The following is a 458,402-nucleotide window of genomic DNA, read 5'->3' as shown; positions in this document are numbered from 1 at the left end:
GGTAATAATGGTTCAATAATTAGCCACTCTTCATCTGTTAAACTGCTTAAATACATAAGTGACAAAACATACTGTTATTTTATCAGTATACTAGATCCCAAATGGGTTCTATAGAAACCATGCTGGAAGCTGCAAAACAATTGCAAGATGAACCAATTCAGTTTGTGTGCATTGGAGGCGGTGCCAAGCGTGAAGAATTAATCAAAGAAGTAAATCGTTTAGGGCTAGAAAATTTTACCTTCCTACCTTATCAAGATAAACAAGTACTTCCCTATTCTTTAACAGCCTGTGATTTATCACTAGTGAGTGTAGATTCAATTACAGAGGGTTTAGTTGTACCTAGTAAACTTTACTCAGCTTTAGCAGCAGGTAGACCAATTGCTGTAATTTGCTCCCAGTCTTCTTACCTTAGAGAAATGGTGGCTGAAGCTAACTGTGGGAGTACATTTGAGAATGGAGATAGTCAAGGGTTAGCGCAATTTATCCGTTTCCTCAGCCGTGACCTCCAAGTAGGCGAACGTATGGGCAAAGCTGGTCGTCAGTATTTGCGATCGCACTTCACACCAAAAGTCATATCTCAACAATACTTACGTGTTCTGCAACGGGCAATATCATCTAATGAAGTTATGCCCAAATCTCAGAGCAATGTAAAGTAAGCTTAGTGAGGTTATTAAAGTTTGGTAATTTCCCAATAATTATCAAATTAATAAAGCCACAAATGTTCAACTACATGGTATAAAAATAGCATCAGCTAAATACAAAGTTAAGAACTTGATTGAATTAAACTGTACTTCAATAAAATTAAGTTATTGATGAGAGTTTAAAAGCTGGTTTCAAGAATTTCCAGAGTTGTGAAATAATTAACCAACAAAGGTAGCAAAAACAAACAAAATTACCATTGTAATTGAACATTTTGGCTGTATTTTGAGGAGTTGGGCTTTGATGGTCTTCTTTTGATCTCAGTCCCTCCAACGCAACCTTCCTTGCCCATAGTTGTTGTCTATACAGGAGGTGAAATTGCAGAGAAGGTGTGACCGAAATCGGAAACGTTCTAAACGACGCGGAATTTACTGTCCGATTCATGGCTGTTATCTTGATAGCGTCAGTCAGAAATATCAGATATTTGCCGATAAACCAGGTCAATTACAACAAAGGGGAATGAGTCGGCGGAATGCCTTAATTTTAGTAGCAAATCGAACAGCCGTTCCTCTCGAAGGAGAATGGTTAGAAGCTTTTTGGTGTGAACACTGCCAACAAACCAAATGGTATCACGTCCGTAAACGTGACGATCATGCTTATGAAATTTCAGCAGCACCACAAGAACTATGGCAACAAGCAACAGGAGTGATTAGTTCTCACGGAAATCCTTCTGTAAGTGAATTTACGCGCAGAAGTGCCAGAGATATTACTTATCAAACTCTTACTGGTTTTCAGGTTGTTAATTAACTAAGCTATTAAACTTCCTTCAGATATAAATCTTCAATCAAGAACTATGAGTAATACGAAAACTGTAGCTAAACAAGAGTTGGTGATTGAAGCGGGACGCACTGAACAGCAGTATTGGAAAGATATATGGCGTTATCGAGAATTATTTTATTTTCTGGCTTGGCGTGACATTTTGGTAAGGTATAAACAAACTGCGATCGGTATTGCTTGGGCATTAATTCGCCCATTTCTGACGATGGTAGTGTTTTCAGTCGTCTTTGGACAGTTAGCAAAACTGCCTTCCCAGGGTGCGCCCTATCCGATTTTAGTATTCTCAGCTATGTTACCTTGGCAATTTTTTGCCAATTCCCTTTCCGAATGCAGCAATAGTTTGATTGGTAATGCCAATTTAATTTCAAAAGTATACTTTCCTCGCCTCATTGTTCCTACCAGTGCAGTGGTAGTTAGCTTTGTAGACTTCATGGTTTCAGGGATAATTTTACTAGGATTAATGGCTTGGTATAATTTTGTTCCTACTTGGCGAATTGTCACCTTACCATTTTTTATTGCCATTGCGTTTGCAGCTTCAATGGGTGCAGGATTATGGCTGGCTTCTTTAAATGTTAAATATAGAGATTTTCGTTATATTGTCCCATTTATTGTTCAGTTTGGATTATACATATCACCAGTAGGATTTAGTAGTACCATAGTTCCCCCACAATGGCGATTTATCTACTCTTTAAACCCAATTGTTGGTGTAATCGATGGTTTTCGTTGGGCAATTTTAGGGGGAGAATCGAACTTATATTTACCCGGATTTTTACTTTCTTTGGGCTTAGTATTTCTATTATTTATCAGTGGAATTTGGTACTTCCGCAGAATGGAACGGACATTTGCTGATGTGATTTAACGATAAAAACTCAATTAAAAATATCTTTGTCCTGTAAATTCAATTATCAGATAAATTTAAAATTAAAACTAATGTCTGACACTATAATTACAGTAGAAAACCTGGGTAAAAAATATATTATTGGACACCAACAGCAGGAAAAGTATACTGCTTTACGAGATGTTATAGCTAATGGTGCCAAAGGTTTATTTAAGTCTTTCCAAAATAGAAAATTTAAATCTTCAAACTATCAGGAAGAGTTTTGGGCGCTAAAAGATGTTTCATTTGAAATTAAGCAAGGTGATAGAGTAGGCATTATTGGACGTAATGGAGCAGGTAAATCAACCCTGTTGAAGATTCTCAGTCGTATTACTGAACCAACCCAAGGAAACATCAAAATTAAAGGTAGAGTTGCTAGTTTGCTGGAGGTAGGTACAGGCTTTCACCCAGAATTGACTGGTAGAGAGAATATCTACCTCAATGGTGCAATTTTAGGGATGAGTAAGGCAGAGATTAAGCAAAAGTTTGATGAAATTGTAGCTTTTGCAGAGGTTGAAAAGTTTTTAGATACACCAGTAAAACGATATTCGTCAGGTATGTATGTGCGCTTGGCATTTGCTGTAGCAGCGCATCTAGAACCTGAGATTTTAGTAGTAGATGAAGTCTTAGCAGTGGGTGATGTAGAGTTTCAAAAAAAATGTTTAGGAAAAATGCAAGATGTTGCACAGGGTGGGCGTACAGTTTTATTTGTTAGCCATAATATGGCGGCTGTACGTCAACTTTGTAATTCTGCTCTTCTTATGAAGAATGGTAGCTTAGTTTTTGAGGGTAGTGCAGAACTTGTAGTTAATCATTATCTGAATGCTACTCAAAGCAAGCCCTTATTTTCAGGAGTTGTTAGTCGTTACGGCATTGCATTAAATGAAGTATTGCTGCAAGATCGTGATACAGGTGATATTACTTACTCTCCTATTTTCAACGGTAACTATTTATTAAAGCTAAAATTACACGGACATGATCCATTATCAGATACGGCAATTGTAGTGAGAATTTATGATGCAATGGGTTCTTTGGTTTCTAGTATTTGTAGTGTAGAAGAAGGTATTCCACCCTTTTTGTTGAAACAAGATGTAGAAGTTATATTTACTCTAGCTACATTAAAGCTTTTTCCTGGTCAATATCGAGCCAGTTTTTTTGTTTACCGTCCAAATGATCCTGTATGTTACTTAGAAGCTGAAGATGCTTTGGTATTTGAGGTTAATCCTTCTATTGTCAATGAAGCGATGTGGCCATATCGTTCTGATCATGGTGTTGTCCGAATTGCTAATTATGGCAGTGTAGTTTACCTATGAGGAGTGCATTCCTGGCAAAAGTACTAATTCAGGTTTACTAAAAGTCTCGAATAAAAATTATTATTCATCATCCAAAGCATATTCCTCATTAATTTATTCTGAGACGCAAATAATACTATTTGATTTAATCTCTAAACTATTATTGTATTATGACTATTAATGTAGTTTGTACTATTGATGACCAATATACACAGCATTGTGCAGTGATGTTATCATCTTTGTTTTTTAATAATGAAAACCATCTTTTTCATGTATATATTATTACTGATGACTCCAATACAACTAGTTTTCATAAACTTAAAACTTTCTTAGAAAAAAGTAAACAACAGTATTCAATAATAGAAATTCACAAAGATATCTTGCTAAAAGCTCCTATAACTCACCACATATCTTTAGCCACATATTTTAGATTATTTATCCCTGAAATCTTACCATCAAATATAGATAAAGTTTTATTTATTGACTCAGATATAGTTATTCGGAAATCTATTGAGACCCTGTGGAATATTGATATTCAAAACTTTAGTCATGCTGCTACTATTGCAGCAGGTATGGATGACTATCCTTCACACATTTTTTTATCAGAAGAATCTTTATATTTCAATGCTGGATTAATGCTAATTAACCTGAAAATCTGGCGTGAACTAAAAATCTTAGAAAGAGGTTGTGAGTTGATTAATCAAAAACCAGAACGCTTGAAATGGTGGGATCAAGATGTTTTAAATATATTACTTCATAATTCTTGGCTACCTATTGATCTAGTCTGGAATGCACAGCCTTTCATCTATGAAGAATCATTGAATAATTATAAATACCAAAGTAGATATGAGAAGTTTAAATATACAGAAGCAAAACTTGATCCAGCAATTGTTCATTTTGTAGGAGGCGGGAGTGCAAAACCTTGGCATTACGCTTGTCAACATCCATTTAAAGATGAATATATAAGATATCTCAGGACTACTCCTTGGAAGAATAGTCAACTTATTGGTAAACCTAGTTTAATTGCTAGGTTACGATTCCAACTTGGTTTAGGTAGTAAATTCCGTAATTTAAAGCATTTAGTGAGCCGAAAATTCGTGTAGTAATAGCTGATGTTAAAGCGCCTCTTTAACGAACAAGAAAAGGTGATAAATATCTGGAGGCGGTTTCGGCTAAAGCTAGTAGGCGTTGATTTAGAATCTTCTTGTTGGATAGACCAGCAAGTATCAGCCACACTTGGCTTTGCTAATGGCACTCCAGGCAAGATTAAATTAGCATCTGAAGTTAGATTAGAACAGGGTGTTATTCTCCAAGCATGGGGAGGAAGCATTGTGATTGATAAGAATGTTTTTATCGGCCCTTATACAGTAATTTATGGTCATGGTGATGTCACAGTTGGTAAAGATACTCTAATTGCTATGCACTGTCGAATACTCTCTTCAAATCATACAATTTCTGATAAAAATAAGCCGATTAGATGTAATCCAGATATTTTATTACCAGTAAATATCGGAGAAGATGTATGGCTTGGCGCGGGAGTTACTATTTTAGGAGGTGTGACTATTGGAAATGGTTGTGTTGTTGGTGCTGGTGCAGTTGTAACTAAAGATTTACCACCTTATTCAGTAGCAGTAGGTGTTCCTGCAAAAGTAGTGAGAAATCGTTTATGAATCCCCTTGTTTCAGTTATTATTCCTACTCATAATCCTAATTACGAGCGGTTACAAAAAACGCTTAATGCTTTAAAAAAACAGACTCTTTTACAGGAAAGCTGGGAACTAATAGTTATAGATAATTTAACACCTGATCCAACATATATTTATAAATTTGATTTTTCCTGGCACAACTATACAAAAGTTGTTAGGGAAGAAAAATTAGGCTTAACAAGAGCAAGAATAGCAGGAATTAAAGCAAGTCAAGGGAAATATCTAGTATTTGTAGATGATGATAATGTTCTTGATGCTAATTACCTAAAGAATGTAATTGATATTTTCCACAATTATCCACATTTGGGTGCAATTGGTGGTAAATCTCTCCCAGATTTTGAAGTCGAACCTGAGTCTTGGGTAAAAGATTTCTGGGTTTGTTTAGCACTACGTAATTTAGGTGAAGAAATTCAAATTTACGCTTTTGATGAACTCCCCAAAAAAGAAAAACAGCATCCTTCCTTTGCTCCTATTGGAGCAGGAATGGCTTTGCAACGCCAAGCTGCATTGCTTTATGTTGATAGTATTGCAGAAAATATCAATAGGCTATCTCTAGATAGAACAGGTAAAAGTTTACAATCTGGAGGTGACTGCGACATTAACTTAACACTTCTCGAAGCTGGTTGGGCAGTAGGTTACTTCCCTCAACTACAATTAACTCATCTTATCTCAGCAAATCGTTTAACTAAAGATTACTTGGCGCGTCTGAATCGTGCTTCATTGCGTTCCTGGGTTCAAGTTTTAGATGCTCATAACATTCATCCTTGGCAGAAAATACCCAGTTGGAGTGTTATTCCCAGGCAGATAAAGGCATTTTTTAGTTATCAACCTTGGAAGAGTCCTGCTAATTACATCAATTGGCAAGGTGCTTGTGGAATGTTTGAGGGATTAGGAACTTTATCGGCTAACCACGGCAATCAACTCTAGTGTTTAATTATATAGATTCAAATTTCACTGAATATTACTTATGAAGTATGTAAAAATTAAGTTATGTTAACTAATAATACAATTAGCACAAATGTTCGCCAGTTAGCCAAGAAATTTCAGTTTGGGGCGATCGCCTATAAGTTATATTATTCTCCTAAGACATTTGTGCAAAGAACTCTGCAAAAAGGCGTTCTCAATGTGGTGACTGACCATTGGTCAAGCCTACAAATGGAAGCAGCCGCTTATAATTTACCATCAATTAATATTAAATCTTCTCAAGAACCTCTAGATATTTATTTTTTGACTGGGCGAAATTTTTGGTATCAGACTTGTTTATGTGCTTACTCGATGGCACAACATACAAACTTGACTTTGCGACCAATTATTTATGATGATGGCTCTTTAGAAAAAAAGTATCAAGACCAAATCATCAAAATTTTTCCCAATGCCAAAATAATTCTCAACTCAGAAATTGAAGAATACATAAATCAATATCTACCCCAGAAAAAATTTCCATATCTCAGAGAACGCCGCTTGAATTATCCAAATCTGCGAAAAGTAACAGATATTCACATTGCCTCTCAAGGATGGAAACTGGTATTAGATTCTGATATGTTATTTTTCCGTACACCAGATTTTCTATTAGACTGGCTCAAATCTCCTCAGCAGCCATGTCATATGGTAGATGTTGAGACTTCCTATGGTTATCCAGAAACTTTGATGGCTTCCTTAGCACAAGCCAATATATCTGAACGCTTGAATGTAGGAATATGTGGTTTAAAAAGTGAGGATATTGATTGGGAAAAATTAGAATATTGGTGCAGAACTATGATAGAGCAGCAAGGCACTCATTATTATCAAGAACAGGCACTTGTCGCTATGCTAATGGCTGGTAAACCTTGTGCAGTTGCACCAGATAAAGAATACATAGTTATGCCTAGTAAAGATGAAGTGATTCAGCCTCAAGCAGTTTTACATCACTATGTAGCAGACTCCAAGCCTTGGTATTTCCGCTATGGCTGGAAGCATATTGTTAAATAGTTTTTGGGATTTAGACCAAAATCAGCGAGTTTTAAGGATGATATGTCAAAAAAATTCTTCTATTTAGGATAAATGGAGGAAGTCGTATGATACCTTTAGTTTCTATACTTATACCTTGCTATAATGCCGAACGTTGGTTAGCTCAAACGTTAGAATCAGCTTTACAGCAAACCTGGAAAAATATAGAAATAATTATAGTAGATGATGGCTCTATTGATGCTAGTGTGACAGTTGCTCAAAAATTTGTATCACACAACGTTAAAGTTATCCTTCAAACTAATCGGGGAGCAAGTGCGGCCAGAAACAAAGCACTTCAGGAAGCCCAAGGAGAATTTATTCAATATCTAGATGCTGATGATTTATTAGCACCTGACAAGATAGAACATCAAATGCAACTTCTAAATTGCGATCGCAATTCAGATGTGATTGCATCAGGAGCATGGGCGAGATTTCACACAAATCCTTCCGAAGCTCAATTTATCCCTCAGCCTCTTTGGGTAAATATGCTACCTGTTGAGTGGCTGGTTTGCGCTTGGGAAGGACATTGGATGATGCACCCTGCTGCTTGGTTAGTTTCTCGTAAAGTTGCTGATAAAGCTGGCATTTGGAATGAAAGTTTGTCATTAAATGACGATGGTGAATATTTTTGTCGTATTCTCTTGGCTAGTCAAGGAGTTAAGTTTTGCTCAGATGCTAAGTCATACTACAGATCAGGTAACTCTCATAGTCTTAGTGGTTCTAAATCTCAAAAAGCATGGGAATCTGCTTTTTTAGCCCTAGAGATTGGTACAAATAATCTTTTGCTAAAAGAAAACAGTCCACGTACACGTCATGCTTGTGCAACCGTGTTTCAACGCTTCATTTATGAAGTTTATCCTGATGTACCTGAATTGAGAAAAAAGGCAGAAGCCAGAGTGAGAAGCTTAGGTGGCTCAGATTTACCGCCTCTAGGGGGTAAGCTTTATTTAGAAATCAGCCGCTTTATAGGTTGGAAATTAGCAAAACGACTGCAAAAGGGAGTTTATAATTTTAGATATTTTCAAGAACCTTATCAGAAAATTTGATAAAAAATCCACACCCATTAATGAAAGTTTTGATCATTATTTTGAATTGCTAGAATCACACTTATTTAATTATGGCTGTTTGTCGTATTTATCTTTGTACTTATCGCCGTCCTCAGCTTCTGCCTCGTGCCTTAGACAGTTTACTGAATCAGACTTTTCAGGACTGGATTTGTGAACTGCACAATGACGACCCGGATGATTCAACACCCAAAGAGTTAGTCGAAAAAATTACAGACCCTAGAATTATTCTAGTAAATCATCCAAAAAACTTGGGCGCAACGCAAACTTTTAATCTAGTTTTTCGCAAAGTCGATGAACCTTTTGTGTCATTACTAGAAGATGATAACTGGTGGAATCCAGACTTCTTAGAAAAAATGCTAGAAGCAATGGAAAAACATCCAGAGGTAGAGGTGGCTTGGTCTAATATGCGGATGTGGCAAGAGCAAGAAAATGGCATCTGGAAAAATTTGCAGACAAGCACTTTCCCCTTATCAATTAAAGAACCCTACAAATTGTGGCATTTTCCGCATAAACATCAAATATTAGGCGCACTACATTCTCAAGGTGCGATGTTAATTAGAAACAAGAATATAGAAAATTATCAAGTTCCGGTTTCTACTCCTTCTGCGATTATTGAACACGTCCGAGAAAGAGCATATAATTATCCGATTTTATTTGTTAATCAAGAATTAGCAAATTTTGCTGTAACCCGTTCAACATCTCGTTCTAAGAATGTAGTGGAATGGGGTGTATCACAATTTCTGCTTGCTGCTAATTTCTTGAGATATATGCCACTTAGTGAGGAAAACATTCAATTAATTTGGCAAGAATTTAGAAGCAAAAAAGTTATTGCTACACCTACATTATTGTGGTCTGCTTTGTTGTATCCAGAATGCCGTTATCTCTTGCATAAAGCAACTTTATATGACTGGTTTGTATTTATTCTCAAAATTTTTAAGCGTCCAATCCAGACCTATCAATTTTTAAAATTTATCAATAATCTTCAGGAACTCCAGAATTTTTTAGAGAGAAATACCAAAACATCAATGCAAAAATCTACAAAATTTAAATTCGATGAGACTTAGTGATATGAAGTGAGATAAAAAATTGATATTAAAAAACAACTATTTTTTATTAGTAGTAAGTTTTAGTATGTATGATAGTTAATACACAAGGATTTACTGGATGAATATCTATGGTCATAGCGATTTCTAATAGTTAATTATATTCCAATGTTGTTTTTTTGATGTTTTAAATGAAAAGTGGAAATGGATTTGTATATGTAGCAACAGGGCAAGGTTATAGGGACGAAGCTTTAAAATCGGCGGATACCTTAAAACGTTCTCAACCTGGTGCAAGGATTTGTCTAGTCACAGATAAAGCACCACAGAAACAGACTCTTTTTGATGATGTTGTTGTGGTTGAATCAGAAAATGTGACTTTTTCTCCCCTAGATAAGACTTTAGCAGTAAGATGTCCCTACGAGCGAGTTGTCTTTCTGGATACCGATACTTCTGTTGTTGGTGAGTTGAAGGAACTGTTTGAGATACTGAATGGTTTTGAAATTGCTCTATTGCCAGAAACTAAGCGAGGTTGGGATTATGAACTTCCAGATGTGCCTCAACCATTCGCGGAATTCAATACTGGAGTGATTGTATTTCGCAATGATGCACGAATAAATGCTCTGTTTGAACAGTGGCGACAGATGTATCAACAGTTACGGCAAAATCCTGGTTTAGTTAATGATCAACCTAGTTTTCGTAGGGTACTATTTCACTCAGATATTCGGGTAGCACCATTGCCTAGTGAGTTTCATTTTCTAGGTAACACAGAAAACTACATTATGTGGGATGCGCGTCTGATTCATGCACGAGGAGATTTAGAAGCGATCGCCTCGCAAGTAAATCGTCGCCTCGGTAGTCGAGTGTATATTCCTGATGTTGGCACGCTGCAAGGCTTTAATGGTCGGCTCAGTTGGGCAATTAAACTTTTAAACTTCTTCTGGAATGGAATTCAGCTTTTGTGGAGGAAGCCAACAGACTCAGCCGGGATGAATCCGGGGAAATGGTGGCTGAAAGAAAAACGCACAAAAGATGCTCAAGTTTAACAATTTTAGAAAAAATACCCTATGTCTGCCATTACACTGCAAATTAACTTATGCCCAGGCGATATTGCTTATGCAGAACTGACAGTTCCCCGGTTGGTGAAGATGTATCGTCCTTTCTGCACTCACATTTTAGCCATTGTGGACTGTTGTCCTCCCCAAACAACTCAGTTTGTCAACGCTATCAAAAAATTTGCTCCAGATGAATTTGCCCAACGAGTTAGTGTTCTGGAAAAAATACTCATCGGTTGGCAACAAGAAGGACTGTTTGACCAAGTTGTTTACCTGAAACCGGATAGTAATATCTTTGCAGGACTGTCTAAGCGATATCTCAGAGGCATTGTTCAAGAAACACATGATGCTTTTGGACATGCTCTCATGTCTTATATGGCAGCTCTAGATATACCAAAAACAAAGTATATCCTTCATTTTGATGCTGACATTTTGATGTACACTCAGCCCGGTAGTACTTGGTTAGAAGAAGCTTGCGATCGCCTAGAAAAAGATTCAACATTAGTTGCTGTCAGTCCACGAATTAGCCCCCCTCCTACACATCCAGATTTAGACCCTGAAATAGCTCCGGCATTACCCAATCATCCTGAAAGTGGATGGCTATCCACCTGGAAAACTCACTCAGTCGAAGGAGGCTGGTTAAGTGATTGGATTAGTAACCGTTGCTTTTTGGTGGATAAAGAACGCTTACAAAAATTACAACCTCTAATTGCTGATGACGAAAAATTGAGCGTTCGTTTTTATGCTCAACTACATCAACTAGCTAGGCGTTTAGCTAAAGGTAGCTGGTTAGGAAACTTAGGAGATTTACCACAACTACAACCAGGTGACTCCTTCAGCCGTCGTCTGAGAAACATTGTTAAATATCGTCTATTACCTATATACCCTCAACCACCAGAGGTTATGCTACACGCCAAGTTACGCCGCGAAGGACTCCATTGTTTATACCTCTCCAGGAAAGATGCTTGGTATGTACATCCTACGACAAAACCTGCTGATTTCATCCAACTATTACCTCAACTCATCCCAGCAATTGATCGAGGAGAAGCACCAAAGGAACAACAGAGATGTTCAGAGATACGCTTACATTTCTGGAAAGAGTATTTACAAGTTAAGAACCTTGTTTGATGCTTCAACAAGTAAATAAAACAGTAAACGCATTTTTTAATAAAAGATTGCATGAATATTTCAAAAATTGCTAAAGAGCTAGGTTTGTTTAGCAAAATTCAACCAGAAATCAGTAATTTAAATCGAGAAGAAAAGCGAAATAGCTATGATTGGAATCTAGAAGGCTTAAGGGGATATGCCGCCATCACTGTCGGTTTATTTCATGTATTCGCCTTTAAGAATGTACTTGATCCTGCTTATTCAAGCAATGAATATATAGGTCAGCTTTTGCCTGGGCTACCAGCAGTTATGCTTTTTTTTATGCTTTCAGGCTATGTTATCGGATTAACGAATACAACAGAATTTTCTGGTAGAGCAGTTAGAAAATACCTGATTCGTCGAGCAATTCGTTTAATCCCAATTTATTGGATTGTTGTAATCTTTTCTTTTTTATGCTATCCAGTAGACCAACCTACAACTGTTGTCGGCAACTTATTTTTCTTACAACAAGTCTTTGTACCGACAATTACCAATAACTCTGCTTTATGGAGTTTAACTTATGAAGTAGGATACTATTTAATATTTCTTTTTATTTGGGGGTTTAAACCAAAGCTAGTAAATGTATTAATTGTCTCTTTAGCTATTAGTATTTTTGGCTGGTTCTCACCAGATTTACATCCTACGCTACAACTATTTTGTAGTTTTATATCAGGCTGGATATTCTGGATTACTGGTTTATGGTTAGCATGGAAAATCAATCCTAAGCCGTCTAAAAAAGTCCCTGTATTTAGTTATTTGTTTTTGTTTATTGCGGTTACACTTATACGCCCCTTGTCTTTTATTTTGCAAGAATTTGGTTTTGTCAACCCCAATGCAGGAGGAGTAAACTTTAGTGTGCTTGGGATACTTCCCATCTGTCTATTATTATTTGTAGAAATTACTCAACGCCGATTTATAGGATATCAATTCTTGCGCCTAATTTGTCTATTGATTCCAATAGCTTATATCACACCATTAATGCTACAGGGTCGTCTACTTGAGAATAGTTTTTGGATTACACCCGCAGCATTAATCTTTCTTACAATAATTTTCTGGCGATACAAAATGAATATCTCTGTAGTAGCTAAATTGGCTCCTATGGGACAAATTTCTTACACATTTTATATCCTGCACATGCCTATCATAAAGTTGATTCATGACTACTTTCCTTGGCAGGGAACATTATGGAGCTTTTGCTTAAGATTCCTGCTTTGGTCGTCAATTACTGTTGGTATCTCTATTTTCCTTGATTTAGTGATGCAGCCAGTTATTAAAAATCGACTATCTAGACTGCTACTTCAGCATTAACATCAATTTTTAACCAAACTCAAATCAACTTTAGTTTATTACAAACTAATGGTGCAGATGACCCCAAATATACTGTCAAAACCTTCTGTCACATTAGCTCATCTTATGCCTGCTCCTTTTGTCCAACAAGTAGGCAAAGCCTTGTTAGAGGCTGGGATGTTGAATCAATTTGTCACGACTTTAGTTGATCGCCCTAGTGCAGAATATTTAAATAATTTATGTAAGGTAGCATCAATATTCAAATTTGATTTAAAAAAACAGCTATCTCGCCGCGCTCTTACAGAAATTCCAGATTCACTTGTTAAAGATTATCCATTCCCGGAAATTATTCGGCTTTTAGTTGGTAAATTAGACAAAGATAAAAGATTAACTGATATTGTTTTTCATTGGGAGAATGCAGGCTTTGACAATTGGGCTGCTCGTCAATCACTAAACGGCTCCCAAGCAGTTTATGCCTATGAATATAATTGCCTAGCCACTTTTCAAACTGCCAAACAACATAACATTGCTTGCATTTATGATGTTCCCTCCCCTGAACATGATTATGTAGAAAATTTATTATCTCAAGAACAGGAAATATACCCTGAACTTGATACACCTTATCGGAAATATTGCAAAGCTCGTCAAAAGAATCGTACCCAGCGACGTAGGCAAGAATGGCAACTAGCTGATGTCATTATCACTAATTCTGAATTTACTAAAGCATCATACGCTGCTGCTGGTTTGGATGTAGAAAAAGTCAAAGTCGTGCCTTTAGGTGCGCCTCCAATTACTAAAGAAGTATCTCTGGGTAGTTCGGAAGTACAACCTTTAAAGTTTCTGTGGGCAGGAACATTTGGCATTCGCAAAGGTGGCCATTATTTATTGAAAGCTTGGCAAAAATTGCAGCCTAATTCTCACGCTTGTCTTGATGTTTTTGGTGCTTTAGGACTACCTAGTGCTTTAGTAAATGATTTGCCCAGGGAAATCAAAATTTCTGGAACTGTTCCCCGTACTGAACTTGATGAACTTTATCGCCAAGCTGATGTGCTGGTATTTCCAACTTTATGTGACGGCTTTGGTATGGTTGTAACTGAAGCCTTTGCTCAGGGTTTACCAGTGATCACTACCAACCAGGCTGGTGCGGCTGACTTGGTAAAACATGGTGTTAACGGCTTGATTATTCCTGCCGGAGATGTTGATGCTTTAGCTGAGGCTTTGGACTGGTGTTTAACCCATAGACAGGAACTTAAAGAGATGCGAAAAGCGGCACTAGAGACAGCTGCTAGTTGGCAATGGTCTGATTATCGCCGCGTTTTGATTGACAATATATTGAATGGACTAACAGTGGCTGGCTACACCTTATGAAACAGCAACGAATATGTCTAGTTAGCCCTGGTCACGTTGCTTCTAACCCGCGATTAGTGAAAGAGGCGAATGCTTTGCATGAAGCTGGCTTTCAAGTCAGGGTGGTTGCTGGAGATTACATGGCAGCGATTCGCCCCTTAGACCAAACTATTTTGTCACAAGCTCCTTGGGCTTGGGTGCTGGTGGGCTTGGGGTCAAAGCCAAGTTATTTAGCTCGTAGGCTGTGGCAAAATATTGCTCGTCGTGTAACAAAAACTGGCTGGATTCCCCACATATCAATTGCGATTTGGGCGCATAGTTTAGTAAGTTTTCAGCTGGCTAAGGCTGCTGCTGCTGAACCAGCCGATTTGTACATTGCTCATAATTTAGCAGCACTCCCCGCAGCAGCCCTAGCGGCTCAACGTCACCAGGCTCGATTGGGTTTTGATGCTGAAGACTTTCATGTGGGTGAGTTACCTGATACACCAGAGTATCAGGCGGAAATTGCTGTGCGCGATCGCATTGAACGCACTTTTTTACCGCTATGTCATCACTTAACTGCTGCTTCACCAGGAATTGCGACTGCTTATGCTCAACGCTACGGAGTAAAAATGCAGTCAATCCTCAATGTATGCCCCCTTGGGGAAGCACCTGCATCACCCTGTGAACGCAAATCCTCAGAACCCTCGCTTTACTGGTTTTCCCAAACTATTGGCCCTGGTAGGGGGCTGGAATCAATTATCCAGGCAATGGGACAAATGCAAACTCCTGTACATCTGCATCTACGTGGTCTTCCGGCTGCTGGATATGCACAACAGCTAATGGAGTTAGCGCAAAAGGTGGGAGTAGGCGATCGCCTGCATTTGCTACCCTCTGCACCCCCATCAGAAATGGTGCGCCTAGCTGCCATTCATGACCTAGGCTTATGTTTAGAATTAAATCAACCCTTAAATCGAGCTATCTGTTTGACAAACAAAATTTTTACCTATCTTTTAGCAGGTTTACCCATACTGATGAGTAAAACACCTGCCCAAGAAGAAATTTATGAAGAATTAAAAGCAGCAGCTTTATTAGCCAATATTGATGATCCAGGTGCGATCGCCATTGCTTTGGATACTTGGTTTTCTAACCCAGATAAATTGCAACTATCTCATACTAAAGCTTGGGAATTAGGACAACAAATTTATAATTGGGATGTAGAACAACAAAAGTTTTTATTCTTGATCAATAACGCTTTAGAATAATTTAACTGAGCATCATTTAAAAATAAGACTAATTCAACTATGAATCAAGAAACCTTAATTAAATACTCAGAAGGATTTGCTAAAAAATTAGAACATCAGCCAATCAAGTCGAGATTACGATTATTCTCATTTTGGTTGCAGCGTATTAGGAAAAATTTGCGCCTACAGCAACTGAATAGTAGTTTATCGGAAGATGATTATAACTCACTTGTCAAAGTGCCGTTTTGTTTACAAGATCCACCTTATAAATATCAAGGCTACCAAGGCCCTTGGATAGAAGATTTTTTCTATGAGTATTGGGTTAATAATCATCTCCGTAAGCACCTGACCTACTTACCAATTTTGTTTGACAGCTTCTTTTTTCACAGTCAAGTACATAAATATACACCTAGACAGTTTAAATATATTTATAGTCAGATGCTACAAGTTTTACAAGAAAGTATCCATCCTGATAAAATATACTTTACTATTCTAGGAATGTATGATTTCCCTATTTGGGACTGGCATAATTTTCCCAAAAATGTATTAGTTTTTAGTGCTGGTGGTGGTGGTGATGTTCCAATTCCACTATTAAAAGGAAGTCCAGAATTCAAATGCCCTACTAAAGAAATATTAGTGTCTTTTATGGGTAGATTAGATGGAGCAAGTAATTCTGGAAATGTCCGCCAAAAAATGTATGAAACCCTGAAAGAGGTTGCTTATTTTGGACAAGGATCTCACTGGCGTAGTGTGATGGAAAAATCAACATTTACCCTCTGTCCCCGTGGACTTGGACAAACGAGTTTTCGCTTGTACGAAGCAATTAGTGTAGGATCAATTCCCATTTATATTTGGGACGATATAGAGTGGTTGCCTTATCAAGATGTCTTGGATTGGTCGGAAATTGCCATCAGTGTGAATAGCAAAGACATAGATAAAATTCCAGACTTGATTAAGGCTCATTCCCCGGAAGATATTTTCCGAAAACAGCAACGTATAGCAGAATTATACCTAAAGTTTTTCACTCTTGAAGCTGTTTGTGAAAATATTGTCAGAATGTTGGATAATTTTAATTCAATGACAGATGTTATACAAATTACTAGTAAACGAAGAATATAGGCAATTTATATGAGCTTAGTTCAGAAATATAGTTGTAAAATCCGTTTTGCTATGTCTCGTCTGCCTTACTTTCCCATTAAGTATTGGCTGACTGATGAGGATATAAAACCTGTGCCAGTTTTATGGTCAAAAATTATGCCATTTTTCAACTCTGAGAAAGGTTTTTTTAACTTTGAGCTTTGGGGTTGGGATGTACGTGAGTTACGCTTTTTGAATAGGTTTATTTCACCAGGAATGGTATTTCTGGATATAGGTGCTTATCATGGAATTTACTCAATAATAGCAGGGAGAAAAGTATCAACTACAGGTAAAGTATATACATTTGAACCAACACCAAGTCATTATCGTCGCATTAATCATCATCTTTGGCTCAATAAAATTGAAAATGTTGTAGTTGAGCAATTGGCTTTAAGTGATTCAGATGGCACAACAGAGTTTCATATTCCGGTGAATGGAGTAATGACTGTAGGTAGTTTAAAACCTTCATTATTTAGTAGAGGTAAACTCAAGGCAATTACTGTAGAAACAACCCGATTAGATACTTATATAGAAAAACAAAAAATAGAAAAAATCGACATCATTAAAGTTGATGTGGAAGGTGCAGAAATGCTTTTTTTTGAAGGAGCTAAAGCCACATTCAAGCATTTCCAACCTTTATTAATTTTGGAAGCAATTGATGTTGCCTGTGAGCCGTGGGGTTATAAAGCATCTGCTTTGTTGTCTAAAGTTCAACAAGACTATGATTATGTTTTGTATGAATTTGATGAGCAGGGTTATCTCAGTCCACACAATATTTGTGAAACTTACCCATCTGTGAGCAATGCAAACTTTTTGGCAGTTCCCAGGATCAAAGTTGATTGTATAAAACCTTTCTTAACTGCACATAGATAATCATTGAAATATGCTATACCTTAGCATTATTTAATCATTGTGTAATTGATATGACTAGCTTTTGTTCAGGAAAAATTAACTATTATTTAAACCTATGTATAATAATATTTTAGGCGCATTAAAGGAACAAGTAAAGAACCAAATCCATAAAAGAGGATGGATAGTTTGCCAATTGAGGAACTTACCAGCAGGCATAGATATTGCTTATGACCTATCCAATAGGATTAACTCATATAATTTTAAAACGATATTTGATTGTGGCGCTCATAGAGGTGAAACTGCAATCAATTTTAGCAAGAAATTTCCATCAGCCAAAATATATTCATTTGAGCCGGTTCAAAGCAATTTTGAATCATTAAGAAAGAATGTAGAGAAGTATCCTCAAATTTCCTCTTACAATTTCGCGTTGGGAGATAAGGAAGAAACTATAGCTATTCAGATAAATTCAGATTCACAAACTCATTCTCTAAAGAACAGAGTTACGGAAAATGAAAAACAAAATTCAGAAGTTATTCAGGTCATAACTATTGATAGTTTTTTATCTTCTCATTGTATAGCCAGTATAGACTTACTAAAGATTGACACAGAAGGGTATGAGCTTAACGTATTACAAGGAGCCAAGCAAAGCCTAACAAGCAACAAGATAAACTTTGTTATAGCTGAAGCAACAATTTTAGAAAATAATAATTACCATACTAACATTAGGTTAATAGACGATTATTTGAAATTATATGGATATCAAATAACAACTATTTATGATCAGGTTATTTGGAATAATCCTAGTCGATTGCTATATTTTAATGTACTTTTCTCAAGAAAGTAAAATAATATACCAAAAAGTAACAGTGACTGGCGGCATAGACAAACAATAGCTAAACCAGAGAGATGAAAATTCTGCTAACAGCTGATCCGGAATTACCAGTACCACCAAAACTATACGGTGGTATTGAACGTATTGTTGATTTACTTGTAACAGGATTGCAGGCGCGTGGACACACTGTGGGACTGGTGGCTCACCTTGACTCAACATCACCTGCAAATCAGTCTTTCGCTTGGATGGGAAAGCGATCGCAAAACAAATTTGATGCACTGCAAAATACAATCACCCTATGGTCAGCAGTACAGCAGTTTCAGCCTGATATTATTCATAGTTTCTCTCGCATCCTTTACTTATTACCTCTGTTATCTGCACGTCTCCCCAAAGTGATGTCTTATCAGAGATATCCCAGCCATCGCACCACTAGCTGGGCTGTCAAACTTGCCAAGGGTTCTCTAACTTTTACAGGTTGTAGTGATTATATTTGTAAAACTGGAAAAACTTCTGGAGGAGTTTGGCATACTATTCACAACTGTGTCGAAATAGAAAAATACACTTTCCAACCAAAGGTAGCTTCCGATGCACCTTTAGTATTTCTCAGCCGAGTAGAACGGATTAAAGGAGCGCATACCGCTATTGCCATTGCCAAAAAAACTGGACGTAACTTAATCATTGCTGGAAATCATGCCACAACTGGGGAAGCAGGTAAATACTGGCAAGAAGAAATCGTTCCTCATTTAGGCAAAGATGGCATTGAGTATGTTGGCGCTGTCAACGACATTCAGAAAAATGAACTTTTGGGACAAGCGGCGGCGATGATTGTACCAATAGAATGGGAAGAACCTTTTGGGATTGTTTTTGCAGAAGCTCTGGCTTGTGGCACACCTGTGATATCTTGCCCTAGAGGAGCATTACCAGAGATTATCAGGCAAGGTACTGATGGTTATTTAATTAATACTCTTGATGAAGGGGTTATTGCTGTTAACAAATTGTCCAATATTGAACGTGAACAATGTCGTCAACGGGCAGAGACAAGTTTTTCCGCCTCGGTGATTCTGGAACAATATGAAAAACTGTATCATAGCGTTGTATTTTAATTAAAAAACATGATTACAAAAACAGTTTCTCTACCTTTACCTCTAAAGTGGATACAACCACTAGATTTTCAGCAGAAATTAGGAATTTGTGAACGATTTTTTGGTAAAGCGATCGCTGGAAATGGTGTTTGTTGGGTGGATACTGGAGCCGGAATCCCCTGGAAACTTGATTTGACTAATTGCACCCATCGCTGGATTGTTTATGGTAAATATGAAGGTGCTGCATTTCTCAACTGGGCAAGAAAATTTCTCCCTAGTGATGGGATGATTGTAGACTCAGGTGCAAATATTGGCCAAATGTTAATGTACTTATCTCAATGGATACCACAAGGAAAAGTATTAGCATTTGAACCTGGTACGGAAGCAGGTAACTGGTTAGAAGAGTGTTTAGCAATTAATAGCAATCTCCCTGTAGAAGTAATCCGGGCTGGACTTGGTGCATCAAAGGCTCAATTACGTCTGCAACATATTGGAGATAGTTTGGGACATGGCGCTTGGAGTAAAATATCAGAAACTGAAGGTGAAGTAATTCAAATAGTACGTCTAGAAGACGAATTAGCCGCACGTTCTATTACCAATGTAGATTTGTGGAAATTGGATGTAGAAGGTTATGAAATTCCAGCCTTACAGGGTGCGGAAACTTTCTTAAAAGAGCAACGGATCAAAGCTATTTACGCTGAGATGTTTGAAGAAAATGGGCAGCGAATTCGAGATTATCTCATACAGTTTGGGTATAAATGCTACCTATTTGACTCGCAAGGTAAAATTTACTCTCCAAGCAAATGGCCAAACTCTACTAACGGACTGTTTTTGCCTAATTAAACTTGATATGCGATGTATCCTACTTTGAAGCGTAAAGTTTTAATCGTCAGTCCCCATTTTCCACCCATCAATGCGCCAGACCATCAAAGGGTGCGAATGTCTCTACCTTACATGGAAGAATTTGGCTGGGAGCCTCACATTCTAACGGTGCGTCCCGACTGTGTTCAAGGTGTTCAAGACTCAATACTGGCCAAAACAATTCCCTCTCATATTCCCATTACATACACTGGTGCATTACCTGTGCAACAAACTCGACGCATTGGGATGAGCAGTTTAGGGTTGAGGTGTTTTCCTTATTTACTTCAAGCAGGCGATCGCTTACTCCATCAACAAAAATTTGATTTAGTTTACTTTTCCACCACTATATTTGTCACTATGGTGCTGGGTAGTAGATGGTATCATCGCTTTAATATACCTTACATTCTTGACTTTCAAGACCCTTGGTTGAGCGATTATTACAAACAAGCACAAACTTTACCACCAGGAGGACGCTTCAAGTATGGATTTGCTAGACTCCAGGCAAAACTATTAGAACCAAAAGCTTTAAGTAAAGTTGCTCATATCATTAGCGTTTCACCAGCATATCCCAAAACTTTACAACAACGCTATCCACATCTACAAGCACAACAGTTTACTGTTCTACCTTTTGGCGCTCCCGAACCTGATTTTGCTGCACTTTCTGGACTGAATATTCCACAAAAAATATTTAATCCCAATGATGGTAAACGTCATTGGGTATATGTAGGACGAGGTGGCTATGATATGACTTTGGCTGTGCGGTCTTTATTTTTGGGTATTCAGTCCCATCGTCGCCAGAACCCAGAAATTTGGCAGTCGGTACAGTTGCACTTTGTTGGTACTAGCTATGCTCCAGGGAATCAAGCTGTCAAAACCATAGAGCCGATATCCCAAGAACTAGGTATTGCAGACTTAGTGAGAGAACATCCCCATCGTATTCCTTATTTTGAAGCACTACAAGTTCTTGCTGACAGCGATGCTATTGTCTTGATAGGTTCTGATGATCCTGACTATACAGCCTCAAAACTCTATCCCTGCATTCTAGCCCGTAAACCAATTCTTGCCATTTTTCATTACCAAAGTTCTGTAGTTGATATCTTGCAACGTTGTCAAGCCGGCCAAGCTGTCACCTTTACTTCACAACAACAGCCCAAAGATTTACAATCTTCAGTCATTACTCAAATCAATTGGTTACTATCTATAAATAAAGGATTCCAACCAAATATCAATTGGTCAGCCTTTCAGCCCTATACAGCTAGGGAAATGACTCACAAGCAATGTGCCATCTTTGATAGGTGTGTTACTGCTGCACGATAAAGTAATTAATATGAACCAATCTATCAATTCAACTCCTCAGTCATGGTCATACTTACCTTCCATACCAAAAAAAGAGCAGAAACAATTATTGAGGGTATTTTGGCTGATTGCATTGGGATTGGTTTCCTATGAACTTTTCTTGGTGAAAGACACCCCCTTTGTGAGTAAATTGGCAGCAGTTTTCATCACAGCAGCAGCTTTATGGCCTAATTATCTTTGGTGTTCAGGTCAAGCGAAAGGAATGCCTATTTTTCCCTTTTTTGCTCTGACACACATTTGGACTTACAGTCTACCACTGGTGACACATCATCCAACTGTTTTAACTTACTCTCTAGAAAGTCATTTATTTGCTAGTTTGACTGTCACTGGATTTCTGATCATAAGTACTTCAATATGGTTTTCATTGATCAAATCGCCTCCTCGCACGCCTAAATATTATCGAACTTTAACTAATAAAAAAGGTAATGCGTTCTTTTTCTTGATTTTATTAGCTGGCGTTTTTTTCAATATCTCGATTTATGGAAATTGGGGTTGGCTATCTCTGATACAAGGAGGTTTATTTACTGCCCTTCGTGCTGGTATTTTAGGATTAAATGCACTAGCTACTTTTGTGCTTTCTTATCAGTTGGGTAATAAGGAATTAACAAAACAGCAAAGTATATCATTTATATTTTTACTTGTGGCCTATATGGTGACAAATTCATTAGGCTTTTTGCTTGTAGGTGCTGCTAGTGCCTTTTTACTTGCAGTAGTTGCTTTTACTATTTCCCGTAAAAAAGTACCTATAATAGCAATTTTAATAGTTTTGATTTGCTTGTCTTTCCTGCACTATGGCAAAGGCCCCATGAGAGCTAAATATTGGGGTACTACAACTTCTTATTATCTTCAACCTTGGGAATACCCTACTAGATATGCTGAATGGATAGGTTACTCCCTAGAGTATATAAATAAGCAGAATAAACAGGATGATTTCTCTACTGATGAGGAAAAAAAAGCATCATTTTTCGAGCGAGCTAGTGTAATGCAAATGCTCCTTTTATCTCAAAAGAAAAGTCCTGAACCCATCCCATATATGTATGGAGAAACATATACAATCTTACCAGAACTGATAGTACCTCGGATATTAAACCCCAATAAAATTAGGGCGCACGAAGGTACAAGTTTGTTAAACATACATTACAAACTACAAACGCGAGAACAGAGTTTAACAACTACTATTGGCTGGGGTTTACTAGCTGAATCTTATGCCAACTTTGGATTAATGGGTTGTGCGGGATTGGCAATAATATTGGGTACAGTTTATGGAAAAGCGACTCGTTGGAGTATCAATGCGCCAATTCTTTCAGTCCAATCATTATTTGCTGTCATGATGATGTCTTTTGCCTTCCAATCGGAATTTTCGGCTGGAGTATATGTTGCTGCTTTATCCCAATCCAGCACAGTTCTAGCTGGCATAGCACTTGTATTGATGCAGAAACAGCGAGTTCCTCGCTATGCCTTTCCTCCAGTAACAGCAAATTACCCTTACTATGGATAAATATAAACTAAGTATTATTACATCTCATCCAATACAATATTATGCTCCTTGGTTTCGCCATCTAAATAATCATAGTGATGTGCAGATCAAGGTATTTTATTTATGGGATTTTGGTGTTACAAAAAAGCTGGATGCAGGTTTCAAACAAGTTTTACAGTGGGATATTCCTTTGTTGGATGGATATGAATATGAGTTTGTGCCAAATGTGAGTAAGCAACCAGGAGTTCGTCATTTTTGGGGGTTACAAAATCCCTCTTTAATTTCACAGGTCAAGGCTTATAGTCCTGATGCAGTGTTGTTGATGAATTACAACTACGCCAGCATCTATAACTTTTTGTGGAAGTGGAATTCCCATAAAGCACCGTTGCTATTTCGAGGTGATTCCCATCGCCTGCTAAAATCTACCGGAGTCAAAGCTTGGGCGCGTCAGCAATTTATTACTCAAATTTACCGACGTTTTGCAGCTTGTCTCTATGTGGGAAAAGCCAATTATGAATATTTTCAATATCATGGTTTACCCAATCATAATTTATTTTTTTCCCCCCATGCAGTAGAGAACGATCGCTTTATATCTCAAGCTGATCACGCTAAACAACAAGCAATCATCTGGAAGCAGGAATTAGGTATCCCATCAGATCATGCAGTGATTTTGTTTGCAGGTAAATTTGAACCTAAAAAACGTCCTTTAGATTTACTACAAGCTTTTGTGGCTGCGAACTTGTCTCAAGTTTCTTTATTATTTGTTGGTGCAGGCCCCTTAGAGACAGACTTAAAAACTTCAGCCGCACAACATAGCAACATATACTTTGCTCCTTTTCAAAATCAAACCTTAATGCCCCGTACCTATGCAATTGCTGATTTATTTGTCTTACCCAGTTATGGTGCTTCAGAAACTTGGGGGTTGGCAATCAACGAAGCGATGTGTTTATCTCGTCCAGTCATTGTCAGTAGTCATGTAGGTTGCGCTCAAGATTTGATTCATCACCAACATAATGGGTTGGTGTTTCCAGCAGGTAATGTGTCCGCTTTAACTAGCTCTCTGCAAGAAGCCTTTTCTGATCGCCAACGTTTGCGGCATTGGGGCGAAGAAAGCCAAAAAATTGTTTCTCAGTATAGTTATACTCAGGCAAGTCAAGGTTTAAAACAGGCACTTGACTATGTAATTTCATCTGTTGCTCCCAATCATCATCAGGTTAGGTCAACAAAAATCTCCTAGGCAAGTTTCCCGTCCTTGAATTTTTCATAAGTCTCATAAATAAAGTGCTTGAAAAAATATTGAGTAAAAATAAATATCGTTGTCATCTTTGGTTTCCAGCTTTATTCAACTCAACAGGCGGAATTCAACGTTACTCTTCTTTATGTTTAACAGCATTTCAACGTCTTTACCCCGATTGTGCCTACAATATAGTCATTAAACACGATACAAATGTACCACCTAAGTCAGCTAATTTATATTTTCATACGACTGGTAAATGGCCTTTACCCTTACGTACTGCCGCACTAGCAGCACAAATGGTTGGCCTTGGTCTTTGGCAGCGTCCCAACTTGATTTTTTCTACCCATCCCAACTTTAGTGTGACTGCTAATTTGTTAAAGCAGTTAATCGGTACCCCTTACTGGGTTGCAGCCCACGGGATTGATGCTTGGGATATTCAAAATCCTGCCGTCAAGCAAGGTTTAAAGAATGCTGACCTGATTTTAGCGGTTAGTAATTACACGCGCGATCGCCTTATGCAAGAACAAAACCTGACACCAGATCAAGTGGTTGTTCTACCCAATACCTTGAATGCGGATAATTTTAAAATTTCTCCCAAGCCAGATCATCTCCTTCAACAATATGGCTTAAATCCTCACCAGCCAGTTATTCTGACTGTGACTCGTCTTGCCCAATCACCGCAGAGGTGTAAGGGCTATGACAAAATTTTGCGGGCGTTACCGCAAATTCGTCAGGCTATTCCCGATGTCCATTATGTTTTAGTAGGTAAAGGAAATGACCGACCCAGAATTGAACAATTAATATCCCAACTGCAACTCCAAGACTGTGTAACATTAGCTGGCTATGTTCCTGATGAAGAACTACAAGATTATTACAATCTCTGTAATCTTTTTGCCATGCCAAGCAAAGGTGAAGGGTTTGGTATTGTTCACTTAGAAGCACTTGCTTGTGGTAAACCTACTTTGGGAGGCAATCAAGATGGGGCTGTTGATGCTCTTTGTCAGGGAGAATTAGGCGCACTTGTTGATCCAGATAATCTAGAGGCGATCGCTCAAACTATCATTCAAATTCTCCAGGGTAAATATCCTAACCCTCTAATATATCAACCAGAAGAATTGAGACACCGAGTCATGGAAAAGTTCGGTTTTGAGAGTTTTCAAACCCAAATTGATTATTACTTAAAGAAATATTTTTACTAAAGTCAAAATTTTGTAAATATATTGTTTTCATCTATTGCTATGATAACAGTTGAATATTCTAATAATTTTTAAAGCTAACGAAAATTATTCAATTATATAATGGTGCAACCCAAAATACAGGTTAATCAACCTCGCATTTGTCAAGTAGTTGCCAGCATCAATGAGAATATTGGTGGCCCGGCTTATTCGGTCACAAATCTAGCAAAAGCCCTAGCACAAAATAATATTGATTCTCATTTATTCACATTAGATTATCAATTACATGGGCAACAACTGCCTATTGATAGCGTGAAACTACATAGTCAACCAGCTAAAAATTTAGCTGTGTATATGAGAGGATTACAGCCAGATGCTAATTATTATTTGACTCAACTAGCAGCTACAGAATTAGACTTAATTCATAATCATGGACTATGGATGTTTCCCAATTTTTATGCTCGCCAAGCGGCAGTTCGTAATAAAATTCCTTTAGTGATTTCTCCTAGGGGTATGGTAGAATCATGGTCATTAAATAATAGTTGGTATAAGAAATTGCCAGCTTGGATTTTATATGAAAAGCAAAATTTAAATAAAGCTATTGCCTTTCATGCAACTTCAACTGAAGAAGTTAAATCAATCCGCAAACTCGGATATAAACAACCAATTGCTTTAATTTCTAATGGTGTTAGCGTCCCCACAATCAATGAAAAAGTTGATAGGCAAGAACTCAGCGATAAATTTCCAGAACTAGCTGAAAAAAAATGGTTACTTTTTTTATCAAGAATTCATCCAAAAAAAGGCTTAGACAACTTACTATATGTGTGGGAATCTTTGTCCAATCGCTTTCCTGAATGGCATTTAATTGTTGCTGGTGCAGATTTAATAGGCTATCAGAACGAGTTAGAAATGTTGGTAGAAAGCCTGAAATTAAAATCACAGGTAACTTTTACTGGTATGCTTTCTGGGAAGTTGAAGTATTCTGCTTTAACTAATGCTGATGTGTTTGTTCTGCCCACTCACTCAGAAAATTTTGGCATTGCGATCGCCGAATCCTTAGCTTACGGTGTGCCTGTTGTGACAACTAAGGGTGCGCCTTGGCAAGAACTAGAAACCCATAACTGCGGTTGGTGGATAGAAGATAATCAGCAAGCATTAGCGATCGCACTGACAGAAGCAATGAAAATGTCCTCACAAGAAAGACAACAAATGGGTGACAGAGGCAAAAATCTAGTACAAGCCAAATACTCTTGGAACTCAATAGCCAAGCAGATGGCTGACTTTTATTACTGGATTCTCGGTGGTGGTGAGCCACCTATTTGTGTTCAGTTTGATAAATCTGAGGGGAATTAGGCATGATTATTTCTATTGCTATGGGGCCGTGGTTGCCCGTTCCAGCAGTGCAAGGAGGCGCAATTCCACGGCTTTGGCAAGGTTTAGCTGAAGAATTTGCCAAAAAAGGCCATCAAGTAAAAATTTTATGCCGTTCTTATCCAGGGCAACCAGATACCGAAATCATTAATGGCGTTCAGTATATCCGAAGAGGAGGACTTCCTCAAAGTACTAACATTACTTTAGACCTAATTAAAGATTTATTCTATGCCTTAGTAACATTTCCTGTCCTACCTCCTGCGGATATTTTAATCATTAATGATTTCTGGCTACCTGTATTTGCATCTCTCCGTCCTCAAGTTGGAAAAATAGTGATTAATGCCAATAGGTTTCCTAAAGGACAATATCGCTCAGGGTTATATGTAAAAACAGCCTTTTTTGCTGCTGCATCACAGATTATAAAAGATAGTATTATTCAAGAATATCCTGCTGCAACTTCTCGCACCAAAGTTATCCCTAACCCTATTGATACCAGTATCTTTTCTCCCCCAAATCGCTCTAGATTAGCACAAAAAGAAACAGTGATTCTTTATGTAGGCAGAGTTCATCCGGAAAAAGGTATTCATTTGCTTTTAGCAGCATTTTCTATGTTGTCGCCGAGAATTCCTACAGTTAAGCTGAGGATTATTGGGCCAGTAAAAGAAAATCAAGGTGGGGGTGGGGAAAAATATTTACATACATTGCAAACTCAATCTGAAAATTTAAATGTTGAGTTTGTCGAGCCAATTTTTAACATCCAAGAGTTAGCGAAAGCCTACCAAGAAGCTGACTTATTCTGCTATCCTTCATTAGCAGAAAAAGGTGAATCTTTTGGAGTTGCCCCACTAGAAGCAATGGCAACAGCTTTAGTTCCTGTAGTTTCTGACTTAGCTTGTTTTAGAGATTTTATTCAGGAAGGAGTAACAGGATACTTTTTTGATCACCGCAGCCCTGATGCAGCTAAAAATCTTGCAGATGTCTTAGCATCAGCCATCCTCAATTCAGATAGGACAATGCAAATGGCTTTACAAGCAAGACAGCAAGCATCGGAATTTAGTTATGAACAAATCGCCAATCAATACCTTGCTGATTTTGAGAAGTTACTTCATAATCAAAGTATTTTAGATACTAAATTTCAGCAAACACAGCACACAGTTTCTAAAATTTAAAGATAAGTGTAGTGCTGAAACATATTGGGTGCAATCTAAGTTTTTCAATCAACAAATATGCTTGACGCAGTAACTCCACTTATCCTCACCTATAATGAAGCTCCAAATATTAATCGCACTCTCCAACAACTTACTTGGGCTGAGACAATTATAGTTATTGATAGCTACAGTACAGATGAAACCTTAGAAATCTTATCTTCCTATCCACAAGTTAAAGTTTTTCAACGTAAGTTTGACACTCATACTCAACAGTGGAACTTTGGATTAGAGCAAGTTGCATCTAAATGGGTGCTTTCTTTAGATGCAGACTATATCGTGACAGATGAACTCTCTGCTGAAATTGCTGCTTTACAAGTAAATGAGCAAGTAAATGGCTACGCTGCCAGATTTAAGTATTGCATTGTAGGTAAACCATTGAGAGGGACAATACTTCCGCCTCGCCAAGTTTTATTTCGCAAAGATAAAGCAATTTATATAGATGATGGACACACTCAACTTTTGCAACTAACTGGCCAATGTGCTATGCTCTCCAACTACATTCACCATGACGATCGCAAGCCCTTGAGTCGTTGGTTATGGGCGCAGGATCGCTATATGATCATTGAGAGCAAGAAGTTACTAGAAACTCCAGCTCATGAACTGAGTTTAGGCGATCGCATCCGTAAACAAAAAATCCTAGCTCCCTTCATTATCTTATTGTATTGCCTGATCCTTAAAGGTGGAATCTGGGACGGCTGGCCTGGTTGGTACTATGCTTTTCAACGAATGTTAGCCGAAATATTGTTATCTATTCGTCTAATTGAGTTGGAAAAATTACACAATAAATCAACTGGAATAGACTAATCTTGCCAGCATCCTCCAAGCATTTAGTCCTGTTATGAAATTGTTAGCCTATCGACTCCAAAAAACTTGGATGTTTTTTCTAGCGGGTATAATTCTCACTTTACTACTTACGATACCGACAAAACTAGCGATCGCATATTACCAAACTCCCAAACCCCAAGCTATCCTAACTCTTGGTGGTGGTTCAAACCGAGAAGAATTTACTGCTTTATTTGCCCAATATTATCCAGATATGAAAATTTGGGTTTCTTCGGGTAAACCGCTACACAAAGCAAGGGCAATTTTTCACACCGCAGGTATTGCTGATAGTCGTCTTTATCTTGACTACCGTGCTAAAGATACTGTGACTAACTTTACTACCTTAGTTGATGTTTTCCACCAACAGCAGATACAACACCTATTCCTAATTACTTCTGAATTTCATCTGCCTAGAGCCAAGGCAATCGCTACTATTATTCTTGGTAGTCGAGGTATTGCCTTTACTCCTATACCCGTACAATCTCAGCCGACGGAACTAGAATCTGTTTTTCGCATTCTTCGTGATGTTGCTCGTTCTCTACTTTGGATAATTACAGGTTATACAGGTGCATAATTTTAATCTGAGTCTTAGTTCATGCACTCATAGCACATATTTATACATACTAAAAAGATGAAACTCATACGTGAGTTTCATCTTTTTGTAATAGATTTTTTCAACTAAGGCTAAATATGACGTACCTAGCCATCAAAAGTTTACTTTTTCTTGAACTAAGATGATTTTTTTCTAGCCCAGCGTGTTTCCTTCCAAATCAAAATAAACAAAACTGCGGATATCAAAGCTCCTATATTCCATCTTACAGAGTTTTTCAGTAAATTGAAAGTTACAGAAGACTGATTTGTTTCCTTTTGAGTTTTGAGTTGTTGCTTGGTTTGGTTGAGTTGTGAAAGAATTTGATTTTTGATATCTTCAGGACTTCTACCATTTAATGAACCACCTTGGCGCTTAATTAAATCATCTATTTCTGTGGGGGAAGTTTTATTTAGTTGCTGTTCAACCTGATTAGCTTGAGACAGTCTTTGTTCATAGCCAGTCTTAATTTGCTCAAGGTTAGTATTATACAAACGTATTGTATTAACCACACCTAAAGGAATTAGCAGCAAGTATAACAATGCAACTAACAGACTTAAACGAGATAATAAAGCCAAAATACCTGATTCCCATCTGGCTCGTTTTGCTAACTTACCAGAAAAGACAAAAAGCAATCCAATTAATGGTATTCCCACTTGGTTTACCAACCTTCCCATCGTTTGGAATTCCCATGTAGGATTCATAAAGCTTGGTGGCACAAAAATATCAATTAAGTCTAAAAATGCCAACAAAAGCATACCGTAACCAAGAAAACGCCAAAGATTAACTAGTTCCAGTAGAGGTTGTATGTTCCCTACCAGTTTACTTAATTTAGTGAATTCTAACTCAACAAATTCACGGATGTCTGTTTCACGGCTATTAGATTCACTAGTATTAGATTCACGAATGTTTGTTTCAGCCATAATTAAAAGGTAAATGAATTACAAAAGTAAAGTTATTAAAATTCAAGGTTTAGGAAATCGAGGTTGCCACCACTGATACCAAGAAAACCAAGCTTTTTCAAGTGTTTGGTAGGCTTCTTCAGGGGAAGAATTTTTTAAAGGAATTGATAAATATACCCATAAACAGCGTTTGTCTAAAAGGGATTCTTCTCCTAGTAAGATTGGTATTACACGATTCAAACTGATATCTTGAGAAATGCGATTTTCTCTAAATTGCGTGTGAGTGAAAGTGCTACCTCCTCGTGGATTAATACAACTACTAAGATAAGCTTTTTGTTTATCTATTCCTAGCCCGTAGTATCCAACTCCTTCTTGTTGACGCACTAAGGTAGAATATTTTATACCAAGATTGCGTTGAATGTATGCACCAATATCTGCATAGTAGAAATTTTGTAAATAACGCATCTCAATATCTAACGATAAATCATTTTTAACATATCTATAATGTTTTTTAGCCAATAAATCTGGGTTTTGCTGAGTTTCATTTGAAGATTTTATTGGTGTAGCAACACTAGTTTGCCATTGTGCTAAAGGTACTTCTTCGGGAAAAGCAAAGGTATGAGTTTTTTCTTTACTTGGAGGGAAAAAAATTGATTTTCCCGCAACTAATACCCCTACACTGAAGATGAAAGCTAAAAATTGAATGCGGTTTTCTTTCCAAAACATTACTTTGAGTAATTGATAGAATTTTTACTTTCGTTCTCATTCCTACTGAGTAAAAACCAGCAGAAACAACACAAAAACAGACTAGCCACTATAGAAAATATTAAAGAACCATCTCCAATATGCCAATATTCAAAAGCTTCTTTGTCGCCCTGTGCTACTAAAATAGCCATTAATGCAACTCTAAATCCATTAACCACAAATCCTAAACAGGCAGCTACTATAGGTATCATAATTTTTTGCTGCCAACTGAGATTGAACAAATAAATAAATAGTACTGCTAGACTTAATAAATCTATAATTAGATCAATTCCAGAACAGGCAGAATATACTTCTACACTTCCAGTAGGTAGATGTATCATAACGCCTGAACGATTGACTTTAAAACCTGTATACCAAAGAATGACTGTAGAGAATTTAGCTGTAACCAGAGTTAAATCTAACTTATTCATAATCATAAAATTACGTATAGTTAGAAATCCTAATAACCACAACTCTCTTTTATACTGCTTTAATCCCCTATAACCAGAAGCTAACAAGGCAATACCAAAACCAGATAGTAAAGGTGGAAATAAAAATAAAAAACCAATGTTAATTTGAAAGAAAGTGTAAATAAACACTAATGCTATCAACACTGTACCTGTAATGGTAGATGATATATTGCTTTCTAGGTTCAATTGATGCCGTTTTTCTTTCAGCAGTAAATAAAGAGTTACCAAGAACAAAATATATACATAAAAATTAGTTGGATGGTAAACCCTGCTGACTAAGTTTAAATTAATAGCGATTAAGGTTCCACCAATTCCAATTAGCCATAATTCAACATTTTTTAGTGAGATTGATAACCTGTTTTGCATATTTTTTATTTAATTGAGATTGATTTTCAAGGTTACTATTTTTTAATCTGCATTACAAGTTCACATTTTTTTTTAATAAAAAGTCTTTAATAAGAAGAACTCTTAACTATGACAATCCTCAACTATATGTAAACATAATTTATTCCTTGCCTCTGTTCTTCAATATATCAAATATAACTACGTATATAGCCCAGCAATACTATCAAGTAACAATAGTGTTATTTAGCCCTGAAAACTAGACGAAATAAGAAATATATTAAGTAATGGGTTATCATCCATAACTTAAAATCAATTCTTACAAATTGAGTTAGATTATTGATTAAAATCATATCCTCAACTTAGTTAGTAAGTTAGGTATGAACTGAATTATGAATTTCAGCAGTTGTATCTATTTAACTTTCACTATTAGACCAAGCTGGGGAACAAGTACTAGGTATCATAGAAACTCCTTATACATAGTTTAAAGAGTTTTCTGTAAAAGACGGTGATTTCCATAAAGGCTGATCACCATTTCCTAAAAAATACTGATATGCCAATACATTTGCATAGAATACACAACGAATACAACGTTGTTAGAGATTTTTCATCAAATCTTTATTTGGCTTTAAAGTAGATGATTACTTATTTTACCGTTAAGTATGTAACACTATGTTGTCATCTGCTTTATCTAGCAAGGATAATAAGCTCTTTAGATTGACGGTTATCGAAAATTCTTAGTCTTTAGTTTTATATTGGATCTTCATAATCTTTATATGGAAAGCAATAACTACAAGTTATTGATCCTTTGTTAGGTAATATGTCATTTTACTGTCAGGTTCATTGTATTTAAGCATTTATACTTAGACGTATCATATATCACAATTATCTATTGGCGCAGATTTCTGCTTGATTAAATGATCGTAATTAGTTAAAAATCAAAAGATCAAAGTTTTAATATTTTTTCTCAAAGCCTTACTTGATAAAGACTTAGAGTTTTTAGCTTCACAAATAGGATTAGCTTGAGTGATTTGCGGATAACTTGCCGATTTCCTTATTTTTTTTAAACTATAGTAGTAAATTTTCTTACACGGCTAGTTCAATAACCACAGCCTATCATCCAAAAAAATGCTGAGGTTGTTACCTCTATTTGTAATATATTATCTCAGGTGTCGCTCCGTAATAATTCGCGGACGTAGTAGCAGCTAGTTAACTGCAATTCCCTGTTTCCTATTTTGATTCGGCTTAGAGGACATGACAAAAAATAAAATTAGTAAGTTTTTACAATACGCTGCGATCGCGTTAGTATTTAGCTTATCTGGCATTACTCATGGCAAAATTTCTATTTTTGAACCACTCCAACCTTCCGTAGCTGCAATTACATCAACTATTCCATCGACTGCGAAAGCACCTTGGCCAATATTTCAGCGAGTAGATGCTCTCAGTTTTGCTTCCCGCGTTGGTCTGGAAACAATTTGGGGTGGTTATGGTGAACGCAGTGAAGATCCTTTTAATTTTTTGGGTACTGGGCAGTCTCAAGAATTGACTAAAGCTGCCAATGGCAACTATGCAATATACAACAACCTTGACTTAGGTAGTGGTGTAGAAGCTTTGATGCTACGTGTTTCCTTAGATTCAGGAACAAATAGTGCAGAAGTACGTTTAGACTCACTGAACGGCCCTGTAGTTGGAACTTGCACCATCAATAATACTGGTTTACAAACATACCGTACAGTTCCTTGCCCTTTGAATAGCAATCTTGCGAAAAACACACCGAACAATGATACACGCAACCTAGTCATCAAGTTTACAGGCTCCAACAGCAATATGCGCTTTAATTGGTTTGCTTTCTGGGCTAAGGATACTGTGCAGAAAATAGACGATATCCAAAAAATCCAGCCAGACCGCATCAATAAAGGCGCTCCTGTTATACCTATTTCTGGCAGACCAGTGCGGACACAAAACCTACTACCAGCCAGTTCTGACACTTTAGCCAAATCATACGGGTTGTGGTCTCCAGCCAAAACTGGGGAATGCCCAAAGTGGATGCACGACACCTATTGGACAAAAGCTGAAGATGGTAAGGTATACCCCACATGGCACCCGCCTGTAGACTTTAACCCAGAAACAAATATGTACTGTACATACGGACATGAGCATGGCGATGACCCACGCAGTTCGGAGGTATTTAACATTGTGGGTATGCCAGCATTTGGGTATGTCAGCGAACAGCAAGAAGTTAATAGTCCATCTCACGCTAGGCATGAAGACCATGTTGGACATAAAGTTTTGGTTGCGAACAACTGGAATATGTACAACGCAAATAACACCAGCTTAAATACAACTTGTGATGTGACTATAAAACTGCATATGGGTACACATTCCCCAGATGCTTTAACAAATACAGCTCATGAAATGTTCGTTGGTGGTAAGTGCGATGGAGAGGAGCCTTTTAATATAAAACATTTTGCTTTGTTCGGTAAAGCTGGAACATTCAAGGAACCAGAGGTTCCTTTGTGTGGGGTTACCCATACTGCTGGTATACCTCCTAACCCTATTGACCAACCTATGGGCGGTATGCACAGAGCCATTCCTACAAAAGAATGTTTTGTGCGCGGTACACAAGAAGAACAGTTAAATGGTATTGTTCCTAGAAGTGGTGAGTTTTGGTTAACAGGATTTACAGGCGGTAGCTTCTACTTTAATTTGAGAAATGCTTCACGTTTCTTTGATGCTTCTGCCGCTACGAAAATTAGTAGAACGGTGGATACTTGCTATAATTCTAGCCATCCCATGTCTAAGGGGCTATTGTGCCAAGAAGTTTTGGCGGCTGGAAGCAAAGTTACCTGGGATGACCCTCGTTCACCTTTCCGTGGAACAGTTCATTCTAATACCCATTTTGCAGCACTGGCTTTTAGCAATTCTACCAACTCTGTAATCTATACAGACGCTTATGGAAGAAATGCAAAAACATCACCAGATGCCTCGCAGGGCGTTATTTTTAAGCAAATCGTTCCTGTTAAGGGGTTTCATTATAAGGTAGATGGACAGGCAAGCGTCATACCTACAGTAGACTATTCAGCTTACGGGAAAAATGGGGTAAGAGCGCCTAATTAAACGCAACTAAATTAAACCGTAATAAAAAAATAGCCTATGAATTTACTCATAGGCTATTTCTTATTACATATCTCGCAGACAAATTGGAAAATAAGAGTATTGTTGATAGGCTATGCTGGTTTTAGCTTAAATACTTCTATTAGCTATAATAAAAAGCCTAAATCTCGTATTTGAGATGAGTTTTAGGCACTTTATGAGAATGTAGATTTTTACGTTAAGTTGAGTTAACGGATGATGTAAATATCTTTCAATTGTTGAAACACTGAGAAAGTTTAGTGGTGTTGATAATTAAGAAAACTGAACTCTAGCTACTGCCATAATTCATTGTTAATCACTGAAATTCATCGCTTTTAATTGCAAAAACAGATTTACTTGTTTGCAAGTAGAGCTGATAAACAAGCAGGGAATGCAAGTTAATAATTGGGGTTTGATAATATGAATCTTACCCAAGAGTTACGAATTAAGCTTTGACTAGCTTTTCGTCTTTTTTGGAATACCGCTTTCTGAGATATGCACCAAAGGTTGCACCCAAAGCGATACCACCCATTGTTAGAGGTTCGGGAATAGGCTGGACTTCAACAGCTTTCAGGAAGTAGTCGTCATCCCCATCGGTAACAGTGAAAGAGTAAAGTGCGCCGAATGGAGAATTATTAATTGCTACGGAGACTGTACCAGTGCCAATAGAAGCAATGTTCCCACTTTGAAGGAAAGAACCATCTACTAATATTGAGTATTCATCTCCGTCTGGAGTAGCATCAACTTGAGAAAAGATGGCTCTGAAGAGTTTTACTTGAGGACTAAACAATAAGTTGAGGGTTTCGTTAATATCTAAGCCATCGACTTGATTATTATCGTTCCCATCGTTGCCTGTTACTACCCCTAAACCATTGCTATTACGAAATAGTAATGTTTCTGCTGGATTAGCTCCAACTCCGGTTGCTGTCACTGAAATACCACCTTGATTGTAGCTATAGCTTGTAGCAGTGCCAAAAGTACCACCCAGGTCAATAGTGATAGCTGAAGCCTTTCCTGTGGTAGCCATTAATGCTACGGTAGAAACTGCCGCCACGGTAGCCACTTTTTTAAGTATATTTAAATTTGCCATTTAGTTTGTTCCTCAAAAGAAAAGTAGGTGTTAAGTAAACCAACATTGCTGTGTGGCAAAATTCCCAGATTTATCTCAGATACCAGCCCCTTGTTAGCAAAATTACGTTTTTAAGAAAACACACTTACGTAGCCCAGAAAAGTTTAAATTGAAGCAATGTACGCAGAATCCACACAAGTGGATTTCAAGTGAGTATGTTAGGTTAACCAAGAGGTTTTATGGAGTATCCATACCCACACTTAAGTAATTGCACTTTATCAAGACTCTGTGTTTTTCTAAAACTTAAGATTCCGTAATTACCATCAAGCTAGTTGATATCTACTAAATAAAGCTGACATAAATACACTTACATACAACACATGGAGAACACAATATTTAGCTGATTCACTTCATAAAATCTTCATTTGCTATAGTTGTGTATCTTTGCAATATATAGATAGCACTGCTTCTCGGTGATTCACACATTTATAGGTACACCACAACTAAAAAAGATTGATTTTTCAGTATTTTCAACCACTACTCCTGTTGAGGATAAGACAGTTTCTCGCAAAAGCTTGATTGAATTTTGTTGCACAGTTAATCTTTATAATCTTTATAATGTGACAAAAGAAAATATATGGAATCTGATGTCATATCCTTTGCATAGACTAAGATATATGTTTTTGTAAAGTTCAGCTAGTTTAGCTGACAGCTTTCCACTACTCTCTCATATAGTTTTGTGATAACTGCTTAGAACTTGTTTTTGATGCAACAATATATAGAAATATGTCTTATGAAAAATATTTGTTCTGTAGTAATATCTATTTACTTACTTTAAAACTTACGTTTCCAACATTTTCTATAGCTTTATTACTGTATTTTAAATTTCCTAGTTGATTTTTTGACAAGCGAGAACTGAATTTTTAGGACACTCACTAAAATAGGTTACTATATTATTAGCTTGATATATGCGGTTAGATAATTACACTCTTGGTACTTATACTCCTGGCGCACCTTTATGGAAACAAGTGTTGTGGTATTTCCTGGGTTCTCCGTTAGTGCAGAATCGGTGGTTTACTGCTTCAGGGTTAAAAGTGTGGTTACTCAGAAGTTTTGGAGCGCAAATTGGTCAGAATGTGCGGATTAAACCAGGAGCGCGGGTGAAGTTTCCCTGGCGATTAACTGTAGGTGATCATGTGTGGATTGGAGAAGATGCTTGGATTGATAATCTAGCAAATGTGACAATTGAAAGTCATGTATGTATATCTCAAGGGGTGTATCTATGCACTGGGAACCATGACTGGAGTCATCCCGATTTTAAATTAATGACTGCGCCAATTCACATTCAAGAAAGTAGTTGGATTGCTGCAAAATCAGTAATTGGCCCTGGAGTCACTGTTGGGAAGGGTGCGGTGTTGACTTTGGGTGGAGTTACAGGACGTTCTTTAGAAGCGATGACAATTTATGCCGGGAATCCTGCCCAACCTATTAAGCAGCGTAAGATTTAATTGTGGTAGAAGGCGATCGCAGCATAAATCATATCGAGAATAGCACCTCGACTCCGCTCGGCGACCAAGGAACAGGAGAAGAAAGAAGATTTGCTGAATCTATATCAGATACAATCTCCAAGGTTGGTGTGTTTATAATTCTGAGGCTGTATCTGGGGCAATAATTTCACCAGTACCTATTTCGAGAATCATATCTTGATCAGTAATTAATTCACTCAATTCTTTGACTTGTAAATTCATTTGTTCACAAGCTTGTCGGAGTTCTTGGGCAAACGTATTGAGATCGTCGCCATAGCCACATTGATAAGCAGCAGTTTCAATTCCTTGCTTGGCATTTGCTCTGGCACAATCTACTAGCTCTGTGCCGCACAATGGTTTTGCAGATGGCATAATTCTATATATTTATTGATTAAATGTTAGTTTTAGATTAGCCATTCTTTAAGTATTGACACATCCCTCGGATGGCAGAATCATTACTACAAAATCATAATTAAGTACTCAAAATTGAGAACTTTCTCTTTATTCTTAAAACCAGCATTTTTAGGTAGTAGCAGCAACTTCACTCAAAATTCAGGATGATTTGGGTGTGGAACTTTGTCAGATTCTGGGTGTGTGAGAAAATACTTTGGGCAGAAGTACATCTTGGCCATAAAATTCTACACGGGGAACTAAACAGAGTGCATCCCCAATTTACTGTTAGCCAAGGAGTGTTGTTGTGGACTTATCCCGTATTCCTGCTCAACCAAAACCGGGTATTCTGAACGTTCTGATTGAAATCCCAGGTGGAAGCAAGAATAAATACGAGTATGACAAAGAACTGGAAGCTTTTGCCCTAGACCGAGTGCTTTATTCTTCGGTAAGATATCCCTACGACTATGGTTTTGTGCCGAATACTTTGGCTGATGATGGCGACCCTCTAGATGGGATGGTGATCATCGATGAGCCAACTTTTCCTGGTTGTATCATTGCTGCACGCCCAATAGGTATGTTAGAGATGATTGATGGTGGCGATCGCGATGAAAAAATTCTTTGTGTACCAGACAAAGACCCACGCTATACCCATGTCAAATCTCTCAATGACGTAGCACCGCACCGTTTAGATGAGATTGCTGAATTTTTCCGCAGTTATAAAAACTTGGAAAAGAAAGTAACTGAAATTCTCGGTTGGCAAGATGTTGGTACAGTTGCAGCTTTGGTAGAAAAGTGCATCCAAGCTGCTAAATAATCTTTGAGTGCTGAGAGTTGAGCAAACGCCTACAGCATCTAGATGTTAGTGCTACATAATGGGCAACAATACTCAGCACTCAGCACTGAGTACTGGCTCCTCAGCAATCTTCACATTTGAGCTAAAATCATTTTGATCTCGGAATCAAAAAATAAACTGCTATGAGTGATAGAGAAACAGTTCTGGAACTTGTGAAAAGATTACCTCCTCACGTCTCTCTTCGTGATATAGTGCGGGAAATTGAGTTTATTGCTGCTGTCAGAGAGGGTTTAGCAGAAATTGACCAAGGTCAAGGAGTGTCGATTGAGGCTGTTGAGCAAATGATTGCAGCATGGACTACCAAGTAGTTCTCTCTCCAAAAGCTATAGGAGATTTGGAAGCTATTGTTAGGTACATTGCCTTAAGTAATCCTGAAGCTGCAAGAAAATTGGGTCAGCAACTCTTGGAAAAAACCAAAGAGTTAAGCCAGTTTCCTCTCCGAGGTCAAAGAGTACCGGAATTTAATGATTCTCATATCCGTCAGCTGATTCTTAAGCCTTACCGAATTATTTATCGTGTAGAAGAAGATAAACAACGAATCAGTATTGCTAGGTTTTGGCATTCGGCACAAGAGAGCTTAGAGCTTTAAAGAAAACAGGACTCACGTAAGTGTCACAATTGGTGGTTGGTGCGTGACGCGATAAATCTGATGACTATGTTCAAATCTTCTCGTTGCGTCACACACCCTACAGAAAAAATATGCCAGTTGCGTAAGTCCTAGAAAAATTGAGTTTAAAACCCTGTCATTTTACAACGGCTGGATGCTTTTGTGATACTAGAGTCAGGCAATCAAAAAACCTCAAAAATAATGCAGCGTACAGTTCTTTTGGCAAAAATACACAATTGCACCCTGACTGGGGCGAATATTAACTACGTAGGTAGTATCAGCATCGATGAAATGTTGTTAGACAAGGCTGGTATTCTACCATACGAGCAAGTGCAAGTCGTCAATGTTGCCAATGGTGAACGTTTTATTACATACACAATCAAGGCTCCAGCCAATTCGGGAATTATTGAGCTAAATGGGGCGGCGGCACGTCTAGGCATTGTGGGCGATCGCTTGATTATAATGGCTTACGGGCAGTTCTCTTTGGAAGAGTTAAAAAATTACTCTCCTACGGTAGTCATTGTGGACGAAAAAAACCGACTATTAGAAGTGCGGCACTACGATGACCTGCTCAGTAAGGTCTAAATTGTCAGAAAAATGTCAAATCTTGCGCCGTCGGATTTCCAAAGTTCCGTAACTGAAACCGCAACTACAACCGCTAGTAGTTCCGTGGGTGAATTTTTTGTGCAATTTTGGGGTGTCAGAGGTTTAATCGCCACCCCAGCTAGTAACGCCGATCGTTATGGCGGAAATACTGCTTGTATAGAAATACAAGTAGCAGGTAAACGCTTGATTTTTGATGGTGGAACTGGTCTACGTATTCTCGGTAAATCTTTGCGACAACTGCAACAACCGATAGAAGCACATTTATTTTTTACCAATTCTCAATCAAATCGCATTCAAGGGTTTCCGTTTTTTGCACCAGCATTTGTCCCAGAAAACCGCTTTCATATTTATGGTTCGGCTGCTTCTAACAGTGCTTCCATTAAACAGTGCCTTTGTGATCAGATGTTACAGCCGCACTTTCCTTATCCACTCCAGGTAATGCAGTCGGAATTGCATTTCCATAATGTGATTCCCGGTAATGATGTGCAGCTAGATGATGTCACAGTTACCACAGCCTTGATTAATCAAACACAGCGTTCTGTTGGCTACCGAGTTTCCTGGCAGAATAAAAGTGTTGCCTACGTTACCGATTTAACCAAAAATGCTGATCCTGTTGATCAAGAGCAGATTTTACAACTGGTAAAAGGTGTAGATTTGCTAATTGCAAATGCTACTTACGTTCCACCAACAGCCAATAGCCACGAATCGACGGATGTACACTGGCAAGCGGCTGTAGAAGTAGCCCAAAATGCAGCAGTGAAGAAATTAGTGATTTCCCATCACCATCCCGATGATGAGGATGACTTTCTCGATCAAGTGCAAACTGATGTAAAAGCAACTTTTGCCCAAGGTTTACTAGCCTGTGAAGGTCTGGTGTTATCTATTGGTGAATAATTTACTTGATACATTTGAGCGTGCCGTATACTCCGCGAGTTTCCACCTGTACACAGTCTGGATGAAAACCTGCGGCGATCGCAATTTGCTGCAATTCATCGGCAGTGAAGAAGCGAAACACTATGCTGGGTAAGGGTTGGAGAAATTTATTGGACAACAGGACAAGCGATCGCTTGCTGTAAACAAGACATCATAATATTTGGATTGTAAAAGTAATTAAATATGCTGCAAGGCATTCTGGGAAGTTGAATTAACTATTTGCCTCAACTCTTGCAATTTAGCCGCGACTACACCATTAGTTAATAATTCTTTGGCTGTGGCGATACCTGATGCCATATCTGAACACATACCACTGCGCCAGAGATAAAATCCCCCATTCCATAAAGCTGTTTGTAATAATTCCCCTGGTTTGCCTGCTAGAACCTCTTGAATTTGGGTGATTAATTCTTCAGTGGTGCCTAAAGGGACGTTTTTGGTGGTAAACCCGTAATCATGGGGTGAGAGAAATAACCTGGCTAAATCTGGCGATGGAGATAAAGCGATAATTGCGGTGCGATCGCGTGGTAAGTCACCACTTCCTTCTAAGCCTTTAACTAAAGTATATTTTCTTACTTCTCTTAATTCTAATGCAGATTGAAACATTCCTTCGGTGGGGGGATGAACAAACCCGGCAATTAGGTGAGTATCACCCGCATAAGGACACCAAATTAATTCCATTGTGGCAAAAGGTGGACGTTTACCTAGTTGGTCGCGGTATTCCCAAATACTGTTAGTTAAGGGGAAATGACGAGGTGTGTAGATAAAGCCAATTTTGGTTTGTGCAAAGACTTGCTGGGTTTGAGGTAAAGATAAAGCAGTCCAATCAACGCCTAAACCTTGCCAAACTTCGATTAAAGGTAAACCATATTTGGTGGGTAAGCGATCGCCACCGTGCATCACCACAGGTTGTCCAGCCGCCGCGAGAATTAAAGCTGTAACGTTGCTAATGGGTGCAGTCCGAGTTCTGCCATCATAAGGTATTCCCAACACCATCACAGGTGATGTAGCGTTAATCGGCTGGAGTTTTGGCCCTAGTTCATTGTATGTATCTAACATTCCTGCCAACTCTTCGCCCGTTGGTCGTTTGATGCGATGGGCAATTAAGAATGCGCCGATTTGGGCTGGTGTGGCTTCTCCCAACAAAATCATTTTAGTAGCGATCGCAGCTTCCGCACGAGTTAAATTTTCGCCTGTGTGATTGCCACTGCCTACCTTTTTGAGTAGTTCCCTGAAGATATTGCTCATATTTGGTCACTGGTCATTTGTCATTGGTCATTGGTCATTGGTACAGAAATTGACCCTCCAAAGTTTAGATTTTAAATTTTGGATAGTGGAATTGAATCTAAAATCCAAAGTCTCAAATTGGTCGCTCCCTTTATGGGTGCAGACAATCTAAAATCCAAAATCTAAAATTGGTTGACCATTGACTATGGACTGTTGACTAATCATACTTCAGGAAGCCGATCGCTGTTCTTTTGATTGCGGCGGAATATTTTCTAACACCAATTCCCAAAAATGTTTAATCGGGGGAATTTGCAGGCGGTCTTGGGTTGTGACCATAACGACGCGGCGAGTCAACCCAGAATTATCTAAGGGATTATTAGCTAAAGGACGCACGGCTAAAGTTGAGTCGTGACGCGATTCGACTAACGCCGAAGTCGGAAGTAAGGCAATTAATTCACCTTGACGCACCACACCCCGAAACGCATCTAAAGTATTGACTTCTAAAGCCGCATGGAGTACTGCTTCTAAACGCTCAAATTTATCTTGGACTAACCGTTGCATTCCATAGCCATCTTTAAATACCACTTGGGGATAACGCACCAATTCTGACCAAGGAATGCGTTCATATTGGGCGAGAGGATGATTAGCGGCGATGAGGACTTCGATTGGTTCTTCGTATAAAACTTCCACCACCATTTCCCTGCCGGTGGTTAAAAAGCGATTATTCATGACGATCGCTAAATCTACTAAACCATCTTTGAGAACCTTCAGGGCGCGATCGCTCCCCAAAGATGTTACCCGCAACTGCACTTCGGGATAATCTCGGCAGAACTTTTGTAATACTGGCGGTAAGTAAGAAGCACAAAGAGAATGAATCGAAGCAATGCACAACTCTGGTTGCTTACCCGCCATTAAATCTACTAATTCTTGGGTAGCAACTTGCCACTCCTGACAAATCTTGCGGACACGCGGCAATAAACGTTCCCCGCCCAAAGTTAATTTAGCATGAGTGTTGCGGTGAAACAGTTCCACACCCAAATCAGCCTCTAAAGCTTGAATTTGGCGGCTAATAGTTGATTGAGTGACACCACATTGTCGGGCTGCTTGTTGGAAGCTGCCACTGTCTGCGATCGCCAAAAAAGCTTGCAACTGTTCTAGTCGCATGTGAAGGTAGCCTGAATTACATTTACGGCTCTCATCAAGTTAACGGTTTTCCTCACAAAATTTAGTAGAGTTTGCTACATCTGCTCATAATTGAAATATTTTAATAGAAATTTAACTTTTTGTTGCGAGCTATGGGACTAATGTTTGATTTCTGAAAAAAATCAGTACACCCAGATCAGGACTCTTTCCTAATCCCTGCCTATCGCGCTTGCGTTGCGCTTCGCGCACCACAGAAGTAAATTCCAAAATCAAACCGGATTCCTATAAATAAACTTCAGCAGTCAGAAGCCAGTAGGCATTGGGGTCAAACTTATGGTCTTTTACAATCGCTAAATTAATCGCATTAGGGATTTTCCAGAAATCAATTATCAAACATAGCTAAAATCCGCAATAAATTGACATTATTACGAATTCTTTTGATGTAAGTTTTGATTTTGAAAAATCAAACAAACCAAAAATTAAGCTTTCTACTCATATCCATATAATTTTATTTTGTTAATTAGCTTTAATATATAACCTTTAATAATCTCTCTAATCATAAAAAACTATATGAAAGTATTTTATTGAAACAAGTATTTATTAAGACATATTAAAAAGCCAGCCGATTAAACTATACATCGGATATAAAGTAACCGGAAAAGCACTTTCGAGTGACAAGCATAAAAAATAATTGAAGTTGTTACTGATTGACTACTTTGATGCTTGTCCAAACTTAATATCTCCCAGCGATAAACTGTACTCTAAAAATTCACAGTGGAAGGATAAAGTTATGCTTAGGTAAAAAAATTTGCTTGTATAACAATACAAACTTATAGATTGTTGTGTTTTACTCAAGGTGATAGATATCAATAAATCTGCTATTGTCTAAGCCTTTTGAGTACGAAAGATGTGCTGTAAATGCCAGTTTTTACAGGGTGGAACTAAAATGCCTTTTGTCAGAATTGAGACTAATCATGACTTCAGTCAAGAAGTTATTCAAAATGTAATAACTAAAGTTACGCAACAAGTTCATCTAATTAAAGGTGATCCGGAAGATAAAATTTTAGTAGTTGTCAATACTAAAGTGAATGTAGCTTTTGGTGGTGACTATGAAAAGCCAGCGGCTGTTGTGCAACTAATGAACTTGAGATTACCTGTAGAGATTACCACCAAACTAACAGAAAGTATCAGTGATATTTTGCTAGAAAATTTCAATGTTCCAGCTTGCAGAATGTATATCTTCTTTGAAGAATTTACCAAGATGCATTTGGTTGGATGGAATCGAACAACTTTTCAGCAACTATTAGGTGCTGATGATTTAGCCGATGTTGAAGCGGCTAGACATAAAACTTTGGTGTAAACGAAAACAGCAATTTAGTATAACGGAGTGATAATAGACATGACTAGCTTTCTTCAAAGAATTATTACTGGTGAAGTATCGCTTGAAGAGTATTCTGAGACAGAAAAAGAACGTTTACTTTATAAACTTCTGTCTGATTTACCATTAACTTCTATCTTGAAAATCAAAGAAGATTTGAAGGGGAATGTAATTACCAAATCACAAAGAGCTTCTGGCAAAATAGTACATCGTGACTCGCTGTTACCTATTCCCAATTTAAGTGTAGAGTTATGGGATAGAGATCCGTTTGGAGGAAAAGATTATTTAGGTAGTGGGGAAACGGATGAATCCGGAAAATTTGAAATTTTGTATGACCCAAAATTAGCTGGGTTTGGTGATGTACCAGATTTACAATTAAAAATATTTGACCCGCCACAAACTGTATATATTGATGGCAAAAAGAGTCAAGTGAGAAACTTAATTGAAGTCAAAAATGGGCCTGATAATGTCACAGGTGATTATGATTTTGGAGTTGTGCAGATTTCATATTATGAGTACGACTCAGAATATAAGCTATTTCCTTACAGCCTCCCTGAATCTATTCACCATGATTTCACACCAGAAGCTGAAGCGATAACAACAAAATCTGTAGCCAAGTATGGACAGGTTATGGATGCTCTAATCCAAAGAAATCGCCGCAATCCTAATGAGCCATCTTACGATGAAATCCAAAAATCATTTCCGGAAACCTTAACGCTGATTTTAGAAAAAGAACGTCCCGGCTATACCAGAAGTGATGAATTTTTTGGCGAAAGGATGTTAAATGGTTTTAATCCAGTAATTTTTAAGAAGGATAAAAATAATCCTTCACTATATACTACTGCTTTTAATGGAGATAAATTTACCTTAACAGGCAAAATAGATTTGCCTAATTACAAAGTCAAATTTGAGTTAAAAGATGGAAAATTACTACCTGTAGAAATCACGTTGCAATTCCGTGAGGATAATTGTTTGCAACCAAATTCCCCGTTAAAAGAACCGCAGACTTACACCCCGGCTGATGGTAATCAGTGGTTGCAAGCTAAACGAGTTGTTCGCGCTACTCATTTGGGTGTTGTAGGTGAAGTCAAAGGACATTTAGCCCAGTGTCACTTTAACATGGAACAGTATGCGATCGCGTTCTTCAGAAACATTAGAAAGAATCCGATCCGTGGTTTCCTTTATCCCCACATCAAAGAAGTAGTTCATATTAATAAATTTGGGCGCAAAATCCTGATGGATCCGAAAGAAGGGTTTTTTGCCAAGCTAGAACCCATGTTGATTAACCCAGATATGTTGCAATGGGTAAGAACAAGTATGGGAACATACGATTGGACAGATTGGCAACCTAGAAAACCTCTGTCTGAAAATCATACATTTGCCAAACTCGGCAATTTATATTGGGATATTCTCACTACTTATGTAGATTTATTCTTTGCTACTAATCAAGCAGAAATAGTCAATAACTGGTCAGAAATACTCAATTTCTCCAATGAATTAGTGCATAATAGTGTACCCTATGTTCCTTTAAGTTTAGAACAAGTAGATGATGGTGATCAATGGTATGATTTGAACGAAATTGAACATTCATCAAATCCACGACAAGAAATTAATGGTGAATTAAAAGCTGTTAGACCGATTACTGTATCAGCACAACCAACTGAGCAAGACATAGCAAATCTTAAACAGGTTTGTAAGTATGTGATTTATCAATGCACCTTCTGGCATAGTTGGATTCACAATGAACATAATCCTGAATTTGGTGAATTGAAGTATGGTGATTTGTTAACTAATGGCTCAATGGGTGACGAAGATGATGAGAGTGTATTACCTGGTCGTCAGACAGCTAGTATAATTTTGGCTGTTTCCCATATGCTCACAAATTTTAAATACGGCTACATTCTCAAAAACGAAGATGGCGATGTATCACCAGAGTTAGTTGAACTCGTTCAAAGTAAGAAAGCTGAGTTTGAAAAATTAGGATTTGATCTCACAACTCTACGTTCTAGATTGAATAGCTAATCTCTAGGATAAGTGGTAAAAGTAATAAGCCTTTTACCACTAACTTTTTTTAGAAATGAGCAACTGAACTAACTGCTGAATACGGGAATTTAATTCAGCTTTCAGCAACTATTATGGAATATCACCATGACATTACTCGGAAAAAAAGAAACTAGGGACAAACTAGATTTTGGTGAATGGATCTCACTGAACAATGTCCAAATAGTTCCACTAGAAATAAATTATTTTTGGTCAGCATTTGATAATTACCTGGAGTTTCTCAAAGGTTTTAGTGGAAGAACAAATGTTGAATTAGAAACTGATGCGGGAAAACCTACAAATAGTCCTGGCGCTATTGTGAGATTTGATTTTCAAGGCTCGTTAGTACGTGACAGATTACTCTACAACGATCACCAAAATCATATCTGGAAAATGGATATACCGGAGGCGACTAACCTCTTCACCTTGTATATAGTTACCATTACTGCCCAGAAGATAGACGATAATCATACAAAAGTTTCTATTACTGTTGAATTAGTGTTGCAAAGTCAAAACCGTGAGGAACGCGCCCAAGCTTTGCAAACACTCAGAGCATACCTACCCAAACGCATCGGGGAAATTATCAAATTTCTACAACACAGAGATGGTCAGAGATTCAAGTTAGCACCTTTAAGTGAATTAGAAATAAGTCAACTGGCTAAAGATTTTTACGAAAAACTCGATCAACATGCTCCACCAGAAGAAATTACGCCTTTTTTAAATCTGGCAGATAATGATTTTAAAATGCAGTTTCCTAGCTCCACATTGCACAATCAAGAAGAATTTAATCAATGGTATAAAAACGCTGTTAATACATTTTATGATGAGATTCATACAGTGAAAGAAATTACTGTGGAAGTTCAAGCTGATCACGCTGATGTTAACGCCATTATTCATTGGGAAGGTAGCAAATGGAAAGCTCCAAATGCTCATAGTCAAAGAGTTGTAGCCGATGCTCAACATAGCTGGAAAGTCGTGCGATCGCCTGATACATTTAAACCCATTTACAAAAGCTATATCGTTCACAAACTAGATTTTGCTCCTGGATCGTCTAAGCTATAACTTTTAATACTGCTATAGTTTTTGAGTCGCAGCGTAACTCCTCTTGCGAAAGGGGATTATCGGCCAAAACCTTTGCAGTATTGCCACTATGTTGATTTTTTGAGTTTACAATTAAGGCGAAAAATAAGGTATATGACAGGTAAATTGAACACAAAAGTAGCTGTAGTCACAGGCGCTTCATCAGGTATAGGTGAGGCTACATCTCTAGCATTAGCCACAGAAGGAGCTAGTGTGGCATTAGTAGCACGTCGTGCTGATCGCCTAGCAGCTTTACAACAACGCATTACGGAAAATGGGGGACAGGCGATCTCTATTTCTGCTGATATCGCTGACGAAAACCAAGCCTATGAGGTTGTGCAGAAAGCTAATGCTGTATTTGGTCGCGTAGATATCCTCGTCAACAACGCAGGTGTGATGCAACTCGGCTTAATTGACGGTGCAGATACAGAACAATGGCGCAGTATGATCAATATCAATCTTTTAGGCTTAATGTATGCTACTCATGCAGCTTTACCCATCATGAAAGCTCAGGGTACAGGGCATATTGTGAATATTTCCTCTACAGCTGGTCTAGAAGCAAATGCTAACGCCGCCGTTTACTCAGCCACTAAATTTGGTGTAGGCGCATTTACGGAAGCATTGCGTAAAGAAAATCATATTCATAAAATCCGCGTAACACTGATTGAGCCGGGTGCTGTAGCTACAGAATTAGGCGATCGCATCACCGATACTACCGCTAAACAATGGGCCCAATCATGGCTAGAAACCAAAAAACCACTCGCTAGTGATGACATCGCCTCTGGTATTGTTTATGCAGTTACACAACCACCCCATGTCAACGTTAACGAAATTGTTATTAGACCATTAGATCAGTAATCATCACTTACGGCGTTTTGCAAGTACATAATTAATCAGGCTGGTTTGTACTCCCTGACATCACATCAAATTGCGCGAATTCACCAACTCATCCAAATCTATAATCACAAAGCGAATCACCGCGCACCTGCATTTGTCGCAGAACCTTCCCACCAGGACAAATCATGAAATTTTTCCAGCCTGTACTTTTGTTTGTCCTATGCTTTACCTTGGTAAGCGTGCATTCCTTTGGGCAAACCGTTATGACCGTAGCGCCTCAATTGTTGACAGATCCATTTTTGCAGCTACCAACGGCAAACTCAGTCAGAGTAGTATGGTTTACTGAGTTTGCCGGGAATCAGCATACAGTTGCTTATGGGGAAAATTTGCAGCAAACTGCCAAAGCCACAACGACTAAACTCAGTCGCACCAGAGAAGACCAAAAATCCAGAGTTGGGAAGCAAACCCAAGATGGACAAGTTTATCAACAACCAACAATGCGGGATATTTGGCGACATGAAGCGGAGGTGACAGGGTTAACGCCAGGAGTGCGGGTGAATTATCGAGTTAGCAGTATAAGAGAAGATGGCGCGACTGTTAGCAGTGATGTTTTTACCCTGACAGCCAAACCAGAACCGGGAACACCGCTCAAAATCCTGTTAACTTCCGACCATCAACTCAAGCCGATGACCGCCGCCAACCTACAAAAAGTCGTAGAAACAGTGGGAAGAGTCGATGCAGTGTGGTTTGCTGGTGATTTAATTAATGTGAGCGATCGCGCCTCGGAATGGTTTGATGATAATCGGGGTAATGCTTTATTTCCTGGCTTACAAGGTCATGCTCAATACGAAATGCAGCATAATGGCGTGAAAGTCACTTACACAGGCGGGCAAATTATCCAACACGCACCCATGTATAGTTGCATTGGTAATCATGAAGTCATGGGGCGTTTTGGTAGGAAAAACAGTTTAAATGATGAATTTGATGATACCTTTCCCCGCGCGGTTGCCCAAAAATTATATAGTGGCAAATCTCTAATTGATCATTCTTTTAATACAATTACCTACGAAGAAATTTTGAGCTTACCTGAAAGTAAATCAGGTGGAAAAAAATATTATGCAGTTAGTTTTGGTGATGTGCGTTTAATAGTTTTATACATCACAAATATGTGGCGCACACCCAAATTAGACGGAAAATCTACAGGTAGATATCGAGAAGCAGAAAAAGATTTAAATAACCAAGAAAATTGGGGTTATGGGCAGATCATTTATGAGCCAATCGCCAAAGGTAGTACACAATACAATTGGTTAGCAGCAGAACTCAACAGCCCAGAATTTCAACAAGCAAAATACAAAGTTGTGATGTTCCATCACCCGCCCCATACCTTGGGCGATAATATAGTTCCAGCGTACACCGACCCAATACAAATCAGCGATCGCAATCAGCAAGACAAAATTACCTCTGTGCGTTACGAATATCCCAAAAACGCTGACTATATTATCCGTGATGTTGTCCCTTTACTCGAAGCAGCTAATGTGCAATTAGTCTTTTATGGACATTCTCATTTATGGAATCGCTTTATTAGTTCTGGGGGAATGCACTTTTTAGAAACCTCAAATGTGGGTAATACCTATGGTGCTGCTTGGGGCGAAAGAAAACGAGAAGTTCCCACCAACTATCAAGAAAAATATGTTGACCTCGGCGACCCCAATGGTTTAGAACCTTTGGTACCAAACATCGCACCAATATTAGGTGAAAATGGTCAACCAATACCTTATATAGCTAGTAATAACATTACTGTTTTTAGTATCTTTGATACCAGCACAGGTAAAGTAAGTAGCTATCTTTTTGATACGCACAAACCAGATTCAGAAGTGATCAAGTTTGATGAATTTCAGTTGGCAAGATAGTTAGGACTTAGGTAGGACTTACGCACCACAATTGTCTGTGGGGATTGGGTGTGGGGGTGTAAGGGTTTTGAATACTTCTTACACCCTCAATACGGTTCGGTTCGGATAAGAAACTTACTTGTGTAGGCAAGCAAGGGTGCAGGGGTGAAAGGGGGAACGAAGGTACGCTCTCCCCTGCACCTGAAGCTCCTCCGCCCCCCTGCTCACCTCAACAGATACATTTGTTAACCGAACCGTATTGCTTACACCCTGATACCCTCATACCCCTGCACCCTTTACTAAAACTTATTTTTTCGGTTTTTTGCGTAAGTCCTATTAGGTTTGGAGAAGTCACACATCCCGTTATTTACTCCTCACCCTTGCCCTCTTTTCTTCCTGGCTACCCAGAACAATGGGAATGGTGAAATGAAACTGACTACCTTGGTCTTTCCCTTGCGACTCTGCCCAAATTTCTCCGCCCCAACCATTGACAATTTGCCGACAAATTGCTAAACCCAAACCTGTGCCGCCTGCGGTACGCCGTAGCGCCCCTTCTTCCTGATAAAAGCGGTCAAATACCACCTCCAAGCGATTTGGCTCAATACCCCGTCCGGTATCAGCCACGGTGACTTCTACCATCTGATTGCCGTTTTGAGAGGCTTGAATGGAAATTTCCCCGTCAGAGGGCGTAAATTTGCAGGCGTTGTCGATGAGTTTTGCCAAGACTTCCACTAACCAATCGCCATCGGCTTTAACTAAAGGTAAATTTTCTGTGATTTGGGTTGTGATTTGGGGCGGATTTTCCATTGAAGGGCGGGTGCGAGTGCGACTCAGGGCTAAATCCACACATTCTTGTAAGGTGAGTGATTCGGGATGCCATTCTACGCGGCCGCTTTCTAGGTTAGACAGGGTGAGAAAATCCTGGACGAGTTTCCGCATCCGTTCGGAATCGGCTAGGGCTGTATTTAACATTACCTGCTGTAATTCCAAAGGCATATCTGGTTCGCTGGCGAGGCTTTCTAAGCAAACTTGAATGGTAGATAAGGGGGTACGCAGTTCGTGACCGGTAATGGCTATCAAGTTGCTGCGGGTGCGATCGAGGGCTTCTAGTTGTTGGTTGAGTTCTTCGAGGTTGGCGTAGGCTTCGGCTTGAATTAAAGCGGCCCCGATTTGGGTGGCGATCGCTTTTACCAAGTCAAGTTCTCCGGCTTGCCACTGGTGGGGCGGTACACTGCAATAGTGTAGTTCCACAATCCCCAGCAGTCTTCCCTGAGATAATACGGGTTCCATTAACCAGGAACGAATACTGTATTTTTTGGCAATTAAGGACAGATTTCTAGAACTGCTGATTCGCAAATCATTATGTGTATCAGCTACACAAACACCTTCCCCTAGCTGTACAACTTCCTGAAACAAAGCATTGTTATCTAAATCCCAAGTTTGCCCACACACCGATAAAACGCCAGTCGTCAAAAATTCATGTTCAATTGTGGCTTGGGCTTGTGTGGCTTGAGCGCGGTAAATTAAACAACGACTTGTCCCTAAGTGTTGTCCTAATTCTTGGGCGGCGATTTGCAAGACTTCATGGGGGTCAAGCGATCGCCTAATTGCCGTACTAATAGAATTAATTAAACGTTCTTTACGGGCTTGGGCAATAATTGAGCGATAAGCTTTGTGTAATTTATACTGACTAGCTTGCAAATAAGTTACCAATCGCTGCACAAAAGGATCTGTATCGATATCACAAGCAAATTCGGGTTGTCCGATTTGAGAGTAAATTCTTGGTTCCCCAATGCCAAACCTTTGGCGGGCTTCCTTGATTTTATTTGCCAAGTCTGGGCGATAAATTAAAATCCTGTCCAATAGCAATTGTGCCGCTTTCAGGCTAACTCCTCGCTCTGATGTCCATATACCCTCAAACCTGCGGGCTGTGTCTATATCCAAACCAGTACTAAACTCTGGCACTTGCTGATTTTTGGTAATAGAACCCAAGCTTTCTCGACACACTAAGCAAGTAGCATAATTATCAGCAACCACTACTAAGTGCCACTCTTGCGTTAAAGCATCATCTGGTTCAAAGGCTACTTTCTCATAGTATTCCGAGCTATTGGCAAAGTCCGTTTCTGGAGCAGCTAAAACGTATATTTGATTACTGCGCTGCGCCAGCCTTTGATAGCGATGAGCTTCTTGGCGATAAAATCGCTCGCGTTGAAAGCTGGCAATTACCAAAGGTCTGTCTAAAGTCGCCGCCAAAACCTGATCTTCCATCGCATGGGAGAGGGCGGTTAGTGAAGCTTTGAAATATAGCTGGGGTCGCAGGTAAGGAATGGACTGTAGCAGATCACTCAGCACAGAAGTCGAAATGCTCATGAATATTATTTAAGGAGCCACTTTCACAGAAAAAATCCACGTCACAGCTGCATTGTACAAATTACAATCAACTCTCAAACTAGATAGACCGTTAGATTATGTAAAGAATCCTAAACAGCACCTGCAAAAGGCAGTATCAGCAATTAACTGCCAATCTAGGTTGCTAAAAGTCAAAACAGGCTTTTGGTACATTGTTCAGCTTTTAGTCATCAGATGGCAAGTTATTTTGCTTGACTGCACAAGGAGGAAGTGCCTAGAGGTTTCTTGACAAATATCCCAGTCTCTAGTCAAGTTCAAACCCAATAACGGAGATCAATTCCGTCAGCATCTTTGTTTAGTCAGGCATAGACGTGGTATTGCCATTCTCTCAAGATGCTATGGTCTGGATAGAAATTGTGTTTGTTGATCTAGATTTTGCCCATTGGGATGATTTAAGTCCTAAGCTACTACGCTCAATATACATTTTCGGTCAGAACTGCCCTTTCGTTAACCAAAAGTTGATCAAATCTGAAGTCTGAATTGACTTCTCTGTTAACTGCCCCTCGGTACTGCCTCTTACCTCAACCGCCTAGCGGTAAGTCAAAAGGCAAAAATGAAGAATACTTTTGACTTCTCCGACGTTGCTAGAGTACCTCCTGACTTGACCCGAATTTCTCAGGTATGGGTAGGGGGTGTGGGGAGTTTGGGGAGTTTGGGGGGTGTGGGGAGTGTGGGAAGTTTGGGGGGTGTGGGAAATCTAGGCTTGAAAGTGCTGAGTGCTGAGTAAAAATGCTAGTCCCACTTTCATGCTTGGCTATGAAACAAGTTTCATCGGGACTGCCTTCTGCAATCAGCCCCATAAATCTCCAATTTACTGGTTTTTCGATAGCTTTGCATCTTTTTGCAGCCTGATGAACGTGGAATTCTGGATTTTGCTTTGATTGTGGAGCTTTAGTCCCAAAATACAAGATAAAGCAAGTCAGGTGGGAGTATATACCAGGGTTGATTTAATATCTGTGAAAATCCTGTAATATCAGCCTTGACTTTCACCCCAGACAATATAAATTTATAAAGATTTGTTATGTAAATTTTCTCCCATAAGTTTCTCAGAACTTATTTTTCACAGTTCTGAACAGAATTTTTTGCTTGGATTTTACTGCTGTTGAACTGCTCAAAGTTACTCCGACTACGAAAACATAGACTTATACACGGAACATTGGCTGATGACACCGGATTTGCTAATCACCCAAGATAAAATTTCATTGGACGGCAAGACTTTTATCCCCGCAGAACAATTACCTATGTCAGAGTGGCCTTGTGTGGTAAGTGAACGACCACAACCCACGCTGACGGTAAAAGATGATGATTTATTCTTAGTTACAGATACAATAGGGAACATTTCAGGCTGTTCTCTGAATGATGGCAACCCCAGTATGGGATTGTTTTGTTGTGATACGCGATTTCTCAACCGTTTAGAATTGCAAATTGAAGGGCGATCGCCTACACTCCTGAGCAGCACAGCAGAAAAGGGATTTTCTCTTTCGATTTTGTGTACTAATCCCAGAATTGACGATCGCCTCAAAGCTGATAGTATAGGCATCCGCCGCGAAATCGTCCTCAATGGCGCACTATTTGAAGAAATCGAAATATCTAACTACAGCACCACTACTGTCAGCTTTGAACTCAGCATCAGTTTTGATGCTGATTTTGTTGATTTGTTTGAAGTGCGGGGTTATGAACGACCCCAACGAGGTAAACTTCTACGTCTAGTAGAACCAATACACGAAGACGCAGCCCAATTTAATGGTGATGGTGCTGTACCTGTATCACCTCACCCAGAAGCCCAGAAAGCCGAATTCTTAACCTTAGCTTATCAAGGTCTGGATGGATTAATCATGGAATCGCGTATTCATTTCCAGCATTACCTACCAGATCACTTTAAAGGTTACACAGCCGTTTGGCGTTTAGAGTTAGCCTCTCATGAAACTCAAAAAATTGGCTATCGGATTAATTTGTTCACTAACAATACTTCCAGTTCTACTGTCAGTGCTGCTTTTACTCTAGGACAAGCTAAAGCCGCAGAAATGATGGAAGAACAAAATTGGGTACAACAAATTACCCGCATTAGTTCCGATAAAAGTACACTCAATCACATCATTAACCGCGCTGAACAAGATATGTACTTGTTACGCCAGTCTTTCGGCAAGTACAAGACAGTTTCTGCGGGCGTACCTTGGTTTTCGGCGTTGTTCGGCCGAGATTCGATTATTACGGCTTCCCAAACCTTAATCTTAAACTCGCAAATCGCCAAAGAAACTTTGCAACTATTAGCCGCTTACCAAGGTAAAACCGAGGACGAATGGCGCGAAGAAGAACCAGGTAAAATTCTGCACGAGTTACGCTTGGGTGAAATGGCGCGTTGTCAAGAAATTCCCCACACACCTTATTACGGTACAGTTGATGCTACGCCTTTGTGGTTGATGCTGTATGGTGAATACTACATTTGGACTAATGACCACGAAACCTTAGAACAGCTTTGGCCAAATGCTTTAGCCGCAATGGAATGGATTGACCGCAACTTGCAAGCAACTGGCTATTTGAGTTACTATCGCAAATCAAAACGCGGTTTAGCTAATCAAGGTTGGAAAGACTCTGGCGACTGTATTGTTGACCGTAAAGGAGATTTGGCTAACGGGACTATTGCTTTGTGTGAAGTCCAAGCTTATGTTTATTCCGCTAAAATCCGTTTGGCTGAAATTGCCCGAATGAAGAAGCGGTTAGATTTAGCAGACCGTTGGCAAGAAGAAGCAAAAAATTTGAAGTTGCGGTTTAATCAAGACTTTTGGATAGAAGACCAAGATTTTTGTGCTTTAGCTTTGGATGGCGAAGGTAAACAGGTAGATAGTGTGACATCTAACCCTGGTCATTGTTTACAGTTGGGCATCTTTACCCCAGAAAAAGCCTATAGTGTGGCGGAAAGGTTACGCGCCCCCGATATGTTTAATGGTTGGGGGATTCGGACTTTAAGCAGTTTATCGCCAGCATACAATCCAATGGGTTATCACACTGGTTCAGTGTGGCCTCATGATAACTCTTTAATTGCAACGGGTTTGCGATCGCTCGGTTTAATCGATCAAGCCTTGGAACTTTTTCAAGGTATACTCGACATGACTAATCACCAGCCTTATCAACGTCCTCCAGAACTGTTTTGCGGCTACGAACGCAATGGTGATAACGCCCCTGTACAATATCCTGTGGCTTGTACACCACAAGCTTGGGCTACAGGTAGCGTGTTTCAAATGCTACAAATGATTGTCAATTTAGTCCCAGACGCGCAAAATAACTGCCTACGAATAATCGACCCCGCTTTACCAGAGTCGATTAATCAACTGTCATTTCACAATTTACGAGTTGGTACAACAATTCTTGATTTGGAGTTTGAGCGTTCTGGTAATACTACTGCCTGCCGCGTAGCAAAAAAACGCGGTAATCTCCGCGTAGTTATCGAAGCTTAATCAAACAATATGAAGTATCAATGAGGCTGGAGGCTAGTACAACAAGGCAAAAGTAAAAAGGTGAGCCATTGCGGTGGACGGGTTTCCCGGCATAAAGGAGACAGTGCCGTGGTGAAGCAGTCCGGTCTTGGGGGTTTCCCCCAGGAGGAACTGCTGAAAGGGTCTCCCGACTTGAGGCAACTGTCGTCAAATGGTGAACCCGAAGGGCAAAAGGAAAAAGAAAGAATATTCATACCACAAGCCATTTAGCAATTTCTTATGGTCTGTTTATTTACGCCAATCTGTACTAGGGGCTAGAGGCTAGGGGTTAGAAGTTCAAATTTCAGACTTTTGTGTGGCTTTAGATATAAATATCTAGCCCCTAGTCCCTACTCCCCACTCCCTACTCCCTACTTTTCATGATTTTCACTCTTTTGTCCTGGAGAAGCTTCATAAATTGCATCTAGTTGTTGTCTAGCATCTTCAACATTAATAGAACGCATAACTAATAATGGTTCTTTAATGATGTTGCCATTGCTATCTAATAATTCTGGATGGGGTACTGATTGTCTCCCTGAACGATAATTTCGATTTGCTGAAGATGTGGCTTGATAATTTCGCTCTCTGTCAATAAAACTAAACATAACTAAGTTGCGAATTAAGTTCGCCACTGCAATACAAGCCAAAATCGTAAAAGCAAGAATATAAAGTAGGTGCAACATAATACGGGTTTCCTCCAGGGCAGCAAGTTTAAAAACCTTATACTGAAAAGCTTCGCTGAGGTTGGGACTCGCAGCGAGTGTAGATTTTTAACGCACTTTTGATGCGCTTATATGATTAATATGAAAAATTTGTCAAGGCTTATTCAATTAACGGTAGCATAGGATACATTATTTGTTAATAAAAAATTTATTAAGTATTTTATAGTATCTATGCGAAGTGTGTGATGTGTCACTAACTCCAGCTAGAGCTATGACTTTTCTTTTTCTTGATGAAAGCGCATCCCTACATTCCAACATTCTGTAACCAATTGATGCCAAGGCGCTAAGGTTGTCATATCCAATCCGACTTGTTTATCAGTGGCTGCAAATAGCATTTTTGCTGTGTTTAGTTCTGTTTGTGCTTGCTTGACTCGTAACAGCAGGTTAGATTGTTCTTGATGACTCATAAATGAGAGTTGCTCAGTTTCTAAAAGGTGGCGCGATCGCCCAAACCAATAGTCAAAGTCTTCTAACAAAGGCTCTAAAACCGTTTTCAGCAACTCAGTCCCTGGTAAATTTGAGTCTTGCATAGCTATGAAGGATACTTCTATTTTTCTTATTAATATTAACGTTTTTTACAAAACTTAACATTATTATATGCTATGTCCTCAGAAAGATAGTAAAAAAAATCTGTCATAATGATTACGAAAAGCAAATCTTCATCAAGAACACAGTAATTTAACCTAAGAAAATTCAGGCTAAAGACTGTAGACAGAAGAAAACACAGTCGGCAAGCTAAGATTAAGTTTCATACTTCAGACTTTACACTTCATACTTCATACAATGCTAGAGTGCATCCAGGACAGCTAAAAGTCCGTCAAGCTGAAATATAACCCTATGTTATATTTGGGTAAGCTTTTCAGCATTTTAACTAATAAATTACTTTTTGCAATTACTTCGCCAATGGTTCAGCAGCCAATGTCGCCTAATCAAAATCTGCATCAAGCAGAACAACCAGAAAAAATTTCTTTACCCCGTACCAGCGAATCAGAGACTTTAAAAAAGATTCGCCACACAACTTCTCATGTGATGGCAATGGCAGTGCAGAAGCTGTTTCCCAAGGCGCAAGTTACAATCGGCCCCTGGATTGAAAATGGATTTTATTACGATTTTGACAGTCCAGAGCCATTTACTGACAAAGACCTCAAAGCCATCCAAAAAGAGATGGCGAAGATTATTAATCGCAAATTGCCAGTCATTAGAGAAGAAGTCAGCCGGGAAGAAGCCGAACGCCGCATTCAGGCAATCAACGAGCCTTATAAATTAGAAATTCTGGCAGATTTAAAAGAACCGATTACTATTTATCACTTGGGTGATCAATGGTGGGATTTGTGCGCCGGGCCTCACGTTGAAAATACTCAAGAATTAAACCCCAAAGCCATTGATTTAGAAAGCGTTGCGGGTGCATATTGGCGTGGGGATGAAACCAAAGCGCAACTACAGCGCATTTACGGTACTGCTTGGGAAACTCCCGAACAACTAGCTGAATACAAGCGCCGCAAAGAAGAAGCACAGCGCCGTGACCATCGCAAACTCGGTAAAGAATTGGGTTTATTTATCTTCTCCGACTTAGTGGGGCCGGGTTTACCTTTATGGACTCCCAAAGGCACTTTATTGCGGAGTATCTTAGAAGACTTCCTCAAGCAAGAACAACTCAAGCGTGGCTATTTACCTGTAGTGACTCCCCACATTGCGAGGGTGGATTTATTTAAAACTTCCGGTCACTGGCAAAAGTATAAAGAAGATATGTTTCCCTTAATGGCTGAGGATGAAGCCGCCGCCGCACTTGAGCAAGGCTTTGTCATGAAGCCAATGAACTGTCCCTTCCACATCCAAATATATAAGAGTGAATTACGCTCTTATCGGGAACTACCGATGCGCTTGGCAGAATTTGGCACGGTCTACCGCTACGAACAGTCAGGGGAATTAGGCGGTTTAACCAGAGTGCGCGGTTTTACTGTGGATGACTCGCACTTGTTTGTCACCCCAGAACAACTCGATAGCGAATTCCTGAACGTGGTGGATTTGATTTTATCGGTGTTCAATAAACTGCAACTAAAGAACTTCAAAGCTAGACTCAGTTTCCGTGACCCTGCTAGTGATAAATATATTGGTGGCGATGAGGTTTGGGATAAAGCCGAAGGTGCAATTCGCCGCGCTGTTCAACAGCTAGGAATGGAACATTTTGAAGGTATTGGGGAAGCTGCATTTTACGGGCCGAAGTTGGACTTTATCTTTAAAGATGCGTTGGAAAGAGAATGGCAATTAGGAACTGTGCAAGTTGACTACAACTTACCAGAACGCTTTGATTTAGAGTACGTCTCTGAAGATGGTTCGCGCAAACGTCCGGTGATGATTCACCGCGCACCTTTCGGTTCCTTAGAACGACTGATTGGGATATTAATTGAAGAGTATGCAGGTGATTTCCCCTTGTGGTTAGCACCTGTGCAAATCCGATTGCTATCTGTCAGTGATGCACAGCTAGAGTTTGCGAAATCTGTAGTAGCGAAAATGCTGACCTTGGGTATCCGTGCCGAAGTTGACACCAGTGGCGATCGCTTGGGTAAATTAATCCGCAACGCCGAAAAAGATAAAATACCAGTAATGGCAGTGGTAGGTGCAAAAGAAGTTGAAACCAACTCCTTAAGCATCCGTACCCGCGCTTCTGGAGAATTAGGCACAATTTCTGTAGATGAAGTGGTACAGAAATTAAAAGATGCGATCGCTAATTTCGATAACTTCTAGTACAAACTAGGCTGGGTAATACCCAGCCGAAAAACTAATATTAAATATTCAGTCTATGAGTACCACAAAAGATAAAGTTCAATCTCTTTTGCAGCAACTACCAGATGATTACTCAATTGAAGATATTCAATATCATTTGTATGTCATAGAGAAAGTTATGCGAGGATTAGAAGTAGCCAAAACAGAAGGAACAATTACTCAAGTGGAAGCTAAAAAGCAATTACGTAATGCCAGCCAAAGACATTTATCATGATTGTGTAAAAAACGCCCTTATTAAAGATGGGTGGCAGATTACTCATGACCCACTTAGCCTAAAAATTGGCAAGAAAGATATTTTTATTGACTTAGCAGCAGAAAAAATTTTAGCAGCAGAAAAACAGGGAAAAAAGATAGCTGTAGAAATAAAAAGTTTTGTTGGTATGTCGGAAGTAGAAGACCTCAAAAATGCTCTCGGTCAATACATTTTGTATGAAAAAATTTTGCAACGTCTTGAATCAGAGAGAATTCTTTATTTAGCTATTCGTGACACAGTATTTAACAAAATTTTTGCAGAAGAAATTGGCAAAATTTTATTGGAAGACAATACCGTAAAACTGATTGTATTCGACTCACAAGCGGAGGCAATTACCACATGGATAGACTAGAAACTTACCAAAATATAATCCGCAACATACTCAAATCATATCTGAACATTTCTTATGCCAATGCTGATATTCGTAATCGAGCAGCATTTGATTCAGAAAATGACGAGTATTTGATTATTTCTGAAGGTTGGAACGATAAACAACACCTCCACAGTTGTTTAATTCATATTGAAATTATTAACGGTAAAGTTTGGATTCAGTGCGATAATACCGAAGATGGTATTGCAAACGAACTTGTGCAAGCTGGTATCCCTAAAGAAGATATTGTTTTAGGATTTCATGAGCCTGATGTTAGGCAATATACAGGATTTGCTGTTGCTTGAAATACTTATAGCATTTACTAGTCTACTGAGGTACAAACTTATCTGTTTCCATCTGCGTTCATCCGCGTTCATCTGCGGTTAATTATTCTTGCTTGTACCTCACTAGAGTGAGAAACGCTATATTGGCGATCACTTGGGTAAATTAATACGCAACACCGAGAAAGATTAATTAGTATTTTAGAGTATAAAAATTGACGTTGATAGTAAATAAAGTTACAGTGGTGATTGCAAATCTTTGGTAGGCAAAATAATGGATTTTTCTCGTCTGGAATACATTAAGAATATAAGTGATGATGGGAAAAAATGGGCTTATGAGTACTACAAAGTTAGCGGATACTACCACTTAAACTTTAAACAGGGTAAAGGAGTAGAGAATCATGCTTTACACTTACCGAAAGGGGCATTAATAATCCTGTCTCAAAACCCATTCGAGCAAGAGCGATACTTGACCCACGTAGTTGAACTGGTTAATGAAGGAAGCGAAGATAAACTCCAATGGGACGAATCAGAACAGTGGGGTATTTTTAGATGGGTGAAGGTTCACTGGGTCGCTGATTTCAATAACCCTAGTAAAATTCCCGTGGATAAAGAGGTAATGCAAGCGAATTGGGGTTTGTTCGATACGAAAGCAAAATTACTAACTGGCGAAAAACTCATGTCTCGCTGGGGAAACATAGAAAATTTAAGAACGCATTTACAAGCAGTTTTTGAAAAATAGTTAAACAGAGGGTGTTTGAGTTGCTTGAGGCATATTGCAAGCTTAGTATAACTAAGGTATAACTATAAATATCGGCGATTACTGTCAAAACCCCTATGAAAACTGCTATTTCGCTACCAGATTCAGTTTTTGAAGAAGCAGAAGCACTTGCTACACAGTTAGGCATATCACGCAGTGAACTTTATACGAAAGCATTGCAAGCGTATCTGCAAAAGTATAACCGTAATCAAATTCTGAGCAAGCTGAACCAAGTTTATTCTCAAGAATCTGCTGAACTAGATTCAGTGTTGGCACAGATGCAATTTATGTCGCTGCCTCAAGAGGATTGGTAATGTATCGGGGTGAAATTTGGTGGGCGAACCTACCTGATCCTGTTGCTTCTGAGCCTGGTTATCGTCGTCCTGTGTTGATAATTCAAGATGATACATTTAATCAAAGCCGCATCAGTACAGTTATAGTTGCTGTTATCACCTCAAATATTCAATTGGCAGCAGCCCCAGGTAATGTATTGTTACCCCGTGAAGCATCAGGCTTACCCAGAGATTCTGTTGTTAATGTATCTCAACTCTTGACTATTGATAAAAGCTTTTTAGTTGAGCGAGTTGGAGCATTACCAGACTTTTTACAAGAGGAAGTAGATGAAGGGCTGCGAATAATTTTATACCTCTAGCAGTCCTAGCCATTCAACTGTAGTCTAATTTTAATGCGATCGCACCCTGCGAGAACTTCTAGCAATTATATGAATGATAATGATATTGAAATTCAGTGGGAAAAGCTTAAGGATAGCTTTCCTATTGGACATAAATTTTATGGTGAAGTCATAAGTGTTAAACCCTATGGTATTTTTGTAAGTTTAGGTGATCAAGACCAAAACAGTTATAAACTTAGCGGAATTATAGATATTGTTACGCGAGCCGATCATGATTCGCTTGGTTTACCGAAAGAAACTTTCCTATGGCCACCAGTTGGACAAAGAGTACATTGCAAAGTCATTGCTTACCGAGAATACAACAAGGAAATAGACTTAAGATTAGTCAAATAGAAAAACATAAAAATTTACCAGTTTTCCGCTTAAGTTTAGGCCAAATAAGCTTAGTGTCAAGAATATATCTGAGTCAGCACACATATCACTAGTGTCTTTAATGAACAAATCAACCAGTTACATGGGATGCTGGTTGATTGGTTAGGTGAGTTATTTGCAGATGTCTGTTATTTCTTCTGTTACGGTTAATGTCCCCGCTACAACTGCTAATCTGGGTCCTGGTTTTGATTGCATCGGTGCAGCTTTGACACTGTGTAACCAGTTTAAGTTTACACGCCTAGATGAAGGTGGTTTAACAATTCATGTCACAGGTGCAGAAGCTGAACGAGTGCAAACTGATGAGAGTAATTTACTTTATCAGGCGTTTTTGAAGTTATATCAATATATAGATCAGACTCCGCCGCCTGTGAAAATTGAGATTGGTTTAGGTGTTCCATTGGCGAGGGGTTTGGGGAGTTCAGCGACAGCCATTGTTGGCGGTTTGGTGGCGGCGAATCAACTTGCGGGTGAACCTCTATCTCAAGTGCAGGTGATGGAGTTGGCGATCGCAATGGAAGGACATCCTGATAATGTAGTTCCAGCATTAATCGGCGGATGTCGTCTGGCGGCTACTAGTGAAACTGGTTGGGAAATTTGTGATGTACCTTGGGATGAAAAGATTGTCCCAGTTGTGGCGATTCCCAATTTTGAACTCTCCACCTCAGAAGCGCGGCGGGTTTTACCTACTGAATTTAGTCGTGCAGATGCAATTTTCAATACTGCCCATCTAGGCTTATTGTTACGCGGTTTGGAAACTGGCAAAGGAGAATGGTTAAGGGCTGCTTTACAAGATAAGTTGCATCAGCCTTACCGTAAAGCTTTGATTCCTGGTTACGATGCGGTAAATGCGGCGGCGGTGGCGGCTGGTGCATTTGGTATGGTGATTAGTGGCGCAGGGCCGACATTGTTGGCTTTGGCGGATGCGGCACATTCTCAAGCTGTAGAATTGGCAATGGCTTCAGCCTGGAAAGACGCAGGTATTGAAGCCGAAGTGCGATCGCTTGCTTTAGACACCCAAGGCGCAACAATTTTATGAAGCAGCCAGGAGGAAGATGAAAAATTTTCCCCACTCCCTACTCCCTACTCCCCACTCCCCACTTTTAACTATGGAGCAGATTCAAGTCGAGATAGCAGCACTCAAATCAGAAATTCAAGTTCTTCAGCAAGAACGGGCTGCACTTAATCAAAATCATGGGATATCTGGCGATGATCATTCACCTTCGGCAATTGTTGAGGCGTACCGTCGTCAAGCCAGAGAAAATCCCCAGTTATCAGTGGAACTCAAAGGTATCGATGATGCGATCGCTGCTTTGACAACCCAGCTACAAAAAAAACAAGCCCAATTTGCACGTTGGCAAGTTGAATCCAAACAACTTACCATCGAGCAACAACTAGAAGAAGCGAAAAAAGTGGCACAGGTTCACGCCGATCGCGTTAACGAACTAGCAGCAGAATTAGCCGACGAAATCCGTCAGTTAAAAGCCACTGCTGATTATCTCAGTCCTTTATATTGGCAGGTTTACTACAAACCTTTCATTACCGGATTCAAGACAATCTCCGTTCCTTATGTTCGTTCTGATGGGGAAGTTTGGACGATTGTCAACCGTATTGTTTAGCGCACAACCCAACATCTTTAGGGTAAACTTTCCCTTGAGACATATAATTTATAAAGAAATGTAACGGTGGCTTATACCACCGTTTTTGTTGACGTTACAAAACTTTATATCTAGAATGGACTTGCCATCTAATTGGATGAGTATTTATTCCTGATTATGGGCAGAATAGGAGAAGTGATGAGTATATATTCTCAGCAAAAACCAAAATTTAATGTTTCTAGAGATAAATAACGTTTACAAAAGTAACGATTCCTTAATATAATGTAATTAAAAGCGAAAACAAAAAACGATTGTCAGAAGTGATGAATGCTATGGATTTTCCCTGGCTAACTGCCATAATTGCCTTGCCCTTGGTGGCTGCCCTAGCCATCCCCATAATTCCAGACAAAGAAGGAAAAACAGTCCGTTGGTATGGTTTAGGTGTAGCGATCGCGGACTTTGCCTTAATGATTTATGCCTTTTGGAGTAGCTACGACTTCCAAAGTTCAACTTACCAATTCGTCGAAAAATACTCCTGGGTTCCCCAAATCGGTTTAAATTGGTCTTTAGCAGTTGATGGCTTATCGATGCCCCTCATCTTGTTAACAGGCTTAATCAATACCCTAGCAATCTTCGCGGCTTGGAAAGTAACCAACAAGCCGCGATTGTTTTATGGGTTGATGTTGGTGATGTACAGCGCCCAGTTGGGTGTGTTTCTTGCCCAAGACTTGCTCTTGTTCTTCCTGATGTGGGAAATCGAGCTAGTTCCTGTATACCTGCTGATTTCAATTTGGGGTGGTGCTAAACGCCGTTACGCTGCTACCAAATTTATTCTCTATACTGCTGCTGCTTCCATATTTATTCTTGTAGCCGGTTTTGCGATGGCTTTCTCTGGTGACAACTTCACCTTTGACATCGCATCTCTGGGAATGAAACAATATCCTAAAGCTTTTGAATTATTAGTTTACGCTGCTTTATTAATTGCCTTTGGTGTGAAGTTGCCTATCTTCCCCTTACACACCTGGCTACCCGATGCTCATGGTGAAGCATCCGCACCTGGTTCCATGATTTTGGCTGGTGTGTTGTTGAAGATGGGTGGTTATGCCTTAATTCGCTTCAACATCGAAATGTTACCTAACGCTCATGTTTACTTTGCTCCAGTTTTAGCAATCTTAGGTGTAGTCAATATTGTTTACGGTGCTTGCTGCGCCTTTGCTCAAACCAACCTCAAACGCCGCTTGGCTTACTCTTCAATTGCCCACATGGGGTTTGTGCTGATTGGTTTAGCTTCCTACACAGAAGTGGGTATCAGTGGAGCCGTGTTACAAATGGTTTCCCACGGTTTGATTGCTGCTAGTTTATTCTTCTTATCTGGTGTAACTTACGAACGCACCCACACCTTAATGATGGATAAAATGGGTGGCATTGGTAAGGTAATGCCGAGAACCTTCGCTTTGTATACTGCTGGTGCAATGGCTTCTCTGGCTTTGCCCGGAATGAGTGGTTTCGTCGGCGAATTGATGGTGTTTCTCGGTATTGCTACCAGTGATGTTTACAGTTCCAGCTTCAAGATTGTAGTTGTACTTCTGTCCGCAGTCGGTGTGATTTTGACACCAATCTACTTGCTGTCTATGCTGCGTCAAGTGTTCTACGGTAAGCAAAGTGAAGAGTTACATCTAGATGCTGTAGTTCCTGATGTTAAACCTCGTGAGTTGTTTATCACTGCTTCTCTGTTACTTCCCATCATAGGTATTGGTTTGTATCCCAAACTAGTAACGCAGACTTATGATGTGAAAACAGTAGAAATTGCGACTCACGCTCGCCAAGTTCTACCTGTTGTAGCTCGTCAACAACCAGCAAGCCTTTACTCTCAAATTTTTACTGCGCCAACTTTAGCTAATGCTCAAGTGGAAAGTTTAGTTAATATTTCAAAGTAAAAGTAGATTCACAACAAGGGTGCTGAAAGTAAATTCTAATATGAGGGGAATATAGGGGTGATTACCAAATCACCCCTTAAATTTTTTTAGTTCAGGACTTACGCAGAATCATGAAAAAACGAACCACAAAGGGCGCATAGACGCGGTAGCGGCTTCCCGCAGGGTAGGACACGAAGTTAAGAGGATTCGAGAGGGTTTTTGCGTAAGTCCTATAGTTTAGAGAATAAATAGCTCAGACTGGAAGTCTGGGACTGTTATAGGGTTCTGTCTTATCGATGTCTTAACCGACTTGGCTAATGCCATAACTAATTTTCCCAACTATAGATCCAACAGCAAATATTTGACGTATACCTCTGTAGTGCCAGCAACACAGAGGTTTTAAATTCTGAATTAGACTCAAGGATATTTAAGCCCCTCTCCGACGCGGAGAGGGGTTTGGGGAGAGGTCATTGAACTCACGTTAAATTTATTTTTTAAATTTATAGATCCAAGTTGCTGTTCTTGACGTATTTAATCTTGAAAACCAACAAAACAAGTATTCTACATCAACAGAATACATAGTAACGTGGAGTATTTACTAATATGAAAATTCCAACAACGACCAATCAAAAAAGTTGGCGAAACTTTAGTTTTGCTAATATCAAAATTCTTATAGGTGTCAGTTTATTGGCATTCGGTTTAACAGTAGGTTGGACAACCTTAACACCAAAATCTGTAACCGCTTCTGACCACGATGATGGGGAAGTCGATACAAAAGGACGCAATTTAAATTTGACTGATTTATATGTCTTCCGTGAGCAAGACCAGAACCCAGCAGCGCGTAAAGATGATTTGATTTTAGTGATGAATACAAATCCGCGATCGCTGGCTCGGCAACAGTATTATTTTAGTACGAATGCTCTATACGAATTCAAAATTAGCCGGGTGACTGATCGAGATGCAACCCCTACAGGTCGAGAAGATGTGATTCTGCGCTTTCAATTTGATGAACCCAACAGCAGAGGCGAACAACCATTTAAATTGACTGTAATTGCTGATCGTTATAGAAGTAGCGATCGCGGCATCACTACTCCTCTAAGTGTTAATCCCAACAACCCTACTATTAACAACTTATATTTGCGTAAAACACCAGTCACTGTTTTTGCTGGACTGCGTGAAGACCCCTTTTTCTTTGATGTTGAACAGTTCTTCCGAGTGCGTGCAGGTGCTTTAGGTATTGGCCCGGCTGTGGGTTTTCGTCCGGCCGACCAAGCTATTGATTTTGCCAAAGGCTATAACGTGAACTCCATCGTCGTCAGAATACCCCGTTCTCTAATCGCCGGAAATACCAACGCCACAGTATTTGATGTTTGGCAAACCATCTCATTTAAAAACTATGCTTATGGTAAATTCCAACAAGTTGAGCGTCTAGGAAGACCTGGAATTAATGAAGGTTTAGTAGTCACTAACGATTTTCTTAACGCCTTTAATAGCATTCCCCCAACAGCCGATTTAAGCCAAGCCGCAGCACCCGTGGGAGCAGAAGCCAGGAAGACACTCAAAGCCTTGGGTAATAGTGACCAACGTGCTGATGCACTGCTGGCAGCATTTCTTCCTGACGTGATGCGAATAGATACTAATGTCTCCAGTGGTTATGCTAATGCTCTCAATGCTAAAGGCAGTCCTGTCGCTGGACGTAAGCTGACAGATGATGTCATTGATACTACACTTAGCGTTCTGACTAACGGTGCTGTGACTAGCGATAACGTATCCTATACAGGGACTCCCGGCAACCCATCCCAAGGACATCAACCTTTAGTCTCGCAATTTCCTTATTTAGCATTACCAAATTAAGGCAAGGGTGCAGGGTGCGGAGGGCAGAGGGGAAATATCTCTCCCTGCCCCTTGTCCTCTTACAGTTTTGTAATCCTGATTACTACTCTCTGCTTCTTCCCTTAGCGTATGTCTGCGTAAAAAAATGCAAATACAGCTTTTCCACTACAAATTCCCCAGAAAAATCCTTTGGGTATTGATTACTGCCCCCATACTATTCATCATTGCCCCTTACCCCAACTCGCAACCAAATTCACCCTACCGCTATAACTTTTCTCTCTCCTTACCTGGTACGGAAAATAGCCGTGCCACATTACAACAAGAAATCGCCTTTTACCAAACTAAAGTACGACAAAGCCCTGATAGTGGTTTGAATTTAACTGCATTAGCGCAAGCCTACTTAAAAATGGCCAAAGCTACGGGCGAAAGTAATTGGTATTTATTAGCAGAACAGGCAGCCGATCGCTCTCTGTCTCATTTACCATTCCATAATCAAGGTGCAATTCTGGTTCTGGCTCGTGTTGCCCAAGCTAGACATGACTTTGCCGCAGCGATTCGCCTATCTCAGCAAGTCTTACAATCTCAACCCACTAACGATCATGCTCTGGCTATCTTAGTCACATCAAATCTGGCGACGGGCAATTTAACCGCCGCTAGAACCGCCGCCGATGCTTTGGTGAACAAAATTCCCACCCAAGGTAACTTAACTTTACAAGCTTTGGTATTAGTTGCCCAAGGTCAAGATCAACGTGCGATCGCCACTTTTAAAAATGCTTTAGCAACTGAAGAACCGGGGGAACTTGGTACTTCCGCTTGGACAAGGGTTGTCTTCGGTCAATTTTATAACAAACGGGGACAGCCTGATTTAGCCGCAAGTCTCTACAAAGAGGCTTTACGCATTATACCGAGGTATCCTTTAGCATTGCTGCATCTAGCAGAATCAGCAACGCGCCAAGGTAATTATCAGCAGGCGGAAAGTTTGTACGCCCAAGTTTTACCTAACTCGCAAACATCATCCACCATTTTTGACCATGCTGTGTTGCGAGGTAGGGCGAAAGTTCTGCAATTACAAGGTAAAGCCGCAGCAGCAAAAACACTGTTAACTCAAGCAGAAAACTTACTGCGACAAGAAAACGCTGGACACACTAACGGTTCCTTTGGACATCGGCGAGAGTTAGCCAGGTTGTTATTAGAAAAGAATCGCCCTGAAGATACGGCTGAGGCTTTATCGCTAATGCAGGCGGAAATTAAGATTCGCCGTGATGCTCAAACACTGGATACCTTGGCTTGGGCTTTGTTTCGCGTCGGACGTTTCCGGGAAGCGCAACAGCAAATACAAGCCGCCTTGCAATTAGGTACGCGAGATGCGGCTATGTTTTACCGGGCGGGGATAATTGCCAAAGCCTTGGGAAATCAACAGCAAGCTTTGAATTACCAGCAGTTAGCCGAAAGTGTTGATCCGACTTTTAACGCCGAGGCGCGGCTGATATCAGGACTTGGTTTAGAGAATTTGGGAATTTAGGGGCGATAACAACTATGTGGCGCAGATACAGAGTGGCTTTCATCTGTTTGATTGCAGCATTTTTAGTAGTAATTGGTTGGGCTAGTCCTAGTCAAGCACACTGGGCTGATTTAGCGGTGGCGGAGGTGACGGTAGAACAGACAAAAACGGTAATGATTTTGACATTTCCGACAGCTTTAGTACCTGGGGTTGATGATAACCGTGATGGACAACTCTCCATTGATGAAGTTACCACCAATCAATCAGAGTTAGAAAAATTTTTTGGCGATCGCATCCGTCTGATTGACGCACAAGGGGAAACAGGTAAACTGGCGGTGGCTGCAACGAATAATTTACCTGTGAATCTTGCGAGTAATATTCAGACTCACAGCACTTTAGAGCTAACTTATACTTGGGCGCAACCAGTCACCGGACTCGTAATTAACTACAATTTATTTCTCCCCAATGTCGCTACCGCAAGATGTCTCGCCACCGTGATGCAAGGGGGACAAATTCGTAATTTAGTCTTTACTCCCGAACAACGAGAATTTACTTTGATTAACCCTCCGATATGGCAACAAATTAGTAGCTTTGTATGGCTAGGAATTGAACATATTTTGACAGGTTATGACCATGTTTTATTTTTAATTAGTTTATTAATGCTAGGTGGTGGTTTTGGTTATTTAACGAAAGTAGTTACAGCTTTTACTATTTCTCATTCTGTGACTTTGACTTTAGCTGTATTGGATATTGTGACTTTACCAGTCAGGTTTGTCGAAAGTGCGATCGCCTTGACAATTGTTTATGTAGCGGCGGAAAATTTCTGGCGTACCAGTTTACGCTGGCGTTGGTTACTCACCTTCATTTTTGGATTAATTCACGGGCTAGGTTTTGCTGGGGTTCTCAAAGAAATTCATCTGAATCAATCTAATTTAGCTTTATCATTAGCTAGTTTCAATGTGGGTGTAGAAATCGGTCAAATAGCGATTGTCACTATTGCCTTTGTGATTTTCCGTACCATTAAAAAATATCCTGGGGAATTAATAGTACGTCGTTGCTTATCTGCTGTTGTTGTGGGGTTGGGATTAATTTGGTTTGTACAACGAGCCTTTTATTAAAGCCCTGAAAGAAGTATTCATATCAGGACTTACGCACAAAGATTATCTGTGGAGATTGGGTGTAAGAGTGAAAGGGTTTGGGGTGTAAGGATTTTGAATAATTACACCCTTGCCAAAACCCTTAATTTTTCGTTTTTATGCGTAAGTCATACATATATTTCCTGCTTTCAAAAAAGTAAAAACTGTGATGTCAATTGAAAGTTTTAGATACCCGACTTCTTGAAGAAGCCGGGTATCTTTGTGTTCATAAATGATGCAGGACTTATATGTGAAATAAAATCTTTTCTAAGGACGATAAGTATTAGTCCGAGAGCTACGAACGCCAGCAATAGCACCTATTAATGAAGCAGCTAAACTTAATAATGAACCCAGTACAAACCACCATAAAGCTCTAGAAGTAGCCGCAGCAGCTTCACGAGTTTGTTGAGCAGTTATGTTCGGTACATTTTGAGGTACTGTTAAACCACCAGGTTGTTGTACTTGGTTGATAACGTCACCAGCATTAGAAGCAGCAATTCCAAAAGCACCAGATACCCCACTAGCTAATAGCCAAGAACTCAACGCCAAAGTAGTAGCCCAAAGAATTGCACCATTGAGCAAAGCTGTATTCCGGCTCATCGGGCCACAAGCACGACTAGTTATCCATCCCCCAGCAAAGAGTGACAGTAATAAAGCCACAGTTGACCAAATTCCGACATTACCAGCCACATCAGGAGCTATTGTTCGAGGTGCGCCAGAATCAGCCACTCTACCTGCACCGATCGCGGCAAAAAATGCACTTAAAATTAACTGTGTAGCTAAAGCAATTAACACCCCGGAAATTATCGGCCCCCAGCGCACACGGTCATGATAATCGGCTACTCTACTAACTACCGCCGGATCAGTTACAATCTCGTCGCCTGTGCGATTTACGTATGACATAGTTTATTAGCTCCTTGACTATTTTTTAGTAAATTTTTTTCGCTATATTCATGCTTACGTTTAAAATTAAATTGCTCTTTTCACTTTTTCATATCTATCAACAGAAAGACTTGTTTTATCTATCTAGGGTAAGAATAAATTTAAAAAGATGTAAAACTTCAAGAGAGGAAATTTAGAAGTCATAATTGATTATCTTTTTAATTATTTAGGACTTACGCAAAACACCTCTCAAACTCTCATTTCTCTGTGAACTCTGTGCCTTTGTGGTACCCTGCGGGAAGCCGCTTGTGCGTCTACGATTTTCCGTAGCCTGTGCGTAAGTCCTGTTATTATGACCATAAAAATTTTCAGATTTATTCGCTAATAAGTAATTTGGCACTAACATTACCTATTAGCGATTATCAACAGATGATGAAAAATCTTGTCAGTGACTAACGCATTCTGACGGCTGTACCTGTGGCGGTAATCAACATCAAAACTCCAGACTGGTCAACATTGATTGTTCCGGTATCGATTTCAATCCCAACAACGGCGTTTGCACCTAATCGCTGTGCGCGTTGTTCTAATTCTAAGAGTGCTTTTCTTTGACCTTCTTCAAATAAACGTTCGTAGCTACCGGTGCGACCACCAATCACATCTCGAATGCTGGCAAAAAAATCTCGTAAAAAATTGCTACCGTAAACAACTTCCGCAGTTACAATACCTAAATATGAATCAATTACAGCACCTTGAATGACATCGGTTGTAGTTAAAATCATAAAATCATCTCACAGGTAACAGGTCAAGGAATATTGTACGTCTGAGATTGTGATTATTGGGGTCACTGCTAACGCAAAATCAAACTTAGTGTTGCAAAGCAATATAAAAATTGATACAGAAATTAAATAATTTGGACTTTAAAATCAGCATCGTTGTAGTAATATTAGCCAGTGATAATAAAATCGTTAGCAAAATCAAGACATAAGTCTGTTATTGCTGATTTCCAGCTTGAGATAGGAACTATACTGAATATTTACTGCTTGTATAGTAGTCTGGTTAGATATGTAAACAATAGAGACAAGGGAGACAAGGCGGACAAGGGAGAGATGTTGGTAAATTGGCTATTGATGAGATGGTTCAGTAGAAACTCTAATAAAGTGGTGTCGTTTGCAGCCTGGGAGTTTATAAAATATTAATATTTCGTAAAACAGAATAAATACAGTTTTCAAAAATCCATATTTTTGTTTTAATGTACAAGAAAAAAGTTGCTAGAAGTTCAGGAAATTTACTGTGTACAAACGCATATCACTTATAGTTAGTGCTTTGTTATTAGGATGTAGTGTGGTTACGATTCCTGTGAAGGTTCAGGCGCAGGTCTTAGTCGCCCAAGCGAAAAACCCAGAATTAAAGGAATTGTTTGAAGAAGGTCGCAGACAAGTTGATGCGGGTGACTATAACGGAGCGATCGCTACATATCAAAGAGCCGCAGCCCTAGACCCCAAGAATGCTAAAGTATACTCTGGCATGGGTTATTTGTATGCCCAACAAGGAAATTATCAAGCTGCTTTAGTTGCTTATCGTCGAGCATTGGGTCTTGACCCTGATAATAGCGATTTCTTTTATGCTGTAGGTTACATCAAAGGTAACTTGGGTGATACCAAAGGCTCTAGAGATGCTTACCGTCGCGCCATTCAGCTAAACCGTAACAATCTCAATGCTTATCTGGGATTGGGTGTTACCCAAGCTCGTTTAGGAGATTATGAAGCAGCGAATTGGGCTTATGAACAAGCTATTGGTATAGATCGCAATAATCCTCAGATATATGAGTTTATGGCGGCGATGTTTAAACAACGTCGCCAGACAAAACAAGCAAATAGCTTACTACAAAAAGCTAAAAGTTTATACCAACGCCAAAATAACCCCGATGGCGTTGACAGAGTAGAAGCAATGTTGCGGGAGTTGGGCGGTTGAGGTTAATCTAACTGTCTCCCGGTTAATTCCACAAAAATATCTTCTAAATTAGAGGGACGCACCATCATTCCGGTTTTATCTGATTGTTGATTCAGATAATTGTTTGCTGCTTCTAAAGAAGGGAAAAATAAATATTCCCAGCGTCGGGCGCTATCATTACCCGCCTCGGTGATTCCCAATTGTTTCATGACCAAACCTTCACCGTGAGCAGAACGCAACTGTTGGAGCGTTCCTAAAGATATAAGTTTGCCACTATCCATAATCCCGATGCGTCCCGGCCCGGTTGCTTCAAAAGCTCCACACAAGTACTCGACTTCATCCATGTAATGAGTCGTCAGTAACATTGTCATTCCTTGCTTGTTTAAATCTCGAATAATTTCCCAAAGTCGCCGACGAGTTTGGGGGTCTAGTCCGACAGTTGGTTCATCCAAAAATAAAATTTGTGGTTGGTGAAGTAACGCCCTGGCTATTTGTAATCGTCGTTTCATTCCTCCAGACAAAGTTTTGACTAAATCATCTCTTCTGTCTGCTAGTTCCACATACTCTAGCCACTGATTAATTAGTCGTTGTCTTTGTGGGTTGGCTATACGATGTAGCCGCCCATGCAATTCCATATTTTCCCAAACAGTTAAATCACCATCTATACTAGTTTGCTGCAAAACAACACCAATGCTCTGTTTTGCTTGTATTGGTTGTTTGACAACATCATAACCAGCAACTTCTATATGTCCTTGGGATGGTTGGGTTAATGTAGTCAACATCCGAATTGTGGTTGATTTCCCCGCACCGTTCGGGCCTAGCAGGGCAAAAATTTCTCCAGGTGCGATCGCAAATGATAAATCATTAACTACAGGAATATTTTTGTAAAACTTGAAGACATTCTCTAACAGAACAGCAGCAGTCATGGATAACTTTCTTAACATTCAGTTCATCACATAGACTATCATTCGTTGAGTGCTGTACACTGAGCGAACTTGTACTGAGCGCAGCCGAAGTAGTCGAAGTGTGAGTGTTGAGTGTTGATGGGTGTGCCTTGTGCAAATTAGACACACCCATATTGAAGGAAGTATCTAGAGTTTAGATTTTACCCAGGAAACTTCTTCAATAAATCATCGCCAGGAATTACTGTTGTATAGAATACATAATCATTATTAGCTACATAGCGACGGTCTTGTTTAATAATTGACATAAACTCTCTATGTCCTTGACGCATCCGCCCTACAAGACAACCAGCACTGGCATTTTTAATATCATTACTAGGCGCATCATAGCCCCAGTGTTGATTGATGTAGAAAAGACCAGTGTCTGTTTTATCACCTGTGCGCTTAAAATCCTTGTTGAAATCACGGTGAACAGTCAATGGTGCAACTTGTACTAAAGCTTCGTGGCGTTCTGCATTCCCGTGCAAACCTACAGCCCAGGCTTTGTATTGTCCAAACTTAATTCTGGCTGCACCGCCGGGATTCATGGGATTTACGGTGTAATATCTGCCGGGTTCGGTGGTTGCTTGCCAGTGATCGACAATTTTAGGAGTACTATTTACTACTTCGATCACAATGCGGAGATCATTAAAGGCGTTGGCTGCATCATTATTAAGAGTCCAGTCTCCATTCATACCCTCGATATAAACAATGTTATATTCTTTGGGGCCAGTAAAGACTTGATAATTTTCTGCCAGCATATACTTCACAATTTTGCTGGCAATGTCGTTACCTAGCTTTAATGGAGGCTTGGGTAATTCATCAGGCTTAGTTTCAATTAGTTCTTTAGCTGTAACTGCACCTATATAATCTGACTCATCAATTTTCATTAATTCTTGAAATTGTTTGAGTGCGGCTGCCGTTACAGGGCCAAATTTCCCGTCTGCTGGTGGTTCCAATAAACCTAGACCAATCAATAATATCTGAATTTGGCGACTCAATTCTTCATCTTTAGCGATCGCTTCAAATCCCCACTTTTCTTCTTTACCTAAGAAATCTTGTAATTTCATGTTGCACCTATCTTCGTTTAGTTCTAACTAGGTATAAACATCATTTCCATAATTGGGAATGTTGTTGGAAACTATACTCGCGGCTCAAAATTTCAGCCGTGAATTTTAGTATTACTTTACTATTCAAGGCAACTTCAGTAATTTACGCAAAAGTAATTCGGTATTTTTGATAAAATCTAATTTGTAGGGTGGGCATTGCCTCTGTAAAATCTGGGAATATGTTGTAAAAATTCTAGCAATGACAACATTTCGTTAGGTAAGAGCCACATTCATAATTAACTATCCCGCTTCGGAATTAATTCCGAGTCTCATAGCGTAAGTCATCTCAAGATGACTCAACGAGAAATGTATTCCAGTCCACTTAAGTGGACTTTGGCTATGAGCCTGGAACTTTAGTTCTAGGCGGGATGTAGTTGAACATTTTTGACTGATGTAACACGTAGGTTAACTAGGTGTAGAAACAGGTATGGCTTGATAAGCATTTTTGATGGCTACCCAGCTACTAGCGATGGGCATTCGCCAGCCTGTACCAAAGGCGCGGTCGGTAATTTTCAAGCCGGGGGGTGCTTGGCGGCGCTTAAATTCGGCACGGGCAACCATTTGAATTACTCGGTCTACAATTATGGGGTCGTGACCTGCTTCAACTATTTGGGCGGCTGATTGATGGTCATGAATGAAGCGTTGCAAGATGTCGTCTAAAACTTCATAAGCTGGGAGGGAATCTTGGTCAACTTGGCCGGGTTTGAGTTCCGCACTGGGGGCTTTGGTGAGGATATTTTGGGGAATAATTTCAGTTGGGAGTGCTGAGTGCTGTTCACTGAGCGAAGTCGAAGTGTGAGTTTTGAGTGCTGAGGGATGGGAGTTTAACCAGTGGCAAATTTTATAAACGCGGGTTTTTGGCACATCAGCAATTACAGCTAAACCACCGTTCATGTCGCCGTAGAGGGTACAGTAGCCGACGGCCATTTCTGATTTGTTGCCAGTGGATAATAAGAGATAGCCAAATTTGTTAGCGATCGCCATTAATAAGTTACCGCGAATCCGTGATTGAATATTTTCCTCAGCTATGCCAAATTCTGTGCCAGCAAATAATTCCGCCAAGCTGTTGTCAAAACCTTGCATTAATTCGCCTATCGGTAAAATAGTGGTTTGAATGCCTAAATTTTTACCTAATGCCAACGCATCACTTACAGAATGTTCTGAACTGTAAGGTGATGGCATCAGGACACCGAGGACATTTTCTTTACCTAATGCTGCTGTTGCGATCGCAGCGACTAATGCTGAATCTACACCACCACTTAAACCTAATACTACTTTAGAAAAGCGACATTTTAAGGCATAGTCTTGCACACCCAAAACCAAAGCTTGCCAGACTTCCTCTTCTTCTGATTCGCTCTCTGGTGTTAAAAAACTTAACTCTAAATCTCGTGTTTTTTTGTTAAATTCTACATTTACTAAATCAGTGGCAAAACCACGGGCGCGACACATAATTTCGCCTTGACCATTTAACGAAAAACTATAACCATCGAATATTAAATCATCATTACTACCGACTTGATTGACATAAATCATTGGCTGTTGAAAACGCACTGCACTATGTTTCAACATCGATTCTCGAAACTGCGGTTTGCCGACGCTGTAAGGTGAAGCAGATAAGTTAACAATTAAATCTACACCCAAAATTGCTAAGTCTGCAATGGGATTAACAGCATAACTACGTTTGCCCCAAAATTCTTCATCATTCCATAAATCTTCGCAAATAGTTACCCCAATATGAATATCATCTAAAGTGAAATGATTTGGTTGTAACCCTGGTTCAAAATAACGGTCTTCATCAAATACATCATAAGTAGGCAACAGCCGCTTATAAAAAATTTGCTTGACTTTCCCCGATTCTAATAAAGCAATACTATTAAATAAACTTTTACCGCCAGTGATATGAGATTTGGTATTTGGTTCAACAGTGCCGACTAAAACAGCTAATTCTGGTGGTAAATCTCTGGCTAATTGTTGTAATGCCAGACTCATAGCCGAGACAAAACTAGGATTTAATAATAAATCTCTGGGTGGATAGCCACACAAAGAAAGTTCTGGAGTTAATAATAAACGTGCGCCTGATTTTACTGCATCTTGGGCGGCTTCTAGAATCTTTTGGACGTTTCCTGGTATATCACCAATGGTTGGATTAAGTTGAGCGATCGCAATTTTCATATTTGTCCTTTGTTCTACCCTGCGGGAAGTCGCAAAAGCGTCTATGTCATTAGTCATTTGTAGATAGTTTTTTACAAATGACTAATGACCAATGACTATTTAAATAAACACCAAAGGTTTATCTTTAAAAGGTGCAAAAGCCTCAGCGTCGAATTTATATAAACTAGCTGGTCGACCTGCACCGCGTGATACCTTTACTCCGGTATCGCACAAAAAACCTAACTTGAGTAGTCGCGCCCGAAAATTAGAGTAATCAGAAAAGTTTTCCCCTAAAACTGTTGTATATAGCTGATACAAATCGTTTAAAGTAAACATTTCTGGTAACACTTCAAAGGCGACTGGGCTGTACTCTAATTTATTTCGCAGTCGTCTGTGACCATAAGTTAGCAGTTGATTATGGTCAAAGGCTAATTGTGGCACTTGTTTGACGGGATACCAAGCAATTCCCGCGACTTTATCAGCAATTAATTCGGCTTCTTCAAACCTGACAAGGGCAAAATAACTTACTGATAAATAACGCACACCATAACTATCGGTTGCTTCTCTGGGGTCGCGGTTTGGCCCGCCAAAGGTATACAACTGTTCTAAATAAAGATTGTTGACTCGGATTTTTTCTGCCATGATGCGATAGGCCGCATCTTCTAAAGATTCGCCTTGACGTACTAACGTCCCAGGAAGACTCCAAGAATTTAAAAATGGTTCTTGCTGTCGCATGACTAAGAGAACCAAAAGTCGATTTTGAACAGTGTCTACAGAAAAAATTACATTATCCACACCTACCTTAAAATCAGCCAAAGGTTGTTGATTTAGCGGAGTTGGAATCTTTTTGTGGTTGCGTCCTGGCATTTGTACAAATGCTGTTGATGAATATAGGCAACAATGGGAGCTATCAGGGCTTGAGTATCTCCATGCTCACGATAAGCTGTTGAGGATACATTTAAACCTGTGAGGGTAGCGATCGCAATTTTTCCTCCCAGCTTTTGGATTGCCTCTAAGCTAGATTCTTCTATTGCATATCCTGGTCGTGGCACAACCATTAGTTGCACTTGCTGTAATAAATCTTCAATTCTATACCAGCGTGGTAGTTGGTTGATCAAATCTGAACCAATAACTAAGGTGTATTCTGCTTCTTCACCCCAGTGCTGTTTGGCTTTTTCCACTGTTTCTAGGGTGCGCCAACTACTTAAATCTTGCGTCACTGCTACGTTATGCCTTGACGCATCCATGTCGGCAATTAATAACCGCAGCATCGCCGCCCGATGTTCTAATTGTGTTTGATGGGACTTAAAGGGATTATCTGCCGCCCAAACTGCCACCCAATCATAACGTTCTGACAACCACCTTAAAATCTCTTGATGCCCAGCCGTTGGCGGATCAGCACTTGTACCAAATAAAGCTATTCTCATCATTTACCTCTGTGTCCTCTGCGTCTTGGCGGTTCGTTCCTTAGTCTTCTCAGTCAATTCCTGCAACTCTTCAGAAATATCCACCTGCAAAGCCACAGGGTTTGATATCTGCCTTGTTTGTTCTGGCAAACTAGCGACTGTTATGGCGGTTCGTTGGCGAATGTCTGCTAAAGTTTCTGGCAGTTGCACTCGTTCGCCTTGCTTCATGAATAATTGCAATAAAGGTGTTTCTGATTGCGGTGTTTCTGTGATTAACCCCAACCTATCAGCTTTTACCTTACCGCCAACAAATGACCGAAAAATCTGCTTGCGTCCGGGATAAGTCCCCTTACCACTGGACTGCTTCATAACTGGAACGCCATCAATTTCCACGAGTTTATAAACCCCGTTGACAGGCGTACCTGTTACCAGTCGTGTTCCCAAACCATAACCATCAATGACTGCCCCAGCCGCTTTGAGTCTGGTGATTTCCCATTCATCTAAATCACCACTGGCAACAATTGGCACATTTGGTAGTAGCGATCGCACTTGTTTTGACAAGCTTACCAAATCCCCAGAATCCAGTCTGACTCCTGATAATTCCATTTCCCCAGCATTGACTTTTGCTGCCAAATTTTCCGCCGCCGCGATGGTGTCGTAAGTATCAATTAACAAGGGCGCACCGGGAAAATAGCGATGAAATGCCGTAAAAGCTTCTGCTTCACTGCCTTCCATCGCTGACAACGCCATGACCAAGGCGTGAGCCATCGTACCACTTGGCTGCTGACCTAGTTGTAATGCTGCTAACACATTCGAGGTAGCATCTAATCCTCCCGCTAAGGCTGCCCTTGCTGCCCACAATGCCCCTTGGGGACTAAATGCCCGCCTTGTGCCGAACTCTAAAAGTTTGGCTTTTTCCCCGGCCACATCACGCAGACGGGCGGCTCTGGTGGCAATTAAAGTTTGATAATTGATGGTATTTAAGAGGTAAGTTTCTATTAGTTGGGCTTGCCACAGTGGCGCTTCAATTCGCAAAAATGGCTCGTTAGCAAATACGGCTGTGCCTTCGGGAACTGCCCAAACATCACCAGTAAATTTCGCTTTAGCCAATAACGACCAAAAGCTCTCGCTGGCGTGGGCGAAAATTCCCGTTGCCTGGAGTGCGGCAATTTGCGAATGAGTAAAACTTAACTTTTCTAAATATGCCAGAACTTGCTCTAAACCCATTGCAATGAGATAGCCAAAATTTTCTGGCGATCGCCTCACAAATAACTCAAAACTAGCTTGTTTTTGTTCTAATCCTTCGCCAACATAACAAGCCGCCATTGTTAGCTGATAAAGGTCGGTGAACAAGCTGTAATCAGCCGCAGAGATTGTCAAGTCTTGGTGCTGGTAGCTGCCCAAGTCTGGGATAGTTGCCATGTAAGAGCGTCCTTACAAGAATGCTGCTTTTTATTATGGTAGATTTTACCATAAATAATGTCAACTCCTCCGTGACAAAGAGGCTATTGACTTCATTAAATCAACATACTCACCGCAAAATAATTATATTTTATACAAATATTTAATCTTTTTTAATAGTTTATTCTTCGTAAACTAACTTTTATAAAACACTCATATTTCTCATACAAAAGAGCTTAATTGGGAGTTTTGTTATAATTGGAATTGCAGAGAAACTTTAAACTTTTTTGGCAACCTAAAGTATTGCAAAGCAATCTGAAAAACTATTGCATAAATTCTCAATATATTGAGAGTCTGAGCGATAAGAAAATATCGAATTAAAGTAGAAAGATAACTATCTAACTGACTCAAAAATAAGGAGTCTAAGAGTATGGCTATTTCCCAAATCATTGCTAGGATTACCGAGTATATCTCTGAAGCCGCAATGCGAATTTTTGGCCCTACAGATGATCAATATCCTAATACTGGGGTACAACCTTTTACAGGTGAACCTTATAAAAAAGGTATGAGTGATGTTTGGTAGAAGATGAAATATTTAGATATGAGTGAGGTCAAGGCTTGAGCCAAAAGCTTGAGCCTTTTTATTTGGTAGGGAGTGGGGAATGGGGAATGGGGAGTAGGGAGTAGGAAGAGGAAACGGGGCAAGGGGGAAATATAACAAATGACAAATGATAAATTACAGCCCTCACCAGTTATCTTAATTTCAACGACCTACTTAATAATCAATTACTAAAACTGCTGAACCTGTAATTTCGCCATTGCGAAGGGCGTTTAAAGCTTGATTTGCTTGGGTGAGAGGAAAAGCATTCACCTCTGTTTGAATCGGAACTTTGGGTGCTAAAGCGAGAAATTCTTCGCCATCTTTGCGAGTTAAATTAGCCACAGAACGCAACATTCTTTCTTCCCAAAGAATTTCGTAAGGAAAAGAGGGAATATCGCTCATGTGAATACCAGCACAAACTACAATTCCACCTTTGGCGACTGCGCGTAAAGCTGCTGGAACTAATTTACCAACAGGCGCAAAAATTATCGCTGCATCTAAAGGTTCTGGTGGTAATGTATCAGAGTCACCCGCCCAATTTGCACCGAGTTGAAGAGCAAATTCTTGTCCGGTGATATCTCCAGAACGAGTAAAAGCAAAAATTTGCCGACCTTGATAGCGAGCTAATTGAATTAATATATGGGCAGATGAACCAAACCCATAAAAACCAATTTTTTTGGCATCGCCTGTCATACTGTAAGCGCGATAACCAATTAAGCCACCACATAATAAAGGTGCAGCTTGTAAATCACGAAAGCTAGGATCTAAGGCAAAGCAAAAGCGGTGATCAGCTACAGTATATTCTGCATAGCCGCCATCTAGGTTATAGCCAGTAAATTCAGCAAAATCGCAAAGATTTTCTCGTCCTGAACGACAATAACGACAGCGATCGCAAGTATGACCCAACCAAGGCACTCCCACCCGTTGACCGACATAAAATTTATCAACCTTTGCCCCCATTGCCTCGATAGTACCGACAATTTGATGTCCAGGTATTAAAGGTAATTTAGGATGAGTCAATTCTCCATCAACTATATGTAAATCTGTGCGACAAACTGCACAAGCATGAACCCGAATCAAAACTTGTTCCGCATTGGGTTGAGGTATTGGTAACTCAGCTAAACGTAGGCTCATATCTTGCACCTGAAAATCTGAATGTCAAAACCACAACTAAGTGAAAGAGGAGCAAGGCGTTCAATATCAAGTAAAAGAAGATACACAAGTATATGTGGGAAAATAGATTCAAGAGCAGTTTGTGCAGCCTGTCCCCAATCAGGTGGTGATGTTGGCTGAATATGCAGATGAGTCCAATGAGCGATGAGGTAAGCAATCAGCGAAAGAATAAGCCAACGATACATACCCAGCAGAGTTCCTTGTCCAAAACGGTGCAAACCAAAACGATGCTTTGCGGTTTTAAACCAGCCTTCAATTTGCCAACGACGCTTACCCCACCGCTTAAGAGTAGAAGCTTTAATTGGTCGAGTAGATAAGACAAAGCGTTTTTCTAGTTTGCCATTATCGCGCTTTAAGTAATACCAAGAAACAGTAACAGGAAAGCTTAAACCAAACAAATAAACCAGTTGACCTTGTTTATGTAAGCGCCTTAAAAGTCTACCATCGGCTAACTTACGACTAATAGATACACCTGTAATAGCATGATATTTTAGCTGACGTATACCCTCCAAAAATTCAACACTGCCAAAGGCTGTGTCAGCTAAAATAATCGTTTCAAAGCGTTGAGTTAATTCTTGAGGTAAACGTTTGACTAATTTTAGCCCAAGCTTTGCTGGGGATGGAGTTCCCTTACCCCTCCAAACCCGAAAATTCCAAGGAATACGCCATCTTCCTATAACTAAATAAACGACAACTATATGTAGACCACGCTTGCCATTGTAAACTCTAATTAAGTCACCAAACTCTGAGAACTTGCCTCGCTTCTCTAAAGTTGTTAAATCAATAATGACTTGTAAAAAAGGTTTTCGTCCTGGATTAGATGAGGATAATATTTTTAAAATGGCTTCTAATGCGTGGTTACGAACTACCTTAATCATCTTCCTTGTCGACCAAGGGTTTATGTTTAAGAATCTGCTGATTGCGCTTGGGGATTTTGTCTGACTGTGTTCTGGTAATGGATGTCCTTGTGCCTCTAAGAATAATGCCAGCATCGCTTCTAAATTATCTTTTTGATACTGCGTCGGCATCAGTTCTTTCAAGGTGTAAACTAGGTTTTGGGCGTGGGCAAGCATTAATCAGTGCTTTGTTTAATTCAAGTATTTCACGCCTTTTCTCTCATGTTTTAAGTATCAAAGGCAAACATATCCATGTCTTCGGCGAAAAAGTAACCGCCGGCGCGGAAATCTTACTTCCTACGTAACATTTCGGCATTTATGTTCTATTTATAACTGAATTTACTTATTCATCCTTATTTGAATCTTGTTATATTTTTATGCTGTCTATTGGCTTTCTACGGGTATCTACGTTAGGTGCAAGAAGTGAGTAGGGGTTGATGTGGTGCATCTAAAACCATTGCACGCATAATTAGGGGAGTGGGGATGAGTACTGACTATTGGTATAGCTTAGGCTGAACAATTTTTCTTCTATCTTGGGAATAGATATGTACACCGCTAATGGTGAAGCCCCTACGCTCCAGACACGTCCCAACTTTGATTGCTTATTTTCATAAATACCCTACTCCCCACTCCCTATTCCCTATTCCCTAATTTTTATTTGCGAAAGATTTCGGCGAAAAATTGCCGCATATCTTCCCAAGAACGTCGGTCAGCAACGGGGTTATATAATGCTCCTTTTAGCTGACCTTTATTGTCTGGGTTAGTAAAGCTATGTACTGTACCACCATAAGAAATTAATTGCCAGTCTACATTTGCTTGGCGCATTTCATTTTCAAAAGCTTGGACTTGTTCTGCTGGGACGAATGGGTCATCAGCACCATGCAATACTAAAACTTTGGCTTTGATATTTTTAGCATCGTTGGGGTTTGGTGTATCGAGGTTGCCGTGAAAACTGACGACTCCGGCAATGTTAGCACCGCTACGGGCAAGTTCTAATACTGTACCACCGCCAAAACAATAACCGATCGCTGCAATTCGGTTAACATCAGTAAGCGGATTGGATTGTAATACTTTTAACCCGGCTAAGGCGCGATCGCGCAACAATTTTCTATCGTTGCGATAAATGGTAGCTTGCTTACCAGACTCTTCAGGAGTTTTTGGTCTAATACCTTTACCATAAATGTCAGCCGCAAAGGCAACATAACCAAGTTTCGCTAACTGTTCTGTGCGTTGTTTGGCGTAAGATTGTAGTCCATTCCATTCATGTACTACCAAAACCCCAGGACGCTTGCCTTTAATTGCGTCATCATAAGCGAGATAGCCTTGTAAAACTGTATTTCCTTGTTTATATTCAACATTTTTTGTTTGAATTGCTGCCAATGTTTGTGTAGCAGTCAATACCACAGCCACAGGTGTAATTAATGCAGAAAGCAGTAATTTCATCTCAAGACACCCAGTAAAATAATCATCTGGGATGATTATGCCTGGAAAGTAGACAATAAAGTCGTCATTTGTCATTTGTCAAACAAATCCACTCCCAACTCCCCACTCCCCACTCCCCACTCCCAACTCCCCACTCCCAACTCCCCACTCCCCACTCCCTATTCCCTACCCCCTAATTCGGTTATTGCGGCATTCTGGCAAGGCTAAAAATCGCAGCGATCGCTACATTAGAAGTATATTGAGATATTTATCAGCATTGATACAACGCTATGAGTGCAGCCACTATTCCCCAAAATCCCTTGTTAAAAGGAACTGGCTTACCGCCATTTACTGAGATTCAAGCAGAACAAGTAATTCCAGCCTTCCAGCAGTTATTAAAAGAACTGGATGAGGAACTGGCTACCTTAGAAGCTAACGCCCAGCCGACTTGGAGTGGTTTGGTTGAACCCTTAGAAAAACTCACCGAACGGCTGACTTGGAGTTGGGGTATAGTCAGTCATTTAATGGGAGTCAAGAATAGTCCCCAGCTGCGTGAAGCTTATGAAACTGTCCAACCCCAAGTGGTACAGTTCAGCAATAAACTTGGTCAAAGTCAAGTTATATACAACGCCTTTAAACAACTCCGGGCGAGTGATACCTGGGCAACCTTAGAAGCAGCCCAGCAACGTATTATCGAAACTGCCATCAGAGATGCGGAATTGTCTGGTGTGGGCTTGTCAGGCGAAGCCAGAGATCGGTTTAATGCCATTCAAATGGAGTTAGCAGAATTATCCACGAAATTCTCTAACCATGTATTAGATGCCACCAAAGGTTTTAGCTTAAACCTGACAACCAAAGCAGAAGTTGAGGGTTTACCCCAAAGTTCCCTCAGTTTAGCTGCCCAAGCTGCTCGTGCGGCTGGCGAAGAAAACGCCACCCCCGAAAATGGCCCTTGGCGCATTACTTTAGATTTCCCCAGCTACAGCCCGTTCATGCAGCACAGCACCCGCCGAGACTTACGGGAAAAATTGTATAAAGCATATATCACCCGCGCGGCTTCGGGCGAGTTAGATAATAACCCTTTAATTGTGCGGATTTTAGAGTTACGCCAAGAACTAGCCAATTTATTAGGCTACAAAAATTTTGCTGAGTTAAGCCTTGCTAGTAAAATGGCTCCCAATGTGGCAGCAGTCGAAGCACTGTTAGAAGAACTGCGGAGTGCCAGCTATGATGCTGCTGTTAAAGAGTTAGCCGAACTCAAAGCTTTTGCCGCCACCAAAGGCGCACCAGAAGCCGCAGATTTACAACACTGGGATATTAGCTTTTGGGCAGAACGTCAACGGGAAGCAAAATTCTCCTTTACCACGGAAGAATTACGCCCCTATTTCCCCTTACCGCAAGTTTTAGACGGTTTGTTTGGACTGGTGAAGCGGCTGTTTGGTGTTACCGTCACCCCTGCTGATGGACAAGCACCCGTTTGGCATCAAGATGTGAGATATTTCCAAATTGCTGACGAAACAGGTAAACCCGTCGCCTACTTTTACTTAGATCCTTACAGCCGTCCCGCCGAAAAACGCGGTGGTGCTTGGATGGATGTCTGCATTAACCGAGGCAAGATTAACGATAATGGAGCTACATCTGTGCGCTTGCCTGTAGCTTATTTGGTGTGTAACCAAACTCCGCCAGTTGATGGTAAGCCGAGTTTAATGACCTTTTATGAAGTAGAGACATTATTCCACGAATTTGGTCATGGCTTACATCACATGCTGACCAAAGTTGATTACAGCAGCGCCGCCGGGGTGAATAATGTCGAGTGGGATGCTGTGGAACTACCAAGCCAATTCATGGAAAACTGGTGTTATGAACGCCCGACTTTGTTTGGTATGGCGAAGCATTATGAAACTGGTGAACCATTACCAGAGCATTATTACCAAAAATTGTTAGCCGCACGTAACTATATGAGTGGGAGTGCGACACTGCGGCAAATTCACTTCAGCACTGTGGATATAGAATTACACGATCGCTATCTTCCTGGTGGTGATGAAACTCCCGCCCAAGTGCGCCAGCGCATAGCCAAAACTACCACAGTTTTACCACCCCTAGCTGAAGATTCTTTCTTGTGTGCCTTTGGGCATATCTTTGAAGGTGGTTATGCCGCCGGTTACTACAGCTATAAGTGGGCTGAAGTCCTGAGTGCAGATGCTTTCGCCGCTTTTGAAGAAGCTGGTTTAGACGATGAAACCGTCGTTCAAGCCACTGGTAGACGCTACCGTAATACTGTGTTGGCACTTGGCGGTAGTCAGCATCCAATGGAAATATTCAAAGCCTTCCGGGGAAGGGAACCAAGTACAGTTTCGCTGCTACGGCACAATGGGTTGCTTCAAGAAGCTCTCAACGAAGTTACTCAGCTTTAACAGGCGATCGCAGTTCTAGAATTAGTCAAGGAAACACTATCAACAAAATTCAATCAATCATGTAAAGTTTTGTATAGTCCAAATTTCAGTTTTTGGGCTATTTTCATTTTTTGTTGATGATCATTCACGGTTTTTTGGTAAAAAGTGAATTTGACAAATTGCAGGACTATAGATTATGGACTTTTGGCTTTAAACTAAAAACTGTTACAGACTATGACGCGATCGCAATATGATCGTGATGGCGGTGTTACGATGCCCTAAAAACCTTGAGAGAATGCTTTATGGCAGAAACACTTTCTGGAAAAACCCCACTGTTCGCCGGTAGTACTGGCGGTTTGCTCACCAAAGCAAAAGAGGAAGAAAAGTACGCTATCACTTGGACAAGCCCCAAGGCTCAGGTGTTTGAATTACCTACAGGTGGCGCAGCTACTATGCACCAAGGCGAAAACTTGCTTTACTTAGCTCGTAAAGAGTACGGCATTGCTTTGGGCGGTCAACTCCGTAAGTTCAAAATCACCGACTACAAAATTTATCGGATTTTGCCTAGCGGAGAAACCACCTTCATTCACCCAGCAGATGGTGTCTTCCCTGAAAAAGTTAACCAAGGCCGCGAAAAAGTACGCCACGTAGCTCGTAGGATTGGCGAAAATCCTGAGCCATCAAAACTGAAATTTAGTGGTACAGCTACCTACGATGCCTAGGGACTAGCAGGGACAGAGGAAGTATGAAGTATGTAGTGTAAAGTGTGAAATAAGTTTTTTCATCCTTTAGCCTTGATGCTTTTACCTCCTCAGTCCCTCATCCCTGATACTCAATCTCTGTAGTAACCTATGATTTTTCCCGATTTCTCTGATTTTTCTCAATTAGCTTCACAAGGTAACTTTGTCCCGGTGTATCAAGAATGGGTGGCTGATTTAGATACACCTGTCTCTGCATGGTACAAAGTTTGTGCTGGACAACCTTACAGCTTTTTGTTGGAATCAGTGGAAGGCGGTGAAAAAATCGGACGCTATAGTTTTGTAGGTTGTGATCCTTTGTGGGTGCTAGAAGCGAGAGGAGAGACAACCACCCAAACACACCGTGATGGTTCACAAGCTGTGTTTACAGGTGATCCTTTTACAGCTTTAGCCCAATGTCTTGAGCCTTATCAGCCAGTAAAACTACCCCAATTACCACCAGGAATTGGGGGATTATTTGGGTTTTGGGGTTATGAATTGATTCGTTGGATTGAACCGCGTGTTCCCGTCCATCCCCCAGATGAACGCAACATTCCCGATGGGTTATGGATGCAGGTAGACCAACTGTTAATTTTTGACCAGGTAAAGCGAAAAATTTGGGCGATCGCCTATGCTGATTTACGCGACCCGAATGTAGATTTACAAGCAGCTTATCAAAAAGCTGGCGATCGCGTGACTAATTTGGTCAGTAAGTTATCTCTACCACTGTCACCGCAAAAAACTATCCTGGAATGGACACCCCCAGGTAATCAGCCAGTAGAAAATAAAGAATTAGCATACACCAGCAACTTCACAAAAACCGAATTCTGCGCCAACGTCCAAAAGGCAAAAGAATATATCAAAGCAGGTGATATCTTCCAAGTTGTCATTTCCCAGCGACTCGCCACAGAATACACAGGCGACCCCTTTGCCCTTTACCGTTCGCTGCGCCAAATTAATCCTTCGCCTTACATGGCTTATTTTCACTTTCAGGACTGGCAAATTATTGGTTCCAGCCCCGAAGTCATGGTGAAAGCTGAACGTGACCCAGATGAGGGAATTATCGCCACAGTCCGTCCCATTGCGGGTACAAGGCCAAGGGGGAAAACCACCAAAGAAGACATCGCCTTTGCAGAAGATTTACTACAAGACCCCAAGGAAATTGCCGAACACGTTATGTTGGTTGACTTGGGGCGGAATGATTTAGGGCGAGTTTGCCAAAGCGGTAGCGTGAAAGTCGATGAATTGATGGTTGTTGAGCGTTACTCTCATGTGATGCACATTGTGAGTAATGTGGTAGGTAAATTAGCCAGCCATAAAAACGCTTGGGATTTAATGAAAGCTTGCTTCCCGGCGGGGACAGTTAGCGGCGCACCCAAAATTCGGGCGATGGAAATTATTAACGAACTAGAACCAAGTCGCCGGGGTGTTTATTCGGGTGTGTATGGCTATTACGATTTTGAAGGACAATTAAATAGTGCGATCGCAATTCGCACAATGGTAGTCAAAGATAACATTGTCAGTGTGCAAGCTGGTGCAGGTTTGGTCGCCGACTCTGAACCAGAAAAAGAATATGAAGAGACGCTAAATAAAGCCAGAGGCCTATTAGTGGCGATTCGCTGTTTGCGTTAACGAAATTTGCCAGAAATCTCAAAAATTTCCACTAGGGACGGACGTAAGTTCGTCCCTACATGTATTTGTTCAAAAATCAAATCGGACTGCTATATCCCTCCTATAAACAGGAACTATCAACGCATAACTGAGAATTTGTTGTACTTTTGTAACGATTTTGTTATATTTCTTTACAGATGGTTGTACAAAGCAATTCACATCCAGTCAAGCATTTGCCCTCAGACTTTCACTGCAAAGTCAGTTCATGCGTACATTTGTTAACCAATTAATTCCACTAAATCGAGTTAAGTAAATGATCATTTGGAAGGCAGGCTGTATGGACACTGATGAACTTCTCAGGCGCTATCAGACAGGAGAGAGAAATTTCACACAGGTTTGCCTGCATTCAGTTAATCTGAGTGAAGTATGTTTAGCTGGGATTAACTTAGGTAGCGCCAGCTTAGTAAATGTCACTTTATCTCATTCCAATTTAAGTGGTGCCAACCTCATAGAAGCAAACTTGGCATTATCTTGTCTTTGGCGAACTAACTTCAGTGGTGCCAGACTAATTTGGACAAACCTCAAAGCAGCTAACTTAATTCGCGCCAACTTGAGTAACGTAGACTTACACAAAGCATCTCTACAAAAATCAGACCTACGTTTAGCTAATTTACACAATGCTGACCTCAGTGGCGCAGATTTAAGTGGTGCAGATTTGAGTTACGCCAACCTCTGTGGTGCTAACTTAGCAGGAGCCAATCTTAAAGGCGCAAACCTCACAGGAGCTAACTTGAGCCAAGCCGACTTGAGTTATGCCGAGCTTCATAAAACCATCTTGTACAAAGCTAATCTCAGTGATGTTGACTTGTCACAAGTTAACTTGAAAAAAGTTGATTTATGTGAAGTGCTGGCTAGTCAATGACTGCTGAAATGTCAGTTGATATCAAGAAAGAAACTGGGGTTTGATGGTGCGGACAAGCTTAATGAAAATAAGCGATCGCTTTCTCTGACTTGGTGAAGCGATCGCTTGGATTGTATACTGGCAGATACGAAAATATTTGAAAAAGTACGCAAAAAATTCAGTATCTTTTGATAGCTTAGAACAAAAAGGTTATTGACTGACCCTGAAACGGTAGTGAAATTGTCAACTTGTAAATCGATATTGATAGATGCGCCCTTGATATGGGCATCAAGTTATTGGCTTATACCGATTGGAAAAATGATTGTGAAGAATTGAAGCTCTTTTCGACTTTCGCGTAGCGGTACTAGCTGTTAGCTTTTTTCAAAGAACGGCGACGAGTGTTGAGTACACCAATTGCACCGATACCAACTAAGGCTAAGGTTGCGGAAGGTTCTGGAACACTAACACCTGTTAATGCAGAAGCATTTTTAGAACCAATATCTACGGCAAAAACGACATCATTATAATCTTTATCGCCGCCACCCCATAAATCTTCATAACCTAAAACCAAGAAGTTTTTGTACACATAAGTCATTACGTGCTGCAAACCATCTGGGTTAGTAGCTTCATTTAAGCCAAATACGCCTTTAACAGTTTGCCCTTGTTGGTTTTTGCCGGAGATACCACCATTGATATCATTAGAATGCAATAAGAAATCAAGTGTAGTACCAGCTTGGAATTTACCTAAGCTAACCCAGTCACCAATATTTAATGGGCTGTCTTGTTGGGTTTTATTAGCTAAAGCATTGTTAGGATTTGCACAAAACTCGTTAAAATTTTGAAAAGCACTATCTTTGGTGCTACAAGATGTATCGCCGAAGATTTTGCCTGTGGTGACAGTATTACCAGAAGTGGCTTTAAAATCTAAACGGTTGCGATAACCACCAGCAGTTTCACCAATAAAGAATACTTTAGTGTCGTGAGCATATTTCAGTGTCAGTTGAGATAAATCAACTTTATGCGCTCCAATTGTCTCAGGTGCTAAGTAACGAGATTCTTTACCCACGAAATCTTTAAAGTCTTGGATATTATCTTTAAAATCAGCCGGGGCTTCATTTCTGCTTTGGATGTTAACCGCATTTGCTGGTGTAGCAGATACCCACAAACCAGTTACTAAAGTTGTTGCAGCGAGTAATTTAGTGAACAATGAACTTTTCATAGCTTGCCTTTTTAGAATCATGAATCCATTTGTAAAAGATTGGCTATGAATGCGTCCAGTTTATTTTAGTAACTTGTTCGATTTTTTATATTGAAAGCATTTAATAAAAACTCATTACAAAACTTATGTATATACACTGGAAATCCAATCATCAACCTTAATTATTGCAAGTGATTTTTAAAGGAATAATTACTGAACAAATACGAAAGTAAAAGTACGCAAATGCAATGTTTATTCATCCGCAAGCATTGATAAATCAAGCTAGTTTCTACTTTTTTCCTCACCAGGCAATTTACTACTTTAGTGGGAAAGCTGTAGAGATTGCGGATGAAAGCAAAAGGTTTTTTAGTGATTTCGCGGTTCTGGTTGAGTTTCATTTTCAGACTTCAATTGAGTGTGACCACAACAATCTTGCTGTTTTATGTCGGATGGTGCAATTTCTGGTACTGGGTCGTAACCGCCAGGATGAAATGGATGACAACGCAAGATGCGGCGAGTAGCCATCCAACCACCGCGCACTACTCCAAACCTCTCAATTGCTTGAATGGCATACATAGAACAAGTTGGCTGAAAGCGACAAGTAGGGGGAAACAACGGCGAGATAAACATTCTGTAACCCCGAATTAACCAAATAAATAATATTTTCATTCCTGCTGCCCAAATCTTATAAATTAGAAACAAGGGTAAAAACTGTCTAGTGTGTAAGATCCTTGTTAACTCTGATTCCTGCTTTAACGTCAATTCCAACTTTGTGGCTGCAAATTACCATAGTTGCAGTTTGGGTGTTGCTTATCCTCCTAGTTTCATGGGTGGTAAGTCGCTTTACTGATGATTCAGAAATAGTTAGAAAAATCGTGCATATTGGCACTGGTAATGTGATTTTACTGGCTTGGTGGCTAGATATTCCGGCGAGTGTAGGCATTACAGCTTCGATTGTAGCGAGTATTGTGACCTTGTTATCTTATCGATTGCCAATTCTGCCGGGGATTAACAGTGTGGGTCGCCAAAGTTTAGGAACGTTTTTTTATGCTGTGAGTTTTGGCATTTTAGTTGGGTGCTTCTGGTATTTGCAACAACCCCAATACGCTGCAATTGGCATTATGGTAATGACTTGGGGAGATGGTTTAGCAGCGTTAGTTGGTCAACGTTTTGGTCAACATAAGTATAAAGTTTTTGGGGCAAGTAAAAGCTGGGAAGGCTCTTTAACAATGACCTTAGTCAGCTACATCGTGAGTAGTTTGATTTTGCTGGGTGTGCAGGGAAATATCTGGCAGATTTGGGTGGTATCATTGGCTGTGGCGATCGCCGCTACTGGTTTAGAAGCTATTTCCTTTTTGGGTGTTGATAATTTAACCGTCCCTTTAGGTAGTGCTGGTCTAGCTTTTGTATTAGTGCAACTATTATTAGCTAACTAAACTTTATTAGCTAAAAAAATAGAATTATTCCGCAAGATTCACTATTGTTACTCGGAGAATACTAGGATATCTGGAACACATAAAAGATTTTTTTATATCTGCTGCTAGTAGTAAAACTAAAGTTGTGATTTCTATCTGTAGATTTATGATTTCCTGACAAACAGTGCTTATAGTTGGGTACTTAGGTGGTCAATCCACCAGACTTAAGTGAGGCTAACAATCATGTCACATCCAATATTTTTATCAAAGTTGTTGATTGAGTTATCAAATCAACGACAGGAATTAGTTGCTAGTAGTATAGAATTTGAGTTGGCTGGTAGTGGTTTTGCCAACTGCAATATTGGCTAGAAGTAGGATGTAGAAATAATAAAACCATCAACTTCTACTGATTTGCAATTTTTTGAATAATTCACATAGTATTGCAGAATCTAACTTGCTCAAAGGTTGAATATGACACAGCCATTAGCAGCGATGCTGTGGTTATAGCACAATACAGTTCAGTTAAGACTAAAAAGCAATTCTGGTGTAGGTTGGGTGGAGGAACGGAACCCAACAGAGTATGCGTGAATGTTGGGTTACGCTATCGCTACACCCAACCTACTATTCTCTTAACTGTAGTTACAGCACTTTTGAAGTAAGTGAGGTACACCATAAATATTAAGTAATGAGTAATAAGTAGTGAGTAATAAGTAAATTCCTTATTCATTACTCCTTACTTTTGTCAATTATTTTGACCAAATTAAGAAGAGGGGAGAGGAGATAGTTATTACTCGCTCAACGTAAGTGAGGTCTTTGAGGGAGTCGAGTCTTCTCCTCTGTTTTCTCTCTGTGTTGCCAACGTTAGAGATATGAGAAAAGTTATGGTTGTGCTTGCTTGTCACACACTTTTCTCGTCCCCCATAACTAATTATAAAAGATTATTAGGGATGATGTTTTCTGTCTTTGAGAAAGGTAATTTATAAAATAATGGCTCAAAGCGATCGCCTCAGAGGCAAACTCTACAATTTGCTTGGTATTTCGCTAGTTTTGTCAGGCAAAATCCCCGTTATTTTGTCTAACTTTTGATAGTTCTACATATAAATTTCTCAAATAAGGTGCAGTACAGTGAATTTCTTACGCGCTCAGGAAAACTATGCTGATAATAGTTTTAATGACCTGAATCCAGAACAACTCCCTGTATTTGATGTCAATGAATTTCTTCCCAGCATTGGTAAATGGATTGGTGTTGCTGGGAGTGTAATGATTAGTATTTTTGTGCTGGGAGTAACTTTATCTGCGATTCTCAAATACAATGTCACAGTTAAAGTTCCGGCAACAATTCGACCTTTAGGGGAACTTAAAGTTGTGGAGTCGGCGATTACTGGAACTGTGGAGAAAATTGAGGCGAAAGATAATCAAATAATCAAACAAGGACAAGCGATCGCCTACCTGGATGATGGACGGCTTCAGAATCAAAAAAGTCAGCTACAAAATACAATTCAAAAAAGTAAATTACAACTGAGTCAAATTGATGCACAACTAAGTCAAATTAATATGCAACTGGCGGCGCAAACTGAATTAATGAACCAGACGATTTTAGCAGCGCAAGCAGATTTAAGTGGGACTGAACGCAACTATCAAGACCAGCGAATTAAAGCTTTAGCGGAAATGACGCAAGCAGAATCGGCGTTAACGATCGCAAAATTACAAAAAGACAGATTACGGCGCGAAAAACTGCTAACTACGACTGTACAAGAAACCGAAGCCGCCTTGACATTAGCCAGAGTCCAACGCGATCGCTTGCAGCGCGAAAAATTATTCCAATCAACTGTGCAGGAAGCAGAAACCGCCTTGAATATAGCGCAAAAACAAAAAGATAGATTATTACAAGAGCAACTTTTAACAATTACTGTGCAAGAAGCCGAAGCCGCTTTGCAAATGGCCAAGTTACAACGCGATCGCCTACAACCAATAGTCGCACTAGGAGCCGTTTCACTCAATTTATTTGAGGAAAAAATTCAAGCCGTCAAATCTGCGGAAGCTAGGTTAGCAGAAGCCAAAGCTAATACGAAAAATCTTGTGGAAGAAAAAGAACAAGCGGTGATTTCGGCAAAAGCGAAACTCGCACAAGCTCAAGAAAATGCGAAAAATAGCCTAGAAGAAAAACAATTTGCAGTCAAAGCAGCCGAAACTAAGTTAGAACAAGCCAAAGCTAACGCTAAAAATAGTTTAGAAGAGAAAGCACAAGCCCTCACAGTTGCCCAAACAAACTTAATCAAGGCGAAAACTGCTATTAATCCGACGGATTCGCCTGTAGCTGTTGCACTTGCACGCATTCAGCAAGAACAGGCGAAGAAACAAGCAGATTTAGCGGCGTTGAAAAAAGAAAGAGAAACTTTACTCCAGCAGCGCCTAGAATTTCAAAAGCAAGTAGATAGAACGCAAAAAGAACTGCAACAAACCGAAAATGATTTAAATAAAACGGTGATTCGCGCACCGAGTGATGGAATTTTGTTGCAATTTAATTTACGCAACCCTGGACAAGTTGTGCAACCCAGTGAAGCGATCGCGCAGATTGCACCTTTAGATGCAACATTACAAATCAAAGCCAGAGTTCCCGCGCAAGATATCGATAAGGTAAAAGCAAATCAACAAGTACAGATGCAGGTTTCTGCTTGTCCTTATCCAGATTACGGCACACTCAAGGGTACTGTGACCACAGTTGCACCCGACGCTTTAGCTGTGGAGAAAAACGCTACATTACCGACTGTGCAAACACCACCAGCTTATGAAGTGACAATTGTACCGCAAACTTTATCTGTTGGTAGAGGCGATCGCCAGTGTCATCTCAAACCAGGAATGGAAGGACGCGCTGATATTATTTCTCGCCAAGAAACTGTTATGCAGTTCATTCTGCGAAAAGCCAGATTAATTGCAGATATTTGAGAGAAGTCTGAAGTGTGAAGTCTGAAGTCTGAAAGGAAAGAAAAATACTACTCCCCACTCTCCACTCCCAACTCCCCATTTTTAACAATCATGTTTGGTCTATTCAAATTTAAACACCAAAAAAAATACGAGTGTGTTTTACAATCCAGTGAAGAAGATTGTGGCGCTACTTGTTTAGTTTCAATTTGCAAACATTACGGACGCTTCTTGAGTATGAGTAAAAGCCGAGAAGCGGTAGGAACTGGACAGTTAGGCACAACTTTACTGGGATTAAAACGCGGTTCTGAGACGTTGGGATTTAATGCTAGAGCCGTCAAAGCCGCACCAGCAATTATGGATAGAATTACAGAAATCCATTTACCTGCCATTATCCATTGGCATGGTTATCACTGGGTTGTGCTGTATGGTAAGCGGGGGAAAAAGTATGTAATTGCTGATCCGGCTACAGGCTTACGTTATATTAGCCGCGAAGAATTAGCTATTGCTTGGAATGGGGTGATGCTCTTACTAGAGCCTGATTTGACGCGGTTTTTTGTGCAGTTTCAAGAAGAACCAAAGCAGGGTTTTGGTAGGTTTTTTCAGCGTGTATTGCCTTATCGAAATTTATTAAGTCAGGTATTACTCATCAATATTGTTTTAGGTGTGTTGGCGCTTGGTAGTCCGGTTTTAATACAACTTTTAACAGATGATGTGTTAGTGCGAGGAGATACTCAATTACTAGTTGTAATTATCTCAGCCGTTGTGATTACTAGCTTATTTAGTAGTAGTTTGCAGGCTGTACAGTCAATGATGATTGCCCATTTTGGTCAACGGTTGCAATTAGGATTAGTAATGGAGTTTGCCCACAAAATTCTTCAGTTACCTTTGAGTTATTATGAATCGCGCCGCAGTGGGGAAATTTCTAGTCGATTGCGCGATATTGATGAAATTAATCAGTTAGTATCGCAAATTGTCATTTTATTACCCAGTCAGTTTTTTATTGCGGTAATTTCTTTCAGCATCATGCTGTTTTATAGTTGGACTCTCACATTGGCAGTTATTGTAGTTGCTTTATTAATGACTGTATCTACTTTACCTTTTTTGCCAATTCTTCAGCAAAAAACTCGCAGTTTGTTGGTTTTGGGTGCAGAAAATCAAGGTGTGTTAGTAGAAACATTTAAAGGCGCACAGGTAATTAAAACGACGAATGCTGCTCCTCAATTTTGGGATGAATTTCAAAGCCGTTTTGGTCGGTTGGCGCATTTAACTTTCAGCACTATTCAAATTGGGATTATTAACGGGACTGTTGCGAGATTAATTTCTACTATTGGTGGAGTAGTTTTATTAGGTTTGGGTAGTATTTTAGTGATTCAAGGACAGTTAAGTATTGGTCAAATTTTGGCTTTTAATGTTTTACAAGTCAATGTTTTTAATTTAATTAACTCTTTGGTTGGATTTGGCGATGAATATTTCCGATCGCAAACTGCCGTGTCTCGGCTTTTAGAAGTAATTGAAGCAACACCAGAAGTCATTGGTGGAAGTCAAAAACCAACTGTGCAAATCCCGGCTGATGCTGATATTCGGTTTTCTCAAGTCACTTTTCATCATGCGGGGAGAGTGGATTTATTAGAAGAATTTTCGTTAAAACTTCCTGGTGGTAATGTGATTGCTTTAATTGGTAAATCAGGTTGTGGAAAAAGTTCTTTAGCAAAACTCATTGCAGGTTTGTATGAGTTAAATTCAGGAAATATCCGCATTGGTTTTTATAACATTCAAGATATTGCACTGGATTGTTTACGTCAACAAGTAGTTTATGTACCCCAAGAACCACATTTTTGGAGTCGTTCAATTGTGGATAATTTTCGCTTAGGGACTCCTTATATTTCCTTTGAGGAAATTGTCAAAGCTTGCCAGATTGCGGATGCAGATAATTTTATTAGTCAATTACCGAATAATTATCAAACTGTATTAGGAGAATTTGGTGCGAATCTTTCTGGGGGACAACGCCAAAGATTAGCGATCGCTAGAGGTATTCTCACCAATCCACCTATACTAATCTTAGACGAAGCTACAGCCGGACTTGACCCTGTAAGCGAAGCACAAGTGTTAGATCAGTTGTTAGCATACCGCCAAGGTAAAACCACAATTTTGATTACTCATCGTCCTAGTGTTGTTCATCGTGCTGACTGGATTGTGATGTTAGATAAAGGTCAAGTGCAGTTACAAGGAACGCTTGAAACATTTCTCTCTCAACAAGGAGAACATTTGAAGTTTTTATCTTTTTAATACAAAGTTGCAATCAAAGATAGTAATTTGGGCAGGGGGTAGGAAGTAGGGAGTAAGAATACTATTTCTGAACGCAACTTAGCATATAGGAATCCGATTTGATTTCTGAATCTAGTTGTGTAGGCAGGGAGTAGGGAATGGGGAGTAGAGAGTAGGAAAGAAGCTTGACCTGAGTGTACTGATTTTTTTCATAAATCAAATATGAGTCCTATAAACAATAGTTTAAAAGTTATAGTAGTCAGGTTTGATTTGTACTGGATTTTTTCAGAAATCAAATAAAAATCCCATAGAAGAATATGGTTATTTTTGGGGTAAACCGTCGTGAAAGACTAGTAATTCGCCTGGTTGGATGGTTGTCCAGACTTCGTTGTCGGTGAGGGGGGTAGTAGCGATAACGGCGACGCGATCGCGTGGGGAAGTCAACTCCCGAAAATCCACCGTCATATCTTGATCAATCAAATGGGCGGCGGCGAAGGGGGCCTGACGGACGATGTAGGAAAGTTTTGTCGAACAGTGGGCAAAAAAATGTTCTCCATCCGACAACAAATAGTTAAAAACACCGACTTGGGCGATTTCCGCCGTAATTTGACGTAGAACAACATTAAGTTTTTCTAAAGGCGGCTTACCTTCAGGAAAAGCTTCTCGGAGAGTTTCTAACATAATACAGAAGGCCTTTTCACTGTCGGTATCACCCACAGGTTCGTAAAAACCCATATTCCGGGGATGGAAATCTGGTAAATTGCCGTTATGGGCAAATACCCAATATCTTCCCCACAGTTCTCGTTGGAAGGGATGACAGTTTCTTAAGGCGATTTCTCCCTGAGTTGCTTTACGGATATGGGCAATTACATGAGTAGAGTGGATGGGATAGCGTCTGACTAAATCTGCTATGGGAGATGTCACCGAAGGTTTGTCATCTAACAATAAGCGACAGCCTTTTCCCTCAAAAAATGCAATACCCCAACCATCGCTATGATCATCTGTTTTGCCTCCCCGTGCGGAAAAACCTTCAAAGGAAAAGCAAATATCTGTGGGTACATTGCAATTCATCCCTAGCAGCTGGCACATAATCAGTAACTACGAGTTTGAGGATGTTTGACTTGAGAAAACTGTCAGACTTTCAGATTCCCGACTTCTTGAAGAAGTTGGGAATCTTGTAGTTCTATACTATTAAAAACATATTTGTAGATAGTTTCAGTTCAAATAGTGCCAAAAATTATTTATGAGTTGTTTGCCTGACGTTCTCGGAGTTTTAACAATATGTCCGCGTGTATTTCCTTAGTAATGGGGTAAAAATATGTCAAAACTAAACCACAAATTAAACAAACAGTGGGGATAGGGCCGACAGCCAGGCGAATAGCGGTGAGTGCTGATTCTGGTTGAATTGGTAAAGTGCTTTGTCCCGCTACAGCTTCTTTAAAACCAGCAGATTGTAAGGCGTTACCGACAAGAAATAATCCGAATGCTAACCCAAACTTCTGTAACAAAACCATGAAACCATAAAAGATACCTTCGCGGCGTTGTCCGGTTTGGAGTTCATCTAATTCAATCACATCGGGAATCATTGACCAAGGAACTAAATACGCTGTGGATACACCTACGCCAGCCATCATAGCCATAATATACATTAAAACTAATTGGTCAGCTTGTAAAAAAAATAGTCCGGCGGCGGCGATTATCCATAAACTCATACCGAGAAAATAAACAAGTTTTTTACCAATTTTCTTACTTAAATTACTCCACACAAATAACATAACTAAAGCAGTGCCTTGGACAGCAATCATCACTGTCGGTACATCTGCTTCTTTGAGTTTCATACAGTTGATCACAAAATAAGGAATGATGCTGGCTGTAATTTGCACAGCCAACCAAGAAAATAGATATATGCCAATGACAAATAAAAACGGGCGATTGGTAAAAACAATTTTTAACTGTTCAAAAAATGGGATTGATGGCGGTTCTTCTAGTTGGATGCGTTTGGCTTCAAAGGCTAAAATGCGATCGCGGACTCCAAAAATGCACCAATATAGGGAAACTACAGAAATTACAGTACAAATCGCTGCTAAGACAAAATATTGTTGTTGACGGTCAGGAATTTGCGAAAATACTATTTGCGCTAAAATCAACGATAAAATACTGCCACCAATCGAAAAAGTAAAGCGAAAACTGTTCAGACTGGTGCGTTCATCATAATCTTGGGTAAGTTCAGGAGTCATCGCCGTGTAAGGCAAATTCACAACGGTGTAAAATACCTGCGATATCAACCCAATTACGACGTAATACCAAAACAAAACCCCAATATTTGTACTGCGATCGCTACTAAATTGCGGTACAATCCACTGCAAGAAAAAGAAAATCCCAAAAGGAACCGCACCATATAACATCCAAGGTAGCCGACGACCCCAGCGCCGAGATTTGGTTTTATCTGTTAATAATCCGACAAACGGATCATTAACAGCGTCCCAGATTTTGCCAATCAACAATACACTCCCAGCCAACCCGGCGGGAATCCCAGCGACATTGGTAAAGAAGACTAACAAGAAGAATATGGAAATATTAGCGGTAATTGCTGGGCCTAAATCACCTGCACCATAAGCTAATTTGGTTTTAAAATCCAGTTTTGGACTCAAAGCCGGATTTTGGTCAGAATCGTTCATAATATCTGAGGCTCGGATTAAAATAAAAAGTTTGCGATCGCTATCAGTATTACCTCAAAATTACTTTTTTTATGCCAGACCTTTACGTTTCTTGGTCAGAATATCACTACAAAATTGAACAACTGGCGGTTCAGGTATATCAATCTGGTTGGGAATTCAACCAAATTGTTTGCCTAGCCAGAGGCGGACTGCGAGTTGGAGATATTATTTCTCGGATTTATCAAAAGCCATTGGCCATTTTAGCGACATCATCTTATAGCGGCCCCGGCAAACAAGTGCGAGGTAATCTCACTGTTTCCCATCATTTGACCATGACCACGGAAAAGTTAGGTTCCCATATCCTGTTAATTGACGACTTGGTAGACTCTGGAATTACTCTTCAACAGACAATTCCTTGGTTACGGGAAAATGTCGATTCCTCAATTGCGGAAATTCGCAGCGCCGTCGTTTGGTATAAAGCCTGTTCAGTGATTAAACCTGATTATTACGTCGATTACTTACCGGACAATCCTTGGATTCACCAACCCTTTGAACATTACGAACATACCAGCCCCGCAGATTTGGCAGCAAAGCTAAGTCAATTATGCTGACAAATTATTGCCCTACAACTGAATTTACCAATCCAAAATCCAAAATCTAAAATCTAAAATTTAGAATAGCCACAGCCACACAGGCAAAGTCACCAACAACAGCAAGACTCCCAAGGCTAAGGAAGTCACCGCGAGGTTACGGTCAAGATTGAAAGTTTCAGCCAGCACCATTGTCGCAAATGCTGGCGGCATTGCCATTTGTAAAACAATTACCTTGGCGGCGGAACCAGTCACGCCAAATAAAGATAAAGTACTGCCAAGCAGCAGGGGAACTAAAAGCATTTTGATGGCCAAACTGATGGCGGCTTGGGGGAAATTGTGCCAAGAAGTCAGCAGCGAAAGGCGCATTCCAATTAATACTAAAGATAAAGCGACAGCAATCCAACCCAATTTTTCCAGATAAAATTCTGCCGTCGGAGAAATACTAATTTGGCGAAACCATAAACCCAAGCCAAAACTCCACAAGGCTGGGTTAATTAATATGGCTTGAGTCATTTGCCAATAGTTTGTGCCACCATCGCCATAACGAGATGCGAGAGCGACACCCAAACCATAAGCACCAAACAGTGACCCCAATAAATCGTAGAATAAAGCCCAAGCAAAATAATCTTGCCCGACCATTGCTAAAGTCACAGGAAAGCCGATATAACCTGTATTGCCGACCATTGCCGCCAAGAGAAAACTTCCCTGAGTTGGGTGCTGAAAAGTTGTGTTTGTCAGATAAGCTTGTCCTTTGATTGTTAACCAAGCCAAAAATGCACCTAATAAAATCGCTAAATGAGCGATCGCAGGTGCAATCCAAATCTGTGCCGACAGGTCAGCTTGGCGTAAAAAAGCCACAATACTGACAGGTACTCCCACCCAAAAAAGGAACTGACCCAAACGCTGTGGAACTGCGGCAGGCAGTTTCCGTCCCAGAAAAAATCCGATTAAAATTAAGCCTGCCAGTTTGACGTATAGTTCTAGGAGGTTTGCCAAAATTTCCCTAACAAAGACAGATGTAATATGTACCGAATATGCTAATCTCTGTCCAGTCTACAGTCTGTTATGAATTTTGAACAAAAGCAGGAGTTAACCCTTGAATAAAGCTGGGTTTTCTGGAAAAGCCCCAAATTCGTCCGGTGATTCTGGTGATGACATTCCAGTAGCTTTACGCGATACTCCTGATGTCTCGTCCAAAACACCCTTACAACCTTTAGTTCTGATTATTGGGGGAGTCGCAGGATTTATCTTGCTGGCTGTAGTTAGTGGTTTTTTCTTTTCTCTCACTACACCGAAAAAAATCACCGATTCTTCATCTTCACCAGCAGATTCCTCGACTGTCACCACTCCCGGCGCGACTAACTCAGCAAATCCCCAAGATAATAATGCGGTGTTGGGACATTTAGCTTACCCAGAAGCACCAGAATCAGAGTTAGCAGCGATTACAAGCGATCGCCGCATCAGAATGCGAACAGCCGCCGCCGAAAAGTTTCGCGCCATGACTCAAGCCGCCCGGAGTGCTGGGGTAATTTTAGTGCCAATTTCTGGCTTTCGCTCTGTGAAAGAACAAGAGCAATTATTTTTTGAAGTCGGGGCGCAACGCAATCAAACCCCGGCCCAAAGAGCCGCCCTCAGTGCGCCGCCAGGCCATAGTGAGCATCACACAGGTTATGCGGTAGATGTCGGAGACGGAGCCGCACCCGCTACGAATCTTCAGGCTAACTTTGATCAAACCAAAGCTTTTAGCTGGCTACAAGCAAACGCCGCCCGCTTTGGTTTTGAGTTGTCTTTTCCTCAAGATAATGTGCAAGGTGTGAGTTATGAACCTTGGCATTGGCGTTTCGTTGGCGATCGCCAAAGTCTAGAAACCTTCTATAAAGCCAGAAATTTAAAACCCGCTAAAACATCACCTTGAATAAGAATTCAGAAGTCAGAATTCAGGAGTCAGAATCGATTAGTGGCGGTATTTTTACTCCACTAATTGACAAGATAAAATTAAATTCTGACTCTTGACTTGTAAATTCCTCTGATTGATAGCAATCAAAGTATAGATTAGGACTATATTTATAGCTGAAATCCCTGATGTTCCTGAGTTTCTACTCAGTACTCAGCACTCAGCACTTTGCCATAATCCTATTTCTCCGCATTTTCAAAATCTGTCAACGCACAAGCAAACTCCCGAAAAGCCGTTTTAATTAACACCTCTCTCATCGTTCTTTCTAAGGAAGAATTACGAATCATATCTGTTAACTCTAAGAATAGATATGAAACAATAAAACGGTCTTGACGGTCAAATTGTTTCAGACAAGTCAAGATAAAATCATACAACTCAGTTTTGCGAGGTTTGCTTTGTTCTTCCCAAATTTTGAATGCTAGTTGCACTGTTTTTAGGCGGATCTCACTCATATTGTAGGAAGTGTCTTTGTAGCGAATTGACACGCGCTGAGGCAGTTCCATAAGTTGTGGTGTAGAAAAATTATGTGAATTACTATTCAGGTATTTTTTTACTTATCCGGAGAAATGGACAATAACGAAAAGAATTCTCAAATATCCAGATAAATTTATCAAGCGATCAAGATGTTTTTCTAATTAGAGAGACTTTAGTAAAAACTATTAATATCAATTTAAATAATGATGATAGAGACATAAAAAACAGTCTTGTACAGCAATTATCAATTTAATATGATGGCAGACTGCTGCGGAGAAACTCCGTAATTTCAAAGCCTTGAGCAATCAGTACTGTTCTCAGCTATGTGACTACGACCATAACAGATAAGAATTTAACCAGTTATAATTATGTATTCAATTTGTCTTATGAACTCAAATAACTTTATTATTGATTTTTGACCCATCTTTAATCCCAAATTACGGCTTGGATTGATTATTTTATTGAGAAAATAAATTTGATTAACATTGACAAAACCTAAAATATGTGATTGGGTGAACAATAAGGTGAAGCTGATAACTAATAAGGAACTGCAAAAGATGTTGCAGTGAAGCCGAAAGAACATGAAGTTAATGAAAATCCTAGATAATCAACCTAAATGGTGCGTAATCTCCCTCAGTGTTTTTCTCACAAGCTTGATAGGTTGGTTAGACTACCAAATCCCACCAGAAATATTAATAGCAATTTTTTACTTAATTCCGATTGGCATTGCAACTTGGTTTGCTGATAATTGCAGTGGCGTATTAATTTCATTGATTAGTGCAGTTACAAATTTAGTAGTCAATCAAAAACCAAATTTTCACTATTTACATCCCTTAGTACCTTATTGGAATACTGTTGTAGTTTTAGTATTTTTCTTATTTACCAACTATCTTTTGTCACAACAAAAACTCACATTAAAAAACTTAGAAAGACTAGCGAGGACTGATGCTTTAACAGGGCTACATAACAGGTCATTTTTTTTAGAATTAGTCAACTTTGAAGTTCATAAATCTTTAAGACATAAAGAACCAATAACTATTGCATATTTTGATGTTGATAACTTTAAACTTGTTAATGACCAGTTTGGGCATACTGTTGGCGATCGCCTGCTATGTTTAGTTGCGGAAAATGCGAGAAATAATCTACGTAAAATTGATGTTATCGCCAGACTTGGAGGTGATGAATTTGCAATTTTATTACCACGTACTGGTTATGAAGCATCCGCAGTAGTATTACAGAGATTACACAGAACCTTATCATCTATCATGCAGGCAGAAAATTGGCCTGTCACCTTGAGTATTGGCGCAATTACCTTTATTAAACCGCCAGCTTCAGTCACAGAAATTCTCGAAAGAGCCGATAATTTAATGTACGGTGCTAAAAAAAGGGGTAAAAACTTGCTACACCACGAATTAGCAAATGATTTAGTAGATGAATAAACTGAAAGAAGAATTCAGGAGCCAGAAAAAGAGTGTGAGGCGAAGTAGGGGAGTGCGGGCGGTCTTTTAACTCAGCACTCAGCACTTTCAACTCAGCACTTTTCATTTTTGCCTTGTTTAAGACTACCCTTTGTTTATTCTGTTAAATTAGGAGACGCAAAATGGTCACAACAGTGAAAGAGTTTGATGCACAACAATGGGTCAAAACTCGCTCTTCCCTTGATGCCAATGAATCGACATTTTTAGTTTGGCAAGGCAAGATTTATAGTTTTATTCCTGGAGAGAAAAGAAAACTCTTATTTAAAATCTTGGGTGTGAGTGTTAGTAGATGTATTTCCACAGGAGAAGATAGTTGGGATTTTACTTCTCGTGAACTCACTTATTACTTAAACCCAGAAACAGAAGAAATTTTGCCCAAATGGGAAAATCCTTGGACTGGTGAAACTGTACCTGTATTACACGTTGCGAATAATCCGGTACAAGGACATTTTAAAGGTAAATTTCCAGCCCAAGTTGAGGGAGACACGACAACTTTTGTATTTGATATTTTTCCAACTTATCCAAATCCTTTGGCAGAAGATCCAAAATTTGCCGAATATAGTCCTTATGAAACTTATCAAGCCGCAGAATTATTTAAATTATCTGTTCCAACCGCAGATTTATTCAATTCAGAACTCAATTCTGTTTCTCAACTAAAGCTGAGTTGGGATAGGATTGGGCAATGGCTACCGTGGATGAAAATGGGCGATCGCGCTGGTAATCTCATCTATAGTGCTTTTGGTTCTAAAGTTGGTGGTTTAGCAGAATTACCCCAACTACTCCAAGATGAAATTAATCACCGCGTTCCCTTATATAAACAAGCACCCAAAGCATTCTCCGAGGGGGAAGATATGACTTCTTGGCTATACTTCCAGAAGAATTTTGATGCTTACTTAGCCGGCGAAATCTTCCCCTTACCAGTCGCAGAAGAGTTGTAATGAGGTATTGATATAGCTAAATTCTTCCTCTAGCTTCTTCATTCAGAAGCTTTGTCAAAAGAAAACGCTTATGTGGTCTATTCCGCATTCAAAGCCTTGCGGAACACCACCTTATCTTCCCCTGCCTTGTAGAAGTCCCGAATACGCGCCTCCTCCTCGAAACCGCACTTTTTGTAGAAAGCCCGCGCTCGTTCATAGCTGGGCAGCCCCGAAGTCTCGACCAACAAAATTCTCTGACCACTTGCCCGTAAGGCATTTTCCACATACTTTACTAACGCTTCTCCTCGCCCTTGCCTCTGATAGTTGGGATGCACAACGATCATTAACAAGTCCCATGTCCCATCTGTAAACGGGGCAGGTGCGTAGTAGGCGACCCCGCACGCTTTCCCATTCTCCTCATCGGTGAGCCACACATGACCCTCGCCGATGTTACCACTGAAGTAACTCGCCAGCACTTTGCTCAGTTCTTCGGTTTCGCTCGCGGGGAATAGCTCTGCTGCTACAGCGATCGCGATTAATGCCTCTGAATCATCGGGCGTACTCGGTCGAATCATAGGGAACTCCAGTGCTGTCTGTTCGTCAGATTTATGCGTGTCTGTACTGCTTACTATAGCGGTTTTCACTTGCTTGTAATACAGTCAGAATCCACCCCGCATTTTCTTACGCAAACGCTCTCCTTCCCGCTTATGGGTGGAGTTGAAGTGTACCTCATTGAACTGAGAACCGCGATAATCTCAACCCCACCGAAACTTAAAACTTCCGCATATTGTTCTTTACAGGGTCAAATCCTCTAGAAAAGCGGGTGCTGTCATCATAATAAGCACCACTTAAATCTGCACCATACAGCTTAGTAAAGTTGAGTTTCGCACCCCGGAGATTTGCTTCTTTTAATTTGACACCGCATAAATTAGCTCTCGTCAAATTCGCCTGAGCTAAATTAGCTTGACTCAAGTCTGCTCCCCAGAGTTTAGCTTTGGCTAGGTTCGCTTGGCTCAAGTCTGCTCCCCACAAATTAATTCCTGGTAAGTACGCCGAAATTAGCCTAGCTCGACTTAAATTTGCAGCCGGAAAATATCTCTCCCCTGCGGCGTAACTGCGCTTGAGTTGTTCAGCATCCATGAGTAGTGTTGACCTTTTTCAGTAATAGAGACGTAATTTGTTCCCATTCCTGGTTTAGCTCGCCCACAAACTCTGGCTGACTGCTGCGATGATACCAATAACGCGCATTATGCAAATCACCTTCTTGACGATGTAAGTAAGCGTGAACCCAAGCACTATCAACATCATGGGCATTTTGGACTATTTCATGAGCTTGGTTCCAATCGCCTTTTTTGTCATACCACAGAGCTTGTAGTGCTTTTGGTAGGGTTTGCGGACATGAGACCTGTTTATCGATCAATCGCAGGAATTCCTGAGTATTCACGATCGCCACTCCACAACTATCAAACCTATTTCTAAGATACTTGGCGATCGCCCTTCATTACAATTATTGTTGCAAACTGGAAAATACAGCTAAGGTAAAGCAATTCTTCAGGAGGTGAATATGGCCTTTAGTAGTTATAAATCTATTAGCGAAGTTCTCAAAACATTTCAGATTATCTACGCAGAAGCTAATTTTGTTCTAGCAACAGAGTTTAATATTCCTCAATATTTCCGAGAAGATTTAGCAATCGTTATGCGCGAAGGTGTCGTGGATAATTCTGAGTTTGCTATTTGTGAGAACTTAATTTATCCAGTTTTGAAAGAAGTTTGGAAGCAGTATAATAGTAAGTTTACTTTATGGAGTCATCAATCACTAAGCTATGATGAGCAATTATCAGGTTTTCCTGAATATATTTTGGCTAAACGTTCGCCTTTAGGGAAAATAGTTTTTGATAAACCATACTTTATTTTAGTAGAAGCGAAACAAGATAATTTTGAAGCAGGTTGGGCGCAATGTTTAGCTGAAATGATTGCGGCTCAAAGACTCAATCAAGAATTGTCTTTAGTTATCTATGGGATTGTTTCTAATGGTGCAGTTTGGCAATTTGGTAAACTAGAAGCACAAAATTTCACTAGAAATATTACACCATTCACTATTTATGAATTAGACAATTTATTTGCCACTGTCAACCATATTTTTCAACAATGCCAATTACAACTAGATAATTTACTGATATCTCAGCCTAATCTTTCAACTTGACTCCGCATCAATTTCTGCACACTAACTAAAGCTCGATTTAACTCAAAATTGCGCCGTTGCGGATTTTGTAAATATGCTTGTTGTTCTTCCTCAATCATTTCTACATCTTGCACTACTAAACCTTCAAGTAGTTTTGTAGCGGCATTAAATAAACTATCTTTAATAAATCGGCGAAACCAGACAGGTAATTTATGTAATCGCCAAAAGGCATTGAGTGAGGTGAAATGAATTAAATAAGCTTTAGTTTGAGTTTCACTTACAGGACACAATAAACAATAAATTTTAAAATCTTTGCCTAATGTAGATTGCCAATGGGGATAGATATAACTCACATCCAACGGCTCTGGATGGAGTTTTCTTAATGCGGGGAAAAATAACTGAGAGATTGACCAAATTTTATCGATTTTATAATAACTTTGGGCAGTATAATGAGCATCTACACGGTGATTATCTTCGTCAATATGCTGTAAAGATGCTGCCGCCCAAGCTTGTAAATCTTGATGTAAATGTCCGTGGTACATATCCATCAAGTTTTCAATTAAATAAGAATAATGGGCTTGACAGTTAATGACTGCAACTGAAGCAATATAATTTAAATGTTCCCATTCTGGTAAACCCATTGGTTCAACAGCTAACTCTGCATCACCAGGAAATAGCCAAATAAAACCATCTTGTTCTTTGACTGGGTAGCGGCGAATTTGGCAGTTTGGTAATTTTTGATTTGCAGCTAAATAAGGAACTGCTGTACATTCACCCGATGAATTGAACCGCCAACCATGATAAGCGCATTCTAATTCATTAGCGATCGCTTGTCCGTGGCTGAGTTTAACTTGACGATGGGGACAACGGTCTTCTAAGGCGTGGATTTTACCTGTACTGTCGCGGTAAAGTGCGATCGCTTGATGCCATAATATCACTCCCACAGGTTTATTAGTTACCTCAGTACTCAGTGCAACTACATACCAATGGTTAGGGTTAATCCCCAATTGACGCACATCAGAAGTTTGCACAGTTTGAGAGAGAGATGACATAATTCAGCCTATCCTTTTCCGCGTTAGTCTAGTCACTGATGACCAGATTATCACTTAGGGAACTAAAACTAATTTTGCTGACAAGCTATAAAGTATGTGTAGTTACAGCAGAATTCACCGAAGTGGAGGTTTTCAACCCTTTTCCCTTCATTCTGAATTCTCTAGCGATACACCACAAGACTTACGCACAAAGATGGTCTGTGGAGATTGGGTTTAGGGGCTTCGCCGTGAGCGTCAGCCGAACGGTGTAAGGGTTTTGGATACATACACCCTATACCCCTACACCCTTCCCAAACCCTTGTTTTTTCGTCTCACTGCGTAAGTCCTACACCAGTAAACATATTGAACCAAAAATTCTTATGGCAATCTCTCAAGAAAACCTAACTGAAGAATTTCTTAACGAACTAATGCAAGACACAGCTACCCTCGACCATCTAGAAATTATTGAAAATGTCATCGACTCTCTAGAACAAGATGACAGCGCAATGGTTAGCCAGAGTCCAGAAGGTGGTCATCTCTGGAAGTTTAAGTACGGTAGTGTGGAAGTGTTTGTACAACTCACGGGTACAAGCGACGAAGACACCTTCACAGTTTGGTCTGTCGTATTAAAGTTACCCGCCAAAGATGAACCAAAATTAATGCGTCACCTTTTAGAGTTGAATTGCTCTAGTACTTTTGAAGCGCGTTTTGGCATCATTGATGATAAAGTTGTTGTCATCTCAACACGCACCCTAGCCGAGTTGTCTCCAGGGGAAGTCTCGCGGTTAATTACGATTGTTGCCACGATCGCCGATAACAACGATGAAGCTTTACAATCTGAGTTTGGTCTTGCTTAAGTAATCATTCATGTCTAACAAGCAGGTATGGCGACTGATTCCTTTCTTAGAAGCCTCTGGTAAATTACAGATGGCGATCGATAAATGGTTATTAGAACAACACCATTTCAGAAAGCATCCTCCAACTCTGCGCTTTTATACTTGGTCGCCAGCTGCTATTTCTCTCGGCTATCATCAACGACAATATCCCCAAGCATGGGAAAATTTAACTTGGCAAGGTAAAAAACTAGATTTAGTCCGCCGTCCCACTGGCGGAAGAGCAGTATTACACCAAAGCGATTTAACCTACGCTGTCATTACATCAGGTTTAGCTGGAAACCGTTTACAAGCATATACAAAAATTTGTGAATTTTTAATTCAAGGATGGCGATCGCTTGGTGTGGAATTAAGCTACGGTACAGCTGGGCGAGGCTACATCCATAACCCCAACTGCTTTGGAACAGCGACAGGTGCAGATTTAATTTTACCCAATGGCGCAAAACTCATTGGTAGCGCCCAACTCAAACGCGGTAACGTAATTTTGCAACATGGTTCCATTCGCTTGCAACCAGATGCGGAACTGTTTGCACAAGTATTTGGTACAGAGTCATTCAATAGTGTTCAGTTTCCTTACAGCCTCGAACAAATTATGACGGCCTTGATTGCTGCTGCACAAGACTGTTTTGATATGGAAATTGAAGTGCAGCAGTTATCAGAGTGGGAGTTACAGGAGATTTTAAACGCGGAGGTAAGGGGAGGTTAGATGGATATAAATAAAAGTCAACGACTGGAAGCCGCAGCTTGGCGCATAGGCGATGCAGCCGACTTTCTCGAACTATCATCTGATGAAGTAGCTTTCATTGAAATTAAGCTATCTTTGAGCAGACAATTAAAACAACTGCGAGTCAAAAATAATCTGACTCAAACGGAGTTGGCGCAGAAAACCAAATTTAACCGCCGATTGAAGAGGATGGACGCAGATAAACGCAGATAAATTTTTACTTGAGCAGATGAAGCAACGCTATAGTCAGATGAAAATAACATATTGCTACTCGGTCAAGCCTGTATCTTGAATTATGCTAAACCTTACTTTCTAGAGTTTGGGGAATGGGAGTAGTTGCAGCTAACTTTCTACCGTAGTTAATCGCAATTAACCCTGTCACATACATAAATAAACTGTAAACGGCTGCTGGTACTGCCATATCAGGATTGTTGAGTATTCCGGCGGTAATTGCGATCGCTAGTGTACCATTTTGAATCCCCACCTCAATGGCGATGCAGATTTGCTGAGACGGATTGAGGTTAAATAGTTTGCTAATATAAAACCCCGCCAGCATTGAGACACTGTTCAACAGCACCACGGCAATTCCTACTTGCAGAATAAAGCCAGGGAGACGATTCCACTCACGAACAATTAGTAAGAGAATAATTATAGCCAGGAAGGCAACTGCTAAACGGCTAGTCACCTTTTCTAAACGATGGGCAACTTCTGGCAATAACTGACGCACTCCCATTCCTAAACCGATAGGCAGCAGTGTCATCAGAAAGATTTGTACTATTGTTGCACCAATAGGTAGAGCGATCGCCGCAGTTTGTCCGATGAAGTGTTGATATGCGAGGTTTGCTAATACTGGAATTGTCAAAACGGTAATCAAACTACTCAAAGCTGTTAAAGTCACCGACAGCGCAACATCACCTTTAGCCAGGAATGTAATTACGTTGGAAGATACCCCACCTGGACAAAGTGCAATTATGATTAAACCCATAGCAATGGTAGGTTGCATGGGTACTAATTTCGCAATAGCAAAACCAATAATCGGTAAAAGAACTAACTGACTAATCAAGCCAATGGTGACGGCTTTGGGATAATTTTTGACACGTTGAAAATCTGCGGGTGTGAGCGATAAACCCATTCCCAGCATAATAATTGCTAAGGCTATAGGTAGAGCAACCGTAGTGAAAAAGCTTGCTTCCATAATGAATAATTTATAATAACGACTCTATCAGTGAGAAATTTAACGGTAAAACAAGATTATTCGCTGTTTTGTGCCGATTTGCATCTTAAACTGCTGGTATAGGTAGAAACATTATCAAACAGTATTGCTTTCTTTACAAGCGTATGGGCGAGTATTCATACCACTCATACCAATTCACAATTCGCAATTAAAAAACTTAGATGTAGCAAGAATTTTAGGGTTTACATCTGTATCAGATTCTTCGTGAAATGGTATCACGCGACGAGGAAACCCGATCGCAAAAATAAAAGGGACACAGAATAATTGTGTCCCTAAATAACTAATTCAAGATGCTAGTTGCCCATGTGGCTTAGGATTTGCGATAACAGGCAAATTCCATTGAAAAAGTTGCCATACCGGCAGTGAGCGATCGCAATTCTGTAGAATAACCAAACATCTGCACTAATGGTACTTCGGCGCGAATCACAGAGTATCCTTGCATTGTCTCGGAACTCAACAGCAAGCCGCGACGGGATGATATATCACCCTGGACTCTACCTATGAACTCGTTTGGTGTTTCCACTTCGACGAGCATAATTGGTTCGAGTATATAGGGTTTAGCTTGGGCGATCGCATTTTCCAGTGCTTGATGAGCCGCAGAACGAAACGCCAATTCTGAAGAATCAACTGGATGATAGGAACCTCCATCCAGCACGACTTTCACCCCAGTTACCGGATAGCCTGACAGTTTTCCTGTTGTCATCGCCTCGCGGAAACCTTTTTCACAAGCTGGGATATACTCTTTGGGAATTGCACCACCAACTACCCGATTTTCAAACACAAATGGTTCATCGCTTGGTTCAATCCACCCAGTTACATGGGCGTATAAACCAGTACCACCAGATTGTTTTTTGAGCCGGTAATCAAATTGAGTTTTTTGGCTAATGGTTTCCCGATACGCCACAGCCGGAGTACCGACATAAACCTCAGCATTATATTCCCGTTGAATCCGTTCCAAGTAAATTTCCAGATGCAGTTCACCCATACCAGAAATCAAAGTTGCTTTTGATTCTGGGTCGATACTGAGCCGAAATGTCGGGTCTTCTCGTTGAAAGCGGTTAAGGGCTTTGGCTAGGCGATCGCTATCTTCTTGTTTTTTCGGTGTAACTGCCAGTGTAATCACTGGTTCCGGGACAAACATTCTTTCGAGAAACACTGGTGTGTCTCCTGTGTATAATGTATCGCCCGAAGCACAATCAACACCCAACAAAGCCACAATATCTCCAGCCACAGCCACTGACAACTCTTCGCGCTTGTTGGCGTGCATTCGCACCAAGCGACCAATTTGCACTCGTTTTTCAGTCCGGGAGTTATACACAAGATCACCCGGTTTTAATGTGCCGGAGTAAATGCGGGTGTAGGTTAGCTGACCGAAAGATTCCAGAGTGAGTTTGAATGCCAAAGCCACTAAAGCAGCATCAGGCTCAGGGTAAACACTGACTGATTCTGCGGTTTTGACTACTTCCCTATCGATGGGAGATGGTAAATAAAGGGCGATCGCATCTAAGAGATTCTGCACACCTTTGTTTTTGAATGCAGAACCCAGCAGTACAGGTGTGAATTCCAGCCTCAAGGTTGCTTGGCGGATAACTTGCCAAATCAGTTCTTGGGGAATTTCTTGATCTGCCAATAGCATCTCAGTCATTTCTTCTGAGAACAAGGACAAGCTATCTAGCAATTTTTCCCGCGCCTGTTGTGCTGCTGCTACAAGACTTTCAGGAATTGCTTGTTTGACCCAATGTTCGCCGTTTTCGCCTTCAAAGTAATGTGCTTGCATCGACACTAGGTCAATCACACCTTGGAAGTTATCTTCGCTACCGATGGGATATTGCAGCAACACCGCATTTAATTGCAAGCGATCGCGGATAGCCTGGACTACACGAAACGGATCTGCACCCATTCGATCCATTTTGTTGATGAATGCTAGACGCGGTACACGGTAGCGTTTCATCTGCCGATCCACTGTGATGGATTGGGACTGCACACCCGCCACGGCACACAACACCATCACCGCCCCATCCAACACCCGCAAGGCACGCTCTACTTCAATCGTGAAATCCACATGCCCTGGAGTATCAATTAAATTAATTTGGGTATCACGCCACTGACAAGTTGTGGCCGCGGAGGTAATGGTAATTCCATGCAGCTTTTCCTCCGGCATAAAATCCATTGTTGCACCCTTGCCGCCTCCCTTCACCTCCTCAATAGCATGGATTCTGCCCGTATAGAAGAGAATTCGCTCTGACAGAGTAGTTTTACCAGAGTCGATGTGAGCAGAGATACCAATATTGCGGACGCGTGTTCGGGGAATCATAACATTTCCTTTTTGTGCAAGCGACAAATAGTCACTATGAAAGTGGTATTATATTTTGTATTATAATTGTAATATATTACAGTGACAAGCCCCACGATACAGAAATTGATATTCTTTTGTGCGGGATACGAGATCCCCGACTTCTGAAAGAAGTCGGGGATCTGAGCAATCAGAGTACTCTGGTGTAAAAGATTTGAATTATCGCTACTGAATGCTTAGTAGGGTAATTGCTTGCTCAATGTTGTGTTTTGCATGATATCGATTGAGTAACTTTTCCTGATACCACCTTTGCGGAGGATTCATATACTTACCCTCCAGCGAAGCCTTAATGAGTGCGGCTTGGTGGTCTGAGGGTTGTCCCATTTGGTCTAGGATAGTGCCGAGATGTTGCAACATTTCAAATGTAGGTAGCTTTAAGCCTTCGCTATCGTCCATTTGTTGTATCGCTAATAACGGAAATGCCATTAAAGCACTAATGTAATTGTCTTTGTATGCTCCACTGGCTAGAGGTCTGAGACCATATCGCCAGCATAAAGTTTTGAGTTGCTGAACTGTGAGAACTTCTAATTCTGTGCGAGTAAACAACATAAAATAGATATTGCCATTTTTACGAGTGGTATCAGTGGTTAACAAGTTTCTCAGGCTCATGTAACCACTGATTTCAACAGTCTAGTCAGACGTGTACGTCTGATTCAAGCTTAATTTACACTTCTCAACAATGCCGAACCCTAGAGGAACACCCGAAAACTTACAACCATCACAACCCAAGGGTGAAGAACCGATGACCACATCTATTAGTTTTAGATGTACTGAGTTGATGAAGGAAGCGGTGAAGGCACAAGACGACCCCGCACAATTTTGCAGAGACGCAATCCAGGAAAAATTAGATAAACAGAAACAATTAGAATGAAGAATGAGCATTAATCGAGCATCTCCACTGAGTTTAAAGTAATGCTCAAAGTATGCGCTCAAACACCGAAACTTATGCTTTTGAGCATTAGGTGAGCATTTTTAAGTAAAAATAGGCTGAAATTGTTGATTTTACGTCATTTATGCGAATCTCTTTAAACTGGCTGCGGGAACTAGTAGAAATTAAATTAAGCCCAGAAGAATTAGCTCATACCCTGACAATGGCTGGGTTTGAGGTAGAAGATATTGAAGACCGCCGCACTTGGGCAGATGGTGTGGTTTTGGGGAAAGTGCTGGAACGTCAACCCCACCCCAACGCTGATAAATTAAGTGTTTGTCAAGTAGATGTGGGTGCGGCTGAAACTTTAAATATTGTTTGCGGTGCAGCCAATGTCCGGGCTGATATTTATGTCCCAGTCGCCACCGTTGGCACTTATTTACCAAACATCGATTTAAAAATTAAACCTGCAAAACTGCGTGGTGTTCCATCTCACGGTATGATTTGTTCTTTAAAAGAACTGGGTTTGCCGAGTGATGTTGATGGGATTCACATTTTCACTGGGGAAAATCTCTCGGTGGGTAGTGATGTCCGGCCGTTGCTGGGTTTAGATGATGTGATTCTAGATGTGACTGCTACTGCTAACCGTGCTGATGCTTTAAGTATGGTAGGCATAGCGCGAGAAGTTGCTGCTTTAACTGGTGGTAAACTGAGTATTCCTGAACCTGGGGAAGTCAAAATCACTCAAAATCCAGGCAAGTTAGGTTTAAAAATTGCTGATACCCAAGCTTGCCCAGCTTACATTGGTACAGTCATTGAACAAGTAAAAATCGCCCCGTCACCGGACTGGTTGCAACAACGCTTGCGGGCTGCGGGTGTGCGTCCCATTAGTAATGTTGTTGATATTACTAACTATGTGTTGTTGGAATGGGGACAACCACTCCACGCCTTTGACCAAGACCGTTTACAAGCTGTTGCTGGTAATGGCAATTTAACTATTGGTGTACGTTTTGCCAATCAAGGAGAATCGCTGAAAACCTTGGATGGGCAAACTCGCAACCTCGCAACCCAAAATTTGTTAATCACCGCTAACGATAAACCTGTGGCTTTAGCGGGAGTGATGGGTGGAGAAGAAACGGAAGTTGATGAAGGTTCGCAAAATTTAGTTTTAGAAGCGGCTTTGTTTGACTCCGTGGCTATTCGCCGTTCCTCTCGTGGGGTGGGGTTACGCAGTGAAGCATCTGGGAGATACGAACGGGGTGTGAACCGAGCAGAATTGGAAGTCGCCTGTCGTCGTGCTTTAGCTTTAATTAATGAATTGGCTGGCGGTGTCATTGTACATCAAGAAGTTGTTGATACTCGTCCCGACCCTGCGACCTGGAGTCGTTCGATTTCTCTGCGTTTAGATAGAGTGAATGAAATACTAGGGCCTACTGATTTAGGCGAAGACACAGGGGAATTACAAGCAAGCGATGTTGTCAGGATTTTAACCGCCCTGGGATGTCAGCTGACACCAACAGATGAACGTAGTTGGAATGTGGCGGTTCCGCCTTATCGTTACCGTGACTTAGAACGGGAAATTGATTTAATTGAAGAAATTGCTCGGCTCTACGGCTATGATAATTTCTGCGACACCTTGCCGGAAAAAGCCCAAGCTGGCTATTTACCCATCGACCAGGAGTTGTTGCGGAAATTGCGGGCGACTTTACGGGCGGAAGGGTTGACGGAATTAGTGCAGTATTCCTTGGTTAAACCAGGGGAAGACCGCCAGATAGTTTTAAGTAACCCCTTGTTTACCGAATATTCGGCGTTACGTACTGATTTAATGGCTGGATTGATTGATGCTTTTCAATACAATTTAGAACAAGGTAACGGTTCTCTCAACGGTTTTGAAATTGGGCGAATTTTCCAACAAGAAGAAGACGGTCTGCACGAAGCTGATGCGATCGCTGGTATCTTAGGAGGAGACAGCAGCCTCGGCAAATGGTCAAAAGGTGGACGCGAACAGCCAATAACTTGGTTTGAAGCCAAAGGCATTCTCGAAAGCGTCTTTCAACAATTGGGTATCCAAGTAGAATATCAACCAGATTGTCGTGATGAGCGTTTACATCCCGGACGCACCGCTTCTTTGTGGATAGGTGGAAACCGCCTGGGTGTATTTGGTCAACTGCATCCCCAACTGCGGCGAGAAAAAGATTTACCCGATTCTGTATATCTATTTCAGTTAGATTTAGATGTGCTGTTGGATGCCTTAGATCAAGATGAGATTTTGATTCCCACATTCAAGTCTTATTCTACATACCCAGCCAGCGATCGCGACATCGCCTTTTTCGCCCCGGTGAAAATTTCCGTAGGAGAACTAGAAAAAGCGATTAACAAAGCTGGTAAAGGTTTACTGGAATCTGTGGAAATCTTCGATGAATATCGCGGCGAAAACGTCCCCCAAGGACAACGCAGTTTAGCGTTTCGTCTAGTATACCGGGCAAGCGATCGTACTCTCACCGATGCCGAAGTCGAACCTGTACACAACAAAGTTCGGGAAGCCTTGGTAGAAAAATTCGGCGTTAACCTCAGAAGCTAATAATTTAGTAGTGATGAGTCAAGTAAACAACAGAATTCATATCCCGCAAGGAACTAAAGTTCCTTGCTCATAGCAAAAGTCATCTAAAGATGACTAAAATATACCCAAAATTTTGTAGTCTACTTGAGTAGACTTGAGCTATTAGCCTTGAACTTGAGTTCGAGGCGGGTGACGAAGCCAAGCATTAAGCTTTCTAGCTTAAGTTGACACCAATAGTCATAAATTGACTCATCACTCATTTAGGTCATTCGTCCTTTATCAATACAAATGACCAATGACCAATGACAACCTTGACAAGTATTTGGGTTTTGGCGAGGGTTCAGGGGTATAAGGGTGTACTGATTCAAAATCATTACACCCCAAACCCTTTCACCCTTTCACCCAATCTCTACAGATAATCTTTGTGCGTAAGTCCTGTAATTTTGACCCGTTTTAGCTTAATATTCATTGTGAAATTTGGATTTTTAATTGATTAACTATGCCCAAATATGTACTCTGGGGAACTTACTGCGACGACGTTTTAGAAAAACGCGCTCCTTACCGTCAAGCACATTTAGATGGTTTAGCCAAGCAAAAAGAATCTGGTGTGTTAATTACCATCGGCCCCACCAAAGATATCACCAAGGTTTTTGGCATTTATGAAGCTGAAGACGAAGCCACTGTCCGCCAATTAATTGAAAATGACCCTTATTGGCAAAACGGTATTTGGACGGAATACTCTATCACAGAATGGATTCAAGCTATATAACTAGGTCGTTGACAAATAAATTGAACTATTCAAGGGAACAGGAAAAAGAGAGTAGCGGAATGACACGGCTAAGATAATGCAACAGAGTTTGGATAAAATTAACCGCAGATAAACGCAGATGGACGCGGATAGAATTTTGGTTATTGCCCAAATTTAGCTGTGTCAGTCCACTAACTTTTTTCCAAATCAAATATGAGTCCTAGATGTTTGTCCAATTTGTTTACTCAACAAGACTCCTAACTCCCTTGTCCACCTTGTCTCCCTTGTCCCTAAATCATGGGATATTTTTTAATTAGAAATCCCGGAAATTTAGTCAGAAAATTTGCCATACATATTTATTTCTTGCTGTCAATGTGGCAGTTTATTTATTGTCCACTACCGCCAGACAACCGATTTTTCCCCAAGTAAAACAGTTGTGAAAACCGAACTGTGTAAACCAAAATCGCGCCTGCATGACACTATTTGGCTGCCTGATTTGAAAGTTGCAATTCCTAACTTTTAGTAGATGTCATGATATTTGTGTGTATGTGATTATCAATAATGTCTTGAACAAAGATAATATGGCTGTTGTCTAGAATAAAAAAGGGTTAGCGATCGCACTTAATATTTTAGTTGTTCGCCAATCGTTTGATTTTTTAAGAGGGTACTACCCATGCAAAACATCCTAAAACGTGCATTCTTACCTAGTTTGATGGCGGTTAGTTTAACCAGTGTGAGTTTAATTCCCACTCAATCTGCTAGTGCTGATGATAGAGTCTTAAATAATGCTGCAATTGGTGCTGGTGCAAGTGCCGTAACCGGAGCCTTAACAGGTTGTGGTTCTTTCTTAAATAATGCCTTGACAGGTGCTGCGGCTGGTGCAGCTGTTAATGGTGCCAACGGTCTGAGAACCAGAAGTGACAGAAGAGTTAACGGACGTAACATCGTTCGAGATGTTGGTGTAGGCGCAGGCGCTGGTGTAGTAGCTGGTGCCGTTACTGGTGGTTGTCGAAATACGTTGAAAAATGGTCTTAATGGTGCAGCAGCTGGTGCAGCTGTGCATTTGCTAGACCGCAGACCTGCTAAGGTCAGAAGAAGATAATTTATGATGGATAATTCGTAATTTCATCATTCAACACGGATTATCCATTATGGATTATGCCCATGTCAGTTGCAAAAATAAATAGTTGATTGGTAGGGGTGCAGTTGTTAGCACCCCTAATTTATTCTCAAGTGCTTTCTATTTTTTGTTATGTGGCAACATGATTCATACCAATTCACGAAATTACTGATACAAATTACTTCCTTTGTATCTATGCTTCTGTTCGCCGAGCGTTCGCGCAGCGTCTCCGTCAGGAGAAGTCGAGGTGCTGCTTGCATATCTGTATCATTTTTAAAGTGAAATAGTATCACTTAGGGCGAGAATATTATTTTATTAACGAACAAATCCAAAAACAGAAAGCGCAAAGAGAGGAGAGAAATACTTAACTGAATCGCATTACAGCAAATTTGATGTTTATGAGGCAATACAGTTCAGTTAAGGCAAAAACTTAGACTGGTGGAGTAACGGAAGCCAAAATTCACGCATACTTTGTTGGGTTACGCTATCGCTACACCCAACCTACTATTCTCTTCAGTTTTTTTTACGCCTTTACACTTACTCATTACTCATTACTCACTACTTATTACTCATGGTGTACCTCACTTACTTCAACGGTGCTGTAAGTTATGTATGATTAATATTTGATTTGGGAAAAATATCCTGTCTTTGAGTTTATTTTTAGTAACAGTATTTCAGGACAGTTAAGACATTTAAGAACATCAATTAAAAGCATATTAGACAGTTAAGACATTTAAGACAGTTAAGGGAATTAAAGAATATTAAAATTGTAAATATAACTCAATTCTGCACAAAAAAATACCAAATTATAGTAATATATATTCAATCAAAGAATTATTATTACAGATATTAATTTAATTATTAAAGTCAATCTCGGTCTTCGGGTGAAGATGCTTGCTGTAATATGAAATACCAAGTTGGTGGTAGTCTCCCTAGTGATGATCCAAGCTATGTGATTCGGAAAGCAGATGAACAGCTTTATAGCAGCTTAAAAGCTGGTAACTTCTGTTATGTGTTAAATTCCCGCCAAATGGGAAAATCATCTTTATTACATCGTACAAGTTATCATCTTACACAAGAAGGTTACAGTTGTGTTTACTTGGATGTAACGCGCTTGGGCAGTGAAGATACAACAGCAGCACAATGGTATAAAGGAATTGTTCTAAGTCTTTTTTATAACTTAAATTACCAAGATAGATTGAATTTTAAAACTTGGTGGGAAACACAAAGTGGTCTTTCACCAGTTAAAAAGCTGCATCAATTCATCGAGGAAGTATTACTATCTACTCCAGAAAATCAATCGATTTTGATTTTTATTGATGAAATTGATAGTTTATTAAGTTTAAGTTTTTCAGTAAATGATTTTTTTGCTTGGATTCGTCATTGTTATAATCAACGATCGCACGATCGCAAATATCAACGTTTAGGTTTTGCGTTGTTTGGGGTGGCTAGTCCGGCGGACTTAATTACCGATAAGCGTCGGACACCGTTTAATATCGGGCAAGCCATTGAATTAGATGGTTTTACCTTCAAAGAAGCTACACCGTTATTGCCAGGATTAGAAGGTGTAGTTAGTCAACCGTTAATGGTTTTACAAAAAATTCTGGAATGGACGAGTGGACAACCGTTTTTAACTCAAAAACTCTGTCAGTTAGTGGTGCAAATTGCCTCGGAAACTGCCAATGGCAAAATTGACTTACCTCAAGGTACAGAAGGGTATTGGGTAGAACAACTCGTTCAAAAGCAGATTATTCAACATTGGGAATCAAAAGACGAACCAGAACATCTTCGCACAATCCGCGATCGCCTGTTGTTTGATGAACAAAAAGCGGCACGGTTGTTAGGTCTTTATCAACAAGTATTGCAAGCCGAAGAACTAGTTAACTCTCCAGTAGCGTTGAATGATAGCCGCGAACAAACAGAATTATTACTATCTGGTTTAGTCAAACGACAAGATGGCCATCTCAAAATTAAAAACCCGATTTATCACGCTGTGTTTAATCAGCAATGGGTAACGCGACAGTTAGATAATTTGCGGCCTTACTCGCAAATTTTTAATGCTTGGGTGCTATCGGGTTATCAAGATGAGTCGCGGTTATTGCGGGGACAAGCACTCAAAGACGCTCAAAATTGGGCGCAAGGCAAAAGTTTGAGCGATTTGGACTATCAATTTTTTGTAGCCAGTCAAGAATGTGAACGGCGTGAGGTACAAACCGCCTTAGAAGCGGCACGGGTGAAGGAAATAGAAGCAAGGTTGGTGCAGGAAAAGAAAACAGCTTTATTACAGAGATACTTACTAATTGCAGTCTGTATTGGTTTATTTGTCTCTACTAGCTTGGGTATAGGCACTTTTATTTTGTACCGTCAGGCTAAACAAAGTGAAATGCAAGCCAAAAATAGCGAACTGCAAGCTTTAATCTCGGCTTCCGAGGGAATGTTTGCCTCAAATCGCCGCTTGGATGCACTGATAGCAGCCATCAAAGCCAAACAAAAATTAGGTAAACTCAGTTCCAACAACCCCAAAATTGGGCAACAAGTTGACGCTGTATTAGAACAAGCGGTGTATGGTGCGGATGAATACAATCGTTTTTGGGGTCATACAGCAGCAGTTTTAGCCGTCGATGTCAGTCCTAATAGTTCTTTCATCGCCTCAGCCAGCGTCGATAAAACCGTTAAACTTTGGCGGCGTGATGGTCAAGCAGTCGCCACCCTCACAGGACACACAGCCACAGTGAGATGCGTCAAATTTAGTCCTGATGGTCAGATACTGGCCTCGGCGAGTGAAGATGGTACTGTCAAACTGTGGACAACAGCAGGCATTTTATTAAAAACACTCAAAGGTCATAATGCTTCCATTTGGGGAGTCGCCTTTAGTCCCGATGGTCAGATTATTGCTTCTGCTAGTTTTGACAGAACCATGAAACTCTGGAAGCGAGATGGTACCTTACTCAAAACTTTTTCTGGTGAACGAGTCGGGTTTTGGGGAGTCGCCTTTAGTCCCGATGGTCAACTTGTAGCAGCCAGCAGCATAGATGGGATCGTCAAAATTTGGAAACGAGAAGGTGCAGACTGGCAAAACGCCAAACTGTTGCAAACTCTCAAAGGTCATAGTACTTGGGTAATTGCTGTAGCTTTCAGTCCTGACAGTCAAATGATTGCTTCTGCTAGTGAAGATAAAACAGTCAAACTGTGGCGACGCAACCGTGAAGATCATACCTATCGTTTGGATAAAACGCTGCAAGGTCATAGTGCAGGTGTTTGGGGAGTAGCATTTAGTCCTGATGGTCAGACTATTGCTTCTGCTAGTCTCGACAAAACAATGAAACTTTGGAGTATTGATGGTACAGAACTCCGCACCCTTAAAGGTCACATCGCTTCTGTTTGGGGAGTAAGTTTTAGTCCTGATGGTAGTTTTATTGCTTCGGCGGGTGCAGAAAATGTTGTCAGACTTTGGCAGAGTGAAAACCCTTTTCAAAAGTCAGTCATTGCCCATAAATCGGGAATTTGGTCATTAAATATCACTTCAGATAGTACTATCATTGGGACGACTGGTCACGAAAACACCGCTAAACTGTGGAGTCGCCAAGGTAAATTGCTGCAAACTTTTACCGAGTCTAGAGGGGCAATTTTTGATATTTCCTTTAGTCATGATGGTAAGTTAATTGCCCTGCGTACCTATAACGATAAAATCAAACTCCAACAACAAGACGGCAAGTTAATTGCCACTTATCAAGACCCTCTCGGTAAACTTTTATCAGCTATGTTGAGTCCCGACGGTCAAGCGATCGCTATGTCAAATGTTGATAAAATAGCCCAAATATGGCATCGTAATCAGCCTCAACCGCAGATTCTCAAAGGACATCAAGCAGAAGTTTGGCAAGTCGCCTTTAGTCCCGACGGTAAAATGGTGGTGTCTGTTAGTGGTGATGGTACTGCTAAATTATGGACATTAGATGGCAAATTACGCACAACCTTAGTCGGACATACAGCCTCAGTTTGGCACGCTGCTTTTAGTCCCGACGGTAAAATGGTGGCAACTGGTAGTGGTGATAATACTGTGAAATTGTGGACAATTGACGGTAAGTTACTGCAAACATTCACAGGTCACACAGCAGCAATTTGGGGAGTTGCCTTTACTCCTGATAGCAAAATTTTAGCGTCGGGGAGTATTGATGCCACAATTAAACTTTGGCAATTGGATGGTACAGAAATCACAACTTTGAGAGGACATACCGCAGGTATTCGCAAAATCGCCATCAGCCGCGATGGCAGTTTTTTAGCTTCTGGTGGTGATGATAATACGCTAATTTTATGGAATTTACCGCGCATTCTCCAATTAAATGCCTTAAGTTATGGTTGCTCGCTGGTGCAGGATTATTTGCAAACTAACACAAAATTAGAATCGAGCGATCGCTCTTTGTGTCAAAGTTAGGGAGTTGGAATCTGTAACCTGTCACCTGCTATGGATAGAAAATAACTCCTTCACAAGACAAATGAAGGAGTTAAAGTGCTGTTTCGGTGATACTTTCAGGAGACTTGACTAACAAAACTTATACCAATTTGAAAAAAGAATGCGACAAATGGATGACTCAAAAGCTTACCGATCAACCCTTACCCAATCCAAAATCTAAAATCCAAAATGGTATTAGCTATTTTCTGCATGGAGGGCATTTAAAGCTAGTTCTGCTGGATGAAGTGCGCCGTTACCTGTTTTAGCTGGTTCTAATCTGCGGAGTACAATCATTCCACGAGAGCGATTTGACGAGGAATCTTTATCTACGCAAGCAGTGTACATCCGTTGAATTGGACATTTCCAAAACCTTGTATATCGCTTGGGATTGGTATCTGCAATGGTGACTTCTTGAGTTTGGGGGTCATAATCTGCTAGTAAAGAGAAGTGACCACCTTCTAAACTGGGATTTTCATGAGCAATCCGAGTATTAAAGTTGAGAATATGGACATCATTTTCATTACAAACAGCAGTTTCAACTTCGCGGATGAATGCTTCGAGTGTCAAACTCGGCTTATCAAAATGATCCATCTGAATTGATAAAGGTAATCCTTTTCTTTCTATATAGATTTTGCAGGTGTCGTAAGTTTCGGCTAAAGTCATGCCATCATCTAAAACTGAGGCGATAGGCAGTTGGGTGGCGTAGAAAATTTCATCGACAGTTGTTAAATATCCTAATGCCGTCAAAGCGTATGCGATCGCAGTTACATTACAACAATAAATAGGTTGTTGAAATTGATGCAGTTGAATTATCTCTAAGTCTCTTTTAGAAATTTGACCTATGTTATCGATATCCATTTTTCGGACTCCTTATAAATATATTTATGGAAAATTTTATTTTTAATTTATATTTAATTTAGGGTTTTTATGCTTGATAATTTTAGTTTTTACGTTGATATATTCTCTATGTATTTGCGAAAACATTCAAGGAAATTTAAGACATTTAAGAAATTAAATTGAGACAGTTAAGACATTTAAGAAAAATTAGGTGTGACTAATGTATCAGCTAGTTCAGCAAAATACTGAATAATGGCATTATTAAGTGGTCAGATACCCGACTTCTTCAAGAAGTCGGGTATCTCGTCAACCTGTCGTCAGAGAGAAGTCAAGATTATCTGGGAATGATAGGAATATTTTGGTATGTTAGCGATCGCTGCTTAAAATTTAACTTTTATGAATCGTTCCGCCTGCCTCATTTTCAATCCAGTAGCGGGTCAAGGCAACCCAGAACAAGAACTGATTGAGATTCGCGCATTATTAGAACCAACTATTGATTTAGATATTCATTTCACAACTGAAGAAGTCAACGCTGATCAATTGGCTTATAACGCAGTTCAGCGCGGAGTGGATGAAATTATCGCCTCTGGTGGTGATGGTACACTTTCAGCAGCAGCAGCCGCAGTCATTAATACGAATATTCCCTTTGGCATTATTTCACGGGGAACCGCCAACGCCTTTGCCAATGCTTTAGGTATTCCCGACACCATTGATGCAGCTTGTCAAACAATTTTACAAGGGGCAACTCGCAATGTAGATGTAGCTTATTGCAACGATCGCCCATTAATCTTACTCGCTGGTGTGGGCTTTGAGGCGGAAACGGTAGAAAAAGCTAACAGAGAAGCAAAAAACCGCTTTGGAATTATTGCTTACATCTTGGCGGGACTCCAACAATTACGGGAATTACAGAGTTTTGATGTCGAAATTGAAACCGACGAGAAAATCATTAAAACCACAGCCGCCGCCGTAACAGTAGCTAACGCTGCGCCGCCGACATCAGTTTTGGCACAAGGGCCTGGTGGAATTATTTATGATGATGGATTACTCGATGTCACAATTGTAGCTCCCGTCAATAAAGCCGGGGCGATCGCTGCGACATATCATTTATTTCAAAGTGCTTCTTCGGGGAATGCAGTTGAACGAGATGATATTGGCTATCTCCGCGCCAAACAATTTAAAATCACCACAGAACCACCACAAAAAGTTGTCATAGATGGGGAGATAGTTGGTACAACACCAATAGAAGTCAAATGTGTTCCAGCAGGTTTGCGGGTGTTTGTCCCCGCAGTAGAAGTAGTGGAACCTGCAGAAAAACTTGAGGGACTGCCAAATCTAGTCATTGAGTTGAAAAATCCCCCACCCAGCGAAGAAGAAACGGGAAGTTAAACCTGGATTTCTCACAAGAGAGAAATCCAGGGGTGTGGGAAGGGTGGGAGGTGTGGGAGGTGTGGGAGGATGGTGAAGAAATCTTTCCCCCCACACTCCCCACACTCCCCACTCTCTACACTCCCCACTCCCCACACTCCCCAAATTCGACACCCTTACACCCAATCTCAACGAATATCCTTTGTACGTCAGTCTTGTAGGAGTAAAATGTTTTGAAGCTTGTTTCTGATCCAGCGATCGCCAAAAAAATTCAGAAGATGAACCAGCGTGTTCGCTGGCAAGATGCGTTAATTCAACGGCGCGGTATTGACCAAACTCAGTTAATGCTAGAAGATGGTCAAGCTGATAATCCTGAATTTTCGTTTTTGGTAGTCGGAGATAGCGGTTCAGGGAGACACGGTGGACAAAACCCCCAAAGGCGAGTAGCGGAACTCACATTACCTCATCTTGATGACTGTCGCTTTATGCTGCATACGGGGGATGTGATTTATTTAGTGGGTTCCAGTGAATATTATCAGCAAAACTTTATTGATCGCGCGTAAAACCCTATCCCCTTGTGGGTGGGGATGTAAGCGCGGCTAATTAAGGGGGTGACGCTCGTTCCTCGCTACCGCTTCGCTAACGATACCCCCTTAATTAGCAATATGCTTCTGGGTAGACGCATCACCTCGCTGTTTTTGAGTTTCGATGTACCGCTTCACTGCGCTCCTGTTGCTTTTTGTGCCGGAACTGCGGGAGTAGGTTGTGTGTTAATCGGAGTTGCTGTCGTGGGTGGAATTAGTTATTACATCTGGCAGCATTCAGATGGAAGGAGAGTTGCGGCAGATGCACGAGGTAACATATTTAACTCAGACTATTTAGGAGATCCAGAGGAGCAACCAGAAGAAATAGTAATTGCGTTGAATGCGAAAAGTTGGCAAGCGGCACAAAGAGAATGTGCTTGGCATCTCTATGGACAAAAGTTCAAAGTCTTTCAAAAGAAAGGTCGTTGGTATTGTACAAACAAGGTGGACTAAAATGAACCAGTTTCTAAAAGATTTTTACGCGGAAAACAAACCTAGAACTCTTTGTATTTTGCAAGCTTTACCAGGATTTTCTGATGAAAATATTTTGCCAACTATGCCGATGATGAACTCGCCAGAGCATAGTTTGAAATTCCTTAAGGAGCATCATCAAAAAACTCGTTCATTAAATTCAGAAATTGCTGATTGGGAGTTGGTTGATACCGAAATTTATCAACAAGAAAACTCTCTTTACGAAGCTGTAATTATCGCTTACTACAAGCCAGTAGAATCTGCATGAAACGCACTGTTAGCATCCCAGTTGATTTACCGTCAGAAAGGTTTTTACCTTTAATGAATCAGTGTGCAGAAATATTTAATGCACATATTGACTATGCTCTTGCTAACAGTACCTATAACAAAAATAAGGCACACAAGGAACTGTATCACCTGTTAAGGGTTCAGTTTCCAAGTGTGCCTTCTGCGTTGTTACAAACAGTTCGAGACAGCGCACTTGAGGCAATCAAAGCCACAAAATTTAAAAGCATTCCCAAGAAAAAACCAACATCAGGGCTAAGGTACGATAAGCGCACAATGACACTAAGAGGGAAGCAATTAACTCTTAGTTGTATTGGCAAGCGAGTCGCTTTAATTCTTGATGTTCCTAAATATTTTCAAGAAGTGTTTGAAACTTGGGATTTTTGTGGAGCAACTGTCACTTACACCAAGAACACTAAGCAATTCTGGGTGAGATTGGTTTTTGAGATAGAAGATCCGCAACATATAGAAGGACAAATTCAAGGAATTGACCGAGGTTTGTATCACCAAGCTGTTACCAGCGATGGTCAATTCTTCAGTTCTTCTAAGATTAGAAAAGTACAAAGACGTTACTTATACAATCGTCGTCAACTCCAGCAAAAAGGCACTCGTAGTGCCAAACGTCGTTTAAAAGCGATGTCTGGACGTGAGAAGCGGTTCATGCGGGATACGAATCATTGTGTGAGTAAAAAGTTAGCCAATCAACCAGGAATAGCGGTTTTTGTACTAGAGGACTTGTCCAGTATTCGCACACAGCGACGGGGCAAGAAAATGAATAAATGGTTGGGCAGTTGGACTTTTTACCAACAAGAACAATTTCTGACTTACAAAGCAGAAGCATTGGGTAAACGAGTAGTTCACCAAGATCCTCGTTACACATCTCAGAAGTGCAATATTTGTAAGCACATTCGCAGGACAAACCGCCACAAGTCCAAATTCCATTGCAAAAACTGTGGGCATCGGACACACGCGGATCTGAATGCTGCTAAGAATGTCAGGGATGACTATATTCTCTCCTCTACCCAAGGGACAGAGGAGCAGGCATCAGTCAATATGCCGGATGTTTCGACCGATTCTTTCGGTCAGTTACAAGCCCCATCCCCTTGTGGGTGGGGCGTTTGACGGGTTACGCAAATATGATAAATCAAAAGTAAAAAAGATTTCGGAGCAGTAATAGAAAATATGCAAAATCAAGAATTAGATGTCAATAAGTATGTTGAGCAAGCTGCTTTGTTATTAGATTTGCCAATCAAGGATGAATATTATGAGGGGGTGGTAGCAAATTTTGCCAGAGTTCAAGCGATCGCTCAACTAGTCAATTCATTTCCTCTACCCCCAGAAATTGAAGCTGCACCAGTATTTGAACCATAGTGAATCATCCTCTCTTTGATGTCTCACGTAAATGCACTGAGTTTTGCTAATAACTAGCAAGACTAAGATATTAGCCGATAATGCCATTGGAAAAAGGCTATGACAAATTTCAATGCTGCTAGTTCTTTGAAATCTGCGGCTATCGGCAAATTTTTGGTGCGGGTGCTGTGGGTAGTGGTGGGAGTTGGGATTGTTTCGACGTTGTTCTCGTTGTTAGCTGTCATCGCGCAGCCAGTTTATCAAGTAGTGGCGAGTTTAGATGGAGTAGTATCAATAGTTGCGTTGCTGACGAGTATCGCTTCAATTATTATTTTTTTGATTTGGCTACATCGTATCCATACAGATTTAAAAAATCTCTTTCAAGAATATCCGATTAGCCCAGGGGGTGCGATCGCTAGATTTCTAATTCCTATCTACAGTCTTTGGGGTATAAATAACACTTTATCCACCTTTGCGGACAAATTTAAACCAGAAGGTGGCGATTTAACCAGTGCTGGTGAACAAGTGCGATCGTTAATAGCGCCCCTTTATGGTTTTATGATAGGCTCAAGGGCAGTCAATCGCATTGTTTTTGACGCTTATAAACATCCTGAAGATAAATTTCTGCCTGTGTGGCTGTTGTTATCTTGCTTCTTAGATTTAGGTTTTACCGTTGTTTTATTGCAACTCATCAAAACTATGCGAACTGCTGTGACTCAAAAAGCTAAACGCACTGTTGCCTAACTGATGAATTTAGATTTTGCTGATGCCCTATCAATAGCGGCGGCTGTATGCAGTGGTCAAGTGAGTGCAGTTGCAGTTACTCAAGCTGCACTCACAAAAATTGCCACTATAGACCACAAAATTAACAGTTTTACCACTGTCACCACAGAAACAGCCTTAGCAGATGCAGCCAAAATTGATCAAGAAATCGCCCAAGGTAATCATCCAGGTTTACTAGCTGGTGTACCTTTTGCTGTGAAAAATCTGTTTGATATTGCTGGTATCACAACTTTAGCTGGTGCAGAAATTAACGCCGAAAATCCCCCAGCTACCCAAGATGCAACCGCAGTCGCCAAGTTGAAACAAGCTGGTGCTGTGCTGGTTGGTGCTTTAAATATGGATGAGTACGCCTATGGATTTGTTACGGAAAACTTTCATTATGGCGCTACTCATAACCCTCATGATTTACAACGCATTGCAGGTGGTTCTTCTGGTGGTTCGGCGGCGGCGGTGGCGGCTGGCTTAGTTCCCTTCACCCTCGGTTCTGATACTAATGGTTCTATTCGTGTACCTGCGGCTTTATGTGGGGTGTTTGGTTTTAAGCCAACTTACGGACGGTTATCACGGGCTGGTGTAGCTTTATTTTCGAGTAGTTTTGACCATATTGGCAGTTTTGCCCGTTCGGTAAGGGATACGGCGGCGATTTTTGATGTGTTGCAAGGAAAAGATGAACGTGATCCGATTTCTAGTCAACGTCCGCCAGAGTTATGTTTACCCCAACTCCATCAAGATATTTCTCATCTGCGAATTGCCTTAGCCGATGATTATTTTATTCAAGGTGCCACCCCAGAAGCATTAGCCGCAGTTCACAAAGTTGCAGAGGCTTTGGGAGTAACTCAATCTGTCACCATACCCGAAGCTAAACGCGCCCGTGCAGCAGCTTTTGTGATTACCGCCAGTGAAGGCGCAAATCTGCATTTAGATCAATTGCGATCGCGCCCCCAAGATTTTGACCCTGCAACCCGCGATCGCTTTTTGGCTGGGGCTTTAATTCCTAGTAGTTGGTACATACAAGCCCAACGATTTCGCCGTTGGTATAGAGATCAAGTCCGCGCCGTCTTTCAAAATGTCGATATTATTCTCGCCCCCACCACACCAATTTCCGCACCATTTATCGGTCAGCAAACCATGATTTTAAATGGTGAGGAAATTTTAGTGCGCCCACATTTAGGATTATTTACCCAACCCTTATCTTTTATTGGCTTACCTGTTTTATCAGTGCCAATTCACCATCCTAATGCTTTACCTTTAGGTGTGCAGATGATCGCCGCCCCCTACAATGAAGCATTAATCTTGCAAGTCGCCGCCGCCTTACCCGAATTTCTCACGCATGGGTAGGGAGTGTGGGGAGTGTGGGGAGTTTGGGGAGTGTGGGGAGTGTGGGAGGGATGGAAGGGGTAATTTCTGCACCAATAAGTCAAATGAGTATTAAGTAAATTTCTCACTCATTACTCATTACTCATTACTTTTTTCAATCAGTCGCTGTACCTTATAAACATCGAATCTACTGTCATTATGAATTAAGAATTGGTATGATTCCATCCTTGCATTTCCACCAATTCTATACATAGTTCATTAATTTGTTCCAAATCAGGTTTCGCAGGTAAAGTTGATTTTTCATACACATCTTCCATTTGTGCTACTAAATCTTCTGCCATTTGCATCACCTGTTCATAACTATATTGACCTTTGAGAATAGCTTTTAAATCATCAACATCTCCAGCCATTCTTCTATCAACAATTACTTCTCCTCGCTGCAATATTTCTAAGCCACTGCGAAGTAATCTAATGCAGTGCATTCCATGTTTCAAGTCAAATCCAGACTGTCTTTCCATTTCGGCTCTCGCTGGATTGCGATTTTTTTGCCAAGATAAATATGCTTTCCATTCTCGCACAGCAATTTGATAGCTTTGGCTTTTTTGCAGCAGTCTAATAAAGTCTTTCCGACCATAAGTTAAATGTTCGGTATATTCTAAAGCTTCATTAGGTAAAGCATATTGTTTGAGTACACCTTTAAAATCAATATCTGCTGTTAATAATTTATATAATTGCTCGGCTTCTTCTAAAAATTCAATTCGCCCTCTAATTAATAAGTAAAGATACTCCAAAAAAGCGTTTAGCTCATCTTTACTGAGTGGCTCTTCATTTTCTATCCCATAATCAGCAGGTAACGGTTGCTTTTGTGGTGGATTTAATAACCATTTGCGATGGGTTTGCATCTTTTTGATTTGAGCAAAAGCATAACCTGTATAAGTATGCCTAACTTTCTTCGTTAAAAATAAATTTCTATGTTTAATTAAATATTGACCAACTTCAGTTAACACCGGATATTTATGTAACCACAGCAATTCCAAAACATTGGGATTTGCCCCTGCTAATAATTGCAGGATTTTTCTTAATTCATAAATAACTGTATCTTTATTGCCATCAATAAACGGAAATATCCCTGGTTCATCCCAACCAGTATCTTTTTGTTCGATACTGTCAAATCCCAAATAATATCTTTTAGGCGCAATAAACACGCCCCGAAAATCCAAATCTGAGTCAGGACGATTTAACCCATAACCGTGACTACCAGCTAAACCAATCAAAATGGTTCTTTGTTCGACTTCTATTCTTTTCATACCAGATGATTAAAATAGCGATCGTAACTCATCTAGTAGGCGACAGGTTACAGCGTTAATTGTTATTTGCTTTAAGAACCGAAACCCCAAATTACCTACACAGCTTTAGAAAGCTACTTTTTTTACCCGATTTACTGAACAAGTGCTAAAATCCTCAGATGGACAGTTAGGATATCCCAATGCCAGTTGTAGCTAACGCAATCAAATTTGGTACAGATGGCTGGCGGGGTGTGATTGGTGAAGAGTTCACCTTTGAACGCCTTGCCTTGGTAGCGCCAGTAGCCGCGAAAGTCTTATATGATACTTATTACTCGACAGTCGGTAGCCGAACTATTATCGTCGGTTACGATCGCCGTTTTATGGCGGAAGACTTCGCCCGTGCTGTTGCTGATGCTGTTACCGCCGTCGGATTTGATGTTTTGCTGAGTGAATCATTTGCCCCAACACCGGCTTTTAGCTGGGCTGCTAAAGAACTCAATGCTTTGGGAGCGTTAGTGATTACAGCTAGTCATAATCCTGGTGCATATTTAGGGTTAAAAGTCAAAGGATATTTTGGTGGTTCGGTCTCACCAGAAGTTACAAAAGATATAGAAGCATTGTTAACTCAGGGAGTCCCCAAGGCGACTACTCCGGGAAAATTAGGGAAGTTTGACCCCTGGCCTAGTTACACCACAGGGCTAGAAGGTAAAGTTGAGATTGCCAAAATTCGAGAAGCGATCGCCTCTGGTAAACTGACGGTGTTTGCAGATGTGATGCACGGTGCAGCTGCTGGCGGACTGGCAAGATTATTGGGTGATCAGGTCAAAGAACTCAATAGCAACCGCGACCCGTTATTTGGTGGTGGTGCGCCGGAACCATTACCGAAATATCTTTCTCAGTTATTTGAAGTCATCAAAACTCACCACGAAACAAATCAATCTGGTTTAACAGTTGGTTTAGTATTTGATGGAGATTGCGATCGCATTGCGGCGGTAGACCAAGAAGCTAATTTCTTAAGTTCGCAAATTTTAATCCCGATATTAATTGACCACTTAACGCGGCGACGTGGTTTCACCGGGGAAATTATCAAAACTGTCAGTGGTTCTGACTTGATTCCCCGTGTCGCAGCACTGCACAATCTGTCATTGTTTGAAACACCAGTCGGTTACAAATACATCGCCGACAGAATGTTAGTTTCACAAGTACTCTTAGGTGGGGAAGAATCTGGTGGGATTGGTTATGGTAGCCACATTCCCGAACGAGACGCGCTACTTTCAGCATTGTATGTCCTAGAAGCAATTGTCGAATCTGGGCGCGATTTGAGTGAATATTATTCTGACTTGCAACAACAAACAGGGTTTAATTCGGCTTACGATCGCATCGATTTACCCTTAGCTAGTATGGAAGTGCGATCGCGTCTTTTGCAACAACTCCAAACCCAACCCTTAACAGAAATTGCTGGAAAAGCAGTCATTGATTGTCAAACAATCGACGGTTACAAATTTCGCCTCGCTGACCACAGTTGGTTAATGATTCGCTTTAGCGGAACTGAACCAGTTTTGCGCCTCTACTGCGAAGCCTCAACCATCGAGGAAGTACATAAAACCCTTGATTGGGCGAGACAGTGGGCAGAATAATATCAGTGAACAGTTATCAGTTGTCAGTTATCACGTTTAATTGTTAACTGTTAACTGTTAACTGTTCGCTGAAAATATGACCAAATTACTCGTAGTTGCTACAAGCAATCCAGGTAAGTTAAAGGAAATGCAAGCTTACCTGATAGATTCTGGTTGGGAATTAACGCTGAAGCCAGAAGAATTAGAAGTTGAAGAAACAGGTGATACATTTGCGGCTAACGCTTGTTTAAAAGCCTCCGAAGTTGCCAAAGCTACAGGACAATGGGCGATCGCTGATGATTCTGGTTTGCAGGTAGATGCTTTGAATGGTATACCGGGAGTATATTCGGCGCGTTATGGCAAAACCGACGCAGAGAGAATTTCGCGGTTATTAACAGAATTAGGTGATGAAAGTAACAGACAAGCACAATTTGTCTGTGTAGTAGCGATCGCCCGTCCAGATGGTGAGATAGCTGTACAATGCGAAGGTATTTGTCGTGGTGAAATACTTCATGCACCCCGTGGGGAGGGTGGTTTTGGCTATGATCCTGTATTTTATGTTCCCGAAAAACAGTTAACCTTTGCCCAAATGTCACCAGAGGAGAAAAAATCAGTTAGTCATCGTGGTCAAGCGTTTGCGGTGTTAATCCCACAACTGAGTACAATACTGAGTGCTGAGTAAAGTTTCGACTTTCTATTTTTATCGACTTAGCAATTACCATTTACAAATTACTATGGCTATAGCGATCGCACTCCATACAGACTCAATTAATACCTTAGATTTATCCCCCGCTTTAACGGTAATTGAACCACTGCTGCAAGAGGGAATTGCTGCTTATGAACAGCAATTAAGCTTTAACATCGACTACCCTCTAGATCCCGGCGACCCCCGCGAACTTTCCGAGGTTCCAGAGTTACGCCTGTGGTTTATTCGTTTAGATGCAAAATATCCTTGGATACCTTTTTTATTAGATTGGAAATCAGGAGAATTAGCTCGTTATGCAGCTATGCTTGTACCACATCAATTCAGTAATAAAGAAGGCATTCAATATAATCCTGAAGCATTAGAAATATTTTTAATGCACAAAATCTTTGTTTTAAATGACTGGTTAAAACAACAAGCAATTCCCAGTTCATCCCGGCTAAAATCGATGGCGCAAATGCTGGGTTATGAATTAGATGACGGATTTTTTGAGATGTTTTAAATCATAGTTTACAGGCGAAATTTGATGTTCGCTTGTAAACATTACAATTCAATTTACGAGCATTGAGCGGAGTCGAAATGCGTCTTCTAAATAATTGTGTCTACCTACTTATCTACCCGATAAAGATAAAATCGTTCACTATCTATCCAAGCTCTTTTAAAACTCTTGATAGTAACAATATTTAAATCATCTTGATTGATATTAAGTTCTTTATTTAAAATCAATAAAATTCTGCTCTCAACGGCTTGACTCTGAAATAAAGCATGAATTTGTCTCAATATCTCCGGCTGGTCAACATCTTGACGACCTTGTTTAAATAAAGTGAAACTTCCCATCATTTGCCGTTCAGGATAGTATAATTTCCTATTTAGATAACCTGATAATCCAGCCATATTTGCATCTCGACTGGCTACAATAAATTCATCATTTAACTGATTTTGTTGGATGTAATGGGCAGTTTCTCTGCTGGCAGAAAATGGGATAACTAAGTCTCTAGCAAAGCCGTAAACACCTCCAAATAATTGAGCAGACAGAATTAATGTAAAAACAATGTAATGCCATTTTTGCGCTAAATTAAATAATCTTGGTGTTGGAGACAATTTATTTTCCAACACCAGAGAATTTTGAAAATAACTCTCTAGCCATAAGGCTGCGATAAAAACTAAATAAAAATGTCCAAAGTGACGATGATGTCCGGCAAAGCGTAAATAAGTAAATGCCATTAGGATAAAGTTACCTACTGCATACATAAACAGCACAACTGGTTTTTTAGAAAATTTTATTAAATATAAAGTGAATATCAAAATACTGATAAAAGCACAGATACTTAAATCTAGCAATCTTTTTTTGGGGATAATTAACAAATAACTAGCCAACAATCTGTTGATACTCTTTAACAAATTGAATATATCTAAATGTGTTGACCATCCGTTGTTTAATCCGCCATGTAAATAACTATTGGCAGGTGGAGTAATAATATAAACTGATAATATTAAAGAAAATATAACTATTAAAAAACTTAAAATCAAATCATATTTTTTACTGGTTTCAAAATATTTTCTCCTCTGCTCACTATCAAAACAAAATTCAAATAGCAGTGTTAATGATAAAGCCAATGAAACGAGTAATCCATAAGCACTACTATTTGCTAATAAGCCTATTAAACTAGATAAATACAAATAAGTTTTTTTTCGAGATGGAAAGACAGCACAAAAAGCAAAAATAAATAGGAGACTAAAAGCATAGTTACGGGAAATTAGAAAATATTCATAAAAAGGAAAATAACCAAAAATAAATAGTAATTTATGTTTATTTTTAAAGGGACTATATAAGTAAAATATAAGAACCGCAGTAATTGTAATAGATAAGTGAAATAATTGCATAATTAAGGGATTGTCGGCAATTCTTCTCAAAAATGCTAGAGAAAAATACCACAAGACTGGATGCCCTTCATATTTAATATTGGCAATTAAATCTGTGAAAGATTCACTATCTCTCACAATCAACCAAGGGTTGAGTTCATCACGCCACATTGCATGATTGAGAATACCTATAAGACCCAGTATTGAAAAAATAACTACGCTCAACCAAGGATAGAGAGAAAATAGAGTTGAAATCCGATTAATGGCTGTTTTAGCTAACATTGCTTGGAAATTATTTTTTCAATTTATGTAGATGGTTATACAGGTTCTATAAGACACTGCACTCTATAAATATTGTAGAGACGTTGTATACAACGTCTCTACAATAACTGGCTACTATTACAATACTACTTATGAGTTTTATGCAGCTATTTCTTCTAGCGGGTGTAAATTTTGCTGAAACAGTTGAGTAATTTTCTCAGCAGGTGCAGGGATACCAAAGTAATATCCTTGACCTTCTTGACAGCCACATTTTTGTAAATACTCTAGCTGTTCTTGGGTTTCTACTCCTTCTGCGGTGATGTTTAACTGGAGACTTTTGGCTAAGGCAATAATGGCATCGGTGATAGCTGCACTCTCCGGGTTAGATATGACATCTTGTACAAAGGAACGATCAATTTTGATCATATTTACAGGGAAACGGTTCAAGTAGTTTAAAGAAGAATAACCAGTACCGAAGTCATCTAAGGCTAACCATACGCCCAGTTCTCGTAATTGTTTGAGGGTTTTTACAGAACGTTGAATGTCACCCATTAAAGAGCTTTCGGTGACTTCTAATTCTAAGTAGGATGGTGGTAACTCTGTTTCTTGCAGGATTTGTTTGACAACCTCTACTAAGTTTGGTTCTTCAAACTGTCTGGCTGAAAGGTTGACTGACATCCGAATAGGTTCCATTCCAGCTAATTGCCAAGCCCGATTTTGAGCGCAGGCGGTACGTAATACCCATTCTCCAATTGAGATAATTAAACCGTTGTTTTCGGCAATGGGGATAAATTTGGCGGGAGAAATCAAACCATGTATGGGATGTTGCCAACGTACAAGTGCTTCTAGTGCGGTTACTTGTCTAGTATGTAAATCAATTAGGGGTTGATAGTAAACTACCATTTCTCTACGTTCTAATGCTCCCCGTAATTCATTTTCTAGCGTTAATCGCTCTTGCAACTGAGCGTTAATTTCTGGGGAATAGAAGCGATATTGACTGCGCCCTTGCTGTTTTGCTTGGTAAAGGGCGATGTGAGCCTGTTGTAATAATTGATCTACAGAATTACGATCGCCTACACTATTGATTGTGATGCCAACGCTGGCGGTAATGTGAATTTGCTGCCCTTCGATTAAGAAAGGTTTGGAGACTGTATTTAAAAGTAACTGCGAGAGTTTAATGACATTCTCAAAGGAGAGTATATCAGTGTGGGCGATCGCAAATTCATCTTGGCTCAAATGGGATAGGATATCTGTTTGACTTATACAATTAGTTAAACGTTGGGCAACTGCTCTTAACAGCAAGTTAGATTTTTCATGCTCCAATCCGTAACTCATACCTGCGAAATCGTCAATACCCAGCACCAGCAATGCTGCAAGCTGCTGCTGATTGTGCGATTGTGATATGTTCTGATACAGGCGATCGCAGAATAAATCCCGATTGGGTAATCCAGTTAAATTATCATAATTAGTAATTTGATGAATTAACTCATCTAACTTGTGCAGAGTTTGGGTAGTATCTGCCATTAATGTACCTGCCTCATCTACATATTCTGTAGGCAGTTCCGGTAATTTTTTAGTATGAAAATAATCTTGTAGTGCCGCCGAAGTTAAAATAACTGGAGCCAGAAGATATCGAAGTGCATATAGTGTTGCGGCTGTACCTGCAAGTGTAGAGAATAAAGCAATTAACAATACTTTTACTGCTATCTCCCAAGAATAGGAGTTAGATGTCACAAACCAGAATAGTAAAGTCAGCAATGGTACATGAGTCCCTAAAAAAGCTACCAGCATAATTTTTGCTGTATAGCTATTTTTTACCCAGCGAAATTTAGCTAGAGATGAGTATAGGTAAAGTTGGTGATTCAGTTTCATAGATGCTATTTGAGGGTAGATAGTTGGCAAATTAATTACTAAGTTTTTCTGGCAGAAAAATTGTAGGGATTTATTACCTTAATTTCCAGAAAAATGCAGTGATTCAAATTCATCTATTCAGTTTATAAAATGCTCTCTATAGTTTTTGTAAAGGTAAATCCATAACCTATTTCCGTACTAAAAAATGATTAGTACAATTACTGTTTAATATATAAACACTTGATGAATTTTTAGGATTGAGTTAATTGAGTGGTATGGAAGTAATATTTTAGATATTTAACCTAATCTTCATATATTAGCCAGAGCATTTAATGTGATTCTGAAATGATGCCTATAAACCTCTAAAATCAAGGATTATTACCAACTATAAAAATATGACAACCAAATTTTATCTAATGGTTGATGAATGAAAATCACAAATTATATTTAATAGATATATGAGGCTAGTGATAAATGCAATGAATCTTATTTGAGAAAAGTGTATTGATTTACAGAACAAAATAATTTAAGAAAAGTTTAAATCCAACGGTCTAATTCTATGCTTTGATTGGCAATTAACGTCGTTATTATACTAGACCACCTAAGTATTAAGTGAATGAGCGCAAATAAAAAATGCTTTTTTCTTAACCAAATCATTAACTATCAATTTTGCAGTCATCCGAATGGTGAATAAAACATATTTACTTAAAACTTCAGCAAAAAAAATCAAAAAACAGCCTGTAACCTAGATACACAAGCTGTTTTTAATCACTGTTTAGTTTTGATTGAATTAGACATTCTAGGAAATTTTAAAAAGCATCTATCTGAAGATAGTTTTTGTGGATAATCAGATATGCTAAAAACAACGAGCTAACTGACTACAAGTTTTGTCGATTCAAAATCCAAGGTAAGAGTTTAGCAATATTTTTTGCATCATCAATACCACGATGATGAGTTCCTTGTAATTCTATATTGACGAGTTGCAATGCTTCTGCCATACCGTATCGCTTGGATAAGCCTTGGCTGTCACTAAACTGTTGTTTGAGATTGACGTGAGGATAAGCAATCGGAAAAGGAAGATTGTGAAACTTGCTATCTTGTTTAAACTGGTTGCGATCGTAATCTCCCCAAGAACCAAACACAGCATTGGGGTAATTAGATAACCATTTTTTCAGTATAGCGATCGCTTCGGGATATTCTGGCGCTTGTTCAACCTGTGTCTGAGTAATCGATGTTAATGATTTACAAAATTCAGTCAGTTTGGGATAACGCACTGGCTTGATAAAAGTTTGAAACTCATCGATAACTTTTAAAGTCTGCGCCTCAACCATCACGGCTCCAATTTCGATGATTTCCATCTCATGCCGTTTTATAGTTCCTTGATCACAACAAGTTGCTTCTAAATCAAGTACTAATAAGTAATCATACTGATTCAAGTTCATCATCACACCGCAAACTTTGAAATAATATAGCAATCGTAAATGATTTGCAAATATCTCTGCCTTGAAAGTGCTGAGTGCTGAGTGCTGAGTAACAATGCTAGTCCCACTTTCATACTTGGCGATGAAGCTTGTTTCATCGGGACTCCTTGTCTACCTTGTCTCCCTTGTCTCTTCTGTTCCCATATCAAATAGGAATGCTATATTTTTTCAGATCAATTTGGTATTACTACATATCTAACAGTATTTGGTCACATCTTCACCACATTCATCTGCCAGATACATCAAACACTTGAAACGCAGACTAACTACTTGTTCATAAAACGGATTTAACTTGCACAAAGGTGGAATGTGAAACAGTTTCCGCCCTAAAACTGATACAGTTCTTTCAAAGGGACAATGAGCAGGAATAAGTTTACACAAAATTCTAGCAAGTTGATCATTACGGATTTCTAAAACATCAAGCTGATGACGTAGCTGGGTTAAGAAGTTGCTCTTCTGTTGAAATTGATTGGATAAACCCATAGCGGAAATTTCCTTTAGTCCATTGTCACCCCTCTAAAGTTACAACGATATTTTGAGAAGAACATAGTATAACTACTAGATTATTTTGTGGATTTATAAAATTTGACTATTAATCTCGTAAAATTGCTGAGGAGGTAATCAAGGAAGTGAGTTAAAGCGCAAAACCGTGGGAAATAGCAGTCAGTATATATACATATATACAATAAAAATCCTAAATTATTGATTAGCATCTCTCCCTTGTCTTCCTTGTCTCCCTTATCTCCCTCATCTCTGATGTTCACATATCAAATATAATAATTTCAGCATTTACCAATTACCCCCCATTACAAATGGCAATACTTCAAATAATTGAACCAGAAGTGAAAGATTTGGGTGGGTTTATTGCCCGCCGTAGTTTGCCATATCCTCAGCGTCAAATGGTCGGGCCGTTTATTTTTTTTGATCATCTTGGCCCCTCTGTTTTGCCAGCTAACAAAGGTATTGATGTCCGTCCACATCCTCATATTAATTTAGCAACGCTGACTTACTTATTTGATGGTGCAATTATGCACCGTGATAGTTTAGGTGTGGTGCAAGAAATTCAACCGGGTGCAGTTAACTGGATGACGGCGGGAAAGGGAATTGTGCATTCAGAGCGATCGCCTGACTTTGACCGCTTCAATGAAGTTACAATTCATGGTATTCAAACTTGGATTGCTTTACCTGTTGAGTACGAAGAAATTGACCCTTGGTTTGTTCACTATAAGGCTGAAACTCTCCCTAGTTGGTCAGAAAATGGCGCTGTTATCAAACTAATTGCGGGAGAAGCTTCTGGTTATACCTCACCTGTAAAGGTGTTTTCTCCTATCCTTTATTTAGACGTGGTACTTTCTGCCAATGCTAACTTTACTGTCCCGGCTGGTTATTCTGAAAGAGCAGTATACAGCGTTACTGAAGGGTTGAGTATTAATAATGAACCGCTAGAACCATATCGCCTCGCTATTCTAGAGCCAGATCATGAAGTCAAAGTTTCTGCTAATACTGCGGCTCGATGTATTGTGATTGGTGGTGAGCCGTTGGGTCAACGTTACAAATGGTGGAATTTTGTTTCTAGCCGACCAGAACGAATAGAACAAGCAAAAGCCGATTGGCGCGACAACCGTTTTGCCAGTGTGCCGAATGAAACAGAGTTTATTCCCCTACCAGAAGTGGTGACAGAGGCTAATCCTTTGTAGTCTTCTAAGAAAAACAGTAGGTGTAAAAGTATTATCCTTTGCTCCCCAAATCCCCGACTCTCTTTGGCAAGGGTGCAGGGGTATAGGGGAGCCACTGGCATGAGCGGGTTTCCCGACTTGAGCCAAATGGCGTGTGTATGTATCTAAAACCCTTACACCACACACCCTTACACCCAATCTTCACAGACAATCTTGGTGCGTAAGTCCTGCTAAAAAGTAAATGTACTCCGCAAAACACCGACAGTAGTAGTTTCATTTCTGCTGTCACCTTCAGGGTTAAACAACACAAAAGCACCAGGAGTAATGCTGATATTATCTGTCAGCTTAAAGCGATAATACGCCTCTAAATGATAAGGAGTAGCACGATTTACCCCATCTGGAGCCAGTTGTGCCGAACCACTAGCATCCGAACGAAACAACGGTTGTCCAAAAATAATCCCTGCATTATTCCCTGATTTAAATAAATCATTAAAGTGCAGCCCTACCATCCAGCTAGTAAATGTAGTGGAAGCATTAACAGCACCACCAGAAGAAGCATCCACAAACATCGCAGCACCATAACCAGACAAAGCTACCTTCGGCGAAAAGCGCCAAGTTAACGTACCACCAACGGAATTAAGTGTGACAGGTGTCCCTAACTCAACACCAGCTAACGCGCCAATATCATCACGAACTAATCCTGTACCTAAGATGTTAATTTCGTGATAACTGTGGGCATAGTTTAAACCTACATCTATCGAATTAGTAGGTTTAAAAGTTAATTGAGTGCTGATTACATTACTACCACCAAACACACCCGCACCCAAAGGCGTGTTAGAAACCCCAGGAACAATATCACCTGCTTCCTGCGGTATGTTAGCGTTAACACTACCATACAAAGCTCTGAAATCTAACTGGGGAGAAATACTAAAAATAAATCCCGCCGCCGATGCTAAACCAGTTCCCGAAGTCCCACCAGAAACTCGCGCCACAGGATTTAAACCTGCAAACCGCGAAATCGACTCATTTCCTTCACCATAAAAAGGTGTAATAGCAGGAAAAGCGTCTGTTGCTTCCGCCGCAGTTCCCGCAAACAACGTTAACTTATCCGCGACTGGAAAAACATACAGTAATTTATATAGTTGTACGCTGTTCGCTGACTGTGGCGATAAAGTTTTCACATCAAAACCAGGAAAAAGCGGTTCAAAACTTGTCCTCGCACTACTAGAAACCAATAAATCAGAAGCTAACCCTAAACTATTTTGTAAGCTTCCACTTCCATCTACACCACCCAAAAAGTTGTAAGCTTGCAAACCTGTGATTAATAAATCTTTCCCAGTAAAACTAGTGCTGAGATTTAACCGAACTCTGTTCACCAAAATAATATTAGGATCACCCTGATTAGGTGCGCCACCTGTAGCACCAATCCCGGCAATAATTACCTCGCCATTGAGTTTAGTAGTAGTAGAAAATTGATTGGCTTCTAGTTCGGCGGTGCGTCCTTCTAGTGCATCCACTCGTCCCCGGAGAGTTGCGAGTTCTGCTGCAAAATCTTCTTGTAATTTTTGTAAGGTTGCTAAATCTTCTTTTTTAACTAAATCAGAAGTGGCTGTGGCGATGAGTTCGTTAACTCGTTCTAAACAAGCATTTAAGCCTGCTGCAAACTCATAACGAGTCATAGCACGATTGCCACGATAACTACCATTGGGATAACCAGCAATACAACCATAGCGTTCCACCAAAGATTGTAAGGCTTGAAAAGCCCAATCAGTTGGTTGCACATCAGACAATTGTGATACAGATGTTACTTGAGGGTTATCGTTATTGTCTGATGTCTGCAACTCATGAGACGCTGAGGAATCTTGTATTTCTGCCTCACTTTTGATAGCCGGTGCTTGTGGTTGGCTACCATCGGCAAGAATCAACTTAGTTTCAGTAGCAGCAACTTGGCTGTTGATAATTGCTGATTTTTGCGGAACATTTACCAATGAATTATTATCTATTGGTACGGAGTTAGCTAGGGCTTGTATGGGTAACAATCCATTAATTAAACATAAAAAACTAGCTCCACTAGCAGAAGCTAGGAGATACTTAGCCATGACCACTCCTCACAGATATAGAATATTAAAAAAATTTATCTACGATATTTGACAGTTATGAAGTATTGCCAAATGGAATATCCTAAACCATCTTGCTTCTCATCAGTAATTACCGTAGATCATAAAATCTAGTAAATACTATTTAGATAAAAAAATCTCATTAATCGTGATTTATAATTTTAATTCTTTTGATAAACTTATTTTAATCATTTGAAAAAATCTATAGTAATCATAGATAATCCTAAGCAGCAGAAATCCTCAATTTCTTAAATAAGTCGGGGATATGAATTTAGCAAAATTTAGAAATAAAAAAATATTTAACTTTGTAATTCTTAGATATTTTAATTATTGGTAAAAAACGAAAAAATTCCCTTATAAAGGGTAGATATAAACTGCAAAATTAACTTTATGATTGACCACAACGAAAGTACATTTCGGGGTATTGGGGAAATAGACCTTTATTACCAAAGCTGGCAACCAACAGGTAATGTCAAAGCTGTATTAGTGATTGTGCATGGTTTGGGCGGTCATAGTAGCAAATACAATAACATAGTTCAGCATTTTATCCCTAAACAATATGCTGTTTATAGCTTTGATTTGCGTGGTCATGGACGTTCTCCAGGGCAAAGAGGATATATTAATGCTTGGGCAGAATTCCGCGAAGATTTGCGAATTTTTTTAGAATTAATTCAAGCTCAACAACCAAAATTACCAATTTTTCTGTTAGGTCATAGTTTAGGTTCAATAGTTGTTTTAGATTATGTTTTGCGTTATCCCCAAGCTGCGGCTGTCCTGAAAGGTGTGATTCTTCTTGCACCAAGTTTAGGAAAAGTTGGTGTGTCACAGATTAAGCTATTACTAGGACAATTGCTATCACGAATATGGCCAAGGTTTACTTTAAATACTGGTCTTGATTTATCTGCTGGTGCAAGAGATGAGAAGGTTTTAGCTATCTATGCTCAAGATACTTTACGACACACTTTAGGAACGGCTCGTTTAGCAACAGAATTTTTGAATACTGTTAATTGGATTAATAACCATACTAATGAATGGCAATTACCATTATTAATTCTCCACGGTGGCGCAGACAGAATCACATTACCAGAAGGCAGTCAGATTTTTTATGAGCAACTAACTGCTTGTCAAGATAAGACAAGAATTATCTATCCAGAGGCTTATCATGAACTACAAGATGACCTCAATTATCAAGAAGTTTTAGCTGATTTAGAAAGTTGGTTAGCAGGACATTTGTTATCTAATTGAGAATATGGTTTAAAAGGGACACAAGGGAGATAGCCAGTAGTGGCGTGGCAAGCCTTAAATGTTGCATTAAAAAATAGATTTTATCTGTGTTCATCAGCGTTTATCTGCGTTTTTATCCAAATCTAATGCACTACTTTAGCCTTGCCACGCCAGTAGGGTGTGTTAGGCGTAAGCCGTAACGCACCGAAAGCTTTGAGAGATGCGTTACTCTGTCGCTAACACATCCTACATTTATACGTATTTTTAAAAGTCCAAGATGATTCCTATATTATTTAGATATTTTTACTAATTTCTCGGTAATTGGCTTGATAATTTACTAGTGTTTCTTTCGCTTGTTGCGACACAAATGTATTTGCAGGAATTGTTTTTAAAATTTTAATCGCCTGTTGCCATTTAGATTTTGCTTGTCGGCGGACTGAGCGAGAACGAGGTGAGCTTTGGATCAAAAAGTTGGCTTCTATGGCTAATTTATGGGCTGTTGCTAAATTATTGAGAGCTTGTTTCTCTACAATTACTTTTTGACTGATTGCTTGGTGATTTAAGCGATAAAGAACTAATTTATCTTTCGCTTTAATAAAAACTGATGTTTTTTTCGGTATATTTTCTAGTAATTTGATTGCTTCTTGCCATTTCGATTCAGCTTGTTGCCAAACTACTAAAGGATGGGGTGGCGATTGTACTAAACCAGAGGCTTCTAAACCCAAATTTTGGGCGGATTTTAAATTAGCGATCGCAGTTTCTTCTTGATTAAATTTAGAGCGGAGTTGTTGGAGTTTGGGTAGTTCTGCTTTAATTATCCACCCCCCAAAACCTAAAGCTAATAAACTCACCACAAATATTCCGCCATAATGCGTTAGGTGTTGCTGTTTAAACTTTTTTGGCGGGTTAAACTCAAATAATTTCCATTGTTCAGTTTTGGGTTTAGGTATTTTTTTTTCTGATTTCACTCTCAAAGTACTAATCTGCAAAATTAAAGCATCGATTTTACTTTGATAAAATTCACAATCATTGATAATATCTGTTAATTCTTGTAATCTACCATCACCAGATATAATTAATTCTTGATCATCATCTAACCACTCTAGAGCAAAGCCAGATTTCCCACAAAAGGCGGAGACTCCCAATAAAATACTCAATAAGTTATGACTCTGCTTAATATTGTCAAAAATAAATTCTAATCTTTCCTTAATTTTAAAAGCATCTTCTTGAGCTTGAATAATCTGATGAATTTGCTGTTGTAAGATTTTTGGCTTATTCAAATCGAGTTGGATTTTTAAAACTTCTTCGACAGCTTGAAATGTGGCAGGAATACTGTCATGACTAGCATCAAGGTTGAGTTGTTGGACTAATTTGATATCACTTAGAATATCAGCCGCGATCGCTTGAATTAAATCACCCCAATCAACCCAAACTTCGATTTTAGACTGAATTTGCTTGAGGGAAATATCTACTGGTAATTGTCCAAATTTGGCTGTCAGCAAACCAGGATAGTCATATTTATAAATGTAGACTGTGTAATCTTCATCTATAACTGGCTTTGGTGCTACATCTAAATAAGCGCCTGTCGTTATCGGTGTTTTCTCTAACTGGCTAGACTTGATTTTCTCTTGAATATTGCGGAGTTGCTCTTGACCATGATTAATCATGACAATTTGTTGCATGATGTCATGAGCATGTCCAATATTGAGCCTCAGACCATGAACAATTTTTGGTAATTCATTTACCAGCGTTTCTAAATCAGCCATAAATATCCCTTGGGGATTTGCCGAAAGTTGATGTGAAACAATTAAAATGACTATGCAGCAAGGTGGTAGCTTGAAAACAAGCTTCGTCTTAGTTGGTGGTAGATTCAGCGTCCTGATAGATAGCAAATCTGAGGCGCTATTGATTCATACTTCCCGAAACTACTGCGAAAGTAACAAACTCAATTGAAAAATTTTCGATAAATGCACATTTTTTAAATAAAGTCAATCAATTTTAGATTTGAGATTGACTACGCCACACCTCTCAAGTCACCAGATTTGCCCATAAAGCTTTTCCGCTAGGGGACTGCAAAATTTAAAATCTCAAGTTCGGAGGGTGAAAAATGAATGAAACTGATTTAGCGTTTACTCCGGCTGTGGAGTTGGCGCGATTAATCCGCCATCGGGAGGTGTCGCCACTGGAGTTGGTGGAAATATATTTACAAAGAATTGAGCGGTTGAATCCCCAATTGGGAAGTTATTTTACGGTGACGGCAGAACTCGCGATCGCTGATGCCCAAGCAAAAACCGAAATGCTGGCCACAGCCGCCGAACTGCCGCCTTTTTTTGGTGTGCCAATTTCAATTAAAGACCTCAACACCGTGGCTGGTGTGCCTTGTACCTACGGCAATCCGGCGTTATTAAACAATATTCCTAATTATGATGATGGGGTGGTAACGCGGATTAAACAGGCAGGTTTTATTATTCTTGGTAAAACTGCCACCTCCGAAATCGGTTCCTTTCCTTACACCGAACCCACAAGTTTTCCCCCGTCTAGAAATCCTTGGAATTTAGAATATACTTCCGGCGGTTCTAGTGGTGGTGCCGCCGCCGCCGTCGCCGCCGGATTATGTGCGATCGCGCAAGGTTCTGATGGTGGTGGTTCCATTCGTGGCCCGGCGGCTTGTTGTGGTTTGGTGGGGATTAAACCATCACGGGGTAGAGTCACCAAAGCCCCTGTCGGCGATCGCTTGGGGGGAATTGCTGTCAACGGCCCCATCGCCCGGACTGTGGCTGATGCAGCCGCGATGTTAGATGCTATTTCTGGTTACTTCACTGGTGATCCTTACTGGCTACCTGATCCTGAACCTTCTTTTCTGGCTGCTACCCAGTCCAAAGTTTCGGGCTTACGCATTGCTTTTTCCACGCAAATCCTGCCTTTGGGAACGGCTGACGCAAACTGTCAGCAAGGTGTATTGCAAACAGTCCAGTTATTAGAACAATTGGGTAATACTGTGACCGAAAGCTGTCCAGATTTTAGCGGCTTAGTCGAACCATTCCAAATTGTTTGGCAAGCGGGAGTTGCCGCATCGGGACTACCTGTGGAGGCTTTGCAGCCTGTGAATCGTTGGTTATTGGCGCGTACTGGTTCTGTGGCTGAATATCTCCGGGCTTTATCCCAATTGCAAATCGTCTCCCGGCAAATTGTGGCATTTTTTGAGAATTTTGATGTGTTGGTGTTGCCAGTGTATTTACATTCACCCATGCGCGTCGGGGAATGGGCGGCGTTGAGTCCCGAAGAGACATTTCAGAATATTATGCGCTGGGTTGCCCCTTGTCCCCCTGCCAACGCCACTGGACAACCTGCGATCGCCTTACCTGTGGGTTTTGATAGTCATGGTCTACCTATCAGTGTGCAACTGGTGGGTAAACCTGCGGCGGAAGCAACTTTAATTAGTCTCGCCGCCCAAATTGAAGCCGCAAAACCTTGGATTCAGCATCGTCCAGCCTTGTAAAACGTTAAGTTATTTTACAATTACACGGCACGGAGTCTTAAAATCACTGTCCAAGGGCGTAAATAACTGATGCCAAAGCTAAAAATTGGCTGATTGCGAATGGGCGGAATCGTCTGAATGTGCTGAATCCAGAGAAATGAAGCGCGATCGCTACTAGGGAAATCATACCTGGGAAAATTGGCGAAATCAGGCAGCAAAGAAACATCAACAGGGGTTTTTCTCTCGCCCAATAATTTAATTGTTGCGCTCACAACAGGGGTTTTTACTAAGTATTTATTCCTACTTTCAGGGTGGTTTTGAGTGCAACACACCCCCAAAAAACCCAAAAAATCCTGAAATCCATATAAATTAACGGTTTCATATATCCACTTCTGGCTACTACACCTTAGAATGATTCATTGAAAAGTCGAGCAGAAGGGATGTGTAGCGATTTTGAGTAAAAGTACTCCCGAAACACGACTTTTGTAGTTCCGCAAACAGAGGTTTCAGTAAAGATGCTACACAGTACATCTAAAAGAAATCTCAACTAAACCTGAAGGAGTTTATATGAACAAAGGCGAATTGGTTGATGCAGTCGCAGAAAAAGCCAGCGTTACCAAAAAACAAGCAGATGCAGTTTTGACTGCTGCTTTAGAAACCATTATTGAAGCGGTTTCTTCTGGTGATAAGGTGACACTGGTAGGTTTTGGTTCCTTTGAATCACGGGAACGTAAAGCCCGTGAAGGTCGTAACCCCAAAACAAACGAAAAAATGGAAATTCCGGCAACTAAAGTGCCTGCTTTCTCTGCTGGTAAACTCTTTAGAGAAAGAGTTGCACCCCCAAAATCTTAGGTTTAGTTTGGGGAATTTTGATTTTGATGCAGCAACCAGCACACGGGGGAAATTTAGCCTGGGCAGCAGCACTGGCTGGCTGTCCCCGTGATGCTATTCTTGATTTTTCTGCGAGCATCAGTCCATTAGGGCCACCGGATAGTGCGATCGCTGCGATTCAATCTCAAATTGGTAGTCTGAGGCACTATCCCGAACCAGAATATAGTGAACTGAGACTTGCTCTCAGTCACTTCCATCAATTACCGCCAGAGTGGATTTTGCCGGGTAACGGTTCCGCCGAATTATTAACTTTGGTAGGTAGAGAATTAGCAGAACTATCTGCAACAATCTTGTTGACTCCAGCCTTTGGTGATTACTACCGCACCTTGACGGCTTACAACGCTAAAGTTCTGGAGTTCCCGATCAATTTGGGACAGGGAGACAAGGAGACAAGGAGACAAAATGAAGTTTTTCTTCCCCACACCCCTCAACCCCTGCCCCCTCGCTCACTCACCAAACAACATGGGTTATTGTTAAACAATCCCCACAACCCCACAGGCAAAATGTTTTCGCGGCAGGAGATTTTACCACTGTTAGAAGAGTTTGCCTTAGTGGTAGTGGATGAAGCGTTTATGGATTTTGTGCCACCAGAAACAGAACAAAGCCTGATTTCCGTGGTGCAGGAACATAAGAATTTAGTCGTGTTGCGATCGCTAACCAAATTTTACAGTCTGCCGGGGCTAAGACTGGGATATGCGATCGCCCACCCGGATCGTTTGTCACGGTGGCAGACGTGGCGCGATCCCTGGCCTGTCAACAATCTCGCTGCGGCCGCCGCCATTGCTGTCATCAGCGACCAAAATTTTCAACAGCAAACTTGGCAATGGCTACCACCTACCCGAAACCAACTGTTTCAAGGTTTAGCCGCCATCCAAGGACTACAACCTCACACCAGTGCTGCCAACTTTTTACTAGTGACATCACAAACATCGAGTTTGCAGTTACAGCAACAATTACTCCAACATCATCAGATTTTAATTCGAGATTGCCTGAGTTTTAAAGAATTAGGCGATCGCTTCTTCCGTGTCGCTGTGCGTTCTGTGTCCGATAACCAACGTTTATTAACAGCCCTGCAAGCATTACTGAACAATTAGTAGGTAACGCCGTGTGCAACTTTCTTTCAAACCTAACCCCCAACCCCTTCCCTACAAGGGAAGGGGAGCAAGATTCAAAGCCTCTCTCCGCTTCGGGGAGAGGTTTGGAGAGGGGTTTCAAGAATAAGTCGCACATCGCTTTAAGTAATTCGTCACCTAACAATTGTAGAGACGAAATGATTAGCGTCTCTACAATTAACTAATGACAAATGACAAATGACCATTGACTAACAACTAATGACCATTGATTATGATGTCGTGATTATTGGCGGTAGCCTCGCCGGACGCTATGCGGCTTTAGCTGCAACCAAATGGCACGCTAAAGTTGCCCTAGTAGAACCACAAATAAATTACGGATTTATTTATCATCACACCCTCAGCGAAATTGCCAACCGCTTACAGTCTCTCAATCAAGCTGATGGTTTTGGTATTCGTACCAATCATGCGGACATCGCCGAAAAATGCCACATATCCCTCGCGTGGCAAGAGGCAATGCTATATGCTGACACAGTTGCCGCCAACATCCAAGAACTCAATTCCCCATCCACATTAGCCGCACAAGGCGTTGATGTGATTTTTGGCAAAGGTGAATTTCAACCTTCGCCGCATTTGGCATTTGCTGTTTATCAAAATGATGAAAAATTAACTCAGTCTGCACCTCAACAAATTCTCCGCCTGTTAAGGGGACGCACCTATTTATTAGCCAGTGGTTCTCGTCCCAGAATTCCCAATATTGAAGGTTTACAAAACACTGGTTACATTACCTTAAATAATATTTGGCAATCTCTCAAAAAAAGAACATTGCCCCAAAATTGGGTAATTCTGGGTGGCGTACCTCAAAGTATTGAAATTGCCCAAACTTTAGCCCGGTTGGGTTGTACTGTGACATTAGTCATTAAACATCCTTATATTCTGCCAAATATTGACCCAGAAATTGCCCAACTGATACAGGCACAATTAGAAGTTGATGGTGTACATATTTTGACGCAAACAGTCGTCACCCAAGTCAGACAAATTGATGATAAAAAATGGGTACAAGCTGGAGATAAAGCAATTGAAACTGATGAAATTTTAGTAGCCACAGCACAACAACCAAATTTTGCATCTTTCAATTTAGCAGCCGTTGGCGTGAAATGGTATCAGCATCGTTTATTAGTCAACAATAAACTGCAAACCACCAACAACCGGATTTACGCTTGTGGTGATGTCATTGGTGGTTATGACTTTATCAACGTTGCTAATTATGAAGCCAGAATCGCCCTGAATAATGCCCTATTTTTCCCTAGATTAGAGGTGAATTATCAACACATACCTTGGGGAATATTTACCCAGCCAATGTTAGCGCAAGTTGGTTTAAATCAAACCCAAGCTATCAGGCAATTTCGCCCCGATAAATTTTTAGTTTTACGACAATATTTTAAATCTTTAGCAGCAGCCCAAATTAACAGCGAAATTACAGGTATTTGTCAATTAATTGTCCTACGTAATGGCGAAATTTTAGGGGCAACTATCTTAGGTCAAAATGCTGGAGATTTAATGAATTTAATTACATTAGCTATCAACCAAAAAATTAAAGTCAAAAATTTAGCTGACTTAGCACCTATTTATCCCAATTTTTCCGAAATTCTCACCCAAACTGCCCAAGAATATCAGCAAAGATTAAATAACCATCCAGATGTGCAAGATAGATTAGAAGGCTTCTTCCATTTCCGCCGCAATTGGAATTTGTAATAAGAGGCAGGAGGCACTCAGGCAAAGCTGGAGAAGTCAAAATTAAAAAACTAAAAATCAGATTCCTATATTTCTTGTCCGTATTCCGCGAGTGGTGCAAATGCTGTTAGTGTGTTGGTGCGCCTGGGTGATTTGATGAGTGTCGAGCGATCGCTTGTGAAATACTGGAATAAATGAAGCGTTGATTAATGGTGGGGGAATTACTTGCGATCGCTAATCTTCTTGATTTTCAAATAGTGATTTGAGATTTCTTCTACCACTAACAACTCTGACTATTTCAATATTCTCATTCATGGTTTGGTAGAAAATTATATAGCCATCTAGTGGAATACCCCGTAAACCTGGACGCAAAGCTTCATATTGTTTTCCCATTTTAGGAAAACTAACAAGTTGTCTGCATTTTCGATTAAACTCTTGCAGTAATCGTTCTCCTGCTTCGACATTTTCGGTGGCGAAGTATTCAGAAATTTGTTGTAAATCACGAGAAGCAGGTAATGAAATAATATACTTGCTCATTTCTGAGACTCTTTAATCTTTTGTAAATCTGTTAATAAATTATTAACAAAAGTCTCCCCGTCAATTCCTTCACCATTCTCTAATGATGCTATACCTTCATCAATAAGGATACGGGTTTCATCAACCCATACTTGATCTGCAAGGGTTTCTTGTTCTAGGAGTGATAATGCAGCCTGAATTACTTCGCCTACATTATTAAATCTACCTGTGGCTAGTAAATTTTGAATTAATTTTTCTTGATTGGAGGTTAATGTAATACTATTCATATAAAATTTATATAGTTTTTTCTATAGTACAACAACTAAGAATTATATAAGAAGATACTGCATAACACCCAGAAGCCTATCTGTAACAGCAGTCTCATGTTCGACTCTTTCATTGATGAGGTCATCCAATGTTTGTCTTTCTGCTTTGCTAATTTTAACGAGCAGACGGTTGACTAGTTCTTGATTATTGAACACAAAGGGTAAATGCTAAACAAAGATGTTGTTTTTAGCATTCCCAAGTAAAGTTACAGTCTAACTAAGTTACTAAACCAGAAATATACTTTACCTAACCCAAGCTTGAAACAGGTAAAGCTTGCCGCACTTCTATCGGTTCACCAGTCAAGCTAAAAGCACGAACTTCGGTGATTTTAACTTTCACCAATTGCCCTTTTAGCTCATTAATATCGCCTGTAAAAAATGTCAGACGATTACCACCTGTGCGTCCCATGACTTGAGTTTTATCTTTGGGGTTTTGGTCTTCGACTAATACTTCTTCGATGCGACCAAAATAACGCTGCGATCGCTCGGCTGCTTTAATTGCCACTAAATGATTTAATCTTTGTAGGCGATCGCTTTTTACTTCTTCACTCAGTTGATTTTCCCACAATGCCGCAGGTGTTCCGGGGCGCGGTGAATAGGCGGCTGTATTTAATTGGTCAAACCCAATATCTTCCACCAATTTCAAGGTATTCTCAAACTGTGCCTCTGTCTCACCAGGGAAACCAACAATTGCATCCGCACTAATTGACGCATCCGGCATATACTTGCGAATTGTATCAATGATGCGGCGATATTTTTCGTGAGTGTAACCCCGTGACATCGCTTTTAAGACATCGTTATCCCCAGACTGAAACGGAATATGGAAGTGTTCGCACACCTTGGGTAACTCTGCACAAGCTTTGATTAATCTTTCCGTAAAATAACGGGGGTGACTGGTAGCAAATCTTAACCGTTCTACTCCCGGCACATCATGGACGTAATAAAGTAAATCTGTGAAGGTGTGCAGATGTCGTCCTTCTGATGTTGAGCCGGGTAAATCTCGACCGTAAGCGTCAATATTTTGACCGAGTAAAGTTACTTCCTTGTAACCTTGTCTGCCTAATTCTTCCATTTCGGCGCGGATGGCTTCGGGGGTGCGGGACTGTTCTACACCACGCACGTTGGGAACTACGCAATAAGTACAGCGTTCATTACAACCGTAAATCACATTCACCCAGGCGGTAACTTTGCTGTCCCGGCGCGGTTGGGTGATGTCTTCCATAATATGCACTGGTTCAGTGGCGACAACTTGATTACCACCAAATACTGATTCCAGCAAATCTTTCAGGCGGTTGGCGTGTTGTGGCCCCATCACTAAATCTAGTTCTGGGACGCGGCGTAGCAGTGCTTCGCCTTCTTGTTGAGCGACGCAACCAGCAACGACTAAGGTTAAATCTGGTTGTTCGTGCTTACGCTTGGCTTGTCTGCCGAGGTAAGAGTATACCTTTTGTTCAGCGTTGTCTCGAATGGTGCAGGTGTTGTAGAGAATTACATCTGCATTATTGGGATCTTCGGAAAACTCAAAGCCCATGTCTTCTAAAATGCCAGCCATGCGCTCTGAGTCGGCTTTATTCATTTGGCAACCGAAGGTAGTAATGTGATAGTGGCGTTTAGAAGTGGTCATGGGAATTGTGCTTAATTAGCGTGATTAAATATGCTTGGTTTGTATCTCACGCGATGTACAACTTATTCTTGAAACCCCTCTCCAAACCTCTCCCCTGCAAGGAGAGAGGCTTTGAATATTGCTCCCCTTCCCTTGTAGGGAAGGGGTTGGGGGTTAGGTTTGAGAGAAAGTTGCACACGGCGTTATCTCTATTCTATTAGAGTATAGAAAAGACTAACTGATGGAGGAGGCGATCGCTTTATATGGTTCAAGAAGCATCGGACATCAGCCACATTGTTATTGAAGACAACACCCCTGTGGATAACTTTCCCTGGGATCAGGAAAGTTTTATACACTTGTTGGTATCATCCCATAAGTTCCAAAAGATTTATTGTAGCTGCTAATGTGGGAGTTTTCTATAGTATCGGTTTACCGCCCTTAGTCCCAGATGTCTGCTAAATTGATGCTCTAGTAAAAAACTCTCGGAAATCCTCATCTTGTTGACTTAACTGCACCCAGTCAAGGTTTAAAGAGATAAATTTTTGTGACAAGCGATCGCAAGCTGGACGTTCTGTGGCGTAATGACCTGCATCAACTAAGATTAAACCGCGATCGCGGCTTTCTTGAAACTGATGAAATTTGCAGTCAGAAGTTAAATAAACCTGCGCCCCAGTTTTTACCACCGCCGAAATGAAACTCGCGCCGGAACCACCCAAAACAGCCACCCGTGAAATTTTTTGTTGTAAATCAGCCGTGGGGGAAAAAATTAAATCAGGGGGAGAAAGACGCTGTTGAATAATGGCGAGTAACTCTTGGAATGTGAGTGATTTTTCCAGTTCACCAACTCTTCCATAACCAAAACCAGAGACAGCCGGTACTATAGGCGAGACTTGCTGAAGTTCTAAAATTTGAGCCAAGACATCGGCCGTTCCGTCTGGTACTTGGTCAAAATTCGTATGGGCAGTATATATCCCAATATTGTGAATGAAAGCTAATCGTACCATTTCCGATATTGCCTCACCACGGCGAAAAGATTTGGGAGGGGTGAAAATTAACGGATGATGGGCAAAAATCAGATTAGCACGATGGGCGATCGCTTCCTCCATCACTGCCAAAGTCGGAGTTAAACACACCAACACCCGCGCCGACTCTTGCAAAACCCCAGGCTCAACTTGCCAACCACAATTATCCCAACTTTCACACCAAGCCGGATTCGCCCATTCTTCAAACCAACTAATTAAATCAACAATTTTCATAATTCAGTAAATAGATATTTTAGATTTAAAAAACAGAAAATATTTTACCTCCTGCCTCCGGTTGGTGAGCGTACTTGTACTGAGCGCAGTCGAAGTAGCCGAACCACTGCCTTCTTCATCGCCTTTGTGGTTGAATATTCAACTGTAATGCTAACTGCTGACGTATTTCCTGAAAAGGCTGATTCCAGACAGGCTGACTATGCCAATTCCAAGCTGTGACAGGGATAAGTCCTTCACTCGCAAGATAAGTTAACAATCGATATTCATCTTCTGGTTCGCGGGAAAACGGAAAAGGATTCCGAAAACCAGTAGCACACAACTGATAATATGTCGGTTGATCGTGATTAATCCGATGAATTAATTCTTGACCTTTAGTCAGCAAATAATCTAAAAAAAACAAACTAAAAGGTTCTATATGGGCGCGATTTTGTGGGTCTTTTTGTACCCATCTTGCCCAGTCAAAACCATACATAAAATCGTGAACATAACAAAAGCGAATTTCTTGATGAATCCCAAATAACTTGCTAAGGGCAACCATTTTGTCAGTAAACATCTTTAAAAAACCAATAGCCTCATCTGCCACTGCTAAAGCTTGCCGCAAAATACTACTGACCATAAAATCGCAGTCCCAAAAAATATTGCCGGGAAAGTTTTCTAATTGAGCTTCTAAAATACATTCCAATGTACTTTGCAAATTCGATATCAGTCTAATGTCTGTAGTTTCTTCCTCAATTAAACTTTCTAATTCCGTAAAGCAAGTAATAAGCTGTTTTTGGGGATTGAGTGATAAAAGATTAACCGAATTTTGCCGCAGAAATTCATCAATAATTTGAAAGTCATAAGTAAAAGGTAAGTCTTGCTTCATACAGATTTAACTAGCCTCAGCAAGTGGTACATTTAATTTTATGAGCTTCTGTATCAAAATGCCTAAAATTATTAATCAAATATAAACAAATATTAACATTTGTTTTGATACAAAAAAAGCCGCGTTTTAGCGGACTATTTTAAGATGTTTTTTGAAAAAAACACATCTACTCTCTGCTGTCGTGAGTAGTTTATCAATCAAATAAGATGGCTATATGTGTTGCGACTCTCAACCCAGTTTAAAAATAGGAATAAACACTCATCAGCAATACTTTAATTAGCCAGAAATGTGTACAACTAACTCGCGGGTATGGCTGCGATGACGGTGTTCCCAAACATAAATTCCCTGCCAAGTCCCTAATACTAAATGACCGCGATTAATAGGTATATGTTCCGAAGTGTGAGTCAACGCAGAACGGATATGTGCTGGCATATCATCAGTCCCTTCCGCATCGTGAATGTATCCCCCCGATTCTGGGACTAGCTTGGACATAAAGTTAGCTAAATCTACCAACACATCAGGATCAGCGTTTTCTTGGATGACTAAACTAGCGGAAGTGTGGCGTAAAAATAAAGTGCAGAGTCCAGTTTCCACGCCCGACTCAGCAACTATAGATTCGATTTTGGTGGTAATATTGTGAAAAGATTTGCCAGTAGTAGAAACTCTCAGTAGCTTTTGGTAGTGAACCATTTGTAAATTCATTGACTATTCATTAATAATATAGACTTTCTTAGGCAATTAGCTGCTAAGTTCAGCCACAATTTAGCTATATTATTGAATGAATGCTCATGAGCAATAAGCATATTTTGTTAGTGAGTGCTTGGGGGCGATCGCTCACCCAAAATTTAGAGAGTTTAGTTTTATCGAGTAGGCAGTTCAAAATCAAGAATGTGAGTAAATTTTCAATGTCTATTATGATAAATTATCAATATTTCATTTATATAAATTTACAATATTTTTGGTGAAACTTACACAAGAATTATAGCCGCCTTGGTGCTTTCGGGCATTATCTAGAGACTGAACTTTTTGGAATTGACAGCAGCAGTTTTTCTACCTTAGCAAGTAAAGGAAATCATTCCAATGGCACATTTGTTTGAGGCCTTTAAGATTCGGGAAATCACCTTTCGTAACCGTATTGTCGTTTCACCCATGTGTCAATACTCTAGTACAGATGGGTTTGCAAATGATTGGCACTTAGTACATTTAGCCTCTCGCGCCGTTGGTGGTGCAGGTTTAGTATTCACAGAAGCAGCAGCAATCGAACCCCGTGGGCGAATTAGTCCACAAGACTTGGGTATATGGTCAGATGAACACATAGAAGGTTTAGCCAAAGTTGTCGAATTAATTCATAACTTTGGTTCCATAGCAGGAATTCAACTCGCCCATGCAGGGAGAAAAGCCAGCACAGCCAAACCCAGTCGCGGCGGTAAAGCCTTAGATGAATCCCAAGAAGGTTGGCGGCCTGTAGTTTCCAGTAGTGCGATCGCCTTTAGTAAAGATAGTCCAGTTCCCGAAGCCTTGAGTATTGAGGGGATTCAACAAATTATTCAAGCCTTTGTCGCCGCAACTCAACGTTCCCTACAAGCTGGCTTCAAAGTCATCGAAATTCACGCAGCCCACGGCTACCTACTCCATCAATTTCTCTCACCCTTAGCAAATCAGCGTCAAGATGAATATGGCGGTAGTTTTGAAAATCGCACACGCTTATTATTAGAAGTAGTCACATCTGTGCGCCAAATCTTACCAGAAACCTATCCTTTATTGGTGCGAATCTCCGCCACCGATTGGATAGATAAAGGATGGAACATAGAACAAAGCGTTACCTTAAGCGATAAACTCAAATCTTTGGGCGTAGATTTAATAGACTGTTCCTCTGGGGGAATTATCCCTGGCATCAATATTCCCGTCAAACCTGGTTATCAAACTCAATTTGCTGAACGCATCCGCCAGGAAGCCAAAATCCCGACAGGCGCAGTCGGCTTGATTACCTCTCCCGAACAAGCCGACCAAATTATTCGCACCGAAGTAGCAGACTTAGTTTTATTGGGGCGCGAATTACTCCGCAATCCTTACTGGCCACATCTAGCAGCCAAAAAACTAGGCTACGAAAAACTCTGGCCTGTACAATACGATCGCGCCTGGACATAATATTACAATGCCGGAACATGATCGCCTGTTCAAAGAACTACTTTCGACTTTTTTCATCGAATTCCTAGAGTTATTTCTACCACAACTTGCCAGCACAATTGATCCAAACTCCATCCGTTTTCTACCCCAAGAATATTTTGCTGACCTCACCGCAGGCGAAGATAAAATCATTGACTTGCTGGTTGAAGTCAAGCAAGCTGGAAAAGAAGTGGGCTTTTTGGTACATATCGAAAGCCAAGCTTACAGCGAGCGAGAATTCACTCGTCGTATGTTTTTCTACTTTGCACGGCTGTATCAAAAATATTTGCAACCCATCTATCCAATAGTCCTGTTTTCCTTTGATCAACCCTATCGGGAAGAACCCCATTGTCATACAGTGGAGTTTCCCGACTTGAAGGTATTAGAATTTAACTTCACAGCCATTCAATTGAATCGATTAAACTGGCGTGATTATCTCAATCAACCCAATCCAGTAGCCGCAGCCTTAATGTCAAAAATGCGGATTGCACCATCAGACAGACCAAAAGTGAAAGTCGAATGTTTGCGACTGTTGGCTACCCTAAAGTTAGATCCCGCCCGCACCCGCTTAATATCCGGCTTTGTTGATACCTATTTACAACTAAACCAGCAAGAAGAGCAAGTGTTTCAGGAAGAGATTGGTAGACTGGAAGTGAATCAGCAGGAGGATGTGATGGAAATTGTCACCAGTTGGATGAGACAGGGTATTGAACAAGGTATTGAACAGGGAGCCAACAGAGAAGCCCGATCGCTCGTTTTGCGGTTGTTGAGCCGTAAACTGGGAGAATTGCCCCAGGAAGTGCGATCGCAAATCGATGTTTTATCCCTAACTCAACTGGAATCTTTAGGAGAAGCTTTGTTAGACTTTTCCAGCCTGCTTGATTTAAACAATTGGTTAGCCCAAAATTGAGCTATGGAATCATCAAGGGGAGCTGACAATAACAACATGGATGTGTAAAGTAGTTGAGGACTATTTACTTTCTCAACTTCCAAGCATCCATCTATGGATAGAAAAACAAAACGTCTGCTGCTGCTTGTAGCTTCCTGTAGTATTGCTGGTGTCATTTTAGGTGGTACTAGCAGCTGGGCAGAGAGTCATTTTTGTTTACGCGCTAGTCAAGTTACGAGTGAATGCTTGACCCAAAACCCCGTTGAAAGAACTATACAAGGAATGAGTACAGGTCTAATCGCCGGGGCTGGGGCAGCTTTCGGTGTAGCATGGAATATCAAGCACGAAGACTAAAATTGATAGTTGCGATCGCGTACCCAAAGACTCACAGGTACAGCGTTACCCTGTGGGTCTACTTTGACTTTCACAACGATAGAACGTGATTGTCCATCTCTGGTTTGCCGTACAGCTTGGGTAACATCCCGATTTAGCTGTTGTCGTTCTTCATCCTGCACATTATAGTTTTCCACACCATACTGCACATAACCATCTTGATACACACCTTTGAGGGCTGCTTGATTGCTAGGTAAGGATCTAGGTGGATTAGTCGTTACCCGCACTGGTCGCCAAGCCCTCGGCACACCCTGACTAAAGAAAGGCTGTTCCTGTAAAATGACATACAAGTTAGTTCCTTCTAGTAATTCTCCATCCCGGCCGCGATTTCGTCGCAGTAATTCTTGCCAACCTGATAGCCTTCTGAGTGTAGAAATCCGCGAGATATTGTAGTCTAGCTCTAAAGAATTACCTTGTAAGACATTTCGAGAATTCACAGGTACAGTTTGTAAAATTACCTCTCTACCTGTGAGGGTAGTGTACATCGATAAAAAAGGCACTGCGAAAATAATTGCAGCTTGAATAGCCAAAGGAAGCACCAACCTTCCTACAGGTAAAGGCTTATTAGCTTTTTGGTCTGTAGCTAACAAATAATCACGAAACGTCAGCTTCTCAGAAAATTCCGCTTCGGGCGACCATGATTTATTCTTAGTAGATTCTGACTTACTAGATTCTGACTTTTTAGTAGATTCCGAAGATTCATTTTTCATTGGCGTAGTCCTACTATTAGGGAGAGAGAATATTAGGACTTACGCAGAGAAACAAGGGGTTAGTACAACAAGGCAAAAGGAAAAAGGCAAAAGCTAGGTGTAGGTTGGGTGGAGGAACGGAACCCAACATTCACGCATACTTTGTTGGGTTACGCTATCGCTACACCCAACCTACTTTCTCTGCGTTCATCTGCGGTTAATTTTTGTTCACGCAGAAAGAAAGTTAGGAAGATTTGGCATTACCGGAAGACTTAGAGTTAGAACCTACACGGCGTTCAAACCACAGTCCAGCACTAATCAACGCGGAACCACACATGACAAACACCAGTGACTTGAGTAGTAGTTCTGTCTCATACTCCAGCACACGACTAATTACTTGCAGAGTTAACAACAGCATACCGCCCCAAAACGATCGCCTGTCGTTAAACTTCAAGCCTTCCCGAATTAGTCCCCAAGCCAAAACTGTGAACAACACATTAAAAGCAAAAACCCCCAAATCATCGATAGGGTTAATCGCTTGATGCCAGAAAGGTACAATAGCTGTGAAGCCTAAAAAAGTCACAATCAAAGGTAGATTGAAGACTGCTTCCCGACGAATGGGGTTGTTGCGCTGGCGGACTAAAAACAACCATTGCAGTACCGCCAAGCCACTGAGGATTCCCAAGTCAATGATTGGGCGATTCATGAATATATTCATGTTATTCGTTGACGAAGAGAAATTGTAGCCGGAAGTTTGCCACAGCCAACGAAACGACAGGATATAAAAAGCTAGACCAAAAGCAATTAACGCTAAATCACGGGCTAAAGATTGAAATAGTCTGTAATTAATTGTGGGGAATAGCAGGTCATCATAGCTCCAGAATAATGCCGGTGGTAGTGTAAACGCAAAAGAGGCGACCCAAGGCGCAGCATCCGAGAGATTTGACAGTGGTAAGGGGTCGAGATTCAATTGTAAAGAACTGGCAAAAATAAAAGCAGCGATCGCAAAAATCCACCGCGAACGGCAAAAATAAGCTAAGGGGACAAACAACACCCACGACAGCAAAGGCATGTGTCTGATAACCAGTGTTGCCCAATTCCAATCATTTGCCGAATAACGCAAGTCTCCAATACCCGTCCAATACCCAATTTGGATAAGGACAATTCCCAAAATTCCCAGGGAATTTAACGACAGACTGTAAGCCATCACCAAAACGCCAAAACCCCAGGCGAAAAACAGTTCAGGCGTTGAACCGTTAATATTGAACACATCAGCCATCAAGGCGATAGTTGCACCAAACACCATCGCTGCTAAAATCAGCAACCCTTCACCCAAGAGGCGTTGACTACGTTTTGGTTTTTTGCCTTCCGGGATACCAATGGCGGCTTGTCGCCAAGTGTAAAAACCAGTGATGGTAGTAGCCATAAACAAACTCATCATGATGATGAATTTGACATCCCGCGACCATCCCAGCCAGTTAGCCGCCACAAAAGTGATAATCCCCAATGTTAGTAGGATACTACCAGTCATGACCGCAGTCATCATCGAGCGATCGCGTGCCGCAGCTTCTAAATTATTAAATTGATAACGGTCTGCTAGTTGTTGGTATTGCGAAGCACTAATGAGTCCTTCATCTCGCCATAATTGCGATTCTCGGCGTAACTTCCTCTGAAAATTATCCAATATCATGACCATCTCCAAAGCAACGAGGTAGTTTCACGGTCAAACTCTAGATTTTGGATGTTCTATTCACCCCACAAAGACAGCAGAGGGCAGATAGTATCAGGATTTACGCAGATTCTGTGATGTATTAGCATTCTTACCCGAAGCGCAGTCTTCTTCGGAAAGCCAGCCACTTTGCGTCTACGATAAATTAAGCTAAAGAGCGATTTTTGCCTAACTCCCGACCAATAAAGATTTATGGGTCAGCATAGCGGTTATTGTATTTTCAGTATGCAGCCAAGGCATGAAATAGCGTTGTTCTTGTGTAACAGTTTTACTAGGATTAAAAATACGTATAATCATTCACATAAATAATGGAAAAGCCTTCCAACTTATTACTCAAAGTCGCACGGCGTTTATTTGAAAGTCTAGAAGAACAGGAAAAATTTATCGCAGCCTTAGTTAATCCCCACGCTTTTGCTCCGTCTATTCTTTGGTGTCAGCCAAAACCAGAAACATCGCCCTTTGCAGTAGAAACACCTTTAACTTGGCAACCACAATTTATAGACAGGTTAGCTTTAGGAGAAAAACCCGGTCAACATCCCCTACATAATCAAGGATATTTCTATTGCTTAGATTTTTCTTCTGTATTTTCAGCTTCAATTTTGTTAGCAATTACGCAGCCAATCCCTACAGTTTTTGATATGTGTGCGGCTCCCGGTGGTAAAAGCGTGTTTGCGTGGAAAGCTTTGCAACCAAAATTATTGATTAGTAACGAAGTGATTGGTAAACGTTTAGGTATGTTAATTTCTAACTTAAAACGTTGCCAGATTCACCCTGCAATTGTAGTGAATCGAGATTCAAGTATTTTTGCTGAAAGTATTCCCGTATCTAGTAACTTAGTAATTGTTGATGCGCCTTGTACCGGACAATCATTACTAGCCAAAGGTGAAAAAGCTCCTGGATGTTTTCACCCCACAGCAATTAATAAAAGCGCCAATCGCCAAAAAAGAATTATTGCGAACTCTGCTCAAATAGTCGCGCCTCAAGGATATCTTGCTTATATGACTTGCACCTATTCTCCAGAAGAAAATGAACAGGTTTGTGAATGGTTTTTATCACGCTTTCCCCAGTTTCAACCAGTCAAGGTTAACCATTTAGAAGTGTATCAATCGCACCTCACAAATATTCCTTGTTACCGCATCTTTCCACAGAGTAGATTGGGTGCTGGTGCATTTGCTGTGTTGTTTCAAAATACAGCCGATGGTGAAAGTCAGGAGTTAGATTTAAGTGCTTTATCTGCTGTGTGGATGAATAGTAAAAATACACTATCAAATAGTACTAACACTATAGGCGCGGATTGCTGAATCAACTGTTGCAATTGTTAAGCCATACTGTAAAGCCTGACAGATAAGCATTCTATCAAAGGGATCTTTATGCAATGCTGGTAAACTCGCCAGTTGAGTAACGCTACCTTCATCTAAGTCCAAATTTGCAATTTGATGGCGATCGCGTTGTTTGGGAATATATATTTCAGGGGATTCTGGCAGTGGTAACTTGCCCAATTGATATTTAACAATACACTCCCATATTGAGACAACGCTGAGATAAATCTGATTATCTAGATTGCAAATAGCATTTCTAACATCTGTTGGTAGCTGTTTATCACCACTGATAAACCATAAAAAAATATGAGTATCTAGAAGAATTTTCATCCGCCCTCAAATGCGTTTAATATATCTTCAGGCAGAGGTGCATCAAAATTATCAGGTACAGTAAACTCTCCAGCACACAAACCAAACGGTCTTAGCGGCTTGTTAATACTTTGAATTGGTTTTAATTCAGCAATCTCTTTATCTGCTTGAATAATAATAAAACTTTCACCTGCCTTAACTTGATTGAGATATTTTAAGGGATCTTGTCTGATTTCATCAACTGTGATTTTTTGCATTTGAGTTATACATTAATTTAGTTAATTTAACTTCTGTGATGAATACGTAGTTAATGAGAATTGGATTGTTTTCAGAATTTCAATTACTTCTAGAGCAGATTTTTGGAACTCAATTTTTGCTTCTTCTGGTTTTTCATTCATCCACTTTATTACGTCATAAAGAAGAGCTTTTTTACATTTCTGTCGATTTTTACCACCAGGCATTTGTAGTATTGTATCTACTTGTGCTTGAAATTGTGCTGGATAGTATCGCTCAAAATCATGTTCGGAGAACTGTAGAAAATTAGTATCATTCCAACCACTAAGGGTATACTTGCTTTTTAATTTTTCAATAATTTTTGCTTCTTCATCTCCTGCATCTACAATTACCCAAGCTAAATTTTTATAAATTGGTTGTAGGTGTAAAAAGACAAATAGATTATCAAAATCTCTAAACTTAGTTTCAACTTCACTGAGTGAATTAGCTGAGTATGTACGTAGTCTCCCTTTTAAATCAGGCACGAACCAAGGTATGAGATAATCTCTGATAATTCTTTCTGCTGAGGATTCTTCAAGTATTAACCAACCTGACCACAAATCAAAATCCCAGAAATCATATCCTAGTTCTTCAAGAATTTTTCGTCTAGCTTCTGGAGTATTATCCACTTCTTCTACTTGTGATGTTGGTAAATAATCTTGAAATTGCATTGTGACTTTAAATAGTTTTGTTTTAGGCTCTGCTCCCAAATATTTAGCAACAATATTAGAATGAGTCGTTATAATAAATTGGTTGTTTTCAGATTTTTTAGCTATAAGTGATAAAAGACTTTTTAGTGCTTTTGGATGTATATCATTTTCCGGCTCTTCAATCACAAATAATTTGTTCTTTGCAAAACACAAATCTACAATTAATCCCAGCAAACTACTAATACCGTCTCCCATCATATCCAATGGAATATTTTCATAATCACTTACTATATAAGCAGCTTGTTTACCATTAGGTGATGGAATTGCTGCTATTTGGAAGCCTAATATATCTTGACACGATTCAACATACTGTTTATTGGCTGGTTTTTGAGGATTAGATATATCATCAATTTTGGCATAAAGATTTGAGAGATTATCCATTATGGAAAACGCAGTTTGTAAATTAATTTCTTCAGAAAAATTAACAACTTTTCTTTTAGATAAATATGGATATATAAAGTTTTGAGGTGCTTGATTTGAAATACTATAATTAATTGTGTCCTGCTTTTGTATACTACTGAAATTACCTCTCACATCACTTCGTAATTGAATGTTCATAGAGCCATTACTTGATAGTGAAACTTGGCTGTATATTGTTGCTTCGCTGGGAAGTATATCAGCAAAAAATTGCTCAACTTCTTGTAACTTAAGTTCTACTATTCCATCTGTCTTAGACAAGCGTAGATCCTGCTTTCGCAAATAAAATCCCTGCTGAAGCCATAATATAGATTTCAATAACGTAGATTTTCCAGAGTTATTGGGGCCTATAATTAAATTAATACCTTGAGATAATTGAACACTTGCATTAGCAAAACATCGGAAGTTTTGTAAGTTAATTTCTGAAATCCACATATAAGTTCATCGTAAAGCTATAAAAAATAGACTAAATAAGTATAACTGACGTTTTAGTACTTAAGTACTACATAAATAAAATTATGGTGGTTTACAATCTCACATAAGCCACCATAATTAGATAATTTCCGGCAAAATAACTAATTAACCCAAGCCAGCTTTTAACTCGCTCTGCGCTTGTTCCAAAGCTGCTGGTAATTTACTGTCGTCGCGGCCGCCGGCTTGGGCGAGGTTTGGTCTACCACCGCCGCCACCGCCGCAGATTTTAGCGATCGCACCGACAAATTTTCCGGCTTGCAAACCTTTCTTGTTCACCTCTGGGCTAAAGGCTGCAACTATGCTGACTTTACCAGCTTCGGGAACAGAACCGAGTACCACTGCACCGTTACCGATTTTTTGTAGTAAGCGTTCCGCCGCAGTTTTCAAGGATTCGGGGTCAACGCCTTCGAGTTGAGCAACAATAATTTTATGGTCGCCTACTGTTTGGGCTGTTTCCAGTAAGCTGTCTGATTTGGTGATCGCTAGTTGTCCTTTTAGCGTTTCTAATTGCTTTTCAGCGTTTCGCAGTTCAGTTTGTAGTGTTGTGATTCTGTCTGGTAGTTCTTCGGGTTTAACTTTAAAGCGATCGCTTAAATCTTTGACTACTTTATCCCGCACATTCAGGTAATCTAAAATCGCTGGGCCAGAAACCGCTTCAATCCGCCGTACTCCAGAAGCCACACCCGCCTCAGAGATAATCTTAAATACGCCAATCTCCGCAGTATTACTTACGTGCGTACCTCCGCATAATTCCATAGACACACTAGGGAAATCAATCACGCGGACTTCATCTCCGTATTTTTCCCCAAACATGGCAACAGCACCTCTAGCTTTGGCTTCGGCTAAGGGTAAGATTTCGATTTTTGCAGAGTGCGCTTCCGAAATCCAAGTGTTTACCTGTTCTTCAACTTGCTGGACTTCTTCAGCAGTTAAAGCGCGGGGACAGTTGAAGTCAAAGCGCAATCTGTCAAAGGAAACGAGTGAACCAGCTTGGGATATACCTTCATCCACAATTTTCTTTAACGCCGCTTGCAATAAGTGGGTTGCGGTGTGGTTTGCTTGGGCGCGACGACGACAAGCAGCATCAATTTGGGCGGTAACTGTATCGCCAACCCGCAGTGTTCCGCGTTCAATGCGTCCGAAGTGAACGAAGAAATCAGATTCTTTCTTCACATCTTCCACGCGCACCACAATACCATCGCCAGAAATATAACCGCGATCGCCAATTTGTCCCCCAGATTCCGCATAAAATGGGGTTTGATTGAGGAGGATTTGTACCTCTGTTCCGGCTTCGGCTGCTTCTTCGGTGACACCATTAACTAGCAATACTTCCACTTTCGCCGTCGCCGCAGCTTGGGTATAACCTAAAAATTCCGTGGCGTGGATATGTTCTGCAAGTTTGTCCAGGGAACCTTGTACAGTTAAATCAATGGTTTCGTGGGCGGCTTTCGCGCGTTCCACCTGCTTTTGCATTTCGGTGTTAAATCCGGCTTCATCAACGGTGAGGTTGTTTTCCTCCGCGATTTCTTGGGTGAGTTCCAAGGGGAAACCGTAGGTATCATATAGGGTGAAGGCACTTTCACCACTAATTTGGGTTTGCCCTTGTTGTTTGACTTGTTGGATAATATCTTCGAGAAGCTTTTCGCCTCTATCAAGGGTTTTGAGGAAATTGGTTTCTTCCCGTTCTAGTTCCGCTTTGATAGCTGCTTCCCGTTGGCGGATATTGGGATAAGCAGATTCAGCCAGGGCGATCGCAGTTTCCGCAATTTGGGTGATAAAATTCCCAGAAATGCCAAGTAATCGACCGTGACGCACTACCCGCCGAATTAATCGCCGCAACACGTAACCCCGTCCCACATTCGAGGCGCGAATTTCATCAGCAATCATGTGAACTACTGCGCGTACATGATCCCCAATTACTTTTAGAGAGACTTTGATTTTCTCATCGCTTGTATGATAATCAATGCCAGCAATTTGGGCGGCGGTTTTAATAATCGGGAAAATTAAATCTGTTTCGTAGTTATTCGGTACTTTTTGGAGAATTTGCGCCATTCTCTCCAAACCCATACCAGTATCGATATTCTTATTTTGCAGTGGTGTTAAATTCCCGGACGCATCCCGGTTGTATTGCATGAATACCAAGTTATAGAACTCGATAAACCGCGTATCATCTTCTAAATCAATATTATCGTCGCCGCGTTCGGGGTGGAAGTCGTAATAAATTTCCGAACAAGGGCCGCAAGGGCCAGTGGGGCCAGAAGCCCAAAAGTTATCATCTGCACCCATCCGTTTAATTCTGGCTTCGGTTACACCAATTTTGTCACGCCAGATATTAAATGCTTCGTCATCTTCTTCAAAAACGCTGACGACGAGGTTTTGGGGAGAAAAGCCAAAAACTTGTGTGGAAATTTCCCAACCCCAGGCGATCGCTTGTTCTTTAAAATAATCACCAAAGCTGAAGTTACCCAACATCTCAAAAAACGTGTGATGGCGTTTGGTGCGTCCGACGTTTTCGATATCGTTGGTACGAATACACTTTTGTGATGTGGTTGCTCTTTTAAATTCGGATGTGCGCTGTCCCAGGAATATCGGCTTAAATGGTAACATCCCCGCGATTGTCAGCAGCACGGTGGGATCTTCTGGTACTAGGGAAGCACTCGGCAGAATTTGGTGTTCCCGTTGGGCGTAGAAGTCAAGAAATAAAGTGCGAATTTCGTTACCACTGCGGTACTGGGGATTAGAAGACATGGATAGAAAACAAAAAAGAATGATTAGGGACTGGGGCTAGGGACTGGGGACTAGAGGCTAGAGACTAGTAATTTTATAAATAAATCAGTACTTTTCAGCTAGACACTAATGCAAATAGAAATTATAAACATCATTCTAGCCTCTAACCTCTAGACTCTAACCCCTAACCTCTAGCCTTATTTTTGCATTCTGTTTTCCGTTACTGCTAGTAATTATTACTGAGAGAGATATCTTGCCCGCGATCGCCTATGCCTATATACGTAATTTTACTACCCCTCCTTAGCTAGATGTATGCGATCCCAATGCAGAAATAAAATTTATTTATAAAAGAAATATTAAACTTTCTCAAAAGAGGCAAATAATGGCACTAAAACTAAAAGTTTCCAACATTTCTTGTGCAGGATGTGCTGACAAAATTACTGAATCTATCCATGTAATGGAACCTGATGCTCTGGTAGATGTGAATGTAGAAGATAAAACTGTCACCGTAGAATCTGCCGCTTCGGAAGAGTCAATCAAACAGGTGATTGTTGCGTCTGGTTACGACATTGAAGGTTATTGATTTCTTCATAAAGGGTTTACAAAATTTTTAGATTAGTTGATGCTAAACCTACAGCACAATTAAAGATTTTTAGGGGCTAATGAACTTTAGCCCCTATATAATTCAATATCAAAATATGCTCCCCATCTAGATTTGATAACTAAATCCTCTACTTGACTCCTTTGTAGTCTGCTATCAAAATTCTCACTCTCGTAGATTCACTTATTCATTAAATAATACCTATCTCAAAAGCCTAGTTAAAATCCTCTAACAACTCAGCTTGATTGAGGTGGTAATCCTTGCCCTGATGAACCCACATAGCATTTCTCATATTTATGAAGCATCTCGGTTTTTACGTATAAAAGCAAAAATTTATATTTTTTTAAGCATTTAATTTATATAAATAAAATCCAGCAATCCCAAACATAAAATTTCCTATTTTATTGTGTTTGCACTTGCAAATAACTAACACCTGGAAACTACAGTGATTATATTAAAAACAAATATAATTTCCGTATTTACACTGTTTTAAAAAAAAAGGTCAAAGACGGAAAGTAATTATCATAACTGTAAACCTCAGTAGTTTTATTCAGGGTCATGTATTAAGATGATATTAAAATTATCCAGGCATAGTTAATTTAAGGTTATGACTATCAAGTATAGGGAAATATATCGATAATAAAAATACGGATAGTTTCTCTATTGTAAAAAATAGTAGGATTTTTTAGCTCGAAATAAGGCAGATACAAAAAAATGAATATTTCAATTCTGGTCTTTGGAAGTGAGAAATTCGTCGCCAAACTTCCCGATCAGATACTGGATACAACCGCTTTTACTTTAGAAGTGATAGCTGATTTTCATCAGGCAATTTCTCAACTAGAAAATGAACCACCTGATGTCATATTTATCCAGGCAAGTTTGGATAAAAGTATAGAACTATGCAGTTGGTTAAAAAACCAGAACCAGCTATCTTGGTTGTATTGTATTCTTTTCGAGGATCGTTCCTATCAGTTAGCTGCCAAAAGTGAGCAGGATTTGTGTTGGGAATGGGAAATGACCGCTACTGCACTTAGACAAGGCGCAGATGCTTATATTTGGCAACTCACAGATGAGATAATTGGCAAAAATCCTGCCAGTATAACAACCCATCATCAGGTAATACTAGCTCAAGTGGGTGTTGGTTTACGGAAAGCTCAAAAATACCGGGAACTGATGCGGACAAATGATTTATTATCTGCGATCGCACTAGCAGATTCACTCACGGAAATTAGTAATCGTCGGGCGATGGAATGGGATTTACCTCGACAAGTCAAAAAAGCCCGGACTCAAAGTAATCCTTTGAGTTTGATTATTCTAGATATCGACTATTTTAAAAAAGTTAACGATACTTACGGGCATTTAGTGGGCGATCGCCTTTTACAATTATTAGCCTCTCGCCTACGGCACAACCTCCGCTCTAAAGATACACCATTCCGTTACGGTGGGGAGGAATTTGTAATTGTGCTGACTAACACCACTGGCGAAGAAGCCGTCATCGTCGCTGAACGCTTAAATCGTATCGTTGCAGAACAACCATTTGCTATTAGTAAGGAATTAACCATTCCCATTACAATTAGCTTAGGCGTTGCTAGTCTGCAAGCAGATGACGATGATAAAGGTTATAGCTTGCTTCATCGCGCTGACCAATGCTTGCTAAATGCCAAAGCTTTAGGACGAAATCGAGTTGTGAGTTGGGAATATGCTGATTTCTCCAATCTCAAGGTTATGTCTTCGTGAATAGGTGAGAGCTTACAGGTTACAGAGTTACGATGTCTGAATCAACGCGACTACTGCTGTAACTTTTAAGGGCTAGATGAGATATTTTTGGATAGTGGCGATCGCATCTAAAGCAGAATCCGCAAGATAAACATTATCCTCAGATAGTTTCTGCTGTCTGTGTCGTCTAACAAGATAACTGATGTTGTGCAACTACTTACCATTTTTCAGCCCAATAAACAATTTCTGAGGCTGTACTATCAATAGCTACGCCGTAACTATCACCGTGATTCCACCTAAATCCCGCAGTACCTTTATCCTTCGCATTCAACACTAAAATTTCATAAGAAGGCGGAAAAGATTCTCTCTCAGCATCACCAGTATAAAAAAAGGTAGTGGGAACACCATTAGGAAGGTTAGAGTGGACATTTGTATCGCCACCTAAGTATTGATGCTTGGCTAGTTTTCGGTATTTTGCTAATAATTGTTGAATTTGGGCGGGAGATTGTTTTTCTCGCACTTGGAAAAAAGTACTAGCTTGGGCAACCCCTGGAGAATAGGCAATTCGCACATTTGGAGAATCGGCGGAAATTGTGCGGGGAAAATGCTGAATTTCGGCGGGACTTGCCCAAAGTTGATTGCGGATTTCACTGTAACGGTCTGCATTAGTAATAATGCTTGATTCAGTAGTACTACTGAAAGCCCTTCGGATTAAAAAACTGCCGCCCACAATCCCTAAACTACCAAGGGAAAGGAAAACTATCATGGCCGCTTTAGCAAGGTGCGATCGCTGCATTGCGTTGGGTGCTGCTAAACTTTATCTGCATATACCCAACAAATAAACTATATTCGTAAGATTGCGGAGCTAATATTTATAATATTGATGAAATCTTTGTGTAATCAGGGAAAATACGGCAACTTCATAAAATTCTTGTAAATCAAATGAGGCTGAGATCCCCGACTTCTTCAAATAAAGGGTTTGAGGAAGGATGAACGGGTGTAGGGGTATGGGTGTTCAAAACCCGCATTTCTCACAAGCTTCAGGCGTTTGATGGGGCAGAGGTGCGGAGGGGCAGGGGAGAGAGTACCTTCATTCTCCCCTGCTCCCCTGCTCCCCTGCACAGGCTTTGAAAGGTGTGGTGAGAAATCCGGGAAAAATCTTACACCCCCATACCCTCACACCCCCATACCCATTGTTATTGAAGAAGTCTGGTATCTGAAAATTAAAGCCAGCCAACAATCATCCCTGCCAGTAAAATAAAGCCAATCCACACATTCTGCCGAAACATTTCGCCATAAGCTGCATTTGGCAAATCTTGTTGTTTCAATCGCCAATATTGCCAAATCCAACCAATACTCGCCAAGGCGAGAGTTATCCAAAAAGCGAGGTGTAGATGAATCTCAATCCCCAACCAGCCTAATAACAAGATTGTGCCAGCAAAGAAAATACCGATCGCATCTGGGGCATAATCACCAAAAAACAAAGCACTAGAATTAATACCTATGCGTCGGTCATCGGCGCGATCGCTCATGGCATACACAGTATCAAATCCCAATGTCCAGAGGATAGTTGCGCCCCAAAGTAACCAAGTTGGTTGAGAAAGATTTTGCGTGACTGCACTCCAACTAATCAACACCGCAAAACCCCAAGCAATAGATAGTACTAACTGCGGCACAGGAAACACGCGCTTTGCCCCTGGATACAGTAGAATTACGGGGACGGCAGCAAATGAAAGCCAAAAACTCAGAGGATTCAAATAAAACGCCAGCATCGCCGCACATCCCAGGGCAATAATTGCCACGGCAATGCCTACTTTAATTGATAAAGCACGAGAAGCCAAAGGGCGATCGCGTGTTCTTTCCACTTCGGGATCAATATCTTTATCCCACAAGTCATTGACCACACACCCAGCCGCACTTGTGGCCAGAGTACCCAAAACAATCACTCCCACTAAAGGCAAAGGCGGTTGACCAGCCGCCGCTAAAACCACAGCCCATAAAGCCGGAATCATCAAAATTAACCGCCCTTCTGGTTTATGCCACCGTAAAAGCCGGATAATCACAGACCACACAGGTTCTTGGTTGCTTTTTGGCGTACTCAACATAGAAATTAAGCAGAAATTACTAAAATTTGCTCAGTTAATACTTCTTTACATCTATAGAATAACTTTATTTGTTATTTGTAAAAACACAACCTAAATTTGCAACGATGGATACATAATTCATCGTCAAAAAATCGGGGTGTTAAGAGAATAAGGGTGTAGGGTAAGGCGTATCAACTTATTGATGCAGATCCTTGATATCTAAAGGTTAATTCTTCATCCTCACACCCGCTCAAATAGGGCTTCGTCACTTAAATTTTAAATGGCAGGGTAAATCTACAGACTAAAAGCGAGAGACAAGAGACTAAGTATTATTACTCAGCACTCAGCACTAGTCTTGAATAGTCCGCAATCCCATCTTTTATCGTCCTTCCTAAATAGAGAGAGAAAACTAGATGCTAAATTTAGTTTCTGCTAACTGGGAGAGTGTCAAAACTCAACCAGTTCAGCAACACCGGATTATTGCTGCCATTGATTTGGGAACAAATTCTCTGCACATGGTAGTGGTAAAAATTGACCCAACCCTACCAGCTTTTAGTATTTTTACCAGAGAAAAAGAGACGGTGAGACTGGGCGATCGCAATTTAGTTACTGGTGAGTTAAAACCAGAAGTAATGGATCGGGCGATCGCCACTTTAAGACGCTTTCAAGCAGTTGCAAAAACTTTTAATGCCGAAACCATCATTGCTGTAGCCACCAGCGCAGTGCGGGAAGCCCCCAATGGCAAAGATTTTCTTCACCGAATCAATAGCGAATTAGGTTTAAGCGTTGACTTAATTTCTGGTCAAGAAGAAGCACGCCGCATCTATTTAGGCGTGCTGTCGGGGATGGAATTTAACAACCAACCCCACATCATTATTGATATTGGTGGTGGTTCCACAGAAATTATTTTGGGAGACAGCCAAGAACCCCGCACACTCACTAGTACAAAAGTTGGCGCAGTCCGGCTAACTGGGGAATTCATCACCACCGACCCCATTAGTAATAGCGAGTTACAATATCTGCAAGCTTATGCAAGAGGAATGCTAGAACGTTCTGTAGAAGATGTTTTAGCAAATATTCAATTTGGTGAATCGCCCAAATTAGTAGGAACATCCGGCACAATTGAAACTCTAGCCATGATTGATGCTAGGGAAAAGTTAGGTACAGTACCTTCCACCCTGAATGGCTATCAATTGAGTCTTCAAGATTTGCGCGGCTGGGTGAATCGCTTGGCGAAAATGACCAATGTGGAAAGGACAGCCATTCCAGGAATGCCAGAAAAGCGTTCAGAAGTGATTTTGGCTGGTGCAGTTGTGCTGCAAGAAGCAATGACCTTGTTGGGTGTAGATGCGGTCACACTTTGCGGGCGGGCGTTGCGTGAAGGCGTAATTGTCGATTGGATGCTGACTCACGGTTTAATTGAAGACCGCTTGCGTTACCAAAGTTCCATTCGCCAGCGCAGTGTATTGAAACAGGTTAGCAAATACCATATCAATATTGAACATAGCGATCGCGTGGCTGTTTTTGCCCTGAGTTTATTTGACCAAACCCAAGGCATTCTCCACAACTGGGGCAATGAGGAACGTCAACTTTTATGGGCAGCAGCCATCTTACACAATTGCGGTCATCATATCAGCCATTCATCTCACCACAAACACTCATACTATCTAATTCGCAATGGTGAATTATTAGGCTATACCGAAACCGAAATCGAAGTTATTGCCAACTTAGCCCGTTATCATCGCAAATCACCACCCAAGAAAAAGCACGAAAATTTCCGCAACTTGTTGAGTAAAGATCATCGACAAATAGTCTGTCAATTAAGTGCAGTTCTCCGATTAGCTGTTGCGTTAGATAGGCGACAAATCGGCGCAATCTCTCAGGTAAAATTCAGCTATTATCCTGATTTACAGCAGGCTCATCTCTCAATTTTTCCCACCAATCCTGATGATGATTGCTCTTTAGAAATGTGGAGTTTAGACTACAAAAAAGGCATATTTGAAGCAGAATTTGGGGTGAAATTAGTTGCGACTTTAGAAACTGCTAAATTTGCAGTTAACTAATATTTTCTCAACTGACCAAACAGAACCCCGACTTCTTATAAGAAGTCGGGGTTCTGAAACATACAGTTAGTATCCAATTTAATTCAATTAGACTCAAGACAAACTTGGTCATTTTCCAAAGCTTTCAGAATTTTGAGATATAAATTCTCAACTCTTTGTACTTGCACCTCACCAAGAGAAGCAAAATTAGTTAAACTAGGCGAACCATTAATTTCAATAATTACATAATTGTTCATTGGCTGAGTTATATCATCAGTAATTACATCTAAACCTGACAATCTTAAACCCATATCTTTTGTCGCACTTATCGCTAACTTTTTAAAGTCAGGATGGATATGTTCTGTCACATCGACTCCCTGACCACCACTTGATAAATTAGCATTATCTAACAAATAAATCACCTGATTTTCAGGGATGACACTCTCTAACTTCAGCTTTTGTCGTTTTAATTTGCGCTTGAGGCGGAAATCTTCAGCATCAACATTGTTTTTGCGGCCATTTGCCGTCAATTCTGCTGATTTTTTTTGGATTAATTCTGCAATAGTAGACTTGCCATCACCAACAACACAAAAAGGAATTCTTTGATAAACTGCAAGGACTTCATCATCTACAACAACAATTCTATAATCATTACCTGCATAAAATCTCTCCACTATAAATCCGGGAGTGATGCGGAGGATTTTTTTCGCAACTTGATAGTATTCAGTTTTATTATAAACTTTGGTAACAAATCTGCCTTGACTGAGATTAATCGGCTTCACAATTACCGGAAAACCTAATTCTTTAGCGTAATCAAATCCAGCATCAATATTTCTCTCACTGCTGATTTTTTCACAGATTTTTTTGCTAAAAAAAGTTTGCCCTTCCGTAACTTTATAACCAAAGTGTTTCAAAAAAAAGTTTGAATATGCTTTATCTTTAGCTATTTCGGCAGACCCAAAACCATTGATATTTAATTTACTATGACTAAAACAAGCTTTATTACCGTTTTTAAATGTAATATGCCCAACAAAAGCATATTCTGGGTCTACTACAACTACTGCTCCTAGTTGGGGAGCAATTTTTTGAATTATCGATGTTACTAATGGCATTTATTTTCTGTATACAAAAGTATTAATTCGCAGAAATTTTAACGAATTACTAAACAGTTGGTCAAGCTAATTAAAATCAGGCAGTTTTTATGATTTTTATCTCAGCAACTAAAAATATCCCTCAATCAATTTAATAATTTTTGATAAAAATTAATATTATTTCTTCAGATATAAACAGCCTTTGGGAAAGTAATTTTGGATACGGAATTGAATAAATGTATATATTAAGACGTTAAGAAATTTTTCCGGTTGGTATTAAATGTGCGTGTAGAAGTAAGTAACTCTCGTGGAGATGCCACACTTGTTAATATTCAAAATTTTGGATTGGTTTTGACCTTTGTTAGTTGCTAATAAAGGCTTTGAGAGCGATCGCAAGTTTAATTAACAAGATAAGTTCTTGTAAAATAATCCGCGAAATCTTGACAATCCAAAAATAATCGAATAACAAGGTGGCAGCAACTTGAAAAAAGGCGTTAGTGCATCCCCGCCAAGAGAAGTCAGTAACGCCTTCACTGAAAATTACACACGGATATTTTTAGATCATGCCACAAAATACTGAATACAAAGCTAATCAGAACGAAAATCAAGCGATCGCCTACAAAGAACGCCTAAATTCTTGGGCAATTGCCCGTTTACAGCCCGATGCCCAAAGAGAAATTGTCGCTCGCTTTCGCAGTCGTTCTGATGCCGATGGTTATATGCAGCGCCTACGTCAAATGATTCCTGATGCTTCTTTTATGGTTGTATTTGATTGTCAACGGGAAGAAGTTGTTGCTTAAAGTGTCGAGTCGTTATTTAATTTCACAAATAAAGGATTAAGGGTGCGATTACCATTGTTATGACGGTGCGTTACATCCTAATTAACGCACCTGTATTAAATGATGTATGAAGATGGGGAATGAAGAATCGGGAGTTGGGAATAAGGAAAATGATTCCCTATTCCCTAGCCCCTAGCCTCTAATGTAAGACTTTTGCCAGTGCTTCTATCAGGCGGTCAACATTTTCTTTCCGGCTATTAAAACCCATTAATCCAACACGCCAAACTTTACCAGCCAGTTCTCCCAGTCCACCACCAACTTCAATGCCATGTTCTGTTAGTAGCTGTCTGGCAATAACTTTACCGTCCACCCCTTCAGGAATGCAGACTGTAGTCAAAGTGGGTAAACGATATTCCCGTTCAACGTGACAGCTAAGTCCGATTTCTTCTAGCCTGTCCCAGAGATATTCCACATTCTTTTGATGACGTTGCCAACAGTTAGCTAATCCTTCCTCGGCAACTAACCGCAAAGCTTCCCGCAGAGCATAATACAAATTAATGGGGGCTGTATGATGATAAACACGTTCACTACCCCAATACTTACTCAGCAAAGTCATATCTAAATACCAGTTTGCCACCTTCGTGCTGCGGCGCTGCAATTTTTCCCAAGCACGAGGACTCATGGTAAATGGTGAAGCCCCAGGCGGACAACCCAAGCCTTTTTGACTACAGCTATAAGCTAAATCAACTCCCCATTCATCTAAAAATATTGGCACACCACCGAGGCTAGTGACAGTATCGATTAATAACAGCGTGCCGAATTCCCGACAGAGTTCACCAACACCGTCTAAAGGCTGACGCGCACCTGTAGAAGTTTCAGCGTGAACCAAAGCTAAAATTGTCGGGCGATGGGTTTCCATAGCTGTGCGGAGTTCTTCTAGAGAGAAAACTTGCCCCCAAGGTTTAGTAATGGTACGGACATCAGCACCATATCGCCCCGCCATATCAACTAAGCGATTTCCAAAATATCCAGTCACACCAATTAATACCACATCACCGGGTTCTACAGCATTGGCGATAGTTGCTTCCATTGCAGCAGAACCAGTACCACTGACGGCGATAGTGTGCGGATTTTCGGTTTGCCAAACATAGCGGAGTAAAGATTGAATTTCATTCATCAGCCCTAAGAAATCTGGGTCAAGATGCCCTAGAGGTGAGGTATTCATTGCCTGGAGAACTGTAGGATGGGCATTGGAAGGGCCAGGGCCTAATAGCAGCTTGGAAGGGATTTCCAGGGGTTTGAGTTGTAATCGCTGACTATCGTTAATGGAGATGGTTGGCGACATAATTCCTTTTTGTCTAGACAGTACTTACCGCATCATAGAGCGATCGCATCACCCTTGTATCCTCTAGGGGATAACACATTTCCACCATGAATCAACAAGCAGTAATGACTGCGTGTAAATTAGGGATGTAACAGCTTACTTCCCCATCAGCCAACGAAACTATGATATTTGCAGGTAAACGCCCGAATAACTTGGGTGTAAATAATGGCAGATTAGCAGCTTGCCCTAATTCGCCTAATTGTGTATCTAGCCAAAGTACAGACGCAATTCACCAAATTGCACCCCTAACTTTTAATACTAGTCCCGAACAAGCGATCGCTAATCTCAAAAGTATTATCCAGTCCTTACCCAGAACTACAATTATTACTGAAACTCCAGACTATTTATATGCTGAGTTTAAAAGTGCTTTGATGGGATTTGTGGATGATGTCGAGTTTTATCTAGACCGAGAGGCGAATATTTTTCATGTCCGTTCAGCTTCTCGTTTAGGACAAAGTGATTTAGGTGTTAACCGTAAACGAATAGAAACTATTCGTGCCGGACTCCAAGCATTATAATCTGATGCCAGGTGCAGGAGATTGTAATTTTTTGTAAACTAAAAAGATGGAAAAACTAGACCATCTTCGTAAATTAAAACCCCCAGTTTCTTGCGAAAGCTGGGGGTTTTCAAAAGGAAATTACTTATGAAGTATATCTTCATCAAAAACCAGTATAAACGCGAATCTCGAAATTAATTAACTTAGCAAATAATAGTTGCAATACAACTTGATTTGTTGTAATCACAACCTAAATATTATTAGGAAATGATATGTTAAAAACTGGTTTGAAAAAAGGCTTATTAACAGCGATCGCAGTTATTTCGATATTACCAGTAATTACCTCAACTGCTGAGGCTGGTTCTGCCAAAAATGTATTTGGGGCAATTTCTTATTCTCCTTCTACTAGAACTTACTCATCAGGAATTGCGAAAACCAAGCAAGCCGCAATCAACGCCTCCTTAAATAACTGTCGTCGTCAAAGTGGCGCTAAAGATTGTACAACACCATTGTGGTTTAAAAATGCTTGGGGGGCATTGGCTGTAGGTTCCAATGGTGGTTATGGTACAGGTTGGGGAACTGACCAATCTCTTGCAGAAAGATTTGCTGTAGAAACCTGTGAAAAGTACGGTAGTCAAGATTGTCAGGTTGTGTTTGTTAAACAAGCCAGATAAATCAAAATTCAGTCCTACTTCTACTTAAAATCCCCGACTTCTTAAAGAAGTCGGGGATTTTTTAGCTCATGAATGATTTAGGAATGCTATAGTTTATTTTTTGATACTTCCTGACATCAAATTACTACGAAGATATCCATTTTTAGCGATTTTCTTTTGGATGATTTGCCGATAAACTTCTTCATAACCATCAGTCATACGCTGAAAACTAAAGTTATTTTCGACATACTGACGACAAGCATATCTATCTATATCTGCCACCTGATTAATTGCACTGACGCATTCTGACACATTATTACAGATAAAACCTGTTTTACTGTGGGCAATTACCTCAGTTGTCGAACCTAATTTCATCGCAATTACTGGTGTACCTGCGGCCATTGATTCCACCATGACTAAACCAAAAGGTTCACGCCAAGTAATTGGGAACAAAGTAGCAACAGCACCTCCCATCAAAACATTTTTTTGTTGATGGTTTGCTTCACCTAAATACTCAATTTGTTCACCATCAATTAAAGGTTTAATTTCTCGTTCAAAGTACTCGACATCCACAACATCTACTTTACCAGCCATTTTTAACCGCCAACCTGCTTGTTTAGCAATTGCAATGGCTAAATGTGGCCCTTTCTCCGGCGATATTCGACCTAAAAATGCTAGATAAGGTGGTTCTTCTGACTTGGGATGAAATTTGTAACTGCTAACATCAATACCGTTGTAAACTGTGCTTGTATAATTCAATCCCAGTGAAATATCCCGTTGGGCATCAGAAATACTGACAAAAGGTTGACGTTTCGCATATTGAAACATCTTTTGATTATCAGGTGTAAAAATTCCGTGTAATGTATGAACTGTTGGAGTATTGACAAGATTGGCATAAGGTAAAGCTGCACAACCCATGTGAGAGTGAATAATATCAAACTCATCTGCCCGTTCATAGACAGAAGCTAACTGCAACATTTCATAAATATTACATTCTTTGACATCCTTATCAAGTCGTAAAGCACGAGGATGCACTGATTCTAGCTTGGCTAAACTGATAGAATCACCAGATGCAAATAAAGTAACTTCATGTCCGCGCCGCACTAATTCATCTGTTAGTAACCCCACTACTAACTCGATACCCCCATAAGCTGGAGGAGGTACTCTCTCCCATAGTGGGGAAACTTGAGCTATTCTCATCACAAACCTCCTAAAAGATGAATTTTGAATTGATAGAGTCTGCTGTTTGATTCACAGTTATTTGTCATTCAACTAGCAATGAGTTTTGAGTGAGAATCACTCACCAAAGTTCTAACTCAGGATTTTTTCTAGCACTATCAACTCAGTTTCAAAAGCAATTTTATAAATAAGCGCATTAAAATATTAGACCTTAACTTATCAAAAAGTTGTCTATCTTTGTAGAGAATTTGATTATCCTCTAGAGGTAAATCGAGAGACTTGATGAAGTCTTTATGGGGTGGATATCTCCTAAATCATCTTTATACCAAGTCGTGATAGCGATAACCATCTTTTAGGGAGAGCGAAAAATTTTTGGGGAAATGGGCAAGAATTAACCAAGGGGCTTGAATATTAGGCGTTACGTAAATGCAGGATGAATTGAGATGTCGAAGCAACATGAAAGATTGATTTGTCGTGCAAAGGCACGAAACAAAATTCATCCCCTTCATCAGAAATGCCAAATATTAATCATTCCAAAACTTAACCCTACTACTCTTGCTATCTCCGGTAAACTTTTGCGTTGCATCTCTGAAACCATGCCGACATACAGATATTTAAATGCTACATAACTCCTGACATCGGGAACTAGCTTTCTTTCCCATTCACAGTAATCATCGACAAATTTTACCATCTCAGTAGGATCTATTACCCCAAATATAGTCCAGCAAAGAATTTATGATACTTTTTTTTCTTATTATCTTATGAGAGTGATGAAAGAGCAGTATGTCATATTTTATAGACAAAGGTTCATATATGACATATCAATTTCAACGTTGAAGATAAGATAGAAATTGTTCAGCGCGAAATTTTGTTGATTAATGTGAGTAATTACTTACTTATCTATCAAACAGTTTAAATACGAAAGCTTTTGTAGTAATTAGATTCAATACCTAGAATTCAGAAATCAGAATCAACACCGAGTTTAGTCGAAAGGTCAATTAGTGGTGGATTCTGACTCCTGAATGCGATTGAGATAACCAATTAGTCACCTTAAATTCACCAATTGTCTAATATGAATACAACACACCAAGCTAAGAGCCGAAAAACTGCTCTGATTACTGGGGCTGCGAGTGGAATTGGTTACGAATTAGCCTGTATTTTTGCGCGAAATAATTATAATCTGGTATTAGTAGATAGAAATGCCATCAAACTTACAGAAGTTGCCGAAAAATTGCAATATGAATCTTCGATTACCGTTAAATATATTGTTAAAGATTTAGCAATATCTACAGCGCCAGAGGAAATTTTTCGAGAGTTACAACAAGCAAATATTCAAGTTGATGTACTAGTGAATAATGCTGGCTTTGGGACTTATGGATTGTTCAGTAACACCAACTTAAATGCTGAACTAGAAATGCTTCAGGTGAATTTAGTATGTCTTACCCATTTAACTAAATTATTCCTGAAAGATATGCTCAAACAGGGAGAAGGCAAAATATTGAATGTAGCATCGGCGGCGGCTTTTCAACCAGGGCCTTTGATGGCAGTTTACTTTGCTACCAAAGCTTATGTATTATCGTTTTCAGAAGCGATCGCCAACGAATTAGAAGGTACAGGTGTGACTGTGACAGTACTTTGTCCAGGATCAACCGCCTCAGCCTTTCATGAAAGAACCGGAATGGCAGATTCCAAATTGGTGAAGCGGCAAAAAATGATGGATGCCGAAACAGTCGCCCAAATTGGTTATGATGCTTTAATGAACGGTAAAACCTTGGTAATTCCTGGGTTAATGAATAAATTCCTCGCCAAAATTGTTCGATTTGTACCCAGAAGGTTAGTACCAAAAATTGTCAGAAGTATGCAGGAAGATAAGTAATATCAATTTGAAAAATGCTTGCGACAGATAGATTGCTAAAAGCTGAAGAGTAAAACATTTCAAAATCTCAAATCCAAAATGGTATGAGGTACAAATTTATCTGTTGCCATCTGCGTAGTCTGCGGTAAGCTGAAGTGCGCGTTTACATCTGCGGTTAATTATTCTTGCTTGTACTTTACTGTAATGAGAATTGCTATATGTCCTGTGCAATAAATAAAAGCCCTCAGTGAATAACTGAAGGCGAGAAATTAATAAGGGTGCATCTACTACTATTTGTGTTTACATATAAATACTAGCTGTATCCGGAAGGATATAAGATTTGTCAGGATTTAGATAAAATATTACAGCTATTTCAAATATTTATATAGCGATTACTAGACTTTCGAGGTAAGAATTTATCTGCGTAGCCTGCGGCAAGCCGCTTACGCTTCTACATCCTTTTCCATCGGCAGTTAAATTTATCTGTCTGTAATTTTCAAGTCTGGGAAATAGCTATATGATCTATTTTTTGATGATATATTGTGTACTAGATTTAACTTCATCAAATATTAATAAAGCTGTTGCTAATAATAAAGGTAAAAAGTAGTATACACCGCGATAAGCCAGCATTGCGGCTAAAACTGCTGCTGCTGAAATTTTATTGGACAGCATCAATAAAATTACTGTTTCAAATACACCTAAACCACCGGGAACATTACTCACCACACCTGCAAACATAGCAAGTAAATAAATACCTAAAAAATCTAAATAATTGTAAGCTGTGTTAATGGGTAATAAGCTGTATAGTACTGATGCAGCAAATATCCAATCAAGGCTAGAAATAATGATTTGCATCAGAGATGTCTGGAAAGATGGCAAGCGAAATTCATGGTTGCGAATAATTAAAGGTCGGTGAATAACTAGGCTACCAATTAAATAAATTCCCATCAAGCTCAAAAATATCCAGCCAAGAGGACTAACAGTGGTGAATGGTAAATGTAGTTGTAGGGGAATCACGAAAGGGTGAATCAAAAAAAGTAACCCAGCAACAGTAAACATTCCCAGCCAAAATGTGAAATTCACAAAAGCGATAATTTGAGCGATCGCAATTTTTGAGACTTGCCATCTAGAATAAAAACGATAGCGAATAGCACTACCAGTCAGTAAAGCAAAACCGATAGTATTGCTAAAGCTAGAACTAATAAAGTTAGTCAAAGAAATTTTTTGCCAGTGTAGGGAACGATGAATATAAGCAAAACCTAAAATATCGTAACCAAGCATGACTAAATAGCCCATAGCCGTGAATCCAATCGCCCAACTCAAGCTTTGTAGTGGAATTGAGGCGATCGCACGCAGAATATCATGGTAATTATACTCGCGCAGTTCATTGGCGATCGCCCAGACAGAAAGTGTCAGCAGCAACAAGCCAAATAAAAAATTTCCGTTGAGTTGCAGCTTTTTGTGCATTATTTAAATCCTAATTCGCAAATTTTCCATTACCTTGACACAGCATTGTCATATCACAGGCTTAAGCTTTGAATATACAACATCAAAGTTTAGCTCAGTAATGTAGCAATTTTCCATGACAGATGATGACTGTTTTATAGATGCTTTAATTGGTTCCTCAATTCATCTGCGGCGAGGAGTAAATTTACAAGTTTGCCATAGTCCAGGTACAACTCCGGCAATAGTTTTTATTCACGGCGGAATGGGCAATCATTTTAACTTTAGAAACCAGTATGAATTTGCCCACAATCAAGGCTGGGAAGTTCTCGCTTATGATTTGGCTGGACATGGAAAATCTAGTCGTTACTCGCGCTATTCTATTGGGAGACATTGCCGAGATTTAGGGCGTTTGCTGCAAAAGTTTGAGATTAAATCACCTGTGCTTTGCTGTCATAGTTATGGTGTTCCAATTGGTTTAGAATTTGCCCAACACCATAGAGTGAGTGCGATAATTGCTATTGCTGGTGGTACTCATGATTTAGCACCTTGGTGGGAAATTCCCCTGATGAAATTGATGGCTTGGGGTGGGAGACATCTTTACCATTTACCAAGTGTGCAAGTTTTCAACAACTTCCTTTCTACTTCTTACCGTCACAAAGTTATGGAAAGGTTTTTTGCAGAAAATCCTGTACCGACAGATTTTGATGCCTACAAATCTTTAGAAATTTTTTGGGATTATAACTTTTTTGTCCGCCATTCATTACCACAGCATCTGCATATTCCCACCTTGGTAATTACTGCGGGAAAAGACCCAATGTTTACTCAAAAAATGGGAGAAGAATTAACAAATCATTTTGTGAATGGTACTCATTTACATTTTGTCGAAGCTGGACATCTGGTTATGGCGGAATGTGCCGAGTTAGTTAATCAGGCGATCGCAAATTGGTTAACACAACAAGTTTATTCTTAATTGCTCAACATGAATTACAAAAAAACCTTAGTAATCTTGATTTCGGCATTCACTTTAGTTGGCTGTAACTATTCCCAAGGTATAGCCGCTAAACCCACACCAATAAAGGTTTCTATCTTACCAGCGCAACCAGATGTTAACACTTTGGCTACCCCTTTAACTTATCAAATCGAATCTTACGATAGCCAAGCTATGCCAGGAAAACGCACTTATGGAGTATCTTTACCTCCTGGGTATGAACAACATCCCCAACAACGTTATCCCGTAATTTTTCTTCTCCACGGTGGTCACGGTGAACCGCTTGATTGGTTTAGCGAAAAGAAAGGACAAGCCCTCAAAACCCTAACCAAACTATACACTACAGGTAAATTACCACCCAGTATTATTATCACTCCCGACGGTAATGATAAACGCGGCTCTAGCCCCTATTTTGACCCTCAATATATCGACGGCCCCAATGGTAAAGTTGCGACAGCCGTAGGAGATGAACTGGTAAAAGTAGTGCAGCAGCGTTATCGCACTTTACCTAATCCTGATTTTTGGGCAATGGGTGGATTATCTTCTGGTGGTTGGGGTGCAATGAATGTAGGGTTACATAACTTACAAAACTTTTCAATTTTATTTAGTCATAGTGGCTATTTTCAAGATAAAAGTGGCCCGCAAAATAGCCCAATTAGCTATATTAAAACTCTACCAAATCAAGCTAAAAAAAGATTGCGAATTTATTTAGATTCCGGTACCTCTGATACGGAAGAACTCGATGATGCTAAAGAATTTTCAAAAGTCCTGAATCAGCAAAAAATTTACAATCTATTACAGCAATTTCCTGGCAGCCATACTTGGCAATATTGGCGAGAACATTTAGCTGATTCTTTGACATTTGTAGGTGAACAGTTTCGGATTGCGGAAATTGCTCATGCTGCTGACAATTTAGGAATTTCTCAGCCGAAAAAACAGAAAGTAAATTGAAATTTATGAAAATTCCGAAATTATTTTTGAGTTTAGCAGGAGCGATCGCCATTCTTACAGGTGCTGCATATTATTATGTTTTTATCTTAGGCGCACCACAATTCGACCCACCCCAACAACAAGTAGATACAGGCTTAAAATTTCAGCTAGAAACTTTCAATTCCCAAGCTATGGGTACAGTCCGCCAATATGGCGTGATTTTACCGCCTAACTATCAAAAAAATCCCAAAACCCGCTATCCCGTGATTTTCTTATTACATGGTGGTCACGATGATGCGCGTGCCTATGCTGATAAATATGCCATCATAAACGTACTACATGAATTGTATAAAACTGGCAAATTACCACCATCAATTATTATTACTCCCGATGGCAATGATAACCGTGGTTCTAGCCCTTTATATGACCCTGATTATTATGACGGGACAAATGGCAAAATTGGGACTTTAATTGGTGCAGAATTAGTCCAAGTTGTTAAGTCACGTTACCGGACTCTAGAAAACCCAGAATTTTGGGCGTTGGGTGGTCTATCTTCTGGTGGATGGGGCGCATTTAATATTGGGTTACGCTATCTCAACAACTTCAATATATTATTTAGTCATAGCGGTTACTTTACCGACAGTAGTGGGGCGCAAAATAGTCCATTACAAATAGTCCAACAGTTATCAACTGCTGATAGAAAACGATTACGAATATATCTTGATGCGGGGTTGAATGATCAGAATTTCTTGGCTTCTACTAAAATTTTTCATCAAACCTTAAATAATTTAGATATTGCTAACGTATTCTATGCTTTTCCTGGAGGTCATGGTTTATCTGGTGCAGATGTTGGTTGGAATTATTTTCACAAGCATTTAAAAGACTCTCTGGCTTATGTGGGAGAACAATTTAAAACATTCAAAAAATAATTCAATATAGATTGAGGACACTATAAACGCCGATAAAGTAGATTATTAATCGCTATAAAAATGTATTGATTTAGTTAAAAATAATGAATAAAAACTTAAAAAATAAGATTGGAATTTGGAGTGTCGGTTTCTTAACAGGGTTAGTCGGCGTAGTCAATGTTTTATCCGCAGTTACCCCCACTTTGTATGGTCGCAATCATTGGTTAAAAGATTTTTTACCCTTTGAAATTCGGGTAACTGGTCATGTATTTGCTGCCTTAACAGGGTTTATATTATTGACTTTGGCAACTAATTTATTACGCCGCAAGCGAATTGCTTGGCTATTAACTATTGGATTACTAGTTATTTCGATTCTGAGCCATTTAATCAAAGGATTAGATTACGAAGAAAGTATATTATCAGGAATTTTGCTAACACAATTGATTTTGATGCGCCATGTGTTTACAGCCCAATCAGACCGACCTTCTATTGCTAGGGGTGTGCGAGTCTTAATGGGAGCGTTGCTGTTTACCTTAGCTTACGGCACAATCGGATTTTATTTATTAGATGGCAAGTTTACAGAAAATTTTAGTTGGAAGAATGCCCTACTTCAGACTTTAGCAATGTTTTTTACTGAGGATAATTGGGGCTTACAACCAAAAACTAGATTTGGGGAATTCTTTGCTGACTCTATTTATATTATTGCTGCCAGTACAATTACATTTGCTGTGGTGATGTTGTTACAGCCTGTATTTTTACAGAATCCAGCAACTTTAATTGAGCAGCAAAAAGCCAAAAAAATAGTAGAAGATTATGGATGTTCTTCTTTAGCGGCAATTACACTTTTAAGCGATAAAAGTTATTTTTTTAGTCCTTCTGGTAAAAGTGTAATTACTTATGTACCAAAAGGGCGGGGTGCGATCGCTCTCGGAGATCCCATCGGCCCCATTGAAGAGCGTCAAGAGGTAATTGTTAGTTTTCAGCAGTTTTGTCAGCGCAATGACTGGTATCCGGCTTTTTATCAAACCTCGCCCGATGACCTTGATTTATATATCTCCCTGGGATTTAGAATACTGAAGATTGGCGAAGAAGCGATCGTTGACCTAAAAAACTTTACCCTCCAAGGGAAAGCCGGAAAGAACTTTCGCCCATCAATTAATCGTTTAACTAAACTCGGCTATCAAGTGAGTTTTTATCAACCACCAATCAATCATGACTTATTACATCAACTGAAATCTGTCAGCGATGAATGGTTAAAGATGGCGCAAGGTTCAGAAAAACGCTTTTCTTTAGGATGGTTTGATGAAGCTTATCTGCGAAATTGCGAAATTGCTGTTGTGCATACACCTGATGGTGGAATTGCAGCGTTTACCAACATTTTGCCAGAGTATCAGCTGAATGAAATCACCATTGATATGATGCGGCATCGTGCCTCAATGGAAAATGGAATGATGGATTTTCTGTTTACTTCTCTGCTTCAGCACTTTCAAGAAAAAGGCTACGACAGCTTTAATTTTGGCCTGTCCGCCTTAGCTGGAGTCGGGGAAAATTCCACCTCACGCCGCTTAGAAAAAGTGCTGCACTATCTTTATGAACACTTAAACCGCTTTTATAACTTCCAAGGCTTACACGCCTATAAAGACAAGTTTCGCCCTAATTGGGAACCCCGTTATTTGGTTTACCCAAGTTTGACAGCCTTACCTGATGTAGTTGTAGCATTAATTCGCGCTGATTCAGGCGATCGCCTCCTTGATTATTTCAAACCAGGAGCGTAGAAGCAAGACAAGGGAGACAAGGGGGGATAATATCAATCATAAAAACCGCAGGCGGCAGGGGGAGAAAGAGTTTTGCCTTTTGCCTTTTTACTTTTGCCTTTTGCCTTATTCTTCTAGCGAATATTTACTTCTTGTAGTTGATAGTCGAAATGAGAATTGATCAGTTTAGTGGTATTTTTTTTAGGTGAATCTACATCAAATGCTAATTCTTGAGTGCGAGTTTGCCAACGTTGCTTTTGAGTGTATTCTTGCAATTTAGCTTGAGCTTGAGCATATACTTTTGTGTTTTTGGGAATTTGGCGCAGAAACTTAACTGCACTATCAAAGTCGCCAAAAGCTGCTTTTTTATAAGCATTTTGTAAAAAGTAAGCGGCTCTAATCTGTCGTTTGTGATTATACTCGGTTAATTTTCTCTGCACGATCGCCCCAGCCGAACTTTCTTGGGGAATTTGGCGCAGATATTCTAAGGCGCTGGAAAAATCTCGCGCTTCCGCCTTTGCATAAGCTTTCGCTAGTAAACTTTGGCTTTGGCTTTCGAGATTGACTCTGGCTTTTTGTACGAGTAGTTGTGTTTTGGATTGCCAATATAAAATATCAGGAACGAGATTAGCTGTTTTAAAAACATCAGACCATCTACCCTCGTTCAAAGCTTGTTCGGCTAATAAATATTGTTCCGCCGCTTGCAGCCATTGTTGTTGCCAAACTTCAATAGTCGCTTGTACTTCAGGATAAACATTACTATAAGATGGAATGGACTTAGCCAGAGCGATCGCACCTTGTAAATCTCCAGCTTGATAGTTTTCCGTCGCTTTATATAAAGTTTCGTTTTCTGAATATGCAGGCGAATTATTCACTAAAGAATAAACACCAAACCCCATCAACAAAGAATTAGCCGCTAGTCCAATTTTCATCCCTGTCATCAGGGGCGCTAAATTATTAATGGTGAAATTTTGCTGTGTCTCATCATTCGCCCTTACCAGTTCTGACGGTTCATGCTCTGATATTGGTAAAACTTGAGATAGCTGAGTTTCATGGCGCATTTGTTTGAGGATACGCAATACCTCACCCGCCGACTGAAAGCGTTCTTGAAAATCATAGCGGATCATTTGGCTGAGAATAACAGCTAAATAATCACTCACCTGAGTATCTGGTAAACGCCAAATAATCTCATTCGTTTGGGGATCAACTTTAAACTGTAACGGTTCTAAACCTGTCAGCGCCTGAATAGCAATCATCCCCAAAGCATAAATATCACTATTAGGTCTTGTTTGACCAATAAATTGCTCTGGTGGAATGTAACCCAAAGATGTTACAGGAATCCAATCAATAGGCAATTCTGTATCTAAAGAAAACTTCACCGACTGGATAGAACCAAAGTCAATTAAAACCAGTTTGCCATCAATACAGCGTCTAATTAAATTTTCTGGTTTGATATCACAATGAATCACGCCTTGAGAATGAACAAATTCTAAAATTTGCAAAACATCCTCTAAAAATTCCACAACTTCACTTTCACCCCACAAACATCCCCACATTTGATTGATGGGTAGTTCGGCTGTTAAATCATGTCCTTCCACAAACTCCTGTACCAAATACAGTCGCTCATGTTCTTCAAAACAGGCGATGAGTTCTGGAATTTGGCAATGGCTACCCAGACGCTTGAGAGTTTCTGTTTCCGTCAGGAAATGTAACCTTAAAGTTTCTAAATAGCTGGTTTGGCAATTGTGAGTTTTCAACTGCTTCACGACATATTTAGGGTTTTCTGGGTATTCAATGTCAATAGCAGTATATGTCTGTCCAAACACCCCTGCACCCAGACTTTCAACGATTTGGTACCGTGATTGTAGTACTTTACCGATCATGTAGTGGCTCATAAGCTGGTTACTTAGTAAGTCCGCATATAACTTTTCAGACATCACCTGATTGTTTCCGGATGTCCTGCAAAATAATTACCTGAGCTTTACTGAAGGTTGTCCTGGCTTATTAATTTTTACGTATTTTTATCCACAAATTTATTTTTTTTTGCTATATGCACTACATATAAATCGAAATTAACCAAACATTGAATATAGTATCGCAAAAAGAGCCATCAATGCCGTGTTTTTACTGGCAATATTTTCAGAGGGGACTTAAGCATCATTTAGAGACAAGGGGGACAAAGGGGACAAGGAAGATTGGTAGCCCAAAGAAAAGGGTTCCTTTGCGAGGAGAGAAGGAACCCCAGTGCGTATTTGCGTAGAAAAGAACTCTGCAATCAAGCTAATCCAGTTTATGAATTATCCCCGTCTTTCAGGAATGCAACTATGCTATTGGTGCTTTTTGCTTACGCTTCATCCATAAACCCACAACACCAGCCACAGCAACACCAGCAGTAGAAACAGGTTCTGGGACTGGTTTGACAGTTGCAGATGTGATTGCTATTCTTCCAGCAGTTAAAGTATCGTTGATATCTATAACACTACTGAATCTTCCGCTAGATGCAACAGCCATAGGTAAGCCTGTAAAACCAGAGGGAAATGTTAATCCTAAACTTTCTGTGACTTCACCTTCGTTTGTACCTATGTTGTTACTAAATAGCAAACTATTCTGCATGACTTGACCAGTGTGTCCCAGCAAGCTGCTAGAAAATGTTCTCAAAATATTGTTAGAAGCATCTTTGAGAACAATAGACCAGTCATTTAAAAGGACACTCGTAGCAGTTGGTAGTTGGTCTATATCTACTGTATAAGTTCCAGAAAAAGAACCATTCTGTAAATCTACAGCTACTCCAGTGGAACCAGAAATAGCTTGAGGCGCGAATTGTCCAGAAATATTAAATGTTTTTAAAGTTACAGCCTGTGCAGGAGCATTACCCACAGTCGCTAACATTGCAGCACCAAGGGCAATACCAGCAGTCGCTTGAGATAGTTTTTTGTAAGATGTTGTCAGCATGAGTTGAATTTCTCCAAAATTAGGTTTCATAAAATGGGGGAGTGTCAATAAACTTTTTGCCAAATTACTTCTGCACTAGAAAGAAATTTCCAGCAGTTCATAAAGTAGACATCAAGTTATTGCATTAACGGCAGGTTATATATCAATCAGCTTGATAACCTCAGTAGTTTCTTTTAAGTGATTTCCTACTGATTTGCATCATGTCGAAGCAGCACAAAACGCGCTGTGCAAGCGATATTTACGCAAATTAGCAGAAGTCGAAATTATGAGGTTCAATAGCTTTTGCAATGTCAGAAATGCTGTTTTGGCTACGCACTTGCTCAATTAAATAAGTACACTAATTTAGCTCGCTGCCTTACATCTCTAATTAACTCCCTAGTTCCTTAAAGCTCGATTGTCATCGTTGCCTTTGCATATTTCCATACTGTCAGTAGAAAAAGAAAACGGCAATAAAAATCTGGTTATTTTACGAAAAGATTAAATTCCTATTTCCGTACTATCTCAGTGAAAATTCTCTCTGTATTTGATTACGTAAGGATTTATCAATACTGATATCCGAAGATGTCACATTACTTACGTAATTTTTACTTAGTGGAAAGTTTACAATGAAAGAGGTTAGGGGCTAGGGGACGAGGGAGACAAGGGAGACAAGGGGGACACGGGAGATACGGGGGACACAGAAGCAAGATTTCTACCTTGTCTCCCCCCTCTACCTTGTCTAATCCAACTCAGCACTAATGAGTTTCTTCATCTTGATCAAGGGCTTCTACTTTTTCTTGTAAAGGTTTGACAACTTTGGCGATCGCTTCTTGAATAAAAGCTTTAATAAACTCATCGCGGCGGTTGATTTGAAACTGACGCTGTACTACCTCTGTCATACCGCCGTCGCCCCAATCTTGATCATGGCGAAAATACTCAATAAAACTTTTGCCGGCAATGCGGGTTAAATATGCGGCTGTTACGCCTTGAATGGCTCGGCCAATAATAAATGTGGCAACATTCAATTGCAAAGCTGTCGAAACTAATTGAATCGCACCTTTAACTATCCCTAAACTGGCAATAGTTTTAGCTAAAGATAAAGCTAATTCCCGCCCCCGTTCCATATTCAACTCGCAGCCGTAGACTCTGCCAATTTCTACAACCATTTGGGCGTTGACGGCGGCTGTCGCCAATAAATCTACAAAAGGTAAGGGTGTAACTGAGACGACACCAGCCCCAATCCATTGAAATCGCTCAACAATTTTATCGGCTTGGCGGCGACGCTGGGCATCGATGAGTTTACGTGCTTCTTCACCCAGGCGTAAAGATTGCAGCAAAATGTTATCCGCCACTAAATCCTCGCCCTCAGCCCGCAGTACAGCCGCCATCCGCCGCAGCAGTGGGACAATATCTGGTTCTGGTTGATAAAGTTCCCCTGTTTCTAATTGTGCCGATTGGGGGTTAGCCGCGATCGCCACCACGTCGTGAGCAGAAATAAAACCCCGGACTCGTTCACGCAACCGTGCCAAAATCACTTCTTTATTTTCATCTGTATACAGGTCAGTTTTATTCAGAATTAACAGCGATCGCTTGCCAATTTCTGCTAAACCCCGCAATGGTTCATATTCTGAGCGACGCAGGTCATTATCCACCACAAACAACAATAAATCTGCGGCTGTCGCCAGTTCTCGCGCTAACTGTTCCCTTTCTGTACCTGCGACTCCTGCTTCTAAAATTCCCGGTGTGTCGGTAATTAAAATTTTGCGGTCTAATCCCTTCAACCGCAAACAATAAGTTTCGCCGACTGTGGTAGTACCCATTGGCGCATTGACTTGACCCACCATCCGCCCCATAATCGCATTCACCAGGGAAGTTTTACCGGCACTTCCTGTACCGAACACCACAACTTGAATTTCACCCCGTGCTAAATTAGCTTCAATTTCCCGCGATCGGCTTAATAAAGCTTGTCGGGCGACTTCATCTTGTATTTGCGATACTTGTTGGCGCACAGCTTGGAGTGTGGAGGAAGCTGCATCAGATTTTGCCGCCGGGATTTGGGCTGGTGTCACCCGCCTGCGCCCTTGGCGAGAACGTTTTTCTCCAGCCTGAAGCACCAGAACGTAATAAACAAACGCCGCCACTAATCCACCAATCAAGACAACCAGCAGCAACAGCAGCAAATTACCGAGTAATGGCGAATAAGACAATTGCCAATAAAGGCGTGATAGGGAATCTATCAGCCATAGGCTCATTGCCAAAATGACAATTAGACCAACAATTAGCGTTACTATGCGCGATAAAGGCATGGGTAGCGGGAGTTAGTATTCAAGAGGCACTTTTTTAATAGTAGAACTGATGGCGTGGGGAGTGGGGAGTTCGGAGAGACAAGGTAGAGGGGGGAGACAAGGTAGAGGGGGGAGACAAGGGCGAGGGGGTAGACAAGGTAGAAAGAGAAAGATTGCTTCCTTGTCCACCTTGTCCCCTCGCACCCTTGCACCCTTGCCCCCTCGCACCTCACAAGTGTAGGTTTTTAACAGAGTGATGAGTAGCGACTCTAAAAATCACGATTTAATCAGAGTTTCATCACCCTCACACCCTTACACCCCTACACCCTAAATCAAGATTTTTGGGGCAGAACGTAAAAAACCTACACCTGTCAGCCCCCTCGCACCCCTGCACCCACCCCTTACCCTCTACCTACGGAAATCCCTGGATATGACGCATCACCTCTGCTACTGACCAAGCTTGAGCGATCGCACCTCTGGGGGTGTGTGGGGGGTCGCCGTCAAAAATTTCGGAAATGGAGCCAAGGCAAGCATCAGCAAGAAAATGGTCGATGAGGGGTTGCCAATGAAAGGGTATTGGTTGTTTGGGATAAAAACGCTGCCAAGCACGAATAAACGGCCCAATTAACCAACTCCAAACTGTACCTTGATGGTAAGCGCGATCGCGCTCATGAGTCATACCAATATACTTACCGACATATTCGGGATCAATCGCATCCAGGCTACGCAGTCCATAGGGAGTCAGCAAGCGATAAGTTGCTAAGTCAAGTACCTGACGGCCTTGTTGTTGGGAAAATCCACAATGGTGCAAAGATAATGCAATCACAGCATTGGGGCGAATTTGGGAGTTACGGCGATCGTCTGGTTCAATGGTGTCGTACAAGTAACCCAACATCGGGTTCCAGAATTTTTGTAGGGAAACTTTTACCTGTTGTGCTTGCTGTGTATAACGTTGCGCTTGTTTGGCTAAACGTGGTGCATCTTCCACTCGCATTTGGCTTAAGCGTTGCGCCCATTGGCTCATCCAACACAAAGCCGAATACCACAAAGCATTAATTTCTACTGGTTTACCATAACGCGGCGTGATAGGTTGACCGTTAACTAGTGCATCCATCCAAGTTAAAGCTACACCGCGAGCATACCAACCTACTAATCCATCTGTAGCATCAACTTGGATGTTATAACGTGTACCACCTACAAAGGCTTTGTGAATTTGCTGCACTATCGGGAATTGGTCTGCTAAAAATTCCCAGTCTTGGGTAGCTTCTAAATACAGTCCTAATGTTTCAATCCACCACAGCGCCGCATCAATACTGTTGTAAGATGGCTCACCATCAACATCAGGAAAGCCATTGGGAATTAAACCGTGGCGACAGTAAAGCCCCAAGGTGTGTAATACTCCTTTGGCTAATTCGTAGCGTTGCGGTACTAATGCTAGACCTGGTAAGGCAATTAACGCATCACGTCCTCTGTCGTTAAACCAGTGATAACCAGCAATGATGCTTGGGCCAGCCACGGCAGCCCGATACACAATAAACTGATCACTGGCTTTGATTAGTTGTTGCCAAATCAGCGATTGAGTATTCAGTAGTGGACAAGAAACAGGGGGTAGAGGGTTTTCCTTGGCTGATATTGCTTTACTCGTCAATAAGCCTGTTGTTGATTCCCAATCTTGATGTTTGGGTTGAATGTAGCCAAAAATCTGGCTGAGTCTTTCTTGTTCTGCTTCGATCGCTTCTGCAAAGCTTTCTGGTAATAGCGTGCTTTGTTGGGGATCAGGAAAACCTAACCTTGCTTCCAAAGTGACGCTATCTCCTGGCTGGAGAGTGACGATTAAATAGCCAGGACTATACAAGTCTTCATAATTACCTAATCCCCGCCGTGTTTCTTCTGGTAAGACGTAATTCCAATACCAAAATGCGTCTGCTTGATATTTACCCTGTGTCCAGCGTAAATACCAAGGTTTACCAAAGTGTCCCGATGCGATCGCTTGTAGGCAAACTTGTTGTTGTCCTAACAATTGGGAAAATTGTAACCCTGTGGCAGTTTGTTGATGATGAAAGTCGCGATCGCAAATCAACAACCTCAGTTTTAAAATCGCTGTCTCTAGTCCGTCATAACGATAGTGAATCAAAATCCGATGGGAGTGGGGGCTATTTTCCCTACTTCCCTCAACACCACAAGGCATTAACAGTTGTCTACTTAACTGCCAGTGTTCGTCACCCCAAATCCATTTGGGTACGGGGTTAATATCAAAAGATCGGAGAAATTCGTAACCTCTGGGCTTAATCTCTCCACTACCCCAAATATTTGTTCCTAATGCCACAACCCCCTTCGATACTTCTAAACTCGCCTCCAAGTGTGACAACAGCAAGTCACGCCCTGATGGCGGATTTGTAGCAGCAAATAACCAACCGTGGTAGGTGCGTGTGCGGACATCAGAAACTGTCCCACTGGCAAAACTGCCTAAGCCATTGGTGAGTAACCATTCTCTTGTATCTAAATTGGTCATTTGCTACTCAAAATCGTTATGACTATGATATAGTCGTAACAGATCGTAATTAAACTGTGAATCAGCGTAGATGGGTGAGTTTACCTGACCCGGATTCTAACGCTACTAAAACGAAATATAAGTTGAAGGAGAATTAGGTTAATGTCCCTCACTTACGGAACAGAAGGAAGCCTCCGCGTTGGTCAACAAGCTCCCGACTTTACAGCAACTGCTGTATTTGATCAGGAATTCAAGACAATCAAACTTTCCGACTATCGTGGTAAGTATGTAGTCTTATTTTTCTACCCCCTAGACTTTACCTTTGTTTGTCCTACTGAAATCACAGCATTTAGCGATCGCTACGAAGAATTCAAGAAACTTAACACTGAGGTTCTCGGTGTTTCCGTTGATAGTGAGTTCTCCCACCTCGCTTGGATTCAAACTGATCGCAAATCTGGTGGCGTAGGCGACCTCAATTATCCCCTAGTTTCCGACATCAAGAAAGAAATTAGCGCCGCTTACAACGTGCTTGATCCAGCAGCAGGAGTTGCATTGCGTGGTCTGTTCTTGATTGACAAAGATGGTATCATTCAACACGCTACTATTAACAACCTAGCTTTTGGTCGTAGCGTTGATGAAACCCTACGGACATTACAAGCTATTCAGCACGTCCAATCACATCCAGATGAAGTTTGCCCGGCTGGTTGGCAACCTGGTGATCAGACAATGACTCCTGATCCTGTGAAGTCTAAAGTTTACTTCGCTTCCGTCTAGAATTTTCTCGCTTTCAATTCCAATAGTTTTTGTTGGCATTGAAGGCAAAATTCATTTTTACCACAGATAAACCCAGTGTTTATCTGTGGTTTCTTGTATTAATAAGCTTTTTCTAGCTAATGATCGCTTGACTTTGAAGACAGCTACTATAATTTAATGTTTACTTGATAAATCGTCTCTAAACCTAATATTACTTACAGCGTTTTTCATCTCAATGAGGTACATTCCTCTAGTCTCTAGTCCCTAGCCTCTAGCCTCTGTCCCCTATCAACTTGTACTGCACTAAACTGATAAACGCTATATACCAATTTGAAAAAAGAATGCGACAGATGGAAATCAAGAAAGTCTTACTGGTAACTAGAATAACCCTGTTTATTTATATAAGCTAATAAAATACTGAATCATCCAATTTATAAATGTGGATGGCAACGGAAGCATCCTGCCATTCGAGACAAAAGCTAACAATGTCTCTAAATTTTGCAGCAGGAGCCTACCCGTCGTAACGCTTGTACATTTGATTTGAGATTTACCGGTTGCTGAGTGTTAGGATGCTTACTTTTTATGAGCCGGAGGTGTTAATCTTCTTTTCTACCAAAAACCATCTGTAAAATCATGGGAATACCACCACTTTGGTGATACTTATCTGCCCAAGCGCGGATAACTTCGTCAAGTTCCTCCATTGCTTGATCCCACTTTTCTGGAGGAATATCCAGTTCTTCTAAAGCACGCATGGAATTTGGTCGTTTTTCTGCCCAGTTTCTCATCATCCGAAAATACCGAGCGGTATCTTCTAGCATGATATAGGTACGTTCTTGATCGTCTGCTGGTGCATAAAAAGGACGAGTTAGTGCATAGAAGGGCATTCCCCAAGGTGAGTCAATTCTTGTCACCGTACCTGAATAAAGTAGGCGGCGCTTGATGTGTTCTGCTAAGGCTTCACTCAAGGGCATTTGATGTTCAGGCGGGAGGACTTCTTGCGATCGCTTATGCAAAAATTCAATTAGTTCGAGAAATTCAAACGAACTCACTAATTGCGCGTCTGGTAAGTTACCAGGTAATTTTTGCTCAATTTGTTTTTTCTCTTCACTTGTCAGGCTAGTTCCTGGCACACGGGATCGCCCTGGTTGCCAAGGATATTTCTCCATCCAGACGTAAGGCAGTTGAATTAAATAGCGTGGTTCTTGAGAACCCAACATTTTTAGCAACTTGCCTTCCGTCAGAGCTTGTCTGACTTCTTCCACAATAATTTTGACCCTTTTTGGCTCCAGGTGGTGCAAATGACCCGTCATTCTCAGGTTTTGTCCCTGTTCAAGATAGGTCATATAAATTGCACACTTAGCTGCCGTAGCTGCTGCATCTAAGAATGCTCCATGCCTGTGCCCACTAGTCCGCATAGCACTAAAAGCCAGATAAAGCATGATCTGATCCATTGCACTAGGGCCAAGTTGTTTGATCAGATCTATGTCGTTACTCATATTACAGACAGTTAAATAGCACGTTTACAGATTTATAGTCAGAGGGAAGTAAGTAGTATACACCCAAACTTTAGGCGATATTTTTACTTGAGACTTTCTAGGATGCTGTGACTTTCAGGTTACTAGCAGTTGAAATTGCCAATGGCTCCGAATTATATAGCAAATCACTACTAAAAAGAAGTTAGTTGATTTGGCTATTGTCATCTTTTCCTGACAGATTCACAAATAACCATGAAATTCCTCTACTTGTCATACCAATTACAAAACCATCTATTTTTCCGATTTAATCTATAAAGATTGTCTTCGGTAGCCAGGATGTTACAACCTAGGTTAGTTCACAAACGGAAAATACTTCCTGATTGTGGCAACACCTAACCAGCCGATGGACTTGATGGTATGCACCTTTCCCAAGAATGACTGCTTTCTTTGGGTTTGTAGAGAATTCTGGTTACTCGTCGATTTCCTATTCGTGATGAGTAATCTGAGAGTCAATCATCTACTGAACTTGAATCAAATTACAGGTTTAGCAGATACTAGTAGACTACCATAATGCTCACAGCTTTCGGCAAATTTCGGGCATCTTTAGGTAGTTAGTACTTAGAGAAATCTAATTCCTCAAATCAGGTAGATAGTTTCCCGTCCAAAATACCGTTTATTGCCTTTAATCATGATATTCTATTCTGTCAGCTTTTTTATCAAGTTTATGTAAATTAACTCAATCTTAATATTATATTAAGACTCTCTATTTTTTAGTTTACACAATAGGAATTATTAAGGATTCCTGATATTTCAATGAATATAAAAAAGCCGCTTTTACGGTATGTAGTATCTGATGATTTTATAGCCCCTTTTAACTGTAAAACCTATGTTTTGAGGTGGTGAGTAGCAGTGAATATGTTTCAATATTCACAGTATCAGAATTGTAAATTACGTACAGGAATAGTAACTTTCTTATTTATTTTGTCCTAAATATTTGGGTGTTAAACAGGTCGGAAAGTTAGTCAAAAGGCTGTTGTACGTTGTTATTTATAAAATATACAGGTATCTGGTGACGTAATGCAATTACCAGATTTCATATTGTTTGACTTTTAGAGTGATACCAAGGGTAATAAATTTATCGGTGAAAGACTGACTGAGAGTTCAGAGCCTAGAGCAGAGGGTTTTGCTGCTAATGTACAAATTTCCCAAATCATTCTGGATTAACCGGACAATATCTAAAAAAGTTTTAGGATGCAGGATTTTTGGGAATTGTATAAGACGATTGACTTGGATTGATTACTAAGTTTGTCGTCGCCTGTTGACAATTATTAAAACAAAATAAAAAATTGAAAAGTTAAAAATCAAAGTTGAGATAATCAAAGTTTTATTTAAAATTCGACTTTTAACTTTCCTCACGGACACATATAGCAGGGGACAGGTAATAGGTGACAGATGACAGGGGTAAAAGCTTTGTGGTGTCTGTGTCTAAGTCTTATTATTTATCGATGTCCTAAGCAACTTGGCTACTGCTATCGCTGCTTTATGTTATTTAATTTTCAGCACTTGATGATTTAACTTGATGACGCATTTTCTCAAAACTAAAAGCCGCAGCACCAAATGTGACAAATAAAACGCCGAGAATCTGAATTATTTCTAAATTTTCTTGAATCAACAACCCAGCAAACACTACGGTTAATATCGGTACGCCTGCGCCAATAATTGCCGATCGCAAGGCTCCAAGTTTACCAATACCAATATTGTTGAGGACATAGCTTAAAAGTGTCAGCACGCCCAAAATAAAGGCACTTAGAATAATCTCTAATAACTTAGAACCATCAATTGTTAAGCTCCAAGCGGTTGGTAAAGGTAACATCAAACCAATGAAGCTCAAAACAAACATGGTGGTGAAACTAACTAAAGTAAAAGACACAGGATGCAGTTTAGCGGCGCAGACACGAGTCAGCATCACGTAGCAGGCAAAGGCGATCCCACCAAAAATTGCGGCACTGCTACCAATAGAAAAATCGCTGATCCCCGCCGTTGCAGCACCAGCTAAAACTAATAATTCACCTAAGAAAATCGCACCAATGGCAGCCCCACGCACGCTATTGGGTTTATCACGGAATAACAGCCAAGACAACAAACCGCTAATACCGGGATAGATAAAGAATAGTGCGATCGCCATACCCGTTGTTACTTGACCAATCGCCAGATAAATCAACACCTGCGATAAAAACAAAAAGCAACCACTCGCAATTGATAGTTGCAACACTCTCTGAGCTTTCACCTTAGCGGCTGAAGGCTTACCTTGAAATGATTCCATTAAGTTTTTGATATCTTGCCAAACTTGGGGGTGCATCATCGGTGCTAACAGCAACGTGAGCGGTACTACAATCGCCAAGCGCAGCAATAAAATTAAGAAAATATTGCCCAAAGTCGGTAATAATAACCGTTCTACAGCCAAGCTGCCCACCACCGCAGAACTTTGGTGGAACATCATTTTTACAGCGACGTTATACAGTGAAGACACCACCGTAGACAAAACAACTAGCAAAAACCCAATCTGCACTGGAGATAAACTTTGAGGTTTGCTAGGTCTTCGGGATCTGCGTGCTGGTGCAGGCGGTGGAGAAATTGGCTCATCTTCTACTAAATCTGCACTGATAACCGAAACTGGCTCACTAGCCTTGCTAGAAGGAGATTGGATTTGGGTTTCTGGTACATCAAACCGGAGTACAGCATTTTGTTCACTGGCTGCAACATTGCTAGATGTAGATTCCGCCACATCTTTGTCCGGTAAAACAATTGGTTCCGGTGGTTTTTCCTTGGGGGGAAAGTCCTTGGGAGCGATGGAAATTGGCTGAGTGGGGCTTTCCTTAACTGGTGGAACAATTACGGCTGAAGATGTTTCTGTTGAAGAAGCAGTCGTTTGGTTGTCATTCGATTTATTGGTGACTTCCGATAACAGAGGGTAATTTACCGGCTGTGGCTCATCTGGTTGTAAAACTGTAGCTGAAGATACTGTAAAAGAATTAGCAGGCGATCGCTCGTTTGATTGTAAAACTGTCGGGGGCGATACTTTCATAGCACTTTCCAACTTTGGCTCATCTGGTTGTAGAACCGTTGGTGGCGATGGCTTTGTAGGTTGGGTAGTTTCTTGGATAGCTTTAGTTAATTCCCCACGCAGGCGATTAACTAATTCCTCTACAATCGTTTCGCCTTGCTGTTGTTGGCTTTGCATCCGAGACAACTGCTGAGACAAATTACCTTGATAATTTTTTAGTTCTTGTTGCAGCGAATTAAAAGTAATGGTCAGAGTATCATCCAAACTGCCCAGCATTTGTTTAATCTGCTCATTACTTTCGGCTGATTTTAGTACTGCTTGTTCATCAGCACCAGTCATTTTTAGTTCGTTAGCTAAATTCTTCAGTGATGATTGCAGTTGAGAAGAAATATGTTTGGCTAAAACTTCTGCCAACTGTCGGATTAACACCTGCTGTTCGGTAATTTGTCGCACTTGTTGTAAGTGTTCTTTTTCCTCTAGCAGTTTTTGAATGTCATCGTACAGTCGTTCTTTATCTGCTTGTAACCGTTTAATTTCTTCTTGCAATGATCTCAGCACATTTTGTTGGAGATTTTCTAAATCCTCCACAACAGCCCAGAGTGCTGTTTCTGCTGATCTCGATAGTTCGCCTCTAACTCGCGGGCTATCTGGCCGTTTTTCAATTCGCCCCATTAGCTTCTAACCTCTAACACCTTGAAGATAAAGCTGCTTCCCGTAAATTTGCTTGGCGCTCATACTAAATTTCAGTATTTTGTCAGATAGACCAAAAAATTTAACAAGATTTGCACGTATCAAAGTAATTTTGTCACGCTGAACACAGCTTGGCAAAGTATATAGTCTTGGGCTGTACAGCTTCACATAGTTTGTGCCACGTATCAGCCAGAAAATTCAGTCCTTTAAAAGTGAGATTTTGAAATATAAAATCTATCACTCAATATAAGTACTTACTATTTTGATAGCAACAGTAAATTTTAAATACTTGCGAATAAATGCCTGGAAATGATTCAGGATAATAACTTTGTAAAAGCTAGATGTAAATCATTCTAGAATGTAACTTTGGCAACAGTTTACATTTATCTGAGAGCTTAGTTTGTTTTCCTGGGGAATTTTTAAGTATTATTCTCTCCTAAAATATATTTTAGCTACTTCTAGTATTTCAAAGTATTCCGCAAAAGGCATCAGGATAATTTAAATATTTATTTTGCAATTTTTACTCCTAGTTTTTTTGAATTAGGCATCCATCAACAAATTTTCCCAGTGAATTTAAAAACCCTATTCCCTACTCCCTACTCCCTACTCCCCATTTTCAGTTAGTGCCAAACCAACCGCGCAATACTAAAGATACTTGCACTCAGGACTGCACTTAAAGGAACTGTAATTAACCATGCAGCAGCGATCGCTTGCAGAGTTTGAAATTTAATTGAGTTCAGGCTCTGCACCATCCCGATCCCCACTACACCCCCAACCAGTGCGTGAGATGTCGAAACAGGTAAACCCAAGCGAGAAGCTAAAAGAATGGTAGTGGCGGTAGCTAGTTCGGCACAAAACCCACTACTAGGTTGCAAAGCAATGATGTTTTCGCCAATAGTCGCAATGACGTTTTTTCCCCAAATCGCTAAACCTGTAACAATTCCTGCACCACCAACAACCAAAATCCACAAGGGGATATCGATACCATTGATTGGTACGTTACCAGTCGCATTGATATAAACGATCGCGGCTAAAGGTGCGATCGCATTTCCCACATCGTTAGAACCATGTGCAAACGCCACAAAGCAAGCACTGAGTAGTTGGTAACGACCGAATAATCTTTCAACGGGAGTCGGGAGTTGGGAGTTGGGAGTGGGGAGTAAAATATTATTCCTCTGCTCTCTGCTCTGTGTATCTCCTGCCTCTTTTTCTAGTTGTCGCCAACTCATTACAGTCAGTCCCACTGCTGCTAATGCACCTGTGAATAAAGGGATGTCATATACAGGGATGTTAATTCCTGCTTGTGCAGTTAAGAAATTCGTTAAAGGTTGCGTTAGCGAAGGTAGGACAATCACGCCAAACACGCCCAACAAAGCCGAACTCAGCCAAGGAATCCATTCTCTTAGCTGTGCAACTTGATTTGGTTGATTTAAAATCCAGCGTTGAATTTGGCTGTAAAACAAAGCTGCAATACTACCGCTAATTATCGGTGTGAGTAACCAACCAATGGTAATCATGCCAATTGATGACCAATCAATTGCACCTATACCCATTGCCACAGCACTAAAGCCTGCGATCGCACCAACGACGGCGTGAGAAGATGATACAGGTAAACCTTTGGCAGTAGCAATTTGCAACCATACACCGCAAGATATTAATACAGTAATCATCCCTGTTACCAATAATTGGGGTGTGGCAGCAAATAAACTAGGATTGGCAACCTTTGTTGCTAAAGTTTCTGACACCTCATGCCCAAATAAGACAGCGCCAGTAAACTCTAAAACTCCAGCAATAATGATGGCTTGTTTGAGAGTCACAGCTTTGGAACCCACAGAAGTTCCCATTGCATTGGCAACATCGTTAGCACCAAGATTACAGGCGACATAAAAAGCGAGGATGGCAACTATCACTAAGGTCATGGGCATAAGTTGGGGTAGATGGAGATCGGTGGAAAGTCAGAAGTAGTCAAGTAGAGAATAAATTTTCATACTTTATACTTCATACTTCCCACTGGAATTGACAATCAGCTATAAGTATTTTCTACGTGTTAGCTTGTTTGCCCGGATCAAGGATAGATTAATATTTTGTATGTATCAGGAGAAGGGGCGATCGCTTGTTCTACGGCTGCTGATAAATCTTTGAGAGGGTAGCGATCGCTAATTAAGGCGGGAATATCAATCCGCCGATTAAATACAATATCCGCCGACAGCGCCTGAAGACGGTAAGAAGAACTGTAACTCCCCATCAAATCAATTTCTCGGCGATAAAGAATATTCGGATTGATAGGAATTTCTAATTCATCGGGAAACTCAGCGAAAAACAGTATTTTCCCCCCTTTACGAGTGCAGTCTAGTGCTTGAAAGAACGCCTTTTCACTAGGTACAGCCAACAAGGTCACATCCACACCTAGTCCATTTGTGAGGGCGTGAATTTTCGTGGGTAAATCGGGATCACGGGCATCAAAAGCTGCTTCTGCACCAACCTCCAAAGCTTTTTCGATTCTAGAGGGCAGTAAATCAGTGGCGATCGCTTTTGCCCCAAAATACTTCACCAACATCACAAACATTAACCCAATCGGCCCGGCTCCAGTGACTAATACTGTTTGTCCGGGGGCAATTTGGGCTTTCTTCACTGCTTTGAGACAGCAATTTGTCGGTTCCACAAAACTTGCTTCTTCAAAACTAATATCTTCGGGGATCGGAATTAAACCACCATTCTGCACAATGTGTCCTGGTACTTTCACATACTCTGCAAAACCACCACCACTAGCATTAAACCCTGCTGTGGTAGAGATATTTTTGTAGACATTGCACATCGAGAAATTTTCATTTAAACAATAAGCGCAACGCATACATGGGATGTGGTGCATCACCGCTACCCTTTGTCCCACTTGCCAACCTCTAACTTCTGAACCCACGGCGGCAATTTTTCCCGCAGTCTCATGTCCAAATATGCGTGGCGGTTCATAAAGAGGATAAAGGATTTTTTTAATATCCGACTGACACAGCCCCACAACTTGCACCTGCACCAGTACCTCATCTGGTTCTAGGGTTGGAACTGGGATTTCTTCGTAAGAAAGTTGATTTACGCCTCTGAATACCTGTGCTTTCACGTTGATTTTTTTCACTGCTCAACAATCTTAGATGTAACATTTGCAGTCAACGTTGAGCTATAAACTCAGAGATTTTTGTGTTTCCACTAATTTTTAGATAGATTCATGAGATAAAATTTTGCTTGTAAATCCCGGTAACTGTTTACTCAACAGTTCAAGTAACTGAATAAAAGTTTTAGGACTTCTTTTATAATTTTGGGACTGTTTCTGGAGAACTTGAATCATTTCTCTTGGGTATTCATCGAATAGCTCACTCAGAAAATTATCAGGCGACTGTGCTTTGACATGCCACGGTGTTAAAGCTTGGTTTTGAAAATCATTAAGATTATTCGTGACAATTATATCAGCTTTGACTATGACCGCAGCAGCAAGAACATGACGGTCTTTGGGATCATTCGTCATAGCCTGTTCTAATTCCCAAGGCACTTCGTCAACCATTGCTTCAGGAAAAGCATATTTGATAACTTCCTCTAAGTTTTTAGCGCCTTCAGCAGAAATCTTACCCCTGAGAACTAGATTACTCATTGCTTCATCTAAGATTCTCTGTGACCAATAAGGTAGATACAGTCCAGATTCCGCAGTGGATAGCAAGGTGTCTCTTAAGTACATTGGAAATAAAACACACGCATCTAAGATAACTTTGAGCATAGCTATTTTCCTAAGCTGTTACTCAGCATCTTCATACAAACCAGCTTCTTCAGTCATCTCTATTAGCTCTTGCAAAAATTTTCTACGCTTGCTATCTCGCTGTTGTTTATACTGCTGCAAATCTTCAAATCTTACACGCCGATGAGTACCTACCATGATGTAAGGAATTTCACCTTGCTCTAACAACTTAATTAGATAGGGACGTGATACGTTCAGAAAGTCTGCTGCTTGTTGTGTTGTGAATTCTTGCTCTTGAATTACTATTGAGACTAATTTACCTGATGCCATTGCCTGAACAACTTTACGCAACACTTTATCTACTGATTCAGGGATGGGAATTGTTTCGCCATTTGCGCCTACTAAATGCAGTTGAGTATCTTCTGGTTCCAGTATACTTTCTAGCTGCTTGATAGATTGAATTTCTTGTTCTTGAAGTAAAACTGGCTCTAATGGTTTGTTCTGTCCAGGGATGATGGAAGTCATGGCGAAGTTTATGCAACTGTAATAGCACAATTGTATTTCATAAACGCAATATCCGAAACAAACTGCGATCGCTCGCTTCCTACAGTTGGACAACTTAGCAAATAGATAAAAACCACTAAATCTAACGGTCATATCGATTATTTGTTCTAAACATCGGTAAGTCGATAGATTAACCGTATATTATGGATAGAGCAATAAAACTATCAAAACAAAAAGACAAATTTAGCGTTAATCAGCCGATTAATTGCATTTTTGTCAAATTTCGCTGTGCATTTTTGAATAGCTGCTCACAGCATTTTTGCAAGCCAAGTTAGAAGGAGTGAATGTGAATAACGCCATATTAATCAACGACAGCTTAACAACAACAGGACAAATTTCAGTAAAACAGCTAGAGCAAGCTATCCAAGAAGGTTATAAATCCGTGTTAAATTTGCGATCGCCTGATGAATTAGGATTTTTTCGGGATGAGCAGAAGCTTGCGGAAAAATTGGGACTATATTATGTCAACGTACCTGTCAAGCTAGAAGCACTGAATGAGGAATTGATTACCCAAACCCTAAAGACGCTAGAACAGCTACCTAAACCAGTTCTCATCCATTGTGCAGCCGGAATGCGTTCAACAGGAATTGCGCTGTTAAGTATAGCCATCAAAGAAGGATTAAACGCAGAACAAACCTTAGCTAAAGCCAAAAGTTTAGGCTTTGGCTTTTTAGAAGACTTTAATGGTTTTAGTGTGAGTCCGAGGCTGAAGCAATTATTTGTTAACTATGTGAATAAACATGCCAAAGTAGCGGTACTTGCTCGCTAAATTTTATTACTCCGACAACAGTGAAATTTATAAGTTTCAATGTTGTCGTAATTTTATATAGCCTTTCCTGGTCTGCTGAGTTACAAATTTATCTGCGGCCATCGGCGGTTAATTATTCTTGCTTGTACTTCACTAGAATGAGAAAGGCTATAACAGAAAATGTTATTACGGTTAGCCATTGTAATACCTTGATGCCATTTATTGAGTTCAGCAGAATTTGAGAATGGAAAAGCCTCTGAGAGGTTGTTTTAAAAGTCTGCTTGTTGGTAGCAAAATACTTTAGATCCCCCTAAATCCCCCTTAAAAAGGGGGACTTTGAGATTAATTCCCCTCTTTTTAAGGGGGGCTAGGGGGGATCAACGAGTGCTTGAAACTACGGATAAATACTTTTCAAACATCCTCTGACATTGATTTAAAACCTTTAACTTAAATGGTTTCATTTTATCCAAGTAAACTGAGCAGTAAGCCTAGATTTATCGTCATACCTTTGATAGCTGCGGATACTCTTCTGCGGATAGAGTTTTTTCCCTTATGGCACACTTATTATATTGGATGTTATCTTTAATTGCTGAAAACAATTACAAAATACATATAAAAAATATTTTTTAGTTAAGACAAATTTGGATATGAATTATAAAAATTTATTGAGTTTACACCAAAATCAGCAAAGGAAAAATTCAACTCATCATCAACCACAAACTCAACCAATTGCATATAGCATTGCTCATGCAATTGCTGGAAGAATCCGCTTGCGAGTGCCGCGACTTGCTAAAGATAAAGAGTATGCCAATAAACTGAAGGTAGCAATAGAATCTCAAATTAAAACTGCAAAAGTGAGAATTAACCCTTCAGCTTCGTCTATTGTGATTAATTATCCATCAGGTTTAATGCCAGATGAACAAATGCGATCGCAGTTAGTTCATCTAATTCAAACCGCCCCAAATATCGTATTACCAACCAAGGTCAGCAATAAAACAATTGTCACAACTATTTTTGATGCTTGCGCTAACTTAATAGAGAGCTTACGTAACGCCAACAAAGCACGTAACGCTATTCAGCATCGAGAACTGCGAAAAGACCGTTGGGAAAGATTACTTTCGACTGGAGAAAGGATAATTCAAGGACTTAAATCTGCTGTAGTGTTTATCTTACCTGGCAAGCAGTGGCGATCGCAATCAGTACTCAACTCTGCTTAATTCTTCAGATTTGATAATTTAACATATTGTCCAATAGGTAATGTCTTGGTCGGTTTTTACTCTACCAGCCAGATTGTTTTTCGTCAAAATGTAGTTAGTGGTGCAGCACATAGCACTTTTATCTAGTGCAGGTAGGGAATAAGGAATGGGGAGTCGGGAGTAGGAAAGAAGCCTGATCTGAATGTACTGATTTTTTTCCCAAATCAAATATGAGTCCTATACTTTTGAGCAGTCCCTTGTAGAATGTTGGCAGAAATCAACAACTTGAAGCTAAAAATTCATTAGTCATTATGCGTTTACTACATACAATGTTACGGGTAGGGAACCTAGAAGAATCATTGAAATTTTACTGTGATCTCCTAGGTATGAAATTACTGCGTCAAAAAGATTATCCAGGGGGAGAATTTACCTTGGCGTTTGTTGGCTATGGTGATGAAAGTGACAATGCAGTAATTGAATTAACGTATAACTGGGGAGTAGAAAAATACGAATTAGGTAACGCTTACGGTCATATTGCTTTGGGAGTAGATGACATTTATGCTACCTGTGAAGCAATTAAAAATCGTGGTGGTAAAGTAACGCGGGAACCAGGGCCAATGAAACATGGTTCGACAGTCATTGCTTTTGTGGAAGATCCCGATGGCTACAAAATTGAACTCATTCAATTGGGGACTCAAGGATCAGCCGCCAAGCAAACATCACAAGAACAACTGGTATCGCAATAATTTTTGATTAGGATTAGGGTGTAAGGGGCAGAATCAAGTCAAAAGTTAAAAGTCAAAAGGTTTTTTACTTTTGACTTCCCCGGTATTCAAAACCCTTACACCCATTCTTCATAGACAAACTTTGTGCGGAAGTCCTGACCCCTATACCCCCAAAGCATTCCCGAAAATAAATTACGCTAAACTTGCAACCACAGATACACGCGGATTTAAAGTCAATAGTGCTTGGATGATGATTTGGGGAGAGAATACGGTAAAAGTGTGAAGTGTGTGAAGTATGAAGTGTAAATGTTTATTCTTGTGGGTGGCAAGTTTCGTGGTTATAAATCCTTTATTATTGATTATTCCTCGCCCCTAGCTTATCGCTCTATTTCATCCTACGCTACTAACAGGGGATGCAGCGATCGCATCTCATCATAAGTCCTCTACCTTTTCCCAACTCCAATTTCTTAAATAAAATCCGCAATTCAACTTCGTAACGATGCAGCCTACAGATCCCAATAAATTTACAGATAAGGCCTGGGAAGCAATTGTTAAATCTCAGGATATAGTTCGTGCTTATAAACAACAACAATTAGACGTTGAACATTTAATTATTGCCCTTTTAGAAGAACCCACTAGTTTAGCGATTCGCATTTTAGCACGGGCGGAAATCGACCCCATCCGTTTACAACAGCAACTCGAAGCATATACTCAACGTCAGCCCAAAGTTGCCAATAATGACCAACTTTACCTCGGTCGCACTTTAGATGTGCTGCTTGACCGCGCCGAGGAAGCTAGAGTCAAAATGAAAGATACCTACATTTCTGTAGAACATATTCTCTTAGGTTTTGCAGAAGATGAACGTATTGGGCGGCGGATACTTAAAGGTTTTAATGCGGATAGTGGTACTCTAGAAGCGGCAATTAAAGCTGTACGCGGTAGCCAAAAAGTGACAGACCAAAATCCAGAGTCTCGCTACGAAGCATTGCAAAAATTTGGTAGGGACTTAACAGAACAAGCCAAAGCCGGAAAACTCGACCCAGTTATCGGGCGGGATGATGAAATTCGCCGTGTGATTCAGGTATTGTCACGCCGGAGTAAAAATAACCCTGTTTTAATTGGTGAACCGGGTGTCGGGAAAACTGCGATCGCAGAAGCCTTGGCACAACGTATAATCAACGGTGATGTCCCAGAATCGCTCAAAAATCGGCAATTAATTTCTTTAGATATTGGGAGTTTAATTGCTGGGGCAAAATATCGGGGTGAATTTGAAGACCGCCTGAAAGCCGTCCTCAAGGAAGTTATTGAATCTAATGGACAAATTGTCCTGTTTATTGATGAACTGCACACCGTTGTTGGTACTGGTTCCAACCAACAAGGGGCGATGGATGCAGGGAATTTACTCAAACCGATGCTGGCGCGGGGTGAACTGCGGTGTATAGGCGCGACAACCTTAGATGAATATCGCAAATACATTGAAAAAGACGCAGCCTTAGAACGCCGTTTTCAACAAGTGTTTGTCGATCAGCCTAACGTAGAAAATACTATCTCGATTTTGCGGGGTTTGAAAGAACGCTACGAAGTCCACCACAACGTCAAAATTTCCGACTCAGCCCTAGTGGCGGCGGCTACTTTGTCAGCCAGATATATTTCTGACCGCTTCCTACCCGACAAAGCCATTGACTTAGTAGATGAAGCGGCGGCACAGTTGAAAATGGAGATTACCTCCAAACCCTCAGAATTGGAAACCATCGACCGCCGCTTGATGCAGTTAGAAATGGAAAAACTGTCACTGGCTGGCGAAGAAAAAGTTCCTACTCAAACGCGGGAACGCTTGCAGCGCATTGAACAGGAAATTGACACCTTAAAGGTAAAACAGCAAGAATTTAACGAACAATGGCAAGGTGAAAAGCAGTTATTAGAAGCTATTAGTGTTTTAAAGAAAGAAGAAGAAGCATTGCGCGTACAAATTGATCAGGCAGAACGGGCTTACGATTTGAATAAAGCTGCTCAATTAAAGTATGGCAAATTAGAGGGTGTGCAGCGCGATCGCGAAGCTAAAGAAACCAAACTGTTAGAACTCCAAAGCCAAGGTTCGACTTTGTTGCGCGAACAAGTCACCGAAGCCGACATTGCTGAAATCGTCGCTAAATGGACAGGTATCCCCGTCAACCGTCTGCTAGAGTCCGAACGGCAAAAACTACTGCAACTCGAAAGCCATTTACACGAACGGGTAATTGGTCAACATGAAGCCGTCGAAGCCGTAGCCGCAGCCATTCGTCTCGCCCGCGCCGGGATGAAAGACCCCAGCCGCCCCATCGGTTCGTTTTTATTCATGGGGCCGACTGGCGTAGGTAAAACAGAACTCGCCCGTGCTTTAGCGCAGTTTCTCTTTGATTCTGAGGATGCTTTAGTACGCCTGGATATGTCCGAGTATATGGAAAAACACTCGGTAGCGCGGTTAGTTGGTGCGCCTCCTGGGTATGTGGGTTACGAAGAAGGCGGTCAACTTTCCGAGGCTGTGCGCCGCCATCCTTACTCAGTTGTGTTGTTGGATGAAGTGGAAAAAGCCCATCCAGATGTGTTTAATATTCTGTTGCAAGTACTTGATGATGGGAGAATTACTGATTCTCAAGGCAGAACAGTAGATTTTCGTAATACCGTAATTGTTATGACCAGTAACATTGGTAGCGAACACATTTTAGATGTGTCTGGTGATGATTCTAAATATGACATGATGCGGGAGAGGGTAACAGATGCACTGCGATCGCACTTCCGCCCCGAATTTCTCAACCGTGTAGATGATACCATTCTCTTCCACACCCTCAGCCGTTCCGAAATGCGCCACATCATCCGCATTCAACTCAAGCGCGTTGAGAACTTGTTGAAAGAGCAAAAAATCTCCTTTGAAATCACCCAGGAAGCTTGTGATTACTTAGTAGAAATGGGCTACGACCCTGTTTATGGCGCACGTCCCTTAAAACGAGCAATTCGCCGAGAAGTCGAAAACCCCATCGCTACAAAGATATTAGAAAATACCTTCATTGGCGGTGATACCATCCTCATTGACAAAGCCGAAGACAAATTGATTTTTCGCAAAAAATCCACTGTGAAAGTATCAGTCCCACAGCCAATTACATAACAAGAAGCTATGTATAAATAGCTAATTCGCCGATCAATTGTAGTTTTAGTAAGGAATTTTTTCAACGTGGTTTCAGGCTCTATCCCTTGTGAAACAATCTCTTTAGCCTTGTTATCACCTGTTAAGTTCTACTACTAACTAAGAGTCATAACTTTATCCGGATTAATTAGTATCTACCGAGAACAGTTTATTGGTAGATGCACCTTGATCTTCAACTCCCCTGGCTATTTAACATGGCTGGGGGTTTTTTTTGGAAATTTTATCCGGTTAGAGCCAGCCGTCAATAGAACAATTAATTGGTAGATGCACCCTGATAACTAACTCCCCTAGCTGGTTTTCACCAACTGGGGGATTTTTTTTGCGTAATTCCAGAATCAGAAAAGTTTTATCCGGTTAGAGCCAGTCGTCAATAGAACAATTAATTGGTAGATGCACCCTGATAACTAATTCCCCTAGCTGGTTTTCACCAGCTGGGGGATTTTTTTTGCATAATTCCAGAATCAGAAAAGTTTTATCCGGTTAGAGCCAGCCGTCAATAGAACAATTAATTGGTAGATGCACCCTGATAACTAATTCCCCTAGCTGGTTTTCACCAACTGGGGGATTTTTTTTGCGTAATTCCAGAATCAGAAAAGTTTTATCCGGTTAGAGCCAGCCGTCAACAGAACAATTAATTGGTAGATGCACCCTGATAACTAATTCCCCCAGAGGCTGCCACCACTGGGGGATTTTTTTATTGATTGCAAACATCATTGCTGCGAGTGCGATTTCCAAGGTGCAGAGATAAAAACATATTTGATTTGTGATAACACTCCTCAGTTATTTACCAAGCAAAAATAATAGTAAATATTCAAATTCTCACAAATCAAGCAGATTTATCTTTGCCAACCTACTAAACCCACAATTTCTAATGCTTCAGCCACTTGTGGATGCAATGTGCAGTACCAAACATCCTCAAAACTCCACTCAACTAAAATAGCAGTCGGAAATGGCGAACCATCAGAGTGAGTCGGCAACACACAATTTAAATGTTTTGCCAGCAAATAGCCAAGCCTAGCATATTGCAAATTCACAGCCCCGTAATGGTCATAACTAGCTGCTTTGGCTAATTCCGAAGTTGTCGTAGTCCGGTTAGGAAAATGATAATGAGCCACCAACATCGCTCGGTGTCCCGGTGTAAGGCTGGCTTCAATAGTGGTAAAAGCTTCAGCATATTCTTCAGCCGAGGGGAGAAATTTATCAATGTGAGAGTCAGGAGTATCAATTACCTCTTCCATATCATCCAACGCCGCCGCAATCAGTTCACTGCAAAAGGCGCTTTTTGTGTATCCCATCAATTGCGCTAGTTTCTCTAGGCGGGAGTGGTCTGTAGGTAAGAGTGTTACAGAAAACCTCACTGACTCTTCCTGGCACTGCAACATCTTGTGTGCTAATCTTTGAACCTTAGTCATAATGGCAAAATGCACCAAAAATAATTCATCATTTTTAACACCAGTATTTACGGTGGTCAAATTCTAGTAAAGCAAGTTGCCAGGTTTTATCAAGGTTGGTGACATGGGTTAATGGGTGTACTCATTCAAAGTCCTTACACCGTTCGGCTGACGCTCACGGCGAAGCCCTATACGTTTTCACCCCTAAACCCAGCCTCAATTGACTAAAGCCACAATCAAAAGTGAAAGAAATTACTCATATTTTTTTGCAGACAATATCTTATGTAAATTAGCAATAATCGGTATTTTTTATTTATTCGCAGTAAAATTCAGAGGAGAGCAAGGCTAGATTTGTAGAATTTATTTCAATGAAAAATTCTATCTGAGCGCAGTGGTTTTTAGAATTAATCTCAACCAGATGAAATTCAAAAACCCCGATTTTGTGAAAAAACCGGGGTTAACTTAATTGGCACAAGCTGAGATGAAAACTACTGAAATCTTCCTTATTTTCAGGATGACTTAATTCTTCACTGCTAATTTCAGGATTTGGGAGATCACTCCTAAGCTATCTTCAAACAGGTTCTCACGTCCCCAGCGTTGTACTTGCTGACTCAGCAGTACTTCGGCTTTTTGTTCGGAAAGTGAGCTAACTTGTTGGACTAAACCAGAAGTTTGAGCGCCGCCGTGGGTTTCCATCCGCATACAACCGCCGGTTTCTGTACAAATTAAGGTGCTACAGTCGGCTTTGGGATTGGTGGAACTGAGACGTAATGCAATTAAGTCTCCGGGAATTTCGCCTACATCAGCAACGGGAACTCCGGCTAATTCGGCTTCTATTTGTTTTTGGTCTTGTGCGACAAAGCGAATCCGCAGAATATCATAGTCATCGCTTTGTTTTTGGCAGGAAATTGGCATCCATTCTAGACGACTAGCCAGCCAACCCAAAAACAATAGTGCTTGGGCAGAGTTGCCTTTTTCATAATCCAGCATTACGCGGTCAATATCTTTTAATGCGGCACGACGGTGGGGTGGGTCGTAAGCTTCTGCTGTTAACTCTTGCCATGCTGAGATCCGTCGCCAGTTCAGGTCAGCTAAAGGTACGTTGGTTTCAACCAATTCTTGTAAGCTGAGTAAGTCATGTTCTGGCTCGTTAAAGTTGCAGGAATCAACTATAACGTTGTTGCAAACTGCGGCTAGTCGCTTAAATAAGGGGTTGTTGGGGTCGGGAGTAGCTTTCCACCACAAAAACTTGGGTAAACCACCGATGAGTAATGCAGGAATCATCCCACCAATTCTTTCTAAAGCTGAGGTGGTACCGGAGAGGGTGATGTATTCGCAACAAACCAAAGTGCTGGAAGATTGCTTTTGAATTGGGCAGTAAGCCGAAACTTGAGCTTTTACACCTTCATCTTCGCCGGCGATCGGGCAGAGGGCAATGATCCGGCAGGGGTTACGCAAAGCAATTTCATCAGCAATTCTGGGGCTGGTGACACTGACGTTATAAGAACCGTTACCATTGTCTGTAACGATTCCATTACCTTGACGTTTGCTGTATTCTTCCCGTAGTTTGGCTAAAGTTTCTGGTGTAGTGGTGCCGGTTTCGGGCAGTTGATATTTTTGTTGCGCTAACCGCAGGGCGATGTCAGTTTGTGGCCCTAAAATCCCATCAATGGGGCCGTTATAAAATCCCAGAGATGCCAACAGATATTGGGTTTCTTCTGGTTCGTAAACTACTAAGGTAAAAGTTGTGGCACGAGTGGCTGCGGGTAGTGCGCCATCTTCACCGGTGATGCCGTAACTTTGCCAAATTTGATTTAATTCCGCTTCGATTTCGTTGAGCGAAATGTCTTTGGGGGCTTGGAGTGAAAAAATGGTAGGAGCTTGGGTCATAGTAATTTTGGATTTTGGATTTTGGATTTTGGATTGACGATTTAAGATTTTTGATTAAGAACTACTAAACAGAATTAGCAAGAAATGGTTTTTACTTTTATCTATTACCTATTCGCTATTTATTTAGTCCCTAATCTAAAATCTAAAATCTAAAATCTAAAATTTTACAGTCTGCGCCAGCGACGGCCGTCTTGGTTAATCAAAAATTCGGCTTCTGCGGGTTCCCAGGTACCTGCTTCGTACTTAGGAATGGTGGCTGGGTCTGAGGGCGCATCCCAAACGGAAAGGGCAGGAGTAACTATTTGCCAAGCTGCTTCCACTTCATCCGCCCTGGTGAATAATGTTTGGTCGCCCATCATACAATCTAAGAAGAGGCGATCGTAGGCATCGGAAGTGCCGGAAATCCCAAAGGAACCGTAGCTAAAGTCCATATCTACGGAACGAGTGCGGAATTCTGCTCCTGGCATTTTCACATCAAAACGCAAGGAAATGCCTTCGTTGGGTTGAATCCGCATTGCCAGGACGTTGGCGTTTCTTTGTTGGGCGGCGGACTGGAACATCCGTGAAGGCACTTCACGGAAATGGATGGAAATTTCGCTGACTTTTTTCGGCATTCTTTTGCCAGTCCGCAGGTAGAAGGGTACACCTTGCCAACGCCAGTTATCCACCATGAATTTCATGGCTACATAAGTGGGTGTACCAGAGTTGGGGTCAACTCCTGGTTCTTGGTGATACCCTGGTACTGGCTGTCCTTTCATCCAACCGGCGCTGTATTGACCACGGATGGCAGAACGGGACAAGTTGTGGATATCGGCTAGACGGGTAGCTTGGAGTACTTTAACTTTTTCTGTCCGAATACTGTTAGCATCCATTGAGTTGGGTGCTTCCATTGCTGTTAAGCAATACAGTTGCATTAAGTGGTTTTGCAACATATCGCGGAGTGCGCCGGCTTTTTCATAGTAACCAGCCCGGTCTTCTACACCTACGGTTTCAGCAACAGTGATTTGTACGTGGTCAACAAATTGACGGTTCCACAGTGGTTCAAAAATCGCATTGGCGAAGCGGAAGACTAGTAGGTTTTGAACGGTTTCTTTACCTAAGTAGTGGTCAATGCGATAGACTTGGTTTTCTTTACAATATTTCTGGACAACAACGTTGAGGCTTTGGGCAGAAGCCAAGTCTCGACCAAAGGGTTTTTCAATTACGAGGCGGTGTTTCTCTGGATTATCCAGCATTCCACCTTCTCCTAGTTGCTTGATGGCTTCGGGGAAGAAGTTGGGAGCGACGGAGAGGTAGAACATCCGATTCCCGCGTGTGCCGCGTTTCTCGTCTAATTCGTTTAATAAGGTTTTAAGTTTTTGGTAACTTTCTGGGTTATCTATATCACCAGGACAATAGAATAAACCCTGAGAAAAGTCTTGCCAAAGTTCTTCTAGTTCAACACCACCGTGTGCTTCTTCCATGCCTTTACGCATTTGTTCACGGAAGTATTCGTGGCTCCATTCCCGACGGGCTACACCAACAATAGTGATTTCTGGTGGCACTCGCCGTTCCCGCCGGAGTTTGTATAATGCTGGAACTAGTTTGCGCCAGGTAAGATCACCAGAAGCGCCAAAGATAACTATAATTTGGGGTTCGGGCATCCCTTGCTGTTGTAGGCCAACGCGCAAGGGATTTTCTAGCAGACTGACCATAACAATTTTTCGATCTTGGAGTTGAGATTTGGAATGGGATGAAGTATGAAGTATGAATTATGAAGTATGAAATTTCAGACTTCAAACTTCCTACTTCAGACTTCCTACACAGGTGACAATAGCTTGACTTTGTTTTCTAAAGAGTTCATCAAGGACTGGAAAGGTTGAACGAATTTATCAATACCTTCAACTAACAGTTCATCCATTACGGTATTGATATCGATGTTGATGTCTGGATCTTTCAAGCTTTCGATGAGTTGATAAGCTTCTTTAAGTTTGGTTTCCAAGCGATCGCCTACATCGCAGTGGTCAACACAAGCTGCTATTGTCGAGGGTGGTAAGGTGTTAACGGTATCGCGGCCAATTAACTCATCAACATACATCACGTCGCTGTAGTGCGGGTCTTTGGTGCTGGTACTAGCCCAAAGTAACCGTTGTACTTTTGCTCCTTTGGCTGCAAGGGCTTGCCAGCGATCGCTTTCAATAATTTTTTTGTATTCTTGATAAGCTATCTTGGCATTAGCGATCGCTACTTTGCCTTTTACGGCGCTGAGTTTGGCTTCTTGGTTAATATCATCAACGCCACGGTGCAATTTTGCATCGATTTTTGCGTCAATGTTACTATCAATGCGACTGAGGAAAAAGCTGGCAACAGAAGCAATTTTGCTAATGTCTTTATCCTCAGCTACAAGTTTTTCTAAGCCCCGAATATATGCCCAAGCTGTATTGATATAGCTTTGTACAGAAAATAACAAAGTAATATTGACGTTGATCCCGTCGGCTATTACCTGTTCTACGGCTGGTAAACCTGATTCTGTACCGGGAATTTTAATCATGATATTTTCCCGGCCAATTTCTTGAAAATAACGACGGGCTTCGTTAACGGTGGCTTGGGTATCATGAGCAATGGTTGGCGGTACTTCGATACTCACATAACCATCAACTCCATTCGAGGCTTCATATACAGGTCGCAGAATATCAGCAGCGTTACGGATATCTGCAAAAACTAAAGATTCGTAAATTTTATAGGTTGGTAATTGAGCGCGAACACCTGCTTCTATGTCCGCATCATAAATTGCGTTATTGGCGATCGCTTTTTCAAAAATCGCTGGGTTTGAGGTGATTCCGGAGATTCCTTGATTTGCTACCAGATTTTTCAATTCCCCTGATTGAATAATGTCCCGCGTCAAATTATCTATCCAGATACTTTGACCGTATTCTTGAATCTCCTGTAGATGATTGGTGGCCATCGCTGTAGTTCCCTCCGTTTAATGATGTCTCCAAGTGAACTTGGCAATCCATCCGAAATGATGGTGACTTTTGCATTTTGGCTTTGCCAATCACTTATCGCATCGACCAGCTGAAATAATCCCTACTTCTGTTTTTAGTAGCGAGATTTTCTCTTCCTCATCCCCAAGCAGACACTAGCAAATCACGACAAAAATAACTTCACAGTAAGAAACAGTTAAAAATGAATGGTCAATGGTCAACAGTTATCAGTAAATAAACTTTACTTTTGACTTTTGACTTTTGACTTTTAACTTCTAATACTAGTGACCGTTTTGAATAAAAGACTCCACTTTTGCTACCGACTCTTTACTACCAATAATTAGAGGTGTGCGTTGGTGTAATTTTTTCGGCACTACGTCTAGAATGTCTACTAATCCCGTAGTGGCACGACCACCTGCTTGCTCAATCAAAAAAGCCAGAGGTGCCGATTCATACAGTAAGCGTAATTTGCCTTCTGGTTTTTGAATTGTACCTGGGTAGAGAAATACACCACCTTGAACTAAGATTCGATGGATATCACTTACCATCGCGCCACTATAGCGAGCCGAGTAACCCTCTGTCCGATGAACATAGCGGACATATTCTCTAATTGACTCTTCCCACTGCCAAAAATTTCCTTCATTCACACTGTAAACAGAGCCATTATCAGGAATGCGAATATTTTCTTCGGTGAGGATAAACTCTCCCAGGCTGGGATCGAGAGTAAATGAATGCACCCCTCTACCTATACTATAAACCAGCATAGTGCTTGGCCCATATAGTATGTAGCCAGCAGCAATTTGCTTGCGTCCATTGGTCAGTAAATCGGTGGCTAAACCATCAGCGTCGTCTCCTTCTTGTTGGCGAATCGCAAAAATGGAACCCAAGCTGAGGTTAGTATCTGTGTTAGAAGAACCATCTATTGGGTCATACAACAAGGTATAACGACCGACAGGGCAGTTTTCTGGGATGTAATAGGGGTCGTCCATTTCCTCGGAAGCTAGGCGACAAACTAAGCCACTTTGCTTAAACACCGAGATAAACACATCGTTGGCGTAAACATCCATTTTTTTCACAGATTCACCTTGGACATTCACATCCCCGGTAAATCCCAGAACGCCTTCCATTAAACCTGCACGGCTGAGGTGACGGGCAATTAACTTACCCGCAAGGGCAATGCGATTCATCAATGCACTTAAATCCTGGGCATCAGGAGAAAAGCTTTGCAGTTGCTGAAGAACATGACGAGATAAGGTTGTACAATCACGATCTAAGCTTTTATCTGTATGATCGTTGACTGGCAACTCTAGAGATTCTGGCGCTTTAGCCATTTTGGCATTCTCCCTAGCGACTGGTTAATAGTTGGGTGGGTAAAGTCATGGGTAGCAACTCATAGCTGCTGCTTCTATCTTAGAAAGGTAATTTGATAACCTTGACTTGGCTTTAGACAAACTAAAGAAATGGCTCAATTTTGGGTGAATGTCTCAAGGTAGAAAAGTCTCGTTGGCAGTTGAAGTGCTTGCCCCGACCAAGACTAAACAAGGTAAATTTACTTAAAGCGGCTCAGTCATGTTAAACTACGTTACGCCAAGTTTTCTCTAGCTACCAACGTTAGTAATATCACTCCCAGACTTACCTGAACCGTAAAAAACCGACTGCTGCTGAGACTTGGTTTTTAACTCACAACAGTCGGGTAAAGTTTTGTGTGACGGTTGAATAATTACAACAATTTGTAACTAGGTCATCAGCATCCACATCTCAAACCCAAATATTTAATTTGCTGACTTTTAGTTTTGCAATTGCTGTTAGTCAAATTCTTGCATTACTGCAAACCAATTTGTTACTATTGTCTCCCGCCTAGTTTTAGATTTCTTGTTTTTTCGCCCAACCACCTCGTCTTCCATCATCTCTTGGGTTGTCTTCTCGCGGTTTTGCTTTGTTGACTCTGAGTTGCCGACCCATCCATTCAGCACCATCTAACTCAGCAATGGCAGCGTCTTCTTGAGCGTCTTCTTCCATTTCAACGAAAGCAAAACCTCGCATCCGCCCGGTTTCTCGATCAGTAGGCAAGACAACTCTTTTGACCTCGCCATAGTCTGCAAATACTGCTCTTAAATCTGCTTCAGTAGCGCGGTATGAGAGATTTCCAACGTAAATAGTCATGTGGGATCACGTAATTGTCAACAAACAGAGGTTAGTTCAGCGAGAAAACAGAGATCAACAAACTACAAATTTTGTGTCGTGGCTTATGATTTATTTTCATTGATGGCGAACGTTGTGGCGCAGCAATCATAGTGCTAGCGTGACTTCAACTAAACTGTCCATGCGGCTGAACTTACGCTTACGCTCATAATGATAACTGATTGTGACATTTTTCAAAGTATGGGACATTACAATCCCAAATAACATAAAATAAGCCGAACTTATATTTTTTTTGGATAAAAATTGCTTGTGTTAAGATTAACTGATGTCTTTACCGATTTTGCAAGTTTTTTGTACTGGATCAAAGTCGGATTTTATACATTCTATTAATTAATCTTTACATTACTCTAAGAAACCAAAAATTAACCTGCAACTTTCCTCTAGCTACGAGTTGGGAGTTGCAGGCACAAAGTGGTGAATTTAATTGGAAATTAGCAGCAAATTTATTCAATAGAAATTGTTTGCGGCCCTGTAGCTTTGCCATTGTTGGCTTCGGTTGGAGATTGGGAGTGGCTAGTTACGCCTCTTTGTTGATCTAGCCAGCTTTTGACAGGATCATCCTTAAGGTTCAGTCTGAGTACACCGGAAAAGAAACCACCGAGAAAAGAGACTGGGTGCTGTGTTAATTCTTTAAATATTGGTGACAATTCGTCAAGAAACATTAAAATTCTCCTGGCAATGCCATAAAAAATTATTACTTCTTCATCAATCGTAACGTAGAGGTAGGGAGTAGGGAGTAGGGAATAGGGAGTAGGGAAATTCCGGCCACTCCCCACTCCTTAATTACGAAGTTGGTTGTTGATCTGGAAACATACACTTATCAGAATCACAACCACTAGGGCCTGCTTCCATTAACTCGCCAGAGTCGTAGCGGCTGAGAACAGCACAGAAGTCATCGGTTTTGCGTCGCGCTAACACTTCTTGAGATAAACGCTCATAGGTGGCTTTGTCTATGGGTTCAAATGGCAAGCGGGGGAATGATTGTAAATCGTCAAATCGTGCTAACAGGGCGGCGGAGATATAGCCTTCATCATTTTGGATGGCTTCGTAAATGCGTGTTCCCAAGGGTTCCACTTCATCAGCGCGGAGTTCTAGGGTAGCGGATGTGTTGTGGGTGACGTAATGGCGCTGCACTTGCATGACAAAATCAAATTGGGCTAAGACGGGGAATCTAGAAACATCAATTTGATCAGCACCGGGTAAATCAGCCCAAGGTACAGCAACGGGAATTTCTACCAACCATTCGCTGACGCGGGGATCGAAGGGGTCGTTTAATAAGTTACCTTGTTCGTCTTTGTCTGATTGGGAGGGAATGACATTATAACCATAGTCAATACAGGCTAAGGCTACGGGGTCATTTTTGCGGAAAGTGATGCGGCGAATAAATCTTTGAGCTTTAGGTGGGTGCCATCCAGAACTCGCACCAGATAATAGAGCTTTAGTGCCACTGGGTTGGACTGTAGTACAGCGATTAGGGCGTTTGATGTGATGGCGATCGCAATAATCCCACACTGCTTTGTGTACTACTTCTCTCCAAAAGCTGAGATATTTTTCTTCTTGGTGTTTAAATGCTAACCCTTGGGGAGTAGCTGGTCTACCTTCTGCCCACCAGCGCAACCAGTCTACACCAAAAGCATGAACAAAGAAATCAAATAAGCCGGTAAAAGAAACTCCAACAATTGGGTCTAATTCCCGACTATATTGATAGCGCGGTTCTAAGAATTTATGGTTGAGAAGTGTCGCTACAGATAACGCCCCAGCCGTGAAAGCTTCCTCTTGTTCTTTGTAATTAAATGGGTCAATTTGATTGAGATGAATCTCTGAAAGATTACAGTGGAAGTTGCTACCAATAATTTCCATTTTGTTAACCCAGAGGCTCTTTATCCTCTAGTTCTACGAGTTCTTGATTCCTCGTAGATCCGACTATATTTTCTACTAATATTTAGTAGCCGGAGACTCGTGGAGCCGTTATTTCTAACGTGGGCATAACCCAGATTATATTCTTTTTAAACTACGTAAATTTCTGATTATTTATAGCTTAAAAAGTTTCACTCTCTAGTCTGTACAGTGTCTAAGGTTTTTTAATTCCTTTGATTACCTCGGTATTCCCAATCGCAGGGTTCACCGATTTTCCCCGGTGTTTAACGTGAGGCAAAATTACTTACCACACGGGTTTAAACCAAAGCGAGCTAAACGATGTTCTAATTCATCCGCATTAATATAAGGATATTTTTGTTGCAACCAGTCTTTAGCTGTTCCTTGGTCGTAAGCTTGCAAGAACTCTTTTTTCAATGCTTGGGTAGCAAGCAAATCAATGTTAGCTCTCGCAACAGCTTCACCAGCCCATTGAATTGCACCTTCGCCACTGTAATATTGTTTTTGAACAGCTGCGATCGATTCTTCTAAGGTTGGTTTGCGGTGAAATACACGGGTATGATTCGCCATACGTAGAGAATCACGCTCAGGATCAATGCGCCAGTTACCGTTTTCATCTTGTTGCCAGAGATTATCTTTGGCATTTGCCCCTAGTTCATCGTCAGCAGTAAACTGACGCATCCCAGCTGAGCGCCTAATGTTTCCGGCAACAATTGTTACTGCTGCTTCATCGATTAATAAGCAGCACTCTACAGAATTTAATTGTCTGCCTAAAGCTTTATTTAAAATGTCAGCACAACGTTGATACAATCCAGGCAATTTTACCGGATTGGCAACACCGCCAAAACCGTTGAGGGTTTCTCCGGCTTGACGGACATCACTGATATCAACACATACTTCTACATCATCTGTAAATCTTTCATCCGTGGAGAGTTCCAACAGAGTTTGATAAGATGCAACCCAACCTTCGCGGCTATCGCCGACATGAATGGTAACGCGGTTGCCTTCTATATCGGTTTGTGTAAATTCACGACGTAAGTTTTTCGGAGTGCTGCCGATTTCGCCTTGTACTGTGACATGAAGGCGATTGCGGATAGAAGGCAGTTGATTAATATACTGTGGTTCGATGATGGCTCCTGTACCGCAGCCCATCATAGCCAAGTCCATCATCAACCCGAAGGCTTTCCAGTCTTGGAGATTGGTGGACGTGCAGTTATACCCACCGGAGAAGTTCTTGGGTTTGTTTATCCAATCTGTACCGCCTACCCACAACCAGCGGCCGCTAGGTAAAGCTTTGAGTTGGCGTTGGTTTTTTTCTAGGAGGGCGATTTCTTCTGGGTTGAGTTTACCTAATTCGATTAAACCTTGGATGGTGCGATCGCACACTTCATCGTAAGATTCTCTCAGCCCTACCCCAGTCCGGCGGCTGTAAGTCCTGAAAAACACAGGATTGGCTGCTGGCGCGGTTTCGGGAAATTTAACACCCTGACGTTTTCTTTCAAGCTCTCGAACCATAATCCAGTCTTGTTGCTTTTGAACAGATTACGACTATACGCCAAGTAGGTTGAGGATAAAAGATTGCAAAATTTCCCACTTTGCGCTAAGTCTGTAGCTGTACCAATTGCAACGAAACTACATAATGTCCCTTGCTCCTTGGCGAAGTGCGATCGCTCGCGCCCTACATCGCAACCGTAGTCTGATATACTCTCGTTACCTACAACTGGCGACAATCCGGGCAGATCATCGTCCTGCTAATCGGACTGTAGTCTTTCGTGACTTTCTCAACGATACCAATCAGCTAAAATTTATTACTGACACCCGTAGCGATAAAATTGACCAAATAAAATCTCAACCTTGGGCGGAAGCTTGCTGGTATTTCCCCAACACCCGCGAACAGTTTCGCATTGCTGGCGGCTTAACTTTAGTAGATAGTAATGATGCTGCACTACAATCAGCCAGACTTGCTACTTGGCAAGCCCTCAGCGATGCAGCGCGGTTACAATTTGCTTGGCCTCATCCCAGTAAACCTAGAGACACAACCCCAGATGCGTTTACACCACCAGCCCCTGATCCTTTACAACCAGTTGTCAATTTTTGCTTGCTATTACTTGATCCCGTAGAAGTTGATCATTTAGAGTTGCGCGGCGAACCACAAAATAGAACTATTTATCAGCTTGGTGAAAATCAAGAATGGCATCGAGAGGAAGTAAACCCTTAATTCTCAAGAAACAGCCAAGGGTTTGACTGTTTAACCACGACTTCAGTTGTTTGGTGCTAGGTATAAATTAACGCAATGCCTTGCATAGAAGAAATACTAAGTATTGAAAAATTCTGACACTCTCAGGACTTACGCACAAAGATTATCTGTGGAGATTGGGTGTAAGGGTGAAAGGGTTTGGGGTGTAAGGATTTTGAATCAGTACACACGCCACTTGGCTCAAGTCGGGAAACCCGCCCACGCGAGTGGCTCCCCTATACCTCTGAACCCCTACACCCTCGCCAAAACCCTTGATTTTTCGTTTTGATGCGTAAGTCCTAACTCTAACATTCCGGGAAAGTTATACCATTTTGGATTTTAGATTTTAGATTTTGGATTGAGATAGGCTTTACTGGTAAGCTTTTGGGCAATTCATTTGTCGCAATCATTCTTCAATTTGGTATTAACTTTTTTGATAGCGCATTCCGGGGAGTTGGGAAACTAAACCCATGAGTTCGAGTTGTAACAACAAACCAGAAACAGAACTGGCGGGAATGCCGGTTGTTTGGACGATCGCATCAAAGGGTACAGTATTGTAAGCGATCGCATCAATTATCTGTTGCATTTGCGGTGATAAATTCGGCAAATTTAACTGTTCTGTGGTTTGGGAAGGTGCGACTGTATCTAACTTGGGTACAGCACCCAACAAAGTTAATAGTTCATCTAATTCTCGAAAAATTATGGAAGCACCTTGGGAAATTAACTTTAAACAACCTTGGGATGGATAATCATCTAATCTTCCGGGTAGTGCATAGATATCTCTGCCAAAATCGTTGGCGTAGGTAGCAGTAATTAACGCACCAGATTTTAAAGGTGCTTCCATTACCAAAATTGCCCGACTCAAGCCAGCAATAATTCGATTGCGTCGGGGAAAATGAGTGCGGTCAGGTGGAGTTTTGGCGGGATATTCGCTTAACACTAAACCTGCGCCTAAAATCTGGTGGTACAAATCTCGGTTTTTGTGGGGATAAATCACATCTACACCCGTTCCTAAAACTGCGAGTGTGCGTCCCCCAGCTTTGATGGTGGCGCTGTGGGTTTCGGTGTCAATTCCCTCCGCCATCCCAGAAACCACAGTAAAGCCATTTTTCGCCAAAGCTGTGCTGATTTGGCGAGTCCAACGAATCCCATACTCCGAAGGTTGACGAGTACCAACAATTCCCACCATCGGTTTTTGTCCGAAGTTTTCAGCTAAATCAACTTCACCCCGATAGTACAAAACAGGCGGCGGACTGGGCGTTTCTAGGAGTAAGCGGGGATATTCTGCATCGGCTGGTGTCCAAAAATGCGGGTTTTCTTGTTGGTGTTGGGTAAGTAATTGTTCTGGATGTAACTGCGATCGCATTTTAATTACTTTGCCCAAAGTTTGCAAACCAAAACCCTCAACTTCCCCCAATTCAGCTTTACTAGCTTCCCAAGCTGTAGATAAACTGCCAAAATGCTGTTTTAAACGTTGCAATAAAACTGGGCCAATTCCCGAAATTTGCCCCCAAGCTAACCAATATGCCCTTTCTTCTACCACTTACTGATCCTCACACCCACTCTCGTTGAGTATTCCCAAATCATCCGCAGTAGCTACAGTTTTTTCAAAAAGAGGGGATAAGTTAGAGGTTACAGGTTACAGGTTATGGGGTTGTTATGACTGTTATAGCGGTTCTTACTTGCTTGTATGTAATACAGTCGGAACCCCACCCCGCATTTGCTGACGCAAACGCTCCCCTCCCCGCTTGCGGGGAGGGGTTGGGGGCTTTCAAGGGCAGGCTTTTTTTATTAGACAAATTTTTGGGCTTTTAAAACCAAAATTATTGTCTGAACAGTTAAAACTACGTTTCATAATTGAGAATATTCTCAACTATTTATCGAAGGTTTAAAAACCTGCCCTTGAAAGGGGGTTGGGGGTGGGGTTGAAATCTACCTCATCCAACCGAGAACCGCTATATTGCGAGTGCAACAATGTGGCAACACCCTAATTTTTAACAACTTTTAAAGTTTGTAAACTTGGATCTGCACATCCACTGATTATCCCGCCCATTGCTTGAATTTGTTGTAGATATGATATGGCTGCTTGAGTGATTAATTCTCCTGGCATTAAAACGGGGATTCCGGGAGGATAGGGACAGACAATTTCGGCACAAATGCGATCGCTTGTTTGTTCTATTGGTAAAGTTTCATGAGTGGCAAAAAACGCCGTTCGGGGTGATATCTGCACAGTATACTCGGCAAAATTCTGCTCAAGTGGAGTCTTGATCACAACTCTGTGTCGGTGATACTTTTCGGCAAGAATTTGGCAAGCTTGAATTAATTGCTGAATATCATTGGCAGTGTTTCCCAAACTAATAACAAAAGTCAAATTGTGTAAGGAAGCAAATTCCGCAGTCACACCCAACTTTTCATCTAAAATTTCCTCCGCTTCAAACCCAGTTAAACCCAAATTACTGACGTTAATTGTTAACCGAGTTCTATCTAATTCCCGAAAACCGGGTGATAATTGTGGCGACAAAATTGCTAAACCGGGAATTTGGTTGATTTGATTTCTAGCTATATCTGCAAGTTGCAAAGTCTGTGACATGAGTTGTTCACCATTCAACGCCATTTGTTGACGTGCGGCATCTAACGAAGCTAAAAGTATGTAACTCGGACTGGTAGACTGGACAAGTTGCAGAGCTTTACTAATGCGATCGCTATCAATTCTCTTTCCTTGAATATGCAGCATCGATGCTTGTGTCATTGCACCAAGGACTTTATGAATTGACTGGACAGTTAAATCTGCACCTGCGGCTAAAGCTGGGGTAGGTAATTCAGGATGAAAAGCGAAATGTGCGCCGTGGGCTTCATCTACCAACAACGGAATATTATATTGATGGGTGATGTTGGCGATCGCACCTAAATCTCCACAAACACCGTAATATGTGGGATACACTATTAACACCGCTTTGGCATCGGGATGTTGTTTCAGGGCAGTTGCCACAGATGCGGGCGTGATACTGTGGGCAATATCAAAAACTGGGTCATATTCGGGATTGATAAAAATTGGCATCGCCCCAGAAAGAATTAAACCCGCGATCGCTGAAGAATGCACATTACGCGGCAAAATGATTTTATTGCCCATACCGCAAGTAGCGAGAATTGCTGCCTCAATGCCACAGGTAGAACCATTGACAAGAAACCATGTTTGTGAAGCACCAAACGCCTCTGCTGCTAATGCTTGGGCGGCTTGAATTACACCTTGGGGAGAAGACAAACTATCTAACTCAGCTAATTCGGTTAAATCTGCCCGAAATAACTTTTCACCCAGTAAATCAGCCAATACTGGCGATATTCCTTGACCCTGCTTATGTCCAGGAGTGTAAAACGGCGCGTGAGGCTTGATTGTACAAGCTTTGAGCGCATCTAATAAAAGTGCTTCCTTTTGGTTGAGCATTAATCTATAGCAATCTTATTTGATTGATGAGAATCGAGAGGCTCAGATCCCCGACTTCTTCAAGAAGTCGGGGATCTTTGGGTTCACTAATGATTTGGGAATGCTATGAAAGTTTCAGACTTCACACTTCATACTTTTAATTTTTTCTTAATCTGTGCTTGATTGTCGGTTGATAAGTTCATCGCATTTATACGGCAAATTCATTAAGGGTGGATATGGATTTTATCAATTGCGATCGCCTCTTATCAAATCGTTATAGAAGGCGGAGTGTTTTATTGGGTGCGGGATTTTTTACAGGTTTAGCATTAACCAGCCAATGGGAACCAGCATTAGCAACATCCAGATTTTCTAGCTATCCCTTTACCTTGGGTGTAGCGTCTGGCGACCCTTTACCAGATAGAGTGGTGTTATGGACAAGGTTAGCACCAGACCCCTTAAATGGTGGTGGAATGCCACCAAGAAATGTGGTGGTACATTGGGAAGTCGCCCTAGATGAGAATATGCGAAAAGTTGTCCGACGTGGTAGAACTTTAGCGATCGCAGATTTAGCCCACTCAGTACACGTTGATGTCTCAGGCTTAGAACCTAACCGTTGGTATTGGTATCAGTTCCGCGTCAGTAATGAACTTAGTCCCATCGGCCGGACTCGCACAGCACCAGCATTCAACAGTTCTCTTCAACAACTAAACTACGCCTTTGTGTCTTGTCAAGATTGGCAAAATGGCTTCTACACCGCCTACCGCCATCTAGCCGCAGAAGATATTGACTTAGTTGTACATTTGGGTGATTACATTTACGAGTACGGGCCAGAAACAGGCGGGCCACGTCAGCATAATAGCCCAGAAATTATGACTCTGAGAGACTACCGTAACCGTCACGCACTTTATAAAACCGACCCAAATTTACAAGCGGTTCATGCAGCTTTTCCTTGGATAGTCACCTGGGATGACCATGAAGTAGAAAATAACTACGCCAACTTAATTTCTGAAGATAACGTCAACCCAGAAGTCTTTGCTCAACGTCGCGCCAATGCTTACAAAGCCTACTATGAACACATGCCATTGCGGTTGTCTTCATTTCCCAATGGTGCGAACCTCCAACTTTATCGGCGCTTGAGTTATGGCAACTTAGCTCAGTTCCACGTTTTAGATACTCGTCAATATCGCACCGACCAACCTTGTAATGATGGACTCAAACCCCGGTGTGTGCAAGCCTTTGATGAAAATGCCACAATGACAGGTTCACAACAAGAACGCTGGCTATTCAACGGCTTAGACCAATCTCGCGCCCGTTGGAATATTATTGCTCAACAGACAATGTTTGCTCAATTTGATTTTGATGCCCGTCCAGAAATCGGATTATTCAATGTAGACCAATGGGATGGTTATGTAGCTGCACGTAATCGAATTGTGAACTATCTCAACTATCGCCGACCTTCTAACCCTGTAGTCATTACAGGTGATATCCATTCCAGTTGGGTACACGACATCAAACTTGATTTTAATAATCTTGCTTCTCCAACTGTAGCGACTGAGTTTGTTGGTACTTCCATCACCTCAGACTTCCCCACATCATTCATTGCACCAGTGCAAGCCGCCTTGAGAAGTAATCCCCACACCAAGTTTTTCGATGGTGCATTCCGTGGTTACGTTCGTTGTCAAGTCACTCCTAAACAGTGGCAAAGTGATTATCGGGCAGTTTCTAGCATTGTTGACCCCAATGCTTCTATCAGCACCCTAGCTTCCTTCATTGTCCAAGATGGGCAACCAGGAGCATATCGCCAAGCTTGATTTATATCTTGCGCTATTTATTCTCAACCGTAAGGTGGGCAATGCTCACGATGTAAAAATGAGGACTTGAGCATTTTTTTTGCATTGCCCACCTGACAAAACTTGCGATCAAACAATTCATGCAAAATGTAATATATGTTCAGTAAATTACTTGTCATTACGAACGAAGCGATAGCGGAGTGACGTAATCGCAAATCGTCTAGCTAGTAGGTTGGGTTTCCTTACGTCAACCCAACACCAGCATTTATGTTGAGTTTTCGAGATCAATGTTAGGTTACGCTATTGCTCAACCCAACCTACATAAACTACTTGTTTCTTTTAAATTGAATATTTTGAATATTTCGATTTTTCTGAATTACTTGATTACCTTGCATTTTTTGTTCTGATTCAGGTTTTAGCGGAAAACCACAGGAATACCATTGACCCTTATAATAGTAACACGCTAATAAGATTGTATTTTGTTTCGGGAGTGATAACAAAGTTTGATTACTTTCTGTAAGTATATAAGCTTCCTGGGTTGTAATGCCACTAAAATTCTCAATTGAATTAATATCTTCACTATTTTTAGCAATAGCAGGATTTCCAGAAAAGGCAATTACAATTCCTATGCTTGTAACTCCTAAACCTTGCATCCAAACACGATTCCTATTCATAAATTAGACCCCAGTTTTGGGATTAAAACACTAGTATTCAGTTAGGTATATATCATATCAATTGATATTAGAAAACTATCACTTCTGTTTCTTTATATTTCTTTATATTTATTATATATTAGGACTCATATTTGATTGTTGAAATACACGTAGGATTTGTTAGCAACGGGAGCATCCCACTTTTTTATATGTCATTGCGAGGAACGAAGCAATCGCAAAATCATATCACTTTGAACGAGTGCATGAGATTGCGTCGTCGTTCCTCCTCTCTGCGAGACGCTACGCGAACGCAATGACAATTATCCTCTATGTGAAAAATAAAAACTGGGATGCACCCGTGGCTCAGTTGCAGAACAGAACTCAAGTCCTACAAATATTCCCCTAAATAACTTTGTGTCTTCAAACAACTGGCAGAAACCCTCAGTTTTACGTGCATTTGGGTAATTTCGCAGAAAAAACATGAACTTTTGTTAACTCGTGCGTAATTCTTAGGAGCTACGCTGAAGTCATTATTATCACGACAAAACAATTCGTTCATACAATCAACAAAACAAGGAAGTAATTATGGAACCTCAAAACGTAGAGCAATTACAAACTGAAGAAAGCTTGAATAACTCTGACTTAGATGTTGTAACTGAAAATGATGTAGTGTCAGAAATTAGTGGTTTTGAATTAGACAGCAGCACCAACACCAATGAATTTGGAATTAATGGGGATGCTAGTGAGCAAGAAGCCACAGAAAATACACTAGAACTGCCAGGAAAAAAACTAAAGGAAGGTTGTCTAGTTAATGGCAAATGGGTTGCCTGCTAATAAAATTTAGGTCAGTTCTATAAAAGAAAAAAATAACCCATGAGTAATAAAATGATAAACGCTCAAGCTTTAGTGTTTACAGTTAGTTGTACCATAGCTTTCTATGGAAATGTGGCTATCGCTAATATCAACCAAGAGGTTAATTTACCTAGTAGCCCTACTGTTAATTACGAACAAGTTACAGAAACTACACCAAAATTTCCCAGTAAGTATGTATCAGATATTTGTATGGTGAATGGTAGATGGGTTGTTTGCTAGGTTAAGTCTTATTAGTGAGATAATATAGTATTTTTAAATGATTTAAAATACTATATTTAAAGATTTTACGCTAAGGCAATAGCATTAAGTAAAATATCAACTCATTAAAACTACAGCCAATCTATTAGTCAACATCAGATACCCGACTTCTTAAAGAAGTGGGGTATCTTGTTATTCAAACTTTTCAAATTACGTATATTTCATTTTTGGAGATGTCTATTGGTATAATTCCATAAATCACAGGTTGTTGTAGATGGGTGCAATATTTGGGTATGAATAATCTTGAGTTTCAGCTTAAAAGCTTAGGAATTGCTATAGGTAGCTTTATAGCTTTTTGTGCTAACTCCGCAACTGCCCAAATTATCCCAGATAGAACTCTGCCAAATAATTCGCAAGTTACAACCAATGATAAAATTACAACAATTACAGGTGGTACGCTGGCGGGTAGCAATCTATTTCATAGTTTTGAAAAGTTTTCTTTAACAAGAGAAGCTATAGCAGATTTCAAAAATGGTACAGGTGTTCAAAATATTATTACCAGGGTGACAGGTCAATCGATTTCTGATATTAATGGCACTCTGAAAGCAGAAGGGACAGCTAACTTATTCTTGATTAATCCCAACGGGATCGTATTTGGGCCTAATGCTGTATTAGATATTGGTGGTTCATTTTTAGCGACTACAGCCAGTAGTATTAACTTTGCCGATGGTCAAAAATTTAGTGCTACAGAACCCCAAACAACACCTACATTGTCAATCAATATTCCTATTGGTTTACAGTTTGGCTCAACTGCGGCTCTTATCCGCAATCAATCTCAAGCTAGTCCAGGTAATGCAATTAATATCTTTAAGAAACCTGTAGGTTTACAAGTACAAGCAGGTAAAACTTTAGCACTTGTGGGCGGTGACATTAGACTAGAAGGTGGAAGTTTAACAGCAAAGTCGGGACGAATTGAGCTAGGAAGTGTTGCTAGTAATAGTTTAGTTAGCCTTAACCCCAATAGCCAAGGCTGGGTATTAGGATATGAAAAAGTCCAGAATTTCAGGAATATTCAACTAATTGAAGGAACTGCTGAAATGCCGTCTACTGTAGATGCTAGTGGAGAAGGCAGTGGTAGTATCCAGGTACGGGGTAAGACAGTGGAATTAACTGGTGATCTTGTTACCTTGATTAGTCGGACGACAGGTAGTGTAGACGGTAGGGATTTAATTATTAATGCTGAAAAATTAATTGTTCGAGATGGCGCACAAGTAGATAGTTCTACAGCAGGAAAGGGTAGAGGAGGAAACTTATTTGTCAACGCTTCTGATTCTGTGCAATTAATTGGTAGCTTTACCTTACCAAATACTAATTTCGATCAAGTTAGTTTCTTGATTAGCGCAACTAGTGGTGAAGGAAAAGCTGGCGATATAAACATCAATACCCGGAGGTTACTGCTTCAAAATGGCGCACAGATATCAACACTATCCAGTGGATTTACTATTCCTCCGCAAAATACCGAATTTCAACCAGCTACAGGAGACGCAGGAAATTTAACTATCAATGCTTCTGAGTCTGTAGAACTGATTGGAACCTCACCTAACGGTTTTGGTAGTACCTTGTCATCTAGTACGTTCGGTTCTGGAAAAGCTGGAGAATTGACACTAACGACTGGAAAATTGATTATCCGAGATGGTGCTGCCATCAACGTTACAAGTCGAGTACCAAGATTGGGCGTTTATCTAGGCAATCCCAGTAATTTAGGCCCCGCCGGTGCAATAAATGTCAAGGCTAACTCAATTTTGCTGGATAACAGAGGGCAACTCTCCACCAATAGTCAAACAGGCGGAGGCGGAAATATTACGTTACAAGTCTGGGATGTACTGTTATTGCGACGCAATAGTCAAATCTCAACTAATGCAGGTACAGCCAATGCTCCAGGGGATGGTGGAAACATCACTATCAATGCACCTAGTGGTTTTATCGTCGCTACTCCCCAAGGTAATAACGATATTACAGCCAATGCCTTTTCTGGTGCTGGTGGTAGGATTATCATTAATGCCAATAATATATTTGGATTTGTGCCACGCACTCGCGCTGACTTAGTACAACTCTTAGGTACTGAAGATTCTCGACAACTAAACCCCAACCGACTCCCCACCAGCGATATTACCGCCTTTTCCCAACAAAACCCTTCATTAAACGGTACTATTCAAATCAACACGCCTGATGTTGACCCCAGTCGTGGTTTGCTCGAACTCCCCGCAGAACCATTTGATGCTTCGCGGCAAATTGCCACATATTGTAAACCAGGGGGAAAATTCAAAAGAGGTTCTTTGATTGCTACGGGTAAGGGCGGAATTGCACCCAGCCCCACAGACCCTTTAATGGATGACTCGGTTTTAGTAAATTGGATTACTCTTGATGGTGAAAGTGAAAATAGCGTGAGTTATACACCCCATCATATAAGTAAACGAGAATTAGATTCTGTCACTCTAGAAACTCAAATTGTCCCCGCCCAAGGCTGGGTACAAGATGGTAAAGGTAATGTGACTTTAGTTGCCCAAGCACCAACGGTGACACCCCACAGTCCATTGCTCAATTCTGTTGCTTGTGCTGCTAATTTGTAATTAGATTTCATAAAGCTGTGACAATCGAGATTTCCACAACCGATAAAATTTGAAAGTAGGCGGCGCAGTAGACAAAGATTTTTACTACCACTCCAGTTGTCATACCATTTCACTTTAAAAATGATACGGATATGCAAGTAGCGCCTCGACTTCTCCTGACGGAGACGCTGCGCGAACGCTCGGCGACCAGAAGCAGAGTTGCAGAGGAAGCGATTTCTATCAGTAATTTCGTGAAATGGTATCAATTCCATATCTGTGGTTCCCCCTGCTCAAACAATGGGTAAAAATAATTTCAAAACAGGAGAGAAACATCTGATATTTACGATCGCTAGAACGTAATGGCGTTCACAAAATGTATTGGTAATCAGTTTAATAGAGCAAAAAAGAGCAATACCTGTCTACTGGCTATTGTTAGACAAAAGAGGCTGTAGCAATTTGGGAGAACAGAAAAAATTAATTCTGACCCCCTATTCCCTAGCCTTGCGATAGTAGTTCATTTAACCAAGTTTCGATTTGTAAGCGCAAACGATAACCTGAAACGTCGCTATTCTGGTTTGTAGATAGTTGTGCGATCGCACGACGATAATCAGCGATCGCACAATTCCAATCACCCCACAGATGATAAGTCCGGCCACGTTCTGACCAAATATGCGCTTCTAACTGACCAAACAAGAGGGCAATTTCCAAATTCTCTATTGCTTCTTCATACTGCCCTAAATCGCGGAAAGTAATCCCCCGGTTAATCCAAGCTCGCACATAACGGGGATTCAAATCAATTGCTTGGTCGTAATCAGCCAAAGCGGCGGCTAATTCTCCACAAGCTGCATAGTAATTGGCACGATTATTGTAAGCACTAGCCAAATTGGGATTTAAATCTAAAGCTGTGTTGTAATCACAAAAAGCCTTTTGCTTTTCACCACTTTGAAAATAAATTAACCCGCGATTGTTGTAATCAGCAGCGTTGTGGGGATAACGACGAATTAATTCATTTAATAAAGCGATCGCTTGATGATAATTTCCTTGTTTCGCTGATTTCAAAGCACAAGCGCGTAAATAACTTTCTTTGACGGCAGATTGTCCACTACCATTAGCCTCATGACTTGGCAAACCAAATGTATTATTTACAACATATTGATAACTGTTATTTTGCTGATCGCCAGAAGTTAGAAATGAGTGACCATTCATAGTTTACCCGCCTCAGATGCTCGTACTTAGAAATTAATTTAGAGTTTTATCTATGCTGGTAGTTTTGACCCAAGGTTATGTATAGTGTGCTTTCGATTACTTGGTAAAAAGTATCTCAGCCGCAATAGTAGGTACTACAACCAGTAAATAATTAGGTCTTACACCTACAATTCATGCACTAACTAAGTAATAGATACTTCACTCGCAAGTAGAATTCCAGAAAAAAATAAATATCAATCTTGGCGGGGATTAGAAATGGCAAAAAATTAATGGAGTTAACAGGTGTAGGTTGGGTGGAGGAATGGAACCCAACATTCACGCATACTTTGTTGGGTTACGCTATCGCTACACCCAACCTACTATTCTTTTAACTAAAAGGGTGTAAGGGTGTAAAGGTTTTGGAGGGGTGGGAGGGGTGGGAAGTGTGGGAGGATGGTGAAGAAATCTTTCCCCCCACACTCCCCACACTCCCCACACCCGCTACCCATACGTGAGAAATTCGGGTATACCCCATACCCTTCCTTACACCCCTACACCCATTCTTCACAGATAATCTTGGTGCGGAAGTCTTACTATTGATACATTTGCGTTGCCTTCAGCATGTGGTAGGTAATAATTAACTGAGTCAAAGCCAAGGGATAGCTTTGTAGGGTTTCGCCAGTTGTACCCGCAATTTTGCCAAGTTCGGGATTACTTTCGCGATCGCATACACTACGTAAATGGGGCATATCCGAACAGATGATATGTTCGAGTTTATTTACCTGTTCTAAGGTCGCGTGTCCATCCACTTCCAAGACATCCACTGGTTTATTCATATCGCGGTCTAATCCCAAACGAATAGCTGACCCAGTAACACCACTGGTCAAATTAATAATTGGGGTGAAATCAGGGTGAGGAATCGTGGGACGCAGCACTAACCGCACATTCAGATGACCATTGCTTTCATCTACTTCACCGTTAGGCGGATAAAAACTCACTACAATGTCTGACCATTGGCGTTGGGGACGAATAAATTGTTCTGAGTCTGGTTCGCGTTTCTCTAATTCTGCTAATACTTGTTCGGGAGTGTAGCCGCGTTTTAGCGTATCTCGTTTAACTTTCCACTTGGCGCGTAAGGGTTCGGGGGGTGCAAGGTAAACTTTGACATCATAACATTCACGGGCGGCACGGGTAGAATAGCCAAGCAAGCCTTCTATAATGACAAATTTATTCGGCTTAATGTATAGGGGAGCCTCAAACGTGCCTGTTTTGTGGCTATAAACAGGTTTGAGAATTGGCTGTCCTGTGCGGAGTAAGGACAGGTGCTGCTGCATAATATCTAAATGGTTGCAGTCTGGGTGTAAAGCTGTAATGCCAATTTCAGCACGTTGTTTGCGATCGTAACGGTGGTAATCATCTGTACAAATCAGCGTAACATTTTCTGGCCCTAGTACCTGAGCGATACCTTTAGTTAGTGTTGTTTTTCCCGCAGCACTATCACCCACAATCCCAAGAATTATTGGACGGCTCATTACCCACCCCCGACACGAACAATTAGTAATAAATTTGCAGACACCGTTGTTTTAGTTTAGAAGGAAATTAGCGCCTAGCTGGTTTCAAGGTCTTGTCTGCAACATCTCTATACATAAAGATATCTGTGTTATTGTTAATTGCCAAGATATTTATGTAAATAAGTTGATACAAATCAAGTTAAATATTTAAGGTTGTCATTTGTCATTTGTCCTTGGTTATGGGTGAATTTTAGGAATATTTTTCTTTTCTTCAGGACTTACGCAGAATCATGAAAAAACGAACCACAAAGGGCGCATAGACGCGATAGCGGCTTCCCGCAGGGTAGGACACGAAGTTAAGAGGATTCGAGAGGGTTTTTGCGTAAGTCCTATTCTTAAATTATTAATATTTATTGCTATTGACTTATTAATTTTGTTGGGATGTTAAGAGTTTTTTGTTGATTAGCGATCGCGCCAAAAAATATCAGTAATTTAACAGTGTAAAATGGTATTTTAATCTGGTTATATGCCTGTTTGAATACTTAATTTTTCTTACTTTGGGTGCATAGGCAAGAAATTACAAAAATCTCTACGATGACAGAGTAAAGAATTTAGGACTTACGCAAAAAAACGAAAAAATAAGGTTTTAGAACAGGTTGCAGGGGTATGAGAGTATAAGGGTGTAAGTATTCAAAACCCTTACACCCCATACCCTTTCACCCTCACACCCAATCCCCACAGAAAATTTTGATGCGTAAGTCCTGGAATTAATATTTGCAGTCAAGAAGTATTAAGGCTTAGTCACATCTAGCTGGCTGTGCGGTATACCGAAGAAAGAGGTTAGTGTTGGGGATCATTACAGGGCAGGGATTATGGTAACTTTAAATGTTTCAAAGTTGGATCAGGTTGATCAATTTCGCCGCTTGCAGTCAACTTTGCGCGATCGCTGGAAAACCATTGAGCTATTTGATAATAGTGAAGCAGATATCGTGGTTATTCCTTCCCTCAGCATCGATCAACGGGAACTGCAAAAAGTAGAAGGTTGTGAACATTATGAAGAAAGATTGTTATTTTCTTTAATGCGGTTGCGAAATCCTCGCACAAGGCTAATTTATATTACTTCAATGCCACTGCATCCCAGCATTATTGATTACTATTTGCAACTGTTACCAGGCATTCCATTTTCTCATGCACGCAATCGCCTACTTTTACTTTCTACTTATGATTCTTCTCTGCAACCTCTCAGCCAAAAAATCTTAGAACGTCCCCGCTTGTTAGACCGAGTTCGGCAAGCTTTAAGGCTGGAAAAATCATTTATGATTTGCTACAACGCCACAGATTTAGAAGCAGAATTATCTTTAAAATTAAATGTACCGTTATATGCTGCCGCACCAGATTTACAAATTTGGGGAACAAAAAGTGGCAGTCGGCAAATTTTTGCAGAAAGTCAAGTTCCCCATCCAGATGGCAGTCAAAGAGTTTGGAACGCCGAAGAATTAGCAACAGCAGCCAGCGATTTATGGGAACGCCAACCAACCTTAAAAAGAATGGTAGTCAAACTCAACGAAGGCATTTCTGGAGAAGGTAACGCCCTACTCGATTTAAGACCAATTATGAATGTAGCACCAGGGCAAGCTACCAGTGAATCAAGAATAGCAGCAATTAACAACAGCTTTTCTACCCTGCGCTTTCAAGCTAAACAAGAAACTTGGGCAAATTTTTCAGGAAGAATCACAGAATTAGGCGCAATTGTTGAGGCATTTATTGAAGGAGAAATCAAGCGTTCTCCCAGTGTCCAAGGACGCATTACACCCACAGGCGAAGTTGAAATTCTCTCTACCCACGACCAAATTCTTGGCGGGCCAGATGGTCAAATTTATCTTGGATGTCGCTTTCCCGCCGATGAAAGCTATCGCCTACAACTGCAACAATTAGGCTTAAAAGTTGGCAGAAAGCTGGCAGAAAAAGGAGCCTTAGAAAGATTTGGTGTTGATTTTGTCACCGTTGACAAAGGTAATAAGAATTGGGATATTCAAGCAATTGAAATTAACTTACGTAAAGGTGGTACAACTCATCCTTTCATGACCTTAAAACTATTAACAAATGGTCGCTATGATTTGTCCACAGGATTGTTTTATAGTCAGCAAGGTCGCCCTAAATATTATATTGCCACTGATAACTTACAAAAAGACCGCTATCGGGGATTATTACCAAACGATTTAATGGATATTATTGCCCATCACAGATTACATTTTGATAGTGGTACAGAAACAGGCACAGTTTTTCATTTGATGGGATGTCTCTCTCAATTTGGCAAATTAGGATTAACTAGCATTGGCGATTCTCCCCAACAGGCAGAAGATATATATAACAAAGTTGTCAATGTATTGGATGAAGAAACCCGCAGTGACAATCCAAATTTTCCCCTCTTTTCTGATTACACATTCCCCCTTGCTTGGGATGGATACAGCTAGGAAGTATGAACTGTGAAGTTTAAAGTATGAAGTGTGAAGTATGAAATTTTGTCTTTCATCCTTCTGACTTGTGACAAATGACAAATGACAAATGACCATTGACTCTTGGCCATAGGTTAAAATCAACTCAGCGTTTGTATTGTAGCGGTTGTGTCCCATATCCCTCAAAGGGCGGTTCACTGCATAAATCCTGATTGTCAACGTCCTTACCCCCAACCTTGGGGAAACAAATTTTGTAACAGCTGTGGCGCATTGCTACAGTTGCTAGACCGCTATGTCCCACTGGAACCATTGGGTTCTGGTGGTTTTGCCCAAATTTATACAGTTTGGGATGAAAAAACTCAAACTGAAAAGGTGCTAAAAGTTTTGGTGGAAGATTCACCAAAAGCCCAGGAATTATTTACACAAGAAGCAGCAGTTTTAATTAGTTTGCAGCATCCTGGTGTTCCGAAGGTGGAAGCTGATGGTTTTTTTCAGGTAAATATCAGCAGTCCAAAACCGCGCCAGTTAGCTTGTTTGGTGATGGAAAAAATCAATGGGCCGACTCTGGATGAAATTATGAATAATTATCCTCAAGGATGTCCAGAGAATTTGGTACTCAACTGGTTCACCCAAGCTGTGAAAATTTTACAAGAACTGCACAAATGCCAAATTATTCACCGCGATATTAAACCTTCTAACTTAATGTTGCGGATACCAGCCTCAACCGCGCCACCAACTCAACCCAAAACAGGGTGGGAACAATTAGTATTAATTGATTTTGGTGGTGTTAAACAAATAAATGCTGCTATGCAGCGCCGAGAGTCGAGTTCAACGCGGTTATTTTCTTCTGGTTACAGTCCGCCAGAACAAGTTACTGGGGGAAATGTGGGGCCTGCGGCTGATTTTTATGCTCTTGGCCGGACAATGATTGAATTACTCACAGGTAAGTATCCGCCAGAGATGGAAGATTTGCAGACTGGGGAATTGCGGTGGCGGAATCGAGTGAATATTAGCTCACAGTTTGCTGATTTACTGGATGAGATGGTAAAGGAAGACGTGCGATCGCGTCCATCTAATGCAGCCATCATTCTCAAACGGTTAGCAAAAATTAACAAATCTGCCAAACCGCAGTCATTCTCCCAACCACCAAACTCAAATTCAGCCAGCAACAACTTAACAAGGCTAATTCAAACCATTGAACGAGCTTTTACCGATTTTCTCACAGCAATTGGTAAAACAGCTTTGTTTATTGCCAAAGCCTTGCTGAAAATGATTCAAGCTTGTGTAGCGATTGTGTGGGCAATGGTGCTATCTAGTTTAGGAGCTTGTTTAGGCACAATTATCGGTTTTTTTGTAGCTTACCGCACAATTTTAGGCGATCGCATTGTGCAATTAATCGTGGGTCAACTACCAGAACTCATTCCCAATGCTCAAACTAACTTTGGTGCAGATATTTTAGTCTTTGTGAGTGCTGGTTTGGGAACCGCCTGGGGACTCACCTTATCCGGGTGTTTTGGTCAAAGGCGGCGGTTTTTAGTCGCATCACTCATGGGTATGATTAGCTATGGATTTGGTTGGTTATTTTGGGAACTCATTTCACCCAAACAAAGCAGTGATGGTTTGGTCGTGATGATTGCTGTCTCAATATTTTTGCTATCCCTCAGCTTTGGGTTTCGCAGTCATCACATAGTTTATGCCTTAGTCGCCGCTTTAGGCACAGCAGTGATATTTTCTGGTTTATTTGTTTTAGGCTTCCCCGCCACAGTCTTTTATTTTTCACCCCAGCCACTTTGGACAGAATTAGGTCTACCCTTGGCTTTATTTGTTTTAGTCGCCATTTTTACATGCTTTTGGCTAGGGGTCAGTCATTACCTCATTGTTCCCGGACTGCGTTTTTTAGGATGGCGCTAAGTTAAGCCACTGCGGGAAAGGGAACAGGCAACATCAAGTCAGAAGTTAAACCTCAGACAATTTTTGACTTTTAACTTTTGACTTTTAACTTCTCCCTCATCCCCATTCTTCACAAATAACCTTTGTGCGTAAGCCCTACATAGATATACCGAATTATCACTAACTGACTCAACACAGTATAAATGCTCAAATTAATATCCCCCCAGCTACTTTTCTTTTAGCTGGGGGGATCGAATATGTGATAGTCTATAGAGAGTTCTGTATAGTTCCTTACGAATCAATCTTAAAGCCTAAATTTGGTTTTGTGTAGTCCCAAAATCAGAATTTATACTATTTTTATAGCTTCTTCATCACCACTTCATTGCTAGGATTTGCTGAGTTAACGGTATATGTGTATATGTTAAGTATGACAGTAACTCTACGTTTAACTGATCACAGACACAAATATCCGTAAAACCTATGAAACTCCAGATTGCCAGCATTGTTGCTCTAATAGTTTGCACGGGGTTAACCGAAAAAGCCTTGGGGCTGAATCAACAAGACCTAGAACAGTTCAGAAAATCGGGTGCTTGTCCTCGTTGCGATTTGAGTGGTGCTGACCTCAATCAAGCTAATTTAGCTGGTGTCAACTTGCGTGGGGCTATTTTAAAGGGAGCAAATTTATCCGAAGCGAATCTGACCAATGCAGATTTAACCGATGCAAATCTCGAAGGTGCAATCCTGAAATCTGCCAATCTCACTGGAGCATCTTTCACAGGTACAAATTTAACTTCAGCATCTTTAGAAAGTGCGGATTTGTCTTTTACAGGTTTTCTGGGTGCTAATTTAACAGCCGCTAACTTATCCGGTGCTAAATTATACTTTACTAATTTTCGCGGAGCAAACTTCCGACTAACTACTTTAACTACAGGTGATGTCACTTCCGATAAACCTTACTGGTGGTCATCTGAGCGTGTAATTCCCAAGCAATGTAATAAATTTAAAGCAGGGACAACTTGTTATACCCAGTCTGAGGAAGTGGAAAGTAAGCGGTAGGGAGTGGTGAGTAGGGAGTTGGGAGTGGAGATGGTTTAAATTTTTGTCTACTACAGGACTTACGCACAGGCTACAGAAAATCGTAGACGCGCAAGCGGCTTCCCGCAGGGTATCACAGAGACGCAGAGGACACGGAGGAATGAGAGTTTGAGAGAGTTCTTGCGTAAGTCCTATACTATTCCCTATTCCCTATTCCCTATTCCCTATTCCCTATTCCCTGTTCCCTTTGATAAAGAACATTTTGTTCATTAGCACTTATTTATCATGGGAACAAAGCTCGTAACTAAAATTGATTGATGTTAACCCGTATTAAAGAGATAGCCACAAAACTAGCACCCCGTTTAGTTGAAATTCGCCGTCATCTTCACTCTCATCCAGAACTCAGTGGTCAAGAGTATCAAACAGCTGCTTTTGTGGCTGGTGTTCTGTCTTCCAGTGGGCTGCATGTCCAAGAAGGTGTGGGAAAAACAGGTGTAATTGGGGAAGTGCGGGGTACAGGAACCGATGAGCGTTTATTAGCGATTCGGACTGATATGGATGCTTTACCTATCCAAGAACGTACAAGTTTAGATTATGCTTCCCGTAAAGATGGGGTGATGCACGCTTGTGGTCACGATGTACATACGACTGTCGGGTTAGGTACGGCAATGATCTTGTCCCAAATCGCTGATGAATTGGGCGGGAAGGTGCGATTTTTATTTCAAGCCGCCGAGGAAATTGCCCAGGGTGCGAATTGGATGGTGCAAGATCAGGCGATGCAGGATGTTTCAGCGATTTTAGGCGTTCATGTTTTTCCTTCTATCCCCGCAGGTTCGATTGGGATACGTTACGGAGCGTTGACAGCCGCAGCTGATGATTTAGAAATTACGATTATTGGTGAGTCTGGACACGGCGCACGTCCCCATGAAGCAACTGACGCGATTTGGATTGCTTCACAAGTGATTACAGCTTTGCAACAAGCCATCAGCCGGACTCAGAATCCTTTGCGCCCTGTAGTGTTGAGTATAGGGAAAATTCAGGGTGGTAGAGCGCCCAATGTGATTGCTGATCAAGTGCAGTTGTGGGGAACGGTGCGATCGCTCCATCCCGAAACCCGCGCCCATCTCCCTCATTGGATTGAAAATATTGTGGCGAATATCTGTGATGCTTACGGCGCAAAATATCAAGTTAATTACCGTCAAGGTGTCCCCAGCGTCCAAAATGATTATTCTTTAACCCAGTTGTTGCAATCAGCCGCAGAAGAAGCCTGGAGTAGCGATCGCGTCCAAGTTTTACCCGAACCTTCTCTTGGCGCGGAAGATTTTTCTGTTTATTTAGAACACGCCCCTGGTTCAATGTTTCGCTTGGGTGTCGGTTTCAAAGATCGAATCATCAACTATCCATTACACCATCCCGAATTTGAAATCGATGAGTCGGCGATTATCACAGGTGTGGTAACTATGGCCTATGCCGCTTATAAATATTGGCTATAAAAGCAAATATAGGAATATGGTTTGATTCCTGAATCTAGTTGTGTACGCAGGGAGTAGGGAATGGGGAATAGGGAGTAGGAGAGAAGCCTGATCTGGGTGTACTGATTTTTTTCCCAAATCAAATATGAGTCCTATAGAGAACAGGATTGCAGCAGTTAGAGGATATAAACTCATCTAAAAAATATCCATAGCTTTCAAACCTGTTCTCTACTAATGATATAAATTTTGCAGAAAATTGAGTATTTTTTCTCAATTTCTTGTACTTATTTAGTTAATAAATCTAACTATAGTCAGGTGTTTATACCTCTTTTGAGGTATTGACATCTTAATTTTTATAGCAATTTATCTTGCAGATTCTTACAAAAGGTTATAAATTATTAATTTGTAGGGGAAATCAAAATTGTCATTTCCAAAACCCAATTATCATCCGTAATTATACTGAAAATAATAGAGGCTTTAAATAGCTTACGAGATATATTTTGATTGATATAAATGGTTCTACATAGAAAAAGAACGTAATTAATCTCAGACTATATCTTGTCTCCAGATTTTCAGGAGTATTTTCCCAGGCAATTCATAAAAATTATCATTGAATTGCTGTAAATTAATCAGCATTTAAATTCCTACAAAACTGTTAATTATAATCAGCAAAAATCAACTTTAAGAAGATAACATTTCTGTCGTTTCTTAAAGGCTCTTTGTTATGATGATGGCAGAAAATCAGCAAATCAGGAGCATTTACCACAAAAATACATCCCATAAGGAGTTTGTTTGACAATGCAAATAGAGAACTTATTAACAGATGAAATTACAGAAAAAGCCGCATGGGAAGCACTAGAAAAATCGATTCTATATTATCGAGGGCGACCGATTGGTACAGTTGCCGCTTATGATAATTCTGTAGAAGCACTTAATTATGACCAGTGTTTTGTTCGAGATTTTGTCTCTTCAGCATTAATTTTTCTTGCTAAAGGTAGAACAGATATTGTGCGTAACTTTTTGGAAGAAACTTTAAAGTTACAACCAAAAGAACGGCAATTAGATGCTTATAAGCCAGGGAGAGGTTTAATTCCGGCCAGCTTTAAAGTTGTTGTCGAGAATGGCGAAGAATATTTAGAAGCAGATTTTGGGGAACATGCGATCGCCAGAGTCACACCTGTAGATTCTTGTCTGTGGTGGATTATTTTGTTGCGTGCTTATGTTGTAGCGACAAAAGATTTTTCCATAGCTTATCAGCCAGAATTTCAAAATGGCATTCGGTTGATTATGGAAATTTGTTTGGCGAATCGTTTTGATATGTACCCAACACTGTTAGTTCCCGACGGTGCTTGTATGATTGATCGTCGGATGGGTATATATGGCCATCCTCTCGAAATACAAGTTTTATTCTACACAGCACTCAGGGCAGCACGGGAGTTATTAATTTGCCAAGGTAATCAAGATATTGTGATGGCAATTGATAATCGTTTACCACTTTTATGCGGACATATTCGCCAGCATTATTGGATAGATATTAATCGCTTAAATGCCATTTATCGCTTCAAAGGTGAAGAATATGGCAAGGCGGCGGTGAATCTATTTAACATTTATGTAGACTCAATTCCCTATTATGAATTAGATAAATGGCTACCCAAAAAAGGCGGTTATCTGGCTGGGAATGTCGGGCCATCTCAGTTAGATACGCGCTTTTTTGCCTTGGGTAACTTGATGGCGATTATTTCTGATTTAGCCACAGAAGAACAGTCACAAGCCATTATGAATCTGATTGAGAAAAGATGGGACGATTTAGTCGGAGATATGCCGATGAAAATCTGTTTCCCAGCGATAGAAGATGAAGAGTACAGAATTGTAACTGGATGTGACCCGAAAAACATACCTTGGTCTTATCATAATGCTGGTAGCTGGCCTGTGCTGATGTGGATGTTAACAGCAGCAGCCATGAAAACTAATAGAACCAGTTTGGCAAAAAAAGCGATCGCCATTGCAGAAGCCCGCATTGGTGAAGATGAATGGCCAGAATATTACGATGGTAAAAAAGGCCGATTAATTGGTAAACAAGCAAGAAAGTATCAAACCTGGACAATTGCAGGTTTCTTATTAGCGAAAGAATTAGTTAAAGATGCTTCTCATTTACCGCTAGTAAGTTTCGATAAGTTACCACCAGATTTAGTATCAAGAGCCTGTGAGTTTGAAATCCGCAGTGTAGATCCTCTTAGCTCTTAATCTTGAGTAACAAAGAATTCAGTCGCCAGAATTCAATTCTGAATTCTGGCGCAATACAGCAGATTCAAGCCCTGAAAATCTTACATTATAAGGATTTCAGAAAACTTCCTCGGTTTTGAGATGCCGACAGCATTTGACGTACCAAAATACTTTAGGAAGGGCTGTAGCAATTAAACAATCCCATTTTTTAGAGCCTGAAACCCTTGTGGCTACGTGACAAAAGTCTGTGCCAAATAACTTAAAGGTCAATTGGTACTGCAAAAACAAGCTTTTTCTGAGAATTTCGAGTTAAAGAGCTATTTTATTTTTGTAATCCATACGGAACAATGCTTTCAGGCGTTGCGTGGCGGCTTATGACAGGCTCGCTACTTTTACCCCTTTCAGCTTCTAAAAATTAGATGGGTTCAAATGGTACGAATAAAAGTAGCGGAGCGGGCCTGTCAAATCCTAATTGTTGAATGAAAGTCAAATTTTTTCTGAAACATAGTCTGAGTATGATTTTCAGACGACGTATGGCGGCAAAATGCGCCTTGACTACTAGGACTATTTTTGTAAGACGATACCTTTTCGGGCTTGCTGCACGGTGATGCCTTGCTTCAAGAAAAAGCTTTGACTTAAGGGTTAGATGGCGCAATGTAAGTATCTACTGGTGGTGCAATATAAGTATCTACTGGTGGCGCAATATAAGTATCTACTGGTGGCGCAATATAAGTATCTACTGGTGGCGCAATATAAGTATCTACTGGTGGTGCAATATAAGTATCTACTGGTGGCGCAATATAAGTATCTACTGGTGGTGCAATATAAGTATCTACTGGTGGTGCAATATAAGTATCTACTGGTGGTGTGTAAGTATTCTGCGTTAGCGTAAGAGTAAGAGAGCTAAAAATTACTGATATATACATCAACCATATAGAAAGCCATACAGAATTGTTATCGTCCATTGAATTTTCCTATTTTAAAAAATTCAAATATCAGTAGCGGTCAAAATTAAATTCTTAATTCCGAAAAAATTTTAGCGTAATTTCGACTGAAATTGGCCTAAATATAGCAAAGCTGTCACCAGGGGCAAGATAGCTGGAAACTATTGCTATATCTACGCCAGATAGCTTAATGAGTGTAATTGATGTCTCTAAGACTGCGATCGCTCTGCATCTGCAATTTCTTAGAAGAAAAAGGAGCGATATCCGCACTTTTCCCAGGCTGCATCAGATTTTAATCAATTACCTGCCTTCTGATTGACTTAATTTGACTACGCTTAGTTTTACTGTCAAGACGTTTTTTTTGAGAACTACGAGTTGGTTTGGTGGGTTTGCGGATTTCGGGCAGCACAACTGCGCTGAGTATGAGTTGCTTGAGTCGTTGCAAAGCTTCTTCCCGATTTTGTTCTTGGCTACGGTGTTCTTGAGCCTTGATGACAACAACTCCATCTTGAGTTATGCGTCGGTCGTTGAGCTTGAGAAGTTGCTGTTTATAGAAAACGGGTAGTGATGAAGCTTCAATGTCAAAGCGTAAGTGAATGGCTGTAGCAACTTTATTGACGTTTTGACCCCCTGCTCCTTGAGAACGAATCGCGCTAATTTCGAGTTCGCTATCGGGGATGATGATTTTATTCTTAATTTGCAGCATAACTTTACTATACGCCCGAAGCCACAGAGAAAGTAGGGCGGTTAAACTTTGTGTAAGCTAATCAGCATTTAAGCTGCACTATTGAAATTGTACATAAATGACTTAAACTCTCTCCTCTGCCCCTCTGCCCCTCTGCTCCCCTGCGGTCTAAACTGCAAACTAAGTGCTTAATAGCTTATCTAGTGTTTTCTGGAATTTGTAATTTAGGCGGTGTAGTCCTTATTAGTCAAGCAACTTATAAATAACTTCTATAAATAACTAGGGGAAAATTACCCCATCAAAAACCCAGTCATACCGACTGGGTTTTTGGTTTAAGGCGATTCGATTTGTGTGTACCATGCTGATAGAATAATACAGCCCTGCCAAGTCAACGGGGGTAAATGAAAACTTATGACCAACCCCCGCCAAATAGCTTTTGTGGCTTTGCGAGATGTTCACAAAGGGGCTTATGCTGATGTTGCCTTAGATAGAGTGTTGCGAAAATTTAAATTGCCAGATAGCGATCGCCGTCTAGCGACAGAATTAGTTTATGGCAGTGTCCGCAGATTACGCACCCTCGATGCTTTAATTGACCAACTCGCCACGAAAAAAGCTCATCAACAACCACCAGAACTACGTACCATTCTACATCTCGGTTTTTATCAACTCCGCTACCAAGAACGCATTCCCCCTTCAGCAGCAGTGAATACAACCGTGGAACTCGCTAAGGAAAATGGTTTTTCGGGACTCACGGGTTTTGTCAATGGTTTGTTACGTCAATACATCCGTCTTGCAGAAAAATCCCCCGAACCTTTGCAGTTACCAGATAACCCCGTGGAACGTTTGGGGATTTTGCATAGTTTACCCGACTGGATAATTCAAGTTTGGTTAGACCAAATTGGTGTTGCGGAAACCGAAAAACTCTGTGAATGGATGAACCAAACACCGACAATCGATTTACGCATCAACCCACTCCGCACCAATTTAGAGCAAGTAGCCACAGCTTTAGAATCGGCGGGAGTTTTAGCTCAAAGAATCCCCAATTTACCCCAAGCTTTACGGTTAATTAGCAGTCCTGGTGCGATGCAAAATTTACCAGGGTTTACTGAAGGTTGGTGGGTTGTGCAGGATGCAAGCGCCCAACTGGTGAGTCATGTACTCGACCCCCAACCGGGTGAAGTGGTGATTGATACCTGTGCCGCCCCTGGAGGGAAAACAACACACATTGCAGAGTTGATGCAGGATCAAGGTAAAATTTGGGCTTGCGATCGCACTGATTCCCGATTGCGAAAACTCCAAGAAAATGCGCGGCGACTCAATTTGCAATCAATTGAAATTTGTACTGGCGACAGTCGTAACTTGCCGCAATTTTACAATATTGGCGATCGCCTGTTACTAGATGCTCCATGTTCGGGTTTAGGAACCTTACACCGCCACGCCGATGCACGTTGGCGACAAACACCAGAATCTAGCCAAGAACTTTCACAGCTACAAAAGCAATTACTTTCCCACACATCAAATTTTGTCAAAAACGGTGGCGTGCTGGTTTATGCTACTTGTACACTGCATCCAGCCGAAAATGAAGCGGTAATTTCGGAATTTTTAGCAGAAAATCCCCAATGGCAAATTGAGCCTCTCGAACCTAGTTCACCCTACTCTATTTATTCCACACCCCAAGGCTGGCTGAAAGTCTGGCCGCACCGTTGGGATATGGACGGCTTTTTCATGGTGCGCTTAAGAAAAACTAATGATTCAGGGTGATTACTGCCAGGGATTGTACCATTTGATGGAAGCCCCAATCTCCCACAGGAGGCAGCAATGGTTACTGATTCCAATGTAAAGAACTTAGTTAAAATCTTGATTGGAGCAGCTTGGATTGATGGGATAATTCAACCAGAGGAACGACAGTATCTCCGCGAAATTGCCCAAGCTAAAGGTTTGGCTACCGATCCAGAAATTAAGCCTTGGTTGTACGAATTAGTACCCGTGCAACCCAAAGAGTGTTACGCCTGGGTGAAAGAATATTTAGGCGATCGCCCAAGCTTGGAAGATTGCGAAAGTCTGATTGAAGCTATTAGTGGCTTAATTTATAGCGATGGCGAAGTCGCAACCGAAGAAGCTAGACTCCTAACACAAATTCAGGACTTAGCTGAACAAGATTCTGCCCAACAACCAGTTCATAATGCGTTGCTTAAACAAATTCAAACGCTTTATCGTCGTTGGGTCGAGGTACAGAATTAATGCTCTAATGTCTATAGTCAAGAGTCCAAAGGCAAAAGTCAAAAGTCTAGATTTCTCAATCTAAAACTTTGAGCATTGACCATTGACTGTTGACTATTGACCAACTATGCTTTCGGTTCACCAATACCGGGAGTTTCTTCTTTGTCTACTTTGGGTACAAAGTCGGGACGTTCTTTACTTTCCCAACCAACTGGGCGTTTAGAGTTGTACCAAGCAATAGAACCAATGGTGACAGCAGCAATAAACCCAACTACATAAACCAATGTAAAAGCCAGGGGGAAATGACCTCCGCCTGTTGCTACTGAATCTGCTGCCTGCATTAATATAAGCATGAGTATATGTTCCTTTTTTACGCAACACTACTTAAGACACTATAAAACTAGAGTATCACTTACATCCTCCCCAAGTTTGAAATAGTGGCTCTTTCAGCAGATACAGGAGACGTGAAACCTTGACAGTGTAAGGGTTTCAAAAAAATTTTCAATAAAAAATTCTGTATATATAGCAGGGGACAGGTGACAGTGTTAAACGCTTTATATTCAAATTTTTAGAGACGTTGTATACAACGTCTCTAGTTGGGGTGAGAGTAAAAATATTATTTCTGCAAGCAACTCCATGCTTTATGTATGAAATAAGACAGTAAATAACGGGATAAACGCTAAGATAAATCCTTGCCAAGACTGCCAGTTCATCGCTAATTTTGGTTCTGGTGGTGCAAGTAAAGCATCAATTCGTTGTTCCAAGCGATCGCCTAAACTACTACCCAAAGCCGCACAACAAACCTCAGATTCCGGTAACACAGAAGTTTGACTCACAACCAACACTAACGATTCTGCTAACAGCAGTGGATCAACTTGAGCAGCCGCGTAACTATCCGCACGTAGTTCGCGCAACACTAATAATTCTTGCCACAACGCATCTGTATTCGGTAGCCAAGCGGTGCAAGTACGCACCCAACCCAGCCAGAAAAACCAAAATGTATCGCGGTAATAATGATGTCCTTGCTCATGGGCTAAGACACTTTCAACATGAGCAGGTGAAAGATTTTGGAGTAATCCTTGGCTAACTACTAGTTCTGGTTGCCAAAAACCAATTTGACCAGCAAACAACGTTGGTGTGTTAATTAGCCTAGCTGATTTACCATCAAGATTAATCAAGGGAGCATGACGGGCAGATTCTACAGATTGCCAACCTTGGATGGCGAGTTTTATGCACAAAACAGCAAAATAGCCGAGAATGACAAACGCTAAATCATAGCTCAACCAGCCTGTGTAGACTCCGCCCATTTTACCTTGCGGCCCCATACACAGCAGAGCGATCGCAGTCATAAATAGCAATAATGGCGGAAACAAAAAGATAAATAAAGCTTTCCGCCAGCGTAAATTCCAATTACCCGGACTATTCACCCAAGAGCATCTTAATATCCAAGAAACTGCTACAGCCGTCAAAATCATGATTAGGTGCATTTATTGTTCCTCCCTGGCTTGGCGTGCAGCTTGAATCCGCTTGGCTATGGCCTCGATTTGCGCTTGGGCTGTTTCATCCAGACTATCAGCAAAGGCCGCAATCACATCGGGATTACCCACTGCGAGAAAGCGTTGTAGTTGATCATGAGCTTTAATCACCTGCGCCTGTTGTTTACTCAGCAAAGGTCGCCAATAAAAAGCTCTTCCTTGTTTATCGCAGGCCAGCCAGCCTTTTTCGGTGAGCCGACGCAGCACTGTGGTGACAGAAGTATAAGCCAATTCTCGGTTAGGATCAGCCAAAATGCGATCGTGTACATCTTTAACTGTCGCGGAACCAAGCTCCCAGACAATATTTAAAATTTCTGCTTCCAAAGGGCCTACAGACAGTTGTTTTGGACGGTAATCGGGTAAAGGTGCCATGTCGATTTTAGATCCTAGAGTTTACATTGGCAGATTTGATGCAAAATTCCCCTCTTGATTGACCAAGGTAGAGTTATTATATATCCCTTGTTTTTTACATACCTAATTCAATTAAATCAATCAAGCGATCGCATCTCTGAAAATACCATCGCAAATCTTCATAATCATTGTCCTTCACTACCACTCAAAGGATCTGCAATTATGTATGCCCTCGTCTCAACTGACAAAATTCAATTACCTGCTGGTTCTGTGGTGCGCCTACCTGCTTCTTGGCAAGAGTATCAGCGCCTTTGTGAACAACGGGGAGATGGCTCAATTCCCCGCATTAAATATCGTGATGGAGAAGTATTACTAATGTCACCTTTGCCTGTACATGGACGAGATGCTCATTTAATTGCCAATATTGTTGTCACACTTTTAGATCATGATGGCAGGGAATATGATGCGTTTACCCCTGTGACGATGACTCTACCGGAAGAAAGTGGCATTGAGCCTGACTATTGTTTTTACATTGATAATTGGCAAGCTGTTTCCGGTAAAAAGCGAATTGACTGGCGACAAGATCCCCCGCCTGATTTGGTAATTGAAATTGATGTCACTAGTTATTCCGATGTGGAAGATTATCTGCCTTATCGTGTGCCAGAAGTGTGGCTATTCAAAAAACAGCAGTTATTAATTTACCAATTACAGGGAAGTATTTACCAACTGCAAACCCAGAGTCGCTATTTTCCAGGCTTGGATCTGCACAGCGTCATTGCTCAGTGTGTACAAATTGCTTATCAACGTAATACTAGTGCGGCGATTCGCCATCTTAAACAACAGTTAAATAACAGTTAAAGTCAAGGATATTTGCCCTCATTGGCCAATGTCTTGCCATAACCCCGAAAAATTCCTATTGCTTAAATTGTCATTATGGTTGTTAACACAAATTAGAATGTATCTCGATAATAATATTTAGAGCAGGTGTATCCAGCGCGTGAAGTTATTCTTATACCACACTCCGGAATTAACTCCTAAAGATGAAATTCCAGACTGCGCGATCGCAGTTGATGTCTTGCGAGCCACTAGTACAATTGCCACAGTCTTAGCGGCTGGCGGTGAAGCAGTACAAGTCTTCAGTGATTTAGAAAAGCTCATCGAAGTTAGCGAACAATGGCCAGTAGAAAAACGCTTAAGAGCTGGAGAACGTGGCGGAGCTAAAGTCACTGGCTTTGAACTTGGTAACTCTCCCCTAGACTGTACACCAGAACTAGTACATGGTCGCCGCTTGTTTATTAGTACGACTAACGGTACTCGTGCTTTACAACGAATCCAAAACTCTCCATCTGTATTAGCAGCCGCTTTAATTAACCGCGCTGCCATAGTAGATTTTCTGTTAGAAAAACAGCCCGAAACAGTCTGGATTGTTGGTTCTGGTTGGGAAGGGAGTTTTGCTTTAGAAGATACAGTTTGTGCAGGTGCGATCGCTCATAGTATCCTCGAAAAAACTCAAGTCTCCCCAGATCAATTAGCTGGTAATGATGAATTGATTGGTGCGATCGCTCTTTACACCCAGTGGCAAGATAACTTGTTGGGATTATTTCATCATGCTAGTCACGGCAAACGATTATTACGCCTTGAATGTCATGAAGACCTGAAATATTGCTCCCAAACTGATATTTTGGATGTTTTACCAATGCAACAGGAAATAGGAGTTTTAAAAAGCAACAACTAAGCATTACTCAAACATCATCCAAAACATTCCCAAGTTTTTTCAGATGCTTATCTTAGTATTATTGGGGATTTTTTTAGATGCAAATGTAACAAATTTATCTTTGTTTATCTATCTGGAAGCTTAATCTTTACGTAACCCTTGTTCTGTTTGCATTCATGAATGATTAAAAATATCCCTGGTATCAATACCGGGGATATTTTATCAAATTATTTAATATAATATTTGTTTCTTATTTAAAAAACTTAACTAAAATACTTCAGGCATAACTTCAGTACCGAACTAAAAACAGCCGTAATAGGTATTCTGAGAGATTTAAAATGGATTGGTAGGTAATTTTTCCATTTTCAACCTTACTTTTGCGCTTATATCTTTACTTCGGGCTGATTTTGCCATTTTAAATCTATAAAACAGCAAGAATTGGTCGCATTTTTCTCCTGAGTTTCACAACAACTTGTGATGACATCATATTTGGCTGATAGTTGACTTGGGTGGTAATATTCTCAATAAGAAATTTATTACTTGGCCTAAATACCAGGAAAAAACAAAGAGGTTATGAGCAGGTTATACACTAAGACTCATAGCAATGCAAATAAACTTGTTTATCTTGTCTGAAGATAGCTGATGAAAGCAGACAAATGCTTTTCTTAACTAATTTCAAACAGATAAAAAATCTCTGTCTAATTACGCCGAAACGCATAGTTAAGACAAGAGAATGGTCGAAATAAATGAAAATTTTCGTAGTTTTATCTAATACAACCAGACTGATAGCATGAATAAAAAATGGGCGGTCAAGCGAATAACCATCAACCTAGCACTAAACGAAGCGAAGAACCTGGAAAAGTATTGTGACCAGACAGGAAGGCCAGCAACAGATGTCATCAGAGAACTGATTCGCGGATTGGCTACTACAAGGTCTGAGTAGGATTGCAGTTCGGTCTGTGTTGCAAACCGTTGTCTTGATAATTTTCTCAACTCTAAATTAAAGAGTTGAAGTGAAAAACTTAGCTCACAGGTAAGCCTCGAATGAGTTCCTCAATCACATTCGAGATTGCTTGGCCTGTTTGCCCACAATATTTCTCTAGCGTTTGAGCTTCGTCTGGAGTCAAGTCCACAGTTATTTGCTTGACTATTTGTTTTTTACTGGAGGTTGGAAAACTAGAAAATCCAAGCGCAGCTGTTCTATCCATCATTTTTTAATGTGTATGGAGGCTAACTAAGATATTGCCAAGAGTGAAACATCTTGACCAGTGAAAATCAAGATTTTGAGCTTAAAGTTAAGCTTTTACTTATCTTCGTTTTTCCAAAATTGAATTTAAAAGCAAAGAAATTAGCCTTTGAGAACCCAGTTTTATTAGTGAATCCAAGCAAAATTTAGAAAAAATTATCATAATTGGGGCGGTTGAGTCTTTTTATAGTCGAATCATCCACAGATTTCGCATTAGCATAATTATCCTTTAAGATACTGGCAGATAGGAGATTATACAACGAACTATGCCTAATCCATTTTTAAATGAGCTTGAATTGGCATCTATTCAGCCGGAAAAAAGAGAGGCTAAGGCAGACAACAGTACTTCGATAGGTAGTAGTAATTCCTCCACTCCAGCAAGAATTGATGCAGATATCTTAAATAAAACCCAGAAATTTTTAGATCGTGCCATCGTATCTGCTTGGCACGCCGTCAAATCTGAGCGAAGACCACCAGCTTTAACTCCTACACGTTGGGTATGGCGACTTGCTGGTTTTTACCATTTGTGTCATTCAACACCAAGACTCATGGAAAAAGCGCGATCGCGTTTTGCTGCAACCAATCGTCAGAGTTTGTCACAGTGGGCAGAACAAAAAGGTAGAGAAGAAGCAGGTCACGATATACTTGCACTGCGAGACATTCGCTCAATGGGGTATCAAGCTGAAGCTGTTGTCGGAGCATTTTATCCGCCTGCGGCTAAAGCATTGATGGATTATTTTGCTCAAAGCGCCGAGGATTCAGATCCAATTGATTGTGTAGGCTATTCCTATACAGCAGAACGCCTGGGTACATGTATAGGAGAAGCTTACATCCAGAAAGTAGAAGCATTACTACCACCAGGAATCAATGCCACTCGTTGTCTACGTGTACATAGTGCCATTAGCACCACAGAGGTACAGCACGTTCAAGAAACGGTGGCGATGATTACAGGGCTAACTCATCAAGAGCGCGATCGCGTGGTACAAGCTTGTTACCAAGCTGCTTTATTGCGTTTTAGCCCACCATCAGAAGCTTACATAACAGATGAGGAGATTGAGAATGTTTTAAAGCCGCTAAAACTGTCAATAAGCGCAGGTCAATCTAAGTAATCAACGGCTAACTTCCTAAAAAACAAAACTGAAATTTTGTCAGCAATTTTAACAACATAGAATTCGGTGCAACTACCAAGGAGAAGACCATGAAAACTGCAACATCCCCGCACAAAACTCTCAAACAGCCATCTTTTACCCAAGATGATGCTGCATTCCAGTACCAAACTTTAAATATTCAGGATTCTAATATTAATGTCAGCGAAAATAACTTAGTAATATTAGATGACACAGACTTGGAACTGGAGAAAATTATGTTTGAAGAATTCGTATATGGATTACCCAGTGACATTCCTATGGCTGATTTTTAGTTGCTTGTCTATCTACACAATTTTTAAATAGACCTTGAGCTAACTAGTACAACGCAGCGAACATAAAGATACCATTTCAAGTTAGTAAAAAGCTTGTTTTATAGGCTTTTTAACTGTTGAATTTTGACTTCTGGGTAGCGGTACTAGTGAATATCCCTCGATTGTTTAGTTTGTATTAAAGAAAGTTAAAAACTACTTAGACTCAAATAATCACAAATTAAACAATTCAGGGATTGATAGAAATAAACCTTTTAACCCAATACGGTTCAGTTAAGAGCATATTAGGTTGGGTGTAGCGATAGCGTAACCCAACCTACACCAGTCTAAGTTGTTGCCTTAACTGAACTGTATTGCCTTTTAACCAAATGGTTCCTAGCCAATTGCTCCCAAACCTTTAAGAGTAGAAATAGTAGCAGCGGTTAAACCTGTCATTCCCCTAATATTCATTCCTTCATAAAATCTTTGAGCTTTCAAAGTTTTTAAACACTCGCTTGTGTTGATATCCCAAAGTCGAATTGTTTCATCTGCACTACTACTAGCCAGAGTTTGATTATCTGCACTAAAGTTAATTGACCAGACCCAAGCAGAATGTCCAGATAAAGTTTTCTGACACTTAGCTGTATCCACATTCCATAACTTAATAGTGTAATCGGGACTGCTACTAGCTAGGATTTGTCCATTTTGACTAAAAGCCACAGCTTTCACAATACTATTTGCACAAACCTCAAAAGTTTGTACACATACACCACTGTTAACACTCCACAACCGTATTGTTCCATCATAACTAGCACTTGCCAGCAGTTCGCCATTGGGACTAAAAGCGATCGACCATACCCAATTTGTATGCCCCTCTAATGTATGTTTGCATTCACCAGTGTTGACATCCCATAACTTGACTTTCTGATCCCAAGAACCACTGGCCAATATCCTCCCTTGCGGATTAAATGCAACTGATTGAACAGCTGCATGATGTCCTTGGAGGATTTGTAAGACTTGACCTGTATTAATGTCCCACAACCTGATAGTTTGATCATCACTACCACTTGCTAACATCTGACCATCAAAACTGAAAGCAATTGACTGGACGGCAGCACGATGTTCTTGAAAAGTTTGCAAAGCCTGACCTGTCTTAATATCCCACAATTTGATACTTTGATCGTCACTAGCACTTGCTAAAATTTGTCCATTAGGACTAAACGTTACTGATCTAACGGCAGCACGATGTCCTGAAAAAGTTTGCCAGACCTGACCTGTATTAACATTCCATAACCTCACTATACAGTCATGGCTTCCACTCACCAAAAACTGTCCATCTGGACTGTAAGCAACTGACCAGACTTGGCTCGTATATCCACTGAGAGTTTTGAGACATTGACCAGTACTAACGTTCCATAACTTTACGATTTGATCGTCACCGCCACTAGCCAGAATATCTCCTAGCAGACTAAAAGCCACAGAAAATACCCAACTGGAATGTCCTTGAAGAATTTTTAAGCATTGACCTGTATTTAAATCCCATAATCTCACTGTATGGTCGAGGCTGCCACTAGCGATGAGATGAGCTTGGGGATGAATGGCCACAGACCAGACAGCAGCATGATGTCCTTGTAAGGTTTTAATACATTCACCCGTGTCTATATTCCATAACTTCACTGTCTGGTCATCACTGCCACTGACAATTATCTGCCCATTAGGACTGAGAGTTAACGACCTAATACCATCACGATGTCCCTGCAAAATTTTGATACATTCACCAGTTTTGACATCCCACATCCGAATTGTGTCGTCATCACTACCACTCACGAGAGTTTGACCATCCAGAGTAAAAATTACACAAATGATCCAACTTGTATGTCCATGAAATGTTTGCAGGCATTCACCAGTACTAACATTCCACAGTTTGATAGTACGATCATTACTACCTGTTACTAGTGTTTTCCCATCTGGGCTAAAGGCAATTGTCCAAACTTCGTGTTCATGTTCTTGTAAAGTTTTCAAGCATTGACCAGTATGAGAATTCCACAACTTCACTGTATGATCACTACTACTGCTGGCTAAGATGCTGCCATCGGGGCTAAAAGAAAGTGATGGTACCCAGTTAGTATGACCTTGAAAGGTGAGAACTTGATTGCAATTGGTAACTTGGTATAAGCGAATTTCGCCATTGGTATCACCCATTGCTAAAAGTTTGCCATTAGGGCTAAAAGCAATAGATAAAACGCCGCCAAAGGTTTCTGCAAAAACAGACTTAGTTAAATCAGCGTTTTGAAAATTGACATTATGTAGTTTTACATTCCGCAAGTCTGCTTGCCAAACAGTTAATTGAGAGAAATCAAAACCAGTTAAATCTGTCTGGAGTTTACAAAACAAATTGAGAATATTTCCACCTGTATAACCTGGTTCCTGTGGTGATTCTTCTTGGAGTTTGGCTAAAATTTGAGTTAATTGGTTTTCAATTCTTTTTTTGCTTCTTAATGCCGTCAGCAAAGCATCAATGACTGGTTTCAGAATCAGGCGAATTTGCGTTTCTCTGATGTAGTCTTTTGCACTGGCCTTGATTAAAGCATGGCATCTCAAAAGTTGAATATGATCAGTGACAATTTCCTCACAGACTTGTTCTATTAATACCTGAGTCACATATTCCATGACTACAGGTTGTAAGGTAAAAGTGGCTGTGCTTTTTTCTACTAGCGATCGCCTCACCAAAGATTCTATAGCCTCTAGCAATTTTTGTGGTGCCACTGGCGAGACAATATCTTCCCGCAAGTCTGAGAGTGTCACTGGTTCACGATTAATTGCTAACCAGTACATCATTTCTTGTTCTAAATCTGACAACCTCTCAAACTGCTGGTCTAAAATATCTCGAATATCGCCAAAAACCACGGTATTTTGCTGTAAAAACTCGCTGACATTCCCAGCAAATACATCTTCAATGGTTGTAGCGACTATTTTCAAAGCCAAGGGATTACCACCATAGGATTCAATCATGGCTTTCCATTCTTCTTCGGCGGCCGATAACCCTTTGATTTTTAAAATTTCCTGTCCTTCAACTACCTTCAACCCACTTAGTTGTAAGGAACGGACTGGTAAAGCTTCGCCTTCTAATAATGCAATTTCTTGGGGTTTTTCCCGACTGGTTAAGATTAAACAACTTTGGTGAGTCGCTTCTCCTAGACGTTTAAACAACTCACCATAACCTTCATATCCTTCCCGATATTTGCCGGCTCGACTACCATAACGTAATATTGATTCGGCATTGTCCAGAATTACTAAACAGCGATGATTTCGCAGATAATCAATTAACCTGGAGATGCGATCGCTTAAACTTTCGGGTAAGTTCGCTTCTGTTTCTTGCTCATCCGATAAAAATTGCAGTAATTGATTGATGATAGCTTTTACAGGTGGAGCTTCGCGGAGCGATCGCCAAATTACATATTCAAAATCTTCTCGAATTTCTTGCGCTAATTTTACAGCCAGCGCCGTTTTGCCAATACCACCCATCCCTAACAAGGCGATAAATTGGCAATGTTCATCTAAAATCCATTGTTCTAATGCAGCCAGTTCTTCTTTACGCCCATAAAAAACAGGTAAAAAACTTGCGTCTCCCCAATCTAAACGAGTATTAGAGCTTAAATAATCACTTTCATTGATTTTGACATCAAAAACTAAAAATAGTTTTTCCAGAGTCTTTTTATCAACTCCACCTTCTCGATTTAGTACTTTGGATATCGTACTAGGATGTAATCCTGAAAGTTCGCTGATATCTTCTAATGTGTAGCTATTGCCAAAATTTTCTTGTGCTTCTGACTTACGTTTTGCCTCCTGAAGTTTTTGTAAACCTCTAGTAGTAAGTGCAACACCACGCTTACGTCTCCAATTCTGTAAAACCATGTATTAAAACTATAATAACTATCACTTATCCTTGATATTTTTGGCTTTAAAAAAAGAATGTTACTAAGAAGTCAGCACTCAGGAGGAAAATGTGCCGTAGTGTTAGCGCAGTGCTAGTGACGTATGAGCGTCGGTAGTGCGTTGGGAAGACAGCGCGTTGCTTTGTTTGCTAAAGTTGTAGCAAGTGGCGTGCGACTGTCGTCGGCTTTGCGGCTCCTGAATTCTTACGAATGTGATGATTCTAAATTTATACACACAATCTTGGCTGGAAGATTCTGAGAATATGCCAGTTTTATGATCTTGAATAAAACGGACTGATCTGGAAATAGTGGCAAATTATTCTGAATGTATCAAAAGACAATTCAAAAGCTATGGTTTATGCGGAATTATTTATATACACCAGTAAGTAAATTAAACGTAATTTCGGCTGTATCTTAGCATATACCAGGTCAATACTCACTAAGAAAATCTTGGAGCATTACTTTTAATTTGATTCAGTTAGTATCAATTGCAAAAATCCCTTGGTTGATTTCCCAAGGGATTTTCAAGTGTCAAGCTATTAGATGATTAAAGATTAACGAGCGTTTGCCAAAAGTAATTCTCGTGTATCTGATTTACGGACTTTCACTTGTCCATCATCATCGACATCGACAATTGCTGTGTCACCATTGCCAATTTCGCCGGCTAGTAGTGCTTCCGCTAAAGAATCTTCTAACAGGCGCATAATTGCCCTGCGTAAAGGTCTAGCACCATAACTGGGGTTATACCCTTCATTGACGACCAATTCTTTAAATGCGTCTGTCACTTGCAAAGTGATACCTTTTTCGGTCAAGCGATGAGCAACCTCACGCAGCATAATCTCAGCAATTTGCTTGACTTCATCCTTACTCAACTGAGTGAAGACAATAATTTCATCAACTCTGTTGAGGAATTCGGGACGGAAGTAAGTTTTGAGTTCCTCATTTACTAAGTTACGAATGCGGTGATAGCTGGCTTCGGCTTGATTATCAAATTCAAAACCTAAACCACCGCCACCTTTTTCAATTACCTTAGAACCGATGTTAGAAGTCAAGATGATCAAAGTGTTCTTGAAGTCAACTTTCCGACCTTTGGCATCAGTTAGATGACCGTCATCTAAGATTTGCAGCAGCATATTGAAGACATCGGGGTGCGCTTTTTCGATTTCGTCGAATAACAGCACTGTGTAGGGTCTGCGCCGCACGGCTTCGGTAAGTTGACCGCCTTCATCGTAGCCGACGTAACCAGGAGGCGAACCAATCAACTTAGATACGGTATGGCTTTCCATGAATTCGGACATATCTAAGCGAATCATCGCTTCTTCTGCACCGAAGAAGTAGGAAGCTAAAGCTTTAGCTAGTTCTGTTTTACCAACGCCTGTGGGGCCAGAGAAGATAAAACTGGCTATTGGACGCTTGGGACTCTTTAACCCAACTCTAGCCCGACGGATGGCGCGAGATACAGAGGTAACTGCTTGTTCTTGACCGATTAAGCGTTGATGCAGGGTGTCTTCCAGGTGTAACAGCAACTCTGACTCAGATTCGGTGAGTTTGTTGACTGGGACACCAGTCCAAGAGGCGACGATTTGAGCAATGTCTTCTTCGTCAACAATGGGCTGAGGAATATTTTGGTCTTGGTGAATTTGCGCTTCCAGTTCTAATTCTTGGTCGCGCAGTTCGCCGGCTTTGTCGAAGTCTTGAAGTCTGACGGCTTCATGTTTCGCTTTGGTGATGCTGGTTAGTTGACGCTTGAGTTCTTTGTTGGCGGAAATTTGGGAGTTCCGCAACCGGACACGGGAACCAGCTTCGTCAATTAAGTCTATGGCTTTATCGGGCAGGAAGCGATCGCTAATATAACGATCTGACAACTGGGCTGCTGCTAATACCGCCGCATCGGAAATTTCGACTTTGTGATGTTGTTCGTAAGCACCGCGCAAACCGTAAAGAATTTGGATGGTTTCTTCTACAGAAGGTTCACCGACCAAAATTGGTTGAAAACGGCGTTCTAAAGCGGCATCACGTTCGATGTGCTTGCGGTATTCATCCAGGGTGGTTGCACCGATACATTGGAGTTCACCGCGTGCTAAAGCTGGTTTGAGGATATTGGCTGCATCTAAGCCGCCTTCTGTGCCACCAGCACCCACAAGGGTATGAATTTCGTCAATTACTAGGACGATGTTACCGACAGAGCGGATTTCGTCCATGATTTTTTTCAGGCGTTCTTCAAAATCACCACGGAAGCGAGTTCCTGCGACTAATAAGCCCATATCAAGGCTAATTACTTGTTTATTCAACAACTGTTCAGGAACATCTTGGTTAGCAATACGTTGTGCTAAACCTTCTGCGATCGCAGTTTTTCCCACTCCTGGTTCACCAATCAACACAGGATTGTTTTTCGTGCGGCGACCGAGAATTTGAATGGCACGCTCAATTTCTTTTTCCCGACCAACTACAGGGTCTAGCTTGCCTTCTTGGGCGAGTTTGCTGAGATTTCTGCCGAACTCTTCTAGGGTGAGTGCTTGTTGGTGGCGGCGGGGACTACTACCACCTACAGCCACATTGCCATCTTCACCTAAACGACGTAAGACATTAGTGCGGATGAGTCTGAGATCAACCCCCAGATTTTGCAATACTTTAGCTGCAACACCTTCACCTGCTTCTGTTAAACCTAACAGCAAGTGTTCAGTGTTGATGTAGTTATGTCCTAGACTGTGAGCTTCTTTAAACGATTGCTCGAAGAGGTTTTTGACTTTTGGTGTAAAAGGAATTTCTGGCGGTACAAAGCCAGAACCTCTACCAATAATTTTTTCAACTTCCCGTCGTGCTTCTTTGAGGGTAACGCCCAACTCACTCAGCACTTTGGCAGCAACTCCCGTTCCTTCTCCGATTAAACCCAGGAGAATTTGTTCAGTTCCTACGAAGTTGTGTCCCAGACGACGTGCTTCCTCCTGAGCTAACATGATGACTTTAATGGCTTCGGAAGTGAAGTGTTCAAACATAGCGGGTTCTTGCTCCCTTGCTGCTTGGACTGGGGGTGATTGAGGTTCACCCTCGGTAAAACTTTTTCTATTTTCTTAAAGACAATGTATCTTTATTTATGATTGACTGGCAGTGGTGAGAGCCGTAAGCGTAAAGGTGTGTTTGCCCTCATCTTCTATTATCTGGCGTTGGACGGAATCTCAACTCTAGACTCAGAATGAATTAAGAATCCGACTAAAGGTATAAACTATGGCAGAACAGCACGGAAGTAAAGATCAACAACATCCACTTTACAACCGCGATCGCCCCTTTATTGATATTCTACTCGCTCAAGAGGCAACAGACTATAATTTGGCAGAATTAGCCCGGTTACGCATCCGTTATCAGGGCTTTCCCGGCGCACGGGACATCCAAAAAGACCTAGATAAAGTTTTACAACAATGGGGGTTAACTGAAGCAGAACTCTTCGCTAAAACCCGCCAAATCCACGACGTAGGGGGGATTTACAAAAGTCGCGGTAAAAAAGAAGAACAAGATTGGAATTAGTCTGAAGTTGGAAGACAGTGGCGACAAGTGGGTGAGCGCATTTTAAAATCTGCGGGCGTATGGCGAATTTTGATAGAGTGAGATTCAAAATAATTCTGTATAACTACCTCTTATTGAGCAATGTTACATAATTATTTTATACAATACATATTTAGTAATTAATAATACGGTATGAGAGTTTTTGCTTACCTTAACGTTGATGATCCTTGGATAGCTTGGCTTGTCTACAGAGGCGAAATAGTATCAACACAAGCCATTGGACAAAAAGCTATTAGCGTTTGGCATACCAAATATCTTCTTGATGCGGCAACTGAAAATAAACGAGCAACATATTACAAGACAGAATTAGTAATTGAGCAAATCCGACAAGACTCCTTTTCAGATAAAGTTTCAAGGTTGTCTGGGTTATATTTTTTTGACAGCATTGAAAGTGCTATGAGTGCGGGTAAAAGATGGGATGGAAACTTTAAAGAGGAATATTTAGCTGAAATTGAGATTTATCAATGTTACCATTCTTCGAGACACGACTCTGAATGGATTACATATTATATGAACCATACTGATAGGTCATGGATATTAAAATACCTTTCAGGTGAACCTTTGGGTCAGCAGCCTCTGTGGGAGTTGCTTGTTGAAGGTAGGGGATTTGTGTTAGGAACCCAGGTAAGACAACGTGCATATGAAACTGTTAAAAGGAAATGGCCAAAGTCGTTAGGTCTTTTAGAATTATCACGAATTGCTGTGGAACTGAGTTCTGATTTAGGATTTATCTGCCCGTTATTAACAGTAAACGACAGTATTGCTGACTTAAGAATATATTTGAATTTTCAAGACGCAAACAATCCCATTTTTTTGGATAAACTGTCGAAGTACGAAGGTGCCAAAAATACTGCTGATTTAAATTCACAGACAGATTGCTTAGTAGTTCCAGATTTATCTGAATACTACGCTCAATTTAGACTGTAATCGTTTTAATTCAACGTTTATACGAAGTATAAGTACTTAGTACTTGTTTATATATACTAGGTTTGTGGAACGGAAACGAACTCAACAAAGTGCAACTCTTACCTGCTGCGCTGCATCATTCGCCTAAGTACAGGTAGGTGCATCCATCTGCGGATAACATCACCCCACACTTACAAAAAATTCTGCCAACAACCCCTTGACTCTCCAGTTGACCAGAGACTTCAAGATGAAGATAGTCGTTAGCTATTGGGGTGAGTCAAATGGAAAATGCCACATTGAAGCTGCGCGGGATGAGTTGCGCCTCCTGTGCCAAAAATATTGAAGATGCTATTAGTGCTGTCCCTGGTGTGAATGAATGTAGTGTGAATTTTGGCGCAGAACAGGCAACAGTTAATTATGATTCCAGAAAAACAGATTTACCAGCTATCCAAAATGCGGTGGATGCGGCTGGTTATTCTGCCTATCCTTTACAAGAACAAAATTTGCTGGCGGGTGAAGATGACGAAGAAAAAAGACATCGCCAGCAAACATCCCGTGATTTGCAGCGAAAGCTCATAGTAGGGGGGATAATTAGCAGTTTACTGGTGATTGGCTCATTGCCAATGATGACAGGATTGCATTTACCTTTCATTCCTGGATGGTTGCATAACCCTTGGCTGCAATTAGTTCTGACTACTCCTGTACAGTTTTGGTGCGGTAAAAGTTTTTATGTAAATGCTGGGAAAGCATTCCAGCGCCATACTGCCACAATGGATACTTTAATCGTGTTGGGTACGAGTGCAGCATATTTTTATTCCCTATTCGCTACAATATTTCCCGGCTTTTTCATTACTCAGGGATTGATGCCGGATGTATATTATGAAACTGCGGCGATTGTGATTACTTTGATTTTATTAGGACGGCTGTTTGAAAATCGTGCCAAAGGACAAACTTCCGAAGCCATCCGTAAGTTGATTGGTTTACAGGCGAAAACTGCGCGGTTGATTCGCAACGGACGAGAAATAGATGTACCGATCGCACAAGTGCAGATTGGTGATGTGGTACTGGTGCGCCCTGGGGATAAAATTCCTGTTGATGGGGAAGTGATTGATGGGAAATCTACAGTTGATGAAGCGATGGTGACTGGTGAAAGTATTCCTGTGAAAAAGCAACCAGGAGATGAAGTGATTGGCGCAACCATCAATAAAACTGGTAGTTTCCAATTTCGGGCGACAAGAGTAGGAAAAGATACGGTATTGGCGCAAATTGTCCAATTAGTACAGCAGGCGCAAGGCTCAAAAGCGCCCATTCAAAGATTAGCAGACCAAGTTACAGGCTGGTTTGTGCCGGCGGTAATTGCGATCGCCATCCTCACTTTTATTATTTGGTTCAACATCACGGGTAATATCTCTTTGGCATTGATTACCACAGTTGGAGTATTAATCATTGCTTGTCCTTGTGCCTTGGGTTTAGCCACACCAACTTCAATTATGGTAGGCACAGGTAAAGGCGCAGAAAATGGCATTTTAATTAAAGGTGCAGAAAGTTTAGAATTAGCCCACCAAATTCAAACAATTGTCTTAGATAAAACTGGCACAATTACCCAAGGTAAACCCACAGTTACAGATTTTGTCACAGTTAACGGTACTGCTAATGGTAACGAAATTCAGTTAATACAACTAGCCGCCTCTGTAGAACGCAATTCCGAACACCCATTAGCCGAAGCAGTGGTGAGATATGCTCAATCTCAAGATGTTAGCCTCATAGATGTTCGAGATTTCGCTGCGATCGCTGGTTGTGGTGTACAGGGTATCGTGGCAAATCGGCTGGTGCAAATCGGTACACAACGCTGGATGAAAGAGTTAGATATTAACACCGCAGACTTGCAACCAAATCAAGAACGCTTAGAATACTTGGGTAAAACGGCAGTTTGGTTAGCAGTAGATGGTGAAATCCAAGGATTAATGGGGATTGCTGATGCGATAAAACCGACTTCTCCCCAAGCTGTGCGAGCCTTGCAAAAACTGGGTTTAGAAGTTGTAATGCTCACAGGTGATAATCGCCACACTGCTGAAAGTATTGCCCGTGAAGTTGGGATTACCAGAGTATTAGCTGAAGTTCGTCCTGAGCAGAAGGTAGAAGCAATTAAGTTGTTGCAAGGGGAAGGGAGAAGAGGGATGAGGGGGACAAGGGGGACAAGGGAGAATTACTCAGCACTCAGCACTCAGCACTCAATTGTAGCGATGGTTGGTGATGGGATTAATGATGCACCGGCTTTGGCGCAAGCGGATGTGGGAATTGCGATTGGTACAGGTACAGATGTGGCGATCGCAGCTAGTGACATCACCCTCATCTCTGGTGATTTGCAAGGTATAGTCACAGCAATTCAACTCAGCCGCGCCACTATGCGTAATATCCGCCAAAATTTATTTTTTGCGTTTATCTACAACGTCGCGGGTATTCCCATCGCTGCTGGAATCCTGTTCCCGATATTTGGGTGGTTGCTCAACCCCATCATTGCAGGTGCAGCAATGGCTTTTAGTTCAGTTTCTGTAGTCACTAATGCGCTGCGTTTGCGGCACTTTCGAGCCAAAGTAATTGGCTAAGGTATTTTATCTTCCTTGTCCTGTCATTAAATCAACACCTAACTGATTAAATCAGTACGAGGTTTAAAGGTTTCAATTTGTCGAATTTTTTCGTACAGTTCTTTTTCTTCAGGGCTAATATTTTTCGGTGTAACTATCTGAATTTCCACCAATTGATCGCCGCGTTTACCGTTATCGGTGGGGTAGCCTTTATTTGCCAAGCGGAATCTTTGACCAGACCTAACTCCGGGTGGGATGGTCATTTTTACGGGGCCGTCGAGGGTTGGTGCTTCAACAGATCCGCCTAAAACCGCTTCGCTGGGAGTCACTGGTACTTGACAGGAAATGTTTGCGCCTTCTAGTTTAAACAAAGGATGTGGCTCGACAGTAATTTTAAGGTATAAATCGCCACCGCCAATTCCTTGATTTTTCAGCCGAATGCTTTGGCCTGTGACCATAGCTGGAGGCATTGTCACTTCTAGCGATCGCCCATCTTCTAAACGGATGCGTTCGTTACCACCTTGATAAGCCTTTTCTAAGGGTAAGGTTAATCGCGCTTCAATATCTCGCCGTGTTGGTTTGGGAGGATTTTTGGGAACTGTGTATTGAACTTTGCTATTCGGCGAACGGAACGGATCGGTTTTGGTATTACTGCCATTTCGGGTGTCTTGGCGACTACCAACACCAACTACTTGATTGATAAAGTCTTCAAAGTTGGCAAATTGACTGGGGTCGACTTGATTACCATTGGTGCGATCGCTTGGTTTTTCTCCCCAAGCTTTTGGTTTTGGTGTTTTTTTGCCTGCAAAGCCTTGTTGCTTCCAATAGCGGCTAAACTGGTCGTATTGCGCTCTTTTAGCAGTGTCAGAAAGCACTTCGTAAGCTTCATTCACATCTTTAAATTTTTCTTCGGCTGCCTTATTCCCTGGATTCAAATCAGGGTGATATTGTCTAGCTAGTCGCCGATAATTCTTTTTAATTTCTTCATTAGAGGCATCTTTAGGTACTCCCAAAATCTCGTAGTAATCGCGGAAATTTTGCAAATTTTGCATAGTCAGTTATTTAAATTTAGATTTTAGATTTTAGAGGTTGGTAATAATTTTTAAGTAACTAGTAATACTATTTACCAATTACTTAATACTTATCACCAATGACTAAATCCGTATTTTGAATCAAGTTTCTTAATCAAGTAAAGGAGGGGGAGTACTACAACCAATCATCTTCATCATCCCAATTATCTTGATAGCTGGGGCGAGATGGGCGGCGTGTGGGGCGACTGTCATAGGCAGAAGAACGGCTATCTCTATCTCTGCCATAATCTCGGCTGTAATCTCTACCATTGTCCCTACCGTAGTCGCGGCTGTTGTAGGAATCCCGATCGCGGTAGCTATCGCGGTAGTAATCTGGTTCGCGATCGCGTTCTTTGTCGCCGCCTCCCGTGAAGATTTCTTTAATTGTGCCTAACAAGTCGTCGTCTTCGTCTTCAGCGTAATACTGACGGACTTCTCGGTTGAGTTCATAAAGGGCATCTTGTAAATCGGCGTAGGTTTGATCAATACCGCGATCGTCGTTGGCTTGTAAACTTTCTTTCAGTTCGCGGCAAATATTATCAATGCGTTGACGACGACTGCGGGCAAATTGCATCCCAAATTCTAGGGCGACTTCTCGCAGTTGGCGTTCTGATTGTAAAATCAATGCTTCCGCACGGGTGCGTTTTTCCACACGTTCTTTGCGTTCCCGGTCAACATCAGCGTATTTTTGTGCATCCTGAATCATCCGGTTAATTTCCGATTCAGTCAAGGTAGAAGCGCCTTGAATGGTAATACTTTGTTCTCTACCTGTCGTCCGGTCTAAAGCTGTTACCTGTAAAATCCCGTTGGCATCAATATCAAATGATACCTGGACTTGGGGAATGCCGCGCGGGGCTGGGGGAATGCCATACAGCTTGAACCGTCCCAGAGATTTGTTATCTCCTGCCATATCCCTCTCACCTTGGACTACGTGAATTTCCACGGTGTTTTGATTATTTTCGGAAGTGGAGAAGATATCAGAACGGCGAACGGGGATGGTTGTATTGCGGGGGATGAGTTTTTTCATCACGCCGCCAATGGTTTCTAATCCCAAAGATAAAGGTGTGACATCCAACAACAGCAAGTCTTTCAGTTCCCCAGCCAGGATACCTGCTTGAATTGCTGCACCCACGGCGACGACTTCATCAGGGTTAACGTTTTCGTTGGGTTCAATGCCAATTAAATCGCGGACTAATTGTTTCACCATTGGCATTCGCGTCGAACCGCCCACCAACACCACTTCTTCGATGTCTTCCGGCCTGAGTCCTGCATCTTTTAATGCCCGTTTGACTGGAGTGCGGACACGACCTAGCAAATCACTACACAAAGCTTCAAATTGAGAACGAGTCAGGCGTGTTTCGATGTGTTTTGGCCCGTCCTCTGTAGCGGTGATGAAGGGTAAGTTAATATCGGTAACGCTCACCGCCGATAATTCGATTTTAGCTTTTTCGGCGGCTTCCATTAACCTTTGTAGAGCTTGGCGATCGCGTCTTAAGTCTACACCTTCCGCCTCTAAAAATTGTTCTGCTAACCAATCAACTATCTTTTTATCAAAGTCATTACCCCCCAGTTGCGTATCACCACTGGTTGATTTAACTTCAAATACCCCATCGCCAACATCTAAAATCGATACGTCAAAAGTCCCACCACCCAAGTCAAAGACTAAGATGGTTTCGGTATCACCCCGATCTAAACCATAAGCTAAAGAAGCGGCTGTAGGTTCATTGAGAATCCGCAACACTTCCAAACCAGCAATTCTGCCAGCATCGCGGGTGGCTTGTCGTTGAGAATCGTTAAAATAAGCCGGAACTGTCAAGACTGCCCCAGTAACGGGTTCCCCTAAATAACGGCTGGCATCATCGGCTAATTTTTTTAGTACCATTGCCGAAATTTCTTCGGGGGCAAAATCTTTACTCAAACGGGGACAAGCAATTTTAATATTGCCGATGTCGTCTTTGCGGATGGTATATGGTACACGTTTGGAATCGGGACTTATTTCACCATACTTCCGCCCAATAAAGCGTTTAACTGCAAAAAAAGTATTCTGGGGGTTGAGGACGGTTTGCCGTCGTGCCATTTGCCCCACCACCCTCTCGCCATCTTTGCTGAAACCAACTACGGAGGGTGTTGTTCGCATTCCTTCTGCATTGGCAATCACCACCGGCTTGCCACCCTCCATCACGGCGACTACTGAGTTGGTTGTACCCAAGTCGATGCCGACTACCTTGCCCATGCGTTACTCTTCTCCTAGTGCGTCTTATATCTATTAATTTATTATGATTGTCCAAGACTACCAATAGCAGTAAGCTATTAGTGGAAAACACCTCAATGGTATAATAATCAATTGAGGCAAAAGCTGAATAAATTTAAGGTTAAAGAGCTAGTTGCAAGACTAGGATAGCATTCACGACGCTAAGTATGTCCCAGCATCGGGAAATCTCCATAGTGGAAAAACTCTACTTTATCAGTGCTTTAAGTTGGGAAATCCACACTTCTGTAATTGATTTTTGGCAGAACTACTAATTATTGGTGGGTTAACTTCATACTTTATCCTTAATACTTCCGTTGAATTTACAAGAGCAATTACAAATCCATCTCTCTGAAATTGCAAGAGAACGTGATCCTTTCTTGGCAACAGCAGGACATTTCTTTGTCCAAGAATATATTCGTCAACAATTTTCCCAATGGGGAAGTGTGGAAATCCACACCTTTAAAGTGAATGGGAAAAGTTGTAGTAACCTGATTTTAAATTTATCTGCTGAAGGGAAGCACCAAAATTTACCCCCGATTTTGATGGGGGCGCACTATGACGCTGTACCAGGAACCCCAGGGGCAGATGATAATGCCACAGGAGTAGCGGTGTTATTAGAATTAGCGCGGAAATTTGCCGCAGAACCAGCTAAATATCCCTTGCGACTGGTTGCGTTTGATATGGAAGAATATGGTTTACTCGGTAGTGCGGAATATGCCGCTTTATTGCATCAACAACAGCAACCACTCCGGTTAATGATTTCTTTGGAAATGCTGGGTTATTGCAACTTTATCCCAGGTTCCCAGCGTTACCCTAGTCCGTTGGAGAAATTTTACCCCAATACAGGTGATTTTATTGCTTTAATCGGCAATTTGCGAACAATCCGCGATTTAATCAGCCTCAGTCGGAGTATTCGGAAAGTGGGTGTACCTAGCCAGTGGTTGCCAGTACCCAACCGAGGCTTAATTGTACGTCAAACCAGACTCAGTGATCATGCACCATTTTGGGATTTGGGCTATCCCGCCATTATGGTGACAGATACGGCATTTTTACGGAATCCCCATTATCATCAACCCAGTGATAATATTGCTTCCTTAGATTTAAATTTTCTCACTGGTGTTTGCCAAGGTTTGGAACAGGGAATTAGACGGTTAAGTTAATTGTAATTATTTCAATTAGCTATACTATCTTGCAGCGATCGCGCCGCATTTGATTGTGTTGTAATCAAGTCTTCGATATTATGTTTGATTGTGTTGCAAATGGCATCTAATGGGAGGTCGTTATCATCATAACCAAAGGGATTTTCAATTTCCAACCCAATCGCCTCAACGCCAAATACGGTAAAGCTAACAACAGCCACCATAAATCCTGTCCACCAGCCCAATGTATCTACTACTTGCAAAGGTAATAAGCAACAATATACAAGTAACAGTTGCTTCAGATGAATTGCATAAGCTAAAGGCATTGGTGTTTTTAAAATACGTTCGCAAGAACCTAAATTATCGACAAGTATATTTAAGAGTTCTTGCAGATTAATTAATTGATATGTATGTAAACAGTCACGATTGTACTGTTCCTGTAAATAATCGCTAATCCAAAAAGCTACTTCTAAAGGCAAATTCTCGATAGTAGATAACTCGTTATATCGAGCATTAGACATTAATTGTTTTAATTCTTGATTTTCTCGTTCTCCCCGGAGATGCAATTTTGTAGCTACTGAAAAAGCGATAATTAGGCGTAATGTGGCAATTTTATTCTCTCTATCTTCAGGAGATTTTTCATTAATAGTTACCCAAACTTGTCTGGCTAAATTCCTGGTAGTATTAACTAAATTTCCCCAACAGCGTCTGCCTTCCCAAAAACGTTCATAAGCAGTATTTGTCCGAAAAACCAACAATAAACCTAACACCAAACTCGGCAAAATCGTGCCAATCATCGGTTTGGATACAGGCCATTCTAAATAATGCAGGACAGATATAATAAATCCAAACAAGCCACACCACAAAACCCGTTGATAAATTGATGAGACAACTGACCCTTTTAACTGAAAAGCCATCTGAAACCAGCGAATCTTCTCAAGTGTCATACCGTCTACCTCAAGGAACATCTAGGTAACAAATCAAGCAAATAATCTGATAACTTAAAAATCATACCTGAGAAGTAGCAAAATAAATCTTAAGGAATAAAGAATGAATGGGGCATCATTATCGGCTGCAAGTTGGGAGTTTTGGATTGATAGAGGCGGAACTTTCACTGATATTGTGGCAAAACGTCCTGATGGCCAGTTAATAATTCACAAGCTACTTTCAGAAAATCCTGAACAATATACAGATGCAGCAGTCCAAGGAATCAGAGAAATTTTAGGAATTGCTGCTGATGCACCAATCCCAGTCGATCGCATTGCGGCAATTAAAATGGGAACAACTGTGGCGACAAATGCTTTATTAGAAAGAAAAGGCGATCGCACTGTTTTAGTGATTACTCAAGGATTTCGGGATGCCTTACGCATCGGTTATCAAAACCGTCCCGATATTTTTGCCCGTCAAATCATTTTGCCAGAAATGCTCTACGAAAGAGTCATTGAAGTAGAGGAACGTTACAGCGCCCAAGGTGAAGAATTAATCCCTTTAAATCTGGATGCTGTTCGCCCACAATTACAAGCAGCATACAATGATGGCATTCGCTGTTGTGCGATCGCGTTCATGCACGGCTACCGCTACACCACCCATGAACAACAAGTTGCAGCTTTAGCCAACAGTATTGGATTTACGCAAATTTCCGTCTCTCACCAAGTCAGCCCTTTAATGAAATTAGTCAGCCGGGGTGATACAACGGTTGTCGATGCTTATTTATCCCCCATCTTGCGGCGATATGTTGATCAAGTCTCCCATCAATTGGCATTAGGGAATCGGGAAGAAGAAACTGGCGAGATAAGTAACAAGCAACAAGGATTATCCCCCCACTCTCCCAAACTAATGTTCATGCAATCCAACGGCGGACTCGCGGATGCAGAGAACTTCCAAGGTAAAGACAGTATTTTATCTGGCCCGGCTGGCGGGATAGTTGGGGCAGTGCAAACAAGCCGGATGGCTGGATTTGACAAGATTATCAGCTTTGATATGGGCGGTACATCTACTGATGTGGCGCACTACAATGGCGAGTATGAACGCACCTTTGAAACCGAAGTGGCGGGAGTGCGTCTGCGAACACCGATGATGGCAATTCATACCGTTGCGGCTGGCGGTGGTTCGATTGTGCAGTTTGATGGTTCGCGGTATCGGGTGGGGCCGGAATCGGCAGGGGCAAATCCCGGCCCGGCGGCTTATTCTAAAGGTGGGCCGTTGACGGTGACTGATTGCAATGTGATGGTGGGTAAGTTGCAGCCAGAGTTTTTCCCCAAGGTGTTTGGGGCGGCGGCGAATTTACCCTTAGATGTAGAGGTAGTAAGGCAGAAGTTTCAGGAATTGGCGGCGGAAATTGGGGATGGCAGAACGCCGGAAGAAGTCGCTACAGGATTTTTGGCGATCGCAGTTGATAAAATGGCGAATGCCATCAAAAAAATCTCTCTCCAGCGTGGTTATGATGTGTCGGAGTATACGTTGTGTTGTTTTGGTGGCGCTGGTGGGCAACATGCTTGTTTAATTGCCGACGCTTTGGGGATGCAGCAGGTATTTATCCATCCTTATGCGGGGGTGTTGTCTGCTTACGGTATGGGTTTGGCAGATGTACGAGTCATCCGCGAGAAGTCGGTGGAAGCGGTTTTGAATCAGGGTGTGTTGGGAGAAGTGGAGTTAGAGTTTGTGGGGTTGGTGGCGGAGGCGGTAGGGGAAACGAACCGCCAAGGCGCGGAGGGCGCGGAGGGAGGAGAGGCTGCTACACCCTTACACTCTGACACCCCTACACCCTTTTTGGAGATTTATCGCAAGGTGCATCTCAAGTATGAGGGGACGGATGCACCGTTGATTGTGGATTTTGCTGATGTGGTGATGATGCAGGCTCAGTTTGAGGAGTTGCATCGTCAGCGTTACGGGTTTATTGCGCCTGAGAAGCGGTTGATTGTGGAAGCGGTGGCGGTTGAGGTGGTGGAGAAGCATGACGCACTGGAGGAAGCTGTAATTACACGTAGGGACAATAAAGAGACTGTAGCAATAGCAACTATACAAATGTATACTGCTGGGTCATGGCAAACTACCCCGGTGTATCAACGCCAAGATTTACAGCCAGGAGATTGTGTAGCAGGGCCAGCCATTATTGTCGAGGCGACGGGTACAAATGTGATTGAACCCCATTGGCAAGCCGAGTTAACTACACGCAATCACTTAGTACTGACGCGACAAACAACACAAAAAACACTCAGCACTCAGCACTCAGCACTCAGCACACAAAAAGATCCTGTGATGTTGGAGATTTTCAATAATTTGTTTCGCGCGATCGCTGAACAAATGGGTATAACCTTACAAAATACCAGTTCCTCTGTCAACATCAAAGAACGGTTAGATTTCTCCTGTGCAATTTTTGATGGTGCTGGACAATTAGTCGCCAATGCACCACACATCCCCGTACACTTGGGTTCGATGAGTGAAAGTGTGCAAGCTTTAATTACTAACTATGGCGACACCATCAAACCCGGTGATGTTTTTGTTTCCAATAACCCCTACAACGGCGGTACTCATCTACCAGATATTACCGTTATCACCCCCGTCTTCCCCCACTCTCGGTTGGTGAGCGCAGTCGAACCACGCCCATTATTCTACGTCGCTTCACGGGGGCATCATGCAGATATTGGCGGTATTACTCCCGGTTCCATGCCGCCAAATAGTACAAATGTAATTGAAGAAGGCATATTAATTGATAATTTCCAGTTAGTTGCAGCAGGTAAATTCCGAGAAGCTGAATTAGTTAGTTTGCTGACCAGTGAACCTTACCCCGCACGCAATGTTTTGCAAAACTTAGCAGATTTAAAAGCCCAAATTGCCGCCAATGAACGTGGTGTACAAGAACTGTTAAAAATGGTAGACCACTACGGCTTAGAAACTGTCCAAGCCTACATGAATTTTGTGCAGGATAATGCCGAAGAATCTGTAAGACGTGTGATTGAAGTTTTAAAAGATGGTAGTTTTAGCTATGCCTTAGATAATGGCAGCGTGATTCAAGTCGCAATTACCATTAGCAGAGAAAACCGCAGCGCCAAAATTGACTTTACAGGTACTTCTAGCCAACAGTTAACTAATAACTTTAATGCCCCAGCCGCAGTTTGTAAAGCGGCAGTTTTATATGTTTTTCGCACATTAGTTAATGATGATATTCCGTTAAATGCTGGATGTCTAAAACCTTTAGAAATTCACATTCCTGAAGGTTGTATGTTAAATCCTGCTTATCCGGCGGCGGTGGTGGCGGGAAATGTGGAAACTTCCCAAGCTATTACCGATGCTTTATATGGTGCGTTGGGTATTCTCGCTGCTTCTCAAGGAACGATGAATAATTTTACTTTTGGGAATGAGCGTTATCAATATTATGAAACTATCTGCGGCGGTTCTGGTGCGGGTGCAGATTTTGATGGGACAGATGCAGTTCACACCCACATGACTAATTCCCGTCTCACAGATCCCGAAGTGTTAGAATGGCGCTTCCCAATTGTGTTAGAAAATTTTGCTATTCGGGAAAATAGTGGTGGTCAAGGTTATCATCATGGCGGTAATGGTGTCACTCGTCGCTTGCGTTTTCTGGAACCAATGACCGCAGCAATTTTGTCAAATCACCGCATAGTTGCGCCTTTTGGTTTATCTGATGGTGCAAGCGGTGAAGTCGGACGAAATTATGTTGAACGGTGTGATGGAACTGTTGAGGATTTAGGTAGTAAAGCTGTGGTGGAAATGAATATTAATGATGTGTTTGTGATTGAGACTCCTGGCGGTGGTGGTTATGGTTTTACTGAATCATTCATAAGAGATTAAATAAAAATTTTCGTAGTGGCGTGGCAAGCCTTAAATGTTGCATGATAAATTTCTTGTGGGATGGGCTTCTAGCCCGTCCGGTGCGGGCAGGATACCCACACCACAAGAGTTATTTTTATGCCCTATTGTAGCCTTGCCACGCCACTACTTAAATCACTTCTGCTTTAAATCACTGCTTTCTGACGTGGACAGTCAAACACCACCACAAAATTAGCGTCTGGAATGAGTTTACGTAAGCTTTGTAAATGACCGTCTGCATCGGAACGACTGCGAAATCTTGCAACTGTAACCCGTTGCATATCTGGAAATAAACGCGCAACAATCCAAGAATTTAAACGTTCTTTGTAAGCGTAGGTCTGAGTTTCTGAGACGAAATCTTTGTAATTGCTGTTTTGTGGCATGATTAATCTATCCATAAGGAGTTTAGTAAAGGGCGTTAGCGAGTCTCTTGGCGGGGATGCTAACGCTTCTTCAACAAAAATTGAATCTCCATACCATATCGGTTGTCAATTGTCAATTGTTAGCGCCAAGTTTTAGCGCCAACAAATTTTAACGCCCAAAAATATGGATCTAAGAGCATTAAGACACCGTACAGGATGAAGAATTAGTGATGTAGCTATTGAATTAGATTGCGCTTTATCTTCGATTCGTAACTGGGAGAAAGGTAGAACAACACCCAAAATGGAAGTATGGCAAGTATTTCGTTTGCGGGATTTATATCAATGCACTGAAGAAGAATTAGTACAAGCAGCCAAAAAATCGATGTTGGCTGAAGATGGTTAATTTTGCTGGGATATTATTTGAATTCCGAAAGTTGCTTTTTTATAAACAAGCGATCGCATCATCTCACAATAGACATAAAAGCGTCCTCTCTCTTACGGAAGAAGACAGAAAAATCTAAACTTTAGTGAGAGATAAATACAGGCAATGACTGAATATTGTAAAAATGTTAGCAAGGAAAAAAGAACTATAGACAATCACAGTTAATTTCAGCTTCGCTAAAATCAACTCAGAGTTTTATTATATACAGGTGAAAAAGAGTTCATTTATTATGATATCGGAGACGAGCAATACAAGATGTAAAAGCACGTTGCAGCGAAATTTTAGCAAGTTATTCTAGTTAGAGATGCGGTAAAAATATCAATGTTAAACAGAAACCGCTTGCAAATGCAAAATGCACGGAATTCAAAAGTAGTTAAGGTTGCAGCAGCGATCGCCACCTTCACAGGTAGTTTTGTGCTGCTTGGGTGGATGTTCAACATTGAATTTCTCAAAATAGGTAACAACCCCAGGTTGTTCACCATGAAAGCGAACACAGCATTATGTTTTATCTTATTAGGTGTGTCGCTGTGGCTGCTACAAATCAACCAAAATCAGCCAGCCAAGCAAAAACAGCAAGTTTATTTCTGGCTGATGAGAGTATTGAGTTTCATCCCTATAATTATTGGCTTACTCACAATCATTCAATATTTGTTTGGTGAGAATTTTGGCATTGATCAGCTGCTGTTGCGAGATACACAAACTCCTGCTGTGTCAGCTTATCCTGGACGGATGGGAATTAATACCGCCATTAACTTTTTCTGTTTGGGCTGTGGGTTAGAAATTTTAATCCATCCAAAACGCGAACGCCATTATTGGTATGCTCAAATTTTGACTTTGATAGCTGGTGTAATTTCTTTAGAAGCATTGATTGGTTACACCTACGACATCAAAATTCTCTACAGTTTGTTTTTGAATGGCACACCAATGGCATTGCACACAGTATTAATGTTTAGTGTGCTGTGTATCGGGATTCTCTGGTCAAGTACTGACCAAGGATTTATGCACGTCATTACCAGTGAAAGTTATGGCGGTTTGTTGGCGCGTCGTTTATTAATAGCGGCGATCGCTGTACCTTTATTATTAGGCTGGTTAATTGTTCAAGGTCAACGAGTCGGATATTATGATTCAGCTTTTGCCATAGCGATATTTGCACTGGTTTTGATTATTATTTTTGCTCTGTTAATTTGGCAGTGTGCTGCTTTAGTAGAAAGGCTGTGGTACAAGCATGAATACACGCAAACAGCACTTAGAGTCTATGAAGAAAAACTCAAAAGTTTCGTAGATGCGAACATCATTGGAATTGTGTTGGGTGATATTTATGGCAACATTCACCAAGCCAATGACGAATTTTTGAGAATGGTTGGCTATACCCGCGCAGATTTACTCGCAGGTGAATTAAACAAAGACAAAATCATCTTACCAGAGTACCTGGATTTAGATGCACAAGCGATCGCCGAAGCCCAAAGTAATACCAATGGCGCTTGTACACCATACAAAAAAGCATATCTCCGCCAAGATGGTCATCGCATACCTGTATTAGTTGGTTATGTTCTCGTGGGAGAAAAACGGGAAGAATTGGTAGCTTTTATTCTGGACTTAACCGAACGCCAACAAGCACAAGAACAAATTCTCCAACTCAATCGAGATTTACAACGGCGAGTAGTCGAACTGCAAACCTTATTAGATGTGATTCCGATAGGAATTGGGATTGCTGAGGATCGTGAATGTAGAAATATTCGCGTTAACCCTTGTTTTGCCAAGCAACTCGGTATCTCCACAGATATCAATGCTTCTCTGACTGCGCCTACCGCAGAACGACCCCAAACATTTAAAGTTTACTGCGAAGGTCGAGAATTATCGCCAGAAGAACTACCAATGCAGTATGCAGCCGCACATGGTGTAGAAGTTTTGGATTTGGAAGTGGATGTGGTTCATAACGATGGCCGAGTCACTAACTTATTAGAATATGTTGCACCATTGTTTGACGAAGAAGGTAACAGCAGAGGTTGTATTGGCGCATTTTTAGATATTACTAGTCGCAAGCAAGCTGAAGAATTACAGCAAAACCAACGCAAATGGCTGGAAGATGTGTTAAATCTTATGCCCAGACCATTGCTGTTGATTGAACCAGGAACAGCAAGGGTGACATTTGCCAATCGCACAGCCAATGAGTTAGCAGGCGGTGAATTTCCCCAAGGCATCCCAGCCGAAGAATATCACACAGCATATTATTATACAGATGCCACAGGCGATCGCATCCCCAATGAGCAAATGCCAGGGGTACGTGTTGCCCGTGGTGAACGTTTAAATGGTATAGAAGTAGACTGGCACACCAGCCAAGGCACATATTCTTTATTAATTTTTGCAGATACACTGCCAGCAATGCACGGTTTTCCAGCTACCTGCATTTTCGTCTTCCAAGATATTACTAAACTCAAGCAAGCCGAAAAAGCATTATCAGTAGGTAATCAACGGCTGCAATTACTATTTAGTACCGCCAGCGCCTTATTATCTAGTCAGCAACCAGTCACACTCATTGATAGCGTTTTCTGCCAACTCCAAGAACAAATTAGTATAGATATTTACCTTAACTACTTGGTTGAAGATAATTCTCAGGTCATGCGTCTTGCTTCTTATCGAGGCTTTAGCGAGGAACTAGCAAAAGAGATTGAGTTGTTAGAATTTGGTCAAGCAGTCTGCGGTACTACAGCCCAATATCGCCAACCCATTTATGTTGAAAATGTCCAACAATCAACTGATATCAAAACAGGATTAATTCGTTCTTTAGGTATTCAGGCTTACTACAGTTACCCTTTAATTGCTCAAGACAAGTTGTTCGGGACTCTTTCTTTTGGCAGTTGCAGCCGTAATTTCTTCACCGAAAATCAAAGAAGTATGATGCAGGCGATTTGTGATCAAATTGCGATCGCAATGGAACGCTCAAGTTTAATTACTTCCTTGCAGCAGCAAACAGAGCAGTTGCAGCAAGCCAACCGAATGAAAGATGAGTTTTTAGCTATACTTTCCCATGAATTGCGATCGCCCCTCAATGCAATTCTCGGCTGGGCGCAATTATTACGCAGTCGCAAACTCAACGAAACTCAAATCAGTAAGGCGCTAGAAACCATTGAGCGGAATGCCAAGATGCAAACCCAAATGATTGAAGACTTACTTGATATCTCACGGATGATTCGCGGTAAGTTACAGCTAAAAGTTGCTACTTGTAATTTAATCACGATTATTGAATCGACAATTGAAACTGTCACTTTAGCCGCCCAAGCCAAAGAAATCGAGTTGCAATTTGCGTGGGCAAATTATGGAGAAGCAGCATTTTTAATTTCTGGTGATAGCGATCGCTTACAACAAATTATCTGGAATTTGCTATCAAATGCTATTAAGTTTACACCCCAAGGCGGTAAAGTTGAAATTCAACTTACCAGAAGTGTTGCTCATCATTCCGAATCTATCACTTACGCCCAAATTCAAATCATTGACACGGGTATAGGGATTAACGGCGAATTTCTCCCTTACGTATTCGATCGCTTCCGTCAAGCCGACAGTTCCAGCACCAGGGCGCACGGTGGCTTAGGGTTAGGTTTAGCAATTGTGCGTCACCTAGTAGAATTACACGGTGGTATGATCACTGTTGATAGCCCCGGAGACGGACAAGGTACAACCTTTACAGTTAAATTACCCTTACTACTCAATAAAGAAACTATATCTGCACCAGTCAGCCTAACTGAAGCTAACAGTGATATTTTGCCTGCGTTTCTCTCCCTAGCTGGTGTGCGCGTCCTAGTTGTAGATGATGAAGCCGACACCAGGGAGTATATATCCACAGTATTGCAACAATGTCAAGCCCAAGTAAAAACCGTTGCTTCAGTCCCAGAAGCATTACAAATGATTGCTCAGTGGCAACCAGATGTGTTAGTTAGTGATATTGGGATGCCCGGTGAAGATGGCTATTCATTAATTCGCCAATTGCGATCGCAACCTCCAGCAAAAGGCGGTAAAATTCCCGCCGCCGCCCTCACCGCCTACGCCAGAGCCGAAGACCGAATGCGTGCTATTCAAGCAGGTTTTCAACTACATCTACCTAAACCCATCAAACCTGCTGAATTAGTGACAGTAGTCGCCAGCTTAGTCGGTAGAACTTGACACTTCCCCTCATTTCCTGGAAGAAGGCGAGAGTTAAAAAGCTTATGGTACGCCGTGTGCAACTTTCTCTCAAACCTAACCCCAACCCCTTCCCTACAAGGGAAGGGGAGCAAGATTCAAAGCCTCTCTCCGCTTCGGGGAGCCAGCGCGTTGCGGAGGTTCCCTCCGTTGTAGCGACTGGCGTGAGAGGTTTGGAGAGGGGTTTCAAGAATAAGTTGCACATCGCGTTATGGTGTAAACACACAAATAAATGTTAGTTGAGTCCCACCTCGGAATCAATTCCGAGTCTCATAGCGCAAGTCATATTCAGATGACTCAAGCAAAAATGTCTGACAGTCCATAAAGCGTGGACTTTGGCTATGAGCCTGGAAATTTATACCAATTCGCAATTCGCAATGACGCGACGCTCGTTCCTCGCTAACGCAATTAAGAAATCTAGCTCCAGTAAGACTTTCCTGATTTCTATCTGTCGCATTCTTCTTTCAAATTGGTATAAGTTGCGTTCAGAAATAGTATTCCTACTCCCTACTCCCAGCCCAAATTACTATCTTTGATTGCAACTTGGTATGATTTATTCTTTTTACAACCTACTCCTGCGGAAATTACTGCTCAGAAATTGTACTTATATTTAGCACTAATCATTACCAAATATTAATGTCCGGTTTACGGTTTTTTCATCTCTCCTTATTAAACCGGATTTATATTTCAGTCGCTAACTCTTCTTTTATTTCTGTATTGACTACAGAAATCATTTTGTTCTGCCTAAAAAAATAACCACAAATGAAAAAGTCTAAATTTGCTAAACTGATTCTACCTGTTGCTTTACCAGCAGTGTTTTTCGCTATCTTTAATAGCTCCCAAAAGCCACTTACTGCTCAAAGCTCAGTCAGTGTTCATTTAACAATGGGAAATCCTAGTGGTGCTACTACTAGTACTTCCAATCGTTTATTAGTTAAACCTCAGTATGCAACCTCACATAATTGTGCCAAAGGAATCCCTAATTGGGTAAGTTGGCAATTAAACTCATCATGGTTAGGAAGTGCGCCACGCCAAGATGATTTCCGTGCAGATACTACCTTACCTTCTGGGTGTTATCGAGTTACTACTACTAGTTACACAGGTAGCGGCTTTGACAGAGGACACATGGCTCCTTCTGCTGATAGAACTAATACAATTGCCAATAATTCTGCTACCTTCTTAATGACAAATATCATTCCTCAAGCTCCTGATAATAATCAGGGTGTCTGGGCAAATTTGGAAGATTATTCTAGAAGTTTAGTGGCTCAAGGTAAAGAACTTTACATTATTTCTGGCGGTTACGGCACTGGTGGATCAGGATCAAACGGTAGTCGCACTACTATTGATAATGGTCGCGTCACGGTTCCCGCCAGAACTTGGAAAGTTATTGTAGTTTTAGACAGACCAGGTTTAGGAGTTAGTGGCGTAACTAATGCTACTAGGGTAATTGCTGTTGATATACCCAATGTACAAGGTGTCAGAAACGCAAATTGGAGAAACTATAGAGTGAGTGTTGATACTTTGGAATCAAGAACTGGGTACGATTTCCTTTCTCAAGTTTCTACCTCTATTCAAAGTACGATTGAGGCTAGAGTAGATAATTTATAAAGATAATTAGTTGCACTCATACACAGTTATTTTAGTGTGTATTATTTGCAGCAGTTTGTATATTAGTGGAGTAGAGACGTTACATCTAACCGTCTCTACATAATGATTTTGGTTTTTACCATTAGCGAAGTTTGTTCAACCCTACGAGTTATACCTAGATTAGGTTTCAATAACTTTTGTCGAAATTCCTGCTAAATCACCAGCAGGAGTTTTACCAAAAATATAGACATCAATATCTATCCTCCCTAAACGATAAACTTTGATATCTGAGAGATTTTCCTTGAGTGTTTGAACTAAGGATTTAAATTTCTGTACATCTTGTCTTTGAATTTCATCGTGCCATTCTTTTTCTTCAGCTAAGTTACGAAAAAAATAATCTAGTTCTACTATTTCTATGGGCGTTTCTGCGGGATGATTTGTTAGCTGAAGAAGTTTTTGATTAGTTAAACTCTCTTGACCTTCTCCAGACCAAAAAAACACTTCAAAGGGAGATTCTGATTCACTCATCATCAGCAAACTATGAGAATTTTGCTGGAGCTTCTGCATAACATGATTAGTCATATACTTGGGCAAGTAAAAATAAATTAAACCTTAGAGATTAAAACATATCTATAAAATTTTTCTCAAATTTTAACACTATTCTAAGAACTGGTGCGATCGCTCAATTTTTATATCAACATATTGAGTTTCCCGGCGGCTGTTCCTAAAGCATAGGTAAGAATTATACTTTGATGAGCGATGAGGATTTGAATATGTCACCTTGGACTAGTCTGATCACTGCTTTAACATTACTGCTGTACTCAGTTATCACAATTAATGTCGGTCGAGCTAGGGCAAAATATAAAGTTATGCCTCCCCAAATGACAGGCGACCCCAATTTTGAAAGAGTACTAAGAGTTCAGCAAAATACTCTAGAACAAACTATTTTATTTCTCCCTGGCTTATGGTTGTTTTCTGTTTACATCAACCCATTATGGGGGGCAGTAATTGGTGCTATTTGGCTCATAGGCCGTATTGTCTACGCTTGGGGATACTATCAGGCCGCAGAAAAACGAATGATTGGTTTTGCCATTACTACTATGAGTGGAATGGTGCTGCTTTTAGGTTCGTTAATTGGTATCATTCTCGCTTTGGTGAAGCCATAAACTACTGTAGAGCTTGAGATAATTAGGACTTACGCAGACTCTACGATTTCTTGGCGTTCTTGGCGACTTAGCGGTTTGATAAATTAAGCTTTTCGGGAATTTTTGCGTAAGTACTGGATAAGTAGGGTGGGCATTTTCAGTAAAAATCTCGATTAACCTAAGATATATTAGTGAATGCTCACCTTAAAGATACTGAATTTTTGTAATAATCAAATATGAATACTGGTTCAAACTGATATGATAGCCTGTCTGATACTTGCGCTGAATTTATAAAATAGTTTTAGTTCCCACCTTCCCGGAAAATCAGATAAGAGATTAAATAAAGTCTCCTTAGATTAAGGTGTTTCTCACAGAGCTTTACACAGCTTCGTACTTGATAAATATTTTCATAATATCGTTAGATGAAACCTAAAATATTGGAGAAAAGAGAATAACAGTATAATTGTTAAAAATTATTTTGATGTTAAACAAGGCAAATTTAAGGGAATACTAAGCGCAGTTAAAATACTTCGACTATAACTGCGATGTTAGCATTATCTGATAAAGTGTTCTCTTTGGCTGGTTATCGAATTTTAGAACAAATCTATTCTGGTAGCAAGACCCTAGTTTATCGAGGAATTCAAGAACAAAACAAACAACCAGTAGTAATTAAACTGATCCGAAATGAATATCCTACCTTCAGTGAAATTGCTCAATTTCGGAATCAATATACAATCACGAAGGATCTCAATTTACCAGGAATAATCAAGCATCTTTGTTTAGAGAACTATCGCAATCGCTATGCCTTAATCATGGAGGACTTTGGCGGACTATCGCTCAAAGATTGGGGCAGATATAATAAGGCTACACAAGAGTTTGGGATTACCCTACAAGAATTTTTTCCTATTGCTATTGCGATCGCATCTATTTTAGAAGGTTTACATCGTCATCGCATCATTCATAAAGACATTAAACCCGCAAATATACTCATTCATCCCCAGACTTTAGAAATCAAAGTTATTGACTTCAGTATTGCTACCCTCCTACCAAGAGAAGTTCAATACCTGACAAACCCCAACGTACTAGAAGGAACACTAGCTTATATCTCTCCTGAACAAACAGGTAGAATGAACCGTGGGATTGATTACCGCAGTGATTTTTACTCTTTAGGTGTCACCTTTTTTGAACTTCTCACCGGACAGTTACCCTTCAACAACACTGAACCGATGGAGTTGGTTCACGCCCATATTGCGAAACAACCACCAAGCTTACATCAAATTAATCCCAATCATCCGCCAATTTTATCAGCCATTATCAACAAATTAATGGCTAAAAATGCTGAAGACCGCTATCAAAGTGCGTACGGACTCAAGTATGACTTAGAACTTTGCTATCAGCAATGGCAAACAAGCGGTAATATAGCCACCTTTGAGTTAGCAACTAAAGATGTTTCTGACCGTTTTCTCATCCCCGAAAAACTCTATGGACGAGAGAAAGAAGTTGCTACCTTACTTGCAGCCTTTGAGCGAGTTGCTAAAGGTACTACAGAAATGATTCTCGTCGCTGGTTTTTCTGGAATTGGTAAAACCGCCGTAGTCAATGAAGTACATAAACCAATTGCTAGACAGCGTAGTTATTTCATTAAAGGTAAATTTGATCAATTCCAACGAGATGTTCCCTTATCAGCATTAGTCCAAGCTTTTCAAGATTTGATAGGACAAATCTTAGTAGAAACTGATAGTCAAATTCGCCGATGGAAAGACAAAATTCTGGCAGTATTAGGTGAACAAGCCCAGGTAATTATCGATGTAATTCCGGCTCTAGAACAAATTATTGGTCAACAGCCAGCAGTTACAGAACTTTCTGGAACTGCTGCTCAGAATCGATTTAATTTGTTATTTCAAAGATTTGTCCAAGTATTCAGCATTAAAGAACATCCTTTAGTGATTTTCTTGGATGATTTACAATGGGCAGACTCAGCTTCTTTGAAGTTTATCCAACTTTTAATGAGTCAAACTCCAACCAGTAATAAAGAATCTAATGTAGTTACGCCTGAACTCAAAAATAATTTATGGAACCCTGTATTTGAGGAAGAAGTTTGGGAAGATGATACTGACCAGAAAGTTATCCCAACAGAAGGAAACTTTTTATTAATTGGTGCATATCGTGATAACGAAGTTTATCCAGCACATCCCTTTTGCTTAACGTTGCAACAAATTGAGCAAGCAGGAGCAAAGATTAATCAGATTACCCTAGCTCCTCTCCATCAAACTCACTTAAATACCTTAATTAGTGATACTTTATATTGCCCTCAAGCAATGTCTATGGCTCTGAGTCAAATGGTGTTTGCTAAAACCAAAGGTAATCCCTTTTTTACGACTCAGTTTTTGAAATCGCTGCATCAAGATAGCATAATTAAATTTAACTTTGATTTAGGTCATTGGCAGTATGATTTGGCAGCAATACAGGCATTAGTGCTGACTGATGATGTTGTCGATTTTATGGCACAGCAAATTGAAAAATTGCCACCATTGACACAGAATCTATTAAAGATGGCAGCTTGTATTGGACATGAATTTGACTTAAAAACTCTGGCGATCGTCAATGAAAAATCTGTAGTAGACACAGCCTCAGATTTATGGATAGCCTTACATGAAGGCATCATTTTGCCTCAAACTGATGTTTATAAGTTGTTTCAAACTTATTCTAAATCAGCAGAAAATCTCGAAATTACTAACTCTCCAGAACTTTTCAACAATAGTTTTGCAGTTCCGAAATACAAATTTATTCACGATAGGGTGCAACAAGCTGCTTATTCTTTAATTTCGGAAAGTCAAAAGCAGGAAACTCATTTAAAAATTGGCTTGTTACTCTTTAACAGCATCCCAGTAGCAGAGCGTGAAGATAAAATTTTTCAGATTGTCAATCAATTTAATATTGCATTAGAACTCATTACCGAGCAGGAACAGCGTAATGAACTAGCTCAAATGAATTTTTTGGCTGGACGTAAAGCTTTAAGCTCAACAGCTTATGCAGCAGCAATTAAGTATTTAACAACAGGAATCTCACTCCTCTCATCTGATAGCTGGCAAACACAATATGAACTTTCGTTAGCTTTGTATGAAACCGCAGCAGAAGCAGCATACCTAGCTGGGGAATTTGAGCAGATGGAGCAATTAATTAATGTGGTATTAGCACAAGCTAACACTCTGCTAGAGCAAGTAAAAGTCTATGAAGTCAAAATTCAAGCTTACGGCGCACAAAATAAAGTATCAGACGCTGTGAATATTTCACTCAATATTTTACAACAACTAGGTGTAGAATTTCCGCAAAATCCTAGTCAATCTGATGTGCAATTAGGCATAGCAGAAATCATGTCAAATATGACTGGTAAAAAAATTGAAGATTTAATTGATTTACCAGAAATGACAGAAATTTCGCCACTTATAGCCATGCGTATGCTATCAACTACTGTTCCTATGGCTTATGCAGTTGCTCCTGTGCTATTTCTGTTAATTGTCTTTAAACAAATCAACTTATCACTGAAATATGGTAATGCTTCTGTGTCCGCTCACGCATACGTTACTTATGCTTTAATACTCTGCGGATTAGTAGGAGATATTGAATCTGGCTTTGAATTTGGTAAACTTGCTACAAGTTTATTGGATAATTTTAATAATAAAGCAATCAAAGCTAAAACAACGGCCATATTTAATGCTGTTATCTGGCATTGGAAAAAGCATCCCAAGGAAAGATTAAAATATTTATTAGAAGATTATTCTACTGGATTAGAAAATGGAGATTTAGAATATTCAGCTTATGCCATTTATAGCTATTCCAATTGTTCATATTTCATAGGTAGAGAATTAGCAGGTCTAGAGAAAGAACTAGCAAATTATAGCAACGCTCTCAATCAAATTAACCAAGAAAGAGCATGTGTCTGGAATAATATATATCAACAAATTATTTTAAATTTGTTGGGTCATGGAGAAAATCCCTGTTATATAATTGGCGAAGTTTACAATGAAGAAGAAAATTTACCGATCCATCTCGCCGCTAATGACAGAATCGGACTCCTATCTTTATATTTAGGTAAATTATATTTGGCGTATTTATTTCAAGATTACTCACAAGCATCAGAAAATACCCTCTTAGCAGAAAAGTATTTGGATGGAAGTATAGGACAAGTAGCCATTCCTTTTTTCCATTTTTATGACTCGTTAATACAGCTTGCTGTATATGCTAACTTAGTTAGTCTTGAACAAGAACATATTTTGGCTAAGGTACAAGCTAATCAAGAAAAGATGCAGAACTGGGCGCATCATGCCCCGATGAATTACCTGCACAAATTTTACTTGGTGGAGGCTGAAAAACATCGAGTTACAGGTAAATATCTCGAAGCGATCGAATCTTACGAACGTGCTATTTCTCTTGCTAAAGAAAACGAATATATCAATGAAGAAGCTCTGGCTAATGAACTAGCAGCTAGATTCCATTTAGAATGGGGCAAAGAGAAAATCGCTCAAACCTATCTCACTGATGCTTATTATTGCTATGTTCGCTGGGGAGCAAAAGCAAAAGTTGATGATTTGGCAAAACGCTATCCTCAATTACTTATGCCTATACTTCAGCAAGAAAAACTGAGTTTTCAAGTAGCTGACAGAATCACTGTTCCTACTTATCAATCTCTATCAACTCAAAGTAATTATCCAACCTTCTTTGGCTCTAAAACAAGTATTTCGGAATCACTAGATTTAGCCTCTGTGATCAAAGCTTCTCAAACACTCTCTGGAGAAATTGAGATGGATCAACTGCTGTCTAAATTAATGCAAGTTGTGATGGAAAATGCCGGAGCATCTAAATCTGCTTTGATTTTAAGTGGAAATCATAACTCAGAATTAAGGGTCGTAGCTCTCAGTTCTAGTGAGAATTTTGCAGCTATTTCTACAGAATTGCCATCGATTTATGCGGAGTCTAGTAATGATATTCCCATTACTTTGATTAAATATGTTAACCGTATCAAAGAAGTGTTTGTAGTTGATGATGCAAAGACTGTTGATTTCTTAGCGGAAGACCACTACATTCTCAGTGAGAAGCCTAAAAGCCTTTTGTGCATTCCGATTATAAATCAAGGTAAATTGCTGGGCATTCTTTACCTGGAAAATAGTCTAACTACTGGAGCCTTCACCCGCGATCGCATTGAAGTTTTAAAACTGCTAACTACTCAAGCTGCTATTTCCTTAGAAAATGCCATACTCTACAATAATCTAGCCCAGGCAAATCAAAACTTAGAGGAATATAACCATAGCTTAGAAGTAAAAGTAGAAGCTAGAACCCAAGAACTAAACAATAAAAATCAACATCTGCAAGAAGCATTGCAAGAACTACAACGCACACAAACCCAATTAATTCAAAGCGAAAAAATGTCTTCATTGGGTCAAATGGTAGCGGGAATTGCTCATGAAATTAATAACCCAATTAACTTTATTCATGGCAATATTGCTCATGCTAGTGAATATGTCAAAGATTTGCTAGATTTAGTAAATATTTATCAGCAAGAATGTTCTCATCCTTCTGATGTATTGACAGCAAAGATCGCAGAAATTGATGTGGAGTTCTTATCTGAAGATTTGCTAAAAATTCTTGATTCTATGGAAGTGGGTAGTTCTCGTATTCGCAATATAGTTTTAGGTTTGCGTAACTTCTCACGCTTGGATGAGGCAGAAATGAAGACTGTTGATGTTCATGAAGGTATTGATAACACCTTAATGATTTTACAGCACAGACTTAAAGCAAAAAGTGATGCTTTGGAAATAGAAGTGATTAAAGAATATGCAAAAATACCTGAAATCAGTTGTTATGCTGGTCAACTGAATCAGGTATTTATGAATATTTTGAGTAATGCCATTGATGCTGTGAATGATTCAAGAGCTAATATTGATAGACCTCAAATTCGTATTTTTACTGGTATAAAAGACTCAAATACTTTGCAAGTTCGTATTGCTGATAATGGTTGTGGGATGACTGAAGCAGTTCAGAAGAAAATCTTTGACCCATTTTTTACTACAAAACCTGTTGGTAGTGGTACAGGGTTGGGATTATCTATTAGTTATCAGGTGATTGTAGATAAACACAAGGGTCAGTTAATTTGTAATTCTACCCCCAGTAAAGGAACTGAGTTTGTGATTGAAATACCAATTAACCAGTAAGATGACTGGGCTAAGAAGCAGATGTAGCTACTATAGATACTGGTGATTTTTGAGGTAAAAGCCGTTTTTTAATGATCATCCTGACTCCATTAGCTGGTGCAAGGCTAGTACCTTTGCGTATAGTCTTTTCCGGTCTGCTATTAGTGAGTGCTAGTTGATAGTTTAATAAAATTGTGGCTAACACTAGCTTCATTTCAAACATAGCTAAAGCTCTACCAACGCAACCTCGAACACCACCACCAAATGGGATAAATTCTGATGAGGAAAATTGGTGATCTAAAAAGCGATCTGGTTTAAACTCATGAGATTCTGGATATATATCTTCTCTATGGTGAACGAGATATTGAGCTCCCGTAACTACTGTACCAGGATCTAAAGAATGACCAACTAATTCAACAGGTTTTTTGACTACTCTGGGTAATGTGAAAATTGTCACTGAAGCAATTCGCAAAGTTTCATTACATACAGATGTCAGATAAGGCAATCGGAAAATATTCATTGGATCAGGGGAATCTCCAAGAGTATCCAATTCTTTGAGAAGTTTTTCACGAACTTCAGGCTTATGGTGAATCCAATATAACGCCCAAGCTATTGAAGTCGCTGTAGTTTCATATCCACCAATCATTAGAGTAATTAACTCATCACGCAATTCTGAATCTGTCATAGAGTTTCCGGCTTCATCTTGCGTTGACATCAGTAAAGAAAGAATATCTTTGCGTTCTACGTCAAGTTGCGCTCGGCGTTCAGCAATTTCATCATAGATGAGTTGATCAATTTCCTGGCGATCACGCAGAAACTTTCCCCAAAGACTCCAAGAACCTAAATCTTTTTGTAACCAAGGAAAGAACAGAAAGCTAGAAACAAGAGGTGAATCAAAAACATTCGATAGAAATTTAGGCAATAGATGCTTAAGTTTTTGGCATCTTTCTCCTTCATACAAACCAAATACAGCTTGTAATATTACTTGTAAGGATATCTCCTTCATAGTAGTATGAGCCGTAAAAGGTTGATCTATGGATAACTGACTCAACACTTTTGCTGTAAGGTTACAAATCAATTCACCGTAAACTCGCATCCGATCACCATGAAATTGTGGCATTAGGAGTTGTCGTCGCTTTTTGTGGCGATCTCCATCCAACATAATGAGAGAAGAATCTCCTATTAATGGTTGCAAAGTTCTGTTCATATCTCCAGGGGCGGCAAATTGATTATTTTCATTGGCAAAAATTTTCTGGATTGCTTGAGGATGGCTCACAAATACAATAGTGTCACCAAAACCAATGATTTCGGCCGTAAAAATATCAGGATATTGCCTAGCTGCGCTTTCCAGATATTTTACTGGATCTACGACCCATTGAAGCTTCTGAAGAAACGAAGGGGTTTTTAGAGGATTAGGTAGTTGCATAAATTTCTCCTATTGAAATTGTGTTGATATTCTCCCTTTTGTTATGGAATAATATCCATTTATCCGGAAAAAGGAAAATTTAGGAATGTATATTAATCTATCTGCTTAAAAGTGATTGAGATATTAACCACTAGACAATATCAGATAAGATAGTACAATCCTTGTTTTCAGAAGCATCTGTTTATATTGTCTAATTTAAATGTTGTGAATTACCTTAACATTTAACTAAATCTAGGTTTTCTACAGAATTATAGCGGTCTGTCTTCTTAGACCAATCATAGTTACCACGTATCCATTCATGTATCCCTGATAAATATTTTTTAATCTCAGCATCTATCAATTCTCCAAATGAAGGAAGAGATTCTTCTAATTTCAACAATGTTTGAATTTCTTGATTGTGCATTTCTATGGCACGATTAATAGCCTCTTCCAGAGAAATTTTATTCTGATAATACAATACCAGTACTAGATTATGAACATCATCACTAGCTAATTCTTTAGGTAATGAATATATATCATTACACCAAGCAAAAATGTTAGTTGTTTTCTCGTTAATCTGTTCTAAAATTTTATGCTTACGCACGATATTAGGAATCTTCAACCCATTAAAATATTCAATCCATGCAAGCATCAAATCCCCTGCTACACTTAATCTACGAGTTTTGACATAAGTGTCAAGATCAGGTACGGTTTTTCTAAAGTGATTAGTTGCTTGTAAAACACATCCATTGAAATAGTCTTCGAGGCAAGGTACTAAAAGATGAAAGTACCTATTACCCCACACTTTAATCATACGTTGTCGTAAGTCATATAAGGCATGGGTAAGAGGTATATCTGTACTAGTTATTTCCTCTGCCCCCGTAAATATTTCCATAAATCTTTTATGAATCACTTTCATCTCTTCAGGTTGATTTTTTAAGTATGATAAATCGCACTGATCATCCCAGATAAATAACCAACTCAACCAATCATTCCCAATTTTTAGTTCTTCCAGTTTGTAGTTAGGATAAGCACATGAAGTTAGCCAGAAAAATTTAGTTTTAGTGAAGCGCCGATATGTTGATTCATTAGACAAAAGGTTAAAACTTAGTACCCATTCAAAAGCATAGTCCTCTAGGATATCTACATATTTATTAGTTTGAGAAGGAAATGGGCAGTATAAATCGGGGAAAACCAACTTTTCCATAAATCCTCTGCAATTGTAATCAATTCTCGATTTCTGAAGCTTTAGACAGTGGCTAATTCGGAGATTGACACTTGCACTCACAATACTTGCAGCATCTAATTTATGCAGCTATAAACCAGATATTTAACTCTTATTCATGCTTAATTTACTTTGCAGCCATAACAAAATAGCTGCAAAAATACACGTTAATTTTGCAGAGAAATATTTGATATCTGCGTATATAAAAATAGTCTCACGCAGAGCCAGCTTTAAGCTATGAGCAATGAGTAGCTAAATATTCAGCAATAGCTACCAAAATAAACTCACTAATTAATTAGATTTGCTAGAGTATTGTCGAAACTTTAATGAACAGCACCTTGGTTTTTACACTGCATGAAACACAGTGTAAAGCTTGTTTTTGTTTGTCTATGCCACTATATCGAACACATCTTGAGACTTTGTTTAACGAAGTTTTAAACTCAAGACTTAACTTGTTTCATCATTTTTTAATACTTTTAAATAAAAGATAACAGTAATTTTGTGTAATTAGTTAAGTCAAATTATGTATTTTTGATACAGTGTAAGATAAAATACTGTATTCATCTAAGTATTTCTAAATTGATTTAATGAATTGCTTTAATAAATCGATTAAATTTATTCTTTTGATAAAAATTTTATTTTTATACAAGTAATACTAGCATTTTAAATTACTTATTTTTTCAGCATTATTACGATATTGTCACGATACTCTGACATATTACTAATTTAGACAGGTAATACTTACTTAAAAAGTATCAAAAAATCATGAAATATCTTAATCTTTATACATTTTTCTTGCTTTTAGTAGATGAAATAGTGGGTAAATACACAAAGCTATAATTGATACTAGCTAAAAAGATACACTAAGTATTTAATTATTTTATTTCAAATGATAGTTGAAAAATATAAGCTTTTATGGGTGTTCTATTTACTAGCTTGCAGCATAGGCTAGGTCAATTTTTATGGCTCAAAGTTACATTTTGCAAGGGCTAGTCTTCTAGCTTGATAAAACAAGTCTGTTATCTAGCAGAAAAGATTCTCTTTAAATGCTGACATTAGCTGATCAAGGTCAACATCAAAGAAATTATTATTGGCAGTATAATCTATAACCAATAAATATCAAGCAAATAAGCGTATTTTTATTAGCTATGGACTGGAATAGCGATCGCAACTTGCAGCATGAGGCTATTAATCTGATGAATAGCGACTCTCTCAAAGAGTTCCATCAGTTATGGGGTGTAAGTAATCGGTAAAATGGGTGTGTCTGTAAATCGTGTTAAGACACCAAAGTAGCCAATCTGTATGTTCTCAACAGCTGATTTTCTTCAATACACCCAGTGGTCGGGTATTGCTACCTTAGTATTTGCTGCCTTAGCAATACTGGCTTTTATTTTTAAATGGGGCATTCGCTTTCGGCTGGTAGGTACAACTGGCTTTATGCTGGTGCTAACAGGCGGGTTATTTGCTCTATCTTTAGTACCCTTAAGTCGCACAGTGATTCCGGGAGCCGAAAAATATACGCTGGTTTATGATAATGGTTCTACGCAAACAGTAATTTCCATTAATCCCAAAATTTCCCCTTCAGCTTTAGAAGCAACTTTGCGTCAAGCCGCCAGTAATTTATATTCCTATGGTCGTTTAGGTAAACAAGGCGACAATTATCTAATAATTCGCGCTCGTACTCTGGTACATCCTGAACCTGGAGTTTCTGTACCGCTTTACCTTGGTCAAATTAAACGCAATCTGGCTTCACGGGAAGATGCGAATATGTCAGTTGAGATTTACACAGATAAATTTGCTCAGTTGCCAAAGCCTACGGCTTAGGGACTTCTAACTCAAAGAGTAAGCAGGGAGCAGTGGTTCGGCTTCGCTCACCAACCGGGGCAGGGGGAAAAAGAAAAAAGCATATAGCCCCAGACTTTAGTCTGGGGCTATACAAACTAAACCCACCTGCGCTAGATTATTTCAGTTTTTTGCTAATTTATAAGTATATTCCCTGACAGCAAAGTCTAATTTTGGTGTTAGGGAAGACATCAATTTTTTTTGTATTTGACTATACAATAGAGATTATTTTTAGATTAAGATATTACTTACTAATTTCATCAATGGAAAAATGTTTAGTGGGTGCTGCTCGTAAGTGATGGTGAGTTTTGTTGATAGGCGACTGCCTTCTATAAATATTATGTAATCCTACTAGCATCAATACAAATTCAGGTTTTGCCTAACTAGTTATTATATGCCCCATCAATCAGCTACTACGTTGTCTACTCAAACATCTAGTTCATTATCGGCACTGGCGATCGCTCCGGCAAAAGTCATCCGTGGATCTGGAATCTTGTCAGCAGCACCAGAGGAGATTGCCCTGTTAGGCAGTCGTCCTTTAATAATTGCAGGCAATCAAACTCTAGCCCTGACTCAAAATACTTTACAACCAATTTTAGAGCAACAACAGTTGCATACTGCTCAAGCTTCTTATGGTGCAGATTGTTCAGAAGCCACTTTGAAATCTTTAAGGAAGGCGGCAAAAGAACACAAAGCCGACATGATTATTGGTGTTGGTGGCGGTAAAGCATTGGATACTGCAAAACTAGTTGCTTTTCAGTTGCAGTTACCAATGGTGACAATTCCCACTTCCGCCGCTACTTGTGCAGCTTGGACAGCCCTTTCTAATGTATATTCTGAGACAGGGGCTTTTTTGTATGATGTGGCGCTGTCTCGCTGTCCTGATTTATTGATTCTGGACTATGATTTGATTGCCACAGCGCCAAAACACACCTTAGTAGCTGGCATTGGGGATGCGATCGCTAAATGGTACGAAGCCTCGGTGAGTAGTGGACATTTACAACAGACTTTAATTATTGCCGCAGTCCAACAAGCCAGAGTTTTACGCGATATTTTATTCCAAAAGTCAGCCGAGGCTTTAGAAAAACCAGGCAGTGAAGTTTGGCAAGAAGTTGTGGATGCAACCGTTTTACTAGCCGGAGTCATTGGCGGCTTGGGTGGGGCGCAGTGTCGCACCGTTGCTGCCCATGCTGTACACAACGGCTTAACTCACATTGCCGGACACACCAGCATCCACGGCGAAAAAGTCGCATTTGGTATTTTGGTGCAACTGCGTTTAGAAGAAATGATTTTGGGTAATCAGTTAGCCAGCACTGCTAGGCAACAGTTGTTGAAGTTTTATGCAGAGATTGGCTTGCCCCAAAAATTAGATGATTTGGGCTTAGGCAACATTAAATTGAGCGAGTTAAAAACCGCAGCCGAAATTTCCCTCGCACCCAATTCGGATATTCACCGTTTACCTTTCAAGGTAGGACTAGAACAGTTAATGGCCGCGATGGTTTCGACAACTGCACCCACAGACAGCAGAGAATCAAACAGTCGGGTGGCAGTAAAGGCAAGTGATCAGCCAATTGAAGAGTAAAAAACTTTCGACTGGCAAAATGACGCTTGATTTTTTGCCCAGATTACCAAACTCAGATTTTGCTCACTTTATAGATTTCTCCAATTGATCCACAGCCGCCAACTGTGATGTATGAGAGAAATTTTACTCACAAATCAACTGTATCAAGAAGTGGTACATCAATGACACTGAATTGGATTGCCCCAGCAGAACGTATACAGAAACTGCCAGCTTATGTATTTGCCCGTCTGGATGAACTCAAAGCTAAGGCAAGGGAACAAGGATTGGATTTGATTGATTTGGGGATGGGGAACCCGGATGGCCCCACGCCTCAACCAGTCGTAGAAGCGGCAATCGCCGCTTTGCAAAATCCCGCCAATCATGGTTATCCGCCCTTTGAAGGAACTGCGAGTTTTCGCCGTGCGATTACCAACTGGTACAATCGCCGCTATGGTGTAGTGCTTGATCCCGACAGCGAAGCCTTACCGCTACTCGGTTCTAAAGAGGGATTAGGGCATTTGGCAATGGCCTACATTAACCCTGGTGATGTGGTTTTAGTACCTTCACCAGCTTATCCCGCCCATTTTCGCGGGCCGGTAATTGCTGGGGCGCAAGTCCATAACTTGATTCTCAAACCGGAAAATGATTGGTTGATTGATTTAGCGGCAATTCCCGAAGAAGTTGCCCAAAAAGCCAAAATTCTCTATTTCAATTATCCCAGTAATCCTACTGCTGCCACAGCACCGCGAGAATTTTTTGAAGAAATTGTCGCCTTTGCCCGAAAATACGAAATTCTGTTGGTGCATGACTTGTGTTATGCCGAGTTAGCTTTTGATGGCTATCAACCCACCAGCTTGTTAGAAATTCCTGGCGCTAAAGAAATTGGCGTGGAGTTTCATACCTTATCCAAAACTTATAATATGGCTGGTTGGCGGGTAGGTTTTGTTGTCGGCAACAGCCAAATTATCCAAGGTTTACGGACGCTGAAAACCAACTTGGATTACGGGATTTTTGCCGCCTTGCAAACAGCCGCCGAAACCGCCCTGCAATTGCCAGATGTCTATTTACACGAAGTCCAACAGCGTTACCGTACCCGCCGCGACTTTTTGATCCAAGGGTTAGGAGAGTTGGGTTGGGATATTCCGAAAACCAAAGCCACCATGTATCTTTGGGTGAAATGTCCTGTGGGTACAACTTCCACCGATTTTGCCTTGAATGTATTGCAACAAACAGGCGTGGTAGTGACTCCGGGGAATGCCTTTGGGGTTGCGGGTGAAGGCTATGTGCGGATTAGTTTAATTGCAGATTGCGATCGCTTAGGTGAAGCTTTACACCGCTTTAAACAAGCCGGCATCTCATATCAATCGGAAAAATTAGTTTCTGTGCCACTTTAATAAGTGACATGAGATTTTAACTATTAACACCTCCACTCCATTATAGTGGAGGGTTAAATTTCAAAAGTCTTGAATTATTGTGTTTTCATTGGGCAAGTTGGGGAAAAAGATTGTACTTTGCCGAATGAGATTCATCTTGAGAATTTGCTGCAAAAATTGTTGTCTAGGCTGCAATATTGTATTTGCCAAGCTAATTGGTCAATAGCTAAAGTTTTCCTATACCTTGCAAGTCCCTAATTGTTGATATTTATAGTTAGAAGCATTTTTTGAGAAATTTTATTTGGTTTTTCATAATATTTTTACAATACAGAAATCTGCTTGGGAATTTTATGCTATCTTCCTCATCAGAGGCTATCTGGGCGTATCAATTCGCTCATCACTACTGAAAAGCCCAATTAGATAAACTGCGGGATTTTAGCACAGTTGTTTATATTTACAGCAAAAAATTGCGCTTAATTCAGATATAAAATCACACAGCACAAATTTCAGTAACCAAAGTCTTATATACTAGACATGAATTTAATCGGTTTGAATTTGTCGTTAATTATGATACAAAGACTATTAATCTTGAGATGAAATACTAACCCATCTCAAGGTAAAAAGTATATCCCAGATCATTAAACAACTTTCAACTGCATGTGGTGTAAAAACTCAGAGGGGAGTGACAACATGGATTTACGTGGTGATGCCTTGCAAATCCTCAAAGCAACTAGTCGAACTTTTTATATTCCAATTAGTATTTTACCGTCAGGATTGCAAGAAGCCGTTGCATCAGCATATTTGTGTATGCGTGCCATTGATGAAATTGAAGATCATCCAGACCTGGATAATTCAACAAAGGCACAACTGTTACACAATATTAGTTTGACATTACAAGCAGGAGTAGATGGCTTTGCAGTTGACGCTTTTTCCGTAGGGTTTAGCGGCTACGAGGATGTTTTGGCAGAAGTAACTCTGAGAGTCAGAGAATGGTCTTTATTAGCCCCTGAGACTATTGCACCACGGATTTGGGATGCAACCGCAGCAATGGCTGACCGGATGGCTTATTGGGCAGAAAACAACTGGAAAATTGAAACCGAGTCTGATTTAGATCGTTACACCTTTGGGGTTGCTGGCGCAGTTGGGTTGTTACTTTCAGATTTATGGACTTGGTATGATGGCACGCAAACCAACCGGACTTTAGCAATTGGCTTTGGTCGTGGCTTGCAAGCTGTCAACATCCTCCGCAACCACATTGAAGATATGGGGCGTGGTGTCAGCTTCTTTCCAGATGGTTGGACAGTCACAGAAATGCAAGAGTATGCCCTACGCAACTTAGCGTTAGCTGATGCTTATACTCAAGCTTTACCTGCTGGCCCAGCTTTAAACTTTTGTCAAATTCCGTTAACTTTGGCACATGGTACGATTGATGCTCTTGCCAATGGTAAGGAGAAACTCAGCCGCAGTGAAGTTATCGCCTTGCTTGAGCAATTAAATGCTGTCAATGTCAAAGCCAGTTAATAACTTTGTTCAATACGATTGATTAAGTAAGTTCAAGTTTAATAGTGCTGATTTTTAGACTGTGGTGTATTTTGGTTATTAACCCAAATTTTTAACTACGTCGTAAATCTCAAAAGCAAGTAACCATACAATACAGACGTGAGCGATCGCGTCTGTATTTTAACTTAAGGCTTAAGGCGCAGAAAAGGCGTATTTTTTTAAATCTTCTAACGAACAGACTTCCAAGGCTCTAGCGTGGGTGGCTTCAAGAACTACAGGGGGCGCGTAACCAGCTTCCATTGCTTCTTGCCAACGGGCTGCACACAAACACCAGCGATCGCCAGGGCGTAATCCGGGAAAATTATATTCAGGAAATGCTGTACTCAAATCATTACCACGGGATTTGGTAAACTCCAAAAATTCGGCTGTCACCTGGGCGCAAACAACGTGCATTCCAAAATCTTGCCCACCAGTGCTACAGTAACCATCACGGTAATAACCAGTCATCGGTGAAGTACAACAAACTTCTAAATCTGTGCCGAGTACATTTTTAGCTTCTGTCATATCTGTATTTATTAGGGTTCAATTAAAGACTCTTCGGACTGGCGATATTTAGTTATTAGCCTGCGTCGTTTTAAGGGTGGATAAAGCAAGAGGCTGATTAATGGTAATCCTATCCCTGTTAGTGCTATTGGCGAGTAGGGAGTGACAAAGCCGATTATAACAATAATTCCAAAGCTAGTTCCTAACACTGCTGTGAGTAAATACAATATCGCTCTAGACCAGTAGAATTTTTTATCCTTATTGGACTGAATATCATCTTTTCCCCAAACTACGAACCCCAAAAAACCACCATACACTAATCCCACAACAGACCCAATTATTCCCATAATCCTGAATATGTTGTTAACAACATCATAATTAGCGCCAAATACCATTGGAACAACAACAATGAAACCCCCAGCGCACAACGCTACTATAGCGCCACTGACTAACCCAATTCCTGCCCCAATCACAGTCTTCATCACTTTCCATAAACCAAAAAAAGCTATAACCCAAATCAAGGTTAAATATGTAGCCGAAAAAGCTATCAACCAATTCAAGGTTGAATATATACCAGCAAGCACCATCAACAAATTTATCAATAAAGGTGCGATCGCTCCAATTAATGCCACACCAACAAGCCAAGTGTAAGATACTTCGGTTTTTTCAATTGGTAAAGCGGCTGTCTGCACTTTTACCGTTAAAGTATGACTTGCTGGATAAGCATTACTATGCAGTATGAGTTGACGTTTATACGACTTATCCGCCATCAATTTAATCGTATCCACCTCAACTTGAAACTGGGTATGATTCCTGCTAAACGTAGTAGGTGTTACTGAAATCCAAGCGTGAGAATCTGGCGTATGTGGCGGATCATGAGGATGGGGTGCAACTTCCCATTTCCCTTGTAATAAAGTATCGGGAATAGTATTTTCAACGGTGATGCTTTGGGTGAGCTTTTCACCTAATCGGTTCGCTTTAAACTCTAATACTGTTTCACTAAAATCTATTCCGGGTACGCGCACAACTTCAAGCGGTTGGAGTGCTGTGAAGGCGGCTTGTGCATTAGCAAAGCGTTTGTTTTGTTCTGGTTGTACCATGTTTTCTAGCCAACCCAGAAACCGCAGACTTAATTGGGGGAGAAGAGGTTTAAACTTAATGATGTATGGATTATTGCGATCGCACAATTCGCGTATTTCTGTAGACTTAATTTTTGCTAATAAACAAATCAACGTTGTACCCAAAGCATACAAGTCTGTGGCTTGCGTCGGTTCAAACATTTGTTCTGGTGGAATAAAACCAGGAGTCCCCTTAAATACACTACTCCCTGCAACTTCCTGGCTACCAATACGCGCAAAACCAAAGTCAATTAAATAAACTTTGAGTTCTTCATCTACCAAAATGTTTTCCGGTTTGATATCTCGATGAATTACCGGAGGATTCAGATTTTGTAAATATCTGAGAATATCTAAGGCTTTGATAGCAATCCGCTTAATTTCTTCTGCGTCAAAATCACCGAGGCGTTCTGCTAAAGATTGGGCATGAATATATTCTTGTACTAAACAAAACCCATCAGATGTAGCAAACGAGCTTATATATCGAGGAATCCCAGGATGAGTCAGTTTTTGTAATATCTCAATTTCTCGTTGATGCGCCGCAAACCCAGACCAACTAGAACCCACTTGAGCAAAGCAAAACTGCTTTAATACTACTTGTTGTGTAGTATTAACATCTGATGCTAACCAAGTAATTCTTCCTCCTTCTCGATTGCGTCCTAATTCTCGTACAACTCGATAGCCTTGTTCACTAAAGTTTGGATAGGGAGTACTATTCATAGTTCTAGAGGAAGAGCTATAGTTTGTTAATTCTTCTGTTGTATTACGTGATTACACTTAAGATAACAAAACTAACTTTATTAATCAACGTTTTTAACAATGTTAAAGCAGGGCGCGTTGCATTTTGCTTTAACGCACCCTACTAAACTACTCTTCCCTTTTAACGCTAACTCTTGCCAAACACTGTACTTAGAGAACGGGCGATGTTTTGCGGTTGCATTGCGTCCATTGCGGCGGTTGGTTCGTAGCCGCAGTGAACCATACAATCAGCACATTGGGGATTACCACTAGCGCGGCCGTATTTACTCCAGTCTGTCTTGTCTAGCAATTCTTTGAAGCTGGTGTAATGTCCTTCATTCAACAAATAACAAGGTTTTTGCCAACCAAGAACGCTATAACTCGGACTTCCCCAAGGTGTGCATTCGTAGTCTTTTTCACCAATCAGAAAGTCTAGGAACAAGGGATTGTGATTGAAGTTCCAGTTTTTCTTACCTGATGTGTAGGGTGTGAGAATTTCCCGGAAGAGGGCGCGGGTTTGTTCGCGTTTGAGGAAATGGTCTTGATCTGGAGCCCATTCGTAGCTGTAACCAGGGGAAATCATCATCCCATCAACATTCAAACTTTCGAGAAAATCAAAGAATTCTTGCATTTCTTTGACATTTGCACCTTCAAAGATGGTGGTGTTGGTGGTGACGCGGAAACCTCTGGCTTTGGCTGCACGAATGGCGTTGACAGCAGTATCAAACACGCCTTTGCGATCAACACATTTATCATGCCATTCCCGCATTCCATCTAAGTGGACGCTGAAGGTAAAGTAAGGCGAAGGTTGGAATTTGTCGAGGCTTTTTTCCAGTAACAAGCCATTGGTACACAAGTAAACATATTTCTTGCGTTCTACTAAGCCCCGGACAATCTCATCAATTTGGGGATGGAGTAACGGTTCTCCCCCAGGAATAGAAACTACAGGTGCGCCACATTCTTCCACGGCGGCGAAGCATTCTTCTGGTGTGAGATTGCGTTTGAGAATTTCCACGGGGTGTTGAATTTTGCCACAACCAGTGCAAGCTAAATTACAGCGAAATAACGGTTCTAGCATCAATACCAAGGGGAAGCGTTTGCGCCCTAAAAAACGCTGAGTCACCAGATACTTCCCAATATCCATCGCTTGTTGTAAATTAATTCCCACTTTATTTATTACTCCTCATCTTATAAGTAAAAAGTGCTGAGTGCTGAGTGCTGAGTAAAAAGACTAAGCCCTAGCCTCTAACCTCTAGGGCGTGTTTTCAAACTATTAATTTTGCCTCCTAACTTTTTAGATCCCCCTAAATCCCCCTTAAAAAGGGGGACTTTAAGAGTTTCTTAGCCCCCCTTTTTAAGGGGGGTTGGGGGGATCACAGAGTTTGAAAACACACCCTAGCCTCTAACCCCTAACCTTTTTCTTGCCTCCTGCCTTTCATTTGACATAACCCTCAGCAATAAACCAATCCACAGCGTCTTTTAGGGCTGCTTTTAAGGGGGACTGGGGTAGTCCCAACTCGCGGACAGCTTTACTCGCGTCATAGTACATGTGCTGTTGAGCCATACGGACACCATCTATAGGGACAGAGGGCGTTTTTCCTAACGGTGCGAGAATTTTCTCATCAATCCAAGCCACACTCAAGGGTATCCAAGCAGGAATGGTGCGTTGGGGTGCTGGTAAATTAGTGATTTCGGCAAGTTGTTCTAGTAATTGTTTGAGGCTGAGGTTTTGGTGTCCTAAGATATAGCGATCGCCTGTTTTCCCTTTTTGCAATGCCAGTAAATGTCCCCAAGCCACATCCCGCACATCGATGAAATTCAGCCCAGTGTCTAAATAAACTGGCATTTCTCGCCGCAAAAACCGCAGGATAATCTCGCCTGTGGGTGTGGGTTTGATATCTAGTGAACCAATCGGTGTACTGGGGTTGACAATTACGACATTTTGTCCTCTAGCTGCGGCTTGTTTGGCTTCTTGTTCGGCGAGAAATTTTGACTGTTTGTAATTACCAATCAGTTTTTCGACAGGGCTTTGATAAGTTTCATCGACAGGTTTACCGCCTGGGCCGACTCCTATGGCTGATACGGAACTGGTGTAAACGGTGCGTTCAATACCAGCTTTGCGGGCAGCTTCGAGAATATTGCGTGTACCGATGACGTTGTAACGATACAGTAGTTGTCTATCTACTTGCCACAAAGAATAATGGGCGGCGACATGGAATAAATATTGACAACCTTTCATTTGTTGCCAAATATCAGCATCTGTCAAATCGCCTTTGACTAGTTCCACATCCAAGCCGCGTAAATTATCTAAATTGCTGCTGGGGCGGACTAAAGCTTTGACTTTGTATCCTTGTTGCAGTAGTAACCGCACCAAGTGGGAACCGACAAAGCCGGTTCCACCTGTAACAAAAGCCTGCATTAGTATTTTGCCTCCTGACGAAAGCGGGGGAACCAGTCGTCTAAGATGGCGTAAACTACGGGGACAACAATTAAGCTGAGGATTGTGGAACTGATCAAGCCGCCAGCAATAGCCACAGCCATAGGCGATCGCAATTCTGAACCAGCACCCAGACCCAAAGCAATGGGTAACATCCCTAACAGCGTGGAAGCAGTTGTCATCATAATCGGTCGCAGACGCACTGGCCCCGCCTTCAAGATGGCTTCTTTGCGGCTTAAACCAGCTTGACGCAGTTGGTTGATGTAATCCACCAAGACGATCGCATTTTTGTTAGCCAGCCCCAACAAAAAGACAAAACCAATTAAGGAAATCATGCCAAAATCACTCTTGGTAAAGAGTAAGGCCAGCATGGCTCCCACAATTGACAAAGGCAGTGAAACACCAATAACTACAGGGTCTATCCAACTGCGGAACAACAAAATCAGCACCACAATAATGCAAAGTGCCGATAGTACCAAAGTAGAAGCAAAACTGCTAAAGACTTCGTTTTGTCGGGCAGAATCGCCACCCAAGTCTAAAGTTACACCAGCAGGTAACACTTCTTTGGCTTCCGCAACGATTTTGTCTGTGGCACTACCCAAAGACAAATCCTGCCCTAAATTGGCACTGATATAAGCCACACGCTGATTATTCAGTCGCTCAATTTGGAAAATTCCCCCCTGGTTTTTACTGTCACCTGTTACCGTCACATCAGCAAATCCCGGCATTTTGGCGATGCGTTCTTTAATCGCTTGGGCTGCTTTGTTCAGTTCTTGGAGATTTTCTCCCCTTAATGACACTTGTAAGGGTTTTTGCCCACCAGTATCGATAAATTGAATGTCTTCCACACTGGTAGTTACGCCTGGTAAATTAGGCAACTGAGCGCGTATTTGGTCTTGGACTTCCGCCGTCTTTAGCTCTCTGTCTTCCTTCAACTTGACGTAAAGCGTACCTTTATTGGGTTCACCTTCGCGGGAACCGACGGTAGTAAAGACTGTTTCCACGGCTGGGGATTTTCTCACCACCGCTTCTAGTTTTTTCGCAACTTCCAGAGAATCATTGAGCGGGTTGGGAAGGGAAATGGGGGGTTGAGATGACAAGGGAATCCCGGCTTGTGCTGCCTGTGCTGCTTGTTTTTGCAAAGTGGCAATATCAGGGATTTGTGGTAAGGGAGCCGTATAGGTAATATTAAATTCGCCCCGGTCTAGTTTCGGGATAAAACCTTTGGGAATGAAGGGTACTAGGGCAATTCCCCCAACAAAGCTGAGAACCGCTAATAAAACTACTGTTTTGCGGTGGTTTAACGACCAATACAGCAACTTCCGGTAGGCTTGGGCAAACCCTGACCACAGTTTTCCTTCCTTGCGGGGAGTATTGGTAGAGATTGGTTTGAGCCAGTAAGTGGACAAAACTGGTGATAGTGTCCGGGCTACTAAGGTAGAAGCAATATAAGAAGCGGAAACTGTAATTCCAAAGGGCTTGAAGAATTGCCCAACGACACCACCCATCAAACCAATTGGTAAAAACACTGCCACGGCTGTAGCTGTGGTGGCAACAACGGTTAACCCAATTTCACTGGTGGCTGAGAAGGCAGCTTGACGAGGGCTTTCTCCTTCTTCAATATGCCGCATAATATTTTCGACATCGATGATGGCATCATCAATCACGCTGCCAATGACTAATGCCAACGCTAACAATGTAATCGTTTCTAAGTTGAAGCCGAAAATTGCCATGACAATAAACGTCGCCAACAATGAAGTCGGAATCGCCAGTGCCGAAATTAAGGTGGCTCGCCAACTCCACAAGAAAGGAAAGATGACGACAATAGCCAACACTATGGCTTCAATCAGCGCGTCAATGGTTGACTTGGTGGCATTACGAATATACTCAGCTTGGGTAGCAGCTAAAGTGAGTTTGACATCTTTGAGGTTAGTTGTGAGCTTTTGAACTTCTTTTTCTACCCGACTCACAACTTCTAAGGTGTTGGCGTTACCCCGTTTGATGACTTGAAAAGCCAGCGCATCTTGCCCATTAAACCGAACTAATGTGGCTCCACCTTGGGGAAGTGCCGCAGTTGCATTTTGGGCGCTTGGTAAAGCTGGTTGAGAACTAGGCTCTCCCAACAAATTGACTTTCAAGACTCCCGGTACCTTGGTAATAACTGGGATAATTTTGTCTTGTGCTACTTTGGTCAATTCTGTGAGGTTCTGCGAAGCACTCTCTATGGTGTAGCTAACGGCGGCTGATTCGTTTAAGTTCAGGGGAATAATTTTGTAATTTGCCCCTTGTGGCAAACTTAACTGTTTCAGGGCAGCTTCTACATTGTTGGTGGATTTTTCTAAATCAGTACCAACTGCAAAAGCTAAACTAACTGCCGTTTGACCAGGATAAGCTGATGAACGCAGATCATCTAGTCCTTCTACAGAGCGGAGGCGCTCTTCAATTGGTTTGGTGAGCTTGGCTTCTGTATCAATTGCTGTTGTTAGTGGTGCTGTGGCGTTAACTACCACCACCGGGAAAGTAATATCTGGAAACAAAGCATACTTGAGGGAACTGAACGCCAAAAGCCCAGCTACCGTTACAGCAATCCAGAAACTCACTGTCAACCACGAGAAGTCAATGGCCAATTTGGAGATATTGAAGCGTTCTCGTGCAGATTTTGCGCTACTAACCTTTACCATCTTGGAAAATTTTGCTGGTGTCCCAATTAATTGTCATGCTACATTAATCGTCTAAAGTTTGGGTGGTTTAGTTTCCTTTGGTGGGCAATTTTACTTAATGGGTTTCTTAAAAAAGCATAAAGGATAAACGGTCAAAAAATTTCTTCTACTTAAACACTTAATAATTAATACTGAGCAATCAGCACTAGGTAATCATTAATGTATTACTCTATGCTGAGAAATAACTTGTGTTACTCACTACATAGTCCTGATTCTAACGGCAATTTTAAGCACACATAAAATTTAATTATGAAGATTGGTTCTGTTGACCATAGGGAATTATTCTGTCGTAGTTTTATGGAGAGTTACAGGGAATATGAGCCTGAGCATCTCCCTTGGCCTGATTTGGATAATGCAGCTTTGGAACTTTTGCGAAGCATCCCTTTTTGGGGTCAGGCTTTGAATAAAGAACGTCAAGCGGGTGTTATTGTCAGTGAATATGCCAAAACTTTAGACAGTGGCATTTTACAAGATGCGATCGCTCTCCAAGGTAAAGAAGAATCTCGTCACGCTCGCTTGCTGAAAGTGTTTATTGAGCGTTATGACATTCCTATGCCTGCTTGTCCACCCATAGAAATTCCCGCTAACCTTGAGCAAACATTCATTGAATTTGGTTTTGAAGAATGTCTCGATTCTTTTTTTGCCTTTGGCTTATTTGAAATTGCGCGAGAAGCCAGAGTATTTCCTGAGCAAATCTTCACAATCTTTGACTCAATTGTTGATGAAGAGTTACGGCATATTGTATTTTTTGTCAACTGGTTCACTGATTTACAAATTCAACGTGGTGATGGATTTTTACCCCTGCGGAGTGCTAAAACTCTTTGGTATTACGGTAGAGCCTTGAGCAGTGTGATTAAAGCCATTGGTGAATCTGATCCCAACGGTGCAGGTTTTACTGCTAGTGGAGCCAGTGTGTTTAGTCAAGATTTAACACTTGAAAAATTTCTCAAAGTGTGCATCCAAGAAAATCAACGGCGAATGAGTAAGTTCGACTCGCGGATATTGCAACCACAACTGCTACCTCGACTCGCCACCACAGCTTGGAATACTCTCCAGTTACTACCGAAACGGAAAGCGTTTGGGGAGGGGGTAAGGGTGTAGGGGCAAAATCAAGTCAAAAGTTAAAAGTCAAAAGTCAAAAGTAAAAAAATCTCTGAACTTTTGAATTTTGACTTCCCCGTAGGGGTGTCTACCGTGTACACACAAGTCGAAAATAGGCAGTATGAAACGCATCCCGCCTAGAACTAAAGTTCCAGGCTCATAGCTAAAGTCCACGCTTGGTGGACTGGAATGAGTTTCTTGTTGAGTCCTCTGAAGAGGACTTGCGCTGTGAGACTCGGAATTGATTCCGAGGCGGGACAGATGTACTCAACCCAGATTTGTGTGTACACCGTAGCTTAGAGGTGTAGGGGGAAGAAGTGGCTGCAAGGCTGAAACATTCACTAGTACTGATACTGATAATTCTCCCTTGTCTCCCTTGTCCCCCTTCACAAAATAATTGTCTCCACACAAATATTGATAATGAACACTGTGATTTTAGTGCCGCAGGGTGCAGAGTATAAAGCTGTGTGTCGTGGCTTGCGTCAAAATACGGAGTCTATACCAACGGTTTTGGCAATACCAGTGGGAATGCAGCCGTTGAAGAAATACTTGCAGCAATGGGACAAACAGCATTCACCAGCCAAGGTAATAGTGATGGGTTTGTGTGGTAGCTTGCGCCAGAATTACGCTGTTGGGGATGTTGTGCTGTATCAAAGTTGCACTTATCAAGGACTTGTGCAAGAATGCGATCGCTCCTTGATGAATCATTTATCTGCTGTACTATCAAAAGTCTCATTAGTGAAAGGCTTGACAAGCGATCGCGTCATCTGGTCTGCTACAGAAAAATCATCGTTAGCGGCAACATCTAACTGTGATGTTGTTGATATGGAAAGTTTCGCCGCTTTACAGTTTTTTCAAGCAATAGGAATTGAAGTCACTGTCTTACGGGTGGTCAGTGATGACAGTTTACATGATATTCCTGACCTTTCCGATGCTATCAGTACCGATGGTTCACTGCAAACTTTACCTTTAGCGTGGGGTTTAATCAGTCAACCCATTGCAGCGACTCGGCTAATTCGTGGTTCTTTACAAGGTTTAAAGGTACTGGAAAAAGTTACTCAAGCACTGTTGAATCGTCACTTGATCAATACCTAAAATTTTTAACCAATAATTTACGATATCTATACACGAGGGTGTGATAATTTTGTTTTACATGAACAACCAGATCCCCGGCTTCTTGAAGAAGTCGGGGATCTGAGTCAGTATAATTTTTCAAGTTAAATAGGTTATGTATTATTACTTCTAGAGAGAATATTAATTAATGTTAAGACTTGGCTGTAACTAAAAAAGTCAAGCTATCAAATAACAAAAACTGAATTTATTTAACCAGGATAGAAGGTATGTTTATTAGTTGTAGTTTAAGCGACCTATTTAACCGAACCATAATATAAATTAATTGCTTTTTGATTATCTTGAACACAGTCAAGATTGTAAGTTTTTCCCAATATCAAATCAAGTTTAAAGTATGACCTATATTAAAAGCGCCTTTCAAGATTTTATTGCTAATGTAGCAGGATTTGAGCAATTACCTGCCGAAGTGATTGTGAGTATTGCGGAAAAACTAGAAGCTTGGCGCTATCGCATTGGGCAGAAAATTATAGGCAATGAAACCATACCACAAAAAATCATATTTTTATATGAAGGGCAAGTACGCCTGTTGGGTTATGAACCGCAAACCCAAGCAGCTATTACATTAAAATTGCTCAAACCGGGTGCAGCTATTGGGGAAATTAGTTTTTTGCGTCAGGTTCCTTGTGAAGTGGCGATCGCTTCCACGGAAGTGATATGTTTAGCTTTAAATATTGAAGAATATTCCCGCCTCATAACAGAATATCCAGAATTTGCCTACACCCGACAAAATCACAGCCATATTTCCGAAGTTTTTAGTGTTTTGGGTGTACAAGTCGCCAAACAAGCCAATTCTGTCACGAATTTTCTGGAATTATCTGAGCAAGCTTTACTCAACACTCAAATACAATACTTATCACCCGGCAAAAAATCATCTAACCAGCTAGATATTGATAGCATTTGGTTTGTGAGTGGGGGTGAAGTTAAGAATTTTCCTCCCGGTTCTCGCCTAGACTTAAATGCAGCCACAATAGACGTTACTGGGAAAAATCCTGCAAGGTTAATTGGTTTTGCACCAGGAGATTTATCATTTTTAGATAACTATTCTCAAGCTGAGGAAGAGTCTATTTATGATACACAAACAGAGATTACAGATGAGTTAGATATTCCCTACGCACCGGAAGAAATTACGGCGGTAGACTATCCAGCACCCAAAAAACAAAAGCACCTCAAATACCCCTTTGTTCGTGGTAGTGGAGAAGTCAATGCGACTTTTGCTTGTTTTCAAATGCTGTCCAAGCATTTACAAATTCCCATACGTCGAGAAGTTGTACGACGCATTTTATCTGAACAAATTAAACGCCAAGGTAGTATATCTTTTCCGGCTTGTGCATACATAGCAGAATTAATTGGTTTAAAATCCCAGTTAGTAGATTTACCCGCATCGACAATTGAACGTCTCCCCACACCAGCACTCATTCGTTATCGCAGCAATTTCGCTGTGTTGTATTCAGCAGATGCACATCATGTTGTTGTGGGTGTGCCATCCCAAGGTATAGTACGCTGTAAACCAAAAGAATTACTGGCAAATTTAGAACTAGAAGACGGTAATTACCAGCCACAAATGCGGGTATTACTGCTAAGTGCAACCAAAGAAACGCCAAAAGAAAGATTTGGTGTATCGTGGTTTTTACCTTATTTGTCGCGCTACCGTCGAGTGCTAATTGAAGTATTTATCGCTTCGTTCTTTGTCCAGTTAGCACAACTAGCAAACCCACTGGTAATTCAGTTAATTATCGACAAAGTAATTGTCCAGAACAGCATTAGTACTTTGAATGTTCTGGGTGCATTACTGTTAGTAGTGGGACTGTTTGAAGCGATAATTGGGACTTTGCGGACTTATTTATTTGTGGATACAACCAACCGCATTGATATGGGTTTGGGTTCACAGATTATTGACCACTTATTAAGATTACCACTGCGCTATTTTGAACGCCGTCCCGTCGGTGAATTGTCAACCAGAATCAACGAGTTAGAAAATATTCGTCAGTTTCTCACCGGGACAGCCTTAACTGTCGGGTTAGATGCCTTATTTTCTGTAGTTTATATTGTTGTTATGCTGTTTTACAGTTGGCAACTTACCTTAGTTGGGTTAGGGACAATTCCCATATTTGTTGTAATTACCTTAATCGCTTCACCCACTATTAGTAAACAGTTACGGAACAAAGCCGAACGCAACTCGGAAACTCAGTCTTATTTAGTTGAGGTGATGTCTGGTATTCAAACAGTAAAAGCGCAAAATATCGAATTGCGATCGCGCTTTTCTTGGCAAGAGCGTTATGCTCGTTATGTAGGCGCAGGATTTAAAACTGTTGTTACTTCAACCTTGGCTAATTCTACGAGTAACTTTCTCAATAAACTCAGTAGTTTACTAGTTTTATGGGTGGGTGCTTATTTAGTTTTGCAAGGTGAACTGACATTAGGTGAATTAATTGCATTTCGGATTATTTCTGGTTATGTCACCAGCCCAATTTTACGTTTAGCCCAACTCTGGCAAAACTTCCAAGAAACTGCTTTATCTTTAGAACGATTAAGTGATATTGTTGATACTCCAGAAGAAGGGGAAGCAGACAGAGGTAACATTCCCTTACCAGCCATTGAAGGTGCAGTGAAATTTGACAATGTTTCCTTCCGCTTTAACCCCAATGGCCCCTTACAACTAACTAATATCAACCTGGAATTTAGCACCGGACAATTTATAGGCATTGTCGGGCAGAGTGGCTCTGGTAAAAGTACAATGATGAAATTACTGCTGCGATTATATGATGTGGAATCCGGCAGAATTTTAATTGATGGTTATGATATTGCCAAAGTTGAACTTTACTCTTTAAGAAGACAAATAGGTGTCGTTCCCCAAGAAACATTATTGTTTGACGGAACAGTACAAGAAAATATTGCTTTAACTAACCCCGAAGCAACCACCGAAGAAATTATTGAAGCCGCGCGTGTGGCTTGCGCCCATGAATTTATTATGGGCTTACCCAACGGTTACAATACCCGCGTTGGTGAAAGAGGTGCGGGACTTTCGGGAGGACAAAGACAAAGAATTGCGATCGCCCGTTCTGTACTTCAACGACCAAAACTGCTAGTCTTAGATGAGGCCACCAGTGCCTTAGATTACCCCACAGAACGCCAAGTTTGTTTAAACTTAGCCAAAGCCTTTCAAGGTAGTACAGTATTTTTCATTACCCACCGCCTAAACACCGTCAGCCATGCAGATACTATCGTTGTCATGGACGCAAGCCGAGTCATAGAACAAGGAAGTCATCAAGAGTTAATGGCTGCTAAAGGTCATTATTCTTACCTATATCAACAACAAGAAGTTAATTTGTAATTAGTCAAGGGTTAATCACTCATTATTCCTCAAGGGTAAAACTACTATGACTCAAGTAAATGGTAATCGTCTCAATGGCAATAATGGTAACGGTAAACATCATTCAGAAACTCCTACCGAATCACCTGTATTAACATCTGTAAAGAAAGTTTCCCAACAGCCTTTAATAAATCAAAGATTTGATAACTTTGAACAATCGGTTGTTTTACGCCAGTCCCCAGTTTGGTCACGCACAATTATGTTGACCTTGATAGCATTAGCTGGGTTTGGTATTGCTTGGGCTTGTATTGCCAAAATTGAACAAGTTGTACCTGCGACTGGACAATTAAAACCCCAAGGAACAGTCAAAGAAGTGCAAGCACCAGTCAATGGTGTCGTCAAAGCAATTTATGTAAAGGATGGACAGAAAGTCAACCAAGGAGATTTATTACTCACCTTTGAAACCGTTGCAACTATAGCCGAATTAAATTCCTTAATTCAAGTACGGAATAGTTTGATTCGAGAAAATCAAATTTATCGTCGCTTGATGAATTCTAGTTATACTGTGGGTTCAGAATTAGAGTTTTTACGCAGTAGATTACCAACAGATGCCGTATTTTTGTTGAAAAGTCGCGCCGCCTTAGTTGCTGAAAATGAATTGTTACGCAAAGAACTAAGAAGTTCCTCATCTACTCAAGGGCTGGGTGTGGATGAACAACAACGTCTACAAGTGTCTAAACTAGAATTAGCTACCCGCGCCAATGCAGCACAATTAGAAATTGAAAAAACCAAAAAACAACTAACCCAAAACCAAGTTAAAATCGCTGATACCCAATCAAGTTTAGCAATTCAACAGCAGATTTTCAATAAACTGAAAACCTTGGCTGAAGAAGGGGGAATTTCTCAGTTACAATATCTGAATCAACAACAACAAGTACAAACCCTAGAAGCCGAAGTCGCCCAACTACAAGAAGAAGATAAACGCCTCAAATATGAAATCGAAAGAGGACGACAAGAACTCACTAATACTGTAGCGGTTTCCGGTAAAAATGTTTTAGAAAAAATCTCAGAAAATAAACAGCGTATCGCAGATATTGATAGCCAATTTATCAAAATTGTCCTAGAGAACGAACAGCGTTTAGCAGATATTACTAGTAAACTTTCCCAAGCCCAACTCAATCTCAGATACCAAGAACTCCGCGCACCTGTGAGTGGGACAGTTTTTGATTTACAAGCAAAAAATCCGGGGTTTGTAGCTAATTCAACCCAAAAATTACTGCAAATCGTCCCCAACGATAAGTATATTGCTGACGTATTTATTACTAATCAAGATATTGGGTTTGTCCGGGAAGGAATGAAGGCGGATATCAGAATTGATTCTTTTCCTTTCAGCGAATTTGGTGATATTAAAGGAGAATTAGTTTCTGTGGGTTCTGATGCTTTACCACCGGATGAAACTCATAAATTCTACCGATTCCCTGCCAGAATATCCTTAGATAAGCAAGCACTCGAAATGAATGGGAAAGAACTACCCTTGCAGTCTGGGATGTCAATCACAGCTAATATTAAGGTAAGGGAAGAAAGAACAGTGATGAGTCTATTTACTGAATTGTTTACCAAGCAAGTGGATAGTTTAAAAGAAGTACGCTAATTTTGGCGCTTTGAGTTTTGTTGCAGCGATCGCATTTACACCAACCTATGACTTTACGGTAAAGTAAAGGCGATCGCATATTTATTTCTACCTACTTGTATGGTTTTTCATCAACGCATCGAACCAGCACCTGGACAAGAATCAGTATGGGATTATCCCCGTCCCCCGCGCTTAGAACCTGTCAACAAACACATACAGATAATTTTTAATGGCGTAACCATTGCAGACACCCACAACGCCAAACGTGTCTTAGAAACCAGCCATCCCCCCTCTTACTACCTCCCACCAGAAGATATCAAAATGGAATATTTGATATCAGTACCACAATCTAGTTTTTGCGAGTGGAAAGGACGCGCCGGTTATTACACCATTCGCGTTGGTGATAAAGAAGTCCAAAACGCCGCTTGGTATTATCCCAGCCCAACATCAGCATTTGCATCTATTAAAGACCATGTGGCTTTCTACGCTCATTTAATGGATGCTTGTTATGTAGATGGTGAAAAAGTCCAACCACAACCAGGAAACTTCTACGGTGGTTGGGTGACTAATAATATTGTCGGGCCATTTAAAGGCAGCCCCGGTACTTGGGGATGGTGAATTGTTAAGTTAAAAAACTCTCTAACCTATCACTTATAGGACTTACACATAAAAACGAAAAATCAAGGGTTTTGGCGAGGGTGTAGGGGTACAGGGGTATTGGGTGTATGTATCTAAAACCCTTACGCCACACACCCTTACACCCAATCTTCATAGACAATCTTGGTGCGTAAGTCCTGACTTATAACCTACTCAAAACAACAACACCCTAACTACTACTCACTTAGTAATTTCCTCAAATACATCATTCATCTTAGGCTTTAACCGATATACATTCAACTATCAGTTATAACGCCTCAGTTTACCCAGAGGAGGAAATATTAGTGTTCGAGTTGGGTGTTGTCGTTTATGCGAGACAGATTCAAATTAAACAGCGTTTTTACCTCATAACTAACTTGAACATTGGCTGTTGATCTGCCAGGGAAGTTTCTCAACTTCAATTATTAATCTATCACAGCTAAATCTTGAGAATTAACTTTGATAATAAAGTTTACTGTTTGACTTTTAACACTTACATATTATGTTGCTAAATATTAAGACATCCTGAGTCAAAGTTAGGAGATATTAGGGTTTTAGAAAATAAATCTACCCTCTGCCAAAAGGTTTAAAGTAGGGATGGGTTTACAGATATGCTCACCAATTAACGATGATCTAAATAAACCCGCCCCTACTAAATTCGCTTCATTACACCCAAGCTACGCAAATTTTATCATTCTCAGCACTTTCAACTCAGCACTCTTTATGAAATAGATCCCCGACTTGTTGAACAAGTCGGGGATCTGGAATGAGTATGAGATTGACGACGTGAGTCAACTGCTGATGTTTCATGAGACTTTTCTCATGTTTCCTTAATTATGTTCTCATCAAGCCCTAATTAAATTTAGATTAAGCCAAAGTTAAACTTCAGGCTGCAATTTCAGTCAAGAGGCACACCTACAAATAAGTCTGTCTCAACCAGTGTCAGCAAAACCTAGAACATGAAACTACCTGTAAATCAACACAAGGGTATCCCGATAAATAATTTATTAGTGAGACTTAGTAAATTTTTTCGCATTTCCAACCGTTGGCAAATTAAGTCACTCGTAACACTATTTTTAACATCTCTATCTGGAGTAGTAGTCTTTTTACCGCAGGGTTTATCTATACCAGGAAGGTTGACTATCTTTGTCTTTCTCCTAGCAGTCATTTTGTGGTCAACGACTTCAATTAATGCTGGTTATGTGGCTTTATTTTCTGTGCTATTGCTGCTATTAACTGGAGGCATTTCTCAAGAACAGTTTTTTGAGTCTTTGGGGTCTGATGTTGTTTGGTTAATGATAGGGGCGTTTATTTTAGGAGGTGCAGTTAAGCAAACAGGTTTAGCCACAAGACTGACTCAAATAGTGGCAGCAAAAGCACATAATGTTAGCAGTTTATTTTGGCTATTAACTACAGTTTTAATTCCCCTATCTTTTTTAATTCCCTCGACTTCGGGACGTGCTGCTGTTACCCATCCGATTTATCGTAGTGTCGCCAATGCTACAGACGATCAACGAACTCGTCAGGCGATCGCACTCTTAATGCCCACTGTAATTCTAGTCTCTACAATCGTTTCGCTCACAGGCGCAGGCTCCCATTTAGTCGCCCAAGATTTACTAAAAGAAATTTCTAATACCAGTATTTCTTTTAGTCAGTGGTTACTTTATGGCTTACCTTTTGGAGTTGTTGCTAGTTACGCCTCTTGTTGGGTAATTATGCGGTTGTTTTTAGACAAACAACGCCTGCAACAAAAATTAAATGTGGAATGTTTACAAACAAAACCTTTATCTCCACCAGAACGCCAAACATTATGGGTTGTTTTGTTAATGTTGGCACTGTGGCTAACAGAACAATGGCATGGTTTAGAAATAGCTACCGTCACCGTCATCGGTGCCATGATTCTCACCGCGCCGAACTTTGGAGTGATTAAATGGAAAGATGCTGTCAAAGCTGTTTCCTGGAATTTAATTATTTTTGTCGGGGCAACTTTAGTATTAGGCAAAGCATTAATCAGTTCTGGTGCTTCGGGATGGTTGATTAACAATATTTTTCAATTTAGTGACATCAACAGCGCCAAATCTCACTTCTTAATTTTGTTACTAATTGCCATTATTTCTCTCACTTCCCACATATATATGACTTCTCACACCGCTAGGGCAGCAGCTTTAGTACCACCGTTACTTTACCTCGCTAACAGTTTAAATATCAATCCTGTTGCTGTCTTATTTCTCAGCACTTTGGGTATGGACTATTGCCTAACTTTTCCTGTCAGTTCTAAAGCATTAATGGTTTATCAAGATGCCGACGAAGGTTTTAAACCAACAGATTTACTCCGGTTAAGTTCAGTAATGATTGTGATTCACTTGGCTTTAATTCTGCTGTTTTATTACACCTGGTGGCGTTGGGTAGGATTATCTCTCTAATTCTTCCCCATCTCTCTAAATTTAACGACAAAAAAAGCGGCTGGTTTGCCGCAGGAAATTAATAATGACACTAAACATTCTAATCGCTCCTTCTGGATTTAAAGAAAGTCTTGATGCAGAACAAGTCGCTGACTGTATTGCTACAGGTATCGCCAGAGTTATACCCGATGTAAATATTTGCAAAGCACCTTTAGTAGATGGCGGTGAAGGCTTTACCAAAACCTTAGTTGCAGCCACAGGCGGAACCTTGCATCACTTGGAAGTAACTGGCCCTGTAGGACAAAAAGTACAATCTCACTTTGGCTTTTTGGGTGGAACTATGAAAAAAACCGCAGTCTTAGAAATGGCGGCGGCGGCTGGGTTGCGGCTTGTACCTACCGATATGCGAAATCCCATGATAACCACGACTTATGGAGTAGGTGAGTTAATTAAGGCTGCTTTAGATGCTGGTGCTGAACGTATTTTAGTCGGCTGTGGCGACTCTGGCACAAACGATGGTGGTGCGGGAATGGCGCAAGCTTTGGGTGTGAAGTTGCTAGATAACAATGGTAATGAGTTAGGTTTGGGTTGTAGTGAATTAGTTAAACTCCAACGCATAGATTTATCTGCCAAGGACTGTCGTTTAAATCAAGTCGAGATTGATGTTGCTTGCAATTGGCATAATCTTTTGTGTGGAGAGAAAGGCGTGGCGAGAGTTTTCGGCCCTCAAAAAGGCGCATCTGCTGAAACGGTAGAACAAATGGCTTTTGCTTTAGAACACTATGCGGCGGTTATCAAAGCAGATTTAGGTTTAGATGTGCGAGAAATGGCTGGTAGTGGTGCTTCTGGTGGTTTGGGTACGGGCTTACACGCTTTAATTGGCGCGACATTACACCCACGCTACGATATTGTGATGCAGTATTTGGAATTAGATAATTTAATTCCTCAAGCTGATTTAGTAATTACAGCAGAAGGTTGCATTGATTTTCAAACGCCACGGGGTAAAATTCCGGCGGAAGTTGCTAAACGTGCCAAGCGTTATCAATTACCAGTGATTGCATTAGTTGGGACAATTGGCGAAGGCGCAGAAATTAATTTTCAACAAGGAATTGATTATTTCAATAGTATTTTGACTCATCCTTGTCAATTAAATGAGGCGATTTCTCAAACTGCAACTTTATTAACTAATGCGGCGGAACAAGTGGCGCGGTTGCTATTAGTTGGTAAGCAAATTCGCCGTTATCAGGACTTACGCCAGGGGAATAAAAAAAATCACAGAAGACGCAGAGTTGCAGAGAGTCAGTTAGTGACTTCCAGCTATAAATCTATCAGTTAAGTATAGCAAAGTAAATATTTGTAGTTGGGAAGAGGCAGGAGGAAAAAGGGTTTTAGTTTGATTTTTTTCTTAACATAGTTAGTTATGTTTCCCCACCGACTTACTTAATTTGAATTGAAATATTTCCCCAGAATTTACTATTTATCCGGTAATTTTGGGGAATTTTAAATGTGGATAAACCAGGAGTAATTATGCAGAAAATTTTGATTGTTGAAGATGAGATTCGGATTGCATCATTTATTGAAAAAGGCTTGCGGCAGAATGGTTTTAATACTGCGATCGCAAATAATGGTGAACAAGCTTTACAAATGTTGACCACAGCTAAATTTGATTTATTGTTATTAGATATTAATATCTCTGTCAAGGATGGTTTAACAGTTATGTCTGAATTACGCGAACATAATTTACTGATTCCCACCATCATAGTTAGCGCAAATCATGACATTTTAAAAAAAGTTTCTCAATCAGGAAATAAAGCTGTCCCTTACATCAGTAAACCATTTAAATTTACCGATTTATTGAACAGCGTTCGCGCTCATTTATCGCCAAATAATTAAAATTCTAAGCTGGTGCGAATAGTTCCGACTAAAAGACTATCGTGATTGGCATTATGTTCAGGGTTAGTAATTAAAAATATTCCTGGAGTAATCGAAATATTCTCTGTCACCTGAAATCGATAAAAACCTTCTATATGTAAGGAAGTATCATGATCAGCCAGCAAACTACTATTAATAACTTTTGGTGGCATTCCCACAACTAAACCTGCTAAATTACCCTCACTACCCAAATCAGGAAAAGCTAAACTAATGGCATAATTTAAAACTTCTGCATTATCATTTGTGACTGGTGACTCTGCTTGTGTATATCCCACCCAACCAGAAACAATAAACTTAGGATTGATTCGCCAGCTAGTTTCTAAACCAAAGGAGTTGGCTGTGGTTGAAACATTACCAAAAGGGCTACGCGCTGTTAAACTACCCGTGCTACCTGTCAAATTTACGTCACTTGCTCCACCGCCTGCATAGTAAGTATGAATATAGGTAAAAGCAATGCCTAAATTGTGAGTTGGTTGATAAGTAACATTTCCCAGTGCAGCAAAATTACCATTAAATAAACCGTTTTTTTCTGTTGGTAAAGCTGCATTATTAGTTAGATAAGCAAAGCCAAAATTAGTATTATTATTGATTTGATAATTTATTCCTAACCCTGTGCCATCTATACCTCGTACAATCGGGTTATATCTACCAAAGCGGGAAACTGCACCACTATCACTACTTGCTAAAGGATTGATTGGGTTAGCAATATCATTTAACTCCATTTCAGTGATAGCAATTGTGGTTTTGATTCTATCTCCAATCGGGAAAGCATAATATACTTCATCTAGACCAATATTATTATTCGTATCTTCATCAAAACCTAAACGTGTCATTCCTGTTCCGGTAATATTTTCATCAAATTCAGGAATATTACCTGACTCTAAACGGATATTTAATTCATCTTTACCAGTAAAACTCGTGAGAAAATTTAACCGCACACGTTGAGCTAAGGTGAGATTTGTATTTAAATCAAGATTGTTATTAAGATGATCATCTTTATCGGCAACTGTTTCACCAAAAACGCCAGCCGCGCCTATAATAACTTCCGCTTCTAGTTTTGTAGTGGTAGCAAATTGATTTGCTGCTAAATTAGAAGTGTGACTTTCTAAAGTTTCTACACGATTGCGAATTATGGATAATTCAGCAGAAAACTCTGCTTGGAGTTTTTGAATTAAATCTAAGTCTACTTTAGTTATAGAACTATCTTTTGCTGTAGTTATGATTTCTTGAATTTTCGCTAGACAAGTATTTAAAGCTGCGGCAAACTCATAACGTGACATTGCACTATTGCCTAAATAACTGCCATTAGAATAACCAGCAATACAAGCATATCTTTCTACCAAAGATTGTAAAGCCTGAAACGCCCAGTCTGTAGGTAGAATATCAGACAGTTGAGAAACTGAAGTTAATTGTGCTAGTTCTTTTTGAGGTGTATCTAGCTGAGTTTCTCCGGCAAAAGTTGGTGAAATAGTTGGAAATGTGGAGAATAATAAGCTTGATAAAAAAGTTATTTTTTTACACACATTAGACATGGGAACAGCCAGAGTTAATGATCAATACTTTGTATTAACTCTATCTTAATTGAATCTTAAATTAAGCTGATAAATCATGAGAATTTTCTCATGATTAAACTTAATCTTCATACATATCTACTTGTGTATTGCCATGAACATCAAAATATAATTCATATTCCATTTCACCATCAGTAATATCTACTTCATAAAAGTTACCTTTGGGTGTAATTTCAATTTCATATTTGGTAATTTTAAATGTTGGATATTCTTGGCGAATACGTTTTAAAATAACATCAGGAAATTCTTTCTCAGTCACATAGTATTCTGTTTCTAACCATTCACCTGTCTCAGAAAACTCAGCTTCGTATTTAACATTTTTTTTAATAAAAGTTGCTTCATACCCATAATAATTTCTTTGCCAGAGACGCGGTTTTTCAGAATATTTATTTGTGAATGCAGATTCTACACTTGCAGGAGTTTCTGGCAATTTGTCTTGATTTGATACAATATCACAACCAGCGATCGCTAAAACTAACACAGCATTAAAAATGCCGACTATAGTTTTTTGTAGAGGCATCATAAAACTTGAGTTCTACCAATTACATTGAGATGATTCTATTTTTACTTTATCAAGATAGCGTTGACTAGTTGACTGAAGGACAAATCCATCTGCATCCATCTGCGGTTAATTATTTTTGTCTGTACCTCACTAGGTTAAGAAAGGCTGTAATCTTTTAATTATTGCTCTCTTGGGACGGTTCCACAGGTAAAGTAATTGTAAATGTGGCTCCTGTTCCTAGTTGACTTTCGAGAGTCATTTCTCCAGCGTGAGCCTCTACAATAGCTTGAACTATAGATAATCCTAACCCGGCTCCTTCAGAACGACGGCGACTGTTTGCCGCACGCGCAAAACGTTCAAAAATTCTTTTTTGGTCTACTTTAGCAATACCCTCACCAGTATCGCTAACCCAAAAGCAAATTTTACCGTGACGAATAGCCGAACCCAGGGTGATGGTATCAGTAGTTTTTGTATGCTGTGTAGCATTCTGCACTAAATTCATTACAGCCTGAGTCAAACGCTGGCGATCTGCAACAATTTTACCTTTAGCAGTGGCTCTTAGTTGCCAGTTGCGATCGCCCAAAGCTTGAACCTTCACAAACAGTTCTTCAATTAAGGCGCAAACATCAACTGTTTCTAAACATAAAAAATCAGGACGTTCCGCCTTTGCCAGTAAACTTAAATCATTCACAAATCGGTTCATCCGTTCTAATTCATCCATGACTAAAGCTAGAGTTTCTTTTATTTCTTCTGGGTCATCACCCATCAACTCTAAATGACCACGAATAATCGTAATTGGTGTACGTAATTCATGCCCCGCGTCATTAATAAAATTACGTTGGCTAATAAAAGCAGCTTCCAACCTATCCATCATTTCATTAAAAGTAGCTGTTAATTCTGCAAGTTCACCCTCACCAACTATAGAAAGGCGTTGATTTAAATCAGACTCACTAATATTCCGTGCAGTTTGAGTTAACAAGCGTAAGGGTGCAAGAATTCTTCCTGAAGCAAACCAAGCTAAAACTAAAGCTAATAATATAATTCCTACACTTACAGGAATAATCACACTGATAGCTTCTCCCACCTCGCCATGTTCCCCGGCTGTAGTGTGGGCAATAACAAATACTCCGATAACTTCGCCCTTAATTGTCACAGGTTGAGCCAAATAAATAATATTCCCAACACTGCTACCCGGAATTATTTTTTCCCCTTCCTCTGGTTGAGTTAAGTTTGACCAATAGCGAATTAGTTTTGAATCTCTACTCAGTTCTTTTGGTCTACCTCTAGGGCTAGATTTGTAAAATTTACCTTCTGTTAGCGCAATTAAAAAAGTATCGTCTTCAGGAATTTGATTTACCAAAAAAGCATCAAAAAAATCTTTTAATTCATCTAAAGATTTGGGAGCTTTAATTAAGCGGTTATCTGCTTCTCTTAAAAGATTAATTGTCTCATCTGCTTCCCTATTTTCGAGATAATCTAAGAATTGAGGTTTACCATTAACTAATTCTAAAAAAATCCCCATTTTCTCGTTAATTTCTTTATGCACCCGCCTATCAACTTGGGCATATAAAAAATAACGAAATACTGGCACAAAAAAGATAAATATAAAACATAAAATGAGAAAATACCAAAAAAGTATTTGAGTACGTGTCGCCCAAAACAGACCCTTAAAATTTTTCAAAAAGTTAGTTTTGACTTCTTGTTGATGATTTTGAATTTTTCTCATTTTTAAATAACAATGCGACGGATAAATTATCTATAAAAACCTTATCTGTCGCATTTTTACTATTGATGATTTTCTTGAGTATACGATAAACAGATAAAAGTTTAATGAGAAATTTCTCATGTTCGCAGACGATAACCCATACCTCTGACAGTTTCGATGAGGTGGTTGCCGAGTTTTTTTCGCAAATATCCTACATAAACATCGACAATATTAGAACCTGGATCATAGTCATAACCCCACACCCTATCTAACAATTGTTCACGGCTTAAAACTTGTCCGGGGTGGCGAAAGAAAGTTTCTGCCAGGGTAAACTCCCGTGCTGGTAATTCTACAGTTTTGTTACCCACTTTTACTTTACGCGATCGCAAATCTAAAACTACATTTCCCACCTTCAGCACCATCTCATCAGTACCTTGGTTACTAACACTGTTGCGTAATCGCGCTTTTACCCGTACTAATAATTCTTCAAAGCGAAAAGGCTTAGTAATATAGTCATCAGCACCAGCTTCAAAACCTGCAACTTTATCTTGAATATCATCACGCGCAGTCAAAATAATTACAGGAAAATTCTCACCTTGTCCGCGTATTTCTTCTAAAACACCCAAGCCGTCCTTACCCGGTAGTCCTAAATCCAAAATCATCAAGTCAAAAGCACTACCTAAAGCCATTTCCGTAGCTGAACGTGCATCAACCGCCACAGACGTTGTAAAACCGTGAGAACGCAATCCTTTCTCAATAAAAGCGGCAATTCTGGGTTCATCCTCCGCAATAAGAATTCTATTCATCTGATGCACCTACTTTTCTGAGTTTTAAAGGTAAGACATCGGTAAATGTACCACCTGTTCCCAAGAGGATTTTTTAGTTAACATTGCTGAATTTTCATTTATGCTACTTACTAGCCTTCGGTGTAAAGATTAAATAAGTTCCTCCCAAACCTTCTACAATAGTGCGTGTATTTGCTTCCAACATTTTTTGATAACTATTAGCATCACTATTGGCATCTCCAAGACCATCAGTATAAAGTTCCCTTTCCGAAACTCTGACTTCTGCTGTTTGGGCTATCGATTGAATTAACTGTTTATTAATATTTTTCTCAGCAAAAATAGTTGGTATTTTAGCTTGTTGAATATTTTTAACTAAACTATTTAACTGCCTATCTGTTGGTTGATTTTCGGGATTAATACCAGCTAATACCCCCACTAAAGTCATCCCATAGGCTTTAGCATAATAAGCCAGTGCATTATGACTGATAACTAATTCACGTTTATCACTAGGAATACTAGCAATTCTGGTTTTTATCCAACTATCTAATTGAGTTAATTCACTTTTAATTTGTTTAGTATTTTGATTATAAATTGCTGCATTATTAGGCTCTAGCTTTTTCAGGTTATTGTTAATAACATCAACCATTTTGATGCCATTTTTCGGATTGTGCCAAATATGGGGGTCGATAACTCTTTTGCCATCTTCAATAAATCTTTGTGGTTTTGGCACTGCTAACTGATTCACAGCTATTTTTGGTGCAGTATTACTACTTGATTTTATAGTTTTGATCAAGCCCGGTTCAAAATTATAGCCATTGTAGAAAATCAGATTAGCTTGGTCGATAGTTTCCTTATCTGCGGCTTTTGGTTGATAGTTATGAGGGTCTGTACCTGGGGGAATTAAACAAGCGAGGTTGACTGTATTTTCAGCAACTTGTTTGATTAAGTCACACAATATACTGGTTGTAGCAACAACTTTGGGTAGATTTTCATCTGCTGTTGTCGTTTGTGTAAAGGAAGTTTGAGTCGCTTGTCTTGTACAACCAACCAAGCCAATCAAAAAACTAACGCAAGCAGCCCGTAACAAAGTATTAAATAGCAATTTATTGAGCATAATCAAGGGCTAGTAGCTTTCCTGAATAAATTTAACAATAATCATTATTATTAAATAACAGTGAAATATTAAATATTCAGGAATAAGCCATAAAATAAGTAAACTTTTATCAATAAATACTCTGTCTCCCTTGTTGTTAAGTAAAAAACAAAATGCCAGAAAAAATTATGAGACCATTTCAGACTTCAGACTTCGTTTGACCAGATAATTAATTCGCCTTGTTCACCACCTGCGGCGAGAAACTTGCCTTGAGAATGCCAAGCTAAGGTGGAAAAACCGGCGGTAGCACCTGTGAGAATTTGAGATACTTGTGCTGCTTCTGACCACAAACACAATAAACCATCAGCGCCGGCGGAGGCTAATAAGAAGCTGTGGGGTGCAAATGCGATCGCATTAATCACATCCACATGATTAGTCAACACCCGCGCTTCCCAACCTAGAGATTCATCCTCTAACTTTTCCCAGACGACAATACCCTCAACACTGGAAGAAGCCAGAATAGGCGCACCCAGTTCGGTAGTAGCTTCCGACCATGACAACTGCCGAATCTTACCAGGAAAGCCACGCATAATCCACGGGTCGGGGTTGCCCCATTCCAATACCGTGACGCTGCGATCCATATTACCGGAAGCCAGATATTTGCTATCAGGCGACCAACCCATAGCTACACTGACCGTTGGCATAGCCAGAAAATAGGGTTCTTCATCCCAGTTTTGACTTTCCCAAATTTTGACTCCTTGATAGCCGCTAATTGCTAAATACTGGCCATCACTACGCCAATCTATCCCTAAAACGGAGGAGTTATCAAAATTCAAGGTGACGACTATCTCACCCAAATCGGCATCCCAGACTTGCACGTAACGCCCCAAACTAAAAGCCAGTAAGTTACTAGTATGATTCCAAGCCAACTTATCTACCCAGGCTGGTGCATTTTCTAAGGTGGCGATGAGTTCCTGTTCCCGCCAAATTTTGACTTGTCCATCCTGTCCACCAACGGCTAAAAATTTGCCATCAGCCGAAAAAGCCACACAGTCTACAGATTTACCACTACCACTTTGCAACTCTATGGCATTGCCATCATTCCATAGCACCACCTCGCCAGCCGCAGATGTCGCCGCGAGAATTTCACCTCCAGGAGACCAAGCTAATGCTGTGACGTAATCTGACAGCATCCCGGAATCATAAGTAGCAAATTCTGAGGATTGGTTAGTTGTCAAGTTCATTTTTATCTGCGTTTATCCGCGTTCATCTGCGGTTAATTTTATCTAAATCTCAATTCAGCGAGAAGTTGTGATGAGGGTTTTCCTGCGGGTAAACTTCGGTGACTCAGCACTTTTAAGAAAAATGGGGTAATTCTTTTTCAGAACTACCCCAAATCCAAATTTTAGATGATTACCGCAGTTGATTAAGCAAAGGCGGCAGTTTTCACATCATTATTTGCCAAAATTTCTTGCAATTCTTCAGCATCTACTGTTTCTTTATCAACTAGCATTTGGGCTAACTGATCAAGAATGTGACGGTTGTTGACTAATACTTCTTTGGCGCGGATGTAGGCTGTATCTACGAGTTTCCGCACTTCTTCGTCAATGGCAGCAGCAGTTTCTTCGGAAAAGTCGCGCTCTGACATAATATCGCGTCCGAGGAACATATTACCTTGTTGACGACCCAGGGCAACAGGCCCCAAGCGATCGCTCATGCCAAAGCGAGTGATCATTTGACGGGCTACTCTTGCTACCTGTTGTAGGTCATTAGAAGCACCTGTAGTTACTTCTTCTTCACCAAAGATAATTTCTTCGGCTAAACGACCACCTAATGCCACAGCCATCTGATTTTCCAGATAGGAGCGACTGTATAAACCTGTGTCCATCCGGTCTTCGCTGGGGGTGAACCAAGTTAAACCACCGGCACGACCGCGAGGAATAATACTAATCTTTTGTACTGGGTCATAGTCGGGCATCAATGCACCAACTAAGGCGTGACCAGCTTCGTGATAAGCTACCAAGGTCTTGCGTTTTTCGCTCATTACCCGGTCTTTCTTCTCTGGGCCAGCTAACACGCGATCGATGGCATCATTGATTTCATCCATCGAAATTTCGGTTAAGTTGCGGCGGGCTGCCAAAATTGCGGCTTCGTTGAGCAAGTTAGATAAATCTGCACCAGTAAAACCAGGTGTCCGACGGGCAATTTTATCCAAGTCCACATCTTTGGCTAAGGTTTTGCCACGGGCGTGAACTTTCAGGATTTCGCTACGTCCGGCGTAGTCGGGACGGTCTACTACAACTTGACGGTCGAAGCGACCAGGACGTAATAAAGCTGCGTCTAATACGTCGGGACGGTTGGTAGCAGCAATGATGATGATGCCAGTGTTGCCTTCAAAACCATCCATTTCGGTGAGTAACTGGTTGAGGGTTTGTTCCCGTTCATCGTTACCACCGCCTAAACCAGCACCCCGTTGACGACCAACTGCGTCAATTTCATCGATGAAGACGATACAAGGAGCGTTAGATTTAGCTTGCTCAAATAAATCACGGACGCGGGAAGCACCCACACCCACGAACATTTCTACAAATTCAGAACCAGAGATAGAGAAGAAAGGTACACCAGCTTCCCCAGCTACAGCACGAGCGAGGAGGGTTTTACCTGTACCTGGAGGCCCTACTAATAATACTCCTTTAGGAATTTTGGCACCGACAGCAGTAAAGCGATCGGCGTTTTTCAGAAAGTCTACAACTTCATTTAATTCAAGTTTGGCTTGGTCAATCCCCGCAACATCACCAAATGTAACTTGAGTTTGGGGTTCCATCTGCACTCGCGCCTTGGATTTACCAAAGTTCATGGCTTGGCTACCGGGGCCACTTTGAGCGCGGCGGAGTAAGAAAAATAAACCAACTAACAGCAGTACAGGGAAAAATAAACTGCTCAGTGCTTTAAACCAAAAGCCTTCATCGGTTTGAGGCAATACAGAAATATCAACGCCTTTAGAGGTAAGAGTGTTAATCAGGTCGGGGTCGTTAACTAAGGTAACTTTAATTTGGCTACCGTCCTGAGATTTAACAATGGCTGTGGAACGATCTGCACTCAGCCTAACTTGTGTAACTTTACCTTTTTCAACTTCTTGAATAAATTGACTGTAGCGCCATGTTTGTGTGTTTTGGGGTTGTTTGTCAAAGAATGCTGTTCCCAGCGCAATGACAACAATAAACAGTAGTGCGTACAGCCCCGCATTTCTCCATCTTTTATTCACTGAGGTCTATCTCCTGTATTTTCTGTGCTTTCGCGGAGTGTCTCTGTATGAGAGGGGATTATTAAGAATTATGTTAACTTATTTTAAGGTATCTCAAAATGGTACGGCTGTCATGCTAAAAAGCCTCCTAATTTGTAGAAAATTTGCATGGTTGGGATTATATTGTAGCGACCCTGAAGCTTGCTCAACGGTATGAATCGGGATAATTTCTACCACACTATTAGTGTAGGCGATCGCTTCAAATCCCGTGACTAACTGGGGTGTCCAAGGTTCCTCTCGCACTTGTAGCTGTTGATTTTGCAGCCATTGGATAATTTGCGATCGCCCAATTCCGGGTAAAATCCCTACATATTCGGGCGGTGTCCACCAACAATTATCTCGCCATCCCCAAAGATTGCCAGTGGTGGTTTCTAGCCAATTCCCCCCCCCATCAACTAAAATCGCTTCTTGGGCGGCTAAATTCTGCACACTATTTTTCGCTAACCAAGCACCCAAATAATTACCTGTTTTATGAGAAGGCAAGTTGCGGGAAAATTGAGGTTGTGCAATGGCGCATTTCACCCCATGCTGTTGTTTTTCTAATAAATCTGCTGGTAAATTTCTGCCAATTATCCATTCCCTACCATCAGGAAACAAGGTAATTCTGAGAACGGGGAAATGTTTGATGAGAAATTGTGCGCCTTGATATATGCGCTGCCAATCTGGTTGTTGCCAAGCAAAAAATTGTAAACTCAACTTCAGGCGATCGCAGTGTGCCTGCCAGTTGCTTAAACTACTATCGAGAGAATTTTCATAAACCCGCAGTGTAGTAAATATCGTTGCGCCATAAAGTAACCCCGGATCGTTAATATCTAATTCCAGGGTTTGAGATTCGATTAATTTGCCGTTATACCAATAAATAGGTTTACCCACTCTAGTCAACCCAAAAAATTCTCTTTCTATCTCTTCTCTTTGCGTTCTTTGCGCTCTTTGTGGTTCGTTTTAATTTCTGGCGCATCGACGTGATAGCGTCTTCCCGCAGGGTAGGACACAAAGAAAAGATTATTTTAGTGAGATTTTGTGTAAATTTTCATCAAGATAGATCATCTCCAGTTTCTGGTGAATTGAGCCAATGACCAAATTCTTCCAGAAAGGAATCGTTTAATATTGCTTGGCGAATCTTCTGGGTGAACCGAATTAGTTCGGTGATATTGTGAATGCTGAGTAAAGTGTAGGCTAAAATTTCTTGCGATCGCACCAAATGAGAAATATACGCCCGACTAAAATTTTGACAAGCATAACAAGGGCAAGTTTCATCTAATGGTGCAAAATCTTCACGGAACTTAGCATTTTTTAAATTCCAGCGTTCGCCTTGCACTATTGCTGTACCATGTCTCGCCCAACGAGTCGGAATGACGCAATCAAATAAGTCTATACCAGAAGCGATCGCGATCGCCATTTCGCGGTAAGTCCCCACACCCATCAAATAACGGGGCTTTTCTGGTGGTAATAATGGTGCAGTGGCTTGGACAATTTGAGCCATTAATTCTGCGGGTTCGCCTACACTCACACCACCAATAGCATATCCAGGCAAATCTAACTTAGCCAACTCCACAGCCGCTTGGGAACGCAAATCTAAATACACGCCCCCTTGCACAATTCCAAATAATGCCTGATCTTGACGTTTATGGGCGGCTATACAACGTTCTAGCCAACGGTAAGTCCTTTGAGTAGCAGTTTCTACTTCTTGGCGAGTGGCGGGGTAAGGCGGACATTCATCAAATGCCATAATCACATCCGCCCCTAAAGTATTCTGAATCTCTATGGAACGTTCTGGAGTTAAATTGATAATCTGCCCATCGTGAGGCGAGCGAAAAGTTACACCCTCTTCCGTAATTTTCCGCATCTCACTCAAGCTGAATACTTGAAACCCACCAGAATCGGTGAGCATCGGCCCATCCCAGCCCATAAACTTATGTAAGCCACCACCACCAGCGACAATTGCTTCCCCTGGTTGCAAATGCAAGTGATAAGTATTAGATAAGACCATCTGTGCGCCAGTGTCTTTCAACTGGGCAGGTGTGACTGTTTTGACATTGGCTAATGTCCCCACAGGCATAAATCTGGGGGTTTCTACAGCACCGTGCGGCGTGAAGAATATCCCGGCTCTGGCCTTTGTTTGGCTACAACGAGCTAAGGATTGAAAAGAAAAATTATCGCTCAAAGTAAAAATTAGATAACTATACTAAGTGATTGTCATTTGTCCTTGGTTATAGCAATTATTAATCGTCTTGGTTTATCTGAACGCAAAACTTTGTGCCTCGACTCATGACAGATGACAATTCTAAAACGAATCAGTGCAGTCATCATCCATTTCTGCATCCCATTTAGCAGAGAGTACTTGTTCCATCATGGCTTCGATGGCGCTGACATTAAAGGTTTTCTCTCGACGCTCTTGGATGGGGGTAGTGAGGGGTATTAAGCGCAGACACATTCCTTCTTGCATCAAATCAAAACAAGTTTCTTGTTGGGATAACTGCTTTAATTCAATATAATCAAAACTATACACGTTCAAATAAAGCGCACTGTTAGCTACTAAAGTCGAACGCTGGGGATTTGCGAATACTTCTATGACATCTCCTTCACCCTCGCTGACTACCTGCTCTCCGTGGGTGTACATATAGTGAACTCGACCTAAATCAGAAAGTAATCGCCGCATGTCGAGTTTATTCACAATCACGCCCGTGTTAACAATGCACGGAGCCGGTATCCTGGTATCGGGTAGATGATGACTCATAGGAAATTTAAAGAGAGGAAAAAGATGAGAACGCAGCTAAAAAAACTTAAATTAATAGCTTAATTAGTTCCCTACATTTAAAAAATATCAATTTTGTGGGGCGATCGCTTCAATACTCTCGATCTAATTTGTTAGCTAATGAATACACAAAATGCTGTACTAGCTTTACGTTGTTAAATTTATTTTTTTATGTTATTATTGCAAGCTAAAAAATTTAGCTTAACGAGTCCAGCATAACAAAATTTTTCAGCCGAGTCTGTAAACTAATAGCTATCTTATCCAAAGCTTTAAACTTATCTACTAGTGGTTGTACCACAGTAATCAATATTATCCCTGAAGCATTTCTGCTATAAAAGTAACTAAAATGACAAACTTTTTTCAGTGGTGGAAAACATCGCTGTTTAACTTCATAGCTAGTGTAATATTTTACAGTACTGTGCCTTTTCCTAATATTAATGGCTTAGATTTTCAGGCAGTATCTCAATTTGCGCCACTAGTTGGATTAATAATTGGCGGATTTTTAGGGCTATTTGACACTGGTATGAATTATTTTGGCGTGCCAGTATTAACCCGCACAGCTTTAGTTATTTGTGCTTGGATTGCTTTGACTGGAGGATTACACTTAGATGGTGCAATGGATACATCGGATGGGTTAGCAGTAGGCAATCCCGAAAGGCGGTTGGAAGTGATGACAGATAGTGCCACCGGTGCGTTTGGGGCAATGGCAGCGATCGCCATAGTATTATTAAAAACCGTAGCCTTAACAGAAATTGAAACTCACCGTTGGTTAATCTTAATGGCCGCTTGCGGTTGGGGAAGGTGGGGACAACAACTAGCAATCTGGCGATATCCTTACCTTAAACCCACAGGTAAAGGTGCATTTCACAAAGCAGCTATTCGTTCCTACAAAGATGTCATTCCGGGACTGCTGTTACTGTTGAGTGTGGGTGGTTTGCTGTGGTTGATAGATAGCCAAAACCTATTTCTCCCACTCACAATGATACTAGCTGGCAGTGCGATCGCCTTTCTCACAGGTCTATGGTTTAATCACAAATTAGGCGGACACACAGGCGATACCTACGGCGCAGTCGTCGAATGGACAGAAGCCTTATTTCTCTGTGTGTTAACTGGATTTGAGTGAAACAAAAAAGCAATCTAACAGGACTTATGCAACTGGCAGATAGCGATCGCGAATTGATATAGGAATAAGGTTTGATTCCTGAATCTAGTTGTGTAGGTAGGGAGTAGGGAATAGGGAGTAGGGAGTAGGGAGTAGGAAAGAAGCCTGATCTGGGTGTACTGATTTTTTTTCAGAAATCAAATATGAGTCCTATAGCATATATGTATTGTTGAGTAAGTCCTAGTGTCAACCAAAATAAAAAACCTAGACTAAAAGTCTAGGTTTTTCAGTGTTAAATAAAAAATGATTCTGACAGTAATAATCGACATGAAAGCGGTCTAACAGATGCACACCTTTGTAACTAATGCAATGTGCTTTTTGATGATTAATTGGCATTAGTAAATTGAATCAGGTGAGAAGACCCACCTATTTCTACCAATTAGTTAGACGCTTTGAGCCAATTTTTTTGCGTTGGGACATTAAACCAATTCCTGCTACTAAACCAAGACCAATTGCAGCAGAAGGCTCAGGTACAGCTTTGGGGTCATAGTCGTATGTGACAGCCAAATTTGCTGCGGCATAAGTGTTGATTTGAGAGTCAAAGTTGCCTGAGCCTGTGACATTAGAATTTGCGAATGCCTTGAAAGTAAAGTCTGCTGTTCCTTTACCGAGGAAATATTGGAAAAATTCGTCGCCAGCATTGACTGTTAGTGTTTTTGCTAGAGTAGCACTCAGACCATTAACTGTCCTGCCGGAAGCACCACCAAAATCTGTCACTCCATCATATCTCGCTACTTGGTAAGCATAAGACTGGGTTGGAGTGAGGTTGAGTCGCTCTACACCTGCTGGGAGTTCCAAGCTCAACTCACCTGCAAGATTTACTAAAACAGTAGCAGCTCTGCTGCTTCTATTTTCAAAGCGGGCATCTCCCTTCAAGTCACCAATAAAATCGATAGTTACACTTTTGAGAGTGCCTAGTTTTGAGTCGAACTTGTTAACACTGATGATATCTTCAATATCTGTCACGTAGAAACCATCAGCTGACACTGGTGTACCATCTGTAGGCTTGTATTGGTATTGAGTAGTGTAAGAAAGAGAAGCTGCGTTTGCTGCGCCTGCGGTGGCTACGATACCGGCCAAGGTGGTCGCTGCGGCTAGAGTTTGGAATAGTTTTGTTGTCATGGAAATTTATCTTCTCAAACTGGATAAACGCAAGATTGCTACATTATTTCTAACTTGTAGTTTTTTGTTCTTGGCTTGCTAAATTTACCGAAATTTCTGTGAAGCTTTGATTAGGAAAAAACCCGGATAAATCTAGCTTTGAGAAATATATATAAAGTTGTATTAAGGTTGGAAAATTAGATGGAGTATTGCTAGAGCCTTGTTTGACCATCAAAAAGTATCATAAGTTTTGCCAAATCACAACTCTTTCAAAGCAGTAAATTCTCATAAATGAAGTATTTTTTTATACTTATCTTGTTGATGAAAATGGATAAACAGCTAGTATGATGAGCATAAAAACTAGTTTGCATCTTAAAAATTTAAAATTTCTATAGGTGTAATTAGGCACTATCTATGATTTGTGAATCCGCTTTATTGCGTATGTAAATGTGAAAAAGCGAGTTCTGTAATGACTCAGCACTAGCCACTTTCAACTCAGAGGTCGATTAACAAGCGCCACAATTGTAGATAAAGGTACTTCAGAAAAATACTGTTGCTGAAACTGTTCTTCGCTGACTGCGGACAGAAATTGAGTAACGGCTGTATCTACTAGGTGCGGTGAAATTGTTTGAGGATTTTGGCTGATTTGTAAATAACGGTCTTGTCTGGTAGCTATAAATCCGCAATGTTTCAAAGCTTTGATGCCTAGTAGTAAGCTGCGATCGCCTATGCCTAATTTTCCTAGTAGTTGCGTGCGAGTAACTAGCTGCTGTGTACGACTCAGATATTTAGCTATGCCAACTAGAGTCTGCCAAATTTCTTGCGGTGGTTGTAGGTGAGGTTTAGACCAAGCTAGGACTAGTTGTTGATGATTGTAAAGTGAGCGTTGCCACCAAATACGTATTTGATCCCAGCTAGTCGGGCATTGTTCTAAGATAAGTGGGGAGTTGGGAGTTGGGAGTGGGGAGTTGGGAGTGGGTAGGTTGCGCCAGTCGAGGATTTGTGTTGAATATTGTTGACTGAGTTCTGAGTCATTGCTGGGACGGACGGCAATTAATCTGATTTCATAGCGTTTTTTGAAACTGTTGTAATCTAATTCGACGATGCAATCAGCTTTGCCTACAGGTAATTCATCTTTGTAATGTCCCCACCACACACCAGGAAAAGGATTTTTAGTAGAGTCATCCCGAATATTAAAATCGGTTTTAATGTACTGTACTTTTTTTCCTTGCCAGTCTTGCTGATTACGATGCCAAGCGTTTTCAAACCAGCAGTTTTGAATGAGGAGTTTTGGGGCTGGGTTTCCCATTCCGCAAGGTTCTAGTAGTTTCAGTTCTAAGAATAATTCTTTGCCCAAGTCTGCTACCGTGACTTTTAAATCTACCTGAACTGTAGGCATTAATTCTGTACTACCCAAAGATTGCCGCAGCTGCTGATTAATTGCTTGGGTAAATAAAGGAATATTCTCGACTGGTAAACTCAAACCCGCAGCGTAGGGATGTCCACCAAAGCGATGTAATAAATGTGCTTGGTCTTTGACGAGTTGATATAAATCAACAGAATTGATGGAACGGGCTGAACCACGGGCTAGTACAAGTGCTGAGTGCTGAGTGCTGAGTGCTGAGTTTTGAGTCCCCGAACTTTGCTCAACGGGGGGAACCCCCGCACGCAACTTCTCGCTGAGTGCTGAGTGCTGAGTGCTGAGTGCTGAGTTAGAAGATAAAGGAGCTAATTCTTCCCCTGCTCCCCTGCTCCCCTGCTCCCCTGCTAATTCAGTGCTTAACAAAATTGTGGGACGGCCTGTTTCTTGGGCTACTTGTCCGGCGACTAAGCCTAATACACCGGCTGGCCATTGGGGATCTTCGAGGACGATGACACTGGTTGTTGATAAATCTAATTGGGTGAGTTTTTGGGCTACTTGGGTTTGGACATCTTTTTGTAATGACTTACGGCGAGTGTTGGCAAGTTCTGTCTCTTCAGCCAATTGATTGCAGTGTTTGGCATCGCGGCTAGTCAGTAATTCTACGCAAAAACTGGCATCGCCTTGAATGCGGCTAACTGCGTTGATGCGCGGCCCCAAACCAAAGGAAATATCTGTGGGGCGATCGCCACTTTTTTGGCACAATTCTAATAATCGTCCTACCCCTGGTCTGCGTCGTGCTGTGGGTGGTTGTTTAAAATCTGCTTGTAAACGTTGGATTCCCAATTGTGCTAAGTACCGACAATCTCCTTTGAGTTGTACCAAGTCAGCAATTAATCCGACTGCGACTAAATCTAATAAATTTTCCAGTGCATCTTGCGGAATATTAGGCAGAGTTTGATAAAGTGCTTCTACTAACTTGTAAGCAACTGCTACCCCAGAAAGATGAAATAACGGATGTTCGCTTGGTAAATAACGGGGGTTAATAATTGCTGTAACTGGTGGACGTTGGGCGGGTAAAGTGTGATGGTCGGTAACAATGACATCTATACCTAACTGTTTAGCATAGATAATTTCATCAATATTTGTGCTACCAGTATCACAAGTAACTATTAATTTAAAATTTTGTTTCGCTAAATTCTCAATTCCTGAATTGTTCAGTCCGTGAGATTCTCTGAGGCGATTGGGAATGTAATAAGTTAAATGTGTATGTTGCTGAAAAAACTGCCCCAAGCCATCCCATAACACCGCAGTGGAAGTGATACCATCAGCATCAAAATCTCCCCAAATCGCCACTTTTTCACCAAGCTTACGTGCTTGTTGTAATCTGGTTACTGCTAGGTGCATTTCTTCCCCAAATTCAAAGGGATTAGCAGGTTGATAATTTTGATAGTTAACAAAAGTGGCTAGTTGTTGAGAATCTTGAATACCTCTTTGCCACAATAATTGTGCTGCATATAGTCCACTAGATGTAGGTGTGTGCTGCTTTACTGCTGCAATAAACCAATCTGGAGGTTGTTCAGTAGGTGCTAAAATCCACTGCATTTTGTCAATAGCCAATAGTTATTTGTTACTTTAAATTTTCTATTCTCTACTCCCTACTTTTGGTCTTCAATAATTGGAGGTTCGTTTACTAAAGGATTGAGGACTAATTCATTCGCAACGCCATCAGATTTTCGGGGGCGAATTGTGGGACGCGATCGCCTGTAACCTGCTCTTTCGGCTTTTTGATGTTCGTAATCAATCAGCCTACCATAATGTGGGTGTTTACTTAAATTCATCGACAAGAAAATATGTTGACGAATATTACCAAAACCTTTGCGATTAAAAAATTTAACTGCGGCTACATTGGTGGGGTCAGTATCTACTAACATGAATCTTGCACCATCTTCAATCATGCGGGCAACGACTTTATCAACTAGTTTATCTGCTACTCCCTGACGCTGATAGTTTGGGTTAACTCCCAGCCACAAAATATAACCATAAGTCCAAGATGCTTTAGTTATAATTGTTCCTAAAATAAATCCCGCTAGTTCTCCGCTAGTTTCAGCGACTAAGCAATATTCTGGGTCTGTATTATAAAGTCCAATTACTTCCCATTCATCCCAAGTGCGGTAGAGGTATGGATACAAATCGCTGGTGAATAATTCTTCACCCAAATGATATACAGGAGCGATATCATCAATTCCTAATTCGCGGACATAAATTGCGTCGCTTTCATCAAATGTAGTCATAAGTTAGATAATAAGAATTATAAGTTTCGCGCAAAGGCGCAAAAAAACAACGTAAATTTACAGTGTGACTTCTTGAATGTTATCAATATTTACTAATGGATATATTACTGTATCTTCACCTGATTGTATACGTTGACAACGAACGGCAAACTGGCAGTAATTACAGGCTTTACTAGTCTCAATGACTTGTGGGAATGGCTGACCTTTTTGATAAAGTTTTAGCCAAGTAGTTAGATTATTTAATAGCTGATTGAGTTCTTTTGCTGTTTGCTGATGTTGCTTATTATCGTAGGTGTATTTTATATTTTGTGGTCTACCTTCAGACTGAACAAACCAGTAAGTCATTGAGATATTTTCTGGCAAGTATTCGCTGGTTTCGGCTAAGACGTACATATAAAGGCGTGTTTGCCAGTTTTGGGCTAATTTGCGTTTATCTGGTGGTTTGGGATAGGTTTTCCAATCTAAAATTTGCGCTTGCTGGTTATCGGCAATTAATAAATCGTAGATAACAGTTAGTAAATAATCTTGAACTTGTAAGGTACGATAGTGTTCGCTTTCGCGGAAAATTTGATTATTTGTTGTAGGCGTTACAATATCTGGCGCAGCATTAGCAAATGCAGACATCCACTTTTGTAGTTGGGCATCGGCTTGTAATAAACTATCAATTGGTAAACCGATTTCTCGCTGCTGCATGAGTAAGTGAAACCGACTACCTAAAGTTTGTCTTCCCTCGTGTTCTGGATCTGCGGGAGAATTGAGTTGCTCTAAATAGGTATGCTGAAACTGACGGGGACAACGTTCTAATAAGTTGAGTTGTCCTTGGGATAGTCTTAATAAATTAGGAGAAGTTGATAGCATTGTTCTATTATAGATTTAGCTGCGATCGCCTTGCTGAACCCTATTTTATTTGTAATAATTTTTATCTGGGTTTTCCCTTAACAAATATCCAAAAATTTAACTCAAGGCTTCACTTAATAATTCGCGGTGCATTAAGGCTCTATCTACTAAAGATTGGATTTTTCCTGGTAAAAGTGGTTCACCGTTGGCGTAATATTCCAGCCAAGTTTTACTAATTATATTTGCCTCATCTGGTAAATCTTCTAAATCCCAGCCAGGTATTGCTAAATCTTCCATCAAACGATTGACTTTGGGATCATAACTCAAGGCAAAACAGCGACAACCTTCAGCCGCAGCCATAATTAAACTGTGTAACCGCATTCCAATTGTCATTTCCACACCACGATATACACCTTTTAATAGTTGTGGATCTTCTAGACACAATATCTGACTAACATCAGCAAGCTGGGGTTGAATGGCTTGGGCTATGGCTAAATCTTCACTTTTTTGAAATGGCAGCAATAAAATAAATGCTTGGGTGGCTTTTTGAAAATCTACTAATGCTTTGGTGAGGTTGGCTAGGCGGGTTGGGGTGAGTTGAGGATGCGATCGCAATGTTACAGCAACTCTCGGCGCAGGTAAATCTTGAAGTTCGGGAACTGGTTTTCCTTGTAGCGCCCAAACAGGATCAGGTGCGATGATGTGGGGAATTTGCCAATCTGATAATAAAGCCGCACTGGCGCGATCGCGGACACTAACTTTGGTACAACCAGCAAAATTGCGTCTGGCTAACCAGCGCGTTTGCGGACGCACTAAAGGGCCGATACCTTGCGCCCAAGCAATGGTTTTTAAATTCATTGTTTGCGCCAATGTCATCAATCCCCCATAATACAGAGGGCTAATGGTGCTGGTGACATCTTGAATTAAACTACCACCGCCCCAAATCAAAGCATCGCAGGAACGTAAAGCTTGCAGCACAGGTAGTATAGCCATCCGGTTGTAAGTTTCTACATTGTAGCGATCGCGCGTTTCTTCGGGATTACCAGAAAGCACCACAGGCGTAACATGAGATGGCAACATTTGTAAAAGTGTCGCCAGTAAAGCTTCATCACCACCGTTACCTTTGCCATAATAACCAGACAATAACGCCCGCATAGTTCCCATCTTCAGAATTTGGATTTTAGATTATCAACTTTTTCTCAACAGTTCCTAGTATGTCAGCCATCTTGTCAATCAAAGAGGAATTTCCTTGTGGGAAGATTGAAGAACAGAAGAAAGAATCAGAGGAAGATTAACTTTTGACTGTTGACTGTTGACTTTTGACTTATTTATGCACGCCTTATCAATTCCCACTTGGATTATTCACATTTCTAGCGTTATTGAGTGGATTGCCGCGATTTGGTTAATCTGGACTTACGGCGAACTCACGGGTAATCGTAGTTGGTGGGGATTGTCCCTAGCAATGTTACCAGCTTTAGTGAGTGCTATGTGTGCTTGCACTTGGCATTATTTTGACAATGCAGAATCTCTAGAATGGCTAGTAACTTTGCAAGCTACCATGACTTTAGTTGGTAATTTTACACTGTGGGCAGCTGCGGTATGGATTTGGCGTTCCAGCAAGTCTGCCAAAAATGTCACAGATAATGTTGCAGTCTCATCTATTAAATCAAAACCATGATCTCAAAAGAAACCCTGTTTGCCCTTTCCCTGTTTCCCTATTTGGGTTTCTTGTGGTTTCTTAGCCGCAGTCAACAAGTACCCAGGTTAGCATTGTATGGATTTTACGGCACACTTGTATTTGTCGGTGTTACCATCCCCGCAGGTATTTACGCCAAAGTTCATTATGGCGAAGCTTTGGCAAATGTAGACTGGCTACATGGGGGTGCGGAAGTCTTTTTAACCCTATCTAACATCTTGCTGGTGATTGGTTTTCGCCAAGCTGTGAAAGAGAGGTTAGAGGCTAGAGGTTAGAGGCTAGACCCGAATTTCTCACGTATGGGTAGGGAGTGTGGAGAGAGAGGGGAGTGTGGGGAGTGTGGGGGGAAAGATTTTTTCACCATCCTCCCACACTTCCCACCCCCCTGGATTTCTCACAAGAGAGAAATCCAGGTAGAGACTAGAGGTTAGGGATTCTCAGCACTTTGTCATACCACATTGCCTGATAAAAGCATTTCCCTGATCTCTTCTGTCTCCTTACCCCTAGCCTCTACTCCCTACTTTGATATGCTTATTTTGAACGACAGTAATTGAGATAGTTGAATGTACATTCAGTTTCGTGAATTTAATCCGTTTGATGTCTGGATTTGGTTGCAGTTTAGTACCATTCCTTCACAACGGGAAAAAGAATATATAGAAGAAGTTTTTAATTCCTGGTTTTACTTGGGTAAGTTGGGCGCGTTTAATGCTGAAAATTTGCAAGTCCAAGAAACAGGGCTAGAAATTAGCTATATGGATTATGATGTACAGGGCTATGACAAAAGCTTGTTAGCTTTGATGCACAATATGGGTGAGATTGAGTACGAAGGACAATGGGCGCGTTGCTGGTTTGACTTGGGAACTAGTGATGCGATCGCTTTAGATATTTTAATCAATGCCCTCACCCAGCTTAGTGAAGAATATGTCACTATTGAACAATTGTATATTGGCGGCGAAAATGAAGATTGGCCTGTGGAAGATAGCGAAAGCCGTTCTTACTCCATATACGATAATTAGTAACAAGAATGAGTAAATCAGGGGAAATTCGGGTCATAGCTTTAGGACTAATTCGGGATGGCGATCGCATTTTTGTTTCTGAAGGCTATGATCCTGCAAAGCAGTCCACATTTTATCGCGCCTTGGGTGGTGGCGTTGATTTTGGTGAAACTAGTTATGCAGCTTTACAGCGAGAATTTCAAGAAGAAATTCAAGCTGAATTAACTAACATTCGCTATTTGGGTTGTATTGAAAACTTATTTATCTATAACAATCGGCAAGGGCATGAAATCATTCAACTTTATCAATGCGATTTTGCTGATTCCAAGTTTTATCAACTAGAAAGTTTAATGTTTTCGGAATCAGGAACCCATCATCATCGAGCGTTGTGGGTAGATATTGCCCGTTGCAAATCTGGTGAACTGCGGTTAGTTCCAGAGGAATTTTTTAATTATTTATAGCAGAAGGCAGGTAATAGGTGACAGGTTACAGGTTATAGAGTAGAAATTGAGAAATCAACTCTCATCACCTTAACTGAACCGTATTGATTTATAAAGCCAAGATTTTTTCGAGAGTAGTTACAAGCGATCGCAAAACCCAACAAAGTCTAGACTTTGTTGGGTTTCGTTACTTTACCAAACTACATTTGTAGCAATTTAAGTTCCAGGACGAGAGCGGAGATGATCTGGGATATGATGGCGATCGCCTAATATTTCTAACAATGGCCCATGAACATCAAATTTCACCATACTTACCGACGCAACCAAAATATTCACCCGATAACGATAGCGTCCTAAATCAATTCCCAATAAACTGCAAAGCAAAATCCGAATGGTGGCTTTATGGGAAACTACTAACACATTACCTGCGGGATGCTTTTCTTGAATTTCCGCAATTACAGGCATCGAACGGTTCGCAATATCTACTGCTGTTTCGCCACCTTTGGGTGCGTTCCAAGCAGGTTCTGTCAGCCATTTTACATAGTTTTCACTATAATTATCTTGAGCAAAAGATTTACTCTTAGCTTCCCATTCGCCATAACTACCTTCTCTCAGTCCATCACGCAACTGCATATCTATACCAGTAGCATCACAAAATGGTTTAGCTGTGGCAATTGTGCGTTTCATCGGGCTAACATAAGCTGCTTCCCACTTCAATTTCTGATAAACATTGGCAAAACTTTCTGCCATCTGTCTTCCTTCTTCTGTCAATTCGGCATCAGTTTTACCGCAGAAATTACCACTTTGACTAAAAGTAGTTTCGCCATGTCGCAGTAAATATAAATTGAGCGTCATAAATTATATTGCAGTTGCGATAAAAGAGTTTGTGTAACTATAAAGTACCATCAATCTCACAATTGAGTATGTAACACCAGGACAAAGTAATCAACCAAAAAAGTCAATCAAATACAATCAGGACTTACGCAACTAGCATATTTTTTCTGTAGGGTGTGTGACGCAACGAGAAGATTTAAACGTAGTTCTCAGATTTATAGCGTCACGCACCAACCACCAATTGTGACACTTACGTAAGTCCCTCCTAATATCTACTCATATCGATGTTTTTTCGATTTAATCACTTCAATTACATCATCATGACGCTGCCCTTCGATAATGTCACTTAAATGAATTTTGCCATCAATATATTGCAGATGAATCCGCCAGCCAGATAATTTATCGATATCAGCGCGGTAAATTGCTTGTTTAATACCTTTAACTTTCCGCAGTCTGGTTTTAGGAAAAGTTCTAGTCCGGTGACATTCGTTATCTTCTAATTCTGCTAAAGCTTCTAAAAAATCAATTTTCAATTCATCTGGCAAAATTTTCATCGCTTCATAAATTACACCATGCTCATCAAAAAGTGGTTTAATCTGTGGCATCAGCTAGAGTGAACCTCAACTTCTTGATTTTGCATACTAAAATCTTGGTAGAGATACTCAGCTACAGAATTATATGCTTGAGTAGCATCTTCTGTACTGACAACTCTAAATAAGGTGATGACTGTTGTATCAAAAATTGGGTCATCATCTATGGTAAGTATGATTCTGATTTCTTTATCGATGATTAAGGCATAAAGGGAAGAATCATACTCAGTATTAAATTTAATATTTTTTAGTTTAAAGGCTTGATTTTCTAGTAAATTTCTCTTTTTAGAAATTAGGTCAACATATCGATTTAATTTCTTAACAATTTTAAATTTCTCTCTATTGTTAAATTTTTCCAAGTCTTTTTCAAATGCTTTAGTTGATTCAATGAGTATTTCCATTTAATTAATGCTTGAATCAGAATAGGAAACTAAGTTTAATATAGCTGATAATTATCGATATTTGAAGTGTGATTGGTAGCGGTTATAAATATAGTAATCTTATTTGATTGGTGAGAATCGAGAGGCTCAGATCCCCGACTTCTTCAAGAAGTCGGGGATCTTTTAGTTCACGAATGATGTAGGAATGCCATAGTGTAAAGCACAATACATAAACTTTAGAGGCTAAATATGTTTGGTTAACTTAAGATTTGCGAGCAAGTTCAAAGACGGTTTCTACTAATTTATCTAAATCAAGTGGCTTAGAAATGTGGTGTTGAAAACCGACCGATAAAGAACGCTGTTGGTCTTCTATTCTGGCATAGGCGGAAAGCGCGATCGCACCTATTTTGCCGCCTTTGTCTGTTGGTAAGGAGCGAATCTGTTGAATGAGTGTATGGCCATCCATATCGGGCATTCCAATATCACTGATGAAGACATCTGGTTGAAACGATTCCAGGGAAGCTAAAACTTCTGCCGCACGGGTTACAGCTAATATCTCTGCACCGTATTGTTCCAGTACGGCTGTGACTAACTCTCGCGCATCGGGTTCATCATCGACAATTAAGACTTTAATTCCGGTTAAATCTAGTTCTGGTGTTGATAATTCATCAGGTTGACTCCGCACTGATGTAGTAGCTAACAAGGGCAATTTAACTGTGAATGTCGCCCCTAGTCCTTCACCGGGGCTGTCGGCTTGAATTGTACCGCCGTGAGCTTCCAGCAAATAGCGCACAATGGCTAAACCCAACCCTAACCCACCATATTTACGAGTTGTTGAAGCATCTTCTTGGCGGAATGATTCAAAAATATGGGGCAGAAAATCGGGTTTGATGCCTTTACCTGTATCGCTGATGGTGATTTGTGCTTGATGATCAACACGCTGTAATTGCACATCGACTCGTCCACCAGCCGGGGTAAATTTAATGGCATTCGACAGCAGATTCCAGAAAATTTGCTGTAGTCGTGCCGAATCACCGGATACTTGCCCAATTTGGGGCATGGTGGAATGTAACAAAATTGACTTGGCGATGGCGGCTGTTCTGACTGTATCCAGTGCGGCTTCTAAGACAAATACTAAATTTACGGGAGCCTCATCTATGTTGAGTTTGCCCCGCAAAATCTTCGCCACATCTAGCAAATCATCAATTAATTGACACTGTAATTTAGCGTTACGTTCAATGGTGGCTAAAGCTTCGGCGGTTTTTGCGGCATCAAATTGGCGGGTTTGCAGCAGTTTTGCCCAACCTAAAATCGGGTTGAGGGGCGATCGCAATTCGTGAGAGAGAATGGCTAAAAATTCATCTTTGATGCGGTTGGCGCGTTCGGCTTCGGCTCTGGCTAATTGTTCTTTTTCTAACAGCAAACTACGTTCTTCTTCCGCTTGCTTTTGTTCAGTAATATCAGTATTTGTCCCAAACCAACGTAATATTTCACCATGCTGATCACGGATGGGAATAGCACGGGACAAAAACCAACGATACTCTCCATCATTGCCCCGCAGGGGAAAGGTATCTTCCCAGGCTTCACCTGTTGTTAAACAGTGGCGGAAGTGTTGGATTACCCGATTTAAATGGTCGGGATGGTGGATTTTTTGCCAGCCCCATCCCTGCATTTCTTCTAGAGTTGTACCCGTGTAATCAAACCAACGTTGGTTATACCAAAATATCCAACCGTTTGCATCCGCCATCCAGGCAAACTGCGACATATTATCAGCCAGGGTGCGGAAGCGTTCTTCACTTTCTTGCAGTGATTGTTCGGCTTGTTTGCGATGGGTGATATCTCTCCAGGTGGCAATAAAGCCATCCCCAAATTTCGCCACGCGGATATCAAATGCTCTAGTTAAATATTTCTCGCCATATTCATCACTGTAAATCAGGTTTTCTTTCATCAGTGACTGTCCGCTTTCAACTACCCGACAATATTCTGCAAACAACCCACTCTCTCGATGTCCTGGCAATAACTCACACAACCCCCGCCCAATTTGCTGTTCATAGCTCATGTGATTGTTGAGACAAGCTGCATGGTTAACATATTCCGTACGGAAATCGATAATCTCTCCTTGCTCGTTTCTGATAGCTACATAAATCCCCAAGCAATCTAAAACGTTTTCTACGGAAGTACGAAAGCGTTCTTCATTGGCTCGCAGTTCTGTTTCTACTTTTCGGCGTTCAATTAATTCATGTTGTGTTTGCTGATAAAGTTCTGCTTGTCGCAGGGCGATACCCAGAGCAGTGGCTAATTCTTGGAGCAAATCAATTTCTAAAGGCTGCCATTGACGGGGAGCTTGACAATGATGCACAATCAGCATTCCCCACAGTTGTTGGTCTTGCAAAATCGGCACAACTATTTTGGCCTGGACTTGTAAATTTGTTAACAATTCGATGTGCCAGGAATTGAGAGTGCCATCATAAATATTCGGTTTGATAGAGATTAATCCCTGATGAGCAAATTCAGTATAGTATTCTTTGAAATAAGGGTTATATAAGCAAGTAGACAACAGTGGTGTCCATCCTGCACCGGCTGATTCGTTGGTAACAATGCCGCTATTATCTGGTTGCCAACGGACAATCACAACTCGGTCGGTGTGGAGAAACTGCCGTACTTCTGTGACTGTTGTTTGCAAAATTTCCTGTAAATCTAAGGATTGATGGATTTTTTGGATAATTTGTGCTAGTAATCTTTCTCGCTTGATGCGCTGTTGCAATTGATTCCGTAACTGGACTGTTTCAATGGCTCCCTGAACTGCTCGTTGCAAAGTTGCTGGGGTGATGTGTTCTTTGACGAGATAATCTTGTGCGCCCGCTTTCATGACTTGGACAGCGATCGCTTCACTGCCCTGGCCTGTTACCATAATTACGGGTAATTCAGGCTGTTGGCTAAAAGCTTTTAACTGAGCGAGAAATTCTAAGCCATCCAAATCAGGCAAGCGATAATCCAGCAAAATCACATCTGGTTGTTGCTGGCAAAGTTCCAGGCCTTGACTCCCCAAGGTTGCTTCCCAAATATTGTAGGAGTAATCGATATCGCGCAACAAACACTGCCGATAAAATTCTCGGTCTTCAGGAGAATCATCGACAATTAAGACATTGCGCCGAGCTTGAATCATGATTAATACTCCAGGTGTTCAGGAAGTGTTGTCACCTCAAACCAGTATTGGATCAGCGTTTGCACATCTCGTTTTAGCTGCTCAAAATTAATCGGTTTAACGATGTAGCTGTTGACTCCGTAGCGGTAACAATCTTCGATATCTTTGGGGTTATTGGAGGTGGTAAACACCACAACCGGAACGGTTTTTAGATTATCATCCTGCTTGATCTGGCGCAATACTTCTCGGCCATCGGTTCCCGGCAGATTTAAATCCAAGACAATCAAGCCCGGAGAAAAGCAGATGTCGCTATAGTTACCAGTACGATGCAGAAAAGCCAAGGCTTGCTCTCCATTGACGCATCGCTGAATCGGTACTTGAATGGGCGATCGCTCCAACAATCGTTGCAGGGCTTCAAAGTCTTCGTTGCTGTCTTCCACCACTAACAGCAGGGGTATGGGCGCAGTTCTCATTGTCTTTAACTCGAATTTCTCACGTATGGGTGGGGAGAGAGGGAAGAGAGGGGAGTGTGGGGAGTGCGGGGAGAGAGGGGGGAAAGATTTCTTCACTATCCTCCCACACCTCCCACACCCCTGGATTTTTCACAAGAGAGAAATCCAGGTTTAAGTGATTGCCTCTGCTGTTAATGTAAAGTAAAATGTACTACCTTGCTTGGGTGTAGATTCTACCCAAATCCTCCCGCCGTGGCGTTCCACAATTTTGCGAGCAATGGTTAAGCCTGCACCAGTTCCACCGCCAAATTCATCTCGTCCATGTAAGCGGCGAAAGATTTGAAAGATTTTGTCGAGGTGCTTTTCTAAAATGCCAATGCCATTATCACGCACATAGAAAATTGGCTGTTGGGAGGTGTCATCCTGGGGAATATAGCCAATTTCTACCCATTTTTGGGCTTTATCGTTGTACTTCATGGCATTGCTGATTAAGTTTGTGAATAATTCATTTACCTGGGCGCGATCGCATTCTATACTGGGCAGAGTTTGGGGAAGCCGAAATTCTATTTCACTTTGTGGGCGAGTAATGCTGAGGGTATGAATTACCTGCTGGACTAAATCATTTAAGTTGACTGGTTGGCGCATCAGTTCCGCCCGTCCCAACCGCGAAAAATGCAGCAGAGAATTAATTAAATCTTCCATACGCTGGGTTAAGCGCACCAGGGTTTGCAGTTTCGCCACCCCATCACCCTTGAGCGTCTCAGCATAATCTTCCATCAAGAAATTAGCGTAGTTATGAATCCCGCGCAGTGGTTCCTTCAAATCGTGGGAAGCAATATAAGCAAAAGAATCAAGTTCTTCGTTGCTGCGTTGTAATTCAAAATTCATCGAGGCGAGTTCATCGGCTTGTCGTAAGACAACACCAACAATTAAACTCCGCAGTTCGGTGACGGCGGCAATTTCGCTGGGTTTCCAGGGTAAAGCGCAACCCCGCACCGTTTCTTGCCACAACTCGAAAGACTTGCGCGGCGACATTCGCAAACTGCCATCAGATAATACTTCCATAGGTTTGTGCGGGTTGCCCCCCCAGTTGACAGTTTCGATTACTTCTGGGCGAAACCAAATCAAGTAATTGTGTTGTACTTGGGAAATTGCCAAAGCTAACACACCACTAGCGATCGCACGGAATAACTCGCCTGGGGGATAATCTTGAGAGAGCGATCGCGTTGCAAATAAACTATGATGTAGCCGTGGTTTCATCCAGTTCAGTAAAGCATTTACCTCTGCCTCCGATGGCACTTCACCCACAGGGATAAATTGATTACCACTACAAATTACTGCCCCTGTAGCATTCACCAAATTCAGTAATTGAGATTTTAACTGCACCATCCCATGCAAAAAATACTTAGACTGGGACAAAGCCTCCACAAATTGAGTTTGTAAGGACTTCAACTGCATTTTGTAATCAATATCTTCACTGGCTTCTTTGTTCGCCAGTTCCACAGACATTACCTGCCCAATAAATTCGCAAATGGTACGGATATTGTAAGGAATATATTTAGGTGATGAATGATGACAGGCAATTAATCCCCAAAGCTGCTGATTTTGCAACAAAGAAATAGACATTGAAGCTGTAACATTCATATTATGTAAGTACTCCAAATGAATTGGAGACACACTCCGCAACACAGACAAACTTAAATCGAGTGGTTGATTTGTCAGAGGATTATTATGAGGAATTAACGGTGCAGGTTGGTAGTTAACATCAGGAATTAACCGCAGCCAATTGAGGGTGTAAAGATGTCGGGCTTGCTTGGGAATATCCGAAGACGGGTAGTGTAAATCGAGATAAGGAATTTCTAAATCAGTATCTTCAGCAATCACACAGCCTGCACCTTCCCCATCAAATTGATAAATCATCACACGCTCAAAGCCAGTAATCCGCCGCACTTCTTGAACAACAACTTGGCACATTTCTCGTAGTGTGGCAGATTTTTGCATCCGGGCAATTGTGCTTTTTACCTGATGATAAAAATCAACAAAATCAGCTTTTTGTTTAACTTTTTTCGGCTCTAATTCCAAAAGAATTACTGTGTCTGAGTGGTGGATAATGCCATCAAAGTACCGCAATTTATTGCCATGCTTAATTGATAAATCCAGGGGATTAATTGTCTCGAAATCTGCGGTGAGGCATTGCTGAATTTTTTGAATTTGCTTGGTATCAAATAAAACTGATAAATGTTTGCCTAAAAGTGCCTCTGGTGGATGACCAATTATTTTTTCAGTGTTATCACTAACTTGGATAATTTCGAGGTGAGCATCTTGCAAAACCAGTAAAACTCCGTGAGGCTGAATTAAACCTGGAATGTGAATCGGCTCGCGATCGCAATTTGTTAAATCTATTATTTCATCAGCCATACACTAACCACCCAACTCCAGCCACTGCCCGTAACTGATCTCCGTAATCTCCCTTATTGTAATTTTAGATTTTAGATTTTAGATTTTGGATTTTGCATTAATTCGTTGAACTCACGTTGTAGTTAGCAGAAATATTGTCAACACTTCCATTTCCTGAATTTATGCCCCAGAAACTAGCATTACCAATATTCACACTTTTATTTGGACTGGCTATTATTCAAGCAGTCGGCTGCACAACTGATAAAAATAACTCCGCAGTTGTCGCCCAAACTTCCCCCAAACCAGCACCCCAAGAAATCATCCAACCAGGAGAAGTCCGCGCCTTACCCGGTAAGTTAGATACCATCCCGGTGTTTAACAGTAACAGCCCCGAATGGATTAAAAACGAAGGGATTTTACTTTCTACCTTTCCCGCTAATAATAAAAAAGTCCCCGCCGCCCACCTCAATTTTCCCTTTCAGGGACGCTTCGATTTATTTGCCCATCATTACACCCACACGCCCAAAGATTTACAAACTCTCTATATCGGTGTCATACTCCAAAATCCTAGTAAAAAACCTGTGACAGTTAATGTCTTGCAGGGCGCAAGTTATTTAATGCAGGATGCGCCCTTTGTGACCTTAGCGCCTTACCTAGAAAATAATGATGGCAAGGTTTATTCTGGCCCAGGGGCGAGGGCTGTCAGTGATGTGTTGCGGGGTGTGCGTCAAGCAGATTTCCCCGCCAGGTTCGTCATTCCTCCTGGTGGTAGCCGGATGTTATTAAATCATCCAATTCCTGTGAGAAATTTAGCCAAGCCTGTGAATGGTCGTTCTAGTTTTTTGCGCTTGCAGAGTAGCGGTAAAGTATACGCGGCTAGTTTGGCGATGTTTGCTAAAAAAAATGCTGATAATTCCGACCGTGCGCCAACTTTAAGTGAATGGCAAGCTTTATTAAACAATGGCAGTTTTGCCGGGCCGAGAGATAAAACCCCAACCCCACCCAATGCTACTAGCGGTTCTCTTATTTACGGACGTGTGGCTGGTGTTTCTCAAGGTTCCCAATGGCAAGCTAACTTGGTAGATAACCCCAAAGCCCAGTATTTAACTATTCCTGAACGCGGTAAAGGTATTTCCTATCCTTTAGTTACTCTCCGGGGCGGTCGATTGGGTACTGACCAAATCCAAACCGCTAAAATGTTGGTGCGCTATCCTGATACCGCCTACGAAGCACACGGTAATTATGGGGTGGAATATAACCTGAGTTTGCCGTTAAAAAATCAGACAAACCAAACTCAAAAAGTTACCGTCACCCTAGAAACACCTTTAAAAGAAGACAAGTTATCTCAAGGTGGCGTGCGTTTCCGCAAACCATCACTTGATTTTCCCTTCTTTCGCGGGACAGTACGACTGCGTTATGTTGATGACCAAGGACAAAAGAAAACGCGGTATGTGCATTTATGGCACAGAACTGGCCAGGTTTTAGAACCATTGGTGCAGTTTGTTCTCCCACCCGCCAGCCAAAGAAATCTACAAGTAGACGTGATTTATCCACCAGACTCGACACCACCGCAGGTTTTGACTGTCCGAACTTTAGAGTAGTAATCAAAATTACTCATCCCCGAATTTCTCACGTTTGGGGAGAGGGGAGTATAGAGAGAGGGGGAAGTGTGGGGAGAGAGGGGAGTGTGGGGGGAAAGATTTCTTCACCATCCTCCCACACCTCCCACACCCCTTCTCCCCACTCCCTACTCCCTTTGAATGCCAATTTACCAGTTCCGCCAGCCGCCTTTTGTTGGTACTTCACCAGAACTTTTCAACCCATGAGTTTGCAGTAAAGTTTGATATTCTTGACTACTCGCCCAACGGTCAATTTCTCTGGCGCGTAGCACTGGTACGGGATGGCTTAATTGGGCTGTGCGGGCGACTTTCACCATTTCGCCCAATTCTGTTTTACTAATTTCATCATAAGCACGGGCTTGGGCAACAAAGGCATCGAGGTTGAGTTGCGGTGCAAGTGTGGGCGAACCACCAGCCAGTTTCATGAGTACAGACATAACCACCTTGGGGTTTTGGGTGGCTAGTAAAGCGGCGCGATCGCAGGTAAACTCAGCACAGCGTACCCATTCTAAAAGTTGTGTTTGGATGGCTTGCGCCAAAAAATTCCCCACATTCGGCACAATTGCTGCCGCTAATACCAGTAAATTTACAGGCGTTAAATAAACACTATGGTCGCATTTTAGATGCCCTAACTCATGGGCAATTACCGCCTGAATTTCTTCTGGGGTGAGGATATCTATCAAGGAAGTATGCAACACCACAAAAGGTTGTTTACCCCGCATCGCAAAAGTATAAGCGTTGGGTGCTGGATGTTGTCGGACGTATAATTGCGGCGGTTCAATATCTAAAACTTTGCAAGCTTCTAATAATAATTTATGTAAATCTGGCAGTTGATTTTCACTGACTAAAACACTAGAAGCAATATTTTCTACATAAAAAATCTGCTCCGCCATTGGCCCCAGCCAATTTCGCACCATCAAATCAATACCAGGTATTTGTTTGAGAGCTTTGGTAGATTCCAAGTCTAAGGGATGACGAAAGGAGTCAGCTTTTAAACCAATTAGCGGAGTTTTAATGAATGACATGATATAGCCAGCTTGAACACAAAGACTGTAAAAACTTGGCTGCTAATTTAACAGCCATCCACAAGCTAGTATAACGATTCATTCGGTGGAAGAAGGGGGTAAGGGAAGATGGGTGTGAGGGTGTGAGGGTGTAGATGTAATAGTGTATTTATCCAAAACCCTTTCACCCCTAAACCCATACACCCCTACACCCCTAAACTCATACACCCTCTCTAATTAGCAATTGTGACCGGGGGAGTGCTGCCATTAGAAGTCACTCCTGGGGTTGAGACTTCGTTGACGCGCTTGATTTTAGCTCCCAATTGCTGCAACTTGATATCAAGACGATCGTAACCGCGATCGAGGTGATGCAAGCCTTGGAAAGTGGTTTGTCCATCAGCCGCCAAGCCAGCTAAGACGAGGGCTGCTGATGCCCGTAAGTCTGTACCAATAACAGGCGCACCCGATAAATTGGGGACTCCCCGCACAAAAGCTGCATTACCTTTAACGCGAATATCTGCACCCAAGCGGTTTAACTCGGAAGCATGGCGCAAGCGATTTTCAAACACAGACTCGTTAATGATGCTGTCACCTTCTGCTAAGGTGAGCAACGCCATGAACGGTGCTTGCATATCTGTGGGGAAACCTGGATGGGGCAAGGTTTCAATATATGTCGCCTTGAGAGTTTCCGCAGGTAGTATTCGCAAGCAGTCTGGGGCTTCTTCAATAATCTGCACACCGATTTCCCGCAGTTTGGCAATTACGGGAATTAAATGGTCGGGTACAACTGGAGATAATAAGATGTCCGAACGTGTAATTGCACCAGCTACCAAAAAGGTGCCGGTTTCAATGCGATCGGGGATAATGCTGTAGTCAACAGAATGCAATTGCGGGACACCTTCAATGGTGATGACACTAGTACCAGCACCGTGAATTTTGGCTCCCATTGCGTTACAGAAATTCGCTAAATCAGCAACTTCTGGCTCACGCGCCGCATTTTCGATGATCGTTTCGCCATCAGCCAGGGTAGCCGCCATCATCAATGTTTCTGTTGCGCCGACGCTGGGAGTGTCGAGGTAAATTTTGGCTCCTTTTAATCTGCCACCATTGGGAACATAAGCATTACAAATGCCATGTTCAATCTGCACCTCGGCTCCCATTGCTTGCAGTCCCCGGACATGCAAGTCAACTGGTCGAGCGCCAATTGCACAGCCACCTGGTAAGGGCATTTGTGCCACCCCTAGCCGAGCCAGAATAGAACCGATCGCAAAAAAACTGGCTCGTAGCTGAGTCACGAGTTCGTAGGGAGCTTTAGATGTAGTGATATTACTGGCGTTAATGTCTAAAATGTCGCCTTGGCGTGAAACCTTTACACCTAAAGCTGATAAAACTTGTCCCATTTTTTCGACATCCGCCAACAAGGGAACATTGCGGATGTGACAATCTCCAGAACAGAGCAATGCTCCAGCCATGATTACCAGTGCTGAATTTTTTGCCCCGCTAATTTTGACATGACCGTGCAAACGATGCCCACCGAAAATTTGCAAGACTGAGGAGTCTGCTTGAGGTGCAAGCTTGGCATCTGGTAAGCTGGTAGAAGGATTAATAAGCCTACCTCCAAAAATAATACTTAATTTTCAAGGGTTGAAGTTGGTTTTGATTCTACAGTAAAGATTTCATTTGTCTACATTTTGGATTAATCAATATATTTTTTGGCTCGTGAGTTGAGGGCAAAAAATAACGGTAATTAATCTCAGATGTAATGGTAAATTTCAATACTTAGTAGACTATAGGCGCTGTTTTTTTAGGGATGGTCTTTGAGTTGTAGGAAACTCAACCACTCATCATAGTTCCCAATCTGGAATTTAAAATATCTACGATACAGATATTTTGAATATAAGTTGACAAAAATAAATAATTGAGTAACAATTAGAAATTGTCGATTAAAAAATGAATGTCACGCGGAACTGGCGGAATTGGCAGACGCGCTAGATTCAGGTTCTAGTGCCGCAAGGCTTCCGGGTTCAAGTCCCGGGTTCCGCATTTTAGAGTAAAAAGTGCTAAGTGCTGAGTAAAATCAAAGCTCCACTACTAGCAAATTATTAGCAAATGTTAACTAGTTTACAAAACCCTCTCGTTAAGCAAATTCGCAAGCTGCACTCTACTAAGGAGCGTCACAAGCAGGAGTTGTTTTTGTTGGAAGGGACGCATTTGTTAGAAGAAGCTTGTACGGTAAATTATCCCTTAGAAACGGTGTGTTGTACACCAGACTGGCAAGCGGCTCATGCTTCCTTGTGGGAGAGGTTATGTAGTCGTTGTGACAGGGCAGAAATTGTCAGTGAGGAAGTTTTAGGAGCGATCGCTACTACAATACAACCAGATGGTGTAGTCGCCACAGCCAAACGCAGCGAATCTTTCAATCAAGTCCCCTTTGATGGCATTGTTTTAGCTTTAGAAACCATCCAAGACCCTGGGAATTTAGGTACGATTATTCGCACGGCGGCTGCGGCTGGTGCATCGGGATTGTGGTTGACTGGTGATAGTGTAGATTTAGATAACCCCAAAGTGTTGCGTGCTAGTGCTGGACAATGGTTTCGCTTAAATATGGCAGTGAGTGAAGATTTATTAACCACAGTCCAGCAAAGTCAGCAGGCGGGAATGCAAGTGATAGCGACTTTGCCGACAGCAAAATTAACTTATTGGGAAATTGATTGGCGCAAACCCAGTTTAATTTTATTGGGGAACGAAGGCGCAGGTTTATCGGCAGACTTGGCAAACATGGCAGATAAACAAGTCAATATTCCCCTGAGTCCTGGAGTCGAGTCTTTAAATGTGGCGATCGCAGCTGCTTTAATGTTATACGAAGCTCGGCGACAAATAACCACAAACTAAAGCAGCATCACTTTGTCTTTTCTTCCAGATATTGTTCAATATCAGCCACCGCATCCTCAAAAGCGGCTAAATCAATTTCTGTTAAATCATCAGCTAGTTCAATATCGATTGGTTCTTCAATCTGGGTTTCGTCGTCTTCAGTCAGACCTTGCTGTAGAATACCTTCCAACTGGTTGAGAGATTGTTCAAACTCTTGATTAGCGGCGCGGCGCTGTTGATGATCATTTTGCTCCATCATACTGACTGAAAAATATTGATTTACTAACTTTAGTTTTAAATTGCAATTCCTACAAATCTCTATTTTGCATATATACAACCTTGATGGCTATCTGCTGTATCTACTTTACACATTTAGCACTTAAGTACGAATCCGCAAAATCAAGGGATTAGGCGATCGCATTCCTCGATAAACTGCAAACATTCCAAAATTCGATTGACAAACTCCACATACACTAATTAGCATTTAATTAAGTGCTAATTAAATGTCTATATGCTAATAAACTTATCAAAAGATATACATTCTCTCACCGAGTTTAAGCGTAATACTACTGAGTTTTTACAAAGGATCAAAGAAACAAAACATCCGTTAGTTCTGACTGTCAACGGAAAAGCAGAGTTGGTTGTTCAAGATGCGGAATCTTATCAAGAACTTTTAGATGCTGCTGAATTAGTAACAACCTTAAAGGAAATTAAACTTGCTTTGGAACAAATGCAGCCAGGACAAGGAGAAAAAGCAGAAAATTTTTTCCATGAACTGGAACAAGAAATCCGCGAATTGTTACCAAAACGCTATAGAAAACGTGATGAAGTGCTGGGGCGTATTCGTCAACGAGTCGAGGCTTTACCAATAGAAACAGAAAACCGTGTACAGACTTGGAAATCAGCAGGACAATCCTGATGGTGATTGATACGATGGTATTTGCCTATGCACTCTTGCGCGTAGAAAACAGGTATGAACAGGCAATAGCAGCTTTAGAAACTGTAGATCAAATTGTAGTGCCAGATTCGTTGTTTGCCGAGTTGGGAAATGTAATTTGGCAGTGGATACAATTTAGGCAACTGCCATTGCAACTAGGTTTAGATACGCTACAAGATGCTGAGGCACTAGTTGATGTAATGATTCCTAGTTCTCAGATTCGAGATGTCGCTTTAAGGCTGGCAGTTGAGGCAAGTCATTCATTCTACGATACGTTATTCGTAGCAGCAGCAATTCAATCTAATACTCAAGTGTTAACTTATGATCAAAAACTCGCGGCTAAGTTTGGCGATCGCGTTATATTGCTGGAATAGATGACAAAACAGTTTACAGAGGATGTTTTCAACGATAGCGATCGCCTTCACAACTCCATCATTCCACCTCAGAACACGAAACTCCGAGTAAAAATGTCAAGCGATCGCCTTCATAACTCCATCATTCCGCTTCCGAACACGAAACGCCGAGTAAAAAGCTCAAGCGATCGCACTCACAACATCATCATTCCGCCTCAGAACATGAAACTCCGAGTAAAAAGGTCAAGCGGATCGCCTTCAGAACCTCACCATTCCACCTCATAACACGAAACGCCGAGTAAAAAGGTCAAGCGATCGCCTTCATAACTCCATCATTCCACCTCATAACACGAAACTCTAAACTTGGAACTCTAACGTTCATGTTTTGAGTAGTGTGTTTTTAAAACTCATTATTTATTCATCTATGTCATCAGTAACTCGCTGGAGAGAGGGAGAACTTTGATTAAAGGCTGGAAAAATTAAATAAGGAAATTGTTCTTTATACTGGCGTAATTCATCAAAAATAGGAGATTCTAAACCAGTAATAACACACCAAACTTTTGCACGAGTGATAGCTACAAATGCTTCATTTCGTTTATGCACTTCGCTCTCTTCCTCTTTAAATTTTAGAGGTTGCGTTGCATAATGAAATCGACAAGAATAAACTTTATAGGCTTCATTTCCTTTAGCTCTATAAACATTAGATATTGTTACGCAGCCATCTTTTTGAAAAATGTCACGACTGTCATCTACTCCTGCAATATAAGCTGTAATGCCATAATTACTTAAAGATTGCTTGAGTTTTTGAAAATAGAGTTTTTCAGAATCGCCACACAGAGCTGTAATAATAATATCTATTGGTTGCAATCCTTGTCGTAAATCATTCGCAACCTGTTGAGCTATCCATTCTTGCTCATCTTTCTCTGTTTCAAAAGATTGAAACTTTAAAATATCTCCAATTGCATCTTGATGAGGAAAATCGCTTTGATCTATTGGATGCGTATTAACTAGAGGTTTTGGATCTTTTTTAGTTTGATCATATTCTCGTTCAATTTTAATTAGTTCTTTATTTGATCTAAAATCTCCTTCCAATACGGTATAACCCAACTTTTCCCATTGAGTTTTCTGGCTCACACCTTGTAAAACTCCTTCCTCTCTTAAGAGTCCCATATTAACAGCATGAGCTATCATTAGTAATTTTTTAGGAGTTCGATAGCTTTTATTAAAATCTTTGGCGCGTCCTCTGATATCTACTACTAGAGAACCATCAGGATTACGACCAAAAGTTGTTGCAGAATTAGGAACTATTAATGAGCCTATTCCTTGTGCTTCATCATAAGCCCAATAAAGCCGTTTTGGTTCATTCAGTACATTTCTTGCCAAACGATAAAAAGACAGTGGTAAATCTTGCCCTTCATCGATTAAAATTACGTCGTAAATTTTGGGATAATCAGTAATTTTTTTTTCTAACTGATCACAAATATATTTAAAAGCTATTGATGGCGATACTTTGCGACCAAAAATATTTTCAACATCTCTAACTGATAGAGGTTTTACTCCACATTTTTGAGCAAGATTACGATAAAAACCATCCCTGTCTTTTGCTCCCCAAGCATGAAGCACATTTAAGTTATCCCAATTAGGTTCTTGTCCCTCAGATAGTTCTTTATAATATGTAGAAATTCTCTCTTGTGTAATCTGCTCGTAAAGAGAACGAGTAAAGAAAACAAAGGCAATTTTCCAATCTGGATGTTCTTTGTGAATCCTAGCTGCACGTTGAGCAAACGTCACAGTTTTCCCAGTTCCTGCTAATCCTCTTATTCGTTGTGGCCCATCAGGATATTGGAAAGCTACTTCCTGTTGTTGCTCATCCAAGGAAACAAGTCTAGATTCAAGGTGATGAACAACATAGATTGGGCTATTCAAAGGAGTCCCTTCTGGAATGGTGCGAAGATTTAACATACTATTTTTAGTAGCAGTGGCAATGTAATTTTTTATGCTGTAAAAAGCATAACTCGTTATAAAGCTGCTTATTATACTTCATTAATAGACTTTCTCATATAAATTCATCGTATTAAAATTTTTTCTAATCTTTTGTCTGTATAAAAAACATTACCCCCCTCCGCCGCCGGAGAGGGGTTAGAAATGAGACATTAAAATTCCCACTATAGACACTCAGCACTCAGCACTCAGCACTCAGCACTCAGCACTACTTAATAAGCGTCTTGTAACTCGTAAAAATCAGGCGAGATGTAATCTTTCCGCAAAGGCCAGCCCACCCAATCTTCTGGCATCAAAATCCGCTTCAGGTTGGGATGTCCTTCGTAGACTATGCCGAACATATCGTAGGTTTCGCGTTCTTGCCAGTCTGCGGTTTTCCAAATCCAGTAAACTGAAGGGATTCGGGGATTTTCTCTGGGGAGGAATACCTTAACTCGCACTTCTTCGGGTTTATCAGCATTATCACCAACTTTGACTAAGTGATACACACTGACTAAATCCTGTCCGGGGCCAAGGTCAATACCCGATTGAAACTGGAGATAGTTAAACCCATAAGCATACAAAGCTGTAGCAATGGGTAGTAAAAATTCTGGCCCGACTTTAATAATCTCTACACCATTTTTATCCGGCGCTAAAGATTCATGATCAAAGCCATTTTCTGCTAACCATTGCGAAATCGGCCCAGCCGGCACTAAAGCATCTTGTCCTACGGGAACTGGTTTAGATTCTTCATCAGCCACGGTTCAATTCCTCCTTGGTTTGAGAAGTTAGCAGCGCAGGTGGTACTGGTAGACCAATTGCTTCTGTTAATTCTTTGGGTGGAGTGAAGCGAGTTTCTGACTGCATATACTTGCCAGTTAAAATTTCTGCAACTGGCTTCAAGTTGTGAGTTGTACTGTAAAAGCGGTGGGTTTGCTTGATTTGAGCGCGTTCTTGCATGGAATCATTAGCAATTTTCTTCCGCAGCTTAATGATTGCATCAATAATCGCTTCGGGGCGGGGAGGACAACCAGGTAAATACACATCTACCGGAATTAACTTATCAACTCCGCGTACAGCTGTAGGAGAATCCACGCTGAACATCCCGCCAGTAATTGTACAAGCACCCATCGCAATCACATATTTTGGCTCAGGCATTTGTTCATAAAGACGCACTAACTGGGGTGCCATCTTCATCGTGATTGTGCCGGCGGTAATAATCAAGTCAGCTTGACGGGGGCTGGAACGGGGAATTAAACCAAAGCGGTCAAAGTCAAACCGAGAGCCAATTAAAGCTGCAAACTCAATAAAGCAGCAAGCTGTCCCAAACAGCAAAGGCCAAAGACTGGAAAGCCTAGCCCAGTTGTAGAGGTCATCAACCGTTGTCAAGATAATATTTTCTGAAAGGTCTTGAGTGACTGTCGGACGCTCAATGGGGTTGATGATTTGCTCTTTGTTTTGGGTGCTTAAATCAGAATTCAAGACCATTCCAAAGCTCCTTTACGCCATGCGTAAACTAAAGCAATTACAAGAATTGCAATAAAAATTAGCGCCTCAATGAATGCTAATAGCCCTAAACGGTTGAAAGCAACCGCCCAAGGATACAAAAACACAGTTTCTACGTCAAAGACGACAAAAACCAGCGCAAACATATAGTAGCGAATGTTGAACTGAATCCAGGCTCCACCGATGGGTTCCATCCCAGATTCATAAGTTGTGCGGCGTTCCAGGCTGTTACCACTGGGTCTGAGAAGCTTGGAAGCAGAAAGCGCCAGGGCTGGCACTAGGCTACAGATAATTAAGAAGCCTAGGAAGTACTCGTAACCGCTAAGGACAAACACAATGAATTTCTACCGCTTATGGTGTAAATAACGCTGTTACTTTCTTTTACATTATATCTTTTCGAGTTTTCTGAAATCTGGGAAACAGACGGATTTCAGGTATTTGATTCGTTTGTATGAGTGATAGAAAAGTCTAACAGTTATGTCATAATTTTTAACGTATATTTAATAATTCCCCTCTGGGAGACCTTAGCCATGAGCGAACAAGCTGTTGAGACTCCAGCGTTAGACCGCTATGAGTGTCGCGCCTGCGGTTATGTTTATGAACCTGAGAAGGGAGATGATAAGCATGATATCCCTTCCGGGACACTGTTTACAGACTTGCCTGTAAACTGGCGTTGTCCAGTTTGTAGTGCTAAAAAAACTGCTTTTACCAATATTGGCCCGGCTGGTACAGCATCTGGTTTTAAAGAAAATCTGGGTTTTGGCTTGGGTGTGAACAAACTGACTCCAGGGCAGAAGAATATCTTAATTTTTGGGGCTTTGGCTTTGGCTTTCTTGTTCTTTATCAGTCTTTACGGCTTACAATAAGACCCGCTATCTTGCTTTACCGATTTTAGAGAGCGATCGCATCTCTTAAGGTAAAACTTAAACGAATTTAGAAAACACTAAGAAATACTGATGCAATCCATTGTGAAAAGTTGGCAACGCATAATTGCCTGTTTGATAGTAGTTGTTTTGTGTATAGGTTGTAGTAAAGTGCCTTCCACTAGCTTCAACCCTTGGGAAATTATTACTGTGCCAACCAACGAGAAGTTGCTAGATATCGCTTTTACCCAAGATTCTCAGCATGGTTTTTTAGTAGGCAGCAACGCCACACTTTTAGAAACTCAAGACGGTGGTAAAAATTGGCAACCCTTGTCCTTAGCACTGGATGATTCTCGATATCGCTTTGATTCTGTCAGTTTTTCTGGCAAAGAAGGTTGGATAGTCGGCGAACCTTCCCTATTACTGCATACCACCGATGAAGGTCGTTCTTGGTCACGTATTCCTTTGAGCGAAAAGTTACCTGGTAATCCCATTTCTGTTCATGCACTGGGAACCAACTCAGCCGAAATGGCTACAGATGTGGGTGCAATTTACAAAACTACTGACGGTGGTAAAAATTGGAAAGCCCAAGTCGAAGCTGCTGTTGGTGTAGTACGGAATATGCAGCGTTCTGCTGATGGTAAATATGTCGCAGTTTCAGCTAAGGGTAGCTTTTACTCGACTTGGGAACCAGGACAAAATGCTTGGGTTCCCCATAACCGCATTAGTTCTCGGCGTGTAGAAAATATGGGTTTCAATGATAATGGCCAACTGTGGTTATTAGCACGCGGTGGTCAGATTCAATTTAGTGAACCCAATAACGCCGAAGAATGGCAAGAAGCTTTATATCCAGAGTTATCCACCAGTTGGGGTTTACTGGATTTGGCTTATCGCACACCCAATGAACTGTGGATAGGCGGTGGTAGCGGTAACTTGCTGCGGAGTACTGATGGTGGTAAAACCTGGGAAAAAGACCGTGATGTGGAACAGGTAGCCGCTAATCTATATAAAATAGTCTTTCTCAGTCCCGACCAAGGATTTATCATTGGCGATCGCGGTGTATTGCTGAAATATAACGCCAGGGCTGAAAAAACTGCGTCAGAAAAAGCAGCTTAGACATAACCGAAGTTTAAGTGTTAATTCTGATTTATGAGAACAGCGTTGCAAGTTGTAACTCTTTCTAAACTTTGTAGGATAATAAACTCAATAACAGTCTTTGTGAAGGTAGGGATCTAAATGTCAGGTACCACTGGAGAACGTCCGTTTTCGGACATTATTACCAGCATTCGTTACTGGGTAATTCACAGCATCACCATCCCAGCATTATTTATTGCCGGTTGGCTATTTGTTAGCACCGGGCTGGCTTATGATGTATTTGGCACACCTCGCCCTAACGAGTATTACACACAAACACGGCAGGAATTGCCAATTGTGAATAACCGTTATGAAGCCAAGAAACAAGTTGAAAAATTTATTGGAAAGTAGTTTGAAATCATGACTAGCGGAAATAACATCAATCAACCAGTTACCTATCCAATTTTTACAGTTAGATGGCTGGCAGTTCATACCTTGGGTGTGCCAACCGTGTTTTTCTTGGGCGCGATCGCCGCAATGCAATTTATTCAACGCTAGGAGCAAATCATGGAAAGAACGCCCAATCCCAATAACCAACCGGTTGAACTTAACCGTACTTCTTTATACCTGGGATTGCTACTGATTTTTGTTCTAGGTATTCTCTTTTCCAGTTACTTCTTTAACTAACTGGAACTATTTTTGGGAAACTTTGTTTATCTAAAATTTGTGTTGATTTGTTATTAAGGGAGGAGGAAAATCTGTGTCTGCTGGAACTGGAAGAATTCCCCTGTGGGTTGTCGCTACAATCGCAGGTTTAGGCGTAATTACTGTTGTAGGTATCTTCTTCTACGGAGCCTACGCTGGGATTGGTTCTTCACTATAAAAGTGGTTTGAACCTCATAATATAGCAGGAGGACGACAGTCGCTACAACGGAGAGAACCCCCGCAACGCGCTGTCTTCAGAAGGCAAAAGGCAGGAGGTAAAAATCTTATTATTCCTAGCATTCGAGCTTTCCCAATTTCCTGATATATCTGACTACTTCTATATATTCACTGAATTTTCTAGCACTTGTTTAGAAATCAGTACAAGAAAACCGCCTGACTCTTGGAGTTAGGCGGTATTTTAAGTATTAATTGATTGCACAATCTAGTGAATTGTAAGGAAGTGATAATTAATTGGCTACTAAAATTTTTACCAATTAATTATTACTAAATACCTATTTAGGCAATGTCATCACGCTCAATGTATAACAACAGAAACGAGAATGTTGCAATTGGCAGAACCCAACCAATAATAGGTACAAAGATAGGAGACAAGAAAGATGCAGAATAAGCAAAAATTTGGGGGAAAAGTTCAGTGGACATGGTAAAGGTTCCTGTTAAATCACACTACAATTCAAAATGAGCTTACTGCAAATTCAGTCAGATTTTTTAAATTCTAAAGATTTTTAACACAGTTATGTAAAGCTGTTGTTTACAAACCCAACAATTCATCTAACTGATAATTTGGTAAATCTGGTGGAATTACAGTCCTGACAACCGATGCTTTGTGACTTTCTTGTTGAGTAGATGGATTAAAGGCGATCGCTTCTAAACGAATTTCCACACAGCCAAAGGGAATATTGATCTGAGTCATCACCTCTACACCACCCAAGGCTTTAGGTAGCAAATCTTTGAACACATGAGGGCCATCCAATAAACCGCGAGTTTGGCAATCCTCAATCCACAATTTCACCACCACTGGCGCAGGAACTTCTGGTAGTTCTACACGCACACGCACCGACTGACCCGCAATCAGTTCGCCTGCGGGTATATGTAATTGCGGAATGGGTAAAGGTTCCAATTTTTCGCCATCTAAGGGGAATGACGCTACAGCCGGAATTGACTGCTGTGGTTGCTCGACAAAATGATCTTCGATAGGTTCACTATCAGTATCATCAACCACAATCTCTTGCGCTAACCAAGCTCTCGGTATTTTAATCTTTTGATTTAAGGGTAGCTCTGTTAATGGCAATGAAGAGTTAGATTCCTCAAGAGGAATGTTTTCTGTTTCCACATCCGCCGAGATATTTAGCTCCTCAGATTCTGCCGTAATTATGCTTGTCTCTGGATGTTCCTCAAGCTCAGATTCTACTGTATTTATTTCCGCCTCTGTAATTTCCTCAGTTTCAGAGATATTTAAATTACTCTCTACTTCCGCATTAGCCTCAGATTCACCATGAATAGTTTCTATCCCTGTATCAAGATTTGATGACAAATCAGCCTCAAAACTTGGCATTGGTAAATCAGTCTCTATAAAATCCTCGTCCACAGGAACAGGCTCTAAAACTTCTGTGTTACGGCGTTGCTTTGGTAGAGGCGGAAGTTCAGGTACAACATAGCCTTGGCTCTGCATCCACTTCCTAATTAACGGCGAGGAATAAGGATTAACCTCTGCTATCAATTCTGAGCTTAAAGGAGCAGCTGGTTCTAAGATGGAGTCGTCACTAAATTCCAAACTTGGTGTCACAGGCATTTCTAGCATAGACACAGCAAATAACTCAGAACTAGCTGGCGTTAGTTCTTCCACCACAGAATCATTGACATCTGGGTTCTCCGACTCAGAATCGCTTGAAGTTAAGGTTTCAGCGACGGAAGTATCTAAATCTAGATTTTCCAGTTCCAAAGCATCGGTTGAAGTTAACGTTTCAGTTACAGAATCATCTAAATCTAGGTTTTGCAATTCCGAAGTTGGGGAAGCCAAAGTTTCCACCACAGCATTATCTGTCTCTGGGTTCTCAATTTCTGGCTCAACTACCAGAGACTCTTCAAATATCGGAGAATCAGAAACATCTTCTAAATCTGTCGTCTCAGTCGGTGCAGTTTTCCGGCGTTTGAGATAAGGAAAGACATTCCCCGCCATCCACCCTGGACGACTTTTAATTTCTAGCTGTACTAAGTTAATGGGTGCTAAAGGGATGGGAGGTGTCTGGTCTTGCAAATCCCCTTCTTGTTGTCCTTCTGGGGGAACCTCTGTTAACTCATCATTAATTGCGATCGCACTTGTTTGATTTTCTGGTAACTTAGGCAATTGTGGCGATCGCCAATCTCCTGACTTTTTCAGAGACAACAAATTAATTTGCGGCGGTAAAGGCTGGCTTGGTGATGGCAGAATAGTTTGCGGTTGTGTAGCAGTAGTTTTGACCAGGTTAAACAGTTCCAAACCCAAGCTGACCGATGTTTCTGGCTCTTGACTCGGTAGAGAAACCGCTAAAGTACTAGAGTTATCAAAAAAGTTTTGCTGATAAGATTTTGCCACTGTAGCGATCGCTAATAATTCTGATACATCCGCCGTAATTGTAAAAGAGCTATTAGCTAACAATGTGACATCATCAAAATCACTGATTGCGCCATATAAACTGAGTTCACCCAAAAGCAGCTTAGATTCGCAATCAATCGGAATATTAATGGCCGAGTTAATTGCAAAAGGCAGTACATTATCTGCTAAAGGTTGCCTTACCTGAGCCAAAACTTCTGAACTTAAAGGTGAGCGTAGCTCAATTTTGGCTTCTAGTGCATAAAAAGTAGTGGGGTACTGTAGCTCATCTTCCAAATCAGGCTGTGTTTGTAACTCCACATTGGCATTAATGCTGAGTCCTTGTCCCCACCGCGCCACATAGTTTTCTTGCTCTAAAGTCAGCTTGAGTGGTGGTAATGGTTGTATCGTTTCCTCCTCTTCTAGCTGCTCATCCTCTAACAACAAGGTGGGTAAAGCTTGATCAATTAAACTTTGTAATATTTGTTCTGCTGTTTCACCTTTTAGCCATACCGGACTTACAGGTTGATCAATACCATATTCTGATTTTTCACCAGAAAATTGAGCCACAACCAAGCTACCATCAGGGATTTCTACGGGAGTTTCCGCAAAAGCCGATTCACTCACAACCAAGTTATGAGTCGAAATTTCTTCTTCTGTGGTGACTGACAAAGTATCATCGCTTGTAGGTAAAGTTTCTTGTACTGACACTTCACTTACCTGCGAATTATGCTCAGAGATTTCCTCGGTACTTACTAATAAAGTGCGATCGCTCGTAGGTAAAGTTTCTTGTACATACAAGTCATCATCAGCAATTTCCTCAGTACTTACTGATAAAGTGCGATCGCTGACAAGTAAAGTTTCTTGTACATACAAGTCATCATCAGAAATTTCCTCTGTGCTGACAGTTTCTTGTCCCGAAACTGCACTTACCTGCGAGTCATCATCAGAAATTTCCTGTGTGGTTTCCGATAAAGTGCGATCGCTTACTTCACTGACAGACAAGTGATGATCAGGAATTTCTTCTGTAGTAACAGCAAATGTTTCATCATTTGTAGCTAAAGTTTCCGCCGCCAATTCGCTGTTGAGGGAGTCGCTATCAGGAATTTCGGCTGGGGTGATAGATAAAGTGCGATCGCTGGTAACTAAATTTGCTTCTACAGGTAATTCATCTAAATTACTCTCAGGGACTGCTTCTGCCGTTGTGGTAATAGTATTGTCACTGGCAATTGAGGCAATTTCCGCCGAAAGTTCGTTAGTCACTAAGTCGCTATCTGTCTTCACCTCTGTAGTTGGAGAAATTGACTGACTGCCAGCACTGATATCAACCTGATGAATATTAGGAGCATCCGGCAAAGAAATTATGAAAAAGTCAAGAGAATTTGGCTCTAAATTCCCACCACCAGATAATTTATCGACTTCAACTTCTGCCTGTTGAGACAAGACTTGTAGATAAACACTTTGTTGCCAAGATTTACCAAAAATATCTGACATCAAATCGCCAGAACAGCGTAATTCCCATAGTCCTGGCTTCAGCAGCGTAAAGGGAATCACCGCCATTAAACCTTCGGAATTAGTGCGCCGCGATAACTTTTGAATCCGTCGTTTTGGGGGAACTTCATGAGTTGTAGAGTGAGTTACCCGTACTTCCACATCTGTATTTGGCAGGTTAGAACGAGCTAAAACTCTGTACCGACCCTCTAAAATTTGTAGATTTGGCGATTCTAAAGTGTGCCAAGAGCGATCGCCCTGTTTCTGGATGAGAAATTGCCAGTGTTCCATTTTGAGTGATGCCCAGACCGAAGAGCAGCTGAGTAATATTTTGCATTATTTTGCTTGCAAGTTTACCTCAGCAATTTATAATTGCATCACTTAATATCATGTTTTGAGCCAAACACTAACATTTTTTTATCAATTGGCACATATCACAACAGATCAAACGCCAATAGTCAGCAAGAAACCAGATAGTATCCAAATAATTAAACAGGGTCAAGACAAACACTACCCAATCACTACAAACTTGATCGGATAGATTGACTTCACCCAGCTAATTAAAAATTTATTGATATAATTTGAGCAATTTACGGAAATTTCAGTCGTCAAACTCCATAAAGGCTGTGATAGTAAGCCAAAATTTGCTGCACACGTTGTCGGCTTGCAGGACGAGAGTTAGGCGACCAAGATATCCATAAACCATCAATTTGACTTTGGTTGTAATCAAATTGTTGAGATGACTGGGGAATTAAACCCGCCTCAACTCCTTCAACTTGACGTAAATGAGCAGCTATCTCTCGATAGACAGCTAGAGGTAAACCAGTAAATTCAAATTTTTCCTGAGTATCCATCCTTAAGATGCTCCAACAGCAGTTAGATTTTGGGTTGGTAGAGTTGATGAAATTGCATTGCCATTAGCAGCCGATGTGACTGATGGCGTTGAGTTAGTCGGGGCTTCTCCTACCATTCTGGCAACTTCAATACCGTATTGTTCCAGAATCACGATCGGATTTGAACCCTGATTCATTTCAATGCGTTTAATCAACAAACCATTTGCTAATCGCTGTCCCGCTTGTACATAGCGGCTAGAAGGCTCATTGGGAATTTTAATAATAGCTTGGGGTTCTCTACCAATCAAAACTACACCAGTCACCACCACTGATTTAGCCAAATCTGGTTGGGGTGTAGAGGGTAATACAGAACTAAAAGGGTTGCTAGGAACAACCTGCGGCAAAACCTTGGGCAGAATGGTGGTAGTTCCCGCCAATGCAATAGGAGTTTTTTTAGTACTAGCAGTACTGATTGGCACTTTGCGATTTTTGACAATAGCTACCGATAAAGGAGGTAAGCGAGGAATTTGCTTGACGTTAGGATTTTTGCCAACTTCAGCACTAGTTGGGGTAACAAGCTGGGCAAATGGATCTGGCCTTCCCTTAGTTACCAAATCTATCCGGGTTTTACCATCAGTGGGTTGAATTAATGTAGGAGAGGTAAAAGCAACGTTAGTGACCTTTTTTGTGGACACCACAGGGTTATTAAACGGTTGAGCCGCCGTGGCTGGTGGTGTTTTAGCAGGTGGCGCTGCGGCCGGGGCTGCGGCGGGTGGTGCTGGTGTTCCTGGAGCCGTTGGAGCCGGCGCAGGAGTACTAGCTTGTGGTGTGCTTTCTGATGCACATCCAGCGATCGCCAAAGTTAGAATAGTTGCAATTGCAATTTTTGATTTTCTGCCCATTGGCTGTTCTCAAAAGCTATAGAAAATTTGTTTGTGGAAATTAACTAAGCCTGTATTTATTTCAGGCAAAGTATTTCACCTTTATAACCTAAATTATTAAATTTTAAGGGCTGGTTTCTACATAATTAAACCAGTACAAATACGGTTTTATTTTGCTGATGTTCAATCATCTGCTGTACACATCAGATGTTTCAATAAATCCAACCCTTTTTTTACTCTCCGAGAAACCGTCACAACACTAATGCCCAAGTGTTCTGCTACTTGTTTTTGTGTCAAATCCTGCAAAAAGACACATTCTAAAACTTCTCTAGTACACTGTTCGAGTTGAAACAATGCTTGTTGTAAACGCAGTTGGTCTTCTTGCGCCAGTTGAAAGCTGCGGTAATGAGGATCAGGAACTAATTCTCCTAGACTAGTAGCACCTTCTTCGGAGTCTTGAACTGGCACATCTAAGCTGAGAGGAGCGCGATTAATCCACGCTAATTTGATTTCTTGCCACTCACTGAGAGTAATTTCCAATGCTGCTGCTAATTCAGCATCTGTGGGTTGGCGATTATATTTTTCTCGTAAAGAACGAGACACCCCAATTGCTTGTTGTTGTATTGCTAAATAGCGTCTGGGAATCCTGACGGTCACGCCTTTATCCCGCAGGTAGTGTTGAATTTCACCACGAATATAGGGAATGGCAAAGGAACTAAAAGCGTGACCTTTAGAAATATCAAATCTTTCAATAGCTCGAATTAAACCTAAACAACCAACCTGGAGTAAGTCATCATAACTTTCACGACATTGATTAATCCAGTAATGAGCTTCTTTTCTTACCAGTCCAAAATTTAGTTTTACCAGTTGGTTGCGAATATGTTCTGAGCGAGATTGCTTATATTCTCTCAACAACTGCCAAACTTCATGCTTCAGTTCGTTGGTGGCTGTGGTAGGCATAGCACCGGATTTATTTAGCAAATAAACAGTAGGGTAAGTGCGTTTAAACAAGCCAAGATTACAAAATTTCACAGCAAGTAACAGGCTATATGCACATGTAAAGGCTTTTGTCGTCATATAGCACTGCTACTACTATGAAATTTTGAACAATCAAGCAATATTTAAATCGGCAAAATTGTTTTTTAGTTATTTAGAATTGGTTATTATCTGTAGCCAATCAAAAACTACATAGCAACAAAATATAAAATAATTTACTTAATTTCAAACCGAGATTGTACTTAATTTGTTTACCTGGGTATGAAGTTTGTTTGTGATTATTTTTTTACCTGAATAAAAGGTAATTTTTCAGTATGCTTACGGTATCTCACAAAAGAATTAATACAATTTTTACAAATATTCAATAGACCTGAATTTAAGGTAGGGAATTGGGAGTAGTGAGTGGGGAGTAGTGGCGTGTTTATGTATCCAAAACCATTACACCCCTATACCCTTACCCCCATACACCCATCTCAACGCATAATATTTAAGTTCTGAACAGCAATAAAAAAAGGGCGAAAAGCCCTTTAGTTGTGAAATATGTGGACATTTAGGTCAATTTAGCTCAAAATCCACCTGTCCATTTTCTAAAGACTGATTTGAAGCCTAATGGCTTTAAATTTTGATCTTAAATGCCAGCAATGTGCTGAGTTTAAGAACGAGTAGATTCTACTCTGGCATAGAATAAACCGCGAATCTTCACTTCCTTGGGTTCACCGGCTCCTAAGTCAGTATCAGATGGTTGTTCACTCTCAAAAGTACCTGCAATTTCACCGCTAGAACTGTCTATTTTAGCTACTTGCAGAGAAATCTTGCCTTTGAGAATATCAGCACGCTTCACATTTGCACGGGTGAGTTCTTCGTCATCTGCTTGAGCAGGAAGAGCCACAGCATTATCATAGCCAGTCACAATACCGCGACCTTTGGGGTCTAGGAAGGCAGCACCACGGTAAGAAGGCACTTTAAATTCGCCTTCAAAATCTGTAGAAGTATTGATGCTGGTCAAACTAGGTTGTGTTTGAGCTACTAGGTTTTTAATGGTGAAGAGGAAAGGTACTCGCTCACCACCAGGAAGTTGAACTGTAATCGCTTGGAAGTCTAGACCATCTTCTTCAACAAAAGTCAAGCTACCATCTGAGTTGAACTTCAGTGGCCCTTGTACTTGGTCAATGGTAGAAGTGTATCTGGTTAACAATTTGCCAGTTACAAATTCAGCTATTTGGCGTTTATTAGCTGGTTCTTCTTTGACAAAGAAATTAGTAGGTTCCAAGCACAGTTCTTTAATGGCGTAAGACTGGCTACTGTCAAGGGGAATAGAGCCACGGCTGGTTTCTGCCAATTGAGGACATTTGTTAGCCAAGCCTGTTCCACGAATTTGTTCGTAGGTGAGTACTTCTCTAACACTAGCCTCTGGAGCATCACTGCAAGCAGTTAATAGCCCCAGGCATAAAGCCAAGAATGCAACAATTAAAGCGCGATACCTCATGGTCAACCTCAATGTCAAAAATTAATATCTAAGTTGTAAAACTGCACGAAGTTTTGATCTCTGACGAAAAGCAGTCCTCACTGACAGCAAGCTGTTCCCGAAAGTTAGGCTTTGCTGCATCAATGACGCTTTTAACGTCGCTCCGACCTCTCACCTTGCAACTGCTATAGGCATTTGCAGGGTTTTTTGAAGTCGTTCTGTATTATGTATGTATTGCCACTACATACAGCCCATTGCTTTATAGGGAAATCAGCCAGATCATACGATTTTTTTTAACTCAAAATCAAAGCACTCTAGTTTAAAGTAGGAAGTCTTTGATCCTATCTAGCTTCCTGAGAGGCTGTAATCAAAGCCACCACTCTCTTTTGCTGAGAATTGCTATGTTCTGCAATTTGTGTTGAGTGAGCAAAATTAGTTTAGGACTGAGGCCACAAGATTGTTTGTTGAAGTAGGACTGACAAAAATCAAGGGTTTGGGAAGGGTGTAGGGGTGTATGTATCCAAAACCATTACACCCCCATACCCTTTCACTCCTACACCCAATCTCTACAGACTATTTTTGTGCGTAATACCAATTTGAAAAAAGAATGCGACAAATGGATGACTCAAAAGCTTACCGATCAACCCTTACCCAATCCAAAATCTAAAATCTAAAATCCAAAATGGTATAAGTCCTGACTGGGTGTAAGGAGTTCAGCTAAAAATAATTCAACAGCCACTCCTAGAAGCTTGCACAAGCCCTATCTTTCTGACTGTGAGGATTATGTATAGGTAAGAGGCGATCGCGCCTGAAAGCTGACAATCTTCGGTAAATTTGAGTAGACCTAATTTTGACAGAGAGAGTTGCATGAGCAACAAAAGTTTTGAATCAATAGATTTTGTCGAGCAACTAGAGAAGATTGCCACAGCTGTACATGATGTAGCGAGAGATTGCCAAGGAAATCCATTGGCGCTGTTGACCTTGCTGCGGCAGTTGGAGTATTTACATCGCTCAATTCGGGATGGTGCTTTTCAGGATAGCCTACCCGATAATCGCCAGCAACTTTACTCACTCCTGAAAGATATTGAGTCTGAGGGTGGCTGGCCTTACATTGAAAGAATGAGATTGCATACGTTTTTAGTAAATTTGCAACCAGAGGTGATAGCAGAAAACGGCGATTAAAAAGCTTGAGGCGCGATCGCACTGACTTACCTCAAGGGAAATTTTGATTGACTGCGATTAATTCCATCACACAACAAGCGATCGCCCCCCTCGACATTGTAGTTGTGGTTGAGGTAATTCTCGGCCCAGTTACAACCATGCAGCAGTAAGTCTTCCAAATGTAAGTTCCACAAAATAATTGTGTTGTCATCACTTGCCGATGCTAATGTCTGTCCATCAGGGCTAAAACTCACGCTCAGAACTGGGGCGCGATGGCCAGTCAAGGTTTTAATTAACTTGCCATCTCGACTCCACAATTTGACTGTACTATCCCAACTAGCAGCAGCCAATAATTCACCATTCGGGCTGAATGTCACGGAATTCACACTATCGCTATACCCCTTTAACAGTGTTTTTAACAAAGTGCCATCGCGTCGCCATAATCTGACGGTGTTATCCCAACTAGCAGAAGCGATTAATTGGTCAGTAGGGCTGAAGCTGACACCCAATACCCAACTGTCATGGGGCGAAAATGTTTTGATCAAGGTGCCATCACGCCGCCAGAGTTTGACGGTTTGATCATCACTAGCGGAGGCCAGCAACTGACTATCAGGACTAAAGTTAACGGCATTAACCCAACCTTGGTGGCCCACTAAAGTTGTGATTAATTGACCATCACGACTCCAAAGTTTAATGGTTTTATCTTTACTCGCGGATGCTAATAACTGGCCATCAGGGCTAAAACTCACACCCATGACGCTATCTGTATGTCCTTGTAAGGTTTTGAGTAAAGTACCATCGCGCCGCCAGAGTTTAACTGTTTTGTCATAACTACCGGATGCGATTAATTCACCGAAGGGATCAAAACTCACACTAGGAACTTTCTCTGTATGCCCAACTAAGGTTTTGTAAAGTCTGGTGGTGGCTTCGCCATTGATAATTTCTCTTTGCCAGAGTTTGACCGTGCGATCGCGGCTACCAGAAGCCAACATCTGCCCATCAGGACTCCAAGCCACACTCAAAACTCGATCTTGATGCCCCCGCAAAATTGGTAACGAGGGGGCATTTAAACTCCAGAGTTTGACACTCTTGTCATAACTTCCTGATGCCAAGATTTTGTTATCTGGGCTAAAAGCCACACTGGCCACTGCATCACTATGACCTTTAAAAGTTTTAATTAATGCACCTGTACTACTCCACAGATTAACCGTATTGTCATCACTTCCTGACGCTAACTTTTGTCCATCAATGCTGAAGCTCAAGCTCCAAATTGTACTGGTGTGCTGTTCTAAATTTTTATAAGCTTGAAAGTCAAAGTTATTGTCGCTATTTTGCTGGCGCTGCCACAATTTAATGATTTTGTCTCTACCTGCTGATGCAATCATTTGCCCATCTGGGCTGAACGCCACAACGGTTACACCATTTTGATGACCAGACAGTGTTTTTACGAGTGTGCCATCACGCCGCCAAATTTTGACAGTGCGATCGTCACTCGCAGAGGCAATTAATTGACCATCAGGACTAAAGCTGACCCAATTCACCCAGCCTTGATGCCCTTTGAGGACTTTAACTAAGGTACCGTCCTTGCTCCAGAGTTTGACTGTAGCATCTCGATTACCTGTGGCTAATAACTCGCCATCAGGGCTATAAGTTACGCAATAAATCCAATCGCGGTCTATTAGGGTTTTGGCTGGTTGTAAGTCAAATTCACCAGTTACGGGGTTTTTCTGCCAGATTTGCACGGTTTTATCAAGGCTGGAAGATGCCAGACTTTGCCCATCTGGACTAAAACTCACACTGGTAACTGACTCAGTATGCCCTTTGAGGGTTTGTAGTAAAGTGCCATCAGATCGCCAAAGTTTGACAGTTTGATCCCGACTACCCGATGCCAAGAATTTACCATCAGAACTAAAGGCGACACCCCAAACAATATCAGTGTGTCCTTCCAAACGATTTAATTCAGAAACGCCATAAACTGCCTGTTGTAAAGCAGTTACTACACGCATTCGAGTTTCTGGTAATACTTCGTTGGCTTGTTTTAGCTTTCTCCAGGCGCGTAACCCTTCTAGGAGGGCATCAAATTCTTTATTGGAGGCGAATAAAGCTTCACTTGTGGCTGCGATCGCGCTAATTTTCAAATTAGTTTCGCTACGTTCTGCCCGAATTGTTTGACGAATGGCGGCGCGTTTTTGCAAGTCAGCTTGCCACCACAAAGCAGCTATGGTTCCGCCCATGACTGCCAAAATCACACCTGCTATGCGTGCTTCCCGCAACCGCCGTTGCAAAATCAAATTCAGATGTTCTTGGGAAAGCTTTTGGGCGACTTCGGCGCGTTTTTTTTCAGATTTGACTTTTTCCAGTTCCGCAACTATGCCGTAGCTATTGCGTTGACGAATTGGTTCGACTAAATAATCATGGACTAATTGATAGCGATCGCCCAACTCTTCACGTAAGCGCAAAATCAACCCTGAGCCTACCAAAATTTCCAGAATTAGCTCCCAATTTGATGGGGTTCCTGATGTGGGATAAATATGTGAGCTTAACGCAATGGCTAAATCAGATTTAGTCTTGAGAGGACGAAAACCTTTTTCATCAGTGAGTTCAAATAATAATTGCCAACTCAATTCTTCATTTTCTTGCCCACAATCTTTAATTACTTCCTCCAGCCAACGCTCTACTAACTTTGCCGAACCACCACAAATTTTGTATTGTTCTAGTGTGGTAATATTTTCTGCTTGTAACTGCACTCCCACAATTTGCAGTTCAATTGGATTGACTTCTTTGGCTTCCCCAGCTAAATCTTGGACTAGTTGATGAATTAATTCATCACTCATTTCATAGTGAGAGCGTTTGATAAAACTATAAATAATGCCTGTCGTATTTTCTATAGAAAATCTTCCTAGATAATAACGAATGTCTTTATCTAAAATATTTTTATTAATTACGCCTAAATCATATAAATTATCTGTACTCTCCTTGCCTAGACGTTCAAACTCTAATAAATAATGCAAATAATCTTCACGCAAGGAAATAATTATTTTGACATAGGGAATATTTAAACAAGCACTAAAAAAATTATAAAACTCTAATCTTTGGTCAGCATTACTAGTAAAGAAAAATTCTTCAAACTGGTCAAAAATAATCACAATAATATGATTACCTTCAGTTGCTAGACGTAACTTTTCTAGTAAGATAGTTGAGTTGAATTCCACCGCAATTGGTAATTCTGATTGTGCTAAGGCTTGATTTATGCTTCGTCCTAAAGCTGTTACCCAATCTGTGTATCCAGATAAAACAATAGGTAAAGGAATCCTTTCACCAATCACTCTTGCCTTTAAAGCCGGAACTAAACCTGCTTTAATTGTTGAACTTTTACCAACTCCTGACTGTCCATGTATAATAGTCAATTTATGGTCAGCACGGGTAATTCTTTCAATTAACCGATTAACATCTTGCAGCCGTCCTGAAGCCGCAATTTCTTGAGCAATATCTTCAGGAATAAAGGGAATTGTTTGGGTATCTAAAACCGGGTTAATTCGATAACGTTTGGGCTGTAACTGACTTGCGCCAATAAATACACGAAAGCCATATTGATGTTCTATGTGAATTTTTTCTTGCTTGAGATTGAAGGCTTCGGCATAATCATGACGCTCAAAAAAGTATAGCGATCGCAATTCCTCTAAAATTTCTAAATACAGCGATGGTTCATACTGTAATTCACAAACAACCCTCGCCCATTCTAAATGACTAATAGCTTCTTCCCACTGCCCTAAATGTCTCTGCGTCCGCGCTAATAATAAAAGATACCAACTTTCTTGTTGACGAGAAACTTCTGTAGCTAATTCTGCAATTGAAAGGGCTGTACTGGCTAATTCATGAGCCATTACCCAATTATGGCGCGATGCTGCTACTTCTGTTAAAAAACCATAACTTTGGGCAACTTTAGCGGTATTACCATAGGTTTCATGCAGTCGTAAAGCTTTTTGGGCTAATACTTCTAATTCGTCCCAATATTTGAGACGTTGTAGCATTTCACAAGCAGGGATAATAAATTTTGCTACTAAGTCTTGCCTTTGTAATTTTTCTAATAAATCTAAACATTTTTGAAACCAGGAAAGAGCATGTTGACAATAGTTACTATTTGTAATTTGATGTAAGTCAGCCATCCGGCGATAACACAAACCAAGATGAAATAAAACTATCGCCTGCCGAATGCGATAAGCGGAGTTACATTCATTCTTGTCATCAATACCCTCTACTTTCGGAACAGCTTCATTCTCTCTTTTTCCATCTCTCTGCCATAAACTTAAGCTTCTTTGATAATGACCTAATGCACTATTAATTTGGTCATTAGCGTATTTATCTCGACCTAAGACAAATTCTAAACTAGCTTCTAAACCAGGCTCTAACTGCACATTATACAGACGTAATAAATCATTTCTAGCTGCATCAATTTCATGACGATGTTGCGACTTTGGGGCTAAATTCAAATCAGCATTAGACAGAAATTTCTCTGCACCTACTTCTAAAAATTTAGCAAATAGCGATTCTGTCTCTTGACGGATTAAAGCAATTAAATCTTCCTTGGCTAATTCAAACTTAATCGTGGTAGCAGCCCAACTTTTAAAATCAGGTGCAAGCTTAGTGAGCATTGTTGCTACTTCATCTTGTAGCCACAACACTACAGGAAAAGGAAAAGTAGCTGTATAAATATCTCTAGCTTGATTCAGACTTGTTAATAAATCTTCCAGCACCAGAATTGATTCTAGACCAAAAACCATGACTGCCGATGGTAAAGCATCAGTCATGACAGCAGGATTATCTAGAGATAATTTACTGATGATTGTTGTATGTAAGGCTTTAGTTGCTGGTTGTAAATAAATTTCTTTTAAATTGATATCTTTTGTCAGAGAGCGAATGCTTTCTAGCATTTGCTCTCTTAAATGGCTGTAATTACATCGCACTAAAATCAGAGCAAATTGCCCTTTAGAAAGTTTGATTGAGCGAACTAATCTTTGTAGAGAATGTTGATTCTGATTCACGCTCTCTATTGTGAATGGGGATTTTTTCATATCTCAAAACTGGAATACAGCCTCAACAGAAGAAATTGCTCATTATAAATTAGTCATTAGTCAAATTCACCTAGACTAATGACTGATACTAATAATTATTTGCTTGCTCAGTTTTATTACCTTTTTTGCTGCCAAGCCAAGACTTTTTCGGTTTCTGCTAATGCTGGGCTAATCCCAAACCAACGACCCACAGGATCGCGGTATTCAAATAAATACATGCTTCGCAGCAAACTTTGATATTCAGACTCACCTTTAACGCTTTGCTGTTGCACTACTTCAAACAATAGTTCCCACTGATATTCATCAATGGCTAATAGCAAATCATCACGGTAATCTTTAATGACTGCTTCTAAACATTGTGCCGAAAAAGGCGGGTCTTGTCGTTGCAAGCAGCTATATAGCAAGCCTAATAAGTTACGGATATGTCCGCCACTCACGCGACATAAACGGTCAAGGGTTTCAGGATGTTCAAATAATTCTGTGATTAATGAAAGTCTTTCATTATAAGAAACTTCTGGAAATGCTCTAGCTAAGACTAACTGACGCAGTAGCAACATCCCCGGTTCGTAATCACTACCATCTCTTTGTTTAACTCTCACCATTGGTAAGACTTTTGGTGAAATACCTCCACCCAAGCGGTTTTTGAGTGTTTCATACTCATTCGAGAAAATTAACGCTAGGGGAATGGTGTAGACGACGTGACATTTGAGTCGGCGTAATTGTTCACCCCGGTCGATAAAGAGATATTCTGGTTGTGTCCGCCCAGATGCTAAGGGACGCATATCAACTCGATCTAAATTATCAACAATGACAACTAGACCTTTTTGACCACGGAGTTTTAGTTGTTCAACGGCTTTTTCTAAAACTTCTTCGTTAATTGCTTGCAAAATGCTGTTAGTACGTGGTTCTAAATATTGTCGGAGTTGATTTCGCGCTTGGGCGCTATCTTTGGTTTTAGCGGTAATTTTGGCAATCCCCAGAGATAATTCGGCTTCTCCAGAAAGTTCTATGGGGCTTTGTAAAAAATCTCCGATTTCTTTGAAGAGGTTGATGAAGTAGTGTGGTTGGACTTTGATTTTAATTGCTTCTAAACTGGCGCTGACTTGACGAGCTACACTCAGTAAAATATCGCTGACATCAATATCAGCCATATCTAGGTCTTGACTGGACTCAAAGTAAACTACGTGGAATCCCACTGCTTCTAGTTCGGCTTTGAGGCGTTGTAATTCTGTAGACTTGCCGCAACCAATATGACCTGTAAATAACTGACAGGTAGGTTCATCGGGAGAAATACGGCTGATAGTCCGTTGCAATTCTTCCACAATCTTGCAGCCACGGACATCAGCGAAATCTATATAGTACTGCTGATCACTGCGAACGCTCATATTGAGCGCATAGCTAGGGTTACATGCTTTATAAAAGCGTGACAAATAATCTGTATTGATCATTTAGATGTAGATGCAGTTGGAGATACGGTGTTGTTTGTCTGTTTATATACAAAGTATTCCTAGTCAATGATAGTTATTTTGTTAACTCACTTCTGGGCTGTGAATTATGGGTGGATAGCAGTTTGTAATTTTTTGCTACCAGTAACTATCAGAACAAGACTAGAGCCACTATTGTCCCTGATACTTACAGTATATCCATCTTTTATTTGTATTATGTGTAGCTTTTGACAATCTTTAAGCTTCTAATCAACTGAATATCTGGTTATAAAGGAAGTCAATAATTTTACTAAAAAGCAAGAATTTACAAGTCGTTTTATTGCTAAATGATTACGTAATTATGCGTAGTCGGATTTGGATGCAGCCCCACAGTTTAATGCTTGTCACATTTTTGATGTTGAATATGGGGCATAACTCAGATCGCGCTTCTTGTTTAATGATGGGCGATGTTTACAAATCAAATAAGATTGCTATAATGTCGGACTCAAGATTGTGTTGTGTCGCTTGAGTTAGATGTAGATCACAAGCAGGACTGACGCACAAAAATTAGCTGTGGAGATTGGGTGTCAGGGTGAAAGGGTTTGGGGTGTAAGGATTTTAAATAAGTACACCCCCATACCCCTGAACCCTTGCCAAAACTCTTGATTTTTCGTTTTGATGCGGTAAGTCCTACACAAGATTGCTTTGGCCACAAAACATCTGTATCTACAAAGTTAGCTAGATTTTTTGACACTGAGTGCGATCTGCATCACATAACAGCATAACTACTGCAAAGCAGTTATATATTTTGCATACACAGAATAATATTTTTGTCAATAATTATTCTCTAGTCAAGTTTATGGCGATCGCAGTGACGGTAATTCACTAAAATCAACTTAACTCAACGGCAACTCCGCACTGCAAAATAGAATAGGCAAAATTTCTCATAGCTAATCCCGATGCTCAAGGGGTTGATAAATTTAGCCAAAAATTGAGAATGTCATCAATAAGAGGTGAGAATGGCAGGTATTGTATCCGTTTCTCAAACAGATTTGTCCCAGCGCCGCAAAAAACTACGTCGCCAGCGACAAATGAAAGTTATCCAAGCTATTTGGCGAACTTTGGCTATTAGTGGTTTAGCTGGTGGGTTGCTTTGGGTAGCCCTACAACCTGTCTGGGTACTGCGTGATCCCAAACAAATTGTGATCAAAACTGGAAATCAAGTCCTCCCAGAAACAGCAATTAAGTCAATGTTAAAGCTGTCTTATCCGCAATCTTTATGGAAAGTTGAACCTGGAGCGATCGCAGATTCTTTGAAAAAACAATCAACTATTGCTCAAGCTACTGTGACTCGTCGTCTGTTGCCACCGGGATTAATCATCGAAATCCAAGAACGAGTACCTGTAGCTGTAGCCCAAAGACCTACACCAAATAATCAACCGAAAAACAAACAGTCATCTACTGGCTTACTAGATGCTAATGGTGTTTGGATACCGTTAGAAAAATATACATTGGTAAATCCTAAGTTGAAGTTGCCCAGCCTGAAAGTGATTGGCACACCAGAACAATACCAACAGTCTTGGAGTCAACTGTATCCTTTGCTAAGTCAAAGTTCCGTGAAAATTATGGAAGTTAATTTTCAAGATTTGGCAAATTTAATCCTGAAAACTGAAATTGGTAATGTACATTTGGGTACTCCTAGTTCTCTATTGCCAGCACAAATCAAGATACTGTCGCAACTGCGAAATTTACCAGCCAAAATTAATCCTAGTCAAATAGAGTATATTGATCTCAAAAATCCTGATTCGCCCATAGTACACATGATCCAAAAAACTCCAAAGGCTGACTCTCAAATCCCTTAGCAAATCATCTATATTAACTTTTGTGTATCAATTCCTCTCAGTAAATTAAGAAATTTGATGCTAATAGATAAATATATAAGTTTATTGATAATTTTGCATATTTTGACAACACACTCAAAATATTAGGATGAAATTTTCATGCGGTGTGACAGGAGGCTTAATTTGCAAGTCTCCTTTGTCGCTATCAGTCTATAGTTCCCTGGCACTGTCAAATCTAGTGATAGGTAGATATAAGATAAATTTCAGATTTGAGGTTGTAATTATCGCCAATGGTGAAATCTATCAACTATATTATTAAAGCAGATAAGACGCGCTACCTTGTGTCTTTTGCAATTATGTTATTTGCACAATTATATAAGCTGAGTGTGCTTTTTAAGCTCATTGAGCTTGTATTTGACAATGTAAAACTAGTCAAGACTACATATGATAGAAGTAAAAGTAATCATAGTTTTGAGTATTATTTGATATTAAGAAATCATAAAAATTACTCATTAAACTCAAGAAAAGCGAAATTTACCGCCCAAAAAAACATTACAGGTAGTTGTAAAATTAATGACCAACTTAAATCGTCACCAAAAATCATGGGAGGGCATTCAGTATGCAAAATGTATACTGTGCCAATTTGGCAACATAGTAGGAAAGCTATTAATAGCTTGTTGAATTTAGACAGATCAACTTTAGGTAAATGTAGGTATACTTCTCTAGAATTAGTTGGGCGATCGCTGGCTTTAATCGCCGACTTACAGATTGACAAGCTTGTTAAAGTTGCCAATCATAATCAAAATACAAGAGCAGTACCTATAGATTTTGGCAGTGTCAAACTATAGTTGATTCTGCGGTGAGTAGCACCCGGAAAAGTCGTTTATCTACCTTTCACAAATCCAATGACGCTTGATAATAACCAAGGGCTTACCTATAAAAACTCCCAATCTGTGGGACAGCCAGGATTTTCACTGGCAGTAAACTCAAATAATCCCTTTAATCATTCTGGGCTGAACTTTGCTCAAGGCCCAGACAGTAAAAAAATATCTTTAGAAAATAGCCGCATTGGCGAGATTGTTCCCGGTAGAGTTGCCAACATCAAAGTCATTGGCGTTGGTGGTGGTGGTGGTAATGCCGTTAATCGGATGATTGAGTCTGATGTAAGTGGTGTGGAGTTTTGGTCAATTAATACTGATGCTCAAGCTTTGACTTTAGCTGGAGCGCCCAGTCGCTTGCAAATTGGGCAGAAGTTAACCAGAGGCTTGGGTGCTGGGGGAAATCCAGCCATCGGTCAAAAAGCGGCGGAAGAATCACGCGATGAAATTGCCACAGCTTTAGAGGGTGCTGATTTAGTATTCATCACGGCTGGGATGGGTGGTGGAACCGGAACAGGTGCTGCGCCAATTGTGGCAGAAGTAGCCAAAGAAATGGGTGCTTTGACAGTTGGTGTGGTCACACGGCCATTTGTGTTTGAAGGTCGCCGCCGCACTAGCCAAGCCGAACAAGGTATTGAAGGACTGAAAAGTCGGGTAGATACACTGATTATCATCCCCAACAATAAATTATTAGAAGTAATTCCCGAACAGACACCTGTACAAGAAGCCTTTCGCTATGCAGATGATGTGTTGCGTCAAGGGGTACAAGGGATCTCTGATATTATTACCATCCCTGGGTTAGTCAACGTTGACTTTGCAGATGTGCGAGCGGTGATGGCTGATGCGGGATCAGCATTGATGGGAATTGGAATTAGTTCGGGAAAATCACGCGCTAGGGAAGCTGCGATCGCCGCAATTTCTTCTCCGTTGCTAGAATCTTCTATTGAAGGTGCTAGAGGAGTAGTCTTTAACATCACTGGTGGCAGTGACTTAACCTTACATGAAGTGAACGCAGCCGCAGAAACAATTTATGAGGTAGTTGATCCCAACGCCAATATTATTTTTGGAGCAGTAATTGATGACCGTTTACAAGGAGAAGTCAGAATTACTGTGATTGCGACAGGGTTCACTGGTGAAGGCCAAGCAGCACCACCACAAAACGCCAGCAACCCCCGCGTTGCACCGCCACCCAAAAAATCAACCACACAATCGCCAACAGCTAATCCATCAACACCAGTTGTGGAACCGAAAGAAAAATCAGGTTTAGACATTCCTGAATTTCTGCAAAGACGGCGTACACCACCACGTAATTGAAGGATCTTGGATTCGAGATATGAGATCAAGTTTGCAGTCTCAGATAGCACTGAGTACTGTATAAAACTTGTTAATGACTAAATTGCATCAGGAACAGAAATTATTCTGTTGCTATTTTTGATTTGGCGAATTGGTGAAAACACTCGTCCACACTATTTACAGAATAAATTTATTTGGGCAAAAGCCTGCTGGCTTTGATGTCCTAGTTTTGTATTTAGAAAAAATTTTGAGTAGATTAACGATTGATTTTCAGGTAATTGGCACCTGTCTCAAAAGCTCTCAGCCTTACTTGACAGGTGCGATCGCTCAAATTATTTGATTGATTCTAGAGTGACTTAACAGTAGATAACCAAGGCTGACCGGGAATATTCAAAACAATTGCAATTATTTTATTTTTTAGCTTGTAGACGCTGTTCCACCCATTGAATTACCTGATGCCCTAAACGAGTACCACTTAGTCTGTCAATTTCCCGCACTCCTGTGGGGCTGGTGACGTTGACTTCTGTGAGGTAGCCACCAATTACATCAATCCCGACAAAAATTAACCCATCTTGACGTAATTTATCAGCTAATCGAGTACAAATTTCATGTTCTCTGGGGGTAATTTCTGTTTCCGCAACTGTACCACCAGCAGCCATATTGTTGCGAAAATCACTACCACTAGAAAGCCGATTTAAAGCACCAATCGGTTCACCATGCAGTAAGATAATGCGCTTATCTCCATCCTTAGCTTCTGGGAGATAAGTCTGCACCATCACTGGTAGTTTGCCTTGATGGGTGCTAAGTTCCACAATGGAGTTAAAGTTGCGATCGCCTGCTTGTAAAAATAAAATCCCTTCCCCAGCTTTGTTCCCCAGTGGTTTGAGAACCGTTGCTCCCTTAGCTTCGACAAATTGCCGAATCAACTGCTTATCTGCACTGACAATGGTTTCTGGAATCACTTCTTTAAATTGGAGGGCATACATTTTTTCGTTTGCCCTCCTGATCCCATCGGGGTTATTAATCACCAAAGTTTTATTTTGGTCAACATAATCAAGAATGTAAGTAGCAAAGAGGTAAGAGTCATTAACTGGTGGATCTGTCCGCATAAATACGGCATCCATTGTTTCTAAAGAAATCAAGGAGCGTTCTTGCAAGCGATACCAAGGATTAGCTGCTACCCAACGTCCTTCTACCAAATCTATTGGTACTAGTTCCACTTGTTGCAGAATTGCCCAAGCTTTACCGTCTACCACACTCAGCCAGTTTACCTGAGTTATCCAGACTTCATGTCCTAAAATCTGTGCTGCTTCCATCAGTGCAACACTGGTATCATGACAAGGATCAAGCAGATGGATGGGATCAATAATAAAAGCCAGTTTCACGCTGTTTGCCTCAATCGCCAGGAAATTTTAAGTTACTCAATTTAGAGTAACTCCTGATGATTTAACTGAGTCACAAACCTGAGCAGCAGAAAAGAGTAAAATTTATATCCCCGCTCATTTTATACATTGGTTTCAACGGCTAATAACTCATCCAACTTACCTTGACGGTCGAGGGCGTGGATATCATCACAACCACCAACGTGGCGATCGTTAATAAAAATTTGTGGTAAAGAACGTTTGCCATTTGCTCTTTGAGCCATTTTATCCCGTGCTTCTTCATCGCCATCGATACTGTATTCGATAAAGTCAACACCCTTACTAGTCAGCAAATGTTTGGCACGGATGCAAAACGGGCAAGTCCTCCAAGTGTAAATTTCTACATTAGCAGCCATAATGTCCTCTATTTTGTTCTATACTTCTCAATTCTAAAACCTTGTTATCTGTGTCGCCAAAAATCAATCTGTACAACTCTAGTACAGGTTGGCCTAAATCAACAGATCACAACTCAGCTACTTCGGCTCCTTTCGACTTCTCCTGACGGAGACGCTGCGCGAACGCTCAAGGCAAGTCGCTCAGTAAAAGTACGCTCAGTGACCATAAGGAATTGCTAAAAGGCTTGTGGTATCACTATTCTTTCTTTTTAATTTTGACTTTTGCCTTGTTGAACTAGGATGTTTGCATCTAAAAAATTTGGTGGCTTGTACCATCCAGAAATTATTGGTCAAAAAAATTGGGCGAGAAGTTTTTTGTTACTTCTCAACCCATATATAGCTAAAGATGAAAGCTTAAAAGTATTGCCGAAGCTTACACATCATTTTTCTTGTTAACTTTCTTCAGTTTGAATGTACAGAGACCAAATAAGCCTAACGCAGCTAATGTACTAGGTTCAGGTACCTTCTTAGGCTGAGGCTGAGAAGCCGGCGGTTGATAGTAAGTTGTGGGAGATGGAGATGGTGCTGGCGCTGGTGCTGGCGCTGGTGCTGGTACGGGTGCTGGCGCGGGTGCTGGTACGGGTGCTGGCGCGGGTGCTGGTACTGGCGCTGGTGCTGGTGCAGGTACTGGTACGGGTGCTGGTGCTGGTGCAGGTACTGGCGCGGGTGCTGGTGCGGGTACTGGCGCGGGTGCTGGTGCAGGTGCTGGTACGGGTGCTGGCGCGGGTGCTGGTACGGGTGCTGGCGCGGGTGCTGGTACTGGCGCGGGTGCTGGTGCAGGTGCTGGCGCGGGTGCAGGTGCTGGCGTTGGTGTTGTGGCTATCGATTTATTTACAAAAGCTTCACTTCCACCATCAATAAAGGCTTGAACGTGGAATCCTACACGTAAGGTACTATCTTTGAAGCTGTTAATGATGTCGTCAAATGTAACGTTACTGTCTAAATCAAACAGTACACTCACAAATTCATTAGGATTTACACCCATCTGTGAAACTGGTTGATTAGCCTCAACGGAAAAATCTGAGTTAAACCGACCTCCTGGAGCATTATTACTTCCTGGGAGATTGCCTATTTTATTAGGTATTACGAAGTCTACACCACTACCACTATCAGTTATTGATGCAATATTTTTTAGCAGTTGTTTGGCTTCGTCAAAATAAATTTGAGTTATGGAAGAGGCTTGTTGTCCAAAATTACTGAACGTAAATAAAACCTGATCTGACTTACTGCCTTTAGTAACATCTAAAAATAGTTGACTTTCACCTGTTGCGGCGTTAACAGCACTATTTCCAGTGATATTTTGAAATCCAAAGCGCACTGTAGATGAAGGCGCTGGTGTTGGCGCTGGTGCTGGTGCAGGTACTGGTGCTGGTGCTGGTGCTGGTGCTGGTGCAGGTGCTGGTGCAGGTACAGGCGCTGGTGCTGGTGCAGGCGCTGGTGCTGGTGCAGGTACTGGTGCAGGTGCTGGTGCAGGTACTGGTGCAGGCGCTGGTGCAGGCGCTGGTGCTGGTGCAGGCGCTGGTGCTGGTGCAGGCGCTGGTGCAGGTGCAGGCGCTGGTGCTGGTACTGGAGCAGGCGCTGGTGCTGGAGCAGGCACTGGTGCTGGAGCAGGCACTGGTGCTGGTACTGGAGCAGGCGCTGGTGCTGGTGCTGGGGTCGCACTAACTAAAGTGCCAGCAAAGCTAGGTTCGTTTAAAGCTGTCCCGAATTGGAAGCGAATGTTGCCAATCTTGGTGACATCAAAAGCACTAGGTAGACCAGATAAGACAAAGGTGGCATAGTCTTTAACAAAAGTCCCATTTTTCACTGCTGGGTTTGGATCGTCATAACCACTAATGATGCCGTAATTAAATTGCTGCCCGCCACCACCTTGAAAAATATTTAATCCAGCAGTACCTATACCGTAGTTTTGGGTTATTCCCGGTAAGTCTGATGTTCCGTTACCAGTATTTGGCAATTTCCATTCATTAAGATTACCCAGTAAGTTAATATTACTTGTGGTTGTAGAGCCAGAAATTACTGTTGGAGCAGTAGCTGAAGATAAAGACAAGTTTGTTAGCGCAGATCCGCCATATTCCCAAAACACAGCAGTCAAGACATCAGAAGGTGCTGTAGCACCTGGCCCTGTGTTTTTTAGGGTAACTGTTAGTTTTCCTGGATTTAGGCTGTCATCAAAGATGACTGATGCTCCCAGAGCGTTAGTCGTTCCATTCGATACTGGGTTGGTTCCTGTTCCTGAAAAACTTACAGATGCTGCATTTGCTTGCGATATTGGCCCAGACATAACTATGGCCAACGATGATAAACCACAGGTTATATAACCTATTACTTTTTTTGAACTCATTTGAGTCACTTCTTTAAAACTCCTTTTTGTATCTAAAAAGTCTTATCAAACTGCACCGCAGCATAAAATATCCCTGCAAAATAGAGTTTTTAAGTTATGACAAACTAAGTTTATAAATTGCGCTAGTTAGAATTTAAAATGACTAGCGATCTATTATTTCAGCCTTCACTTAGTTTAAATAACGAAAACTTCTATTTTCTAGGGAGTTCAATCTGGGATGAGGTTGATATAAATCTCTGAAATTTTATTTTTTCTCAGTGACGAATAAATATAATTTGCCACAATAACTTATCAGTAGTCTATAGTTTATCGACATTTTCATCAGAAATTTAATCTCAGAGCAAAAAGTCGGAGTTTCTCTGTATCTGTATAGATATTGGGTATTTACACCTGGAAAAATATTTAAGTATTTCCAAGTAAAGTGTATTTAATACTTAAGTCTGATTGATAAATAAAAAGTGAGGCGATCACCTCACTTAAAGGAATTTTAAAGTAGATAAGTAATTTCGCTTAGGATGCTCGACGTACCCAGCCGTTAATTGTAAAGCGACTATCAGGAAATGCTTTAGATGAACACTTCACTGGCAGAACTTCGTGCATATATCGACTGAAGAAAAATACAATACTGTTATTGCGCGGTTCGATAGTTTTAAAGGATTCTGCTTTGACATAAAAGTTATTTTCAACTTTACTGTCATATATTAATAATTCTCCTCCAGAATACCGCTTAGGTTCTTTATTGAAGTAATAAACATAAGTTAATTCTCTGGTAGCAGTATCCGAACTACCATTATCGTTATGAATTTTGTAATAATTGCCATCATTATGTGCAGTGAGTTGGCTTTCAATTTGGCCTACTGTGAAGGGTGTCATTCCCAATTTGCTCATCACATCAGGCATAATCTGCTGAACTTTATTGACAATTAGTTCAGCAAACTCTGGAAATGAGTACAGAACCATTGAGCGGCGATAATTTTTATCATTGGTCGAAGTACTAGTGGAAACAAACTTTGACTTATTAGCTAGTACATACTTAATCAGTCTTTCATGCTCACTAGGCGAGAAAAAATTATCTATTTGTACATAATTAGAATTTAAAACATCATTGGCTACAGGTTGGACATTTTCAGGTTGCTGTATCCAAAGAGGTGGTTCGGTGATTAACCCAACAAGATGATCACTAGCAAAGCATAAAGCTGAATGCCCTTCATTAACAGGCACTTGAAATAAACCTTGACTGGCTGCTTCTTGTTTATAAGCACGAGCAACAACAGTGGTTAACAGGCTATGCAATACAGGGTCATCTGGATTGAGATAAACTGTATACTGATGTCCCCCTGTTAAGAGAAGCTGAACTTTGACTTTTGTTGGTTCTAGTTGCTGGGAATTTGTTGACATAAATAATTGTGTTAGGGATAGCGATCGCAAAAAAATTTGGTAACAGCAAAAGTAATGAGAGTCTTCCTAAAACTTGAGTTACTTTCTATATCAAGTACCAAAATAAAAATATCTATTAATTACTGGTTCTAGCATGTCATTGAGCATCCTGTCATTCAGGAAATACCACAGTAATAGCCATATAGAAAAATTAAAGCCGTAGTTTCCCTAACTACGGCATTGATGTCATATCCTCAAATTTTATTTTCGGTATTTACCGAGAGTCAACAGCGTATGCAATCAATTGGCTAAGACGTAAACGCAAGGTTTCTAAACCTAAACGTTCGCTTGCGGAAATGAACACAGCTAGGGGAAATTCTTCTCTAGCTAAGGCTAATGTCTCGCTGTCTACTTGATCAATTTTGTTAAAGGCGACCAAGGCTGGGCCAGGAGTCACAGGCATAGCGGCGAGGATTTCTCGCACTGAACGAATGTGACTTAACCAAGCAGGATGAGACAAATCCACTAAATGTAATAACGCATCCGCTTCTGTGACTTCTTCTAAAGTTGCACGAAAGGCATCCATCAACGACGCAGGTAGTTCGTGAATGAACCCTACAGTATCTGTAATCAGAATTTCTTGGGGTTCATTGGTGTCTGCATGGGGAATGACTAAGCGACGTGTAGTCGGGTCAAGGGTAGCAAACAACTGGTCAGCAGTATAAACTTCGGCGTTAGTTAAGGCATTGAGTAAGGTCGATTTGCCTGCGTTAGTGTAACCAACCAAAGCCACTGAAGGAACTTCTTGATGTTGTCTTCGTTGTCGTAAGCGCGAACGATGGGCTTGCAACTGGTTGACTTCTTGTTGCAGTCGAGAAATTCGCCGTTGAATTGCCCGACGTTCTGTTTCTAGTTTGGTTTCACCAGGGCCGCGAGTCCCAATACCACCACCTAACCGCGACATTGCCTGACCTCTGCCAGTCAGTCGCGGCAGCATATATTCTAGCTGTGCTAGTTCTACTTGCAATTTACCAGCGCGGGATTGAGCGCGTTGAGCAAAGATATCTAAAATTACTTCTGTGCGGTCAACTACCCGAATACCAATTTGCGCTTCTAAGTTGCGGACTTGGGCTGGTGAAAGGTCACGGTCAAAGACGACAAGATTACATCCGAGGGTTTGGGCTGTTAAGGCGACTTCTTGCACCTTACCTTCACCGATAACTGTTTGGGGATGAATGCGCGATCGCTTTTGTTGTACTGTCTGTAGTACATCACCGCCAGCAGTATCTACCAGTCGTCCTAATTCAGCTAGGGTGTCGTGGAATTGTTGCAAAGTTAATTCATCGGTCATGACTCCCACAATCAACACGCGGTCATGATCAGCATCTACTTCCTGGGCGACAAATTCCCGCCGGAATTCTGCTTCCAGTCCTTCTACCAAATCGATGAAGTCCTGTTCTGCCAGCATATCCAAGCTCATCGGTGGGGAAATGCTAGAGTAGGTTGCTGAGTTTTGCGTACCGCGTTCTGAGTTTGGGACTGCTACTAGTTGTTTCGTATCAGATACTAAATGAGCTAAATAAGCTTCTTTGACATAACCTGTAGCGCCACCACCACGCTTGGTAAATCCTGTCCCAGTGATATTCAACATTACCAGCGCGTCTAACCGTTGCATTGCCATAGCAGTCAGCGCCACCTCATTGGGTGGTTCTGGTTTGAGATGGGTGGCAATACAGCGAATACCGCTCAGACGTTCTGCACCGTAACGGGGCAGTTCTAGCGGTGGAATTTGCGTCTGACGCGGTGTGCCTACCCCAACACGAATCACTTGACCGCGACGGTTGAGATAGGCACACACAGGTTGATTGATTTCTGTGCTAATGGCAGCCAGACGCTGCGAAAATTCAGGCGTTGTGATGCGATCGCCTGGTATACGCTGGTGGTACAGCCTCTGTAGTTGTTTCAGATGGCTGGACTTTAAACCTTGGAGATTTCCGAAGATGGTCTCTATAGGCGTTTATGACCAGTTAACTGGCCCTCCGAATCAGTCTATTGTCTATTTTACAACAGTTGCTAGGGTGCAAGCTCTGTCTTGTGGTAGGTGCATAGATTTAATTAGCTTTCAGTTTCAAGATACAGCAGATTCGATGTTTATGAGGTACAGCAACTGATTGAAAAAAGTAATGAGTAAGGAGTCAGAAATTTACTCATTACTTAATTGACAGCCGACTCCGAGTTTAGGCAGTACAGTGTCAAAATATTAAGTGTAAACTTTGCTCAAAAACGCAATTATGCCTAAAGCAATCTGGAACGGTGCAACTTTAGCCGAAAGCGACAAGACTATAGTTGTGGAAGGTAATCACTATTTTCCTCCCGACGCAATTAATAAGCAGTATTTCCAAGACAGCAGCACTCATACCACTTGTCCCTGGAAAGGTGTTGCTAGTTACTACAGCATCGCAGTTGATGGAGAGGTGAATCAAGACGCTGCTTGGTACTATCCCAGCGCCAAGGAAAAAGCTAAAAATATTGAAGGTTACGTCGCTTTCTGGAAAGGCGTAAAAGTCGAAGCTTAATTGAAGACGCTTCGGGCTTATTTGCTGAAACTAGTACAACAAGGCAAAAGTAAAAAATCAAAAGGAAAAAGAAAGAATAGTGATACTACAAGCCTTTTAGCAATTTCTTATGGTCTCTTTATTTACGCCAACCTGTACTAAATAATTAACAGAGTTTCAGTGAATAAGCCTTTTTTTGATCAATCATCAGCACGGCGATCCTTTTGTGTTCTGTGTTCAGATTATTTCACTTTCTGGTTCAACAAGCTCGAAATTGACTTTGTTATATAAATCTTGTAAGGAAATCTCAAAAGGTACAGATGCAAATGCGATCGCCTGATCTTCTTCATCATACTCACGCAGGTTCCATTGTTTTTTCCCAATCTTAGAAAACTGCTCTACATGAACTCGATATTGGTCAATTAAGAGATATTCTTGCAACGTGGGAATTGTGCGATACGCCGCAAACTTATCCTCATAATCATAATTCTTAGTAGATTTTGATAGCACTTCTACAATAACTTGAGGATTAGTAATAATATCTTGGCGATTGTTAAAAAATTCCGGTTCACCTGCGATAATCATCACATCTGGGTATGTATAAATCCGTTTTTGCGATATCCATAGACGGACATCGCCAACAAAAACTTCGTAATTTTGCTGTCTAAATGCAAAATTTAACGCCGAACCAAGGTTAAGTGATATTCGAGCGTGATTAACTGTTCCACCTGCCATTGGAATTATTTGTCCATCAATATATTCACTTTTATATTCAGCCGCTTCCTCTAACTGTAAATATTCCTCTGGGGTGTAGTATTGCTGTTGTGTAACTTGCATAGCTTTGACCCATATTTATTCAACAGTGTAACTTGGTTATCTAACAAAAAAGGTGCGTTCTAGCATTGCAGAAACACACCTTCAATACTCCGCGTTACTCAGCGCACCTCTGCGTTTAAATCTTAATATCCAAAGTTCGCACTAAAAATGCCCATCTATCCGCCGCTTCTTCAATGATTTTAGTTGTCGGCTTACCCGCACCATGTCCAGCTTTTGTCTCAATTCTAATTAATACTGGTGCATCACCTTGATGGGCTGCTTGCAAAGCCGCCGCAAATTTGAAACTATGGGCAGGTACAACGCGATCGTCATGATCTGCGGTAGTAATTAAAGTAGCAGGATAAGCTGTCTTTGGTTTGAGGTTATGCAAGGGTGAATAAGCATACAGTGTTTTGAAATCTTCAGGATTATCGGGTGAACCATATTCTTTAGTCCAAGCCCAGCCAATAGTAAATTTATGAAAGCGCAACATATCCATAACACCAACGGCGGGTAAAGCTGCACCAAATAAATCGGGACGTTGCGTCATACAAGCACCCACCAATAAACCACCATTACTACCACCTGCGATCGCTAGTTTGCCAGTTTTGGTGTATTTATTCGCAATTAGCCATTCCGCCGCCGCAATAAAATCATCAAACACATTTTGTTTTTTCTCTTTCATCCCGGCTTGATGCCATTCTTCGCCATATTCGCCACCGCCACGCAGATTTGGCATAGCATAAACACCACCCATTTCCATCCACACCAACATACTCACAGAAAAAGTCGGTGTTAAAGAGATATTAAACCCACCGTAGGCATAAAGATAAGTCGGATTATTCCCATCTAATTTAATGCCTTTTTTGTGAGTAATAAACATTGGCACCTTTGTGCCATCTTTGCTGTGATAAAAGACTTGTTTTGTTTCATAATCATCAGGATTAAAGCCAACTTTTGGTTGCCGGAACAACTGACTTTTTCCTGTTACCATATCGTAGCGGTAAATTGCGCCTGGGGTAGTAAAACTAGTGAAACTATAAAAAGTCTCTTTATCATGACGTTTACCACCAAAGCCACCAACTGAACCAACTCCGGGTAATTCTACCTCGCGGACAAATGCGCCTTTCAGGTCAAAAATTTTAATTTGCGATCGCGCATCTTGCAAATAATCAGCCACAAACTGATGATTGAGAATATTGACACTTTCTAAAGTCGCTTTACTTTGGGGAATAATTTCTTGCCATGCTGATTTATCGGGTTTATTAATATCAATGGCAATCACCCTCCCCCGTGGCGCATTTAAATCTGTACGGAAATAAAAAACACTATCATCATGATCAATAAAGCTATAATCTGCCTCAAACTCGTTGATTAATTCCACAACTTCCGCATCGGGATTCTTTAAATCTTTATAAAATACTAAATTGCGCGAGTCAGTTCCCAACCACACAGAAATAATTAAAAAGCGTCCATCTTCTGTGACACCACCACCAAATCCCCATTCTTTTTGGTCAGGACGTTGATAAATTAAAATGTCTTCTGATTGGGGTGTACCTAATTTGTGATAATACAGCTTTTGATAATAGTTAACATCTTCTAACTGAGTTTTAGAATTTGGCTCATCATAGCGACTGTAAAAAAATCCTTGGTTGTCAGTTGTCCAAGATGCACCAGAAAATTTAATCCACTTTAAATGGTCGTCTAAATCTTTACCTGTAGCTACATCACGGACTTTCCATTCTTGCCAATCAGAACCAGAAGTTGCCAGACCATAAGCTAAAAGTTTACCATCATCGCTAATTGATAATCCTGATAAAGCGACTGTTCCATCCGCAGAAAGTTTATTTGGATCAAGTAAAACTTGCGGTTCGTCATCTAGACTTTTTAAGGTATATAGTACGCTTTGATTTTGCAGCCCGTTGTTTTTGAAATAAAAATAGCGTTCGGTGGAACCGTCTTGCAGAGATTCGCCTTCTTTAAATGGGGTACCATACTTTTCATAATCCCAAAGTTTCGTTAAGCGTTGTTTAATTTTGTCACGAGCCGGAATTTCACCTAAAAATTCAAAAGTAATCTTATTTTGAGCATCAATCCAAGCTTTCGTTTCTTCAGAATCAGAATTTTCCAACCAACGGTAAGGATCTGCAACGACAGTTCCGTGGTAGTTATCCACTTGTTCGTTTTTGGGGGTAGCTGGATAAGTAATCTGTTTTGCTGTTGACATAGTTGGGGATACCATTCTTCTGTGTACATGGTAATCAGATTTCTCCAGCTTGTGGTAGCTTGCTAAAGCTACAGGTAGAATCCCAGGATTTACACTCCAGTAACACACTAAAACTATGGTCAAAAAAGTTACAAGAAATTGGACAATCCTAGCAAGCAATTTCATCATAGAAATATTAGAGTCAGAACAAAGCTAAATCTTGTAAAAACAGTATGACTTACACTCCACCCAAGCTAATTATCCCTCTTTTGTTACCTTCGGCAGAGAATAATCTGAAACTCCTAGTTTTACGTTATTCTCACCTTTACTTCTGACAATCTTGAAAGTTATTGGAAAGTTGCCGATAGACTATTACTGCTAGTTGAGCTCCTAAAATTGGTGCTATCCAATAAACCCAATGATGCTGCCAAATTCCGCCGACAAATGCTGGTGCAAAGGAACGCGCCGGATTCATACTTGCACCAGTAATTGGCCCCATAAATGCAGCTTCCACTGCTACGGTTAAACCAATTGCTAACCCAGCAAAACCTATGTGTGCGCGTCTATCTAGTCCTGAACCGAAAATAATCAGCATCAAAATAAAAGTCAGCACAAACTCTAATACTAAAGCCTGCATCCAATTATTATTTAGTGGTAATGTTGCTCCTAAATTGCCAACTTTCCCTAAGCTAATTACTAGTAAAGCTGAAGCGGCGATCGCTCCTCCTAACTGTGCCAAAATATAAGGCAACACTCGCCATTTAGGTAAAAAACCACTCGTCCAAAAAGCCAGCGTCACTGCTGGGTTGAAATGTGCGCCACTCAAATGTCCCAAAGCATAAATTAACGCCGCTACCACAGCACCAAACACAAAACTAATACCTAAATGTGACACAGCATTTTGACTGATGCTGTTCACCATGACTGCACCAGTTCCTGCAAACACCAAAATAAAAGTTCCAATTGCTTCCGCTAAAGCTTCTCGCCAGCAACGCGCTAGCGATTTTGGTAAACCTGAGTTCATTCTTTTACTCAGAACTTCTGCACCTGACATTGCAAAAAAAGTTGATTCGTTGGCAATAATATTTCAAAAAAACTTGATATGTCAATCAAAAAAGCCGGAAACGATCATCTAAATTTTTATACAACATTCCCAGGCTAACTTTGCTGCACCTACCATTCCCGCCGAATTACCCAATTCAGCTGGCAAAAGTTGTAACCCAAAACGCGAAGTCGCCATGACTCGCCGTTCAATTTCTGCTTTGGCGGCTGGGAAGAAAAATTTAAAACTAGCACTGACACCACCACCAATGATGATCGCCTCTGGTGTTAAAACATAAATTAAACTCGCTAAACCTGTTCCTAAATCTCTGCCATATTCTTGCCAAAAGGCCAAAGCGTCACTATCTCCCGCTTCAGCTAAAGCGCCTAATTCGGCAGGTTCTTTCCCCGTGCGGCGACGAATGGCAATAATTGAAGCATACTGCTCTAAAGAGCCTTGATTACCACTGTTACACATTGGGCCGTTAGGGTTGCAGGTGATTAAACCAAGTTCGCCACCTGCGCCACGATGTCCGACAAACAATTTCCCATCCAGAATAATTGCGCCACCAACCCCGGTTCCCAAGGTCAACATAATAAAATTGTGCCAGTTACGACCGGCTCCTAACCAAGCTTCGGCGACTCCTGCACAATTCGCATCGTTAGCAATGACAGTGGGTTTGCCTGTTTTGGCTTCTAACCAGTCAGCTAAAGGGACATTATGCCACTGGGGTAAGTTAATGGCGATTTGGGCAATGCGTCCTGTAGCATCCGCCGGGCCAGGAGTACCGACACCAATAGCAATAGTTTGATTATCTGGGTCAACTTGCGCGATCGCATCTACCATCACACTCAAAACCGCTTCTGGAGTTGCTGGTTGGGGCGTTTCCACCGTTAATGATTGCCAGCAAGTACCATCTTGGCTGAACCGCCCTAGCTTAATTGCTGTTCCCCCGACATCAATGCCAATTACTTCTGGTTTAATCACAATTGCATATCCCACATTTCGGTTGTGATACAAAAATGTATCACTTGTCCTTGTCTGTGATGTAATCGGTTGATTCATCAGAACGTGCAGCAGCAACTTGCAGACTAGTATTTGGGTAATAATTAAAACCTGATTGCCCCCGCGAAGCTGCAACTGGTGTACCACTCAAAATCCCCGCCAGAGCAACAGAAAGCATAAATCCACCCGTAGCAGCAGCAATTAAACTAAGGTTATCTTTCACACGCATCTCTCCAGTTATCAGTTATCAGTTAACAGTGAAAAGTTATCAGTAAACAGACTGGTAACTTTTCAGTATTAAATGACTATTTCCGAATCCCATTTTCTCCCCGCAAACGAGGATTGACAAATTCATTTAACCCCTCACCAAGTAGGGATAACCCTACTACCATGAATGTCATTGCTAAACCAGGGAATAGTGTCGTCCACCAAACCCCTGTAGGTAATGCTTCCAGGGCTTGTTTTAAATCATGTCCCCACTCTGGAACTTCTTCTGGTAGCCCTAAACCCAAAAAGCCTAAACCGCCCAATACTAAAATTGCATCGGCGGCGTTGAGGGTAAATAGTACAGGGACGCTTTGAATGACGTTGAAAAATAAATAACGCGACAGCACAATCCAGGTAGAAGCGCCCATTGCTTGTGCAGCTTCGATAAAGACTTCTGTTTTCACACTCACTGTATGGTTGCGAACCACGCGGTAATATTGGGGGATGTAGGCAATACTAATAGCGATCGCAGCATTTAATATCCCTCGCCCCACCACAAAGGCCAGGGTTACAGAAAGTAATAATCCCGGTAAGGTATAAATACTATCCATCAAAAACAGCAACACCTTATCTAACCTACCGCCAAGATAGCCACTCACCATCCCCAGAGGTACACCAATCACCATACTCAGCGCCGTGGCCAAAATCACCACTTGCAAAGCAGCTTGAGCGCCAAACAAAGTGCGCGAAAATACATCATGACCCAAGCGACTAGTACCAAACCAATATTTAGCCGATGGTGCTTCTTGAATGGGGTTAGCAAGAAAATCTTTGGGGTTTTGTAGCCATCCCCAAGCCTGCATTACAGGGGCGAAAAACGCCAAAAAGATAAAAAACAGGGTGATGGCTAACCCAATAATCATTAATTTTTGGGACAGGTTCGGATTTTTGGCAAAACGTAAAAAATTTGGCAGCTGACGTTTAGTTATGGTCATGAGCGATCGCCTGCATTCAGCAAGATACGCTGACCATTGTACATAGGGGAGTGGAGAGTTGGGAGTGTGGGAGGTGTGGGGAGTGTGGGGAGTGTGGGAGGTGTGGGAAGAAAGATTTCTTCACCATCCTCCCACACCCCTGGATTTCTTTCTCTATTGCTTCCTGCGTCTTGTCTTCCCTATTCCCCATTCCCCATTCCCCATTCCCCATTCCCGACTTCCCTAAATGTTGCTTTCAATCAACTGGCGATACTCGCTCTTTTGCTTCACGCCTTTGATTTCTTTCAACAGTTCTTTGTCCTTGAAGAACTGTACAGTCGGTGTACCTGTCACGCCAGCGTTTTCGGCAATCTCACGGTCTTTATCGATGTCAATTTCCACAAAATGGATTTTGCCATCGAATTCATCCACTACTTTATTGAGTATGGGTTTGAGGGTATGACAAGGGCCGCAACCAGGAGCGACGTATTTGACAATCAGCAGGCGATCGCTTTCGTGGAATAATTTGCGTAAAGCATAACCACCTTCATGGCGTGTTGACTGTAAATTAAACCCGGCTGCTTCCTCCGCTTCCGTTTTCTTTTGGGCTGGCTGAGTTTCTAACTCATTATTGATTGTTGCTTCTTGATGAAACTCTTGAATCAAACCATTAGAAGATAACCAGCGTTCTGTCAACAACGCCGCCATACAACCAGTCCCCGCAGCTGTAATTGCTTGGCGATATTCATGATCCTGCACGTCACCAGCAGCAAAAACCCCTTCAACACTAGTTTCTACAGAACCATGTTTTGTGAGAATATAACCCACCTCATCCAGTTCTAGCTGTCCCTTAAATAAGGAGGTGTTAGGAGTGTGACCGATCGCATAAAATAAACCCTTGGCGTGAATTTCGCTTTCTGCACCGGTTTTATTATTGCGAACTTTTACTCCATCCATGTGACCATTGCCAAACACGTCTACAACTTCTGTGTTCCAATGCACCTGGATTTTCGGGTTACTCAAAACTCGGTCTTGCATAGCTTTAGAAGCCCGCATCTTATCAGACCGTACCAGCAAATTCACTTTAGAACCATATTTAGTCAGATAAATTGATTCTTCTGCGGCTGAGTCACCAGCACCAATTACCGCCAACTCTGCACCGTGGAAAATTGGTGTTGCACCATCACAAATCGCACAAGCAGAAATTCCCCGACTCCAAAACTGATGTTCACTGGGTAAACCTAAACGCTTGGCTGTGGCACCAGTGGCAATAATTAAACTGTGGGCTTTAATTTCTCTTTCTTCAGAGCGCACAGTAAACGGACGTTGGCTTAAATCAACAGATATCACATCTTCAGTATATAACTCAGCCCCCCAACGCTCGGCCTGTGCCTTCATCCGATCCATCAGTTCCGGCCCCGTAATCCCTTGCGGGAAGCCAGGAAAGTTCTCTACTTCCGTCGTTGTCATCAGCTGTCCACCCGGCAATCCTCCAGCTTGGAAACCTTCAAAAACAACGGGTTTCAGGTTAGCTCGTGCTGCATAGATGGCGGCGGTGTATCCTGCTGGCCCAGAACCGATAATCACTACGTTTTCTACTGTTGGGTTAGACATATATCTATACGAACTCATAATGACTACGCTTAATATAACATAACTATAGAGTGAGAGGAAAGGCAGATAAATGGGAATACTCAAACTTAAGCAATTCTTTTAAGTCATGCTTCTGCCATATACAGGTATTGGGGCAGACTGTGGAGAATGCAATCACAGGAGCAATTTACCTATGAATAACCCAACATCAGACTTAAAAGAGAAAATTCGTCAGCAGTTTGAAGCAATTCCATACCCTAATAATTCTGTTGAGGAAACACCCAAAAATAAATTGAATTTGCTTTATGTTTGTAATTTTGTCACATCTTTCTATTTAAGAAATCAAGAAATTATAAATACTAAAGATAAAGTTATTTTAGATGCGGGTTGTGGTTCTGGTTACACATCACTAGCCTTAGCAGAGGCCAATCCTGATGCTAAAATTATCGGTGTTGATTTATCAGCAGAATCCGTAAAACTAGCCCGTCAACGCTTGCAATATCATGGCTTTGATAATGCAGAATTTTATACACTTTCCATTGAGGATCTATCCCAGTTAGGGATGCAATTTGACTATATCAACTGTGATGAAACTCTTTATCTACTCCCAGATCCAGTTTTAGGGTTGCAAGCCATGAAATCTGTTTTGCAACCGCATGGAATTATTCATACTAACTTACATAGTTACCGCCAAAGATTTTATTATTACCAAGCTCAAGAACTATTTCAACTAATGGGTTTAATGGATGGTACACCCTTAGAATTTGAAGCTGAATTAGTTCGGGAAATTATGGGATCTTTGAAAGATGATGTAGTTCTCAAACAAAGAGCTTGGGATAGCGCCTTTGAGCAAGCACCTAATTTAACTTTAGTGAATCATTTACTCCAAGGAGATAAAGGCTACACAGTTAAACAAATGTTTGCCATGTTGCAAGCTGCTGATCTGGAATTTATCAGTATGGTGCAATGGCGACACTGGGAATTAATGGATTTATTTAAAAATCGAGATGATTTGCCAGCTTTTCTAGCCATGAGCCTCCCTGAACTTCCACTAGAGGATCAGTTACATATATTTGAATTGTTACATCCTGCTCACCGTTTACTAGACTTCTGGTGTGGTCATCCCCATCAAGGAAAGTTATTTGAGTCAATTTCTGAGTGGACATTAGCAGACTGGCAAAGTACAAAAGTACATCTGCATCCTCAATTAAGAACAGAACAAATCAAACAAGATTTGATTAACTGCATCACTCAAGGTAGTTCATGGTCAGTTGCTAACTATATAAATCTTCCCTTAAAGGGGCCTGTAGAGTTAGATACCAACTTAGTTGCTTGCTTGTTACCTCTCTGGGAGGGAGAGCAACCATTTGACTCCTTAGTACAACGCTGGTTACTGATTAAGCCAATAGATGTTGTCACTCTAGAGCCGATGAGTTATGCACAAGCCTGTGTTCAAGTTCAAAATCTGTTGAGCAAACTGGAAGTCTTTCTCTATGTGCTGTTAGAACGTTGTGCATAAAACACATTCGGCAAATTTTCAGAATTTTTTGCTGTAGGTGATATGAAACGTGAAACAAGTGGGTAACTTAAGCCTAGAAGTCAAGAATAATACATCTCACCCCCCATAGGAGAAACTCTCAATGAAGCCCGCAATCAAACCTGAACTTCAAGCTAAATTTTTGCAACACCTGAATAATCGTAAGAATAGAGCAGATGAAGGTTTTACCTTGATTGAATTGCTCGTGGTAGTAATTATTATTGGTGTTTTGGCTGCTATTGCTTTACCTTCTTTGCTTGGTCAAGTTAACAAAGCCAAGCAGTCAGAAGCTAGAAATGGTATCGGTGCAATTAACCGCGCTCAACAAGCTTACTTCTTGGAATATCAATCCTTTACAACTGAATTAACACAGCTAGGTGTTGGGATTAAAACCCAGACTGATAACTACAAATACAGTAGTGAAATTAAAGGTAGCGGTACTAATATCGCTGGTATCATTTCCAATAAAGCAGATGCTATTAAACCTGCTCTGAAAGCTTATCTGGGAATTGTTGGTACCATCACAGGTAACACTCAAACCAATGAAGCATTAACAGTTGCTTTTGCGTGTGAAGCAAACGTACCTGGTACAGCCGTTGTTTCAGCTGCAACTGGTGTTACTAGCTGTCCTACTGGCTATAAATCTCTGGGTGGTTAATGTAAAAAATGCTTTTTGTTTTGCGATCGCTAGTTAATAGTATTTGAAATCTGCATTAAGTGAGTAGTGACATTTTTAACTACTCACTTTGTTTTATTTGTTAGTAGTAAATGAGGAGTATTTAAATGTCTGCACTCTTAGCAACACAAGATTTAGTAGAACTTAATAAAAAAGCCTATAAATACCTAGTTCAAGGAAATTATTATCAAGCAACTCAAATTTATGAACAGCTAATTGATGCTGAACCTAATAACAAATCTTACTATTGGTATTTGGGTCTGATGCTTTTGCTACAAGGGCAAGAAGCTGAAGCCCAAACTACTTGGTTTATGGCAATAATGGAGAATGAAGAAAATAACATTAGTCAATGGACAGAGGAGTTGGGGATAGTTTTAAATCAAGAAGCAACTAGAATAGAAAGTATCGAAGATAATACTAATGCTATCATTATTCGCCAGCAAATTAGGGAAATTTGTCCAACAGATATTTTTAATTTATTACATTTAATTAAGCTAGAAATTAAACAAGAAAACTATACAGGTGATGAATTAGACGAGTTAGGCATAATTGAAATATTACAGTCTGAGCCACCAATAGCAGTAGATTGGGAATTACTAGCATCAGTTTTAGAGGCTATTTTAAATTATGCTCCTTTACATCCATCATCAATAGTATTTACTAAGGCTTGTCTTCCCTATATTCGTGAACAGTCTCAAGCCAATACTTTCGTAAATATTGTAGTTCCAGTAGCAGTTAATATTGGTTATGCACAAAAACAAGTAGTACTAGCTGCTGCTTTTTTAGAAATTAGTTTAACTTTAGATCCTAAGAATAGAGAAATTCTATTCTATCTTACAGGTATGTATATTAACTTTGGTCAATATACTAAGGGCATAGAAACTGCCAAACTATCATATTTTTTATCTACAGAATTAACTGATAAAATATTTGCCAACAATTTAATTCTTAAAAGTTTAATCAGTTCTGGTGGTACTAATTGGCAAGCAGCTTGTGAAACCTGGGAAAAACATGAACTACTTTTGAAAGAGTTAAAGGAGTTAAATCCTAATGAATTAACTCCTTTACAAATATCGAGATTATTTAATACTAACTATTTCACTCCCTATTTTTACGACAAACCAGAAGCATTTAGAAATCTACGTAATAGCTTATCACGAATCTGCCAAAACAATATTGAAAGTTATATTCCAGAAGCAGTAGAAAAGCATAAAAAAAGACGCTCTACAAAAATATTATCAACTACAGAAAATCTGAAAATAGGTTACTTATCTCACTGTTTTAAAAGCCATTCTGTTGGTTGGTTGGCGAGATGGTTAATTAAACATCATGACCGCGATCGCTTTCAAATTAATGGTTATTATCTGATTTGCAATCCTGTATTTGATCCTTTACATGAATGGTATTTAAATCAATTTTATTACTCTCATAAATCATCTAATCTTGAAGCGTTAACAGAGCAAATTGCTCAAGATGAAATTGATATTTTGGTTGATTTAGATAGTATTACCTTAGACTTAACTTGTGGAATTATGGCTCTCAAACCTGCGCCAATTCAAGTAACTTGGTTAGGGTGGGATGCTTCAGGAATTCCTGCAATTGATTACTTTATTGCTGATCCTTATGTTTTACCAGAATCAGCAGATGAATATTACAGCGAAAAAATCTGGCGTTTACCACAAACATACATAGCCGTTGATGGTTTTGAAGTAGGCATACCTACAATTCGCCGGGATGATTTAAAGATTCCTGCTGATGCAGTAGTTTATTTTAGCGGACAACGGGGTTTTAAACGTCATCCTGATACTGCACGCTTGCAAATGAAAATTATTAAGGAAGTACCTAAGAGCTACTTTTTAATTAAAGGTGATGCTGAAGAAGAATCAATTAAAAGCTTCTTTTATCAATTAGCTGAAGAAGAAGGTGTTGAGCTTGAAAGGTTGCGGTTTTTACCGGACGCACCATCAGAAGCGTCTCATCGGGCTAATTTAGGCATTGCAGATGTAGTTTTAGATACGTATCCTTACAATGGTGCGACAACAACTTTAGAAACTTTGTGGATGGGTATTCCTTTAGTGACAAGAGTTGGCGAGCAATTTGCCGCACGTAACAGTTACACTATGTTGGTTAATGCTGGCATCACTGAAGGTACCGCCTGGACAGATACCGAATATGTCGAGTGGGGTGTGCGCTTGGGTAAAGATGACAATTTACGCCAGCAAGTAGCCAGAAAGTTGAAAGCATCTCGCCAGACTGCACCTTTGTGGAATGGTAAACAATTTGCCCGTGAAATGGAAGCAGCTTACGAGCAAATGTGGCAGAAGTATATAATCTCTGGTGTTACTTCTAAATAAGCGTGAATCATACAGCAGTTTGCATATTCGTGGAATGCTTTAGAGACGTTACATATAACGTCTCTAAATGATTTGGGATTTTACGCTGACTACAATTTAGAAGTATTGAGTAAGGTGAGTTTACCAACTTTTCGACCTAACCTTCTCCAATAAGTATCTCGCCATCCTTTCCAAGATGTCATATCAAGATATTCAAAAAACAAATGTTTTTTTGGATGTTGGCATTCTGTACGTAATCCCGCATACCAGGGTTTAGGCGCATTAGTAAAATGAATAATGCCAGGATGATTCAATATTTCCTGAAGTACATTTTCTGGATATGGACTATCTTCTGATGATAGATCATTATACACTTTTGGCATTTGGTTCCATTTGGGATGAAGTTCTCCCCACTTACCAGCTATAACCGCGTTTAAACCATCTTGATCATCTGGTGAATATTCTATATTCTCTCTGAGATAATTAATAACTTTTAATCCCAGATTTTCCGTGCGCCATTTATCTAGATTAATTACTAACAGCCCAGAGTTGAAATATTTAGTGTCTGGAGATAAGCCTTGATCTTGATAATTTCTCAATCCTTGAGACATTGATATATATAGCTGTACGTCATCTTGTACTGCTAATACATAGTTATCGGCAATATCAATATTCCATAGTTCTTCTAAATCTCCTGTGACGACCATATCACTATCTAAATAAATTGCCTTATTAACTTCTTTGGGTAAAAATTCAGTAATTAGCAAGCGATAATAGCAGCTAATTGTGAGATGCCTAGATAAAACTAGATTCTCAAATATTTTGTTGTCTGGTTGTACCCAAGAAATATTTATTTGTTCGGGATTGAATGATTGAATTATTTTACGTTTGTTAGATTGACTAATGCCACCATCGATAATTAATAGTGAGATTTTTTGATTATTTTTCAGATTGGCTAAAGCTGAACGAACTGTGACAGCTAAAGGCATTGCATAGTTATTATCAGCAGCACAAACGAGAAAAATTGGTTGATGATTTAAATTAACCAGCATAAATTTGACTACCCATTGTTGTAGCGTAAGAGTTTGATGATTAGATAAGTAATTGCTGTACCAAAAAATATGAAAGTCTAATGGTACATGAAAAACTATTGATGAGGCATGACTTAGTGAGTTGCATTGTTACTGATGCAACTTACTCACACAAAATTATCAGCCATTCATGATGGCAAAGGTGAGTTTTTCTATTTATATGCCGTTGATGCTATTCCTCAATAGGAATAGGATTTTTGGCAAGTAATTTGATAATAAATCAGGGTGGAGTGTCTCCAACTTCAGCCATCACATTAAAATTCACCATTGGAGCGAATAAATAAACACTACCGCGATTAATGTAACGGCTTAGTTGCAGCCAGTTTTGAACTTCTGCTGCGATACTAATCATGAATTAGAATTATATTTTCATTGTGTGGCTTGATAGTTACACGTTTGTGTACCCTTACCATCCTAGAAGATAATTACAAAATTTTTCTCAAGAATCAGTCAAGTTTTCAAAAAATCTATAAAGCATCAAATCAATATTTTATGATGATTTATATCGAATTAATTGATGTTTTTTAGATCACAGATTATTGATATTGATTGCGGATATCAAACCGAAGTTATTATATTAACTAATTATCACTGATAAGTTTACTGGTGTGATGATGTTTTGGCAAAAATGCGATCGCCAGCACGCACCTACAATAAAAAAGGCGGAAATCCCGCCGCGTCACACTTACACCTTGTTTTATCTGAATAAACTCAGTTTGACTGATGGAAATGACATTTTGATGACAAACTTGTGTCATTTCATAAACAGTTATATTGCTTCCACTTCAATCAAAGGTTAATAATTTTTTAGTATTTGTTACATCTGTATAGAAAAAATGAGATTTATGGTTCTTTACAAAGAGTGGTAGCTTAGGAAGGGCTTTTCTGAGCTTCTTTTTGAGCAGCTTCACTATACTTCCTATATAGTTCAGTACGAATCTGCGCTTCTCGATAGCGAGTGTGATTTGGTGGTACTGCTGCCATTAAATCAGATGCACGTTGCCATTTAGCGGCTAAATCTAACCACTGAATTGAAGTTGTAGCTGTTTTGCCATTAATGGTAGCTTGGTTGGCAATCCGCACTGCTGAACCAAAAGGATCATTCACTTCTTCAGGATCGCCAAGATTATTTTGAGCGTTATTAACTGGTGCTACGGGTTTGTTTTCTTTAGGTTTGGTGGTAGTAACCGGCTTGGGGGTTTCTAATTGAACTAGGATTTTTAGCCTATCACCTAACTGAGCGTATACAAGCCAACCCAATAAAAACAGAAAGCCCAAACTTACAACTGTTGGGATTCTGGTTTTGGGTAAATATCGATATTTGTTTCTGTTAATGAGTACAGAATTACGTGCAGATTGAGTTTTGAGCAGATTTGACTGTGTTAGGTGAGTTGTAGCTTGGGTGAAGTCTTGAATTAGCTGCTTAACTATGTGTGGTTGCGCTAAAGTAATTTCCTGTGACCACAGTAATTGATTTTGGGGGTCGAGAGAAATTTCTTTGAGCCACAGTAGCTGTTCTTCTCTAACAATACGGCTATTAATATTGATTCGGTGAATATTACGTGGTGCGATCGATTCCAGAATTTTCTGGATTTGTTCTACTAGTGTTGATTGTTCCAGTTGCTCTATTTTAGATGCCTCACACAGAAGTTGTAAGACTCCATCAGCGAAGATAGCCCTAGTTCTGACACCAGAGTCGGCTAACTTTTCGTTTAACAATTGAATGATTGCAGCAACGCTACCTTGGTGAGCTTGCCAAGCAATATCATTGATCCGATCTACCATTTCTAGCATTTGAGTTTTCGTGATAGCTTTTTAACCCTGATTTGTTACCAGACGGGGATACTAAGGCTACTGTTCTAGGGAACTTGAGCTTGTCTTTAGATTTTATGAGTAAAAAGACGAGTTGCCAAATAAAATCTTTAAACTTGGCTTCCTTCTGCTTTTGGCAAGAAGAATCTAATAATATCAGTCAGTGTACCCCTGTTATGAGTAAGTGATTAATTATGAAGTTATAAACATCACTTCTGTAGTATAAAGTTCTGTCCGTCTAAATAGTATCAGGATCAATACTTAGCCATCTCTACTTTTCTAGTAATTTTTCTACCTAAATCTCCGGTACTGGTTTGATTATTATTGAGTTTCGGTACTATGGCTGCTATTTTTTCAGTAATTCAGCAGTGTTTTTTCTGTACCTGCTCAATCAATCCTAATTGATTATTCCTTTACTTACCAAAATAAATGCAAGGGTTCATACTGAAAGGAAATAATTATCTTATACACTTAGTCCCCATTCACCATTTCCAGACTGCACAGGGAATTTCAACAACCACACCGGATAAGCTGTTAAACACCAAGGTTTAAATAGAGCAACCATTCTAAAATTATATGAAAAGCCTATTTGATCAGCTTTTTGACTTCACGCTGCTACTATTACAATAAGTGTAAATAAACATACCACACTTCGGCTACTTCTGCTCCTTTCGACTTCTCCTGACGGAGACGCTGCGCGAACGCTCAAGGCAAGTCGCTCAGTACAAGTACGCTCAGTGACCATAAGAAATTGCTCAAAGATTTGTGGTATCGTTATTATTTCTTTTTACTTTTGCCTTGTTCTACTAGTCTATTCTCGGAAAGAATGGTTTTTCTGGTGATTTATCTTTTTTATCAGAAAACTCTGTACAATTTTTAGCTTCATCAGTTAGCACAATAGAAGGTTGTACTGCACATTTAAGATAATGATTGTTAGCATAAAATCGACAATTCTTGCAAGGGACTTGATGCAAGGTATTGACGCTGAATACCATTTTATTATCTAGAAATCTCTTGATTTTTCTTAATATCAAGAAAAAAATTACCCAACTAAACAGTAGACCTACAGGACTTAAATATAATGCTGCATCTGGAATATTAAAGCCTTGAGGTTGGTTTTTTTCTGCTTGATGGTCACTGCGGCTTAAATAAGAATTGTTGATTTCTATTGTTTTTCTTACTTCTGGTTTGGTAAGCATCATCTGACTATATATATTGGTAGTATTTTGAGATTTTTGAACTTTCAATTCTCAGGCTTCTGAATTTATTGCCTAGATGCACCATAATTACCCATATAACTCAAGATGAATTATACATATATCAATATTTTATGGGACAACTTATGATGCTAGGTATATTTTTTAAGACTCTAATTATATATTTAGCGAAAGAAAAATCATCATGTCTCTGCCGAGAGTTTTGATTATGGTTAATAGAGATATATCAAAAGAAATAAGCTAATTGCTTAGTTTGCCATAAACAAATTTATGTAAAAAATGTGAAATATTTTATGGTTTAGATTGAGATTTTAAATGTTTTATTAATTTATTTAAACTGAATAGCTGAAAAGCCATAAAAAAAGGTGGTTTTACCCACCTCACTGTCTTACTCTCCAGAAAAAACTTATTTATGGCTACCTAACCATTTAGCGGCTGCAATACCTATAATTGCTGCAACCACAGGGTTACTGAGGAATTTAAGAATACCTGGTTGTTCTGCTAGAACTTCGCGGAAAATATCTGGATGGTTATGATAAGCAAAAGAAGCTAGTTTGCTAACATCATCAGCACTCATCCGGTTGGGGTTGTGAGTAGAAAGACTTAGTTGTTGTTCTAAGTGGCGGTCATCCAAACCTCTACCTTTCAAATGTTTGAAAAAGGCGCGAGTAACATCATCTCGTTCATTTGGTTTAATTTGAGCGATCGCCTTTTGTAATTCTGGCTCCATTTGGCTGCTAGGAATGCTCTCTGGATGAAGAGAACGACCAAATAATTGACGACGTTGATCTGTAGTTGTACGTTGAGCGAAATCATCAAAATTATCGTATTGAGTAGCTGCATTAGTTGATGGATCATCTAATGATTCCACATCACCTTGAGCTAAATCTTGCATGATTTGTTTTCTGTATTCTTCGCTAGTTGACACTTTTTTATCTCCTGATTCAAAATAAAATTCCGAATTTTCTCTGCAAAATTCTGAATTTTTTAAGTTTAAATTCAATCAACAACTCTAATTAGCTATACTTGACTTGATTAGTCTGGACATCGTATTGAGTCGTCAAAATTAACTTTTTGTCAGGGTCGTAAACCAAAACAGTTAAATCTTGATTGGGGAAATTTTTCCGAAAGCCTTGAACTAAAGATTTAGCTAACGGTCTCACTTCATTAGGACGAACGTCACGAGAAATCACAACGCCTAATTTGTTGTTATCTCTGACATAAGCATCTTTGATTAAGCCTCTAGAAGTTTGTACTACCCAGTTACCAAAAGTTTGACCACCAGGGGTATTACCTCTTTCTAGTTCGCTGTAAGTGACATCTCGTCCAATTACAGGTGGATTGGTTGTGCGGTCAGCTTGGCTGACTGTAGTGCCACCACAGGCGGTAGTTATAGTTAAAATTACAATTAAAATACCTGCGATCGCAGTTTTGCGAATCTGCTCCAGCGATATCATTATTTCACTCCCAAAATAAACCTTTTAAATAAGTCAAATTACTTGTATAGGACTTACGCACAAAATTGTGTATGGAGATGAGATGGAGGGATAAAAGGTTATAGATGTCAGGATTTTGGATACACATATATACCCTTTCACCCTCCCCATCTTTTGATTAATTGCTAACTAGAATTAGTTCTAGTCAAGCTTTTTTTTAACAGAATCTTTGATATCTTCCATACCTTGACGTACTTCACCTTCGGCTTGTTTTGTTTTGCCTTCCGCTTTATCTTTAGGGTCGCCAGTTACGTTACCTAGTGCTTCTTGAGCTTTACCTTCAATATTTTTGGCAGTAGCTTTGGCGCGTTCTTCTAAACTCATTTTACTCTCCTAATATTATGTAAACTTAGATTCAAAGTTGTGAATTGACTTTGATTTTCTAGGTGATTACTCTTACAAAATAACTTGATATTTTAGCTCCAGCCTTCTGCCACAAGATATATTATTCGTCTATATAAAAAGAGAGAGAATCAAAATAAGCTAGATATAATGAGGAATAGTAAATAAATCTCCAAACTCATATCTTGCACTATTTTCAATAACCGTAGGGTAGGCAATGCTTACAACGTAAAAATCAAGGTTTGAGCTAATTTTTAGCATTGCCCACCCTAGCTGAATTGCAATCAACCAACTCCTGTAAGATGTGAACAACTTCTTTAAGAAGTCGGTGATCTGAAACCAATAAACATCATAATTACGTTATCTAGATAATTAGATGAATCGATATTTTTATCTAATTAAATAATTAAAAAGCCCGCTCTCGTGAAGAGTTCGGGCTGTTGAAATAATTAAAGATGTTTTTGTATTCTAGTCGATAAAACCCATAAGAATTTCAGAATCGTCAATAGTGTTAGAAGCCACTGGACGGTTCCCCATAACAGAATAGCTGCTAGAAATTACCAAGGCGCTAGAAGCAATAGGACGCAAACCAGAGAGGTTGATACTATCAACAATTTTGATAGTGTTAGCCGCAATGGGGCGAATACCCATCACGTTGATAGTCTCTACTACTTCTAAATTACTAGCAGAAATGGGACGTATACCTGCGATTGAGACTGTTTCTGCCACTTGTAAATCGCTACCAGCAATTGGGCGAACTCCAGCAATGGCTAGGGTTCCGGGCTTGTCGGATTTTTCTGTATCTTGAGTGGTTTTATCGTTATTCACAGTTTGGCCTTGATTGTTTTCAACTTCCACCGTTGTTTCCCCCTTGAGCTTGGCACGTCTTTGGCGAGGACTAGCTGCTTTGCCCGTGCTGCTGATGCTCATAAACTCTACCTCTGGTTTCTTAAATGAACTTTACAATATTTGAGGAAAAATTAGACTTTTTCCCATATATCAAAGTTTACCCTTAAAAAACCTTGCATATATATAATTATCTTCAAAACTTACACATAAGTAAATTTAAAGTATCAATTTTTGTAAAAAAATATTGCTATTAATTCATTTAGGTTCTGTGGGGCAACAGGTACAGAGTGGTATCGTTACCATGAGATAGGGTATTTCCAATCATAAGTGCTGAGTTGAAAGTGCTGAGTGCTGAGTTGAAAACACATTCACTCACAGGTGGGTTATCTATTTGAGATAAAAAAATTTCGCTCTAACATAGTGAAGCATTTAGAACCATACAATAGTACTTAGCACTTTTTACTCAGCACTCAGCACTCAGCACTGAGAAAGGTAAAACTGTATGACAGAATTTTGTCTTCAAGCTCCCTTTGCACCTACAGGTGATCAACCACAAGCGATCGCACAACTTGTTTCCAGTATCGAATCGGGTAATCGTTACCAAACCTTACTGGGAGCTACAGGCACCGGCAAAACCTTTACAGTAGCAGCAGTAATTGAAAAAATCGGTAAACCAACCTTAGTTTTGGCACATAACAAGACTTTAGCTGCACAACTGTGTAATGAGTTACGTGAGTTCTTTCCCAAAAATGCAGTTGAGTATTTTGTCAGCTACTACGATTACTATCAACCAGAAGCTTATATCCCAGTCACAGACACTTACATTGAAAAAACAGCTGCGATTAATGATGAAATTGATATGTTGCGTCACTCAGCGACGCGATCGCTGTTTGAACGTCGAGATGTGATCGTCGTTGCATCTATTAGCTGTATCTACGGTTTAGGAATTCCCGCCGAATACTTAAAAGCAGCCATACCTTTAAAAATTGGGATGGAAGTCAATCAACGGGAAGTTTTGCGCGATTTAGCCTCAGTACAATATAGCCGTAACGATTTAGAAATGGGTCGGGGACGTTTCCGCGTCCGGGGTGATGTGTTAGAAATCGGCCCAGCCTACGAAGATAGAATTATTCGGGTGGAATTTTTTGGTGATGAAATTGATGCAATTCGCTATATTGACCCGGTAACAGGCGAAATTATTTCGAGTTTAGAAGCTGTCAATATCTACCCAGCGCGACACTTTGTCACCCCAGAAGAACGCTTAGAAGTTGCTTGCGAAGATATTGCCTTTGAATTAAAACAGCAAAAACTAGAATTAGAAACAACCGGCAAATTATTAGAAGCCCAACGGATAGATCAGCGCACTCGTTACGACTTAGAAATGTTGCGCGAAGTTGGTTATTGCAACGGCGTAGAAAACTATTCCCGTCACCTTGCAGGCCGACAAGCAGGCGAACCACCAGAATGTTTAATTGATTATTTTCCAAAAGATTGGCTATTAGTTATTGATGAATCTCATGTGAGTGTGCCGCAAATTCGGGGAATGTATAACGGCGACCAAGCCAGGAAAAAAGTGTTAATTGAACATGGATTTCGTCTGCCTAGTGCCGCCGATAATCGTCCTTTAAAAGCAGATGAATTTTGGCAAAAAGTTAACCAATGTATTTTTGTTTCGGCAACACCTGGAGACTGGGAATTAGAAATTTCGGAAAATCACATTGTTGAGCAAGTAATTCGTCCCACAGGTGTGATTGACCCAGAAATTTCTGTGCGTCCCACCGAAGGGCAAATTGATGATTTACTAGGAGAAATTAAAGACAGAGTTGACCGTCAAGAGAGAACGTTAATTACAACATTAACTAAGCGGATGGCGGAAGATTTAACAGAATATTTGCAAGACCATAGTATTAAAGTGCGGTATTTGCATTCTGAAATTAATTCCATTGAACGGATTGAAATTATTCAAGATTTACGCGAAGGAAATTTTGATGTACTGGTTGGAGTAAACTTACTGCGGGAAGGTTTAGACTTACCAGAAGTTTCCTTAGTGGCAATTTTAGATGCTGATAAAGAAGGTTTTTTACGTGCTGAACGTTCTTTAATTCAAACCATTGGGAGGGCGGCGCGGCACATTCGTGGACAAGCGATTTTATATGCTGATAATTTAACCAACAGCATGATTAGAGCCATTGAAGAAACAGAAAGACGGCGTAACATTCAAACGGCATATAACCGGATACATGGCATTACACCACAACCAATTGTCAAAAAATCCAGTAACGCTATTTTGTCGTTTTTAGATGTATCTCGGAGGTTGAATAGTGCCGACTTAAAAGTTGTTGATGAACATATTGATGAATTACCTTTAGAAGAGATTCCCGGATTGATTGGCAAGCTAGAAGCCCAGATGAAAGATGCCGCCAAAAAATTAGAATTTGAAGAAGCGGCAAAATTGCGCGATCGCATCAAACATCTGCGAGATAAACTATTAGGTCACTAGGTGACAAAGTGCTGAGTTAAAGACGAGGTAAATCAAGAACAATAGGTCATGGATCATTTAAAATTCTTACAAATGATCTATGACCAATGACAAATAACAAATGACCACCTAACTACCTAGCAATTCTCCCCATATACCTCCCCCACAGTTGAGCAGCTTGGGCGCTGCTACCATAAGTGGGGGAATTATTATCATTTCCTAGCCAGATACCTGTGACTAATCGGCGGTTAGGAATAAACCCAATAAACCAAAGGTCAACGTTTTTATCAGTTGTCCCTGTTTTACCAGCTTCTCCCAAACCAATGGACGCACCTCGTCCTGTACCTCTTGTAACTACCCCTCGCATTAAAGTAGTCATTTCATCTGCTACTTCTGTAGACAAAACTCGCTTGTTAGCCTCTCGGTCTTGGTCAAAAGAATAAATCACACGACAAGTTTTTAAATCTTTACTATCCTTGCAATCACCACTGTCGAGAATGCGGCTAATGGCGTGGGGAGGATTCCACACACCTTGATTTCCAATTGCACCAAAAGCCCCGGTCATTTCTAAAACATTCACCACACTTTGACCCAGTACCAAACCAGGAACCGGATCAAGTTGTGACTTTACTCCCAATTTTTGCGCCATAGCCACAACTTTATTTAAACCAACTTCCTTGGCGACCCGCAAAGCAACAGGGTTTTCTGACAGTGCCAAACCTGTGACAATATCCATATTCACATCAGCACCAGAACGACAAGGTTTATATGTAAAACCCTGCCAAGGAAAAGGGGCGCAAGAATAAGTTTTATAGGGAGAAATGCCTTGTTGTAGGGCTGCGGCGTAGGCAAAAATTTTAAAGGTAGAACCTGGTTGTCTTTTGGCTTGGACAGCACGATTAAATTGACTTTTGCGGTAATCAGTACCACCCACCATTGCCAAAATACTACCTGTTTTGGAATCTAAAGTAACGATCGCCCCTTGGGAAAAACGAAAGCTGGAACCATCATTATTCACAGAATTTCGCAGTGATGCTTCGGCTTGGGCTTGAATTGCCGGGTCAAGTTGGGTTTCAATGATGTAGTTTCCTTCCCTCGCCGCACCTTCCCCTAAGATTGAGTCGAGTTCTTGAAAAACATAATTATAAAAATAAGGTGCAATGGTTTTGGCTTGCTGTTCGCACACTTTCGGGCTGACTTGTACTGTAGAACGTCTCGCTCGATTTGCTTCTTCTTGGGAGATTTTGCCCATTTCCAGCATCCGCTTAATTACACGGTTGCGGTAATCAGCAGCTTCTAGTTTATTCGGGCCATCACCACAAAAATCAAACGCATTGGGCGCAGGTAAAATACCCACTAATGTTGCGGCTTCGGCTAAGGTGAGTTCTTTGGCTGACTTCTCAAAGTAATACTTAGCTGCATCTTCAAAACCGGAAGTATCTGCCCCCAAAAACACGCGATTTAAGTAAGTCAGCAAAATATAATCTTTGCTATAAAAAGTTTCTAACTTCAGCGCCACAATGGCTTCGCGCAATTTTCGTCCTAGGGAGTCTTGGGAACCAACGTAATCACGGAATAAACTACGCGCCACCTGTTGAGTAACTGTACTCGCCCCTTGTTGTAAATCGCCACTGCGGCTATTAATTAATACTGCCCGTAAAATCCCCAAGGGATCTACACCAACATGCCAGTAGTAACGGCTATCTTCGGAGGCGACGACTGCATTAGCTAAGTAAGGGCCAAAGTCTGGCAATTGCTTCATATCTACGTGAGAAGTTGTTCTTGGTTCACGTAGAGGAGTTGAGCCATCACGGGCATAAACTATGACTGGGGCGCGAGTGGCTGTTGGTAAAGGACTGACGGAAAACTTAAGCCATTCCACACCAATGACCAAGGCGAACAAAGCACTAGCACCAGCAACCCCATAACCTGCCCAGGTTCCAGCTTTGACATACCATGCTGGTGGATCGACATATTGCAGTCTGACTGATGCTGCTAGTTCTGGTGGCCCTAGAGTGATGATATCGCCATGCCGCATTTCTAAAGAAGTCAGCCGCCGTTTCCCCAGATAAATACCATTGGTTGAGTTTTCATCTCGAATCACAAACACAGGTTTGCGTTGGGTAGAGTCCCGCGACAAAGACAGATGAATTTGGCTGACAACCGGGTTACGAACGACGATATCGCAAGATTTAGAACTGCGTCCTAGAATATAGCGATCGCCCAACAATGGGTAGACCTCCGCCTTATCCGCCCCCGCATCCTGTACCCAAAGTTCCGGGACTCTAGCATTTGGCTTCAGTGCCAGCTTGGAAAAATCAACCCTAGCTTGAATTGTATGTACGGCTTGAGTCAGTTGACCAAGTATGGTTTGTGGCTTTTGGGGAGGTTGGGGAGAATTCATCGGCTATTAGATCACGATTATTTAAGAGTGAAGAATCAGCGAATGGCGATTTCCTGGCAGGTCTTTCACCATTTTACTCATAAGCCACAGCAGAAGTTGGGACAATTCCGCATCATTGCGCCTTGAGCCACATTTGTCAATCAGCTTGAAGTTACACTACACGTAGCGATCGCATCAAAATTCTAGTTGGCTGAGTCCCATAAATCCCTATCTACACAAGTAATACCATTTGGGATTTTAGATTTTGCGAAAAGTTGCGTGGGCGGGTTCCCCGACTTGAGCAAACTTTTCAAGACAGATTTTGGATTGGGTAAGGGTTAATCGGTAAGCTTTTGAGTCATCCATCTGTCGCAATCATGTTTTAATTTGGTATAAATTCGGAAATCAAGCCGGATTTCTATAGCTACTGAAAAACCATTATTTCTTTCTGCTGTTGATAAAGCTGCTTAAATTTCTGTTGCTGCTGTTTATGATCAACTATGGGTTCAGGGTAGCCGACAGCGCGACGTTCTAGTGGTGTAATTTTACCAGTTACCAGATATTCACTATCTATAGAACGCAATTCTGGCAACCATTGGCGAATATATTCAGCATCAGGGTCAAATTTTTGTGCTTGACTGGCGGGATTAAAAATCCGCACAGGTTTAGGGTCCATCCCACTAGAAGCACTCCATTGCCAACCACCATTATTTGCTGACAAATCTCCGTCAATTAGCTTTTGCATAAAGTATTTTTCGCCTAATTGCGGATTAATCAGCAAGTCTTTGGTCAGGAAACTCGCCACAATCATTCTGCAACGGTTGTGCATCCAGCCACTTTCATTTAATTGGCGCATCGCTGCATCTACTATGGGGTAGCCTGTTTTACCTTCGCACCAAGCTTGAAAGCGTGTATCGTTAATTTCCCAAGGAAAGTTTTTAAAGACATCGCGGTAAGCACCTCCAGCTAATTCGGGAAAATGATACATAGCGTGCTGATAAAATTCTCGCCACGCCAGTTCTTGTTGCCAAGTGCGGATACTAGCTGTTGTTTCTTCACTGCGGCTATTTTCTTGTGCTGCGATTGTGGCTTGCCAAACAGTGCGAATCCCAATTACGCCAAATTTCAAAGCGGCGCTGAGTTGAGATGTACCGTCTGTGGCGGGGAAGTTGCGCTGTTCTTGGTATTCGGTAATGGCTTTATAGGTAAATTCGGCTAATCTATCTTGGGCTGCTGCTTCACCGGGTGGCAGAATTAAATCACCATCCCAGACAAATCCTAAATCTTTGGCAGTGGGTAATGGAATTGCACCTATATTTTGAGCAATTTCTTGTTCGGCTGGTGTTAGTCCTTCAGCAGTTTCGATGGTTTCTGCTGGTGCTGCTTTGGGTTTACTACTCCAGTTTTTCCAAAAGGGGGTGTAAACAGTGTAAGGCGAATTGTTCCCTGTGCGAATTTCAGTTGGTGTGTGCAGGATTTGATCCCAATTTTCGTTGAGGAATTGAATGCCTTTTTCTGTGAGTGCATCAATTATATTGCGATCGCGTATTTGCGAATATGGTTCTACATCCCAGTTCCAAAACACAGCTTTGGCCTGCAAAGCTACCGCTAAAGCTGGAATTGCTTGTATAGGATCACTATGGAGAATCAAAAGTTGGCTACCAATTTGGGCATACTGCTTTTGTAATGCTTGCAAGCAGCCAATCATATACTCTACCCTGACAGGCGCAACATCATCGCGTTCAAGAATATTAGGATCAAGACAAAATACACCCACTACTTTCTGGCTTTGCTTTTTGGCCGCAGCTAGTCCAGTATTATCCCCAATGCGTAAATCCCGGCGATGCCAAAACAGAATCAATTCAGACATTCTATACCTATTGCAGTTCACTTGTACTATGCTAAATCCTAGCAGCAACGAGACCAAGACTTACGCACAAAGATTATCTGTAGAGATTGGGTTTACGGGTGCAAGGGTTTGGGCCTGGATTTCTCACAAGAGAGAAATCCAGGGGTGTGGGAGGTGTGGGAGGTGTGGGAAGGGTGGGAGGATGGTAAAGAAATCTTTCCCCCCATACTCCCCACACTCCCCACACCTTTTTTCTCTCACCCTTTAGGGTGTAAGGGGGATAGAACTTTACTTCAGACTTCTTCCTTCTCTTTAGGGGTGATTTCACAAACTAGTTCGTAAACTACTGTTTTTGGCGGTTCAGCAAATAAAGGCATCATCTGTTTCAAAATGTCTTGATAAACCTCACTGTGATTCGCTTCCATATCTTCTACACTTTCCCAAAAAATTATCGATATACCTTTGTCTGTTCCTGGTTCTTGTAACAGATAGGCTCCTTTGAAACCTTGTGTATAAGTTAATACGGCTTCTTCATAAAGTTTTTTGGCAGCTTCAAATTTACCTGGCTTGAATTCGCCCATTACAACATGAGTAAATTTATGTCTGAGAAAATCTTGAAAATCCATAAAAATTTTTACCTTATTTTCAGTTTTTTTACAGTTAGAGTTGTGATTTAGTTTACAACTTAGCTGTTGTTTGATTTTTTTATCTGAAGAACTAAAATATCACCATCGAACGCCATGATGGCAAACATAAGTAAAATTTAAACTTTACTTGATTTAACTTAAATTACTCAATCAGCATCTCAAGCTACAAGCAGATAGTGGACAAAAATATCGTATTAATTCCGCTAATCTGACTTTTGACTTGCCATTTTGGCAATTTAATTCCCAAAACATATCAAAATGGCTAGATTTTTTATTCAGCAATAAGTCAAAAACTTAATATAGGACTCATATTTGATTTATGAAAAAAATTAGTACACCCAGATCAGCCGTCTTTCCTACTCCCTACTCCCTGCTTACACAACTAGATTCAGGAATCAAACCTTATTCCTATATATCCTATAGATTTATTACATAGGATAATGTGTAGCTTTTAGAACTTAATTACTGAAGTTTTCGTCGACAAATTTTTTGAAACTCTTTGTAGTGATAAGCTTGGTTATTTAATAGCAGGAATAAAAAGCTACATTTATTAGCCATCAAAGCATTTTTAACCCCAGAATTAATCAGATTTATTTTTTGAATCAATAGATCCTCTCATGGGCATTTGACAATAAAATGAGTTTGAACACACAAAATCGGATAAATAGTCTAGCACTGAATATCCATTGACTCTGTAAGCGAGATTTAGACTGCCTTTAAGAAAAAAATGCCATTTTGCAGTTAATTCTGCACAATACGCTATTAAATTTTAATCAATGATATTTAACACTGACTTGCTATAGATTACATTCTCTAACTTGCTTTCAGGTTAAGAAAATACATTTAATAAACAAATTAACCATGCGACTACAAGATCAGCTAATTAATTTGCCGACTTTAGATTATCTGATTAATTTTTCTCCTTTAATGATTAGTCCTGATAGTTATCTAGTCGATGCTATTATCTTGATGAGTCAGAAGCTAACTCAAAATCAGTCGCTGACTGGCTTAAATAGATATTTACAGCCTGATATTTGGACTCAACAAGAAAATAGCTGCATCTTGGTCGTAGAATGTGGATATTTATTAGGAATAATTACCGCCAAAGATGTAGTAAATATAATTGCATCGGGAGTAGATATTACTAAAACCAAGGTGTCTGAGGTGATGGTGACAGCCTTGATTACTCTCAAAGAAAGTTATGCAACAGATATATTCACAGCTTGGTCACTATTGCGACACTATCAAATTAGTTATTTGCCAATTGTAGATACCCAAGGGCAATTAAAGGGAATTACGACTGCTAGTGTTTTAATCCAAGCTTTTAACCGCGACACAATACTAGGTATCAAAACAGCTTTACAGCAACCACAAAATAATTATCGCCAAATTAGTTGCGTAAGTTGTTCTACTCACCATCATCTCCAGCAAGGAATGAAATATAAATCGCCAAACTCTACCCCGACTTATCAAGAATTTCAAAAAACTCGTAAAAAACTTCAGATGGTAGAAGAAAAACTGCACCACACTCAAAATGAGTTAGAAAAACTCGTGGCAGAAAACAAGCGGTTGCAGCAGGAAATCTCGGAATACCAAAAAGCTGAAGCAGCTTGGCAAAATAGAGAAAGGCTTGATTCCGAACGAAAAGATGCAGCATTTCAGGCTAGTGAGGCAAAATTTCAGCATTTTGCTGAAAATATCCAAGCTTTTATTTGGTGCCAAGACCCCCAAACCAGGCAATTTTTGTATATTAATCCAGCTTATGAAAAAATCTGGGGTCGTTCTCGCCAGAGTTTGCAAGAACAGCCTCTATCATGGATGGATGCGGTACATCCAGATGATCGCGATCGCGTTGATCAAGTGGTAACGCAACATTTGGCTGGAGAACCAACCGAAATTGAATATCGCATTTTACGTCCTGATGGTTTGATGCGTTGGGTATGGGATCGCACTTTTGCAATGCGTGATCAACAAGGAAATATTTGTTATTACGCGGGAATTGTTGAAGATATCACTGAACGCAAGCATACAGAAGAATCATTGCGTGAGAGTGAAGCCAGACTCAGTTTAGCTTTAGAAGCAGCACACATGGGTATTTGGGAATGGAAGATTCCGACGAATGAAACTCTTTGGTCTGTCAATATGGAGTCACTTTATGGTTTACATAATGGGACATTGTGTCCAACAACAACAGATTTTTTGGAGTTAGTGCATACAGAAGATCGGCAAACTTTTACTCAGGCTGTGACTGCTACTCTTCAACAAGGTGTGAAATTTATTGTGGAATATCGGACTGTTTGGCCTGATGGTAGTATTCACTGGCTCAATTCTACTGGTCAACTGTACTACGACGAAAACAACCAACCCAGCCGATTGACGGGAACAACCACAGATATCGGCAAACGCAAACAAGCTGAACAGCAAATTCAAGAACAAGCCGCTTTACTAGATATTGTCACCAATGCCATCGTCGTGCGAGATTTGCAAAATCAGATTCTTTTTTGGAATCAAGGTGCGGAACGTATGTATGGTTGGCAAGCACAAGAAGCAGTTAACCAAAACGCTGATGAACTTTTATTTCAACAACCTTCAGGCACAATTCCCATCGCCATAGAACAAGTACTTAATACTGGTACTTGGCAAGGCGAATTACATAAAGTTACCAAATCTGGCAAAGAAATTATTGTCGAAAGTCGCTGGACACTGATGCACGATAGCGCAGGACAACCCAAATCTATTTTGATTGTTGATACAGATATTACCCAAAGAAAACAATTAGAAGAACAGTTTTTTCGCACCCAAAGATTAGAAAGCCTGGGGAATCTAGCTGGTGGAATTGCCCATGACTTGAACAATATTTTAACCCCGATTTTGGCAGCATCTCAACTATTAAAATTGAAATTTAACCCAGACACCGAGCGTTATTATCAGTTAATGGCAATTATTGAAAATAATGCCAAACGTGGTGCAGATTTGGTGAAACAAGTATTATCTTTTGCGCGGGGATTTAAAGGCGATCGCACGATTATTTCCATTAAGCACTTAGTTTCGGAAATGCTGTTGATTGTCAAACAAACATTTCCCAAATCCATTGAATTTGCCATCACGATTCCTGAAAATTTGTCGGCTGTATCTGGAGATATTACCCAGCTACATCAAGTGCTAATGAATTTAGTTGTTAATGCCCGTGATGCCATGCCAGATGGCGGTAAAATCGAAATTTCTGCTGAAAACAGATTGATTGATCAAGCCTATGCCCAAATGAATTTGGATGCTCAAGCCGGAAATTATATCGAGTTAACCATAGCTGATAATGGTATGGGAATGCCGCCAGAAGTATTAAATAGAATGTTCGAGCCATTTTTTACCACCAAAGAAATTGGTATAGGCACAGGATTAGGTCTTTCGACAGTGCTAGGGATTATTAAAAGTCATGGTGGTTTTCTGAATGTTTCTAGCAAAGTTGGCAAAGGAACTAAATTTCAATTGTTTTTACCAGCAGTCGAAGGCTGTCAAGGAACAAGAAGCGAAAATTTAGCAGCACCTTTAGGCGCAGGCGAATTAATTTTAGTGGTTGATGATGAAGCAAAAATTCTAGAAATTGCTACCATCGTCTTAGAAAACTACAATTATCAAATTTTGACTGCGAGTAACGGTATTGAAGCGATCGCACTTTATGCCCAACACAAGCACCAAATCAAAGCTGTACTGATGGATATGATTATGCCCGAAATGGACGGACTAACAGCAATTCTCACTTTGAAAAAAATGAATCCGCAAGTCAAAATCATTGCTTGCAGTGGCTTTAATCCCCATGAAGGCTTGAGCGAAGTTGTCAATGCTAATGTGCAACTAGTTTTGCCAAAACCTTTCACGGCACAAGACTTATTGAACAGTTTACAGCATATCCTGAGAGACAAAAATTAGATTTTTTAGATATTACCAGTACCCATTACTCAATTAATCATCATGGCTAAAGAAATAGAACGGAAATTTTTAGTGAAGGGAGATGCCTGGAGAAAGCTAGGTAAAGGTAGTGTGTATCGACAAGGATATATTGCTACTAAAAACTCAGTTACAGTCAGAGTAAGGATTGCTAACAACCGGGGTTATTTAACCATTAAAAGTCCGAGTGTGAATTGTTCTCGCTCGGAATTTGAATATGAAATTCCCCTAACAGACGCAGAAGAAATGTTAGATACATTATGCGATCGCCCGTTAATTGAAAAAGTACGGTACAAAGTAGAATTAAACGGGTTAATCTGGGAAATTGATGAGTTTGATGGTGATAATAAAGGATTAATCTTAGCAGAAGTTGAATTAACTGATGAACAACAACAAATCGAAATCCCAGAATGGATTGGTGCAGAAGTTTCTACTGATGGGCGGTATTTCAACAGTAATTTAGCTAAATTTCCCTTTTCAAAATGGTAAAAAACTGATCCTAAGATTTCTCACAAGACTTGAGAAATAACAAAACTCAACAATTATAATTTTCAAAACAATACTATTTTTCTTAAAGTTCGTTAAAATTACTTTTGATATTTTAGTCATAGCTCCCCTCCCAAGCAAGTGTCTTCGACAGACACTTTGCTCAAGTCGGGAGACCCGCCCACGCAAGTGTCTTCCTCTGTGCCTTGGCGGTAGCCTACGGCAAGCCGCTTGCGCGTCTACGATAATTTATTCATACAACCTATTGCTAAATTTTCATTAATTGATACACTTGTTCTTCATTAGCCATTAGCCCAGTGAACCAGCGCCTAATATGGTGTACGTCAAGCGCGTGGAACTTACCAACTTCAAATCCTTCGGCGGTACTACTTCAGTCCCTTTGCTGCCGGGGTTCACTGTCATATCTGGGCCAAATGGTTCCGGTAAGTCGAATATTTTGGATGCGCTGTTGTTTTGTTTGGGACTCGCCAGTTCTAAGGGGATGCGGGCCGATCGCTTACCGGATTTGGTGAATAATACTCAAACGGCTAAGGGACGCGCATCTGTGGAAGCTAGTGTCACGGTGACGTTTGATTTGACGGGGGAAGATATCTCACGCAGAGACGCAGAGGCGCAGAGTGAGGAATTAGAGGGAGAAATTGAGAATTCTGACTCAGCACTCAGCACTCAGCACTCAGCACTTAATGGTGAATGGAGTGTCACAAGACGGTTGCGGGTAACTCATCAGGGAACTTACACGTCAAATTACTATATCAATGGTGCGGCTTGTACGCTGACGGAGTTGCATGAGGAGTTGGAGAGTCTGCGGATTTATCCTGAAGGCTATAACGTGGTGTTGCAAGGGGACGTGACTAGCATTATCTCGATGAATGCGCGGGAGAGGCGGGAAATTATTGATGAGTTGGCGGGGGTGGCGGCGTTCGATCGCAAAATTCACCAAGCTAAGGGTACCTTAGATGAGGTGAAGGAGAAGGAAGATAGTTGTCGGATTATTGAGACGGAGTTAACTGCACAGCGCGATCGCCTTTCTCAAGATAGGGCGAAGGCGGAAAAATATCAAAAGTTGCGGACGGAATATTTACACAAGCAATCTTGGGAAGCGGTGTTATCGTGGCGTTCGCTGCAAGCACAGCAAGAAAAGTTAGCGACGGAAATTCAAAATGGCGATCGCTCTCATCATGATTTAACACTGCAATTAGAAACTTTAAATGTCGGCATTACGCAAAAAACGGCTGAATTAGAAAAGCTTAACGCTCATGTGAAAGCTTTGGGTGAGGAGGAACTGTTAGCTGTACAAGCTACTCTCGCTACTCAAGAAGCGGAACGCAAGCAACTCCAGCGTCAGCAAACAGAATTAGAAGCAACTTCCCAAGAAACAGCTAAACGCTTGGTGCAAACTCAGCAGGAAATCCACCAGCAGCAGCAAGCTTTGGGAGAAATTGCCGAAACCCAAAATGTCGAACGGCAATCGATTGTATATTGTCAACAGCAACGGGATGAGGCGGAACAAGCACTGCAAAAATCCCGCGAAGCCGCCGCCGAAATTGCCACCGCCTCGGAAGCTTGGGTACAGCAACAAACTGCACTGAATCGTCAAATTGAAACTTTGTTGCAAACTCTAGAACCGCAACGCACAGAGCAAGCACAATTAAGAGAACGCAATAGTCAGCTACAAGAACTCATTCACGAACAAACTGAGTTAATTGCTACTTTAGAACCACAATTGGCAGAAAAGCAAGCTGAATGTGTGCGAGTTGAGACAGAATTTAACGCCTCTAGCGAACCCATCCAAAATTTAGCCCAAAATCTGGCGGCGACAGAACAGGAATTACAAATTCAGCAAGATACGCAAAAGCGCCTTTCTAGTGAACAACGGGAAAAACAACGCCAGCTAGATAAAATTGAGGCGCAAACCCAAGCACAACAAGAAGTCCAAGGAACGCAAGCTAGTAAGGTAATTATCCAATCGGGGATGCCTGGGGTTTGTGGTTTGGTGGTACATTTGGGACGGGTGGAACCCCGTTTTCAGTTGGCGTTGGAAATTGCGGCGGGTGCGCGGCTGGGACATATCGTAGTTGATGATGATGGGATAGCTGCGGCTGGGATTGAATTACTCAAGCAGAAACGCGCCGGGAGAGCGACATTTTTACCCTTAAATAAAATACAAGCTCCCAGAATTACTCAAGATGCGACGCTACGATTAGCAAACGGCTTTGTTAATTATGCTGTGAATTTGGTTGAGTGCGATCGCCGTTATAAAGATGTATTTAACTATGTTTTTGGTAACACAGTCGTCTTCGCCAGCTTAGAACAGGCGCGGAAAAACCTCGGTTTATATCGCATCGTCACCTTAGATGGGGAATTATTAGAAACCAGTGGCGCAATGACTGGTGGTAGTACAAATCAGCGTTCAGCATTGCGCTTTGGTACAGGGGAAGCGGCGGAATCAGATGAAGCCATTGCGTTGAAAAGTCGCTTGACAGATATAGAACGGATTTTAGATCGTTGTATTGATGCGATCGCTTCTTTATCCAGCAAAACCAAACAACTCACCCAAGAACTCACCGAAGCACGCCAAGCACGCCGCGAACAGCAATTGCAATTAGAACAGTTGCAAAAAGATATTAAAGCTTTGACGACGCAATTGGAAGGGACGCGATCGCAACTTGCCCAAAATACCGAAAAATTCTCCGCCGCCCAATCTCGCCTAGAAATTTTGGATAAAGATTTACCAGGGCAAGAAGCGCAATTACAACAATTACGTCATGTTTTAGCAGAATTAGAAGCATCCCAAACGCCTAGTGAATGGCAACAAATTCAAGCCGTAATTAAAACCCAAGAGCAACAATTACAACAACGGGAATCCGCATTACGGGAAGCGGAACAACGGCTGAAAAACTTGGAAAATCAGCAACAGCGTTTACAAGAACGCATCCAAGAAGCTGAACAAAAAATTGCTCAGTATCATCAAGAACAAGAAGTTTCTCAGCAGAAAATCCAAACCCTCAGCACCCAGCACTCAGCACTCAGCACTCAAATCACCGAAACTCGCGCCAAACTCAGCGAAATGGAAAAAAGTTTGGGTGAAGAAAAGGTAAAACGTGACGCAATTGAACAAGAAGTGCGATCGCATTTACTCCGTCAGCAACAATTAGAATGGGAACTCGAAAAACTGCAAGAAACCCAGCAAAAGCGGCGGGAAGAACTAGAAGCGTTGCAAAATCAATTGCGAGAACTACTTCCAGAATTACCCAGCCCTTTACCAGAAGTACCAGAACAGGTAGATTTAGAAGAATTGCAGAAAGAATTGCGATCGCTTGCCAAACGCCTGCAAGCAATGGAACCTGTAAATATGCTGGCGTTAGAAGAATACGAACGCACCCAAAACCGCCTGCAAGAACTCACAGAAAAATTACAAACATTAGAAGCCGAACGCACCGAATTATTATTAAGAATTGAAAACTTTACCACCTTGCGACAACGCGCCTTTAAAGAAGCCTTTGACGCGGTAAACGAAAACTTCCAATCAATTTTCGCCACCCTCTCAGAAGGCGACGGCTACCTGCAACTCGATAATCCTGAAGATCCCTTTAACAGTGGTTTAAACTTAGTCGCGCACCCCAAAGGTAAACCCGTACAAAGATTAGCTTCCATGTCTGGGGGTGAAAAATCCCTCACCGCCTTAAGCTTTATTTTCGCCCTGCAACGCTATCGTCCATCACCTTTTTATGCCTTTGATGAAGTAGATATGTTTTTAGACGGGGCAAACGTAGAACGATTAGCTAGAATGATCAAACAACAAGCACAACTGGCACAATTCATAGTTGTGAGTTTGCGTCGTCCGATGATAGAATCAGCCGAACGCACCATTGGCGTTACTCAAGCACGAGGCGCTTACACCCAAGTTTTGGGAATTAAGTTAACATCCTCGAATACATCTGCTTGAATCTTTGTTAATAATAGTGTATAGATAAACCGGATTCGAGATCAGGACTCGGTATAGAATGACCTCTGAACAGATAATTAGGCGTTCCGACTTATTAAATACTCAGGTGATTACCCGCGACAACGCCAAGCGGCTAGGGATTGTGAATCAAATCTGGGTTGATATCGATCAAAGGGAGGTTGTGGCTCTTGGTTTACGAGACAGCCTGATCTCTATCTCTGGACTGCCACGCTATATGTACCTTAGTAGTATCAACCAAATTGGTGATGCCATCCTGGTTGATAACGAAGATGTCATCGAAGATATTGAAATTGAAGCTTTCAGTAATCTGATTAACTGGGAAGTAATTACAGAAACAGGTGAAGTCTTAGGTAGAGTGCGGGGCTTTAAGTTTGATGGTATATCAGGGAAGCTGCACTCAATAATTATTGCTTCTTTGGGAGTACCGCAAATTCCCGACCAATTTCTCAGCACCTACGAAATTTCCATCGACGAAGTTGTTAGCACAGGCCCCAGTAGATTAATTGTGTTTGAAGGAGCCGAAGAACGTACAACGCAATTAACAGTAGGCGTTTTAGAACGTTTAGGTATCGGCAAACCACCTTGGGAACGTGATGCAGAAGAAGAATATGGTTATTCTGCACCACGCACAGTTGCACCTGCAAATCAGCTACCTAGCGGCACACCATTACAGCCACCCAAGCCAAAAGTCCGCGCCCCCGAACCCGTAGCGCGGGAAGAAGAATGGAACGAAGACTACGTAGAAGAAGAAAGACCACGCCGCGAAGTCATGCGAGCGCGACAATATGAGTCTATCCGCTACGAAGAAGACGACGAAGAAGATAACTGGAGTGAAGCCACAGGCGGCGACAGATATCAACAACCACCCAAGTACGAAACCAAAGCTTACACCGACGATTACGATGATTATGACGACGATGTAGAAAGCGATGCTTGGGAAGATGCACCAAAACCCGTGAACATTCCCAAAAAAGTCAAAGAAAGGCAGCCAGAATACGAAGAAGAAGGCGGATATTAATTTCCAACCCCTCCTAAGTTATCAGGAGGGGTTAATTTTTATGGTGTGTTGTCATTTGTAGTAGAAGGCAGTGGTTCGGCTACTTCGGCTGCGCTCAGTACAAGTTCGCTCACCAACCAGGCAGGAGAAAAAGTCTTAATCTTCCTGGCATTCAAGCTCTGCTCGGCTTCTCGCAGAGTAGCTACTGCCATACAAAGACGCTATAACTCAACAAAAAACGAAAAAATGATTTTGGAGGGGGTTTGGGGGACGCAACCGTCACCCAATCGGGGGTGTGGGGGAGAATCCCCCAAATCTTAATCATTGTCTGATAGGAAATTGAGACATCAACTCTCATTACCTTCACTGAACAGTATTAATTTATTACTTTTGTAGAGACGTTGTGTACAACATCTCTACATAATTGGTATAAAATTAGCCGCCCCAGATTTTTTCAGAAACCGTTGTGGGTAAAATATCTGCTACTTTCCCAGAGGGGGATTTAATAGCAAGGAATTTTTCACTTTTTGGTAACAGTTTACCTGGGTCTGAAGAGCCGAACAGACCAATGGTATAAGTCTGAACCGCAACACTCAACTGTAATGGCGCACTTTCGGTAGACAGCATCAGGTTGGCACCGGCAATCATAGCTGTCAACTTACCTGTATTATCAGGAGATGTGACTTTGATTTCTGGACAGGATTCGCGGAGCGATCGCACAAACTGTTCATCATCAGCACCTTGAATCACAACTACAGACATATCTGGCTGTTTTTGTTGAAATTCTTGAATAATTGGCTGCCAATGCTCAACCGGATAGATTTTCTCAGCACCTTTCCCCCGTGAGCCTGCATCAACCCCTCCATAAATCAAGACGTAGCCTGTGTCATTTACGCCTAGACGTTTTTGCTCATTTTGTGACCAGTCGATGTCGGGTATCGGGACATTTACTGCTAACTCTGGCACGGGTGTGGCTATACCCAATGGTTTTAGCAACTCGTGATACGCCGCCGCTACATACTGAGATGGATTAAACGGCACAGTATGAGTCAGAAACACGGCTCCTTTGCCTTGAAAGCCAATCCGCAGGGGAATCCCTGTTAGCCAGAGCATTAGTCCGACTAACCAGCTTTGCCCAAAAGCAATGGCGACATCATACTCGCGATCGCGTATTGTGCCTACCAAGTTACCCCAATCTGCTAGACTGTTACGATCTTTATAATCAAAGGTCAGTACCTCGTGAACAGACTTGCTCACTCGATAGGCAGCCTTTGACTGGGGTTCCGTAACGACATCTATCTGAGCGTTGGGATAATAACGCTTCAGACTATCTAAAGTCGGAAAGAAGAGAATTTGGTCGCCAATTCCGCCAGGTACAAGGGCTACTACTCGCATAATAATTATTGACGCTTACTCGCTCCTTATTTTAGGGGAATATAGGGATGAAAGATTAGGGAGTGTACCGGGCTGACTTTACTAAATATTTAATTATTAATTCCTTTACAAATACACAAATTTGATTATCTCTTTTTAAAAATATAAAAATACACTCACTACGGAATGTGTCAAGATTGATATGATTCTAGAAATAATTAGCTGAACTAAATAAAGTATTTAGTCAGTGATTATACTACCATAGGAGGAAATCTCTTTGTCTAGACGCTATTTATTTACCTCCGAGTCAGTAACTGAAGGCCATCCAGATAAAATCTGCGATCAAATTTCAGATACGATTCTTGATACCTTACTGGCACAAGACCCCAGCAGTCGCGTAGCTGCGGAAGTAGTAGTTAATACGGGCTTAGTATTAATTACTGGTGAAATCACTACCAAGGCTAATGTCAACTATGTGCATCTAGCTCGCAAAAAAATTGCTGAAATTGGCTATGTTGATGCAGATAATGGCTTTTCTGCTAACAGCACCAGCGTGATTGTAGCATTGGATGAACAATCACCTGACATTGCCCAAGGTGTAAATGTTGCCCATGAAACCCGCCAACAGGATAGTGAGGAACTATTCGATACCACTGGGGCAGGCGACCAAGGTATCATGTTTGGCTTTGCTTGTAACGAAACTCCAGAACTGATGCCCTTACCCATCAGTTTGGCACACCGCATTGCCCGCCGACTGGCAGCAGTCCGCAAAACAGGCGAATTATCATACCTGCGTCCCGACGGTAAAACTCAAGTAACCGTAGTCTACGAAGATGGTAAACCCGTAGGCATTGACACTATCCTGATTTCCACACAGCACACAGCTACAATTGGGGAAATCACTGATGAAGCCGCAGTGCAAGCTAAAATCAAGCAAGACCTCTGGACAGCAGTGGTTGAGCCTGTTTTTAGTGATATTACTATCAAGCCTGATCAAGAAACTCGCTTTTTAGTCAATCCCACGGGTAAATTTGTGATTGGTGGGCCGCAAGGTGACTCTGGTTTAACAGGCAGAAAAATCATTGTTGATACTTACGGCGGCTATTCCCGTCATGGTGGTGGCGCTTTCTCTGGCAAAGACCCCACAAAAGTAGACCGTTCTGCGGCTTATGCAGCGCGTTATGTAGCCAAAAACATTGTAGCTGCTGGCTTGGCAGAAAAATGCGAAGTGCAGTTGAGTTATGCGATTGGTGTAGCTAGACCAGTTAGTATTCTCCTAGAAACCTTTGGAACTGGCAAAGTAGATGATGAAATTTTGTTGGAATTAGTCAAACAAAACTTTGAACTACGTCCAGCAGGAATTATTCATAGCTTCAACTTACGTAACTTACCAAGTGAAAGAGGCGGACGTTTTTATCAGGACATCGCGGCTTACGGTCACTTGGGACGGAATGATTTAGACTTGCCTTGGGAACAAACCGACAAGGCCGAGTTGTTGAAGCAAGCAGTTACTCAGTTGCGCTCAACTGCGATCGCCTAGTAATCTGAGGACTTATGCACAAAGATTTTCTGTAAAGACTGGGTACAGGGGTGCAGGGTACAAATACACCCTTTCACTCCCATACCCCTCCACCCAGTCTCCATAGACTATTCCTTTACGTAAGCCTGATATATAAATTCCTCTGTCTTCCTATTGCTTGAGTAGCAAGGCAGAGGTTTTTTAGTATCCAGGCTATCCAAATTCCAAAATTATTTGAGAATCCTTTCCAGAATTATTTGAGAATCCTACTGATCGATGTTAAGATGCGAGATGAATTAATCTGTCTGGCATTTAAGTATTTCCATCGTACAAGACAAGATTAAAAATAAGTACAGTGTATCTAGTAGTTAAAATATCCCTGATATTAACTAGGTTTCAAAAACCCTAACCCTAAAGATAAAATTTCAGCATAAGCTTTACTATAAAAACGTATTGATTATATGTAAACACGGGATTTTATCGTTTTTCAGTGTTTTTGTATACATTCATATCAAAATCACCTAAATACAATGAAGTCATGGCAATTATTTAAAGAATAATTATTTACGCTGCTTCTTACAAAAAATTGTGTAGGTGTTAATCACCAGTTAATTTAATTTTAAAGATGGAATTGATGTGGCGATTTTTGCGGAAGGGCGAGGAGATTTGAGGTATGCAAACTCACAAGCCTAACCCAATTGATAGTAATTCAGAAAGCAAAAAAATGCCAGCCAAAGATTCATCAAGCGAAGAACTGCCCACAATCGAATTTCCCTCCAGTGGGAAACTCAAAGCTAGTTCTTGGCGGATACATCAAAAAATTGGCTATGGCTACTTTGTAGCTATTGGTATTGGTTTTTTTGGCTCACTTACTGGTCTGGTAATTGCCAACTACTACCGAGGAAGAGAAATTAGGCAGTTTAATCAAGCTCAAGAACAACGCCAACTACTAACTAACTATAAAAATGCCGTAGTTGGGGCGCAATTACATAGTTCTAATTTAGTCGCAGTATTAGAAGATTCTCAACAACTGCTCACTAAAAAAACAGAATTTTTAAAGAATGTTAATAGAGCTGAAGATTTAGAACGAAAAATTGACAATTTTATCGAAAAAAAGCCAATGCAATTAGCAGCGACCAGTGCTAATTTACAGGCTTTATTGGAAGATTATACGATTAATTTAAAATCATACGTAGACCAAATAGAAGCGGTCTTAAAAAAAACAGAGAAACAGCCGCTACAACCCCAAAAAATTGTTGTAGTCCGAGAGCAGTTGTTAAAAATTATGCGTGGTGAAACAGCCATGCAATTAGAGAGTCTTTCGGAAAAATTAACGAATATTCTACAAACTGCCGAAAATCAAGAACAAGATAGACAGATAGATGTAGAACAGGCAAAAAGGGTTGAAAGATTAATTGTGATGGTGAGTATGCTGGTGTCGGTAGCGATCGCAGCTATTATCGCATGGCGCACCAGTCGAGCGATCGCCGAACCAGTGATTACAGTGACTCAAGTCGCCGAACAAGTAGCCCGCAAATCTAACTTTGATTTACGCGCCCCCGTCACCACCGAAGATGAAATTGGCTTATTAGCAAAATCATTAAATCGTTTGATTGAGCGAGTTTCAGAACGCACAAAACAACTAGAACAAGCAAAAGAACTAGCCGAAGCCGCCAGCACAGCTAAAAGTGTCTTTTTAGCTAACGTCAGCCACGAATTACGTACACCCTTAAATGCAGTCATTGGACTCAGCCAATTACTGCAAGATGACGCTACCGATTTAAACTTATCGGGAGACTTTATTACCGATTTAGAAACAATCAATTCCGCAGGTAGACACTTATTAGAATTGATTAACGACATCCTCGACTTATCCAAAATTGAAGCGGGGAAAATGACTCTTTATCCAGAGACATTTGAAATTGCCAATCTGGTTAATAATCTGGTATTGACTATTAAGCCTTCCATTGAAAAAAATGGCAACATTTTAGAAGTAGACTATGATGAACAGCTAGGTACAATGTATGCCGATCAGACAAGAATGCGACAAGTACTTTTAAACTTGTTAAGCAATGCGTCTAAATTTACGACTAACGGCAAAGTCACCCTCACTGTTAAAAGTGAAAAACCCAACTTATTATCAGACTCTCCCTTCGGCATAATTTCGTTTATTGTTGCTGATACAGGTATTGGAATGACACATCATCAACAGCAACAGTTATTTCAACCTTTTATTCAAGGGGATAATTCCACCACTAAGAAATATGGTGGTACTGGACTAGGTTTAGCTATCAGTCGTCATTTTTGTCAGATGATGGGTGGTGAAATTTCGGTGAAAAGTCAGCCAGGAGTAGGTTCAACCTTTACAGTACGCCTACCTCTGACTGTCAAGGAATGATACGGTATAATTCAGCAGGTAGTAGGTATCAAAATAAATGGTTTTGTGAACTATAGTTTTGCGAAAATATACTAGAAGAACTCAATTCTAAACCATTTCTACTAGCTGTTGATGAAAATGATTGATATGCTGAATGCAGCGAAAACAGCAGCAATTTAGGACATAATTATGTCATCAGTCACAATTAACTTACCAGAAGAAATATTTAGCGCCCGTCGCCTTTCTCCAGAAGAATTTGTACAGGATATGCGCCTTGCTGCTGCTATCTACTGGTATCAAAAGCAAGAAATATCAATGGAGAAAGCAGCGTCTGTTGCTGGTTTAAACCGCCGCGACTTTCTAGCCATCCTAGCCCGCGAACAAGTAGATGTTTTTGCTGTTGACTTTGATGATTTACAGCGTGAGTTGAACCGTGGCTGAACTGACTGCTATCAACACATCTCCACTAATTTTTTTGACTAAGGGCGGCTTTGTAGATTTTTTGCTGCTAATTAGTCCATCTATTATTGTGCCGTCAGCTGTGGCTGGCGAAATTCAAGAATATGGAGAAACCGACGTAACAGCCGTGACGCTCAAAAATACTGATTAGTTGATTGTACAAGAAACACCACCAGTTCCAAATGTGATTCAGAATTGGGATTTAGGTCAAGGTGAATCAGCCGTATTAACCCGCATTTCTCACAAGCTTCAGGCGTTTGATGGGGCAGAGGGGCAGAGGGGCAGAGGTGCGGAGGGGCAGGGGAGAGAGTACCTTCATTCTCCCCTGCTCCCCTGCACAGGCTTTGAAAGGTGTGGTGAGAAATCCGGGATTAACTTGGGGCTATGCAAATCCTGGTATGGAAGTAATTCTAGATGATTTAGCGGCTCGTCGTTGTGCTACTACATTGGGAATTCCAGTACGAGGGACATTAGTGCCTTAACTTATTCGTAAAATCATGTAGAGACGTTACATGTAACGTCTCTACATAGTTTTGGGTTTTACGCTTGTACCTCGTTTACCCAAAATACGCTGTATACTCTACCTCTCATCTCAACCTTTGATTTTTCGTCGTACTGTGTAGGTCTTGTTATACTTCCTAAAAACGATAGCCTAATCCTGCTTGGAAGCTAACAGCATCAGCATCACTGTTTCGATAAGCGTCAATGCCCCATTTAGCATCACCATAGGCAATAACGTTTTTGCTAACTTCCGATTCTAAACCCAAGGTGACTACAGGTGCGTTGCGATTACCTAATGGAGTGTTGTGACCTTCATTAGCCAAAAATGAATAACCACCACCTACATAAACGTTAGTATTTTTGGCGATCGCAGCATCGTAAGTCAAAATCGGCATAAAGGCAGTTGTATCACCACCAAATAACACGCTTCCTCGCAGTGATACAGGTGCATTAGGTATGGCATAACGTCCTTGGACATTACCACCAAATTGAGCATCATCATTTCTTTGTCCACCACTAGTAGCCCCTGCTGCAACACCAGCACCAATGTAACTACCGTTAGTACCAGCAGTTTGAGCAGCAGCAATTCCAGCTGAGAGGACAATAGAAGCAACTACAAGGGTAGAAGTAGTTAAAGTTCTGAGTTTCATAAGTTTCTCTCCACTAGAGTTGAGTGCAGTACTCTCTACTACTATGGTCGCTTTTTTAACTCTTTTTACCCTCCTACACTCAGGTAGCCGAGTGGGTGAAAAATCCTTCACCCAGTTGGGTGAACAAGAACCAGAGTTATTTTTTGAAGAAACGCTGGCGCATCTTAATCACCAAACTATTAACTTCGGGGATGTTCATAAGTGAAGCGATCGCACCAAACACAACTAAACCGACTAAACCAGCAATTGATAATTCTATTAACTGAATTATTAAACCTGTTGTACCTAACAACTGCTGTAAACCAAATAAAGTCCCATAGCTGACAAACCCAGTCACCACACTCCCACCGAATAAACCAAAAATCGGCACACTCCACTCACGCCAAGGTAAACCATTTAACTTGCGGTCTAGCAACCATAACAGCATTAACATTGAACTGCAATTCACACCCACAGTTGCTAACACCAAACCCGGTGCGCCAAAGGGTTGTACAAAAAAATAATCCAATACAATGTTTAGCAAAATGTTAAAAGTGCTGATGCGAAAAGGTGTTTGTCCATCACCCAAAGCGTAAAATACCCGCACCAACACATCCCGCCCCAAGTAAACAAACATCCCGATTCCATAAGCAACTAATAACGAAGAAACTAACTTTGTAGCATCTTGTTTAAAAGCACCACGCTCATATACTATCTGCACAATTGGTACAGACAACACCACCATCAAAGCGCCCAGGGGTAGCATAGTGCAGGCAGTCAGTAATAAACCTTGGCGAATGCGTAATTTTAAATCTGGCCAATTTTCTGGTTCTGCTAGTTTGGCGAAAATTGGCAATAAAGGTAACAAAATAATATTAGAAATAATCCCTAAAGGTGTTTGCACTAGCAAATTCGCATAGTTAAACCCAGCCGCCGCTCCAGGAATTGGACTAGCAAAATAAAGGTCAGTAGCCACATTAATCGGCATCATTCCCGAAGAAATGGTTGCTGGAGTCATAATTTTAATGACTTCTTGAACACCAGGGGCTTGAAAATCAAACCGCAACCGCAGTGTTCCTAGTCCCAACCGCCACTGCACAATTAGTTGCACCACCCACTGAAGAATTGCACCTGCTAAGGTTCCCCAAGCTAACACCATCCCGCCGATAAAGGCATATTCTGGCAGAGTAATGTTTTTACCCAGTTGCAAAGCCAAAATCCCAATGCCCACAACTACGGTAACGCTTGATAATAAGGGACTAATCGAAAGTAACCAATATTGATTAGCCGCATTTAGGGTACCGAAGCCGATGCCAATTAATCCTGAAAATAAAGCCATCGGTGCCATGATTTGCAGTTGTTGGATAGCGATCGCTCTTGTGGTTGTATCCAAACCATGACCGACAATATCAACAATTGTATCTGCTAAAAAAACCTGGGCAAACGTTACTAATAACAAAATGCCCCCCACTAATGTTGTCACTGTTTCCACCATTGGCGCTGCTTCTTCTTTTTTGCGCTTGGCTAAAACACTCACAACAGCACTGTGCAACGGCCCATTCACCCCACCCAGTAATATCAATAAAAAACCAGGAATAATATAGGCATAGCTATAAGCAGTAGCAGCTGCACCAACACCAAAAGCAGCTGCGATCGCTTGCTGTCGGATCAAACCAAATACTTTACTAATTAATGTGGCTGCGGCAACAATGCCAGCAATCCCAGCGAAAGAACGAGATGATTTTTGTTCTTGATTAGTCACGAATAATACCTGACAACTCTTGCAGAGTGCATATCTGACAATATTTAACCTGAAATCTTGCCATCTGTCAGGTCAATTTTTAGAGAAACCCGCAGTTTAAATCAAACCATTTACATATAGCAATCCTAAATGATGTACAAACATCTCTCTACCTTGTCTTCCTTGTCCTTTTGTCTATTTCTCAACTAGGACTGCTATGGCCATGAATCAAAAAGGTTTCCTTCTCTGACTTTGACACGCTCATAAGTTCTTGTGCATATAAGTTAAATTTTTCTACCCTTCCCCTCACAAAATCCAGGATTTTTCTAATTGTCACTCATTTAAATAAATTGCTTTCCCCAATATTTAGCTAAATTCTCAACTTGGCACATTTATTGTTGATTATCTGTCAAAAGTGGGCAACCTAGTACTTGATGTTATATCTCATCGGTCTTCCCCATCAGGAAGTATTGAGTATTAAAGTTTTTCGACTGATAAACAACACATTTAAAAATATGGAAGCCAAATCAACACTCACAGAACCAGAAATTGTCTTGTCAAATAATCAACTACAAGAACAATTAGAACAACATAAAACGCTCGCTAGTGTCATAGTCAGAATCAGAGAATCTTTAGAATTAGAAACAATATTTAAAATTACCGTCAAAGAAGTACGTCAATTACTGCAAGCTGATCGAGTAGCCATATTTCAATTCGATCATCAAAAAAACTGGGAAGGAGAATTTGTGGCTGAAGATGTTGCTGATCAATGGGCATCAGCTTTAGCAGCAAAAGTCTACGACCATTGTTTTGGTGAACAATTTGCGGCTGATTATCAACAAGGCAAAGTACAAGCAGTAGCAGATATTTATGTAGATGAACTAAGTAGTTGCCATAGAGAAATCTTAAGTAGATTTAATGTCCGTGCTAACCTGATTGTTCCTCTATTAAGAAACCAAGAATTATGGGGATTAATTTGTATTCATCAATGTAGTCAACCTCGTCAATGGCAAAATGCTGAAATTGAATTTATTCGCCAAATTGCTGATCATCTCACCATAGCAATTCAACAAGCTAGTCATCTGCAAGAAGTTCAACTACAAGCAACAAAACTGGCACAGACAGCCCAGCGTGATCAAGTAATCGCGCAAATTGTTGATCAAATTCGTCCCTCTTTAGACATTGACAGCATCTTTAAAAGTACTACCCAAGAAATCCGCCAACTCTTAGAAGCCGATCGCGTTGCTATATTCCGCTTTAATCCTGATTGGAGTGGTGAGTTTGTTGCTGAATCATTTGTTGAAGGTTGGACACCTTTAGTTAATGTTCAACCTGTAATTAACGATACTTATTTACAACAAACCCAAGGCGGACGTTATGCTCACAACCAAACTTTTAGCGCCAACGATATTTATCAAGCAGGATTAACCAATTGTCATGTGATTTTATTAGAACAATTTCAGGCCAAAGCTTTTGCAACTGCGCCCATTATCCAAGGTGAAAAATTGTGGGGAATTATCGCTGCATATCAAAATTCTACCCCTAGACAATGGCAGCCTTATGAAATTGAATCATTGAGCAAAATTGGGACACAAATAGGTGTAGCCTTGCGCCACTATGAACTACTAGCTAAAGCTAATGCCCAAGCAGAACAACAAAAAACATTAACTAGTGTGATTACACGTATTCGTAAATCCCTAGATTTAGAAACTATCTTTCAAACTACCGTGACTGAAGTGCGGCAAATGCTACAAGCAGATCGAGTGGCTATTTTTAAATTTGATCTGCAAAAAGATTGGGAAGGAGAATTTATTTCAGAAGATGTTACCGCCGGCTGGGAATCTGTTGTTGCTGCGAAAGTTTATGACTATTGTTTTGGTGAACAGTTTGCAGTGCATTATCAACAAGGCAGAGTCCAAGCCGTAGCTGATATTTATGATGCTGGCTTAAGTCCTTGTCATACCAAAATTTTAGGAAATTTTCAAGTCCGGGCTAATTTAATCGTACCGCTATTAAAACAGGGAAAATTATGGGGTTTATTATGTGTTCATCAATGTGATAAACCGCGAAATTGGCAACCTTCAGAAATCGAATTTGTGTCTCAAATTGCTGAAAACTTAGGAGTAGCTTTACAACACAACAAACTTTTAAACGAAGCTCGCTATCAAGCTAATCAGCAAAAGACTTTAACCAGCATTATTACTCGCATTCGGGAATCTTTAGATTTAGATACAATTTTTCAAACTTCTGTCACAGAGGTCAGACAATTACTACAAGCTGACCGTGTAGGAGTTTTTCGGTTTGATCAGCAAAAAAACTGGGAAGGAGAATTTATCTATGATGACGTGAGTCATAGTTATCCTTCAGCAGTAGCAGATAAAGTTTATGATCATTGTTTTGGCGAAAACTTCGCACCCCTTTACGCTCAAGGTAGAGTCAATGCTATTACTGATATTTATCAAGGCAATTTTCCCTCTTGTTATGTAGAAATTCTGGAAAAATTTCAAGTCCGGGCGAATTTAGTCGCGCCTCTATTACAAGAAGGTACACTCTGGGGCTTATTATGTATTCACCAATGTAAAAATCCGCGTCAATGGCAACATTCAGAAATTGAGTTTGTTAGCCAAATAGCGGAACAACTAGGAGTTGCTTTAAAACAAGATTCATATTTAAAAAAAGTTCAAACTCAAGCCATCCAATTAGCTGAGGCTAACGAGCGAGAAAAATCAATGGAACGGCAAAAGTTATTAGCTGAGACTATTGATAAAATCCGCCAGTCGTTGGATGTCAAAACTATTTTTAAAACCACTACTCAAGCTGTACGCGAGTTATTAAAAGTAGAGAGGGTAGCCATATATCGCTTTAATGCTGATTGGAGTGGTAAATTTGTGGCTGATTCTTTTAAAGATGGTTGGAAACCTTTAACACAAGTTAATCCACTGGTTTTAGCCACCTTTGAAGACACAGATGAAGATGATAAGTTACCACGTAATGAAACTTTTGTGCCAATTCGCCAAGGCGAAAGATTATGGGGATTATTAGTTGCTTATCAAAATTCTCAACCACGTTATTGGAAAGATGAGGAAATCAATTTATTAGCACAAGTTGGCGTGCAGTTAGGTGTTGCTATTCAACAAGCAGAATTATTGGAACAAACCAAACGTCAAACTCTAGAATTAACTCAAACTTTATGTGAGCTAAAGCAGACTCAAGCAAGGTTAATTCAGGGCGAGAAAATGGCAGGATTAGGACAATTACTCGCTGGTGTCGCTCACGAAATTAATAACCCTGTTAGTTTTATTTTTGGTAATCTGATTCATTTAAATGAATATACTCAAGAGTTAATGAATGTTTTGCAGATTTACCGTCAATATAATTCTTCTTTGCCAAATATTAAAGAAAAAATAGATCAGCAGAATTTGGAATTTATTATCGAAGATTTGCCAAAAACACTAGATTCCATGAAAGTCGGCGCAGAAAGAATTAGAGAAATTGTATTGTCACTGAGGAATTTTTCTCGTACTGATGAAGCTGATTTAAGGGCTGTAAATATTCATGAGGGATTGGATAGTACTTTACTGATTTTAGGACATCGCCTCAAGGAAAATCGGGCGCGTCCTCAGATTGAGGTGGTGAAGGAATACGGCACTTTACCTTTAGTAGAATGTTATCCTGCACAACTAAATCAAGTATTTATGAATCTTCTGAGTAATGGTATTGACGCTTTAGAAGATAAATTTAAAGTTATCTGGAATCAGCATTTACAAGCTTCAACCAACTGTCCCAGAGTACCTTTAAAAATTTGGATCAGCACTCAAAAGAGCGATCGCCAAGTAATCATCAAAATCGCTGATAATGGTCTGGGAATCCCTGAAGATGTCACTTCCCATATTTTTGACCCCTTCTTTACCACCAAAGAACCCGGTAAAGGTACAGGACTAGGTTTATCTATTAGTCACCAAATCATTGTCGAAAAACATCAAGGTCAAATTAAATGTACATCGACCCCCGGAAAAGGAACCGAATTTTTCATTGAACTTCCCTGTTCTCATGATTAAATTCTTGGTCAGAATTCAGGAGTCAGAAGTCAGAATCCAGAAAATTTGCTAACTCTAGGTTTTCCTCGACAGAGATTCTCATAGTTTTAGACTCTGAGTCATCATACTCTGACCGCTTCTGACTTCTGTATTCTGAATACTGACAACTCTTTAACGACAACCCAAGCTATCGCGTGTCGCCACTCCCGTAATTTGATTTACCCCAGTCGCCCTTTCACATAACAATGAAACTTGATAGCGGTCAATTAACGCATCTGTAAAATCCGCGCCAGTAATATCAGCATCGTAAAAACGACTACGGGTTAAAGTAGCTTCTGTAAAATTGGCATTTTTTAAGTTAGCGCCATCTAACGTTACCCGGTCTACTAAAGCACCCGTTAAGTTTGCACTTTCTAAATTCGCCTTTAATAAAACTCCTTTGGTGAAAATAGCATTGGTTAAATTTGCGCCTTGGAAATTAGTCCCCCGCATTTCCGCAGCCACAAAAGTTACACCAACTAAATCAGCATTGGAGAAGTCACGGTTTTCTAAATTGGTATTGCTGTAGTTGATGGTATTAATTTGAGCAAAAGCTGGTCTTGGACTCAGTATTAGCCACAAGCCAGCTAAAAGGAAAATGACAATTAAACTTAACAATTTTTGCCAAATCTTTTTCATAACTTTACGCACCTGTTTACTGAGTTATGAAAACTGGGTGAAGTTTGATTGTAGAAAACTTCAATATTTTCGCCCAATCTTGTTCATAGCTTGATAGTCAAGAGTCAAGCAAATATTCACAAATGCTTAATAACTCTTGACCAATAATTTTTGACTATTTCCAATCTTTCCCAATCCGAATTGTGATATCTGATTCCAAATCTCCAGCTGTTGACACTTCAATTTGACCCAAACCTAAGATTTTTTGTAACTCAATTCCTGGTTGTCGGCTACCTCTGTGGACAATAATCTGAGTTTGACGCTGGCTATCAGGCCAATCTGAGGTTGTGTAAATATTTTTAAAGCCTTTCTCTTTGAGATAGGCAATAACTTTTTCCGTAACTTGTGGTTGATTAGAAGCATTTTGAATAGCAATTTTGAGGTTAGAAACTGGACGTGTATCTGGCTTGAGTCCAGGTACATCCACCCCAACATAATTATTCAAGAGATTTGACTGTCCAGTCAGATTCAGCCAATAGCTATTGGGATCTTGACTGAAACGGCTGAAAGTACCGGGAACAGTGGTCATTTGGAAATTATCCCGCTCTACATTCACGGAGAAATTCACCAAAGCCATCATTTCTTCTATCTTTAAGTTGGTATCAAAATACTTCCGCATGATGCGGGTTAATTGGGGCAATTTCGGTACGACAGTAGGACTATTGAGGCGTTGAATCAATGCACTTAGTAGTGCTTGTTGACGCTGTACTCTCGGTAAATCCCCTAATCCATCTTCCCGGAAACGAGCGAATTGTTCTGCCTGTTCGCCGTCAAGGGTTTGCCAGCCACTGACTAGATTAATGTTCAATTGGCTGCTACTATCATGGTATTCTATTGCTTTAGGTACAAATACTTCCACCCCACCCAACTGATCCACTAATTGCCTTAAGCCACTGGTAGAGATGCGAATGTAACGGTCGATGGGCGCATTGTTTAAGGTACGGCTGACTACTCTAGCAGCCAATACTGGCCCGCCTTGGGGATTAGCATCTGATAGCTTGGTTAACCCTTTTTCGGGGATCGCAATCATCGTATCTCTGGGAATGGAAAGCACCCGAATAGATTTATCACTGGGGTTGAGCCTGACTAAAAGCATGGTGTCGCTTTTGCCAGCAAAACTTTCTGGTGAACCATCAACAGCACCGTTAACTGGCTCAATCCCCATAATCAAAATATTCATGGGGCGGGATAGCTGGTATTGGGAAATTTTGCTCCATAATTCCCCAGGTAAAGGAACTTTCTGCTCTTCTTTACCAGCGAAACCGAGTTCCTCATCGGTTTTATCTAAATTGCTCCATAAGGGAGTCCACAGCGCCAAGGTGGAAACTAAAAGACCAGAAAGAATTACCCCCATTACTACTGTCAGTATCCACAGTAGCCACCGGGGCATACTTAAGCCCAATCTGTCGTACAGTTCGTTGGGAATAGCACTGACTGACTCGACAACAGTGCGGGTGGAACTGGCTGATGCTTCTTGAGTTGCTGATTCTGTGCTGGTCTCGGTGAGGGTTTGCAGCGTTCCCTGAGTTTCAATGCGTTGAATTTGACCTGGTTTGCTTTCCAAGTCTAAATTCGGTATTTGCTGAGACTTGACTTCACTTTCAGATAATTGAACTTCTCTAATCACAATTTTCTCCCCACTCAACCACTTCCATAAAAGTTATGTTAATGCAAGCTACAAATCTTGCCAGAGTAAATGCTCACAGTAAACTTGTAGTGTTCTTGCGTAGGTGTGTATGACAACATGAATAGTTCCTTGTTCCCCGTTATCCTCGCTGGTGGCAAAGGTGAGCGTTTCTGGCCTCTGAGTCGCAAAGACCGTCCTAAACAATTTTTAAGTTTAGATGGTAGTTCCAGAAGTTTACTGCAAGCCACTGCGGATCGGTTGCTCCCATTGGGAGACGGTTGGGATTCTTTGTGGGTGATTACTTCCAGCCAGATAGCTGGAGGTGTACGCCAACAGTTACCCGAACTGCCATCGCCAAACTTACTCATTGAGGTAGAAGGAAGGGATACTGCCGCCGCCGTTGCTTGGACAAGTTTAGAAATTAAAAAACGTTATGGAGAAGACGCAATTATCGGCTTTTTTCCGGCTGACCATTGGATAGCTGACCAAAAGGCGTTTACTGACACATTAAAGGCTGCTACTCAACTAGCAACAAGCACCAAAGCGATTGTTACTTTAGGAATTAAGCCTGCTTTTCCATCAACTGGTTACGGCTACATTGAACAAGGTGAAAAGATTGGTAGCTTTAATGAGTTGCCAGCTTATCATGTCAACCGCTTTACTGAAAAGCCCAACCGTGAGTTAGCAGAAACTTTTTTATCTACGGGACGTTTTAGCTGGAATAGTGGAATGTTTGTCTTTCGGGCTGGGGTTGTTCTTGAGGAACTTTACACCCATGCTCCAGAAATCATAAAGCCTCTGGAACAATACGGCCCTGATATTTACCCTGAATTACCTAAAAAGAGTATAGACTATGCACTCATGGAAAAAACCAATTTAGCATACGTCCTCCCGGTAGATTTTGGTTGGGATGATTTAGGAGATTGGAATGCGATCGAACGTTTATTAAAAAAGGAAGAGAACCCCAATGTAGAATTAGCTACCCACTTAGGTTTAGATACGCAAGGAGCGATTGTTTATGCTACTAATCCAGAGGATGTAATTGTTACTATTGGTTTAGAGGATGTGGTCATTGTGCGCGATCGCAATGTTACCCTCATCGTTAATAAAGAACGCACCCAAGAAATTAAACAGGTTCTCAAAATCCTGCAAGATGACCCCCGCTTTACAAACCTACTGTAATTATCAAAGTTAAAACCCTTGACAGAGGCTTAAAAGCTAGTTTTCTTATTATAACTTGACTGTCTGTTGTTTTTACTGACAGTTATGCAAACTCTAAGCTTTGAGCCTCTGGCCAAGACAATGGCAATTCACTCTATCACTGCTTATCAAAGATATATTTCTCCAGTGAAAGGCTTTGCTTGTCCCCATCGGCAATTACATGGTGGAGAATCTTGTTCTACTTATATTAAAAGAATGTTAAGTGAGCAAAGCTTGATAGAAGTTGTAAAATCATCCCAAAAAAGATTTCAAGACTGTGCTTTAGCCAGTAAAACCTTAACTAAAACTAGCTCTGGCTGTATTGTAATTCCCTGTTGTCTACCCCTTTAAATTCTCTGCGTTCTTGCAGTTGTTTACCATCATGTTCCTAACTCAAACTGTTCCTCGTCAACGAGAAATTATTGAAGTGGTGCTTCGGAATGGCTGGGATTATATGCGAAGGCTACTAACTGGTGGCAAAGCTGATGAACCCCAGCTACCTACCCCAGCAGTATTGAAAAATATTTTGGTAAGTTTGGGGCCTGTTTATATCAAGCTTGGTCAGTTATTATCGACTCGTCCCGATTTACTCAGTGCTGCTTACATTGAGGAACTGTCAACACTGCAAGACGAAGTACCGCCTGTTCCCTGGTCAGAAATAGAAGTAGTCATCCGCAAACAGTTAAAACTTCCCCTAGAAGAAGTTTTTCCCAAGATTAATCCCGTACCAGTTGCGGCGGGATCAATTGCCCAAACTCATCGCGCTACACTGGCTGATGGTCGGGAAGTCGCCTTAAAAGTCCAACGTCCAGGAATTGATACGACTATTGCCCAAGATATTGCTTTAATTCAGGGGATCGCTGATTTAGTGGCGCGGACTGATTTTGGGCAAACTTATGAAATTAAATCAATTGCGGAAGAATTTACCAAGGCTTTAGAAGCAGAGTTAGACTTCACAAGAGAAGCAGGTTTTACAGATCAATTACGCCGGAATTTAGCGAAAGGTCGTTGGTTTGACCCGCAACAAATTGTCGTGGCGGAAATTCACTGGCATCTGACATCAGAGAAATTGTTAGTGATGGAGTGGTTGGATGGTGTACCTTTACTGTCGGCAAAGTTGACCAGTGGTAATAATGGTAAAGATATTGCCACTCAACGTAAAGATATAACTACTTTACTATTTAGAGCATTTTTTCAGCAGTTATACCTGGATGGCTTTTTTCATGCTGATCCCCATCCCGGAAATTTATTTTATCTGCAAGATGGTCGGATAGCAATTTTAGATTGTGGGATGGTAGGCAGACTTGATCCCCGTACCCAGCAGATTTTAACAGAAATGTTGTTGGCGATCGTGGATTTAGATGCAGGAAGATGCGCTCAGTTAACTTTGCAACTATCCGATTCGGCACAGCCTGTAATTGTGGCGCGGCTGGAAAGTGATTACGATCGCATGTTGCGGAGATATCATAATGTCAGCTTGACGGAGATGAATTTTAGTCAAGTGATTTATGAAATTTTGCAAGTCGCCCGCAACAATAAAATTAGATTGCCCAGCAATATGGGCTTGTATGCTAAAACCCTAGCTAATTTAGAAGGTGTGGCTAGGGCATTTAATCCTGAGATTAATTTGTTTGATGAGGTGAAGCCCTTAATTACGGATTTGTTTCGTCGGCAATTAGTCGGGGAAAATCCAGTGCGATCGCTTTTGCGTACTGCCCTTGACCTCAAAAGTTTATCATTACAATCACCCCGACAAGTTGAACTTTTACTCGACCGTGTAACATCAGAAACATTACGTTGGAATCTATCTTTGCATGGTTTAGATGGTGTACGGCGCACAATGGATGATGCAGCCAATCGCCTCTCATTCAGTATTCTAGTAGGTTCACTGATTATGGGAGCAGCAATTATTTCCACCAAAGCCCAGACACCGCAACTATCGGTTTTAAGTAGTGTGTTATTTGCCGCCGCCAGTTTATTAGGATTGTGGTTGATTATTAGTATTTTGCGATCGGGGCGTTTGCGTTAGTTAACTTGCTTTACCTTGGCTTTACCAACCTCAAGGATAATACTGATCAATATTTAAAACCGCAGATAAACGCGGATGCACGCTGATAATTGGTCTATATATAGCAGTTGAAGCATAAGTTAGGACTATGTTTGTGGCTGAAATCGTCTCAGGAAGGTTTTAAGATAAATTTTATGCCGCATATTTTTGTTGAGAATTTAAGTAAATCTTATCCGGTGGCGATTAAAGAACCAGGTCTCGCTGGCACAATTACTCACTTTTTCCGCCGCACCTACCGTTCAATTCAAGCTGTTGAAAATGTTTCCTTTGAAATTACCCCTGGTGAAGTAGTAGGATTTTTAGGGCCGAATGGTGCTGGAAAAACTACCACACTCAAAATGCTCACTGGTCTGATTCATCCTAGTAGTGGGACAGTGAGAGTAGCTGGACATATCCCGTTTTTACGCCAAGAAGCATTTTTGCAAAAAATTACCTTGGTGATGGGACAAAAGCAGCAATTAATCTGGGACTTACCCGCAATAGATTCTTTAAAAATTAATGCTGCTGTTTACGACATTTCTGACCAAGAATTTTCTCACCGCGTAAGAGAATTAACAGAAATGCTAAACCTCCAAGGAAAGCTGACTCAACCAGTACGCAAGCTATCTTTGGGTGAACGAATGAAAGCAGAACTGTTAGCAGCACTTTTACATCGTCCGCAAGTATTGTTTCTTGATGAACCAACTTTGGGACTTGATGTGAATGCTCAGGTAGCAGTGCGAGACTTTCTGCGCGACTATAATCAGCGTTATCAAGCCACCGTATTATTAACTAGTCACTACATGGCTGATATTACCGCTTTATGTCAGCGAGTATTATTAATTCACCAAGGAAAGCTGATGTATGACGGTAGTTTAGATGGACTGTTAGAACGCTTCGCACCATACCGAGAAGTTCACGTAGAGTTAGCCCAGCCTTTATCAAGAGAAAAGCTCAAGTCTTATGGGGATGTGCAATCTGTAGACGGGCGAGCAGTATGTTTTATGGTAGAGCAACCAGCTTTGACTCGTACCGTATCTCAAATTTTGTCAGAACTAGAAGTCATCGATTTAGAAGTGAAAGAACCGCCCATAGAAGAAGTCATTGGGAAAGTATTTCAGGCGGGAGTCGTTTAGTAAGTGCTGAAAGTTATGAGTCTGAAGGTTAAAGAATGAAATTTCACACTTCATAATTCACACTTCAGACTTCTCATTAAACAGTTCTAAAATCTGCCGACAAAATTGTTTGAGTTGTTCGCCAATTTGTGCAGCAGGGAGAGACTCGCCCACAAAATTCCAGTTTTCCACTGTCGAAAGTCGCCAAGCCTCGCCACGATGATCAAATCCTGCTACTTCTATACCAATTGCCCGACGTAAGTTTGTTATCGGATCTTGATGAAACCGAATTTGAATCAAAACACTCCGACTCCGCCAGGATTTGCTGATTCCAGGAAAGTGAAAGCCAATGTCTATAGAATCTGGATCAACTAATTCTCTGGTTTCTGGGTCATTCTGCCAAGGTTTCAAATCCGATTTCGCATCGGGGAACTGGAGTTTGAATAAATTAACTACCGTAGCAATCTTGCTGGCGAGTTCAAGGTTAGTTGCCTGTTCAGCTGCGTTCACGAAAAAACACTCCTAAATAGTTGAGTCAGCTAAGGGGAATGTGACGACAGAAAACCGCCAGAAGGCTTATCTTATTAGTGTTTCAGCTTATCAAGACGTTTTAAATTTCGCAACTATAAAATTGCCTTTTCTTAACAATTGATTAAGTGTGAAGTATGAAATTATTGCTATATGAGCAATTATACTTAAATAAATTAGAAAAGTGGCTGACGTTAGATCAGTCTAAAAAAAATCTGAGAATTTTCCGCAAAATCATCTACTTGCTAGAACGAGAAATTACCTTGGCGATCTAAAATTACACTGTTAGCTGGCAAACGTTAAAAAAAGTTAAGTTCAGTTTATGGCGCGTCAACGCTCGATTTTCTCAATCATTCTGGTATTATTGGCTACATTTCTTATTAGTTGTGGTGGCCCTGGGGTCGTATCTGCACCTCCAACTTATACAGCAGATCAAATTGCTCAAATTCAGGAATATCTGCCTGAAGTTCAGACTGTGCGCGATCGCGCAGAAGAACTCCAAAACCTCATCGAAAAAAATGAGTGGATTAAGGTGGGTAACTTTATTCATGGCCCAATGGCAGAAGCTAGGCTGACCATGACTTACATCACTCCCCATCTTTTACCCAAAGACCAAACCGCAGCCCGTCAAATCACCAAAGATTTACTGAACCACTTGGTTAAAGTTGATCAAGCAGCTAGTAATGGCAATAGTTTAGTTGCCTTGAGTAACTACAAAGCTGCCTTTACAGATGTTGACAAATTCCTACAACTGTTACCAGAAGGTAGCAAACAAGCGGACTCTTAGGGATTGTTGAATGATAAGTTATGAGTTAGAAGAAAAAGGCTGAAGTTTGAAGTCTGTTCGCCCTTGGCGTTCCCGCAGGGTAGTATAAAATTAAAAAACCTTTTGACTTTTGACTTCCGCTTGCGGTTCTAACTCATAACTCCTCAATATCCCAGCAATGAGTCATGTAATTATTATCGGTTGTGGTGTCATTGGAGCCGCGATCGCCTATGAACTGAGTCAAGTAACAGGGTTGCAAATTACCGTTATTGACCAAAACCAACCCGCACAAGCTTCTACAGGTGCAGCCCTTGGGGTTTTGATGGGCGCTATTAGTCAAAAAATCAAGGGTAAAGCTTGGCGGCTAAGACAAACCAGTATTGAACGCTACGAAACCTTAATCCCCGAACTAGAAGCATTAACCGGACGTAAAATCCCCTTCAACCGTCAAGGTATTCTTCACTTGTCTTGGGAAGAGGAAAACTTTGAAAATTGGGAAAAACTAGTAAAAATTCGCGCCTCCCAAGGTTGGAATTTGGAAATTTGGGACAGGGCGAAACTCAAGAGTATATGTCCCCAAGTCAATAATGACAAAATTACTGGCGCAGTTTATTCACCTCAAGACCGTCAACTCGACCCCACAGCTTTAACCTTAGCCCTAGTAGAAGCCGCCCAAAAAAAAGGCGTAACTTGTCAATTTGGTGTGAATGTTGTCAATATCTCACCGACATCAGTTGAAACAACAGCAGGAAAAATCAATGCTGATTGGGTGATAGTGACGGCTGGACTGGGTTCTACACTCCTAACCGCCCAGTTAAACCAAAAAGTTGATATCCGCCCCGTTCTCGGACAAGCATTACAAGTACATTTAGCAAATTCCATCGGTAATCCTGAGTTTCAGCCGATGATTACCTGTAATGATGTACATATCGTCCCTGTAGGTGGTGGCGATTATTGGATAGGCGCAACGGTGGAATTTCCCACTGATGGCGATGAAATCCCGCCTAATCATGAATTATTAGGGGATGTAAGACAACAAGCGATCGCCTTTTGTCCAGAACTCGCCGCAGCAACTATCACCAGAACTTGGTCAGGATTACGCCCCCGCCCGGAAGGTCGCCCAGCACCTATCATTGAAAAATTAGCAGGATTTAACAATATCCTCCTCGCCACCGGACATTATCGTAACGGTGTGTTACTAGCCCCTGCAACAGCTTATGCGATTCGTGAGATGATTATTTGAGAATTCAGAAGTCAGGAGTCAGAATTCAGAAGAAAAACTGAATTCTGAATTCTCAGTTTTTATTAGGAAAGTAGCGTGGCTGTAACAGAAAATAAAGTAAAAATTGATTCTTTAGAGTGGTTTTATCGGGAAGCAGAACCGATTGGACAAAGTGATTTATTACCTGTAATCTTGCTGCATGGAATAGTCTCGCAAAGTTACAGTTGGCGTAATATTCTACCTGCTTTAGCTAGTCAAGGAACAAGAGCGATCGCACCAGATTGGATTGGCTATGGCTTTTCATCAATGCCAGAAAAACGCGATTTTGCCTACACTCCTGACGCATTTCTTACAGCTTTAGAAAAATTTATTCAAACCATCAAACTCGAAAGATTTTCTTTAGTTGTCCAAGGTTTCTTAGGTTCTGTTGGCTTACAATATGCCTTACGTCATCCTGAACAAATTGCCAATATTGCTATTTTAAATGCCCCCATTTCCACCGATGCTAAATTACCTTGGAAAATTAAACAAATGGGTTTTCCACTAGCAGGTGAAATAATGACTCAAGACCCTTTATTAGTTGACCGTACCCTAGAAGGTGGTAGTCGTTATCGTATCGAAGATAAAGATTTAGATGTGTATCGCCGACCTTTTTTGAAAACATCTGCGGCTGGTAGAGGATTACTATCAACTATTCGTAATTTGCAACTCCCCCAAGCAACGGCGGAAATTACATCTGGCTTTCAAAAATGGGAACAGCCAATATTAATTCAATGGGGGATGATTGACCCTTGGTTATCTGTAGATATAGCACAAAAATTTAGTGATTCTGTACCCAATGCAGAATTAATAAAACTTAATAACGTTGGACATTACGCCCAAGAACATTATTACCAGACAATTTTAGAAGATTTATTGCCCTTCATCAGACGTGTAGATAATTAGGCAGAAATAAATTTTGTCAAAATCGATATTATAAAAAGTGAAACCATAGATAAACACAGATAATTTACCTGTGTTTAATAAATAGCTCATTAGATGATTCAGCACAGTTTCTAATGCTATCGTAAGCAAATGTAGAGATTTTTCTGATAACTTACGATGTGTTATATCCACCTTAATGGAGATGATAATTCATGGCTTATTCTTGGTTCAAAGCATTTCATATTATTGGCATTGTAGTTTGGTTTGCTGGCCTATTTTATCTGGTGCGTTTGTTTATTTACCACGTTGAAGCCGAACAAGAACCAGAACCAGCACGCACGATACTGAAAAAGCAGTATCAAATTATGGAATTACGCCTTTATCGCATCATCACTACTCCGGGAATGTTGGTCACAGTAGCGATGGCGATTGGTTTAGTGAGTACCGAACCAGAAGTTTTAAAACAGGGTTGGCTACACTTCAAATTACTATTTGTCGCAATTTTATTGGCTTATCATCATTACTGCGGTCGCTTGATGAAGAAGTTAGCCAATGATGAATGTCGTTGGACTGGTCAACAGTTACGTGCTTTAAACGAAGCACCTACAGTTATGTTGGTGGTGATTGTGCTATTAGCTGTATTTAAGGACAATCTACCCACAGATATTACCGCTTGGGGAATTTTTGGTTTGATTATTTTTATGGCGGTGACTATTCAGCTATACGCCAAGAAACGCAAGCGTGATAAAGAACAATTAATGGCGCAAATCAACCAAGTTCCTCAAGAACAAAGTTAGACAAAAACGCCTGGGATATCTTACATTAAGAAATGTTAATAAATGTATTTGATATCTCAGGCGTAAATCAATGTCAGCAAAAGATTTAGGTAAACCCCGTCCGTTGTGGCGAGTAATTTTATTGTCTGTAATTACCGGGATGCTGTATTACGGCTGGTACAAATGGATTATTCAAGAAGAATTACGCCGTTATAACGGCTTTGGTTGGTCAGGAACCCTGAGTTTAGCACCGTTTGTTTTTGGAGTCGCAATTCCCCAAGCTTTACGCATCTTTGATCCTGATGTACCGGGGTGGTTTGGTTGGTTTTCACTGCTGGGTATTGTGTGGATTTATATTGTGCAGTTTAAGTTATATAAAACTGTGAATGAACTGTACCGCCAAGCAGGTTTAAAAGAACCCTTAGTAGTTTGGTGGCTATTTATCCCAGGATTAAATTTAATTGTTGGTTTACGACAAATCCATTTTTTAAGCCAATTTTGGGCAAAACAACAAGGTGTGGCTGTTCCAGATTATATTGCTGAAAATATTCCTTTCCTTTCTGCTAACGCTTAATATAAGAATCTGGTTTAATTTCCGATTTAATTTTTGGAATACACACTGCTAATCAGCATCTTTGGTGCGGTAGCAAGCAAGGATGCTGGTATCAAGTCATTTATATTTTAACGAAGACAGTTGCTACTAGCTTTATCTATAGACTGGTAGAATTAATTTGCCGCAGATTGAGCTTCTTGATATATGATTTCTTGGAATTGAATCATATCTTTTTGTGGGTCAGCAATACTCACTTTCACTAATAATTGTTCACCCAAGGTTACAGAACGTCGGAAAGCCATTGGTAACTGCAAGCCCAAATCTTCTAATAAAATTAGAGCCAAGTTACTGTCTTCACGCAACCACATTAAAACTGTGACTGACCAAACTTGCTCAGGATGACGACGGAGATATTCTAAAGCCCAATATCGATTAGTTTGTCTTTCTACCATTGTTACTTCTTGGGTGATGGTAGAAACAGTCATCATCACTTCTTTAAGTTGGTCGGCAGAAAATGGCAGCACTTCACCCCGTAAATGGGCTTTAAGTTGAAAATGGGTGAGTAAATCACTGTAGCGGCGGATGGGGGAAGTGGCTTGGGTATAAGTATCTAATCCTAAACCTGCATGACGGAGAGGTGTGATACTCATTTCACTCTTGGGCATACACCGCCGCATCGCACAAGCACGCACAAATCCGGCTGGAAGTTGAATTAATTCTTCTTCTGGGGGTAATTCTGGCTGGGGCTGACCGCGAAAAGGTAAGGGTATATTGTGAGTCTTGCCGTAACGCGCTGCTACTTCACCAGCAAGAATCATCATTTCTGCTACCAGTTGCCGTGATGAGGAATCATCTAAGATATCAATACTAATATCATCGCCTTTGACTTTAATCATCGCCTCTGGCATGTTGATACTGATGGCTCCTTGGTTGTAACGCCAAGATTTGCGTTTGATTGCCCAATTTGCGATCGCGGCAATTTCTGGTTCTGCTTGCACTCCTAATTCCAGCATCTCATCGACATCTTCATAGGTGAGGCGATAAGTCGGTTTAATCAAACTGGCGTGAATGCTGTAATCTTCTACTGCCCCATTGCTATTTAAAATAATCCCAAAACTCAGGGCGCAACAAATTCTCCCCTGTACCAAACTCATCGGCCCAGTCGCCAAGATTTCTGGGAACATAGGAACCATCCCTGTGGGCAAATAAACCGTACTTCCCCGCTTTCTGGCTTCTAAATCTAAGTCATCCTCTGGTTCTAACCAGCGCGTCGGGTCAGCAATATGTACCCACAATCTTTCTTGACCATCGCTGAGTGATTCCCAACTCAGACCATCATCTATCTCAGTGGTACTTTCATCATCAACTGTGTAAACCTTGAGATGAGTCAAATCCAGGCGATTTGCATCCAAGTCTGTTGTTGGGGAATCCAAACGCTGTTGCGCCACTTCTAACACCTTGCTAGGAAACTGAACAGGAATTGACGAACGACGCAGGAACAAGTTTTCATAGGGACTCCACCAACCCAGGTCTACTAATAATTGAAAAGCTCCTTGGGGGGTTCCAGGCCGCCCCAGCATATTCATCGTTTCTAAGACTGGCGCTGGAGGAGGATACGCCCTAGATAGCGCATCATATTTTACTCCCTCCCGCACAATATCAGCCATTAAAGCTGCGTATTTTTCTAATGCTTCTAGACGATGGCGATCGTGTCTTTGCCATTCTACTGCTTCACCTTTGAGTGCCTGTTCTACACGCACTAAAAATTCTTGCTGTCCCTTGGCTTTGAGGGTTTCTACTTCTATTTGATGTTTACGTTCGGCTACTTGGGCGGTTGTACGCGGTTCATAAGCATCGCCTTTTTGCTTGAAGTAGAGTTTGTCATCTGATAACAAGCAATGGGCTGCATAACAAGGGGCTGGTTCTGATTCCGAAAATAGCAGATTCGCCATTTGCGAGGGGGTGACTGCTTCTCCATCTTCCACCAATAATTCCCAAGCCACTTCTAAGCTAGATGGGTCTAAATATGGCTTGACTTCTTCCTGAAATTTCGGAATCTCCGAGGACTTGTAGGTTTGTCCGTTTACTGTATATGTAATTTGTCTTGGCGCGAGGCTGTGGGATTGACCACGCTCATCTACCACAAACCAACGGGTCTTACCATCTGGACGATCTACCACACCCAGACGGCGATCGCCTTGAACCCTAAATTCAACTAGCGTCCCCTTCTCCACAACTCTCGCACTCTTATAATTTTAGATTTTGGATTTTGGATTTTAGATTAAATAATCTTGAATCCCAGAATTTTTATGTAGGAACCAATTTTACACTTTATTATTCAGATTTGAGATTTTGGACTCAGAAAGACAAAGCTTTTCTTGTTAATCCAAAATCTAAAATCCCAATCTTAAAATTGATTTAGCCTTCAGCGTTGATGAACGGTAACAATGCGACAATCCGCGCCCGTTTAATTGCTAATGTTAAATCTCGCTGTTGCTGACAAGTCAGCCCAGTGATCCGCCGAGGTAGAATTTTGCCTCGTTCGGTAATAAACTTACGCAGTAAATCAACATCCTTGTAATCGATTGGCTCTCCTGGCTTAATTGGAGACAGACGACGACGATAATAACTCATCTTTACTTGATTTCCTTGTGAACGGTATGTTTGTTGCAGTGGGTACAGAACTTGTTGAGTTCTAAGCGGTTGGTCGTATTACGACGGTTCTTCATGGTGGTATACCGGGACACACCAGGAGAACGCTTGTCTGGATTACTACGACATTCGGTACATTCTAGTGTCACGATAATGCGAGCACCTTTACTCTTAGCCATAATCTTACAAACAGTAAAGCCTGAAGAGAAATTTACACAAATGACTATCTTCGCACATTTCGTTGCAAAGTATCAACTAAACGCTTGATTTTGATATCGAGCGAGTAGCCCCGACGCGATGAAACTATAAAAGTTCTAGCGTAACGGTCATGCAAAGCTTGCCGTAACTGGGGATCGGAGAAAGCTGCACCACAGTCTATTGCCAGAGGAAGTAATAGCAGTATAGCAGTGGGATTTGCTCTCAGGTTGCCAAGGGCGATCGACACCAACAAAGCACCAAAGCCAATTATAGCTTCTCGCTTCACCAGTGCCAGCAACTCTGGAATTCTCCCTACTACTTGCCCATTTTCCACTTCTAGGATTTTCAAGTCAAAAGCCCAGCGTCCTAAACTTTGCCCTCGATTATTAAATACCAGCACTACCCGTAAAATCAGCCAACAAAGGATAAAAACTAAAATCTGGACAAATTGAATACCAAGGCTACTACTCCCAAATAGGGAACTGACTAACCAAGCACCTAAAAAATCCAACCCCAAAGCCAGACCGCGCCGCCAAATCTCAGCTTTGGGATAGTGTTTTTGCGGAATCCTTTCAATAGTCATATAAAACAGGTATTTTTATTAGATATGGAAAAATAATCTATGCTTCTATTCTTAATATTAAAGTGATGGCTGGGTGATTGCTTTGCAGAAAAAGCCTGAAATCACGCCTAATAAATATAAAACAGTATGACTGAGGAAAATCAACCAGAAGAGGAAAAGTTTGACCCAGCAACGGATAATAGAGACTGGTCAGCAGCAGCCACAGAATTAGCTTGTTTTGCACTTGCTAGAAGTAACGGAAAGCGGTTAGTTAAAATTATTAATACTGGCAATGAGCCGCTACCATTTATTTGTATTTTTGAGGATTAGCCAGAATGACATCCACAGGGACAACCGCTAATCAAATCCCCGTTAGCATCATCATTCCGATGCTAAGTGCTATTGATGACCGTGATTATCCGCTTTTTAAAGAATTGGAAAAAACTTTTGTCACTCAGTATGGTGTTGAAGTATGGCAAGATGTTTTTAATTTTCGCGTCTTACCAGCCCTTGACCAGCAATCTAATAAATGGCTACTACAATCATGGTGTAGCAAGGGAATTGTAAGTATTCAGGATATAGCTTGAATATTTTTTAGGTGCATTACCGGAGTCTTTCACCATGTTATCAGTTAGCGATGCAGAAGCAATTATTTTAAATTTGGTACAACCGTTAGATGCGGAACACGATATAGAAATTGTAGATTTATTGGCGGCAAGCGATCGCATTTTGGCAAACCCCATCACCAGTCAGCTAGATTTTCCCCATTGGGATAATTCGGCGATGGATGGTTACGCAGTCCGTTATGCAGATGTACAGCAAGCTAATGCCCAAAACCCAGCTATTTTAGAGATTGTCGAAGAAATTCCCGCCGGATATCAACCTAAAACCACAATTCAGCCAGGACAAGCAGCACGCATTTTTACTGGTGCGGTAATTCCAAGTGGTGCGGATACTATAGTTATGCAAGAAAGGACAAGCCGCGAAGAAAATCGCGTGTTTATTCAAGTCGCACCCCAACCGCAAGAATTTGTCCGCCGCAAAGCATCTTATTACCAAGCCGGAAATCAACTTTTACCCCCAGGAATTCAGTTAAAAGCGCCGGAAATTGCTGTTTTAGCAGCAGCACAATGTCCCCAAGTCAAAGTTTATCGCCGTCCGAAAGTGGCAATTTTTTCAACTGGTGATGAATTAGTCACACCAAAAACACCATTACAACCAGGACAAATTGTCGATTCTAATCATTATGCCTTGGCAACTTTAGTTAAAGAAAGTGGTGCAGAGCCTTTATTATTAGGCATTGTGAAAGATAATCCTGTGGCTTTACAAGAAACCATTGCTTACGCCATAGCGAATGCTGATATTGTGCTTTCTTCTGGTGGGGTTTCTGTTGGTGAATATGATTATGTTGATAAAATTTTGGAAGATTTAGGAGCGAAAATTCATATTCGGGCTGTGGAAATGACACCGGGGAAACCATTAACTGTGGCGAATTTTCCTCAGCAAAATTCAGCAATTTATTTTGGTTTACCAGGAAATCCTGTTTCAGCTTTAGTAACTTTTTGGCGATTTGTGCAACCAGCAATTAAAAAATTAGCTGGACTTGCTGAAGGTTGGGAGGCAAAATTTATTAAGGTGCGATCGCGTGATGAATTACGCGCCAATGGTAAACGCGAAACTTATATTTGGGGAAAATTAAATTTAGTTGCTGGTGTTTATGAATTTCACAAAGCTGGCGGTACTCACAATTCTGGCAATTTAATTAACTTAGCTCAAACCAATGCCTTAGCAGTTTTACCAGTAGGTCAAACCTTAATTGCAGCAGGCGAAGAAGTGCAAGTTTTATTAATTGCTGCGGTTTAACTTACAGCATTTTTCGGCTGAATGCAGTACAAGTTGATAGGAGATAGAGGCTAGAGGCTAGGGGCTAGAGGCTAGATAAATGTCTTTTATTGCGATGAAAAACGCTGTATCAGCTTTGATAACCGCCTTTTTCTCCTTAATACCTGATGCGTGGGTCAACGTAAGCATTAATAATATCAATTAAAATGCTTGCCCCAACAACGATCGCACCAAAGAATACCAAGACACCTTGGACTGTGGGATAATCGCGATCGCTGATTGCTTGATATAAGCGATTAGCTAACCCAGGCCAAGAAAATGTCACTTCCGTTAAAATCGCACCACCCAACAACGAGGCAAAGGTCAATCCTAACACCGTAATTACGGGAATTAGCGCATTCTTTAAAGCATGAGAGACTAAAATTTTATTTTCTGCAATGCCTCTGGCTCTCGCTGCTTCTACATAGTCAGCACGTAGAGTTTGTTTTAAATTCACCCGGACAATACGCTCAAAAATTCCACTTAACAAAATGCCCAAAGTCAAACTTGGTAGGGCAAGATGGTGCAAAGAAGCAAAAAACTGCGTCAAATTACCACTCAACAAACTATCAAAGGTATATAACCCAGTAATTGGTGATGGTGGCGGTAGTGTCGGCGGAAAACGGTTAGAGTTGGGAAACCAACCCAGTTGCACAGAAAAAACTAACTGTAACAGCATTCCCGCCCAAAACATTGGTAAAGCATAAGTAATAATTCCAAATAACCTTCCGCCTATATCAAAATAAGTTCCTGGACGAGAAGCAGAAAGCGTACCTACCAAAATCCCAACAATCAAAGCAACTGCCATACTAAATACAGCTAACTCCACTGTCGCTGGAAAATACTGTCCGATGATGTCCCAAACATTTTGTCCGCGACTGGTTAAAGAAGTTCCTAAATCAAAGCGCAGTAAGTTGCCTAAATAATTTAAATACTGCAACCAAATAGGTAAATTTAATCCTAATTGCTTACGTAATTCTTCCTTTGCTGCTTCTGGCGCACGTCCACCCAAAATCGCATCAGCAGGGTCTCCGGGTGTCGCTCTTAATAATAAAAATACGATAGTAATGATAGTTAAAAGTTGTAATGGTGCTAGGAGCAACCGCGAAACAATGTAATATTGTAGAGCTTTGGAACGGGACATTTTTATAAAGTCTGAATTATGAAGTCTGAAGTCTGAAAGTTAAAGGCGTAAGTGTGAATTATGAAGTCTAAAAGGTGAAAGAGAAGAGATGAAGTGTAAAAGCTAAAGCTTGCATAACCGAAAATGCAATTTGTATTTCACACTTCACACTTCATTCCCTATTTTTTGATTGTTTTATAAATCAAATTCTGAGTAGGGTCAAGCTGCACGTTACTGACACCTTTTTGAGCAAATACATAGTCTTTGTTTTGCCACAGGGGAACATAAGGTACATCATTAAGTACTTGGGTTTGAATTTGAGCAAATATTTTCTCCCGTGCTGCGGGATTTTGTTCTTTGCGTTGTTGGTCGATGAGTTTATTCATGGTTTCGCTATAGTAAAACGAACCTTGAGTTTGACTACCGCCATCTTCACAACCTTTAGCATCAGACCCTTTTTGACAAGCTAAGAAGGGTTGAACATAGTTATCAGGATCTAAAAAGTCAGGATACCAATCAAGCAATGCTGCGGGATATGAACCTTTAGAAATGTCTTTAAAGAAAGTCGGCCCTTCGACTGTATTGACTTCTAATTGAACGATACCCTCCATTTTAGTATCAGCCAGTGATTTCAGGGTTTGCGCTGCTAAACTACGAGTCGGTGAACTGGAAGGATACCACAGTGGAATTTTGACAGGATTATCTTTAGAGTAGCCAGCTTTAGTTAATAATTCCTTGGCTTGATCAAATTTACCGTCACCATATTTATCTTTAAATAATGGTTGGGAGACATTGAAAGTAGTCGGAATCATACTGTAAAGTGGATCAGCTTGACCGTATAAAACTCGTTCATTTAATAGTTGACGGTCGATAATTGCTGCGATCGCTTGTCTTACTTCTGGTTTATCTAAAGGTTTTTGGTTGCGATTTAATACCAGATAACTGACTACACTACCTTGGGCTGTAATCGCTTGCCAATCTCCTTTTTTACCACCATCTTCTAAACTGCGAATTTGGTCAGGTTGTAGTGATAAATAAGCTACATCTACTGCACCTGTCCGAAAGGCATTAAACAAGTTAACTGGACTGGTTTGAATTTGGACATTAACCCCTTGATTTACTGGTTTTTCTCCCCAATATTTATCAAATACATCCATCCGCAGTGAATCTGTACCATACTGCGCTAATTTATAAGGGCCAGTCCCAACAAATGTGTTGGGTTGAAATTTACCAGCACCCAATTGATATGCTTTGGGTGAAACTGCACAAACTCCCGAAAATGCGAGTAAAGAAGGAAATGCTGCAAAGGGTTTTTTGAGTTTAATTGTTAGCTCATTTTCACCTGTCGCGGTGACTGAAGCTACTGTATCAGCTAATAAAAAAGAAGGTTTACCTTTATTTTCAATAAATCGCTTAATACTAAACTCCATTGCTTTGGCGTTGAAGGGTGTGTCATCGTGAAACACAACTCCTTGGCGCAGTGGGATAGTGTAAGTTAAACCGTCTTGGCTGACTTTGGGTAAACTTGTCGCCAGTTGGGGTTTAATTTCTGTGCTACCTGGTTCGTAAGTATAAAGGCGATCGCTCATATTAAACACTAAACCCAAAGATGCCAACTCGTAAGCATCGGCTGGATCTAATGTCCTTGGTTTGGCAGTTGTCCCAATAGTAATACGACCATCACCCCCAGGCGTATTGGTATTACTCGATGGCGTGGTATTTGCTTGTGGTCGCGTACCACAACTAATGACTAAAAATAAACACAGACAGAACAGAGAAACGAATTGAGTCAACCGACCCCATCTTCGTATAGAAAAGGGAAA

Annotated in this window: 380 protein-coding genes, 1 tRNA gene and 8 pseudogenes (1 of these 389 only partly in view); 207 read left to right on the top strand and 182 right to left on the bottom strand. The window is 40.7% G+C overall.

Annotated elements, in window-relative coordinates:
* Positions 1 to 116: 116 nt before the first annotated feature.
* The 28 genes and pseudogenes from H6G79_RS02180 to H6G79_RS02045 all read left to right on the top strand — a co-directional run.
* Positions 117 to 656: pseudogene (locus H6G79_RS02180) on the top strand (glycosyltransferase family 4 protein); the annotation flags it as partial.
* 361 nt (positions 657 to 1,017) lie between these two features.
* Positions 1,018 to 1,446 carry a hypothetical protein gene (locus H6G79_RS02175; RefSeq protein ID WP_190588193.1) on the top strand — a complete coding sequence of 143 codons (429 nt, stop codon included), beginning with the start codon at positions 1,018 to 1,020 and terminating at the stop codon, positions 1,444 to 1,446.
* Between the two features lie 46 nt (positions 1,447 to 1,492).
* Positions 1,493 to 2,335: an ABC transporter permease gene (locus tag H6G79_RS02170; RefSeq protein ID WP_190588192.1), complete on the top strand. Its 843-nt coding sequence runs from the start codon at positions 1,493 to 1,495 to the stop codon at positions 2,333 to 2,335.
* Positions 2,336 to 2,406: 71 nt separating this feature from the next.
* Positions 2,407 to 3,666, top strand: a complete 1,260-nt coding sequence (locus tag H6G79_RS02165) for a polysaccharide ABC transporter ATP-binding protein (RefSeq protein WP_190588191.1) — start codon at positions 2,407 to 2,409, stop codon at positions 3,664 to 3,666.
* A gap of 149 nt (positions 3,667 to 3,815) precedes the next feature.
* Complete coding sequence (locus tag H6G79_RS02160) at positions 3,816 to 4,748, top strand: glycosyltransferase family 8 protein (protein ID WP_190588190.1); 933 nt, start codon at positions 3,816 to 3,818, stop codon at positions 4,746 to 4,748.
* Positions 4,749 to 4,757: 9 nt separating this feature from the next.
* Complete coding sequence (locus tag H6G79_RS02155) at positions 4,758 to 5,315, top strand: DapH/DapD/GlmU-related protein (RefSeq protein WP_190588189.1); 558 nt, start codon at positions 4,758 to 4,760, stop codon at positions 5,313 to 5,315.
* Positions 5,312 to 6,277 (top strand): glycosyltransferase, encoded by a 966-nt coding sequence (locus H6G79_RS02150; protein ID WP_190588188.1) that lies wholly within the window; start codon positions 5,312 to 5,314, stop codon positions 6,275 to 6,277. Before H6G79_RS02155 ends, H6G79_RS02150 begins: the two co-directional genes overlap by 4 nt.
* 63 nt (positions 6,278 to 6,340) lie before the next feature.
* On the top strand, positions 6,341 to 7,318 hold the full coding sequence (locus tag H6G79_RS02145; protein WP_190588187.1) for a glycosyl transferase: 978 nt from the start codon (positions 6,341 to 6,343) through the stop codon (positions 7,316 to 7,318).
* Positions 7,319 to 7,404: 86 nt separating this feature from the next.
* Positions 7,405 to 8,382, top strand: coding sequence for a glycosyltransferase family 2 protein (locus tag H6G79_RS02140; RefSeq protein WP_190588186.1), 978 nt, complete (start codon positions 7,405 to 7,407; stop codon positions 8,380 to 8,382).
* A gap of 71 nt (positions 8,383 to 8,453) precedes the next feature.
* Positions 8,454 to 9,467: a glycosyltransferase family 2 protein gene (locus H6G79_RS02135; RefSeq protein ID WP_190588185.1), complete on the top strand. Its 1,014-nt coding sequence runs from the start codon at positions 8,454 to 8,456 to the stop codon at positions 9,465 to 9,467.
* Positions 9,468 to 9,637: 170 nt separating this feature from the next.
* Complete coding sequence (locus tag H6G79_RS02130) at positions 9,638 to 10,489, top strand: glycosyltransferase (RefSeq protein WP_190588184.1); 852 nt, start codon at positions 9,638 to 9,640, stop codon at positions 10,487 to 10,489.
* Positions 10,490 to 10,510: 21 nt separating this feature from the next.
* Positions 10,511 to 11,626, top strand: a complete 1,116-nt coding sequence (locus tag H6G79_RS02125; protein ID WP_190588183.1) for a hypothetical protein — start codon at positions 10,511 to 10,513, stop codon at positions 11,624 to 11,626.
* Between the two features lie 51 nt (positions 11,627 to 11,677).
* Positions 11,678 to 12,952, top strand: coding sequence for an acyltransferase (locus H6G79_RS02120; RefSeq protein ID WP_190588182.1), 1,275 nt, complete (start codon positions 11,678 to 11,680; stop codon positions 12,950 to 12,952).
* A gap of 105 nt (positions 12,953 to 13,057) precedes the next feature.
* Complete coding sequence (locus H6G79_RS02115; RefSeq protein WP_190588181.1) at positions 13,058 to 14,299, top strand: glycosyltransferase family 4 protein; 1,242 nt, start codon at positions 13,058 to 13,060, stop codon at positions 14,297 to 14,299.
* Complete coding sequence (locus H6G79_RS02110) at positions 14,296 to 15,522, top strand: glycosyltransferase (protein WP_190588180.1); 1,227 nt, start codon at positions 14,296 to 14,298, stop codon at positions 15,520 to 15,522. The genes H6G79_RS02115 and H6G79_RS02110 overlap by 4 nt, the downstream gene beginning before the upstream one ends.
* 39 nt (positions 15,523 to 15,561) lie before the next feature.
* Complete coding sequence (locus H6G79_RS02105; RefSeq protein ID WP_190588179.1) at positions 15,562 to 16,620, top strand: exostosin family protein; 1,059 nt, start codon at positions 15,562 to 15,564, stop codon at positions 16,618 to 16,620.
* 9 nt (positions 16,621 to 16,629) lie between these two features.
* The gene (locus tag H6G79_RS02100; RefSeq protein WP_190588178.1) at positions 16,630 to 17,511 is read left to right on the top strand and encodes an FkbM family methyltransferase; all 882 of its coding nucleotides are present in this window, start codon (positions 16,630 to 16,632) and stop codon (positions 17,509 to 17,511) included.
* Between the two features lie 94 nt (positions 17,512 to 17,605).
* Positions 17,606 to 18,334, top strand: a complete 729-nt coding sequence (locus tag H6G79_RS02095; RefSeq protein WP_190588177.1) for an FkbM family methyltransferase — start codon at positions 17,606 to 17,608, stop codon at positions 18,332 to 18,334.
* A 62-nt stretch (positions 18,335 to 18,396) separates the two neighbouring features.
* Complete coding sequence (locus H6G79_RS02090) at positions 18,397 to 19,425, top strand: glycosyltransferase (protein WP_190588176.1); 1,029 nt, start codon at positions 18,397 to 18,399, stop codon at positions 19,423 to 19,425.
* A gap of 9 nt (positions 19,426 to 19,434) precedes the next feature.
* Positions 19,435 to 20,247, top strand: a complete 813-nt coding sequence (locus H6G79_RS02085) for an FkbM family methyltransferase (RefSeq protein WP_190588175.1) — start codon at positions 19,435 to 19,437, stop codon at positions 20,245 to 20,247.
* A 12-nt stretch (positions 20,248 to 20,259) separates the two neighbouring features.
* Positions 20,260 to 21,582 (top strand): hypothetical protein, encoded by a 1,323-nt coding sequence (locus H6G79_RS02080; RefSeq protein ID WP_242048167.1) that lies wholly within the window; start codon positions 20,260 to 20,262, stop codon positions 21,580 to 21,582.
* A 10-nt stretch (positions 21,583 to 21,592) separates the two neighbouring features.
* Positions 21,593 to 23,119 carry an O-antigen polysaccharide polymerase Wzy gene (gene wzy, locus H6G79_RS02075; protein WP_190588174.1) on the top strand — a complete coding sequence of 509 codons (1,527 nt, stop codon included), beginning with the start codon at positions 21,593 to 21,595 and terminating at the stop codon, positions 23,117 to 23,119.
* On the top strand, positions 23,112 to 24,335 hold the full coding sequence (locus H6G79_RS02070; RefSeq protein ID WP_190588173.1) for a glycosyltransferase family 4 protein: 1,224 nt from the start codon (positions 23,112 to 23,114) through the stop codon (positions 24,333 to 24,335). The genes wzy and H6G79_RS02070 overlap by 8 nt, the downstream gene beginning before the upstream one ends.
* A gap of 44 nt (positions 24,336 to 24,379) precedes the next feature.
* The gene (locus H6G79_RS02065; protein ID WP_313933869.1) at positions 24,380 to 25,534 is read left to right on the top strand and encodes a glycosyltransferase; all 1,155 of its coding nucleotides are present in this window, start codon (positions 24,380 to 24,382) and stop codon (positions 25,532 to 25,534) included.
* 99 nt (positions 25,535 to 25,633) lie between these two features.
* A complete protein-coding gene (locus H6G79_RS02060; protein WP_190588172.1) occupies positions 25,634 to 26,863 on the top strand; it encodes a glycosyltransferase in 1,230 nt (409 codons plus the stop codon).
* A gap of 2 nt (positions 26,864 to 26,865) precedes the next feature.
* Positions 26,866 to 28,050, top strand: coding sequence for a glycosyltransferase family 4 protein (locus tag H6G79_RS02055; RefSeq protein ID WP_190588171.1), 1,185 nt, complete (start codon positions 26,866 to 26,868; stop codon positions 28,048 to 28,050).
* A gap of 57 nt (positions 28,051 to 28,107) precedes the next feature.
* The gene (locus tag H6G79_RS02050) at positions 28,108 to 28,893 is read left to right on the top strand and encodes a glycosyltransferase family 2 protein (protein ID WP_190588170.1); all 786 of its coding nucleotides are present in this window, start codon (positions 28,108 to 28,110) and stop codon (positions 28,891 to 28,893) included.
* A gap of 34 nt (positions 28,894 to 28,927) precedes the next feature.
* Positions 28,928 to 29,485, top strand: coding sequence for a YdcF family protein (locus tag H6G79_RS02045; RefSeq protein ID WP_199333904.1), 558 nt, complete (start codon positions 28,928 to 28,930; stop codon positions 29,483 to 29,485).
* A 155-nt stretch (positions 29,486 to 29,640) separates the two neighbouring features.
* Here H6G79_RS02045 and H6G79_RS02040 read toward each other — a convergent pair whose 3' ends face one another.
* Genes H6G79_RS02040 through crtA form a run of 3 tightly spaced genes read right to left on the bottom strand, consistent with a single transcriptional unit; the run spans position 29,641 to position 31,982 of the window.
* On the bottom strand, positions 29,641 to 30,423 hold the full coding sequence (locus H6G79_RS02040) for an HpsJ family protein (protein WP_190588169.1): 783 nt from the start codon (positions 30,421 to 30,423) through the stop codon (positions 29,641 to 29,643).
* A gap of 42 nt (positions 30,424 to 30,465) precedes the next feature.
* Positions 30,466 to 31,128 carry a cyanoexosortase A system-associated protein gene (locus H6G79_RS02035; protein WP_190588168.1) on the bottom strand — a complete coding sequence of 221 codons (663 nt, stop codon included), beginning with the start codon at positions 31,126 to 31,128 and terminating at the stop codon, positions 30,466 to 30,468.
* Complete coding sequence (crtA, locus tag H6G79_RS02030) at positions 31,128 to 31,982, bottom strand: cyanoexosortase A (protein WP_190588167.1); 855 nt, start codon at positions 31,980 to 31,982, stop codon at positions 31,128 to 31,130. Before crtA ends, H6G79_RS02035 begins: the two co-directional genes overlap by 1 nt.
* Before the next feature lie 1,230 nt (positions 31,983 to 33,212).
* Between crtA and H6G79_RS02025 the strand changes: the two genes are divergently transcribed.
* On the top strand, positions 33,213 to 35,075 hold the full coding sequence (locus H6G79_RS02025; RefSeq protein ID WP_190588166.1) for a carbohydrate-binding protein: 1,863 nt from the start codon (positions 33,213 to 33,215) through the stop codon (positions 35,073 to 35,075).
* A 460-nt stretch (positions 35,076 to 35,535) separates the two neighbouring features.
* Here the strand turns inward: H6G79_RS02025 and H6G79_RS02020 are convergent, their stop codons facing one another.
* Complete coding sequence (locus tag H6G79_RS02020) at positions 35,536 to 36,180, bottom strand: PEP-CTERM sorting domain-containing protein (RefSeq protein ID WP_190588165.1); 645 nt, start codon at positions 36,178 to 36,180, stop codon at positions 35,536 to 35,538.
* A gap of 947 nt (positions 36,181 to 37,127) precedes the next feature.
* Here H6G79_RS02020 and H6G79_RS02015 point away from each other — a divergent pair.
* Entirely contained in the window at positions 37,128 to 37,667 is a 540-nt protein-coding gene (locus tag H6G79_RS02015) for a WcaF family extracellular polysaccharide biosynthesis acetyltransferase (protein WP_190588164.1), read from the top strand.
* A gap of 132 nt (positions 37,668 to 37,799) precedes the next feature.
* On the opposite strand, the gene H6G79_RS02010 is transcribed toward H6G79_RS02015, so the two are convergent.
* Positions 37,800 to 38,057 carry a hypothetical protein gene (locus H6G79_RS02010; protein ID WP_190588163.1) on the bottom strand — a complete coding sequence of 86 codons (258 nt, stop codon included), beginning with the start codon at positions 38,055 to 38,057 and terminating at the stop codon, positions 37,800 to 37,802.
* Positions 38,058 to 38,382: 325 nt separating this feature from the next.
* On the opposite strand from H6G79_RS02010, the gene H6G79_RS02005 reads away from it, so the two are divergent.
* From H6G79_RS02005 to H6G79_RS01985, 5 genes are all read left to right on the top strand, one after another.
* Positions 38,383 to 38,892 carry an inorganic diphosphatase gene (locus tag H6G79_RS02005; RefSeq protein WP_190588162.1) on the top strand — a complete coding sequence of 170 codons (510 nt, stop codon included), beginning with the start codon at positions 38,383 to 38,385 and terminating at the stop codon, positions 38,890 to 38,892.
* Positions 38,893 to 39,053: 161 nt separating this feature from the next.
* The gene (locus tag H6G79_RS02000) at positions 39,054 to 39,239 is read left to right on the top strand and encodes a hypothetical protein (RefSeq protein ID WP_190588161.1); all 186 of its coding nucleotides are present in this window, start codon (positions 39,054 to 39,056) and stop codon (positions 39,237 to 39,239) included.
* Positions 39,224 to 39,520, top strand: coding sequence for a type II toxin-antitoxin system RelE/ParE family toxin (locus tag H6G79_RS01995; RefSeq protein WP_190588160.1), 297 nt, complete (start codon positions 39,224 to 39,226; stop codon positions 39,518 to 39,520). The genes H6G79_RS02000 and H6G79_RS01995 overlap by 16 nt, the downstream gene beginning before the upstream one ends.
* 219 nt (positions 39,521 to 39,739) lie before the next feature.
* Positions 39,740 to 40,123 carry an aspartate 1-decarboxylase gene (panD, locus tag H6G79_RS01990; protein ID WP_190588159.1) on the top strand — a complete coding sequence of 128 codons (384 nt, stop codon included), beginning with the start codon at positions 39,740 to 39,742 and terminating at the stop codon, positions 40,121 to 40,123.
* Positions 40,124 to 40,135: 12 nt separating this feature from the next.
* Positions 40,136 to 41,038 carry an MBL fold metallo-hydrolase gene (locus H6G79_RS01985; protein ID WP_190588158.1) on the top strand — a complete coding sequence of 301 codons (903 nt, stop codon included), beginning with the start codon at positions 40,136 to 40,138 and terminating at the stop codon, positions 41,036 to 41,038.
* Position 41,039: 1 nt separating this feature from the next.
* On the opposite strand, the gene H6G79_RS01980 is transcribed toward H6G79_RS01985, so the two are convergent.
* The 3 genes from H6G79_RS01980 to H6G79_RS01970 form a co-directional block, all read right to left on the bottom strand.
* Complete coding sequence (locus H6G79_RS01980) at positions 41,040 to 41,195, bottom strand: hypothetical protein (RefSeq protein ID WP_190588157.1); 156 nt, start codon at positions 41,193 to 41,195, stop codon at positions 41,040 to 41,042.
* A gap of 59 nt (positions 41,196 to 41,254) precedes the next feature.
* Complete coding sequence (locus H6G79_RS01975; protein ID WP_190588156.1) at positions 41,255 to 42,322, bottom strand: anthranilate phosphoribosyltransferase family protein; 1,068 nt, start codon at positions 42,320 to 42,322, stop codon at positions 41,255 to 41,257.
* Between the two features lie 207 nt (positions 42,323 to 42,529).
* Positions 42,530 to 43,465: a LysR family transcriptional regulator gene (locus H6G79_RS01970; protein ID WP_190588155.1), complete on the bottom strand. Its 936-nt coding sequence runs from the start codon at positions 43,463 to 43,465 to the stop codon at positions 42,530 to 42,532.
* A 925-nt stretch (positions 43,466 to 44,390) separates the two neighbouring features.
* Here H6G79_RS01970 and H6G79_RS01965 point away from each other — a divergent pair.
* The 5 genes from H6G79_RS01965 (at position 44,391) to H6G79_RS01945 (ending at position 50,689) form a co-directional block, all read left to right on the top strand.
* A complete protein-coding gene (locus H6G79_RS01965; RefSeq protein WP_190588154.1) occupies positions 44,391 to 44,804 on the top strand; it encodes a phenylpyruvate tautomerase MIF-related protein in 414 nt (137 codons plus the stop codon).
* A gap of 39 nt (positions 44,805 to 44,843) precedes the next feature.
* On the top strand, positions 44,844 to 46,844 hold the full coding sequence (locus H6G79_RS01960) for a lipoxygenase family protein (protein ID WP_190588153.1): 2,001 nt from the start codon (positions 44,844 to 44,846) through the stop codon (positions 46,842 to 46,844).
* Positions 46,845 to 46,970: 126 nt separating this feature from the next.
* Complete coding sequence (locus H6G79_RS01955) at positions 46,971 to 47,924, top strand: hypothetical protein (protein ID WP_190588152.1); 954 nt, start codon at positions 46,971 to 46,973, stop codon at positions 47,922 to 47,924.
* Between the two features lie 132 nt (positions 47,925 to 48,056).
* A complete protein-coding gene (locus H6G79_RS01950; protein ID WP_190588151.1) occupies positions 48,057 to 48,800 on the top strand; it encodes an SDR family NAD(P)-dependent oxidoreductase in 744 nt (247 codons plus the stop codon).
* A 242-nt stretch (positions 48,801 to 49,042) separates the two neighbouring features.
* Positions 49,043 to 50,689: a fibronectin type III domain-containing protein gene (locus H6G79_RS01945; protein ID WP_242048165.1), complete on the top strand. Its 1,647-nt coding sequence runs from the start codon at positions 49,043 to 49,045 to the stop codon at positions 50,687 to 50,689.
* A gap of 342 nt (positions 50,690 to 51,031) precedes the next feature.
* Here the strand turns inward: H6G79_RS01945 and H6G79_RS01940 are convergent, their stop codons facing one another.
* Positions 51,032 to 53,038, bottom strand: coding sequence for a DICT sensory domain-containing protein (locus H6G79_RS01940; protein WP_190588149.1), 2,007 nt, complete (start codon positions 53,036 to 53,038; stop codon positions 51,032 to 51,034).
* 592 nt (positions 53,039 to 53,630) lie between these two features.
* Between H6G79_RS01940 and H6G79_RS01935 the strand changes: the two genes are divergently transcribed.
* Both H6G79_RS01935 and H6G79_RS01930 read left to right on the top strand, forming a co-directional pair.
* A complete protein-coding gene (locus H6G79_RS01935; RefSeq protein ID WP_190588148.1) occupies positions 53,631 to 53,804 on the top strand; it encodes a hypothetical protein in 174 nt (57 codons plus the stop codon).
* A gap of 436 nt (positions 53,805 to 54,240) precedes the next feature.
* The gene (locus tag H6G79_RS01930; RefSeq protein ID WP_190588147.1) at positions 54,241 to 56,532 is read left to right on the top strand and encodes an amylo-alpha-1,6-glucosidase; all 2,292 of its coding nucleotides are present in this window, start codon (positions 54,241 to 54,243) and stop codon (positions 56,530 to 56,532) included.
* 389 nt (positions 56,533 to 56,921) lie between these two features.
* Here H6G79_RS01930 and H6G79_RS01925 read toward each other — a convergent pair whose 3' ends face one another.
* Together H6G79_RS01925 and H6G79_RS01920 are read right to left on the bottom strand one after the other, a co-directional pair.
* Entirely contained in the window at positions 56,922 to 57,233 is a 312-nt protein-coding gene (locus tag H6G79_RS01925) for a DUF2973 domain-containing protein (RefSeq protein ID WP_190588146.1), read from the bottom strand.
* Between the two features lie 248 nt (positions 57,234 to 57,481).
* The gene (locus tag H6G79_RS01920; protein ID WP_190588145.1) at positions 57,482 to 57,802 is read right to left on the bottom strand and encodes a DUF2605 domain-containing protein; all 321 of its coding nucleotides are present in this window, start codon (positions 57,800 to 57,802) and stop codon (positions 57,482 to 57,484) included.
* Positions 57,803 to 58,175: 373 nt separating this feature from the next.
* Between H6G79_RS01920 and thrS the strand changes: the two genes are divergently transcribed.
* The 14 genes from thrS (at position 58,176) to H6G79_RS37600 (ending at position 70,746) form a co-directional block, all read left to right on the top strand.
* On the top strand, positions 58,176 to 60,017 hold the full coding sequence (thrS, locus tag H6G79_RS01915; protein WP_190588144.1) for a threonine--tRNA ligase: 1,842 nt from the start codon (positions 58,176 to 58,178) through the stop codon (positions 60,015 to 60,017).
* Between the two features lie 55 nt (positions 60,018 to 60,072).
* Complete coding sequence (locus H6G79_RS01910; RefSeq protein WP_190588143.1) at positions 60,073 to 60,270, top strand: hypothetical protein; 198 nt, start codon at positions 60,073 to 60,075, stop codon at positions 60,268 to 60,270.
* Entirely contained in the window at positions 60,245 to 60,661 is a 417-nt protein-coding gene (locus tag H6G79_RS01905) for a XisH family protein (protein WP_190588142.1), read from the top strand. The genes H6G79_RS01910 and H6G79_RS01905 overlap by 26 nt, the downstream gene beginning before the upstream one ends.
* The gene (locus H6G79_RS01900) at positions 60,649 to 60,984 is read left to right on the top strand and encodes a XisI protein (protein WP_190588141.1); all 336 of its coding nucleotides are present in this window, start codon (positions 60,649 to 60,651) and stop codon (positions 60,982 to 60,984) included. The genes H6G79_RS01905 and H6G79_RS01900 overlap by 13 nt, the downstream gene beginning before the upstream one ends.
* Positions 60,985 to 61,234: 250 nt before the next feature.
* A complete protein-coding gene (locus H6G79_RS01895; RefSeq protein ID WP_190588140.1) occupies positions 61,235 to 61,702 on the top strand; it encodes a hypothetical protein in 468 nt (155 codons plus the stop codon).
* 95 nt (positions 61,703 to 61,797) lie between these two features.
* On the top strand, positions 61,798 to 62,034 hold the full coding sequence (locus tag H6G79_RS01890) for a ribbon-helix-helix domain-containing protein (protein WP_190588139.1): 237 nt from the start codon (positions 61,798 to 61,800) through the stop codon (positions 62,032 to 62,034).
* The gene (locus tag H6G79_RS01885; protein WP_277877197.1) at positions 62,034 to 62,372 is read left to right on the top strand and encodes a type II toxin-antitoxin system PemK/MazF family toxin; all 339 of its coding nucleotides are present in this window, start codon (positions 62,034 to 62,036) and stop codon (positions 62,370 to 62,372) included. Before H6G79_RS01890 ends, H6G79_RS01885 begins: the two co-directional genes overlap by 1 nt.
* 69 nt (positions 62,373 to 62,441) lie before the next feature.
* Complete coding sequence (locus H6G79_RS01880) at positions 62,442 to 62,744, top strand: hypothetical protein (RefSeq protein ID WP_190588137.1); 303 nt, start codon at positions 62,442 to 62,444, stop codon at positions 62,742 to 62,744.
* Between the two features lie 160 nt (positions 62,745 to 62,904).
* A complete protein-coding gene (thrB, locus tag H6G79_RS01875; protein ID WP_190588136.1) occupies positions 62,905 to 63,819 on the top strand; it encodes a homoserine kinase in 915 nt (304 codons plus the stop codon).
* Positions 63,820 to 63,889: 70 nt separating this feature from the next.
* On the top strand, positions 63,890 to 64,399 hold the full coding sequence (locus H6G79_RS01870) for a hypothetical protein (RefSeq protein WP_190588135.1): 510 nt from the start codon (positions 63,890 to 63,892) through the stop codon (positions 64,397 to 64,399).
* A 302-nt stretch (positions 64,400 to 64,701) separates the two neighbouring features.
* Positions 64,702 to 66,315: an NAD(P)H-quinone oxidoreductase subunit 4 gene (locus H6G79_RS01865; protein WP_190588134.1), complete on the top strand. Its 1,614-nt coding sequence runs from the start codon at positions 64,702 to 64,704 to the stop codon at positions 66,313 to 66,315.
* A 582-nt stretch (positions 66,316 to 66,897) separates the two neighbouring features.
* Entirely contained in the window at positions 66,898 to 68,148 is a 1,251-nt protein-coding gene (locus H6G79_RS01860; protein ID WP_190588133.1) for a DUF4331 domain-containing protein, read from the top strand.
* A 124-nt stretch (positions 68,149 to 68,272) separates the two neighbouring features.
* Complete coding sequence (locus tag H6G79_RS01855) at positions 68,273 to 69,649, top strand: lipopolysaccharide assembly protein LapB (RefSeq protein WP_190588132.1); 1,377 nt, start codon at positions 68,273 to 68,275, stop codon at positions 69,647 to 69,649.
* 32 nt (positions 69,650 to 69,681) lie between these two features.
* Entirely contained in the window at positions 69,682 to 70,746 is a 1,065-nt protein-coding gene (locus H6G79_RS37600; RefSeq protein ID WP_190588131.1) for a HupE/UreJ family protein, read from the top strand.
* Between the two features lie 285 nt (positions 70,747 to 71,031).
* Here H6G79_RS37600 and H6G79_RS01845 read toward each other — a convergent pair whose 3' ends face one another.
* Together H6G79_RS01845 and H6G79_RS01840 are read right to left on the bottom strand one after the other, a co-directional pair.
* Positions 71,032 to 71,667 carry a hypothetical protein gene (locus tag H6G79_RS01845; protein ID WP_190588130.1) on the bottom strand — a complete coding sequence of 212 codons (636 nt, stop codon included), beginning with the start codon at positions 71,665 to 71,667 and terminating at the stop codon, positions 71,032 to 71,034.
* Between the two features lie 431 nt (positions 71,668 to 72,098).
* On the bottom strand, positions 72,099 to 72,425 hold the full coding sequence (locus H6G79_RS01840; protein ID WP_190588129.1) for a YbjQ family protein: 327 nt from the start codon (positions 72,423 to 72,425) through the stop codon (positions 72,099 to 72,101).
* A 511-nt stretch (positions 72,426 to 72,936) separates the two neighbouring features.
* Here H6G79_RS01840 and H6G79_RS01835 point away from each other — a divergent pair.
* A complete protein-coding gene (locus tag H6G79_RS01835) occupies positions 72,937 to 73,617 on the top strand; it encodes a tetratricopeptide repeat protein (RefSeq protein WP_190588128.1) in 681 nt (226 codons plus the stop codon).
* 2 nt (positions 73,618 to 73,619) lie between these two features.
* On the opposite strand, the gene H6G79_RS01830 is transcribed toward H6G79_RS01835, so the two are convergent.
* The 6 genes from H6G79_RS01830 to H6G79_RS01805 all read right to left on the bottom strand — a co-directional run bounded on the left by H6G79_RS01830 (position 73,620) and on the right by H6G79_RS01805 (position 80,625).
* On the bottom strand, positions 73,620 to 74,522 hold the full coding sequence (locus H6G79_RS01830) for an ABC transporter ATP-binding protein (RefSeq protein ID WP_190588127.1): 903 nt from the start codon (positions 74,520 to 74,522) through the stop codon (positions 73,620 to 73,622).
* 179 nt (positions 74,523 to 74,701) lie between these two features.
* Positions 74,702 to 75,607, bottom strand: coding sequence for a peptidoglycan-binding protein (locus tag H6G79_RS01825; protein ID WP_190588126.1), 906 nt, complete (start codon positions 75,605 to 75,607; stop codon positions 74,702 to 74,704).
* Positions 75,608 to 76,051: 444 nt separating this feature from the next.
* Entirely contained in the window at positions 76,052 to 77,818 is a 1,767-nt protein-coding gene (locus H6G79_RS01820; protein WP_190588323.1) for an NAD+ synthase, read from the bottom strand.
* A gap of 99 nt (positions 77,819 to 77,917) precedes the next feature.
* Complete coding sequence (locus tag H6G79_RS01815) at positions 77,918 to 78,664, bottom strand: NrtR DNA-binding winged helix domain-containing protein (protein ID WP_190588125.1); 747 nt, start codon at positions 78,662 to 78,664, stop codon at positions 77,918 to 77,920.
* A complete protein-coding gene (locus H6G79_RS01810) occupies positions 78,625 to 79,224 on the bottom strand; it encodes a nicotinate-nucleotide adenylyltransferase (RefSeq protein WP_190588322.1) in 600 nt (199 codons plus the stop codon). Before H6G79_RS01810 ends, H6G79_RS01815 begins: the two co-directional genes overlap by 40 nt.
* Positions 79,225 to 79,227: 3 nt before the next feature.
* Positions 79,228 to 80,625: a nicotinate phosphoribosyltransferase gene (locus H6G79_RS01805; RefSeq protein WP_190588124.1), complete on the bottom strand. Its 1,398-nt coding sequence runs from the start codon at positions 80,623 to 80,625 to the stop codon at positions 79,228 to 79,230.
* A 409-nt stretch (positions 80,626 to 81,034) separates the two neighbouring features.
* On the opposite strand from H6G79_RS01805, the gene H6G79_RS01800 reads away from it, so the two are divergent.
* Positions 81,035 to 81,187, top strand: coding sequence for a hypothetical protein (locus H6G79_RS01800; RefSeq protein WP_190588123.1), 153 nt, complete (start codon positions 81,035 to 81,037; stop codon positions 81,185 to 81,187).
* Between the two features lie 192 nt (positions 81,188 to 81,379).
* Here H6G79_RS01800 and H6G79_RS01795 read toward each other — a convergent pair whose 3' ends face one another.
* The 3 genes and pseudogenes from H6G79_RS01795 to H6G79_RS01785 form a co-directional block, all read right to left on the bottom strand.
* On the bottom strand, positions 81,380 to 82,339 hold the full coding sequence (locus H6G79_RS01795) for a zinc-dependent alcohol dehydrogenase family protein (RefSeq protein ID WP_190588122.1): 960 nt from the start codon (positions 82,337 to 82,339) through the stop codon (positions 81,380 to 81,382).
* Between the two features lie 53 nt (positions 82,340 to 82,392).
* Positions 82,393 to 83,451: pseudogene (locus H6G79_RS01790) on the bottom strand (transposase); the annotation flags it as partial.
* A 477-nt stretch (positions 83,452 to 83,928) separates the two neighbouring features.
* Positions 83,929 to 84,717 carry a dienelactone hydrolase family protein gene (locus H6G79_RS01785; protein ID WP_190588321.1) on the bottom strand — a complete coding sequence of 263 codons (789 nt, stop codon included), beginning with the start codon at positions 84,715 to 84,717 and terminating at the stop codon, positions 83,929 to 83,931.
* 269 nt (positions 84,718 to 84,986) lie between these two features.
* Here H6G79_RS01785 and H6G79_RS01780 point away from each other — a divergent pair, with 269 nt between their 5' ends.
* The 4 genes from H6G79_RS01780 to H6G79_RS01765 all read left to right on the top strand — a co-directional run bounded on the left by H6G79_RS01780 (position 84,987) and on the right by H6G79_RS01765 (position 90,359).
* Complete coding sequence (locus tag H6G79_RS01780; RefSeq protein WP_190588120.1) at positions 84,987 to 87,110, top strand: M3 family metallopeptidase; 2,124 nt, start codon at positions 84,987 to 84,989, stop codon at positions 87,108 to 87,110.
* Between the two features lie 281 nt (positions 87,111 to 87,391).
* Positions 87,392 to 87,811, top strand: a complete 420-nt coding sequence (locus tag H6G79_RS01775; RefSeq protein ID WP_190588119.1) for a photosystem I reaction center subunit II PsaD — start codon at positions 87,392 to 87,394, stop codon at positions 87,809 to 87,811.
* A 129-nt stretch (positions 87,812 to 87,940) separates the two neighbouring features.
* Entirely contained in the window at positions 87,941 to 89,458 is a 1,518-nt protein-coding gene (gene trpE / locus H6G79_RS01770; RefSeq protein ID WP_190588118.1) for an anthranilate synthase component I, read from the top strand.
* 316 nt (positions 89,459 to 89,774) lie between these two features.
* On the top strand, positions 89,775 to 90,359 hold the full coding sequence (locus H6G79_RS01765; RefSeq protein ID WP_190588117.1) for a pentapeptide repeat-containing protein: 585 nt from the start codon (positions 89,775 to 89,777) through the stop codon (positions 90,357 to 90,359).
* Positions 90,360 to 90,702: 343 nt separating this feature from the next.
* Here the strand turns inward: H6G79_RS01765 and H6G79_RS01760 are convergent, their stop codons facing one another.
* Both H6G79_RS01760 and yidD (H6G79_RS01755) read right to left on the bottom strand, forming a co-directional pair.
* On the bottom strand, positions 90,703 to 91,557 hold the full coding sequence (locus tag H6G79_RS01760) for a DUF4114 domain-containing protein (RefSeq protein ID WP_190588116.1): 855 nt from the start codon (positions 91,555 to 91,557) through the stop codon (positions 90,703 to 90,705).
* 345 nt (positions 91,558 to 91,902) lie between these two features.
* Positions 91,903 to 92,205 (bottom strand): membrane protein insertion efficiency factor YidD, encoded by a 303-nt coding sequence (gene yidD, locus H6G79_RS01755; RefSeq protein WP_190588115.1) that lies wholly within the window; start codon positions 92,203 to 92,205, stop codon positions 91,903 to 91,905.
* 62 nt (positions 92,206 to 92,267) lie between these two features.
* On the opposite strand from yidD (H6G79_RS01755), the gene H6G79_RS01750 reads away from it, so the two are divergent.
* The 4 genes from H6G79_RS01750 to H6G79_RS01740 all read left to right on the top strand — a co-directional run bounded on the left by H6G79_RS01750 (position 92,268) and on the right by H6G79_RS01740 (position 98,162).
* Positions 92,268 to 92,972, top strand: coding sequence for a diacylglycerol/polyprenol kinase family protein (locus H6G79_RS01750; protein ID WP_190588114.1), 705 nt, complete (start codon positions 92,268 to 92,270; stop codon positions 92,970 to 92,972).
* A 222-nt stretch (positions 92,973 to 93,194) separates the two neighbouring features.
* Positions 93,195 to 93,320 carry a hypothetical protein gene (locus tag H6G79_RS37225; RefSeq protein ID WP_277877196.1) on the top strand — a complete coding sequence of 42 codons (126 nt, stop codon included), beginning with the start codon at positions 93,195 to 93,197 and terminating at the stop codon, positions 93,318 to 93,320.
* A 756-nt stretch (positions 93,321 to 94,076) separates the two neighbouring features.
* On the top strand, positions 94,077 to 95,897 hold the full coding sequence (locus tag H6G79_RS01745; RefSeq protein WP_313933868.1) for an HlyD family efflux transporter periplasmic adaptor subunit: 1,821 nt from the start codon (positions 94,077 to 94,079) through the stop codon (positions 95,895 to 95,897).
* 90 nt (positions 95,898 to 95,987) lie between these two features.
* Entirely contained in the window at positions 95,988 to 98,162 is a 2,175-nt protein-coding gene (locus H6G79_RS01740; protein ID WP_190588113.1) for a peptidase domain-containing ABC transporter, read from the top strand.
* 300 nt (positions 98,163 to 98,462) lie between these two features.
* On the opposite strand, the gene H6G79_RS01735 is transcribed toward H6G79_RS01740, so the two are convergent.
* A complete protein-coding gene (locus tag H6G79_RS01735) occupies positions 98,463 to 99,230 on the bottom strand; it encodes a class II glutamine amidotransferase (RefSeq protein ID WP_190588112.1) in 768 nt (255 codons plus the stop codon).
* A 152-nt stretch (positions 99,231 to 99,382) separates the two neighbouring features.
* A complete protein-coding gene (locus H6G79_RS01730) occupies positions 99,383 to 100,819 on the bottom strand; it encodes an MFS transporter (protein WP_190588111.1) in 1,437 nt (478 codons plus the stop codon).
* Between the two features lie 71 nt (positions 100,820 to 100,890).
* Here H6G79_RS01730 and H6G79_RS01725 point away from each other — a divergent pair, with 71 nt between their 5' ends.
* Positions 100,891 to 101,409 (top strand): phosphoribosyltransferase, encoded by a 519-nt coding sequence (locus H6G79_RS01725; protein ID WP_190588110.1) that lies wholly within the window; start codon positions 100,891 to 100,893, stop codon positions 101,407 to 101,409.
* A 60-nt stretch (positions 101,410 to 101,469) separates the two neighbouring features.
* On the opposite strand, the gene H6G79_RS01720 is transcribed toward H6G79_RS01725, so the two are convergent.
* On the bottom strand, positions 101,470 to 102,387 hold the full coding sequence (locus H6G79_RS01720) for an AEC family transporter (protein ID WP_190588109.1): 918 nt from the start codon (positions 102,385 to 102,387) through the stop codon (positions 101,470 to 101,472).
* Between the two features lie 100 nt (positions 102,388 to 102,487).
* Here H6G79_RS01720 and H6G79_RS01715 point away from each other — a divergent pair, with 100 nt between their 5' ends.
* Positions 102,488 to 103,306, top strand: coding sequence for a D-alanyl-D-alanine carboxypeptidase family protein (locus H6G79_RS01715; protein WP_190588108.1), 819 nt, complete (start codon positions 102,488 to 102,490; stop codon positions 103,304 to 103,306).
* A gap of 218 nt (positions 103,307 to 103,524) precedes the next feature.
* On the opposite strand, the gene H6G79_RS01710 is transcribed toward H6G79_RS01715, so the two are convergent.
* Positions 103,525 to 103,848 (bottom strand): hypothetical protein, encoded by a 324-nt coding sequence (locus H6G79_RS01710; protein WP_062294129.1) that lies wholly within the window; start codon positions 103,846 to 103,848, stop codon positions 103,525 to 103,527.
* Between the two features lie 561 nt (positions 103,849 to 104,409).
* Between H6G79_RS01710 and H6G79_RS01705 the strand changes: the two genes are divergently transcribed.
* Together H6G79_RS01705 and H6G79_RS01700 are read left to right on the top strand one after the other, a co-directional pair.
* Positions 104,410 to 105,258, top strand: a complete 849-nt coding sequence (locus H6G79_RS01705; protein WP_242048164.1) for a GGDEF domain-containing protein — start codon at positions 104,410 to 104,412, stop codon at positions 105,256 to 105,258.
* Positions 105,259 to 105,419: 161 nt separating this feature from the next.
* Positions 105,420 to 106,235 (top strand): DUF1838 domain-containing protein, encoded by an 816-nt coding sequence (locus tag H6G79_RS01700; RefSeq protein ID WP_190588106.1) that lies wholly within the window; start codon positions 105,420 to 105,422, stop codon positions 106,233 to 106,235.
* A 77-nt stretch (positions 106,236 to 106,312) separates the two neighbouring features.
* On the opposite strand, the gene H6G79_RS01695 is transcribed toward H6G79_RS01700, so the two are convergent.
* The 3 genes from H6G79_RS01695 to H6G79_RS01685 form a co-directional block, all read right to left on the bottom strand.
* On the bottom strand, positions 106,313 to 106,789 hold the full coding sequence (locus tag H6G79_RS01695; protein ID WP_190588105.1) for a GNAT family N-acetyltransferase: 477 nt from the start codon (positions 106,787 to 106,789) through the stop codon (positions 106,313 to 106,315).
* 196 nt (positions 106,790 to 106,985) lie between these two features.
* Positions 106,986 to 107,354: a pentapeptide repeat-containing protein gene (locus tag H6G79_RS01690; protein WP_103123572.1), complete on the bottom strand. Its 369-nt coding sequence runs from the start codon at positions 107,352 to 107,354 to the stop codon at positions 106,986 to 106,988.
* Complete coding sequence (locus H6G79_RS01685) at positions 107,344 to 107,658, bottom strand: hypothetical protein (protein WP_190588104.1); 315 nt, start codon at positions 107,656 to 107,658, stop codon at positions 107,344 to 107,346. Before H6G79_RS01685 ends, H6G79_RS01690 begins: the two co-directional genes overlap by 11 nt.
* A gap of 120 nt (positions 107,659 to 107,778) precedes the next feature.
* Here H6G79_RS01685 and H6G79_RS01680 point away from each other — a divergent pair, with 120 nt between their 5' ends.
* The gene (locus H6G79_RS01680) at positions 107,779 to 108,417 is read left to right on the top strand and encodes a hypothetical protein (RefSeq protein WP_190588103.1); all 639 of its coding nucleotides are present in this window, start codon (positions 107,779 to 107,781) and stop codon (positions 108,415 to 108,417) included.
* Here H6G79_RS01680 and H6G79_RS01675 read toward each other — a convergent pair.
* The gene (locus H6G79_RS01675) at positions 108,396 to 109,448 is read right to left on the bottom strand and encodes an aromatic ring-hydroxylating dioxygenase subunit alpha (RefSeq protein ID WP_190588102.1); all 1,053 of its coding nucleotides are present in this window, start codon (positions 109,446 to 109,448) and stop codon (positions 108,396 to 108,398) included. The two genes, H6G79_RS01680 and H6G79_RS01675, sit on opposite strands and share 22 nt — an antisense overlap.
* 359 nt (positions 109,449 to 109,807) lie before the next feature.
* Between H6G79_RS01675 and H6G79_RS01670 the strand changes: the two genes are divergently transcribed.
* The 3 genes from H6G79_RS01670 to H6G79_RS01660 are packed head-to-tail and all read left to right on the top strand — an operon-like array spanning position 109,808 to position 111,257.
* On the top strand, positions 109,808 to 110,284 hold the full coding sequence (locus tag H6G79_RS01670) for a YbjN domain-containing protein (protein WP_190588101.1): 477 nt from the start codon (positions 109,808 to 109,810) through the stop codon (positions 110,282 to 110,284).
* Between the two features lie 10 nt (positions 110,285 to 110,294).
* Positions 110,295 to 111,026: a biotin/lipoate A/B protein ligase family protein gene (locus H6G79_RS01665; protein WP_190588100.1), complete on the top strand. Its 732-nt coding sequence runs from the start codon at positions 110,295 to 110,297 to the stop codon at positions 111,024 to 111,026.
* Positions 111,027 to 111,257, top strand: a complete 231-nt coding sequence (locus tag H6G79_RS01660; protein ID WP_190588099.1) for a hypothetical protein — start codon at positions 111,027 to 111,029, stop codon at positions 111,255 to 111,257.
* Positions 111,258 to 111,342: 85 nt separating this feature from the next.
* Here H6G79_RS01660 and H6G79_RS01655 read toward each other — a convergent pair whose 3' ends face one another.
* From H6G79_RS01655 to H6G79_RS01645, 3 genes are all read right to left on the bottom strand, one after another.
* Positions 111,343 to 112,239, bottom strand: coding sequence for a bile acid:sodium symporter family protein (locus H6G79_RS01655; RefSeq protein WP_190588098.1), 897 nt, complete (start codon positions 112,237 to 112,239; stop codon positions 111,343 to 111,345).
* 349 nt (positions 112,240 to 112,588) lie between these two features.
* Positions 112,589 to 114,592, bottom strand: coding sequence for an elongation factor G (fusA, locus tag H6G79_RS01650; RefSeq protein ID WP_190588097.1), 2,004 nt, complete (start codon positions 114,590 to 114,592; stop codon positions 112,589 to 112,591).
* Between the two features lie 204 nt (positions 114,593 to 114,796).
* Positions 114,797 to 115,240 carry a hypothetical protein gene (locus H6G79_RS01645; protein ID WP_242048161.1) on the bottom strand — a complete coding sequence of 148 codons (444 nt, stop codon included), beginning with the start codon at positions 115,238 to 115,240 and terminating at the stop codon, positions 114,797 to 114,799.
* Positions 115,241 to 115,310: 70 nt separating this feature from the next.
* On the opposite strand from H6G79_RS01645, the gene H6G79_RS01640 reads away from it, so the two are divergent.
* The 5 genes from H6G79_RS01640 to H6G79_RS01620 all read left to right on the top strand — a co-directional run bounded on the left by H6G79_RS01640 (position 115,311) and on the right by H6G79_RS01620 (position 124,359).
* Positions 115,311 to 115,502, top strand: a complete 192-nt coding sequence (locus H6G79_RS01640; RefSeq protein WP_190588096.1) for a hypothetical protein — start codon at positions 115,311 to 115,313, stop codon at positions 115,500 to 115,502.
* Positions 115,503 to 115,644: 142 nt separating this feature from the next.
* Positions 115,645 to 118,080 (top strand): phenylalanine--tRNA ligase subunit beta, encoded by a 2,436-nt coding sequence (gene pheT, locus H6G79_RS01635; protein ID WP_190588095.1) that lies wholly within the window; start codon positions 115,645 to 115,647, stop codon positions 118,078 to 118,080.
* Positions 118,081 to 118,558: 478 nt separating this feature from the next.
* Complete coding sequence (locus tag H6G79_RS01630; protein ID WP_190588094.1) at positions 118,559 to 118,828, top strand: YciI family protein; 270 nt, start codon at positions 118,559 to 118,561, stop codon at positions 118,826 to 118,828.
* A gap of 652 nt (positions 118,829 to 119,480) precedes the next feature.
* On the top strand, positions 119,481 to 119,909 hold the full coding sequence (locus H6G79_RS01625; protein WP_190588093.1) for a hypothetical protein: 429 nt from the start codon (positions 119,481 to 119,483) through the stop codon (positions 119,907 to 119,909).
* A gap of 922 nt (positions 119,910 to 120,831) precedes the next feature.
* Positions 120,832 to 124,359, top strand: coding sequence for an AAA-like domain-containing protein (locus H6G79_RS01620; protein ID WP_190588092.1), 3,528 nt, complete (start codon positions 120,832 to 120,834; stop codon positions 124,357 to 124,359).
* Between the two features lie 213 nt (positions 124,360 to 124,572).
* Here H6G79_RS01620 and H6G79_RS01615 read toward each other — a convergent pair whose 3' ends face one another.
* On the bottom strand, positions 124,573 to 125,235 hold the full coding sequence (locus H6G79_RS01615; RefSeq protein ID WP_190588091.1) for a phytochelatin synthase family protein: 663 nt from the start codon (positions 125,233 to 125,235) through the stop codon (positions 124,573 to 124,575).
* 375 nt (positions 125,236 to 125,610) lie between these two features.
* Between H6G79_RS01615 and H6G79_RS01610 the strand changes: the two genes are divergently transcribed.
* The 8 genes and pseudogenes from H6G79_RS01610 (at position 125,611) to H6G79_RS01575 (ending at position 131,390) form a co-directional block, all read left to right on the top strand.
* Positions 125,611 to 126,600 carry a YegS/Rv2252/BmrU family lipid kinase gene (locus tag H6G79_RS01610; protein WP_190588090.1) on the top strand — a complete coding sequence of 330 codons (990 nt, stop codon included), beginning with the start codon at positions 125,611 to 125,613 and terminating at the stop codon, positions 126,598 to 126,600.
* Between the two features lie 212 nt (positions 126,601 to 126,812).
* A pseudogene (locus H6G79_RS01605) lies at positions 126,813 to 127,130 on the top strand (metallophosphoesterase); the annotation flags it as partial.
* Between the two features lie 60 nt (positions 127,131 to 127,190).
* The gene (locus tag H6G79_RS01600) at positions 127,191 to 127,616 is read left to right on the top strand and encodes a hypothetical protein (protein WP_190588089.1); all 426 of its coding nucleotides are present in this window, start codon (positions 127,191 to 127,193) and stop codon (positions 127,614 to 127,616) included.
* A gap of 1 nt (position 127,617) precedes the next feature.
* Positions 127,618 to 127,902, top strand: coding sequence for a hypothetical protein (locus H6G79_RS01595; protein ID WP_190588088.1), 285 nt, complete (start codon positions 127,618 to 127,620; stop codon positions 127,900 to 127,902).
* The gene (locus H6G79_RS01590) at positions 127,899 to 129,041 is read left to right on the top strand and encodes an RNA-guided endonuclease TnpB family protein (protein WP_190588087.1); all 1,143 of its coding nucleotides are present in this window, start codon (positions 127,899 to 127,901) and stop codon (positions 129,039 to 129,041) included. Before H6G79_RS01595 ends, H6G79_RS01590 begins: the two co-directional genes overlap by 4 nt.
* A 60-nt stretch (positions 129,042 to 129,101) precedes the next feature.
* Positions 129,102 to 129,290, top strand: coding sequence for a DUF4089 domain-containing protein (locus H6G79_RS01585; protein ID WP_190588086.1), 189 nt, complete (start codon positions 129,102 to 129,104; stop codon positions 129,288 to 129,290).
* Between the two features lie 99 nt (positions 129,291 to 129,389).
* The gene (locus tag H6G79_RS01580) at positions 129,390 to 130,013 is read left to right on the top strand and encodes a DUF4328 domain-containing protein (protein ID WP_190588085.1); all 624 of its coding nucleotides are present in this window, start codon (positions 129,390 to 129,392) and stop codon (positions 130,011 to 130,013) included.
* Positions 130,014 to 130,016: 3 nt separating this feature from the next.
* Positions 130,017 to 131,390, top strand: a complete 1,374-nt coding sequence (locus tag H6G79_RS01575; protein WP_190588084.1) for an AtzE family amidohydrolase — start codon at positions 130,017 to 130,019, stop codon at positions 131,388 to 131,390.
* 182 nt (positions 131,391 to 131,572) lie between these two features.
* Here the strand turns inward: H6G79_RS01575 and H6G79_RS01570 are convergent, their stop codons facing one another.
* Positions 131,573 to 132,676 carry a DNA polymerase beta superfamily protein gene (locus H6G79_RS01570; protein WP_190588083.1) on the bottom strand — a complete coding sequence of 368 codons (1,104 nt, stop codon included), beginning with the start codon at positions 132,674 to 132,676 and terminating at the stop codon, positions 131,573 to 131,575.
* A gap of 179 nt (positions 132,677 to 132,855) precedes the next feature.
* Here H6G79_RS01570 and H6G79_RS01565 point away from each other — a divergent pair, with 179 nt between their 5' ends.
* From H6G79_RS01565 to H6G79_RS01555, 3 genes are all read left to right on the top strand, one after another.
* Complete coding sequence (locus H6G79_RS01565) at positions 132,856 to 134,292, top strand: phosphoglucomutase/phosphomannomutase family protein (RefSeq protein ID WP_190588082.1); 1,437 nt, start codon at positions 132,856 to 132,858, stop codon at positions 134,290 to 134,292.
* Between the two features lie 76 nt (positions 134,293 to 134,368).
* Positions 134,369 to 134,953, top strand: a complete 585-nt coding sequence (gene rdgB / locus H6G79_RS01560) for an RdgB/HAM1 family non-canonical purine NTP pyrophosphatase (RefSeq protein ID WP_190588081.1) — start codon at positions 134,369 to 134,371, stop codon at positions 134,951 to 134,953.
* A 52-nt stretch (positions 134,954 to 135,005) separates the two neighbouring features.
* Entirely contained in the window at positions 135,006 to 135,476 is a 471-nt protein-coding gene (locus H6G79_RS01555; RefSeq protein ID WP_190588080.1) for a CRR6 family NdhI maturation factor, read from the top strand.
* Positions 135,477 to 135,580: 104 nt separating this feature from the next.
* Here the strand turns inward: H6G79_RS01555 and H6G79_RS01550 are convergent, their stop codons facing one another.
* From H6G79_RS01550 to H6G79_RS01535, 4 genes are all read right to left on the bottom strand, one after another.
* Complete coding sequence (locus tag H6G79_RS01550; protein WP_190588079.1) at positions 135,581 to 137,119, bottom strand: hypothetical protein; 1,539 nt, start codon at positions 137,117 to 137,119, stop codon at positions 135,581 to 135,583.
* Positions 137,120 to 137,257: 138 nt separating this feature from the next.
* Positions 137,258 to 138,970 carry a bifunctional diguanylate cyclase/phosphodiesterase gene (locus tag H6G79_RS01545; RefSeq protein WP_190588078.1) on the bottom strand — a complete coding sequence of 571 codons (1,713 nt, stop codon included), beginning with the start codon at positions 138,968 to 138,970 and terminating at the stop codon, positions 137,258 to 137,260.
* 857 nt (positions 138,971 to 139,827) lie between these two features.
* The gene (locus H6G79_RS01540) at positions 139,828 to 140,394 is read right to left on the bottom strand and encodes a 3'-5' exonuclease (protein WP_190588077.1); all 567 of its coding nucleotides are present in this window, start codon (positions 140,392 to 140,394) and stop codon (positions 139,828 to 139,830) included.
* Positions 140,395 to 140,625: 231 nt separating this feature from the next.
* Positions 140,626 to 140,913, bottom strand: coding sequence for a Mo-dependent nitrogenase C-terminal domain-containing protein (locus H6G79_RS01535; protein WP_190588076.1), 288 nt, complete (start codon positions 140,911 to 140,913; stop codon positions 140,626 to 140,628).
* Positions 140,914 to 141,242: 329 nt separating this feature from the next.
* Between H6G79_RS01535 and H6G79_RS01530 the strand changes: the two genes are divergently transcribed.
* Positions 141,243 to 142,127, top strand: coding sequence for a pirin family protein (locus H6G79_RS01530; protein ID WP_190588075.1), 885 nt, complete (start codon positions 141,243 to 141,245; stop codon positions 142,125 to 142,127).
* Positions 142,128 to 142,336: 209 nt separating this feature from the next.
* On the opposite strand, the gene H6G79_RS01525 is transcribed toward H6G79_RS01530, so the two are convergent.
* Complete coding sequence (locus tag H6G79_RS01525; RefSeq protein ID WP_190588074.1) at positions 142,337 to 144,205, bottom strand: iron uptake porin; 1,869 nt, start codon at positions 144,203 to 144,205, stop codon at positions 142,337 to 142,339.
* A 408-nt stretch (positions 144,206 to 144,613) separates the two neighbouring features.
* Here H6G79_RS01525 and H6G79_RS01520 point away from each other — a divergent pair, with 408 nt between their 5' ends.
* A complete protein-coding gene (locus tag H6G79_RS01520) occupies positions 144,614 to 145,468 on the top strand; it encodes an alpha/beta hydrolase (RefSeq protein WP_190588073.1) in 855 nt (284 codons plus the stop codon).
* Positions 145,469 to 145,740: 272 nt separating this feature from the next.
* On the opposite strand, the gene H6G79_RS01515 is transcribed toward H6G79_RS01520, so the two are convergent.
* Positions 145,741 to 147,213 (bottom strand): hypothetical protein, encoded by a 1,473-nt coding sequence (locus H6G79_RS01515; protein ID WP_190588072.1) that lies wholly within the window; start codon positions 147,211 to 147,213, stop codon positions 145,741 to 145,743.
* A gap of 46 nt (positions 147,214 to 147,259) precedes the next feature.
* Between H6G79_RS01515 and H6G79_RS36510 the strand changes: the two genes are divergently transcribed.
* Both H6G79_RS36510 and H6G79_RS01510 read left to right on the top strand, forming a co-directional pair.
* Positions 147,260 to 147,400, top strand: a complete 141-nt coding sequence (locus H6G79_RS36510; RefSeq protein ID WP_190588071.1) for a hypothetical protein — start codon at positions 147,260 to 147,262, stop codon at positions 147,398 to 147,400.
* A gap of 154 nt (positions 147,401 to 147,554) precedes the next feature.
* Entirely contained in the window at positions 147,555 to 148,946 is a 1,392-nt protein-coding gene (locus tag H6G79_RS01510; protein WP_190588070.1) for an amidase, read from the top strand.
* A 20-nt stretch (positions 148,947 to 148,966) separates the two neighbouring features.
* On the opposite strand, the gene H6G79_RS01505 is transcribed toward H6G79_RS01510, so the two are convergent.
* The gene (locus H6G79_RS01505; protein ID WP_190588069.1) at positions 148,967 to 149,197 is read right to left on the bottom strand and encodes a hypothetical protein; all 231 of its coding nucleotides are present in this window, start codon (positions 149,195 to 149,197) and stop codon (positions 148,967 to 148,969) included.
* A gap of 295 nt (positions 149,198 to 149,492) precedes the next feature.
* Here H6G79_RS01505 and H6G79_RS01500 point away from each other — a divergent pair, with 295 nt between their 5' ends.
* The 3 genes from H6G79_RS01500 to H6G79_RS01490 all read left to right on the top strand — a co-directional run bounded on the left by H6G79_RS01500 (position 149,493) and on the right by H6G79_RS01490 (position 152,641).
* Entirely contained in the window at positions 149,493 to 149,777 is a 285-nt protein-coding gene (locus tag H6G79_RS01500) for an HU family DNA-binding protein (protein WP_015111786.1), read from the top strand.
* A 26-nt stretch (positions 149,778 to 149,803) separates the two neighbouring features.
* Positions 149,804 to 150,910 (top strand): threonine-phosphate decarboxylase CobD, encoded by a 1,107-nt coding sequence (gene cobD / locus H6G79_RS01495; protein ID WP_190588068.1) that lies wholly within the window; start codon positions 149,804 to 149,806, stop codon positions 150,908 to 150,910.
* Between the two features lie 237 nt (positions 150,911 to 151,147).
* Entirely contained in the window at positions 151,148 to 152,641 is a 1,494-nt protein-coding gene (locus tag H6G79_RS01490) for an NAD(P)/FAD-dependent oxidoreductase (protein ID WP_190588067.1), read from the top strand.
* Between the two features lie 213 nt (positions 152,642 to 152,854).
* Here the strand turns inward: H6G79_RS01490 and H6G79_RS01485 are convergent, their stop codons facing one another.
* The 6 genes from H6G79_RS01485 to H6G79_RS01460 form a co-directional block, all read right to left on the bottom strand.
* Positions 152,855 to 153,157 carry a type II toxin-antitoxin system RelE/ParE family toxin gene (locus tag H6G79_RS01485; protein ID WP_190588066.1) on the bottom strand — a complete coding sequence of 101 codons (303 nt, stop codon included), beginning with the start codon at positions 153,155 to 153,157 and terminating at the stop codon, positions 152,855 to 152,857.
* Positions 153,154 to 153,423: a type II toxin-antitoxin system ParD family antitoxin gene (locus tag H6G79_RS01480; protein ID WP_190588065.1), complete on the bottom strand. Its 270-nt coding sequence runs from the start codon at positions 153,421 to 153,423 to the stop codon at positions 153,154 to 153,156. Before H6G79_RS01480 ends, H6G79_RS01485 begins: the two co-directional genes overlap by 4 nt.
* Positions 153,424 to 153,709: 286 nt before the next feature.
* Positions 153,710 to 155,086, bottom strand: a complete 1,377-nt coding sequence (gene miaB, locus H6G79_RS01475) for a tRNA (N6-isopentenyl adenosine(37)-C2)-methylthiotransferase MiaB (protein ID WP_190588064.1) — start codon at positions 155,084 to 155,086, stop codon at positions 153,710 to 153,712.
* A 434-nt stretch (positions 155,087 to 155,520) separates the two neighbouring features.
* Positions 155,521 to 156,321: a Nif3-like dinuclear metal center hexameric protein gene (locus tag H6G79_RS01470; RefSeq protein ID WP_190588063.1), complete on the bottom strand. Its 801-nt coding sequence runs from the start codon at positions 156,319 to 156,321 to the stop codon at positions 155,521 to 155,523.
* Between the two features lie 115 nt (positions 156,322 to 156,436).
* Positions 156,437 to 157,186, bottom strand: a complete 750-nt coding sequence (locus tag H6G79_RS01465) for a hypothetical protein (protein WP_190588062.1) — start codon at positions 157,184 to 157,186, stop codon at positions 156,437 to 156,439.
* A 276-nt stretch (positions 157,187 to 157,462) separates the two neighbouring features.
* The gene (locus H6G79_RS01460) at positions 157,463 to 157,876 is read right to left on the bottom strand and encodes a secondary thiamine-phosphate synthase enzyme YjbQ (RefSeq protein ID WP_190588318.1); all 414 of its coding nucleotides are present in this window, start codon (positions 157,874 to 157,876) and stop codon (positions 157,463 to 157,465) included.
* A gap of 390 nt (positions 157,877 to 158,266) precedes the next feature.
* Here H6G79_RS01460 and namA point away from each other — a divergent pair, with 390 nt between their 5' ends.
* The 3 genes from namA (at position 158,267) to H6G79_RS01445 (ending at position 160,595) form a co-directional block, all read left to right on the top strand.
* Positions 158,267 to 159,334 (top strand): NADPH dehydrogenase NamA, encoded by a 1,068-nt coding sequence (gene namA, locus H6G79_RS01455; protein WP_190588061.1) that lies wholly within the window; start codon positions 158,267 to 158,269, stop codon positions 159,332 to 159,334.
* A gap of 7 nt (positions 159,335 to 159,341) precedes the next feature.
* Complete coding sequence (locus tag H6G79_RS01450) at positions 159,342 to 160,262, top strand: DUF4351 domain-containing protein (RefSeq protein ID WP_190588060.1); 921 nt, start codon at positions 159,342 to 159,344, stop codon at positions 160,260 to 160,262.
* Positions 160,263 to 160,355: 93 nt separating this feature from the next.
* Positions 160,356 to 160,595 (top strand): hypothetical protein, encoded by a 240-nt coding sequence (locus H6G79_RS01445; protein WP_190588059.1) that lies wholly within the window; start codon positions 160,356 to 160,358, stop codon positions 160,593 to 160,595.
* On the opposite strand, the gene H6G79_RS01440 is transcribed toward H6G79_RS01445, so the two are convergent.
* Together H6G79_RS01440 and H6G79_RS01435 are read right to left on the bottom strand one after the other, a co-directional pair.
* The gene (locus H6G79_RS01440) at positions 160,592 to 161,344 is read right to left on the bottom strand and encodes a GDYXXLXY domain-containing protein (RefSeq protein WP_190588058.1); all 753 of its coding nucleotides are present in this window, start codon (positions 161,342 to 161,344) and stop codon (positions 160,592 to 160,594) included. The two genes, H6G79_RS01445 and H6G79_RS01440, sit on opposite strands and share 4 nt — an antisense overlap.
* Before the next feature lie 223 nt (positions 161,345 to 161,567).
* Complete coding sequence (locus H6G79_RS01435; RefSeq protein WP_190588057.1) at positions 161,568 to 163,013, bottom strand: DUF2157 domain-containing protein; 1,446 nt, start codon at positions 163,011 to 163,013, stop codon at positions 161,568 to 161,570.
* Between the two features lie 347 nt (positions 163,014 to 163,360).
* Here H6G79_RS01435 and H6G79_RS01430 point away from each other — a divergent pair, with 347 nt between their 5' ends.
* Positions 163,361 to 164,353 (top strand): RsmB/NOP family class I SAM-dependent RNA methyltransferase, encoded by a 993-nt coding sequence (locus H6G79_RS01430; protein WP_190588056.1) that lies wholly within the window; start codon positions 163,361 to 163,363, stop codon positions 164,351 to 164,353.
* On the opposite strand, the gene H6G79_RS01425 is transcribed toward H6G79_RS01430, so the two are convergent.
* From H6G79_RS01425 to alaS, 4 genes are all read right to left on the bottom strand, one after another.
* A complete protein-coding gene (locus tag H6G79_RS01425) occupies positions 164,318 to 164,701 on the bottom strand; it encodes a type II toxin-antitoxin system VapC family toxin (RefSeq protein WP_190588055.1) in 384 nt (127 codons plus the stop codon). The genes H6G79_RS01430 and H6G79_RS01425 overlap by 36 nt on opposite strands.
* On the bottom strand, positions 164,698 to 164,937 hold the full coding sequence (locus H6G79_RS01420; RefSeq protein ID WP_190588054.1) for a type II toxin-antitoxin system Phd/YefM family antitoxin: 240 nt from the start codon (positions 164,935 to 164,937) through the stop codon (positions 164,698 to 164,700). The genes H6G79_RS01425 and H6G79_RS01420 overlap by 4 nt, the downstream gene beginning before the upstream one ends.
* 21 nt (positions 164,938 to 164,958) lie before the next feature.
* Positions 164,959 to 166,515 carry an ATP-dependent endonuclease gene (locus H6G79_RS01415; RefSeq protein WP_190588053.1) on the bottom strand — a complete coding sequence of 519 codons (1,557 nt, stop codon included), beginning with the start codon at positions 166,513 to 166,515 and terminating at the stop codon, positions 164,959 to 164,961.
* A gap of 144 nt (positions 166,516 to 166,659) precedes the next feature.
* Complete coding sequence (gene alaS / locus H6G79_RS01410; protein WP_190588052.1) at positions 166,660 to 169,302, bottom strand: alanine--tRNA ligase; 2,643 nt, start codon at positions 169,300 to 169,302, stop codon at positions 166,660 to 166,662.
* A gap of 361 nt (positions 169,303 to 169,663) precedes the next feature.
* Here alaS and H6G79_RS01405 point away from each other — a divergent pair, with 361 nt between their 5' ends.
* Together H6G79_RS01405 and H6G79_RS01400 are read left to right on the top strand one after the other, a co-directional pair.
* Positions 169,664 to 169,864, top strand: a complete 201-nt coding sequence (locus H6G79_RS01405) for a heavy-metal-associated domain-containing protein (protein ID WP_190588051.1) — start codon at positions 169,664 to 169,666, stop codon at positions 169,862 to 169,864.
* Between the two features lie 732 nt (positions 169,865 to 170,596).
* A complete protein-coding gene (locus tag H6G79_RS01400) occupies positions 170,597 to 171,619 on the top strand; it encodes a diguanylate cyclase (protein ID WP_190588050.1) in 1,023 nt (340 codons plus the stop codon).
* Positions 171,620 to 171,815: 196 nt separating this feature from the next.
* Here the strand turns inward: H6G79_RS01400 and H6G79_RS01395 are convergent, their stop codons facing one another.
* Together H6G79_RS01395 and H6G79_RS01390 are read right to left on the bottom strand one after the other, a co-directional pair.
* Complete coding sequence (locus H6G79_RS01395; RefSeq protein WP_190588049.1) at positions 171,816 to 172,394, bottom strand: hypothetical protein; 579 nt, start codon at positions 172,392 to 172,394, stop codon at positions 171,816 to 171,818.
* Between the two features lie 427 nt (positions 172,395 to 172,821).
* Positions 172,822 to 173,703 (bottom strand): 4-hydroxybenzoate solanesyltransferase, encoded by an 882-nt coding sequence (locus tag H6G79_RS01390; protein WP_190588048.1) that lies wholly within the window; start codon positions 173,701 to 173,703, stop codon positions 172,822 to 172,824.
* A 392-nt stretch (positions 173,704 to 174,095) separates the two neighbouring features.
* On the opposite strand from H6G79_RS01390, the gene H6G79_RS01385 reads away from it, so the two are divergent.
* Entirely contained in the window at positions 174,096 to 175,745 is a 1,650-nt protein-coding gene (locus tag H6G79_RS01385) for a Ppx/GppA phosphatase family protein (RefSeq protein ID WP_190588047.1), read from the top strand.
* Positions 175,746 to 175,828: 83 nt separating this feature from the next.
* Here H6G79_RS01385 and H6G79_RS01380 read toward each other — a convergent pair whose 3' ends face one another.
* Positions 175,829 to 176,836, bottom strand: coding sequence for a cyanophycin synthetase (locus H6G79_RS01380; protein ID WP_190588046.1), 1,008 nt, complete (start codon positions 176,834 to 176,836; stop codon positions 175,829 to 175,831).
* A gap of 542 nt (positions 176,837 to 177,378) precedes the next feature.
* On the opposite strand from H6G79_RS01380, the gene H6G79_RS01375 reads away from it, so the two are divergent.
* Positions 177,379 to 177,615 (top strand): hypothetical protein, encoded by a 237-nt coding sequence (locus tag H6G79_RS01375; protein ID WP_190588045.1) that lies wholly within the window; start codon positions 177,379 to 177,381, stop codon positions 177,613 to 177,615.
* Positions 177,616 to 177,793: 178 nt separating this feature from the next.
* On the opposite strand, the gene H6G79_RS01370 is transcribed toward H6G79_RS01375, so the two are convergent.
* Positions 177,794 to 178,939: an alanine--glyoxylate aminotransferase family protein gene (locus H6G79_RS01370; protein ID WP_190588044.1), complete on the bottom strand. Its 1,146-nt coding sequence runs from the start codon at positions 178,937 to 178,939 to the stop codon at positions 177,794 to 177,796.
* Positions 178,940 to 179,100: 161 nt separating this feature from the next.
* Between H6G79_RS01370 and H6G79_RS01365 the strand changes: the two genes are divergently transcribed.
* Complete coding sequence (locus tag H6G79_RS01365; RefSeq protein ID WP_190588043.1) at positions 179,101 to 179,496, top strand: DUF1499 domain-containing protein; 396 nt, start codon at positions 179,101 to 179,103, stop codon at positions 179,494 to 179,496.
* A gap of 251 nt (positions 179,497 to 179,747) precedes the next feature.
* A complete protein-coding gene (locus H6G79_RS01360) occupies positions 179,748 to 180,149 on the top strand; it encodes a DUF4189 domain-containing protein (RefSeq protein WP_190588042.1) in 402 nt (133 codons plus the stop codon).
* Positions 180,150 to 180,242: 93 nt separating this feature from the next.
* Here H6G79_RS01360 and H6G79_RS01355 read toward each other — a convergent pair whose 3' ends face one another.
* Together H6G79_RS01355 and H6G79_RS01350 are read right to left on the bottom strand one after the other, a co-directional pair.
* Positions 180,243 to 181,328 carry a glycosyltransferase family 4 protein gene (locus tag H6G79_RS01355; protein WP_190588041.1) on the bottom strand — a complete coding sequence of 362 codons (1,086 nt, stop codon included), beginning with the start codon at positions 181,326 to 181,328 and terminating at the stop codon, positions 180,243 to 180,245.
* A 520-nt stretch (positions 181,329 to 181,848) separates the two neighbouring features.
* Positions 181,849 to 181,998, bottom strand: a pseudogene (locus H6G79_RS01350) (IS701 family transposase); the annotation flags it as partial.
* Positions 181,999 to 182,379: 381 nt separating this feature from the next.
* On the opposite strand from H6G79_RS01350, the gene H6G79_RS01345 reads away from it, so the two are divergent.
* Positions 182,380 to 183,183, top strand: coding sequence for an SDR family oxidoreductase (locus H6G79_RS01345; protein WP_190588039.1), 804 nt, complete (start codon positions 182,380 to 182,382; stop codon positions 183,181 to 183,183).
* Between the two features lie 501 nt (positions 183,184 to 183,684).
* Here H6G79_RS01345 and H6G79_RS01340 read toward each other — a convergent pair.
* Entirely contained in the window at positions 183,685 to 184,629 is a 945-nt protein-coding gene (locus H6G79_RS01340; protein ID WP_190588038.1) for a lysylphosphatidylglycerol synthase domain-containing protein, read from the bottom strand.
* A 115-nt stretch (positions 184,630 to 184,744) separates the two neighbouring features.
* On the opposite strand from H6G79_RS01340, the gene H6G79_RS01335 reads away from it, so the two are divergent.
* The 4 genes from H6G79_RS01335 to H6G79_RS01320 all read left to right on the top strand — a co-directional run bounded on the left by H6G79_RS01335 (position 184,745) and on the right by H6G79_RS01320 (position 189,209).
* Positions 184,745 to 185,578 (top strand): alpha/beta fold hydrolase, encoded by an 834-nt coding sequence (locus H6G79_RS01335; RefSeq protein WP_190588037.1) that lies wholly within the window; start codon positions 184,745 to 184,747, stop codon positions 185,576 to 185,578.
* Positions 185,579 to 185,587: 9 nt separating this feature from the next.
* A complete protein-coding gene (locus H6G79_RS01330; RefSeq protein WP_190588036.1) occupies positions 185,588 to 186,547 on the top strand; it encodes an esterase family protein in 960 nt (319 codons plus the stop codon).
* Between the two features lie 5 nt (positions 186,548 to 186,552).
* Positions 186,553 to 187,455: an esterase family protein gene (locus H6G79_RS01325; RefSeq protein ID WP_190588035.1), complete on the top strand. Its 903-nt coding sequence runs from the start codon at positions 186,553 to 186,555 to the stop codon at positions 187,453 to 187,455.
* A gap of 83 nt (positions 187,456 to 187,538) precedes the next feature.
* Entirely contained in the window at positions 187,539 to 189,209 is a 1,671-nt protein-coding gene (locus H6G79_RS01320) for a phosphatidylglycerol lysyltransferase domain-containing protein (RefSeq protein WP_190588034.1), read from the top strand.
* 113 nt (positions 189,210 to 189,322) lie between these two features.
* On the opposite strand, the gene H6G79_RS01315 is transcribed toward H6G79_RS01320, so the two are convergent.
* From H6G79_RS01315 to H6G79_RS01300, 4 genes are all read right to left on the bottom strand, one after another.
* Positions 189,323 to 191,083: a serine/threonine-protein kinase gene (locus tag H6G79_RS01315; RefSeq protein WP_190588033.1), complete on the bottom strand. Its 1,761-nt coding sequence runs from the start codon at positions 191,081 to 191,083 to the stop codon at positions 189,323 to 189,325.
* 427 nt (positions 191,084 to 191,510) lie between these two features.
* Entirely contained in the window at positions 191,511 to 192,170 is a 660-nt protein-coding gene (locus H6G79_RS01310) for a PEP-CTERM sorting domain-containing protein (protein WP_190588032.1), read from the bottom strand.
* 704 nt (positions 192,171 to 192,874) lie between these two features.
* Positions 192,875 to 194,425 (bottom strand): YcjF family protein, encoded by a 1,551-nt coding sequence (locus H6G79_RS01305; protein ID WP_190588031.1) that lies wholly within the window; start codon positions 194,423 to 194,425, stop codon positions 192,875 to 192,877.
* A gap of 391 nt (positions 194,426 to 194,816) precedes the next feature.
* Positions 194,817 to 196,916 carry an amylo-alpha-1,6-glucosidase gene (locus H6G79_RS01300; protein WP_190588030.1) on the bottom strand — a complete coding sequence of 700 codons (2,100 nt, stop codon included), beginning with the start codon at positions 196,914 to 196,916 and terminating at the stop codon, positions 194,817 to 194,819.
* A 141-nt stretch (positions 196,917 to 197,057) separates the two neighbouring features.
* Here H6G79_RS01300 and H6G79_RS01295 point away from each other — a divergent pair, with 141 nt between their 5' ends.
* The gene (locus H6G79_RS01295) at positions 197,058 to 197,669 is read left to right on the top strand and encodes a peroxiredoxin (RefSeq protein ID WP_062294438.1); all 612 of its coding nucleotides are present in this window, start codon (positions 197,058 to 197,060) and stop codon (positions 197,667 to 197,669) included.
* A 575-nt stretch (positions 197,670 to 198,244) separates the two neighbouring features.
* Here the strand turns inward: H6G79_RS01295 and hetR are convergent.
* From hetR to H6G79_RS01265, 6 genes are all read right to left on the bottom strand, one after another.
* Positions 198,245 to 199,144, bottom strand: coding sequence for a heterocyst differentiation master regulator HetR (hetR, locus tag H6G79_RS01290; RefSeq protein WP_062295448.1), 900 nt, complete (start codon positions 199,142 to 199,144; stop codon positions 198,245 to 198,247).
* A 1,528-nt stretch (positions 199,145 to 200,672) separates the two neighbouring features.
* Positions 200,673 to 202,859, bottom strand: coding sequence for a DMT family transporter (locus H6G79_RS01285; protein ID WP_190588029.1), 2,187 nt, complete (start codon positions 202,857 to 202,859; stop codon positions 200,673 to 200,675).
* A 638-nt stretch (positions 202,860 to 203,497) separates the two neighbouring features.
* Positions 203,498 to 204,802 (bottom strand): inorganic phosphate transporter, encoded by a 1,305-nt coding sequence (locus tag H6G79_RS01280; protein ID WP_190588028.1) that lies wholly within the window; start codon positions 204,800 to 204,802, stop codon positions 203,498 to 203,500.
* A gap of 140 nt (positions 204,803 to 204,942) precedes the next feature.
* Positions 204,943 to 205,989, bottom strand: coding sequence for an alcohol dehydrogenase catalytic domain-containing protein (locus H6G79_RS01275; protein WP_190588317.1), 1,047 nt, complete (start codon positions 205,987 to 205,989; stop codon positions 204,943 to 204,945).
* Positions 205,990 to 206,082: 93 nt separating this feature from the next.
* The gene (locus H6G79_RS01270) at positions 206,083 to 206,637 is read right to left on the bottom strand and encodes a PIN domain-containing protein (RefSeq protein ID WP_190588027.1); all 555 of its coding nucleotides are present in this window, start codon (positions 206,635 to 206,637) and stop codon (positions 206,083 to 206,085) included.
* A gap of 18 nt (positions 206,638 to 206,655) precedes the next feature.
* On the bottom strand, positions 206,656 to 207,120 hold the full coding sequence (locus tag H6G79_RS01265; protein WP_190588026.1) for a helix-turn-helix domain-containing protein: 465 nt from the start codon (positions 207,118 to 207,120) through the stop codon (positions 206,656 to 206,658).
* Between the two features lie 325 nt (positions 207,121 to 207,445).
* Between H6G79_RS01265 and H6G79_RS01260 the strand changes: the two genes are divergently transcribed.
* From H6G79_RS01260 to clpB, 5 genes are all read left to right on the top strand, one after another.
* The gene (locus H6G79_RS01260; RefSeq protein WP_190588025.1) at positions 207,446 to 207,928 is read left to right on the top strand and encodes a beta-lactamase hydrolase domain-containing protein; all 483 of its coding nucleotides are present in this window, start codon (positions 207,446 to 207,448) and stop codon (positions 207,926 to 207,928) included.
* Between the two features lie 626 nt (positions 207,929 to 208,554).
* On the top strand, positions 208,555 to 209,124 hold the full coding sequence (locus tag H6G79_RS01255) for an HMA2 domain-containing protein (protein WP_190588024.1): 570 nt from the start codon (positions 208,555 to 208,557) through the stop codon (positions 209,122 to 209,124).
* Between the two features lie 290 nt (positions 209,125 to 209,414).
* On the top strand, positions 209,415 to 209,849 hold the full coding sequence (gloA, locus tag H6G79_RS01250; RefSeq protein WP_190588023.1) for a lactoylglutathione lyase: 435 nt from the start codon (positions 209,415 to 209,417) through the stop codon (positions 209,847 to 209,849).
* Between the two features lie 285 nt (positions 209,850 to 210,134).
* On the top strand, positions 210,135 to 210,266 hold the full coding sequence (locus tag H6G79_RS37220; protein ID WP_277877193.1) for a hypothetical protein: 132 nt from the start codon (positions 210,135 to 210,137) through the stop codon (positions 210,264 to 210,266).
* 61 nt (positions 210,267 to 210,327) lie between these two features.
* A complete protein-coding gene (gene clpB, locus H6G79_RS01245; RefSeq protein WP_190588022.1) occupies positions 210,328 to 212,970 on the top strand; it encodes an ATP-dependent chaperone ClpB in 2,643 nt (880 codons plus the stop codon).
* A gap of 875 nt (positions 212,971 to 213,845) precedes the next feature.
* Here clpB and H6G79_RS01240 read toward each other — a convergent pair.
* The 9 genes and pseudogenes from H6G79_RS01240 to nrdJ (H6G79_RS01200) all read right to left on the bottom strand — a co-directional run.
* Positions 213,846 to 214,481: a hypothetical protein gene (locus tag H6G79_RS01240; RefSeq protein WP_242048158.1), complete on the bottom strand. Its 636-nt coding sequence runs from the start codon at positions 214,479 to 214,481 to the stop codon at positions 213,846 to 213,848.
* Between the two features lie 438 nt (positions 214,482 to 214,919).
* Positions 214,920 to 216,290 (bottom strand): glucose-6-phosphate dehydrogenase assembly protein OpcA, encoded by a 1,371-nt coding sequence (gene opcA, locus H6G79_RS01235; RefSeq protein ID WP_190588021.1) that lies wholly within the window; start codon positions 216,288 to 216,290, stop codon positions 214,920 to 214,922.
* Between the two features lie 164 nt (positions 216,291 to 216,454).
* On the bottom strand, positions 216,455 to 217,984 hold the full coding sequence (gene zwf, locus H6G79_RS01230) for a glucose-6-phosphate dehydrogenase (RefSeq protein WP_190588020.1): 1,530 nt from the start codon (positions 217,982 to 217,984) through the stop codon (positions 216,455 to 216,457).
* Between the two features lie 104 nt (positions 217,985 to 218,088).
* Complete coding sequence (gene tal, locus H6G79_RS01225; RefSeq protein ID WP_190588019.1) at positions 218,089 to 219,234, bottom strand: transaldolase; 1,146 nt, start codon at positions 219,232 to 219,234, stop codon at positions 218,089 to 218,091.
* A 300-nt stretch (positions 219,235 to 219,534) separates the two neighbouring features.
* Positions 219,535 to 220,584 (bottom strand): class 1 fructose-bisphosphatase, encoded by a 1,050-nt coding sequence (gene fbp, locus H6G79_RS01220; protein WP_190588018.1) that lies wholly within the window; start codon positions 220,582 to 220,584, stop codon positions 219,535 to 219,537.
* 532 nt (positions 220,585 to 221,116) lie between these two features.
* Positions 221,117 to 221,416 (bottom strand): RNA-binding protein, encoded by a 300-nt coding sequence (locus H6G79_RS01215; protein ID WP_190588017.1) that lies wholly within the window; start codon positions 221,414 to 221,416, stop codon positions 221,117 to 221,119.
* Between the two features lie 482 nt (positions 221,417 to 221,898).
* On the bottom strand, positions 221,899 to 222,117 hold the full coding sequence (locus H6G79_RS01210) for a hypothetical protein (RefSeq protein WP_190588016.1): 219 nt from the start codon (positions 222,115 to 222,117) through the stop codon (positions 221,899 to 221,901).
* A gap of 121 nt (positions 222,118 to 222,238) precedes the next feature.
* Positions 222,239 to 223,312 (bottom strand): annotated as a pseudogene (nrdJ, locus tag H6G79_RS01205) (ribonucleoside-triphosphate reductase, adenosylcobalamin-dependent); the annotation flags it as partial.
* Between the two features lie 303 nt (positions 223,313 to 223,615).
* Positions 223,616 to 224,845 (bottom strand): annotated as a pseudogene (nrdJ, locus tag H6G79_RS01200) (ribonucleoside-triphosphate reductase, adenosylcobalamin-dependent); the annotation flags it as partial.
* Between the two features lie 124 nt (positions 224,846 to 224,969).
* On the opposite strand from nrdJ (H6G79_RS01200), the gene H6G79_RS01195 reads away from it, so the two are divergent.
* Positions 224,970 to 225,548 (top strand): Npun_F5749 family FMN-dependent PPOX-type flavoprotein, encoded by a 579-nt coding sequence (locus tag H6G79_RS01195; protein WP_190588015.1) that lies wholly within the window; start codon positions 224,970 to 224,972, stop codon positions 225,546 to 225,548.
* A 442-nt stretch (positions 225,549 to 225,990) separates the two neighbouring features.
* On the opposite strand, the gene dprA is transcribed toward H6G79_RS01195, so the two are convergent.
* Positions 225,991 to 227,109 carry a DNA-processing protein DprA gene (gene dprA / locus H6G79_RS01190; protein ID WP_190588014.1) on the bottom strand — a complete coding sequence of 373 codons (1,119 nt, stop codon included), beginning with the start codon at positions 227,107 to 227,109 and terminating at the stop codon, positions 225,991 to 225,993.
* Between the two features lie 444 nt (positions 227,110 to 227,553).
* Positions 227,554 to 229,008 carry an aminotransferase class I/II-fold pyridoxal phosphate-dependent enzyme gene (locus H6G79_RS01185; protein ID WP_190588013.1) on the bottom strand — a complete coding sequence of 485 codons (1,455 nt, stop codon included), beginning with the start codon at positions 229,006 to 229,008 and terminating at the stop codon, positions 227,554 to 227,556.
* A 215-nt stretch (positions 229,009 to 229,223) separates the two neighbouring features.
* Here H6G79_RS01185 and H6G79_RS01180 point away from each other — a divergent pair, with 215 nt between their 5' ends.
* Positions 229,224 to 230,798, top strand: coding sequence for an alkaline phosphatase (locus H6G79_RS01180; protein WP_190588012.1), 1,575 nt, complete (start codon positions 229,224 to 229,226; stop codon positions 230,796 to 230,798).
* Positions 230,799 to 231,103: 305 nt separating this feature from the next.
* Here the strand turns inward: H6G79_RS01180 and H6G79_RS01175 are convergent, their stop codons facing one another.
* Positions 231,104 to 231,451 (bottom strand): hypothetical protein, encoded by a 348-nt coding sequence (locus tag H6G79_RS01175; protein ID WP_190588011.1) that lies wholly within the window; start codon positions 231,449 to 231,451, stop codon positions 231,104 to 231,106.
* A gap of 564 nt (positions 231,452 to 232,015) precedes the next feature.
* Here H6G79_RS01175 and H6G79_RS01170 point away from each other — a divergent pair.
* From H6G79_RS01170 to H6G79_RS01160, 3 genes are all read left to right on the top strand, one after another.
* Positions 232,016 to 232,264, top strand: coding sequence for a hypothetical protein (locus H6G79_RS01170; RefSeq protein ID WP_190588010.1), 249 nt, complete (start codon positions 232,016 to 232,018; stop codon positions 232,262 to 232,264).
* 39 nt (positions 232,265 to 232,303) lie between these two features.
* On the top strand, positions 232,304 to 232,522 hold the full coding sequence (locus H6G79_RS01165; protein ID WP_191049339.1) for a hypothetical protein: 219 nt from the start codon (positions 232,304 to 232,306) through the stop codon (positions 232,520 to 232,522).
* 272 nt (positions 232,523 to 232,794) lie between these two features.
* Positions 232,795 to 235,131, top strand: a complete 2,337-nt coding sequence (locus H6G79_RS01160) for a filamentous hemagglutinin N-terminal domain-containing protein (RefSeq protein ID WP_190588008.1) — start codon at positions 232,795 to 232,797, stop codon at positions 235,129 to 235,131.
* 474 nt (positions 235,132 to 235,605) lie between these two features.
* Here H6G79_RS01160 and H6G79_RS01155 read toward each other — a convergent pair whose 3' ends face one another.
* Both H6G79_RS01155 and H6G79_RS01150 read right to left on the bottom strand, forming a co-directional pair.
* Positions 235,606 to 236,316, bottom strand: coding sequence for a tetratricopeptide repeat protein (locus H6G79_RS01155; RefSeq protein ID WP_190588007.1), 711 nt, complete (start codon positions 236,314 to 236,316; stop codon positions 235,606 to 235,608).
* Positions 236,317 to 236,888: 572 nt separating this feature from the next.
* Positions 236,889 to 237,827, bottom strand: a complete 939-nt coding sequence (locus tag H6G79_RS01150) for a phosphoribulokinase (RefSeq protein WP_190588006.1) — start codon at positions 237,825 to 237,827, stop codon at positions 236,889 to 236,891.
* Positions 237,828 to 238,678: 851 nt separating this feature from the next.
* Here H6G79_RS01150 and H6G79_RS01145 point away from each other — a divergent pair.
* From H6G79_RS01145 to H6G79_RS01125, 5 genes are all read left to right on the top strand, one after another.
* A complete protein-coding gene (locus tag H6G79_RS01145) occupies positions 238,679 to 240,280 on the top strand; it encodes a peptide ligase PGM1-related protein (RefSeq protein ID WP_190588005.1) in 1,602 nt (533 codons plus the stop codon).
* A 150-nt stretch (positions 240,281 to 240,430) separates the two neighbouring features.
* Positions 240,431 to 242,173: a protein kinase domain-containing protein gene (locus H6G79_RS01140; RefSeq protein WP_190588004.1), complete on the top strand. Its 1,743-nt coding sequence runs from the start codon at positions 240,431 to 240,433 to the stop codon at positions 242,171 to 242,173.
* 459 nt (positions 242,174 to 242,632) lie between these two features.
* A complete protein-coding gene (locus H6G79_RS01135; protein WP_190588003.1) occupies positions 242,633 to 243,208 on the top strand; it encodes a pentapeptide repeat-containing protein in 576 nt (191 codons plus the stop codon).
* Positions 243,209 to 243,504: 296 nt separating this feature from the next.
* Positions 243,505 to 244,680: a M20 family metallopeptidase gene (locus tag H6G79_RS01130; protein ID WP_190588002.1), complete on the top strand. Its 1,176-nt coding sequence runs from the start codon at positions 243,505 to 243,507 to the stop codon at positions 244,678 to 244,680.
* 777 nt (positions 244,681 to 245,457) lie between these two features.
* Positions 245,458 to 246,903 carry a glycoside hydrolase 100 family protein gene (locus H6G79_RS01125; RefSeq protein ID WP_190588001.1) on the top strand — a complete coding sequence of 482 codons (1,446 nt, stop codon included), beginning with the start codon at positions 245,458 to 245,460 and terminating at the stop codon, positions 246,901 to 246,903.
* A gap of 614 nt (positions 246,904 to 247,517) precedes the next feature.
* Here the strand turns inward: H6G79_RS01125 and H6G79_RS01120 are convergent.
* Positions 247,518 to 247,847, bottom strand: coding sequence for a hypothetical protein (locus H6G79_RS01120; protein ID WP_190588000.1), 330 nt, complete (start codon positions 247,845 to 247,847; stop codon positions 247,518 to 247,520).
* Between the two features lie 271 nt (positions 247,848 to 248,118).
* Positions 248,119 to 248,532, bottom strand: coding sequence for an alternative ribosome rescue aminoacyl-tRNA hydrolase ArfB (arfB, locus tag H6G79_RS01115; RefSeq protein ID WP_190587999.1), 414 nt, complete (start codon positions 248,530 to 248,532; stop codon positions 248,119 to 248,121).
* Between the two features lie 390 nt (positions 248,533 to 248,922).
* Between arfB and H6G79_RS01110 the strand changes: the two genes are divergently transcribed.
* Together H6G79_RS01110 and H6G79_RS01105 are read left to right on the top strand one after the other, a co-directional pair.
* Complete coding sequence (locus tag H6G79_RS01110; RefSeq protein WP_190587998.1) at positions 248,923 to 250,272, top strand: 16S rRNA (cytosine(967)-C(5))-methyltransferase; 1,350 nt, start codon at positions 248,923 to 248,925, stop codon at positions 250,270 to 250,272.
* 57 nt (positions 250,273 to 250,329) lie between these two features.
* Positions 250,330 to 250,752, top strand: coding sequence for a TerB family tellurite resistance protein (locus H6G79_RS01105; protein ID WP_190587997.1), 423 nt, complete (start codon positions 250,330 to 250,332; stop codon positions 250,750 to 250,752).
* Between the two features lie 104 nt (positions 250,753 to 250,856).
* On the opposite strand, the gene psb35 is transcribed toward H6G79_RS01105, so the two are convergent.
* The 3 genes from psb35 to H6G79_RS01090 all read right to left on the bottom strand — a co-directional run bounded on the left by psb35 (position 250,857) and on the right by H6G79_RS01090 (position 252,638).
* Positions 250,857 to 251,084 (bottom strand): photosystem II assembly protein Psb35, encoded by a 228-nt coding sequence (gene psb35 / locus H6G79_RS01100; protein WP_190587996.1) that lies wholly within the window; start codon positions 251,082 to 251,084, stop codon positions 250,857 to 250,859.
* 288 nt (positions 251,085 to 251,372) lie between these two features.
* Entirely contained in the window at positions 251,373 to 252,218 is an 846-nt protein-coding gene (locus H6G79_RS01095) for a M56 family metallopeptidase (protein WP_190587995.1), read from the bottom strand.
* Positions 252,219 to 252,638, bottom strand: coding sequence for a BlaI/MecI/CopY family transcriptional regulator (locus tag H6G79_RS01090; RefSeq protein WP_062289328.1), 420 nt, complete (start codon positions 252,636 to 252,638; stop codon positions 252,219 to 252,221).
* A 201-nt stretch (positions 252,639 to 252,839) separates the two neighbouring features.
* Here H6G79_RS01090 and H6G79_RS01085 point away from each other — a divergent pair, with 201 nt between their 5' ends.
* From H6G79_RS01085 to H6G79_RS36570, 3 genes are all read left to right on the top strand, one after another.
* Positions 252,840 to 253,475, top strand: coding sequence for a Uma2 family endonuclease (locus H6G79_RS01085; protein ID WP_190587994.1), 636 nt, complete (start codon positions 252,840 to 252,842; stop codon positions 253,473 to 253,475).
* A 139-nt stretch (positions 253,476 to 253,614) separates the two neighbouring features.
* On the top strand, positions 253,615 to 254,352 hold the full coding sequence (locus H6G79_RS01080; RefSeq protein ID WP_190587993.1) for a 2-phosphosulfolactate phosphatase family protein: 738 nt from the start codon (positions 253,615 to 253,617) through the stop codon (positions 254,350 to 254,352).
* A 769-nt stretch (positions 254,353 to 255,121) separates the two neighbouring features.
* Positions 255,122 to 255,274, top strand: coding sequence for a CopG family transcriptional regulator (locus tag H6G79_RS36570; RefSeq protein WP_062289322.1), 153 nt, complete (start codon positions 255,122 to 255,124; stop codon positions 255,272 to 255,274).
* Between the two features lie 79 nt (positions 255,275 to 255,353).
* On the opposite strand, the gene H6G79_RS01075 is transcribed toward H6G79_RS36570, so the two are convergent.
* Complete coding sequence (locus H6G79_RS01075) at positions 255,354 to 255,542, bottom strand: CopG family transcriptional regulator (RefSeq protein ID WP_313933864.1); 189 nt, start codon at positions 255,540 to 255,542, stop codon at positions 255,354 to 255,356.
* Between the two features lie 301 nt (positions 255,543 to 255,843).
* Between H6G79_RS01075 and H6G79_RS01070 the strand changes: the two genes are divergently transcribed.
* Entirely contained in the window at positions 255,844 to 256,686 is an 843-nt protein-coding gene (locus H6G79_RS01070; RefSeq protein WP_190587992.1) for a hypothetical protein, read from the top strand.
* An 89-nt stretch (positions 256,687 to 256,775) separates the two neighbouring features.
* Positions 256,776 to 256,997 (top strand): hypothetical protein, encoded by a 222-nt coding sequence (locus H6G79_RS01065; RefSeq protein WP_190587991.1) that lies wholly within the window; start codon positions 256,776 to 256,778, stop codon positions 256,995 to 256,997.
* Positions 256,998 to 257,369: 372 nt separating this feature from the next.
* Here H6G79_RS01065 and H6G79_RS01060 read toward each other — a convergent pair whose 3' ends face one another.
* Together H6G79_RS01060 and H6G79_RS01055 are read right to left on the bottom strand one after the other, a co-directional pair.
* Positions 257,370 to 260,888: an NB-ARC domain-containing protein gene (locus tag H6G79_RS01060; RefSeq protein WP_190587990.1), complete on the bottom strand. Its 3,519-nt coding sequence runs from the start codon at positions 260,886 to 260,888 to the stop codon at positions 257,370 to 257,372.
* A gap of 574 nt (positions 260,889 to 261,462) precedes the next feature.
* A complete protein-coding gene (locus H6G79_RS01055; RefSeq protein ID WP_190587989.1) occupies positions 261,463 to 263,904 on the bottom strand; it encodes an ATP-dependent Clp protease ATP-binding subunit in 2,442 nt (813 codons plus the stop codon).
* 229 nt (positions 263,905 to 264,133) lie between these two features.
* Between H6G79_RS01055 and H6G79_RS01050 the strand changes: the two genes are divergently transcribed.
* From H6G79_RS01050 to H6G79_RS01040, 3 genes are all read left to right on the top strand, one after another.
* Positions 264,134 to 264,430: a DUF3288 family protein gene (locus tag H6G79_RS01050; RefSeq protein ID WP_190587988.1), complete on the top strand. Its 297-nt coding sequence runs from the start codon at positions 264,134 to 264,136 to the stop codon at positions 264,428 to 264,430.
* Between the two features lie 171 nt (positions 264,431 to 264,601).
* Positions 264,602 to 265,396, top strand: coding sequence for a hypothetical protein (locus H6G79_RS01045; protein ID WP_190587987.1), 795 nt, complete (start codon positions 264,602 to 264,604; stop codon positions 265,394 to 265,396).
* A gap of 260 nt (positions 265,397 to 265,656) precedes the next feature.
* Positions 265,657 to 267,981, top strand: a complete 2,325-nt coding sequence (locus tag H6G79_RS01040) for a heavy metal translocating P-type ATPase (RefSeq protein WP_190587986.1) — start codon at positions 265,657 to 265,659, stop codon at positions 267,979 to 267,981.
* A gap of 38 nt (positions 267,982 to 268,019) precedes the next feature.
* Here the strand turns inward: H6G79_RS01040 and H6G79_RS01035 are convergent, their stop codons facing one another.
* A complete protein-coding gene (locus H6G79_RS01035; RefSeq protein WP_190587985.1) occupies positions 268,020 to 269,012 on the bottom strand; it encodes a DnaJ C-terminal domain-containing protein in 993 nt (330 codons plus the stop codon).
* Between the two features lie 154 nt (positions 269,013 to 269,166).
* On the bottom strand, positions 269,167 to 271,263 hold the full coding sequence (dnaK, locus tag H6G79_RS01030) for a molecular chaperone DnaK (protein WP_190587984.1): 2,097 nt from the start codon (positions 271,261 to 271,263) through the stop codon (positions 269,167 to 269,169).
* Positions 271,264 to 271,595: 332 nt separating this feature from the next.
* Between dnaK and H6G79_RS01025 the strand changes: the two genes are divergently transcribed.
* Positions 271,596 to 272,441, top strand: a complete 846-nt coding sequence (locus H6G79_RS01025) for a M28 family peptidase (protein ID WP_190587983.1) — start codon at positions 271,596 to 271,598, stop codon at positions 272,439 to 272,441.
* Between the two features lie 11 nt (positions 272,442 to 272,452).
* On the opposite strand, the gene H6G79_RS01020 is transcribed toward H6G79_RS01025, so the two are convergent.
* A complete protein-coding gene (locus H6G79_RS01020) occupies positions 272,453 to 273,367 on the bottom strand; it encodes a bestrophin family protein (RefSeq protein ID WP_190587982.1) in 915 nt (304 codons plus the stop codon).
* A 103-nt stretch (positions 273,368 to 273,470) separates the two neighbouring features.
* Between H6G79_RS01020 and H6G79_RS01015 the strand changes: the two genes are divergently transcribed.
* A complete protein-coding gene (locus H6G79_RS01015) occupies positions 273,471 to 277,235 on the top strand; it encodes a hydantoinase B/oxoprolinase family protein (RefSeq protein WP_190587981.1) in 3,765 nt (1,254 codons plus the stop codon).
* 164 nt (positions 277,236 to 277,399) lie between these two features.
* On the opposite strand, the gene H6G79_RS01010 is transcribed toward H6G79_RS01015, so the two are convergent.
* Positions 277,400 to 277,636, bottom strand: a complete 237-nt coding sequence (locus H6G79_RS01010) for a hypothetical protein (protein ID WP_190587980.1) — start codon at positions 277,634 to 277,636, stop codon at positions 277,400 to 277,402.
* A gap of 742 nt (positions 277,637 to 278,378) precedes the next feature.
* Between H6G79_RS01010 and H6G79_RS01000 the strand changes: the two genes are divergently transcribed.
* Both H6G79_RS01000 and H6G79_RS00995 read left to right on the top strand, forming a co-directional pair.
* Positions 278,379 to 282,215 carry an ATP-binding protein gene (locus tag H6G79_RS01000; RefSeq protein ID WP_190587979.1) on the top strand — a complete coding sequence of 1,279 codons (3,837 nt, stop codon included), beginning with the start codon at positions 278,379 to 278,381 and terminating at the stop codon, positions 282,213 to 282,215.
* A gap of 780 nt (positions 282,216 to 282,995) precedes the next feature.
* Positions 282,996 to 283,841 carry a DNA/RNA non-specific endonuclease gene (locus tag H6G79_RS00995; protein WP_190587978.1) on the top strand — a complete coding sequence of 282 codons (846 nt, stop codon included), beginning with the start codon at positions 282,996 to 282,998 and terminating at the stop codon, positions 283,839 to 283,841.
* 159 nt (positions 283,842 to 284,000) lie between these two features.
* Here H6G79_RS00995 and H6G79_RS00990 read toward each other — a convergent pair whose 3' ends face one another.
* Complete coding sequence (locus H6G79_RS00990; protein WP_190587977.1) at positions 284,001 to 284,402, bottom strand: nuclease A inhibitor family protein; 402 nt, start codon at positions 284,400 to 284,402, stop codon at positions 284,001 to 284,003.
* 191 nt (positions 284,403 to 284,593) lie between these two features.
* Here H6G79_RS00990 and H6G79_RS00985 point away from each other — a divergent pair, with 191 nt between their 5' ends.
* Positions 284,594 to 284,986, top strand: coding sequence for an MAPEG family protein (locus H6G79_RS00985; protein ID WP_190587976.1), 393 nt, complete (start codon positions 284,594 to 284,596; stop codon positions 284,984 to 284,986).
* 524 nt (positions 284,987 to 285,510) lie between these two features.
* Positions 285,511 to 291,174, top strand: coding sequence for an ATP-binding sensor histidine kinase (locus H6G79_RS00980; RefSeq protein WP_190587975.1), 5,664 nt, complete (start codon positions 285,511 to 285,513; stop codon positions 291,172 to 291,174).
* Positions 291,175 to 291,184: 10 nt separating this feature from the next.
* On the opposite strand, the gene H6G79_RS00975 is transcribed toward H6G79_RS00980, so the two are convergent.
* Together H6G79_RS00975 and H6G79_RS00970 are read right to left on the bottom strand one after the other, a co-directional pair.
* Positions 291,185 to 292,579: a cytochrome P450 gene (locus tag H6G79_RS00975; RefSeq protein WP_190587974.1), complete on the bottom strand. Its 1,395-nt coding sequence runs from the start codon at positions 292,577 to 292,579 to the stop codon at positions 291,185 to 291,187.
* 214 nt (positions 292,580 to 292,793) lie between these two features.
* Positions 292,794 to 293,765: a terpene synthase family protein gene (locus tag H6G79_RS00970; RefSeq protein WP_190587973.1), complete on the bottom strand. Its 972-nt coding sequence runs from the start codon at positions 293,763 to 293,765 to the stop codon at positions 292,794 to 292,796.
* A gap of 1,320 nt (positions 293,766 to 295,085) precedes the next feature.
* Between H6G79_RS00970 and H6G79_RS00965 the strand changes: the two genes are divergently transcribed.
* From H6G79_RS00965 to H6G79_RS00950, 4 genes are all read left to right on the top strand, one after another.
* A complete protein-coding gene (locus tag H6G79_RS00965; protein WP_190587972.1) occupies positions 295,086 to 295,607 on the top strand; it encodes a Ycf51 family protein in 522 nt (173 codons plus the stop codon).
* Positions 295,608 to 296,019: 412 nt separating this feature from the next.
* Positions 296,020 to 297,207, top strand: coding sequence for an iron-containing alcohol dehydrogenase family protein (locus H6G79_RS00960; RefSeq protein ID WP_190587971.1), 1,188 nt, complete (start codon positions 296,020 to 296,022; stop codon positions 297,205 to 297,207).
* A gap of 161 nt (positions 297,208 to 297,368) precedes the next feature.
* Complete coding sequence (locus tag H6G79_RS00955) at positions 297,369 to 298,580, top strand: aspartate aminotransferase (RefSeq protein WP_190587970.1); 1,212 nt, start codon at positions 297,369 to 297,371, stop codon at positions 298,578 to 298,580.
* Positions 298,581 to 299,249: 669 nt separating this feature from the next.
* On the top strand, positions 299,250 to 300,080 hold the full coding sequence (locus H6G79_RS00950) for a squalene/phytoene synthase family protein (protein WP_190587969.1): 831 nt from the start codon (positions 299,250 to 299,252) through the stop codon (positions 300,078 to 300,080).
* Between the two features lie 171 nt (positions 300,081 to 300,251).
* On the opposite strand, the gene H6G79_RS00945 is transcribed toward H6G79_RS00950, so the two are convergent.
* From H6G79_RS00945 to H6G79_RS00925, 5 genes are all read right to left on the bottom strand, one after another.
* On the bottom strand, positions 300,252 to 300,623 hold the full coding sequence (locus tag H6G79_RS00945; RefSeq protein WP_190587968.1) for a DUF2237 family protein: 372 nt from the start codon (positions 300,621 to 300,623) through the stop codon (positions 300,252 to 300,254).
* A gap of 11 nt (positions 300,624 to 300,634) precedes the next feature.
* Positions 300,635 to 302,437: a serine/threonine-protein kinase gene (locus H6G79_RS00940; protein WP_190587967.1), complete on the bottom strand. Its 1,803-nt coding sequence runs from the start codon at positions 302,435 to 302,437 to the stop codon at positions 300,635 to 300,637.
* A 166-nt stretch (positions 302,438 to 302,603) separates the two neighbouring features.
* A complete protein-coding gene (hpnH, locus tag H6G79_RS00935; RefSeq protein WP_190587966.1) occupies positions 302,604 to 303,623 on the bottom strand; it encodes an adenosyl-hopene transferase HpnH in 1,020 nt (339 codons plus the stop codon).
* 267 nt (positions 303,624 to 303,890) lie between these two features.
* Positions 303,891 to 304,874, bottom strand: a complete 984-nt coding sequence (gene hpnA, locus H6G79_RS00930) for a hopanoid-associated sugar epimerase (RefSeq protein ID WP_190587965.1) — start codon at positions 304,872 to 304,874, stop codon at positions 303,891 to 303,893.
* Positions 304,874 to 307,573, bottom strand: a complete 2,700-nt coding sequence (locus tag H6G79_RS00925; RefSeq protein WP_190587964.1) for an efflux RND transporter permease subunit — start codon at positions 307,571 to 307,573, stop codon at positions 304,874 to 304,876. The genes hpnA and H6G79_RS00925 overlap by 1 nt, the downstream gene beginning before the upstream one ends.
* A gap of 288 nt (positions 307,574 to 307,861) precedes the next feature.
* Between H6G79_RS00925 and H6G79_RS00920 the strand changes: the two genes are divergently transcribed.
* The 8 genes from H6G79_RS00920 (at position 307,862) to H6G79_RS00885 (ending at position 319,715) form a co-directional block, all read left to right on the top strand.
* Positions 307,862 to 308,713 (top strand): ferritin-like domain-containing protein, encoded by an 852-nt coding sequence (locus tag H6G79_RS00920; protein ID WP_190587963.1) that lies wholly within the window; start codon positions 307,862 to 307,864, stop codon positions 308,711 to 308,713.
* A 420-nt stretch (positions 308,714 to 309,133) separates the two neighbouring features.
* The gene (locus H6G79_RS00915; RefSeq protein WP_190587962.1) at positions 309,134 to 309,808 is read left to right on the top strand and encodes a phosphorylase; all 675 of its coding nucleotides are present in this window, start codon (positions 309,134 to 309,136) and stop codon (positions 309,806 to 309,808) included.
* 370 nt (positions 309,809 to 310,178) lie between these two features.
* On the top strand, positions 310,179 to 313,175 hold the full coding sequence (locus tag H6G79_RS00910; protein WP_190587961.1) for a peptidase domain-containing ABC transporter: 2,997 nt from the start codon (positions 310,179 to 310,181) through the stop codon (positions 313,173 to 313,175).
* Between the two features lie 46 nt (positions 313,176 to 313,221).
* Positions 313,222 to 314,805 carry an HlyD family efflux transporter periplasmic adaptor subunit gene (locus H6G79_RS00905; RefSeq protein ID WP_190587960.1) on the top strand — a complete coding sequence of 528 codons (1,584 nt, stop codon included), beginning with the start codon at positions 313,222 to 313,224 and terminating at the stop codon, positions 314,803 to 314,805.
* 99 nt (positions 314,806 to 314,904) lie between these two features.
* Complete coding sequence (locus tag H6G79_RS00900; protein ID WP_190587959.1) at positions 314,905 to 315,402, top strand: DUF427 domain-containing protein; 498 nt, start codon at positions 314,905 to 314,907, stop codon at positions 315,400 to 315,402.
* Between the two features lie 977 nt (positions 315,403 to 316,379).
* Positions 316,380 to 317,843, top strand: a complete 1,464-nt coding sequence (locus tag H6G79_RS00895) for an SLC13 family permease (RefSeq protein WP_190587958.1) — start codon at positions 316,380 to 316,382, stop codon at positions 317,841 to 317,843.
* 64 nt (positions 317,844 to 317,907) lie between these two features.
* Positions 317,908 to 319,158, top strand: coding sequence for a glycerate kinase (locus tag H6G79_RS00890; RefSeq protein WP_190587957.1), 1,251 nt, complete (start codon positions 317,908 to 317,910; stop codon positions 319,156 to 319,158).
* A gap of 170 nt (positions 319,159 to 319,328) precedes the next feature.
* Entirely contained in the window at positions 319,329 to 319,715 is a 387-nt protein-coding gene (locus H6G79_RS00885) for a response regulator (RefSeq protein ID WP_313933863.1), read from the top strand.
* On the opposite strand, the gene H6G79_RS00880 is transcribed toward H6G79_RS00885, so the two are convergent.
* The 10 genes from H6G79_RS00880 to H6G79_RS00835 form a co-directional block, all read right to left on the bottom strand.
* Positions 319,712 to 321,286 (bottom strand): iron uptake porin, encoded by a 1,575-nt coding sequence (locus H6G79_RS00880; RefSeq protein ID WP_190587955.1) that lies wholly within the window; start codon positions 321,284 to 321,286, stop codon positions 319,712 to 319,714. The two genes, H6G79_RS00885 and H6G79_RS00880, sit on opposite strands and share 4 nt — an antisense overlap.
* Before the next feature lie 100 nt (positions 321,287 to 321,386).
* Positions 321,387 to 321,848 (bottom strand): PepSY-like domain-containing protein, encoded by a 462-nt coding sequence (locus H6G79_RS00875; protein WP_242048156.1) that lies wholly within the window; start codon positions 321,846 to 321,848, stop codon positions 321,387 to 321,389.
* 154 nt (positions 321,849 to 322,002) lie between these two features.
* Positions 322,003 to 323,553, bottom strand: coding sequence for an ATP-binding protein (locus H6G79_RS00870; RefSeq protein WP_190587954.1), 1,551 nt, complete (start codon positions 323,551 to 323,553; stop codon positions 322,003 to 322,005).
* 116 nt (positions 323,554 to 323,669) lie between these two features.
* Positions 323,670 to 324,338 carry a response regulator transcription factor gene (locus H6G79_RS00865; RefSeq protein WP_190587953.1) on the bottom strand — a complete coding sequence of 223 codons (669 nt, stop codon included), beginning with the start codon at positions 324,336 to 324,338 and terminating at the stop codon, positions 323,670 to 323,672.
* Between the two features lie 103 nt (positions 324,339 to 324,441).
* Positions 324,442 to 325,431, bottom strand: coding sequence for a metal ABC transporter solute-binding protein, Zn/Mn family (locus H6G79_RS00860; protein WP_190587952.1), 990 nt, complete (start codon positions 325,429 to 325,431; stop codon positions 324,442 to 324,444).
* A 185-nt stretch (positions 325,432 to 325,616) separates the two neighbouring features.
* Entirely contained in the window at positions 325,617 to 326,654 is a 1,038-nt protein-coding gene (locus tag H6G79_RS00855) for a WD40 repeat domain-containing protein (protein WP_190587951.1), read from the bottom strand.
* A gap of 182 nt (positions 326,655 to 326,836) precedes the next feature.
* On the bottom strand, positions 326,837 to 328,675 hold the full coding sequence (gene ftsH3 / locus H6G79_RS00850; RefSeq protein WP_190587950.1) for an ATP-dependent zinc metalloprotease FtsH3: 1,839 nt from the start codon (positions 328,673 to 328,675) through the stop codon (positions 326,837 to 326,839).
* A gap of 93 nt (positions 328,676 to 328,768) precedes the next feature.
* Positions 328,769 to 329,575 carry an aminotransferase class IV gene (locus H6G79_RS00845; protein WP_190588313.1) on the bottom strand — a complete coding sequence of 269 codons (807 nt, stop codon included), beginning with the start codon at positions 329,573 to 329,575 and terminating at the stop codon, positions 328,769 to 328,771.
* Between the two features lie 172 nt (positions 329,576 to 329,747).
* Positions 329,748 to 330,878, bottom strand: coding sequence for a tRNA guanosine(34) transglycosylase Tgt (gene tgt, locus H6G79_RS00840; RefSeq protein ID WP_190587949.1), 1,131 nt, complete (start codon positions 330,876 to 330,878; stop codon positions 329,748 to 329,750).
* A gap of 120 nt (positions 330,879 to 330,998) precedes the next feature.
* Positions 330,999 to 331,451 (bottom strand): hypothetical protein, encoded by a 453-nt coding sequence (locus H6G79_RS00835; RefSeq protein ID WP_190587948.1) that lies wholly within the window; start codon positions 331,449 to 331,451, stop codon positions 330,999 to 331,001.
* A 364-nt stretch (positions 331,452 to 331,815) separates the two neighbouring features.
* Here H6G79_RS00835 and cobS point away from each other — a divergent pair, with 364 nt between their 5' ends.
* Complete coding sequence (cobS, locus tag H6G79_RS00830) at positions 331,816 to 332,592, top strand: adenosylcobinamide-GDP ribazoletransferase (protein WP_190587947.1); 777 nt, start codon at positions 331,816 to 331,818, stop codon at positions 332,590 to 332,592.
* Positions 332,593 to 333,003: 411 nt separating this feature from the next.
* Here the strand turns inward: cobS and H6G79_RS00825 are convergent, their stop codons facing one another.
* The 5 genes from H6G79_RS00825 to csaB form a co-directional block, all read right to left on the bottom strand.
* Entirely contained in the window at positions 333,004 to 333,753 is a 750-nt protein-coding gene (locus H6G79_RS00825; RefSeq protein WP_190587946.1) for a choice-of-anchor E domain-containing protein, read from the bottom strand.
* A 469-nt stretch (positions 333,754 to 334,222) separates the two neighbouring features.
* Positions 334,223 to 336,697 carry a DHH family phosphoesterase gene (locus tag H6G79_RS00820; protein WP_190588312.1) on the bottom strand — a complete coding sequence of 825 codons (2,475 nt, stop codon included), beginning with the start codon at positions 336,695 to 336,697 and terminating at the stop codon, positions 334,223 to 334,225.
* A 53-nt stretch (positions 336,698 to 336,750) separates the two neighbouring features.
* Positions 336,751 to 337,386 (bottom strand): GNAT family N-acetyltransferase, encoded by a 636-nt coding sequence (locus H6G79_RS00815; protein WP_190587945.1) that lies wholly within the window; start codon positions 337,384 to 337,386, stop codon positions 336,751 to 336,753.
* Positions 337,387 to 337,443: 57 nt separating this feature from the next.
* A complete protein-coding gene (locus tag H6G79_RS00810; protein WP_190587944.1) occupies positions 337,444 to 338,244 on the bottom strand; it encodes a PD-(D/E)XK nuclease family protein in 801 nt (266 codons plus the stop codon).
* Positions 338,245 to 338,340: 96 nt separating this feature from the next.
* Positions 338,341 to 339,378 (bottom strand): polysaccharide pyruvyl transferase CsaB, encoded by a 1,038-nt coding sequence (gene csaB, locus H6G79_RS00805; RefSeq protein WP_190587943.1) that lies wholly within the window; start codon positions 339,376 to 339,378, stop codon positions 338,341 to 338,343.
* 175 nt (positions 339,379 to 339,553) lie between these two features.
* On the opposite strand from csaB, the gene H6G79_RS00800 reads away from it, so the two are divergent.
* From H6G79_RS00800 to H6G79_RS00785, 4 genes are all read left to right on the top strand, one after another.
* Positions 339,554 to 339,901 carry a DUF2499 domain-containing protein gene (locus H6G79_RS00800; protein ID WP_190588311.1) on the top strand — a complete coding sequence of 116 codons (348 nt, stop codon included), beginning with the start codon at positions 339,554 to 339,556 and terminating at the stop codon, positions 339,899 to 339,901.
* A complete protein-coding gene (locus H6G79_RS00795) occupies positions 339,898 to 340,194 on the top strand; it encodes a DUF3593 domain-containing protein (RefSeq protein WP_190587942.1) in 297 nt (98 codons plus the stop codon). The genes H6G79_RS00800 and H6G79_RS00795 overlap by 4 nt, the downstream gene beginning before the upstream one ends.
* Before the next feature lie 288 nt (positions 340,195 to 340,482).
* Positions 340,483 to 340,935: a DUF3531 family protein gene (locus H6G79_RS00790; RefSeq protein ID WP_190587941.1), complete on the top strand. Its 453-nt coding sequence runs from the start codon at positions 340,483 to 340,485 to the stop codon at positions 340,933 to 340,935.
* Between the two features lie 8 nt (positions 340,936 to 340,943).
* Complete coding sequence (locus tag H6G79_RS00785) at positions 340,944 to 341,375, top strand: NUDIX hydrolase (protein ID WP_190587940.1); 432 nt, start codon at positions 340,944 to 340,946, stop codon at positions 341,373 to 341,375.
* Between the two features lie 195 nt (positions 341,376 to 341,570).
* On the opposite strand, the gene H6G79_RS00780 is transcribed toward H6G79_RS00785, so the two are convergent.
* From H6G79_RS00780 to H6G79_RS00755, 6 genes are all read right to left on the bottom strand, one after another.
* The gene (locus H6G79_RS00780; RefSeq protein WP_190587939.1) at positions 341,571 to 342,209 is read right to left on the bottom strand and encodes a histidine phosphatase family protein; all 639 of its coding nucleotides are present in this window, start codon (positions 342,207 to 342,209) and stop codon (positions 341,571 to 341,573) included.
* A 251-nt stretch (positions 342,210 to 342,460) separates the two neighbouring features.
* Positions 342,461 to 342,793, bottom strand: coding sequence for a hypothetical protein (locus H6G79_RS00775; protein WP_190587938.1), 333 nt, complete (start codon positions 342,791 to 342,793; stop codon positions 342,461 to 342,463).
* Entirely contained in the window at positions 342,793 to 343,179 is a 387-nt protein-coding gene (locus tag H6G79_RS00770; protein WP_190587937.1) for a hypothetical protein, read from the bottom strand. The genes H6G79_RS00775 and H6G79_RS00770 overlap by 1 nt, the downstream gene beginning before the upstream one ends.
* 241 nt (positions 343,180 to 343,420) lie before the next feature.
* Entirely contained in the window at positions 343,421 to 346,324 is a 2,904-nt protein-coding gene (locus H6G79_RS00765) for a response regulator (protein ID WP_190587936.1), read from the bottom strand.
* A 2-nt stretch (positions 346,325 to 346,326) separates the two neighbouring features.
* The gene (locus tag H6G79_RS00760) at positions 346,327 to 346,776 is read right to left on the bottom strand and encodes a response regulator (RefSeq protein WP_190587935.1); all 450 of its coding nucleotides are present in this window, start codon (positions 346,774 to 346,776) and stop codon (positions 346,327 to 346,329) included.
* A 150-nt stretch (positions 346,777 to 346,926) separates the two neighbouring features.
* Positions 346,927 to 349,173, bottom strand: a complete 2,247-nt coding sequence (locus H6G79_RS00755; protein WP_190587934.1) for an ATP-binding protein — start codon at positions 349,171 to 349,173, stop codon at positions 346,927 to 346,929.
* A 161-nt stretch (positions 349,174 to 349,334) separates the two neighbouring features.
* Here H6G79_RS00755 and H6G79_RS00750 point away from each other — a divergent pair, with 161 nt between their 5' ends.
* Complete coding sequence (locus H6G79_RS00750) at positions 349,335 to 350,753, top strand: DUF3370 domain-containing protein (RefSeq protein WP_190588310.1); 1,419 nt, start codon at positions 349,335 to 349,337, stop codon at positions 350,751 to 350,753.
* Positions 350,754 to 350,920: 167 nt separating this feature from the next.
* On the opposite strand, the gene H6G79_RS00745 is transcribed toward H6G79_RS00750, so the two are convergent.
* Together H6G79_RS00745 and murA are read right to left on the bottom strand one after the other, a co-directional pair.
* Complete coding sequence (locus tag H6G79_RS00745; protein ID WP_190587933.1) at positions 350,921 to 351,796, bottom strand: M48 family metallopeptidase; 876 nt, start codon at positions 351,794 to 351,796, stop codon at positions 350,921 to 350,923.
* A gap of 212 nt (positions 351,797 to 352,008) precedes the next feature.
* Positions 352,009 to 353,382: a UDP-N-acetylglucosamine 1-carboxyvinyltransferase gene (murA, locus tag H6G79_RS00740; RefSeq protein ID WP_190588309.1), complete on the bottom strand. Its 1,374-nt coding sequence runs from the start codon at positions 353,380 to 353,382 to the stop codon at positions 352,009 to 352,011.
* A 354-nt stretch (positions 353,383 to 353,736) separates the two neighbouring features.
* On the opposite strand from murA, the gene H6G79_RS00735 reads away from it, so the two are divergent.
* Both H6G79_RS00735 and H6G79_RS00730 read left to right on the top strand, forming a co-directional pair.
* Positions 353,737 to 353,818, top strand: a tRNA-Leu gene (locus H6G79_RS00735).
* Positions 353,819 to 353,884: 66 nt separating this feature from the next.
* Positions 353,885 to 354,667, top strand: coding sequence for an RNA methyltransferase (locus tag H6G79_RS00730; RefSeq protein ID WP_190587932.1), 783 nt, complete (start codon positions 353,885 to 353,887; stop codon positions 354,665 to 354,667).
* 7 nt (positions 354,668 to 354,674) lie between these two features.
* On the opposite strand, the gene H6G79_RS00725 is transcribed toward H6G79_RS00730, so the two are convergent.
* Positions 354,675 to 354,905, bottom strand: coding sequence for a hypothetical protein (locus H6G79_RS00725; RefSeq protein ID WP_313888521.1), 231 nt, complete (start codon positions 354,903 to 354,905; stop codon positions 354,675 to 354,677).
* Between the two features lie 252 nt (positions 354,906 to 355,157).
* Between H6G79_RS00725 and H6G79_RS00720 the strand changes: the two are divergent.
* The 3 genes and pseudogenes from H6G79_RS00720 to H6G79_RS00710 all read left to right on the top strand — a co-directional run.
* Positions 355,158 to 355,424, top strand: a pseudogene (locus H6G79_RS00720) (type II toxin-antitoxin system Phd/YefM family antitoxin); the annotation flags it as partial.
* Positions 355,425 to 355,564: 140 nt separating this feature from the next.
* Positions 355,565 to 355,957: a type II toxin-antitoxin system VapC family toxin gene (locus tag H6G79_RS00715; protein ID WP_190587930.1), complete on the top strand. Its 393-nt coding sequence runs from the start codon at positions 355,565 to 355,567 to the stop codon at positions 355,955 to 355,957.
* Positions 355,958 to 356,221, top strand: coding sequence for a hypothetical protein (locus H6G79_RS00710; protein WP_190587929.1), 264 nt, complete (start codon positions 355,958 to 355,960; stop codon positions 356,219 to 356,221).
* A gap of 129 nt (positions 356,222 to 356,350) precedes the next feature.
* Here H6G79_RS00710 and H6G79_RS00705 read toward each other — a convergent pair whose 3' ends face one another.
* The 4 genes from H6G79_RS00705 to ndhC form a co-directional block, all read right to left on the bottom strand.
* The gene (locus tag H6G79_RS00705) at positions 356,351 to 357,898 is read right to left on the bottom strand and encodes a DEAD/DEAH box helicase (RefSeq protein WP_190587928.1); all 1,548 of its coding nucleotides are present in this window, start codon (positions 357,896 to 357,898) and stop codon (positions 356,351 to 356,353) included.
* 251 nt (positions 357,899 to 358,149) lie between these two features.
* The gene (locus tag H6G79_RS00700) at positions 358,150 to 358,677 is read right to left on the bottom strand and encodes an NAD(P)H-quinone oxidoreductase subunit J (protein WP_190587927.1); all 528 of its coding nucleotides are present in this window, start codon (positions 358,675 to 358,677) and stop codon (positions 358,150 to 358,152) included.
* Positions 358,670 to 359,404: a photosynthetic/respiratory NAD(P)H-quinone oxidoreductase subunit K gene (gene ndhK, locus H6G79_RS00695; protein ID WP_062295764.1), complete on the bottom strand. Its 735-nt coding sequence runs from the start codon at positions 359,402 to 359,404 to the stop codon at positions 358,670 to 358,672. The genes H6G79_RS00700 and ndhK overlap by 8 nt, the downstream gene beginning before the upstream one ends.
* Positions 359,395 to 359,757, bottom strand: a complete 363-nt coding sequence (gene ndhC / locus H6G79_RS00690) for a photosynthetic/respiratory NAD(P)H-quinone oxidoreductase subunit C (protein ID WP_190587926.1) — start codon at positions 359,755 to 359,757, stop codon at positions 359,395 to 359,397. The genes ndhK and ndhC overlap by 10 nt, the downstream gene beginning before the upstream one ends.
* A 195-nt stretch (positions 359,758 to 359,952) precedes the next feature.
* On the opposite strand from ndhC, the gene H6G79_RS00685 reads away from it, so the two are divergent.
* The 6 genes from H6G79_RS00685 (at position 359,953) to H6G79_RS00660 (ending at position 362,242) form a co-directional block, all read left to right on the top strand.
* A complete protein-coding gene (locus H6G79_RS00685; protein WP_062295768.1) occupies positions 359,953 to 360,288 on the top strand; it encodes a rubredoxin in 336 nt (111 codons plus the stop codon).
* Between the two features lie 90 nt (positions 360,289 to 360,378).
* On the top strand, positions 360,379 to 361,401 hold the full coding sequence (locus tag H6G79_RS00680) for a photosynthesis system II assembly factor Ycf48 (RefSeq protein ID WP_190587925.1): 1,023 nt from the start codon (positions 360,379 to 360,381) through the stop codon (positions 361,399 to 361,401).
* A 120-nt stretch (positions 361,402 to 361,521) separates the two neighbouring features.
* Entirely contained in the window at positions 361,522 to 361,770 is a 249-nt protein-coding gene (gene psbE, locus H6G79_RS00675; protein ID WP_062295772.1) for a cytochrome b559 subunit alpha, read from the top strand.
* A gap of 9 nt (positions 361,771 to 361,779) precedes the next feature.
* The gene (psbF, locus tag H6G79_RS00670) at positions 361,780 to 361,917 is read left to right on the top strand and encodes a cytochrome b559 subunit beta (protein WP_015115279.1); all 138 of its coding nucleotides are present in this window, start codon (positions 361,780 to 361,782) and stop codon (positions 361,915 to 361,917) included.
* A gap of 9 nt (positions 361,918 to 361,926) precedes the next feature.
* Positions 361,927 to 362,046: a photosystem II reaction center protein L gene (locus H6G79_RS00665; protein WP_071989460.1), complete on the top strand. Its 120-nt coding sequence runs from the start codon at positions 361,927 to 361,929 to the stop codon at positions 362,044 to 362,046.
* 73 nt (positions 362,047 to 362,119) lie between these two features.
* Positions 362,120 to 362,242 carry a photosystem II reaction center protein J gene (locus tag H6G79_RS00660; RefSeq protein WP_062295774.1) on the top strand — a complete coding sequence of 41 codons (123 nt, stop codon included), beginning with the start codon at positions 362,120 to 362,122 and terminating at the stop codon, positions 362,240 to 362,242.
* Between the two features lie 338 nt (positions 362,243 to 362,580).
* On the opposite strand, the gene H6G79_RS00655 is transcribed toward H6G79_RS00660, so the two are convergent.
* The 7 genes and pseudogenes from H6G79_RS00655 to H6G79_RS00630 all read right to left on the bottom strand — a co-directional run bounded on the left by H6G79_RS00655 (position 362,581) and on the right by H6G79_RS00630 (position 370,341).
* Positions 362,581 to 362,724 carry a photosystem I reaction center subunit VIII gene (locus H6G79_RS00655; protein ID WP_190587924.1) on the bottom strand — a complete coding sequence of 48 codons (144 nt, stop codon included), beginning with the start codon at positions 362,722 to 362,724 and terminating at the stop codon, positions 362,581 to 362,583.
* A gap of 109 nt (positions 362,725 to 362,833) precedes the next feature.
* A complete protein-coding gene (locus H6G79_RS37710; protein ID WP_396019784.1) occupies positions 362,834 to 365,365 on the bottom strand; it encodes a hypothetical protein in 2,532 nt (843 codons plus the stop codon).
* Between the two features lie 720 nt (positions 365,366 to 366,085).
* A pseudogene (locus H6G79_RS00650) lies at positions 366,086 to 366,436 on the bottom strand (hypothetical protein); the annotation flags it as partial.
* A gap of 317 nt (positions 366,437 to 366,753) precedes the next feature.
* On the bottom strand, positions 366,754 to 366,999 hold the full coding sequence (locus H6G79_RS00645; RefSeq protein WP_190587923.1) for a hypothetical protein: 246 nt from the start codon (positions 366,997 to 366,999) through the stop codon (positions 366,754 to 366,756).
* 2 nt (positions 367,000 to 367,001) lie between these two features.
* Positions 367,002 to 367,880, bottom strand: coding sequence for a hypothetical protein (locus H6G79_RS00640; RefSeq protein ID WP_190587922.1), 879 nt, complete (start codon positions 367,878 to 367,880; stop codon positions 367,002 to 367,004).
* Between the two features lie 162 nt (positions 367,881 to 368,042).
* Positions 368,043 to 368,819, bottom strand: a complete 777-nt coding sequence (locus tag H6G79_RS00635) for an RNA polymerase sigma factor SigF (RefSeq protein WP_190588307.1) — start codon at positions 368,817 to 368,819, stop codon at positions 368,043 to 368,045.
* A 688-nt stretch (positions 368,820 to 369,507) separates the two neighbouring features.
* Positions 369,508 to 370,341 carry a photosystem II manganese-stabilizing polypeptide gene (locus tag H6G79_RS00630; RefSeq protein WP_190587921.1) on the bottom strand — a complete coding sequence of 278 codons (834 nt, stop codon included), beginning with the start codon at positions 370,339 to 370,341 and terminating at the stop codon, positions 369,508 to 369,510.
* 846 nt (positions 370,342 to 371,187) lie between these two features.
* Here H6G79_RS00630 and H6G79_RS00625 point away from each other — a divergent pair.
* A complete protein-coding gene (locus tag H6G79_RS00625; protein WP_190587920.1) occupies positions 371,188 to 371,502 on the top strand; it encodes a hypothetical protein in 315 nt (104 codons plus the stop codon).
* 26 nt (positions 371,503 to 371,528) lie between these two features.
* Here H6G79_RS00625 and H6G79_RS00620 read toward each other — a convergent pair whose 3' ends face one another.
* Together H6G79_RS00620 and H6G79_RS00615 are read right to left on the bottom strand one after the other, a co-directional pair.
* Entirely contained in the window at positions 371,529 to 376,553 is a 5,025-nt protein-coding gene (locus H6G79_RS00620; RefSeq protein ID WP_190587919.1) for a hypothetical protein, read from the bottom strand.
* Positions 376,554 to 376,669: 116 nt separating this feature from the next.
* Positions 376,670 to 378,001 carry a P-loop NTPase fold protein gene (locus H6G79_RS00615; protein WP_190587918.1) on the bottom strand — a complete coding sequence of 444 codons (1,332 nt, stop codon included), beginning with the start codon at positions 377,999 to 378,001 and terminating at the stop codon, positions 376,670 to 376,672.
* Positions 378,002 to 378,996: 995 nt separating this feature from the next.
* Here H6G79_RS00615 and H6G79_RS00610 point away from each other — a divergent pair.
* From H6G79_RS00610 to H6G79_RS00595, 4 genes are all read left to right on the top strand, one after another.
* On the top strand, positions 378,997 to 379,839 hold the full coding sequence (locus H6G79_RS00610) for a cell division protein FtsQ/DivIB (protein ID WP_190587917.1): 843 nt from the start codon (positions 378,997 to 378,999) through the stop codon (positions 379,837 to 379,839).
* Between the two features lie 269 nt (positions 379,840 to 380,108).
* Entirely contained in the window at positions 380,109 to 380,666 is a 558-nt protein-coding gene (locus H6G79_RS36505; RefSeq protein WP_190587916.1) for a hypothetical protein, read from the top strand.
* Between the two features lie 57 nt (positions 380,667 to 380,723).
* The gene (gene ftsZ, locus H6G79_RS00600) at positions 380,724 to 382,010 is read left to right on the top strand and encodes a cell division protein FtsZ (RefSeq protein WP_190587915.1); all 1,287 of its coding nucleotides are present in this window, start codon (positions 380,724 to 380,726) and stop codon (positions 382,008 to 382,010) included.
* Between the two features lie 133 nt (positions 382,011 to 382,143).
* The gene (locus tag H6G79_RS00595; protein WP_190587914.1) at positions 382,144 to 382,329 is read left to right on the top strand and encodes a hypothetical protein; all 186 of its coding nucleotides are present in this window, start codon (positions 382,144 to 382,146) and stop codon (positions 382,327 to 382,329) included.
* Positions 382,330 to 382,399: 70 nt separating this feature from the next.
* Here the strand turns inward: H6G79_RS00595 and gshB are convergent, their stop codons facing one another.
* The 5 genes from gshB to hflX all read right to left on the bottom strand — a co-directional run bounded on the left by gshB (position 382,400) and on the right by hflX (position 389,492).
* Positions 382,400 to 383,374, bottom strand: a complete 975-nt coding sequence (gshB, locus tag H6G79_RS00590; protein WP_190587913.1) for a glutathione synthase — start codon at positions 383,372 to 383,374, stop codon at positions 382,400 to 382,402.
* 119 nt (positions 383,375 to 383,493) lie between these two features.
* Positions 383,494 to 383,766, bottom strand: a complete 273-nt coding sequence (grxC, locus tag H6G79_RS00585; RefSeq protein ID WP_190587912.1) for a glutaredoxin 3 — start codon at positions 383,764 to 383,766, stop codon at positions 383,494 to 383,496.
* Positions 383,767 to 384,178: 412 nt separating this feature from the next.
* A complete protein-coding gene (locus H6G79_RS36300) occupies positions 384,179 to 386,149 on the bottom strand; it encodes an XDD4 family exosortase-dependent surface protein (protein WP_199331335.1) in 1,971 nt (656 codons plus the stop codon).
* 510 nt (positions 386,150 to 386,659) lie between these two features.
* Entirely contained in the window at positions 386,660 to 387,547 is an 888-nt protein-coding gene (locus tag H6G79_RS00575; protein ID WP_190587911.1) for a 2OG-Fe(II) oxygenase, read from the bottom strand.
* A 253-nt stretch (positions 387,548 to 387,800) separates the two neighbouring features.
* Positions 387,801 to 389,492, bottom strand: a complete 1,692-nt coding sequence (gene hflX, locus H6G79_RS00570) for a GTPase HflX (protein ID WP_199331354.1) — start codon at positions 389,490 to 389,492, stop codon at positions 387,801 to 387,803.
* Between hflX and H6G79_RS36295 the strand changes: the two genes are divergently transcribed.
* Together H6G79_RS36295 and H6G79_RS00565 are read left to right on the top strand one after the other, a co-directional pair.
* Entirely contained in the window at positions 389,407 to 389,697 is a 291-nt protein-coding gene (locus H6G79_RS36295; RefSeq protein ID WP_199333902.1) for a hypothetical protein, read from the top strand. The two genes, hflX and H6G79_RS36295, sit on opposite strands and share 86 nt — an antisense overlap.
* A gap of 120 nt (positions 389,698 to 389,817) precedes the next feature.
* The gene (locus tag H6G79_RS00565) at positions 389,818 to 390,102 is read left to right on the top strand and encodes a DUF427 domain-containing protein (RefSeq protein ID WP_190587910.1); all 285 of its coding nucleotides are present in this window, start codon (positions 389,818 to 389,820) and stop codon (positions 390,100 to 390,102) included.
* 216 nt (positions 390,103 to 390,318) lie between these two features.
* Here H6G79_RS00565 and H6G79_RS00560 read toward each other — a convergent pair whose 3' ends face one another.
* From H6G79_RS00560 to trxB, 8 genes are all read right to left on the bottom strand, one after another.
* Positions 390,319 to 390,918, bottom strand: coding sequence for a Uma2 family endonuclease (locus H6G79_RS00560; protein WP_190587909.1), 600 nt, complete (start codon positions 390,916 to 390,918; stop codon positions 390,319 to 390,321).
* Positions 390,919 to 391,033: 115 nt separating this feature from the next.
* Positions 391,034 to 393,124, bottom strand: coding sequence for a prolyl oligopeptidase family protein (locus tag H6G79_RS00555; RefSeq protein ID WP_190587908.1), 2,091 nt, complete (start codon positions 393,122 to 393,124; stop codon positions 391,034 to 391,036).
* A 304-nt stretch (positions 393,125 to 393,428) separates the two neighbouring features.
* A complete protein-coding gene (locus tag H6G79_RS00550; RefSeq protein WP_190587907.1) occupies positions 393,429 to 394,127 on the bottom strand; it encodes an MIP/aquaporin family protein in 699 nt (232 codons plus the stop codon).
* A 108-nt stretch (positions 394,128 to 394,235) separates the two neighbouring features.
* Positions 394,236 to 395,132 carry an ROK family protein gene (locus tag H6G79_RS00545; RefSeq protein WP_190588305.1) on the bottom strand — a complete coding sequence of 299 codons (897 nt, stop codon included), beginning with the start codon at positions 395,130 to 395,132 and terminating at the stop codon, positions 394,236 to 394,238.
* A 40-nt stretch (positions 395,133 to 395,172) separates the two neighbouring features.
* Entirely contained in the window at positions 395,173 to 395,373 is a 201-nt protein-coding gene (locus H6G79_RS00540) for a hypothetical protein (RefSeq protein ID WP_190587906.1), read from the bottom strand.
* Positions 395,374 to 395,455: 82 nt separating this feature from the next.
* On the bottom strand, positions 395,456 to 396,352 hold the full coding sequence (locus tag H6G79_RS00535) for an ABC transporter permease (protein ID WP_190587905.1): 897 nt from the start codon (positions 396,350 to 396,352) through the stop codon (positions 395,456 to 395,458).
* A complete protein-coding gene (locus H6G79_RS00530) occupies positions 396,349 to 396,489 on the bottom strand; it encodes a hypothetical protein (RefSeq protein WP_190587904.1) in 141 nt (46 codons plus the stop codon). The genes H6G79_RS00535 and H6G79_RS00530 overlap by 4 nt, the downstream gene beginning before the upstream one ends.
* An 85-nt stretch (positions 396,490 to 396,574) precedes the next feature.
* Positions 396,575 to 397,945: a thioredoxin-disulfide reductase gene (gene trxB, locus H6G79_RS00525; protein ID WP_190587903.1), complete on the bottom strand. Its 1,371-nt coding sequence runs from the start codon at positions 397,943 to 397,945 to the stop codon at positions 396,575 to 396,577.
* A gap of 172 nt (positions 397,946 to 398,117) precedes the next feature.
* On the opposite strand from trxB, the gene H6G79_RS00520 reads away from it, so the two are divergent.
* From H6G79_RS00520 to H6G79_RS00510, 3 genes are all read left to right on the top strand, one after another.
* Entirely contained in the window at positions 398,118 to 399,443 is a 1,326-nt protein-coding gene (locus tag H6G79_RS00520; protein ID WP_190587902.1) for a class I SAM-dependent methyltransferase, read from the top strand.
* A gap of 121 nt (positions 399,444 to 399,564) precedes the next feature.
* Positions 399,565 to 400,119, top strand: a complete 555-nt coding sequence (locus H6G79_RS00515) for a type IV pilin-like G/H family protein (protein ID WP_190587901.1) — start codon at positions 399,565 to 399,567, stop codon at positions 400,117 to 400,119.
* A 125-nt stretch (positions 400,120 to 400,244) separates the two neighbouring features.
* Positions 400,245 to 402,491: an O-linked N-acetylglucosamine transferase, SPINDLY family protein gene (locus H6G79_RS00510; RefSeq protein WP_190587900.1), complete on the top strand. Its 2,247-nt coding sequence runs from the start codon at positions 400,245 to 400,247 to the stop codon at positions 402,489 to 402,491.
* An 89-nt stretch (positions 402,492 to 402,580) separates the two neighbouring features.
* On the opposite strand, the gene H6G79_RS00505 is transcribed toward H6G79_RS00510, so the two are convergent.
* The 9 genes from H6G79_RS00505 to H6G79_RS00470 form a co-directional block, all read right to left on the bottom strand.
* On the bottom strand, positions 402,581 to 403,522 hold the full coding sequence (locus H6G79_RS00505; protein ID WP_190587899.1) for a glycosyltransferase family 8 protein: 942 nt from the start codon (positions 403,520 to 403,522) through the stop codon (positions 402,581 to 402,583).
* Positions 403,523 to 403,781: 259 nt separating this feature from the next.
* On the bottom strand, positions 403,782 to 403,913 hold the full coding sequence (locus tag H6G79_RS37215; protein WP_277877191.1) for a hypothetical protein: 132 nt from the start codon (positions 403,911 to 403,913) through the stop codon (positions 403,782 to 403,784).
* A gap of 229 nt (positions 403,914 to 404,142) precedes the next feature.
* Positions 404,143 to 404,319 (bottom strand): hypothetical protein, encoded by a 177-nt coding sequence (locus tag H6G79_RS00500; protein WP_190587898.1) that lies wholly within the window; start codon positions 404,317 to 404,319, stop codon positions 404,143 to 404,145.
* A 112-nt stretch (positions 404,320 to 404,431) separates the two neighbouring features.
* A complete protein-coding gene (locus H6G79_RS00495; protein ID WP_190588304.1) occupies positions 404,432 to 405,346 on the bottom strand; it encodes a hypothetical protein in 915 nt (304 codons plus the stop codon).
* Positions 405,347 to 406,179: 833 nt separating this feature from the next.
* Entirely contained in the window at positions 406,180 to 406,572 is a 393-nt protein-coding gene (locus H6G79_RS00490; protein ID WP_190588303.1) for a hypothetical protein, read from the bottom strand.
* Between the two features lie 424 nt (positions 406,573 to 406,996).
* The gene (locus H6G79_RS00485) at positions 406,997 to 407,518 is read right to left on the bottom strand and encodes a hypothetical protein (protein WP_190587897.1); all 522 of its coding nucleotides are present in this window, start codon (positions 407,516 to 407,518) and stop codon (positions 406,997 to 406,999) included.
* Positions 407,519 to 407,606: 88 nt separating this feature from the next.
* Positions 407,607 to 408,047: a hypothetical protein gene (locus H6G79_RS00480; protein ID WP_190587896.1), complete on the bottom strand. Its 441-nt coding sequence runs from the start codon at positions 408,045 to 408,047 to the stop codon at positions 407,607 to 407,609.
* 180 nt (positions 408,048 to 408,227) lie between these two features.
* On the bottom strand, positions 408,228 to 408,410 hold the full coding sequence (locus H6G79_RS00475; protein ID WP_190587895.1) for a CsbD family protein: 183 nt from the start codon (positions 408,408 to 408,410) through the stop codon (positions 408,228 to 408,230).
* Positions 408,411 to 408,896: 486 nt separating this feature from the next.
* Positions 408,897 to 409,358, bottom strand: coding sequence for a hypothetical protein (locus H6G79_RS00470; RefSeq protein ID WP_190587894.1), 462 nt, complete (start codon positions 409,356 to 409,358; stop codon positions 408,897 to 408,899).
* A 421-nt stretch (positions 409,359 to 409,779) separates the two neighbouring features.
* Between H6G79_RS00470 and uvrB the strand changes: the two genes are divergently transcribed.
* Positions 409,780 to 411,777 (top strand): excinuclease ABC subunit UvrB, encoded by a 1,998-nt coding sequence (gene uvrB, locus H6G79_RS00465; protein ID WP_190587893.1) that lies wholly within the window; start codon positions 409,780 to 409,782, stop codon positions 411,775 to 411,777.
* Positions 411,778 to 411,889: 112 nt separating this feature from the next.
* Here uvrB and H6G79_RS00460 read toward each other — a convergent pair whose 3' ends face one another.
* The 3 genes from H6G79_RS00460 to H6G79_RS00450 all read right to left on the bottom strand — a co-directional run bounded on the left by H6G79_RS00460 (position 411,890) and on the right by H6G79_RS00450 (position 416,614).
* Positions 411,890 to 414,160, bottom strand: coding sequence for a transglycosylase domain-containing protein (locus H6G79_RS00460; protein WP_190587892.1), 2,271 nt, complete (start codon positions 414,158 to 414,160; stop codon positions 411,890 to 411,892).
* A gap of 403 nt (positions 414,161 to 414,563) precedes the next feature.
* Positions 414,564 to 416,009 (bottom strand): FAD-binding domain-containing protein, encoded by a 1,446-nt coding sequence (locus H6G79_RS00455; RefSeq protein ID WP_190587891.1) that lies wholly within the window; start codon positions 416,007 to 416,009, stop codon positions 414,564 to 414,566.
* A gap of 272 nt (positions 416,010 to 416,281) precedes the next feature.
* Positions 416,282 to 416,614: an antibiotic biosynthesis monooxygenase gene (locus H6G79_RS00450; RefSeq protein WP_190587890.1), complete on the bottom strand. Its 333-nt coding sequence runs from the start codon at positions 416,612 to 416,614 to the stop codon at positions 416,282 to 416,284.
* 882 nt (positions 416,615 to 417,496) lie between these two features.
* Between H6G79_RS00450 and H6G79_RS00445 the strand changes: the two genes are divergently transcribed.
* The 4 genes from H6G79_RS00445 (at position 417,497) to H6G79_RS00430 (ending at position 426,072) form a co-directional block, all read left to right on the top strand.
* The gene (locus tag H6G79_RS00445; RefSeq protein ID WP_190587889.1) at positions 417,497 to 420,562 is read left to right on the top strand and encodes a PAS domain S-box protein; all 3,066 of its coding nucleotides are present in this window, start codon (positions 417,497 to 417,499) and stop codon (positions 420,560 to 420,562) included.
* A gap of 42 nt (positions 420,563 to 420,604) precedes the next feature.
* Entirely contained in the window at positions 420,605 to 421,069 is a 465-nt protein-coding gene (locus H6G79_RS00440; protein WP_190587888.1) for a CYTH domain-containing protein, read from the top strand.
* Between the two features lie 331 nt (positions 421,070 to 421,400).
* Entirely contained in the window at positions 421,401 to 425,033 is a 3,633-nt protein-coding gene (smc, locus tag H6G79_RS00435; protein WP_190587887.1) for a chromosome segregation protein SMC, read from the top strand.
* A gap of 58 nt (positions 425,034 to 425,091) precedes the next feature.
* On the top strand, positions 425,092 to 426,072 hold the full coding sequence (locus tag H6G79_RS00430; protein ID WP_190587886.1) for a PRC-barrel domain-containing protein: 981 nt from the start codon (positions 425,092 to 425,094) through the stop codon (positions 426,070 to 426,072).
* A gap of 38 nt (positions 426,073 to 426,110) precedes the next feature.
* On the opposite strand, the gene H6G79_RS00425 is transcribed toward H6G79_RS00430, so the two are convergent.
* Complete coding sequence (locus tag H6G79_RS00425) at positions 426,111 to 426,263, bottom strand: hypothetical protein (RefSeq protein WP_190587885.1); 153 nt, start codon at positions 426,261 to 426,263, stop codon at positions 426,111 to 426,113.
* 223 nt (positions 426,264 to 426,486) lie between these two features.
* Positions 426,487 to 427,446 (bottom strand): glycosyltransferase family 9 protein, encoded by a 960-nt coding sequence (locus H6G79_RS00420; RefSeq protein ID WP_190587884.1) that lies wholly within the window; start codon positions 427,444 to 427,446, stop codon positions 426,487 to 426,489.
* Positions 427,447 to 427,702: 256 nt separating this feature from the next.
* Between H6G79_RS00420 and metK the strand changes: the two genes are divergently transcribed.
* The 5 genes from metK to H6G79_RS37210 all read left to right on the top strand — a co-directional run bounded on the left by metK (position 427,703) and on the right by H6G79_RS37210 (position 432,262).
* A complete protein-coding gene (metK, locus tag H6G79_RS00415; protein ID WP_190587883.1) occupies positions 427,703 to 428,965 on the top strand; it encodes a methionine adenosyltransferase in 1,263 nt (420 codons plus the stop codon).
* 652 nt (positions 428,966 to 429,617) lie between these two features.
* Positions 429,618 to 431,342, top strand: coding sequence for an ATP-binding protein (locus tag H6G79_RS00410; RefSeq protein WP_190587882.1), 1,725 nt, complete (start codon positions 429,618 to 429,620; stop codon positions 431,340 to 431,342).
* Between the two features lie 168 nt (positions 431,343 to 431,510).
* Positions 431,511 to 431,762 (top strand): UPF0175 family protein, encoded by a 252-nt coding sequence (locus H6G79_RS00405; protein WP_190587881.1) that lies wholly within the window; start codon positions 431,511 to 431,513, stop codon positions 431,760 to 431,762.
* Complete coding sequence (locus H6G79_RS00400) at positions 431,755 to 431,931, top strand: hypothetical protein (RefSeq protein ID WP_190587880.1); 177 nt, start codon at positions 431,755 to 431,757, stop codon at positions 431,929 to 431,931. The genes H6G79_RS00405 and H6G79_RS00400 overlap by 8 nt, the downstream gene beginning before the upstream one ends.
* Positions 431,932 to 432,133: 202 nt before the next feature.
* A complete protein-coding gene (locus H6G79_RS37210; RefSeq protein ID WP_277877189.1) occupies positions 432,134 to 432,262 on the top strand; it encodes a hypothetical protein in 129 nt (42 codons plus the stop codon).
* A gap of 156 nt (positions 432,263 to 432,418) precedes the next feature.
* On the opposite strand, the gene H6G79_RS00390 is transcribed toward H6G79_RS37210, so the two are convergent.
* Both H6G79_RS00390 and murJ read right to left on the bottom strand, forming a co-directional pair.
* The gene (locus H6G79_RS00390) at positions 432,419 to 432,931 is read right to left on the bottom strand and encodes an outer membrane beta-barrel protein (RefSeq protein WP_190587879.1); all 513 of its coding nucleotides are present in this window, start codon (positions 432,929 to 432,931) and stop codon (positions 432,419 to 432,421) included.
* 136 nt (positions 432,932 to 433,067) lie between these two features.
* Entirely contained in the window at positions 433,068 to 434,672 is a 1,605-nt protein-coding gene (gene murJ / locus H6G79_RS00385; protein WP_190587878.1) for a murein biosynthesis integral membrane protein MurJ, read from the bottom strand.
* A gap of 494 nt (positions 434,673 to 435,166) precedes the next feature.
* On the opposite strand from murJ, the gene H6G79_RS00380 reads away from it, so the two are divergent.
* The gene (locus H6G79_RS00380) at positions 435,167 to 438,709 is read left to right on the top strand and encodes a GAF domain-containing protein (RefSeq protein ID WP_190587877.1); all 3,543 of its coding nucleotides are present in this window, start codon (positions 435,167 to 435,169) and stop codon (positions 438,707 to 438,709) included.
* Between the two features lie 150 nt (positions 438,710 to 438,859).
* Here the strand turns inward: H6G79_RS00380 and H6G79_RS00375 are convergent, their stop codons facing one another.
* Positions 438,860 to 439,366: a pentapeptide repeat-containing protein gene (locus H6G79_RS00375; RefSeq protein WP_190587876.1), complete on the bottom strand. Its 507-nt coding sequence runs from the start codon at positions 439,364 to 439,366 to the stop codon at positions 438,860 to 438,862.
* 154 nt (positions 439,367 to 439,520) lie between these two features.
* The gene (locus tag H6G79_RS00370) at positions 439,521 to 441,032 is read right to left on the bottom strand and encodes an LCP family protein (RefSeq protein WP_190587875.1); all 1,512 of its coding nucleotides are present in this window, start codon (positions 441,030 to 441,032) and stop codon (positions 439,521 to 439,523) included.
* Between the two features lie 117 nt (positions 441,033 to 441,149).
* On the opposite strand from H6G79_RS00370, the gene H6G79_RS00365 reads away from it, so the two are divergent.
* From H6G79_RS00365 to H6G79_RS00350, 4 genes are all read left to right on the top strand, one after another.
* Positions 441,150 to 442,214, top strand: coding sequence for a mannose-1-phosphate guanylyltransferase (locus H6G79_RS00365; protein ID WP_190587874.1), 1,065 nt, complete (start codon positions 441,150 to 441,152; stop codon positions 442,212 to 442,214).
* Positions 442,215 to 442,298: 84 nt separating this feature from the next.
* Complete coding sequence (yidD, locus tag H6G79_RS00360) at positions 442,299 to 442,583, top strand: membrane protein insertion efficiency factor YidD (protein WP_190587873.1); 285 nt, start codon at positions 442,299 to 442,301, stop codon at positions 442,581 to 442,583.
* A gap of 31 nt (positions 442,584 to 442,614) precedes the next feature.
* Positions 442,615 to 444,261 carry an AarF/ABC1/UbiB kinase family protein gene (locus tag H6G79_RS00355; protein WP_190587872.1) on the top strand — a complete coding sequence of 549 codons (1,647 nt, stop codon included), beginning with the start codon at positions 442,615 to 442,617 and terminating at the stop codon, positions 444,259 to 444,261.
* Positions 444,262 to 444,434: 173 nt separating this feature from the next.
* Positions 444,435 to 445,415 carry an ATP-binding cassette domain-containing protein gene (locus H6G79_RS00350; RefSeq protein ID WP_190587871.1) on the top strand — a complete coding sequence of 327 codons (981 nt, stop codon included), beginning with the start codon at positions 444,435 to 444,437 and terminating at the stop codon, positions 445,413 to 445,415.
* Positions 445,416 to 445,472: 57 nt separating this feature from the next.
* On the opposite strand, the gene H6G79_RS00345 is transcribed toward H6G79_RS00350, so the two are convergent.
* Positions 445,473 to 445,904 (bottom strand): hypothetical protein, encoded by a 432-nt coding sequence (locus H6G79_RS00345; RefSeq protein WP_190587870.1) that lies wholly within the window; start codon positions 445,902 to 445,904, stop codon positions 445,473 to 445,475.
* 155 nt (positions 445,905 to 446,059) lie between these two features.
* Here H6G79_RS00345 and H6G79_RS00340 point away from each other — a divergent pair, with 155 nt between their 5' ends.
* The 6 genes from H6G79_RS00340 to H6G79_RS00315 all read left to right on the top strand — a co-directional run bounded on the left by H6G79_RS00340 (position 446,060) and on the right by H6G79_RS00315 (position 450,184).
* Positions 446,060 to 446,197: a hypothetical protein gene (locus H6G79_RS00340; protein WP_190587869.1), complete on the top strand. Its 138-nt coding sequence runs from the start codon at positions 446,060 to 446,062 to the stop codon at positions 446,195 to 446,197.
* 47 nt (positions 446,198 to 446,244) lie between these two features.
* On the top strand, positions 446,245 to 446,709 hold the full coding sequence (psbQ, locus tag H6G79_RS00335) for a photosystem II protein PsbQ (RefSeq protein WP_190587868.1): 465 nt from the start codon (positions 446,245 to 446,247) through the stop codon (positions 446,707 to 446,709).
* Between the two features lie 157 nt (positions 446,710 to 446,866).
* Positions 446,867 to 447,931 (top strand): FAD-binding oxidoreductase, encoded by a 1,065-nt coding sequence (locus H6G79_RS00330; protein ID WP_190587867.1) that lies wholly within the window; start codon positions 446,867 to 446,869, stop codon positions 447,929 to 447,931.
* A gap of 75 nt (positions 447,932 to 448,006) precedes the next feature.
* Positions 448,007 to 448,855: an alpha/beta fold hydrolase gene (locus H6G79_RS00325; RefSeq protein ID WP_190587866.1), complete on the top strand. Its 849-nt coding sequence runs from the start codon at positions 448,007 to 448,009 to the stop codon at positions 448,853 to 448,855.
* Between the two features lie 191 nt (positions 448,856 to 449,046).
* Entirely contained in the window at positions 449,047 to 449,631 is a 585-nt protein-coding gene (hemJ, locus tag H6G79_RS00320) for a protoporphyrinogen oxidase HemJ (protein ID WP_062294743.1), read from the top strand.
* Between the two features lie 70 nt (positions 449,632 to 449,701).
* Complete coding sequence (locus tag H6G79_RS00315) at positions 449,702 to 450,184, top strand: hypothetical protein (protein ID WP_190587865.1); 483 nt, start codon at positions 449,702 to 449,704, stop codon at positions 450,182 to 450,184.
* Between the two features lie 152 nt (positions 450,185 to 450,336).
* Here the strand turns inward: H6G79_RS00315 and H6G79_RS00310 are convergent, their stop codons facing one another.
* From H6G79_RS00310 to H6G79_RS00295, 4 genes are all read right to left on the bottom strand, one after another.
* Positions 450,337 to 452,397 (bottom strand): ribonuclease catalytic domain-containing protein, encoded by a 2,061-nt coding sequence (locus H6G79_RS00310; protein WP_190587864.1) that lies wholly within the window; start codon positions 452,395 to 452,397, stop codon positions 450,337 to 450,339.
* Between the two features lie 184 nt (positions 452,398 to 452,581).
* On the bottom strand, positions 452,582 to 452,797 hold the full coding sequence (gene rpsR / locus H6G79_RS00305) for a 30S ribosomal protein S18 (protein ID WP_062296148.1): 216 nt from the start codon (positions 452,795 to 452,797) through the stop codon (positions 452,582 to 452,584).
* Between the two features lie 2 nt (positions 452,798 to 452,799).
* Positions 452,800 to 452,994 carry a 50S ribosomal protein L33 gene (rpmG, locus tag H6G79_RS00300; protein WP_190587863.1) on the bottom strand — a complete coding sequence of 65 codons (195 nt, stop codon included), beginning with the start codon at positions 452,992 to 452,994 and terminating at the stop codon, positions 452,800 to 452,802.
* Between the two features lie 44 nt (positions 452,995 to 453,038).
* On the bottom strand, positions 453,039 to 453,596 hold the full coding sequence (locus tag H6G79_RS00295) for an RDD family protein (protein WP_190587862.1): 558 nt from the start codon (positions 453,594 to 453,596) through the stop codon (positions 453,039 to 453,041).
* A 126-nt stretch (positions 453,597 to 453,722) separates the two neighbouring features.
* Here H6G79_RS00295 and H6G79_RS00290 point away from each other — a divergent pair, with 126 nt between their 5' ends.
* The 3 genes from H6G79_RS00290 to glp are packed head-to-tail and all read left to right on the top strand — an operon-like array spanning position 453,723 to position 455,438.
* On the top strand, positions 453,723 to 453,905 hold the full coding sequence (locus H6G79_RS00290) for a hypothetical protein (protein ID WP_190587861.1): 183 nt from the start codon (positions 453,723 to 453,725) through the stop codon (positions 453,903 to 453,905).
* Positions 453,906 to 453,910: 5 nt separating this feature from the next.
* Positions 453,911 to 454,162, top strand: coding sequence for a hypothetical protein (locus H6G79_RS00285; RefSeq protein WP_190587860.1), 252 nt, complete (start codon positions 453,911 to 453,913; stop codon positions 454,160 to 454,162).
* Between the two features lie 34 nt (positions 454,163 to 454,196).
* Positions 454,197 to 455,438 (top strand): gephyrin-like molybdotransferase Glp, encoded by a 1,242-nt coding sequence (gene glp / locus H6G79_RS00280; protein WP_190587859.1) that lies wholly within the window; start codon positions 454,197 to 454,199, stop codon positions 455,436 to 455,438.
* Positions 455,439 to 455,574: 136 nt separating this feature from the next.
* Here glp and H6G79_RS00275 read toward each other — a convergent pair whose 3' ends face one another.
* On the bottom strand, positions 455,575 to 456,600 hold the full coding sequence (locus tag H6G79_RS00275; RefSeq protein ID WP_190587858.1) for an ABC transporter permease: 1,026 nt from the start codon (positions 456,598 to 456,600) through the stop codon (positions 455,575 to 455,577).
* A gap of 158 nt (positions 456,601 to 456,758) precedes the next feature.
* Positions 456,759 to 458,402 carry the 3' portion of an ABC transporter substrate-binding protein gene (locus H6G79_RS00270; RefSeq protein ID WP_190587857.1) on the bottom strand. Its footprint extends 9 nt past the window's final position, so only the last 1,644 of its 1,653 coding nucleotides appear in the window; its start codon lies beyond the right edge, outside the window; it ends in the stop codon at positions 456,759 to 456,761.

The organism is Anabaena sp. FACHB-83, assembly GCF_014697485.1.
Taxonomy (GTDB): Bacteria; Cyanobacteriota; Cyanobacteriia; order Cyanobacteriales; family Nostocaceae; genus Nostoc_B.
Note: the sequence above shows the minus strand (reverse complement) of the source record. Positions and strands in the feature narration are given on the sequence as shown.

Bases quoted from the DNA above. Each gene is read 5' to 3' on its own strand.
- H6G79_RS01795 (WP_190588122.1), bottom strand. From the start codon at position 82,339: ATGAGCCTACGTTTAGCTGAGTTACCAATACCTCAACCCAATGCGGAA.
- H6G79_RS00535 (WP_190587905.1), bottom strand. From the start codon at position 396,352: ATGACCATAACTAAACGTCAGCTGCCAAATTTTTTACGTTTTGCCAAA.
- H6G79_RS01365 (WP_190588043.1), top strand. From the start codon at position 179,101: ATGATATTTGCAGGTAAACGCCCGAATAACTTGGGTGTAAATAATGGC.
- H6G79_RS36300 (WP_199331335.1), bottom strand. From the start codon at position 386,149: ATGAGTTCAAAAAAAGTAATAGGTTATATAACCTGTGGTTTATCATCG.
- H6G79_RS00945 (WP_190587968.1), bottom strand. From the start codon at position 300,623: ATGACAGAAGCTAAAAATGTACTCGGCACAGATTTAGAAGTTTGTTGT.
- H6G79_RS01905 (WP_190588142.1), top strand. From the start codon at position 60,245: ATGCCAGCCAAAGACATTTATCATGATTGTGTAAAAAACGCCCTTATT.
- H6G79_RS01320 (WP_190588034.1), top strand. From the start codon at position 187,539: ATGAATAAAAACTTAAAAAATAAGATTGGAATTTGGAGTGTCGGTTTC.
- H6G79_RS01265 (WP_190588026.1), bottom strand. From the start codon at position 207,120: ATGACTTCCATCATCCCTGGACAGAACAAACCATTAGAGCCAGTTTTA.
- cobD (WP_190588068.1), top strand. From the start codon at position 149,804: ATGCAGCAACCAGCACACGGGGGAAATTTAGCCTGGGCAGCAGCACTG.
- H6G79_RS02170 (WP_190588192.1), top strand. From the start codon at position 1,493: ATGAGTAATACGAAAACTGTAGCTAAACAAGAGTTGGTGATTGAAGCG.
- H6G79_RS02160 (WP_190588190.1), top strand. From the start codon at position 3,816: ATGACTATTAATGTAGTTTGTACTATTGATGACCAATATACACAGCAT.
- H6G79_RS36505 (WP_190587916.1), top strand. From the start codon at position 380,109: ATGGTGAAATCTATCAACTATATTATTAAAGCAGATAAGACGCGCTAC.
- H6G79_RS00750 (WP_190588310.1), top strand. From the start codon at position 349,335: ATGCCCCAGAAACTAGCATTACCAATATTCACACTTTTATTTGGACTG.
- gloA (WP_190588023.1), top strand. From the start codon at position 209,415: ATGCGTTTACTACATACAATGTTACGGGTAGGGAACCTAGAAGAATCA.
- H6G79_RS01785 (WP_190588321.1), bottom strand. From the start codon at position 84,717: ATGAAATTACTGCTTTCTGCATTAATTACACCTGTGGCTGTGGTATTG.
- H6G79_RS00350 (WP_190587871.1), top strand. From the start codon at position 444,435: ATGCCGCATATTTTTGTTGAGAATTTAAGTAAATCTTATCCGGTGGCG.
- wzy (WP_190588174.1), top strand. From the start codon at position 21,593: ATGAACCAATCTATCAATTCAACTCCTCAGTCATGGTCATACTTACCT.
- H6G79_RS00365 (WP_190587874.1), top strand. From the start codon at position 441,150: ATGAATAGTTCCTTGTTCCCCGTTATCCTCGCTGGTGGCAAAGGTGAG.
- H6G79_RS01440 (WP_190588058.1), bottom strand. From the start codon at position 161,344: ATGAAAAATGAATCTTCGGAATCTACTAAAAAGTCAGAATCTAGTAAG.
- H6G79_RS01355 (WP_190588041.1), bottom strand. From the start codon at position 181,328: ATGAGAATAGCTCAAGTTTCCCCACTATGGGAGAGAGTACCTCCTCCA.
- H6G79_RS01135 (WP_190588003.1), top strand. From the start codon at position 242,633: ATGAAACTCCAGATTGCCAGCATTGTTGCTCTAATAGTTTGCACGGGG.
- H6G79_RS01735 (WP_190588112.1), bottom strand. From the start codon at position 99,230: ATGTGCCAGCTGCTAGGGATGAATTGCAATGTACCCACAGATATTTGC.
- H6G79_RS00500 (WP_190587898.1), bottom strand. From the start codon at position 404,319: ATGACACAAGTTTGTCATCAAAATGTCATTTCCATCAGTCAAACTGAG.
- H6G79_RS02125 (WP_190588183.1), top strand. From the start codon at position 10,511: ATGTCTGCCATTACACTGCAAATTAACTTATGCCCAGGCGATATTGCT.
- H6G79_RS01380 (WP_190588046.1), bottom strand. From the start codon at position 176,836: ATGCCATTAGTAACATCGATAATTCAAAAAATTGCTCCCCAACTAGGA.
- H6G79_RS00745 (WP_190587933.1), bottom strand. From the start codon at position 351,796: ATGTCATTCATTAAAACTCCGCTAATTGGTTTAAAAGCTGACTCCTTT.
- H6G79_RS02165 (WP_190588191.1), top strand. From the start codon at position 2,407: ATGTCTGACACTATAATTACAGTAGAAAACCTGGGTAAAAAATATATT.
- H6G79_RS01315 (WP_190588033.1), bottom strand. From the start codon at position 191,083: ATGAGCCACTACATGATCGGTAAAGTACTACAATCACGGTACCAAATC.
- H6G79_RS02105 (WP_190588179.1), top strand. From the start codon at position 15,562: ATGAATCAAGAAACCTTAATTAAATACTCAGAAGGATTTGCTAAAAAA.
- H6G79_RS02110 (WP_190588180.1), top strand. From the start codon at position 14,296: ATGAAACAGCAACGAATATGTCTAGTTAGCCCTGGTCACGTTGCTTCT.
- ftsZ (WP_190587915.1), top strand. From the start codon at position 380,724: ATGACGCTTGATAATAACCAAGGGCTTACCTATAAAAACTCCCAATCT.
- H6G79_RS36510 (WP_190588071.1), top strand. From the start codon at position 147,260: ATGACTATGCAGCAAGGTGGTAGCTTGAAAACAAGCTTCGTCTTAGTT.
- H6G79_RS02120 (WP_190588182.1), top strand. From the start codon at position 11,678: ATGAATATTTCAAAAATTGCTAAAGAGCTAGGTTTGTTTAGCAAAATT.
- H6G79_RS01420 (WP_190588054.1), bottom strand. From the start codon at position 164,937: ATGCAAAAAATCACAGTTGATGAAATCAGACAAGATCCCTTAAAATAT.
- H6G79_RS00510 (WP_190587900.1), top strand. From the start codon at position 400,245: ATGTCTGCACTCTTAGCAACACAAGATTTAGTAGAACTTAATAAAAAA.
- yidD (WP_190588115.1), bottom strand. From the start codon at position 92,205: ATGAAAATATTATTTATTTGGTTAATTCGGGGTTACAGAATGTTTATC.
- H6G79_RS01035 (WP_190587985.1), bottom strand. From the start codon at position 269,012: ATGCAAAATTTGCAAAATTTCCGCGATTACTACGAGATTTTGGGAGTA.
- H6G79_RS00755 (WP_190587934.1), bottom strand. From the start codon at position 349,173: ATGGCTGATGAAATAATAGATTTAACAAATTGCGATCGCGAGCCGATT.
- H6G79_RS00555 (WP_190587908.1), bottom strand. From the start codon at position 393,124: ATGTCAACAGCAAAACAGATTACTTATCCAGCTACCCCCAAAAACGAA.
- H6G79_RS02150 (WP_190588188.1), top strand. From the start codon at position 5,312: ATGAATCCCCTTGTTTCAGTTATTATTCCTACTCATAATCCTAATTAC.
- H6G79_RS01740 (WP_190588113.1), top strand. From the start codon at position 95,988: ATGTTTGGTCTATTCAAATTTAAACACCAAAAAAAATACGAGTGTGTT.
- psbE (WP_062295772.1), top strand. From the start codon at position 361,522: ATGTCAGGTACCACTGGAGAACGTCCGTTTTCGGACATTATTACCAGC.
- H6G79_RS01615 (WP_190588091.1), bottom strand. From the start codon at position 125,235: ATGGATATCGATAACATAGGTCAAATTTCTAAAAGAGACTTAGAGATA.
- H6G79_RS36295 (WP_199333902.1), top strand. From the start codon at position 389,407: ATGGCAGCCAGACGCTGCGAAAATTCAGGCGTTGTGATGCGATCGCCT.
- H6G79_RS01925 (WP_190588146.1), bottom strand. From the start codon at position 57,233: ATGTTGCACCTACTTTATATTCTTGCTTTTACGATTTTGGCTTGTATT.
- H6G79_RS00815 (WP_190587945.1), bottom strand. From the start codon at position 337,386: ATGACTACATTTGATGAAAGCGACGCAATTTATGTCCGCGAATTAGGA.
- H6G79_RS01325 (WP_190588035.1), top strand. From the start codon at position 186,553: ATGAAAATTCCGAAATTATTTTTGAGTTTAGCAGGAGCGATCGCCATT.
- H6G79_RS01840 (WP_190588129.1), bottom strand. From the start codon at position 72,425: ATGATTTTAACTACAACCGATGTCATTCAAGGTGCTGTAATTGATTCA.
- psb35 (WP_190587996.1), bottom strand. From the start codon at position 251,084: ATGCTTATATTAATGCAGGCAGCAGATTCAGTAGCAACAGGCGGAGGT.
- H6G79_RS00410 (WP_190587882.1), top strand. From the start codon at position 429,618: ATGCAAACTCACAAGCCTAACCCAATTGATAGTAATTCAGAAAGCAAA.
- H6G79_RS01625 (WP_190588093.1), top strand. From the start codon at position 119,481: ATGCAAAACATCCTAAAACGTGCATTCTTACCTAGTTTGATGGCGGTT.
- H6G79_RS01020 (WP_190587982.1), bottom strand. From the start codon at position 273,367: ATGACACTTGAGAAGATTCGCTGGTTTCAGATGGCTTTTCAGTTAAAA.
- rpmG (WP_190587863.1), bottom strand. From the start codon at position 452,994: ATGGCTAAGAGTAAAGGTGCTCGCATTATCGTGACACTAGAATGTACC.
- hemJ (WP_062294743.1), top strand. From the start codon at position 449,047: ATGGCTTATTCTTGGTTCAAAGCATTTCATATTATTGGCATTGTAGTT.
- H6G79_RS01000 (WP_190587979.1), top strand. From the start codon at position 278,379: ATGTTAAACAGAAACCGCTTGCAAATGCAAAATGCACGGAATTCAAAA.
- H6G79_RS01895 (WP_190588140.1), top strand. From the start codon at position 61,235: ATGGATTTTTCTCGTCTGGAATACATTAAGAATATAAGTGATGATGGG.
- H6G79_RS01655 (WP_190588098.1), bottom strand. From the start codon at position 112,239: ATGGAAGCAAGCTTTTTCACTACGGTTGCTCTACCTATAGCCTTAGCA.
- psbQ (WP_190587868.1), top strand. From the start codon at position 446,245: ATGGCGCGTCAACGCTCGATTTTCTCAATCATTCTGGTATTATTGGCT.
- H6G79_RS01210 (WP_190588016.1), bottom strand. From the start codon at position 222,117: ATGTTTCTTGACGAATTGTCACCAATATTTAAAGAATTAACACAGCAC.
- alaS (WP_190588052.1), bottom strand. From the start codon at position 169,302: ATGTCTTCTAATCCCCAGTACCGCAGTGGTAACGAAATTCGCACTTTA.
- H6G79_RS00680 (WP_190587925.1), top strand. From the start codon at position 360,379: ATGCAATCCATTGTGAAAAGTTGGCAACGCATAATTGCCTGTTTGATA.
- H6G79_RS01515 (WP_190588072.1), bottom strand. From the start codon at position 147,213: ATGGCTGATTTAGAAACGCTGGTAAATGAATTACCAAAAATTGTTCAT.
- H6G79_RS01360 (WP_190588042.1), top strand. From the start codon at position 179,748: ATGTTAAAAACTGGTTTGAAAAAAGGCTTATTAACAGCGATCGCAGTT.
- H6G79_RS01705 (WP_242048164.1), top strand. From the start codon at position 104,410: ATGAAAATCCTAGATAATCAACCTAAATGGTGCGTAATCTCCCTCAGT.
- H6G79_RS01965 (WP_190588154.1), top strand. From the start codon at position 44,391: ATGCCTTTTGTCAGAATTGAGACTAATCATGACTTCAGTCAAGAAGTT.
- H6G79_RS00620 (WP_190587919.1), bottom strand. From the start codon at position 376,553: ATGAAAAAATCCCCATTCACAATAGAGAGCGTGAATCAGAATCAACAT.
- H6G79_RS00910 (WP_190587961.1), top strand. From the start codon at position 310,179: ATGACCTATATTAAAAGCGCCTTTCAAGATTTTATTGCTAATGTAGCA.
- H6G79_RS01075 (WP_313933864.1), bottom strand. From the start codon at position 255,542: ATGATGGATAGAACAGCTGCGCTTGGATTTTCTAGTTTTCCAACCTCC.
- H6G79_RS37225 (WP_277877196.1), top strand. From the start codon at position 93,195: ATGTCACATCCAATATTTTTATCAAAGTTGTTGATTGAGTTATCAAAT.
- H6G79_RS00330 (WP_190587867.1), top strand. From the start codon at position 446,867: ATGAGTCATGTAATTATTATCGGTTGTGGTGTCATTGGAGCCGCGATC.
- H6G79_RS37215 (WP_277877191.1), bottom strand. From the start codon at position 403,913: ATGATTAGTATCGCAGCAGAAGTTCAAAACTGGCTGCAACTAAGCCGT.
- H6G79_RS01960 (WP_190588153.1), top strand. From the start codon at position 44,844: ATGACTAGCTTTCTTCAAAGAATTATTACTGGTGAAGTATCGCTTGAA.
- H6G79_RS00445 (WP_190587889.1), top strand. From the start codon at position 417,497: ATGCGACTACAAGATCAGCTAATTAATTTGCCGACTTTAGATTATCTG.
- H6G79_RS00855 (WP_190587951.1), bottom strand. From the start codon at position 326,654: ATGAACTTGACAACTAACCAATCCTCAGAATTTGCTACTTATGATTCC.
- H6G79_RS00505 (WP_190587899.1), bottom strand. From the start codon at position 403,522: ATGCTGGTTAATTTAAATCATCAACCAATTTTTCTCGTTTGTGCTGCT.
- H6G79_RS01845 (WP_190588130.1), bottom strand. From the start codon at position 71,667: ATGTCATACGTAAATCGCACAGGCGACGAGATTGTAACTGATCCGGCG.
- H6G79_RS01660 (WP_190588099.1), top strand. From the start codon at position 111,027: ATGGATATAAATAAAAGTCAACGACTGGAAGCCGCAGCTTGGCGCATA.
- pheT (WP_190588095.1), top strand. From the start codon at position 115,645: ATGCGAATCTCTTTAAACTGGCTGCGGGAACTAGTAGAAATTAAATTA.
- H6G79_RS01370 (WP_190588044.1), bottom strand. From the start codon at position 178,939: ATGTCGCCAACCATCTCCATTAACGATAGTCAGCGATTACAACTCAAA.
- H6G79_RS00905 (WP_190587960.1), top strand. From the start codon at position 313,222: ATGACTCAAGTAAATGGTAATCGTCTCAATGGCAATAATGGTAACGGT.
- H6G79_RS01045 (WP_190587987.1), top strand. From the start codon at position 264,602: ATGAGAGTTTTTGCTTACCTTAACGTTGATGATCCTTGGATAGCTTGG.
- H6G79_RS00790 (WP_190587941.1), top strand. From the start codon at position 340,483: ATGTACATTCAGTTTCGTGAATTTAATCCGTTTGATGTCTGGATTTGG.
- H6G79_RS01125 (WP_190588001.1), top strand. From the start codon at position 245,458: ATGCAAATAGAGAACTTATTAACAGATGAAATTACAGAAAAAGCCGCA.
- miaB (WP_190588064.1), bottom strand. From the start codon at position 155,086: ATGACCACTTCTAAACGCCACTATCACATTACTACCTTCGGTTGCCAA.
- tal (WP_190588019.1), bottom strand. From the start codon at position 219,234: ATGGCCACCAATCATCTACAGGAGATTCAAGAATACGGTCAAAGTATC.
- H6G79_RS00970 (WP_190587973.1), bottom strand. From the start codon at position 293,765: ATGGAAAAGTTGGTTTTCCCCGATTTATACTGCCCATTTCCTTCTCAA.
- H6G79_RS00685 (WP_062295768.1), top strand. From the start codon at position 359,953: ATGAGCGAACAAGCTGTTGAGACTCCAGCGTTAGACCGCTATGAGTGT.
- H6G79_RS00455 (WP_190587891.1), bottom strand. From the start codon at position 416,009: ATGTCTGAATTGATTCTGTTTTGGCATCGCCGGGATTTACGCATTGGG.
- H6G79_RS01215 (WP_190588017.1), bottom strand. From the start codon at position 221,416: ATGACTATTTACGTTGGAAATCTCTCATACCGCGCTACTGAAGCAGAT.
- rdgB (WP_190588081.1), top strand. From the start codon at position 134,369: ATGACCAAATTACTCGTAGTTGCTACAAGCAATCCAGGTAAGTTAAAG.
- H6G79_RS00515 (WP_190587901.1), top strand. From the start codon at position 399,565: ATGAAGCCCGCAATCAAACCTGAACTTCAAGCTAAATTTTTGCAACAC.
- H6G79_RS00710 (WP_190587929.1), top strand. From the start codon at position 355,958: ATGACAAAACAGTTTACAGAGGATGTTTTCAACGATAGCGATCGCCTT.
- H6G79_RS02060 (WP_190588172.1), top strand. From the start codon at position 25,634: ATGGTGCAACCCAAAATACAGGTTAATCAACCTCGCATTTGTCAAGTA.
- H6G79_RS00645 (WP_190587923.1), bottom strand. From the start codon at position 366,999: ATGGATACTCAGGAAAAATTTGAATTTACTGGTTTACCTCTAGCTGTC.
- H6G79_RS00990 (WP_190587977.1), bottom strand. From the start codon at position 284,402: ATGACTAATCATGTTATGCAGAAGCTCCAGCAAAATTCTCATAGTTTG.
- H6G79_RS01935 (WP_190588148.1), top strand. From the start codon at position 53,631: ATGAAGAATACTTTTGACTTCTCCGACGTTGCTAGAGTACCTCCTGAC.
- H6G79_RS01310 (WP_190588032.1), bottom strand. From the start codon at position 192,170: ATGAAACCTAATTTTGGAGAAATTCAACTCATGCTGACAACATCTTAC.
- H6G79_RS02055 (WP_190588171.1), top strand. From the start codon at position 26,866: ATGATTATTTCTATTGCTATGGGGCCGTGGTTGCCCGTTCCAGCAGTG.
- H6G79_RS00890 (WP_190587957.1), top strand. From the start codon at position 317,908: ATGACACTAAACATTCTAATCGCTCCTTCTGGATTTAAAGAAAGTCTT.
- H6G79_RS01820 (WP_190588323.1), bottom strand. From the start codon at position 77,818: ATGAAAATTGCGATCGCTCAACTTAATCCAACCATTGGTGATATACCA.
- trpE (WP_190588118.1), top strand. From the start codon at position 87,941: ATGATTTTTCCCGATTTCTCTGATTTTTCTCAATTAGCTTCACAAGGT.
- H6G79_RS01460 (WP_190588318.1), bottom strand. From the start codon at position 157,876: ATGGTTCACTACCAAAAGCTACTGAGAGTTTCTACTACTGGCAAATCT.
- H6G79_RS00825 (WP_190587946.1), bottom strand. From the start codon at position 333,753: ATGACAACAAAACTATTCCAAACTCTAGCCGCAGCGACCACCTTGGCC.
- H6G79_RS00785 (WP_190587940.1), top strand. From the start codon at position 340,944: ATGAGTAAATCAGGGGAAATTCGGGTCATAGCTTTAGGACTAATTCGG.
- fbp (WP_190588018.1), bottom strand. From the start codon at position 220,584: ATGGCTAAAGCGCCAGAATCTCTAGAGTTGCCAGTCAACGATCATACA.
- H6G79_RS01285 (WP_190588029.1), bottom strand. From the start codon at position 202,859: ATGGGGCGAATTGAAAAACGGCCAGATAGCCCGCGAGTTAGAGGCGAA.
- H6G79_RS00275 (WP_190587858.1), bottom strand. From the start codon at position 456,600: ATGTCCCGTTCCAAAGCTCTACAATATTACATTGTTTCGCGGTTGCTC.
- H6G79_RS01400 (WP_190588050.1), top strand. From the start codon at position 170,597: ATGAATATTTCAATTCTGGTCTTTGGAAGTGAGAAATTCGTCGCCAAA.
- H6G79_RS00405 (WP_190587881.1), top strand. From the start codon at position 431,511: ATGTCATCAGTCACAATTAACTTACCAGAAGAAATATTTAGCGCCCGT.
- H6G79_RS01540 (WP_190588077.1), bottom strand. From the start codon at position 140,394: ATGATGAACTTGAATCAGTATGATTACTTATTAGTACTTGATTTAGAA.
- H6G79_RS01345 (WP_190588039.1), top strand. From the start codon at position 182,380: ATGAATACAACACACCAAGCTAAGAGCCGAAAAACTGCTCTGATTACT.
- H6G79_RS00610 (WP_190587917.1), top strand. From the start codon at position 378,997: ATGGCAGGTATTGTATCCGTTTCTCAAACAGATTTGTCCCAGCGCCGC.
- H6G79_RS01405 (WP_190588051.1), top strand. From the start codon at position 169,664: ATGGCACTAAAACTAAAAGTTTCCAACATTTCTTGTGCAGGATGTGCT.
- H6G79_RS01975 (WP_190588156.1), bottom strand. From the start codon at position 42,322: ATGAGCAATATCTTCAGGGAACTACTCAAAAAGGTAGGCAGTGGCAAT.
- H6G79_RS01680 (WP_190588103.1), top strand. From the start codon at position 107,779: ATGGCCTTTAGTAGTTATAAATCTATTAGCGAAGTTCTCAAAACATTT.
- H6G79_RS00810 (WP_190587944.1), bottom strand. From the start codon at position 338,244: ATGCTATCAACTTCTCCTAATTTATTAAGACTATCCCAAGGACAACTC.
- H6G79_RS01435 (WP_190588057.1), bottom strand. From the start codon at position 163,013: ATGATATTGGATAATTTTCAGAGGAAGTTACGCCGAGAATCGCAATTA.
- H6G79_RS02035 (WP_190588168.1), bottom strand. From the start codon at position 31,128: ATGTTTTGGAAAGAAAACCGCATTCAATTTTTAGCTTTCATCTTCAGT.
- H6G79_RS01195 (WP_190588015.1), top strand. From the start codon at position 224,970: ATGTCCCTTGCTCCTTGGCGAAGTGCGATCGCTCGCGCCCTACATCGC.
- H6G79_RS01395 (WP_190588049.1), bottom strand. From the start codon at position 172,394: ATGCAGCGATCGCACCTTGCTAAAGCGGCCATGATAGTTTTCCTTTCC.
- H6G79_RS02115 (WP_190588181.1), top strand. From the start codon at position 13,058: ATGCCTGCTCCTTTTGTCCAACAAGTAGGCAAAGCCTTGTTAGAGGCT.
- H6G79_RS00800 (WP_190588311.1), top strand. From the start codon at position 339,554: ATGCACGCCTTATCAATTCCCACTTGGATTATTCACATTTCTAGCGTT.
- cobS (WP_190587947.1), top strand. From the start codon at position 331,816: ATGACAAACTTTTTTCAGTGGTGGAAAACATCGCTGTTTAACTTCATA.
- H6G79_RS01300 (WP_190588030.1), bottom strand. From the start codon at position 196,916: ATGACCAATTTAGATACAAGAGAATGGTTACTCACCAATGGCTTAGGC.
- H6G79_RS00575 (WP_190587911.1), bottom strand. From the start codon at position 387,547: ATGTCAACAAATTCCCAGCAACTAGAACCAACAAAAGTCAAAGTTCAG.
- H6G79_RS01055 (WP_190587989.1), bottom strand. From the start codon at position 263,904: ATGTTTGAACACTTCACTTCCGAAGCCATTAAAGTCATCATGTTAGCT.
- H6G79_RS01880 (WP_190588137.1), top strand. From the start codon at position 62,442: ATGAATGATAATGATATTGAAATTCAGTGGGAAAAGCTTAAGGATAGC.
- H6G79_RS01565 (WP_190588082.1), top strand. From the start codon at position 132,856: ATGCCAGTTGTAGCTAACGCAATCAAATTTGGTACAGATGGCTGGCGG.
- H6G79_RS01725 (WP_190588110.1), top strand. From the start codon at position 100,891: ATGCCAGACCTTTACGTTTCTTGGTCAGAATATCACTACAAAATTGAA.
- H6G79_RS00920 (WP_190587963.1), top strand. From the start codon at position 307,862: ATGAAGATTGGTTCTGTTGACCATAGGGAATTATTCTGTCGTAGTTTT.
- psbF (WP_015115279.1), top strand. From the start codon at position 361,780: ATGACTAGCGGAAATAACATCAATCAACCAGTTACCTATCCAATTTTT.
- H6G79_RS00440 (WP_190587888.1), top strand. From the start codon at position 420,605: ATGGCTAAAGAAATAGAACGGAAATTTTTAGTGAAGGGAGATGCCTGG.
- H6G79_RS00865 (WP_190587953.1), bottom strand. From the start codon at position 324,338: ATGAATAGAATTCTTATTGCGGAGGATGAACCCAGAATTGCCGCTTTT.
- H6G79_RS00315 (WP_190587865.1), top strand. From the start codon at position 449,702: ATGTCAGCAAAAGATTTAGGTAAACCCCGTCCGTTGTGGCGAGTAATT.
- H6G79_RS01585 (WP_190588086.1), top strand. From the start codon at position 129,102: ATGCAAAATCAAGAATTAGATGTCAATAAGTATGTTGAGCAAGCTGCT.
- H6G79_RS01595 (WP_190588088.1), top strand. From the start codon at position 127,618: ATGAACCAGTTTCTAAAAGATTTTTACGCGGAAAACAAACCTAGAACT.
- H6G79_RS01590 (WP_190588087.1), top strand. From the start codon at position 127,899: ATGAAACGCACTGTTAGCATCCCAGTTGATTTACCGTCAGAAAGGTTT.
- H6G79_RS01830 (WP_190588127.1), bottom strand. From the start codon at position 74,522: ATGACTGCTGCTGTTCTGTTAGAGAATGTCTTCAAGTTTTACAAAAAT.
- H6G79_RS01430 (WP_190588056.1), top strand. From the start codon at position 163,361: ATGGAAAAGCCTTCCAACTTATTACTCAAAGTCGCACGGCGTTTATTT.
- H6G79_RS00940 (WP_190587967.1), bottom strand. From the start codon at position 302,437: ATGAATAGTACTCCCTATCCAAACTTTAGTGAACAAGGCTATCGAGTT.
- H6G79_RS02040 (WP_190588169.1), bottom strand. From the start codon at position 30,423: ATGGCTGAAACAAACATTCGTGAATCTAATACTAGTGAATCTAATAGC.
- H6G79_RS00630 (WP_190587921.1), bottom strand. From the start codon at position 370,341: ATGAGGTATCGCGCTTTAATTGTTGCATTCTTGGCTTTATGCCTGGGG.
- H6G79_RS01545 (WP_190588078.1), bottom strand. From the start codon at position 138,970: ATGAAACTGAATCACCAACTTTACCTATACTCATCTCTAGCTAAATTT.
- H6G79_RS00835 (WP_190587948.1), bottom strand. From the start codon at position 331,451: ATGAGTCATCATCTACCCGATACCAGGATACCGGCTCCGTGCATTGTT.
- H6G79_RS00285 (WP_190587860.1), top strand. From the start codon at position 453,911: ATGACATCCACAGGGACAACCGCTAATCAAATCCCCGTTAGCATCATC.
- uvrB (WP_190587893.1), top strand. From the start codon at position 409,780: ATGACAGAATTTTGTCTTCAAGCTCCCTTTGCACCTACAGGTGATCAA.
- H6G79_RS01160 (WP_190588008.1), top strand. From the start codon at position 232,795: ATGAATAATCTTGAGTTTCAGCTTAAAAGCTTAGGAATTGCTATAGGT.
- glp (WP_190587859.1), top strand. From the start codon at position 454,197: ATGTTATCAGTTAGCGATGCAGAAGCAATTATTTTAAATTTGGTACAA.
- H6G79_RS00915 (WP_190587962.1), top strand. From the start codon at position 309,134: ATGAACACTGTGATTTTAGTGCCGCAGGGTGCAGAGTATAAAGCTGTG.
- H6G79_RS01340 (WP_190588038.1), bottom strand. From the start codon at position 184,629: ATGCACAAAAAGCTGCAACTCAACGGAAATTTTTTATTTGGCTTGTTG.
- H6G79_RS02050 (WP_190588170.1), top strand. From the start codon at position 28,108: ATGCTTGACGCAGTAACTCCACTTATCCTCACCTATAATGAAGCTCCA.
- H6G79_RS00950 (WP_190587969.1), top strand. From the start codon at position 299,250: ATGGATTTACGTGGTGATGCCTTGCAAATCCTCAAAGCAACTAGTCGA.
- H6G79_RS00775 (WP_190587938.1), bottom strand. From the start codon at position 342,793: ATGCCACAGATTAAACCACTTTTTGATGAGCATGGTGTAATTTATGAA.
- H6G79_RS02155 (WP_190588189.1), top strand. From the start codon at position 4,758: ATGTTAAAGCGCCTCTTTAACGAACAAGAAAAGGTGATAAATATCTGG.
- H6G79_RS00965 (WP_190587972.1), top strand. From the start codon at position 295,086: ATGTTCTCAACAGCTGATTTTCTTCAATACACCCAGTGGTCGGGTATT.
- H6G79_RS00430 (WP_190587886.1), top strand. From the start codon at position 425,092: ATGACCTCTGAACAGATAATTAGGCGTTCCGACTTATTAAATACTCAG.
- H6G79_RS02095 (WP_190588177.1), top strand. From the start codon at position 17,606: ATGTATAATAATATTTTAGGCGCATTAAAGGAACAAGTAAAGAACCAA.
- H6G79_RS00375 (WP_190587876.1), bottom strand. From the start codon at position 439,366: ATGAAAAAGATTTGGCAAAAATTGTTAAGTTTAATTGTCATTTTCCTT.
- thrB (WP_190588136.1), top strand. From the start codon at position 62,905: ATGTCTGTTATTTCTTCTGTTACGGTTAATGTCCCCGCTACAACTGCT.
- H6G79_RS01645 (WP_242048161.1), bottom strand. From the start codon at position 115,240: ATGAGCCTGAGAAACTTGTTAACCACTGATACCACTCGTAAAAATGGC.
- H6G79_RS01415 (WP_190588053.1), bottom strand. From the start codon at position 166,515: ATGTGGATTTCAGAAATTAACTTACAAAACTTCCGATGTTTTGCTAAT.
- H6G79_RS01535 (WP_190588076.1), bottom strand. From the start codon at position 140,913: ATGGGTTTATCCAATCAATTTCAACAGAAGAGCAACTTCTTAACCCAG.
- H6G79_RS00565 (WP_190587910.1), top strand. From the start codon at position 389,818: ATGCCTAAAGCAATCTGGAACGGTGCAACTTTAGCCGAAAGCGACAAG.
- H6G79_RS00560 (WP_190587909.1), bottom strand. From the start codon at position 390,918: ATGCAAGTTACACAACAGCAATACTACACCCCAGAGGAATATTTACAG.
- H6G79_RS00480 (WP_190587896.1), bottom strand. From the start codon at position 408,047: ATGATATCGCTGGAGCAGATTCGCAAAACTGCGATCGCAGGTATTTTA.
- H6G79_RS01610 (WP_190588090.1), top strand. From the start codon at position 125,611: ATGAATCGTTCCGCCTGCCTCATTTTCAATCCAGTAGCGGGTCAAGGC.
- H6G79_RS01670 (WP_190588101.1), top strand. From the start codon at position 109,808: ATGGCAATCTCTCAAGAAAACCTAACTGAAGAATTTCTTAACGAACTA.
- H6G79_RS00635 (WP_190588307.1), bottom strand. From the start codon at position 368,819: ATGCCTACCACAGCCACCAACGAACTGAAGCATGAAGTTTGGCAGTTG.
- H6G79_RS01510 (WP_190588070.1), top strand. From the start codon at position 147,555: ATGAATGAAACTGATTTAGCGTTTACTCCGGCTGTGGAGTTGGCGCGA.
- H6G79_RS00340 (WP_190587869.1), top strand. From the start codon at position 446,060: ATGAAATTATTGCTATATGAGCAATTATACTTAAATAAATTAGAAAAG.
- H6G79_RS01170 (WP_190588010.1), top strand. From the start codon at position 232,016: ATGGAACCTCAAAACGTAGAGCAATTACAAACTGAAGAAAGCTTGAAT.
- H6G79_RS00705 (WP_190587928.1), bottom strand. From the start codon at position 357,898: ATGTTAAATCTTCGCACCATTCCAGAAGGGACTCCTTTGAATAGCCCA.
- H6G79_RS00470 (WP_190587894.1), bottom strand. From the start codon at position 409,358: ATGAGCATCAGCAGCACGGGCAAAGCAGCTAGTCCTCGCCAAAGACGT.
- H6G79_RS00980 (WP_190587975.1), top strand. From the start codon at position 285,511: ATGTTAGCATTATCTGATAAAGTGTTCTCTTTGGCTGGTTATCGAATT.
- H6G79_RS00975 (WP_190587974.1), bottom strand. From the start codon at position 292,579: ATGCAACTACCTAATCCTCTAAAAACCCCTTCGTTTCTTCAGAAGCTT.
- H6G79_RS01930 (WP_190588147.1), top strand. From the start codon at position 54,241: ATGACACCGGATTTGCTAATCACCCAAGATAAAATTTCATTGGACGGC.
- H6G79_RS01690 (WP_103123572.1), bottom strand. From the start codon at position 107,354: ATGGATGCTGAACAACTCAAGCGCAGTTACGCCGCAGGGGAGAGATAT.
- H6G79_RS00960 (WP_190587971.1), top strand. From the start codon at position 296,020: ATGCCCCATCAATCAGCTACTACGTTGTCTACTCAAACATCTAGTTCA.
- H6G79_RS01145 (WP_190588005.1), top strand. From the start codon at position 238,679: ATGGTAACTTTAAATGTTTCAAAGTTGGATCAGGTTGATCAATTTCGC.
- H6G79_RS01500 (WP_015111786.1), top strand. From the start codon at position 149,493: ATGAACAAAGGCGAATTGGTTGATGCAGTCGCAGAAAAAGCCAGCGTT.
- namA (WP_190588061.1), top strand. From the start codon at position 158,267: ATGGCACATTTGTTTGAGGCCTTTAAGATTCGGGAAATCACCTTTCGT.
- H6G79_RS00355 (WP_190587872.1), top strand. From the start codon at position 442,615: ATGTTCCTAACTCAAACTGTTCCTCGTCAACGAGAAATTATTGAAGTG.
- H6G79_RS00380 (WP_190587877.1), top strand. From the start codon at position 435,167: ATGGAAGCCAAATCAACACTCACAGAACCAGAAATTGTCTTGTCAAAT.
- H6G79_RS01920 (WP_190588145.1), bottom strand. From the start codon at position 57,802: ATGCAAGACTCAAATTTACCAGGGACTGAGTTGCTGAAAACGGTTTTA.
- H6G79_RS01630 (WP_190588094.1), top strand. From the start codon at position 118,559: ATGCCCAAATATGTACTCTGGGGAACTTACTGCGACGACGTTTTAGAA.
- H6G79_RS00425 (WP_190587885.1), bottom strand. From the start codon at position 426,263: ATGGCAGTAGCTACTCTGCGAGAAGCCGAGCAGAGCTTGAATGCCAGG.
- H6G79_RS01945 (WP_242048165.1), top strand. From the start codon at position 49,043: ATGACCGTAGCGCCTCAATTGTTGACAGATCCATTTTTGCAGCTACCA.
- H6G79_RS01730 (WP_190588111.1), bottom strand. From the start codon at position 100,819: ATGAACGATTCTGACCAAAATCCGGCTTTGAGTCCAAAACTGGATTTT.
- H6G79_RS01375 (WP_190588045.1), top strand. From the start codon at position 177,379: ATGCCACAAAATACTGAATACAAAGCTAATCAGAACGAAAATCAAGCG.
- H6G79_RS01555 (WP_190588080.1), top strand. From the start codon at position 135,006: ATGGCTATAGCGATCGCACTCCATACAGACTCAATTAATACCTTAGAT.
- H6G79_RS01060 (WP_190587990.1), bottom strand. From the start codon at position 260,888: ATGGTTTTACAGAATTGGAGACGTAAGCGTGGTGTTGCACTTACTACT.
- H6G79_RS01910 (WP_190588143.1), top strand. From the start codon at position 60,073: ATGAGTACCACAAAAGATAAAGTTCAATCTCTTTTGCAGCAACTACCA.
- H6G79_RS01090 (WP_062289328.1), bottom strand. From the start codon at position 252,638: ATGGCACCTTTACCCGATTACCGTCCAAAACAACTGTCTGTAGGCCCT.
- H6G79_RS01425 (WP_190588055.1), bottom strand. From the start codon at position 164,701: ATGAAAATTCTTCTAGATACTCATATTTTTTTATGGTTTATCAGTGGT.
- H6G79_RS01825 (WP_190588126.1), bottom strand. From the start codon at position 75,607: ATGAAATTACAAGATTTCTTAGGTAAAGAAGAAAAGTGGGGATTTGAA.
- H6G79_RS01335 (WP_190588037.1), top strand. From the start codon at position 184,745: ATGACAGATGATGACTGTTTTATAGATGCTTTAATTGGTTCCTCAATT.
- H6G79_RS01015 (WP_190587981.1), top strand. From the start codon at position 273,471: ATGAATGGGGCATCATTATCGGCTGCAAGTTGGGAGTTTTGGATTGAT.
- H6G79_RS00420 (WP_190587884.1), bottom strand. From the start codon at position 427,446: ATGCGAGTAGTAGCCCTTGTACCTGGCGGAATTGGCGACCAAATTCTC.
- H6G79_RS00290 (WP_190587861.1), top strand. From the start codon at position 453,723: ATGACTGAGGAAAATCAACCAGAAGAGGAAAAGTTTGACCCAGCAACG.
- H6G79_RS01860 (WP_190588133.1), top strand. From the start codon at position 66,898: ATGAAAATTCCAACAACGACCAATCAAAAAAGTTGGCGAAACTTTAGT.
- grxC (WP_190587912.1), bottom strand. From the start codon at position 383,766: ATGGCTGCTAATGTAGAAATTTACACTTGGAGGACTTGCCCGTTTTGC.
- H6G79_RS02135 (WP_190588185.1), top strand. From the start codon at position 8,454: ATGGCTGTTTGTCGTATTTATCTTTGTACTTATCGCCGTCCTCAGCTT.
- H6G79_RS01095 (WP_190587995.1), bottom strand. From the start codon at position 252,218: ATGCACCTAATCATGATTTTGACGGCTGTAGCAGTTTCTTGGATATTA.
- H6G79_RS00860 (WP_190587952.1), bottom strand. From the start codon at position 325,431: ATGCTCAATAAATTGCTATTTAATACTTTGTTACGGGCTGCTTGCGTT.
- H6G79_RS01085 (WP_190587994.1), top strand. From the start codon at position 252,840: ATGTATGCCCTCGTCTCAACTGACAAAATTCAATTACCTGCTGGTTCT.
- H6G79_RS01620 (WP_190588092.1), top strand. From the start codon at position 120,832: ATGAAATACCAAGTTGGTGGTAGTCTCCCTAGTGATGATCCAAGCTAT.
- H6G79_RS00490 (WP_190588303.1), bottom strand. From the start codon at position 406,572: ATGCTTACCAAACCAGAAGTAAGAAAAACAATAGAAATCAACAATTCT.
- H6G79_RS01175 (WP_190588011.1), bottom strand. From the start codon at position 231,451: ATGAATAGGAATCGTGTTTGGATGCAAGGTTTAGGAGTTACAAGCATA.
- H6G79_RS01665 (WP_190588100.1), top strand. From the start codon at position 110,295: ATGTCTAACAAGCAGGTATGGCGACTGATTCCTTTCTTAGAAGCCTCT.
- clpB (WP_190588022.1), top strand. From the start codon at position 210,328: ATGCAGCCTACAGATCCCAATAAATTTACAGATAAGGCCTGGGAAGCA.
- H6G79_RS01010 (WP_190587980.1), bottom strand. From the start codon at position 277,636: ATGCCACAAAACAGCAATTACAAAGATTTCGTCTCAGAAACTCAGACC.
- H6G79_RS02010 (WP_190588163.1), bottom strand. From the start codon at position 38,057: ATGCCATCTGCAAAACCATTGTGCGGCACAGAGCTAGTAGATTGTGCC.
- H6G79_RS00625 (WP_190587920.1), top strand. From the start codon at position 371,188: ATGAGCAACAAAAGTTTTGAATCAATAGATTTTGTCGAGCAACTAGAG.
- H6G79_RS01885 (WP_277877197.1), top strand. From the start codon at position 62,034: ATGTATCGGGGTGAAATTTGGTGGGCGAACCTACCTGATCCTGTTGCT.
- H6G79_RS01295 (WP_062294438.1), top strand. From the start codon at position 197,058: ATGTCCCTCACTTACGGAACAGAAGGAAGCCTCCGCGTTGGTCAACAA.
- H6G79_RS01110 (WP_190587998.1), top strand. From the start codon at position 248,923: ATGACCAACCCCCGCCAAATAGCTTTTGTGGCTTTGCGAGATGTTCAC.
- H6G79_RS01065 (WP_190587991.1), top strand. From the start codon at position 256,776: ATGAAAACTGCAACATCCCCGCACAAAACTCTCAAACAGCCATCTTTT.
- H6G79_RS01040 (WP_190587986.1), top strand. From the start codon at position 265,657: ATGGAAAATGCCACATTGAAGCTGCGCGGGATGAGTTGCGCCTCCTGT.
- H6G79_RS01570 (WP_190588083.1), bottom strand. From the start codon at position 132,676: ATGAAAAGAATAGAAGTCGAACAAAGAACCATTTTGATTGGTTTAGCT.
- H6G79_RS00390 (WP_190587879.1), bottom strand. From the start codon at position 432,931: ATGAAACTCAGAACTTTAACTACTTCTACCCTTGTAGTTGCTTCTATT.
- H6G79_RS01305 (WP_190588031.1), bottom strand. From the start codon at position 194,425: ATGCCTTTATCGCGCATAGTAACGCTAATTGTTGGTCTAATTGTCATT.
- H6G79_RS00870 (WP_190587954.1), bottom strand. From the start codon at position 323,553: ATGAGAAAAATTCAAAATCATCAACAAGAAGTCAAAACTAACTTTTTG.
- H6G79_RS01470 (WP_190588063.1), bottom strand. From the start codon at position 156,321: ATGAAAATTGTTGATTTAATTAGTTGGTTTGAAGAATGGGCGAATCCG.
- trxB (WP_190587903.1), bottom strand. From the start codon at position 397,945: ATGTCTAACCCAACAGTAGAAAACGTAGTGATTATCGGTTCTGGGCCA.
- H6G79_RS01165 (WP_191049339.1), top strand. From the start codon at position 232,304: ATGAGTAATAAAATGATAAACGCTCAAGCTTTAGTGTTTACAGTTAGT.
- H6G79_RS00475 (WP_190587895.1), bottom strand. From the start codon at position 408,410: ATGAGTTTAGAAGAACGCGCCAAAGCTACTGCCAAAAATATTGAAGGT.
- H6G79_RS01710 (WP_062294129.1), bottom strand. From the start codon at position 103,848: ATGGAACTGCCTCAGCGCGTGTCAATTCGCTACAAAGACACTTCCTAC.
- H6G79_RS00450 (WP_190587890.1), bottom strand. From the start codon at position 416,614: ATGGATTTTCAAGATTTTCTCAGACATAAATTTACTCATGTTGTAATG.
- H6G79_RS02100 (WP_190588178.1), top strand. From the start codon at position 16,630: ATGAGCTTAGTTCAGAAATATAGTTGTAAAATCCGTTTTGCTATGTCT.
- H6G79_RS00640 (WP_190587922.1), bottom strand. From the start codon at position 367,880: ATGGGCAGAAAATCAAAAATTGCAATTGCAACTATTCTAACTTTGGCG.
- H6G79_RS00770 (WP_190587937.1), bottom strand. From the start codon at position 343,179: ATGGAAATACTCATTGAATCAACTAAAGCATTTGAAAAAGACTTGGAA.
- H6G79_RS00985 (WP_190587976.1), top strand. From the start codon at position 284,594: ATGTCACCTTGGACTAGTCTGATCACTGCTTTAACATTACTGCTGTAC.
- H6G79_RS01465 (WP_190588062.1), bottom strand. From the start codon at position 157,186: ATGAAGCAAGACTTACCTTTTACTTATGACTTTCAAATTATTGATGAA.
- rpsR (WP_062296148.1), bottom strand. From the start codon at position 452,797: ATGAGTTATTATCGTCGTCGTCTGTCTCCAATTAAGCCAGGAGAGCCA.
- H6G79_RS00895 (WP_190587958.1), top strand. From the start codon at position 316,380: ATGAAACTACCTGTAAATCAACACAAGGGTATCCCGATAAATAATTTA.
- H6G79_RS01105 (WP_190587997.1), top strand. From the start codon at position 250,330: ATGGTTACTGATTCCAATGTAAAGAACTTAGTTAAAATCTTGATTGGA.
- H6G79_RS00765 (WP_190587936.1), bottom strand. From the start codon at position 346,324: ATGATTCAAGCTCGGCGCAATGTCTTAATTGTCGATGATTCTCCTGAA.
- H6G79_RS01525 (WP_190588074.1), bottom strand. From the start codon at position 144,205: ATGGCTAAGTATCTCCTAGCTTCTGCTAGTGGAGCTAGTTTTTTATGT.
- H6G79_RS01815 (WP_190588125.1), bottom strand. From the start codon at position 78,664: ATGCCAGGACGCAACCACAAAAAGATTCCAACTCCGCTAAATCAACAA.
- H6G79_RS00550 (WP_190587907.1), bottom strand. From the start codon at position 394,127: ATGAACTCAGGTTTACCAAAATCGCTAGCGCGTTGCTGGCGAGAAGCT.
- crtA (WP_190588167.1), bottom strand. From the start codon at position 31,982: ATGCAAAACAGGTTATCAATCTCACTAAAAAATGTTGAATTATGGCTA.
- H6G79_RS02015 (WP_190588164.1), top strand. From the start codon at position 37,128: ATGCGGTTAGATAATTACACTCTTGGTACTTATACTCCTGGCGCACCT.
- H6G79_RS02045 (WP_199333904.1), top strand. From the start codon at position 28,928: ATGAAATTGTTAGCCTATCGACTCCAAAAAACTTGGATGTTTTTTCTA.
- thrS (WP_190588144.1), top strand. From the start codon at position 58,176: ATGGTTCAGCAGCCAATGTCGCCTAATCAAAATCTGCATCAAGCAGAA.
- H6G79_RS01765 (WP_190588117.1), top strand. From the start codon at position 89,775: ATGGACACTGATGAACTTCTCAGGCGCTATCAGACAGGAGAGAGAAAT.
- H6G79_RS00495 (WP_190588304.1), bottom strand. From the start codon at position 405,346: ATGGTAGATCGGATCAATGATATTGCTTGGCAAGCTCACCAAGGTAGC.
- H6G79_RS01255 (WP_190588024.1), top strand. From the start codon at position 208,555: ATGAATTATAAAAATTTATTGAGTTTACACCAAAATCAGCAAAGGAAA.
- H6G79_RS00780 (WP_190587939.1), bottom strand. From the start codon at position 342,209: ATGACGCTCAATTTATATTTACTGCGACATGGCGAAACTACTTTTAGT.
- H6G79_RS01805 (WP_190588124.1), bottom strand. From the start codon at position 80,625: ATGGCAACTATCCCAGACTTGGGCAGCTACCAGCACCAAGACTTGACA.
- H6G79_RS37220 (WP_277877193.1), top strand. From the start codon at position 210,135: ATGTTTATTCTTGTGGGTGGCAAGTTTCGTGGTTATAAATCCTTTATT.
- csaB (WP_190587943.1), bottom strand. From the start codon at position 339,378: ATGCGGGCGTTATTGTCTGGTTATTATGGCAAAGGTAACGGTGGTGAT.
- H6G79_RS01695 (WP_190588105.1), bottom strand. From the start codon at position 106,789: ATGATTCGACCGAGTACGCCCGATGATTCAGAGGCATTAATCGCGATC.
- yidD (WP_190587873.1), top strand. From the start codon at position 442,299: ATGCAAACTCTAAGCTTTGAGCCTCTGGCCAAGACAATGGCAATTCAC.
- H6G79_RS01485 (WP_190588066.1), bottom strand. From the start codon at position 153,157: ATGAGCAAGTATATTATTTCATTACCTGCTTCTCGTGATTTACAACAA.
- zwf (WP_190588020.1), bottom strand. From the start codon at position 217,984: ATGGTCAGTCTGCTAGAAAATCCCTTGCGCGTTGGCCTACAACAGCAA.
- H6G79_RS02000 (WP_190588161.1), top strand. From the start codon at position 39,054: ATGAGTGATAGAGAAACAGTTCTGGAACTTGTGAAAAGATTACCTCCT.
- H6G79_RS01150 (WP_190588006.1), bottom strand. From the start codon at position 237,827: ATGAGCCGTCCAATAATTCTTGGGATTGTGGGTGATAGTGCTGCGGGA.
- H6G79_RS01575 (WP_190588084.1), top strand. From the start codon at position 130,017: ATGAATTTAGATTTTGCTGATGCCCTATCAATAGCGGCGGCTGTATGC.
- H6G79_RS01280 (WP_190588028.1), bottom strand. From the start codon at position 204,802: ATGCCCATGACCTTAGTGATAGTTGCCATCCTCGCTTTTTATGTCGCC.
- H6G79_RS01580 (WP_190588085.1), top strand. From the start codon at position 129,390: ATGACAAATTTCAATGCTGCTAGTTCTTTGAAATCTGCGGCTATCGGC.
- H6G79_RS01490 (WP_190588067.1), top strand. From the start codon at position 151,148: ATGACCATTGATTATGATGTCGTGATTATTGGCGGTAGCCTCGCCGGA.
- H6G79_RS00995 (WP_190587978.1), top strand. From the start codon at position 282,996: ATGAAAAAGTCTAAATTTGCTAAACTGATTCTACCTGTTGCTTTACCA.
- H6G79_RS01780 (WP_190588120.1), top strand. From the start codon at position 84,987: ATGAGTGCAGCCACTATTCCCCAAAATCCCTTGTTAAAAGGAACTGGC.
- dnaK (WP_190587984.1), bottom strand. From the start codon at position 271,263: ATGGGCAAGGTAGTCGGCATCGACTTGGGTACAACCAACTCAGTAGTC.
- H6G79_RS02025 (WP_190588166.1), top strand. From the start codon at position 33,213: ATGACAAAAAATAAAATTAGTAAGTTTTTACAATACGCTGCGATCGCG.
- H6G79_RS01130 (WP_190588002.1), top strand. From the start codon at position 243,505: ATGTTAACCCGTATTAAAGAGATAGCCACAAAACTAGCACCCCGTTTA.
- H6G79_RS00880 (WP_190587955.1), bottom strand. From the start codon at position 321,286: ATGTCTAATGTGTGTAAAAAAATAACTTTTTTATCAAGCTTATTATTC.
- H6G79_RS01180 (WP_190588012.1), top strand. From the start codon at position 229,224: ATGGATTTTATCAATTGCGATCGCCTCTTATCAAATCGTTATAGAAGG.
- H6G79_RS01450 (WP_190588060.1), top strand. From the start codon at position 159,342: ATGCCGGAACATGATCGCCTGTTCAAAGAACTACTTTCGACTTTTTTC.
- H6G79_RS00925 (WP_190587964.1), bottom strand. From the start codon at position 307,573: ATGGTAAAGGTTAGTAGCGCAAAATCTGCACGAGAACGCTTCAATATC.
- panD (WP_190588159.1), top strand. From the start codon at position 39,740: ATGCAGCGTACAGTTCTTTTGGCAAAAATACACAATTGCACCCTGACT.
- H6G79_RS00900 (WP_190587959.1), top strand. From the start codon at position 314,905: ATGGTTTTTCATCAACGCATCGAACCAGCACCTGGACAAGAATCAGTA.
- H6G79_RS01950 (WP_190588151.1), top strand. From the start codon at position 48,057: ATGACAGGTAAATTGAACACAAAAGTAGCTGTAGTCACAGGCGCTTCA.
- H6G79_RS01155 (WP_190588007.1), bottom strand. From the start codon at position 236,316: ATGAATGGTCACTCATTTCTAACTTCTGGCGATCAGCAAAATAACAGT.
- H6G79_RS01385 (WP_190588047.1), top strand. From the start codon at position 174,096: ATGCTAAATTTAGTTTCTGCTAACTGGGAGAGTGTCAAAACTCAACCA.
- H6G79_RS01800 (WP_190588123.1), top strand. From the start codon at position 81,035: ATGGCTATTTCCCAAATCATTGCTAGGATTACCGAGTATATCTCTGAA.
- H6G79_RS01900 (WP_190588141.1), top strand. From the start codon at position 60,649: ATGGATAGACTAGAAACTTACCAAAATATAATCCGCAACATACTCAAA.
- H6G79_RS01700 (WP_190588106.1), top strand. From the start codon at position 105,420: ATGGTCACAACAGTGAAAGAGTTTGATGCACAACAATGGGTCAAAACT.
- H6G79_RS01050 (WP_190587988.1), top strand. From the start codon at position 264,134: ATGGCAGAACAGCACGGAAGTAAAGATCAACAACATCCACTTTACAAC.
- H6G79_RS01970 (WP_190588155.1), bottom strand. From the start codon at position 43,465: ATGCGACTAGAACAGTTGCAAGCTTTTTTGGCGATCGCAGACAGTGGC.
- H6G79_RS02130 (WP_190588184.1), top strand. From the start codon at position 9,638: ATGAAAAGTGGAAATGGATTTGTATATGTAGCAACAGGGCAAGGTTAT.
- H6G79_RS00655 (WP_190587924.1), bottom strand. From the start codon at position 362,724: ATGTCCACTGAACTTTTCCCCCAAATTTTTGCTTATTCTGCATCTTTC.
- H6G79_RS01330 (WP_190588036.1), top strand. From the start codon at position 185,588: ATGAATTACAAAAAAACCTTAGTAATCTTGATTTCGGCATTCACTTTA.
- H6G79_RS02145 (WP_190588187.1), top strand. From the start codon at position 6,341: ATGTTAACTAATAATACAATTAGCACAAATGTTCGCCAGTTAGCCAAG.
- H6G79_RS02085 (WP_190588175.1), top strand. From the start codon at position 19,435: ATGATTACAAAAACAGTTTCTCTACCTTTACCTCTAAAGTGGATACAA.
- H6G79_RS01530 (WP_190588075.1), top strand. From the start codon at position 141,243: ATGGCAATACTTCAAATAATTGAACCAGAAGTGAAAGATTTGGGTGGG.
- H6G79_RS01855 (WP_190588132.1), top strand. From the start codon at position 68,273: ATGCAAATACAGCTTTTCCACTACAAATTCCCCAGAAAAATCCTTTGG.
- H6G79_RS01520 (WP_190588073.1), top strand. From the start codon at position 144,614: ATGATTGACCACAACGAAAGTACATTTCGGGGTATTGGGGAAATAGAC.
- H6G79_RS01120 (WP_190588000.1), bottom strand. From the start codon at position 247,847: ATGGACGATAACAATTCTGTATGGCTTTCTATATGGTTGATGTATATA.
- H6G79_RS02140 (WP_190588186.1), top strand. From the start codon at position 7,405: ATGATACCTTTAGTTTCTATACTTATACCTTGCTATAATGCCGAACGT.
- H6G79_RS36570 (WP_062289322.1), top strand. From the start codon at position 255,122: ATGAATAAAAAATGGGCGGTCAAGCGAATAACCATCAACCTAGCACTA.
- H6G79_RS01985 (WP_190588158.1), top strand. From the start codon at position 40,136: ATGTCAAATCTTGCGCCGTCGGATTTCCAAAGTTCCGTAACTGAAACC.
- H6G79_RS00665 (WP_071989460.1), top strand. From the start codon at position 361,927: ATGGAAAGAACGCCCAATCCCAATAACCAACCGGTTGAACTTAACCGT.
- H6G79_RS01890 (WP_190588139.1), top strand. From the start codon at position 61,798: ATGAAAACTGCTATTTCGCTACCAGATTCAGTTTTTGAAGAAGCAGAA.
- H6G79_RS01390 (WP_190588048.1), bottom strand. From the start codon at position 173,703: ATGTTGAGTACGCCAAAAAGCAACCAAGAACCTGTGTGGTCTGTGATT.
- H6G79_RS02080 (WP_242048167.1), top strand. From the start codon at position 20,260: ATGTATCCTACTTTGAAGCGTAAAGTTTTAATCGTCAGTCCCCATTTT.
- H6G79_RS00295 (WP_190587862.1), bottom strand. From the start codon at position 453,596: ATGACTATTGAAAGGATTCCGCAAAAACACTATCCCAAAGCTGAGATT.
- H6G79_RS00730 (WP_190587932.1), top strand. From the start codon at position 353,885: ATGTTAACTAGTTTACAAAACCCTCTCGTTAAGCAAATTCGCAAGCTG.
- H6G79_RS00520 (WP_190587902.1), top strand. From the start codon at position 398,118: ATGAATAACCCAACATCAGACTTAAAAGAGAAAATTCGTCAGCAGTTT.
- H6G79_RS00615 (WP_190587918.1), bottom strand. From the start codon at position 378,001: ATGATCAATACAGATTATTTGTCACGCTTTTATAAAGCATGTAACCCT.
- H6G79_RS01955 (WP_190588152.1), top strand. From the start codon at position 46,971: ATGACATTACTCGGAAAAAAAGAAACTAGGGACAAACTAGATTTTGGT.
- H6G79_RS01445 (WP_190588059.1), top strand. From the start codon at position 160,356: ATGGATAGAAAAACAAAACGTCTGCTGCTGCTTGTAGCTTCCTGTAGT.
- fusA (WP_190588097.1), bottom strand. From the start codon at position 114,592: ATGATTCCCCGAACACGCGTCCGCAATATTGGTATCTCTGCTCACATC.
- H6G79_RS01070 (WP_190587992.1), top strand. From the start codon at position 255,844: ATGCCTAATCCATTTTTAAATGAGCTTGAATTGGCATCTATTCAGCCG.
- H6G79_RS02090 (WP_190588176.1), top strand. From the start codon at position 18,397: ATGAAAATTCTGCTAACAGCTGATCCGGAATTACCAGTACCACCAAAA.
- smc (WP_190587887.1), top strand. From the start codon at position 421,401: ATGGTGTACGTCAAGCGCGTGGAACTTACCAACTTCAAATCCTTCGGC.
- H6G79_RS01870 (WP_190588135.1), top strand. From the start codon at position 63,890: ATGGAGCAGATTCAAGTCGAGATAGCAGCACTCAAATCAGAAATTCAA.
- H6G79_RS01810 (WP_190588322.1), bottom strand. From the start codon at position 79,224: ATGAGAATAGCTTTATTTGGTACAAGTGCTGATCCGCCAACGGCTGGG.
- H6G79_RS01480 (WP_190588065.1), bottom strand. From the start codon at position 153,423: ATGAATAGTATTACATTAACCTCCAATCAAGAAAAATTAATTCAAAAT.
- hpnA (WP_190587965.1), bottom strand. From the start codon at position 304,874: ATGCAGGCTTTTGTTACAGGTGGAACCGGCTTTGTCGGTTCCCACTTG.
- H6G79_RS02020 (WP_190588165.1), bottom strand. From the start codon at position 36,180: ATGGCAAATTTAAATATACTTAAAAAAGTGGCTACCGTGGCGGCAGTT.
- H6G79_RS00760 (WP_190587935.1), bottom strand. From the start codon at position 346,776: ATGAGAACTGCGCCCATACCCCTGCTGTTAGTGGTGGAAGACAGCAAC.
- H6G79_RS00460 (WP_190587892.1), bottom strand. From the start codon at position 414,160: ATGAATTCTCCCCAACCTCCCCAAAAGCCACAAACCATACTTGGTCAA.
- H6G79_RS01865 (WP_190588134.1), top strand. From the start codon at position 64,702: ATGAATGCTATGGATTTTCCCTGGCTAACTGCCATAATTGCCTTGCCC.
- ndhK (WP_062295764.1), bottom strand. From the start codon at position 359,404: ATGGTCTTGAATTCTGATTTAAGCACCCAAAACAAAGAGCAAATCATC.
- H6G79_RS00875 (WP_242048156.1), bottom strand. From the start codon at position 321,848: ATGATGCCTCTACAAAAAACTATAGTCGGCATTTTTAATGCTGTGTTA.
- hetR (WP_062295448.1), bottom strand. From the start codon at position 199,144: ATGAGTAACGACATAGATCTGATCAAACAACTTGGCCCTAGTGCAATG.
- H6G79_RS01550 (WP_190588079.1), bottom strand. From the start codon at position 137,119: ATGTTAGCTAAAACAGCCATTAATCGGATTTCAACTCTATTTTCTCTC.
- arfB (WP_190587999.1), bottom strand. From the start codon at position 248,532: ATGCTGCAAATTAAGAATAAAATCATCATCCCCGATAGCGAACTCGAA.
- H6G79_RS00795 (WP_190587942.1), top strand. From the start codon at position 339,898: ATGATCTCAAAAGAAACCCTGTTTGCCCTTTCCCTGTTTCCCTATTTG.
- H6G79_RS01640 (WP_190588096.1), top strand. From the start codon at position 115,311: ATGCCGAACCCTAGAGGAACACCCGAAAACTTACAACCATCACAACCC.
- H6G79_RS02070 (WP_190588173.1), top strand. From the start codon at position 23,112: ATGGATAAATATAAACTAAGTATTATTACATCTCATCCAATACAATAT.
- H6G79_RS01995 (WP_190588160.1), top strand. From the start codon at position 39,224: ATGGACTACCAAGTAGTTCTCTCTCCAAAAGCTATAGGAGATTTGGAA.
- H6G79_RS00715 (WP_190587930.1), top strand. From the start codon at position 355,565: ATGGTGATTGATACGATGGTATTTGCCTATGCACTCTTGCGCGTAGAA.
- H6G79_RS00955 (WP_190587970.1), top strand. From the start codon at position 297,369: ATGACACTGAATTGGATTGCCCCAGCAGAACGTATACAGAAACTGCCA.
- H6G79_RS01760 (WP_190588116.1), bottom strand. From the start codon at position 91,557: ATGAAAAGTTCATTGTTCACTAAATTACTCGCTGCAACAACTTTAGTA.
- H6G79_RS01940 (WP_190588149.1), bottom strand. From the start codon at position 53,038: ATGAGCATTTCGACTTCTGTGCTGAGTGATCTGCTACAGTCCATTCCT.
- H6G79_RS01675 (WP_190588102.1), bottom strand. From the start codon at position 109,448: ATGTCATCTCTCTCTCAAACTGTGCAAACTTCTGATGTGCGTCAATTG.
- H6G79_RS01185 (WP_190588013.1), bottom strand. From the start codon at position 229,008: ATGCTCAACCAAAAGGAAGCACTTTTATTAGATGCGCTCAAAGCTTGT.
- H6G79_RS00725 (WP_313888521.1), bottom strand. From the start codon at position 354,905: ATGATGGAGCAAAATGATCATCAACAGCGCCGCGCCGCTAATCAAGAG.
- H6G79_RS01270 (WP_190588027.1), bottom strand. From the start codon at position 206,637: ATGCTCAAAGTTATCTTAGATGCGTGTGTTTTATTTCCAATGTACTTA.
- H6G79_RS01775 (WP_190588119.1), top strand. From the start codon at position 87,392: ATGGCAGAAACACTTTCTGGAAAAACCCCACTGTTCGCCGGTAGTACT.
- opcA (WP_190588021.1), bottom strand. From the start codon at position 216,290: ATGACCCAAGCTCCTACCATTTTTTCACTCCAAGCCCCCAAAGACATT.
- H6G79_RS00820 (WP_190588312.1), bottom strand. From the start codon at position 336,697: ATGCAGTGGATTTTAGCACCTACTGAACAACCTCCAGATTGGTTTATT.